This is a genomic window from Paraburkholderia sp. D1E (assembly GCF_052682275.1).
In genome coordinates, this window is record NZ_JBQYMB010000001.1 from 2,007,683 (window position 1) to 2,469,055 (window position 461,373).

The 461,373-nt window shown below is 61.7% G+C and carries 394 protein-coding genes and 9 pseudogenes (1 of these 403 running past the window's edge); 230 read left to right on the plus strand and 173 right to left on the minus strand.

Features of this window, described 5'->3' with window-relative positions; all coding sequences use genetic code 11:
• From ACUN0E_RS09185 to ACUN0E_RS09220, 8 genes are all read left to right on the plus strand, one after another.
• Window positions 1–232: the final stretch of a porin gene (locus ACUN0E_RS09185; RefSeq protein WP_445566366.1), read on the plus strand. The gene continues 932 nt to the left of window position 1, outside the view; only the last 232 of its 1,164 coding nucleotides appear in the window; the start codon falls outside the window, past its left edge; its stop codon occupies window positions 230–232.
• Window positions 233–310: 78 nt separating this feature from the next.
• Entirely contained in the window at window positions 311–1,198 is an 888-nt protein-coding gene (dapA, locus tag ACUN0E_RS09190; RefSeq protein WP_445566367.1) for a 4-hydroxy-tetrahydrodipicolinate synthase, read from the plus strand.
• A 64-nt stretch (window positions 1,199–1,262) separates the two neighbouring features.
• Complete coding sequence (locus ACUN0E_RS09195) at window positions 1,263–2,432, plus strand: iron-containing alcohol dehydrogenase (protein WP_445566368.1); 1,170 nt, start codon at window positions 1,263–1,265, stop codon at window positions 2,430–2,432.
• Window positions 2,429–4,759, plus strand: coding sequence for a 4-hydroxythreonine-4-phosphate dehydrogenase PdxA (pdxA, locus tag ACUN0E_RS09200; protein WP_445566369.1), 2,331 nt, complete (start codon window positions 2,429–2,431; stop codon window positions 4,757–4,759). Before ACUN0E_RS09195 ends, pdxA begins: the two co-directional genes overlap by 4 nt.
• A 128-nt stretch (window positions 4,760–4,887) precedes the next feature.
• Entirely contained in the window at window positions 4,888–6,303 is a 1,416-nt protein-coding gene (locus ACUN0E_RS09205) for a sodium:solute symporter family protein (RefSeq protein WP_408229217.1), read from the plus strand.
• Between the two features lie 25 nt (window positions 6,304–6,328).
• Window positions 6,329–7,516: a sialidase family protein gene (locus ACUN0E_RS09210; RefSeq protein WP_445566370.1), complete on the plus strand. Its 1,188-nt coding sequence runs from the start codon at window positions 6,329–6,331 to the stop codon at window positions 7,514–7,516.
• A gap of 162 nt (window positions 7,517–7,678) precedes the next feature.
• A complete protein-coding gene (locus tag ACUN0E_RS09215; RefSeq protein ID WP_408229211.1) occupies window positions 7,679–8,446 on the plus strand; it encodes a DeoR/GlpR family DNA-binding transcription regulator in 768 nt (255 codons plus the stop codon).
• Between the two features lie 45 nt (window positions 8,447–8,491).
• A complete protein-coding gene (locus ACUN0E_RS09220) occupies window positions 8,492–9,187 on the plus strand; it encodes an SDR family NAD(P)-dependent oxidoreductase (RefSeq protein ID WP_445566371.1) in 696 nt (231 codons plus the stop codon).
• 36 nt (window positions 9,188–9,223) lie between these two features.
• Here the strand turns inward: ACUN0E_RS09220 and ACUN0E_RS09225 are convergent, their stop codons facing one another.
• Entirely contained in the window at window positions 9,224–10,534 is a 1,311-nt protein-coding gene (locus ACUN0E_RS09225) for an MFS transporter (protein ID WP_445566372.1), read from the minus strand.
• A 197-nt stretch (window positions 10,535–10,731) separates the two neighbouring features.
• Here ACUN0E_RS09225 and ACUN0E_RS09230 point away from each other — a divergent pair, with 197 nt between their 5' ends.
• A complete protein-coding gene (locus tag ACUN0E_RS09230) occupies window positions 10,732–11,700 on the plus strand; it encodes a LysR family transcriptional regulator (RefSeq protein WP_445566373.1) in 969 nt (322 codons plus the stop codon).
• Window positions 11,701–11,758: 58 nt separating this feature from the next.
• Here ACUN0E_RS09230 and ACUN0E_RS09235 read toward each other — a convergent pair whose 3' ends face one another.
• Entirely contained in the window at window positions 11,759–12,685 is a 927-nt protein-coding gene (locus ACUN0E_RS09235) for a 2-hydroxyacid dehydrogenase (protein WP_445566374.1), read from the minus strand.
• Between the two features lie 23 nt (window positions 12,686–12,708).
• The gene (locus tag ACUN0E_RS09240) at window positions 12,709–13,485 is read right to left on the minus strand and encodes a class II aldolase/adducin family protein (RefSeq protein ID WP_408336378.1); all 777 of its coding nucleotides are present in this window, start codon (window positions 13,483–13,485) and stop codon (window positions 12,709–12,711) included.
• A 513-nt stretch (window positions 13,486–13,998) separates the two neighbouring features.
• On the opposite strand from ACUN0E_RS09240, the gene ACUN0E_RS09245 reads away from it, so the two are divergent.
• From ACUN0E_RS09245 to ACUN0E_RS09260, 4 genes are all read left to right on the plus strand, one after another.
• Entirely contained in the window at window positions 13,999–14,340 is a 342-nt protein-coding gene (locus ACUN0E_RS09245; RefSeq protein ID WP_445566375.1) for a PadR family transcriptional regulator, read from the plus strand.
• Window positions 14,337–15,515 (plus strand): DUF1700 domain-containing protein, encoded by a 1,179-nt coding sequence (locus ACUN0E_RS09250; RefSeq protein ID WP_445566376.1) that lies wholly within the window; start codon window positions 14,337–14,339, stop codon window positions 15,513–15,515. Before ACUN0E_RS09245 ends, ACUN0E_RS09250 begins: the two co-directional genes overlap by 4 nt.
• A 56-nt stretch (window positions 15,516–15,571) precedes the next feature.
• A complete protein-coding gene (locus ACUN0E_RS09255; RefSeq protein WP_445566377.1) occupies window positions 15,572–16,369 on the plus strand; it encodes a BPSS1780 family membrane protein in 798 nt (265 codons plus the stop codon).
• Window positions 16,370–16,492: 123 nt separating this feature from the next.
• Window positions 16,493–17,488 (plus strand): ABC transporter substrate-binding protein, encoded by a 996-nt coding sequence (locus ACUN0E_RS09260; RefSeq protein ID WP_445566378.1) that lies wholly within the window; start codon window positions 16,493–16,495, stop codon window positions 17,486–17,488.
• A 137-nt stretch (window positions 17,489–17,625) separates the two neighbouring features.
• Here the strand turns inward: ACUN0E_RS09260 and ACUN0E_RS09265 are convergent, their stop codons facing one another.
• The 4 genes from ACUN0E_RS09265 to ACUN0E_RS09280 form a co-directional block, all read right to left on the minus strand.
• Window positions 17,626–18,198 carry a chromate transporter gene (locus ACUN0E_RS09265; protein ID WP_408229184.1) on the minus strand — a complete coding sequence of 191 codons (573 nt, stop codon included), beginning with the start codon at window positions 18,196–18,198 and terminating at the stop codon, window positions 17,626–17,628.
• A 2-nt stretch (window positions 18,199–18,200) separates the two neighbouring features.
• Window positions 18,201–18,767 carry a chromate transporter gene (locus ACUN0E_RS09270; protein WP_408229181.1) on the minus strand — a complete coding sequence of 189 codons (567 nt, stop codon included), beginning with the start codon at window positions 18,765–18,767 and terminating at the stop codon, window positions 18,201–18,203.
• A gap of 42 nt (window positions 18,768–18,809) precedes the next feature.
• Window positions 18,810–19,721, minus strand: coding sequence for a LysR family transcriptional regulator (locus ACUN0E_RS09275; RefSeq protein WP_445566379.1), 912 nt, complete (start codon window positions 19,719–19,721; stop codon window positions 18,810–18,812).
• A 201-nt stretch (window positions 19,722–19,922) separates the two neighbouring features.
• Window positions 19,923–20,051 carry a hypothetical protein gene (locus ACUN0E_RS09280; RefSeq protein WP_408509128.1) on the minus strand — a complete coding sequence of 43 codons (129 nt, stop codon included), beginning with the start codon at window positions 20,049–20,051 and terminating at the stop codon, window positions 19,923–19,925.
• A 30-nt stretch (window positions 20,052–20,081) separates the two neighbouring features.
• Between ACUN0E_RS09280 and ACUN0E_RS09285 the strand changes: the two genes are divergently transcribed.
• From ACUN0E_RS09285 to ACUN0E_RS09295, 3 genes are all read left to right on the plus strand, one after another.
• Complete coding sequence (locus tag ACUN0E_RS09285) at window positions 20,082–21,026, plus strand: aromatic alcohol reductase (RefSeq protein WP_408509127.1); 945 nt, start codon at window positions 20,082–20,084, stop codon at window positions 21,024–21,026.
• A 116-nt stretch (window positions 21,027–21,142) separates the two neighbouring features.
• Window positions 21,143–21,856, plus strand: coding sequence for an alanyl-tRNA editing protein (locus ACUN0E_RS09290; protein WP_445566380.1), 714 nt, complete (start codon window positions 21,143–21,145; stop codon window positions 21,854–21,856).
• Between the two features lie 23 nt (window positions 21,857–21,879).
• Window positions 21,880–22,734 carry an AraC family transcriptional regulator gene (locus tag ACUN0E_RS09295; RefSeq protein ID WP_408484655.1) on the plus strand — a complete coding sequence of 285 codons (855 nt, stop codon included), beginning with the start codon at window positions 21,880–21,882 and terminating at the stop codon, window positions 22,732–22,734.
• A gap of 23 nt (window positions 22,735–22,757) precedes the next feature.
• Here ACUN0E_RS09295 and ACUN0E_RS09300 read toward each other — a convergent pair whose 3' ends face one another.
• The 5 genes from ACUN0E_RS09300 to ACUN0E_RS09320 form a co-directional block, all read right to left on the minus strand.
• Window positions 22,758–23,156, minus strand: a complete 399-nt coding sequence (locus ACUN0E_RS09300) for a hypothetical protein (RefSeq protein ID WP_445566381.1) — start codon at window positions 23,154–23,156, stop codon at window positions 22,758–22,760.
• A gap of 118 nt (window positions 23,157–23,274) precedes the next feature.
• Window positions 23,275–23,955 carry an RraA family protein gene (locus tag ACUN0E_RS09305; protein WP_445566382.1) on the minus strand — a complete coding sequence of 227 codons (681 nt, stop codon included), beginning with the start codon at window positions 23,953–23,955 and terminating at the stop codon, window positions 23,275–23,277.
• Entirely contained in the window at window positions 23,952–24,992 is a 1,041-nt protein-coding gene (locus tag ACUN0E_RS09310) for an amidohydrolase family protein (RefSeq protein WP_408229148.1), read from the minus strand. Before ACUN0E_RS09310 ends, ACUN0E_RS09305 begins: the two co-directional genes overlap by 4 nt.
• Before the next feature lie 109 nt (window positions 24,993–25,101).
• Window positions 25,102–26,424 carry an MFS transporter gene (locus tag ACUN0E_RS09315; protein ID WP_445566383.1) on the minus strand — a complete coding sequence of 441 codons (1,323 nt, stop codon included), beginning with the start codon at window positions 26,422–26,424 and terminating at the stop codon, window positions 25,102–25,104.
• Window positions 26,425–26,670: 246 nt separating this feature from the next.
• On the minus strand, window positions 26,671–27,570 hold the full coding sequence (locus ACUN0E_RS09320) for a LysR family transcriptional regulator (protein WP_445566384.1): 900 nt from the start codon (window positions 27,568–27,570) through the stop codon (window positions 26,671–26,673).
• A gap of 182 nt (window positions 27,571–27,752) precedes the next feature.
• Between ACUN0E_RS09320 and ACUN0E_RS09325 the strand changes: the two genes are divergently transcribed.
• From ACUN0E_RS09325 to ACUN0E_RS09335, 3 genes are all read left to right on the plus strand, one after another.
• Complete coding sequence (locus tag ACUN0E_RS09325) at window positions 27,753–28,463, plus strand: GntR family transcriptional regulator (RefSeq protein ID WP_445566385.1); 711 nt, start codon at window positions 27,753–27,755, stop codon at window positions 28,461–28,463.
• 57 nt (window positions 28,464–28,520) lie between these two features.
• Entirely contained in the window at window positions 28,521–29,366 is an 846-nt protein-coding gene (locus ACUN0E_RS09330) for a fumarylacetoacetate hydrolase family protein (RefSeq protein WP_445566386.1), read from the plus strand.
• A 100-nt stretch (window positions 29,367–29,466) separates the two neighbouring features.
• Window positions 29,467–30,426 carry a VOC family protein gene (locus tag ACUN0E_RS09335; RefSeq protein ID WP_445566387.1) on the plus strand — a complete coding sequence of 320 codons (960 nt, stop codon included), beginning with the start codon at window positions 29,467–29,469 and terminating at the stop codon, window positions 30,424–30,426.
• 46 nt (window positions 30,427–30,472) lie between these two features.
• Here the strand turns inward: ACUN0E_RS09335 and ACUN0E_RS09340 are convergent, their stop codons facing one another.
• From ACUN0E_RS09340 to ACUN0E_RS09360, 5 genes are all read right to left on the minus strand, one after another.
• Window positions 30,473–31,414 carry a LysR family transcriptional regulator gene (locus ACUN0E_RS09340; RefSeq protein WP_408520343.1) on the minus strand — a complete coding sequence of 314 codons (942 nt, stop codon included), beginning with the start codon at window positions 31,412–31,414 and terminating at the stop codon, window positions 30,473–30,475.
• Window positions 31,415–31,443: 29 nt separating this feature from the next.
• A complete protein-coding gene (locus ACUN0E_RS09345; RefSeq protein ID WP_445566388.1) occupies window positions 31,444–32,172 on the minus strand; it encodes an EthD family reductase in 729 nt (242 codons plus the stop codon).
• Window positions 32,173–32,174: 2 nt separating this feature from the next.
• A complete protein-coding gene (locus tag ACUN0E_RS09350; RefSeq protein ID WP_445570410.1) occupies window positions 32,175–32,672 on the minus strand; it encodes a flavin reductase in 498 nt (165 codons plus the stop codon).
• Window positions 32,673–32,758: 86 nt separating this feature from the next.
• A complete protein-coding gene (locus tag ACUN0E_RS09355) occupies window positions 32,759–33,976 on the minus strand; it encodes an acyl-CoA dehydrogenase family protein (RefSeq protein WP_445566389.1) in 1,218 nt (405 codons plus the stop codon).
• 54 nt (window positions 33,977–34,030) lie between these two features.
• Window positions 34,031–35,380: an MFS transporter gene (locus ACUN0E_RS09360; RefSeq protein WP_445566390.1), complete on the minus strand. Its 1,350-nt coding sequence runs from the start codon at window positions 35,378–35,380 to the stop codon at window positions 34,031–34,033.
• A gap of 244 nt (window positions 35,381–35,624) precedes the next feature.
• Between ACUN0E_RS09360 and ACUN0E_RS09365 the strand changes: the two genes are divergently transcribed.
• Window positions 35,625–36,350, plus strand: coding sequence for a haloacid dehalogenase type II (locus ACUN0E_RS09365; RefSeq protein ID WP_445566391.1), 726 nt, complete (start codon window positions 35,625–35,627; stop codon window positions 36,348–36,350).
• A 92-nt stretch (window positions 36,351–36,442) separates the two neighbouring features.
• On the opposite strand, the gene ACUN0E_RS09370 is transcribed toward ACUN0E_RS09365, so the two are convergent.
• From ACUN0E_RS09370 to ACUN0E_RS09380, 3 genes are all read right to left on the minus strand, one after another.
• The gene (locus ACUN0E_RS09370) at window positions 36,443–37,915 is read right to left on the minus strand and encodes an NAD-dependent succinate-semialdehyde dehydrogenase (protein WP_445566392.1); all 1,473 of its coding nucleotides are present in this window, start codon (window positions 37,913–37,915) and stop codon (window positions 36,443–36,445) included.
• A gap of 214 nt (window positions 37,916–38,129) precedes the next feature.
• Window positions 38,130–40,562 (minus strand): penicillin acylase family protein, encoded by a 2,433-nt coding sequence (locus ACUN0E_RS09375; protein WP_445566393.1) that lies wholly within the window; start codon window positions 40,560–40,562, stop codon window positions 38,130–38,132.
• Window positions 40,563–40,749: 187 nt separating this feature from the next.
• On the minus strand, window positions 40,750–41,766 hold the full coding sequence (locus ACUN0E_RS09380; protein WP_445566394.1) for a LacI family DNA-binding transcriptional regulator: 1,017 nt from the start codon (window positions 41,764–41,766) through the stop codon (window positions 40,750–40,752).
• Window positions 41,767–41,972: 206 nt separating this feature from the next.
• On the opposite strand from ACUN0E_RS09380, the gene ACUN0E_RS09385 reads away from it, so the two are divergent.
• The 6 genes from ACUN0E_RS09385 to ACUN0E_RS09410 all read left to right on the plus strand — a co-directional run bounded on the left by ACUN0E_RS09385 (window position 41,973) and on the right by ACUN0E_RS09410 (window position 49,599).
• Window positions 41,973–43,112: an ABC transporter ATP-binding protein gene (locus ACUN0E_RS09385; RefSeq protein WP_445566395.1), complete on the plus strand. Its 1,140-nt coding sequence runs from the start codon at window positions 41,973–41,975 to the stop codon at window positions 43,110–43,112.
• A gap of 108 nt (window positions 43,113–43,220) precedes the next feature.
• Complete coding sequence (locus tag ACUN0E_RS09390; protein ID WP_445566396.1) at window positions 43,221–44,474, plus strand: ABC transporter substrate-binding protein; 1,254 nt, start codon at window positions 43,221–43,223, stop codon at window positions 44,472–44,474.
• Between the two features lie 64 nt (window positions 44,475–44,538).
• On the plus strand, window positions 44,539–45,444 hold the full coding sequence (locus tag ACUN0E_RS09395) for a carbohydrate ABC transporter permease (RefSeq protein ID WP_445566397.1): 906 nt from the start codon (window positions 44,539–44,541) through the stop codon (window positions 45,442–45,444).
• A 17-nt stretch (window positions 45,445–45,461) separates the two neighbouring features.
• Window positions 45,462–46,313, plus strand: a complete 852-nt coding sequence (locus ACUN0E_RS09400; protein ID WP_445566398.1) for a carbohydrate ABC transporter permease — start codon at window positions 45,462–45,464, stop codon at window positions 46,311–46,313.
• A gap of 37 nt (window positions 46,314–46,350) precedes the next feature.
• A complete protein-coding gene (locus ACUN0E_RS09405) occupies window positions 46,351–48,315 on the plus strand; it encodes a beta-galactosidase (protein ID WP_445566399.1) in 1,965 nt (654 codons plus the stop codon).
• A gap of 123 nt (window positions 48,316–48,438) precedes the next feature.
• Window positions 48,439–49,599, plus strand: a complete 1,161-nt coding sequence (locus ACUN0E_RS09410) for a glycoside hydrolase family 53 protein (RefSeq protein WP_445566400.1) — start codon at window positions 48,439–48,441, stop codon at window positions 49,597–49,599.
• A 916-nt stretch (window positions 49,600–50,515) separates the two neighbouring features.
• On the opposite strand, the gene ACUN0E_RS09415 is transcribed toward ACUN0E_RS09410, so the two are convergent.
• Entirely contained in the window at window positions 50,516–50,845 is a 330-nt protein-coding gene (locus tag ACUN0E_RS09415; protein WP_445566401.1) for a hypothetical protein, read from the minus strand.
• Between the two features lie 426 nt (window positions 50,846–51,271).
• Here ACUN0E_RS09415 and ACUN0E_RS09420 point away from each other — a divergent pair, with 426 nt between their 5' ends.
• On the plus strand, window positions 51,272–52,675 hold the full coding sequence (locus tag ACUN0E_RS09420) for a GGDEF domain-containing protein (protein WP_445566402.1): 1,404 nt from the start codon (window positions 51,272–51,274) through the stop codon (window positions 52,673–52,675).
• Window positions 52,676–52,694: 19 nt separating this feature from the next.
• Here the strand turns inward: ACUN0E_RS09420 and ACUN0E_RS09425 are convergent, their stop codons facing one another.
• From ACUN0E_RS09425 to ACUN0E_RS09445, 5 genes are all read right to left on the minus strand, one after another.
• The gene (locus ACUN0E_RS09425) at window positions 52,695–54,053 is read right to left on the minus strand and encodes an MFS transporter (RefSeq protein WP_408336297.1); all 1,359 of its coding nucleotides are present in this window, start codon (window positions 54,051–54,053) and stop codon (window positions 52,695–52,697) included.
• A 69-nt stretch (window positions 54,054–54,122) separates the two neighbouring features.
• Window positions 54,123–55,340: a porin gene (locus tag ACUN0E_RS09430; protein WP_408229100.1), complete on the minus strand. Its 1,218-nt coding sequence runs from the start codon at window positions 55,338–55,340 to the stop codon at window positions 54,123–54,125.
• 301 nt (window positions 55,341–55,641) lie between these two features.
• Complete coding sequence (locus ACUN0E_RS09435; protein WP_408229097.1) at window positions 55,642–55,986, minus strand: cupin domain-containing protein; 345 nt, start codon at window positions 55,984–55,986, stop codon at window positions 55,642–55,644.
• A gap of 34 nt (window positions 55,987–56,020) precedes the next feature.
• Window positions 56,021–57,022 (minus strand): M14 family metallopeptidase, encoded by a 1,002-nt coding sequence (locus ACUN0E_RS09440; protein WP_445566403.1) that lies wholly within the window; start codon window positions 57,020–57,022, stop codon window positions 56,021–56,023.
• A gap of 37 nt (window positions 57,023–57,059) precedes the next feature.
• Window positions 57,060–58,142 (minus strand): tartrate dehydrogenase, encoded by a 1,083-nt coding sequence (locus ACUN0E_RS09445; RefSeq protein WP_445566404.1) that lies wholly within the window; start codon window positions 58,140–58,142, stop codon window positions 57,060–57,062.
• Window positions 58,143–58,286: 144 nt separating this feature from the next.
• Here ACUN0E_RS09445 and ACUN0E_RS09450 point away from each other — a divergent pair, with 144 nt between their 5' ends.
• The gene (locus ACUN0E_RS09450) at window positions 58,287–59,219 is read left to right on the plus strand and encodes a LysR substrate-binding domain-containing protein (protein WP_408509115.1); all 933 of its coding nucleotides are present in this window, start codon (window positions 58,287–58,289) and stop codon (window positions 59,217–59,219) included.
• A gap of 56 nt (window positions 59,220–59,275) precedes the next feature.
• Here the strand turns inward: ACUN0E_RS09450 and ACUN0E_RS09455 are convergent, their stop codons facing one another.
• Together ACUN0E_RS09455 and ACUN0E_RS09460 are read right to left on the minus strand one after the other, a co-directional pair.
• Window positions 59,276–59,986, minus strand: coding sequence for a response regulator (locus ACUN0E_RS09455; RefSeq protein WP_445566405.1), 711 nt, complete (start codon window positions 59,984–59,986; stop codon window positions 59,276–59,278).
• Between the two features lie 4 nt (window positions 59,987–59,990).
• Complete coding sequence (locus tag ACUN0E_RS09460; RefSeq protein ID WP_408336315.1) at window positions 59,991–61,646, minus strand: ATP-binding protein; 1,656 nt, start codon at window positions 61,644–61,646, stop codon at window positions 59,991–59,993.
• 388 nt (window positions 61,647–62,034) lie between these two features.
• On the opposite strand from ACUN0E_RS09460, the gene ACUN0E_RS09465 reads away from it, so the two are divergent.
• Both ACUN0E_RS09465 and ACUN0E_RS09470 read left to right on the plus strand, forming a co-directional pair.
• Window positions 62,035–62,268 (plus strand): DUF2866 domain-containing protein, encoded by a 234-nt coding sequence (locus ACUN0E_RS09465; RefSeq protein WP_408392633.1) that lies wholly within the window; start codon window positions 62,035–62,037, stop codon window positions 62,266–62,268.
• Between the two features lie 121 nt (window positions 62,269–62,389).
• Window positions 62,390–62,728, plus strand: a complete 339-nt coding sequence (locus ACUN0E_RS09470; protein ID WP_445566406.1) for a hypothetical protein — start codon at window positions 62,390–62,392, stop codon at window positions 62,726–62,728.
• Between the two features lie 150 nt (window positions 62,729–62,878).
• On the opposite strand, the gene ACUN0E_RS09475 is transcribed toward ACUN0E_RS09470, so the two are convergent.
• Both ACUN0E_RS09475 and bamA read right to left on the minus strand, forming a co-directional pair.
• Window positions 62,879–63,658 carry a winged helix-turn-helix domain-containing protein gene (locus tag ACUN0E_RS09475; RefSeq protein ID WP_445566407.1) on the minus strand — a complete coding sequence of 260 codons (780 nt, stop codon included), beginning with the start codon at window positions 63,656–63,658 and terminating at the stop codon, window positions 62,879–62,881.
• A 303-nt stretch (window positions 63,659–63,961) separates the two neighbouring features.
• Window positions 63,962–66,271: an outer membrane protein assembly factor BamA gene (gene bamA, locus ACUN0E_RS09480; protein WP_445566408.1), complete on the minus strand. Its 2,310-nt coding sequence runs from the start codon at window positions 66,269–66,271 to the stop codon at window positions 63,962–63,964.
• Between the two features lie 336 nt (window positions 66,272–66,607).
• Here bamA and ACUN0E_RS09485 point away from each other — a divergent pair, with 336 nt between their 5' ends.
• The 3 genes from ACUN0E_RS09485 (at window position 66,608) to ACUN0E_RS09495 (ending at window position 69,613) form a co-directional block, all read left to right on the plus strand.
• Window positions 66,608–66,790 (plus strand): hypothetical protein, encoded by a 183-nt coding sequence (locus ACUN0E_RS09485; RefSeq protein ID WP_408229073.1) that lies wholly within the window; start codon window positions 66,608–66,610, stop codon window positions 66,788–66,790.
• Window positions 66,783–67,181, plus strand: a complete 399-nt coding sequence (locus ACUN0E_RS09490) for a hypothetical protein (protein ID WP_408336324.1) — start codon at window positions 66,783–66,785, stop codon at window positions 67,179–67,181. The genes ACUN0E_RS09485 and ACUN0E_RS09490 overlap by 8 nt, the downstream gene beginning before the upstream one ends.
• A gap of 146 nt (window positions 67,182–67,327) precedes the next feature.
• A complete protein-coding gene (locus ACUN0E_RS09495) occupies window positions 67,328–69,613 on the plus strand; it encodes an LPS-assembly protein LptD (RefSeq protein WP_445566409.1) in 2,286 nt (761 codons plus the stop codon).
• Between the two features lie 28 nt (window positions 69,614–69,641).
• Here ACUN0E_RS09495 and ACUN0E_RS09500 read toward each other — a convergent pair whose 3' ends face one another.
• The 5 genes from ACUN0E_RS09500 to ACUN0E_RS09520 form a co-directional block, all read right to left on the minus strand.
• Complete coding sequence (locus ACUN0E_RS09500; protein ID WP_445566105.1) at window positions 69,642–71,024, minus strand: IS4 family transposase; 1,383 nt, start codon at window positions 71,022–71,024, stop codon at window positions 69,642–69,644.
• 145 nt (window positions 71,025–71,169) lie between these two features.
• Window positions 71,170–71,667 carry an Lrp/AsnC family transcriptional regulator gene (locus tag ACUN0E_RS09505; RefSeq protein ID WP_120295970.1) on the minus strand — a complete coding sequence of 166 codons (498 nt, stop codon included), beginning with the start codon at window positions 71,665–71,667 and terminating at the stop codon, window positions 71,170–71,172.
• A 53-nt stretch (window positions 71,668–71,720) separates the two neighbouring features.
• Window positions 71,721–73,118: an aspartate aminotransferase family protein gene (locus tag ACUN0E_RS09510; RefSeq protein WP_445566410.1), complete on the minus strand. Its 1,398-nt coding sequence runs from the start codon at window positions 73,116–73,118 to the stop codon at window positions 71,721–71,723.
• Window positions 73,119–73,300: 182 nt separating this feature from the next.
• The gene (locus ACUN0E_RS09515) at window positions 73,301–74,227 is read right to left on the minus strand and encodes a 2-hydroxyacid dehydrogenase (protein ID WP_445566411.1); all 927 of its coding nucleotides are present in this window, start codon (window positions 74,225–74,227) and stop codon (window positions 73,301–73,303) included.
• A gap of 6 nt (window positions 74,228–74,233) precedes the next feature.
• Entirely contained in the window at window positions 74,234–75,133 is a 900-nt protein-coding gene (locus ACUN0E_RS09520; RefSeq protein WP_445566412.1) for a GNAT family N-acetyltransferase, read from the minus strand.
• 278 nt (window positions 75,134–75,411) lie between these two features.
• Between ACUN0E_RS09520 and ACUN0E_RS09525 the strand changes: the two genes are divergently transcribed.
• From ACUN0E_RS09525 to ACUN0E_RS09575, 11 genes are all read left to right on the plus strand, one after another.
• Window positions 75,412–76,938 carry an aldehyde dehydrogenase family protein gene (locus ACUN0E_RS09525; RefSeq protein ID WP_445566413.1) on the plus strand — a complete coding sequence of 509 codons (1,527 nt, stop codon included), beginning with the start codon at window positions 75,412–75,414 and terminating at the stop codon, window positions 76,936–76,938.
• 291 nt (window positions 76,939–77,229) lie between these two features.
• On the plus strand, window positions 77,230–77,898 hold the full coding sequence (locus ACUN0E_RS09530) for a haloacid dehalogenase type II (protein ID WP_445566414.1): 669 nt from the start codon (window positions 77,230–77,232) through the stop codon (window positions 77,896–77,898).
• Window positions 77,899–77,937: 39 nt separating this feature from the next.
• Window positions 77,938–79,212, plus strand: a complete 1,275-nt coding sequence (locus ACUN0E_RS09535) for an NAD(P)/FAD-dependent oxidoreductase (protein ID WP_445566415.1) — start codon at window positions 77,938–77,940, stop codon at window positions 79,210–79,212.
• A gap of 68 nt (window positions 79,213–79,280) precedes the next feature.
• Window positions 79,281–80,897, plus strand: a complete 1,617-nt coding sequence (locus ACUN0E_RS09540; protein WP_445566416.1) for an ABC transporter substrate-binding protein — start codon at window positions 79,281–79,283, stop codon at window positions 80,895–80,897.
• Window positions 80,898–81,045: 148 nt separating this feature from the next.
• Window positions 81,046–81,999 (plus strand): ABC transporter permease, encoded by a 954-nt coding sequence (locus ACUN0E_RS09545; protein WP_408229043.1) that lies wholly within the window; start codon window positions 81,046–81,048, stop codon window positions 81,997–81,999.
• Window positions 81,996–82,952, plus strand: a complete 957-nt coding sequence (locus tag ACUN0E_RS09550) for an ABC transporter permease (RefSeq protein WP_408509105.1) — start codon at window positions 81,996–81,998, stop codon at window positions 82,950–82,952. The genes ACUN0E_RS09545 and ACUN0E_RS09550 overlap by 4 nt, the downstream gene beginning before the upstream one ends.
• A complete protein-coding gene (locus ACUN0E_RS09555; protein ID WP_445566417.1) occupies window positions 82,952–84,796 on the plus strand; it encodes an ABC transporter ATP-binding protein in 1,845 nt (614 codons plus the stop codon). The genes ACUN0E_RS09550 and ACUN0E_RS09555 overlap by 1 nt, the downstream gene beginning before the upstream one ends.
• Window positions 84,793–85,107, plus strand: a complete 315-nt coding sequence (locus ACUN0E_RS09560; protein ID WP_445566418.1) for a (2Fe-2S)-binding protein — start codon at window positions 84,793–84,795, stop codon at window positions 85,105–85,107. Before ACUN0E_RS09555 ends, ACUN0E_RS09560 begins: the two co-directional genes overlap by 4 nt.
• Window positions 85,092–86,462, plus strand: coding sequence for an FAD-dependent oxidoreductase (locus ACUN0E_RS09565; protein ID WP_445566419.1), 1,371 nt, complete (start codon window positions 85,092–85,094; stop codon window positions 86,460–86,462). Before ACUN0E_RS09560 ends, ACUN0E_RS09565 begins: the two co-directional genes overlap by 16 nt.
• Window positions 86,459–87,628: an NAD(P)/FAD-dependent oxidoreductase gene (locus ACUN0E_RS09570; protein ID WP_445566420.1), complete on the plus strand. Its 1,170-nt coding sequence runs from the start codon at window positions 86,459–86,461 to the stop codon at window positions 87,626–87,628. Before ACUN0E_RS09565 ends, ACUN0E_RS09570 begins: the two co-directional genes overlap by 4 nt.
• Window positions 87,625–88,035 (plus strand): helix-turn-helix domain-containing protein, encoded by a 411-nt coding sequence (locus ACUN0E_RS09575; protein ID WP_408229025.1) that lies wholly within the window; start codon window positions 87,625–87,627, stop codon window positions 88,033–88,035. The genes ACUN0E_RS09570 and ACUN0E_RS09575 overlap by 4 nt, the downstream gene beginning before the upstream one ends.
• On the opposite strand, the gene prpR is transcribed toward ACUN0E_RS09575, so the two are convergent.
• Complete coding sequence (prpR, locus tag ACUN0E_RS09580; protein WP_445566421.1) at window positions 87,992–89,962, minus strand: propionate catabolism operon regulatory protein PrpR; 1,971 nt, start codon at window positions 89,960–89,962, stop codon at window positions 87,992–87,994. The two genes, ACUN0E_RS09575 and prpR, sit on opposite strands and share 44 nt — an antisense overlap.
• Before the next feature lie 288 nt (window positions 89,963–90,250).
• On the opposite strand from prpR, the gene prpC reads away from it, so the two are divergent.
• The 3 genes from prpC to prpF all read left to right on the plus strand — a co-directional run bounded on the left by prpC (window position 90,251) and on the right by prpF (window position 95,586).
• Window positions 90,251–91,420, plus strand: a complete 1,170-nt coding sequence (gene prpC, locus ACUN0E_RS09585) for a bifunctional 2-methylcitrate synthase/citrate synthase (RefSeq protein ID WP_445566422.1) — start codon at window positions 90,251–90,253, stop codon at window positions 91,418–91,420.
• 344 nt (window positions 91,421–91,764) lie between these two features.
• On the plus strand, window positions 91,765–94,362 hold the full coding sequence (gene acnD, locus ACUN0E_RS09590; RefSeq protein WP_408387989.1) for a Fe/S-dependent 2-methylisocitrate dehydratase AcnD: 2,598 nt from the start codon (window positions 91,765–91,767) through the stop codon (window positions 94,360–94,362).
• Window positions 94,363–94,401: 39 nt separating this feature from the next.
• Complete coding sequence (prpF, locus tag ACUN0E_RS09595) at window positions 94,402–95,586, plus strand: 2-methylaconitate cis-trans isomerase PrpF (protein WP_445566423.1); 1,185 nt, start codon at window positions 94,402–94,404, stop codon at window positions 95,584–95,586.
• 77 nt (window positions 95,587–95,663) lie between these two features.
• Here prpF and ACUN0E_RS09600 read toward each other — a convergent pair whose 3' ends face one another.
• A complete protein-coding gene (locus ACUN0E_RS09600; RefSeq protein WP_445566424.1) occupies window positions 95,664–96,464 on the minus strand; it encodes a helix-turn-helix transcriptional regulator in 801 nt (266 codons plus the stop codon).
• Between the two features lie 112 nt (window positions 96,465–96,576).
• Between ACUN0E_RS09600 and ACUN0E_RS09605 the strand changes: the two genes are divergently transcribed.
• Together ACUN0E_RS09605 and ACUN0E_RS09610 are read left to right on the plus strand one after the other, a co-directional pair.
• Entirely contained in the window at window positions 96,577–97,656 is a 1,080-nt protein-coding gene (locus ACUN0E_RS09605; RefSeq protein ID WP_445566425.1) for an alcohol dehydrogenase catalytic domain-containing protein, read from the plus strand.
• Between the two features lie 966 nt (window positions 97,657–98,622).
• Complete coding sequence (locus ACUN0E_RS09610) at window positions 98,623–99,129, plus strand: transketolase-like TK C-terminal-containing protein (protein ID WP_408228069.1); 507 nt, start codon at window positions 98,623–98,625, stop codon at window positions 99,127–99,129.
• A 13-nt stretch (window positions 99,130–99,142) separates the two neighbouring features.
• Here ACUN0E_RS09610 and ACUN0E_RS09615 read toward each other — a convergent pair whose 3' ends face one another.
• On the minus strand, window positions 99,143–99,595 hold the full coding sequence (locus tag ACUN0E_RS09615) for a MarR family winged helix-turn-helix transcriptional regulator (RefSeq protein WP_408227563.1): 453 nt from the start codon (window positions 99,593–99,595) through the stop codon (window positions 99,143–99,145).
• 167 nt (window positions 99,596–99,762) lie between these two features.
• On the opposite strand from ACUN0E_RS09615, the gene aceE reads away from it, so the two are divergent.
• Both aceE and ACUN0E_RS09625 read left to right on the plus strand, forming a co-directional pair.
• Window positions 99,763–102,459 (plus strand): pyruvate dehydrogenase (acetyl-transferring), homodimeric type, encoded by a 2,697-nt coding sequence (gene aceE / locus ACUN0E_RS09620; RefSeq protein WP_445566426.1) that lies wholly within the window; start codon window positions 99,763–99,765, stop codon window positions 102,457–102,459.
• A gap of 59 nt (window positions 102,460–102,518) precedes the next feature.
• Complete coding sequence (locus ACUN0E_RS09625) at window positions 102,519–102,773, plus strand: NAD(P)H-dependent oxidoreductase (protein ID WP_445566427.1); 255 nt, start codon at window positions 102,519–102,521, stop codon at window positions 102,771–102,773.
• 374 nt (window positions 102,774–103,147) lie between these two features.
• Here ACUN0E_RS09625 and ACUN0E_RS09630 read toward each other — a convergent pair whose 3' ends face one another.
• Complete coding sequence (locus ACUN0E_RS09630; protein ID WP_445566428.1) at window positions 103,148–103,468, minus strand: hypothetical protein; 321 nt, start codon at window positions 103,466–103,468, stop codon at window positions 103,148–103,150.
• Window positions 103,469–103,803: 335 nt separating this feature from the next.
• Here ACUN0E_RS09630 and ACUN0E_RS09635 point away from each other — a divergent pair, with 335 nt between their 5' ends.
• The gene (locus tag ACUN0E_RS09635) at window positions 103,804–105,429 is read left to right on the plus strand and encodes a methyl-accepting chemotaxis protein (protein WP_445566429.1); all 1,626 of its coding nucleotides are present in this window, start codon (window positions 103,804–103,806) and stop codon (window positions 105,427–105,429) included.
• Window positions 105,430–105,455: 26 nt separating this feature from the next.
• On the opposite strand, the gene ACUN0E_RS09640 is transcribed toward ACUN0E_RS09635, so the two are convergent.
• On the minus strand, window positions 105,456–105,851 hold the full coding sequence (locus ACUN0E_RS09640) for a hypothetical protein (RefSeq protein WP_445566430.1): 396 nt from the start codon (window positions 105,849–105,851) through the stop codon (window positions 105,456–105,458).
• Window positions 105,852–106,116: 265 nt separating this feature from the next.
• On the opposite strand from ACUN0E_RS09640, the pseudogene ACUN0E_RS09645 reads away from it, so the two are divergent.
• Window positions 106,117–106,834, plus strand: a pseudogene (locus ACUN0E_RS09645) (Crp/Fnr family transcriptional regulator).
• A 72-nt stretch (window positions 106,835–106,906) separates the two neighbouring features.
• Here the strand turns inward: ACUN0E_RS09645 and ACUN0E_RS09650 are convergent.
• Both ACUN0E_RS09650 and ACUN0E_RS09655 read right to left on the minus strand, forming a co-directional pair.
• Entirely contained in the window at window positions 106,907–107,053 is a 147-nt protein-coding gene (locus ACUN0E_RS09650) for a DUF3096 domain-containing protein (RefSeq protein ID WP_445566431.1), read from the minus strand.
• A 435-nt stretch (window positions 107,054–107,488) separates the two neighbouring features.
• A complete protein-coding gene (locus tag ACUN0E_RS09655) occupies window positions 107,489–108,643 on the minus strand; it encodes an FAD-dependent oxidoreductase (protein ID WP_445566432.1) in 1,155 nt (384 codons plus the stop codon).
• 167 nt (window positions 108,644–108,810) lie between these two features.
• Here ACUN0E_RS09655 and ACUN0E_RS09660 point away from each other — a divergent pair, with 167 nt between their 5' ends.
• Together ACUN0E_RS09660 and ACUN0E_RS09665 are read left to right on the plus strand one after the other, a co-directional pair.
• Window positions 108,811–109,152 carry a MarR family winged helix-turn-helix transcriptional regulator gene (locus ACUN0E_RS09660; RefSeq protein WP_445566433.1) on the plus strand — a complete coding sequence of 114 codons (342 nt, stop codon included), beginning with the start codon at window positions 108,811–108,813 and terminating at the stop codon, window positions 109,150–109,152.
• 130 nt (window positions 109,153–109,282) lie between these two features.
• Window positions 109,283–110,935 carry an alkaline phosphatase family protein gene (locus ACUN0E_RS09665; RefSeq protein WP_445566434.1) on the plus strand — a complete coding sequence of 551 codons (1,653 nt, stop codon included), beginning with the start codon at window positions 109,283–109,285 and terminating at the stop codon, window positions 110,933–110,935.
• Window positions 110,936–110,999: 64 nt separating this feature from the next.
• Here the strand turns inward: ACUN0E_RS09665 and ACUN0E_RS09670 are convergent, their stop codons facing one another.
• On the minus strand, window positions 111,000–111,593 hold the full coding sequence (locus ACUN0E_RS09670; protein WP_445566435.1) for a TetR/AcrR family transcriptional regulator: 594 nt from the start codon (window positions 111,591–111,593) through the stop codon (window positions 111,000–111,002).
• A 134-nt stretch (window positions 111,594–111,727) separates the two neighbouring features.
• Between ACUN0E_RS09670 and ACUN0E_RS09675 the strand changes: the two genes are divergently transcribed.
• On the plus strand, window positions 111,728–112,792 hold the full coding sequence (locus ACUN0E_RS09675) for a saccharopine dehydrogenase family protein (protein WP_445566436.1): 1,065 nt from the start codon (window positions 111,728–111,730) through the stop codon (window positions 112,790–112,792).
• A 63-nt stretch (window positions 112,793–112,855) separates the two neighbouring features.
• Here ACUN0E_RS09675 and ACUN0E_RS09680 read toward each other — a convergent pair whose 3' ends face one another.
• Window positions 112,856–113,293, minus strand: coding sequence for a MerR family transcriptional regulator (locus ACUN0E_RS09680; protein ID WP_445566437.1), 438 nt, complete (start codon window positions 113,291–113,293; stop codon window positions 112,856–112,858).
• Between the two features lie 70 nt (window positions 113,294–113,363).
• Here ACUN0E_RS09680 and ACUN0E_RS09685 point away from each other — a divergent pair, with 70 nt between their 5' ends.
• Both ACUN0E_RS09685 and ACUN0E_RS09690 read left to right on the plus strand, forming a co-directional pair.
• Window positions 113,364–114,599, plus strand: a complete 1,236-nt coding sequence (locus tag ACUN0E_RS09685) for an NADH:flavin oxidoreductase/NADH oxidase family protein (protein WP_445566438.1) — start codon at window positions 113,364–113,366, stop codon at window positions 114,597–114,599.
• Window positions 114,578–114,796 carry a hypothetical protein gene (locus ACUN0E_RS09690; protein WP_408227626.1) on the plus strand — a complete coding sequence of 73 codons (219 nt, stop codon included), beginning with the start codon at window positions 114,578–114,580 and terminating at the stop codon, window positions 114,794–114,796. Before ACUN0E_RS09685 ends, ACUN0E_RS09690 begins: the two co-directional genes overlap by 22 nt.
• Here the strand turns inward: ACUN0E_RS09690 and ACUN0E_RS09695 are convergent.
• The 7 genes from ACUN0E_RS09695 to ACUN0E_RS09725 all read right to left on the minus strand — a co-directional run bounded on the left by ACUN0E_RS09695 (window position 114,793) and on the right by ACUN0E_RS09725 (window position 127,107).
• Entirely contained in the window at window positions 114,793–117,846 is a 3,054-nt protein-coding gene (locus ACUN0E_RS09695; RefSeq protein ID WP_445566439.1) for an efflux RND transporter permease subunit, read from the minus strand. The two genes, ACUN0E_RS09690 and ACUN0E_RS09695, sit on opposite strands and share 4 nt — an antisense overlap.
• A gap of 12 nt (window positions 117,847–117,858) precedes the next feature.
• The gene (locus tag ACUN0E_RS09700; protein ID WP_408519810.1) at window positions 117,859–119,010 is read right to left on the minus strand and encodes an efflux RND transporter periplasmic adaptor subunit; all 1,152 of its coding nucleotides are present in this window, start codon (window positions 119,008–119,010) and stop codon (window positions 117,859–117,861) included.
• Between the two features lie 112 nt (window positions 119,011–119,122).
• Window positions 119,123–120,631 carry an efflux transporter outer membrane subunit gene (locus tag ACUN0E_RS09705; protein WP_445566440.1) on the minus strand — a complete coding sequence of 503 codons (1,509 nt, stop codon included), beginning with the start codon at window positions 120,629–120,631 and terminating at the stop codon, window positions 119,123–119,125.
• Between the two features lie 257 nt (window positions 120,632–120,888).
• The gene (locus ACUN0E_RS09710; protein WP_408227637.1) at window positions 120,889–121,743 is read right to left on the minus strand and encodes a helix-turn-helix transcriptional regulator; all 855 of its coding nucleotides are present in this window, start codon (window positions 121,741–121,743) and stop codon (window positions 120,889–120,891) included.
• Window positions 121,744–122,039: 296 nt separating this feature from the next.
• Complete coding sequence (locus ACUN0E_RS09715; protein ID WP_445566441.1) at window positions 122,040–125,150, minus strand: bifunctional diguanylate cyclase/phosphodiesterase; 3,111 nt, start codon at window positions 125,148–125,150, stop codon at window positions 122,040–122,042.
• On the minus strand, window positions 125,147–125,941 hold the full coding sequence (locus ACUN0E_RS09720; protein ID WP_408227643.1) for a substrate-binding periplasmic protein: 795 nt from the start codon (window positions 125,939–125,941) through the stop codon (window positions 125,147–125,149). The genes ACUN0E_RS09715 and ACUN0E_RS09720 overlap by 4 nt, the downstream gene beginning before the upstream one ends.
• A gap of 272 nt (window positions 125,942–126,213) precedes the next feature.
• A complete protein-coding gene (locus ACUN0E_RS09725) occupies window positions 126,214–127,107 on the minus strand; it encodes an AraC family transcriptional regulator (RefSeq protein ID WP_445566442.1) in 894 nt (297 codons plus the stop codon).
• A gap of 159 nt (window positions 127,108–127,266) precedes the next feature.
• On the opposite strand from ACUN0E_RS09725, the gene ACUN0E_RS09730 reads away from it, so the two are divergent.
• Entirely contained in the window at window positions 127,267–128,046 is a 780-nt protein-coding gene (locus ACUN0E_RS09730; RefSeq protein WP_445566443.1) for an SDR family NAD(P)-dependent oxidoreductase, read from the plus strand.
• A gap of 154 nt (window positions 128,047–128,200) precedes the next feature.
• Window positions 128,201–128,587: an ester cyclase gene (locus ACUN0E_RS09735; protein ID WP_445566444.1), complete on the plus strand. Its 387-nt coding sequence runs from the start codon at window positions 128,201–128,203 to the stop codon at window positions 128,585–128,587.
• A 38-nt stretch (window positions 128,588–128,625) separates the two neighbouring features.
• On the opposite strand, the gene ACUN0E_RS09740 is transcribed toward ACUN0E_RS09735, so the two are convergent.
• From ACUN0E_RS09740 to ACUN0E_RS09755, 4 genes are all read right to left on the minus strand, one after another.
• Complete coding sequence (locus ACUN0E_RS09740; protein WP_445566445.1) at window positions 128,626–129,537, minus strand: sterol desaturase family protein; 912 nt, start codon at window positions 129,535–129,537, stop codon at window positions 128,626–128,628.
• A gap of 109 nt (window positions 129,538–129,646) precedes the next feature.
• Complete coding sequence (locus ACUN0E_RS09745) at window positions 129,647–130,351, minus strand: LytR/AlgR family response regulator transcription factor (protein WP_445566446.1); 705 nt, start codon at window positions 130,349–130,351, stop codon at window positions 129,647–129,649.
• Entirely contained in the window at window positions 130,339–131,421 is a 1,083-nt protein-coding gene (locus ACUN0E_RS09750) for a sensor histidine kinase (RefSeq protein ID WP_445566447.1), read from the minus strand. The genes ACUN0E_RS09745 and ACUN0E_RS09750 overlap by 13 nt, the downstream gene beginning before the upstream one ends.
• Window positions 131,422–131,487: 66 nt before the next feature.
• Window positions 131,488–132,348, minus strand: a complete 861-nt coding sequence (locus ACUN0E_RS09755) for a class I SAM-dependent methyltransferase (protein WP_445566448.1) — start codon at window positions 132,346–132,348, stop codon at window positions 131,488–131,490.
• Window positions 132,349–132,722: 374 nt separating this feature from the next.
• Here ACUN0E_RS09755 and ACUN0E_RS09760 point away from each other — a divergent pair, with 374 nt between their 5' ends.
• The 10 genes from ACUN0E_RS09760 to ACUN0E_RS09805 all read left to right on the plus strand — a co-directional run bounded on the left by ACUN0E_RS09760 (window position 132,723) and on the right by ACUN0E_RS09805 (window position 142,219).
• Window positions 132,723–133,232, plus strand: coding sequence for a DUF1993 domain-containing protein (locus ACUN0E_RS09760; RefSeq protein WP_408227667.1), 510 nt, complete (start codon window positions 132,723–132,725; stop codon window positions 133,230–133,232).
• Window positions 133,233–133,416: 184 nt separating this feature from the next.
• Window positions 133,417–134,586, plus strand: coding sequence for a class C beta-lactamase (gene ampC, locus ACUN0E_RS09765; protein WP_445566449.1), 1,170 nt, complete (start codon window positions 133,417–133,419; stop codon window positions 134,584–134,586).
• A 15-nt stretch (window positions 134,587–134,601) separates the two neighbouring features.
• Window positions 134,602–135,006: a cupin domain-containing protein gene (locus tag ACUN0E_RS09770; RefSeq protein WP_408508311.1), complete on the plus strand. Its 405-nt coding sequence runs from the start codon at window positions 134,602–134,604 to the stop codon at window positions 135,004–135,006.
• 96 nt (window positions 135,007–135,102) lie between these two features.
• Entirely contained in the window at window positions 135,103–135,585 is a 483-nt protein-coding gene (locus ACUN0E_RS09775; protein ID WP_445566450.1) for a cupin domain-containing protein, read from the plus strand.
• A 138-nt stretch (window positions 135,586–135,723) separates the two neighbouring features.
• Window positions 135,724–136,365, plus strand: coding sequence for a DsbA family oxidoreductase (locus ACUN0E_RS09780; RefSeq protein WP_445566451.1), 642 nt, complete (start codon window positions 135,724–135,726; stop codon window positions 136,363–136,365).
• A gap of 304 nt (window positions 136,366–136,669) precedes the next feature.
• On the plus strand, window positions 136,670–138,181 hold the full coding sequence (locus tag ACUN0E_RS09785; RefSeq protein ID WP_445566452.1) for a sugar ABC transporter ATP-binding protein: 1,512 nt from the start codon (window positions 136,670–136,672) through the stop codon (window positions 138,179–138,181).
• Between the two features lie 24 nt (window positions 138,182–138,205).
• Window positions 138,206–139,231, plus strand: a complete 1,026-nt coding sequence (locus ACUN0E_RS09790; protein ID WP_408227685.1) for an ABC transporter permease — start codon at window positions 138,206–138,208, stop codon at window positions 139,229–139,231.
• 108 nt (window positions 139,232–139,339) lie between these two features.
• On the plus strand, window positions 139,340–140,281 hold the full coding sequence (locus tag ACUN0E_RS09795; RefSeq protein ID WP_445566453.1) for an ABC transporter substrate-binding protein: 942 nt from the start codon (window positions 139,340–139,342) through the stop codon (window positions 140,279–140,281).
• A 109-nt stretch (window positions 140,282–140,390) separates the two neighbouring features.
• Window positions 140,391–141,689, plus strand: a complete 1,299-nt coding sequence (locus tag ACUN0E_RS09800; RefSeq protein ID WP_408227688.1) for an L-fuconate dehydratase — start codon at window positions 140,391–140,393, stop codon at window positions 141,687–141,689.
• A gap of 77 nt (window positions 141,690–141,766) precedes the next feature.
• Window positions 141,767–142,219 (plus strand): hypothetical protein, encoded by a 453-nt coding sequence (locus tag ACUN0E_RS09805; RefSeq protein ID WP_408227691.1) that lies wholly within the window; start codon window positions 141,767–141,769, stop codon window positions 142,217–142,219.
• Window positions 142,220–142,265: 46 nt separating this feature from the next.
• Here ACUN0E_RS09805 and ACUN0E_RS09810 read toward each other — a convergent pair whose 3' ends face one another.
• The 4 genes from ACUN0E_RS09810 to ACUN0E_RS09825 form a co-directional block, all read right to left on the minus strand.
• On the minus strand, window positions 142,266–142,649 hold the full coding sequence (locus tag ACUN0E_RS09810) for a hypothetical protein (RefSeq protein WP_408227694.1): 384 nt from the start codon (window positions 142,647–142,649) through the stop codon (window positions 142,266–142,268).
• Between the two features lie 119 nt (window positions 142,650–142,768).
• The gene (locus tag ACUN0E_RS09815; protein ID WP_408227697.1) at window positions 142,769–144,226 is read right to left on the minus strand and encodes an NCS1 family nucleobase:cation symporter-1; all 1,458 of its coding nucleotides are present in this window, start codon (window positions 144,224–144,226) and stop codon (window positions 142,769–142,771) included.
• Between the two features lie 521 nt (window positions 144,227–144,747).
• A complete protein-coding gene (locus ACUN0E_RS09820; RefSeq protein ID WP_408227700.1) occupies window positions 144,748–145,194 on the minus strand; it encodes an SRPBCC family protein in 447 nt (148 codons plus the stop codon).
• Window positions 145,195–145,359: 165 nt separating this feature from the next.
• Window positions 145,360–146,445 (minus strand): helix-turn-helix domain-containing protein, encoded by a 1,086-nt coding sequence (locus ACUN0E_RS09825; protein WP_445566454.1) that lies wholly within the window; start codon window positions 146,443–146,445, stop codon window positions 145,360–145,362.
• A 693-nt stretch (window positions 146,446–147,138) separates the two neighbouring features.
• On the opposite strand from ACUN0E_RS09825, the gene ACUN0E_RS09830 reads away from it, so the two are divergent.
• Window positions 147,139–148,302: a serine hydrolase domain-containing protein gene (locus ACUN0E_RS09830; RefSeq protein ID WP_445566455.1), complete on the plus strand. Its 1,164-nt coding sequence runs from the start codon at window positions 147,139–147,141 to the stop codon at window positions 148,300–148,302.
• A gap of 242 nt (window positions 148,303–148,544) precedes the next feature.
• On the opposite strand, the gene ACUN0E_RS09835 is transcribed toward ACUN0E_RS09830, so the two are convergent.
• Window positions 148,545–148,952 carry a PPC domain-containing DNA-binding protein gene (locus ACUN0E_RS09835; protein ID WP_408388039.1) on the minus strand — a complete coding sequence of 136 codons (408 nt, stop codon included), beginning with the start codon at window positions 148,950–148,952 and terminating at the stop codon, window positions 148,545–148,547.
• Window positions 148,953–149,096: 144 nt separating this feature from the next.
• On the opposite strand from ACUN0E_RS09835, the gene ACUN0E_RS09840 reads away from it, so the two are divergent.
• On the plus strand, window positions 149,097–149,576 hold the full coding sequence (locus tag ACUN0E_RS09840; protein ID WP_445566456.1) for an MHYT domain-containing protein: 480 nt from the start codon (window positions 149,097–149,099) through the stop codon (window positions 149,574–149,576).
• Window positions 149,577–149,986: 410 nt separating this feature from the next.
• Window positions 149,987–151,738, plus strand: a complete 1,752-nt coding sequence (locus ACUN0E_RS09845) for an IlvD/Edd family dehydratase (RefSeq protein WP_408388043.1) — start codon at window positions 149,987–149,989, stop codon at window positions 151,736–151,738.
• Here ACUN0E_RS09845 and ACUN0E_RS09850 read toward each other — a convergent pair.
• Window positions 151,735–152,643, minus strand: coding sequence for a LysR substrate-binding domain-containing protein (locus ACUN0E_RS09850; protein WP_445566457.1), 909 nt, complete (start codon window positions 152,641–152,643; stop codon window positions 151,735–151,737). The two genes, ACUN0E_RS09845 and ACUN0E_RS09850, sit on opposite strands and share 4 nt — an antisense overlap.
• Before the next feature lie 148 nt (window positions 152,644–152,791).
• Here ACUN0E_RS09850 and ACUN0E_RS09855 point away from each other — a divergent pair, with 148 nt between their 5' ends.
• Entirely contained in the window at window positions 152,792–154,105 is a 1,314-nt protein-coding gene (locus ACUN0E_RS09855; RefSeq protein ID WP_445570411.1) for an MFS transporter, read from the plus strand.
• 84 nt (window positions 154,106–154,189) lie between these two features.
• Here the strand turns inward: ACUN0E_RS09855 and ACUN0E_RS09860 are convergent, their stop codons facing one another.
• On the minus strand, window positions 154,190–154,597 hold the full coding sequence (locus tag ACUN0E_RS09860; protein ID WP_445566458.1) for a GFA family protein: 408 nt from the start codon (window positions 154,595–154,597) through the stop codon (window positions 154,190–154,192).
• Between the two features lie 322 nt (window positions 154,598–154,919).
• Between ACUN0E_RS09860 and ACUN0E_RS09865 the strand changes: the two are divergent.
• A pseudogene (locus ACUN0E_RS09865) lies at window positions 154,920–155,150 on the plus strand (pyridoxal-phosphate dependent enzyme); the annotation flags it as partial.
• Between the two features lie 43 nt (window positions 155,151–155,193).
• Here the strand turns inward: ACUN0E_RS09865 and ACUN0E_RS09870 are convergent.
• Window positions 155,194–155,799, minus strand: a complete 606-nt coding sequence (locus tag ACUN0E_RS09870; protein WP_445566459.1) for a TetR/AcrR family transcriptional regulator — start codon at window positions 155,797–155,799, stop codon at window positions 155,194–155,196.
• Between the two features lie 128 nt (window positions 155,800–155,927).
• Between ACUN0E_RS09870 and ACUN0E_RS09875 the strand changes: the two genes are divergently transcribed.
• From ACUN0E_RS09875 to ACUN0E_RS09885, 3 genes and pseudogenes are all read left to right on the plus strand, one after another.
• Window positions 155,928–156,851 (plus strand): NAD-dependent epimerase/dehydratase family protein, encoded by a 924-nt coding sequence (locus ACUN0E_RS09875; RefSeq protein ID WP_445566460.1) that lies wholly within the window; start codon window positions 155,928–155,930, stop codon window positions 156,849–156,851.
• A 2-nt stretch (window positions 156,852–156,853) separates the two neighbouring features.
• Entirely contained in the window at window positions 156,854–157,198 is a 345-nt protein-coding gene (locus tag ACUN0E_RS09880) for a DoxX family protein (protein WP_445566461.1), read from the plus strand.
• Between the two features lie 240 nt (window positions 157,199–157,438).
• A pseudogene (locus ACUN0E_RS09885) lies at window positions 157,439–157,981 on the plus strand (GNAT family N-acetyltransferase); the annotation flags it as partial.
• A gap of 153 nt (window positions 157,982–158,134) precedes the next feature.
• Here ACUN0E_RS09885 and ACUN0E_RS09890 read toward each other — a convergent pair.
• On the minus strand, window positions 158,135–159,271 hold the full coding sequence (locus tag ACUN0E_RS09890) for an MBL fold metallo-hydrolase (RefSeq protein WP_408227736.1): 1,137 nt from the start codon (window positions 159,269–159,271) through the stop codon (window positions 158,135–158,137).
• Between the two features lie 83 nt (window positions 159,272–159,354).
• Between ACUN0E_RS09890 and ACUN0E_RS09895 the strand changes: the two genes are divergently transcribed.
• On the plus strand, window positions 159,355–159,969 hold the full coding sequence (locus ACUN0E_RS09895; RefSeq protein ID WP_445566462.1) for a TetR/AcrR family transcriptional regulator: 615 nt from the start codon (window positions 159,355–159,357) through the stop codon (window positions 159,967–159,969).
• Window positions 159,970–160,054: 85 nt separating this feature from the next.
• On the opposite strand, the gene ACUN0E_RS09900 is transcribed toward ACUN0E_RS09895, so the two are convergent.
• Both ACUN0E_RS09900 and eno read right to left on the minus strand, forming a co-directional pair.
• The gene (locus ACUN0E_RS09900) at window positions 160,055–160,576 is read right to left on the minus strand and encodes a PH domain-containing protein (RefSeq protein WP_408227742.1); all 522 of its coding nucleotides are present in this window, start codon (window positions 160,574–160,576) and stop codon (window positions 160,055–160,057) included.
• A 288-nt stretch (window positions 160,577–160,864) separates the two neighbouring features.
• Window positions 160,865–162,163, minus strand: a complete 1,299-nt coding sequence (eno, locus tag ACUN0E_RS09905; protein ID WP_445566463.1) for a phosphopyruvate hydratase — start codon at window positions 162,161–162,163, stop codon at window positions 160,865–160,867.
• Between the two features lie 255 nt (window positions 162,164–162,418).
• Between eno and ACUN0E_RS09910 the strand changes: the two genes are divergently transcribed.
• Window positions 162,419–163,288 carry a LysR substrate-binding domain-containing protein gene (locus ACUN0E_RS09910; RefSeq protein WP_445566464.1) on the plus strand — a complete coding sequence of 290 codons (870 nt, stop codon included), beginning with the start codon at window positions 162,419–162,421 and terminating at the stop codon, window positions 163,286–163,288.
• A gap of 85 nt (window positions 163,289–163,373) precedes the next feature.
• Here the strand turns inward: ACUN0E_RS09910 and ACUN0E_RS09915 are convergent, their stop codons facing one another.
• From ACUN0E_RS09915 to ACUN0E_RS09935, 5 genes are all read right to left on the minus strand, one after another.
• Complete coding sequence (locus ACUN0E_RS09915; RefSeq protein ID WP_445566465.1) at window positions 163,374–164,522, minus strand: acyltransferase family protein; 1,149 nt, start codon at window positions 164,520–164,522, stop codon at window positions 163,374–163,376.
• A 162-nt stretch (window positions 164,523–164,684) separates the two neighbouring features.
• A complete protein-coding gene (locus ACUN0E_RS09920) occupies window positions 164,685–166,274 on the minus strand; it encodes a TolC family protein (RefSeq protein ID WP_445566466.1) in 1,590 nt (529 codons plus the stop codon).
• Window positions 166,261–168,462, minus strand: a complete 2,202-nt coding sequence (locus tag ACUN0E_RS09925; protein WP_445566467.1) for an FUSC family protein — start codon at window positions 168,460–168,462, stop codon at window positions 166,261–166,263. The genes ACUN0E_RS09920 and ACUN0E_RS09925 overlap by 14 nt, the downstream gene beginning before the upstream one ends.
• Window positions 168,443–169,492: a multidrug transporter subunit MdtN gene (mdtN, locus tag ACUN0E_RS09930; protein ID WP_445566468.1), complete on the minus strand. Its 1,050-nt coding sequence runs from the start codon at window positions 169,490–169,492 to the stop codon at window positions 168,443–168,445. The genes ACUN0E_RS09925 and mdtN overlap by 20 nt, the downstream gene beginning before the upstream one ends.
• Window positions 169,489–169,758, minus strand: coding sequence for a YtcA family lipoprotein (locus ACUN0E_RS09935; protein WP_445570412.1), 270 nt, complete (start codon window positions 169,756–169,758; stop codon window positions 169,489–169,491). The genes mdtN and ACUN0E_RS09935 overlap by 4 nt, the downstream gene beginning before the upstream one ends.
• A 295-nt stretch (window positions 169,759–170,053) precedes the next feature.
• On the opposite strand from ACUN0E_RS09935, the gene yfcF reads away from it, so the two are divergent.
• Window positions 170,054–170,686, plus strand: coding sequence for a glutathione transferase (yfcF, locus tag ACUN0E_RS09940; RefSeq protein WP_445566469.1), 633 nt, complete (start codon window positions 170,054–170,056; stop codon window positions 170,684–170,686).
• Between the two features lie 93 nt (window positions 170,687–170,779).
• On the opposite strand, the gene ACUN0E_RS09945 is transcribed toward yfcF, so the two are convergent.
• The 6 genes and pseudogenes from ACUN0E_RS09945 to ACUN0E_RS09970 form a co-directional block, all read right to left on the minus strand.
• A complete protein-coding gene (locus ACUN0E_RS09945) occupies window positions 170,780–171,799 on the minus strand; it encodes a DMT family transporter (protein WP_445566470.1) in 1,020 nt (339 codons plus the stop codon).
• 31 nt (window positions 171,800–171,830) lie between these two features.
• Window positions 171,831–172,460, minus strand: a complete 630-nt coding sequence (locus tag ACUN0E_RS09950; RefSeq protein WP_408227769.1) for a TetR/AcrR family transcriptional regulator — start codon at window positions 172,458–172,460, stop codon at window positions 171,831–171,833.
• A gap of 150 nt (window positions 172,461–172,610) precedes the next feature.
• Entirely contained in the window at window positions 172,611–175,310 is a 2,700-nt protein-coding gene (locus ACUN0E_RS09955) for a fused MFS/spermidine synthase (RefSeq protein ID WP_445566471.1), read from the minus strand.
• A gap of 129 nt (window positions 175,311–175,439) precedes the next feature.
• On the minus strand, window positions 175,440–177,137 hold the full coding sequence (locus ACUN0E_RS09960; protein WP_408338944.1) for an arylsulfatase: 1,698 nt from the start codon (window positions 177,135–177,137) through the stop codon (window positions 175,440–175,442).
• A 111-nt stretch (window positions 177,138–177,248) separates the two neighbouring features.
• The gene (locus ACUN0E_RS09965) at window positions 177,249–178,340 is read right to left on the minus strand and encodes an HAD family hydrolase (protein ID WP_408227777.1); all 1,092 of its coding nucleotides are present in this window, start codon (window positions 178,338–178,340) and stop codon (window positions 177,249–177,251) included.
• Between the two features lie 87 nt (window positions 178,341–178,427).
• Window positions 178,428–179,590: pseudogene (locus tag ACUN0E_RS09970) on the minus strand (formylglycine-generating enzyme family protein).
• 367 nt (window positions 179,591–179,957) lie between these two features.
• Between ACUN0E_RS09970 and ACUN0E_RS09975 the strand changes: the two are divergent.
• The 9 genes from ACUN0E_RS09975 (at window position 179,958) to ACUN0E_RS10015 (ending at window position 190,161) form a co-directional block, all read left to right on the plus strand.
• A complete protein-coding gene (locus tag ACUN0E_RS09975) occupies window positions 179,958–180,917 on the plus strand; it encodes an AAA family ATPase (RefSeq protein WP_445566472.1) in 960 nt (319 codons plus the stop codon).
• A 50-nt stretch (window positions 180,918–180,967) separates the two neighbouring features.
• Window positions 180,968–181,933 carry a DUF58 domain-containing protein gene (locus ACUN0E_RS09980; RefSeq protein WP_408338948.1) on the plus strand — a complete coding sequence of 322 codons (966 nt, stop codon included), beginning with the start codon at window positions 180,968–180,970 and terminating at the stop codon, window positions 181,931–181,933.
• Window positions 181,930–182,460, plus strand: a complete 531-nt coding sequence (locus ACUN0E_RS09985) for a DUF4381 domain-containing protein (RefSeq protein ID WP_445566473.1) — start codon at window positions 181,930–181,932, stop codon at window positions 182,458–182,460. The genes ACUN0E_RS09980 and ACUN0E_RS09985 overlap by 4 nt, the downstream gene beginning before the upstream one ends.
• Window positions 182,447–183,484, plus strand: a complete 1,038-nt coding sequence (locus tag ACUN0E_RS09990; protein ID WP_445566474.1) for a vWA domain-containing protein — start codon at window positions 182,447–182,449, stop codon at window positions 183,482–183,484. The genes ACUN0E_RS09985 and ACUN0E_RS09990 overlap by 14 nt, the downstream gene beginning before the upstream one ends.
• Window positions 183,474–185,066, plus strand: coding sequence for a vWA domain-containing protein (locus tag ACUN0E_RS09995; RefSeq protein ID WP_445566475.1), 1,593 nt, complete (start codon window positions 183,474–183,476; stop codon window positions 185,064–185,066). Before ACUN0E_RS09990 ends, ACUN0E_RS09995 begins: the two co-directional genes overlap by 11 nt.
• Entirely contained in the window at window positions 185,063–186,412 is a 1,350-nt protein-coding gene (locus tag ACUN0E_RS10000; RefSeq protein ID WP_445566476.1) for a hypothetical protein, read from the plus strand. Before ACUN0E_RS09995 ends, ACUN0E_RS10000 begins: the two co-directional genes overlap by 4 nt.
• A gap of 162 nt (window positions 186,413–186,574) precedes the next feature.
• The gene (locus tag ACUN0E_RS10005; RefSeq protein ID WP_445566477.1) at window positions 186,575–187,825 is read left to right on the plus strand and encodes an amidohydrolase family protein; all 1,251 of its coding nucleotides are present in this window, start codon (window positions 186,575–186,577) and stop codon (window positions 187,823–187,825) included.
• Between the two features lie 51 nt (window positions 187,826–187,876).
• Window positions 187,877–189,241, plus strand: a complete 1,365-nt coding sequence (locus tag ACUN0E_RS10010; RefSeq protein ID WP_445566478.1) for an MFS transporter — start codon at window positions 187,877–187,879, stop codon at window positions 189,239–189,241.
• Between the two features lie 200 nt (window positions 189,242–189,441).
• Complete coding sequence (locus ACUN0E_RS10015) at window positions 189,442–190,161, plus strand: ABC transporter substrate-binding protein (RefSeq protein ID WP_445566479.1); 720 nt, start codon at window positions 189,442–189,444, stop codon at window positions 190,159–190,161.
• A gap of 54 nt (window positions 190,162–190,215) precedes the next feature.
• On the opposite strand, the gene ACUN0E_RS10020 is transcribed toward ACUN0E_RS10015, so the two are convergent.
• Window positions 190,216–190,407, minus strand: coding sequence for a hypothetical protein (locus ACUN0E_RS10020; protein ID WP_149667994.1), 192 nt, complete (start codon window positions 190,405–190,407; stop codon window positions 190,216–190,218).
• 235 nt (window positions 190,408–190,642) lie between these two features.
• Between ACUN0E_RS10020 and ACUN0E_RS10025 the strand changes: the two genes are divergently transcribed.
• From ACUN0E_RS10025 to ACUN0E_RS10060, 8 genes are all read left to right on the plus strand, one after another.
• Window positions 190,643–192,445 (plus strand): ABC transporter transmembrane domain-containing protein, encoded by a 1,803-nt coding sequence (locus tag ACUN0E_RS10025; RefSeq protein WP_445566480.1) that lies wholly within the window; start codon window positions 190,643–190,645, stop codon window positions 192,443–192,445.
• A 193-nt stretch (window positions 192,446–192,638) separates the two neighbouring features.
• Complete coding sequence (locus tag ACUN0E_RS10030) at window positions 192,639–193,550, plus strand: LysR family transcriptional regulator (RefSeq protein ID WP_445566481.1); 912 nt, start codon at window positions 192,639–192,641, stop codon at window positions 193,548–193,550.
• Window positions 193,551–193,738: 188 nt separating this feature from the next.
• Window positions 193,739–194,875: a porin gene (locus tag ACUN0E_RS10035; protein ID WP_445566482.1), complete on the plus strand. Its 1,137-nt coding sequence runs from the start codon at window positions 193,739–193,741 to the stop codon at window positions 194,873–194,875.
• Between the two features lie 63 nt (window positions 194,876–194,938).
• The gene (locus ACUN0E_RS10040) at window positions 194,939–196,279 is read left to right on the plus strand and encodes an MFS transporter (protein ID WP_445566483.1); all 1,341 of its coding nucleotides are present in this window, start codon (window positions 194,939–194,941) and stop codon (window positions 196,277–196,279) included.
• A 30-nt stretch (window positions 196,280–196,309) separates the two neighbouring features.
• Window positions 196,310–197,005, plus strand: coding sequence for a hypothetical protein (locus ACUN0E_RS10045; protein ID WP_445566484.1), 696 nt, complete (start codon window positions 196,310–196,312; stop codon window positions 197,003–197,005).
• A gap of 27 nt (window positions 197,006–197,032) precedes the next feature.
• Complete coding sequence (locus ACUN0E_RS10050) at window positions 197,033–198,061, plus strand: zinc-dependent alcohol dehydrogenase (RefSeq protein WP_445566485.1); 1,029 nt, start codon at window positions 197,033–197,035, stop codon at window positions 198,059–198,061.
• A 40-nt stretch (window positions 198,062–198,101) separates the two neighbouring features.
• Window positions 198,102–198,446: a GFA family protein gene (locus ACUN0E_RS10055; protein WP_120305835.1), complete on the plus strand. Its 345-nt coding sequence runs from the start codon at window positions 198,102–198,104 to the stop codon at window positions 198,444–198,446.
• Between the two features lie 188 nt (window positions 198,447–198,634).
• Window positions 198,635–199,096, plus strand: coding sequence for a CHRD domain-containing protein (locus ACUN0E_RS10060; protein WP_408519837.1), 462 nt, complete (start codon window positions 198,635–198,637; stop codon window positions 199,094–199,096).
• Window positions 199,097–199,143: 47 nt separating this feature from the next.
• Here the strand turns inward: ACUN0E_RS10060 and ACUN0E_RS10065 are convergent.
• Both ACUN0E_RS10065 and ACUN0E_RS10070 read right to left on the minus strand, forming a co-directional pair.
• Window positions 199,144–199,833 (minus strand): annotated as a pseudogene (locus tag ACUN0E_RS10065) (cytochrome b/b6 domain-containing protein); the annotation flags it as partial.
• 85 nt (window positions 199,834–199,918) lie between these two features.
• A pseudogene (locus tag ACUN0E_RS10070) lies at window positions 199,919–200,071 on the minus strand (TIGR00366 family protein); the annotation flags it as partial.
• Window positions 200,072–200,261: 190 nt separating this feature from the next.
• Here ACUN0E_RS10070 and ACUN0E_RS10075 point away from each other — a divergent pair.
• The 5 genes from ACUN0E_RS10075 (at window position 200,262) to ACUN0E_RS10095 (ending at window position 205,812) form a co-directional block, all read left to right on the plus strand.
• The gene (locus ACUN0E_RS10075; RefSeq protein ID WP_408338976.1) at window positions 200,262–201,281 is read left to right on the plus strand and encodes an ABC transporter substrate-binding protein; all 1,020 of its coding nucleotides are present in this window, start codon (window positions 200,262–200,264) and stop codon (window positions 201,279–201,281) included.
• A 76-nt stretch (window positions 201,282–201,357) separates the two neighbouring features.
• A complete protein-coding gene (locus ACUN0E_RS10080) occupies window positions 201,358–202,347 on the plus strand; it encodes a quinone oxidoreductase family protein (protein ID WP_408338978.1) in 990 nt (329 codons plus the stop codon).
• Window positions 202,348–202,434: 87 nt separating this feature from the next.
• A complete protein-coding gene (locus ACUN0E_RS10085; protein ID WP_408227841.1) occupies window positions 202,435–203,760 on the plus strand; it encodes an MFS transporter in 1,326 nt (441 codons plus the stop codon).
• A 20-nt stretch (window positions 203,761–203,780) separates the two neighbouring features.
• A complete protein-coding gene (locus tag ACUN0E_RS10090; RefSeq protein WP_408227844.1) occupies window positions 203,781–204,458 on the plus strand; it encodes a response regulator in 678 nt (225 codons plus the stop codon).
• Window positions 204,448–205,812 carry a sensor histidine kinase gene (locus tag ACUN0E_RS10095; RefSeq protein ID WP_408227847.1) on the plus strand — a complete coding sequence of 455 codons (1,365 nt, stop codon included), beginning with the start codon at window positions 204,448–204,450 and terminating at the stop codon, window positions 205,810–205,812. Before ACUN0E_RS10090 ends, ACUN0E_RS10095 begins: the two co-directional genes overlap by 11 nt.
• 183 nt (window positions 205,813–205,995) lie before the next feature.
• Here the strand turns inward: ACUN0E_RS10095 and copM are convergent, their stop codons facing one another.
• Window positions 205,996–206,394, minus strand: coding sequence for a CopM family metallochaperone (gene copM / locus ACUN0E_RS10100; protein ID WP_408338986.1), 399 nt, complete (start codon window positions 206,392–206,394; stop codon window positions 205,996–205,998).
• A gap of 98 nt (window positions 206,395–206,492) precedes the next feature.
• The gene (locus ACUN0E_RS10105; protein ID WP_445566486.1) at window positions 206,493–206,690 is read right to left on the minus strand and encodes a heavy-metal-associated domain-containing protein; all 198 of its coding nucleotides are present in this window, start codon (window positions 206,688–206,690) and stop codon (window positions 206,493–206,495) included.
• Between the two features lie 67 nt (window positions 206,691–206,757).
• Between ACUN0E_RS10105 and ACUN0E_RS10110 the strand changes: the two genes are divergently transcribed.
• The 14 genes and pseudogenes from ACUN0E_RS10110 (at window position 206,758) to ACUN0E_RS10175 (ending at window position 218,569) form a co-directional block, all read left to right on the plus strand.
• Entirely contained in the window at window positions 206,758–207,294 is a 537-nt protein-coding gene (locus ACUN0E_RS10110; RefSeq protein ID WP_408519841.1) for a hypothetical protein, read from the plus strand.
• A 93-nt stretch (window positions 207,295–207,387) separates the two neighbouring features.
• The gene (locus tag ACUN0E_RS10115; RefSeq protein ID WP_408388093.1) at window positions 207,388–207,690 is read left to right on the plus strand and encodes a hypothetical protein; all 303 of its coding nucleotides are present in this window, start codon (window positions 207,388–207,390) and stop codon (window positions 207,688–207,690) included.
• Complete coding sequence (locus ACUN0E_RS10120; RefSeq protein ID WP_445566487.1) at window positions 207,687–209,120, plus strand: TolC family protein; 1,434 nt, start codon at window positions 207,687–207,689, stop codon at window positions 209,118–209,120. Before ACUN0E_RS10115 ends, ACUN0E_RS10120 begins: the two co-directional genes overlap by 4 nt.
• 1 nt (window position 209,121) lies before the next feature.
• Window positions 209,122–210,414, plus strand: coding sequence for a multicopper oxidase domain-containing protein (locus ACUN0E_RS10125; protein ID WP_408519843.1), 1,293 nt, complete (start codon window positions 209,122–209,124; stop codon window positions 210,412–210,414).
• 180 nt (window positions 210,415–210,594) lie between these two features.
• The gene (locus ACUN0E_RS10130) at window positions 210,595–211,563 is read left to right on the plus strand and encodes a hypothetical protein (protein WP_408227867.1); all 969 of its coding nucleotides are present in this window, start codon (window positions 210,595–210,597) and stop codon (window positions 211,561–211,563) included.
• Window positions 211,564–211,750: 187 nt separating this feature from the next.
• Window positions 211,751–211,870: a potassium ABC transporter ATPase gene (locus tag ACUN0E_RS10135; protein WP_201073569.1), complete on the plus strand. Its 120-nt coding sequence runs from the start codon at window positions 211,751–211,753 to the stop codon at window positions 211,868–211,870.
• Window positions 211,867–211,962: a K(+)-transporting ATPase subunit F gene (gene kdpF / locus ACUN0E_RS10140; RefSeq protein WP_028193906.1), complete on the plus strand. Its 96-nt coding sequence runs from the start codon at window positions 211,867–211,869 to the stop codon at window positions 211,960–211,962. The genes ACUN0E_RS10135 and kdpF overlap by 4 nt, the downstream gene beginning before the upstream one ends.
• A complete protein-coding gene (gene kdpA, locus ACUN0E_RS10145; protein WP_445566488.1) occupies window positions 211,959–213,767 on the plus strand; it encodes a potassium-transporting ATPase subunit KdpA in 1,809 nt (602 codons plus the stop codon). Before kdpF ends, kdpA begins: the two co-directional genes overlap by 4 nt.
• An 85-nt stretch (window positions 213,768–213,852) precedes the next feature.
• A complete protein-coding gene (gene kdpB / locus ACUN0E_RS10150; RefSeq protein ID WP_408228078.1) occupies window positions 213,853–215,916 on the plus strand; it encodes a potassium-transporting ATPase subunit KdpB in 2,064 nt (687 codons plus the stop codon).
• An 18-nt stretch (window positions 215,917–215,934) separates the two neighbouring features.
• A pseudogene (gene kdpC, locus ACUN0E_RS10155) lies at window positions 215,935–216,514 on the plus strand (potassium-transporting ATPase subunit KdpC).
• A 125-nt stretch (window positions 216,515–216,639) separates the two neighbouring features.
• Entirely contained in the window at window positions 216,640–217,338 is a 699-nt protein-coding gene (locus tag ACUN0E_RS10160) for a response regulator (RefSeq protein WP_445566489.1), read from the plus strand.
• A gap of 118 nt (window positions 217,339–217,456) precedes the next feature.
• Entirely contained in the window at window positions 217,457–217,672 is a 216-nt protein-coding gene (locus tag ACUN0E_RS10165; protein ID WP_408508282.1) for a hypothetical protein, read from the plus strand.
• Between the two features lie 6 nt (window positions 217,673–217,678).
• Window positions 217,679–218,026: a hypothetical protein gene (locus ACUN0E_RS10170; RefSeq protein WP_445566490.1), complete on the plus strand. Its 348-nt coding sequence runs from the start codon at window positions 217,679–217,681 to the stop codon at window positions 218,024–218,026.
• 126 nt (window positions 218,027–218,152) lie between these two features.
• Window positions 218,153–218,569: a universal stress protein gene (locus ACUN0E_RS10175; RefSeq protein WP_445566491.1), complete on the plus strand. Its 417-nt coding sequence runs from the start codon at window positions 218,153–218,155 to the stop codon at window positions 218,567–218,569.
• Between the two features lie 33 nt (window positions 218,570–218,602).
• On the opposite strand, the gene ACUN0E_RS10180 is transcribed toward ACUN0E_RS10175, so the two are convergent.
• Window positions 218,603–220,204, minus strand: a complete 1,602-nt coding sequence (locus tag ACUN0E_RS10180) for a hypothetical protein (RefSeq protein ID WP_408388230.1) — start codon at window positions 220,202–220,204, stop codon at window positions 218,603–218,605.
• A 79-nt stretch (window positions 220,205–220,283) separates the two neighbouring features.
• Here ACUN0E_RS10180 and ACUN0E_RS10185 point away from each other — a divergent pair, with 79 nt between their 5' ends.
• The 5 genes from ACUN0E_RS10185 to ACUN0E_RS10205 all read left to right on the plus strand — a co-directional run bounded on the left by ACUN0E_RS10185 (window position 220,284) and on the right by ACUN0E_RS10205 (window position 226,639).
• Window positions 220,284–220,685, plus strand: coding sequence for a hypothetical protein (locus ACUN0E_RS10185; RefSeq protein ID WP_445566492.1), 402 nt, complete (start codon window positions 220,284–220,286; stop codon window positions 220,683–220,685).
• Between the two features lie 875 nt (window positions 220,686–221,560).
• A complete protein-coding gene (locus ACUN0E_RS10190; RefSeq protein WP_408227888.1) occupies window positions 221,561–222,106 on the plus strand; it encodes a fimbrial protein in 546 nt (181 codons plus the stop codon).
• Between the two features lie 107 nt (window positions 222,107–222,213).
• On the plus strand, window positions 222,214–222,972 hold the full coding sequence (locus ACUN0E_RS10195) for a fimbrial biogenesis chaperone (protein ID WP_445566493.1): 759 nt from the start codon (window positions 222,214–222,216) through the stop codon (window positions 222,970–222,972).
• 2 nt (window positions 222,973–222,974) lie between these two features.
• Window positions 222,975–225,602, plus strand: coding sequence for a fimbria/pilus outer membrane usher protein (locus ACUN0E_RS10200; protein WP_445566494.1), 2,628 nt, complete (start codon window positions 222,975–222,977; stop codon window positions 225,600–225,602).
• Window positions 225,599–226,639, plus strand: a complete 1,041-nt coding sequence (locus ACUN0E_RS10205; protein WP_408519848.1) for a fimbrial protein — start codon at window positions 225,599–225,601, stop codon at window positions 226,637–226,639. The genes ACUN0E_RS10200 and ACUN0E_RS10205 overlap by 4 nt, the downstream gene beginning before the upstream one ends.
• A 19-nt stretch (window positions 226,640–226,658) precedes the next feature.
• On the opposite strand, the gene ACUN0E_RS10210 is transcribed toward ACUN0E_RS10205, so the two are convergent.
• The gene (locus ACUN0E_RS10210) at window positions 226,659–227,306 is read right to left on the minus strand and encodes an ABC transporter ATP-binding protein (protein WP_445566495.1); all 648 of its coding nucleotides are present in this window, start codon (window positions 227,304–227,306) and stop codon (window positions 226,659–226,661) included.
• 293 nt (window positions 227,307–227,599) lie between these two features.
• Here ACUN0E_RS10210 and ACUN0E_RS10215 point away from each other — a divergent pair, with 293 nt between their 5' ends.
• Window positions 227,600–228,910, plus strand: coding sequence for an MFS transporter (locus tag ACUN0E_RS10215; RefSeq protein WP_445566496.1), 1,311 nt, complete (start codon window positions 227,600–227,602; stop codon window positions 228,908–228,910).
• On the opposite strand, the gene ACUN0E_RS10220 is transcribed toward ACUN0E_RS10215, so the two are convergent.
• Window positions 228,828–229,949: a helix-turn-helix transcriptional regulator gene (locus ACUN0E_RS10220; protein WP_408340092.1), complete on the minus strand. Its 1,122-nt coding sequence runs from the start codon at window positions 229,947–229,949 to the stop codon at window positions 228,828–228,830. The genes ACUN0E_RS10215 and ACUN0E_RS10220 overlap by 83 nt on opposite strands.
• Before the next feature lie 136 nt (window positions 229,950–230,085).
• On the opposite strand from ACUN0E_RS10220, the gene ACUN0E_RS10225 reads away from it, so the two are divergent.
• Entirely contained in the window at window positions 230,086–230,529 is a 444-nt protein-coding gene (locus ACUN0E_RS10225; protein ID WP_408340090.1) for a hypothetical protein, read from the plus strand.
• Between the two features lie 715 nt (window positions 230,530–231,244).
• Window positions 231,245–233,149, plus strand: coding sequence for an ATP-dependent metallopeptidase FtsH/Yme1/Tma family protein (locus ACUN0E_RS10230; RefSeq protein WP_445566497.1), 1,905 nt, complete (start codon window positions 231,245–231,247; stop codon window positions 233,147–233,149).
• Between the two features lie 75 nt (window positions 233,150–233,224).
• Here ACUN0E_RS10230 and ACUN0E_RS10235 read toward each other — a convergent pair whose 3' ends face one another.
• Together ACUN0E_RS10235 and ACUN0E_RS10240 are read right to left on the minus strand one after the other, a co-directional pair.
• The gene (locus tag ACUN0E_RS10235) at window positions 233,225–234,019 is read right to left on the minus strand and encodes a sulfite exporter TauE/SafE family protein (RefSeq protein WP_445566498.1); all 795 of its coding nucleotides are present in this window, start codon (window positions 234,017–234,019) and stop codon (window positions 233,225–233,227) included.
• Between the two features lie 191 nt (window positions 234,020–234,210).
• Window positions 234,211–235,404 carry an acyltransferase family protein gene (locus ACUN0E_RS10240; RefSeq protein WP_445570413.1) on the minus strand — a complete coding sequence of 398 codons (1,194 nt, stop codon included), beginning with the start codon at window positions 235,402–235,404 and terminating at the stop codon, window positions 234,211–234,213.
• 586 nt (window positions 235,405–235,990) lie between these two features.
• Here ACUN0E_RS10240 and ACUN0E_RS10245 point away from each other — a divergent pair.
• The 4 genes from ACUN0E_RS10245 to ACUN0E_RS10260 all read left to right on the plus strand — a co-directional run bounded on the left by ACUN0E_RS10245 (window position 235,991) and on the right by ACUN0E_RS10260 (window position 240,676).
• Window positions 235,991–237,097, plus strand: coding sequence for an OpgC domain-containing protein (locus tag ACUN0E_RS10245; protein WP_408227920.1), 1,107 nt, complete (start codon window positions 235,991–235,993; stop codon window positions 237,095–237,097).
• A 74-nt stretch (window positions 237,098–237,171) separates the two neighbouring features.
• On the plus strand, window positions 237,172–238,776 hold the full coding sequence (locus ACUN0E_RS10250) for a tannase/feruloyl esterase family alpha/beta hydrolase (protein ID WP_445570414.1): 1,605 nt from the start codon (window positions 237,172–237,174) through the stop codon (window positions 238,774–238,776).
• A 215-nt stretch (window positions 238,777–238,991) separates the two neighbouring features.
• Window positions 238,992–239,918, plus strand: coding sequence for an ABC transporter ATP-binding protein (locus ACUN0E_RS10255; RefSeq protein WP_408228084.1), 927 nt, complete (start codon window positions 238,992–238,994; stop codon window positions 239,916–239,918).
• The gene (locus ACUN0E_RS10260) at window positions 239,915–240,676 is read left to right on the plus strand and encodes an ABC transporter permease (RefSeq protein WP_408227923.1); all 762 of its coding nucleotides are present in this window, start codon (window positions 239,915–239,917) and stop codon (window positions 240,674–240,676) included. The genes ACUN0E_RS10255 and ACUN0E_RS10260 overlap by 4 nt, the downstream gene beginning before the upstream one ends.
• A 147-nt stretch (window positions 240,677–240,823) precedes the next feature.
• On the opposite strand, the pseudogene ACUN0E_RS10265 reads toward ACUN0E_RS10260, so the two are convergent.
• A pseudogene (locus ACUN0E_RS10265) lies at window positions 240,824–241,855 on the minus strand (histone deacetylase family protein).
• A gap of 271 nt (window positions 241,856–242,126) precedes the next feature.
• On the opposite strand from ACUN0E_RS10265, the gene ACUN0E_RS10270 reads away from it, so the two are divergent.
• The 4 genes from ACUN0E_RS10270 to ACUN0E_RS10285 all read left to right on the plus strand — a co-directional run bounded on the left by ACUN0E_RS10270 (window position 242,127) and on the right by ACUN0E_RS10285 (window position 247,411).
• A complete protein-coding gene (locus ACUN0E_RS10270; RefSeq protein WP_445566499.1) occupies window positions 242,127–243,515 on the plus strand; it encodes a purine-cytosine permease family protein in 1,389 nt (462 codons plus the stop codon).
• A 31-nt stretch (window positions 243,516–243,546) separates the two neighbouring features.
• On the plus strand, window positions 243,547–245,202 hold the full coding sequence (locus tag ACUN0E_RS10275; RefSeq protein ID WP_445566500.1) for a GMC family oxidoreductase: 1,656 nt from the start codon (window positions 243,547–243,549) through the stop codon (window positions 245,200–245,202).
• A 109-nt stretch (window positions 245,203–245,311) separates the two neighbouring features.
• Window positions 245,312–246,727, plus strand: a complete 1,416-nt coding sequence (locus tag ACUN0E_RS10280) for an amidase (RefSeq protein WP_445566501.1) — start codon at window positions 245,312–245,314, stop codon at window positions 246,725–246,727.
• Window positions 246,728–247,120: 393 nt separating this feature from the next.
• Window positions 247,121–247,411 (plus strand): hypothetical protein, encoded by a 291-nt coding sequence (locus tag ACUN0E_RS10285; RefSeq protein ID WP_408227936.1) that lies wholly within the window; start codon window positions 247,121–247,123, stop codon window positions 247,409–247,411.
• Between the two features lie 95 nt (window positions 247,412–247,506).
• On the opposite strand, the gene ACUN0E_RS10290 is transcribed toward ACUN0E_RS10285, so the two are convergent.
• The 4 genes from ACUN0E_RS10290 to ACUN0E_RS10305 are packed head-to-tail and all read right to left on the minus strand — an operon-like array spanning window position 247,507 to window position 251,443.
• The gene (locus ACUN0E_RS10290; protein ID WP_408340080.1) at window positions 247,507–248,382 is read right to left on the minus strand and encodes an SDR family NAD(P)-dependent oxidoreductase; all 876 of its coding nucleotides are present in this window, start codon (window positions 248,380–248,382) and stop codon (window positions 247,507–247,509) included.
• A 7-nt stretch (window positions 248,383–248,389) separates the two neighbouring features.
• Window positions 248,390–249,613 (minus strand): bifunctional 3,4-dihydroxy-2-butanone-4-phosphate synthase/GTP cyclohydrolase II, encoded by a 1,224-nt coding sequence (ribBA, locus tag ACUN0E_RS10295; RefSeq protein WP_408392503.1) that lies wholly within the window; start codon window positions 249,611–249,613, stop codon window positions 248,390–248,392.
• Window positions 249,614–249,668: 55 nt separating this feature from the next.
• Window positions 249,669–250,472: an enoyl-CoA hydratase/isomerase family protein gene (locus tag ACUN0E_RS10300; protein ID WP_408227945.1), complete on the minus strand. Its 804-nt coding sequence runs from the start codon at window positions 250,470–250,472 to the stop codon at window positions 249,669–249,671.
• Between the two features lie 20 nt (window positions 250,473–250,492).
• Window positions 250,493–251,443: an alpha/beta hydrolase gene (locus ACUN0E_RS10305; protein WP_445566502.1), complete on the minus strand. Its 951-nt coding sequence runs from the start codon at window positions 251,441–251,443 to the stop codon at window positions 250,493–250,495.
• Between the two features lie 285 nt (window positions 251,444–251,728).
• On the opposite strand from ACUN0E_RS10305, the gene ACUN0E_RS10310 reads away from it, so the two are divergent.
• The gene (locus ACUN0E_RS10310; RefSeq protein ID WP_445566503.1) at window positions 251,729–252,910 is read left to right on the plus strand and encodes a helix-turn-helix transcriptional regulator; all 1,182 of its coding nucleotides are present in this window, start codon (window positions 251,729–251,731) and stop codon (window positions 252,908–252,910) included.
• 81 nt (window positions 252,911–252,991) lie between these two features.
• Here ACUN0E_RS10310 and ACUN0E_RS10315 read toward each other — a convergent pair whose 3' ends face one another.
• Entirely contained in the window at window positions 252,992–253,342 is a 351-nt protein-coding gene (locus ACUN0E_RS10315; protein ID WP_408227953.1) for a VOC family protein, read from the minus strand.
• A 320-nt stretch (window positions 253,343–253,662) separates the two neighbouring features.
• Between ACUN0E_RS10315 and ACUN0E_RS10320 the strand changes: the two genes are divergently transcribed.
• The 26 genes from ACUN0E_RS10320 to ACUN0E_RS10445 all read left to right on the plus strand — a co-directional run bounded on the left by ACUN0E_RS10320 (window position 253,663) and on the right by ACUN0E_RS10445 (window position 283,973).
• On the plus strand, window positions 253,663–254,817 hold the full coding sequence (locus ACUN0E_RS10320) for an LLM class flavin-dependent oxidoreductase (RefSeq protein ID WP_445566504.1): 1,155 nt from the start codon (window positions 253,663–253,665) through the stop codon (window positions 254,815–254,817).
• A gap of 128 nt (window positions 254,818–254,945) precedes the next feature.
• Window positions 254,946–256,139, plus strand: coding sequence for an acyl-CoA dehydrogenase family protein (locus ACUN0E_RS10325; protein ID WP_445566505.1), 1,194 nt, complete (start codon window positions 254,946–254,948; stop codon window positions 256,137–256,139).
• A gap of 11 nt (window positions 256,140–256,150) precedes the next feature.
• Entirely contained in the window at window positions 256,151–257,926 is a 1,776-nt protein-coding gene (locus tag ACUN0E_RS10330; RefSeq protein ID WP_445566506.1) for an FAD-dependent oxidoreductase, read from the plus strand.
• Window positions 257,923–258,441, plus strand: a complete 519-nt coding sequence (locus ACUN0E_RS10335; RefSeq protein ID WP_408340068.1) for a flavin reductase family protein — start codon at window positions 257,923–257,925, stop codon at window positions 258,439–258,441. The genes ACUN0E_RS10330 and ACUN0E_RS10335 overlap by 4 nt, the downstream gene beginning before the upstream one ends.
• 16 nt (window positions 258,442–258,457) lie before the next feature.
• Window positions 258,458–260,155 (plus strand): FAD-binding protein, encoded by a 1,698-nt coding sequence (locus ACUN0E_RS10340; RefSeq protein WP_445566507.1) that lies wholly within the window; start codon window positions 258,458–258,460, stop codon window positions 260,153–260,155.
• 20 nt (window positions 260,156–260,175) lie between these two features.
• On the plus strand, window positions 260,176–260,940 hold the full coding sequence (locus ACUN0E_RS10345) for an SDR family oxidoreductase (protein ID WP_408227968.1): 765 nt from the start codon (window positions 260,176–260,178) through the stop codon (window positions 260,938–260,940).
• Window positions 260,941–260,951: 11 nt separating this feature from the next.
• Window positions 260,952–262,076, plus strand: a complete 1,125-nt coding sequence (locus ACUN0E_RS10350) for a 2Fe-2S iron-sulfur cluster-binding protein (RefSeq protein WP_408484267.1) — start codon at window positions 260,952–260,954, stop codon at window positions 262,074–262,076.
• A gap of 67 nt (window positions 262,077–262,143) precedes the next feature.
• Window positions 262,144–263,772, plus strand: a complete 1,629-nt coding sequence (locus tag ACUN0E_RS10355; RefSeq protein ID WP_408227973.1) for a FadD3 family acyl-CoA ligase — start codon at window positions 262,144–262,146, stop codon at window positions 263,770–263,772.
• 76 nt (window positions 263,773–263,848) lie between these two features.
• Window positions 263,849–264,745 carry a VOC family protein gene (locus ACUN0E_RS10360; protein WP_408340062.1) on the plus strand — a complete coding sequence of 299 codons (897 nt, stop codon included), beginning with the start codon at window positions 263,849–263,851 and terminating at the stop codon, window positions 264,743–264,745.
• Between the two features lie 42 nt (window positions 264,746–264,787).
• Complete coding sequence (locus ACUN0E_RS10365) at window positions 264,788–265,672, plus strand: CoA transferase subunit A (protein WP_408508257.1); 885 nt, start codon at window positions 264,788–264,790, stop codon at window positions 265,670–265,672.
• Between the two features lie 10 nt (window positions 265,673–265,682).
• Complete coding sequence (locus ACUN0E_RS10370; protein WP_445566508.1) at window positions 265,683–266,480, plus strand: CoA-transferase subunit beta; 798 nt, start codon at window positions 265,683–265,685, stop codon at window positions 266,478–266,480.
• Between the two features lie 8 nt (window positions 266,481–266,488).
• On the plus strand, window positions 266,489–267,391 hold the full coding sequence (locus tag ACUN0E_RS10375) for an enoyl-CoA hydratase (RefSeq protein WP_408227985.1): 903 nt from the start codon (window positions 266,489–266,491) through the stop codon (window positions 267,389–267,391).
• A complete protein-coding gene (locus ACUN0E_RS10380) occupies window positions 267,388–268,470 on the plus strand; it encodes an NAD(P)H-dependent flavin oxidoreductase (protein ID WP_408227988.1) in 1,083 nt (360 codons plus the stop codon). Before ACUN0E_RS10375 ends, ACUN0E_RS10380 begins: the two co-directional genes overlap by 4 nt.
• Window positions 268,471–268,574: 104 nt before the next feature.
• A complete protein-coding gene (locus ACUN0E_RS10385) occupies window positions 268,575–269,393 on the plus strand; it encodes an enoyl-CoA hydratase family protein (RefSeq protein WP_408392474.1) in 819 nt (272 codons plus the stop codon).
• A complete protein-coding gene (locus tag ACUN0E_RS10390) occupies window positions 269,390–270,571 on the plus strand; it encodes an acyl-CoA dehydrogenase family protein (protein ID WP_445566509.1) in 1,182 nt (393 codons plus the stop codon). Before ACUN0E_RS10385 ends, ACUN0E_RS10390 begins: the two co-directional genes overlap by 4 nt.
• 62 nt (window positions 270,572–270,633) lie before the next feature.
• Complete coding sequence (locus ACUN0E_RS10395; RefSeq protein ID WP_445566510.1) at window positions 270,634–271,695, plus strand: acyl-CoA dehydrogenase family protein; 1,062 nt, start codon at window positions 270,634–270,636, stop codon at window positions 271,693–271,695.
• Window positions 271,695–272,846, plus strand: coding sequence for an acetyl-CoA C-acetyltransferase (locus ACUN0E_RS10400; protein ID WP_445566511.1), 1,152 nt, complete (start codon window positions 271,695–271,697; stop codon window positions 272,844–272,846). The genes ACUN0E_RS10395 and ACUN0E_RS10400 overlap by 1 nt, the downstream gene beginning before the upstream one ends.
• 39 nt (window positions 272,847–272,885) lie before the next feature.
• Window positions 272,886–273,761, plus strand: coding sequence for an SDR family oxidoreductase (locus tag ACUN0E_RS10405; protein WP_445566512.1), 876 nt, complete (start codon window positions 272,886–272,888; stop codon window positions 273,759–273,761).
• A gap of 4 nt (window positions 273,762–273,765) precedes the next feature.
• Window positions 273,766–275,115: an acyl-CoA dehydrogenase family protein gene (locus ACUN0E_RS10410; RefSeq protein ID WP_445566513.1), complete on the plus strand. Its 1,350-nt coding sequence runs from the start codon at window positions 273,766–273,768 to the stop codon at window positions 275,113–275,115.
• Complete coding sequence (locus ACUN0E_RS10415) at window positions 275,115–276,311, plus strand: acyl-CoA dehydrogenase family protein (protein ID WP_408228009.1); 1,197 nt, start codon at window positions 275,115–275,117, stop codon at window positions 276,309–276,311. The genes ACUN0E_RS10410 and ACUN0E_RS10415 overlap by 1 nt, the downstream gene beginning before the upstream one ends.
• The gene (locus ACUN0E_RS10420; RefSeq protein ID WP_445566514.1) at window positions 276,308–277,111 is read left to right on the plus strand and encodes an SDR family oxidoreductase; all 804 of its coding nucleotides are present in this window, start codon (window positions 276,308–276,310) and stop codon (window positions 277,109–277,111) included. The genes ACUN0E_RS10415 and ACUN0E_RS10420 overlap by 4 nt, the downstream gene beginning before the upstream one ends.
• Before the next feature lie 11 nt (window positions 277,112–277,122).
• On the plus strand, window positions 277,123–277,617 hold the full coding sequence (locus tag ACUN0E_RS10425; RefSeq protein ID WP_408392459.1) for a MaoC family dehydratase: 495 nt from the start codon (window positions 277,123–277,125) through the stop codon (window positions 277,615–277,617).
• Window positions 277,618–277,657: 40 nt separating this feature from the next.
• Window positions 277,658–278,863, plus strand: coding sequence for an acetyl-CoA C-acyltransferase (locus ACUN0E_RS10430; RefSeq protein ID WP_408392456.1), 1,206 nt, complete (start codon window positions 277,658–277,660; stop codon window positions 278,861–278,863).
• 134 nt (window positions 278,864–278,997) lie between these two features.
• The gene (locus ACUN0E_RS10435; RefSeq protein ID WP_408228021.1) at window positions 278,998–280,020 is read left to right on the plus strand and encodes a WD40/YVTN/BNR-like repeat-containing protein; all 1,023 of its coding nucleotides are present in this window, start codon (window positions 278,998–279,000) and stop codon (window positions 280,018–280,020) included.
• Window positions 280,021–280,118: 98 nt separating this feature from the next.
• Complete coding sequence (locus tag ACUN0E_RS10440) at window positions 280,119–282,644, plus strand: efflux RND transporter permease subunit (RefSeq protein WP_445566515.1); 2,526 nt, start codon at window positions 280,119–280,121, stop codon at window positions 282,642–282,644.
• A 252-nt stretch (window positions 282,645–282,896) separates the two neighbouring features.
• Complete coding sequence (locus tag ACUN0E_RS10445; RefSeq protein WP_408228027.1) at window positions 282,897–283,973, plus strand: Rieske 2Fe-2S domain-containing protein; 1,077 nt, start codon at window positions 282,897–282,899, stop codon at window positions 283,971–283,973.
• Window positions 283,974–284,131: 158 nt separating this feature from the next.
• Here ACUN0E_RS10445 and ACUN0E_RS10450 read toward each other — a convergent pair whose 3' ends face one another.
• The 8 genes from ACUN0E_RS10450 to ACUN0E_RS10485 form a co-directional block, all read right to left on the minus strand.
• Window positions 284,132–285,124: a tyrosine-protein phosphatase gene (locus ACUN0E_RS10450; protein ID WP_445566516.1), complete on the minus strand. Its 993-nt coding sequence runs from the start codon at window positions 285,122–285,124 to the stop codon at window positions 284,132–284,134.
• A gap of 861 nt (window positions 285,125–285,985) precedes the next feature.
• Window positions 285,986–287,302 (minus strand): IS701 family transposase, encoded by a 1,317-nt coding sequence (locus ACUN0E_RS10455; protein WP_445566517.1) that lies wholly within the window; start codon window positions 287,300–287,302, stop codon window positions 285,986–285,988.
• A gap of 133 nt (window positions 287,303–287,435) precedes the next feature.
• Complete coding sequence (gene dmpG, locus ACUN0E_RS10460) at window positions 287,436–288,467, minus strand: 4-hydroxy-2-oxovalerate aldolase (protein ID WP_408519868.1); 1,032 nt, start codon at window positions 288,465–288,467, stop codon at window positions 287,436–287,438.
• A gap of 10 nt (window positions 288,468–288,477) precedes the next feature.
• Window positions 288,478–289,377, minus strand: coding sequence for an acetaldehyde dehydrogenase (acetylating) (locus ACUN0E_RS10465; RefSeq protein ID WP_408484279.1), 900 nt, complete (start codon window positions 289,375–289,377; stop codon window positions 288,478–288,480).
• Between the two features lie 34 nt (window positions 289,378–289,411).
• On the minus strand, window positions 289,412–290,194 hold the full coding sequence (gene dmpE / locus ACUN0E_RS10470; protein ID WP_445566518.1) for a 2-oxopent-4-enoate hydratase: 783 nt from the start codon (window positions 290,192–290,194) through the stop codon (window positions 289,412–289,414).
• Window positions 290,195–290,278: 84 nt separating this feature from the next.
• Window positions 290,279–291,670 carry a DUF1329 domain-containing protein gene (locus tag ACUN0E_RS10475; RefSeq protein ID WP_408484283.1) on the minus strand — a complete coding sequence of 464 codons (1,392 nt, stop codon included), beginning with the start codon at window positions 291,668–291,670 and terminating at the stop codon, window positions 290,279–290,281.
• Between the two features lie 100 nt (window positions 291,671–291,770).
• Complete coding sequence (locus ACUN0E_RS10480; RefSeq protein ID WP_408340506.1) at window positions 291,771–293,360, minus strand: DUF1302 domain-containing protein; 1,590 nt, start codon at window positions 293,358–293,360, stop codon at window positions 291,771–291,773.
• 129 nt (window positions 293,361–293,489) lie between these two features.
• Entirely contained in the window at window positions 293,490–294,374 is an 885-nt protein-coding gene (locus tag ACUN0E_RS10485; protein ID WP_445566519.1) for an SDR family oxidoreductase, read from the minus strand.
• A gap of 243 nt (window positions 294,375–294,617) precedes the next feature.
• Between ACUN0E_RS10485 and ACUN0E_RS10490 the strand changes: the two genes are divergently transcribed.
• From ACUN0E_RS10490 to ACUN0E_RS10505, 4 genes are all read left to right on the plus strand, one after another.
• Window positions 294,618–295,442, plus strand: coding sequence for an alpha/beta fold hydrolase (locus ACUN0E_RS10490; protein ID WP_445570415.1), 825 nt, complete (start codon window positions 294,618–294,620; stop codon window positions 295,440–295,442).
• A 115-nt stretch (window positions 295,443–295,557) separates the two neighbouring features.
• Complete coding sequence (locus tag ACUN0E_RS10495; protein WP_408228051.1) at window positions 295,558–296,343, plus strand: SDR family NAD(P)-dependent oxidoreductase; 786 nt, start codon at window positions 295,558–295,560, stop codon at window positions 296,341–296,343.
• Window positions 296,344–296,351: 8 nt separating this feature from the next.
• Window positions 296,352–296,744, plus strand: a complete 393-nt coding sequence (locus ACUN0E_RS10500) for a nuclear transport factor 2 family protein (protein ID WP_445566520.1) — start codon at window positions 296,352–296,354, stop codon at window positions 296,742–296,744.
• Window positions 296,745–296,761: 17 nt separating this feature from the next.
• Complete coding sequence (locus ACUN0E_RS10505; RefSeq protein ID WP_445566521.1) at window positions 296,762–297,283, plus strand: phenylacetic acid degradation protein PaaY; 522 nt, start codon at window positions 296,762–296,764, stop codon at window positions 297,281–297,283.
• A gap of 80 nt (window positions 297,284–297,363) precedes the next feature.
• Here ACUN0E_RS10505 and ACUN0E_RS10510 read toward each other — a convergent pair whose 3' ends face one another.
• The gene (locus ACUN0E_RS10510) at window positions 297,364–298,365 is read right to left on the minus strand and encodes a helix-turn-helix transcriptional regulator (RefSeq protein WP_408340511.1); all 1,002 of its coding nucleotides are present in this window, start codon (window positions 298,363–298,365) and stop codon (window positions 297,364–297,366) included.
• A 184-nt stretch (window positions 298,366–298,549) separates the two neighbouring features.
• Here ACUN0E_RS10510 and ACUN0E_RS10515 point away from each other — a divergent pair, with 184 nt between their 5' ends.
• From ACUN0E_RS10515 to ACUN0E_RS10525, 3 genes are all read left to right on the plus strand, one after another.
• Complete coding sequence (locus ACUN0E_RS10515) at window positions 298,550–299,461, plus strand: helix-turn-helix domain-containing protein (protein WP_408228063.1); 912 nt, start codon at window positions 298,550–298,552, stop codon at window positions 299,459–299,461.
• Window positions 299,462–300,050: 589 nt separating this feature from the next.
• Window positions 300,051–300,476: a DUF3830 family protein gene (locus ACUN0E_RS10520; RefSeq protein ID WP_054042606.1), complete on the plus strand. Its 426-nt coding sequence runs from the start codon at window positions 300,051–300,053 to the stop codon at window positions 300,474–300,476.
• A gap of 759 nt (window positions 300,477–301,235) precedes the next feature.
• The gene (locus ACUN0E_RS10525; protein ID WP_445566522.1) at window positions 301,236–304,055 is read left to right on the plus strand and encodes a YadA-like family protein; all 2,820 of its coding nucleotides are present in this window, start codon (window positions 301,236–301,238) and stop codon (window positions 304,053–304,055) included.
• A gap of 98 nt (window positions 304,056–304,153) precedes the next feature.
• Here the strand turns inward: ACUN0E_RS10525 and ACUN0E_RS10530 are convergent, their stop codons facing one another.
• From ACUN0E_RS10530 to shiA, 3 genes are all read right to left on the minus strand, one after another.
• Entirely contained in the window at window positions 304,154–304,282 is a 129-nt protein-coding gene (locus ACUN0E_RS10530; RefSeq protein ID WP_408340515.1) for an MFS transporter small subunit, read from the minus strand.
• A gap of 10 nt (window positions 304,283–304,292) precedes the next feature.
• Complete coding sequence (locus ACUN0E_RS10535) at window positions 304,293–305,696, minus strand: L-lactate MFS transporter (RefSeq protein WP_408237289.1); 1,404 nt, start codon at window positions 305,694–305,696, stop codon at window positions 304,293–304,295.
• A gap of 417 nt (window positions 305,697–306,113) precedes the next feature.
• Window positions 306,114–307,442, minus strand: a complete 1,329-nt coding sequence (shiA, locus tag ACUN0E_RS10540; RefSeq protein ID WP_408237286.1) for a shikimate transporter — start codon at window positions 307,440–307,442, stop codon at window positions 306,114–306,116.
• 366 nt (window positions 307,443–307,808) lie between these two features.
• Between shiA and ACUN0E_RS10545 the strand changes: the two genes are divergently transcribed.
• The 5 genes from ACUN0E_RS10545 to ACUN0E_RS10565 all read left to right on the plus strand — a co-directional run bounded on the left by ACUN0E_RS10545 (window position 307,809) and on the right by ACUN0E_RS10565 (window position 311,969).
• On the plus strand, window positions 307,809–308,033 hold the full coding sequence (locus tag ACUN0E_RS10545) for a hypothetical protein (RefSeq protein ID WP_408237283.1): 225 nt from the start codon (window positions 307,809–307,811) through the stop codon (window positions 308,031–308,033).
• Entirely contained in the window at window positions 308,011–308,730 is a 720-nt protein-coding gene (locus ACUN0E_RS10550; protein ID WP_408237280.1) for a GntR family transcriptional regulator, read from the plus strand. The genes ACUN0E_RS10545 and ACUN0E_RS10550 overlap by 23 nt, the downstream gene beginning before the upstream one ends.
• A gap of 516 nt (window positions 308,731–309,246) precedes the next feature.
• Window positions 309,247–310,494, plus strand: a complete 1,248-nt coding sequence (frc, locus tag ACUN0E_RS10555) for a formyl-CoA transferase (RefSeq protein WP_445566523.1) — start codon at window positions 309,247–309,249, stop codon at window positions 310,492–310,494.
• 30 nt (window positions 310,495–310,524) lie between these two features.
• The gene (locus tag ACUN0E_RS10560) at window positions 310,525–311,310 is read left to right on the plus strand and encodes a fumarylacetoacetate hydrolase family protein (RefSeq protein WP_408340521.1); all 786 of its coding nucleotides are present in this window, start codon (window positions 310,525–310,527) and stop codon (window positions 311,308–311,310) included.
• On the plus strand, window positions 311,307–311,969 hold the full coding sequence (locus ACUN0E_RS10565; RefSeq protein ID WP_445566524.1) for an NAD(P)(+) transhydrogenase (Re/Si-specific) subunit beta: 663 nt from the start codon (window positions 311,307–311,309) through the stop codon (window positions 311,967–311,969). The genes ACUN0E_RS10560 and ACUN0E_RS10565 overlap by 4 nt, the downstream gene beginning before the upstream one ends.
• Window positions 311,970–312,028: 59 nt before the next feature.
• On the opposite strand, the gene ACUN0E_RS10570 is transcribed toward ACUN0E_RS10565, so the two are convergent.
• Entirely contained in the window at window positions 312,029–312,334 is a 306-nt protein-coding gene (locus tag ACUN0E_RS10570; protein WP_445566525.1) for a hypothetical protein, read from the minus strand.
• A 96-nt stretch (window positions 312,335–312,430) separates the two neighbouring features.
• On the minus strand, window positions 312,431–313,378 hold the full coding sequence (locus ACUN0E_RS10575; RefSeq protein WP_408207417.1) for a LysR family transcriptional regulator: 948 nt from the start codon (window positions 313,376–313,378) through the stop codon (window positions 312,431–312,433).
• A 384-nt stretch (window positions 313,379–313,762) separates the two neighbouring features.
• Between ACUN0E_RS10575 and oxlT the strand changes: the two genes are divergently transcribed.
• The 3 genes from oxlT to ACUN0E_RS10590 are packed head-to-tail and all read left to right on the plus strand — an operon-like array spanning window position 313,763 to window position 317,519.
• The gene (oxlT, locus tag ACUN0E_RS10580; RefSeq protein WP_408340525.1) at window positions 313,763–315,103 is read left to right on the plus strand and encodes an oxalate/formate MFS antiporter; all 1,341 of its coding nucleotides are present in this window, start codon (window positions 313,763–313,765) and stop codon (window positions 315,101–315,103) included.
• A gap of 30 nt (window positions 315,104–315,133) precedes the next feature.
• Window positions 315,134–316,078: a LysR family transcriptional regulator gene (locus ACUN0E_RS10585; protein ID WP_445566526.1), complete on the plus strand. Its 945-nt coding sequence runs from the start codon at window positions 315,134–315,136 to the stop codon at window positions 316,076–316,078.
• Window positions 316,068–317,519 carry an aldehyde dehydrogenase family protein gene (locus ACUN0E_RS10590; protein WP_445570416.1) on the plus strand — a complete coding sequence of 484 codons (1,452 nt, stop codon included), beginning with the start codon at window positions 316,068–316,070 and terminating at the stop codon, window positions 317,517–317,519. Before ACUN0E_RS10585 ends, ACUN0E_RS10590 begins: the two co-directional genes overlap by 11 nt.
• Window positions 317,520–317,608: 89 nt before the next feature.
• Here the strand turns inward: ACUN0E_RS10590 and ACUN0E_RS10595 are convergent, their stop codons facing one another.
• The 4 genes from ACUN0E_RS10595 to ACUN0E_RS10610 all read right to left on the minus strand — a co-directional run bounded on the left by ACUN0E_RS10595 (window position 317,609) and on the right by ACUN0E_RS10610 (window position 320,921).
• A complete protein-coding gene (locus tag ACUN0E_RS10595) occupies window positions 317,609–318,586 on the minus strand; it encodes a 2-dehydropantoate 2-reductase (protein WP_445566527.1) in 978 nt (325 codons plus the stop codon).
• A gap of 266 nt (window positions 318,587–318,852) precedes the next feature.
• The gene (locus tag ACUN0E_RS10600) at window positions 318,853–319,473 is read right to left on the minus strand and encodes a LysE family translocator (protein ID WP_445566528.1); all 621 of its coding nucleotides are present in this window, start codon (window positions 319,471–319,473) and stop codon (window positions 318,853–318,855) included.
• A gap of 143 nt (window positions 319,474–319,616) precedes the next feature.
• Window positions 319,617–320,123, minus strand: coding sequence for a hypothetical protein (locus ACUN0E_RS10605; protein WP_408237306.1), 507 nt, complete (start codon window positions 320,121–320,123; stop codon window positions 319,617–319,619).
• Between the two features lie 213 nt (window positions 320,124–320,336).
• A complete protein-coding gene (locus ACUN0E_RS10610; RefSeq protein WP_445566529.1) occupies window positions 320,337–320,921 on the minus strand; it encodes an IMPACT family protein in 585 nt (194 codons plus the stop codon).
• 157 nt (window positions 320,922–321,078) lie between these two features.
• On the opposite strand from ACUN0E_RS10610, the gene ACUN0E_RS10615 reads away from it, so the two are divergent.
• Window positions 321,079–321,705, plus strand: coding sequence for a LysE family translocator (locus ACUN0E_RS10615; RefSeq protein ID WP_445566530.1), 627 nt, complete (start codon window positions 321,079–321,081; stop codon window positions 321,703–321,705).
• Window positions 321,706–321,769: 64 nt separating this feature from the next.
• Here ACUN0E_RS10615 and ACUN0E_RS10620 read toward each other — a convergent pair whose 3' ends face one another.
• Window positions 321,770–322,138 (minus strand): hypothetical protein, encoded by a 369-nt coding sequence (locus tag ACUN0E_RS10620; RefSeq protein ID WP_445566531.1) that lies wholly within the window; start codon window positions 322,136–322,138, stop codon window positions 321,770–321,772.
• Between the two features lie 337 nt (window positions 322,139–322,475).
• Window positions 322,476–323,156 (minus strand): TetR/AcrR family transcriptional regulator, encoded by a 681-nt coding sequence (locus ACUN0E_RS10625; RefSeq protein ID WP_408237242.1) that lies wholly within the window; start codon window positions 323,154–323,156, stop codon window positions 322,476–322,478.
• Between the two features lie 65 nt (window positions 323,157–323,221).
• On the opposite strand from ACUN0E_RS10625, the gene ACUN0E_RS10630 reads away from it, so the two are divergent.
• Window positions 323,222–323,860 (plus strand): glutathione binding-like protein, encoded by a 639-nt coding sequence (locus ACUN0E_RS10630; RefSeq protein WP_408237239.1) that lies wholly within the window; start codon window positions 323,222–323,224, stop codon window positions 323,858–323,860.
• Window positions 323,861–323,882: 22 nt separating this feature from the next.
• On the opposite strand, the gene ACUN0E_RS10635 is transcribed toward ACUN0E_RS10630, so the two are convergent.
• On the minus strand, window positions 323,883–324,140 hold the full coding sequence (locus tag ACUN0E_RS10635; RefSeq protein WP_120295794.1) for a DUF2866 domain-containing protein: 258 nt from the start codon (window positions 324,138–324,140) through the stop codon (window positions 323,883–323,885).
• 313 nt (window positions 324,141–324,453) lie between these two features.
• Here ACUN0E_RS10635 and ACUN0E_RS10640 point away from each other — a divergent pair, with 313 nt between their 5' ends.
• Complete coding sequence (locus ACUN0E_RS10640; RefSeq protein ID WP_408237235.1) at window positions 324,454–325,569, plus strand: GGDEF domain-containing protein; 1,116 nt, start codon at window positions 324,454–324,456, stop codon at window positions 325,567–325,569.
• On the opposite strand, the gene ACUN0E_RS10645 is transcribed toward ACUN0E_RS10640, so the two are convergent.
• From ACUN0E_RS10645 to ACUN0E_RS10660, 4 genes are all read right to left on the minus strand, one after another.
• Window positions 325,566–325,769: a hypothetical protein gene (locus ACUN0E_RS10645; RefSeq protein WP_445566532.1), complete on the minus strand. Its 204-nt coding sequence runs from the start codon at window positions 325,767–325,769 to the stop codon at window positions 325,566–325,568. The two genes, ACUN0E_RS10640 and ACUN0E_RS10645, sit on opposite strands and share 4 nt — an antisense overlap.
• Complete coding sequence (locus ACUN0E_RS10650) at window positions 325,766–327,514, minus strand: peptidoglycan D,D-transpeptidase FtsI family protein (protein ID WP_445566533.1); 1,749 nt, start codon at window positions 327,512–327,514, stop codon at window positions 325,766–325,768. The genes ACUN0E_RS10645 and ACUN0E_RS10650 overlap by 4 nt, the downstream gene beginning before the upstream one ends.
• 571 nt (window positions 327,515–328,085) lie before the next feature.
• On the minus strand, window positions 328,086–329,627 hold the full coding sequence (locus ACUN0E_RS10655) for a methyl-accepting chemotaxis protein (RefSeq protein ID WP_445566534.1): 1,542 nt from the start codon (window positions 329,625–329,627) through the stop codon (window positions 328,086–328,088).
• A gap of 113 nt (window positions 329,628–329,740) precedes the next feature.
• On the minus strand, window positions 329,741–330,196 hold the full coding sequence (locus ACUN0E_RS10660; RefSeq protein WP_445566535.1) for a hypothetical protein: 456 nt from the start codon (window positions 330,194–330,196) through the stop codon (window positions 329,741–329,743).
• Between the two features lie 89 nt (window positions 330,197–330,285).
• Between ACUN0E_RS10660 and aepX the strand changes: the two genes are divergently transcribed.
• The 3 genes from aepX to ACUN0E_RS10675 are packed head-to-tail and all read left to right on the plus strand — an operon-like array spanning window position 330,286 to window position 334,250.
• Window positions 330,286–332,007, plus strand: coding sequence for a phosphoenolpyruvate mutase (gene aepX, locus ACUN0E_RS10665; protein ID WP_445566536.1), 1,722 nt, complete (start codon window positions 330,286–330,288; stop codon window positions 332,005–332,007).
• Window positions 332,004–333,170 (plus strand): phosphonopyruvate decarboxylase, encoded by a 1,167-nt coding sequence (aepY, locus tag ACUN0E_RS10670; protein WP_445566537.1) that lies wholly within the window; start codon window positions 332,004–332,006, stop codon window positions 333,168–333,170. Before aepX ends, aepY begins: the two co-directional genes overlap by 4 nt.
• Window positions 333,171–333,182: 12 nt before the next feature.
• On the plus strand, window positions 333,183–334,250 hold the full coding sequence (locus ACUN0E_RS10675) for a 2-aminoethylphosphonate aminotransferase (protein WP_445566538.1): 1,068 nt from the start codon (window positions 333,183–333,185) through the stop codon (window positions 334,248–334,250).
• 42 nt (window positions 334,251–334,292) lie between these two features.
• Here the strand turns inward: ACUN0E_RS10675 and ACUN0E_RS10680 are convergent, their stop codons facing one another.
• The 11 genes from ACUN0E_RS10680 to ACUN0E_RS10730 form a co-directional block, all read right to left on the minus strand.
• A complete protein-coding gene (locus ACUN0E_RS10680) occupies window positions 334,293–334,433 on the minus strand; it encodes a hypothetical protein (protein ID WP_325044839.1) in 141 nt (46 codons plus the stop codon).
• A 213-nt stretch (window positions 334,434–334,646) separates the two neighbouring features.
• Window positions 334,647–335,351 carry a PIG-L family deacetylase gene (locus ACUN0E_RS10685; RefSeq protein ID WP_445566539.1) on the minus strand — a complete coding sequence of 235 codons (705 nt, stop codon included), beginning with the start codon at window positions 335,349–335,351 and terminating at the stop codon, window positions 334,647–334,649.
• A 185-nt stretch (window positions 335,352–335,536) separates the two neighbouring features.
• The gene (locus ACUN0E_RS10690; RefSeq protein ID WP_445566540.1) at window positions 335,537–337,117 is read right to left on the minus strand and encodes a UdgX family uracil-DNA binding protein; all 1,581 of its coding nucleotides are present in this window, start codon (window positions 337,115–337,117) and stop codon (window positions 335,537–335,539) included.
• A gap of 143 nt (window positions 337,118–337,260) precedes the next feature.
• Window positions 337,261–337,848, minus strand: coding sequence for a nucleotidyltransferase family protein (locus tag ACUN0E_RS10695; protein WP_445566541.1), 588 nt, complete (start codon window positions 337,846–337,848; stop codon window positions 337,261–337,263).
• Window positions 337,849–338,010: 162 nt separating this feature from the next.
• Window positions 338,011–340,233, minus strand: coding sequence for a xanthine dehydrogenase family protein molybdopterin-binding subunit (locus ACUN0E_RS10700; RefSeq protein ID WP_445566542.1), 2,223 nt, complete (start codon window positions 340,231–340,233; stop codon window positions 338,011–338,013).
• Window positions 340,230–341,231 (minus strand): FAD binding domain-containing protein, encoded by a 1,002-nt coding sequence (locus tag ACUN0E_RS10705; protein ID WP_445566543.1) that lies wholly within the window; start codon window positions 341,229–341,231, stop codon window positions 340,230–340,232. Before ACUN0E_RS10705 ends, ACUN0E_RS10700 begins: the two co-directional genes overlap by 4 nt.
• 13 nt (window positions 341,232–341,244) lie before the next feature.
• The gene (locus ACUN0E_RS10710) at window positions 341,245–341,994 is read right to left on the minus strand and encodes a 2Fe-2S iron-sulfur cluster-binding protein (RefSeq protein WP_445566544.1); all 750 of its coding nucleotides are present in this window, start codon (window positions 341,992–341,994) and stop codon (window positions 341,245–341,247) included.
• A gap of 338 nt (window positions 341,995–342,332) precedes the next feature.
• The gene (locus ACUN0E_RS10715; protein WP_445566545.1) at window positions 342,333–343,016 is read right to left on the minus strand and encodes a Fe2+-dependent dioxygenase; all 684 of its coding nucleotides are present in this window, start codon (window positions 343,014–343,016) and stop codon (window positions 342,333–342,335) included.
• Complete coding sequence (locus ACUN0E_RS10720; RefSeq protein WP_445570417.1) at window positions 343,013–343,768, minus strand: tetratricopeptide repeat protein; 756 nt, start codon at window positions 343,766–343,768, stop codon at window positions 343,013–343,015. Before ACUN0E_RS10720 ends, ACUN0E_RS10715 begins: the two co-directional genes overlap by 4 nt.
• Before the next feature lie 10 nt (window positions 343,769–343,778).
• Window positions 343,779–346,028 carry a TonB-dependent receptor gene (locus tag ACUN0E_RS10725; RefSeq protein WP_445566546.1) on the minus strand — a complete coding sequence of 750 codons (2,250 nt, stop codon included), beginning with the start codon at window positions 346,026–346,028 and terminating at the stop codon, window positions 343,779–343,781.
• A 332-nt stretch (window positions 346,029–346,360) separates the two neighbouring features.
• A complete protein-coding gene (locus ACUN0E_RS10730) occupies window positions 346,361–346,879 on the minus strand; it encodes a LysR substrate-binding domain-containing protein (protein ID WP_445566547.1) in 519 nt (172 codons plus the stop codon).
• Here ACUN0E_RS10730 and ACUN0E_RS10735 point away from each other — a divergent pair.
• Window positions 346,874–347,185: a hypothetical protein gene (locus ACUN0E_RS10735; RefSeq protein ID WP_445566548.1), complete on the plus strand. Its 312-nt coding sequence runs from the start codon at window positions 346,874–346,876 to the stop codon at window positions 347,183–347,185. The two genes, ACUN0E_RS10730 and ACUN0E_RS10735, sit on opposite strands and share 6 nt — an antisense overlap.
• On the opposite strand, the gene ACUN0E_RS10740 is transcribed toward ACUN0E_RS10735, so the two are convergent.
• Both ACUN0E_RS10740 and ACUN0E_RS10745 read right to left on the minus strand, forming a co-directional pair.
• Window positions 347,146–348,609, minus strand: coding sequence for an amino acid permease (locus tag ACUN0E_RS10740; RefSeq protein WP_445566549.1), 1,464 nt, complete (start codon window positions 348,607–348,609; stop codon window positions 347,146–347,148). The two genes, ACUN0E_RS10735 and ACUN0E_RS10740, sit on opposite strands and share 40 nt — an antisense overlap.
• Before the next feature lie 236 nt (window positions 348,610–348,845).
• Entirely contained in the window at window positions 348,846–350,138 is a 1,293-nt protein-coding gene (locus tag ACUN0E_RS10745; protein ID WP_408237178.1) for an aspartate carbamoyltransferase, read from the minus strand.
• A gap of 410 nt (window positions 350,139–350,548) precedes the next feature.
• Between ACUN0E_RS10745 and dapA (ACUN0E_RS10750) the strand changes: the two genes are divergently transcribed.
• The 4 genes from dapA (ACUN0E_RS10750) to ACUN0E_RS10765 all read left to right on the plus strand — a co-directional run bounded on the left by dapA (ACUN0E_RS10750) (window position 350,549) and on the right by ACUN0E_RS10765 (window position 353,798).
• Window positions 350,549–351,472: a 4-hydroxy-tetrahydrodipicolinate synthase gene (dapA, locus tag ACUN0E_RS10750; protein ID WP_445566550.1), complete on the plus strand. Its 924-nt coding sequence runs from the start codon at window positions 350,549–350,551 to the stop codon at window positions 351,470–351,472.
• 372 nt (window positions 351,473–351,844) lie between these two features.
• Window positions 351,845–352,831: a M23 family metallopeptidase gene (locus ACUN0E_RS10755; protein ID WP_445566551.1), complete on the plus strand. Its 987-nt coding sequence runs from the start codon at window positions 351,845–351,847 to the stop codon at window positions 352,829–352,831.
• Complete coding sequence (locus tag ACUN0E_RS10760) at window positions 352,824–353,222, plus strand: hypothetical protein (protein WP_445566552.1); 399 nt, start codon at window positions 352,824–352,826, stop codon at window positions 353,220–353,222. Before ACUN0E_RS10755 ends, ACUN0E_RS10760 begins: the two co-directional genes overlap by 8 nt.
• Window positions 353,223–353,366: 144 nt before the next feature.
• Window positions 353,367–353,798 (plus strand): bactofilin family protein, encoded by a 432-nt coding sequence (locus tag ACUN0E_RS10765; RefSeq protein WP_408237166.1) that lies wholly within the window; start codon window positions 353,367–353,369, stop codon window positions 353,796–353,798.
• A gap of 16 nt (window positions 353,799–353,814) precedes the next feature.
• Here the strand turns inward: ACUN0E_RS10765 and ACUN0E_RS10770 are convergent, their stop codons facing one another.
• From ACUN0E_RS10770 to ACUN0E_RS10780, 3 genes are all read right to left on the minus strand, one after another.
• Window positions 353,815–354,621, minus strand: coding sequence for a hypothetical protein (locus ACUN0E_RS10770; protein ID WP_408237163.1), 807 nt, complete (start codon window positions 354,619–354,621; stop codon window positions 353,815–353,817).
• A gap of 117 nt (window positions 354,622–354,738) precedes the next feature.
• Window positions 354,739–356,808 carry a putative bifunctional diguanylate cyclase/phosphodiesterase gene (locus ACUN0E_RS10775; RefSeq protein WP_445566553.1) on the minus strand — a complete coding sequence of 690 codons (2,070 nt, stop codon included), beginning with the start codon at window positions 356,806–356,808 and terminating at the stop codon, window positions 354,739–354,741.
• Window positions 356,809–356,888: 80 nt separating this feature from the next.
• A complete protein-coding gene (locus ACUN0E_RS10780) occupies window positions 356,889–357,332 on the minus strand; it encodes a rhodanese-like domain-containing protein (RefSeq protein ID WP_445566554.1) in 444 nt (147 codons plus the stop codon).
• Between the two features lie 123 nt (window positions 357,333–357,455).
• On the opposite strand from ACUN0E_RS10780, the gene ftrA reads away from it, so the two are divergent.
• The 10 genes from ftrA to ACUN0E_RS10830 all read left to right on the plus strand — a co-directional run bounded on the left by ftrA (window position 357,456) and on the right by ACUN0E_RS10830 (window position 368,873).
• Window positions 357,456–358,421: a transcriptional regulator FtrA gene (gene ftrA, locus ACUN0E_RS10785; RefSeq protein ID WP_445566555.1), complete on the plus strand. Its 966-nt coding sequence runs from the start codon at window positions 357,456–357,458 to the stop codon at window positions 358,419–358,421.
• Between the two features lie 160 nt (window positions 358,422–358,581).
• The gene (locus ACUN0E_RS10790; protein WP_408508228.1) at window positions 358,582–359,526 is read left to right on the plus strand and encodes a hypothetical protein; all 945 of its coding nucleotides are present in this window, start codon (window positions 358,582–358,584) and stop codon (window positions 359,524–359,526) included.
• Window positions 359,527–359,681: 155 nt separating this feature from the next.
• Window positions 359,682–360,449 (plus strand): bestrophin-like domain, encoded by a 768-nt coding sequence (locus ACUN0E_RS10795; protein ID WP_408339907.1) that lies wholly within the window; start codon window positions 359,682–359,684, stop codon window positions 360,447–360,449.
• A 41-nt stretch (window positions 360,450–360,490) separates the two neighbouring features.
• A complete protein-coding gene (locus ACUN0E_RS10800) occupies window positions 360,491–361,705 on the plus strand; it encodes a DUF2252 domain-containing protein (RefSeq protein ID WP_408485470.1) in 1,215 nt (404 codons plus the stop codon).
• A gap of 284 nt (window positions 361,706–361,989) precedes the next feature.
• Window positions 361,990–363,405: a GH1 family beta-glucosidase gene (locus ACUN0E_RS10805; protein WP_445566556.1), complete on the plus strand. Its 1,416-nt coding sequence runs from the start codon at window positions 361,990–361,992 to the stop codon at window positions 363,403–363,405.
• A gap of 39 nt (window positions 363,406–363,444) precedes the next feature.
• A complete protein-coding gene (locus ACUN0E_RS10810) occupies window positions 363,445–364,686 on the plus strand; it encodes an ABC transporter substrate-binding protein (RefSeq protein WP_445566557.1) in 1,242 nt (413 codons plus the stop codon).
• 9 nt (window positions 364,687–364,695) lie between these two features.
• Window positions 364,696–365,637, plus strand: a complete 942-nt coding sequence (locus ACUN0E_RS10815) for a carbohydrate ABC transporter permease (protein ID WP_408339899.1) — start codon at window positions 364,696–364,698, stop codon at window positions 365,635–365,637.
• 5 nt (window positions 365,638–365,642) lie between these two features.
• A complete protein-coding gene (locus ACUN0E_RS10820) occupies window positions 365,643–366,548 on the plus strand; it encodes a carbohydrate ABC transporter permease (RefSeq protein WP_445566558.1) in 906 nt (301 codons plus the stop codon).
• Window positions 366,549–366,601: 53 nt separating this feature from the next.
• On the plus strand, window positions 366,602–367,762 hold the full coding sequence (locus tag ACUN0E_RS10825; protein ID WP_445566559.1) for an ABC transporter ATP-binding protein: 1,161 nt from the start codon (window positions 366,602–366,604) through the stop codon (window positions 367,760–367,762).
• Window positions 367,763–367,811: 49 nt separating this feature from the next.
• Window positions 367,812–368,873, plus strand: coding sequence for a substrate-binding domain-containing protein (locus ACUN0E_RS10830; RefSeq protein WP_445566560.1), 1,062 nt, complete (start codon window positions 367,812–367,814; stop codon window positions 368,871–368,873).
• A gap of 84 nt (window positions 368,874–368,957) precedes the next feature.
• Here the strand turns inward: ACUN0E_RS10830 and ACUN0E_RS10835 are convergent, their stop codons facing one another.
• Both ACUN0E_RS10835 and ACUN0E_RS10840 read right to left on the minus strand, forming a co-directional pair.
• Window positions 368,958–369,815: a PA4780 family RIO1-like protein kinase gene (locus tag ACUN0E_RS10835; protein ID WP_408237126.1), complete on the minus strand. Its 858-nt coding sequence runs from the start codon at window positions 369,813–369,815 to the stop codon at window positions 368,958–368,960.
• A gap of 86 nt (window positions 369,816–369,901) precedes the next feature.
• Window positions 369,902–370,117: a hypothetical protein gene (locus ACUN0E_RS10840; RefSeq protein WP_445566561.1), complete on the minus strand. Its 216-nt coding sequence runs from the start codon at window positions 370,115–370,117 to the stop codon at window positions 369,902–369,904.
• Between the two features lie 370 nt (window positions 370,118–370,487).
• Between ACUN0E_RS10840 and ACUN0E_RS10845 the strand changes: the two genes are divergently transcribed.
• Window positions 370,488–372,200, plus strand: a complete 1,713-nt coding sequence (locus tag ACUN0E_RS10845; RefSeq protein ID WP_445566562.1) for a SulP family inorganic anion transporter — start codon at window positions 370,488–370,490, stop codon at window positions 372,198–372,200.
• Between the two features lie 31 nt (window positions 372,201–372,231).
• On the opposite strand, the gene ACUN0E_RS10850 is transcribed toward ACUN0E_RS10845, so the two are convergent.
• The 5 genes from ACUN0E_RS10850 to ACUN0E_RS10870 form a co-directional block, all read right to left on the minus strand.
• A complete protein-coding gene (locus ACUN0E_RS10850; protein WP_408237117.1) occupies window positions 372,232–372,591 on the minus strand; it encodes a hypothetical protein in 360 nt (119 codons plus the stop codon).
• 69 nt (window positions 372,592–372,660) lie between these two features.
• Window positions 372,661–373,299, minus strand: a complete 639-nt coding sequence (locus ACUN0E_RS10855; RefSeq protein ID WP_445566563.1) for a LysE family translocator — start codon at window positions 373,297–373,299, stop codon at window positions 372,661–372,663.
• A gap of 226 nt (window positions 373,300–373,525) precedes the next feature.
• Window positions 373,526–374,830, minus strand: coding sequence for an MFS transporter (locus ACUN0E_RS10860; RefSeq protein WP_445570418.1), 1,305 nt, complete (start codon window positions 374,828–374,830; stop codon window positions 373,526–373,528).
• A gap of 97 nt (window positions 374,831–374,927) precedes the next feature.
• Window positions 374,928–375,887: a dihydrodipicolinate synthase family protein gene (locus ACUN0E_RS10865; RefSeq protein ID WP_445566564.1), complete on the minus strand. Its 960-nt coding sequence runs from the start codon at window positions 375,885–375,887 to the stop codon at window positions 374,928–374,930.
• A gap of 147 nt (window positions 375,888–376,034) precedes the next feature.
• Window positions 376,035–376,928 (minus strand): LysR family transcriptional regulator, encoded by an 894-nt coding sequence (locus ACUN0E_RS10870; protein ID WP_445566565.1) that lies wholly within the window; start codon window positions 376,926–376,928, stop codon window positions 376,035–376,037.
• A 128-nt stretch (window positions 376,929–377,056) separates the two neighbouring features.
• On the opposite strand from ACUN0E_RS10870, the gene ACUN0E_RS10875 reads away from it, so the two are divergent.
• The 6 genes from ACUN0E_RS10875 (at window position 377,057) to ACUN0E_RS10900 (ending at window position 386,793) form a co-directional block, all read left to right on the plus strand.
• Window positions 377,057–378,205 (plus strand): mandelate racemase/muconate lactonizing enzyme family protein, encoded by a 1,149-nt coding sequence (locus tag ACUN0E_RS10875; RefSeq protein WP_445566566.1) that lies wholly within the window; start codon window positions 377,057–377,059, stop codon window positions 378,203–378,205.
• Window positions 378,206–378,589: 384 nt separating this feature from the next.
• Window positions 378,590–381,814, plus strand: coding sequence for an efflux RND transporter permease subunit (locus ACUN0E_RS10880; RefSeq protein ID WP_408237102.1), 3,225 nt, complete (start codon window positions 378,590–378,592; stop codon window positions 381,812–381,814).
• Between the two features lie 35 nt (window positions 381,815–381,849).
• On the plus strand, window positions 381,850–383,073 hold the full coding sequence (locus ACUN0E_RS10885; protein ID WP_445566567.1) for an efflux RND transporter periplasmic adaptor subunit: 1,224 nt from the start codon (window positions 381,850–381,852) through the stop codon (window positions 383,071–383,073).
• 50 nt (window positions 383,074–383,123) lie between these two features.
• Entirely contained in the window at window positions 383,124–384,602 is a 1,479-nt protein-coding gene (locus ACUN0E_RS10890) for an efflux transporter outer membrane subunit (protein WP_445570419.1), read from the plus strand.
• An 83-nt stretch (window positions 384,603–384,685) separates the two neighbouring features.
• Window positions 384,686–385,372, plus strand: coding sequence for a heavy metal response regulator transcription factor (locus tag ACUN0E_RS10895; RefSeq protein ID WP_091802526.1), 687 nt, complete (start codon window positions 384,686–384,688; stop codon window positions 385,370–385,372).
• Complete coding sequence (locus tag ACUN0E_RS10900) at window positions 385,369–386,793, plus strand: heavy metal sensor histidine kinase (RefSeq protein ID WP_408237094.1); 1,425 nt, start codon at window positions 385,369–385,371, stop codon at window positions 386,791–386,793. The genes ACUN0E_RS10895 and ACUN0E_RS10900 overlap by 4 nt, the downstream gene beginning before the upstream one ends.
• On the opposite strand, the gene dinB is transcribed toward ACUN0E_RS10900, so the two are convergent.
• The 4 genes from dinB to ACUN0E_RS10920 all read right to left on the minus strand — a co-directional run bounded on the left by dinB (window position 386,790) and on the right by ACUN0E_RS10920 (window position 392,113).
• The gene (gene dinB / locus ACUN0E_RS10905; protein ID WP_408237091.1) at window positions 386,790–387,956 is read right to left on the minus strand and encodes a DNA polymerase IV; all 1,167 of its coding nucleotides are present in this window, start codon (window positions 387,954–387,956) and stop codon (window positions 386,790–386,792) included. The genes ACUN0E_RS10900 and dinB overlap by 4 nt on opposite strands.
• 274 nt (window positions 387,957–388,230) lie before the next feature.
• Complete coding sequence (locus ACUN0E_RS10910) at window positions 388,231–389,379, minus strand: substrate-binding domain-containing protein (RefSeq protein ID WP_408237088.1); 1,149 nt, start codon at window positions 389,377–389,379, stop codon at window positions 388,231–388,233.
• 119 nt (window positions 389,380–389,498) lie between these two features.
• A complete protein-coding gene (locus tag ACUN0E_RS10915) occupies window positions 389,499–390,500 on the minus strand; it encodes an ABC transporter permease (protein ID WP_408237085.1) in 1,002 nt (333 codons plus the stop codon).
• A complete protein-coding gene (locus ACUN0E_RS10920) occupies window positions 390,497–392,113 on the minus strand; it encodes a sugar ABC transporter ATP-binding protein (protein WP_445566568.1) in 1,617 nt (538 codons plus the stop codon). Before ACUN0E_RS10920 ends, ACUN0E_RS10915 begins: the two co-directional genes overlap by 4 nt.
• 250 nt (window positions 392,114–392,363) lie before the next feature.
• Between ACUN0E_RS10920 and deoC the strand changes: the two genes are divergently transcribed.
• The 7 genes from deoC to ACUN0E_RS10955 all read left to right on the plus strand — a co-directional run bounded on the left by deoC (window position 392,364) and on the right by ACUN0E_RS10955 (window position 401,889).
• Window positions 392,364–393,374 carry a deoxyribose-phosphate aldolase gene (deoC, locus tag ACUN0E_RS10925; RefSeq protein WP_408237079.1) on the plus strand — a complete coding sequence of 337 codons (1,011 nt, stop codon included), beginning with the start codon at window positions 392,364–392,366 and terminating at the stop codon, window positions 393,372–393,374.
• A 16-nt stretch (window positions 393,375–393,390) separates the two neighbouring features.
• Window positions 393,391–395,784, plus strand: coding sequence for an aldehyde dehydrogenase family protein (locus tag ACUN0E_RS10930; RefSeq protein ID WP_445566569.1), 2,394 nt, complete (start codon window positions 393,391–393,393; stop codon window positions 395,782–395,784).
• Window positions 395,785–395,946: 162 nt separating this feature from the next.
• Window positions 395,947–396,909, plus strand: coding sequence for a ribokinase (gene rbsK / locus ACUN0E_RS10935; RefSeq protein ID WP_408339877.1), 963 nt, complete (start codon window positions 395,947–395,949; stop codon window positions 396,907–396,909).
• A 46-nt stretch (window positions 396,910–396,955) separates the two neighbouring features.
• A complete protein-coding gene (locus ACUN0E_RS10940) occupies window positions 396,956–398,017 on the plus strand; it encodes an ABC transporter permease (RefSeq protein WP_445566570.1) in 1,062 nt (353 codons plus the stop codon).
• Between the two features lie 114 nt (window positions 398,018–398,131).
• Window positions 398,132–399,136 (plus strand): autoinducer 2 ABC transporter substrate-binding protein, encoded by a 1,005-nt coding sequence (locus ACUN0E_RS10945; RefSeq protein WP_445566571.1) that lies wholly within the window; start codon window positions 398,132–398,134, stop codon window positions 399,134–399,136.
• A gap of 122 nt (window positions 399,137–399,258) precedes the next feature.
• Complete coding sequence (locus ACUN0E_RS10950) at window positions 399,259–400,815, plus strand: sugar ABC transporter ATP-binding protein (protein ID WP_445566572.1); 1,557 nt, start codon at window positions 399,259–399,261, stop codon at window positions 400,813–400,815.
• Window positions 400,816–400,830: 15 nt separating this feature from the next.
• Complete coding sequence (locus ACUN0E_RS10955; RefSeq protein WP_445566573.1) at window positions 400,831–401,889, plus strand: ABC transporter permease; 1,059 nt, start codon at window positions 400,831–400,833, stop codon at window positions 401,887–401,889.
• 58 nt (window positions 401,890–401,947) lie between these two features.
• On the opposite strand, the pseudogene ACUN0E_RS10960 reads toward ACUN0E_RS10955, so the two are convergent.
• From ACUN0E_RS10960 to ACUN0E_RS10975, 4 genes and pseudogenes are all read right to left on the minus strand, one after another.
• Window positions 401,948–402,672: pseudogene (locus ACUN0E_RS10960) on the minus strand (DeoR/GlpR family DNA-binding transcription regulator).
• Between the two features lie 274 nt (window positions 402,673–402,946).
• Window positions 402,947–403,525 (minus strand): YceI family protein, encoded by a 579-nt coding sequence (locus tag ACUN0E_RS10965; protein WP_445566574.1) that lies wholly within the window; start codon window positions 403,523–403,525, stop codon window positions 402,947–402,949.
• Between the two features lie 48 nt (window positions 403,526–403,573).
• Window positions 403,574–404,137, minus strand: a complete 564-nt coding sequence (locus tag ACUN0E_RS10970) for a YceI family protein (protein WP_445566575.1) — start codon at window positions 404,135–404,137, stop codon at window positions 403,574–403,576.
• Window positions 404,138–404,252: 115 nt separating this feature from the next.
• Window positions 404,253–404,807, minus strand: coding sequence for a cytochrome b (locus ACUN0E_RS10975; protein WP_445566576.1), 555 nt, complete (start codon window positions 404,805–404,807; stop codon window positions 404,253–404,255).
• 293 nt (window positions 404,808–405,100) lie between these two features.
• Between ACUN0E_RS10975 and ACUN0E_RS10980 the strand changes: the two genes are divergently transcribed.
• Window positions 405,101–406,351: an arsenic transporter gene (locus tag ACUN0E_RS10980; protein ID WP_445566577.1), complete on the plus strand. Its 1,251-nt coding sequence runs from the start codon at window positions 405,101–405,103 to the stop codon at window positions 406,349–406,351.
• A 111-nt stretch (window positions 406,352–406,462) separates the two neighbouring features.
• Here the strand turns inward: ACUN0E_RS10980 and ACUN0E_RS10985 are convergent, their stop codons facing one another.
• Complete coding sequence (locus ACUN0E_RS10985; protein ID WP_408237045.1) at window positions 406,463–406,708, minus strand: hypothetical protein; 246 nt, start codon at window positions 406,706–406,708, stop codon at window positions 406,463–406,465.
• 382 nt (window positions 406,709–407,090) lie between these two features.
• Complete coding sequence (locus ACUN0E_RS10990; RefSeq protein WP_445566578.1) at window positions 407,091–407,426, minus strand: hypothetical protein; 336 nt, start codon at window positions 407,424–407,426, stop codon at window positions 407,091–407,093.
• A gap of 432 nt (window positions 407,427–407,858) precedes the next feature.
• Between ACUN0E_RS10990 and ACUN0E_RS10995 the strand changes: the two genes are divergently transcribed.
• From ACUN0E_RS10995 to ACUN0E_RS11005, 3 genes are all read left to right on the plus strand, one after another.
• Complete coding sequence (locus ACUN0E_RS10995) at window positions 407,859–408,152, plus strand: EF-hand domain-containing protein (protein WP_408339861.1); 294 nt, start codon at window positions 407,859–407,861, stop codon at window positions 408,150–408,152.
• A gap of 113 nt (window positions 408,153–408,265) precedes the next feature.
• Window positions 408,266–408,979 (plus strand): response regulator, encoded by a 714-nt coding sequence (locus ACUN0E_RS11000; RefSeq protein ID WP_408520772.1) that lies wholly within the window; start codon window positions 408,266–408,268, stop codon window positions 408,977–408,979.
• Window positions 408,976–410,367, plus strand: a complete 1,392-nt coding sequence (locus ACUN0E_RS11005; RefSeq protein WP_408485656.1) for an ATP-binding protein — start codon at window positions 408,976–408,978, stop codon at window positions 410,365–410,367. The genes ACUN0E_RS11000 and ACUN0E_RS11005 overlap by 4 nt, the downstream gene beginning before the upstream one ends.
• On the opposite strand, the gene ACUN0E_RS11010 is transcribed toward ACUN0E_RS11005, so the two are convergent.
• The 4 genes from ACUN0E_RS11010 to ACUN0E_RS11025 all read right to left on the minus strand — a co-directional run bounded on the left by ACUN0E_RS11010 (window position 410,312) and on the right by ACUN0E_RS11025 (window position 412,739).
• Entirely contained in the window at window positions 410,312–410,578 is a 267-nt protein-coding gene (locus ACUN0E_RS11010; RefSeq protein WP_408237033.1) for a hypothetical protein, read from the minus strand. The genes ACUN0E_RS11005 and ACUN0E_RS11010 overlap by 56 nt on opposite strands.
• Before the next feature lie 183 nt (window positions 410,579–410,761).
• Complete coding sequence (locus ACUN0E_RS11015) at window positions 410,762–411,109, minus strand: DUF1634 domain-containing protein (RefSeq protein WP_408237031.1); 348 nt, start codon at window positions 411,107–411,109, stop codon at window positions 410,762–410,764.
• On the minus strand, window positions 411,106–411,996 hold the full coding sequence (locus ACUN0E_RS11020) for a sulfite exporter TauE/SafE family protein (protein WP_408237028.1): 891 nt from the start codon (window positions 411,994–411,996) through the stop codon (window positions 411,106–411,108). The genes ACUN0E_RS11015 and ACUN0E_RS11020 overlap by 4 nt, the downstream gene beginning before the upstream one ends.
• Window positions 411,993–412,739, minus strand: coding sequence for a GntR family transcriptional regulator (locus ACUN0E_RS11025; RefSeq protein WP_408237025.1), 747 nt, complete (start codon window positions 412,737–412,739; stop codon window positions 411,993–411,995). Before ACUN0E_RS11025 ends, ACUN0E_RS11020 begins: the two co-directional genes overlap by 4 nt.
• Before the next feature lie 348 nt (window positions 412,740–413,087).
• Here ACUN0E_RS11025 and ACUN0E_RS11030 point away from each other — a divergent pair, with 348 nt between their 5' ends.
• Together ACUN0E_RS11030 and ACUN0E_RS11035 are read left to right on the plus strand one after the other, a co-directional pair.
• Window positions 413,088–414,320 carry an alkaline phosphatase family protein gene (locus ACUN0E_RS11030; protein ID WP_445566579.1) on the plus strand — a complete coding sequence of 411 codons (1,233 nt, stop codon included), beginning with the start codon at window positions 413,088–413,090 and terminating at the stop codon, window positions 414,318–414,320.
• 67 nt (window positions 414,321–414,387) lie between these two features.
• A complete protein-coding gene (locus ACUN0E_RS11035; protein ID WP_445570420.1) occupies window positions 414,388–415,545 on the plus strand; it encodes a cytochrome-c peroxidase in 1,158 nt (385 codons plus the stop codon).
• Between the two features lie 114 nt (window positions 415,546–415,659).
• Here the strand turns inward: ACUN0E_RS11035 and ACUN0E_RS11040 are convergent, their stop codons facing one another.
• A complete protein-coding gene (locus ACUN0E_RS11040) occupies window positions 415,660–416,382 on the minus strand; it encodes a GntR family transcriptional regulator (protein WP_445566580.1) in 723 nt (240 codons plus the stop codon).
• 134 nt (window positions 416,383–416,516) lie between these two features.
• Between ACUN0E_RS11040 and ACUN0E_RS11045 the strand changes: the two genes are divergently transcribed.
• The 5 genes from ACUN0E_RS11045 (at window position 416,517) to ACUN0E_RS11065 (ending at window position 422,343) form a co-directional block, all read left to right on the plus strand.
• Window positions 416,517–417,626, plus strand: coding sequence for a Rieske 2Fe-2S domain-containing protein (locus ACUN0E_RS11045; RefSeq protein ID WP_445566581.1), 1,110 nt, complete (start codon window positions 416,517–416,519; stop codon window positions 417,624–417,626).
• Window positions 417,623–418,720, plus strand: a complete 1,098-nt coding sequence (locus ACUN0E_RS11050; protein ID WP_445566582.1) for a sugar phosphate isomerase/epimerase family protein — start codon at window positions 417,623–417,625, stop codon at window positions 418,718–418,720. The genes ACUN0E_RS11045 and ACUN0E_RS11050 overlap by 4 nt, the downstream gene beginning before the upstream one ends.
• Window positions 418,721–418,788: 68 nt before the next feature.
• Window positions 418,789–420,138 carry a nucleobase:cation symporter-2 family protein gene (locus tag ACUN0E_RS11055; RefSeq protein WP_445566583.1) on the plus strand — a complete coding sequence of 450 codons (1,350 nt, stop codon included), beginning with the start codon at window positions 418,789–418,791 and terminating at the stop codon, window positions 420,136–420,138.
• Window positions 420,139–420,206: 68 nt separating this feature from the next.
• Window positions 420,207–421,178: a PDR/VanB family oxidoreductase gene (locus tag ACUN0E_RS11060; RefSeq protein ID WP_445566584.1), complete on the plus strand. Its 972-nt coding sequence runs from the start codon at window positions 420,207–420,209 to the stop codon at window positions 421,176–421,178.
• A gap of 58 nt (window positions 421,179–421,236) precedes the next feature.
• On the plus strand, window positions 421,237–422,343 hold the full coding sequence (locus ACUN0E_RS11065; protein WP_445566585.1) for an S-(hydroxymethyl)glutathione dehydrogenase/class III alcohol dehydrogenase: 1,107 nt from the start codon (window positions 421,237–421,239) through the stop codon (window positions 422,341–422,343).
• Window positions 422,344–422,358: 15 nt separating this feature from the next.
• Here the strand turns inward: ACUN0E_RS11065 and ACUN0E_RS11070 are convergent, their stop codons facing one another.
• Window positions 422,359–423,279: a LysR substrate-binding domain-containing protein gene (locus tag ACUN0E_RS11070; RefSeq protein WP_445566586.1), complete on the minus strand. Its 921-nt coding sequence runs from the start codon at window positions 423,277–423,279 to the stop codon at window positions 422,359–422,361.
• A 168-nt stretch (window positions 423,280–423,447) separates the two neighbouring features.
• On the opposite strand from ACUN0E_RS11070, the gene ACUN0E_RS11075 reads away from it, so the two are divergent.
• Genes ACUN0E_RS11075 through hisC form a run of 4 tightly spaced genes read left to right on the plus strand, consistent with a single transcriptional unit; the run spans window position 423,448 to window position 429,024 of the window.
• Window positions 423,448–424,737 carry an MFS transporter gene (locus tag ACUN0E_RS11075; protein ID WP_445566587.1) on the plus strand — a complete coding sequence of 430 codons (1,290 nt, stop codon included), beginning with the start codon at window positions 423,448–423,450 and terminating at the stop codon, window positions 424,735–424,737.
• Between the two features lie 52 nt (window positions 424,738–424,789).
• Entirely contained in the window at window positions 424,790–426,475 is a 1,686-nt protein-coding gene (locus ACUN0E_RS11080; protein ID WP_445566588.1) for a thiamine pyrophosphate-dependent enzyme, read from the plus strand.
• A gap of 10 nt (window positions 426,476–426,485) precedes the next feature.
• Window positions 426,486–427,919, plus strand: a complete 1,434-nt coding sequence (locus ACUN0E_RS11085) for an aldehyde dehydrogenase family protein (protein WP_445566589.1) — start codon at window positions 426,486–426,488, stop codon at window positions 427,917–427,919.
• Complete coding sequence (hisC, locus tag ACUN0E_RS11090; RefSeq protein WP_445566590.1) at window positions 427,912–429,024, plus strand: histidinol-phosphate transaminase; 1,113 nt, start codon at window positions 427,912–427,914, stop codon at window positions 429,022–429,024. The genes ACUN0E_RS11085 and hisC overlap by 8 nt, the downstream gene beginning before the upstream one ends.
• Window positions 429,025–429,151: 127 nt before the next feature.
• Here the strand turns inward: hisC and ACUN0E_RS11095 are convergent, their stop codons facing one another.
• The 8 genes from ACUN0E_RS11095 to bcsD form a co-directional block, all read right to left on the minus strand.
• Window positions 429,152–431,848, minus strand: coding sequence for a response regulator (locus tag ACUN0E_RS11095; RefSeq protein ID WP_445566591.1), 2,697 nt, complete (start codon window positions 431,846–431,848; stop codon window positions 429,152–429,154).
• Window positions 431,849–432,635: 787 nt separating this feature from the next.
• The gene (locus ACUN0E_RS11100) at window positions 432,636–437,390 is read right to left on the minus strand and encodes a cellulose synthase subunit BcsC-related outer membrane protein (RefSeq protein ID WP_445566592.1); all 4,755 of its coding nucleotides are present in this window, start codon (window positions 437,388–437,390) and stop codon (window positions 432,636–432,638) included.
• Window positions 437,381–438,589 carry a cellulose synthase complex periplasmic endoglucanase BcsZ gene (gene bcsZ / locus ACUN0E_RS11105; protein ID WP_445566593.1) on the minus strand — a complete coding sequence of 403 codons (1,209 nt, stop codon included), beginning with the start codon at window positions 438,587–438,589 and terminating at the stop codon, window positions 437,381–437,383. Before bcsZ ends, ACUN0E_RS11100 begins: the two co-directional genes overlap by 10 nt.
• A gap of 1 nt (window position 438,590) precedes the next feature.
• Window positions 438,591–441,167: a cellulose biosynthesis cyclic di-GMP-binding regulatory protein BcsB gene (gene bcsB, locus ACUN0E_RS11110; protein ID WP_445566594.1), complete on the minus strand. Its 2,577-nt coding sequence runs from the start codon at window positions 441,165–441,167 to the stop codon at window positions 438,591–438,593.
• Between the two features lie 3 nt (window positions 441,168–441,170).
• Window positions 441,171–443,375 (minus strand): UDP-forming cellulose synthase catalytic subunit, encoded by a 2,205-nt coding sequence (bcsA, locus tag ACUN0E_RS11115; RefSeq protein WP_408241705.1) that lies wholly within the window; start codon window positions 443,373–443,375, stop codon window positions 441,171–441,173.
• Window positions 443,372–444,160, minus strand: a complete 789-nt coding sequence (bcsQ, locus tag ACUN0E_RS11120) for a cellulose biosynthesis protein BcsQ (RefSeq protein ID WP_408508195.1) — start codon at window positions 444,158–444,160, stop codon at window positions 443,372–443,374. Before bcsQ ends, bcsA begins: the two co-directional genes overlap by 4 nt.
• A complete protein-coding gene (gene bcsP / locus ACUN0E_RS11125) occupies window positions 444,157–445,068 on the minus strand; it encodes a cellulose biosynthesis protein BcsP (RefSeq protein WP_445566595.1) in 912 nt (303 codons plus the stop codon). Before bcsP ends, bcsQ begins: the two co-directional genes overlap by 4 nt.
• 62 nt (window positions 445,069–445,130) lie before the next feature.
• Window positions 445,131–445,586 carry a cellulose biosynthesis protein BcsD gene (gene bcsD, locus ACUN0E_RS11130; protein ID WP_408241697.1) on the minus strand — a complete coding sequence of 152 codons (456 nt, stop codon included), beginning with the start codon at window positions 445,584–445,586 and terminating at the stop codon, window positions 445,131–445,133.
• A gap of 547 nt (window positions 445,587–446,133) precedes the next feature.
• On the opposite strand from bcsD, the gene ACUN0E_RS11135 reads away from it, so the two are divergent.
• Complete coding sequence (locus ACUN0E_RS11135; protein WP_445566596.1) at window positions 446,134–448,467, plus strand: EAL domain-containing protein; 2,334 nt, start codon at window positions 446,134–446,136, stop codon at window positions 448,465–448,467.
• A gap of 1,029 nt (window positions 448,468–449,496) precedes the next feature.
• Here ACUN0E_RS11135 and hpaI read toward each other — a convergent pair.
• From hpaI to ACUN0E_RS11170, 7 genes are all read right to left on the minus strand, one after another.
• The gene (hpaI, locus tag ACUN0E_RS11140; RefSeq protein ID WP_445566597.1) at window positions 449,497–450,300 is read right to left on the minus strand and encodes a 4-hydroxy-2-oxoheptanedioate aldolase; all 804 of its coding nucleotides are present in this window, start codon (window positions 450,298–450,300) and stop codon (window positions 449,497–449,499) included.
• Window positions 450,301–450,320: 20 nt separating this feature from the next.
• A complete protein-coding gene (gene hpaH, locus ACUN0E_RS11145) occupies window positions 450,321–451,124 on the minus strand; it encodes a 2-oxo-hept-4-ene-1,7-dioate hydratase (protein WP_408235823.1) in 804 nt (267 codons plus the stop codon).
• Window positions 451,125–451,198: 74 nt separating this feature from the next.
• Complete coding sequence (locus ACUN0E_RS11150) at window positions 451,199–451,597, minus strand: 5-carboxymethyl-2-hydroxymuconate Delta-isomerase (protein ID WP_408235820.1); 399 nt, start codon at window positions 451,595–451,597, stop codon at window positions 451,199–451,201.
• A 21-nt stretch (window positions 451,598–451,618) separates the two neighbouring features.
• Window positions 451,619–452,482: a 3,4-dihydroxyphenylacetate 2,3-dioxygenase gene (hpaD, locus tag ACUN0E_RS11155; RefSeq protein ID WP_445566598.1), complete on the minus strand. Its 864-nt coding sequence runs from the start codon at window positions 452,480–452,482 to the stop codon at window positions 451,619–451,621.
• Between the two features lie 63 nt (window positions 452,483–452,545).
• Entirely contained in the window at window positions 452,546–454,003 is a 1,458-nt protein-coding gene (hpaE, locus tag ACUN0E_RS11160) for a 5-carboxymethyl-2-hydroxymuconate semialdehyde dehydrogenase (protein ID WP_408338538.1), read from the minus strand.
• A 125-nt stretch (window positions 454,004–454,128) separates the two neighbouring features.
• Window positions 454,129–454,887, minus strand: a complete 759-nt coding sequence (locus tag ACUN0E_RS11165; RefSeq protein ID WP_445566599.1) for a fumarylacetoacetate hydrolase family protein — start codon at window positions 454,885–454,887, stop codon at window positions 454,129–454,131.
• The gene (locus tag ACUN0E_RS11170; protein ID WP_445566600.1) at window positions 454,884–455,657 is read right to left on the minus strand and encodes a fumarylacetoacetate hydrolase family protein; all 774 of its coding nucleotides are present in this window, start codon (window positions 455,655–455,657) and stop codon (window positions 454,884–454,886) included. Before ACUN0E_RS11170 ends, ACUN0E_RS11165 begins: the two co-directional genes overlap by 4 nt.
• Window positions 455,658–455,837: 180 nt before the next feature.
• Here ACUN0E_RS11170 and hpaR point away from each other — a divergent pair, with 180 nt between their 5' ends.
• Window positions 455,838–456,245: a homoprotocatechuate degradation operon regulator HpaR gene (hpaR, locus tag ACUN0E_RS11175; protein WP_408235805.1), complete on the plus strand. Its 408-nt coding sequence runs from the start codon at window positions 455,838–455,840 to the stop codon at window positions 456,243–456,245.
• 9 nt (window positions 456,246–456,254) lie between these two features.
• Here hpaR and ACUN0E_RS11180 read toward each other — a convergent pair whose 3' ends face one another.
• Entirely contained in the window at window positions 456,255–457,394 is a 1,140-nt protein-coding gene (locus tag ACUN0E_RS11180; RefSeq protein WP_445566601.1) for a response regulator transcription factor, read from the minus strand.
• 354 nt (window positions 457,395–457,748) lie between these two features.
• On the opposite strand from ACUN0E_RS11180, the gene ACUN0E_RS11185 reads away from it, so the two are divergent.
• The 3 genes from ACUN0E_RS11185 (at window position 457,749) to ACUN0E_RS11195 (ending at window position 461,320) form a co-directional block, all read left to right on the plus strand.
• Entirely contained in the window at window positions 457,749–458,810 is a 1,062-nt protein-coding gene (locus ACUN0E_RS11185) for a porin (RefSeq protein ID WP_445566602.1), read from the plus strand.
• 97 nt (window positions 458,811–458,907) lie between these two features.
• Window positions 458,908–460,143, plus strand: coding sequence for an MFS transporter (locus ACUN0E_RS11190; RefSeq protein ID WP_445566603.1), 1,236 nt, complete (start codon window positions 458,908–458,910; stop codon window positions 460,141–460,143).
• A gap of 58 nt (window positions 460,144–460,201) precedes the next feature.
• Entirely contained in the window at window positions 460,202–461,320 is a 1,119-nt protein-coding gene (locus ACUN0E_RS11195; protein ID WP_408484881.1) for a class II histone deacetylase, read from the plus strand.
• Window positions 461,321–461,373: the final 53 nt, after the last annotated feature.

Genomic DNA, 461,373 nt, shown 5'->3' on the forward strand with positions numbered 1-461,373 from the left:
GTACAACTACACCCGCACGCACGGCGCCGGTGACGCGCACTACAACCAGGTGAATGCAGGGGCCGATTACTTCCTGTCCAAGCGCACCGACGTGTATCTGAGCACCGGCTGGCAGGCGGCGAGCGGTATCGATTCGACGGGGCACGCGGCGACCGCGGCGTTGTGGCCGATCACGGCATCGAGCACGTCGCACCAGTTCGTCACGGCGCTTGGGTTGCGTCACAAGTTCTGAACGATCCGAGCAATTTGATCAAACAGGAAGGCCTCAAAGAAAAACCTCGGGCCTTCCTTCGTAGAAGTGGAGTCGAGCATGACAGTCTTGTTCAAAGGGATCATTCCTGCACTTATCACGCCGATGACGGCATCGGAAGAAGTCGATGAAGCCGGGTTGCGCACGCTAATCGAACGCCTGATCGAGGCGGGGGTGCATGCGCTGTTCGTGCTCGGCACCAATGGCGAATTCATCGCTTTGAACGAAGCGGAGAAGCTGCGGATCGCGAAGATTGCGGTCGACCAGGCGCGCTCGCGCGTGCCGGTGATTGCCGGCACGGGCGCGTACGCCACGCGCGACGTGATCGATCTGAACAGCAAGATGCTCGACGTGGGGGTGGATGCGGTTTCGGTGATCACGCCATATTTCAACGGCGCGACGCAGCAGGAACTGTTCATGCACTATGAACGGATCGCGCGGGCCACCACCTTGCCGGTGATGCTCTACACGATTCCCGCCAAGGCCGGTGTCACGTTGACCGTCGACACGGTGCGCCGCCTGTCCGAGATTCCGAACATTCGCGGCATCAAGGACAGCGGCGGCGACTTCGATCGCCTGCTGCAACTGATCAATCTGCGCCGCGACGACTTCGCGGTATTCACCGGCACCGACTCGATGATTCTGTGGACCCTGATCGCAGGCGGCGACGGCGCAGTGGCCGCGACCACTAACGCGGTGCCGGGTGTCGTCACGTCGATCTGGAAGCACTTTCAGGCCGGCGATATCGCGGCCGCCCGCAAGGCGCAGGAGTCGCTGCGCGCGCTGCGCGACGCCTTCGCGCTCGGCACGATGCCGGTGGTGCTGAAGACCGCGGCGGAAATGCTCGGCATGCCGGCGGGTCCGGCGCGCTCGCCCGCGCAGCCGCTGGATGCGCAGGCCCGCGCGCGTCTCGAACAGGCGCTCGCGGTGTACCGCGAGCCACGCTGAAACGCGTTGAAACGCACTGAGAAGCAAATCGGCTACGCCACTTTATTGCCCACGACATACCGCCATGACCACGACTTATCACTTCCAGACCGTCAAGCACATCGTGCACGGCGCACACAGCCTTGACCTGCTGGCGGACAAACTTGCCTTGCTCGATACGCCGGTCAAACGCATTGCCTTGATCACCCAGCCCGCGATGGAGGCGCTCGGCGTGATCGATCGCGTGACGGCCGCGCTCGCCGCCAGGGACATCGAAGTGCTGATCGTGCGCGATGTAGAACCCGAGCCGACCATTGGCAACGTGGAAAGTGTGTTCAGCGAGCAGATCGCGCCGTTCGCGCCGCACGCGATCCTGTCGATCGGCGGCGGCAGCGTGCTCGACGCCGCCAAACTGTTTGCCGTGCGCTTGACCAATGAGCAGCCGCTGCGCGAATGGCTCGGCATCGATCTGATCAAAAAGCCGGGCGTGCCATTGATTCTCGTGCCGACTACCGCGGGTACCGGTTCGGAAGTGACGCCCAATGCAATTGTTACGTTGCCGGACGAGGAACTGAAGGTCGGCATTGTGAGCCGTCATCTGTTACCGCAAATCGTCATTCTCGACGCGGCTCTGACGCTGAAATTGCCTAAGGCAATCACCGCGGCGACCGGCATGGATGCGTTTGTGCATTCGCTCGAGTCGTATATCTCGACCAAGGCCAATCCTGTCAGCGACATGTTCGCTCTGGAATCGATGCGGCTGATCGGCGCGAACATCATCGAAGCCTACGAGCACGGCGAATCGATCAAGGCACGTGAGGCCATGATGCTCGGCTCGATGTACGGCGGCCTCGCGTTGACGGCAGCCGGCACGGCTGCGGTGCATGCGCTTGCGTATCCGCTCGGTGGCATGTTCAACATCACGCACGGCGTGGCGAACGCGATGCTGCTGCCGCACGTGATGGCGTTCAACATGGACGCATGCGCGGGCCGCCTCGCCGACGTTGCGCGTGCGCTGTCGCTCTGCGCGCATGACGACGATCAGGAGACCGCTGCGCAGAAGCTGATCGAACGTATCAATGAATGGACGGCGGCCGTCGATATTCCCCAGGATCTGCGTAAGTTCGGCGTTAGCGAAGACGATCTGGATGCGCTTTCGGTGGCGGCGGCGAAAGTCAAACGGCTGCTCGGCAACAACCCGAAGCCGCTTTCGCTCGACGACATGAAGGCGATTTATCGTCGCCTGCTGCCATGACCATCGCTCGCGAACGCCGCGTGCGGCTCCTGATCATCGGAGACGATCTGTCGGGCACGGCCGACTGCGCCGTGACAGGTGCACGCCTCGGCTTGCGCAGCGTCGTGACGCTGGATGCGCACGCGCATTCGGCAACCGGAACGAGCCGTTCAGGCGACACGGTCGATGTGCTTGCCGTCGATGCTGATTCGCGCCGGCTCGACGCTCCGTCAGCGGCACGCAGTAACGCAGACGTGTGGCGCGAACTCGGCCACCCGGAGACGAAGCTCTACAAGAAAGTCGATTCAACGTTGCGCGGCAACTTCGCCGCTGAAGTGGTGGCACTGGTGCCGCTCGCCGGCATGGCGATCGTGGCGCCGGCGTTTCCGGCCGCCGGCCGCACGACACGCGACGCACGCCAATGGCTGAACGGCGTGGCGGTGGAAGAAACGGAAGTGTGGCGTAACGAAGGGATCGGCGGCGAGGCGAACATTCCGGCGATGCTCGAGCAATACGGCATGCGCACCGTCGCGCTGACGTTGGCCGAGGTTCGTTCGAGCGAAGCTGTGCTGACCGACCGGCTCGATACGTTGCGTCACGCGGGTGTTCAGGCGGTGGTGTGCGACAGCGAAACGGAAGACGACCTGCAGCGGATCGCCCGCGCGTCCGCGCCGTTGCGCGGCGTGTTCTGGGTCGGCTCGGCGGGACTGGCGCGCGACCTGATGAGTGCATTGAATCTGGCCGGGGCCATGACGCCCGCCGCACCGGCACATCACACGCCGGGTCAACCGGTACTGACCGTGGTCGGCAGCATGTCGAGCGTTTCGCATACGCAGGTCGAGCGGCTTAAAACAGAAGCGGGTAACACGCTTGTTTCGTTCGAAGTCGACACGAGGACGCTGCTTGCCGAACCGCTGACGCAGGCTCATGCGAATCTCACACGTAAGGTTAGCGCAGCGCTTCAACAGGGGCGGCACGTTGTCGTCTCGCTGAGCCAGTCCGATCGCACGAGTGTCGCCGACGGGCTTCTGTTTTGTCAGCGTCTCGCGGCATTGCTCGCGCCGGCGTTGCCGTTCGCCGGCAGTGTGATCGCCACCGGTGGAGAGACTGCACGCGCATTGCTGTCCGCTGCCGGCATCGGCCAGTTGCGAATCGTCGAAGAAATCGAAAGCGGGGTACCGCTGCTGCACGCGGATCACAACGGCCGCCGCCTTTGCGTCGTCACCAAAGCGGGCGGCTTCGGCCATCCCGGCACGCTTCATCTTGCCTGGCGAAAACTCGCCGGCGTTCAACGCATTGCCCGGCCTCATGAGGCCACCATCAAAGGACTCACCACAATGACCTATCGTCCAGTTATCGGCATCACCATGGGCGATGCTACCGGCGTCGGCCCGGAAATCGTCATGAAGGCGCTGGCCCATGCCTCCGTCTACGAACAGTGCCGCCCGCTCGTGATCGGCGACGCGGCGCGTCTGCGCGATGCGGGCAAGCGCGCGGGCGTCACGCTCGAGGTGCGCTCGATCGACAGTCCCGCGGATGCCGGCTTCGAATGCGGTGTGGTCGATTGCATCGATCTCGGTCTGATTCCCGCGGATCTGCCGTACGGCAAGCTCTCGGCGATCGCGGGCGATGCGGCGTATCAGTACATCGCGCGCACCGTCAAACTGACCTCGGCCGGCGAACTGGATGCGATCTGCACGGCGCCGCTGAACAAGGAAGCGTTGCACGCAGGCGGCCACATTTTCCCTGGGCATACGGAGATGCTCGCGCATCTGACCGGTATCGACGAAGTGTCGATGATGCTCGTCGCACCGAAGCTGCGCGTGATTCACGTGACGACCCACATCGGTTTGCTGGACGCCATTCGCCGTATCGAACCGGGCCTGGTGCAACGGACCATCGAGCGCGCGCACGAAACGCTGGTGCGCGCCGGTATCGACAATCCGCGCATCGGCGTATGCGGGATCAACCCGCATGCGGGCGAGAACGGTCTGTTTGGCTACGGCGAGGAAGAAGAAAAGATCATTCCGGCCGTGCAGGTGCTACAGGCACGCGGCTGGGATGTCGAAGGCCCGTTGCCCGCCGATACGCTGTTTTTCCGCGCCGGCCGCGGCGACTTCGATGTGGTGGTCGCGATGTATCACGACCAGGGTCACGGCCCGGTCAAGGTGATGGGCCTCGAAGCCGGCGTCAACGTGACAGTCGGTCTGCCGGTGATTCGCACCTCGGTCGATCACGGTACTGCGTTCGACATCGCCGGCAAGGGTATCGCCGACGAAGGCAGCATGCTCGAGGCGCTGAAGCAGGCACTCGATCTCGCCACGCGGCGCTCCGAACTGGAAGCCTGAGCGCACGCGAACCGGCAGAACAGGGCCGCCGCGGCGGCAACAGATTCTCGGCCGTCGAGAAGGCGGGTACACGCCCGGCGGCCGGATTTTTCGATGCGAAGACGTCGTTAAAATATATTGGAGACACCATGGCAACGTTTGGCTTCTGGGACACAGCGATCATCATCGGGATGGTTGTGATCTACATTCTTCTGACCAGCTGGTTTAGCGTCAAACTGCGCAGCCGCAATTCCGAACAGTTCATGGTGGCGTCGCGCTCGATGCCGGCCGTGGTCGTCGCGGTGTTGCTGATGTCGGAATTCATCGGCGCGAAGTCGACGGTGGGCACCTCGCAGGAAGCGTTCAGTGCCGGTATCGCGGCGTCGTGGTCGGTGATCGCGGCCTCGATCGGCTTTCTGTTTTTCGGTCTGTTCATGGCCAAGCGCCTCTACAGCTCCGGCGAATTCACGATCTCCGGCTTCATTGCCATGAAGTACGGCAAGCGCGCGAAGCTCGTCGTCTCGGCAATCATGATCTACGCACTGTTTCTCGTGAACGTCGGTAATTATGTGAGCGGCGCGGCGGCGATTTCGACGGTGATGCGCATCAATCTGCCGACCGCCGCCGTGATCACGGCGATTGTCAGCACGGTGTATTTCGCGTGGGGCGGTTTGAAGAGCGTTGCGTATCTGACCATCGTGCATAGCGCGGTCAAGTTGATCGGTATCGCTATTCTGGTGTACGTGGCCTGGCAAATGACCGGTGGCATCAAGCCGATGATGGCGCAAATGCCCGAGCATTACTTCACGTGGAACGGCTCGCTCAGCAACGGTACGATCGGCGCGTGGATCATCGGCACGGCGGGCGCGATCTTCTCGACGCAGTTCATCATTCAGGCGATTTCCGCGACCCGTTCACCGGCGGCGGCGCGCAATGCATCGCTGCTTGCCGCGGCGTTATGCGTGCCGATCTCGCTCGCGCTCGGCTTTCTCGGCGTATCGGCCAAGTTTCTGTTTCCCAACATCAAGAGCCTCTATGCGCTGCCGGTGTTTCTGCAGCATATGAATCCGCTGCTGGCCGGTGTGGTGACAACCTCGCTCGTGGCGTCGATTTTCGTCAGCGTATGCACGGTGGCGCTGGCAATCGCCTCGCTGGTCGTGAAGGATTTCTATGTGCCGCGCTACAACCCGGCGCCGGATGTCGAATTGCGCATGACACGCTGGATTTCGCTGGTCGTCGGACTCGTGCCGCTCCTGTTCGTGCTGTTCGTGCCGCAGATTCTGGCGCTGTCGTTCTTCACGCGGGCCTTGCGTCTGACGGTGTCCGTGGTGGCTCTGATCGGCATCTATCTGCCTTTCTTCAATAGCAGCCGTGGCGCGATGGCCGCGCTGATCATCGCGACAATCTCGACGACGGTGTGGTATTTGCTCGGCAATCCGTTCGGCATCGACAACATGTATGTGTCGCTCGTAACGCCGGCAATCGTTATCGTGCTGGAAAAGCTGCTGTTTCCTTCGGGTTCGAAGCCTGTCGGCACCAACGGCGAGCGCCTCCAATCACATTGAAGTGACGTAATCAGGAGAACACTGGATGACTTCCATCCTCGCAGAAGCCTCGACCTCGGCGACGTGGGACAGCCACGTACGCGTAGCGTATGCCGACGTGCAGCGGCACGACGCGTATTTGCCGTCGCTGTGCGTGCAGAACCACGCGGCGAATCTGCATGTGCTGCTCAATGGCGATTTATTGTGCGTCTGGTTCGGCGGCACACAGGAAGGTATTCCCGACGTATCGGTCTACATGTCGCGCTTGCGTGCCGGCACCGATGTCTGGTCCGAGCCCGAGAAACTGTCGAACGACCCGACGCGCTCCGAGCAGAACCCCGTGCTGTTCACCGCGCCCGATGGCCGCTTGTGGCTGACTTATACCGCGCAGTTGTCCGGGCATCAGAACACCGCGATCGTGCGGCGGCGCATCTCGTCCGATGGCGGAGTGACCTGGGGGCCGATCGAGACGCTGTTCGACCGGGCGGGTACCTTCGTGCGTCAGCCGATCGTCGTGCTGCCGGACGGTGCATGGTTGTGCCCGGTGTTTATGTGCCGGACCGAGCCCGGCGAGCGCTGGGTCGGCAACAACGACATCAGCGCCGTGCTGATCTCCGAAGACGAAGGACGCTCGTGGCGCGAGCATGCGGTGCCCGATAGCGTCGGTTGCGTGCATATGAACGTGCAGGTGCTCGCAGACGGCTCCTTGCTTGCCCTGTTTCGCAGCCGTTGGGCGGACTTTGTTTACGCGAGCCGCTCGAAAGATGGCCGCACATGGAGCGCGCCGCAAGCGACCGCGCTGCCGAACAACAACTCGTCGATCCAGTTCGTCTCGCTGAAGAACGGCCATCTCGCTCTGGTGTTCAACGAGAGCGACGCGTCGCATAGCACCGGGCGGCGTGCCTCGCTGTACGACGATATCGAAGATTCCGAAGACAGCGGCGAGTTGCGCGATCAGAGCGTGTCGGCGCACGGCAGTGCATTCTGGGGCGCGCCGCGAAGCCCGATGTCACTGGCAATTTCCGAAGACGGTGGCCGCACGTGGGCGCGCCGGCGCAATCTGGAAATCGGCGACGGCTACTGCTTGACGAATAACTCGGCCGAGCAGCGTAACCGCGAGTATTCGTACCCGTCTATCGTGCAATCGGCCGACGGTGCATTGCATATTGCTTTCACGTACTTCCGTCAACGGATCAAATACGTGCGCGTCGACGAGTCATGGGTGCGCGGTTGAAGTCGTCAATGAGGCCATCAACGACACAGTAAGGCTGGAAGAGCCGGTTTTGAGCGGACCGGAAAGGGACACGGCGTACGAATGGAAATTCGCTACACTAGGCACACTTTTTCGCGCGCTGATGGCGCGCTGTCGCCTAACCGGTTCCTTCGATCCAAGACCATGAAAGTTGCGAAACGCCGCGAGGCGATGCTTCACGCTGTGCTGGGCGGGATGACAGATGTCGGTACGCTGTGCGAGCACTTCGGCATGTCCGAGGCGACCGTACGGCGCGATTTGCGGGCGCTCGCGGATGACCGCCAGATCCTGCGTACCTATGGCGGGGCGGCGGCGGTTAGCGCTCACGAACCGGAAGCGTCGCTCGACGAGCGCAGCGAGAGCTTTCGTGAGCAGAAGGATGCGATTGCGCGCGCGGCGCTCGCGCATGTCCAGGAGGACGACACGCTGTTTCTCGACGGCGGGACGACCACGGCGGCACTTGCGCGGCAATTGGTCGGGCATCGTTCGATTCATGTCGTGACGAACAACCTGCTGGTGGTCGGCGCGCTGGCCTCCAGCAAGCTGCGGGTGACGCTGATCGGTGGCGATATCCGCTCGTCGAGCATGAGTACGCTCGGGCCGCTGGCGCAGCTTGCGCTAAGCCGCCTGAGTTTCGACAAGGCATTTCTCGGTGCCGACGGCGTGACGGCCACGCGTGGTCTGTGTGAGGCGACCGCCGAGCAGGCCTATCTGAAGGAATGCGTGATCCGTCAGGCGGCGAGCGTGTTCGTGCTGGTCACCGCCGACAAGCTCGGCCGAGCCAGCCAGCAGCACTGGACGCCGCTCGAGCGCGACTGGACGTTGATTACCGATAACGCGGCAGAGCCGCAGGAACTGGCCTTGTTCGACGAACGAGGCGAGGTGACGGTGGAGACCGCGGCGGTTCGATAAGCGTGCGCGATGTTTCTCCGTGACCTATTTTCGAGGGGAAACGGAGTGACAGCGGAATCTGTTGTGCAAAAGCATGCGGTGGTGACGGGGGCGTCGTCGGGAATCGGCGAGGCGATCGTTCAACGCCTGCTGGCGGACGGATGGCGCGTGACGGGTTTGTGCCGGACACCGGCAACGCAAACCGTCGAACGTTTGACTATCGTGCCCGTTGACGTGACTGACTTCACCACGCTCAAGCCGGCTCTGGACGCAATCGGCGCGTGCGACGCGTTCGTGCACGCGGCGGGATTCATGCGCACCGCGCCACTCGGCGAACTGGCCGCCGATGACGGCGCGGCGATGTGGCGGATTCATGTCGACGCGGCCGCTTTTCTCGCCAATGCGTTGCTGCCGAACCTGTCCGCCGGTGGCCGCATCGTGCTGATCGGCAGCCGGACGGCGAACGGCGCCGCCACCCGCAGTCAATACGCCGCGACCAAAGCGGCGCTGGTCGGCATGGCCCGATCCTGGGCCGCCGAGTTCGCACCGCGCGGCATCACCGTCAATGTGGTGGCGCCAGGCGCCACCGATACGCCGCTGCTCACTCATCCCGCGCGTGCCGGCACACCGCCGAAATTGCCGCCGATCGGCCGCTTCGTCAAACCGTCGGAAGTGGCCGGGCTGACCGCCTTCCTGCTCGGCGCCGATGCGGGCGCGATTACCGGGCAGCAGATCGTGATGTGCGGGGGCTCGTCGCTTTAGCGCCCTGAGCTCGATCTGCGACGCTTCATCAGGCAGCTAATTGGCCAGCACCGCAGCAGACCCCTCCGAACGTATCCCCTTGCGATAACGCCCGAGTCCCACGATTCCAACCAGTGACACAGCCGAAAGCATGCTGAAGAAAATCGCCAGTGGCAGCCACTCGCCCTTGTAGTTCTGCGCGAGCATCGTGCCGATCAACGGCGTCGTCCCGCCGGCGATCGTCGCGCACAGTTGATAGGCAATCGAAATGCCGGAGTATCGGACCTGCGTGGGAAATGCCGGCGTCATGAAACCGGCGATGACCGCATAGATGGCGGACAGAACGACCACCGCGAGCGAGATACCTGCCACGATCGCGACGGGGTTTTGCGTCTTGACGAGCAGGAACATCGGGTAGGGTGTGAGCATGGACAGCAGGGCGGCGCAGGTCAGAAAGCGGGTCTCGCCAACCCGCTCGGCCAACAGCGCCGAAATCGGCTGGGACGCCAACTGGATGAGGGTCACGACAAACAGGCAATCGAGAATGAACGATTTCGACATGCCGAGATAACCGGTGACATACGAAATCATGAACGTGTTGGTGAAGAAGAACCCGGCGGAGCCGATCGTCGTCGCCATGGCCGCCATGACGATCGGATACCACGCGGTGCTCAACACTTCCTTGACGGGCGACTTCAGCACCTCGCGATGCTTGCGAAGCTGCTCGAATTCGGGCGACTCTTTTACGCCGAGGCGGATCGCCATGCCGATCAGGAGCAGCACGAAGCTGGCGAGAAACGGCAAGCGCCAGCCCCACGCAACGAAGCTCTCGTGATCGAGCGACGTGACGAGCCGGAACGATACGAGGGAAAGAATCAACCCGGCCGGGCTACCCATCTGCGGAAACGACGCGAAGAACGTTTTGCGGCCGGTTGGCGCATGCTCGCTCGCCATCAGTACCGCGCCGCCCCATTCGCCGCCCACGGCAATACCCTGGAGAATCCGCAACAGCACGAGCGAGATGGGCGCCCAGATGCCGATGCTGCTGTAGCCGGGCAGCAGGCCGATGCCGGTCGTGGCGATCCCCATCAGGAACATGGTCAGCAGCAGCATCTTCTTGCGGCCCAGCTTGTCGCCGAGATGCCCGAATACCGCGCCGCTCAATGGGCGCGCAATGAAGCCGACAAAGAACGTGCCGAACGAAGCCATCGTACTCAGAAAGTGATTGCTGCTCGGGAAGAACACGTCACCGAGCACGAGCGCGGCGGCGGTCGCGTAGGTGTAGTAGTCGTAAAACTCGACGGCCGTGCCGATAAAAGCCGCAGTGGCGGCGCGCACGGGTTGATGAGTCTGTTCAGAATGGGACATGGGAATCCTGTTGATGGACGAGCAGCGTTGGCTTGACTGCTGTCTTTATCGGTCGCCGAAATACGCCCGCAAAATTCGCATTTTTAATCTTCACTATCAGAATGGCTAATGCTCGCCCTGATCAAAAACAATAAGTCTCATTTCTAGTCCCGATCCTCAGTATAATTTTTTCGGATGATGAAAAAAGTGAGACTGTCGTGAGCAAAGACCGCCCGGACACCTATCTGAACGACCGCCTTGACTGGAACCTGCTGCGTACTTTTCTCGCCATTGCGAAAGAAGGCAGCGTGAGTCGCGCGGCAACGAAGCTGCATCTGACGCAGCCTGCGGTGAGCCAGGCCTTGCGTCGGCTAGAGGAACAGTTGGGACTGCGCCTCGTGGATCGCCACGGCCCGCGCATCGAGGTCACGCAGGCCGGTATCGAAGTGAAGCAGATTGCTGAGGACGTGTACGGCATGATCTCGCGTCTGTCGCTTGCCGAGGTGGATCGCGGTCACGATATCTCCGGCATGGTGCGCGTGAGTACCGTCAGCGGAATCGATTTTCCGGCCTATGACACGTTTCTCGCGGAGTTCCATCGCACGTACCCGCGTATCGAACTCGAAAGCCAGGCAATGCGCAGCGCCGACGTGGTGAACAGCCTCCAGCAAAAGTCCGCAACGCTCGGACTGACGCTGCGGCGCGCATTACCTAAACGGGTCGACAGCCGTGTGTTTCTGCGTCAGCGGTATGCACTTTTCTGTGGACGTCATCACCCGCTCTTTGGGCGCAGCGACCTTCGGGTCGCCGATCTGGCCGGTGAGAAGTTCGTCTCCTTCACCGGCGACAAAGTCGGCGACCACATGTCGCCGCTCACCTTCTTTCGTGACGAGATGGGCTTCACGGGGCGTGTGGTCGGCTCGTCGTCGAGCATGACCGAGGTGCGGCGTTTCATCTTCGCGGGCTTCGGCATCGGTTGCCTGCCGGAACACGTCGTGCGCGACGACATCGCGCAAGGCCGCCTTCAGCGGCTCCCGCCGGATGAAGGGGTAGCCGACCTCGATATTTACATGCTGTGGTCACTGGACCGCAAGCTGAGCGCTGCTGAAACCGCGTTTATCGATGCGCTGAATGTGTTCATCGACGGCCAGGCGGAAGGCGCTGACCGTCAGCGCGGCGCGCAATAGCCATACTCAATAGCTGCACTCAATAGCTGCACTCAATAGCTGCACTCAATAGCTGCACTCAATAGCCGCGCGTGACGTCGACCACGTTGTGCAGCGGCTCGCCGCGGATCAGCCTGCGTGCGTTGTGCGCCACCTGCGTGCCGATCGTTTCCGAGCTTGCGACCGACGCCATGTGAGGCGTCACGATCAGATTCGGTGCCCGCCATAAGTGATCTTCGCGGGGTAATGGTTCGGTCGGAAACACGTCGACGATCGCACCGCCGATCTGCCCGCTCGTCAGCGCGGCGATCAGGTCCGCGGGCACCAGATGTTCGCCCCGGCCGACGTGGATCAGTTTCGCGCCCGGCCGCAAGTGTTCGAACGTGTTCGCGTTGAGAATCCAGCGGGTTTCGTGCGTGAGCGGCAGGAGACACACGAGGATGTCCGTCCCCTGGAGGAATGGCTTGAACTCATGGGGACCGGAAAAGGTCGTCACGCCCGGCAGTTCACGAGGCTTGCGCGCCCATCCGCGCACCGCGAAGCCGAAGCGCTGCAAGTCCGTGGCGACGTGGCTGCCGATTTCTCCCAGTCCCATGATGCCGACGGCGCATTCGGAAGCGTCACGCTGTTCGTGGCGGAACCAGCGGTCGAGACGCTGATTGGCGAGCACGCGATCGAGTTGACGATGAAAGTGCAGCGCCCCCCACGTAACGAATTCGCTCATTCCGCGTGCGTGCTGCGGATCGACGACGCGGCACAGCGGCACGGCGGGCAGGGCAGGGTCGGACAGGATATTGTCGACGCCCGCGGCGATGCTGTGCACGAGCCGCAGTTTCGGCAGCGCCGCCAGTGCGCCGGCCGGCGGGTTCCAGCACACGGCGATGTCAGCATCCGTGGCGGACCGCTCGCCGTGCATCACGACATCGAATTCAGGGGCGGCGCGCAGAATCGGCTGCACCAGATGTGACATGTCGTAGTCACGGCTCATCAGAACTAATTTGGTCATTGCGTCGAATCGAAAAAACAGGCCTAGCTGCGGTAGTCGGATTGCGGGTCGTCGATCAACCGTAACGCCGCGTGCCACGCCAACTCCGAAATTTCCGCGGAGTCTTCGCGCGCGAACTGGCTCGCGGTCAACTCGCACACTTCTCGCGGCGGAATGCGCAGCGCGCTGCCGCCGGCCAGCGCCTGGATTTGCGCCTGACAGGCACGCTCGAGGAAATAGATCTCGTGGAACGCTTCGGCCGCCGTGGCGCCTGCCGCCAGCAGCCCGTGATTGCGCAGGATCATCGCCTTGCAGGAGCCGAGATCGCGCACCAGGCGCTCGCGCTCGCCGAGTTCGAGCGCGATGCCTTCGTAATCGTGATACGCGAGCTTGCCGTAGAACTTCAACGCATGCTGACTGATCGGCAACAGCCCTTGCTCCTGAGCCGATACCGCTGTTCCGGCGGCAGTGTGCGTATGGATCACGAAATGCAGATCGTCGCGTGCCGCGTGGATGGCTGAATGAATCGTGAACCCCGCAGCGTTCACACGAAACAGTGCCGGTTCGCTGTGCGCCCGTTTGTCGATCACGTTGCCGAGATGATCGATCTTCACGAGATCCGACGCGCGCATTTCATGAAACAGCACGCCATAGCGGTTGATCAGAAATGCCGGCGGCTCGCCCGGCGAGCCGGGCAGGCGCGCTGTGATGTGCGTGTCGATCATGTCGGTCATGCGGAAGTGAGCGGCCAGCCGGTAGAGCGCCGCCAGTTCTTCGCGTACCTGCTGTTCGGCGTCGAGCGGCGCCGGCGTATCGCTCATTCGATCGGGTGTGGGCGTGGATTGCATGTCAGAAGACTCCCTGGTTCTCGCTTGCTGTCGTACGCGTAGTGTTCGTTAGCGTGTCAGTGTCCGTCAATTTCATTGTTCCAGTGCTGATCATTAGCGGCGTAAATATTGGGTGGCGTGATTTCAGAGCATGACCGCAACCATTGCGCGCATGGCCTGGTGCCTTTATCGGAAGCCAAAAACAATAAGTAAAAGTCTGTTTTCTAATCCTTTGTATTAATGCAGCGAATGGTCGGGCGGCCGCTCCGGTGGGCGGCTTCTTCCGGTTGATGGCTCGTCCAACCTCGCCGGAGGACGGGGCCGGACGGCCCGGCGCATGGGTTTTTCCACGGCGATCCGGTCAGCTTGTCTGTCCTGTGCATAGAACAGTACCTTGCATTGAATAGTACTGAGTGCTAGAGTTCGTTCCACATCACGTGGATCGGTGCGTTTCGCACCAGTGCATAGCAAGGTACCGTGCCATGCACGCTAATGTAATGGAATTGAATGAAAACGCAGCTCAAGAAGGGAACCCTCGACATGTGCGTGTTAGCTGTCCTCGCCGGCGGCGACAGCTACGCCTACGAGCTCGTCTCGACGCTATCCGAAACCATGGAGATCAGCGAGGGCACGATTTACCCGTTGATGCGCCGGCTGCAGGCCGAGGCCTGGGTGTCGACCTATTTCGTCGAATCCAGCTCGGGGCCGCCGCGCAAATACTACTCGCTGACGGCGGCAGGCCGCAGCAGCCTGGCGCAAATGCAAGGCGAATGGCGCAGTTTTGTCGATGAAGTCAACGGTGTGCTGGCCTTGTCCGGTACACGCTCAGGAACAGGGGAAAAGCAATGACGCAGGACGCATTCATCCAGCAATTGCGCCACGAACTGCGGAGTTTGCCGAAGCAGGTGGTCGACGAAATTGTTGCCGACTATCGCGAGTATTTCGGCGACGCGCTCGCAGCGGGCCGCAGTGAGGCAGATGTGGTCGCAGCGCTCGGCGACCCGGTGAAGCTCGCACGCGAACTGAAGGCGCAGGCGACATTCCGTCAGTGGGAAACGCGGCGCTCGTTCGGTAATTTGATGCGGGTGGTCGCGTCGATCGCGGGGCTCGGTTTGCTGCAATTGCTGTTGCTGATCCCGTTCATGTTCTATCTGCTGATTTTGACGATCGGCTACGCGGTTTCCGGTGCGCTGACGGTAGCCGGGCTGGTGACGGTGATCGCGCTCGGCAGTCATCACATGTTCGGGTGGCCGTCGTTCCATTCGGTGCCGTTCAGCTTCGAGAGCAGTGACCGGATAACGGATCAGCAAGCGAGCGGCAAAGGTAACGACAAAGCGGCGAAAGACGATGACGACGCGGACGACGACGCGGATGACTCTTCCGCGCAAGGCGACGCGCGCCTCGCAACAGCCAATATGAAAGTATTCAAAGTGGTCGGCGACCGTTTCCTGCTGCGGCCGGATGCAGCGACACGGATTTCCATCGTGACGCGTGCCGGTCCGATCGACGTGAAGAATGACGAAGGCAAACTCAAGATCAATTCCGTCGGCGGCGCGCGCGATCTGTTCACGGTCGAGCCGGACGGCACATGGTCTATCGCATCCGCGGACATCGTTGCGCTCGATCTTAAAGATGACGAAGGGGACCACATAGCGGTGGCGCGTATCGGAACCGGTGCGAAGTCGATGGCGTGGGACATCAGGAACCACGGCGACCATGTGTCTTTCGTGCAAGGCGCGGACGGCAGCGGCAAGAGTATGGCGGTCCACAGCGGCTCGGATTCGGTCGTGTTCGATCGTGACCATATCTCGATCAAGGACGGTTCAGACGGCCTCGTGATCGTCGGGTCGCATGGCTCAGGCATCGGCGCGATGATTTACGGAATTGCAATGCTGGTTGCCGGCATTGTCGGCTTATGGCTGTGTTTGTGGTTGACGCGCATTACATGGCGCGCTCTCGTCCGCTACGTTCAGCGGCAACTCGATCTTATTACTGCTCGACTCGACGAAGGGCAATCCGCCTGAGGCATGGCGCAGGTTGACTGACGTCTCTATCCTCATTCGATGAAAAGGAAACGGTCATGAATATGCATTATTCAGGCGGTACGGCAGTTCCGGCACGTGGGCAACATGCCTCCGGGTTGCGCTATCCGGATAGTCGCGTGGTCAGCTTACAAAGCGTTGCCGGCTGGCTCTCGGAAGGGTTTCGTATCGCTCGCGCGAATCCGGTGCTGTGGCTCGTGGCAATTCTCGGTTGCGCCGATTTCGCGACGCTGTTCGAACTGGCGCCGCCGTTGCGCGTGCTGGCCGTGCTCGTCGGGCCGATCCTCGCCGCCGGTTTGGTGCTGATGCAGGAACGCTCGAGCAACGCGCGTCCGTGGTCGATTCGCGAGACGGTCGAGACCGTCAGTGTGCATCGCAATGCGTTGATCACGATCGGGCTGTGCGGCGCTGCCGTTGCCTGTGCGGGTCAGCTGATTTCGTTCGCGGCGTTCCATGTGTCCATGAAGGCATCTGTTACACCGAATGGCATGCATGACCTGACGATTGTTTATGGCACGCGCAACGGCACCGGCAATGCGCTGGAGCCGGTACTCGATATGCTGGCCTATGCGGTCGCGGCTTCGCTGGTCTGGTTCGCGCCGACGCTGGTTGTTCTGAACAACGTCTCACCGCTGAACGCGATGGCGGCAAGTTTGCGTGCTGTCGTGCGCAACTGGCGGGCTGCGTCCGTGTACGGAATCGTGGCCGCGGGCGATGGTTTGCTGGCCAACTCGGCGCCATTGCTTCTGCGCGGATTGGTGGTGATGCCGCTAATCAGCGCGCTGATCGTTCTGTCGATGTACGGCGGCTATCGCGGCATATTCGAGAAGTCGTAAGTGACGGGTTCGTGCCTGGGTGAAAAAGATAGCTGCCCGGCCGCGATATAGATATCGGAATTGAATCATTCTCATGATGCATCGTGATCGCTACGCTTGCAGAAATAGTGCAAGCGAGGGCATATGGGCGATTCTGTTTTCACGTCTTTTTCCGTGCGTCGACGTACGTTGAAGCTGCTCAGTGCAGTTCCGGCGCTTGCCGCAACCGGCGCATTTCATTCATGCAGCGTGCAGGCCGCCGATCTGGCGACGACCACGCTCGTGCTCGGCGACCAGGCCGGCGGCACACGGGCGCTTGCCGAAGCGGCGAAGGTACTCGACGGCACGCCATACGCATTTCGCTGGGCCAACTTCCAGGGTGCGGCGCCACTCTTCGAGGCGCAACGCGCAGGCGCCGTCGATCTTGCCCCGGCGGGTGATTTGCCCGTGCTTGCAGCGGCTGTCGGCGATCCGACCTTGAAGATCGTCGCGACGCGTGTAGGCTCGGGCGCGCAACTCGGCATTCTGGTGGCACACGATTCGCAGATTCGCACGGTGGCGGATCTTAGGGGGCGCAACGTGTTCGTGTCGTCGGCGCGCGGCAGCATTTCGCAATTCCAGTTGTATGGCGCACTCGCCGAAGCCGGACTCTCGAAGGACGACGTCAAGGTCCGTTTCATTCTGCCCGTCGATGCGTTTGCTGCGTTCGCGTCCGGCTCGATCGAAGTATGGGCGACGTTCGATCCTTACTACGGCATCGCTGTCCAACGTGGCGCGCGCATTTTGCGCGACGGTTCCGGCATCAATAGTGGTCTCGGTTTTATCACAGCGTCGGGTGCCGCGCTTGCGGATGCGCGCAAACGCGCGGCCATGGCAGACGTTCTGCTCAGGCTGCAACGTGCCGGTGACTGGGCGCTTGCAAACCCCGATGCTTACGCGCAGGTTTACTCGACATTGACGCGCTCGCCGCTCGAAGCCGCCAAACAGATCACGCAGCGCGCGTCGTTGAAACAGCACTTCGTGACCGAGGCGGATATCGCCGCACTCCAGAAAGTCGCCGACAGCGCGGATCGCGACGCTATCCTGCCGCGTCGCATCGATGTCCGCGCGATTGCCGAGACGCACATCGCAAAGGTCTGAGGCGAAAGGTGGCGCGCCTTGTGGCGCGTTGCGCCGTGCCTGGCGAAGCCGGCGGGTGTGCACCCGGCGTCCGCCATCGACGTGGGCGCTAACCCGCCTGAAGGACGGGCCGCTGCAGACGCCGTGATGGAATTGCACTAGCTCGCTATATGCACTTGAAGCATGGCGGGGAGACTGGCGCCGAGCTCAGACATGCCCAGCAATAGCAAGGCACCGCAAAGCAGTAGAAGCAGCGGATTGATTCGCGTGCTGAGCAGCGTGGCTACTGAAACGAGGGCAATCGCTTTGGCCGGAAGCCCGCCGTCGAGCGACTTCAGCAGAACCCATCCCGCAGCCAGGATCATGCCGGAGGCGACGGGCCGCAGCCCGCGCTCGAGCGCCAATTGCCACGCCGCGCCCTGATAGCGTGTCCAGATGTGGGTCACGCCGTAGATCAGGATGCCGGTAGGCGCGAGCAATGCCAGCGTGGCCACGACAGCGCCCCAGAAACCTGCGATCTGCCAGCCGATCAACGTAGCCAGCAGCGAGCCGGGGCCGGGCGCCATGCGCGAGATGGCAAAGTCGACGGCGAACTGGGCATGCGTCATCCAGCCATGCACGTCGACAACCTGCCGTTGGATATCGGCGATGATGGCCTGGCCACCGCCTATCGTGACCAGCGACAGGGGCGCGAAAACCGCGGTTAGCTGTAGAAGAACGCGATTCGACATGGCTAGGCTTTGCGTAGTTTGATGTATTCGGCAAGCACGCTCAGGCCACCCGCGCCTGCCACGACCCACACCAGCGGCAGACGCAATATGCCGACCGCGATGAAGGTGCCCGCGAGGAAGAGCAGAGGAAGGAGTCTGCGCCGCACCCGGAGCGCGGTCGTCACGCCCATCGACAAAGACAGGCCGGTGGCCGCGGCTGCCGCGCCCGCGAGCAGGATGTGAGCGATCGGGAACTGCAGCAGGTGACTGAAAAGCGTGCCGAGAACAATAATAAAAATAGCGGGCGGGATGATGATGCCGGCGACCGCCAGCAACGCGCCGCGCCAGCCGAGCAGACGGTGGCCGATCCATATCGCCATGTTTTTGACGTTGATGCCCGGCAGCGCCTGAGAAATGGCCAGGCCGTTCAAAAAGTCTTCTTCACTGATCCAGTCGCGATCCTGGACGAATTCCCGCAGGAGCCAGCCGCTCAGGCCGCCACCGAAGCTGGTGAGCCCGATACGGCTGAATATCAGGAATAGCCCGGTGAGGGTGGGCGGTCGACTCGCGTTAGCAATTTGTTTGGACATCGAATCTTCCAGTCAGATTGGCGTATGACGGGTGAATCCCGGTTAAGTACCTCGTCGGATGTCATTTTGCTCGAAAATCTCCACGACCCAATCGACAAACGCTCGGGTGGCACCGCTTGCGTGCCGGCCGTGTGGATAAACAAGGGAAATGGGCACCGGCGAGCATCTCGCGTGTGCCAAAATTTCTTTCAGCCGGCCTGTTTTCAGGTATGGCAACGCTACGAACTCCGACAACTGGATCAGTCCCAACCCTTCCAGGCCGCATTGCAGGTAGGCTTCGGTTTCATTGACAGCAAAGCGGCTTTGCATGGTCATGGTGAGCGTTTCGCCGTCCACGCTGAAGCGCCAGTCTAACGGTCTGCCGGTCGCATTCGATATGTAATTGATCGCGCGGTGGGTACTGAGCCCGCTCACGGTCTCTGGTTCTCCATGCTCCTTCAGATAGCGCGGCGACGCGCAGGTGAGCCAGACCAGTTGCCCGAGCTGGCGCGCACTTAAGGTCGAATCAGCCAGTTCTCCGGTACGGATGACGCAATCGATGCCATCGTAAATGAGGTCGGCAGGGCGGTCGCTCAGTCCAAGTACGAGTTCGATGTCAGGAAAGCGCTGCTCGAATTCCCGAAGCCTCGGCAACACGATTGCCCGGCCGATCACGCCCGGCATGTCCGCTCGTACGCGCCCGCGCGGCGCCGCTGCGTCTTCCGATAAATCGCCTTCCGCCTGCTGGATGTCGGAGAGAATGGCGCGGCATGAGGCGTAGTATCGATTGCCCGCGTCGGTCAGGCTGAGCGTGCGCGTACTACGGCGCAGCAGCGTGGTGCCCAGATGATGCTCCAGACTTTTAATGATCGTCGTAACCGACGATCGCGGCATCGACAGCGTTTGCGCCGCCTTGCTGAAGCTCTGAGCTTCAACAACGCGCGCGAAAATGGTCATCGCTTGAAGTTTGTCCATAAGCACGGCGCCTGTCCAGTTCGCTTCTCAATCCGCTTCTCAGCTCGCTGTTCTCAACTCGCTACTCAATCCGCTCCCCGCCGCTCGCGGACTGCCTGGCGGGGCCTCCATCGTACCGCGATCTGCGTGCTGCCCAGCTCAAACGGTTCAGTGCCAGTAGCGAATTGAAGGCGGATCGTTCGACCCGGGCGCGATCTCATTTCAACGACGGCGAACAATGCCGCCCATCAGCGCACCTACACTCCAGATCGTCCGGTTGACCTCCAGCGCAAGCCACTGCGAGGTGTCGCGCCGGTGACGGCGGCTCGCGTAAGCGGACGCTTCTGACAACACTTCTCAAGCTTTGAAGAGGTCGTATCCATGTCGTACAAAAATTCCATTCTCGTCCTCGGCGCCGGTGAACTCGGTATGGCCGTTCTACACAGTCTTGCGCGCCACACTGCGTCGCGGCCGGGCGTTTCGGTCGCGGCTCTCCTGCGCTCGTCGACCATTGCTTCGAGCGATTCGCTCAAGCAGAAGGATGTCGCCGAACTGCGCGCACTCAACATCGAATTGGTCCCGGGCGATCTGGCGGACCAGTCCGAAGCATCGCTCGCTGCTGTTTTCCGACGCTTCGACACCGTCATCTCGTGCACGGGTTTTGTCGGCGGCAAAGGCGTGCAGCTCAAGATCGCCCGCGCCGCGCTCGAAGCCGGCGTCAAGCGCTATTTCCCCTGGCAATTCGGCGTGGATTACGACGTTATTGGTCGGGGCAGCGCGCAGGATCTGTTCGACGAACAACTGGACGTGCGCGATCTCTTACGCGCACAAACTCAGACGGAGTGGGTGATCGTGTCGACAGGCATGTTCACCAGCTTCCTGTTTGACCCGTCTTTTGGTGTAGTGAACCTGGAGCAAAACACGGTGCACGCCCTGGGAAGCTGGGACAACGCCGTCACCGTGACAACCGCCGCCGACATCGGCATGCTGACGGCGGAGATCGTCTTTGCTGAACCGCGCATTGCCGCGCAGATTGTTTACGTCGCGGGCGACACGGTGACCTATCGCCGATTGGCGGACGCAGTCGATGCGATGCTGGGCCTGAACGTCGAACGTGTCCAGTGGAGCGTGCCGCAGTTGAGGGGGGAACTGGCTCAGCAGCCCGGCGATCCGATCAGGAAATATCGGCTCGTGTTCGCCGAAGGAACTGGTGTGGCGTGGGACAAGGAGCGGACATTCAATGCGCAACATGGCATTGAAGTCGGCGATCTCGAGGCGTGGATGCGGACCAATCTGTTGGCGGGTGAAAGTGTGGCGAGTGAGTAGGCCGCGCTAGCGGCCATGATCCGGCCCCAGCCGTAAAGGGCATTTTTAACCAAGACGACCTCCCATGAGACTGAGTATGCTAGGCGCAATCAGTCATTTCACGCGAGGACATCAAGGTGCCGCACTATCTTTGCCATGAGCAGCCCGACTTACTTGAGTTCGAAACGAGCGTGATCGCCTCGCGACCCGGCGCAGTCGTGCTGGGCCGCTCGGCCTTGCACCCGGGCGGCGGGGGGCAGGTGTCGGACGCCGCGACGCTGACGCATGCGCACGGCGCGGTTCGCATTACCGGCGTCGAATCGGAAGGCGGCATGCTATGGCATCTGCTCGATGAGCCGCTCGAACTGAACGGCAACGTGCACGTGGCCGTCGACGCGGCCCGGCGCGCCGCCGTCGCCCAGCTTCATACGGCCACGCATATTCTCAACGCACTCGTGTATCAGCGCTTCGCCGGCGCGCTCGTGACCGGCGCGCAGATCAATGCCGACGGCACTGCCCGGATGGACTTCGATCTGCCCGAAGCGGATAACGACGCGCTGCGCCTGCTGGAGGAGCCCGCCAACGAGGTGATCCGCAGCGCCATGGACGTGCGCACCTACTACGTGAGCGCCGCGGAAGCAAAGTCGACCCAGGGCCTGATCCGCAGCCTTTCAGTGGCGCCGCCGCCGACATCCGACGGCACGGTGCGGATCGTCGAAATCGGCGACCTGGACCGGCAGGCTTGCGGCGGCACGCATCTGACCAATACGGCGCAATCGAGACCGATCCGCATCGTGAAGATAGAGAACAAGGGGCGCCGCAATCGCCGGGTGAGAGTTGAGCTGGTTTGAAGGACATCCCGGGAGAGCGACCCATGGACACATCGGATAAAAGCGGCCCGGAGGTGGTGTGCTGGCGAGACGGCGCGCTCGACGGCGCCTGCCTCGCGAGTGCTCGCTATGGCGAGCACAAATTCGACCGGCATCTGCACGACGAACTCGTCATCGTCATGACGCAAACCGGTGCGGGCCAGTGTCATACGCGCACGGGCAGTGACGTCGCCGGACCCGGCAGCGTGCTCGTGTTCGGCCCGGGCGAGTATCACAGCGGCGAGGTGTGGGAAGGCCGCGAATGGATTTATCGCGCCATCTACCTCGACATGGAGGGCTTGGGTGCGCTGGGCGCGGTGTTCTCGCCCGACTCGCGTCCCGACAAACCGCTTCTGATCCCGCCGGGGCTCTATCAGGATGCACACCTTGCCGGCCTGCTGGTCAAGGCGCACGCGAGTCTCGATGAACACGGCTCCGTTTCGCTGATGGAGCGGCAGGCGAATTGGTGGGCCGCGATGGGGATGCTGGTCGGACGATATGGTCAATCGAGGCACGAACTCGGCGAAGCGCGGCGCGAAGCCCGCAAGATGGCGCAAGTGCGTGAGTACGTCGCCGCCAACTATGCGCGCGATATCCCGGTCGACGAACTGGCGGAACTTGTCGGGCTGAGCCGCTATTACCTCACCCGTGCCTTCTGTAAAGAGTTTGGACTGCCGCCGCACGCCTATGCAACGCAGGTTCGGCTGCTCGCGGCAAAACGGATGCTCGCAGCGGGGCATGGCGCGGCGACGGCCGCCGCGGCCGTCGGCTTCTACGATCAAAGCCATCTCAACCGGCTTTTCAAACGAGCCTATGGGATTACGCCGGGGACGTATGCGGCGCTGAAGCCTGGGCATTAGGTGCGCGCCGCCGGAATGCAGCTTTATTCAGGAAGCGGAACGTCCTCGATCAATGCCGACTGTAAAGCGCGAATCCTGCGATCGACGAAGTAGCCACCGCCTTCCGTGTATCGCAGATAAAGACGGCTGCACAATGAGCACTGCCAGACGGTACAGCGGTTGTACGGGAAGTAACGCGGCGCGATGGGCGCGTCGGCCGACCAGTAGCCCGTTTTGTCCGGCAGATACTCGCTGAACGTGGGTTCAGGGTCGTCATCCGGTGCAAGCGTGCCGACTTCCTTCAACTGCGTTTCGTCGAGAGAAAGCGGTTGCGATAGCCAGCCGTCCAGTGGTGTTTTAGTACACGTGCATGGCGCGACGTCACGTTGTTCCACACGTTGCGCGAGTTCAAGGAGCGTTGCCGCGTTCAGATATTCCGCCATGAGGTACGCGATTCCTGCGGGGTTGGGACGATGATGGCTGATTCGCCGCGACACATGGTACGCGACTCACGATACGCGGCGAACCAGCATCATGCACGCGCTGACGTCATGCGTGAAGTCAGTTGTTCATCATCCGGTCGCGATGAGGCACGACCCAGGACCGATCGAAACTTCCATTGGCGATCGACTTCAACGCCGCCGTTTCCTTCGCATGTTGCCGCCGTGCGCCTTCGATCACCGCGTCCACGTCAGCGGGCGAGATCGCAAGCAAACCGTCTTCATCGCCCACGATGATATCCCCGGGATGAACCACCGTCCCGCCGACCGTGACCGGCACGTTGATCTCGCCGGGGCCATTCTTGTATGGCCCACGATGCGTCACGCCACGCGCATAGACCGGAAAATCGCGCTGACGCAGCGCGCCGACATCGCGGATCGCACCGTCGATGACGAGGCCCTGCACGCCCAGGCTCTCCGCGAAGCTGGCCATGATCTCGCCCATCAGCGCTTGCGTTAGATCTCCCGCGCCGTCGATCACGAGCACATCGCCGGGCCGGCAAAAGTCGAACGCGCGATGGATCGCGAGGTTGTCGCCGGGGCGGGTATGCACCGTGACCGCGGTGCCCGCCATCGGCTTTGGCAGATGATATGGCCGCAAGCCGACCATTCCGCTCGCGCGCGCCATGTTGTCGCTGAGCAGCGAAACCGCCAGTTCACGCAATGCGTCGAGCGTTGCCGGGTTTGCCTGGGGCGCGGATTCGTGTTCGCGCCAACCGATTGGATTCGTAGCGGAATTCATAACGTTGCCCCCTGGGTGGCGAATTGTTGCTCGAGTTGACGGGACAGCCGCGGGTACACCGCGCGGGCGTTGTCTTCGTAAATACGCTGACGGTCCGCGGCGCTGAGCCATTCGATCGCGTCGATGTAGCGCCGCGTGTCGTCGTAGTAGTGGCCGGTTTCCGGGTCGATACCCTGTACCGCGCCAATGGTTTCAGACGCGAACAGGATGTTCTCGACCGGAATGACTTTGGCGAGCAGTTCGGCGCCGGGCTGGTGATACACGCAGGTATCGAAGAACACGTTCTTCATCAGGTATTCGCTGAGCAGCGGCCGCTTCATGTCCTGCGCGAGTCCGCGATAGCGTCCCCAGTGATAGGGCACCGCGCCGCCGCCGTGCGGAATGATCAAACGCAGGGTCGGGAAGTCGGCGAACAGATCGCCTTGCAGCAACTGCATGAACGCGGAGGTGTCACCGTTGATGTAGTGCGCGCCCGTCGCATGAAAATTCGGATTGCACGAGGAGGACACGTGAATCATCGCCGGCACGTCGAGCTCCACCATGGCTTCATAGAGCGGATACCACGAGCGGTCCGTGAGCGGCAGTCCCGACCAGTGGCCTCCCGAAGGATCCGGATTCAGATTGCAGCCGATGAACCCGAGCTCTTCCACGCAACGCCGCAATTCGGCGATGCAATTGGCCGGTGCGGTGCCCGGTGCCTGCGGCAACTGGCACACGCCGACGAAGTTGCGCGGAAACAGCGAAACCACGCGATGGATGAGGTCGTTGGATTCGCTCGACCAGGCCGCATTGGCATCGGCTGAGGCGAGGTGGTGCCCCATGCCGGCGGCGCGCGGCGAAAAGATCGTGAGGTCGGTGCCGCGTTCGCGCTGGATGCGAATCTGGCCGGTTTCGATGCTCTCGCGAATTTCGTCGTCGGTAATGACAGGGCGCGGTGGCGGCGAACCGCCGTCTTTCAGCGCGGCGATCTGCTGCGCGCGCCAGGCCTCGTGCTGCTTCGGCGAGGTGGTGTAGTGACCGTGGCAATCGATGATCATGGTGTGAAAACCCGTTGGGTATCCTTGTGAGTGCTTACCTGTGCTTACGCGTGCTTAAAGGTCCGCGTCGTGCATTCGCTATTTCTTGAGCCACGGTTTTCAAGCGGTTTCAAGCGCGCGGGGCAGGGTCGCCGGTCGCGAGCGAGGCGGCGTCATTTTCAGCCGGCGTGACACGCATCACGAGCGCGATGATCGTCGCGACCACCAGAAACGCCGCGATCGTCAGCAGGGCCAGCTTGAAGTTGCCGGTTGCATTGCGTACCAGCCCGATGCTCCAGGGGCCGACCAGGCCACCGAACTGCGCGATGGTATTGATCAGCGCGATGGTCGCGGCGCCCGCGGCACCGGTTCTGAACGACGACGCGAGGCTCCAGAACAGCGGGTTGCCCGCGTAGATGAACAATCCAGTCAGACACAGCAGCGCGTAGGCGATCACAGGGTTCGGCGCGTACGCACTGCCGGCAATCGCCAGTGCGCTCATGCCGTACACGAAGGCGAGGTGCTTCTTGCGGTCGCCGGTGCGGTCGGAACTGCGGCTGATCAGGAAGGTGCCCAACACGCCGAGCAGCGGCGGCGCGGCGGACAGAAAGCCGACCTCGATATTGCTCAGATGGCCGAGACTCTTGACGATCTGCGGCAGCCACAGGAACAGACCATAAATGCCAACCAACGCGCAGCCGAACAGACACGCGAGGCTCCATACGCGGATGTCGCTCGCCACGCGCAGCAGCGGAAAATGGGTATTGCCGCCGACAGCCTCGCGTTCGGCGGTGAGCGTCGATTCGAGCCAGCGCTTTTCGTCGTCGGAAAGCCAGTTGGCGTCGGCCGGACGTTCGGTCATGATGCGCAGCGTCAGCAGACCGAGCGCCATCGCCGGGACGCCTTCGAGGATGAACATCCATTGCCATCCCTGCAAACCGAGAACGCCGTTCGCGTAGGTCATCAACGTCGTTGAAATCGGACCGCCCAGCACCGCCGAAAACGATCCCGCGATGATGTAGCCGCCCACCGCGCGAGCCCGGTAGCGCTCAGGAAACCATTTGGTCAGATAGACCGCCACGCCCGGCAAAAAGCCCGCTTCCATCACGCCCAGCAGAAAGCGCAAAACATAGAAGCTCGAATCGTTGAAGACGAAGGCGGTGGCTGCCGCGACCGCGCCCCATGTGAGCAGAATGCGCGCGATCCAGCGGCGTGCGCCGACCCGATGCAGCAACAGATTGCTCGGCACTTCCAGCAGCATGTAGCCGAAGAAGAAAATGCTGCCCGCGAAACCAAACACGGCTGGACTGAAACCCAGCTGCTTGTTCATGTCCAGCGCGGCGAAACCGATATTGATCCGGTCCAGATAGTTGAAGAACATCATCGCAAAGAGCAGGGGCATTAATCGCCCGTACACTTTGCGCATGGTTGCGGCTTCGTTCAATGAGGTCATGCTGTCTCCTACCTTGCTGCCACGGCTTCATGAACCGTCGCTGCGTTCTTATGGTCGGCCTGCCGGATCGAACGCCGGCAGTGTCCGTTGACCGCGTAATTGGCGGCCGGATTTCAGGGGCCGCCGCTCGTATCTGCATGGGCTGATGCGCTCATGAACGGGCGGGGCCGAAGCAAAGAACTTCATGATAAGAACGCTCGGACGGAGAGTCCAAGACCGCTTGCTTATGCTTGTATAGGTTTTTACTTATAGTGTGGGGGCAGCAAGCGGAGCGGGGAGGCAGGTAAGGAAGGCGCGTAGATGGGGTGAAGCGTCGTCGGTGCGAAAGGTGGCTGCGAGTGTCGATCGGTACGCCGAGCCGGGACCGCTGAGGTGGCGGAATACGACGTCGGTGCGTCCGTGCCGCGCGACCGATTCGCCGATGAACGTGACGCCCAGACCCGCCGCCACGAGCGCGATCGCGGTCTGAATTTCATAGGCCTGGTGAGCGACGACCGGGGTCACACCCGCGTCGCGATAGAGCGTTTGCACGGAGCGTTTGAACTGTGCGTTCTGGTGCTTCGGATAAAGAATCAACGGCGTATCGGCGAGATCGGTAATCCGCACGGTGTCGTGCGCGGCAAGCGGATGGCTCGGTTCGAGTGCGACCATGACGCGCTCGCGCAGCAGCGGATAGGACGTGCAACCCTCAATCGCCAGCGGTTGCCGCCCAATGCCGATGTGAATGCGCATATCGCGCAACGCATCGGTTTGCTCTTCCGTGAGCAATTCGAAGAGCTTGAGTTCGACCTGCGGGAACGCGTGGTGAAACGCCTTGAGCGCGGGCGGCAAGATGCTGTACATCGCCGAGCGCGTGAAGCCGATGCTGAGCCAGCCGCGCCGGCCCACGCCGATCTCCTGCGCCACAAGGCTCGCCTGTTCCAGGGAACCCAGTATCTGGCGCGCCTCCGTGCAGAGATAGTGGCCGGCCTCGGTCAGACTCAGCGGGCGCCTTGCCCGATCCACCAACTGCGTGCCGAGCCGTTCTTCGAGCGAACGGATCTGCTGGCTCAGCGCGGGCTGGGCGATATGCAGGCGCTCGGCGGCGCGGCTGAAATTGAGCTCCTCAGCCAGAATCACGAAGCACTGTAACGCCCTGAGATTCATATCCATTTTTCCTGATCTTTGGTAGGCAGAGGATAGCGGGTTGTACCGCGGGCGACGCAATGCCTATGCACATGGAGGACGTCACGGCGCCGCAGCCGGTGCTCGACGATGAAGCTGGTAAAATCAGAAAATATATATAAAATTGGTGTTTATATCACTTCCATCAGATTGAGGACGCGGCCATGAGCGACGCGACAGCAGTACTCGACGACGGCTCGGGCCGCACGATAGCGTCCGCGCTGGAAACCACGCTACGGCGCGACATCATCGCCGGTCTGCTGGAGCCGGGCAGCAAGCTGCGTGTACGGGAGCTGGGCGAGCGCTACGACGTGGGCGCCATTCCATTACGGGAAGCGTTGTCGCGCCTGAGCGCGAGCGGTTTTGTCGTGGCGACCGACCAGAAAGGCTTCCGCGTCGCGGAGGTCTCGCTGGATGAACTGGAGGACATCACGCAAACGCGCCAGGACATTGAGCGGCTGGCGATTACACGGGCGATTCGCCGCCGCGATGCACGCTGGGAAGGCGAACTGCTGGCTGCGCATCATCTGCTGCAGCGTTTGCCCGTCTACGACCCAGCCCATCCCGACCGGCTGAATCCTGAGTGGGAAATCGCCCATAACCGGTTCCACGAAACGCTGATTGCCGGCTGTCAGTCGCCGTGGCTGACGCAGTTCGCGACCATGCTGCGCGATCAGACCGCGCGTTACCGGCACCTGTCGGCAACCGCGCCGCATGGGCACGACCGCAGCGTCGCCAACGAACACGAGGCGATCGTCGAGGCGGTTCTGTCGCATGACGTCGAGCTGGCAGGCTCGTTACTGGCGGATCACTTCGGTACAACTGCGCGTCTGGTTGCCGACGCGCTGCGTGCGCCGGCAATAAAAAATATTTAAAGTTGTTTTATATATATTTTTGTCTTAAGCTCGTCCTCGACATGAGAGGAGGACGAAATGCGATTCGTGCAGTTTGAAGAAGAGGGCCAGCGCAAGCTGGGTCTGCTGAAAGATGGCAAGGTGAAGGTGCTGGGCCCGGCGTCGCTCGACGATCTGCTGGCGAGAGGCGTTGATCTCGTGTCCTACGCGGCGGGCGCTGAAGTCAGCGGCGAGCGGTCCGTGGCGGAGTTGAAGTTTCTGCCGCCGCTCACGCGTTCGGGCAAGGTGATCTGCGTGGGTCTGAATTACAGCGAACACACGCAGGAGAGCAAGTACGAACAGCCGGGTTATCCGACGCTGTTCCTGCGTGTGAACACCAGCCTGGTGGCGCATAACGAACCGATTGTGCGTCCAAACGTATCCGATGCGCTCGATTACGAAGGCGAGTTGGCTGTTGTGCTGAAAAGCGGTGGCCGTCATATCGCGAAGGCCGACGCGCTCTCGCACGTTGCGGGCTACGCGCTTTTCAATGACGGCTCGGTGCGCGACTATCAGTTCAAGACGCCGCAATGGACGGTTGGCAAGAACTTCGACGGCACGGGTGCTTTTGGTCCCGAACTCGTCACACCGGATGAAGTTCCGCACGGCGCGCGCGGTTTGCAACTGGAAACGCGCCTGAACGGCGAGATCGTGCAGTCCGCCTCGACCGACACCATGGTGTTCGACATCGAAACGCTGATCTCCACGATCAGCGAAGCGATCACGCTCGAAGCGGGCGATATCATCGTGACCGGCACGCCGTCGGGCATTGGCTGGGCACGTGAGCCGAAGCTGCTGATGAAACCGGGTGACGTTTGCGAAGTGAGCGTCGAGGGATTCATGCCGCTGCATAATCCGATCGTGCAGGAACCCGCGCGCGGTTGACGCGCCCGGGTGGTTCATCGCGCGATGCCGCCGTACGGGTCCATAGAGGCCGCTTCCGGCGCCGCGCCACGAGTTGGGCACTTTCTCGCTGGAGACAGAGATGAGCAACGATGTATCCGCGCGCCGCGCCGCCGTTCATTCAATCGATCATTTCGCGCTGAACGTGCCTTCGATCGCCGACGCGCGGCATTTCTACGGCGCGTTCGGCCTCGACGTGCGCGACATCGGCGAGGGCCCCGATACGCAACTGGAGTTACGCGCGCTCGACGGACACCGTTGGGCGCGTATTCTCCCTGCGGCGAACAAATCGCTCGCGTATCTCAGCTTCAATTGCTTCGAAGGCGATCTCGAGACCCTCGAGCGCCAGGTGCGCGAAGCGGGCGGCCGTGTCGGTGCTGACGCCGCAGCACTTGCCGAAGGGCGGCAACATACGGATGACGGTCTGTGGTTCGTCGATCCCGACGGCAATCTGATTCACGTCGGCGTCGGACCGAAAACCACGCCGGCTCAAAAGACACCATTTGGCCGCGCAGAAGTGGATGCCGATCGCCGCGGCTCGCATCCGCGTTCGCAGGCGCACATCGTGAAGCCGCGGCGCATGAGCCACGTGCTGCTGTTCACGCCGGATACGCTGCGTGCAACCGATTTCTATCAGCGCGCGTTAGGTCTGCGCCTGTCCGACCGTTCAGCCGACATCATCGCCTTCATGCACGCTGTGCACGGCAGCGATCATCATCTGGTCGCGTTCGCGAAGAGCAGCGCGAAGGGCTGGCATCACGTCGCGTGGGATGTCGACGGTATCGATGAAGTCGGCGCCGGCTCGTCGCAAATGGCGGTCGCGGGTTACACGCGTGGCTGGGGGACGGGCCGCCATGTGCTCGGTTCGAACTACTTCCACTACGTGATGGACCCGTGGGGTTCGTTCTCCGAGTTTTCCGCGGACATCGATTTCGTGAGCGCAGGCCAAGTCTGGCCGGCCGGTGACTTTCCGCCTGAAGACTCGCTTTATCTGTGGGGGCCGGACGTGCCGCCGTATTTCATTCATAACAGCGAAGCCTGATCGCCACGCTGCTTCAAAGAACCTACGCACTGTAACGCCGCAGGATTCAACTACTTCCCGTCTCTGTACCGACCGACGGCTGATGGAACATGGCGTAAATCGCATCGAGGAGCCATGCAATGCCCGGGTCCGCCGAGAATTGCGAGTGCGAATGGACCTGAATTTCGATGGGCGGCAGGGAGAACGGCAACGGAAGGATGCGAAAGGCCTTGTTGCGGTTAAAGCGTTGCGCGATGCTCCTGGGGAAAATGACGGCGAGATCGGTATGTTGAACGATCTCGGGCGCCACCACGAAATGGGGCAAGCGCAATACGATATCCCGGTGGAGATTCAGTTCTTCCAGCCATTGCTCGACCATCCTGTGCCCGGTTGCGTTTGTGCTTGCGTAGACGTAGCGCAAGCCCGCGAGGTCTTCCTTGGTTGGCTTCTGTTTGCGTAGCGGGTGGCCTGCCCGCACCACGCAGACATGTTCATCGACGAAGAGGGTCTTGCTCACGCAACCCGGGTCAAGACCCGGCACGTAGCCGAGTGCCAGATCGATCTTGCCGCTGCGCATTGCGGCGCTAACCGAGTCGACTGGGAAGTTCGCGATCTCAATACGGATGCCCCGCGCGTTCTGGTCGAGCATCGTGAGAAGGGGTGGCAGAAAATAGAATTCCGACATGTCTGACATGGAAACGCGGAATACACGTTGCGCGGTGGCGGGGTCGAATTTCGCGAGTTGCTGGACCGCGACGTTGATGATCCCGAACGCCTGTGTGAGGGGCGCATGCAAGTGCAAAGCGGCGTCGGTCGGGACCATGCCGGTGGGCGTTCGAACGAAGAGAGGGTCGTCGAACAACACACGCAAACGGCGCAGTGCATGGCTGACCGCTGGTTGCGTGAGTCCGAGGCGCTCACCCGCGGCGGTCAGACTGCGCAGATCGGAGATGGCCAGAAACACGCGCAGCAGATTCAAATCCGTAATGCCGGGGTGCGACTTGGTCATGACGTTCGGATCGCGGCAGTGAGGGGCGTTTATGTCGGTTTCAGATTACCGTAAATGCTGCGCATAGGGAAATGCGGGGTTGGTCCGCTGTACGGCGGAAATGCGTTGAAATCCTGTTTCATGTGTGCACGGATCGGCGACGCCAGCGCCGCGGCGAGTGCTTCGGGATTGTCGAAGACGACCTTGTTGCGCTGCATGGCGGTGGCGCGCGGAATACTCAGGCCGGATCGGTATTCGAGTCGCGTATAGATTTCCAGTTCGCGAATACCGGGCAGTTGCGCCATCAGCGGCGGATGATGTGTGATGTAGTGCGTCAGCCATGCGTTGAAATCTTCCGCTTCGCCTTCGTAGCTGACGAGGTAGGTGCACAGTTCAACGCGAGGGTCGGCGTCGCCTGGATTCGGTGTGGCGAATGGCCTGACTGCCATGACCTGCTGTGCGAACGTGAGATTGACTTCGGCAGCGTTCGTTATGCGATCCACGATCCTGTGCATCGCGCCGTCGGCTTGCAGCGCTGTTTCGAGCAAACCGAGATCGTCGAAATACCATTGCAATGCGCAGCAGGGGCTCGAAGCATGGGTCTTCGACAACGGGTCGCTATCCGGCGACTCCGCAGGGAGATGGATCACGAAACGCGTCAGCCCTGGGGTGAGCCCTTTTATTTCACGCGATGCCGCTTCGAGCAACAACGGGTCGACAGGTGGTCGCGCTTTGCCCGCATCATCGCAGTGGGCGAGAAGAAACAGGCAGACCTCCATGTCTACCTCCCTGTATGCGCGGTAACGGATGGCGTTGCCGCTGCTGGCCGCGTCAGGCGATGGAACTGCCGCCCGAAATAGATAAGCCCATCACCATCGGATCGCAGCGCAATGTGCCGGATCTGCGCGAACATGACGGAGTGCGAACCGACCGTCTTGATGTCGACGATTTCGCCTTCGAGACTGGCGATCGCATCCGAGAGAACGGGCACGGAAGTTTGTCCGCTCGCCCATGCATGTCGTCCGAACCGCTCGTCCATCGAACACGCTGTCATGCCGGCAAAATCACGCGCGAGATCCTGGTAGCCGGCGGCGAGCACATTGATGCACACATTGCGGTTGCGATGCAGTACGTCGTGGACGTAGCTGGCCTGATTGATACAGACGAGCATCGTCGGCGGCGCGTCCGTCACCGAGCACACGGCGCTCGCCGTGATGCCGCAGCGACCGCCTGGCCCGTCCGTGGTGATGACGTTGACGGCGGCGGGCAGGCACGCCATGGCGTCGCGGAAACGCTTTCTGGTGTCTTCGATCGTCACGTTCTGTGCCTCGTGATTGTGGAGTGCGAGTCGTTGCGCCAGGGGCATCAGGGATAAGGCGTGACCGGCGGCACGCCTGCGAACAGCGCGCCGGATGCGTCGTAAGTCCCTTCGCCAAGAAACGCGTGCTGGGTCACGACGATCGAATCCCGCACCAGACGCTGCAACCGGTTCTCGCGATAGATCGCGGCTACTCCTGCCATCTGGTAAGCCTGCATCACGACCTCGGCGCCGACCTGCGCGGCATGTGTCGCACTCAGGCGCAGCAGATTGGCCTGTTCCTGCGTGACGGGGTCGCCGGCAACAATTGTTTTCCATGCTGCCTCGGCGGACTCGTAGAAGAACGCACGGGCACTGCGCCAGTTGGCCTCTGCTTTGGCAAGGCCCGAGCGGTAATAACCCCGATCCGCGAGACGCGGCGCGCCGGTCGTGGTTTTGGTCGATCCGGACATGCCCGTCAGCAGATCGAGCGCCGCGCGCGCGAGGCCGATATTAACGGCGGCGTGCACTTGCGCCTGATAGGCGACAGCGGGATAGCGGTAGAGCGGCTCGTCGATCAACGGCTGGCCGCCGCGTACAAAAGTCCATTGCGTATCGACGAATTTGTCGTGCAGTCGCAAGTCGTGGCTGCCGGTGCCCTGCATACCGACGACGTTCCAGTTCTCGACAATCTCCACCTCATGCGCGGGAAATACCGCGGTGAACGGCTTGCCCGCGCCCGCATCGCCTGAACTTGCGGGTGTGCCGCCGATCCCGACGCCGATCCAGTCCGCGCCCTTGCAGCCGCTGGCAAAGCGCCATTGACCACTGACCATGAAGCCGCCGGACACCTTGGTGGCCGGTTGCAGCGGATAGAGGCCGCCGGAGAAAACCTGATCCGGGCCAGTGGCATAAATGTGCTGCTGCGTTTCGATCGGCAGCGAGGCGAGATAAGTATTCGCCGAGCCGAACGCGGCGACCCAGGCGGTCGAGCCGTCGGCGATGGCAATGCGTTCTAGGATTCGCAGGAATTGCGGCGGCGGCAGCGCGTCGCCGCCGAATCGCTGTGGCGTACTCGCGCGGAAAATCCCCGCGCGTTTCATCTTCGCGACCATGTCGCGCGGAACATGTGACACCTGATCGAATTCGTCCCGGCGACGCTCGATCTCGCCGATCAGCGCGTCGAGGGTAATCGGACCTGCGTACTCAGGATAAGGATCCGCGTGATCGACCGCGCGAGGTTCGTAGGCGTAGGTCGAAAGACTGTTGCTTTGAAGGCTTTGCATGATGGCAACGTGGGGACATGAATGAGGGGTTGATGACGCGGCGTCGGCTGGACGTCAGGCGTTGTCCTGCTCTTTGCGTTGCGCCTGAAGTCGCAGCGCTTTGGGGAAGGTCTCGGGCGCAAGACACGTCGCGAGCACGGTGATCAAGCCAAGCACGACGAGATAAATGGCGACTGGCGTGGCGCTGCGATAGTGGGCGAGCAAAGCGGTCGCCACCATCGGCGAGAGGCCGCCGCCGAGTACCGAGGAAATCTCGCGGCCGATGCCCAAGCCCGAGAAGCGCAGATGGACCGGCAGCAATTCGCTGATGAAGGCGGGTTGTGCGCCTTCGAGAATGCCGAGCGTGATGCTGTTGGCGAGCACGAGCGCCGCGATGACTTTCCACAGCACGCCGGAGCCGAGCAACGTGAAGTACGGATACGCGACCAGCACCATCGCGATCGCGCCGGCAAGATAGACGGGTTTGCGGCCGATTTTGTCGGTGAGGCGTCCCATCAGCAGCGAAACGGGGATCATAAGCAGCATCGACAAGGTCAGCCCGCCTAGCACCCAGCTTGATTTGATGCCGATGAACTGGCTATAAGCAATCGAGAACGCAAAGAAGATGTATGACGCGGCGCCTTCGCCGAAGCGCAGGCCGAACACCGTCAGCACTTCGCGCGGACATTGACGAAGCACCTCGACGATCGGCATGCGGCTGTCGCGGCGGGTGGCCTTCACTTCGGCGAACTCCGCGCTTTCGTCGACGGAGCGGCGCATCCATAGGCCGAGCGCGACCAGCACGGCGCTGCAGAGGAACGGCACACGCCAGCCCCAGCTGTGGAAGTCGGAAGGTGAGAGCGTCTGCACGAGCAGGAATGCAGCGGTCGACAGCACGAAGCCGAATGCCGCGCCGCTCGGACTCCACGCCGCCAGCGCACCGCGCTTCGAGGCGGGCGCGCTCTCGTGAATCAGCAGGATGCTGCCGCTCCATTCCCCGCCTGCCGCGAGGCCCTGCAGGATCCGCAGCAGCACGAGCATGACGGGTGCCGCGATGCCGATCTGGTGGTAGGTCGGCAGAAGTCCCATACAGACGGTGGCCGTGCCCATCACCAGCAGCGTCAGCATCATGACGGTCTTACGGCCGTAGCGGTCGCCGATATGGCCGCACAGGACGCCGCCAATGGGCCGCGCGATGAAGCCCACCGTAAAGCCGCCGAATGCCGCGATCGTGCCCGTCAGTGGATCGCTGCCGACCGGAAAGAACAGCTTGCCGAACACCAGCGCAGCGGCGGTTCCATAGAGGAAAAAGTCATACCATTCGAGGATCTGGCCGAGCACCGCGGTCGTCACTGCGCGACGAACCTTGCTGGTTGGTCGGACAGCGGGTAGAGGTGTGAGAGCGGCGGTCGCGTCAGAGTTCATGGCATGTGGAAGGTCACGATGTTGAGGGTTCCGCGTCCCAGCCATGCTGATCGGCGGGGAGGGGCGATACGAGTCCGGCAGGCATGGCCGAACCATAGAGCCGCGAGAAAACCCGGTCAAATTAGGGACAAAAATGGGCGTCATGAATGGGATGCATGACGAGGGAGGGAGACGGCGTGTACCAGGGGGCTGCCACAAACCCCTACACTGTGGTTTCATCCTGGGAACAACTGAGGGGACGGGTATGCAACTCACCGACTTCGATGCGTTGACGTTCGACTGCTACGGAACGTTGATCGATTGGGAAACAGGCATCTTCGAGGGGCTGCGGCCGCTTCTCGAGCGCGTCAGGCAACCGCTGACGCGCGACCAGGTGCTCGAAGCGCACGCGCGCCACGAGTCGTCGCAGCAGAAATACACGCCGGCGAGGCGCTATCAGGAACTGCTGCCTATCGTCTACAAGCGACTCGCCGAAGAATGGCAGGTTCCATTCACGCTGGACGACTGCATCGCGTATGGCAAGTCGATTCAGAATTGGCCGGCGTTCGAAGATTCGGCAGAAGCATTGCAGTACCTGAAAAAGCACTACAAGCTCGTGATTCTGTCGAACATCGACAACGAAAGCTTTACGTATAGCAACGCGAAACTTCAGGTCGAGTTCGACGCGATCATCACGGCCGAAGACGTCGGCTCGTACAAGCCGTCACCGCGCAATTTCGAGTACATGCTGGAGAAACTAGGCGAGCGGGGCGTCAGAAAAGAAAAAATTCTGCATACGGCCGAGAGTCTGTTCCATGACCATAAGCCGGCGAACGAATTCGGTCTTGCATCGTGCTGGATCTATCGGCGGCATGCCAAGCAGGGCTTCGGTGCGACGATGAATCCGGGCGTGCAGCCAAAGATCGATTTCCGCTTCAACAGCATGGCCGATCTTGTGAAGGCGCATCAGGACGCGTTGCTGCAGAAGTAATCGCAGAATGCCGCCTTCGCGTATCGCCGCACACCAGGTGCGGCGGTAACGTCAGGCGGCAGAGCGAAAAACGCTGAACGCGCAGCAGTCTGTTAATCCAGACCGCCCTGACACAGGTACTTGATCGACAGATAATCGTCGAGCCCGTACTTTGAACCTTCGCGGCCATAACCCGATTCCTTCACGCCACCGAACGGCGCTGCCTCGCTCGACACGGCGCCTTCGTTGATGCCGATCACGCCTGCTTCGAGCTGGCCCGCAACGCGATTGATGCGCCGCACGTCCTGCGTGTAGAAGTAGGCAGCGAGGCCGAACGGCGTGTCGTTGGCACGGTGGATCGCGTCGGCTTCGTCGTCGAAGCGGAACAGGGGCGCCACCGGCCCAAAGGTTTCCTCGCAGCAGAAGATCATGTCCTCCCGCGCATCGGTTAGCACCGTCGGTGCATAGTAGTTCGGACCGAGTTCGGTCAGGCGCCTGCCGCCCGTCAGCACTTTTGCTCCGTGTTTGACGGCATCTTCTACGTGGCGGGCAATCTTGTCGATTGCACGTTCGTTGATCATCGGACCGATCTGTGCGTCCGGATCGGTTGCGGGCGCAACCTTCAGTGCGGCGACGCGTTTCGCAAGCAGATCGGCGAAACGCGCGTAGACGCCGGACTGCACATAGACGCGGTTCGGGCATACGCAAGTCTGACCGCCGTTGCGGAACTTGGAGGCCATCAGACCGGTGACCGCCGCGTCGAGATCGGCGTCGTCGAATACGATGAAGGGCGCGTTGCCGCCCAATTCCAATGACAGCTTTTTCAGCGTGCTGGCCGATTCGCGGGCGAGATGCTTGCCGACCGGCGTCGAGCCTGTGAACGTAATCTTGCGCACGCGCGCGTCGGCGAGCCAGTCAGCGACCGCCGCAATCCCCTCTTCACGCGAAGCCGACAGCATGTTCAGCACGCCGTCCGGCAAGCCCGCTTCCTGCGCGAGCGCCGCAAGCGCGAGCGCGGTGAGCGGCGTGTCTTCGGCGGGCTTGGCGACGACCGTGCATCCGGCTGCGAGCGCGGGCGCGATCTTGCGCGCGATCATCGCCAGCGGGAAGTTCCACGGTGTGATCGCCGCGACCACGCCGACCGGTTCCTTCACCGAGCTCATGCGTTTGCCGCGCTGTTGCTGCGGGATCAGATCGCCGTAGACGCGTGTCGCCTCGTCGGCGAACCAGGCGACGTACGAGGCGCCGTAGGCGACTTCGCCGCGGCTTTCCGCGAGCGGCTTGCCTTGTTCCAGCGACATCAGCTTCGCGAGGTCTTCGGTATTGGCGACGATCAGCGCATGCCAGCGATGCAGAATCTCCGCGCGTTCGCGCGGCAGCTTGTCGCGCCATGCGGGGAACGCGCGGGACGCGGCGTCGGTGGCGGCGCGTGCGTCCGTTGCGCTACTGTTCGCGACTTCGACAATCAGTTCGCCGGTGGCCGGATTGGTGACCGGGAAGCGGGCGGCGTCGGCGGCGTCGATCCACTTGCCGTCGATCAGATTCTGCGGGCGAATCAGTTCATTGCGAGTCAATACGAGAGACATCGGGTTGCTCCTTCGGGTTGCCCTGGATGAGACTGGGGCGAATCATCGACGCGGCGGCGCAGCCGCGCACGTAGGGTGTATTGCGGGCGATTAGTACGTTGATGCTACGCGCACGCCGCAGTCAATGAAATCGTCCCATGGGGCCCTTGACGGTGCGCGGCGCGTTTTTTTCGCGCTGCCACAGCATTTTCTGCTGCGGCAGCGGTGGAGCAGGTCAATTCGTCTGCGCGCCCGGCACGAGGTGGATGCGCTTCTCGGTGGCGGCCTCGACGGCTGCACGCGAATAAAGCAGCGGGAAGTACTGGCCGTCGAGCCACATCTGCGCGAGGTCGCGATAGTGCGGGCTGTCGGGATCGCCGGATTCCCCCGGCAGGTTCACGGCACGCGAGTTATCCCAGTTGCCGACGTCGACGATCACCCGGAAAGAAGGTCCATTGGTCTGCCGGAAGTCGCTCGCGCGATACGTCGACTGATTGGGCGTGTAGGCACTTCCGCCTTTGCCGAGCGGCCCGACGTTCAGCTTGGCGCGCATGTCGGCATCGACCAGGTCGGCGAACGGATGCGCGTTCAGGTTGGTTTGCAGCTTGCCCCACTGCCAGCGGCTCGCATCTGTGCCTTGCAGTTGCACCATCTCGCCGTAGGCGTCATGCAGGCTTGCCAGCAGCACCGCGTCGCGTTTCGCCTCGGCATTCTCACCAAAGCGTGCCTGGGGATGTTCGAGGGAGTCCAGCATCACGGCGGTATCCGGTGCACCGAACGACGCCGCGGCTGCCTTCGGCAAGACGGCGTTCTTGAACGCGCTGCCGAGATGCCGGCTCAGCCATACCTCTTCGAGTGCGGCTTGCGCGGAATCGGCTCGCATCTGTGCATCCCAGCCCTTGAGCAGGGTGAGTGCGGCGCGCGTGTCCGGGTCGTCGCTCGAGAGCGGCGTGAGGAGCGCGACGAGGCGCCGGGCCGGGATCGATTCGATATCGTTCTGCAAGCGTTCGGAGTCTTCAATCGACACCTTGGGCAGTGCCTTGAGCACTTCGTCGATGCGTTGATGCCGTGAACTGTTGGTCCATTCGAAGCCGAGTTTTCGCTCGGCATTGGGATAGTCCGCGGGCAGGTTCATCTCGTTGGACGTCGTGAAATAGCCGGCTTTCGGGTTATAGGCCGAAGGCATGTCGTCGCGCGGCCAGAAGCCGGCCCATTCGTAACGGCCGTCGCCCGGCACGGGCATCAGGCCGTCCCAGTTCGGACGCTTCGGGGCGAGGCCGCTCGGCACCCAGCCGATGTCGCCATGCGTATCCGCATACACCTGATTCACGGTCGGCGCGCCCCATGTCGATAGCGCGTTCTTGAACTGCGCGAAGTTTTTGGCGCGCATGTAACGCACCGAATCGAAATACGGCGACATGCCGGGCGCGAGCCATGCGGTGCGAACGGCGAAGGCCCGATGCTTCGCGTCCTCGGTGTAGATCACCGGACCATGCCGGGTGAACGCCAGATCGGCGACGACCGGTGCGCCGCCACGCACGGCGATGGTCTCCCGCACGATGTGCATCGGCTCCCAGTGGCCCCGATAGCGATATTCATGGGGATTGGCCGGGTTCAATTCGTAGACGTAGAGGTCCTCCTGATCGATGTTGAAGATCGTCAGGCCGAACGCAATCGCGCCGTTGTGTCCGATCGACACGCCAGGCGCCGACGGCTCGCCACCGCCGATGATGTCGAGCGTCGGCGTGCTGATCTGCTGGATATAGCGCAGGCTCGGCGCCGCATACGCACGATGCGGGTCGTTCGCCATGATCGCGCGGCCGGTGGCCGATTTGTCCGGCGCGATGACCCAGTTGTTGCTGCCTTCGGTGACTTCCTCGGGATTATCGGCGGCGGCAATGACGGTGGTCGATGCGTCGGCGCTCTTCAACGAGTCACGTGTCACGCGCACGTTTTGCGTGGCGAGCGTGAAGACTTTCAGCACATCGTCCGGCAGGCAGGGGTCGAGTCCCTCGGGCATATGCGGCTGCCAGGCCGGCTGCAAGCCGAAGCGGACCGAGTCGGCATCGAGCGAGCTCTTGCAGGCCACCTTCGCACGCGCGACTTCGCTTGTCAGGTTGCGCGTGAGGCCGTGGCTGCGGATGCGCACGACGTCGTCGGCCGACCATTTCGCCGGCCAGTAGCCGACTTTGCGAAACTCATAGGGCATCTGGTCCGGGTGCGCCGCCAGCCAGTCGATGTATGCGTTCACGCCCGCGGCGAAGCGCGTGGCCACGGGCCTGGCGTCGGGGCCGTAGCGTTTCCATTCGGCGTTCATGTCGCCACGGTAGAGAAACAGTCGCGTGGCTTTGTCCTGCTCGACATACGCTGGACCGAATACCTCGGCGAGCTCGCCGAGGCCGCGGCGGCGCCATAAGTCGATCTGGAAGAGCCGGTCGCGTGCTGCGTTGAAGCCCTGTACGAAAAAGGCGTCGCTTTCGTTCGCCGCGAAGATGTGCGGCACGCCCCAGCGGTCGATCAGAATGTCCGAGGGTTGCGCGAGGCCCGCGAGTGTGACGGTCTGCACAGGGACTTCATCCGCGATGGCGGCGTGGCACGTCAGTGCTGTTGTTCCGGCCCACGTGACGGCCCACGCGATGACTGCTGCGAGCTTGCGTCCTGTCTGCATGTCTCCTCCGTTGGATTGTCGATGCGGTGTGCATCGAGGGCGGTCCGTCGAATCGCCATCAACCTCGGGATCCGTTCAGACGCCGTTGTCTCGAGCGGCTTATTTTAAGTACTTGCCGCAAACTGTAAACGGAATGAAGCAGACGTGTTGGCTTGCAGTCAGCGGCGCGCAGTAAAAAAGCGCTATTTCAACGCACCCGCCGCGGCCCCGTCGAAGCGCGTACGACAAGTTGCGGCGGCGGCGCGAGCACCATCGACGGTTGCTGTTCAGGCGCCTGGATCAACCGGATCAGACTCCCGACCGACAACTCCGCAATGGCCGCCGTCTGGATCGCAACCGTCGTCAACGCGGGGTGCACCTGGTGCGCCAGTTGAATGTCGGTAATGCCGATGACCGACACGTCGTTCGGCACGGCGCGGCCAAGCGTGATCAACGCTTGTGCCGCACCGATCGCCAGCAGATCGTTGGTCGCGAAAATCGCGGTGAGGTGAGGGCAGTCCGCCATCAACTGCATGCAAGCGGCGTAGCCGGCGTCGATCGAGTCGCGGATCTGCAGCACCGCAGAAGCGTCGGTTTCGATCCCGGCCTCGTGCATGACCGCCCGAAATCCGTTGGAGCGCGCATCCTGCAAACCGCCGCAACCGTCGCCGATCAGGAGGCCGATCTCGCGATGACCCAGCTCGAGCAGATGCCTCGCGGCAAGCGCGCCCGCATGGGCAAAATCCACGGCGATGCAGGGCAGCGCGGGCGGCGTTTCAGGATGCTCCCACATGGCCAGCAAGATCGGCGCGCTATGCGTGGCCGAGGCGCACAAATCGTTGATCGTGATGTCCGTGTTCATGACGAGGACACCGTCCGCGAGCGTGCCGGCGATCTGGTTCAGATACGCCCGGCCGATCTCGGCATCATCGTCAGTATTGCAAACCATCAGGAAGTACCCCGCCTTGCGCGCTGCTCGCTCGGCTGCCAGCACGAACTCGGGATAGAACGGGTTCGAAATGTTCGACAGCATCAACGCCAGGGTCGATGAGCGGCCCTCCGCCAGCGCGCGCGCGTTCAGATTGGGCCGGTAGCCGAGATCGGCGATCGCCTTCAGCACGCGCTCGGCAGTCTCCGGGCGAACCTTTTCGCGGTTGCGCAGGACGTTGGAAACGGTTGCTGCGGTGACGTGCGCACGCTTCGCTACTTCGGACAGGGTGACCATATTGTGTTTATCCCATATTCAGGGAGCGCGCTTCAAATGTTGCAAGCAACGGGCGACATTGATAACTTGCTGGAAAACACAGCGGGAGACACCCACCATGACTTTTTCCATCAAGATTGAATTTAAGCGATTAAATGCCTGCTGCACAAGAGCTGGCCGTTTATTTTTCACAGAAATTTAAGCGGTTAAATCCGGGAGACAGCAGCATGGCTACGATTCGTCTTACGAATGTGCAGAAGTCGTACGGTGATCATGCGCCGGTAATCCGGCGTGTGAATCTCGAGATTGCCCAGCATGAGTTCTGCGTTTTTCTGGGGCCCTCGGGTTGCGGCAAGTCGACCCTGCTGAGAATGATCGCCGGTCTCGAAGACCTGAGCGAGGGTGAGTTGCATATCGGCGGCCGCCTCGTGAACGATGTTCCCGCTGCGGCGCGTGGCGTTGCGATGGTGTTCCAGAGCTACGCGCTATTTCCGCATATGACCGTGTTCGACAACATGGCATTCGGCCTGAAGCTCGCGAAGCAGCCTAGGGACGTCATCGACCGGAAGGTGCGCGAAGCCGCGCGCATTCTGCAACTGGACGCCTTCCTCGATCGATATCCGAAAGCGCTTTCGGGCGGGCAACGGCAGCGCGTGGCGATCGGCCGTGCGATTGTGCGCGAACCCGGCGTGTTCCTGTTCGATGAACCGTTGTCGAATCTCGACGCCGCGTTGCGCGGACAGACGCGTGTTGAAATCGCCCGCTTGCATCAGCGCTTTGCGAACGCGAGCGTGGTCTATGTGACCCACGATCAGGTCGAGGCGATGACACTTGCCGACAGAATCGTGCTGCTGCACGCAGGTGCTGACGCGGAGCGCTTCGGCAGCATCGCGCAGACCGGCGCGCCGTTGGAGTTGTATCACCATCCGAAGTCGCGCTTTGTGGCGGGTTTCATCGGTTCGCCGCGCATGAATTTCATCGATGCGGTGGTCGATTCGATCGATATGGGCAAGGTGGCCGTCACGCTGACAAACAGTGGCGAACGGCTGACTGCGAATGTCGACGGTGAACGTCTTCAGCGCGGCCAGCCCGTCACGCTCGGCGTGCGCCCGGAACATCTGCGCCTCGCTGGCGACGACCAGTTCATTCAGTGCGTCACGGTGCTATCGGAACGGCTCGGCGAGCACAGCTATATTCACGCGGATCACGAAGCCGGCACGTTCATCGCCAAGGCCGCGGGCGATACGCCGATCGGTTCGGGCGAGCGCATCTGCATTCACGTTCCGCCTTCGGCGTGTCATCTGTTCGATGCGGAAGGCGTCGCGCTGCGGCGTAGCACGTTCGAGCCCGAGCGGGTCGCCGCTTAAGGCCCCCACAGTACCGCTGGATTCACCCAACCCTATTCCGCCACAGAGCGGGTACATCGTCTGGCAGCGGGTCGCTGTCAGCCAACAAGGTAGTCAAGGAGACATAAGATGATTTCTCTTCGCCTTCGCCGTCTGGCACACGCGTCGATTGCGGCTGCGGTGGTTGCCGGCGCACTCTGTTGCGCCGCAGCCGACGCGGCCACGCTGAGCGTCAACGTATCGGCGCGCGGCAATCAGCGCTCGACGTGGCAGGACGCGTTCGACAAGTTCAAGAAAGCCAATCCCGACGTCGACCTCAAGGTGACCTACATCACCGAGGAAGCGTACAAGGTGCAGATGGGCGGCTGGCTTGCCACCGATCCGCCGGATGTCGTGTCGTGGCACGACGGTGAGCGCATGGCGTATTACGCGGAACGTGGGCTGCTCGAAGACCTGTCGTCCGACTGGAGCAAGAACGGCTGGTCGCAGCAATATGCGTCGGTTAAAGATGCCTCGACGTATAAGGGCAAGCAGTACGCCGCGCCGCTCGGTTACGACGCCTACGGTTTTTTCTATCGCAAGGATCTGTTCGAGAAGGCCGGTATCAAGGGCGAACCGAAAACGTGGGATGAGTTTCTCGACGCCTGCAAGAAGCTCAAGGCAAGTGGCGTTGCACCGATCGCCGTTGCGGCACGCGATAGCTGGACGCTTGCCGCGTGGTTCGACTATCTCGACCTGCGCATCAACGGCAACGTATTCCACCAGCAGTTGATGGCCGGCGAAATTCCGTACACCGATCCGCGCGTGAAGAAAGTCTATGCCGCGTGGAAAACGCTGATCGACGATCACTACTTCATCGACAACGCGCTCTCTTACGACCTCGATTCGATCGCACCGTTTCTCGTGAACGGCAAGGCGTCGATGATGCTGATGGGCACGTTCTTCTCGGCGAGCATTCCCGCATCGATCAGGCCGCAGACCGGCTTCTTCCGCTTCCCGGTGATCGACGCGAACGTACCGATGGCCGAAGACGGCCCGGTCAATGTGCTGCTGATTCCGGCGAAGGCGAAGAACAAGGCCGACGCCCGCAAGCTGCTGGCCTTTATGGAACAGCCGCAGATCAACGCCGATCTCGCGAAGGGCTGGGGGCAGTTGCCGTCGAACAGCCAGGCGGCGGAACCTGAAGACGAGATTTCCAGGGTCGGCTTCCAGACGCTCGCTAATACGAAGGGCGGCATCGCTCAGTTCTACGATCGCGACATGCAGAAGGAAATGGCCGATGAAGGAATGAAAGCAATGCAGCAGTTCTACAGCGATCCGTCGCAACTCGACGCCGTGCTCGTGCGCCTCGAAGCGACCCGCAAGCGCATCTACAAGAAGTAAGCCTGGCGCGCCAGTGGCGTAGCAACCGCTGGCGCTCGCCTTTGATCTCTGACGAGGCCCGATCATGTCTCATTCCGCAGCGCGCCGCCTACCCGCGGCGCGGCACCGGCACGTCTCTACGACGCGCCGTCATCAGCATCGCGCGGCGCTTTTCTTCCTGTTGCCGGGGTGTGCGTTGTTTTGCCTGTGCGTGGTCTACCCGATCATCAGCAGTATTTCGCTCAGCTTTTACAACTGGGACGGAATGACGCCAAAGACGTTCGCGGGCTTCGGTAACTACATCGAACTGTTCCACGCGGACACCTTCTATACGGCGCTCAAGAACAACCTGATCTGGCTCGCGCTGTTCCTGCTGGCGCCGCCGCTCGGACTGTTGTTCGCGTTATATCTGAACCAGCATATCCGTGGCATGCGCGTCGTGAAGTCGCTGTTTTTCGCGCCGTTCGTGCTGTCGGGCGTGGTGGTCGGCCTTGTGTTCAGCTGGTTTTACGATCCCGGCTTTGGCCTGCTGCGGCTGATCGTCGGTCATGGCATTCCGGTGCTCGGCGATCCGCACACCGTCACCTTCGGCATCATCTTCGCCGCGCTGTGGCCGCAGACGCCGTTCTGCATGGTGCTGTATCTCACGGGTCTAACGGGAATCAATCCGGAGGTGGTCGAGGCGGCGCGCATGGAGGGTGCCAGGGGCGTACGTCTGCTATGGCACGTGATCCTTCCGCAACTGCGGCCCGCTACGTTCATGGCCGTGGTGCTCACGGTGATCGGCGCGCTGCGCAGCTTCGATCTGATCGCAGTGATGAGTGGTGGCGGTCCGTTCGATAGCTCTACCGTGCTCGCCTATTACATGTACGACCAGGCAATCAAGTACTACCGCGAAGGGTATTCCGCGGCGATTGCCGTCGTGCTGTTCGCCATCATGCTCGTCTACATCGTGTTCCATCTGCGCCGCATGCTGCGCGAAGAACACTGATTTCCAGGAGTCGTGTCATGTATCCACTTCCCGTCGAACGCTGGAAACCGCTCAATCGCGCGCTGTACAAAGCGTCTTTGCCGCTCGCGCTGCTGATTTGGCTGCTGCCGATGCTGGCCGTGCTCGTTACGTCGATCCGATCTTCGGACGAGTTGTCGCAAGGCGACTACTGGGGCTGGCCTAAGCATTTCGCGTTAATCGAGAACTACGGCACGGCGCTCACGCAAACGCCGATGCTTCACTACTTCGCCAATAGCGTGCTGATTACAGTGCCGTCCGTGATCGGCGCGATCGTGCTCGCGTCGATGGCGGGTTTTGCTTTGGCAACCTACCGGTTCCCGGGCAATACCGCGGTGCTGTTTGCATTTGTAGCCGGCAACTTCGTACCGATCCAGATTCTGATGATCCCAGTGCGCGACATGGCGCTGAAAGTGGGGCTGTTCAATAGCGTGTGGGCACTGGTGATTTTTCATGTGTCGTTTCAGACCGGCTTTTGCACGCTGTTTCTGCGCAACTTCATCAAGCAGTTGCCGTTCGAGATGATCGAAGCGGCGCGCGTGGAAGGAGCGAGTGAATGGACGATCTACTTGCGCATCGTGCTCCCGCTGATCCGCCCCGCGCTCGCCGCACTCGGCATCCTCGTATTCACGTTTGTCTGGAACGACTACTTCTGGGCGCTGTGTCTCACGCAAGGCGATGAGGCCGCACCGATCACGGTGGGCGTCGCTGCGCTTAAAGGCCAATGGACGACGGCATGGAATCTTGTTGCGGCCGGTTCGGTGCTTGCCGCGTTGCCCTCCGTGCTGATGTTTTTCCTGATGCAGAAGCATTTCGTCGCCGGCCTGACTTTCGGTGCAAGCAAGGGTTGATCGCCCGTTTTCCGCTATTTACCAGAGAGACTTTCTCATGCAACTTGGTGTTTGCTACTACCCAGAACAATGGCCGCGTTCGATGTGGGCCGACGATGCAAAGCGGATGGTCGAGCTCGGCATCACGCATGTGCGGATCGCCGAATTCGCGTGGAGCCGGATGGAGCCGCGCGCCGGCGAATTCGCTTGGGACTGGCTCGATGAAGCCGTCGAGACGTTGGCTGCCGCGGGGCTGAAACTCGTGCTGGGCACGCCGACCGCGTCGCCGCCGAAGTGGCTGGTCGACGCCCACCCGGACGTGTTGCCGGTGCGTGCGGACGGCGTTCGCTGGAATTTCGGCTCGCGTCGCCATTACGATATTTCCAGTGAGATATATCGGCGTGAGTGCGTGCGTATCGTCACCGCAATGGCGGAGCGCTATGGACCGCATCCGTCTATCGTCGCGTGGCAGACCGATAACGAACTCGGCTGTCACGATACCGTGCCCAGCTATTCAAGCGCCGCACTGACGCGTTTTCAGATGTGGTTGCAGCAACGCTATGAGCGTGTCGATGCATTGAACCAGGCGTGGGGCAACGTGTTCTGGAGTATGGAGTATCCCTCGTTCGAGGCGATCGGCTTGCCGAACCTGACGCCCACCGATGCCAACCCGATCCATCTGCTGGACTTCCGTCGCTTCATGTCGGATGAGGTGGCGAGCTTCCATCGCGAGCAAATCGAAGTGCTGCGTCAGCACGCGCCCACGGCGGATTTGCTGCACAACTTCATGGGCTTTTTCACGACCTTCGATCACTACCGCTTTGCCGAAGACAACGCGCTCGACGTGGCGGCATGGGACAGCTATCCGATCGCGCGCACGGAGTCGATCGCGCTGCCAGAAGAGCAGAAGGCGCTTTACGCACGCACCGGGCATCCCGACGTCTCCGCGTTCGATCATGACCGCTATCGCGCGATCGGCGGCGGACGTTTCTGGGTGATGGAGCAACAAGCGGGGCCGGTGAACTGGGCGTCGTGGAATCCCGTGCCGGCGAAGGGCATGGTGAGGCTGTGGGCATACGAGGCGTTCGCGCACGGCGCGGAACTGGTGTCGTATTTCCGCTGGCGTCAATGCCCGTATGCGCAGGAGCAGATGCATTCCGGCTTGAATCTGCCGAACAACGAACTGTCGCCAGGCGGGCTCGAAGTGCAGCAGGCGGCGCGCGAGATTGCTTCGTGCGCAGCGTTGTCCGGACTTGACGCGCCGGCGCGCGCGGCCGTTGCGATCGTATTCGACTACGAGACGCAATGGATGTTCGAGATTCAGCGTCATGGCAAGACCTTCGATTATCAGACACTGGTGTTTGACTACTACGAGGCGTTGCGAGAGCTTGGCCTTGACGTCGATATCGTCTCGAGCAAGGCGGATTTTTCGGCTTATCGGTTGGTGGTGGTGCCGGGCATTGCCGTGATCGATGATGCATGGGTCGATCAGATCGAAAAGAGTTCGGCGCAATGGGTATTCGGTCCGAGGAGCGGTTCGAAGACACCAAGCTTTGCCATTCCTTCGAGCCTGCCGCCCGGCGCGTTGCAACGCGTTCTGCCGATGCAGGTGCTCGAAGTCGAAACGTTGCGCCCGACGCTCACGCCCGCCGTTTCTATCAATGACACGCAAGGTATCGCGATGCATTGGCGCGAACACGTTCGTGCCAATGGTGAGACACGTGTCGATGCACGGTTCGACGATTCATGGCCCGCAGTTCTCACTCATGGAAGCGTTCGCTATGTGGCGGGTTGGCTGTCGCACGCGTTGCATCGCGAGGTTTTGCTGCAGGCAGCGCAGGATGCCGGCATCGAGACGCAACGGCTGGCTGACGGTTTGCGTATTCGCCGGCGCGGCGAATTGACCTTCGCGTTCAACTTCGGTCCAGAGCAGGTGCAGGCGCCCGCGTTGGCCAATGCGACTTTCGTGCTCGGGCAGTCGCAGTTGAAAACCGGCGATGTTTGTGCGTGGAGGAACGCGTAAGCCCAGGCGTCAATGGGCTTAGGCAAGCTGGAGAGGGCGTTATCGGAGGCGGAAATTCAAGCGCTTCAACCCGGAACAGGCGGCCTTTAGAAGAGCCGCCATTCAATCGATGGAGGATGACAGATGAACAGAAGAGAAATGCTCGGATGGCTCGCATCTGCTGGAGCCGCGGCGGGTGTTGGCGCCGTGGCCAGTGCGCCTGTCATGGCGGGTTCACCCGGCCTGGCAGGCCGCGGCAACCGGTTCGCGAAGGGTGCGGATGTGTCGACGCTGCTGGAACTCGAAGCAAACGGAGCGAAGTTTTATGAGCAACGCATGGCGCAGGACTGCCTCTTCATTCTGAAGAGCCACGGCGTCGACTCGATTCGCATCAAGGTGTGGAATGATCCTGGCAATCCGAACTTTTTCCCAGCCAATCAGAGTCCCGCTGCCGGTTACAACAACGCCGATCATGTGCGCGTATTGGCTCGCCGCGCCGCCGCGCTCGGCATGCGCGTGCTGATCGATTTCCACTACAGCGATTGGTGGGCCGATCCGGGTAAGCAGTATCCGCCTCATGACTGGGCCGGCAAGGATATCGCGCAAACCTGTGCGCTGCTGTCCGAGTACACGTCGAATGTGCTCAAGATGCTGAAGCGCGACGGCGTGCATCCGGAGTGGGTTCAGGTCGGCAATGAGATTACCGGCGGCATGCTGTGGCCGCTCGGCAAATACGACCAGTGGGACAACCTCGCGCAGTTGCTGAAGGCCGGGCACGACGCGGTCAAATCGGTCGATGAACGGATCAAGGTCATGCTGCACCTCGATAGCGGCGGCAACAATGCGACGAGCCGCTGGTGGTTCGATAGCGCGGTACAGCGCGGCGTCACGTTCGACGTGATTGGTCTTTCCTACTATCCGCAGTGGCAAGGCTCGCTAGGCGATCTGCAAAACAATGCGAACGATATGGCGACACGCTACGACAAGGATGTGATGGTCGTAGAGACCGCGTATCCGTGGACCACCAGCGACGGCGATTCTGAACCGAACTCGATGACCAACACCGGCTCCACGACTTTTCCGCAAACACCGGCTGGTCAGGCGCAGTTTCTCGGCGCGGTGACGGATATCGTGAAGGCGATACCCGACGGCCATGGTAAAGGCGTGTTCTGGTGGGAGCCCGAATGGATCCCGACGCCGAACGTCGGATGGAAGGTCGGTGCGGGTGACCAATGGGACAACAACACGTTGTTTGATTTTCACGGCAACGCGTTGACGTCGCTGGATGCGTTTCGCAAGCGGTAGCGGTGGCTCCAGCCGCTAGTGTGGCGAAATAGCCGTGCAGATAGCAGGCACTGCTGTCGCGTGCCGCGGAAAGTGAAAACTGTGCCAGGTAAGTGAAAAACTACGGCCATAGTTCGTGCAAAAATCCGGGCGGCCGACGCTTCCCGCGAGGACTCGGCCGTCCGCCACTGTCGCTGGTCGACCCATAAGGGGCCTTCGGTTTCCTCCAGCGCGGTCGTTCGGCATAGTCGATACCCATGCAAACTAGCGATCTGCGCGGCTATGGTGTCCGTCACGAATTCCCCGCCATTGGACACCTCAGAAGCCAGACGGGGTGGAGCAGATATTCGAACGCCCCGTCAAAGTCTCCAAGTCGTAGATGCGTCGCGGCTATTGCCTCGCAGTTCGGCAGCGATTGACTTCAGCGGATACCGCCCGCAGATGGGTAGTCAGGGGCATTGGCAATTGAGGTGTCGACGCCTTGCCACCTGAAGTAGTAAACGCCAATGACAATGCATACCACGCAGATCGCCAATGCTGCTCCGATCATTTTCCTGGTTGGACGCCCCATGAATCGAACTCCATAGTTAGCCTTGGTAGCAGTCGCATTGTCGTCAAGTCGGGTGCAATGGTCCAGCGCTCGCGATTGACCGATTGCTAACGCGCCCGGCGACTGCGTCCGAAACCGGGCCCGCTAATGCGTGTCAGCGATCCAGGCGGCTGTGTCGAGCGTCTCAATGTGGCCGGTCCTTGCCCATCGCTGAGCGGCGACAAGCAGGCTGCGGGCTTGCGACCGGCTATCGACTCCGTGCGCGCCGGTGAGTACACGACGGATATTTCACTTTCCACGGCATGTGCTAGCCGCTCGGTGCCACTCTTCCCGAAAAATCGCCTTAAATTCAATGACACTTTTTTCAGTAATGGTGACACCCGGGGACTACTGCGTGGGTGTCTGCGATTTCTGCTGGTTTGCACATTCCGATGTGAACGCCATGCTGGCCTGATCGGGTGTCATGTGCGGCGCACCGGGACTGTAGATCTTCTCGATGATGCCGGCGACCGCCTTCCGGTCGGACTCCCCCTTGTAGTACTTTGCCGCCTGATCAAGCGCCTGCTCTTTCGTCTTCTTGTGCGCGCGCCACGACGCCACCTGCCCGGCGATATCGCCGATCGCAAAACATTGGTCGCTGACTGTCTGTGCAAGGGCTTCAACTGCCGGCTGGGCGAGGCATACCGCGAGCACGGCCAATACAACTACACGTTTCATTACCAGAATCCTGTCGTTAGATGGGCGACTGTGCAAAAGCGGTGGTATCCCGCCATCGCGGCAACCAAACGAATCAAATAACGGCGTAGTTTATCGGGAAGTGAGGCGCGGCGCTTTTTTACTCAGGCTCAAAAGATAATGCGCGACGAGGTCTGGCCGGGGTTTGACGCGACCGTGACGATGCATTCGACGCGATATGAGGTCCGTACCGATTGGGTAGCGACGCCCCCCGTCTTCGTAGACAAATAATGAAAGACGGCGCTAGAAGAAATCTGACGCTTATACTTCCAATCACCTGAAGGTAGTCAGCTGCGCAGTATGCTTGGATCTGCACGACGGCATGGCGCCGTCGTCCGAGTCGGCCGATTCGCGCGTCAATCGCTCGGCGATGTGAAAAACCACAGCAATATTGTCGGAGACGGGCACATGAGCACGACCATCTCAATCGAAGAACCGCCCCGCATCATCGGGATCGTGACCAAGGTCTACTCGGCTTTGCTGGTCATTGGTTTTGCGCTCGTTCCCGCCTACCTGATTGCTTATCTGGCTTTCTTTCAGGACCCGAGCCTGAAGTTCGAAAACCATGTGTTCCACGAAATCGCGATTGCGGCGGCGACGCTCGAGGGGCTGTTTGTCACCTATGTGACCTGGCGTTGTTATCTGTCGTCGGGTGAACCGCTGCTGCGGTGGTTGACTTTGGGCTTTCTGGGCTTTGTGATGGTCTATGCGCTGCACGGCGCGTTCACCGGCATGGCTCACCATAATATCTGGCTGTTCCTGCTCTATGGACCGGCATCGCGTCTGGTCATGTCGGTGCTGCTGTTGGTCGGGCTTTACTCGTACCACCGCGCGCCGGACGCGGTCGAGCGGCGCTCGAAGCCGCGCCCGTGGCTGACGTGGATCGCTGTGTTCGTCGTGATTGACGTCATTGTCGGGTTCATTGCGAACTCGCCAATTGCGGGCAACCTCGCAGTGCGACTCTCAATGGAGGGCGGGGCGCTCATCTTCTCGACGTTGAACGTCTTGACGCTGATGCTGCGTCGCATTCGCTCGCCGCTGATGGTGATCTACGGCATCTCGATCACCTTCTTCGCGCTTGCGTCTCTCGCGTTCATTCTCGGCAAGCCCTGGAATCATATGTGGTGGCTGGCACACGCGATCTTCGCAGCCGGCTTTTTCCTGCTGAGCTATGGTGTCGTTCAAGCGTTTCGCACGACGCGGTCCTTTTCGACGATCTACAGCCAGGAAGAGCTGATGGCCCGCCTCGCCGAGGCGATGGCACGCACGGAAAGCGCGCTACAGGAGCTCCAACGCACCAATCACAAGCTTGAGCATCTCGCTGCGACTGATCCGCTGACGGGTGCCGCGAACCGGCGTGAGTTTATCCAGCAAGTGGAGGCGGAAATTGCACGAGCCAGGCGAAGTGGTGCGCCGTTTTCGCTGCTTGCGTTGGATCTCGACCACTTCAAATTGATCAACGACAACTACGGGCATCAGGTGGGCGACGAGGTGTTGCAGCGCTTCGTGCAGAAATGCCTTGATGCCATTCGACCGTATGACGGTGTGGCGCGAGTCGGTGGCGAAGAGTTTATGGTGCTGCTGCCTAAAGCCGCGCTAGACGTGGCACGTTCGATCGCGGAGCGCGTCCGGGGCGCCGTGGCTACGGAGGAGTTCTATAGTGGAACCGGGCGGCCCGTCGCCGTTACCGTCAGTGTTGGCGTCTCTGAGTTCGGCCGCGACGGCGACACGATCGACACGCTCCTGCGAGTCGCCGATGAACGCCTCTACCAGGCCAAGCACAATGGCCGCAACCGTGTGGTGGCCGGATAGAAGCGTTTAACTATCCAACTCAGTGGCCAAACGACTCCGCTTTCGCGCCGGGCGCCGCCGCCACATGCGGCCGCGCCGCCTGCTTGATCAGCAAGGCCACGCACGAGATCAGACCCGCCACCGCGACCATCGCGAAGATGCCGCCAAACGTGAAGTGGCGGCGCGTCAGTTCGGCCACGAGGAACGAACCCGCGATCCCGCCGAAGCGCCCGATCCCCAGCATCCACGCCACGCCCGTACCGCGTCCCTGGGTGGGATAAAACGCCGCAGCCAGCGCCGGCATTGACGATTGCGCGGTGTTCATCAACACGCCCGCGACGAATACGATGAACACCAGCGCGCCGACATTGCCGACCGCCTGGCCGATGAAGTACACGCTCACCGCGGTCAGCGCATAGCAGGCCGCAATGATACGGTTCGCGTTGAAGCGGTCCATCAGCACGCCGCACAGCACGGCGCCCACGCCGCCGAGCGGGAACAGCGCGGAAATCAGCGTCGCGCGTTGCGGCGTGAGTCCGGCGTCCTTCAGCAGAATCGGCATCCAGTTGATCGACGCGTAGAAGATCACGAGGCCCATGAAGTAGGCAATCCAGAGCATCACCGAGCCGATGATGTACGAACGCGAGAGCACCACGCCCATGCCCTTGCCGCCGGTTTGCGGCGCGGTTTCGGTCATGACGAAGCTGCCGCCCTGCGCGGCTTCGCTCGAAATGCGCGCCAGCGCTGCACGGATCCGTTCCACCGGCTGGCTGTTGGCCACCATGTAGCGGACCGATTCCGGCATTTTCAGTACGAGGACGATCAGCAGCAACAGCGGCGTGATGCCGCCGAGCAGCAGCACGCTGCGCCAGCCGAAGTGCGGAATCATCCACGCGGCGAGAAAGCCGCCGAAGGCCGCGCCCAGCGGAAAGCCGCAGAACATCAGATTGATCACGGTCGCGCGGCGGCGATCCGGGCAATACTCGCCCATCATCGTCACGGCGTTCGGCATGGCGGCACCGAGGCCGACGCCGGTGATGAAGCGCAAGATCGTCAGGTGTTCGATGCTGTTCGAGAACGCCGAGGCAAGGCAGGCCACGCCGAACAGCAGCACCGAACCGAGCAGCATCGAGCGCCGCCCGAGGCGGTCGGAAAGCGGCCCTGAGCCGAGCGCGCCGCACGCGAGGCCGAACAGCGCCGCGCTGAGCACCGGCGCGAGCGCCGGTCGCGTGATACCCCATTCGGAGATCAGCGAAGGCGCAATGAAACCGATCGCAGCGGTGTCAAAACCGTCCAGCAGGACGATGATGAAACACATGAAAAAGATGAGCCACTGGAACGGCGAGAAGGGATGTTCGTTGATAAACGTTTGAACGTTCACAGCGGTGCTGCGGCTCATGATGGTCTCCTGATTGCGAAAAAAGGCTCGTCGTAACGAGCCTTCCTTTCTTTTACGATCGTACGCCGTTCAGAAGCGGTGCACGATGCCCACGCCGGCGGCGAACTGGCTGCGCGACGACGACGGCGCGCTCTGGAAACCGTCGCCGAGGCTTGCGGTCGCCGTGATGATGTGGCCCGAACCCGCCGTGCCGAGCGTGTTGCCGTTGGTGCGCTGGAACGCCTGCAACGCATAGAGGCCCGTGCGCTTCGATAACGCATAGTACTCGGACAGGTTGACCTGCTGGTACTGCGCCGAACTCGTGATGCCGTTCGCCTTCGTTGCACGCGTATAGCTGTAGCCGGTTGCGAAGTCCCACGCGATCGTCGGCTTCCAGTGCAGCACGACGCCAGCCGTGTTGAAGATCGCCGTATCGCGGAAGCTCGAGCCTGTACCCGGAATGTACTGCACGTTCGAGTACGCAGCGGACACGTCCCAGCCGTTACCGAAGTTGTAGCCGCCGGTGACCGCGAAGCGCTGCTGCGCCTGCGCCGTCTGGTAGCCGTTGGTCACGGCCGACACGCCTGGTTGCGCGCCGTTGTTCGACACGGTCGAATCCGCGCCGTACGCCCCGCCGCCCAGCGTCGAATTGTTGATACGCATGAAGCCGACCGCAACGCCGACCGGACCGTTGAGGTACTGGATCGCGCCGCTCCACGTCGAGCCGCGGTTCAGGCTGCCCGGCACGCCGCCGACAGCATACGAACCGCTGAACGTAAAGCCGTACAGTTTCGGCGACGTATAGACCAGCGAATTGTTCGCGCGATAGATCGTGTCGAGTGCGTCGACGTCGCCCGGGTGCGCGCCGTAGTAGCCGGTGAGCCACGTGGTCGGGCTATACGGCGACAGCAGCGTGTAATACGCCGTGTATTGACGGCCGGCCTGCAACGTACCGTAGGTCGGGTTCGTCACGCCGACCCATGCCTGGCGGCCGAACAGCGCGTTCGTATACTGCTGTGCGCCGGTGGTGGAATTGAAACCGGACTCCAGCTGGAAGATGGCCTTGGTGCCACCGCCGAGATCTTCTGCACCCTTCAGGCCGAAGCGGCTGCCGGCCCATACGCCGTTGATCATCTTGACGTTCGATTTGCCGCCGGACGTCGAGCCGAGGGAAGTCTGGCTGCTTTGATAGCCGATACCCGTATCCACGATGCCGTACAGCGTGACGCTGCTTTGCGCGAAGGCCGGCGCGCTGGCGAGAGCGGTGACCGCGCAGGCGATCCGGGTCAATGTGATGGTGCGATTCATGAACTGCTCTCCAATTCGACCTCTGAGGACGTTTTGCGACCCGGTCGGAGATAATTTTTTATCGGTGGTTTTGTTCGTATAAAGAACGGTGATTCTTTATACGAACAGACGGGACTGTAAGCAGTTTGATATTCACGAGCAACGCGGGATAACCCGACTATGTTGCAGGCGTGCATCACGGCAGGCATGGGGTCGGGCAGCGGGAAGTACTGCGGAGTGCCGCGGCGCACAAGGCGCGCCGGGATAAGGCGGGGATGGTACGGGGGAGAAGAGCGCCGGCGCGCGGCGCTCCTTGCTGCGTTTAGAAGATCACATACACCTTACGCATCGTTTCCTCGACTTCCCAAAGCCCTTCTGTATTGGCCTCGAAAAAGAGCGTGTCGCCGCTTGCAAAATGGACGGTCTCTTCGTTATCGGGCGTGAAGCGGCCGCGCCCCGCGAGGAAGTGCATCACCTCGGCCTGCTTGATCGAGCGGCGGTACGTGCCGGCCGTGCATTCGAAAATACCGGTGTCGATGGATTCGCTGCCCTTGATGACGCGCTGCACGCCGGACACCTGAAGCGGCGTCGTGCCGGGCAGCCCTGCCGTGCCCCAGTCCTCCAGATTCTGCAGATTCACGCTTTGCCTGATGCTTTGAACCTTCATCTTTACGTTACCTTTTGAATGTGCCTGAGCCGGTTCACCGGCCGCTCGTGCTCGTACTTGTGTTTGCGTTCGTCACGGTTTGTTCGATCCGGCCCAGCCGTACGACGGTGACGCCGGGGCGTAATTGCCGCAGCGACGGCATCACGAGCATGCAGTTGTCGTAAGGCGTGGTCACTGCTTCGCCGTTCGACCAGCCGATAACCGCGCCGGCATCCGGAAAGATTTCCAGGCCGGTGTAGGGCGCCGCGAAACGAAAATCCATACTGGTCGCCACCACCGGCTGCGTCACGCGGACGATGTGCTGAACGGGTGGCAGCGGCGTCAGCCAGCCGTCCGGCAGATCGGCTTCGTCGACCACGCCGGCCAGCAGCAGGAAGCGTGCGGTCGTATCGCGTGCCACGGCAACCGCGCTTTGCTCCCAGTGCTGACCGCATTCGATCAGCAACGCGTTTTTCGTGCTATCGGCGTCGCCGAAGCCCTCGTAATCACGCATGCGGCGGCCTTCGGGATGGCCCTCGTCGCAGATTACCGTGGCGGGTGTGCCGAGACGCACGGCAAGGTCAATGCCTTTCTGCAGCGGTCCCGCCACGATCAGCGGCTTGCACTTCTCATGCATCGAATGCAGATCGAGCAGCGCGTCGACCGTGTCGATCACCGGGCGCATCTCGCGTGCGCGGGCCAATTCGCTCGACGTGCGCGACGTATCGTCGAGTACTGCGGCGGTCCACACGCGATTGAAGTCCTGATCGACGAAGCGGGCGGCATCGGGCTTTGTTGAATCGAAGCGCTGATAGGCAGCGACGTTCGCAAAGCCTAGCGTCAGGCACCCGCGACGCGGCCTCAAAGCGCGGCGCAGCAGTTCGTCGACGACGATCGCGCCGCACACTTCGTTGCCGTGCGTGAGCGCGTTGATCATCATATGCGGTCCCGGCACGCCCGAGTCGAACGTATGGACATAAGCGATGCCGGACGACGACTGTTCGTGTGCCGAAATATCGGGGAATTCGACTTCGATGGGATAGGCTTCCATGCTCATTCGAGAGGATCCTTGCAGAAGGTTGGGGTCGAGAGGCTCAGGCGAGTTTCGCCGCGATTGCCTGACCGACCTCGGTGGTGTTCGCCTTGCCGCCGAGGTCGCCGGTATGCGGGCCTTCGATCAGCGTCGCTTCGATCGCCGCGAGAATCGCGTCGTGCGCCTCGCGTTCCGTACCTTCGTGATTGCCGAGGAAGTCAAGCATCATGGCGGCCGACCAGATCATCGCAATCGGATTGGCGATGTTCTTGCCGGCGATGTCGGGCGCCGAACCGTGCACCGGTTCGAACAGCGACGGAAACTTGCGCTCCGGATTCAGATTGCCCGACGGTGCGAGGCCGATCGTGCCCGTGCAGGCAGGACCGAGATCGGACAGGATGTCGCCGAACAGATTGGTTGCGACGACCACGTCGAAACGGTCCGGGTTCAGCACGAAGCGCGCGCAGAGAATGTCGATATGCTGCTTGTCCCACGTCACATCCGGATATTGCGCCGCGACACCGGCCGCGCATTTGTCCCACCACGGCATGCTGATCGCGATGCCGTTGCTCTTCGTCGCCACGGTGATCTTCTTGCGTTCGCGCCGTTGCGCGAGATCGAACGCGAACTTCAGCACGCGCTCGCTGCCGTGCCGCGTGAACACGGATTCCTGCAGCACGAACTCACGCTCGGTGCCTTCGAACATCACGCCGCCCACCGACGAATATTCGCCCTCGGTGTTTTCGCGCACGACCCAGAAATCGATGTCGCCCGCCTTGCGGCCCGCGAGCGGCGAAGGCACGCCAGCGAAGAGCCGGGCAGGGCGCAGGTTGATGTACTGATCGAACTCACGCCGGAATTTCAGCAGCGAGCCCCACAGCGAGATATGGTCGGGCACCGTGTCGGGCCAGCCGACCGCGCCGAACAGAATCGCGTCGGCGGATTGCAACTGGGTTTTCCAGTCGTCCGGCATCATCTTGCCGTGTTTGGCGTAGTAATCGCAGCTTGCCCATTCGATGTGCTGATACTCCAGCTCGATGCCGAAGCGCTTTTTTACTGTGTCCAGCACGCGAATGGCTTCCGGCATCACTTCGACGCCGATACCGTCGCCGGGTATGACCGCAATCCGATAGGTCTTCGACATGTTCCTGCTCCTCCATTAAGGCGTTCGACGTTTCAACGATTCGACGGGGCTTATTTTATTCCTGCCGTTTGAGCATAAAATAGTCGCTTTAGTTAAGTCACTGTGCACGATTCGTGTACAAACTCAGTTGCGACCAGGCGACCTATGAATGCCAATCCGTCACCCGATCTCGGCGATTTGCGCGTGTTTTGTGAAGTGGCGCGCAAATCGAGCTTCAGCGCGGCGGCGGAGGCGCTGTCGGTGTCCGCGGCGTATGTCAGCAAACGCATCAACGTGCTCGAGACTACGCTCGGTACGCGTTTATTGCACCGTTCCACCCGGCGCGTCGCGATTACCGAGGCCGGCGAGCGTGTCTATACGTGGGCCGAAAAGATTCTCGACGACGTCGACCAACTGGTTGAAGACGTCTCCACCACGCGCCGCATTCCGGGCGGCAAGCTGCGTATTTCAAGCAGCTTCGGGTTTGGCCGCCGTTTCGTCGCGCCCGCGCTGGCCCGGTTCTCCGAGCGGTATCCGCAATTGAGCGTGCGGCTCGATCTGTTCGACCGTCTCGTCGACGTGGGCGGCGAAGGCTTTGACCTCGATATCCGCATCGGCGACGAAATCGCGCCGCATCTGATTGCCAAACGGCTGGCGTCGAATCATCGGGTGCTGTGCGCGTCGCCCGGCTATCTTGCGCGGCATGGCACGCCGCGGCAACTCGCTGATCTGTCGTCGCACGCGTGTCTCGCGATCAAGGAGCGCGACCATCCGTTCGGTCTGTGGCGGTTGAATGTGCGCGGCGAAGCGGCGTCGATCAAGGTCACGGGACCGTTGTCGACCAATCACGGCGAAGTGGCGGTGCAATGGGCGATGGCCGGACGCGGGATCGTGCTGCGCTCGATGTGGGATGTGCGGCCGCTGCTCGACAGCGGCCAGTTGCAGCAGGTTCTGCCCGAGGTCACGCAACCGGCGAACCTGTGGGCGGTGTACCCGGCGCGGCTCGCGCAGTCGGCGAAAGTGCGGGTGTGTGTCGACTTTCTGAGCGAGGAGTTCGCGCAATGGAGTCCGCCGCCTGAAACGCCGCCGGCGACCTGAATTCGAGCCTGCCTGGCGCCCGATGAGAACGGCATTCAGGCGTCCGGCCCTACAGATCAGAGTTCCAGGCGGTAACCCACGCCGTACACCGACGCGATAGGCTCGCTATCCGGTCGGGCTCCCTGCAGCTTGCGGCGCAGGTTCTTGATATGGCTGTCGATCGTGCGGTCGGTAACCACCCGGTGATCCGCGTAGAGATGACTCAGCAGGTAGTCGCGGGGAAAAATGCGTCCCGGCGATTTCATCAGCAGCGCGAGGAGCCGCAATTCAAGAGGCGTGAGCTTGAGCTCCTTGCCGTCGAGTAAGGCACGATGAAACTGCTCGTCGACTTCGAGACCGTGGGGCGCCGGTGGCAAACCGTCCGCAGTCGTAGTCGCATTCGCGGCGGCAGGTGTTGCACGGCGCAGGATCGCCTTGACGCGTGCCACCACTTCGCGGGGGCTGAATGGTTTGCAGACGTAATCGTCGGCACCGATCTCGAGACCCAGCAGGCGGTCGATTTCGTCGATACGCGCGGTCAGGATGATGACGGGCAATACGGAAAATTGCCGTAGCTCGCGGCAAATATCCATGCCGCTGCGCCCGGGCAGCATGAGGTCGAGCAGCATCAGCGCCGGCGGCGTTGAGCGAATGAAAGGCATTACCTGGTAGCCGTCGTCGAGGATCGTGGTGGCGAAGCCCTCGAGGTGCAAATACGCTTCGAGCACGGCGGCGAGCTTCGGTTCATCCTCAACGATCAGGATGTGCGGCGGGTGCCCTTCGTTCATGTTGTCAGTCTCCTTCCGGCGGAAAGCGGGCAGTGATCCAGACACCGCCTAGTGGCGAGTCACGGGCGTCGATCGTGCCGCCATGCGCCGTCACTATAGCGTGACATAGCGAAAGGCCCAGACCCGCGCCACCGTTCTGACGGCTGCGCGATTCGTCCACGCGATAGAAACGGTCAAACAGGTGTTTGAGGGCGACCTCGGGCACACCGGGCAGCGAGTCCTGCACGTCAAGTTGCCAACCGCTGGCGCTCTGCGAAAGCGACACCTGCACGTGGCCGTCCGGATCGGTATAACGCAAAGAATTCTGCAGCAGATTTTTCAGCAGTTGTACGAAACGCGCGGGATCGACTGCGAAAGTGGTGTTGGCCATTTCCGGCGCGCAGCTCAGGTCGAGCTCGATTCGTTTCGCCTTGAACGACTCCCGCATGGCCTCGATCGAAGCCCGCGCCAGTTGCCCGACATGGGTCGGGGTCTTGCGATAGCTGAGTGCGCCGACGTCGCTCAGAGAGAGCTCGTATAGGTCCTCGATGAGCTTGTTGAGCATGTTCACTTCAGTTTGCAGCGAAGTGAGCGAATCGCGGTTGAACACATGGACACCGTCTTCTATGGCTTCCAGTTCGCCGCGGAGCACGGCGAGCGGTGTGCGCAACTCGTGTGAAATATCCGCAATGAAATCGCGCCTGGAGCGCTCGGTTTTTTGCAGCGAATCGGCCAATACGTTGAAGTCGCCCGCGAGCCGGCCAAGCTCGTCGCGTCTGCCGGCCGGCACCCGCGTTGTGTAGTCTCCGCCGGCAAGCCGGTGGGTCGCATTCATCAAGCGCTTCACCGGCGCGAGAACGATGCGCGCCAGTACTAGCGCGACGAGCGCCGCGAGCACGACAGCGACGCCCGCGATCTCCCAGGTCGCACGCTTCTGCTGCGCCTGGAATGCGATGTCCGCAGCGTCCGAAAGGGTGTCGGGTCCGCTTACGGCAAGCCAGCCCACTACCTTGCCGCCGTAGACAACCGGTCTCATTGTGCTGCCGGGGGGCGGCGGCTGGCCGGTGCTCGCCACGAGTTCGTGGCTGGCGTCGAAGAGTGTGACGGGCGGCCCCTCGGGCGGCGTATCACGAGCCGCACCGTCACGCGACGGTGGCGAGGAGGGCGGCGGCATCAAAGGGGCTGGAGGGGGCGCCCGGTCATAGCGACTGTCGCCGCTCACGACACTGCTTGCCGAAACACGGTCCCGGTCCATTGCGATGTCCGCATTGGACGGCGGCGCCGGTGGCAGGCGCATGCCCCAGTGCGGACCTTCGGACGGGCCTGAGAGCGGCCCGAGCAGTTGCTGGACGCTGCCGCTCCCGGGAAAGGTTCGCCAGCCCGGAAGCTTGCCTGTCTGCGCGGTGGCGAGTTCTTCGCGCAGGGCGTCATGGGCGGCGCCGTCCAGCAGCGCGAGCCATGCGTCGGGATGATCCCGCAGGAAATTCCAGTTGCCGTGAGCGGCGTATTCGCTGGTGACCTTCGCCATGACGGCCTTGATGCGTCCGGCGTTGCGCTCCCGAACATAGTGCAGGAAGCCGTTTTCGAAGCTCACGCGCAGGGCGTAGCCCATTGTTAAAGAAATCGCCAGGCAGGCGACCAGTACTGCGAGGAACATCTTCCAGGTAATGCCAAAGCGCATGTTGAGTCGCGGCTGTTGCCGGATGCGCGAAAGAAAGGTCCCGAAAGGGCGGCCTGGACGAATTCGGACGGTTTCACTTTGCATGGCTGAATTTTAGATGAATGCCAGGTCAATCCGCGGTTGCCGGCGAATCTCCACAACTTCTCCATCCTTTCTTCGCTGTGTCTGCGCGTTGTCTGGCTATGATGGTACGGCACTTTTACGGTGGCCTGACAAAGAGGCCATCTCCGGTGGTCAGTTCCGTCAGTGGAGCATTCTCATGCAAGTCGCCTCATCTGTAAGCCGCGCCGAGTCGCGCGGTTTCCGGCCCGGCCGAAAGTCAGCTGCCACTGCCCGCGCTCGCGGCAAGGCTGAAAACGGTGTTAGTGCAGCACGGGCAGCAGACGTCGTGAAGATACGCGGTTGCCGCGTTTCCGCGCCGCTCATGCAACTGTGGGGCGAGTGTTGCCGGATCGTCGAGTGGATCGACCGCAGCGGCGAGTATTCCTGCATTGCCGTGCGAGGCGACGCGACCGTGGCCGAAATCAGGGAGTGTGTGCGTCTGCATCGCAGCGGCCAGCGTCATACCCTGACGGACGACCCCGCCACGCCTGCGGGCCGCGTGCGTCTGCGGCGCGCCTGAGCGCTGTCTAATCTCGTTGTCGCAAGCATTTCAGTCATTCAGGAAGGGATTGTAATTTAGCAAAAAAACTTCGGTGTCCTATGGCTGTCTGACTCCCAAGATCAACTCTGAGCATTCCCCTATGCGTATCCTCATACTCGTTCTGGCCGTGGCGTCGATCTGTTCTCCTTCGATCCTCCATGGGTTGCGCCTGGAGGGCGCCAATGCTTTTGCACCCGGTAATGGCAGCGGCCCGCCGGGTATCGCGGATGATCTGCGCGGGTGCGCCTCACGGCCCCACTATGCCTCGGGGTTCAGGCCAATCGTTCCGGCGGATTTCCACTACGGGTTCGGTGGCTTGCTGGCAGCGACCGGTGACATGTATGCCGATTATTTCGGTGACTCCGACATAATCGACGTGATCGACGCCGCAATGACGTTACCCATCATGCAGCTAGCCGTGGCGGAAGGTCAAAAGTAGGATTGCATGGCTGCATCGCAGCATGCATGAAAAGCGCTACACGGTGCTGCTCACGGGCATCTCTCAGTACCCTCCATCGTGCAACGTAGGCGTCATATCTTTTCTACGACGCGAGTTGCAAATCAATCGTTCTTCAAGTCGATCTGGCCGTTATACGGCCTCGATGCTTCGTTCGCCAAACTCCCTGTGTCCGGCAACACTCGCATTTTCGCGCGCTCCATGCATGGACGATGATTCCGGCGATGGCACAAACATATAGCCTCGTCCGCGCAAGGTCTGAATGAACCTGGGGGCGGACGGATCGGCCTCTATTACGCCACGCAAGCGGCAGACTGCAACATCCAGGCTGGCCTTCTGACTCTCCGCCCTTCCTAGCTGGCTGTTGACCATCGAGCGGGTCAATATTCGCATCGGATTGCTTGCGAATAGTTTGAGTAAGGCAAACTCGCCGGATCGCAGCGAGATTTCGCAGCCGTCCTTGACCAGACGTCGTGTAGCAAAGTCTATCTGGTAGCTGCCGAACGACACCTTCTCACGGATTTCCGGCGCATCGCAAAGCGCCCGGTTGTTGCGTTGCACGGCGCGCTTGATCCTGGCGGTCAATTCGTATGGATCGACGGGGTCGACGATATAGTCGTCCGCACCCAATTCGAAAGCGACGATTTTGTCGACGATCTCATCGGAGGTGCTTTGGACGAAGATGGGCATGTCGTAGCCCCCTAAGCGCAGTTGCCGCAGCGCCTCTCGCGCCTCGGCCATCGGCGACTCGGCGCGCAATAGAATCGCAGACGGACACTCCAGTTCCACCCGGCTGACAAGCTGAGCCGCGCTATACAGTACTGAGAGCGTGATCTGATTCTTGTGAAGGTGAAAGCGCAACTGATCCCGGACTGATTGATCCGGTTCGACTACAAGAAGGCTGATAGTCATGATTCTGCAATACCTCCAAACCGGAATCGACGATGGCAGTCCGTGCGATATTCACGGCCGGTAACTCGCCACTTTGGAACGACATATCGAACTCAGAAGGCGGACCGTATGCGGTCACCCCGATGATGAGCAAATGATAAGTATTAATGTCGCAGCAACAATGGCGAATTTGAGGAGACTTTGTGAAGTCGGAGCAGGAGGGCGAAGATGCGGCGCTTTGAACGGGCCGCGAAGCGATTCATGTCAGGCAGGCGCCTGGCAATACGACAGAACGGGCTATGTGACACCCGCGGGCGTAGCTGATCAGAACGATGTGCCGATCTGGAACTGGAATACCTGGTACTTGTCGGTGGAATGTTTGATCAACGGGAAGCCAAGCGACAGCTTGAGCGGGCCGATCGGCGAAATCCACTCGAGACCCGCGCCGTAGCTGTATCGCAATCCGTTGGCGCCTGTGCTGTTGCCTTCGCTGCCCCAGACGTTACCCGCATCGAGGAAGGTGAAGACGCGCAGCGTTCGGTCCCAGCCGCTGCCGGGCAGCGGGAATGTCATCTCGACATTGGCCACGGCCATGCGCGAGCCGCCGATCGGATCGCCGGTCGTTTTATCGGTCGGTCCGAGCGAACCCGATTCATAGCCGCGTACCGAGCCGATGCCGCCCGCGTAGTAGTTCTTGAAGATCGGATAGGCCTTTCCGTCAAAGCCGTTGCCGTAGCCGCCCTGAAGATTCAGACCGAGAATGAACCCGCGTGAGAATGAATAGTAATACTGCGCCTGAAGGTCCGCCTTGTAATACTCGGTGCCGCCTGCGGGTGTACCGACCTCGCTATTGCCCTGCAGGAAATAGCCGCGGCCAGGTACCAACGCGCTGTCGCGATTGTCGCGGGCCCAGCCTGTCGTGATCGGCACATTGTTCACCACATGACCGAATTCGGCGACGTAATCCTTGTAGCTCTGAGGCGTGGAGGAATCGATAGACAAGCGGTTCTGCTCGAGGCCGACGCCGAAATAGACGGTGTCGGCTTCGGAAAACGGAATGCCGAACTTCAGATCCGCGCCCACGGTAACGATCTTGAAACTCGTATCCGTGTAGTAATAGAGGGGATAGCTGGTGCGGTAATAGACGTCGGTGATCCGTTTGATGCCGTCCACCGTGAAGTATGGGTCGACCTGGGTGAGCGTCAAGGTACGGTACGTCTTTGCCGTGTTCACGTTCAAGGCGAGACTGGTGCCGGAACCGAACACATTGTCCTGCGAGATGCCGGCCGACAACACCACCTTGTCCGTCGACGAAAAGCCCGCGCCCAGCGTGATCGCACCGGTCGGCTTTTCGGTCACTTTCACGTCTACATCCACCTGATCCGGCGAGCCCTCCACGGGCACCGTGGTCACGTCGACATCGGTGAAGTAGCCAAGGCGGTTGACCCGGTCTTTCGACAACGCGAGCCGGTTCGAATCGAACCATGAGCTTTCGAGTTGCCGCATTTCGCGGCGCACTACTTCGTCGCGCGTGCGTGTGTTACCGACCACGTTGACGTGACGCACGTACACACGGCGGCTCGGGTCCACTTGCAGCGTGAGATCGACCGTATGATGTTCCTGATCGATCTTCGGCAAGGCATTGACCGTGGCGAACGCATAACCATATTCGCCCAGTCTGTCGACAATGGCCTTGGTGGCGGCCTGAAGTTTTTCAGCGGAGAAACGTTCGCCGGGTTTGATGTTGACCAGTCTGGTCAGTTCCGCCTCGCGATCCAGCAGGTTGCCCGCGAGCCTGATCGACGAAATCGTATACGGCTGGCCTTCATGCAGCGTGACCGTGAGATACATCTCCTTCCTGTCCGGCGTAAGCGATACCTGGGTCGACTCGATGTTGAACTCCAGATAGCCGCGGTTCAGGTAGTACGAGCGAATGTGCTCCAGGTCACCGGTCAGTTTGTCTTTTGCGTACAGGTCGTTCTTCGTGTACCAGGAGAACCAGTTCGGCGTGGACATCTGCATTTCGTCGCGTAACGTGTCCGTGCTGAATACGCTATTGCCGATGAAGTTGATCTGGCGGATCTTCGCGCTCGGGCCTTCGGCGACCGAGAACAGTATCGCCACCCGGTTGCGGTCGATCGGCGTGATCGTGGTAGTGACCTCGGCGGCGTAATATCCGCGCGTCAGATACTGGCGCTTCAGTTCCTGCTCGGATTTATCGACCAGCGCCTTGTCGTAGTAGCGGCCTTGCGACAACCCAACCGAACTGAGCGCCCTGGTCAGGTTTTCCTTGTCGAATTCATGAATACCGGCGAAGTCGATCGTACCCACCGCCGGACGTTCCTGAACCTGAACGACGACGATATTGCCTTCAGCCGAAATGCGTACTTCGTTGAAGAAGCCGGTGGCATAGAGTGCGCGAATGGCTTCTGAGGCCTTGTCGTCGCTAAACATGCTGCCTTGTTTGATCGGAAGATAGGCAAGCAGGGTGCCGGGTTCGATGCGTTTGAGTCCTTCGATCCGGATGTCTGTCACGACGAAAGGCTGTGCGGCGTGGGCCGCCCCGGTGGTCAGCGTGATGCCGGCGAGCGAGAGCGCGCCCACGATACGGCTCGTTAAAGCTTGAAGATTCATCTTGGGGTTCTGTCCTGATGCAGCGCGCGAAGCGCAAACGAGAACGCTCGACAGCGAGCGATGCATTCGAAACGACGTTCCATTGCCCGGGAAAGCGCGAAGTATAGGATCGTGTTTCGGTGCTAACCGCCGCTGAAAACTTTCCGCCCATTAGGCTTGCTGACGTGCGCAGCGCGCGCCTGCTCAGGCTGGCGCGGATTACAACGGGCGTGTCGAAATAATGCGTTACAGATCCAAAGCGGGCGTAGTGCGCGCGTAACCTGGCGCCGTGCTTGCGCTGGTATCGTGAAATGGTCAACTTCCGCTACCTTCGTAGCACCCTTTGGAGAGCTGATCATGATCGAATTTCTTTCACCGGCGGTTCTTTCGGCTGTCCTGCGCGTCAGTTCATCGCCGATCTTTTCAATGCATCTGGCCATGGCGTCGATGCGTACGCTGCGCGACGTGCCCGGCAGCGCGGCGGAGAGCAGTGCGGTTGACCACGCCGTGGGCACGCAGGAGGGTGCACGCCGTGTCTGAGCCGTCGACCTTCATGCTGAATTCGATCACCGACATGCAATTGACAGCGGATGGCCAATATCTGCTGATACACGGCAATCAGCCTACGGCGGCACTTCACCGTTCGGTGCTCAAGGAGCTGCTGGTGGCGCTGCCGAATGCCATCGAGCACGCCGACCGCGTGATTCATAACAATCAGGAAATGGGTTTCGCCTTGCACTGCCAGGGCTGGGAAGTCGGCAGGCTGAACGGTATGGAAATGGTGGTGATCCGTTTCCGTCTATCCGGTACCGCGGGATTATCGTTTTCGTTGCCCGCGGACCAGATTCCCTATTTGCTGCAGGCGTTGGGTGGTGCAGCGAGCGGGGCAGGCGTGGCGGAACCCCGCGCTAACGACGTCACGCTCCAATAGCGCCAGGCGCACTCGCCGCTGTTCATCCTGACGCAAGTCAGGGCTTTGGTTCGCCTTACTGCATCTGCCATCCTTTCCAATACTTACCTGTTTTGATACTACGCGGTGTACTTCGACGCCTACGCTTAAGGCCTCTCGTTTCGTTCATGCTGGGTACGGCGGGATGCGTGCCGCTTGCCGGATATGCGCAACTGGTCGGCGCGTCTGCGATCCCGGAACCGCTCGACGGCGTCTGGAGCCTGCGGCTTGATCCGCAACTGACCGAGCAGCTCTTACGGCCGGGCGACAAACCCGTTACCTCGGTCATTGCCGATTCGGTGACCACGACGACCGACACGGACGTTGCGCTGAAAGGTCACGCGCAACTGCGGCGCTATGCGTCGATCGTTAAGGGCGATGCGTTGCACTACGACGTCGATAGTGACAAGGTCGATGCCTATGGGCAGGTGCGGCTGGTCGACAATGGCAACGTGTTCGACGGCCCCGACGCGCATTTTTACGTCGACGCCAACGAAGGCTACATGAGCGTGCCCAAATACCGGTTTCATCTGACCGGAGGGTGGGGTAGCGCCCAGCGGGTGGATCTGGTCGATAACGAGCGCACCGTTGTTCACCACGGTACCTATAGCACCTGCCAATGCGAGTCGGATCCCGCGTGGTATCTGAAGGCATCCGAATTCGATATCGATAGCGGCAGTGACGAGGGGATCGCACACAACGGTGTGTTGTTTTTCCAGGGTGTGCCGCTGATGGCGAGCCCGTGGCTATCGTTTCCCTTGTCCGGCGTACGGCGCAGCGGTTTCCTGCCGCCGACGTTCTCGATCAGTTCGACCAACGGCGTCGATGTCGCGCTACCGTATTACTTCAATCTCGCGCCGAATTACGATCTGACGCTGACGCCTCGCATCATGTCGAAACGAGGCGAGATGTTGACGGCGGACTACCGCTATCTGCAGCCGAACGATTCGGGAACGATCTCGGTTGCGTGGTTGCCGCACGATGAGATCACGAAAACCGACCGTTATTCGATCGCGCTGAATCAGACCTGGAAACTGGGCTCAGGCTTTGGCGCTTACGTGAACTACAACCGGGTGTCGGACTCGACGGTGGTGACCGATCTCGCCTCGGGTATCGCATTTCCGACGGGATCCACCACGCTGTATCAACAGGAAGCGGGTTTGACTTACTCAAACGGGCCGTGGAGCGTGCTGGCTCGCGAGCAACGTTGGCAGGCTTTTACAAGCGACTCGACCTATAACCGCGAACCGCAGGTCAATGTTAAGTACGCGCGCTACAACGTGGGAGGTTTCGACTTCGGCGCCGAAGCGGATGCGACGCGCTTCACGATCTCGTCGGCCGATGCGACACAAGGCAGCCGCTTCGTTTTCAACCCTTACGTCAGCTATCCGATCGAGCGTCCCGGCTGGTTCATCACGCCGAAGCTCGCATGGCATTTCGCCGCGTATGACCTGACGACAATCGGATCGGATGCGCCCGCCGGGCAGCCGAAGACGTTCGACGTCAACGTGCCGACCTTCACCCTCGATTCGGGAATGCGTTTCGAACGAAACGTGCGGCTCTTCGGGCAATCGTACATTCAGACGCTCGAGCCGAGGCTGTTCTATGTCTATACGCCTTACCGCAACCAGACGTTCGCGCCGTTGTTCGATACGGCGACCGCCGATTTCGGGCTGGCGGAACTGTTCATGCCCAACAGCTTTGTTGGCAATGACCGGGTGTCCGATGCCAACCGTCTCACGGCTGCACTGACGACGCGTTTCATCGATGCGTCGAGCGGCGACGAACGGGCCCGTTTCGTCCTTGCGGAGCAGTACGACTTTCGCACACCACGCGTGACCCTCAACACAGACGATCCAATCGGCACCGTTGCGCGCACGAGTGTGATTGCCGGCGCGTCGTACAAGGTGGGCCCGGGCATTTCAGCGGAACAGGCGGTGGAATACAGTCAGGCCAACCACTACCTGACAAATGCGGAAGCTGGTTTTGGCTGGTCGCCGGCCTCGAAACAGGTGTTGAATGTCGCGTATCGCTACACGCGCGCCAACAGCACACTCGATTATCAACCGGTCAATCAGTTCATCGTGTCGGAGCAATGGCCGCTATTGCACAACGTGGTCAGTGTCGCGCGTGTCAATTACGACATGAGCACGCATCGGCTGATCGCAGGCTTGCTGGGGCTTCAATACGACGCGGATTGCTGGTCGCTCGGCGTCGCGTTCGAGAAATACACCAACGCGACGAGCTCGACCACGTCGCCCAGCACCGGCACGCGCGTGTTGATGCAGCTCCAGCTCAAAGGCTTTTCGCAGGTCGACAACGGTTTGCTCAATCAGTTTCGCGCGAGCGTGCCGGGTTATACACCCGCGACAACGGAAAGCGAACCGGTATCCCGGTTTAGCGATTATCCGTAGAACAGGCTCTTGTACGAATGGCACTTACTTAAGCCCGAGCCCGAGGAGCGTGCCCATATTTTCGGACGCGCTCGCGTGCGATGTGACGAGGCTCTTTCAGCCATGGATAAGACTTCGGTCTTCGTTTGCGCATTCGTGGTTCGATGCGACCGGGGCGGTTCCCAACACGAGACTGCGCGATCAGCTTGAACAGGACACTCTGGTCGTGAGTTGCCGTCAGACCCCTGGCCAGCCATTCAGTCCATAGCTGCACGGCGTGCTTGAAACTCAGTGTTCTCGGATCGGTGGCGCAGTGGCTGGCGGCTTGGGCCATCAGCAGCCGAATCACGTTGTAGGCCAGCAGATGGACCCACATCTCCTTCTCGTTCATGTGGGCAGTCTGGCAATGCAGCACATCCATGCCCATCGTCGTCTTGATGTTACGTAGATCCAGTTCCACGTTCCAGCGCCTGGCATACAACTGCGAGAGGTCCTGTTTGCTGGTCTTGTGTGCATCAAGCATCGTGGTGACCAGCACCCGGTGATGCAGCCTGCATTCGCGCACCATCAGTTCATCGGGGAAGGCCTGGTACTGCTCACGCGTCATCCAGGCGGGGCACTGCCGGGGTTTGGGCCACGTCACAATGTGATCGCGCGTGCCCTGCGACTTGCCTCGCCGAAAGTCGGTGCGGCGCGCCCCATGCTGTTCCATCACGACATCCACTCCGGCGGCGATCATTGAGGCCATCAGAAAGTAGTGGCAGTACAAGGCATCGGCGACAATCACGTCACCTCGACGAAACGTGTTTTCCAGCATGCGAAACGCCGTCAGCTCCCCGCTGCCTTTGCCCGCGTAAGTTCCGACAGCCGCCTCCAGCACTGCGCCGCTTGCCAGACAGATCACCGCAACCAGATAGGCTAACGGAAATCCCACGCCTTCGGCCTGAGCACTGGACTGTGGGAAGCGCGCCTGGTTCGACGGCGTATCGGGCATCGAGATCCCGGTGCCGTCAACCAGCTTGACCGGGCGCCCGCGCCACTTCCAGGCCGGCTCGGCCTGCTCGTGCAGTTGACGCCCCGTCTCGCGCGCCAACTCCCGGACCATTGTCAGCGGCAGTCTCTGGCGAGCGCGGCAGTAGCCTCCCGTGCGCACGCTCGTGGGCCGCAGCCCGTCGGCAACTCGCTGCGCGGCCCACCCGTTGACTGCCTTCTGACAGGAGGCATCCTCTTCCAGCGCCTGGCGCATGAACATCGACAGCGTCACCGTCGGCGGATACAGCCGTTCTCGATGCGCTGGCAAATACGCTTCGGTGGCGGCCAATAGCTGCGGGCTCGTCAGTATGTTGAAGTAGTCCACAGACTGTGTCCTGCGCGCCCGGCTTTGAACTGTGCTTCGTGTTTGCCTATGATGACTTCGTGAATTACGATCCATGGTGGCTGATCCTTGGAATGAGACGGTGTTTGCCTGGTAACAACCATCCTATCAATCCTTCGATCAGCCGCCTCCCTTTCTCTTCAAGCACTTACCCCCGTCTTCTCCTCCATGCAGGCTTAAGTAAGTGCCATTCGCTCTTGTACTAGTTGTGGTTCTGCGAGAACAAGGTTTCGAGCGGGTAGTGACTTTTCACGAACGGCGACTTGATGATCACGTAGCTGAAATATTTCTCGATGCCGATATCGCGCTCCAGCAGGCCCTCGACGATGCTTTGATAATGACTCACGCTACGCGTGACGAACTTCAGCAAATAGTCATAGCCGCCGCTCGCCAGATGGCACTCGACGATCTCGTCGACGTCTTTGATCGCATTCACGAACTTGATGAAGTCTTCCCGCCGATGATCGGCGAGCGTGACTTCAGTGAACACGATCTGCACGTCGCCGAGTTTTTCGAGCTGGATCTGCGCACCGTAGCCGATGATGTAGCCGGCTTTCTCCAGACGCTTGACGCGAATCAGGCAAGGACTGGGCGAAAGGCCGACCGCGTCGGCAAGCTCGACGTTCGTTATGCGGCCTTTCTTCTGCAACTGTGAAAGTATGCGCAGGTCAATCCGGTCCAGCTTGCTGTCGCTGCTCATCGTAACGTTATCGCTCCGGCGATGGGTAAAAGGGTCTCGAAGGGCCCTCTACTCTAGCACGCAGTGGCATGAATTTTGACCTTCAGCGCGGCCCGGACATCGGCTTCTCCGAGAACGTCGTCGAGGGTTTTTTCGAGGCGCTCGAACATCAGGTCGAACTCCGCTTCCGTGTACGACAGCGCTGGCGCGAAACCAAGAATATTGTCGCCGAACGCGCGGAAAATCAGGCGGTTTTCATACGCGGCGGCAGCGATCCGATCGGACAGTTTCAGCGCGGGATCGAAGCCTGCCTTGCTGTCTTTGTCCGATACGAGTTCAAGCGCACCGAGCAGGCCGCGATGGCGCGAATCGCCCACTAGCGGGTGCGCGAGCAACGCATCGAGGCCGCGTGCAAAACGGGGGGCACGAGCCACGCCGTTCGCGAGCAGGCCGCCTTCGTGATACAGGCGCAGCACTTCAAGACCGATTGCCGCGCTGACCGGATGCGCCGAATACGTATGGCCGTGACCGACAACCGCTTCGGCGTCGCCATCGGCAATGCCCTGATAGATTTCGTCGGACATCAGCACGGCGCCCATCGGCGCATAGCCGGCGGTCAAACCCTTTGCCACCGTCATCAGATCCGGTTCGACGTTTTCGCCCTGGCACGCGAATAGCGGACCCGTACGACCGAATCCGGTGATGACTTCATCGGCGACGAACAGAATCCCGAGCTTACGGCAACGCTCACGCATCGCTTTCAACCAGCCAACCGGCGGCACGATTACGCCGCCCGAGCCCTGAATCGGTTCGCAGAAAAAGGCTGCAACGTTGTCCGCGCCGAGTTCGGCCACCTTGGCGTCGAGCGCGGCAACCGAGGCGGCGATCAGCGCAGCGTCGTCAGCGAAATCGTTGCGGTACGCGTACGGAGAGGGCAGATGATGCTGGTTCGGCAGCGGCAGATCGAAATTGCGGTGAAATGCGGGCAACGCCGTGAGCCCCGCGCCCATCGTCGATGAGCCGTGATAGCCGCGTTGCAGCGCGATGATGTGCTTCTTCGACGACCGGCCGGTCGCGTTGAAGTAGTGCGTGATGAAACGGATGGCCGAATCGACCGCATCGGACCCCCCGAGCGTGAAATACACGTGTTGGAGCGAAGCGGGCGACACTTCCACCAGTTTTTGCGCCAGTTCGATCGCCGGGGCCGAGCCGAAATGGAAATAGCCGGTGGCGTAGGGCAGTTTCTTCATCTGCTCGGTGGCGACGTCGACGATGCTCTGCTGACCGTAGCCCACATTGACGCACCACAGGCCGGAGAAGGCGTCGAGCAGCTCGTTGCCGGCCGCGTCGCGCAGGAACGCGCCGCTGGCGGACTCGAGGACGGTAACGCCGCGGGCTTCGTGCGTGCGGTAGTTGATGACCGGGTGAATCAGATGCTTGCGGTCGGCTTCAATGAGCGAATGGATCGGCATGATGGTTTCTCGTCGCGGAAAAGGGCTGTTGACCGTTCCATACTACTGATCCACGACGATCACCCGCTTACCTAAACAATTGCCTGAAAAGCGCGCCCGACGCGTTTTGATGTACGGCCTTAGCATTTTCTGCTGCGGACGCTGAAAAGCCGCGCCGGTAGGCGTTCCATTCAGCGCCGCGCTCAATATCCCTGGGTCCGGTCAACCTGACCGAGCATCGGCAGACCTTCGCGATGGCGGCGCAGATTCTCGAGCACCACGTCGACGGCGCTTTCGGGCCGCGTCGAGCTGGCGATATGGGGCGTGATGCGTACGTGTGGATGTGTCCACAACGGATGACCGGCGGGCAGCGGTTCGGGATCGGTGACGTCCAGAATGGCGTTGTGCAACTGGCCGCTGTCCAGCGCCGCCAACAGATCCTGCTGATTCAGATGCGGACCGCGGCCCGTTTGAATCAGCGAGGCGCCGCGCGGCAGCTTTGCGAACAACTCTGCATTGAGCAGGCCACGAGTGGCGGGCGTCAACGGCAACAGGCAGATCAGGATGTCGGTGCGGGCGAGAAACGCATCCAGGGCGCCTTCGCCTGCGTAGCAATCGACGCCTTCGATCTCGCGCGGCGAACGGCTCCAGCCCGCGCAGGCAAAGCCGAACAAGCGCAGCCTTTCCAGCACGGCTGTGCCCAGCACGCCGAGTCCGAGCACGCCAACGCGGCGAGCGCTGTCCAGCCCGAGCGGCAGTTCGCGCCAGATCTGCTGTTGTTGCTGCAGGCCATAGTCGAACAGATTGCGATGAATCGTCAGCACGGCTTGCGTGACGTACTCGACCATCCCTTCAACAATGCCCGGTTCGATCATCCGTACTACCGGCACATGCGCCGGCACGCCCGACAGGTCGAACTGGTCGATACCCGCGCCCACGGAAAACACAACTTCCAGGTTAGGGAAGGTGCGAGTGGGATCTTCCGGCGGTTGCCAGGCGGCGAGATAGCGCACGGCGGCGGGATCGCCAAGGTCGGGCCAGATGTGAAACGGCAGGTCCGGTGCTTTCTGCGCGAAGAGTGTGGCCCATTGCGCGCCGCGCGCCGGATCGGCTTTATAAAGGAAGGCCATATTGGATCAGCAGATCGCCTGGTTGATGATGCCGTATTGCAGATAGGGCGCGTCCTTGCCGGCGTTGCCGCCCGTGCTGGCATTGCCTGCGCGTGCAGGATCAGCCGGCGCGGCCTGCCGAACCATTTTGACGACCGTGTCCACCCGCGGCAACCCCAACTGTTCCAGCCATTCGGTCAGCCCGCTCTCACCCGGCGTGTCGATGCGCACGAATACGCCTTCGTTGAGCGCCAGCCAGTGGCTGATCAGCGCCTTGGCGCGGCTCGAATCCTTCGACGCAGGCGTGACCACCGGTCCGATCGCAAAGCCCCGTCCGAAGCGGCGAAACAATGCGAAGCCAACCAGTTCGCCATCGCGATCGAGGGCGATGCCATCGGCGGCACCCAACAGTGCGGGCAAGACTTCACCACGGTCCAGCCCGCTTGCCTGCGACGCCAGTTCGACCAGCCGCGCCGTATCGCTCGAACCGAGCGGGCGCAGGCGTTCGCCTGGCGGCAATGACACGAGCGGCGGCTGGAATGCGGCGCCCTGATGCTGGTCGAGCGTGCCGACCGCGCGAAAGCCGAGCTTTTCATACAAGGGCTGGCCCGCCGTGGTGGCATGCAGGAACGTGACCCGGCTGCCGAGTTCTTCCAGCACCAGATCCATCAATTTTCTACCGATGCCGCGCCCTTGCTGCTCGGGGGACACGATCACCATCCCGAGCGAGGCGCGCTCGGCACCGTATTTCCAGCACAGGGCGGTGCCGATCACGCCGCTCGCATCTTCCGCGACGAAACCCACGCCCAGTTGCGCCACGAATCGCCAGTCGTCCGCGCGATGCGGCCATTTGAGCTCGACTGTCAGCGCGTGCGCGGCGGCGATGTCGTCGTGGGTGAAGCGTCTATAGGTAATCGAATCGGACACGCCGGACTCCCTGAATGGCTAAAGGCTTACGCCGTCACTTTGTCATCCGGTGCGCGGTGTGACTAGGACGATCTTTTTATCTGGGGCGTCCGAAAGGGCCGCGTCGCAAATCGATGCAAAACGCCCCGTTTGATCGCTCATTACAGGCGCGTTCTGCTGCGCGGGGATTTTTGTCGGCGACATATGCCACGCCCGCGGCTCTACGATTTTGTCATGGCGGCGGTGTTATTAAAAAGCCCTCGCGCGGACCCTCAGCCAGTCACAAGGAAACTTCTCTCATGGACAGCTTCAATCCGGACGACGTCGCGATTCGCAGCGGACATTTCATCGGCGGTGAGTATGTCGATGACGACGTGCGTAGCGGCGTGCGCAGCGACGTGCGTAGCGGCGAGCGCCGCATCGAGGTGGCACGCCCCTCGGACGGCGTGGTCTACGCCTCAGTGCCGCTTGCCGACGCCGGGATGGTGGATCGCGCGGTGGAGAACGCATGGCAGGCTTTCAGAACGAGCGGCTGGGCGCGGATGGCGCCGCGTGAGCGCGCGAAAATCCTGCGCCGTTTCGCCGAACTGGTCGAAGCCGACGCGCCGTTTTTAGGCCGGCTGGAAGCACTCGGTTCGACTCGCCCGATCGCTCAGGCCGTTGGCTGGGACGTGCCCTTCACCGCGGAAGGCATTCGCTTCTACGCAGAATTCGCCGACAAGCTGGGCGGCGACGTGGCGGCGACCGATCACGACCATCTCGGTATGACGATCGCAGAGCCATACGGTGTGATCGGCGCAATCGCGCCGTGGAATTTCCCGTTGGTGATGGCGTCGTGGAAGATCGCGCCCGCACTGGCGGCGGGCAACGCGGTGGTACTGAAGCCTTCGGAGATGACGCCGTTCTCGGTGTTGCGCCTCGCCGAGCTGGCTGTGCAGGCGGGCGTGCCCGCGGGCATCTTCAACGTGATCCAGGGTGACGGCCGTGTCACCGGCGACGAACTGGTGCGTCATCCGAAGATCAGCAAGGTCACCTTCACCGGCTCCACGCGTACCGGCGCCGCGATCATGGCGGCGTGTGCCCATAGCGGCACCAAACCGGTCACGCTGGAACTGGGCGGCAAGAGTCCGCAAATCGTGTTCGCCGACGCGCCGCGTCTCGACGACGTGGCACGGCGGATTGCCGGCGCCATTACCGGTAACGCCGGGCAGGTGTGTGTGGCGGGCTCGCGGCTGCTAGTCGAGCGAAGCCTGGCGGAGCCGTTAGCCGAGCGCATCGGCAAGGTTTTCGCCGAGTTGAAGCCCGGCGCGACGTGGGCCGCCGGCACCACGTTGTCACCCATCATCTCCGCGCCGCAGGCGGCGCGCATCGAAGGGATCGTTGGACGCACGCTGGAGGCGGGCGCGACGCTGCGCTATGGCGGCGTGCGGGCCGACGGCGGGGCAGGCGGTGCGTCGAGCGGCGCGTTTTATACACCGACGCTGCTCACGGACGTCACGGCTCACTCAGAGGCTGTGCGCGAGGAGGTCTTCGGTCCGGTGCTGACGTTGCAGACCTTCGATACTGAAGAGGAAGCGCTCTCGCTTGCCCAGCATCCCGAGTATGGTCTCGCTGCCGGCGTGCACACCGCTGATCTCGGCCGGGCGCTGCGCTTCGTGCGCGGCCTCGAAGCGGGGACGGTCTGGGTCAACCGCTATGGCCGGACCGCCGACTTCATGATCCCCACCGGCGGCTACAAGCGCTCCGGCATCGGCAAGGACCTCGGCCGCCAGGCGTACGAAGCAAACCTGCGTTTCAAGAGTGTGCTGATCGACCTGCGCGCCTGAGTGCGCGTCGCAACATCAATGCGGACGGGGCTTTCAGCCTGCTCACCGCAGACTGTGCTGCGCAACGGCCTTAAAACGCATGGTTTGTGTCATCAAGGGCGCCCGAATCAGGAACATCTATGTTTTTGCGCTGATTAAATCTTTTACAGGGATGAGCTTATGTCGATCCGGAGTTGGTGCTTCAGCACTTACTCCGGTCCCACGCAGAGCGCACAGGTCCCATGCAACACAGTTGCCCCTGTTTTCGCCACTGAGCTCGCCGCGAGTTCACCACAACGATAGGACTGCACCATGATCGAATTCGAACCGAAATACATCACCTTCGACTGCTACGGCACGCTCACGAAATTCCGCATGGCCGACATGACCCGCGAAATGTTCGGCCACGTGCTGCAAGGCGACGACCTGGAGAAGCTGGTTGCCTTCTACGCCGGCTATCGCCGCGATGAAGTGCTCGGCGCCTGGAAGCCGTATCGCGATGTGGTTGTCAACGCATTGCGCCGCGCCTGCAAGCGCATGAACGTCGAGTTCAATGAAGTGGAAGCAGAAAAGATTTACACAGCCGTGCCGACCTGGGGTCCGCATCCGGACGTACCGGAAGGTCTCTCGCGTCTGGCAAAGAAGTACAAACTGGTGATTCTGTCGAATGCGTCGAACAACCAGATCCAGAGCAACGTCGACAAGCTCGGCGCGCCGTTCCACACGGTTTTCACGGCCGAGCAGGCACAGTCGTACAAGCCGCGCATGCAAGGCTTCGAATACATGTTCGACCAGTTGAACTGCAATCCGGAAGACGTGCTGCACGTGTCGTCGAGCCTGCGTTACGACCTGATGACCGCACACGACCTGGGCATCAGGCACAAGGCCTTCGTCAAACGCGGCCACGAACCGTCGACGCCGTACTACCAGTACTACGAAGTCAACGACATTCCGCATCTGGCTGCGGAACTCGGTCTGTAAACGTCGTTTGCCCCATTGCCCTTCTCAAGGACAGACCGGATGAAGCTCGATTCCTATTGGCTCGACACCGCACCGCCGCTCATTTCAGCGTGTGAAGGTCCGGTCGACGGTCAGACCGACGTCGTCGTGATCGGCGGTGGCTTCACCGGGCTGTCGGCGGCGCAGGCATTGGGCAAGCGCGGCGCCTCGGTGACGGTGCTCGACGCCGGGCGCATCGGCGGCGGCGCGTCCGGGCGCAACGGCGGTCAGGTCAATACCGGCGTCGCGCAGGACTTCGTCGCGCTGGTCGCGCAACTTGGTGTGGAGCGGGCCAGTGCCTGCTACCGTGCGTTTTCGGATGCGGTCGATACGGTCGAGCGTCTGATTCGCGAGGAAAACATCGACTGCAATTACAGCGCGACCGGCAAGCTGAAGCTGGCGTCAAAACCGCATCACTTTGCACATCTGGAAAAGACGGCGGAGTTGATCCGGCGCGAAGTCGATACGGATATCGAATTAATTGAGCGTGAACGGATTCGCAGCGAAATCCAGTCGGACAGTTTTTACGGCGGACTGCTGCAACGGCACGGCGGCCAGATGCATATGGGCAAGTTCACGGTCGGACTCGCCGATGCCGCGGTTCGCCGCGGCGCGAAGCTGTATGAAAACGCGGCAGTCACCGCGATCGCGAAAGACGGCAGTGGCTTCAAGGTCACGACCGCACGCGGCGAAGTGCGTGCGAAACAGGTGCTGATCGCGACCGGCCCCTCGCGGCATGGTCCGTTTGGCTGGTACCGGCGGCGTCTCGCGCCGGTTGGTTCGTTCATCGTCGTGACGGAGCCGCTGTCGCCGGAACTGCTGGCGCAGGTGTTTCCGAACCGCCGCGCGTACACCACCACGCGCCTGATGCACAACTACTTCCGCGTGACACCCGACTCGCGTTTGCTGTTCGGTGGCCGTGCGCGCTTTACGGCGTCCGAGCGACCATCCGATGCGAAGAGCGGACGGATTCTGCAGCAAGGTCTCGCTGCGATGTTCCCGATGCTGGCCAACGCCCGCATCGACTACTGCTGGGGCGGACTCGTGGACATGACCGCCGATCGCTTACCGCATGCCGGGCAACACGACGGGATTTACTTCTCACTGGGTTACAGCGGTCACGGCACACAGATGTCGACGCACATGGGCCAGGTGATGGCCGACGTGATGGACGGCCACGAAGAACGCAATCCGTGGCGTGAGTCCGAATGGCCGGCGATTCCAGGCCATACCGGCAAACCCTGGTTTCTGCCGCTGGTGGGGACGTACTACCGCATCAAAGACATCTTTTACTGATTCCCCCTTGTTGTATTTGTAAGTCAAAAACCACGCAGCTATCCCTGTCACCCTCGCGGAGATGTTCGATGAATAAGGAAAACTCGCAATATGACGCTCTTCAACTCGGCACCGAGTTGGAGCGATTGACGTCAAAAGGCGCGTCGCGTCGCGGCGTACTGCGCGCGATGGCCGCAGCCGGCATGATGTCGGTGACGGGCGCCGGTCTGTTGACCGCGAGCGGTGCGGCGCTTGCGCAGGCGAAGCCGAAGCAGGGCGGCAAGATCCGGGTGGCGACGCAATCCGCATCCGCGGCCGACACGCTCGACCCCGCGAAGGGCGCGCTCGGGACGGACTATGTCCGCGGCTTCATGTTCTACAACTGCCTGACCGAACTCGATTCGCATCTCGGCGCGAAGATGGCGCTCGCCACCTCGCTGGATACGGAGGATGCGACGGTGTGGGTTGCCAAGTTGCGCAGCGGCGTGCAGTTCCACGACGGAAAGGCGCTCGCGCCGGCGGACGTCGTGTATTCGATCATGCGGCACAAGGATCCGGCGACGGCATCGAAAGCGAAGACGCTGGCCGATCAGATCAAGGAAGTGAAGGCGACGGGCCCGAACGAAGTGACGATCACGCTGGAAGGTCCGAACGCCGATCTGCCGGTGATTCTCGCCACCTCACATTTCCAGATCATCAAGGACGGCACCAGGGATTTCAAAACAGCGGTCGGCACCGGTCCGTTCAAGGTCAAGGAGTTCTCGCCGGGCGTGCGTACGGTCGGCGTGAAGAACGAGAAGTACTGGAAGCCGGGCCTGCCGCACCTGGACGAAGTCGAACTGATTGGTATCGGCGACGAATCCGCGCGGGTGAACGCACTGCTCTCGGGCGACGTGCAACTGATCAACTCGGTGAGCCCGCGTTCGACCGCCCAGATCAAGGGCGCCGGCGGTTTCGCCGTGCTGGAGACGAAGACGGGCGAGTACACCGACCTGATTGTTCGCGACGAAGGCGGCATTACCGGCAACGACGATTTTCGTCGAGGCATGATGTACCTGCAGGATCGCGAGCAGATGCGCCGGGCGATCTTCCAGGGTTACGGCGCGATCGGCAACGACCAGCCTATCGATCCGACCAATAAGTACTACCTGGCCGGTTTGCCGCAGCGTACCTTCGATCCGGACAAGGCGAAGTTCCATTTCCAGAAGGCCAAGGTCGGCAGCGCGCCGATCCAGATTTTCGCCTCGCCGGCGGCGGAAGGGTCGGTTGAAATGGCGATGTTCCTTCAGCAGGTCGCGCCGCAAGCCGGTCTGAATCTGCAGGTGTCGCGCGTGCCGGCCGACGGCTACTGGTCGAACCACTGGATGAAGCATCCGTTGGGATTCGGCAGCGTCAACGCGCGTCCGAGCGCCGACGTGATCTTCACCCAGTTCTTCAAGTCCGACGCACCGTGGAACGAAGCGAACTGGAAGAGCCCGAAGTTCGACCAGATGCTGCTTGCGGCACGCGGCGAGCCGGACGATGCGAAGCGTAAGAAGATCTATGGCGACATGCAGGTGCTGGTGCATGAAACCGGCGGCATCGGCATTCCGCTATTCCAGAGCTCGCTGGATGCTTACACGGCGAAGCTCAAGGGCCTCGGCTCGATTCCGCTGGCCGGCCTGATGGGCTTCATGTTCGCGGAAAACGTCTGGCTGGATGCCTAGGCCGGCTGCGCCTGAGCCGGTCGCGTGAACGGTAGTAGCTGAAAAGTACTAACGAAGGATTTCCAGTCTGACGAACTGGAAAGTCGGATCCGCAATACGCACGCCGCTTACTCGCGGCGTGCGGCTTCAACCTAGGAGGCGACTTTCGATGAAAGCACATGCGCAACGACTCATCGCCGCGCGCCTTGGCCTCGCGCTGCTTACGCTGCTGCTGGTCTCGGCGGTCGTGTTCGCCATCACCGGGCTGCTCCCTGGCGACGCCGCCCAACAGGCGCTCGGCCAGGCGGCCACCCCGGAAGCCGTCACGGCATTGCGGCATCAGTTCGGACTCGACCAGCCGGCGCTGCAACGCTACTTCGAATGGCTCTTTCATATTGTCAGCGGCAACTTCGGCACCTCGCTGTCGAACAATCTGCCGGTCAGCGAGTTGATCGCCACGCGCCTGCCGAATTCGCTGGTACTGGCCGGTCTGACGGCACTCGTCTCAGTGCCCGTGGCCTTGCTGATCGGCATTTCGTCGGCGATGTTCCGCGGTTCGCTACTCGACCGCACACTCAACGTGCTCACGCTGTCGACGGTCGCGGTCCCCGAGTTTCTGATCGCGACCATCGCCGTGCTGATTTTCGCCGTCAAGCTGCGCTGGTTGCCCGCGCTGTCGTATCTCTCGGAGGTCCATTCGTTCGGCGCGCTGCTGCGCATTTACGCGATGCCGGTGATGACGCTGTGCTGCGTGATCGTCGCACAGATGGCGCGGATGACGCGGGCCGCAGTGCTCGATCAGCTCAATTCGTCGTACGTTGAAATGGCCGTGCTCAAGGGCGCCTCGCCCGCGCGCGTGGTGCTGCGGCATGTGCTGCCCAACACCATCGGGCCGATTGCCAACGCGGTGGCGTTGAGCCTGTCGTATCTGTTCGGTGGCGTGGTGATCGTGGAGTCGATCTTCAACTATCCCGGCCTCGCAAGCCTGATGGTCGACGCCGTCACCAACCGCGACATGCCGCTCGTGCAGGGCTGCGTGATGGTGTTCTGCGCGGCGTATCTCGCACTCGTGCTGATCGCCGACCTGTGTCAAATCGTATCCAACCCGAGGCTGCGTCGATGATGAGCCAACCTACCAATCCCCACGTTCCTCATGTTCCCCACGCCGGCACGGAGCTATACGACATGAGCCGCGATGAACCCGCCGTCGAGCCGCCGGTCGTCGAAGCGGCCGCGCTCAAGCAGGGCGTGTTGAAACGGCTGGTGCACCGCTTCTCCGTGCTCGGCCTGATTGGCCTCGTGCTGGTGGCGTTCTGGTTGATCGTCGCGTTCATCGGGCCGCTGGTCGCACCGTACAAAGGCGGCGCGCTGACATCGACGGAGATTTTCGGCCGCTATAGCGCGGCGTATCCGCTCGGCACCGACTATCTCGGCCGCGATATGTTGAGCCGGATTCTCTACGGTACGCGCTATACGGTGGGCCTCGCGCTTGCTGCCGCGGTGCTCGCCAGTTTGATCGGCACGTTCTTCGGTTTGCTCGCCGCGGTGTCCGGGCGCTGGGTCGATGAAATCCTGAGCCGTCTGTTCGACGCGCTGATTTCGATTCCGAGCAAGGTGCTCGCGCTTGTTGTGATCGCGGCGTTCGGTTCGTCGATCACGATGCTAACCACCGTTGCCGCTTTGGCCTACATCCCGGGTGCCTTCCGTATTTCGCGCTCGCTCGCGGTGAACCTGATGGGTCTGGAATACGTGCAGGTAGCCAGAGCGCGCGGCGAAGGCATTTTCTATATTGCACGGGTCGAAGTGCTGCCAAACATGATTCATCCGATGCTCGCCGATTTCGGCCTGCGTTTCGTGTTCATCGTGCTGCTGCTGAGCGGGCTGAGTTTTCTCGGCCTCGGCGTGCAGCCGCCGAATGCGGATTGGGGGTCGCTCGTACGCGAGAACATCGGCGGTTTGTCGGAAGGCGCGCCCGCTGTTTTGATGCCCGCTGTCGCGATCGCGACGCTGACCATCGGCATGAATCTGCTGATCGACAACCTGCGGCGTCGTGGCCGTAGCCATGGAGGTGCGTGATGGCTGATCGGGACATGATTGAAGTGAAGGGCCTGCGGGTTGTGGCCGGTGCGGCGCCGGGGCCGGTGACGGAGATCGTCAAGGGTGTCGATTTTTCGGTGAAGAAGGGCGAGGTGCTGGCGCTGATCGGCGAGTCGGGCTCGGGAAAGACGACGATCGCGCTGTCGCTGCTTGGCTATGCGCGTGCAGGCTGTTCGATCAGCGGCGGCTCGGTGCGTGTCGGCGATGTGGAGGTGCTGTCGCTCGATGCCAAAGGCCGCCGCGCGTTGCGGGCGCGCACCGTGGCGTATGTCGCGCAGAGTGCGGCGGCGGGTTTCAACCCGGCGCGCACGATCATAGATCAGGTGACCGAGCCGGCGCTACTGCATCACTTGATGACGAAAGACGCGGCGCGCATGAAAGCGGTCGACCTGTTCCGCGCGCTTGCGCTGCCCGCGCCGGAGACGATCGGCGATCGCTATCCGCATCAGGTGTCCGGCGGTCAGTTGCAGCGCCTGATGGCCGCGATGGCGTTGATTACCGATCCGGCTGTCGTCGTGTTCGACGAGCCGACCACCGCGCTCGACGTTACCACCCAGATCGAAGTGCTCGCGGCCTTCAAGAAAGTGATTCGCGAGCTCGGCACCACCGCCGTGTACGTGTCGCACGATCTGGCTGTGGTCGCGCAGATGGCGGACCGCATCGTGGTGCTGAACGGCGGCGCGGTCAAGGAAAACGGCGTGGTCGCGCAAGTGCTCGATGCACCTGTGGATGCTTACACGCGCCAACTGCTTGCTGCTACACGGCGCCCGGAAGTGGCGCTGGAAACGCCCTTGGCGACGGCTAAACACATCCCGCCGCTGCTCGAAATTCGCGGCCTCTCGGCGGGCTATGGCCGGATCGATCGCTTCGGTGCGCCCGCCGTGCGTGTGCTCGACGACGTCAGCCTGTCGATTCCCCGCGGCAGCACGCTTGGCGTGATTGGCGAATCCGGCTCCGGCAAGACGACGCTCGCGCGCGTTGTAGCGGGTCTGGTTGACCGCGCACGTGGCGAGGTGTTCTTCGACGGCAAGCCGTTGCCCGCGCAACTGTCGCGCCGCACGCCGGAGCAGTACCGGCAGATCCAGATCGTGTTCCAGAACGCCGACACCGCGCTGAACCCAAGCCATTCGATCGCCGATATCCTCGGCCGTCCGCTTGCGTTCTATCATCATCTAAGTGGCTCGGCCGCGAGGAAGCGGATGCTGGAATTGCTCGATCTGGTGCAACTGCCGGCATCGATCGCCACGCGCACGCCTGCTGGACTCTCGGGCGGCCAGAAGCAGCGTGTGAATCTGGCGCGCGCGCTTGCCGCGGATCCCGCCTTGATTCTCTGTGACGAAGTGACTTCCGCGCTCGATACGGTGGTCGGCGCGGCGATCCTCGACCTGCTGGCCGAATTGCGTCGCGAGTTGGGCGTGTCGTACATGTTCATCAGCCACGACATCTCGACCGTGCGCGCCATTTGCGACGAAGTAATCGTGCTGTACGCGGGGCATCGCGTGGAAGCCGGGCAGCGCGACGTGCGCGCGGCGCCGCCGTATCACCCGTACACCGAATTGCTGGTCGACTCGGTGCCCGCTTTGAAACCCGGCTGGCTCGATGCGCGCCGCGAGATCGGTTGTGCCGCGTTACCGGCGATGGGCGAGAGCGCCGATATTCCCGAGTTATGCGCGTTCCGTGCGCGTTGCCCGGTGCGCATCGACGGTATGTGCAATATGACGCCGCCGTCCCTGAAGAAACTGCCTTCGGGTGCGGAGATTCTTTGCCACCACCCGGCGGCCGAATTGAATCGCTTGCAGACCGCGGAGGCGACCCCGGCATGAACGGACGATTTGTGCGCCTCGCGGAGACGGGCCGCAGGACCTTTCCGATCACGGTGGACGGTGTCGTGCGCGAAGCCGCGCAAGGCGACACCTTGATGGTCGCCTTGCTGACGGGGGTGAACACGTTGCGCGATTCCGAATTCGGCGACGGCCGCCGCGCGGGTTTCTGTTTGATGGGCGCTTGTCAGGACTGCTGGGTCTGGACGGCGCAAGGCGAACGTGTGCGGGCATGCAGTACGCCTGCGGCGCCTGGCATGTCGATCGTCACGAAGCTGGCGGCTGCGGGGGAGGGTGTATGGCCCCGCGCGTAGTTGTCATCGGTACTGGGCCAGCGGGCGTGCGTGCCGTCCAGGCGCTGGTCGAAGCCGGGCTGCGGCCGACGGTCGTCGACGAAGGGCGGCGCGACGGCGGGCAGATTTATCGGCGGCAACCGGAAGGTTTTTCACGCAGCTATGAGACGCTGTACGGCACCGAGGCGGAGCGTGCTGCTTCGCTGCATCAGCGCTTCGATGCGCTCAAGGGCAAGATCGATTATCTGCCGGAGACGCTGGTCTGGAATATCTCGCCGAACACCCTGCATCTGGCGAGCGGTACGCGCTACCAGACGCTGACGTTCGATTCGCTGATTGTTTGCAGCGGCGCGACGGACCGGCTGATGCCCGTCAAGGGCTGGCACCAGGCCGGCGCGTATAGCCTCGGCGGCGCGCAGGTCGCGTTGAAATCGCAGGGCTGTGCGATCGGCTCGCGCATCGTGATGATGGGCAGCGGTCCGCTGCTGTATCTCGTGGCGGCGCAATACGTGAAAGCGGGCGCGCAACTGGCCGCGGTGCTCGATACGTCGACCTTCATGCAGCGCGTGGCTGCGCTGCCCCGTTTGCTGGCGATCCCGGCCGCGCTCAAAAAGGGTATTGCATTGACGCGCGTGCTTGCGAAGGCACACGTGCCGGTTCATCGCGGTGTGCAGCCGTTGGAGATCAAAGGCTCGCCGCAAGACGGCGTAAGCGGTGTTGTGGTTGCATTGTCTGACGGCAAGCATCTGGAACTGGCATGTGATACCGTCGCGCTCGGTTATCACCTGCGTCCGGAGACGCAGCTTGCGGACCTCGCCGGCTGTCGTTTCCTGTTCGACGAGAACACACGCCAATGGCTTCCGCACATCGACGACGACGGCCGTAGCAGCGTCAAGGGCGTCTACCTGGCGGGAGACGGCGCGAGAGTGCGTGGTGCGGATGCAGCCGAATGTTCGGGCCGTCTCGCGGCTTTGGCTGCGCTGCGCGATCACGGCGTGCAGGTCGAAGGCATCGAGCGCTTGCGCGCCGAGCTCGTACGCTTCACGCGTTTCGCGGCGGGCTTGCGCGAAGCCTTTCCGTGGCCGGCGAAATTTGCCGCGACCTTGCCGGATGAAACGATCGTCTGCCGCTGTGAAGCGATTACAGCGGGCGAACTGCGCCGTGTCGTCCAGGCGACCGGCGCGCAGGAAGCCAATCGCGCGAAGGCGTTTTCACGCGTCGGCATGGGCCGTTGCCAGGGGCGCTATTGTGGCCACGCCGGTGCGGAGATCATTGCGGCGGCGTCCTCGGTGCCCGTGTCATCGGTGGGAAGGCTGCGCGGCCAGGCGCCCGTCAAGCCGCTGCCCGTGGCGCTTGCCGAAGAGGTGAGCGAATGAGCGCGACGACTACGAATGAAGCCGATGTCATCGTGATCGGCGGCGGCATCATGGGGACCACGACAGCGCTCTTCCTGCGGCAGCGCAAGCGTTCGGTGATTCTGCTTGAACGGGGACTCACGGGGCAGCAGGCGAGCGGGGTGAACTTCGGCGGCATTCGGCGGCAGGGGCGCGCATTGCCGCAACTGGCGATGGCGAATCGCGCGCTACGCACATGGCAACGCTCAGCCGATATGCTCGGCGAGGACATCGAATTTCTGGCGTCGGGTCACACGCGCGTGTGCTATCACCAGAAGGACGTCGAGAATTTCGACCAGTACGCGATCGACGCCCGCGCTTACGGTCTCGACCTCAACGTGCTGCATGGCGAAGCCATGTTCCAACGCTTTCCGTTTCTTGGACGTGAGGTACTGGCGGCGTCCATTTCGCCACTCGACGGTCACGCTAATCCACGTCTCGCTGCACCCGCTTTCGGTCGAGCGGCCGCGCGGCTCGGTGCCCAGGTGATCGAGAACACCGAGATCGTGCGCGTCGAAAAAGACGGTGGGCGGTTTCGCGTGGAGAGCGCACGCGGCGACGTGTATTGGGCCGCGCAACTCGTGATCTGCGCGGGCGCCTGGGCGAGCCGTCTGAGCGAACAGTTCGGCGAAGCCGTTCCCTTGACCGCGAGTGGACCGCAGATGGCAGTGACCGAGCCGGTGCCGTATGTGTTCAAGTCGTCGATGGGGGTGTTCACATCGATCAAGGAAGAGAGTATCTATTTCCGTCAGATTCCGCGCGGCAATATCATTCTTGGCGGCGGTCCCGGTGGACCGGCGGATGCCGTGACGTCCCGCGCTTCAGTCGTGCCGGGTAATACCGTGCGTCAACTCGCGCAGTTGCGGCGGCTCGTGCCCGCGATGGCGCCGCTCCATGTGATTCGCGTGTGGAGCGGTGTGGAAAGCTACCTGCCCGACGGCGAACCGGTGATCGGGCCGAGCAGCAAGGTCGACGGTCTTTACTACGCGTTCGGTTTCTGCGGCTCGGGTTTCCAGATTGGCCCGGGCGTTGGAGAGACGCTGGCCGAACTCGTCGACACGGGCAGCACGGAGATTCCGCTGGACGTGTTTTCCGTCACGCGATTCGCGAAGCAACCCATGCCCCGCTCGACTCTCGCGACATCATGAAACAGACTCTTAGCCTCAACACCGCTCGGGCGTTTATCGAAGCCCATTTCGACGAGCCGGTGACGCTCGCGCAACTCGCCGCACTGTCCGCGCTCAGCGTGTCGCGCTTCGCGACGGTGTTTCGTCAGCAGTACGGTTCATCGCCGTATCGTTATCTATGCGGGCTGCGGATTCAGCGGGCGCAAACCTTGTTGCTGGAAGGTGTGCCGGGATCAGTCGTCGCCACGGAAGTAGGATTTTTCGATCAAAGCCACTTCGGCCGGCATTTCAAACGATGCTGCGGGATGACGCCAAGCATGTTCATCGAGCGCGCCGGAGCGAAGGCGGCGAAGAATGCTGTGAAGCGTGGCGGCGTGGTTCAGGCTACTGCGCCGCGTTCAGCTTCCGCCATAACGTCGTCTTGCTGATGCCGAGTGCCTGGCATACCGCATCGCGATCGCCGTCGCATGCGGCGAGCGCGGTGCGGATTTCGTCTGCTTCCACGTGACGGCTGCGTTCGCGTAACGTTAGCGCCGCTTTCTTCGTGCGTGCGTGAGGCTGCTCGAAAATTTCAGGGGCTACGGTGCGTAGTACGTCGGGCGTAAAGAGGGTTTCTGCTGTGCCGTTCGAGTCCGTGTCCATGTCCGCGTCCGCCAGTTCAACCGCAATCCGTTCGATCACGTTCTGCAATTCACGTACGTTGCCAGGCCAAGCGTAACGCTTTAACGGCTCACTGAGCGTAGCGAGGACGCGCCTCGCCGCATTCGCATCGGGCAGGCGAGCCGCCAGTCTCGGCTCACGCGATGCGGCCTGCAGCAGCAACTCGACAGCGAGCGGCAACAGATCGGTGGGCCGTTCGCGCAGCGGCGGCAGGGCGATGCTCAGAATGTTGAGCCGGTAGTACAGGTCCGCGCGGAAGCTGCCCGCCTCGATGCCCTCTGTCAATGCACGATGCGTTGCCGCGACGACCCGGATGTCCACGCGCGTCGGCTCCGTTGAGCCGAGCCGCACAACTTCACGCTCCTGCAGTACACGCAATAACCGGCTTTGCAACGACAAGGGCATCTCGGCGATTTCGTCGAGAAACAGCGTGCCGCGGTGTGCCACTTCGATCAGCCCCGCTTTGCCGCCTTTGCGTGCGCCAGTGAACGCGCCTTCCTCATAACCGAACAATTCACTTTCCAGCAACGCCTCAGGAAACGCGCCGCAATTGATGGCGACGAAGGCGAAGTCGCGCCGCGCGCTTAACTGATGCATGCTCTGCGCGACCATCTCCTTGCCGGTGCCGCTTTCGCCGAGAATCAGCACGGTGGCGTCCGATTTGGCATAGCGCTGCACGAGCGTGCGGACCCGTTCGATCGAATCGGCTGCACCGACGATATCGTCGAGCCGGTAACGCGCGCTGAATTGCTGCACGCGCTGCCGCGAGCGCAATGTGCGGTCGAGCCGTTCGACTGCCCGCGATTCCTGAAACGTCAGGACGGTGCCCGCCGCCGAGGTGCTGCTCGCGAGCGGCCCGCGATGCACGACGTAACTCACGCCACGCACCGTGCAGAACGTGTCGCCGTCCGAGTCTGGCAAGCTGCCGGCGAGATCGGGCGCGAGATCGAGCAGCGCGCGGCCCACTGCGTTTGTCGCGTCGATGCCAAGCACCGTGGCGAGGCGCTGGTTCATCGCTTCGACGCGCCCTTGCGCATCGAGCGCCACCACGCCGTCGCGCAGATGTTGCAGCAGATTGTCGAGCCGTTGACGGCGAACCGTTTCGCGGCGGGTAGCCTGTGCGACTTCGAGTGCGGTATCGAACGCGGCGCGTACCGATGCGCGTGAATAGAGAAACACGGCACCCATGCCGGCACTCGCCGCAAGATCGGTGACGAGCCCGGGGCCGACCACGACGTCGATACCCCGATCGCGCAGATCGAGCACGACGCTCTCCGCGTCCTGGGCTGACTGATACGAAGCGAGCGTTACGTCGATGCCGTACGCGGCGGTGAAGCGGCGCACTTCGTCGGGCGTGTCGCCGTGCGTGACGAGCGCGACCTTCGCGCCGTCGCGCCGTGCTCGCGCGAGCGCGTGCATGACGTCGAAACCGGTTGGGTTGATCAGCACGACCGGAACGCTGACGCGTGTTTTCAGATACGCGCCGTTGGAGCCGCCGGCAATGACGACATCCGGACGCCCCGCGCCGACCACGTCGAGCTCGTGCACGGCGTCCTCGAAGCCATGCGCGACGATGCGCAGATCGGCGCGTTCGACGTACTCGCCGGCAATGTCGAAGAATAGATCGCGCAGGCGGCTGATGCTGGCAGCCCAGATACGGGGGCGCTGCGCGGGATCGAAGGGGGGCGTGCTCACGGCGGGCGGCTCGTTGTCAGAGGAAAAGGCAGGCAAGGATCAGAAGCCCGCCCATTATGCACCCGTCGTTTTCGAATTTGAAATTCGTGATTTCACTTATGAAATCGGAGGACAGAGTGGTCTGGAGGCGTTTTTTGTTAAATCAGGCACTTAGCGGCTCGCGTTCCGCATGGCCCATTCTTTGCGTTAATAGCCTTCGTTTTCACCGGTCACCGCATTGAAACCCTGAAAGACAAGCTCGCGCGCTGATTGCCGCACGAACGCAACCCCGCAGTTGGAGACGAAATTATGAGTGAAGCCGATAACAGCACGCCGAACGCAGGCGCCTTCAAGCCGAAGAAATCCGTCGCCCTGTCGGGCGTGACGGCGGGCAACACCGCGCTGTGCACGGTCGGCAAGACCGGCAACGATCTGCATTACCGCGGCTACGACATTCTCGACATCGCCGGCGCATGCGAATTCGAAGAGATCGCGTATCTGCTGGTCCATGAAAAGCTGCCGACGCAGGCTGAACTGACCGCCTACAAGATCAAGCTCAAGGCGTTGCGCGGCCTGCCCGCGAACGTCAAAGCCGCGCTGGAATGGATTCCGGCCGCCGCGCACCCGATGGACGTGATGCGCACAGGCGTCTCGGTGCTCGGCACCGTGCTGCCGGAGAAAGACGACCACAACCTGCCGGGCGCACGCGACATCGCCGACAAGCTGATGGCCTCGCTCGGTTCGATGCTGCTGTACTGGTACCACTACTCGCACAACGGCAAGCGCATCGAGGTCGAAACCGACGACGATTCGATCGGCGGCCACTTCCTGCATCTGCTGCACGGCGTGGAGCCGTCGAAGGCATGGGTCGACGCGATGCATGTGTCGCTGAACCTGTATGCCGAGCATGAATTCAATGCGTCGACCTTCACCGGCCGGGTGATCGCCGGTACGGGATCGGATATCTACTCGGCCATCACCGGGGCAATCGGCGCGCTGCGCGGCCCGAAGCACGGTGGCGCGAACGAAGTCGCGTTCGAGATCCAGTCGCGCTACCAGACGCCTGATGAGGCCGAAGCCGATATCCGTAAGCGCGTTGAAAACAAGGAAGTGGTGATCGGTTTCGGTCACCCGGTGTACACGATCTCCGACCCGCGCAACAAGGTCATCAAGGACATCGCGAAGAAGTTGTCGAAGGAAGCAGGCAACACCAAGCTGTTCAGCATCGCCGAGCGTCTTGAAACAGTGATGGCAGATGCGAAAAAGATGTTTCCAAATCTCGACTGGTTCAGCGCGGTGTCGTATCACATGATGGGTGTGCCGACGGCGATGTTCACGCCGCTGTTCGTGATCGCCCGCACGGCAGGCTGGAGCGCGCACATTATCGAGCAGCGGATCGACAACAAGATCATTCGTCCGAGCGCGAATTACACCGGTCCCGATGATCTGCCGTTCGTGCCGCTCGCCAAGCGCGTTTGAGCAAGTGCAAATAAGCGCACAGCCGCAAGCGTTTCTCCTCCATTGCGTCTCATGAGCGCGACGTAATGAAGTTTGGGCCTTGGCTCGCTGGAACCCCGAGCCAAGGCTGTTTTTCTGCAACGCGTGGTGCGGTGCTTATTGCGGCAGGTTGTGCGGTACGTGGTGCGGCGCATCAACGAAACACCCTGCAAGCCCGCGCGCTACCGCGAGCGCCCCCGCAAGCTAAACTACACAGACTGTTCGAGTGACACGCAAGGGAAGCGCCGCCTGAAAGAGGGGCCGTGGAATGTGAAGCACGGCTGCCGCCATCGTCCCCGGATCATAATTGTTTTGTCCCCTACGCCATGAATACTGCCAACCGCAAACGCCTTCCCGGCACTCAGCTGGATTTCTTCGACACGCGTGCCGCTATCGACGCGATTCAGCCCGGTGCCTATGACAAGCTGCCGTACACCTCGCGCGTGCTGGCCGAAAACCTCGTGCGCCGCTGCGATCCGGTGACGCTGATTGCATCGCTTAAACAGATCATTGAACGCAAGCGCGATCTGGACTTTCCGTGGTTCCCGGCGCGCGTGGTGTGCCATGACATTCTCGGCCAGACCGCTTTGGTCGACTTGGCCGGCCTGCGCGATGCGATCGCGGCGCAAGGCGGCGATCCCGCGATGGTCAACCCGGTCGTGCCGACGCAGTTGGTGGTGGATCACTCGCTCGCTGTCGAGTGCGGCGGTTTCGATCCGGACGCGTTTGCGAAGAACCGCGCAATCGAAGACCGCCGCAATGAAGACCGCTTTGATTTCATCAACTGGACCAAGCGCGCGTTCAAGAACGTCGACGTGATTCCGCCGGGCAACGGCATCCTGCATCAGATCAACCTGGAGCGCATGAGCCCGGTGGTGCAGGTGAAAGACGGCGTGGCCTTCCCCGATACGCTGGTCGGCACCGATTCGCATACGCCGATGGTGGATGCGCTCGGTGTGATCGCGATCGGCGTGGGCGGTCTTGAAGCGGAAAGCGTGATGCTGGGCCGCGCGTCTTATATGCGGCTGCCGGACATCATCGGTGTGGAGCTCACGGGCAAGCCGGTTGAAGGCATCACCGCGACCGACATCGTCCTCTCGCTGACCGAATTCCTGCGCAAAGAAAAAGTGGTTGGCGCGTACCTCGAGTTCTATGGCGAAGGCACGGCCAACCTGACGCTCGGCGATCGCGCGACCATTGCCAACATGGCGCCCGAATTCGGCGCGACGGCGGCGATGTTCTACATCGACGAGCAGACCATCAAGTACCTCAAGCTCACCGGCCGTGACGACGAACTCGTCAAGCTGGTCGAGACCTACGCGAAGGAAACCGGCCTGTGGGGCGATACGCTGAAGCACGCCGAGTATGAGCGCGTGTTGACGTTCGATCTGTCTACCGTGGTGCGCACGCTGGCGGGTCCGTCGAACCCGCATCGTCGTTTGCCGGTTTCCGAACTGGCTGCGCGCGGTATCAGCGGCAAGGTGGAGAACGAGCCGGGCCTGATGCCGGACGGCGCGGTGATCATCGCTGCGATCACGAGCTGCACGAACACCAATAACCCGCGCAATATGATCGCCGCGGGTTTGCTGGCGCGTAACGCGAATCAACGCGGATTGACCCGCAAGCCGTGGGCGAAAACCTCGCTCGCGCCGGGGTCGAAAGCGGTCACGCTGTATCTGGAGGAGGCGGGCCTGTTGCCGGAACTGGAGCAACTGGGCTTCGGCGTGGTCGCGTATGCGTGCACGTCGTGCAACGGCATGTCGGGTGCGTTGGATCCGGTAATCCAGAAGGAAATCGTCGATCGCGATCTGTATGCGACGGCTGTGCTGTCCGGTAACCGTAACTTCGACGGCCGTATCCATCCGTATGCGAAGCAGGCCTTCCTGGCTTCGCCGCCGCTGGTGGTGGCTTACGCGATTGCGGGCACGATTCGCTTCGATATCGAGAAGGATGTGCTTGGGATCGATGCTGACGGCAATGCCATCAGGTTGAAGGACATCTGGCCGTCGGATGAAGAGATCGACGCGATCGTTGCTTCGAGCGTGAAGCCGGAACAGTTCCGCAAAGTGTATGAGCCGATGTTCGCTGTCTCCGTCGATACCGGCGAGAAAGCGGATCCGCTGTACGACTGGCGGCCGATGAGCACGTATATCCGCCGTCCGCCGTATTGGGAAGGCGCGCTTGCCGGTGAGCGCACGCTGAAGGGCATGCGCCCGCTGGCTGTGCTGGGCGATAACATCACGACCGACCACCTGTCGCCGTCGAATGCGATTATGGCGAACAGTGCGTCGGGTGAGTATCTCGCCAAGATGGGTTTGCCGGAAGAGGACTTCAATTCTTACGCAACTCATCGCGGCGATCATCTGACCGCGCAACGCGCCACCTTCGCGAATCCGACGCTGAAGAATGAGATGGTGCTGGAAGACGGCCAGGTGAAGGCGGGTTCGTTGGCGCGCATCGAGCCTGAGGGTAAGGTGACGCGCATGTGGGAAGCGATTGAAACCTACATGGAGCGCAAGCAACCGCTGATCGTGATTGCCGGGGCCGACTACGGTCAGGGTTCGTCGCGAGACTGGGCAGCGAAGGGCGTGCGACTTGCCGGCGCGGAAGCGATTGTCGCTGAAGGGTTCGAGCGAATTCACCGCACGAATCTGGTGGGCATGGGGGTGCTGCCGCTGGAATTCAAACCTGGCGTGAATCGCCTTACGCTCGCTATCGACGGTACCGAAACCTTCGACGTGATCGGTGAACGCAAGCCGCGCGCTGACCTGACGCTCGTGATTCATCGCAAGAACGGTGAGCGTGTGGACGTGCCAGTGACGTGCCGGTTGGACACCGCGGAAGAGGTGTCGATCTACGAAGCCGGCGGTGTATTGCAACGCTTTGCGCAGGACTTTCTTGAATCGACGAAGGCGGCGGCTTAAGGTTTTTTAAACCCCCGACCTCATCAGGACACTACTTTTATGGCCCACAAACCTCAGATCAAGATTCCGGCGACGTACATGCGCGGCGGTACCAGCAAAGGCGTGTTCTTTCGGCGGCAGGATTTGCCGGAGGCGGCCCAGGTGCCGGGCGCTGCGCGCGACGCGTTGCTGATGCGTGTGATCGGCAGTCCGGACCCGTATGGCAAACAGATCGACGGCATGGGCGGCGCGACGTCGAGCACGAGCAAGACGGTCATCATCGCGAAGAGCAGCAAGCCGGATCATGATGTGGATTACCTGTTCGGGCAGGTTTCTATCGATAAGGCGTTTGTCGACTGGAGCGGCAATTGCGGGAATCTCTCGGCTGCGGTGGGGCCGTTTGCTATCAGCGCGGGGCTAGTCGATGCAAGCCGGATTCCGCGCAACGGTGTGGCGGTTGTGAGAATCTGGCAGGCGAATATCGGCAAGACGATCATCGGGCATGTGCCGATTACCGATGGCGCTGTGCAGGAAACCGGTGACTTTGAACTCGACGGTGTGACGTTTCCGGCTGCGGAGGTTCAGCTTGAGTTTATGAATCCGGCTGCCGAAGAAGAGGGTGCCGGCGGCGCGATGTTCCCCACGGGGAATCTGGTCGACGACCTCGAGGTGCCGGGTGTCGGCACGCTGAAGGCGACGATGATCAATGCCGGTATTCCGACCATCTTCGTGGACGCGGAATCGATCGGTTATAAGGGCACCGAACTACAGGACGCCATCAATAGCGACGACAAGGCGCTGGCGATGTTCGAGACCATTCGTGCGCATGGTGCGGTGCGTATGGGGCTCATCAAACACATCGATGAGATCGCGACGCGGCAGCATACGCCGAAGGTTGCGTTCGTCGCGAAGCCCGCCGACTACGTTGCGTCGAGCGGCAAGCGTGTTGCGGCGGGTGATGTCGATCTGCTGGTACGGGCGATGTCGATGGGTAAGCTGCATCACGCGATGATGGGGACGGCAGCAGTTGCGATTGGTACGGCGGCGGCGATTTCGGGAACGTTGGTGAATCTTGCCGCGGGCGGCGGCGCGCGGGATGCGGTGCGGTTTGGGCATCCTTCGGGGACGTTGCGCGTAGGCGCAGAGGCGCAGGAGGAAGGCGGGGCGTGGACGGTCACCAAGGCAATCATGAGCCGGAGCGCGCGGGTATTGATGGAAGGATGGGTGAGGGTGCCGGGGGAATGAGTTAGCAGTTGCCAGCCCGGCATCATTGCAACTAAGTATTCAGTTTAAAGCCCCCTTTGATGGGGGCGCTCGCGAGCTTAGTCGCTGCTGGCGCCGGCAGCGGCGCTAACCGGCGTATAGATCGCGAGTTTTAGCGCGGGATCGTCGTTCGCCTGAAACGTCGAGTACTCGTAGCGCTGCGTGCCACGCTGCGCATGCACGAACACTTTCTGCCCCGACACGCCGCTGCGCACGTCGTGCGTGCTCCACCACTTCGCGAACTCGCCGCTGTTTGCGCACAGGCGCTCCACCAGTGCGACGAACGCAGGGTCGCCCGCATGGAGATCGTGGCTTGCGCGAAACAGCGCGATCATGCGGTGTGCCTCGTCGGACCAGCTCGCAGCGAAGAGCCGCCGCGCTTCGGGCTCGATGAACATGTAGATCAGGATGTTGCGGTCCGCTTCGGCGAGGCGATTGAAGCCGAGCAGGTCCTCCGCGGCCGCATTCCATGCGAGGAGGTCCCAGCGCCGGCCGGTTACATAAGCTGGCAGGTCGAGGCTCGCGACGAGCCGCTCGATGGTGGGTGGCACGCTCTCCCGCACGAACGCGCGTGGTTCGTCGCGCCGCGCGAGCGCGCGCAGATGGGCTGCTTCGGCCTTGTCGAGCCGCAATGCCTGCGCAAGCGCATCAAGCGTCGACTCTGAAGGGCTGACAACGCGCCCCTGTTCCAGCCGCACGTACCAGTCGACGCCGATGCCCGCCAGTTCCGCGACCTCTTCGCGCCGCAGGCCGGGCGTACGGCGGCGGCGTCCGTCGTTCAGGCCTGCGGCATCCGGTGTCAGTTTCTTGCGCCGGGAGCGCAGAAAGTCGCCGAACTGGGTTCGAGTCGTGGCGGTCATCGGTTTTATTTCGTGCAGGGTGGTATCGGGCAATCCTGGGAGTGTGCCGGTCCTTGTTGCTAATTCTAAGCCTGCCAGAATCGTCCCGTCCCCCACACTCAACGGAAAAACCATGAAAGCTGCGATTCTGAAGACGCTCGGCATTCCGCTCGCGATCGAACCAATGTCGGATCCTTCAGCTGGCACCGGCGAGGTCATCGTGGATGTCGTCGCGACGCCGGTCTTGTCCTATGCACAAGAGGTGTTCAGCGGCGAGCGCCGCTATCCGGTCGAACTGCCGATCGTGCCCGGCTGCGGCGCCATCGGCCGCGTCAGGACGACTGGTCCGGACGCGACGCAACTGCAGCCGGGCGACTGGGTATTCTGCGATCCGACCGTGCGCTCGCGCGACGATGCGTTGATGCCCGACATCGTGCTGCAAGGCTGGAGTTCACGCGGCGAGGGTGGCAAGCTGCTGCAGCGCTATTTTCACGATGGCCCGTTTGCGGAGCGGTTACGGGTGCCGACTGAGAACGCGGTGCGCATCGGCGACATCGAGCCGGCCGAGGCCGCCCGCTGGTGCGCGCTCAACACGCTACTCGTACCGTATGGCGGGTTACTCGCGTCCGATCTGCGGGCGGGCGAGATCCTGCTCGTGAGCGGCGCGACCGGCAACTTCGGCAGCGCATGCGTCGCGGTGGCGCTTGCGATGGGCGCGCGGTGCGTGGTTGCGCCCGGCCGCAACGCAAAGGCGCTCGCGGATCTCAAGCGCCGCTTCGGCGAACGTGTGCGCACCGTTGCACTGACCGGCGACGAAGCCACGGATCGCGAACGCATGCAGCGGGCGGCACCTGGACCGATCGATTGCGTCATGGATTTGATGCCGCCGTCGGTGCCCGCGACCACGGTGCGTGCCGCAGTGATGGCGGTCCGCTCATATGGGCGCGTGGTGCTGATGGGTGGAGTCGGCATGCTGGGCGGTCCGGGACTCGAGCTGCCGTATCCGTGGCTCATGCGCAACGACATCACGCTACGCGGCAAGTGGATGTACCCGAAGGAAGCGGTGACGTTGATGACGGGTCTCATCCGCAGTGGGCTGCTGGACCTGGGGCATTTCGATGTGACGACTTTTGCGCTCGATGACGCGAATGAGGCGGTCGCGCATGCTGCGGAGAACGGCGGGCCGTTCAGGATGACCGTGATAACGCCATAGCCTCGACGTGCGGTGTCCCGGCAGCCGGCAATCCTTTGGCTTCCGTTGCTCAGGTGCTCAACGCTACAGCTCGCCGGGAAAGTAAGCAGCCCCTCAGCGGCCTTTCGATGTCATAGCCAACTCCTGATTGGGGGGGGCATACGCGTAAACGGTTGAACGCCAACGGAGATAGCAGATTCAAAACCTTCGAACTCCCGCCTCCCTTGAGTTTGACATAGGGTTCCTTGCGATCGCCAGATATTTGCAATTATAATCGTTGCAATTGCAATCGAACGGGCGAAGGCTGATTTTTGCCATCAAACCACCACAGGCATCGATATGATTTCAGGGCAGCTCCGCCCCCCCGCTTTTTCAAACGAAACACGCGGTGCGGCGCGTGCCTGTCTCGATGCGCTTGACGAGGCGGAGCGTCGCCAGGCGCGACATGCAACGTCTCCGTTTCGCGCGATTGCCGCTATCGCGGATAGCCTCCACGGCGACAGGCCGTTATCGGATCGAATCTCGATCGTAAGAGCGAACCTGCGGCAGCACGATTCGCATGAGGCACGCCTCGACGCGATGTCGGGATCAACGCTGCAGAGCGCATGGCCACTATGGTTTAAAAGCGATCGTCAGACATTCGAAAAACCGCTGCTGTATCTTTTCGGATCGGAAACGCTAGACAGACTGCGGATGTTGTCGTTTGAATCCGCCGGACGAGGCATTCTTTGCAACGATGCCGAAACGCGGCCGTCAATGTGGTGCAAGGGCGTGCAACCTGCGCTTCCGCTCTGGCTTGCGTCGCATCCGGATTGCACTCCGTACGACCCCGCCTCCGCCGCCGAAGCTCGCGCGATCTTACGATCAGCTTTGCAAGCACTCTACGTCGAGCATAAAGCCGGGTTCTACTATCTGGCGACGCATGATGATACTCATGTTGACGACGGGCCGTTGTGTCGTTCGGACGCGGAAGGCGCAATCAGCGGGATGTATCGGCTGCGTCTCAAGCCTGATGTGAACACGAATGGAAATAGCGAAACAACGCCGCAAGTTCGCTTATGCGGCGCAGGCATGGCACTACAGCAAGTGCTTCATGCGGCGAGCCTGCTCTCGCGGGATTGGGGGGTTGCGGCGGAAGTCTGGAGTTGCCCGAGCTACACACGTCTTGCCCGCGAAGGCCGCGCTGCCGCGCGCTGGAACATGCTTCATCCGCAATCGCCACCGCAACGGCCTCATATCGCTCGATGTCTGGGCGACAGCACGACCCCGGTGATCGCCGTAACCGGCTACGCGCAGCACATTGCTGAACAGATCGCCCCATTTGCGCCTGCGCGGTTCCTGGCACTCGGCGCCAAGCCGCTGCGCGGCACGGCGGGCGCAGATTTTCCTGGTGCGCAATGGATCACTGTGATCGCGCTAAAAGCGCTGGTCGACGACGGCGCGTTGTCTGCGCAAACGCTGGAAGCCGCGCTGCGGGCCTATACATTGATGTAGACGCGCGGCGCGCTTAATTGTCCGATGTCGATTCGCGCGCGGCCGCACCTGCCAGGTCGAGTGCTTGCGCGAACACCCGCCGTTCGTCCACATCGAACTGGGCAAGGAACAATTCGGCCACAGTGGATTCATAGACCTTCCACATTTTTTTGCGCAGCGCGCGTCCCTTGCTGGTAATCGACGCGTACGCAGCCCGCCCGTCCTCAGCGGATCGCGCGCGGGTGACGAGCCCTTCTTCCTCCAGGCGGTCAACCAGCCTCGTGAGGTTGTAGCGCTCGATGGCCAGCACATCCGCGAGTTCGTGCATCCGCCGCGTGCCGCCCGGGCCGCTTTCCAGTCCCCACAGCAGGTCATACCACGCATAGACGGGCAAACCGCCCTCGGCCAGCCGCCTCTCGACCTCCCGAATCATCAGGCGATGCGCGCGTACGAATGAGAACCACAGATCGGGTTCGTCTTTGGACATATCAGGAAACTCCACAAAGTAATTGCATTTGCAATTCTACTCTACGGCGATACAATGGGCCCCCTATACGATTGCAATTGCAATCGTATAGGGGGGATTTGCGCGAACACCTTCTTTCAGCAGTTTGTGCAACAGAATTACCCGCAACCTATTCCGGAGATGTGCCAATGAATTCCGTCGTTGAACCCGTCGATCTCGATCCGCAGGAAACACAAGAATGGCTGGAGGCGATGGAAGCGGTCGTTGCTGTGGAAGGACGTCCACGCGCCCATTACCTGATCGATCAGCTCGTCGACCGCGATGCGGCCCGACATGGCGATATGCATGGCCGCGTGACGAGCGCCTACGTCAATACCATCGGGCTCGAACGGCAACCGGCGTATCCCGGCGATTTGAGCCTTGAACGCCGTTTGAATGCCTATATTCGCTGGAATGCGATGGTCATGGTTTTGCGCGCCGGTAAGCATTCGAATGTCGGCGGCCACATCGCGACCTATGCGTCCGCTGCGGTGCTCTATGACGTCGGATTCGATCATTTCTTTCGCGGTCGCACGGAGCGCTTCGCTGGGGACCTGGTCTACATTCAGGGGCATTCCGCTCCCGGCATCTATGGTCGGGCCTATCTCGAAGGCCGCATTACGGAGGCGCAACTCGATAACTTCCGCCGCGAAGCAGGTCGCGACGGCCTTTCCTCCTATCCGCATCCGCGCTTGATGCCTGACTTCTGGCAGTTCCCGACGGTGTCCATGGGACTCGGACCGTTGACGGCCGCCTACCAGGCGCGCTTCATGCGTTACCTCGAATACCGTGGGCTAAAAGAGCATCAGGGCCGCAAGGTGTGGGCCTTTCTCGGTGACGGAGAAATGGACCAGCCGGAATCGCTCGCGGCGATTTCGCTCGGCGGCCGTGAGCGGCTCGACAACCTGATCTTCGTCGTCAACTGCAATCTGCAACGGCTCGACGGTCCGGTACGCGGCAATAGCAAGGTGATTCAGGAACTCGAAGGCACGTTTCGCGCGGCCGGCTGGAACGTCATCAAGGTCATCTGGGGAAGCGGTTGGGACACGCTGCTGCAACGCGACCACACGGGACTGCTTCGTCAGCGCATGATGGAATGCGTGGACGGCGACTATCAGACGTTCAAATCGCAAAATGGCGCTTATATTCGCGAGCATTTCTTCGGCAAGTGTCCCGAACTGCTCGAAATGGTTACCGACGTTTCCGACGACGACATCTGGAAACTCACGCGCGGCGGCCATGATCCGGAGAAGGTCCACGCGGCCTACGCACAGGCGATGCTAACCGAGGGCCGGCCAACCGTCGTCCTCGCCAAGACGGTCAAAGGCTTCGGCATGGGCGAGGCGGGCGAAGGCCAGAATATCAACCATCAGTTGAAGAAAATGAGCGCCGACGCAGTGCGCGCCTTTCGCGATCGATTCGCGCTGCCGGTCAGCGACGCACAACTCGACGAGATGCCGTACCTGAAACCAGAGCCGAATAGCGAGGAGGCACGCTATTTTGCGCAGTGCCGCGCACGGCTCGGCGGTTATGTTCCCGCACGCTTCACCGATGTCCCACAACTGCCCATTCCGCCACTCACGACGTTCGCCACCCAACTGAAAGACAGCGGTGAACGAGGTGCGTCCACTACCATGGCCTTCGTGCGTATCCTCAGCGCGCTGCTGAAAGCCCCGAGCCTTGGCAAACTGATTGTCCCCATCGTGCCGGACGAATCCCGCACCTTCGGGATGGAGGGACTGTTTCGTCAGATCGGCATTCATTCGCCTGTGGGGCAACTCTATACGCCGCAGGACGCGGGCCAGTTGAGTTACTACAGGGAGGCCACGGACGGTCAGATTTTGCAGGAGGGGATCAACGAATCCGGTGCGTTCGCGTCGTGGATTGCTGCCGGCACCGCGTACGCCAATCACGCGTTGCCGACAATCCCGTTCTATATTTTCTATTCGATGTTCGGTTTGCAGCGCATTGGCGATCTTGCCTGGGCAGCAGGCGACGCCCGCACGCGCGGGTTTCTGCTCGGCGCGACTTCCGGGCGTACCACGCTGATGGGCGAGGGCCTGCAACACGACGACGGCCACAGTCATGTGCTGTCGTCGGTGATACCTAATTGCGTGTCGTACGATCCAACTTTCTCCTATGAACTGGCGGTCATCATCCATGACGGCTTGCGCCGGATGTATGCGGCACAGGAAGACGTGTACTACTACATTACGTTGCTCAATGAGAACTACCCTCACCCGGGGTTGCCGCCGGATGCCGAGGCCGGCATTCTCAAGGGCCTGCACAGGCTGCCGGACGGAGCACCCAACGCAGCGCCGGACAAAGCCCGAGATGATGCAGAGCATCCCCACATACAATTAATGGGTAGCGGTGCGATTCTGCGCGAAGTGATCGCAGCAGGTGAACTCCTGAAGCAGGATTTTGCGGTTTCCAGCGAGATCTGGAGCGCCACGAGTCTGACCGAACTACGCCGCGATGGTCTCGCTGCCGAGCGGTGGAACACCTTGCATCCGGAAGACGAGCCGCGCATCCCGTACGTCCAGCAATGCCTGCGCGGCCGCCCGGGTCCGGTTGTCGTGACGACCGACTACATGAAGATTGTCGGCGACCAGATTCGCCCGTTCATCAACGACCGTCGATTCATTGCGCTAGGCACCGACGGATTTGGCCGCTCCGACACAAGGGAATCGCTGCGCACGTTTTTTGAAGTGGACCGACATTTTATCATGCTCGCTGCGCTGAAAGTGCTCGCGGATGAAGGCGCCGTTCCACGCCGGCGGGTCAGCGAGGCGATTGCGCGCTACGGCATCGATACCGAAAAGCTGGACCCTGCAACGGTTTAAGTAGCGGGAGAGGCTTTCGCCGGCCTCTCTTCACACTCTCTCATGTGGGGCACGCATCAATGCGTCTATTGAACATCGTATCTTCCCCCCGTGGTGCCGATTCAGTCTCGATCTCTATCGCCAATGCATTTCTCGACGCGTATCACCGCACATGCGCTTCTGTTGAAGTCGATACGCTGAATGTCTGGGAAGAAAACCTGCCTGACTTCGATAGCGAAGCAATTGGCGCAAAATATAAGGGGGTATCGAAAGAGCCATTGAACAGCGCCGAATTGTCGGTCTGGAATCGGATACAGTCGCTTGAAGAAATTTGATGGAGTTGCCCCATCCTCAACAACAGGCTCCCGACACCGATTGTTGACGATCCGGGCGCTGACATCGACCAGTATCAAACTGGCCGAACCTGAACATTGCCGGGTCCCCCGTTAATCCTCGATGCGGGCGGGGGGCCGAGGCGTGTGAGGAAGGCGGGGCGTGGACCATCACCAAAGCGATGATGAGCCGGAGCGCACGGGTATTGATGGAAGGATGGGTGAGGGTGCCGGGGGAATGAATTGAGGTCGGCCCGGCATTGAGGCATCGCTGCAACGATGTACCTGTACCGCTGATCACAGCGATGCCCTTCGCCCACGCCGCCATCGTTGCCCTGAGATGGCGAAAAACCAGCCAGCCGTAGCCCGCCCCTGAACTACCTGGCGGGCAAACGAACCTCGCCGTCCACCAGCAGTACGTGTTTATCTGCGGTGACGATGTATTGCACCTTCTGCGTTGCCGTCACGCTGCCATACGACTCGCCGTTCACGAAAACGGAGCCGTTCTTCAGTTCGACGGTGTCACTACCGACACGGGCCTTTCCCTGTGTCCCGATGAGCGTTGCTTCGCTTCGATCCGGCGTGGACGAGCTGCTGACGGACGTGCCTGTTTCTGCGGTACTTGAACTGCACGACGTCTGGCAGCCGGCGACGGTTGATGCAACAAGCATGGCCATGATGATGGAGATTCCTTTCATCGCGTGGTCCTTTCCTGAATGACACCTCATCCTACTATCTGAATCTGGGCGCTGCCTGACGCCATTGGCGCTCACGGCTTCCGGCCGAGCTCATCGGCGGCACGTCCTCGTCAGCGAAAACGGGAGTTGGCCAGCCCTCGATTGTCCTCGCTGGCAGCGCCAAGGTCGCAACCGAGGGTTTCACAGGATGAAACTTTCGCGCGTATCCGCCGATAACTCGGGCACAAACCACTGGGACGCCGATTAGTCCACCGGCGCCACCCGGCGCGCCCATTCACGTGCCGCTTTGCACGACAGCCCTGCGCGATTTTCATTCGTTTGCAAGAGGACCCAGTATGCACAAACTCAGTTTTACGCAGAAGCTGTGGCTACCGCTGATCATCAGCCTCGTCGCGTTGCTCGCAGTCTCGGTGTCGGCAGCGTGGCAGTCGCGTGAGACGCGCATCGAGGAACGCAAGCACGATCTCACGAACGTCGCGCACGTCGGGCTCAGCATCGTGACGGAGTATGCGGCGCTGGCGCAAAGCGGCGCGCTGCCGGAGGCGGAGGCCCGCAAGCAGGCGCTCGCGCGCCTGCGCGGCATCCGCTATGGCGAAGACGGCTACTTCCTCGTGATCAACTCGAAACCGCAGATGGTGATGCATCCGATCAAGCCGGCACTCGAAGGTAAGGATCTCGCGGGCAGCGCCGATGCCGACGGCCGTCACCATTACGTGACGTTCGCGTCGGTCGCACAGGCGCCGGACGGCGGCTTCGTCGACTATGTGTTCCCGCATTCGGGCGCGGCGCCGGCGCAGGCGGTCGGCAAGATCGGCTACGTGGTGCGCTATGCGCCATGGGACTGGATCATTGCGACCGGCGCCTACGTCGACGACATCGACGCTGCATTCATGGCGTCGCTGTGGCTGATCGGCGCGATCTTCGTGGCTGTGTCGATGGTACTCGTGACGCTCGTCGCAGTGACGAACCGAAGCATCGCGCGCACGGTTGGCGGTGATCCGGCCTACGCGGCGAACGTGGCGAATGCAATTGCATCGGGCGATCTGACGGTGGCGATCCGCACGCGCGAGGGCGACACGTCGAGCCTGCTGCATGTGATGCAGCGGATGCGCGACGCGCTGACAGACACCATCTGCCAGATCAAGCACGCGTCCGACAACGTCGCGTGCGGCGCGAACGAGATCGCAAACGGCAATGCGGACCTGTCGTCGCGCACGGAGAGCCAGGCGGCGTCGTTGCAGGAAACGGCGTCGAGCATGGAGCAGATGACGGCGATGGTCCGCCAGACTGCGGACAACGCGCGCACCGCGAGCGAGCTTGCGGCCGGCGCCGCGAATATCGCGAACCGCGGCGGCGACATGATCACGCAGGCGGTCGCGGCGATGAAGAACATCTCGAGTGAATCGGGCCGCATGGTCGAGATCATCGCAACGATTGAGGGCATCGCGTTCCAGACCAACATCCTCGCGCTGAATGCGGCGGTCGAAGCGGCGCGCGCGGGCGAGCAGGGCCGCGGCTTCGCGGTCGTCGCGAGCGAGGTGCGCAGCCTCGCGCAGCGTAGTGCGACCGCGGCGAAGGAAATCCGCGCGTTGATCAGCCATGCGGTGAGCAGCGTCGGCAGCGGCGCGACGCTGGTCGAAAATACCGGCTCGACGATCGACGAAGCGCGCGACGCGATCATGCGTGTGACCGGCGTCGTACAGGAAATAGCGTCGGCGGCAGCGGAGCAGAGCGCCGGCATCGACCAGGTGAATCTCGCGGTCACACAGATGGACAGCATGACGCAGCAGAACGCGGCACTTGTCGAGCAGGCGGCGGCCGCGGCGCAGTCGCTGAAGGAGCAGGCGATGAGCCTGCAACGCGCGGCCGCGGCTTTCCACGTGGAAGACGCCGACGCTAGCGGTAGCGCACGGTTCGCGCCGGCTTCGACTTCGGCACCGCGCCGCGCCGCGTTCGCGTAAGGGCTGGCGCCGCGAGGAATTACCTTTTAGGAACCATCGGCCGGCGATGATTCGCCGCTGCTGGAAGGAAATGGCCGAAGCGCTTCTTCCCGCGGCAACGCTGTAGGGGCATCTGTGGCGAGCCCGTAAACCTCGATGCCACTTAGCACGCCCTCGCTCGCGAAAATGAATATCCCGGCCGGCTCATCGTTCGGTCCAAAGAAGAATTCTCCAAGAATGCGCACCCCCGGCGGCGCAGGTTGGCGGCCCTTGATCTGGAAATTGACGCTTGCGCAGCCGCAAGAACATCGCCAAGGCGTTATCTCCGCCGCCAAGAGCTGTTCGAGAAACCCGCTCGCCTCCGGACTGCCGTGCTCCAGCATCCAACGAGCGAGCGAAAATTCCGTTGCGGACAATGGACGGTTTGTTTCGCGAGCGCTCATAGTGCGTAATTTGGATTCGATACGAGCCAGCTTAGCATGGGGATGTCAGTCATCCGCTCAGCGACTTGCCATCCACCGCGGTGCGTAATCAAACTATAATTTAAATAGGGCTCGGTCAGACACGGCGTTCAGAGCATGCTGTCATGCAGCGGTGGCTTCGCTAATTTGTCTGACGCTTTCGCCCGGCTGCCGTCGAAACTTGACACTGTCAGGAACAGATTGGCGAAGACAGTACAGTTTCTGTGGGATAACCGCGGAGCGAAACATGCAAAGCCAACCTGGTTTCAAAGGAAATCACCTGCTCGCGGTTTTGCCCGAAGCGGAATCACTTCGCCTTACCCCATCTGGTGCCGGTTGACATGCCCTTGGGGCATGTCGTGTACGAGTCGGGTGATCACCTCCATGACGTGTATTTTCCGACCACCTCCATCGTCTCCCTTCTGTACGTCATGGAAGATGGCGCGTCTGCCGAAATTGCGATCGTGGGCAACGAAGGGCTTATCGGCATTGCACTTTTTATGGGCGGGGAAACCACACCGAGTCGGGCGATTGTGCAAAGCGCTGGCGCGGCGTACCGGCTTGATGGCAGGATTCTGAAAGAGGAATTCCATCGCGCCGGCCCGGTGCAGCGGCTGTTACTGCGCTATACCCAGGCACTGATTACGCAGATGGCCCAAACAGCCGTTTGCAACCGGCACCATTCGATCGACCAGCAACTGTGCCGCTGGCTGCTGCTCAGCATGGACCGCCTGCCGTCGAACGAGCTGACAATGACGCAGGAGCTAATCGCCAACATGCTTGGCGTGCGGAGGTCCGGCGTGACGGAGGCGGCGCTGAAACTGCAGGACGCGGGACTGATCCGCTACAGTCATGGCCACATCGAGGTGCTGGATAGACCGGGGCTAGAACACCGCGTGTGTGAATGCTATGGCGTGGTGAGACGGGAATTCGACCGGTTGCTGCCTGATCTGATGGCGTTATAAGAGCCGGATCTTCCGTTCACGCATCCAGTTTCTTTATGCTTCGCAACGTGCTTCTTGATGGGCGGTTTCGGTTCAATGGAGATATCCCCCGAACAGTCCGAGCAGTCCGATAACGATCAGGTAGATCGCAACGATGTAATTCAACAGGCGAGGTACCACGAGAATCAGAATGCCGGCGATCAGCGAAACCAGCGGACCCGCGTTCGTGAGAATGTGCATGCCTCCTCCTTAAGATTGAAGCCGATAAGTAGACGCAAACCTGCCCCGTCTGCGTCGCTCGCTATAGTGACTTGTGCCCGGTGACCCTCGTGCCTTCGAGCGTCACATGCGCGCGAAAGATCACCGCTGCTTATGGCCACGGTTCGGTGGATCGGGTGCGCGGATGCAGGCGCGCACACGACAACGGGGCAGCCGCGTTGGCCACCTCGTTTCGCTTTCGCCGGACGCTATCGATTGCACCGGGCGACGCCGCTCAGTCTATCTAAATCGCCGCAATCGCGCCTGCATGTCGACGGTGTCGATTTTCAAGTGGCGGTCAGCCAGGCTGGCGTCGCCTGTCTGCGTGCGAGCCGCAGCATGCCGGCGGCGGATCCGCACTCGGCCGATTGAGCGTCGGTGAAAGGTGACTGACATCCGCACAATCTGACGGGCTCTTCAGCCCGCAGATTCGAGAGGTGCTGTTGAATGCGTTCGATACATGTCGAGCGTCAGCGCTTCGCCGTCATACGATAGAAATGTGGCCGCAGCCTCCGCTGCGCCATGAGCAGATTCGGCGACCCGCGCAAACATCAGCGTTTCAAATTCGATTACCGCCTTGGCCCAGTGTTCTCGTTCGATAAGCAGCCGGGCCAGCTCAGCGGCATCCAGCATCGCATTGTTCACGCCGTCGCCGCCGAACGGCGACATCACATGCGCGGCATCACCCAGCAGCGTGAGTCCGGGACGGTGGGCCCAGAAATGACCTACCGGTAGTGCATAAATATGCCGTACTGCGAAGTGTTCGTTGCTGGCAGCGAAGAGATCGACAATATCGTTAGCAAATCCATCGAACTCACGTTTGAGGGCTTCGCGCATTGTGTCAGGCGTACTGAGGTCGAAACGTTTGCCAACCCAGTCTGTCGGGACGCGGAAGATGGCATAACCGCGGATGTGCGCGTTACCGTTGCGTTGAGCAATGATGGCTTTGCCGTCGGCTTCGACTGACATTTTGCCGCGACCCACGAGTATCGATAGAGCAGGGTGCAAGCGGTCGACATCGTCTATCCCGAACTCGACAAAGGTGAGGCCGCTATATTGCGGCTTGTACGGGGAAAGGACCGGTCTGATCCGCGACCATGTGCCATCCGCCCCTACGACCAGGTCAAAGGGCCCCTCCATGCCATGGTCGAAGCTGAGATGCCAGGTGCCGTTGCCCTGGTCGATCGCCTCACGCACTGTGCAGCCCCAGCGCACGGTACCGTCCGGCAACGCCGAGATCAGGATGTCACGGAGTGCCGTGCGATCGACTTCCGGGCGATCACCGCTTTCGCCACTGTCCTCAAATAGCAGTTTGCCGGCCTTGTTTAACAGGCGGGTGCCCTGGTCGTCGTAACGCGCAACCGCTTTGATTGCCGGCATCAGTCCAGCCCGCGCGAGGGCAACAAGCCCCGAATCTTCGTGAAGATCGAGCGTGCCGCCTTGCGGACGTTCGTGCGGATCGACGTCGCGCTCGAAGACCGTGCTCTGAATACCGGCGGCATGCAGAACGCAGGCGAGTGTAAGACCTGCAGGGCCGCCGCCGACTATAGCGATACGAGGGATTCTGGTCACCGGGTACGTTGGTTCATATATAATAGGTGCCTATATATAAGCATAGGCTCCTATTCAAAGTCAACATGACTGGAAAAAACTTGCAGAATCCCCTAAGACTCATCGGTCGAGCCAATCGTGTATTTGCGCGGGTCGTCGAGGGACCGTTACGTGAACTCGGCTTTGCCATGAGCCAGGTGCCGGTGCTGGTGACGTTGAAGAAGGCGGGCGCGCTGTCTCAGGCCGATCTGGTTCGTCTCTCAGAGGTCGAGCAGTCCAGTATGGCGCAGTTGCTCAACCGCATGGAGCGCGATGGACTGGTCGAGCGCGTCGCTGATCCGGGCGACCGGCGGAGTCGGTTGATTTCGTTGACAGAGGGTTCCGCCCGGCAATTGCCGTTGGGAAAATCGGTCATGGAGGCGGCGAGCCGTCAAGCATTGGCTGGCTTCAGCACCGAGGAGAAGGCGCAACTGGCGTCGTTGTTGTCGCGTGTGAATGCAAACCTGGATGCGGCAGCGCCCAAGGTTTGATCGTTAGCGGTTATGAAAAACCTTGTAATAAAATGTAATTGAAAGTCGAAATTCATCGCTTGGACGTAATTTGTCTGCAAATTGCACCTCGTTTCGCACGATTTTCCCCCACGAAAAAATGAGGTGAACGATGAAAGCGACACGGAGATGGTCAGCGGGTGTGGCGGCGCTCGGCGCAAGCGCACTCGCTTTAGGTGGTGCACTCGCGCCTGCACAGGCGAGTGAGGCGGACGGTGTCAAACACGTCTTGCTCATCAGCTTCGACGGCTTGCACGCGCAGGACGTGGCGCGTTGCATAGCCGGCAATACCTGTCCGAATCTCGCGCTTCTGGCGAAATCGGGCATTACGTACGCGAACGCGTTTACGCCCGGACTTTCCGATTCGTTCCCGGGCCTCACCGCACTCGTTACGGGCGGCTCGCCTAAATCCGCCGGCCTTTTCTATGACGTCTCATACGACCGCACGCTCTACGCGCCCAACGACACGGGCTGCGTCGGCAAGCAGGGCTGGAACGTCGTGTTCGACGAAACCACCGGCAAGGACGGCGAAAACGGCGGCCCGCTCGTGCACCTCGACGGCGGCGGCGCGTTCAATCCGCAGGCCATTCCGCGTGCGCGCGTAGGCGCGAAGTGCGTGCCCGTCTATCCGCACGACTACGTGAAGACGAATACGATCTTCGAGGTCGTCAAGGAGAACATGCCCAATTCGTACACCGCGTGGGCCGACAAGCACGCGTGGGGCTACGACTGGCTGAACGGCCCGTCGGGCCGCGGCGTGGACGATCTCGCGCGCACCGAGATCAATTCGATCGACCCCGCCACCAACACGTACTACCTCGACACGTACACGCATACCGAGAAGTTCGATGACTATCACGTGCAGGCGCTCATCAACGAGATCGGTGGCAAGGACTCCACCGGCACGCGCGACGAACCGGTGCCGACGCTCTTCGGCACCAACTTCCAGACGTTGAGCGTGGCGCAGAAAGCCACAGTGGCGACGGGCGGCGGCTATCTCGACGCCGGCTTCACGCCGGGTCCTCAAGTGACGGGAGCCATCAGCTATATCGACAACGCGCTTGGCCGCGTCGTTGCCGCGCTCCAGCAGCAGAACCTCTACTCGTCCACGCTCATCATCGTGACCGCCAAGCATGGCCAGTCGCCCACCGATCACACGAAACTCGTGAAGAACGGCGACACGCTCACGAAGTTGCTTGAGGCGAACAACTATCTGGATCCAAACGGCAACTTCGGCCAGAACAACACGAAGAGCGGCAATCTGAACGACGGCACGGGTCTCGTCAACACCGGCTTCGTGCAGACCGACGACGTTGGCCTCGTCTGGCTACGTGATCAATCGCAGCGCGACGCGGTGGTCACGACGCTCAAGAAGAATCTCTCGTGCAACGCGCCTGGGATCTGCGCGGACGGCCCGCAGGCATATATTCTCTACGGTCCCTCCCTGGTGAACCGCTTCGGCGATCCGGCGCAAGGCCGCACGCCCGATATCATCGTGCAACCGAACCCCGGCGTGATCTACACGTCGAGCACGGCGAAGGATGAAGAGCACGGCGGCAATGCGCCCGACGACAGCCATCTTGGCCTCGTCGTTTCGTATGCGGGGCTGCACCACCCCGGCCGTAGAGTCGATGAACGCGTCACGACCACGCAGGTTGCGCCCACCATCCTGAAGGCGTTCGATCTTGATCCGCACCTGCTGCATTCCGTTGCCCTCGAAGGCACGCGCGCGCTGCCGGGCCTCGGCTTGAGAAGCGACGAGTAACACACGTTGCAGCGCGGGCCGGCATGTCGCACGAAACGCTGGCCCGCGTATCAGGATGCGCCGGTCACTTCCGGGTTTTCTTCGGGATCAGTAGTTGCGCCAATTCCTGCAGGAACCGTACGGGCCCCTCTGTGTGCAGTGCGCGCCCGCTGCTGAGTGCGCCGTCAATGATTGTTCCCAGCCGTAAAGCAAAGGTCTCCGGCTCATCGACGCGCAAGGCTCGCGCCAGATCCGCGAGCCGCCGCCGCAGTTCCCGCTTATGCGCCACCGCGACCTTGCGGGCGGGATGGTTATCGTCCGCATATTCCGCGGCGATGTTGATCTGCGGGCAGCCGCGATAACCCGGACGCGCAATGCGTTCGCCAATCCATTGAAGTTGCGCGTCCAGTTCTTCGCGCGGTGCGCCCTTATGCTGGGCGGCAACCGTATCCCAATGCCGCCAGAAGTCTTCGTCTTCGCGGAGAAGAAAGGCTTCGATCAGGTCATCTTTCGTTGAGAAATGACGATAAAGGCTCGTCTTGGCGACACCCGCCTGCGCCACGATAAGGTCGACGCCAACTGCACGCGTACCTTCCCGATAGAAAAGCTCGCTCGCGGTCCGCAGAATGCGCTCACGCGTATCAGGTACGGATTCGCGCGTTTGTTCTCCCTTCTTCATTCAGGCCAGCCTCAAAGATTTGTCATGCCGAAACTCTTTTTTCGATCATAGCACTCGAAGATTGACGGCGCTACAGATCTGTATTATAAAACAGACAGGTCTGTAGCGTTATCAACCATGTACCGGAGTCAGCGATGAACGACCGAATGACGGTTGCGGTTTACGGGGCCACTGGCCACACGGGAAATTTTGTTGTCGCGGAATTGAAGCGGCGTGGCATCGGTGTTGTCCGGATAGGGCGAGATGCTGCGCGTCTGAGAGAAAGTGCTGCTGGTGACTCGACGCCATGGCGCGTCGCGGCCATCGATGACCCAGGGCAACTCGACGCGGCGATCCGTGGTACGGACGCCGTCATTAACTGCGCCGGACCTTTTCTCGATACCGCGCTGCCAGTCGTCGACGCCGCGTTGCGCGCCGGGATTCCCTATCTCGACCTGGCGGCGGAACAGGGCGCGCTCCAGATGCTGGTCGAGCAACGCGATACGAGCGCACGCGACGCGGGGGTGACGCTCATTCCCGCTGCGGCGTTCTATGGCGGACTCGCCGATTTGCTGGTTACGGCAGCTGCAGACCAGGACAAGCCGCTCGACAGGGTCGATATTGCCATCGGTCTCGACAGTTGGCATCCCACGCCCGGCACGCGCCTGACCGGCGAACGCAATCGCGCGAGACGGCTGATCCAGGCGGAGGGGAGACTGACGTTTGTCCCGCAGCCTGCGCCCGAAGGCATGTGGTCCTTCCCGTCGCCGCTCGGCACCATGGAGGTGGTGATGCTCCCCTTTACGGAAGTGCTCACCGTCTCGCGTCATCTGCGTATCGACACGGTCGAGTCCTGGCTCGCGCTCTCGGCTCTGCGCGACATTCGAGATCCCAATACGCCGACACCGCAGCCTCACGATGAGCAGGGACGATCGGCTCAGCAATTCATTGTGGACGTCGTGATCGAACAGGGCGGGACGACGCGTCGCATCACCGCAACGGGACGCGATATCTATGCGGTCAGTGCACCGATCATCGTGGAGGCGACTGAGCGGTTGCTGAGCGGCAAGGTCGCGCCGCGAGGGGGTGTCCTAAGTCTTGGAGACATTTTCGATGCCAGGGATTTTCTCGCCGCGCTCGATACGGTGACGGTTTCCTATGACGCCGTATCCAGCCCGATATTGACGAGGAGAGGCGAGCATGAGCGGAACGTTGAGTAATACGAACCGCTGTCCCTGTATCACATGCGCATAGCCCTATCCCGGGTGTCTTTGCCAAAAGGGCTATTGCGCGCGACGTTTTGACCGGCCTGACGGTTCCGGCTGTTCTGCCAGGAGGCGGCTGGCCAACTCAAAGCTGTCGACACAATCTCCTGCCGCCCAGGTTTCGGCGAGTGTGGTACGAAGCGTGCGTAGCGTCTTTCGCTGCGCACGCAGGGCGGTCATGAGCTGCTCGATCTCGTCGAGCCGCATGTCGAGTTGGCGCAGCAAATCATCTTTCGGATAAGTCTCGTGACTGGCGAATGCCTCGCGCAGTTTGTCGAGCGGGAAGCCGAGATTCTGCGCTAGCTGCACCATGCGCAGGCGCCCAACGGCCATATCAGAGTAGACGCGATACCCGTTAGGACTGCGCTCCGGCGCGGGTAGCAAGCCGCTCTGCTCATAAAAACGGATGGCAGACGGCGCGAGGCCGGTTTTTTCCGCGAGTTCGCCGATTCTCATAGCGCTTGACCTTCAAGTTGACTTTAATCTTAGTATAGCGGCATCGTCCATCTCGCACACTGACTTTGCCATGACTACATCGCTGTTTACACCTCTGCAGTTGCCCAACGGCACCTGGCTGCCCAACCGTCTGGCCAAAGCGGCGATGGAAGAAAACCTTGCCGACGCGGGGCAACTGCCTGGTGAGACCATCCATCGCCTGTACCGCTCGTGGGCCGAAGGCGGCGCGGGTCTTATCGTCACTGGCAACGTAATGATCGACGGCCGGGCGCTGACCGGTCCTGGCGGGATTGTGCTTGAGGCCAATACGCCCCTTGCACCGTTCATGCAGTGGTCACAGGCGGCACGCAGCAAGGGCGCCCAGGTGTGGATGCAGATCAATCATCCGGGCCGGCAAGTGCTGGCGGCGATGGGCGGCAACGCGTGGGCACCCTCCGCTGTCCCGATGGCGCTCGGCAAACACAGCAAACTGTTCGCGCAGCCGAGCGCGATGAGCGAAGACGAGATCAGCGAGACCATCGGCCGTTTTGCGGCGACGGCATACGCTGCCGAACAGGCGGGGTTCACAGGCGTGGAAATTCACGCCGCACATGGTTATCTGATCTCGCAGTTCCTTTCGCCGCTGACCAATCACCGCTCCGACCGTTGGGGCGGCAATCTTGCCAACCGTGCCCGCCTGTTGCTGGAAGTCGTGCGTGCGGTTCGCGCAAAGGTCTCACCGGGTTTTTGCGTAGCCGTCAAACTGAACTCCGCCGACTTTCAGCGCGGTGGCTTTTCGGAAGACGACGCCCGGCAAGTCGTACTGTGGCTGAATGAACTGCCGGTCGACCTGGTCGAGCTATCCGGGGGCAGCTATGAAAGCCCCGCGATGCAGGGCGACACCGCTGACGGGCGCACCCTCGCGCGCGAAGCCTATTTCCTCGAATTCGCCAGAGATCTGGCCGGCGTCGCCGCGATGCCTGTCATGACGACGGGCGGCATCCGGCGTCGCGCGGTGGCTGAACAGGTGCTGAACAGTGGCGTCGCAGTCGTAGGCATGGCCACGGCGCTCGCCGTGATGCCCGATCTGCCCGCACGCTGGCGGGCAGGCGCGGATCTGGGCGCGCACATTCAGCCGATTGAATGGCGCGACCGGGCACTCACCGGGCTCGCCCGGATGGCACTCGTCAAACGTCATTTACGTGCGCTCGGTGCAGGACGTACGGCACCTGCCAGGTATTCCGCGGTCCTTACCTTGATCCTCGATCAATTGCGCGCGCGCCGGCTGACGCGGCGTTATCGGCAATGGAAGCAGGCGCACGCGTGAAGGAAGAGTTGGAGCAGTACACCCTCATTCACGGTTCTACAGGGCAACACGAATGGGCAACGTGGTTGAAGGCCCATGGCGGGTCGGCTGCCAGGAACTATGAACACATCACCTTCAATCTGGATGAGCTTGCGACGAACGCCGCCGCTCGCGGACTGGGTGTCGCGATGACGGATCTCACCCCGGTGCAGCGCTAACCCGCCTTCGGCGCTGCAGTTTTCTGATGATGATCGGCGGCGAGGAACATATACATCGCAGGCACTACGAACAACGTAAAAAGCGTGCCGATCGAGAGCCCCGTGAAGATTACGAGCCCCATCGCATTGCGACCCGCCGCGCCCGCGCCCGAGGCGATCACGAGCGGCAGGACGCCGAGCACCATCGCCGCTGTTGTCATCAGAATCGGCCGCAGCCGCACGCCCGCCGCTTCTTCCAGGGCCTCGCGTTTCGATTTGCCTGCGTGTTGCAACTCGTTGGCGAACTGGACGATCAGGATGCCGTGCTTGCTGACGAGCCCCATCAACGTGACGAGCCCGACCTGCGTGTAGATGTTCAGCGTCGTCAGACCGATGTTGATGAAGATGAGCGCTCCGAAGAGCGCCATCGGCACCGAAACCAGAATCACGATCGGGTCACGGAAACTTTCGAACTGCGCCGCGAGCGCGAGGAACACGATGATCGTCGCGAACAGCAACGTGATGACGAAACCACCGGACTCCTGGACGAACTGCCGCGATTGCCCTGAGTAATCCGCGGAATACCCCGCTGGTGCGGCCTGTGTGGTTGCCTTGCGCAGAAAATCGAGCACCTCGCCTTGTGATACGCCTGGCACGGTCACGCCCGAGATCGTCGCCGAGTTGAGTTGCTGGAAGTGGTTGATCGATTCCGGCACGACGTTGTGTTCGAGATGCGCAATCGTCGAAGCCGGAATGACACTGCCGTCCGGCGTACGCAGGTAGTAGTCGAGCACCTGCGAAGGATTCAGGCGGTCGGTCTGCAACACCTGCGGAATCACCTTGTACGAGCGCCCGGCGATCGAGAAGTAGTTGACGTAGCCGCCCCCGAGCGCTGAGCCGAGCGCTTGCCCGACGTCGCTCTGCGAGAGGCCGAGCGAGGCGACCTTGTCGCGGTCGACAATGAGCGTGGCTTCCGGCTTGTCGAGCTTGAGATCGCTGTCGACGAAGAAAAACATCCCGCTCGCGCGGGCTTTCTGCAGGACAGCCTGCGATACCTCGTTGAGGTTCTCGAAGGGTTCGGTCGTGCTGATGACGAACTGCACTGGCAGACCCTGCGAGCCCGGCAGCGGCGGAAACTGGAACGCCGCGACGCGAGCACCGGCAATCTCATTCCATTTCTGCTGCAATTCCTGCTGCAAGGCGGTCGCACCCTTGCTGCGCTGGTCCCATGTCTTGAACAGTACGCCGCCGATCCCCTGGTTGAGCGTTGGCGCACCAGTGAGCTGGAACATCTGCGAGTATTCAGGCAACGCTTTGGAGATGTTGAACACCTGGTCCGCGTAGGTCTGCATCTGCTGGATCGTTGCGTTCGGCGGCCCCTGGATCTGCGACAGGACGATCCCCTGATCCTCCTGCGGCGCGAGCTCCGATTTCGACGTCATGAACAGGTAGACCGTGCCGCCGAGCAGCAGCGCGCCCATCAAGGTGAACACGGGCCAGGTGTCGAGCGTCGCGTGCAACAGACGGCCGTAGCCACGATGGACGCGGTCGAACTGGCGGTCGACGAAACGCGCGAAACGCCCAGACTCCTGCTCCGCGCGAAAGAAGCGCGAGCACATCATTGGCGACAACGTCAGCGCGATCACGCCGGACACGGTCACCGCGCCGGCGAGCGAGAAGGCGAACTCGGTGAAGAGGGCACCTGTCAGGCCGCCCTGAAAACCGATTGGCGCATACACGGCGATCAGCACGACGGTCATCGCGAGGATCGGTCCGCCGAGTTCGCGAGCGGCGATCAGCGCGGCATCGAGTGGCGCTTTGCCTTCTTCCTTCATGTGACGATCAACGTTTTCGACGACGATGATCGCATCGTCCACGACGAGCCCGATCGCGAGCACGAGTGCGAGCAGTGTCAGCAGATTGATCGAGTAGCCGAGCAACTGCATCACGAAGAACGTGCCGATGAGCGACAACGGCATTGCGATCAGCGGCACGATGACCGCGCGGAAACTGCCGAGGAACAGGAAAATCACCACGGTGACGATCAGCAGCGACTCGACCAGCGTCTTGATGACTTCGACGATTGCCGTGTTGACGAAATCGGTTGCGTCATAAACGATGTCGCCCGTCATACCGATCGGGAACTGCTTCTGCAGCCCGGGAAAGACGGCCTTCACGCGCTTGGCCACATCGAGGATATTGGCGTCCGGCGCGACCTTGATGCCGATGAACACTGAACGCTTGCCGCTGAACGCGACGTTGAAGTCGTAGCTGTCGGCACCGAGTACGACGTTCGCGACGTCTTCGAGGCGCACGATCGCGCCGTTCTTCTGTTTGACGACGAGTTGCTTGAAGTCGTCGACGGTATGCAGGTCCGTGCCTGCGTTGAGGTCGACGCTGACCATTTGCCCCTTCGTCGTGCCGAGCGTCGCGAGGTAGTTGTTGTTGCCGAGCGCCGTGAAGACGTCGGTTGCCGTCACGCCGTGCGCGGCGAGCCGCGTTGAATCGAGCCACGCGCGCAACGCGAACTGCCGGCCGCCGAGGATTTCGGCTGTCTGCACGCCTTCGATCGAATCGAGCTTGGGCTTGATGACACGCAGCAGGTAATCGGTGACGTTGTTGCTTGGCAGCACATCGCTGTAAAAGCCCATGTACATGGCGTCGGTGGTCTGCCCGGTCTGGACCGTCAGCACCGGCTGCTGCGCCTGCGGCGGTAACTGGTTGCGCACGGAACCGATCTGCGTATTGATCTCGGTGAGCGCGCGATTCGCGTCGTAATTCAGACGCAGCGTTGCGGTAATGGTCGAGACGCCGGTGCTGCTGGTCGACGACATGTAGTCGATGCCTTGCGCCTGGGCGATCGCGGCCTCCAGCGGCTGGGTGATGAACCCGGCGATGGTGTCGGCGTTCGCACCATAGTAAGCCGTGCTGATCGTCACGACCGCGTTTTCGGTCTGCGGATACTGGCTGACTTTCAGCGCGGCCAGCGAGCGCAGTCCGAGCACGAGAATCAGCAGGCTGACGACCGAGGCAAGCACGGGCCGCCGGATAAAGAGATCGGTGAATGTCATCGCGCGGTCTCTCTATTGTTCCTGAGGCGTCGGGTTCGGACTGTCCGTCGGCTGCACGCTGTTGTTGATGACAAGCGGCGTGCCGTTCTTGAGCTTGAGCTGCCCGCTCGTCACGACCTGCGTGCCGGCTTCTACGCCTTTGAGAATCGCAACCTGATCGCCGCGCGTCGGCCCTGGCGTGACGAACACCTGCTGCGCGACGGGCAATGTCTTGCCCTGCGCGTTGGGTTGCGTGCCCGGCTTGACGATGAATACGGTCGCGCCATAGGGGTTGTAGGTGATGGCCGTTTGCGGCAGCGTCAGGTGGCGCTGTCCGGCACCCGCGTCGATCTTCACGTTCGCGTACATGCCCGGCAGCAGCTTGCGCTCATGATTGTCCACACTGGCTTCGATCTGCACGTTGCGCGTGGCGCTGTCGACTTTCGGGCTGACCGACTGGATTTTGCCCACGAACGTTTGCCCGCTGTACGCATTGGTGTCGACCACAATGGTCTGGCCGATCGCGAGCTGGCCGAGCTGCTGCTGCGGCAGGTAGAAATCGGCGTAGATCGGATCGATTGCCTGCAGCGTGACGATCGCATCGCCCGGATTGATGTACTGCCCCGGATTGATCGTGGTGATGCCGAGGCGCCCCGCAAACGGGGCGCGGATGGTCTTCTTGTCGACGAGCGCGGCCTGTTGCGCGACTTGCGCTTTCTTGCCCTTCAGGTCGGCGGCGTCCGCGTCGAGTTGCGCCTTGGCGATCGCCTTGATGTCGTACTGCGCCTTGTCGCGCTGGTAGACCGTCTGGGCGAGTTCTGCTGCCGCCTGGAGCGACTGGAGCAGCGCCACATCGCTGTCGGCGTTGAGTCTGACAAGAACCTGCCCGGCTTTCGCTTCCTGCCCTGAGTTGAACGCCACCTCGCGCACGAGGCCCGCGACTTCGGTGGTGACATCGACGCCGCGCACGGCGCGCAGGCTGCCGACCGCCGCAAGCTGCGGTTGCCACGACTGATAGCCGGCGACCACCGCCGAGACAGTGGCGGGCGGCGCCGCGTTGCCCGCCATGAACTTCGCGATCATGTGCGCGCGGAACAGGTTGAAGCCGACGAGCGCGGCCAGCAGCAGGCCGACGCAGATCAGCATGATCACCATCCGCTTTGTCATCGGTTTTCTTTCGGTCATCGTGATGTCCTTGCACGGCATTGGCGCGAGGCGCCGGACGTTGCGTTCCTGAGCATTCCTGACAGCGCGTGTTGCGAAGAGCAGTGAAGCGAGTGTTCCGTCCTGCGATGTGTCAATGCGTTGTGGCGGCAGCGGTGGCCGGCGCGGCGGCGTTCCACCAGCCGCCACCGAGCGACTGGAAGAGGGCCGCGGTATCGGCGTAGCGGGACGCCTGCGCCTGCGCAAGGCTCACCACCGTTTGCTGGTACTGGCGTTGCGCATCGAGAAGCGACAGATAGCTCACTCCGCCGATGCGATATTGCCCGCGCGTCAGTTCCAGCGAATCGTTGGCGGAGCGCCAGGCGTCCGTCTGGGCTTTCAGGCCGGTCGCGTCGTGATCGAGCGCGCGTAGCGAGTCCGCAACGTTCTGGAACGCCAGCAGCACCGTTTCACGATATTGGGCGTCGGCCTGCTCGTACGCCGCCTCGGCCGCGCGCTTCTGCGCACTCAGTTGACCGCCGTGGAAGACCGGTTGCAGCAGACCGGCGCCCAGGCTCCAGATCGTGCTGCCGGCCTTGAACACCTGGGCCGGCGTCAGCGCCTCGGCGCCGTAGCTGGCGGACAGCGTGATCTGCGGATACATCGCCGCGGTCGCCACGCCGATCTGCGCGCTGGCCTGATGCAGTACGGCGTCGGCGGCGAGGATGTCGGGACGCTGCTGCACCAGTGCCGACGGGAGGCTGACGGGCAGCGTCTCGGGCAATGAAAACATCCCGAGCCTGAATTCGGGCAAGGCGGTGTCGCTGGGCAGTTTGCCGGCCAGCACGGCGAGTTGGTGGCGCACCTGGTCGAGTTGCAGTTGCAGCGGCGGCAGCGTTGCGCGGGTCTGCGCCAACAGGGTCTGCTGCGCGAGTACCGTCGTACGGCCCACGCCTCCCAATTCAAACTGCTTGCCGAGTACGCCCAGTTGCTCGTCTTCTTCCGCGGCGATCCGCTCGGTTGCTTCGATCTGCGCGCGTAGTGACGCTTCCTTGACGGCCGCGGTCACAATGTTGGCTGACATCGCGAGATAGGCGGCCTGCAACTGGAAGCGCTGGTAATCGATTTGCGCGTGCAATGCTTCAAGTTCGCGCCGCGCGCCGCCGAACACGTCGAGCTTGTACGACACGTTGACGGATGCGTTGTAGAGATTGAACTCTTCGACCAGTCCAGGCTCACCGAACGCGATGCCGTTCACTTTTTCGCGCGTGGCGCCGAGTTGCGCGTCGACGCTGGGCAGCAGCGAGCCGCCGGCTTGCGCCGAGAAGTTTTCGCGCGCCTGCCGCAACGCAGCTTGCGCTGCGACGATGTTCGGACTGTTGACGAGCGCCTGACGGATCAGCGTATCGAGCGGTTCGCAATGAAAGAGCGCCCACCAGGCAGCGGGAATGTCCTGTCCCGGCACAAAGCGCTGCGGCAAGCCGGCGGCCCCCGGAGAAGAGGCCGTCTGCTCGGGCATCGGCGAGGCGGTGTAGGTGTCGGTAGCTGGCGCGGCGGGCGTGCGGTAGTCGGGGCCGACCATGCAGCCGGCCACTGCGGCGCTGCCGCAAAGCGCGATGCACACGCGCAGCCGCCGGACAATACGCTGGTTGACGTCGATCATCGATCCACCTTGTTTCGCCTGCGCTTAGCCTGAGCGAGGGGTGCGGGCGGGCCTGTTCAGGCCACCCGAGCTTTCGATGTTTCTTTTCCTGACGGCGGAATTTTCCACGCGGAACGATCGCTACGCGTAGCCTAGCATGGTCGATTGTTGCACTTGCGCACGAGATCACGTAGTCCATGCGCCCGGCGGCCTTTCGGGCGGCCGGGCGCATGGCAAGGGATTCCCCTGGGTCCGGCGAACGGGCGATACTTCCAGGCTCACTCCGCAGCGATTGCCGGCGTTCTCTCGATGAGAGACCTGATCAGCTCCTGATCGACCGGTGTCGCCGGGTTGTAGACGATCATCTGAAGATCCGGCCGCCCGTCGATCGCGAAGGATGAGAATTCCAGCGAAATCGGTCCGAGCACGGGGTGGCGCAGGTGCTTGACCCCGTCACCGTGGGTTTGCACCTCATTGTCTCGCCACATGGCGGCGAACTCGGGACTTGACCGGCACAGTTCGTCGACGAGCGGCGCTACCTCGGCGTCGGCGCCTGCGCGCGCGGCATCGATCCGGAAGGCGCTTACCACGAAGCGGGCCACGCTTTCCCAATCGAACTGCGCGGCACGAACGCGGGGATCGCTGAAAATCATGCGCAGGATGTTGCGTTTTTCAGGTGGCAGCGTGCCGTAGTCGGTGAGCACGGCCGCGGCTGCGCGGTTCCAGGCCACCACGTCCCAGGTCGCAGTCCTGACGATCGCCGGGCTATAGGGCAGCGCATCGAGCAGGCGCTGCAGTCGCGGCGTGATCGCGTCACCGCCGCGATAGTGGACTTCGGGTGGATGGCCGAGGCCGAGCAGGAATACGTGTTCGCGCTCGACCTCGGTCAGCATGAGTGCACGGGCGATGCGGTCCAGCACGTCCGCCGACGGATTGCCGCCGCGACCCTGCTCCAGCCAGGTGTACCAGGCCGCGCTGATGTTGGCGCGCTGCGCCACCTCTTCCCGGCGCAGTCCCGCCGTCCGCCGCCGGCCACCAAAAATGCCGAAGGACGCGGGATCGAGCTTGGTCCGCCGGTTCTTCAGATAGTTGCCGAGCCGATTGCCGCTCCCGTCGTCGTTCACGTGGGCCATGCGTAACCTCCGAGGACGTATACCTGAATAATGCCATCACTTTAACAGGATGATTTTGCGTCGTACATTGCGCTCAATCAGTTGGACTAGTCTGATTCCGGGCGCTTGAATCTGCCTCGCGCGGAAACCCTGTATCAGCGCAACTGCAAACACACATTAAATCCCGGCCGGCAGCATGACTTTCGCCTTATTTGCGCAAGACAACGACATGGCGAGCAACGACGCGGGCCTTCATGTCTGGCGCGAATCCGGGCATTGACAGGAGAGGACGGCGCGTTAAATCTGGCGTGCCGAGATCATTCAGCCACGCACTGGCGCGACTCGAGCTGGCTGAAAAACGCTTCAAATCCCTCGATGGGAAGCGGGCGGCAGAAATAGTAGCCCTGGTACGCATGACATCCCGCGGCGGCGAGGAAATCTCGCTGAGCCTCGGTCTCCACTCCTTCGGCGATAACCCCCAGGCCGAGGCTCTGCGCAAGCGCTACGATGGTTCTGGCAATCACAGCGTCGTTGGGGTCGACCAGGACATCACGCACGAACGACCGGTCGATTTTCAACTGGTCCAAAGGCAGACGCTTCAAGTAGGAAAGCGACGAATATCCGATACCGAAATCGTCCAGTGAAAAGACAACGCCTTTCGCCTTGAGCGCACCCATCTTCTGGATGATGTCCTGCGCGTTGTCCACCAGCACACTTTCCGTCAGTTCCAGTTTTAACCTGTCTGCTCTCGCGCCTGTCTGGTTAATGGTGGCCAACACCTTGTCCACGAAGTCGGGTTCGCGGAACTGCTGGACGCTGACGTTGACCGCAATCGTGAGATGAGCCATCTCGGGCCGCGTTGCCCATTGCGCCAGTTGCGTGCAGGCCGCTTCCAGAACCCAGCCGCCCAATGCAAGAATCAATCCGGTCTCTTCAGCCAGTGGAATGAAATCGGCAGGCGGCACAATACCGCGCAAGGGATGTTGCCAGCGCACCAGCGCTTCGACGCCCGTGACGCAAGCGCCGTCGACCTGTGCCTGGTAATGAAGCAGGAACTGATCTTCCTCGATTGCGTTGCGTAGTCCCGCCTCGAGTGCAGCCCGTTCCACCACGACAGTCTGCATGTCCGGATCGAAGAAGCACACCGCATTGCGTCCTCTCTCTTTCGACTTGTACATCGCGAGGTCGGCCTGCTTCAGGAGCTCGTCTATGGAAGCCTGCTGCCCCATGAATACGGTGGCGCCAATGCTCGCGGTGCTGCGGTATTCAATGTCGCCAAGCTGATACGGCATGCCTAGGACTGAGAGAATTTTTTCGCCCTGAGTCTCGGTCTGGCTCGCTGCCTCCTCGCGGTTTTCATGCAAGCTCCCCAGCACCACCACGAACTCGTCTCCACCCACCCGCGCCACGGTGTCGCTCTCGAGTACGCTGGCCGCCAGACGTTGCGCCGCTTGCTGCAGCAGCAAATCGCCTTTGTCGTGGCCGAGGGTGTCATTCAAGGTCTTGAAGTGATCGAGGTCGATGAACAGCAAGGCGCCGCACGCTTCGCTGCGGGCGCTGGAGGTGATCGCCTGTTTCAGCCGATCCAGCAGCAGGGTGCGGTTGGGCAAACGGGTCAGCGCGTCGAAGAAGGCCAACTCCTTGATTTTTTCCTCCGCGATCTTGCGTTCGGTAATGTCGTGATGCGTGCCGACATAGTGACTGACAACACCATCTGCTCTCATTACCGCGGAGATCGTGAGCCACTTGGGATACACCTCGCCATTTTTGCGGCGGTCCCAGATTTCTCCCTGCCATCCGCCAGTCCGGTGGATGGCTTCCCACATCTCGCGGAAAAAAGTGGTGCCGTGGCGGCCTGATTGAAGTATTCGCGGTGTTTGGCCCACAATTTCGCCGGCGGTATAGCCGGTGCATTCGGTGAAAGCCGAGTTCACGCGCAGAATGTTGGCGTTGGCGTCGGTGATCATCATCGGCTCCTGCGAGTCGAAGGCGACAGCGGCGATTCGCAGTTCGGTCTCGACCTGTTTGCGCTCGGTAATGTCGCGCCCGCTTGTGCGAAAGCCAATGAAATCGCCTTTGGCATCGCTGATTGGAACCCACGAAACGGAAAGCCAGACCAGTGAGCCATCCTTGCGAACACAACGAAACTCGAGGTCATCGCCGCGAAAGCCCTGAAGTCCCTTCAGAAACTCAGGGGCAACACGGGGGCGATCTTCCGGATAGATCAGGGTGCCTGCAAAGTCGGGCATGGCCATGCATTCTTCGACCGTATAGCCCGTGTATTCCTGCACGGATGGGTTGATCCAGCGGGGCTTGCCGTCCGGGCCCCACCAGACCTCCCAGTTGACCGTGCAGTCGGCGATCGCGCGGAATTTTTCCTCGTTCTCGCGCAATTCCTGTGTCATCGCGGAGGCGAGCCGCAGCGCGCGGCCGCGACCGGTCATCATTAGCCAGGTGAGCAGCGCGAGCAGCAGGCTAAGACCGATGCCGGCGCTGGCGATCAGCAGTTCAGCGTTGCGGCCGAAACGGGATTTGAAGTCGTCCTGAGCGCTCATCGAAAGCGTCCAGTCGTGTCCGCCAACGACCAGATACTCGTTGGCCGAAATGATCGCGAGCGGATGCTGGCCGCCTGTTGCAGGTGTTCTGTGCAGCAGTGCCGCGGGGGACGGTTCAATGCCGTCGTAGATGGCGATGCTGAGTCCCGGCGGCTGATCGCCGTACAGACTTGCGATGACGTCGTGCATGCGGAACGAAGCGTAGACCCAGCCGACCAGGTGCGCCCGGCGCTGGGCGACGCTGTCCTGCGATTGCCCTTGTGCGTAGATTGGCAGGTACATGATGAAACCGGGGCGCGCGTCGGCCTCGGTATCCACCCAAAGACGGACCTTCCCGGAGATGCTTGCCATTCCGGAATCGCGCGCCTTTTCCATGGCGCGCCGCCGCACCGGGTCGGCCCACGCGTCCACGCCCAGCGACGCGCGATTGAGACCAATATACGGCTCACGCTGGATGACGGGTGCGTAGTTGTCGCGCGAGCCCTGCGGCTCAATGGTGTAGCCGGTCAGACCTTGCTGGCGCATGGCGGCCACATGGGCATTCTTCTGCGTCGCCGTTACCCATTCGGCGATGCCGATGGCCTGGATGCCGGAGAAGTTCGCGTCGAGATTGAGCGTGCCGACGTAGCTGCGGAATTTGTCACGGTTGATTTCGCCGGTGGCGGCGAACAGGCTCTGCACGCCGCGCAGCAGGAGCTCGTAGGTCGCCATACGCTGTTCGACCCGGCTGACGGCGTCGCCCAGCGAGAAGTTGAACTGGGCGAGCAGTTCATGGCGGGCAGCTTGCCGTTCGTGGTCCCAAAGTATCCAGGTAACACTGAGTGAAGTGGACAAGACCATTAACGGGAGCAGGACCAGGCGCGCCCAGCTCACGGTGGCGTCTGGAGGTCGACCATCGAATCAGCGAGGTCGGGTTTGAAGTACTTCTCGAAGATGCGCTGGACGGTGCCGTCCGCGCGCATGTCATTCACGAGGGCGCGCCACTTTTCCCGCTCGGTTGCCGACAGCGCCCGCTTCGACATGATGAGGCCGTGCGGTACGGCGGGGTCATTGAACTCCACGATGGTAGTCACGTCGCGGATTTTCTTTTCATCGAGAGCAGGATAGTCGAAGGGTTCGATAATCATGCCCTGGATGTGCCGGAGGATCAGTGCCTGATACAGCGGATCGAGGCCGCCTGCCTGGCTGACGCGGTTTTCGGCCGAGAGTTTATCGACCAGCCGGTTGGCGGAATCGCTGTAACGGAAGCTGCGGATAACGCCAAGCTGAAACTGCTTGTTGTGCTCGAAATCGGTCAGTTGATGGATGCCGGCATCCTTGCGTACCAGCAAATAGTATTTGTTCCGGAAATACCAGGCGAAATCCGCGTATTGATTACGCTCGTCGTTGGCAATCCCGGACAGGCTGAAATCGAGTGCGCCGGACTCGATCAGTTTCCAGATACGGGCACGCGACATGAGGCTGACCCGGATCTGGCAGCCGCTGCGGCGGATGAGTTCGTCGGCGAAGTCTTTGTCGATGCCGGTGTCGGTGTCGACGGAATAGAGCAGGCCGTGATCGTGCAACGCGAGCGTAAATGAACGCGAGCAATCGGGACCGGCCGCCATCGCGCTGCCAAGACAGCATAGCGCAAGCAGCAAACCGCCAAGGCCATGTCGAATCACAGTGTCTCCCGCGCGAGAAGGTAGCTTGAATATAACCTTCCATTAACCTGCCGTCCGTCTGGATGGCAGGTTTAGCCCTCCCGGCGTTCGGTCGTTCTGTCGTTTTGGCGGCGAACGGGCGGGGTGGATTCTTGAAATTTGCCTAGCTTACACCTGAGCGCATGAATCATTGAAGACATTCAATCCACAGAAGCCCCATATGTGTTATCGGTGGCGCGCGGCAGTTGTTGAGGGGGAGCCGCGTTATTACGGGTGGCTTTGTCGGCGGAACGCTAGGCTGTTGCAGTTTTCAATGTCGCTATGTCACGCCGAGGTGGCGCTCCAAACATGCGCGAATATTCACGGCTGAATTGCGATGCGCTTTCATAGCCCACCTGATAGGCCGCGGCTTCGGCGTTGGCGATTCCGGCCACCATCAGATGGCGCGCTTCAAGCAGGCGAAGCTGCTTCTGGTATTGCAACGGCGTCATCGATGTCAGCGCCTTGAACTGCCTGTGGAATGCCGACGGACTCATTTGCGCGACGGCAGCCAGATCCTCGATGCGTACCGTCTCAGCAAATTGGTTCCGTAAGGCATGGATGGCAGTGACGACTCTCTGCACATGGCTGTTTGCCAGCACGACCTTGGCGACCTCGTTGCCGTGAGGGCCCGTTAGCAACCAGTAGCAGATCTCTCGCATGATCATCGGCGCGAGAATGGGAATAGCCTGAGGCGTATCGAGGAGACGCACCATGCGAAGCACGCAGTCAGCGAGCGGGCCGTCAAAGTCGGTGACAAAAACGCCGCGCCCGAAATTGTCTTCCGGCGCAGGTGGCGTGTCGAGAGACGCCATGACGTCGCGCATGATGGCAAGATTGAACTCAATAATAATACCGAGGTAGGGCTCGGCTGCGCTGGCTTTCGCCACCCTGCTGAAGGCCGGCATCTCGACGCTGACGACCAGGGCTTGTCCTGCCCTGTAGTCGTACCGCCTGTCACCGAATGTCGTCCACTTGGCACCTTGCGCGACGACACAGAGCGCTGGCTTCATGATCAGATGAGCGGGATGTTTTTCATGATCCGAGCGGAGGATGGTTAAACCTTCGATGGCGGTCACGAACGGGCTCTCCCTCCCGGCTTGCTTGTGGGTATAGCGTTTGACGCCTTCGATCAAGGCATTTGACATATGAAATTTCTCCACGCCCGCGTTCCTTCATGTTACAGCGTGTCGTGTCGCGAGGTAGAGGCCCGGGCAGGATTAGGCAAGAAGTAGGGCAATTAGGGCATTCAGCCTCGCTACCGGCCGGAATAAGCTTGCAGCTACACACCTAACGTGGAGCGCGGAATGACAGCAGGAAAATCAGCAGATGCCATCTCGAAGATCGCAATCGTGACAGGAGGCAGTCGCGGCCTAGGCCGCAATACCGTGCTGCACCTCGCGAAACGCGGAGTCAGTTCCATCTTCACGTATCGTTCCAATCAGGCAGAAGCCGAAAAGGTCGTGAACCTGGTGGCAGAGGAGGGGCAAAGCGCCATTGCATTGCCGCTCGATACCGGGAAAGTGAGCACGTTCGACTCGTTCGTAGCGCAGGTTCGGGCGTCGCTTGTCCAGTTGGGCGCCGTGCGGTTTGACTACCTCGTCAACAACGCCGGCATTTCGCATCACGCGCCGTTCGACGCGACAACTGAGGAAGAGCTGGACAGTCTCTACAACGTCCATTTCAAGGGCGTATTTTTTCTGACGCAGAAGCTGCTGCCGCTCATCAATGACGGGGGCCGCATCGTGAATATTTCCTCGGGCTTAACCCGCGTCGCTTTTCCGGGTAGTGCGTCTTATGCGTCTATGAAAGGCGCGGTTGAGGTTCTGACTTGCTATCTGGCGAAGGAGCTCGGTCCGCGTCGAATCGCCGTCAATACCGTCGCGCCAGGCGCAGTCGCCACGGACTTCAGCGGCGGCATGGTTCGCGACAATCCCGAGATCAATAAGCGCGTGTCGGAGGTGACGGCGCTCGGCCGTGCGGGCTTGCCCGACGACATCGGCCCCATGATCGCGTCGCTGCTGTCCGAAGACAATCGCTGGGTCAATGCCCAGCGTATAGAAGTCTCGGGCGGGATGGTTATCTAGGCGGAAATGAGGGGCGGTGAACCGCTCCTTCATTTCCCAAAAGCTGGGCATGGCGGCGGGGAGCGATTCGATTTTCGAGGTGCTATTCTTGGCTGCAGAATATCAACTCATCCCACATTGCTGCAGGACCTTGTAAAAGGATAGGGCAATCGCCATGAATAAAGCCGACCTCTCCGACGTATACCGAGACTACATTGCCTGCCTGAATAAACAGGACTGGCCAAACCTGGGGCGGTTTGTTCATGACGACGTGTACTACAACGGTCAGCGGATCGGGTTGTCGGGTTATCGCGAGATGCTGGAGAGAGACTTCAGTGAAATCCCAGACCTCCATTTCAACATTCAGCTGCTGGTTTCCGATTCGCCTTATATCGCTAGCCGCCTGGCCTTCGCCTGTACGCCGAAGGGGAAATTCCTTGGCCTCAACGTAAACGGGAAGACAGTGTCCTTTACCGAGAACGTGTTCTATCAATTTCAGAGCGGAAAGATTGAGCACGTATGGTCAGTGATAGACAAGGCGGCTATCGAAGCCCAGCTTTAGAACAGTAGATTCCGCATCTCTCACACCGATGCGAGTCCTTATCGCTGTTCCACTCCGAAGGATGGTGGATCTGCCCGGCGTCTTAGATCTTCGGTCGTTTCCCCGGTGTTATCCGGCCGCCAGCCAGGCGGCTTGACCACATAGCCGTACACCTCGCGGATGGAACGGGCAGCCTGGAGATCGCGCCACAGCGCGCGCCAGTGATCGAACTCGATGGCCAGCAGGTTATAAGTCGTTGTCGGCCGGACCAGGCCGAAGCGACACGGTACGTCGCGCCGTTCTGCGATGTAAGTACCGAATAGTCGATCGAACACAATCAGCACACCGCCGTAATTTCCATCGAGGTATTCGATGTTGGACGCATGATGCACACGGTGCGCGGAAGGTGTGTTGAGAATCCATTCCAACGGCCCAAGACGTGGAACCCAGGTTACGTGCAGCCAGAACTGGTAGAGCAGGTTGAGCGAAAGCAGCATCAGCACAATCTGGGGCGGCATACCGAATAGCGGCGCGAGCACGAAGAACAGCAGCGAACCGGTAAGGCGGCCAGTCCAACCGATACGGTACGCGGCGGCCAGGTTGAGTTCATTGGATGAATGGTGGACGGCGTGGGTGCACCAGAACCAGCGCGTCCGGTGGGCTGCACGGTGATACCAGTAATAGCAGAACTCCTGGCCAACGAAGCACGCCAGCCAACCGCTCCAATGGTTCATCGGTAAAGTCCAGAGCCTGTGCCGCCAGAACCAGTTCATTGAGTCGCTCCAGAATGCAAGCGGTAGCAACCATTGCAACGGATACTCACGAACGAGATAGTCGGCCACCGAGATACTGGCCGCCCTCCAGTCGTAGCCGCGCCAGCCACGCCGGACAGAAAGCACCAGAGCCTCGGCTAATGAAGAGGCGAGGACCAGGACGACAGCGAACTTAAGTATCGTGAGCAACGCAGCCATGACTGGATCATCCCTATCGTGATACCAGCCAGCGTAGTTTGACGCCCCCTGGTTCGCAATCGAACTGGGACGAGATGGGTCTGCGGCGGGGTGGATTGCGCGATCTGCGTTATTGCCGGAGGCGTTGCATCAGTGTTTCCCGATGCTGCCGGCTGCAGGGCACCTCGACACCGCTGCGTAGAACGACGGTGGCATCGCCCTTTCCCCGTGGCCGCACAGTGAGCACGGCGGCCAGTGCCACGGCAGCGCCGCGATGTGTACGGACAAACGCCGGGTCGAGGTCATTGAGCAGGGCGGCGAGCGTGCGGCGTATCAGCAGGCTCTGCCCGGGTAGATGGATGTTGACGTAGTTGTCGGCGGCCTCCAGCCATTCGATATCGGTGCAACGCACGACATGCGTTTGCCCTCGCTCGGCGATCATCAGATGGGCGGGCATGCCGACGCTCGGGCGGGCCGTGCCGCGGACCGATTTGCGCAAGCGCTGCACGGCGCGCTGCAGGCGTTCCGGTTCGACAGGTTTCAGCAGGTAGTCGGCTGCATGAGCGTCGAATGCTCGCAACGCATACTGGTCGAATGCGGTCACGAACACTAGCGCCGGACCGTCGTCCGGCAGCGACGCGGCCACGTCGAAACCGTCGATCTCGGGCATCTGTACGTCGAGGAAGATCACGTCCGGCCGTAGCTGTGCGGCCAGCGTCAGCGCCGCGGCACCGTCGGAAGCTTCACCAATGACTTCGACGTCGGGAAATGCCCGAAGCATGCGCAGCAGTTTGCTGCGTGCTAGCGCTTCATCGTCGACGATCAGCACACGCACGGCAGTCTCATCCTGGCGATCAGGCCACCGCCCGGTCGCAGTCGCAAGTCGAGACTCGCCTGCGTGCCGTACAACGAGTGCAAACGGTCCTCGAGATTACCAAGGCCCACACCACGCTTAACAGGAAGGTGCTGCAAATCTCCGTCATCCTCAATCTCGATCTGCAGATGGCTCGCGATACGCTGTATGCGTATCGCGATGTGCGTGAACGCACTGCGCCGCTCGACGACGTGCCGGAAGCAGTTCTCCAGCAGCGGCTGAAGTCCGAGCGTGGGGACACGGCAAGTCTGTGCAGTGGTATCGACCTCCCACGAAATCTGGACCCGATCGGCGAAGCGCCGGACCATGATGTCCGCATAGGCGTGAAGCAGCGTCAGTTCGTCGGCCAGTGACTGTTCGGGATGCTGGCTCGCGTCGGTGGCCGCGCGCAACAAGGTCGCGAGCCGGGTGAGCAGCATGTCGGCCGTGTCGGGATCGCTGTGGATCAGCGATGAAATGGTGTTCAGCGCGTTAAAGAGAAAATGTGGCTGCAGTTGCTGGGTCAACTGGGCAAGTTGTGCCTGCCGTGCCAGGTTTGCCTGCTGTGCGGAGCGCAGCCGCTCGGCGGACCACGCTCTGTAGGAACGCAGGCCGAATTGAACCCCCCCGAGCAACGCGTAGAACAGCACGAATTGCGTCACTTCGTAAGCCGCCACTTCGGCCCACGGCCCGTGCCGGAACCTTACGCCAGCGAGCGCGTAGATGCCGATCCGCAACGCATACACCGCAGTGACGTAAACGACCAGTTGCAGCGGCATCCATGCCCAGACGCGGAGAAACCATTGCAGTGGCTGGTTGAGAAAACTGTCGAACCGGTCCGCGCGTCTCTTCTGCACGGCAGCCAGCACGGTGGCGCCGAGCGCTGACGAGCCGTAGTTGACAAGCGGCTGCCAGACAAGCAGTTTGCCTGTCCACAAGGATTCCTGCATCCCCACTGCCAGCATGAGCAGCCAGAACGCGATCCAAAGCCATAGCAGGCGTCGCCACGGGCTTGGTGATTTGGGGTCGCCTACGAGGTAGCGGGTGTTCATTGACCTGGCTCATTCGCGCTTTTCCCCGGCGCAGGGCTTATGTCGATGCCGGAAAGTATGCGGCAGCTATGTATTGGCTACCAGCAGTTCCTCAGCATTGTTTGGCGGACGCAGATCATCTGTTCTTCCCGTGAAGTAGCGCTGCGTAAGATCGGCCGCTGACACGTGCCGTGCTTCCGTAAAGCCCGCTTCGTGGGCCAGCGCCAGGATCTCCGGCGGGGTGAAGAAGCTGAGGAACGGTGTGCCGCTGGCTCGTGGCTCCTTTTCCGCCATCTCAAGCCCGGGACGTATCTCGGGGTCCGCCAGTTCCAGCGGAAGCAGGAACGTCATGGCGAGCGTCGATCCTGGGGCGAGGGCCGCGACCTGGCGCAGCGTGGCTGCGTTCGCTTCTTTGGTGAGATACATGCTGACGCCCGTGGAGACCACGATTGCCGGCCTGCTTTCGTCGAAGCCGGCGGCCATGAGCCCGTCCTGCCAGGTTCCCCCTGCCTCGAAATCGACCGGCACGAAGCGCAGCCAGTCCGGGACGCCGAAACCGAGTTCGATCAGGCGCTCGCGCTTCCATGCCTGAGGACCGGGCGGGTCGACCTCGAACACCCTGAGGCGGGAGGCGATCTCCGGCCGCCGCTGTGCGAAGGTGTCAAGGCCCGCGCCGAGGATGACGTACTGACTCAGCCCGTGGCCGGCCTGTTCCACGACCAGGTCCTCAATGAAGCGAGCACGGGCCACGATTGAAGCGCGGAAGGGACGGGTGAACTGCGGGTCCATGTCCCCGCGGCTGCGCCAGTTTTCGTCCGGGGCGAGTAGCTTAAGGCCGATTGTGTCTTCAAGCACATGCGGCGGGGGATCGGCCTCGACATGCAGCGCGCGCCACAGGGCCACTCGCGCTGCTGTGCTGTCTGGCGCCACATCCTGCTTGTCGTTCATGACTTTCAATCCTGTTTGTTCGTCTTCGTCTGAAGCCGATCTATCAGTACTGTGCCGGGCGATGCAAGAAAGCGTTGTTGCTTCGGCCCCCTGGCGTTCTATCGGGAACATCGGGAATCGTTTGACACGTGCATCCGCGTGTAGAAATGCAGTGAGCAGCAAGAATATCACCTGCACGAACTCAGCGACGAACCATGTCCGCGCCCGGATCCGCTGGCAGGATTGAGCAGACGTTCGAACCAGGACGATGGTAACCTTCCCCCCGCTTCAGGTCTGTTGCCTGACCGCCAGCACGTTTTATCGCCAGACAGACATTAAACCGGCCGACGCGGTATCTTCCGCGCCGGCATCCCACATTGACCGAAAGAGTGATCATGACGAGTTCCATCTACAGCGCCTCCGTCCCAGTTTTCAAGCAAATGCTGACTGCATTGTCCGAAGTGCTGAAGAAAACCGAAGCACACGTCACCGAAAAGAACATCGAGCCGAACGCGCTGCTGCAGGCGCGCCTGTTCCCGGACATGTTTCCCCTCGTGCGCCAGGTACAGATCGCGGCCGATTTCGCCAAAGGTATCAGCTCGCGCCTGGCCGGCGTCGAGGTGCCGTCGTGGCCCGATACCGAAGTTACGTTTGCGGACCTGCAGGCGCTTATCGCCAAGGCGTTGACGTACATCGGCGGGCTCGAGGCCGCCCAGTTCGAAGGTAGCGAGGGCAAGGAAATCGTCCTGCGTCCGGGCACGCCGAAAGAGAAGAAGCTGGTTGGCAGCGCCTATCTGCAAAACTACGGTTTACCGCAGTTTTTTTTCCACGTTACGACGGCCTACGCGATTGTGCGTCACAACGGCGTCGATATCGGCAAGCGCGACTATATGGGATCTTACTGATCGTCGAAGCGCGGGCGGGGAATTAACGGCAAACGGGGGGAGGAGATCGCGTGTTATGCGAAAGATTTTCTTTCGCCACGGACAAGATATCGTCGATAGTCGATGAATCTGTGAGCACGCATACTCCTTTTTCAGCGAACCCGCCCGAACGTCGCCCACCTGCGCGAAATTGACAGATCAGGAAATGAAGCTCAGAACCATCAGCCTTATAGCAACAACTTTTTTTGCCTGTGCGGCCGCGGCCGTCAGCCACGCGGCCGACGATCAGCAAAACAGAATCGCGAGTGCAGTGAACCGTGCCATACAACCGGTCATGGCGAGCAATCGTATTCCCGGCATGGCGGTGGGCATCGTCGACGGTGACAAGCATTACGTATTCAACTACGGCCTGGCGTCTACCGAAACCAGGCAGCCGGTCACGCGCGACACCTTGTTCGAACTGGGTTCGGTCAGCAAGACTTTGACGGCGACGCTGGCCTCGTATGCACAGGTAAGCGGCTATCTGTCTTTGTCGGATCAGCCGGGCAAGTATCTCCCGTCTCTGCGCAATAGCAAGTTCGGTAATGTCAGCCTTCTCAATCTGGGTACGCACACGCCCGGAGGGCTCCCCTTGCAGGTGCCCGACAACATCCGCAACAACGATCAGTTGATGGAATATTTCAGGCAGTGGCAGCCCACCTATGCGCCTGGAACGGTTCGGACTTATGCCAATCCCGGCATTGGCGCGCTTGGCCTCATAACAGCGAAGAGCATGGGTCAGGACTTTAGCGTGCTGATGGAAAGCCGTCTGTTTCCCGCGCTTGATATGAAGCACAGCTACATCAACATTCCTGCTGGGAAATTGAGCGATTACGCTCAGGGCTACACGAAAGAAGGTGCGCCGATCAGAATGGCACCCGGGGTTCTGTCTGATGAAGCCTACGGCATCCGGACCACGGCTGCGGACATGATCCGCTTTGTGGAAGCCAACATGAGTCTGATCAAACTCGACCCGAAGCTCCAGCGCGCGATCACAGATACCCACACCGGGTACTTCAAGGCAGGGCCGATGACCCAGGACCTGATATGGGAGCAATATCCCTATCCCGTCAAACTGCAGACGCTTCAGGATGGAAATTCGTCGGCAATGATTTTCAACGCAACGCCGGTTACGGCAATCACGCCGCCGCAGCCGCCTCGTGAAGACGTCTGGATCAATAAAACCGGCTCGACTAACGGCTTCGGCGCGTACATTGCGTTTATTCCGCAGAAGCGGCTGGGGATCGTCATTCTCGCCAACAAGAATTTCCCGATTGATGAGCGGGTCACCGCGGCATACCGGATTCTCACGTCACTCGCCAACGACGGCCAATAAGCAGGACCATCTTCGATGAAAAGCGCTCGCTACCTTCCGCTTGTTCTTTCGGCGCTCATGTGTGTCCAACCATCAGTCGAAGCGGCCGAAAACGCGCCGGCGGCGAAAGACACAGTCGTTTTGCAACGGGTCACGATTCCAGGAACCGATCGGGAAATGGGCATGGGTATTGCCGAATTTCCTCCGAACGCCTCGAAGCCGCGGCATAAAGCAACCGGGCCTGAGGTCGCTTATGTGCTGGAGGGCGAGGTGACGGTGCAGGTCAATGGTCAACCAACACGCATCGTTCACGCGGGTGAGAGCTACCGGATGCCCGCCGATGTCATTCACGTCACTACCGCGGGTCCTGCGGGGGCGAAGGTGATTGCGACCTGGGCCTGGGTGCCGGGAAAACCATTCAACATTCGTGCGCCAGAATGACTGGGGTCGACGTGGGTTTTCGTTGCTGGACCGAATGCGTTGCGTTCCTTGTGCAAGCGGCTATTATCGACCGTGGTTCCTGAAGGAGAATGACCGATGAGCCGACCCGATTTCATCAAGCACTGGACTGAACTCGAAGAACCGGATGCGCATTCCTATCGCGGCGATACCGAGAAAATGGCGCTAGACGCACCGCTTTCCGAGGCACTCGGCATCACGCGCATTGGCATTCATCATGTGAGGCTTCTGCCCGGCCGGCGGACGTCGTATCCACATGCCGAAAGTACCGAGCAGGAATTTGTGTATGTGCTCGAAGGCAAGCCCGATGTCTGGATCGACGGCGTGCTTCATTCCATTACCGAAGGAAATTCCGTGGCGTTTCCGGCAGGCACGGGAATCTGCCACACCTTCATCAACAATACGAAGGACGAAGTCAGGCTGATGGTGGTCGGCGAACGTCCGCGCGACGACAACCGCATTCGTTACCCGGTCAATGAAGCATACGAGCTGACCCGCAAGGATCGCTGGGTCGACTGGCCCGCCAGACCGCTCGGCGACCATAACGGAATGCCGGACTGACGCAGCGCGGATGACCGCTTCGGCGTGCGTCCGGTGCGCGGCTCTGCAAATATTGGCGATTCAGGCTAGGCTACTCTGTGGGCCGTTTTTTGTCGCAACGAGGCGGCCGTGCCACAGGTTATTCTCGTCAGGAAAGCTATGACTCAACAACTCACAATCGATTTCGTCTCCGATATCGCATGCCCGTGGTGTGCAATCGGCCTGTCGTCGCTCGAGCTTGCACTATCGCGTCTTGGCGAAGCGGTCGATGCCCAGATAGTGGTACATCCCTTCGAGTTGAATCCGGAAATGGGTCCGGACGGCGAGGCCATTGTCGATTATCTTGGCAAAAAATACGGACGCACACCGGCGCAGATCGCCGAAACGCAAGCGATGATCCGCGAGCGTGGGGCAAGCGTCGGCTTTACCTTCGGCCCGCGTGCGCACGTCTATAACACCTTCGATGCGCACCGTCTGATGCATTGGGCCGGCATCGAGGGCAAGCAGTTGCCACTCAAACTGGCGCTGCTGCGGGCCTATCATTCCGAGGGCAAAGACCCGAGCAATCACGAAGTCCTGGTCGACGCGGCCCGATCCGTGGGGCTCGACGCCGCGGAGGCGGGCAGGGTGCTGCGAAACGGAGAGTATGCCGACGAGGTTCGTGCGGAAGAACGGGAATACCAGGCCAAGGGCATCCAGTCGGTGCCGGCGATCATCTTTAACGGCCGCTATCTGGTGAGCGGCGGACAACCCGTGGAAACTTTCGAGCAGGTCATCCAGCAGATTCTGGCCGAAGCGTAGTGCGGCGTTGGGGCTATCGCATCGGCAGATGAGGAGCGGGGTTCATTGACCGCATACTGAATCCCGCAACATTTGCCTGACGATACCAGGGAATGCCTAATTGAGCCGCTGCCTTCCAGCAGCGTAAAATCGTGGCACATCGGTTTGGGGGCCCAGCAATGTGTCTGGCTTCTCGTTACGATTTCAGCCGCGATTCCAGCCGCAATACCCGGCGACACCCGGTGCAGCGGCGCCCAACGCTTTTTCGACCCGCTCCTCGCAATGAGGCCAGCGGCGGTTGCGAAATTGTCGTTCAATCCACGCCATGACCCCCCTCATTTCCGTCAAAAGGCTCAACAAGAGCTTTCCCGGCGTGAGGGCGCTTCACGAAGTCCAGTTCGAACTCATGGCGGGTGAGGTCCACGCGCTGATGGGCGAGAATGGCGCCGGCAAGTCGACGCTGATGAAAATCCTCGCCGGCGTTTACACCCGGGATACGGGCGAAATCCTCTATGAGGGTCAGCCGGTCGAGTTCTTGAGCCCGCGCGAGGCGCAGACCTTGGGCGTCGGCATCATTCATCAGGAACTCCAATTGATGAATCATCTGACTGTCGCCCAGAATATGTTTATCGGCCGTGAGCCGCGCGGACGCCTCGGCTTGTTCCTCGACGAAGACAAACTCAATGCGCAAGCGCGCGACATTCTTGCCCGCATGCATGTGAATCTCGACCCGCGCGCGGTGGTCAGCACCCTTACCGTTGCCAGGCAGCAGATGGTCGAGATTGCCAAGGCCTTGTCCTTCGACTCGCGCGTTCTGATCATGGACGAGCCTACTTCGGCGCTTAACGACGCCGAGATCGCCGAGCTCTTCCGCATCATTCGTGAGCTGAAGAGCCGGGGTGTGGGGATCGTCTACATCTCACACAAGATGGACGAGCTGAAGCAGATTGCCGACCGCGTCACCGTGTTGCGTGACGGGGAATATGTGGCCACGGTCACCGCTGGGGACACCAGCGTCGAAGCGATTATCGGCATGATGGTCGGGCGAACCTTGACTGACGCAGCGCCTTCCCGCAACGAGGCAGGCAAAGGCGAGGTCGCACTCGAAGTCAAAAATCTGAATGCCGGACCGCTGGTCAGAGACGTCAGCTTCGCGCTGCGCAAAGGCGAGATATTGGGCTTTGCCGGTTTGATGGGCGCCGGCCGTACGGAGGTCGCCCGCGCGGTGTTCGGCGCCGATCCGATTGAGTCCGGCCAGATTGTCGTGAGAGGGGCGAAGGTGACGATCAGGAATCCGAGCGATGCGGTCGCGCGCGGCATCGGCTATCTCTCGGAAGACCGTAAGCGCTTCGGCCTCGCAACTGGAATGAGCGTCGAATCGAACATCGTGATGTCTAACTTGCGCAAGTTTCTGTCGCTCAATTTTTTCTTGCGCCGCGCCCAGATACGCCGGACGGCCTCCCAATTCATCAGTCTGCTCGCCATTCGTACGCCCTCCGCGGCGCAGGAGGTGCGGCTTCTTTCGGGGGGCAATCAGCAGAAAATAGTCATTGCGAAATGGCTCGAACGCGACTGCGATGTGCTGTTTTTCGATGAGCCAACGCGCGGTATCGACGTCGGCGCCAAGAGCGAAATCTACAAACTGCTGCGCGCACTTGCCGAGCAAGGCAAGGCGATCGTGATGATCTCCTCTGAGCTGCCGGAAATCTTGCGCATGAGCGACCGGATCGTTGTGATGTGCGAGGGGCGCATCACCGGCGAACTGCTCGCGACGGAGGCGACGCAGGAGCGCATCATGCAACTGGCGACGCAGCGTGAAACCTTGAAAGCGGCGTGAGCCTGAAGAGGAGACGTTCAGTTTATGACACTGCCATCGGATACTTCGGCGCTCGCTAACGAGGGACGCTTGTCCGGCCTTAGAGCCCGCGTTTTCACGCCGACCGCGCTGCAAAAGCTGCTCGCCTTCGGGAGCCTGATCCTGCTGCTGGTCTTTTTCAGCTTCGCGTCTCCCGCGTTCATGCAGATGGACAATATGCTCGGGATTCTGCAGGCGACGGCGGTCAACGGCGTTCTTGCGATTGCCTGCACGTTTGTCATCATCACCGGAGGCATCGATTTGTCCGTCGGCACGTTGATGACCTTCACGGCGGTCATTTGCGGCGTGTTTCTGACCTACTGGCATTTGCCGATGTGGACCGGCGTCGTGGCGGCGATTGGGACCGGCGCGATTTGCGGAAGTATTTCGGGAACCCTCACGGCGAAAATGAAAATACCGCCGTTCATTGCCACCTTAGGCATGATGCTGCTGCTAAAAGGGCTGTCGCTCGTTGTCTCGGCGGACAAGCCGATCTATTTCAGCGACACCGAAAACTTCTACCGGATCTCTCAGGATTCGCTGATCGGCTATCTGCTGCCGAGTCTGCCTGTGCCAAACGCGGTCCTGATTCTATTTTTCCTTGCGGTTGTGAGTTCGATCACGCTCAATCGCACGGCGCTCGGCCGCTACACCTTTGCGCTCGGCAGCAACGAAGAAGCCGTCCGCCTTTCCGGCGTGAATGTCGATCGGTGGAAGATCGCCATTTACGGCCTCGCCGGGGCAATTTGCGGCATCGCCGGGCTGCTTATTGCCTCGCGTCTGAATTCGGCCCAGCCGGCGCTAGGTCAAGGTTACGAACTCGAAGCGATCGCGGCCGTGGTCATCGGCGGGACCTCGCTCAGCGGTGGATCGGGCACGATTCTGGGCACGATCATCGGCGCTTTCATCATGAGCGTGCTGACCAACGGCCTGCGCATCATGTCCGTCGCTCAGGAATGGCAGATCGTGGTGACCGGCCTCATCATCATTCTCGCCGTCTATGCCGATATTTTGCGGCGTAGGAAAAGCTGACGAAGTTCGACGAAGGCTGATGTTGCGCGGAACAAGATCAAGAAAAGGGAGCGCCAAAGGCTCCCACAACGGCTGAAGGTTGATAGCCAACTTAGGAGGAGAAACCCCATGTTGAACAGAAGACTAATCAGTGTCGTGGTCGGCGTTGGCGCGCTCATTGGTGGGACGAGTGTTACGTACGCGCAAGACGTCTACATCCCGCTCATCTCGAAGGGCTTCCAGCACCAGTTCTGGCAGGCCGTCAAAGCCGGTGCGGAACAGTCGGCCAAGGAGCACAACGTCAGGATTACCTTCGAGGGTCCGGAAACCGAGGCTATGGTCGATAAACAGATCGACATGCTCTCGGCCGCGCTCGCCAAGAAACCCCAGGCGCTCGGCATCGCCGCGCTCGACAGCAAAGCGGCCATTCCGTTGTTGAAGCGGGCGCAGGCCGCGAAGATACCGGTCATCGCCTTCGACTCCGGCGTGGACAGCGACATTCCGCTGACCACGTGTGCGACCGACAACCTTGCCGCAGCCGCACTCGCTGCCGACAAGATGGCCGAGGCGATCGGCAATTCCGGTGAAGTCGGGCTGGTCGTGCACGACCAGACGAGCCGCACCGGCATCGATCGCCGCGACGGCTTCCTGAATGAGATGAAAGCGAAGCACCCGAACATCAAGATCGTCTCAGTCCAGTATGGCGGCGGCGACCATTTGAAGTCGGCGGAAATCGCCAAGACGATGATCCAGGCCAATCCCAATCTCAAGGGCATTTTCGGCTCGAATGAAGGCTCGGCCGAAGGGGCCGCGATCGGCGTCAAGGAATCGGGCAAGAAACTCGTCCTGATTGGCTACGACTCCGGCAAGGAGCAAAAGGACGACATCAATTCGGGGTTGATGGCCGGTGCCATTACGCAGAACCCGGTCGGCATCGGCAAATGCGTCGTCGACTCCGCGGTGAAGGCGTTGAAGGGCGAGAAGCTGCCCAAGAAAGTCGACACGGGCTTCTACTGGTATGACAAGAGCAATATGAGCGATCCCAAGATCGCCGCCGTGCTCTACGATTGAGCGTCGCCACAAGGCGCGGCGAGAGAGGAAGGGTCGCGGCGTCTTTCGATGCCGCGACCCTCTTTGCTGATAGGCAGAAGTCGATAGCTGTCGTAGAGGAGAGGGTTCAATGCCCACGATCACCAAGCTGTCCGTCCGGGACATCCGGTTTCCTACTTCGCGTTCACTCGACGGCTCTGACGCGATGAACGCCGCGCCGGATTACTCCGCCACCTATGTGACGCTCGAAACCGATTCGCCGCAGGCGCTGACAGGCCACGGCCTCACGTTCACCATCGGACGCGGCAACGAGATATGCGTGAGTGCGGTACACGCGCTTAGCGCCCTCGTCGTCGGCAAAACGCTCGAGGATATCGCAGCGAACATGGGCGCTTTCTGGCGCACGCTGACGTCAGACAGCCAGCTGCGCTGGATCGGCCCGGACAAGGGCGCCATTCATCTGGCGACGGCGGCTGTCGTGAATGCGGTCTGGGACCTGTGGGCAAAAGCGGAAGACAAGCCGGTGTGGAAGCTGCTCGTCGACATGAGCCCGGAAGAACTCGTACGGTGTCTCGACTTCCGCTATGTGACCGATGCGATCACGCCGCAAGAAGCTATCGCCATGTTGCACCGCCATGCGAAGACCCGGGGCGAGCGCGAAAAGGACATGCTCGCGCACGGCTATCCGGCCTACACGACTTCGGCCGGCTGGCTCGGCTACGACGACGACAAGATCCGCCGGCTCGCCCGTGAAGGCGTCGCGCAAGGCTGGACGCATTTCAAGCAGAAGGTGGGCGGCAATCTCGAAGAAGATATGCGCCGAGCCCGGATTCTGCGTGAAGAAATCGGCGAGAACCGCAAGCTGATGATGGATGCGAACCAGGTGTGGGATGTCGATGAAGCGGTTGCGAATATGCGGCGCCTGGCGCAATTCGATCCGTGGTGGATCGAGGAACCCACGAGTCCCGACGACATTCTCGGCCATGCGGCCATCCGCCAGCGGATTCATCCAATCGGCGTGGCGACGGGCGAGCACTGCCATAACCGCGTGATGTTCAAGCAGTTGCTGCAGGCGCATGCAATCGACTTCTGTCAGGTTGATAGCTGCCGTCTGGGCGGTCTGAACGAGGTAATCGTCGTCCTGTTGATGGCGGCTAAGTTCGGCGTGCCCGTGTGCCCGCACGCGGGCGGCGTCGGTTTGTGCGAGTACGTGCAGCACATTTCGCTTTTTGACTATATCTGCGTGTCGGCGTCGCTAGAAAACCGGGTGCTCGAATACGTGGATCATCTGCATGAACATTTTGTCGATCCTGTCGTGATCCGGAATGGCCGTTATATGCCGCCGCAACGTTCTGGCTACAGCATTGAAATGCATGCGGCGTCGCTCGATCAGTATGACTTTCCTGATGGGCCGGCGTGGCGGGTTTGAGGGCGTTTGATTTCGCCTGCACCGGATGATGCGCAAACCATCATCGGAGTAAGTCCAACAGTTTTACAGGAGCCGGTATGAGTACGAAGCACAGCAAAAAAGAACATCTTGAAGCCGCGGCGTCACATCACGAGCAGGCAGCGCAATATCACCGCGGGGCGGCGCGGCATTTCGAGGCCGGTAAAGACTATGCCCATGCCGCACACCAGGCGATGGTGGCTCACGGCCACACGTTACACGCGATCGATCAGGCACACGCTGCGGGTGCACACAGCGCCAGTACACCACAGGCAACGCCTGCATCAACCGGTCCAGGCACCAGCAGCGAAGCGGCAAAACATCACACAGCGGCAGCGGAGCTTCACGATCAGGCGGCGCAGCATATGCGCCACGCGGTCAAGCTCTTCGATCAGGACCGCAGCGCAGTCGCCCACGACGCGCAGCTAGCGCTCTCCCTTGCACTGCGCGCTTTGTCTCACGGCAACGAAGCGGCCCGACTATTCGTCAAGCTCGCTCCGGCCGAAGCTTAAAGATTCACGCATGGAGCGCACGGCTGAGCCGGCGCTCCGTGCGGGACTATGCCTTCCGGTCCAGCAGGTCTGCCGCAATGGACTTCGCATGCGCGACGGCCTCGTGCGGGTCTGGGAATACACCGAGCTGTTCCCAATTTTCTTCGACCGCGTAAGTCCCTTTCATACCGAGCGCCCTTTGCACGCGTAATTGCGCCGCATACCTGCCGTCCTCCAAGGGTCGAGCAGTTGCAATGACTTTGTGTGGGAGATCGGATCTCTCCGGCTGGATCAACTCGACAGGGCCGCCCGGCACGCCGGTATCGTTTAACGCGTTCCTTGTTTTGCAGTCTGGACAGTAGAAGCACCATCCCTCGTTCTCGTGAATGGATTTGACCTGCCCGCGGGCCAGCACGGCGCGGCATTCAACGTTTTCGCAGATGAACGGCATACCAGTCTCCGGAGTTGTTTGCAGGAAATCCTAGCATGACCGCGGACGTCCAGCCATCGGATTGTTGCCGTGCCTGTTCTACGCGCCTTTGTCACCCTGATCCGCTCCCCGGAGATCCCTCAAGCGCCGGTCGGCGCGATCGCGGCACGCGGGCGCAGCGTCGCCATGATCAGGTACATGCCGCCGCCGATCGCCACGCCGAAGAACCACCCATAGGTATTCCACCAGACCGGCAGCAGGTTGGTGAAGTTAGGCAGGAAGGTCGAAAACACGCTGCCGACGGCCGCGGAGACCAGCGCGTTGACGTTCCAGCCACCTTCGTAGCGGTACTCGCCGTACTCCTGATAGAGCGCCGCGACGTTGATGTTGCCTTTGGCCACCAGGTAGTAGTCCACCAGAATGATCCCCAGCAGCGGGCCCATCGTGGCGCCGATGGCGTTGACGAAGTGCGCAGCGTTGCCTTCCCACGGCGCGAACGGGTAGAGCACCAGCGCGATGGCAGCGGCGATGTAGCCGCCCTTCTTGAAGCTGATCCGCTTGGGGAACGTGTTGGAGATGTCGAACGCCGCCGAGACGAAATTGGCCACCACGTTAATGCCCAGCGTGGCGACCGCAAAGGTCAGCGCCGCGATGAGCGCCAGCACCCAGCTGTCGAACTTGGCCGAGATCTGTTCGGGGTGGAGCAGCACTTCGCCGTACACCTTGAAGGCAGCGATGGTCGTGACGCCGGCGACCAGCGAGAACGCGATCAGGTTGACCGGCAAGCCCCACAGATTTCCTTTCTTCACTGCATCGCGGTTTTTCGCGTAGCGCGAGAAATCGCAAAAATTCAGGTAGAGCGCCGCGAAGTAGGTGATCCAGGTTGCGCCCACTGCCATCAACGCCCAGAACGAGCCGGGCTCGCCGCTGACGCCGGCGTCGCTGGTCTTATCGAGCAGCACGTTCATTGGAATGCCACTAGTGAAAGAGAAACCGCCGGCCTTAACGCACAAACCGATCGCCAGGATCAGCATCGCGACCCACACCGCCGGCCCGGCCCAGTCCTGGAATTTGCGCACTGTCTCCATGCCCTTCTGGATGATGAGTAATTGCAGCGCCCAGATAATCACGTAGCAGATCACTTCCAGCCCCGAGTGGCCGAGGAACTGCGTGCCCTTGTGGAATGCCATCAGGCTGTCGCTGCGGATCAGCAGCGCGACCATCGCACTGGAAGCGGCTGCCGTCTGCGCGCCGTACCAGAAGCAGGCCACCACCGCGCGCACCAGTGCCGCCAGGTTGGCGCCCCACACGCCAAAGGAGGCGCGCGCCAGCACCGGGTAAGGCACGCCGGTCTTCTCGCCCGCGTACCCGATCAGGTTCATGAGCGCGAAGATCACCAGCGAGCCGAGCCCGATTGCCAGCACGAAGTTGATAAAGCTGCCGCACAGCAGGAACAGGCTGGCGGCGAGGTAGTAACCCCACAGGCTGTGCACATCCGAGGTCCACACGTTGAAGATGCTGAAGGCCCCCCAGTTGCGTTGCCTGGCGGGCGCGAGATCTTCGTTGTAGAGGCCGGGGGAAGGATCGCGGATTTCCATCTGTCATCTCCTTTGAGTTCGTGGAACTGAGGAAACACCGCTGGACCCTCCTGGGTGGAGATGCTCCCGCGTTTGAGGACAACTGGTATGCAAAAACTGTACGTGCTGCGCCGCATCGTTTCGATGGGTTAACCCTGATCGAGATGCGTGCTGGCGCGAACCAGGCGTCTGTTACGACGCACAATGGACGCCATCGCAATGTCACCGTTGTAATCCACACGACCATCCGGCGAAGTTATTATTGCCCGAGCAAAAAAACTACAACAGGTCGTTACGCGGCTGGATGGTGTTTTGCAACGCGACACGCTGATGTCCCGTCGAATCTGAGTTTGGCGGGGGGGCGGTTTGTCGTGACTTCGGCGGGTGCGAATGTGCGAATCGCACCGTGATTACGGCGCGACAGGGTGGACGTATTGAAGGCGCCGATCGTGGACCGTCGCCCTTTCCTTCGTGTGAGGTATGCCGATAATGGCTGACGTGCGGCACCTCAGGCAGAGGCGTAGATGCTGGTGCCGGCGTTGTCAGCCAGGGATGACGGGCTCGACCAGCATTGCCAGTTGAACAAGCGACTCCTGCCAGCCGAGGTAGCACATCTCCACAGGGATGACCTCGGGTATGCCCTCTTGCACGATGGTGAGCTCGGTTCCGCAGGACACCTGCCGCAATGAGACGGTGACGTGCATCTGGCCGGGCAGGTTAGCGTCGTCGAATCGGTCCGAGTAGCGAATCTTCTCGAACGGCACCAGTTCGATGTACTCGCCGCCGAACGAGTGGCTGTTGCCGGTGCCGAAGTTACGGAAGGACATCTTGTGAGTGCCACCAACGTGGGCTTCCATGTGGTGGACCTGACAGGTGAACCCGTAGGGAGGAAGCCATTTCGCTATTGCGTCGGGTTCGAGGAAGGCCCGATAGATGCGTTCGGGAGTCGCGCGCAAGACGCGTTGCAGATGGACTGTTCCGGTAGTCATGGTGTGCTCGCCTTTCGTGGAGAAGTTGGACATACCCTTACGACGATTAGACGATGCCGGTATCGACATAGGTTGAGACCAGGAAAAACCCGTAGGCGCCGATAGGTTTCTCCTGCTGTCGATATCAGATGCCGTGCAACGGACAGGCGGCCACACATTGCCTGTCTATGTGAAGCGCTCCGACCTTGCATGGCCGCGGTGGAGCAACGGCGCGTACTCGTGCAATTCCGACGGCGCAATGTCGAAGGCGCGACGGAATGCGCGCGTAAAGGTTGACGCATCATTGAAACCCAGCCCGGAGGCAATGTCCTGCACCTCCATCTGCGGAAAGCGCACCAACTCGTCGGCCGCCATTCGCAGCCTGCGGCTGCGGATGTAGGCGGCCAGGCCACCCTCGTGCTCGAATATGCGGTACACGCTGGCGCGCGAGAGATGCAGCGACGCCAACACGCTGTCAGGCGACAAATCCGGATCGTGCAGATGGGTCTCGACATGCCGCCGCACCTGTCCATAAACAGCAGCACGTACCGCTGCGCGGCCGTTGCCGGAAAGACCCGCTTGACGGCTGAACGCTGCGACGAGTAGCTCTACCGCAGTGAGGCAGGACTGATGCGCTTCCTCCTTGCTCAGTCCGACGATTTGCCGCTTTAGCGCCACTAGATGCTCGATCAGCATGCGTGTCAAAGGGGTGGTGGCGTGAACCCAACGGCCATGCAGCGAGGCGGCATCAGGGAACGACCGTTCCACCAGGGCGCGCGGCACGAAAAGGAGCAGTATCCGACCATGAAAACTCCGGATTGTGCACGGCTGATCCATGTCCAGCGCGAGGATACTGGGTACTTGCGGTAGGTACGGCGCGTCGAGCCCCGACTTGCCGCCCAGGAATTCCCCCGGTCGCCCTTCAAGGAATACGTTGAAGCTGATGTCGCGAACGCTTTCGGTCGAAACCCGCCCCAACGATCGCACGGCCAGGTTCGGCCCGGTACGGAAGTCGAAGAGGCTCAGATTGTCGATCGTGTAACGGGACAGGGATGCGTCGAACGTATCCTCGGCTCGTTTTGACGGGGGCTGTATATCGTAGACAGGACTCATACGCTCCTGCCAGGCCAGGAAGCTTTGACGGGCGTCGCCTTGAACGCTGAAATTGCTATGCCCGATGCCGGGCGCAAGCGTCGGGGGCTCCGGCGGCAACAACAAGCGGCCAGGCGGTATGGCAGTATGTAGCGGGTCGTTGTTCAAAGCAGTGCTCATCGCTGATTTTCATCCAGTTTTGATCCGCCCCGTGCGGCTGAACTTTATGTTGAGCCACTAGCCCGCGCTGGAGCGCGCTAGTGTAGGTGGCCAAGCATATCAGTACTTGTTTTTGTCGTAGCGTACAGAGGACGACTCGCTGGATAATCTGTCGTTTCAGTAGTCGACGACCACACGTGTTGCTTGAGCCGTCGCGGGCGGACGACGAAAAATGACCGCGAGAGACAACAGCAGGAGAGCACGCATGGAGATCGTTCCTCAAAGTGCGCCGGGTCGACCGATGATCTATACCCATGTCGATCAAGCCATTCGCCAGAGCCTTAGCTCGCGCCTTCACGCTCGCAGCGGCGGAGGGCTACGGTCTTCCGCGGAGTGTCCGCTATGGGTCCTGGATTCAACTGGTCAGGCATGAGAATAATATTGATGGTATTTAGACCAACAACCGGGAAGACCAGGGGCAGCACAACGGGCAGGGCGGCCGGTTTCGACCCGTGGAGGTCGATGTGAAAATCGTCGTCAATTTGACTTTCTCGCGATAGCTCGCTGCCGGAAAAGAATTATCACCTCGTATCGAACCGATATAAATTCGTGAATCTGTGACGGATTTGTAGTCGGGCGACGTTGAAGAAGGGTTGGCACCGCAGACGAGACAAACATCAGCAATCCACACAACCCGGGATATGAAACGAAGCAATGGAAAATAACATCTTCAGGTCTCCGGCACGTGGGGTTGCAGTAGCCGGCTTTGTTTTGACGCTCGCCGCATGTGCATCGAATCAGGCACCGGAACCGGCATCCGCATCCGCGCTTGGCGACTACAGTCCGCAGTCGCCGTTTCCAGGCGCTGAGTGGACGCAGGCTGCACCGGCTACGCAGGGTTTTTCACAGGAGGGTATCGACCGCGCCGTTGCCTACGCGAAACAGCAAGGCTCGACATCCGGCATGATCGTCCATGACGGGCTGGTCGTGGCCGAATGGGGCGATGTGTCGAGGAAATCCAACCTCCACTCGGCACGCAAGAGTTTCGTGAGTGCGTTGATCGGCATCGCGGTCGCACGCGGCCAGGTGCACCTCGACGATACGCTGGCGCAACTCGGCATCGATGACTACGAACCCTCACTTTCGTCGACGGAAAAGCGGGCCACCGTGCGCATGTTGCTGGAGGCACGCTCCGGGGTTTATCACCCTACCGTGTACGAAACATCGGGGATGGAAGCGTCCAGGCCTCCGCGCTACAGCCATCCGCCGGACACATTCTGGTACTACAACAACTGGGACTTCAATACGGTCGGCGCGATCTACGAGAGGGCAACCGGCGAGAGCATTTTCAAGACGCTGGATACGGAGATCGCTGTCCCAATTGGTATGCAGGACTATCGATCATCAGACGGTCACTATGTGTCGGGCGGCCTCGCCACGCGGTACCCTGCCTATCCGTTCAACTTGAGCGCGCGAGATTTTGCACGTTTCGCGCTGCTCTATCTGCACAATGGTCGTTGGCGCGACCGGCAGATCGTCCCGGCGGAATGGGTCGCTGAATCAACGCATTCGTATTCCGACACGTCGACCGGCGGGTACGGATATATGTGGTGGACCAGCACGCCGGTGAGCGGATCTCGTGGCCAGAAAGTGGCACTCCTAAGGCCTGCTTACTGGGCCGATGGTCATTTGGGCCAGTATGCGGTTGTGGTGCCGTCGCTCGATCTCGTGGTTGTGAATCTGGTCGATTCGCGGCGGACCTCGAAGCGCATGGGACAACTGAAAATGGAGAGACTGGTGTGGCTGGCCGAGTCCGCCGAAAACGCAACCGGTATCGGTCCTGAACCTGGAAAGGTCGCAGACGTTATAGCGCCCTGACAGCTCAGCATCCGGCGCATAGTGGGCCGTTCAGTCGGCCTTTCGTTCTTCGTAATCTGGCGACGTGAACACGGAAGTTCAGCATCGGCCCAGATTCGGCCATGCAGGACACCAGAGCACCCGACGACGCATTGCACTTCGTCAACAGTCGAACCTCATTTTGAAACCGCCGAGCAAACTGGAAGCATGCGATTTTATCAACTCGCACCGGGCGTAACGCTGTCCAGACGTATCCGTTGAGCCTACTCCATGCGTGGTTCATTTCGTATCACCAGTTCCATGAACCCTGAGTCGAAATCGCGCTCCCTGGAGAAACGATGTTCGGGAAGAAGCGCCAGCAATATCTCCGCAGTTGTACGGACCGTGCAACCGCGTCCCACATGACCGCCGAATACTCGACCGCGCGAGTCGGAAACCGACATGTGCAGATGCGCTCCATCGGATGATAGGGACCCCGCGAGCGTCAGGATTTCCAGATCGTCGCGCAACTCCGTTGGATCTTCGTCCCCGGCAAATCGCAATTGGGCAACGCTGAGGCTCCCAATGCCCTGGATCACGAAGGCCGCCTGCACCTTGACCTGGCGCAGCACGTCTTCGAGGGCGACACGCAAATCGTCGCCGGGAAAAAGACGCAAAGGATGTGCTTGCATCGCGCGCTTCCTGGTTGAGGGCCTGGTGACAGGTTAAGGCGAATTGAGCCCGGCCACAATTACGCGTCAGCTTTCGCGCATAACAGGCGCCGTCGGGGTGACAATCAGGTAACTTGCTCTAAAATCAACCCAGCTTCGAGAACAGTGCAGGGCGATGATGGGCTTGGGTATCGCCGGCATGCATTAGCCGGCATGCATTACATGGGGATGGCGGCGATGCTGATGAACCCCGCGATTCGCTACGCGCCAACTATCTTTGCTGGGTCAATTCTGATTGCAATTGCGGCTTCCACCTCGGCACTGTGGGTCGCAAACACACTCCGCGGAGCGGATCAGAACCATGTGATGCCCAAGCGCGTTGGTGCGGCCTGTGTCATGGGCGTTGCCATTGCAGGTATGCATTACACCGGCATGGCCGCGACGAATTTCCCCGTTGGATCGATTTGCGGTGTAGCGAATGGCATTAAGCCTCAATGGCTCGCTGCCGCCGTCATTCCGTTTGCGTTTGCGATTCTTATCGTGACGCTGCTTCTTTCCCGCCTCGATGCCAGGGTCGCGTTTCTCGCCAATTCGGTCGCCCGTCTCAATGATCAGATCGATCGCGTGGGAGGTCCGATACATTGACCGGTCTGCCCAATCGTAGAACACCGACGGAACGGACTGACGATGGATCAGTTTCAACCCCTCGCCAAGCCGCGCTCGCGACGCCGGCCACCTCGTACGACCCGGGCAGTTGACGGCGATTCGACCCCACGGTTGTGCCGCGTGCGACAGCGCTTTTTGTGCGACCGGGGGTTCTCACCTTTTCTTCCTATTCGCCTACTGTTGATCGTGGACCTGCATCGACCAGAAGGTGTGGCGCTGCCCGTGCCGGATAGAAAATTTTTTGTTGTTTGAAGATATCAAAAACGGGTTTTTTTGTTGTCCCGCATTTTCCATAATGAAGGTGAACGCTGTCCCGCAAAGCATGTGCACAGCCCCGCTGTCCGCACTTGCCGTGCCCCTTTTTCATTCATCTTATGCCGGGTTTCTCCATGTCCAAGACCAAACCAGACGATTCGCTCGCCGCACCGGCCACCGGGATCCGTAAGGGTCTCACCAACTATGGTGACAGCGGCTTCTCCCTGTTCTTGCGCAAAGCTTTCATCAAAGGCGCGGGCTACACCGACGAAGCATTGGATCGACCGGTAGTCGGCATTTCCAACACCGGCAGCGCCTACAACCCGTGCCACGGCAACGCGCCGCAATTGCTCGAGGCAGTCAAGCGCGGGGTGATGCTGGCTGGCGGCTTGCCGATGGATTTCCCGACCATTTCCATCCATGAGAGTTTTTCGCAGCCGACCAGCATGTACCTGCGCAACCTGATGTCGATGGATACCGAGGAGATGATCCGCGCTCAACCGATGGACGCGGTCGTGCTGATCGGCGGCTGCGACAAGACCGTGCCGGCGCAGTTGATGGGCGCTGCATCGGCGAATATTCCCGCCATCCAGCTGATTACAGGCTCCATGCTGACCGGCTCGCATCGCGGCGAGCGCGTCGGCGCGTGTACCGATTGCCGCCGCTATTGGGGTAAATTCCGTGCCGACGAAATCGATAGCGCGGAAATTGCCGCCGTGAACAACCAACTGGTGGCGAGTGTCGGCACGTGCTCGGTGATGGGCACCGCCAGCACCATGGCTTGCGTGGCCGAAGCACTGGGGATGACGGTGCCGGGCGGCGCATCGCCGCCGGCCGTGACGGCCGATCGCATCCGCATCGCCGAGGAGACCGGCGCCCAGGCGGTGCAGATGGCACGCAGCGGGCTGACAATCGACAAGATCCTGACCGCCGATGCATTCGAGAACGCCATCCGCGTGTTACTTGCGATTGGCGGCTCGACCAACGGCATCGTGCACCTGACAGCGATTGCGGGACGCATGGGACTGGATGTCGATCTGAAGGCACTGGATCGCATGGGTCGCGAAACGCCGGTGTTGCTGGACCTGAAACCGTCCGGCCAGCATTACATGGAAGACTTCCACCACGCCGGCGGCATGGCGACGTTGCTGCGTGAACTCAAGCCGCTGCTCAAGCTCGACGCGATGACCGTCACCGGGCGTACCCTGGGCGAGGAGATCGAATTGGCCGGTCCTGGCTTCGAACAGGACGTGGTGCGCACAATCGCCGACCCGATCTATCCGCAAGGCGGCATTGCCGTCTTGCAAGGCAACCTCGCACCTGGCGGCGCGATCATCAAGCAATCCGCCGCCGATGCCAAACTCATGCAGCACGAGGGACGCGCGGTGGTGTTCGAGAACGGTCAGGACATGGCCGAACGCATCGACTCGGACGACCTCGACGTCACGGCGGACGATATTCTGGTACTGAAAAACATCGGTCCGAAAGGCGCCCCGGGGATGCCGGAGGCCGGTTATATTCCGATTCCGAAAAAACTGGCGCGCGCTGGTGTCAAAGACATCGTGCGCATTTCCGACGGGCGCATGAGCGGTACCGCCTTCGGCACCATCGTGCTGCACGTGACGCCTGAGGCGGCCATTGGGGGCCCGCTAGCCTATGTTCAAAACGGCGATCGTATCCGGCTCAGCGTAGCCGCCCGAGAAATCACGCTGCTCGTATCGGACTCCGAACTGGCACGCCGCGCGGCTGCCGCTCCGGTAGAGGTGCCGACCGCCGAACGCGGGTATCGGAAACTGTTCCTCGATACGGTGCTGCAGGCCGACAAGGGCGTCGATTTCGATTTCTTGCGCGCCGCCAGGATTCACGACACGACGCCGAAGGGCTAGCGGCTGCGTGCCGCACCGCGAGACACGGGCTTGGCGGTTCCGAAAATCGCCTGTGCCTCCTGGAAAAAATCCCGGGCCAGGGCCGCGTGCGGCCCGTTGCTGGCCCAGATCAAGCCGCTGCGCCGTACTGGAGCGCGGCCCGGCAACGGCAGCCGCGCCAGCGACATGCCGCTCGACCAGAGCGATACCCAGTCCGGCAGCAGCGATACGCCAATGCCCTGGTCGACCAGAGCGGCGATCGCTAATAGTCCATCGATCTCAAGCCGCTGATGGGGATGGATCTGATGATCGCGCAGGTAGCGATCGGCCAACTGACCGCCGAGCACCGAGCGTTCGTAGCGAATGAACGGCTCGTTGCGCAGCACCTCGTGCGCGTCGCGACCAGCCATGGTGGCTGGAGCCACGACTACCAGCGGCTCATCCAGGAAGGGGCGCCATTCGCAGGTCTTGCGAATGGCGAACTGCGGCTCGACTACCACCGCTGCGTCAAGCTCGCCGCTGCCTACCTTGCGGCATAGCTCGACGGATGCCCCAGGGGTGATGAACAAAGCCAACTCCGGATAGCGCGCATAGAGGTTTTTGAGCACAGGCGGCAGGACGTTGGTGAGGGCGGAAACGAAGGCGCCGAGCCGCAACTCGCCGACCCGCGCGCCGTCGCTCGCGATAACACGCAAATTGCGCTCGTCGCGCAACAGCGCGCGCGCCGGCTCGAGAATCTTGAGGCCGGCTTCGGTCGCCTTGACCACCCGGCCGGCACGCTTGAGAAGCTGCATATCGAGGTCCACTTCCAGCGCATGCACGCGCGCTGCCAGCGCGGCCGCCGTCACGTCGAGGCGGCGCGCCGCTTCTGCTAGCGAGCCGCAATCGACGGCCGCCACAAAGCTTTCCAGATAGTCGGTATTCATCGTTTTAGCTTAACTGATGAAGATCCCTCAAACAAAAAATATTTTATGGTCTAAACGCACCAGAAGGTGGTTCTTCTTATGCTCTGAAAAAGTGACACTGCGATCACCGATACCGCATCGATCGCAATCGAAAAACCGGAGACACTTTTTGAATACCCACCCTCACAATGTTGCGACCGACGCTCGCATTGCCGAATCAGCCGACGCGGTCTACAGGCGTATCGCCTGGCGCTTCCTGCCGCTGCTGTTCGCCTGCTACGTGGTGGCCTATCTGGACCGCGTCAATGTGGGATTCGCCAAGCTGCAAATGCTGAACGATCTACAGTTCAGCGAGGCGGTCTACGGTCTTGGCGCGGGCATGTTTTTCATTGGCTATTTTTTCTTTGAAGTGCCCAGCAATCTGTTGCTGCACAAGCTTGGCGCGAGGCGCTGGATCGCGCGAATCATGATCACCTGGGCGGTCCTTTCGATGTGCACCGCCTGGGTTAGTACTCCATTGCATTTCTACATCGTGCGCTTCTTTCTTGGCATTGCGGAAGCCGGTTTCTATCCGGGCATGCTGCTCTATCTGACCTACTGGTTCCCGTCGCACAGGCGCGGCCGGATGGTGGCGTTGCTGACCGCGGGCAATCCCGTGTCCGGCATCGTGGGAGGCCCACTCTCGGGCTACATCATGACCGCGACGGCCGGCATCGCCGGCATGCATGGCTGGCAGTGGTTGTTCATCCTGGAAGCTTTGCCGGGTATTCTGCTTGGCGTGATGGTCTACCGCCGGCTCGACGACAAGGTGGCGCACGCCACATGGCTCAGTGTCGAAGAGCGCGCACAGGTTCAGTTCGACCTCGACATGGAAGGCAAAACCAGGACACATGGTTCGGTAAGCCAGGTGTTCCGCTCCGGCCGTGTCTGGCTGCTCTCGCTGATCCTGTTCGGCATCATCATGGGCTCGTATGCACTGAGCTTCTGGCAGCCGACCATCATCAAGGGCACTGGCATCAAGAGCCCTGCGTTGATCGGCGTGATGACGATGATCCCCTATACGGCGGCACTGATTGGCATGCTGCTGATCGGCCGCAGCGCGGACAGGCGGCGCGAACGACGTTGGCATGTGATCGTGCCAAGCCTGTTCGCAGCCTGCGGCTTCGTGCTGTGTGCCAACATGGCCGACAACTCTGTGCTGTCGATGCTGGGACTGACGATGGTTGCGGTAGGCATTATCAGCGCCCTGCCTATGTTTTGGGCTTTACCCACGTCGTTTCTGGGCGGGGTAGGCGCCGCCGCCGGTATCGCGCTGATCAATTCAACCGCGAATCTGGCCGGGTTCGTCAGTCCGACCGTTATCGGCTGGCTGAAAGGTCAGACTGGCACGCTGTCGTCAGGACTGTACCTGGTTGCCGGTTCGTTGACCCTGTCTGCCTTTCTGGTCTGGGCCTTCATTCCGGCGCGGGTGGTGAACCGCTGAGGCTGCCGCGGACCGCATTGGGACGGAAATCGGCCAGCTTCGGCGGTTCGGCACTGCGGCCGGGACCGTCGACAATCGACAGAATCAAAGATGCCGGGTTTCCGATGGCGGATTGGCCCAATCGTTTTGCAGGCCATTCACGTAGACAATCTGTGTACTCAACGCTTCGTCAACGTCAAGGTCATCGACGCACATGATGTTGATATTAATGTATGGGAATCCGGTTTCGTTTGGCATATCAATGCGATCAAATACGTGGACGCCGCACCGCTTACAGAACGGATGATGCGCAACCGGATTTTTGCCTCGATATACCATGAGTGCATTTTCATCGGAAAGAAGACGGAACGCCTCTAGGCGAACGTTGACGAGCCAGAGCCGCACTTTGCTACAGAAGGTGCAGTTGCATCTCACGGTGCCCCGGCTGAAATCAATCTGAGCTTCGAACCTCACTGATTGGCAATGACAACTTCCTCGATATGTCCGCAGCATTGAGCGCTCCTATGGATTGAGATGCGCTCAGCACGATTCGGGTTTGTCAGCCAAGGGTAATATCGAGCGCTGCCAAAGGCTAGCATTTCGATTATGCATAGGCAACGCTGTGCGTGCATCGCATCAATTTGGACCAACCTGGACGTCAGCGAATGGGAATATCGTTCTAGCGTAGGGTGGAAATGAGTCGTTGGCATGGATCCGTTGCAGCCCAACCCGGGCAGGCGATTGATTTGCGGTCGCAGCATCAAGGGACGCGGTGTAGGCTATCCTTTACGAATTTATCGAGGACGCAGGTATGAATGAACGGCCACGGATTTCAATGACTCGCATTGAAAGTGCGTCTGCCTTGATAGATCCGGTATTCCTCAATTCACCTCAATTCGAGTGTGAGTCACTCTCGAATGTGCTCGGCGTTCGGGCCGTATTGAAGGTGGAAACGGTAAATCCGATTCGCTCGTTCAAGGGGCGGGGTGCTTGTCTTTATATGGCCAACGTTCCGCGCGACTGCGAAGTTGTCTGTGCGAGCGCAGGAAATTTCGGTCAGGCAATGGCTTATGCTGCATGCAGCGGCTCGACATCTTATGCGGCGCTCCTTATCGAAGTGCAGCCGCTACCGCCTCGTCAATCTGCAGCGCAAAGCGCGCTTCAACATCGGGCACCGTGTAGCCAATTGACAGTTCCAGATACGCATCGCCTAGCACCAACTGAACGAATGTCGCTGCCCGCAATGCAGCAGTCGATTCGTCAAATCGCCTTCGCAGAATTTTTGCGGCGAAGGCACGCACGACCTTTGCACCATTTTCGTAAAATACCTGGCCGAGTTCCGGAAGACGCTCGGCCTCAGCAACGATGGCCCGGTAAAGCCGCAGATTATCCGGTGCGATAAGGCTTCGTGCCAGCAACCATCCCAACTCGCGCAACCCGACTTCGGGTGCGCCATCGGATTGCTCGCCCTGAGCGCTGGCAAGCAGCGCGCCCACCTGCGCGCACATCGAACTCACCAGACCAACAAAGAGCGCCTCCTTCGATTTGAAGTGACGGTAGACCGTCTGTTTGCCGACGCCGGCGGCCGAGGCGACATCGTCCATCGTTGCCAAACCGAAACCCTCGCGTAAGAAAACGGTTTTCGCGCCGTCGAGGATTGCAGATCGCTTGCGGCATTGCAGCCGGCTCAGGCCGGGGAGAGAAGAAGTGTCCATGCAAGATAAATAACAGATCGATGAGTAGTTGACAAGACTGGGTAGTCTCGTTTAGATTTGCCAAAACGAGACTGATAAGTCTCGTTTGTATGACTATTCAACCTCGCAGCCAATCATTGGAGAACGCTTTGAAACTGTTCATGACAGGTGGTACTGGCTTTATCGGGCAAGCGGTCGCGCGCAAGGCAATCAGCCTCGGCCATCAGGTGACGGCGCTGGTGCGCGAGGAAAGCTCGGCGGCCGCGAGCGCGCTGGCACGTCTCGGTGTGACACTGCATTCCGGCGACCTGCGCGAGCCGCAGTCTTTCGCTGCGACCGCCGGCGCCGCTGACGGCGTGGTGCACGCCGCGTCGACCAACGATGCTTCCGCCGCTGCGGCTGATGAAGCCGCGGCGGTAGCGATGCTTTCGCATTTGCATCCGGGCGCGGCGTTTGTCTATACGTCGGGCACCTGGGTCTACGGCAATACGGAGGGGGAGTCCGCGACTGAAGCATCGGCGCTGAACCCGACACCACTCATCGCCTGGCGGCCTGCAGTGGAGCAACATGTGCAGGCGCTAGCAGCAAGCCGCTCGATTGCCGCAGTGATCCTCAGGCCGGCGATGGTGCACGGCTACGGCGGTGGTGTTTTCGGCATGCTTGCCGGCATGGCCCATCAGACCGGCAGTGTGAGGGTCGTCGGCGATGGTCGTAACCACTGGCCTGCCGTTCACGTCGATGATCTCGCCACGGCTTACCTGAGCGCGGTGGAGCGAGCGGCAAGCGGGGACGGTCGAGTCGCGGGACAGATATTCAACGTGGTTGCGGAAGATGCCGTTGCCGTTGCCGAAATGGGTGAAGCGATTCGGGCGTCGATCGGCGCCGATCGCGTCGAAGCGTGGCCGCTCGACGATGCCCGCAAATCGCTTGGACCGTTCGCTGACGCATTGGCGCTCGATCAGACAGTAAGCGGCCAGCATGCCCGGCGAGTTCTTGCGTGGAAGCCCCATGGCCTCGGCCTGATTGCGGACCTCTCCGTACAAAAGCACTTTCAGCAAATCAACGGAGCATGACCATGGCGTGGAACAGCGTTCCTTTCGAATCGATTCTCGCGATGATCGTAGCGGTTCTGTTCGCGGTTGCTGGGGTGGTCAATCTCACAGGACTCGGCGCGGTGAAGCGTGACTTCGCGCGCTGGGGTTACCCGGCATGGTTTCATTTGCTCTGTGGCGCTCTTGAGCTGTTGTGTGCGGGACTTCTTTTTGGACAACAAACCAGAGTTCTCGGCCTAACGCTGGCCGGTGCGATCCTGGCCGTCGTGCTCTTCACGTTGTTCCGAAACCGTGAGCCGTTCGGGCATCTCGCCCCTGCGCTGATCTTCTCGGCCCTCATTGTGACTACTGTGGCGCTCCGCGGTTGAGGCTTGCTCGCCGCAGCGCTAGCAGAAGCGCGCTATGGCGCGATTGTGGCCGCGAGCGACGCATGGGCATCGCGCCGGTCGCCACCAGGCCGTTCGCCGTTGCGTGAGGCCGCGTCCGCGTTGTAGCCGCCAATGCGTCCGAGCGGTGGCCAATTTCGTTACGGCCTCAACGCACGAAGTTGTTGGGTCGTGCCCCTCATGCTTTAATTGCGCGTTCTGCTCGAGGCGATCCATTACGTCATGCTTTCTTTCCAGCCCGTTACGCTGACTACCCCGCGCATCATTCTGCGGCCCCCTCGCCATGAGGACCTGCAGGCACTGTTCGCGATCTGGTCGGACGCAGAGGCGATGCGCTACTTTTCATTTTCGGCGATGACCCATCTGGACCAGGCAGAGGAACGTATCGCGGGGGCATTGAAGGCATCCGCTGACGGCAAGGACTTCATTGGCATAGTCGAACATCGAACCACTGGAGAAGTACTCGGCACTTGCGATCTTTTCCATGTGAACGAGCAATGCCGGCGAGCGGAGATAGGTTTTAGTCTGCAACGCAAGCACTGGGGCAACGGATACATGATCGAGGCGGCTTCCGCACTGATCGAGCACGCGTTCGGTGTGCTGAACTTGCGGCGCATCGAGGCGGATATCGACCCTCGCAATCTCGCTTCGGCCAGGCTTCTCGAACGACTTGGATTTGCGCGTGAAGGACTTTTGCGCGAGCGCTGGACCGTGGGCGACGAAGTGTCGGACAGCGCGCTATATGGGCTGCTTGCGGGGGATCGCCGGGCGTATGGGCCCGGCGACCAGAATCAGGATGACAATTTTGCATCGCGTAGGCATGGCGATCGCCGCGATCAAGGAAGGCCCGCTACCGATTTCGATGTTCCCGACCGGACAGACCCCGGGTATCAGGACTAGACCCGCGGCCGTCAGTGCCTAAGCGTGCTCCTTCTTGCCGCTGCAAGAGGACAGCCGGCCAAGGCGCCGCCGCCGCGTTACGGGCTCCTGAACATTCTCCGCAACTTCGCGCCACCACTTCCCGCCGCGGTGCGGTGCGCTCAGATCCAGCCGCTCTCCCATGCGGGGCGTCGCAAGCGGAATGCCGCGCGCGGCGGTGAGCCCGACCACGCGTTCGTACGGTTCCTGCCAGCGATGCATCGCCAGATCGAACGTGCCGTTGTGAACCGGCACCAGCCAGCGGCCGCGCAGATCGACGTGTGCCTGTACCGTCTCGTCGGGCTGCATGTGCACGTACGGCCATTGGGCATCGTAGGCGCCGGTTTCGAGCAGCGTCACGTCGAACGGACCCAGCCGCTCGCCGATCGTCTTGAATCCATCAAAGTAGCCCGTGTCGCCGCTAAAGAACACGCGCAAAGCGTCATCGACGATGACCCACGAGGCCCACAAGGTGCTGTTGCCGTCAAAGAGACTGCGGCCGGAGAAATGCTGCGCCGGTGTTGCCGTGAACGCCAGACCGTCGATCTCAACGCTCTGCCACCAGTCGAACTGGCGGACCTTCGACGCGTCGACACCCCACTCGATCAGACGGTCGCCGACACCCAGCGGCGTCAGAAACACGGCCGTCGTAGCCGCGAGCGCCAGCACGGTTTCGCGGTCCAGGTGGTCGTAGTGGTCGTGCGACAGAATCACGCCGGAGAGCGGCGGCAAGTCTTCGAGTGCAAGGGGTGGCGCATGAAAGCGCTTTGGACCGAATCGCTTGAACGGCGATGCACGTTCAGCGAAGACCGGGTCTGTCAGCCAGAACTGACCGCGCAGCTTGAGCAGCATGGTCGAATGCCCGAGGCGATACAGGCTCCGGTCAGGCGCGGCCTCAAGCTGTTCACGCGACAGTGCGTCGACGGGCAGGGGGGCCGCCGGCACCGTGCCGTCCGGTTTGTTGAAGAAGATATTCCACACGATGCTCAAGGTCTTGCGGATTCCTTCGACCGGACGCGGTTTGACGTTACGAAAGCGCTCGCCGTCGTGCTGGGCCGACGTATCGAACGATTCACGCCCGCGTCGCGCCGCCGTCAGGCCCAAGGCGCGGCGAATAGAACCGGTGAACGATGTCATGCAAACCGCCTCGAAACATAAAGTAGACTGTTGAGTGTAGTTTATTTTCGAGAAAAGTAAACTCCCCGGTGTAAAATTTAAGGATGAATACCAGCGATACCCCCCTCCGCCTGACCGATCGCAAGCGCGCCGCCGTAATTGGGGCCGCTATCGAAGAGTTTCTTGCGGCCGGCTTCGACGCGACCAGCATGGACCGCATCGCAGCGCGCGCGAGCGTCTCGAAGCGTACGGTCTACAACCATTTTCCAAGCAAGGAAGCACTGTTCGCAGCGATCCTGCGGCAGTTGTGGGAGTCGAGTGACACGGAGGAGGCGCCTGCTTATTCCTCCGTGCATCCGTTGCGGGCGCAGTTGCTCCAGCTTCTGTTAAAAAAGCTGAGCCTCCTGAACGACGAGGCGTTTCTGTCCTTGGCGCGCGTTGCGATTGCGGCGGGCATTCATTCGCCGGAGCGCGCGCGCGATATGGTGGCTCGCATGGGCGAGCGCGAGGAAGATTTGACGGTGTGGATTCGCGCAGCCGCTGCCGATGGCCGTCTCAAGACGCCGGACCCAATGTTCGCCTCGCAGCAGTTGCAGGGCCTTGTGAAAGCGTTCGCTTTCTGGCCGCAGGTGACGATGGGCCAGTCAACGCTCAGCGTGGATGAACAAAGACAAGTCGCGGAATCTGCTGCCGATATGTTTCTTGCGCGTTATGCGTGACTCGTTGAGCGCGAGCAGTTGACTCCGCGATCGTCGTTCGCCGCATCCTGCCGTGACCGGTCCCAATTCAATTGGAACAACCTGTTCAAACACTGCGCGCCTGAGTGTAACCGGGTGCGTCTGGATCAAACGTGTTAGCGGGATTTAGCCGTTCGCGACGCGCAGCGATCGCCTCGTCAAGCAACTTGTGGAGATGGTCCGCGCCTCTGATAGCCGGCAAACGCCTCACCGGATGAGCCGGATCGTCGGTCATCAGGATAAGCGTGGCAGTGCCGAATAGACGCTGCCACCAGGGCTGGATCGACGTGATGTGCTGAATCCGGGAAAGCTCGAGAATCGACACACGTCGATGCAGAATGCCCTGCGTCCAGCTAATCCGTGCGGTATCGATAACGATTCGGGTGAACGCAGTCTTGACGAACGGCAAGCTGACACCGACTAAGACCGCGCCGGCTTGTGCAAGCAGGACATGCCACTGAAACGGGAACGAGTTCGACGCGCAGACATGTATCGCGCCGATCATTGCCATGACGGCGCCTCCCTTCAGGAGCGCCGGAAGGTTGCAGGCCTGCGACGGCGCGCCGCTGAAAATTACTTGATTGGCCATCGCACCTATCCTTTTTTCTGATCCACGGCTCTATTCGTCCGTCCAAAAAGGCAGCGTTGCCTGATTCGGTTGCGCGCGGCGAACTGACTGCTGGCCGGCGACAATGCCATGTCCCTTTCGCCCGGCATACCTGCGCGCCGGCTTGGTGGGACACGCTTCAAACGTTTGGTGGCGGTACGACGCATCTTCGACGCATCGGTCACGGAAACAAGCGTAGTCAAGTCGCACGCCACTATCTTGAAGTCGCCGTGGCACGACTGGGTGCCGACGGTATGTCCAGTATAGCCTTTACGGCGCGGGTCGTCCGCGACGCGGCGCGAACGGTGCCGCGCCAGCAAACGTCCCCTGTGAGCCCAACTCACGCTCGATACGGATCAACTGGTTGTACTTTGCGGTGCGGTCCGTGCGAGAAAGCGACCCCGTCTTGATCTGACCGGCGTTTGTTGCGACGGCGATATCCGCAATGCTGACGTCTTCGGTTTCTCCCGAACGGTGTGAGATCACCGCGCTGTAAGCGGCGCGCTGGGCCGTTCGCACCGTTGCCAGCGTTTCGCTGAGCGTACCGATCTGGTTCATCTTGACGAGTATCGAGTTTCCAATGGATGCGTCAATGCCATCCTGAAGCAAGCGCTCGTTGGTGCAGAAGATGTCGTCGCCAACGAGCTGGCATTGTCCGCCGAGCCGGGACGTCAGCAATTGCCAGCCCGCGTAATCGTTCTCGGCCATGCCATCCTCGATGGAAACGATGGGATAGGTAGCCACCAGCGTCGCCAGATAATCGACCTGTTCCTCGATGCTGCGCTCAGTGCCCTCGCCACGATAGACATAGCGGCCGTTGCTGAAGAACTCGCTGGAAGCCGGGTCTATCGCCAGCGCGATATTGACGCCGGGTTTATAGCCTGCTTTCTCGACTGCGCCGACAATCAGATCGAGCGCTTCCTCAGCGGTGCGCAACGTGGGTGCGAAGCCGCCTTCATCGCCGACATTCGTGTTGAAACCCGCGTGCTTGAGCGCGCCACGAAGCGTATGAAAGACTTCGGCTCCCATTCGCACGCTGTTGGCAAACGACGTCGCGCCTATCGGCAAGATCATGAATTCCTGGAAATCGAGCGGATTGTCGGCATGTGCGCCGCCATTGATGATGTTGATCATGGGAACCGGCAGGACAGACGCCTGCAACCCGCCAAGATAACGAAACAGCGAGGTCCGGTTGAAAGCGGCCGCGGCGTTCGCTGCGGCCATTGAGCAACCGAGAATCGCGTTCGCACCGAGACGCTGCTTGTTGTCGGTGCCGTCGAGCTCGATCATGGCTTGATCGAGCTCGCGTTGGCCCATTGCGTCCATGCCGACCAGCGCATCCCGCAGCTCGGTGTTGACCGCATCGACGGCCGCCGTGACGCCTTTACCCAGATACCGCGCAGGATCGTTGTCCCGCCTCTCGACGGCCTCGCGCTCCCCGGTTGAAGCGCCAGACGGTACCGTTGTCCGGCCTTTCGAGCCATCGTCCAGGATAATTTCTACTTCAACCGTGGGATTCCCCCGGCTGTCCAGGACTTCGTAACCCATGACCTGCGCGATCCGGCTCATTTTTAACGCTCCTTTACGATAGAAAAACTGTCCCATCAGACAAACGCGACTGGCGTATGTCCATTGAATGAATGTCCGAAGAATTAGCGATAATATGAAGTAAAAAGTTATATTTTTTGAAATTACTAGCAAAAATACGTTGAATTATTATGGGAAGCAATTTCCATTGAGTGCGAAGATACGCACTTGTGTAGTATTCGAAAACCGAGTTTTATTGCGAGATCGGTCAGCTTTTTTAACGAAGGGATCGTTGAAGTGCGTACATTGCCTCCGCTGTCTTTGCTGCGCGCGTTCGAAGCAACCGCCAGGAACGGTTCCGTGACCAAGGCGGCCGAAGAGCTGTTTCGAACCCACGGCGCCGTGAGCCGTCAGTTGAAGCTGCTTCAGGAGCACGTCGGCTCAGCGCTTTTCGACAAGGAAGGCACGGGTTTGAAGCTGAATCAGCACGGGCAGGACCTCTATGTGCTCGTCAGCTCCGTGTTCGAGCAACTCGAGCACGGCTACACCAGGTTGCAGGCCCAGGTGCAGGGCTCGGGCCTGCACCTGGCTTGCAGTGCGACCTTTGCCATGCGTTGGTTGGTGCCGAACCTTGCCGATTTCTATCGCGCGTGTCCGGACATCCGTATCCGCCTCTCCATGACTTCGGCGCGAGAGATCAGGACCGAAGGTGCTGATCTGGTCATTGCGTGGGATCTCACTTCGTATCCGGAGGCGGACCGTTCCCGCGCGATCCCGCTGGCACCTGTCGCATTCGGGCCTGTGTGCATACCCGGCTACCGGAACTCGGCAACAACGGGGGCGCGTATCGCGCACGACTTCACCTCGAGTGCATGGACGCACTGGGAGGCGCAGACGGGCACCAGAATTGGAACCGGCGGGCAGATTACGTTTCCCCATACGCACCTTTGTATCGAGGCGGCGCTGTCTGGTCTGGGGGTGGCGCTCGTTGAAAAACGGCTGATAAGACGGGAGCTGGATGAAGGGCTGCTGGTGGCGCCGTGGGGATTTGTTCAGCTCCCCTTCAGATTGATGGCCTTGCCGGCCGCGGGTCGAACCTTGCCCAGGAACCTCAATGAATTCACATCCTGGCTACGTGCCCGGCTTGAATATAAAGACGCCGGCTAAGGCAGCTATGCAAATGGCTGTTCCACCTGATAGCTGCCTTGTGCCCCATGTCAATCTGGAGGGCGCATGAATGCAAAGGCCTGGCTTAAGCAGCCGGCGCGGCCGGTGCATTCGGCGTGTATTTCCGCAGTCGCTGGGAAATCAGATGCGAAGGCTTTTCGATCATCCGGTAAAACGCGTAGCTGATGGCGAACGCCAACGCCACCTGTACGAACCAGGCGAATCGCGATGTGTCATCGAATCTGGTCATTTCCAGCAGTGCAAGCGCCATCTTGTGGCAGAGATAGAGGCTATAAGACCACGCTCCGAAAGTAGCCAGTCGGGACCAAATGCTGCTTCTGGACGGTGTGGCTGTCTCCGCCGCGATCCAGATTGCCGCAAGGAACTGAAATAGCGGGAGCGTGATATCCGGTGTAATCAACGGCACACCCGCTGGTTTGAGATTCGATTCGGAGAGCAAAATCATAACGGCCGCTCCGGCCGCGACAACGGTCACTCTCAGCGTAACCAGATGGTTTGCCAGGTAATGAGTACTCCGATCAAGGCCGCGCTTGATCATCATGGTGAGTGGCGAATACGCACCACGGACGTGGAACTGCTCCGCGTTGCGCTGGATTTCCGCGATCAGGCAGCCAAAGATCCATCCAGCCGCGTACAGTAAAGCCGTACCCGGAACGCCATACGTTTCAATGACGCAACCATGGCAAACCGGGTGGCCCACCAGACGAACCGCGGCCACCATCACGCCTGCCGCAAGCGCGCAGCCAACGATCATTTCGCCGAGGTAGCGAAACCGTGGGCGCAAGATCGGATAAGCGGCGTAATACACCATCTCGCAGTAGAGCGACCAAAGCACGGACTCCAGATAATTTTGTCCCGTCGGCAAAGGTTGAACGAGGCACAGCAGAATGATCAGCGGCAGGCCGATGCGGATGAATCTCGACGCGTAATAGTTGATCGGCTTAAGGGTGACATCCCTTTGATATGCGTTGTGGATGCAATAGCCGGAAATGACGAAGAACACGATGACGGCGGCGGGACCCGCAAACAGCGCTGTCGATCCTGACCACAATGCGCCGCCCATGAAGGCAAGCCGGTGTGGCAGAAGTTCTTTAAACGCGGGCGGGCGAAAGTGATACATCAAGACCCAGACAGCCGCGAGGAATCGAATGGCGTCTATCTTCAGGGATTTGTTCAGATTTGCGGACGCTGACAGATTCAAGGTGATCGCCATTTTTTGCCCCTTCTTCTATTCAGGCTGCGACGATCTTACCTCCGCGTTAAACAACAAAAATACCAACAAAAATCGAAAAAAATTGGGGAAATTAATGCCCGCCAAGCCTCGTGATTCGCGCTGGAACAGGGCAGAGTGCGGCCCGCACGCGCAACCGCTTCCTCACCAGTTGTCCCGCATCGGAATCGACTCAACCGATCCAGTTGCCAGCGCGAGTGCCGCCGCAGCGGACAATGCACTGCTGTAACTATCCGCATCCGCGTTCTTCGCCGCCAGCAATTGATTCTGCGCAAGCAGCGCGTCGGTGACCGAGCCGACACCGTGCCGGTACGCGTCGAATGCGGCGTCATACGTTGTCTGCGCCGCAACAAGCAGTTCTTTGGCGGCAGCCTGCGCGGCAAGACTGGTCTGCAGCGTATTCTGCGCAGTAACGATTTGCCGAACCGCTTCTTCGCGGCTTCGGGTAAGACGCGTTGACGCGCTGTCGGCATCGTTGCGGGCCTGCGCGAGTACCGCCGATCGCAAGCCGCCGTCGTACAGCGGAATTGTCACGCCGACGATTACGCTGCCGCCGTAGCGGCCGCCGCTCAGGTTTACCGTCGGCAGTTGCTGACCGATGGCCGGCACCGCCGAAATCGACGAACTACCTGTGTTGTACGCGCCTGTCGCGGAGATGAACACTTTCGGCATGAAGTCCGATTCGGCAGCTTTCACTTTCGCCAGATTGACGCGCTCGGCCGCATAGGCGCTCAACACGTCCGGGCGGCGGGCGATGGCGGTCGACACGATCCGCTCGATCGAGTCGCTCGCCGGCGCCGGCAATGTATGCGCCGGCATCTCCGCGATCCTGGGTTGCGACAATGGCGAAATCCCCATCGCGGAGATCAGCGCGAGATAACTGTTGCTTTCGGCGCCCTGGGCCTGAATGAGCGCGAGCTTGGCCTGCGCGCGATTCTGGTTGGCCTGCGCCACTTCGATGACCGTGCCGATGCCATGCTTGTAGCGCGACTGTGCCGCGGCCAGGATCGCGTCGGCGTTGTCGAGGCCTTGTCGCGTGGTGGCGATGCGGGCGTGCGCGGCCTGGTACGCGTAGAACGCGATGCTGACGTCGAAAATCACCTGCTGGTGGACCGCGGTGAAGCCGATGTTCGCCATTACCGATGCCTGCGACGCGGCCTCGACGCGCGCGGCGCGTCCGCCGAAATCGAACAGCAGCCATTGCAGCGATAGCACCGAGGTCATGCCATGACCTGTGGCGCTCGCCGAGGAATCGCCGAGCACGGATGAGCTCGAATCATGAACGCCGGCGTACTGCCCCATCGCCGCGACCGACAGTTGCGGCAGATAGGCGCTCTTGGCGATGCCGGCCGCGAGCGCCACATTGCGCGCGTCGTTCCAGGCGATGCGGGTCAGCGGATTCGCCGATTCCGCCAGATCGATCAGTTCGGGTAGCCCGTATGCATGCGCCTGCTCCAGGGCTGGCGGAGGCGGCACGGCGGCGAGCGCGGGATTCGCGGGTAGCGGGTAGCCGCGTGGGGATGCAGTCGAAGTCGCGGAGTTAGCCGAGCTAGCCGAAGCCGAAGCCGAAGCCGAAGCTGCGGGCCCAGGCACAATGGCACCGGCCGCGTCCGTCTGCGGTTGCCACGGACGGTCGGGGCTGTCCGGCGCCATGTCAAGGGCCGACGTGGCGCATCCGGCCAAACCCGCCGCGGCCAGGATCGCCAGTGCGGAGGAGGGGTTAAGCCGGCGCATGAGTTGTGAGTTCCTTCGCCGTGTCATTCGACGCAGCGTGTTCGAGTTGAGTGAGGCGTGCATTGCCGAGGTCCAGCAAAGCGGCGCATGCGTCGTCGTCGGATGCCGCGTCCGGCAAAGCCGCATTTGGTGCGACCGGCAAAGCTGTGCCCGGCACAACCGGCAAAGCAGAGTTCGGCACAACCGGCAAAGCAGGGTCCTGCGCGGTGGGCAAAGCAGTATCCGGCACAACCGGCAAGGGTGGCCCCTGCGTGGCGAGCAAAGCCGCAGCCTCTGCGGCCGCAGCAGCGGTTTCGGCTGGCGGCAGCGGCAGCCCGCCCATGACCCGTTTAAACCAGCCGTCGACCGCTGCATCGCCCGGGCGTCGTTCGGCGAGCAGGAACATCGGCCCTTCGAGTGCATCGAGCTTGGCCAGTGCGCTGCGGCGTTCGGCGATCCACTGCGGTTCGGGGCGAACCCACGACGGCTCGTAATGCATCAGCGCGAGGTCCTGTTGCAGCGCGCCGCACTGAGCCATGACGCTCGCGGCCTGCGCCCGGCGCGTGCCGACGTGGGGGAGCGTCGTCAGCCGCTCCCACTGCTGCCGCAGCGCGGCAATCCCAGTGTCGACACGCGCGGCCACGCTGACCGGCCACACGCGCGTGAAAACCAGATAGACGACCACGTTGCCGATCAAAATCCCGATCGTGCGATCCCGCGCGAGCGTCAGATCGTAGCCAGGCGCCGCGCCTTGCAGCACGCACATGAAAAACACCAGGGCGATCTGGAAGCCGGCATAAGCGATACGCGGCGAACCGAAAGCGATCCACGCCGACAGCCACGCACCGACCAGCACGAGCGCCATCAATCCGGCGACGGAGGTCAGCACCGGCGTCACGAAGATGATTGCCGCGGTACCCAGAACCGCACCCACCAGACACCCGGCGATCCGCAGCGTCATTTTCTCGACGGTCTCGGCAGTGGTGCCGAGTGACACCATGTAGACCGTGATAAAGCAGGTGTGGATACCCGGCCAGTTGATCTGCGAATAAAGCAGATAGCAGAACATCGCCGCCGCGGTGGTCTTCAACGCGTAGCGGATGTGGTCGGGATTGCTGAAGGCGTCCGGAAGGAAGAAGCCGCCGCGCTTGCCGGCGGATGCGGGCGTGGTCTTCGCTTCGACTTGAGCCTGGGTTCGTGTTTCGGCTGGCGCGCCGGTTGCGGCTTTGCTTTCACCTTCGACCACGGCAAAGCGAACGATCGCATCATGCAGATCCTCGACGACGATCCGCGCGAGCGGCTTCAGATCCGCCACGTTAGGCAGACTGAGTTCGATGTCGACCGGATAACCACCTGCCTCGAGCATCTGCGCCATGTTCTCCAGCGTCTCGGCAATAGGCCCGGCGAACGATGCCGGCAGCCGGCCCGACGGTTCTCGCGCGGCCAGCTCGGCCGCGACCAGGATCGCCAGTGTTGATGAAACGGCTTGCCGCAGCGGGGCAACATCGGCACGCACCGACGATCCGTCGACGACGGAGAGCTTGAGCCACGTTCCGATTTGCTCGTCCCCCTCGCGCAGGCATGCGCCGAGCGCGCCGTCCGTTGCCCCGGGTTCGGTCAGGCTGCGGGCCGCGATTCGCAAGCGCTTTGCCAACTCGCACCCGGCGAGCTTCCGCGGCGATGGCGCCATTAACAGGTTGACGCAGATCGAGACACCGATCGGAATCGCGACCATCAGCCAGGCGTAGAGCAGGGCGCGCGTCGCCACTTCGCCGAACGGGACGTTGCCGAGCTCGTCGAGCGCAAAGCCGACGATCATCGCGATGATCGCGCCGACCGGCCGCAACTTGCTCGCCGACGTCACGAACAGCAGCCCGAGCGACAGCCCCGCGATACACGCAACCCGCCAGAGCGGATCGTCGAGCGCGAACATGGCCACCCCCATGACCAGTGCGATGATCACCGTGACCAGCACCAGCAATCCTGCACCGAGCACGACGCTCAGCACACGGTCGGGCCGGTTCAAAAAGAACACGACATAGGCGGAAATCGCGGCTTCGGGCGTGCCGTACGCGCTCGTCACGAACGCCGTCAGCGCGCAGATCAGCGCGATGCGGGTCGCCATCGCCGCTCGCCCCGGATAGGGGGCAAGCAGCTTCAGGATGTCGGCGGGGCCCGGTCGGGCAAGATCACCGGCAGGCGGCGCCATGCCGGACCTCGACTATCGCACTCGCACCGATCCGGACGAGCCGGGCCGCCGGCTCGTCGAGACGCACGCGCACGGGAAAGCGCTGGGCAACCCGCACCCAGTTCACGGACTGCTGGACGATCGGCAAGGTGCGCGGCAGATTGATACGGTCGGAATCCGCAACGCCCGCGCCGATGCCGACCACCTTGCCGTGAATCGCCTGGCTCCGGTCGATCATGGAATAGACGGTTGCGCAATCACCCGGCTGGATCCGCGCGAGCGCGCCCTCCCGGAAGTTGGCGACGGCGAACCATTCATCCGCGTGGACGAGCGTGAAGATCGACTGATGCGGCGCGACCGTCTCGCCCGCCAGCACCGACAGGCCCGTGACAAAGCCATTCTGCGACGCGCGCACGATGGTGTCGTCGAGGCCGCGCTGCGCGAGCGCGAGGGCGGCCTCGCGCGCGTGCACCGTGGCGACGGCGCCTGCCTCGTCGCCGATCGTCTGTGCGCTCGCCTGCTTCTGCTCCTGCGCCTGCTTGAGCGACAACGCGGCATCGTGCTGCGCGACTTGCGCTTGATCCAGTTGCTGGACCGGCACGTAGCCCTTCGCCACGAGCGGCGTGAGCCGCTGTACCGTGCGCGACGCCAGTTCGTAGTTGTGTGCCGCTTTGCCGGTCTGGTCACCGGCGATGACCGCATTGGCGCGCTCACCGACAATCGACCTGCGCCGCGTTTCGAGCGCCGCGCGGGCCACTTCGAGGTCGGCCTGGGCTTGCGCGAGCGCGAGCCGATAAGGCACGGGATCGATCTCGAAGAGCACGTCGCCCTTTGCGACACGCTGGTTCTCCTCCACCGGGAGCGTGATGATCCGGCCGCCGACCGGTGACGCGACATGCACGACGTCGGCATCGATCGTTGCGTCGTCCGTCGACGGGAAGCGGGTTGTCCGGTCATAACCGTACCAGACCGCCGCGAGGCCAAGCGCGACGATCACGCCCGCGATGACACGGCCTTTGAAGGGGGCTTTGCGCAAGCCGGCGTTTTTCATAAGAGCTGTCCTGTTCCCGAAAGCCAGAAGAGCACGGCGACCGTCAGACCGATGGCCACGCAGACAGAGAGCTGCAACGGGACGATCTGCGCCCACCCCGTGGAAACGAATATCCGATGGGCAATCAGCGCGCCAACGAGTCCGACCACCGCGCTCAACAGCCAGAGCGGAAAATATGCGCCGAAGATTTCATACGACGGCGCACCGTGCAGCGTACATCCCTGCAAGGTCAGGCTCAGGGCAGCGACGGCCGGAAGATACCGCATGCGGTGCACGATCGAGGTGCGGGCGGTAGAGTGATTGGGCTTGAACGGCATTGCGGCGTCGCGAGGTGGATGCATACGTTATGGGAGCAACGACATCACGGGCACTTTACCAGTGCGGCAGTTTCCTTTCGACGTTTTCCGTTCCCGTACCCGTTCATTCATATCTGGATCGTCGATAATAAAAATGGATACTGATGGTTGAAATGAACGCGCGCCGAAAGCGCTCAGTAATGCGTGGCCCCTATCAGTCCGTCCGTGACGAATATTGAATGCCGTGTGCAAACAGGAGAATACATTGCCATCAACGAGTCTGCGCCTCTACGCCGATGCTCAATTCGCAAGTCCCTATGCCATGTCTGCCTTCGTGGCACTTCACGAAAAGGGCTTGCCGTTTGAGCTTTCAACGGTCGACTTGAGCAAGCATGCAAACCGCGAACCCGGCTATGCCGCCAGTTCGCTCACGCAGCGTGTGCCTACGCTGGTTCACGACGACTTCGCTTTGTCCGAGTCGTCCGCCATAACCGAATATGTCGACGAAGTTTTCCCTGGCACGCCGTTGTATCCGGCAGATCAGCGCCATCGCGCGCGAGCACGTCAAGTCCAGGCCTGGTTGCGTAGCGATCTGATGCCGATCAGACAGGAGCGTTCCACCGAGGTCGTGTTTTACGGGGCTTGCGCGGCACCCCTTTCTGATGCAGCACGTGCTGCGGCTGGGAAACTGTTCTCAGCCTGCGAGACACTCCTCGCCGGCAACGCGTTGTACCTCTTTGATGAGTGGTGTATCGCAGACGTGGACCTCGCGCTCATGCTCAACCGTCTCGTTCTGAACGGTGACTCTGTGCCGCCCACATTGGCCAACTACGCGAGGCGCCAGTGGCAACGGCCGTCTGTTCAACTTTGGGTCGACCTGAATCGGCCGCCGCTCTGAAGGCCTTTGAACCGGCGGCGAGCGGTCTGACATTTCTCTTTGTGCTGACGTGCTGGCCGGGATGCAGTGTCAGCGCCGGGCGCACCCGCTCCACTACTTTTGCAGAACAGCTCTCCGAGCCTGACGTCGCAAATAGATATTGTTGAAAATCAGTGCGGCTCCAGTCGTGCACGCGCCTGCGATTTGCCAATGTCCCGGAACTACGCCGGTCAGCGAAGACACGACGAAAGTCGTGACGGGTAACACGTCCATGAACAGGACGCCGTTGAGCGGGGTGAGAATCCTGTTACCCATGTTCCAGAACAGGATCGCGATGAAGCCGGCGATTGGGCCCATATAGAGCAGGTGAGGGACGATCGCGCGCAATGCAGTTGCGGATGGCACGGGTACAGCGTGAAGCGCGAACAGCAATACGTTGAGGCTGATGATCGTGGTGAGTCCGAGCCACGTGGTCATCGTCGTGTATTTGAGTGCGGACCAGCTCTTGAAGTGAGACGCGCCAAAGGTGTATATCACCCAGCACAATGCGCCGAGAACAATCAGGGCGTTTGCAGAATAGTGCTGCGGTTCGCGCAGAACGGCAGCGACATTCCCTTTTGTCACCACGAGCGAGACGCCGGCGAATGACATCAGGATGAACAGAAACGAATAGAACGGCGGGCGGCGTTTGCGCACGATCGCGTTCACGAGCAGGCCCATCATGGGCTGAGTTGCCATCATGATCGATGCAGTCAGTGCGCCTTCGCGCCCGGCCAGTTGCTGCCCCAGAAAGACGAAAGATCCGAATCCGCAAAAGCCGACCGACCCGAGCAGCCAGGCCAATGCAAGCGATTCTCCATTTGCCTTCAGCGCTCCCTTTCCTTCTTTTATCTTCAGCAGGACAAGAAACGCTGTGCCGGCGATCAGATACCTAAGCGACGTAAACGTGAATGGGTCGATATACACGAGGGCGCTCGTCATCACTGGAAACATGATGCCCATCAATATTGTTGCCAGCACGCAAAACACCACACCTTTCCAGTAGCTACCGCGGATCGACTGCGCAACCAGACCGACAGACTGGCTGTCACGACTGGACGCCGGCACGGCAGAAAATTCGAGGGACTTATTCATGAATGATCGTTCCAAAAATACGCAAAATTTTTTAGACTAGCGCGCGCATCGTCATGTCGACGATCGACACCAGTTCGTTCTTGCTGACATTTACTTTTCCCAGCACGCGCAAGCCCTGGACCATGCAGAGCAGGAAGTTGCCGACAGACTGCTCGTCGAGCTCAGCGTTGAATTCCCCCGCCTGCTGGCCGCGGACCACGGCGGCTACGAGATGAGAGGCGATACGTCTCAATGTGGTTTCGATATGGGGACGCAAAGCCTCGTCATCCGGCAACATTTCGATGGCTGCGTTCGTGATGAGGCACCCGTGGCGTCCCGATAGCTTGCTGGCGACCTGGGTGTAATGAAGCAAAGCCTCCCGAAGTGCTTCGCGCGGCGGCAGATCGACGGCCAGCCGTTCTTTCAGGCGAGCAATCGCACCCTCGGCGTAACGATCGAATGCGGCGACGAGAAGCCCGTGCTTATCGCCAAACGTGCTGTAGAGGCTGGCGCGGAAAAGGCCTGTCGCCTGACATAGCGATTCAATCGACGTTGCATGGTAGCCCTGCTCCCAGAATACTTTGCCGGCAATCCCGGTGACTTCGTCAAGATCGAATTCACGCGGCCGCCCACGCTCGGACGGCGGGGTGGAAGGGCGGGTAGAAGCAGGGTGTCGTCTCATGGTGAACGAATATTAAGACTGATCGTTCTTAAATTCAAGAGATTTCGCTGGGGAGAAAGCGGCGTGTGGCTTTGCTGGAACGCAAAGGATCTTTCATGATGTGAAGCATTGCCAATGCGCCGGTGTCCGTCCCGACGCAAGGCGCCTGATTTAACTACCGTCTCCAATGAGCCATCGGTAGTAAGCGTTGCCTGGGTCAGTGCGTAAGACATTGCCGATGTCCTCTGCCCACGCCTCGCGATCGCCCTTATAGGCGTCCAGTCCGGCTGAATAGAAGCTCTGTAGTGCGCTGCGCGAGTTCTCCATGGCGGCGCGGAACGCGTCGTCGGCGCCCTGCAACGGCGGCGCTGTGTGAAGTGCCAGCAGGTGTGTCAACGTCGCCGGGAAGGCGTCGTGACGAACCCACGTGGCGTATTCGATACGCGGTTGATCGTCCGTGACCGGCCGGGCGTCCGCGGCGTAGTACTCGAGACCGGCGCGGTCGGTGATCCAGGTGGCCAGCAACGCTGCGGGCGATGCAATGCCGACTTCGCGCAGCGCCGCAGCGACCTGCGGTTGCGCAAAGCGTGCCTCGATCCGCGGCACGTCCAGTTCGAGCGGCTGCATTGAACCGACCAGCATCATTTCGTGCAACTCGGTAGTCCACAACGCGGCGTGCGGAAACACCTGGATGAAGCTCTGGATCAGCGAGCGCGTGTCCTCTTCATTCTGCGTCGGCAACGGCAGCCATTGCGCGACGATGCCGCCTTGCTGCAGGCGCGACGCCGCGAGGCGGTAGAAGTCCGACGAGTACAGATTGACGACCCCTGCGGCCGACGGCGGTGGCGGTTCGAGCGTGATCAGGTCGTAGCGCCCGGCATTGCGCAGCAGTTCGCGCCGGCCGTCACGCATCCGGATGTCCATGCGCGCGTCGGTACTCATGTTGTAGTTGCCCTTGAACTGCGGCGCGGCACGCACGACGGCCGGCAACAGTTCGGCGACCGCGCGGTGTTCCAGCCCGGGCCAGGTCAGCAACGCGCCGCCCGTAATGCCGGTACCGAGCCCGATCACCAGTGCCGTGCGCGGCGTCTCGCGGTGGATGATCAGAGGCAACAGGGCTTGCAGGCGCATATATCGCAGCGACGCCATCGTGTCTCCGGAGTTGGAGACACCCTGGATATAGAGCCGCCGGAACTGTCGCTGGCCGGCGTTCTGTTCGACGACCGCCACCGTGCCGCCCGCACTCTCTTCGTAGAAGGTCAGATTACCGCCGCGCGATTCGGCGAGCAAAGTGGCGAGCCGGTTGGACGGCGTCACGAATACGGCGATGAGCGTCAGCAACGCAAGGACCGGCACTCCCCAGCGCGCGAACGGCCGCACGTCCGAGCCGCGCAACACGGCGATCAGACTCACTGCGCCCGCGAGGATGGCGAGTGCCGCGAGGGTGTGGATGAGGCCTAGTTCCGGTACGAGCACGAAGCCCGTCAGCAGCGTGCCGGCGATCCCGCCAGCAGTATTGAGCGCAACCACAGCACCGACGTCGTGCCCCGTATGCCGGTTGTCCACGTTAAGACGCAACGCGAAGGGGAACGCTGCCCCCAACAGCAGGGTAGGAACGAAGACGATGCACACGGCCGCCACCGCGAAGCCTGCGCACATGGCTGACAAAAGACTGCCGGTAGCGCCGAGCGCGGCTTCTCGAGCGAAACTTTGCCATTGCGGCAGCCAGTTGCCCAGAACGGCAATCTCCAGCAGCGCGACCAGTCCGGCCGACACGATCAGCACGGCGAACACGCCCCACGGATCTCGTGCCCGGTCAGCGTAGCGCGATACCAGCGCGCTACCGAGCGCGAGGCCCAGGAGATAGGTGGCGAGCACCACAGCGAAGGCAAAACTGCGGGTGCTGATGAATTGCACGATCACCTGCGACCACACCACCTCGTAACCGAGCGCGACGCCGCCCGCGATCGCGTAGAGCACGAGCGCAAGGCGGGCCTTCGAGGTACGCGCGGCGCGTGCGGTGTCGGCTGGGGCGGGGGCGTCGTGCGCGGTCCGCACGGCAGCAGCCGGGGGCGACACGTCGTGCGGGACGTTCGCTTTAGACTGGCCCGAAGCGATGGCCGGTGAAGGCGATCCCACTGCCGGCGCGAAGGCCTGCTGTGTGCGTCCGAGCAGTACGGCGACCAGCGCCGCGCCGGCATTCAACGCGGCGGCGGCGCAGGCGCTGCCCAGCACGCCGAGCCATGGGATCAGGACAAAACTCGCGGCCAGCGTGCCGGCAATCGCGCCGGCCGTATTGGCGGCATAGAGACGGGCGCCGGAGCGGCCCATATGGGCGGCAGCGGGGCACAGCGCGCGCATCAGCACGGGCAGCGTGCCGCCCATCAGTACAGCGGGCAGGCCGACCAGGACGAAGGGTAGCGCCCAGGCCAGCAATCCGATCCGATCTTGCAGCGAGGCGAATGGCGCCGCAGCATGCGGCAGCATCCACGTGCTGGCGAGTGCCAGTACCAGCACGCCGGCTTCGAGCAGCGCGTACAGGCGCAAGGGGCGCACAAGCCGGTCGGCCAGCCTGCCGAAGATCCAGCCGCCTAGTGCGAGGCCAGCAAAAAAAGCGCTGACACCGGTGGTGATGGCTTGCACCTCGACGCCGACCACCAGCGCGAGCTGTTTGATCCACAGGACCTGGTAAATCAGTGATGCCGCGCCCGAGGCGAGCAGAAGCAGCAGCGGCCAGGCGATCGGCAAGCTTGGGCTGTCGACTTCTTTCTGGGGCTCGTGCGAGTGTGCATCGTCGTGACGCTGTGCGCGTTCATGTGCGCGGCGCTCACGGCGTGAGCTTTTGGCACGGTTGGCCAGCGTTTGGGTCATGGGATGAGTTGCGCCGGGATGGTGTGAACTGAACCGAATTGAAGTGATCTGGATCGGTTCGACGCGGCTGCGCGCGACCGAAAAGTTGCGCCCACCGGTTAAAGCCGGCGGGCGCAACCGCACTACGTCTTACTCGAGTCCGCGCTTCTTGAAGGACTCGTCGATCTTCTTGTCGACCTGCTTGCGCACGCCATCCACGCTGAAGCTCGCGGGCCGCTGGCTCGGCGGATAGCTGACGAAGGTCTCCAGGAACGTCGACGCCTTCATCGTGGCGATGCCGTTCAGGTAAACATTCTTCGTGACCCAGTCGTTGTACTGATCCGAAGTGATGTCCGCCCGTTCATAAGGATCCATGCGCAGGTTGAACAGCTTCGGCAGACGCAGGCAGATAAGCGGGTCCTGCCAGATATTCAGATTGCCTTTCGCGCGCTGCTCGCAGAACACGGCCTTCCAGGCGTTGCCGTCCTGATCCCAGCGCATGGCCACCAGATCGCCGTCATCGTCGAAATAGTAGAACTCGGTGCGAGGATCCTTGGTCGTCTGTCCTGTCAGGAACGGTAGCTGGTTGTATCCATCGAGGTGATTCTTGAAGCTCGCACCGCCCGCTTTAGGCGCCCATCCCTTCAGGAGCCGGTCCTTGACGCCAGTGTCACCGGCGGCCGCAAGCAGCGTGGGGAACCAGTCGAGCCCCGAGAACATCTCGTTGGACGTTGTGCCCGGCTTGATATGGCCTGGCCATCGCACCATCGCCGGCACCCGGAACGCACCTTCCCAGTTGGAGTCCTTTTCGCTGCGGAACGGCGTGGTTGCCGCATCGGGCCACGTGAACGCATTCGGCCCGTTATCGGTCGTGTAGACGACGATCGTGTTCTTGGAGATATTCAGATCGTCGAGCAGTTTGAGCAATTTGCCGACGTCCTGATCGTGCTCCCACATGCCGTCGGCATATTCGTTGCCGGGCATGCCGCTCTTGCCTCTGAATTCAGGCCGCACGTGCGTGAAGACGTGCATGCGCGTGTAGTTCATCCAGACGAAGAAGGGCGTGCCGTTCTTGACCTGCTTGCGGATGAATTCTTCCGCGTGAGCGCCGGTTTCGTCGTCGATGGTCTCCATGCGTTTGGCCGTGAGCGGGCCGGTGTCCTGAACCTTGCCGTCCGAGGTGCTATGAATCACGCCGCGCGGCGAGAAGTTCTTCACGTACGGGTCGTTCTTGTCCTTCGGCCAGTACGGACGCTCGGGTTCTTCCTCGGCGTTCAGGTGGTACAGGTTGCCGTAGAACTCGTCGAAACCGTGATTGGTCGGCAGGTACTCGTTCTTGTCGCCAAGGTGATTCTTGCCGAACTGGCCGGTCGCATAGCCGAGCGGTTTGAGCGCCTGGGCGATCGTGATGTCGGTCTTCTGCAGGCCGACCGGTGCGCCAGGCGCGCCGACCTTGGAGAGCCCGGTACGTAGCGGCGTCTGCCCGGTGATGAAGGACGAACGCCCCGCCGTACAGCTGTTCTCGGCGTAGTAGTCCGTAAAGATCATCCCTTCGTTTGCAACGCGATCGATGTTCGGCGTCTTGTAGCCCACCACGCCACGCGTGTACGCACTGATATTCGCCTGTCCGATATCGTCGCCGAAAATCACGAGAATATTGGGTTTCGACGAGGCTTTGGCGGCCGGCTGTGGTGGTGGCGCTTTGGTGGCCGGTGCCGCCGCTGGTTTGGCGGGCGCTTGAGTCTGCGCCGGCGCGTTGATGGATGGAAGAATCAATGCGGCGAACGTGGCGAGGGCGATGACTGTCGCCCCGGCTGCGTAGCGCCCCTTTCGCAGGAACATTCTCATCGTGTCGCTCCAGTGGAGTTGACTTCGGTTCACCCGTTGCGCGTTCCTTGCGCGCCGGGTTGCCTCGTAGCGGCCGCAATTTGCACGCGGCTCGCGCTCTCCCGCATCCGCCTACTGCTTCGGTGCGGGATAGATGGTTTGCCAGTCGTCTTTCATGCTGACCACGGTCCAGCCGTCGGCGATCGCTTCGTCCCAGGCCTTGTCGAGCTTGCCGATCTTCGAGGTGCGGTCATAGGCGAATTCGCGTACTGCGTCGTCGTGATGCACCAGCAAGGCGAGGTGCGGGCCGCTGCCGGACGCGGTGTACTGCAGCATCTGCTGATCGCCGTCCGAATTGCCGAACGCGAGAATCGGCTTGCGGCCGATGTTCCGATAGATGCCGACCGGTTTGCCGGGACCGTCGTCGACGAAATCGATTTTCGGCTGGCGCACCAGCGTGCCCTGACCATCATGCATCTGGTACTGCACGACCTGGCTTGAGCCGATTACCTGCTCGGGTGGAATGCCATACGCCTTCTCGGCCCACGGACGCATGAATTCGATGGTGCCGCCCGACACGATGAAGGTCTTGAAGCCGTTGGCGCGGAGATAGGCGAGCAACTCCAGTTGCGGTTGATAGACGAGTTCGGTATAGGGACGATTGAATTTTGGATGCCGGGCGCTGGCCAGCCAGTCGCGGATGGTCTTGTCGTACTCGTCCACGGTCATGCCGCTATTGGCGGCGGCGACCAGTTGCAGCACCTGTTTCTGCTGGCTTGCCAGTGCGCCATAGTCTTTGGCCACCAACGCCTTGAAGGCCGGATTTTTCTTCCACTCGGGATGCTTCGGTGCTGCGGCTTTCACCTGGTCGAGCATGAAGGCGAACTGGAAGTACAGCGGCTGTTCGCTCCATAGCGTGCCGTCGTTGTCGAACACGGCAATGCGTTCGGCTGGCGGCACGTAGTTCGGCGAGCCTTCGCGGGTGACATCGGCGACGAATTTCTGGATCGTCTGCTTTGCCGGTCCGTCACGCCAGGATGGCAGCGCGGCGGTCGAGTTGGCCGCTGGTGGTGATACGTTCGCGGCGCTACCAGGCGTCGTGCAACCGGCGCTACATAGCGCGGCACTGAGCGCGACCACGGCGACACCGAACACCGACCTGAACGCAGGACGGATCGAACCCGCGACACGCACCGACCCGCTCGGTTGACAGCTTGATTGCATTCGACCTCCATTCCGATTGCACACATCCAGGATTCGCAAGCGCAGAATCCCAGGCGAAACCGTTACAGCTCAAAGGTATGGAGCGCGCTAACCGCCATCGGCGCTGGCGGCGCGGGCCGATGCCTGACGTGCTAGTGGTTGCTTCCAGGTGTCTTCGTCCATCACGAGGCGAAAGCCGAGATGCGACATGCTGTTGTAGGGGTCGGTGCCGCGCCGCGCGCTGGGGCGGTAGCTCAGGCAGTAGGCTTCATTGCAGAGGAACGAGCCGCCGCGTGTCACCCGCTTGGGTGCGTCTACGGGTACGCCCTGGTCGGCCGGGTCCCACGAATCGCGTGGACCGATCGGGTTGTCGATCGTGGCGTGCTCACCGCTTCACGGCGGAACTGGTCGGCGCGATACCAGTCGGCCACCCACTGCCACGCATTGCCGGTCATGTCGGAGAGTCCATAACCGTTCGCCGGAAAGGTGCCGACCGGACTCGTGCCGAGTGCGCCACCCGCCTTGGGGCTGACCACAGGGAATGCCTGCGGCTCCTGACCTTGCCAGACGTTGGCCATCTGCTTGCCGTTCGGTGCGAACTGATTGCCCCACGCGTAAGTGGCCTGTTCGAGCCCGCCGCGGGCGGCGAATTCCCATTCGGCTTCGGTGGGCAAGCGTTTGCCGGCCCATTTCGCATAGGCCTGCGCATCTTCGTAGGACACTTGAACCACCGGGTGATCGTCTTTGCCGATGATGTTGCTGTCCGGTCCGGTGGGGTGACGCCAGTTCGCGCCGGGCACATAGCGCCACCACTGCGAATAGTCTTCCAGCGGCACCGGATGATTCGTGCCGACGAATACCATCGCGCCTGCCACCATCGCGCTGTCAGGCGGACGCGGCGTGTCAGGCGGCAACTGCACCCTCAGGGTGTCCCAATCTGGTTTCTTCTCGGCGGTCGTGACATAGCCGGTTGCTTCGACGAATTTGCGGAATTCGGCATTGGTCACGTGATGACGGTCCATCCAGAAACCGTGCACGCGTACCTTGTGGGCGGGACGCTCGTTGGGCTGTGCCTGCTTCGAATCGCTGCCCATCAGGAACTGGCCGCCAGGAACCCAGGCCATGCCAAGTGGGCCATGCGTTCCGTCGCCGTAGACGACTTGCGGATGGGGTTGGCTATGTGAAGTAACGGCCCAACTGACTGCCGCGCCGACGCATGCGGGAAGCATAACGAGAAGCGCGCCCCATAGGAGCAGCTTGCGATAACGCATGGCGGGCGCCGGGATTGCGGCGGACGCGCCTTTAGACCGGGCAGCCGTTTCCGTGCCACGTTTTCCTGAACTCATCATCTCTTCTCTCAGGCAGGTGAAGCTGCTGGCCCTTTAGCAAATGTGGCCAGTTCTCAGTGGCACAGAAGAAGCTTAGCGATACGAATGATAAATTATGCTGGTAGCAGATACCCCGAATGCAGTTTCTGCAAACGTCAGACGGAGGCTAACAATTTTTCAAATACATTTCACGCTTTTTTTACTTATCGGCGAAACTTTGACGAAATAGCGAGCGTGCATTAACGTATCTGGCGGCGAGCATTGGCATCCAGGTTGGTCTACCGTTCAATGATTGGGGAAATCAAGAGCTATGCGCGAAACGATCCTGCGCTTCGAATCGAGTGTCAACGAAGCGATAGTGGGCCAGCAAGCCGTTGTCCGGCAGGTACTGATAGCACTGCTGGCAGACGGTCACGTGCTGCTCGAGAGCCTGCCTGGACTTGCCAAAACCCGTACTGTCAAAGCCATTGCCACACGTCTCGCCGCCACCATGAGCCGCATTCAGTTCACCCCCGATCTGTTGCCGTCCGACATCACCGGCGCCGAAACACTGCTGCAAAGCGGCACGGAACGTACGCTCAGTTTTCAGCCCGGGCCGATCTTCGGCAATCTGATTCTTGCCGATGAAATTAACCGCGCGCCTGCCAAGGTTCAATCCGCACTATTGGAGGCAATGGAAGAGCGGCAGATTTCCGTAGCAGGTAAAACGCATAAGATGCCGGATCTGTTCCTTGTCATGGCAACGCAGAATCCGATTGAACAGGAAGGTACTTATCCTTTGCCTGAAGCGCAAATGGACCGTTTTCTTCTTAAAGTGCTAATTACTTATCCATCACCGCAAAGCGAGATTGACATGTTGCGGTTGCTGCGGCGCGAAAGCAGTGAGGTTGGCGGCGCGCCCAGCGTCCTCTCGCAAGATGTCATTTTCGCGGTGCGTGAAGAAATCAGGCAAATCACGGTCGCTCCGGCGGTAGACGACTATATTGTGTCGCTCGTTAATGCCTCGCGGCATGGTAAGGACCTCGACGCGGACCTCGGCAAATGGATCGAAATCGGCGCGAGTCCGCGCGGGTCGATCGGCCTCGACCGGGCGAGCCGCGTGCAGGCCTGGCTGCAGGATCGGAAATTCGTCACGCCCGACGATGTGCGCGCCGTCGTTCACCCGGTATTGCGGCATCGGCTGATACTTTCTTATGACGCCAATGCCGAGAATATCGGTGCCGACGCCGTGGTCGACCGGCTCATCGAAAAGGTTGCCGTGCCGGCCTGACTCATAGTGCAATACACATCGTCGCATCGACGCGGGGGATCGCCGTGGTCATGACGTCCGAATCCGAGAACGCTGCAATCGGTCGCGTGTATGTCGACGCGGCGCATCTGGCGAAGCTCGAGTTTCATGCCCGCGGGCTGAGCTTTATCGCACCCGCGCCGGTGTCGAGCGTGCTCTCAGGCAGCCACGCGTCGCGGTTGCGCGGGCGCGGGCTCAATTTCGAAGAGATTCGCGCTTATCTGCCCGGTGACGATGTCCGTCACATCGACTGGAAGGTCTCGCTGCGTCTCGGCAAGCCGCAGATTCGCGCCTATACCGAAGAGCGTGACCGGCCGCTGCTGGTGGTTGTCGATCAACGCATGAGCATGTTTTTTGGGTCGCGGCGCGCCTTCAAGTCGGTCGTGGCCGCCGAAGTGGCTGCGCTTGCCGTGTGGATGGGTTTCACCGCCGGCGACCGCGTCGGCGGCGTGCTGTTCAACGATAACCGGATCGTACGGGTGAGGCCATTGCGCAGCCGCAGCCGCATCAAGGTCCTGTTCGGCGCACTCGCTGGGATGAACCGCGCGCTGCATGCAGATAGCGAAGCACGTACTGACTACGCTCAACTGAACGCTGCGCTCGAAGGGGTGCTTCAGTTAGCCGGTCACGACTACCTGATCTGCATCATCAGCGATTTTGCCGGTGCGAACGAACGCACGCAGCGCCTGTTGCGGCAGTTGTCTGCGCACAACGACGTCGTCGCGGCAATGATCTTCGATCCCTTGTGGCAGCACATGCCCGAACACCGCGCGCTGGTGGTCAGCGAAGGGCATCTGCAGGTGGAGCTGCGTATCGAGCAGGAGCGGGTTCGCGCGCCGCTATCGAGCCTGTTCAGTGGCCGCACCGCCGAGGTGGCGGAGTTGCTGCGCTCAAGCGGCGTACCGCTGATGGCGCTCTCGACGGCAGAGCCGACGGTCGAGCAGGTGCGGCGGCTCTTCGGCCAGCGCGCGCGACCTGGCACGGGGAGCGGTCTATGAGCCGTGCGTTGCCCGTTCCACCCGATTCGTCAGGACAGCTCAAGCCGTTGCAGGAGTTGCCATTGCCTGAGGCTGTGTCGTACGCACCACATACGATCGGCTGGGTGTTCGTTGCCGTCGTGCTGCTGGCGGCGCTTGGCGTGGCGATCTGGTTTGGCCGGCGCCGCCACGAGAAGCAGCGCTACCGGCGGGCCGCGCTCATCGAACTGGAGAGCATCGAAGCCAGTCTCGCGTCCACCCACGCGGACCGTGAGCAACGCGCGAATGCGCTCGCCGCCGTACCGCGCCTGATCAAGCGCACCGCGCTCGTGATCGCGCCGCGCGAGCAGGTCGCTGCGCTGACCGGCGGCGAGTGGCTCGCGTTTTTGCAACGTACGCGCGGCCGCTTCGACGCCAGAAGCGGGGCGCTCCTCGCCCTCGCGAGCTATGCACCGCCCGAGGTGGTTGCCGGGGTTTCCGACAGCGACGCGGCAGCGCTCATCGGCCATACACGCGACTGGATCGAACATCATCATGTGGAAGTTTGATTTCCCGTGGCTGTTCGCGCTGCTGCCTCTGCCTCTTTTCGTGTGGTGGCTGGTACCGGCCTATCGCACCAGGGCTTCCGCGGTGCGTATGCCGTTTTTTCATGAAATGGCGCAGGCCGCCGGCGAAAAGCCGGCACCCGGCGGCGTGCGGTTGCGCCGTAACTGGCTGCAACGTCTGCTGCTGCCCTTGCTGTGGGTGTTGCTGGTGATCGCTGCGGCCAAGCCGGTCTATGTCGAAGCGCCGATCGTACGCGAAGAGCCGGCGCGCGATCTGATGCTCGCCATCGACCTGTCGGGCTCGATGGCAACGCGTGATTTCGTCGATGCCGCCGGTGTTCGGATGGACCGGTTGACTGCGGTCAAACGGGTGGTGTCCGATTTCATCGCGAAGCGTAAGGGTGACCGCCTCGGCCTTGTCGTGTTCGGTGACGCCGCCTATCCGCAGGCACCCCTCACGCTCGATCACGCCGCCGTGCAGGTACTGCTCGACCAGATGCTGATCGGCATGGCGGGGCCGCGTACCGCCATTGGCGACGCGATCGGCCTGACGGTCAAGCTGATGGCAAACTCGCCGGCGCCGGAGAAGGTGCTGATCTTGCTGACCGACGGCAATGACACCAGCAGCGCCATTCCACCTGAGCGCGCTGCTGAAATCGCCAAAGACCATAAATTGGTGATCCATACCATTGGAATAGGCGATCCGGATACGACTGGCGAGGACAAGGTCGATCTCGATGCGCTCGCGCGCATTTCAAGCATTACCGGAGGCCGTGCGTTTCGCGCACTCGGCCGGCAGCAGGACCTGGCCGATGTCTATGCCACGCTCGACAAACTCACGCCCGAGAAAGTGAAGCGCGAAATCTACCGGCCGCAGCGTGATTTCTACTGGGTGCCGGCCGGGTTGGCGGTGGTGATTTTCGCGCTCTACCACGTGCTGGCGCTGCTGATTGCGGTGCTGCGCGCGCCGCGTCGCGAGCGACCTCCGGAACGCGTGGCTATTGCGGAGGTGCGTCGTGGAAATTGATCTGACGGCCTTCCATTTTCTGCGGCCAGGATGGTTGCTGCTGCTGATTCCCGCGGTGTTGTTGCCGCTCGTCTGGTTTCGCCGCAACAGTGTGCGGGCGCGTTGGCGCAACGTCATCGATCCGATGTTGCTGGAACATCTGATCGTTGGCGATACGAAGCGTCGCGTGATTCAGCCGGTTCACACGCTGGCTCTGCTGCTGGGCATCGGCGCGCTTGCCGCGGCGGGCCCGAGCTGGCAGCAGGAGCGTCCGCCGTTCAATCAGGACAAGGCGCCGCTCGTCGTCGTACTTGAACTGGCTCATTCGATGGACGCAACCGATGTCGCGCCCACGCGGCTGGAACGTGCCAAACAGAAGGTGCTCGACCTGGCGAGGGCGCGCAAAGGCGCGCGCACCGGGCTGGTGGTGTTCGCCTCGACGGGTCACCTTGTGGTGCCGCCCACTGAGGACCCGGCCATGCTCGAACTCTACGTGCCGGCGCTTTCGCCCTCGCTGATGCCGCGCGACGGGAAGAACGCGACCGCCGGACTCGATGCGGCCGAACGGCTTCTGGCGAACGATCCCGCTGCGGGCACGATCGTTTTCATGAGCGACGGCTTCGATACGAATCAGACCGACGCTTTCGTGCAAAAGGCCAAGTCGCTGCGGCATCAACTGCTGTGGCTTGCGGTCGGCACGGAAAACGGCGGCCCGATACGTGGCCCTGACGGCATGATCGCGATGGACTCTGAAGGCCGCCCGCTGATGGGTACCTTCGATGCCGATGCGATCCGCAAAGTAGCGGATGAAGCCGGTATTCCGCTCGCCAGCATGCGGGTGGACGATGACGACGTGGTGTGGGTCCAGCATCGTGCGCAGGCTTACCTCGCGCAAGAGGAGGAGTCGAAGATCGTGCCGCGCTGGAAGGAAACAGGCTACTGGCTCGTCCTTCCGTTACTGCTGCTCGCGCTGTGGAGTTTCCGGCGCGGCTGGACCGTGAAGTGGCTGCCTGTGGTTCTGATCTCGCTGGCCTTCAGCGCGATTCCCCGTCACGCACAGGCCGCCGAGTGGCACTGGATCGACCTGTTCGCCACGCACGATCAGCAGGGCCGCTGGAATTTCGAGCACGGCGATTATAGGACCGCCGCACAGCGCTTCGACGATCCGATGTGGAAGGGGCGCGCGCAATATCTCGCGGGCGACTATACCGGCGCCCTGGAAAGTTTTTCGCGTCTGAAAACGGCGCAGGCGTATTTCTACATGGGCAATACGCTCGCGCATCTCGACGACTACGCCGCCGCCATCAAGGCGTATGACAACGCGCTCAAACTTCAGCCCGTGCTGCCCGAGGCCGCCACCAATCGGGACTTCCTGCAGCGACTGCTGGCAAAAGACAAGCAGGATGAGATGGACCCGGAGGAAGATCCGCCCGATCAGGTGGAGACGGACAAAAAGAAAGGGCGGGGCACGTCGACCGTGATCGAGGGCGCACCGCGTCCGAGCGAAGAACTCTGGATGCGCAATCTGAATACGTCGCCGGCCGTGTTTTTGCAGCAGCGCTTTGAACAGGAATCCGATGCAAAGGGAGCGGGCACGCCATGACAGCGGTTTTCCTGCGGTTTCTGCTTGTCATCGCGTGGCTTGGCGCGGCTTGCGTTTCGACACCGGCGTTCGCCGACCCCGCGCCGCGGACCATGGTTCGCGCACATCTCGAACCCGCCGGGCCGGTTGTAGCGGGCAGCGAGGTCAAACTTGTCGTCGACCTGCTGACGACCACCTGGTTTACCGAGGCGCCGAATTGGCCGCTCTTCACCATCGCCGATGCGATCGTGAGCCTGCCGGACGAACAGGCCGACAACCTTTCTGAGGACATCGGCGGTGTGCGCTGGTTCGGCGTGAGCCGGGCCTATCGCATTGCGCCTCAGGCAGGCAAGACCTATGACATCCCGCCTTTTGCGATCACCGTCTTTCCGGGTGGCATGAGCACCCCGGTGCAGGTCATGACCCCCGCGCTTAAACTCGTGACGACTTTGCCGCCGGGTGCGCAGGACATGGCAGTATTCTTTCCGACTCCAAAGCTCACGGCCACGCAAGAAATCGAACCGTCGAATCAGCACCTTCGAGTAGGGGATTCGATTACGCGCACCATTACGCAGAGCGCGGCCGGCACCGAATCGATGATGATTCCGCCGGTGAATCTGGGCGAGGTCGACGGATTGAAGCGCTACGCCAAACCGTCCACGACCCGCAATATCGTGCAGGACAGGGTGGGACTGGTCGCGGGCGAGCGAACTGACAGCGTGACCTACATTGCCGATCACAGCGGCCGGTTCAAACTGCCGCCCGTGACGATCGACTGGTGGAACACGAAGACGCAAAAGAAAGAGACGATCGCGTTGCCGGGTGTGACGTTTTCCGCGGCCACCGTGCGCGAGAAACCTCTCTTTGAAATCCCTGCCGATGTGATGAGCCAGGGTCTTCCGCACAGAATCATTGTGATTCACAGCGGACAGTTGATAGCCGGCTGTGCGATCGCGCTGGGCCTTCTCGTGGTGGTGTGGGCACGTGGGCGCATCGCAATGTTCCTGCGGCGCGCAAAACATCAGGTAGATGACGCGCGAAAACGATGGCTCGAAAGCGAAGCGGTAGCGTGGCGCGGGCTATGTGCGGTTGCGCGTAAGGGCGAATGGTCGCGCACCATTCCGGCTTTGTATCGCTGGATGGACCGGAGCGGGGACTTCGGACACCCGGCACGGCTGGAGAATCTCCCTCGCGCAGAGGACCCGAAGGTAGCGGAGCTGGCCGACGCGGTGACCGTGCATTTTGCCGAAGGTGTTGCGCGCGACTTTCACTGGAAGGATGCGGAAACCGCATTGCGACGCGCCTGGAAAAAGAGAAGATTGCAGCAGCAGGAAAGGGCGCCACTTCCGCCGCTCAATGAAGCGTGATTCGCGTGCCGCTGTGCGTCAGGTAATTGTCAGCGGCCACACTTGAGGCGTATCAGACCCATCTTGATGAAAATCCTGGCAGCGCTTACCTGCGCCAGCCTGCATACTTGCGGCGAGGCCCGGACGCCGGGCGCTGTGATTGAAACCTGAAGGAGACAACAGTTGAGCACTTTCCTCCTACGTAACGGCGCGCTTCTCGATCCTACCCACCCTGATCTGCTAGAGGGCTTCGAAGTCCTCATCGAGGACGGTTTCGTCCGCGAAGTTTCCGACAAGCCGATAAAAAGCAGCAACGCGCGCGTCATTGACGTTAAAGGCAAGACGATCATGCCGGGGCTGATCGATCTGCATGTGCACGTCGTGGCGATCGAGTTCAACCTGCCGCGCGTCGCGACGCTACCCAATGTGCTGGTTACGCTGCGCGCCGTGCCGATCATGCGCGCGATGCTGCGCCGCGGCTTTACCACCGTGCGTGACGCAGGGGGTGCCGGGTATCCATTCAAGCAGGCGGTCGAGTCAGGGCTCATTGAAGGTCCACGCCTTTTTGTTTCCGGCCGCGCGTTAAGCCAGACGGGTGGTCATGCCGATTCGCGCGCCCGTTCCGACTACATGCCGCCCGATGCACCCTGCGGATGCTGCGTGCGTGTGGGTGCGCTTGGCCGCGTGGCGGACGGCGTCGATGAAGTGCGCCGGGCCGTACGCGAAGAACTGCAGATGGGCGCCGACCAGATCAAGATCATGGCTTCGGGCGGTGTTGCTTCACCGACCGATCCGGTCGGCGCATTCGGTTACTCCGAAGATGAAATCCGCGCCATCGTCGCCGAAGCTCAGGGGCGCGGCACCTATGTGCTGGCGCATGCCTATACGCCAGCGGCGATTGCGCGCGCTGTGCGCTGTGGTGTGCGCACGATCGAGCACGGCAATCTGATTGACGACGAGACCGCCCGCCTCGTCGCGGAGCACGGCGCGTATGTTGTGCCAACCCTTGTCACGTATGACGCCCTTGCAAGCGAAGGCGAGAAATACGGGCTGCCACCGGCAAGCCTTGCCAAGGTCGCGGACGTGCATGGCGCCGGCATGCACTCGATTGAAATCATGAAGCGCGCCGGGGTCAAGATGGGCTTTGGCACGGACTTGCTCGGCGAGGCGCAGCGCTTGCAAAGCGATGAGTTCCGGATCCTGGCTGAAGTCCTGTCGCCGGCCGAGGCGATCGCAAGCGCGACGCTCGTGGGCGCGGAAGTGCTCGGTATGCAGGACAAGCTCGGCAGAATCATGCCGGGTGCTCATGCCGATGTGCTGGTGGTGGATGGCAATCCTCTGAAGTCCGTCGACTGCCTGTTAGGTCAAGGCGAGCATATTCCGCTCGTGATGAAAGACGGGCGAATCTTCGTCAACGAGCTCGAGAGCGTTTGAACGTATCGCCCTGCGTCCGCAGCTTCCCGCCGTTCCTATCGGAGCCTGTTCATGTCGATGATCGCCGCCCGTATCGAGCGTCTGCCGTTTTCAGGTTTTCATCGCCGTCTGCTGTTGATGGGCGGCCTCGGCTATACCTTCGATGCGATGGACGCTGCCGTGCTCGCTTTCCTGCTGCCGGTATTGCGCACGCAATGGGGGCTGACGAGTGTGCAGACGGGCGTGCTGGGAAGCGGCACGTTCATCGGCTATTTCGCCGGCGCGATGCTCGCGGGCATGCTCGGCGATATCATCGGTCGGCGCAAGGTCATGATGTATGCGCTCGTGATTTACTGCATAGCGTCGCTTGCCAGCGCGTTCGCGAATGATTGGGGATTTTTTCTTGCGACGCGTATTGCCGCCGGGTTGGGGACAGGCGCGGAGAGCGCCATCGTCGCGCCGTTTCTCTCGGAGTTCGTGGCGCGACGGTATCGCGGGAGTTTCACCGGCAGCCTCGCGGGGTTTTTCTCCTTTGGCTTTGTGGCGGCCGCACTGCTCGGCTATCTGGTGATCCCGCTCGCACCCAATGCGTGGCGCGCAGTCATGGTCATTACCGCGCTACCCATTCTGATGCTGCTCTGGTGGCGCCGCGCGTTGCCCGAGTCGCCGCGCTGGCTCGAGGCGCGCGACCGGCACGCGGAGGCCGATGCGATCGTGTCGCGGATGGAGGCGGAGATAACCCAGACCGGCGTGCAGTTGGAGCCGCTGCCACCCGTGCGCGACGGATCCGTTCCGCTCGCAGCCGGACGCGCCTCGATTGTCGCGAACGTCAAGGCGTTGTGGTCGGCAAAACTCGCGCGCATCACGGCCATGACGTGGCTGATGTGGCTATCCATCACGTTCAGCTACTACGCTTTTTTCACGTGGATTCCCGGCTTGCTGGTTCAGAACGGGATGACGATCACGCGAAGCTTTTCCTATTCGCTCGTGATTTACTGTGCGCAGATCCCAGGGTACTTTTCAGGCGCGTGGCTCAACGAGAAGATCGGCCGGCAGGCAACGATCGCGTCATACATGATATTGGGCGGCGTATCGGCGCTCGGGCTTGCGTTGACGCGTACGGATGCCGGCATCATGATGTCGGGAATCCTGCTGTCGTTCTTCATGAACGGCACCTATGCCGGCGTTTATGCTTACACCCCGGAGGTTTTCCCCACCGACGTGCGCGCAACGGGCACGGGGCTCGCTTCGTCAATTGGCCGGCTGGGGGCGATTGCTGCGCCTATCCTTGTCGGGTACGTTTATCCGTTGCTGGGCTTTGCCGGGGTGTTCGGTGCGACGACGCTTGTGCTGCTAATTGGTGCGCTGGCCGTGGTACTCATGGGGGTGCCGACGCGCGGAAGGTCACTCGAGGACATCGCGGCCGAGCAAATCTGATCGTTAACTCCCGACCATCCAGGATGACGAAGCTTTCAATCACGACATGCCGCAGTACTGTTTTCACAAGGTTGGCAGCCGTGCTGGCACTGGCTGTCATCTTGCCCTTGTCCATTTCGATGCCCGCTTTCGCGCAAACGCAAGGCGCGAGCGCTTCACCAACAACGGGTTTACAACCGTCGAATCAGAAAGGCACATCAATGGCGAAAATATTCGCACCGAGCGGCACCTTGCGTGCGTCGATCAATCTCGGCAATCCAGTCCTCGCAAGTCTCGATCCGGCGACGGGAAAACCGGTCGGCGTGTCCGTCGATCTCGCCACCGAATTCGCCAAACGACTCGGCGTGCCTCTGCAACTGGTCGCGGTCAAATCGGCGGGGGCTTCGGTTGAAAACGTGAATCAGGACAAGGCCGATATTGGCTTCTTCGCCGTCGATCCAAAGCGCGGAGAGGAAATCAGTTTCACGAAACCCTATGTGTTGATCGAAGGCTTTTATCTCGTTCGCGACGCGTCGCCGATTAGCGCCAACGAGCAGGTTGACCAACCTGGTGTGACGGTCGCGGTCGGCAAAGGCAGTGCCTACGATCTGTTCCTGACGCGAGAACTGCATCGCGCGACGATCGTCCGGATTCCGACTTCGCCGGCGGTGGTGGAGGGCTTTCTGGATCAGCATCTGGACGTGGCCGCAGGCGTCAAACAGCAACTGGAAAAAGATGCGGCCAAAGCGGGTGGGTTGCGGTTGCTCGATCAACGCTTCATGGTGATCCGTCAGGCGATGGGTGTGCCGAAAGCAAGAGGCGATGAAGCGGCCGCCTATCTTGCGAAGTTCGTCGAGGACATGAAAGCGTCGGGCTTCGTCGCGGCGGCTCTCGCGCGTCATGGCATCGCTGGCGCGGCCGTTGCGAAAGACAATGACTAGGACGCGACCGGTAAGCGGCGAGTGCGACCGCCCTGGCGGGAATAATCTCGCCGCCTAACGACGCCCGCTGCGGCCCCACACGTAACGCACCCAACGTTGCCATCTGCTCCTCTGCGGAGCGATAGCATTGCGTGACGCCTGCTCTTCGCGGTCGCGCTCGACACTCTTCTGCACCTGTTCGTGGATCTGGCGCAACGTCAGGCCGCCGGGGCCTTTCAGTTTGTCGGGATCGGAGTCGTCTGTCATGGGAATGGCCTGTTCCGGATGAGTCGGCTTGATCTTGAACCAGATGAGCACTCGCAGCAAGTACGCGGAGGCAGTCTGACGACCGACGCCCAGCTAGACAGGCCGTCAGCCCTTCAGGACGGTGCGCGGCGGACACAGAAGCACTGATGAATCCGCGTCAGGCTTTTACATGAACCGACGTTGAATCCGCAGGACTGGCACAATCGGGTGACTTTCGAGTCGCTTGGGAATTCTCATGCCAGACGCTGTCCCGCTTTCGTCACCTTCACCACCTTCACCGCCTTCAGCCCGTATTGGCCCCCTGTTTGCCCTGCTTCCCTTCCTGCGCCCCTATGCCGGCCGCTGGGCGCTCGCGTTTCTCGCGCTGGTAACGTCGGCAGGCGCCACCCTGGTGTTGCCGGTGGCGTTCAAATACCTGATCGATCGTGGCTTTGCGGGGGGAGACCGGGCGCACATCGATCGTTATTTCTTTGCGCTATTTATCGTTTCACTGGTACTGGCTGGCGCCACGGCGCTGCGCTTCTACCTCGTGTCATGGCTGGGCGAGCGGGTCACGGCCGACTTGCGGCGTGCGGTCTATGACCACGTGCTGGGGATGAGTCCGCAGTTCTTCGAGACCACACAGACCGGTGAGGTGCTCTCACGGCTCACGGCCGATACCACGTTGATCCAGGCGGTAGTCGGCACCAGCCTGTCACTGGGGTTGCGCAATTTCTTCCTGCTGACCGGTGGCGTGGCGATGCTGGCGGTGACGAGCCCGGTGCTGTCGGGCTATATCATCGCGACGCTGATCGTGGTGGTCGCGCCCATTGTGATCTTCGGCCGGCGCGTGCGGCGGCTCTCGCGCGCGAGCCAGGACAAGATCGCGAACACGAGCGCGTTGGCGGGCGAGGTGCTCAACGCCATGCCGACCGTTCAGTCGTACACGCAGGAGCCCTTTGAGACGCGGCGGTTTACCAGCGCGGTGGAGGCGGCCTTTGAGACGGCGCTCACGCGCATTCGCGCGCGCGCCTGGTTGACCGCCGTGGTGATCGTGCTGGTGTTCACCGCCATCGTGTTCGTGCTATGGCTTGGCGCACAGGCGGTGCTCGCCGGCCGGATGACGGCAGGCCAATTGTCCCAGTTCATCCTCTACGCCGTGTTCACGGCCGGCGCCGTGGGAGCCGTTGCCGAGGTGTGGGGCGATCTGCAGCGCGCGGCCGGCGCGACCGAACGGTTGCTGCAATTGCTGGCGGCGCGCTCGCCGGTGGTCCAGGCCGAAACCACGGTCGCACTGCCTGCGCGAGGCGAGGGCATCCGCTTCGACAACGTCGGCTTCTCGTATCCTTCGCGCCCTGGCATTGCCGCGCTTTCCTGCCTCTCACTCGATGTCCGTCCGGGCGAACATGTCGCCCTGGTCGGGCCGTCGGGCGCGGGCAAGACCACGCTATTCCAACTGCTGCTCCGTTTTTACGATCCGCAGTCCGGCAGCATTCTGATCAACGGTGTGCCGACGCGCGACGTGCCGCTCGTCGAATTGCGCAAGGAAATCGGGGTGGTGTTGCAGGAGTCGGTGATCTTTTCAGGAAGCGTGCTGGACAACATCCGCTACGGCGCGCCGGACGCCACGCTTGCGCAAGTACAACGGGCTGCCGACATGGCCGCCGCGGCCGGCTTTATCGAAGAACTGCCGCAAGGCTACGACACGTTTCTCGGCGAGCGCGGCGTGCGGTTGTCTGGCGGGCAACGCCAGCGCATTGCGATCGCTCGCGCGATTCTGAAGAACCCGCCCATCCTGCTGCTCGACGAAGCCACGAGCGCGCTCGACGCCGCCAGCGAACGGCTGGTCCAGAAGGCGCTGGACAACGCCGCGCAAAACCGCACCACGCTGGTCATCGCGCATCGTCTCGCGACCGTACAACAGGCCGACCGCATTGTCGTGCTGGAACAAGGTCGCATCGTCGCGCAGGGTCGTCATGCCGAGCTTCTTCTGAGTTCGCCGCTCTATGCCCAGCTTGCCGCGCTGCAGTTCGGCGAGCAGTTGGGACAGACGGCATAGCGGGGTGCTGTGAGCGATTCTGTTGGGTCTGCGTGAAGTCGCAACGTCTGTCCTTAACGTCGGCCTTTGGCGGCGCGAGAGTGCGGTCCAGGCCGGATCGCTGCCGATCGTTATACTTGCGACGGCAAAAAATCATAATCGACTGAGCTGCTGCAAGGCAGTTGAATAGAAAAACTATCGGAAACGGTTACATATGGACAGCGTAGAAAACGTTCGGGCGTTTCTCGCGGTGGCGGAGATCGGCAGTTTTTCCGGCGCTGCGCTGCGCTTGAACCTGGCGGGCTCGGTGGTCACCAAACGGGTCGGTGCGCTCGAAAAAGAACTGAACACGCTGCTGTTTCAACGCACCACGCGCAGTTTGCATCTGACCTCGAGCGGGAGAGAGACGGTTGCCTTGGCGCGCGATTTTCTCGCCTCCTATGAGCGCCTGATGAGCGGCCCCGTCGACGATGGCCCGGCGCTCACGGGCAGATTGCGGATCAAGGCACCGTCGTCGTTCACGAATCATTTTCTCGGCAAACTGCTGAACGACTTTTTCCGTGCTCATCCGAAAGTCGACATCGAGTTGCAATTGAGGAACCGGCCGGTCGATCCCCTGCTCGAGGGCTTCGATTTCGTGATCACGGGTTTGCCGGTCGCCTATGAGGGCGTCGAGGAATTTCCGCTCTGCCCGTTCAAGCGGCTCGTCTATGCGGCGCCGGCGTATCTGGAGAAATACGGCGAGCCGGCTCATCCATCCGAGTTGCCCGCGCATCAATGTCTGCTCTATTCGTATGTCAGTCCGGTTCGCACGTGGACCTTCGACGAACATGGCTCGGGCCGCATCGACGTGGCCGTCAATAGCGCGTTCTCGACCAACGACATCGACGCGATGCATCGCGCTACCGTGGACGGTCTCGGCATTGCGGTGCTGCCGCGTTACCGCGCGAAGGCGAGTGTCAAGCAGGGGCAACTCGTGCAGATCCTCACAGGTTTCGAGTTGCCGGACTTCTGGATCAAGGTGCTGCGCCCAGCGGATCACAACAATCCGAAGTTGTTCCACGCGCTGCTCGATTTTCTGACGCAGGGCCTCGCCGAGCTCGCCCGTGAGGACGATTTCCTCTGACGTGTGTCGCCGCTTCCGGCCGCGCGCGCCGATATTTTCCAGAAACCGTGTTCTGAACTTCCCGTTTGCTGCTATTTCCGGCCGCCCGTTTCGGCGATCATTTCCTGACAGGTCACCCATTACCGGGTGCCCTCGTTAAAAAAGAGGGTGCGCCAGCCGCGGCCCCGGATAACGAACAGGAGACGGAATTGAAACATCTGGTTGCTTGCCTGCCATTGGCGGCGTGCGCGCTAGCGCACGCGCAAAGTAGTGTGACGCTATACGGGGCGGTGGATAGCGCGCTCACCTATACCAACAATCAGGGCGGCAAGTCGGCCGTGCAAACCTATAGCGGCGGGCGCGCCGGCGACAAGTTCGGCATGCGTGGCGTGGAGGATCTGGGCTCGAACCTCAAGGCGATCTTCGTGCTCGAGGCGGGCTTCAGTGTCGAAACGGGGGCCTTTCAGCCCGCCAATACCCTCTTTGGCAGACAGGCGTTCGTGGGTCTGAGCGGCGACTGGGGCAATGTCTACCTGGGCCGTCAGTACTCCATGACCAACGACTACTTCGTGCCGCTGAGCACCAGTTTTCTGTTCGCGGGCGGGCTCGGCGCCACGCTCGGCGATATCGACGGTTCGTGGAATTACAACAAGATCAGCAACGTGATCAAATACGAAAGCCCGGTCTATCACGGCTTCAACTACAGCGCGATGCTGAGCCTCGGTGGTACGCCGGGCGATTTTTCGCACGACAGGACTTACGGCGCCGGCGCGCAATATGTGAATGGCGGCCTCACGCTTGCGGGCGCGTACATGAACATGCGAACGCCGGCGACCTCGATTTTCGGTGCGAGCGCCTCGCCGGTGACGGGCGCGGCTTTTACCAATCCGGTCACCAATCCGATTTTCCAGAACTATGTGACTGCGACCAGCCAGCAGGTGCTCGGCGGCGGCGCGAAATACGTATATGGCCGCTCTCAATGGTCGTTTCTGTATTCGAATGTGCGGTTTCTCGACATTGTCCGAACGGCGTCGAATCGCACGGCGCCCGCGAACGCCGCGTTCAACAACTACCAGTTGAATTACGCGTTCAATTTCACGCCGGCCACAATGGGCGGCGTGGCATGGCAGTACAGTGCTTCGCCAGGCGGTCACTACAACTCGCTCGAAGCCGGTACAGCCTATCTCTTCTCGAAGTCGACTTACGTGTACGGCATGACTATCTGGCAACACGCGAGCGGCGTCGATTCGACCGGCAAACAGGCTGTCGCGGATCTGTTCGGATTATCGCCGTCGAGCAACTCGAATCAGCTGGCCCTGCGAGTAGGCCTCAGAAAGCTCTTCTAAGACACCGGCATCGACCCGCCGAACCACGCGCGCAAAACAGGATGTGAGCAGGAGACATGCAGCATGAAGCAGAATGATTTGATCGATGTGCAGGAGTTTGTCGATACGCAGCCACTCAGCCGTTTCCAGTGGCTGGTCATCGTGCTTTGCTTCCTGACGGTGGCGATCGACGGTATCGATATCGGGCTCGCCGCGTATATCGCGCCGTCGGTGCGCGCGTCGTGGGGGCTGACGGTCAACCAGCTCTCGCCGATTTTCCTGTTTGGCCTGATCGGCATGATGGCCGGCTCGCTGATCTTCGGCCCGCTCGCCGACCGTTACGGAAGAAGGCCGGTGATGCTCGCATCGGTCGCGTTTTTCGGCTTCGCGACGCTGTTCAGCCTGCTGGCCACCAACGTGACGGAGCTGGCGTTGCTGCGATTCGTCGCCGGGGTCGGCATCGGTGGCGCCACGCCGACCGCGGTGACGCTGACGGCGGAATATGCCCCCGCGCGCCGGCGCCTGACCATCATCACGATCATGCTGTGCGGCAATTCGCTCGGCTCGGCGTTCGGCGGGGTGGTGGCTTCGCAGGTGATTTCGCGCTTCGGGTGGCACGCCATGTTGATCGTCGGCGGGGTGGCGCCTTTGTTGCTGCTGCCGGTGTTGTGGTTGTGGCTGCCGGAGTCGATGCGCTTTCTCGCACTGCGCCGTCCGGATCGGCAAGCGGATCTGCGTGCTTTCGGCCAACGCATCGCGGCCGCCGCGGTGCGGGAGGATAGCCAATTTGTCGCGCGTGAACCGGAGCGGCTGCGCTCGGCGGTGCGCGAACTGCTGGTGGCGCCTTATCGCCGTGGCACGCTGCTGCTGTGGACGACCTTCTTCATGGGCCTGTCGGTGCTGTATCTGATGTCGAGCTGGCTGCCGACCATCATCACCCATTCCGGCGGCTCGATGAAGACAGCGGCGCTGACTACGGCGCTCTGGTCCGTCGGCGGCACGTGCGGCGGTCTGCTGCTCGGTCGCGTCATGGATCTGGCAACGCCGCACCGGGTGCTGGGTTGCGCGTACTGTCTCGCCGGCGCTGTGATCTATCTGGTCGGACAGACCTACACGACACCCGCGGTGCTCGGCCCGATTGTTTTTCTCGCGGGCTTTTGCATCAGCGGTTCGCAGGTCGGCGTCAACGGTCTGGCGGCGACTCACTATCCAACCACCAGCCGCGCGACAGGTGTGGCGTGGGCCACCGGCATCGGCCGGTTCGGCTCGATGCTCGGCTCGGTGATGGGGGGATTCCTGCTGTCGTCGGGCTTGGGCTATGAGACCTTGTTCATGCTGGTCGCGGTGCCCGCGCTGATTGCCGCACTGTGCATGTTCAGCATGCCCGCAGCCGCGCCGCGCGTGCTGCACGCCCGCCCGTCCTGAAGTGTTTTCGATTAACTGGAGTGTTGCATCATGGCCATTTCCGGTTCCGCGTTTCTCGCGCTATGGAACGACGTCAGCGCTGAATTCGACACGGAATACAACCGTTGGCATACGGACGAACATGTACCCGAGCGGGTCGGCATTGCCGGCTTCATCGCCGGCCGCCGCTACCGGTCGTCGGCGCCCGGGCAGCACCGTTACTTCACGCTGTACGAGACTGAAACATCGGCGGTATTCGATTCGGCTGCTTATCTCGACGTGATCGAACGGCCCACCGCGCGGTCGGCGTCGATGCGTCCGCTGCTAAAAAACGTGGTGCGTGCGACGTGCGACACCGTTGCGTCCACCGGTAACGTATCGGGACAGGCCATCGCGTGCGTTCGTATCAGTGCGGCCGACCAGTTCGACGGACGGGCGTTGACCGACGCATGCATGGCGTTGGCGGGTGTGAGCTCGGCGCACCTGGGGCAGGTCAGATTGTCGGTGCCGGACGCATTCGAGAAATGGTCGAATGCCGACGAACCGACCCACGTGCTGCTGGCGGAAGGCGTCGACGAGGCTACGTTGAGGGCGCACGAGATCGCGCTCGGCAAGCTCGCGCTTCGGTTTGCCGGAGCCGCGCAACCGGCGATTGTCGACGTCTACGAGCTTGTCTTCGGTATCAGGCATTCGCAGGTGGATGCGTCGTTGCTGCGAGCCATACCGGCCTCCAATTCGCCGCTTTGAACCCGATACTGCTGTCAGGAGCAACTCATGCAAGCATTGCAAAAAACAGCCGCCGCATTCGGCCTCGAACTTCGTGAGGTAGCGCCGCCGCAGGCGCCCGCCGCGGGCGAAGTGATTGTCGACGTGGTTGCCGCCGGCATCTGCGGCAGCGACGTCCATATCTACGACTGGTCGGGCGGTTACGACTTTCTGAAGCAGGCGTTTCCCGTCACGATCGGTCACGAGTTTGCCGGCAGGATTGCGAGTGTGGGAGAGGGCGTTGTCGATCTTCGGGCGGGGCAGCCGATCGTTGTGATTCCGTCGGTTGAGTGCGGCGTATGCCGCTTTTGCACGGCAGGGCGGCGCGACGAATGCCGTGACCGTCGCGGCATCGGCATGTTGCGCGATGGCGGCTTCGCGCGGTCCGTGCGCGTGCCGGCGATCAACTGCCTCGCATTGCCCGGCGATCTCGATCTCGGGATCGCGGCGCTATGCGAACCGTTATCGATCGGATTGAGCGCGGTGAAGGCCGCCGATGTGAAGCGCGGCGACAAGGTGCTCGTGATGGGGCCCGGTACCATCGGGCAGGGCATCGCGTTACTCGCAAAAGCACGCGGCGCGGACGTTGTGGTGGCCGGCTATGACGACAAGGATCGCCTCAATGGAGTGCGCGCGCTTGGCATCGACAAGACCCTCGATTTGAAGGAACGGCCGCTGTCCGATGCGAAGCAACTGAGCGGCGCGGACGAGTTCGATATCGTCATCGAGGCGACCGGTGTGCAGTCCACGGTGCAGGCCGGTCTCGATCTCTTGCGGCCTTCGGGCGTGATGGTGATCTGCGGCATCCACGGCGCGCCGGTCAGTTTCGACGCGGCTAAACTCGTGCGCAACCGTCATCAGATTCGCGGTACTTACCGCGCTTCTCGCGCGACATGGGCGGAAGTGCGTGATTTTGTCGTCGAGCATCATGCCGCGCTGGTGCCGATGATCACGCATCGACTGCCGCTTGCCGATGCGCTCGAGGGCTTCGAGATGGCGCGCAACAAGATCGGCTCGAAAATTCTGCTGATGCCGTGAAGGTGGCGCGGCGCTGCCGGCATGCTCAAACGGAGGAAAGATGCCACGCTATACAGCTTCGTGCCATTGCGGCGCGGTCAAGTTTGCCTTTGACGCGCAGATCGACGAACTCGTGATCTGCAATTGCTCGTTGTGCACGAAGCGGCGCGCGGTGATGGTGAGTGTGCCGCGCGATAGTCTGCAGATCCTGGAAGGGCATAGCGCGTTGAGTTCGTATCGATGGAATACCGGGCAAGCTCATCATCACTTCTGCTCGACTTGTGGCATTTACACTTTTCATCAGCGGCGCATCGATCCTGCCATGTACAGCGTGAACGCATTCTGTATCGACGGTCTTGACGTGTCGGCGATTCCGCTGCGTCATGTGGACGGAAGAAGCCGTTAGTCCCGTTGAAACCTGCTGCGTCTTCTCGTTGCGCAGGCCAAAGACTTCCGCACCCCACCTGGAGTTACCGGCGGCTTGCGTCTATCCTTATCTCACCTCTTTGGCTGCCAGCGGCGCCGACGAGGCCTTTCGCACTCTTCGATAGTGGCTACCGCCCAGCAAGGGCAAACCCAAAAGGAGAAAACCAGATGTCACGATCCATCTCGCAGCGCGCTTTCATGGTGTTCGGTGGCCTGGCCTTGTCGGCTACGCTGACCTTGGCGCAAGCGGCGCCGGTCTCATTTCAGGTGCCGTTGACGGGCGCCCAACAGGTTCCGCCGGTGCAGACTCCCGGCAGCGGCAGCGCCGACCTTACGTACGACGCCAGCACGCGGGTCGTCACCTGGAACGTCAGCTTCAGCGGATTGTCGAGTCAGGCCACGATGGCGCATTTCCATGGGCCCGCCCCGGCCGGTAAAAACGCCGGTGTGAAGGTCTGGCTCTCGCAGAAAGGCACCATGGAGATGACGAGCCCGCTCAGTGGTCAGGCCACGCTATCCCCGGAGGACGCCAAGATGTTTGAAGCGGGTGACATGTACATCAACGTTCACACCAAGAACAATCCGGGCGGCGAGATCCGCGGACAGGTGGTACCTCCGAAGAGCAACTGACGCAATCGCTGAAGCGGCACCCAGAGGTCAGGTTCGCGGCGAGCTGAGAGATAAGCCGCGAGCAGCATCACCACGGCAGCGCCGACACCGAGCGGCAGGAGCGCCAGCAGCGCTGGCCTCTGCCGCGGCGCGTCGATGGACGGAGGCAACAGTTTGTAGCCGGTTAGCATCGGCCGCAGCAGGTTGTGTCGCTTCGCTACTGCGTAGAGAGCGATTACGAGTACGTGCAGCGCCACCGCGGCGAGCAGCACGTCCCAGACAAGCCCGTGCAGCGTCGAGATCGCGTTGGCGAGCCACGCGGGCACCACTTCGCTCAACGGGCCTTCGTCGGCGATGTCGTTGTTGACGTAAAGCCCGCTCAGCGTCTCGACCAGCAGCAACGCGAGCAGCAGCAAGACCATCCAGCCGCCGGCCGCATTGTGGCCCACCTGCACGTCCGGCTCGCGGCGAAACAGGTGACGCAAATGACGCAGCGCAGCCGCGGGCGACGTCACAAAATTGCGAAAACGCGCGGTCTCGCTGCCCAACCAGCCCCACAGCAGCCGGGCAATAACCAACGCGAGCAGTGTCTCGCCGACCCGGACGTGCCAGTCGATCCAGTTCAGCTTCAAGGTGACATAGGCCGCCGTGACCAGCACGACCACCAGCCAGTGAAACAGTCGCACCGGCGCGTCCCAGACCAGTACCGGGCGGCGGACAGGCTGTGTCAGCCGCGTGACAGGTTCGTGAGCATCCATGTGTCGCGCCTCCGTTCGCAAGCGACTGGAAGAGAGTCAGGCCCGGAATGAACACCACGCCGGAGAATAGCAACGCCGTGACGCACTAGCCCATGATGTCCCTTACGCCAAGCCCTCAATCGCGAGCGCCGGTAGCGGCCAGAACGGTTGCATCATATTGGTCCAAACCTCCCTGAAAAGCGATTGCCATCGCTTTCCTGGCCATCTTCCGAAGATCGGCTGCATTTGCACCGCTTGCCACCACCGGGCAGGCCGAGCGGCATTGCGGCGTTCGCCGCCCGTTAGCGACCCGTCGGGGTAAACACCCAGAATATTTCGTTCTGACGGAAAGCAGGCAGAAGGCGTTGGTTTTTTATACTCCATGCAAGCGTTGCATCAGACGATCCGTAGATATCGGGCGGGTGCTTCGCAACAGGAGACACCCCGATATGCCACCGTTCGCCCGCTTCATGGCGCTCGCCTCGACTGCCTGTGCGTTCCTGTTCTGGATGCCCCGTGCCGAAGCGGAGAAGCTGACACTGATGACGGGCGGCGTGTCGAAGATCATCTATCTGCCGGTCACGCTGGCATCGCGGCTGGGCTACTTCCGCGATGAGGGGCTGGATGTCGACATCGTCTCGGAACCCGCCGGCGTCGATACCGCGACCGAACTGATTGCCGGCGCAGTTCAAGGCGCGGTGGGCTACTACGACCATACGATCGATCTTCAGAGCCGGGGCCTGGAAGTCGAAGCCGTCGTCGTGCTGGGACAGTCCGCGGGCCTTGCTGAACTCGCGTCGACCCGGGTCGCGAAGCCGATGCGGACGATGGCCGATGCAGGTGGCCGAAAACTCGGTGTGACGGGGTTCGGCGCTTCGACGTATTTCCTGAGCCGCTATCTTGCGCAGCACGCCGGTGTGGCAGCGAACGCCTATACGGTGGTGCCGCTGGGTCCCGACGACGGCTTTGTCGACGCGATGATGAAAGGATCGATCGATGCAGGCATGGTTGAGGAACCCACGGCATCGAGGCTGCTGGACGCAGGCGCCGCGCAGGTGCTGGTGGACATGCGCAGTATCGAGGGTACGCGTACGGCGTTGGGCGGCCCGTATGCCGGCGCGTGTTTATATGCACAGCGCAAGTGGGTCGCCACCCATCCGGATGCAACGAGGCGCCTCGTCCGTGCGCTTGTGCGCGCACTCGCATTTATTTCCTCGCACAGTGCCGGCGACATCGTGGCCGTGTTGCCGCGGAAATTCGTCGGCACGAACGAGCCGCTCTACCTGCAGGCGCTCACTGCCTCGATTCCCTCGTTTTCGCGTGACGGCAGGATGCCTGACGGCGCGCCGCAGACCGTACTGAGCGCGCTAGCCGCGGTCAACCCCGCAATCGAGCCGCGTCATGTCGATCTGGCGCGAACCTATACCAACAGGTTTGCCATTGAGGCCAATGCCGTAGCGAGCCGCTGATGAACGATCCATGCATCACGAGACGGACACGGTGCCGGCGGCAAACAACATTCATTCGAGACACGGAATACGAGCTATGAAGGCCATACGCATCGAGCAATACGGCGGTCCAGAAGTCCTGCAGCGAGTCGAAACCGGCGTTCCCTCGCCAGGCCCCGACGACGTGCTGATCCGGGTGGGTTGTGCCGGCATCAACTTCATGGATGTTCATACACGTCAGGGCAAATACAAGGACTCGCGTACCTATCCGGTACGGCTGCCGTGCACGCTCGGAATGGAAGGCGCGGGCGAGGTCGTCGAGGCGGGCTCGAACGTCACCTCACTGAAGCGCGGCGACCGTGTTGCCTGGTGTATTTCGTGGGGCGCATATGCCGAGTACGCCGTGGTGCCGGCGTCGCGCGTCGCGCATATTCCTGCGGCGATTCCGTTCGATCTCGCGGCGGCGGCGATTTTCCAGGGATCGACGGCGCACTATCTGCTGGAAGACGTCGCGCATCTTGGCGCAGGCAGCACGTGTCTCGTGCATGCCGCGTCGGGTGGCATCGGACAGTTGCTGGTCCAACTCGCAAAACGGCGCGGCGTAACGGTCTATGCAACGACGAGCAACGAAGCGAAGGCCGAAGTTGCGCGCGAACATGGCGCCGATCACGTGATGCTGTATGACGACGGGCGCTTTGCCGACCGCGTGCGGGAGGCGACGGACGGACGCGGTGTCGACGTCGTGTTCGATGCAGTCGGACGTGCAACCTTGCGCGACAGCTTTCGCGCCACCCGGACTCGCGGCCTGGTCGTGAACTACGGCTCGGTGTCCGGATCGTTGAACGACCTCGATCCGATCGAACTCGGTGAGGCCGGTTCGCTGTTCCTCACACGCCCGCGTCTCGCGGATCATCTCGCGGATGCCGCGACCGTGCAGCGCCGCGCCGACGAAATTTTTGCCGCCTTGCAGGACGGTACGCTGAAGGTCGAAATCAGCGGCCGCTACACGCTCGACAACGTCGAAGCAGCGCACGAAGCGCTCGAGGCACGCCGTCAATTGGGCAAGTCCGTGATGATGATCGGCTGACCCTTCCTTTTCCCTAGTCAACGAAGCCGGACCCGGTGGCCTCAACGGCCGCCGAGGACGTGTTCGTCCCTCTCTTTCGAGGTCACCATGACATTCTCAACTTCGGCTAACGAAACAGCGACGGCGGATGCGCCGCATGCTTCGAAGGAGTCGCGGGTGCGCGCGGTTTTTCGCGTCACCAGCGGTAACTTTCTCGAGATGTACGACTTTACCGTGTACGGGTATTACGCGGCCGCGATTGCCGCCACCTTCTTTCCGACCGGCAACGAATTCGCGTCTCTGATGCTCGCGCTTTCGGTATTTGGCGCGGGTTTTCTGATGCGTCCGATCGGTGCGCTCGTGCTGGGTGCGTACATCGATCGCCACGGCCGCCGCAAGGGCTTGATTCTGTCGTTGATGCTGATGGCGGTCGGCACCGCGTGTGTCGCGTTCGTACCGGGCTACGCGTCGATTGGTCTGGTCGCGCCTGCCGTTGTGCTGTTTGGCCGGCTGCTGCAAGGCTTTTCTGCCGGGGTCGAACTGGGTGGCGTGTCCGTGTATCTCTCGGAGATCGCGACCAAAGGCAATCGCGGCTTCTATTGTTCCTGGCAGTCCGCGAGCCAGCAGGTCGCGGTGGTGTTCGCGGCGTCGCTCGGTGTGCTGCTGAACCGCCTCATCCCTGCGTCGGAGATGAACGCATGGGGATGGCGTATTCCGTTCGTGATTGGCTGTCTGATCGTGCCGTTCCTCTTTTATGTGCGGCGCTCGCTTCGTGAGACCGACGAGTTTATCGCGCGCCGCCATCGCCCGGGGATGGCCGAAATCGCCCGGTCGATGGTGCAGCATTCGCGGCTCATCCTGGCGGGCATGGGGCTCGTGATCATGACGACTGCATCGTTCTATCTGATCACCGCGTACACGCCGACGTTCGGCAAGGTCGTGCTGAAGCTGTCGTCGCTGGACGCGCTGCTGGTCACGGTCTGTGTCGGCGTGTCGAATTTCGTGTGGCTGCCGATTGCGGGCGCTGTGTCCGATCGCGTCGGTCGCCGTCCCGTGCTGCTCGCCTGTACCGTGCTCGCGATCCTTACCGCTTATCCGGCAATGCAATGGATGGTGGCGCAACCGTCGTTCGGGCGTCTGCTGCTGGTCGAGCTCTGGCTGTCGTTGCTCTATGCGTGGTACAACGGCGCGATGGTCGTCGCGCTAACGGAATTGATGCCGGTGCATGTGCGGACGACCGGGTTTTCGATGGCGTACAGTCTTGCCACGGTGATCGGCGGCTTTACGCCTGCGATCTCGACCTGGCTGATTCATACTACCGGTGATAAGGCTTCGCCGGGCGCATGGATGACATTTGCAGCACTTTGCGGCGTGACCGCGACACTGGCCCTGTACCGTTCACCCCAGGCGCGGGAGCAGTACAGAACGGCATGAACGCTTTGGGGATAGATGCGATGAGGCTACTGCTCGTCGAAGACAATGATCAGCTCGCGCACTGGCTCGCGAAAATTCTGCGGGACGACGGCTTCATGCTCGATCGTGTCAGCGACGGCGAAGCGGCCGAAAGCGCGCTGCGCGCGGTACCGTACGACGTCGTGCTGCTCGATCTGAATCTGCCGCACTTGTCGGGTAAAAGCGTATTGCGCCGCATGCGCGAGCGCGAGGACGCAACGCCGGTGTTGATCCTGACGGCGACCGGCGCCGTCGACGAGAAAGTGGTGTGCCTCGGCGCCGGCGCGGACGACTACATCGTGAAGCCATTCGACGCACGCGAGCTGGTCGCGCGTGTGAAGGTGCTGGCGCGGCGGCAGGCGCCGTCCCGCTCGAACCGGCTCAAATGCGGCAATCTCACGTACGACATGGACCGCTGCCAGTTCGCTGTCGAAGGCGAACCGCTGACGCTGACGCCGCGAGAACACGCGGTACTCGAGGCCTTGATCCTGCGCGCGAAAAAGACGGTCGCCAAGACCATGCTCGCGGATTCGCTCAGCAACGCCGATGCGCCGACCAGCGAAGACGCCATCGAGATCTACGTGTCGCGGCTGCGCAAAAAGCTCGAAAAGAGTACCGCAACCATCATCACGCTGCGCGGCCTCGGCTATCTGCTTGAAGACGGCGCCAATGACGAATAGCCTGCGACTAAGGCTGCTGTTGTGGCTGCTGCTGCCGATGACCGTGTACGTTGTCGCGGCGGGACTGATCGCACGCGACAACGCGCAGCGCACGGCGCGGCTGTTGCAGGACGAGGCGTTGCTATCCTCGGCGCGCGTGATGGCGGGCGATATCCGATGGGAGAACGGCTATCTGCACGCGGAGATATCCCCCAGCGCGATCGAGATATTAAGTTCGCCGTACGGTGACCTGGTCTATTTCAGCATTCGCGAAGTGGGCGGCGCGACCATTGCGGGGACGTCGGATTTCCCGCTGCGCGTGCCCGGCGATTCGCCCCTGTGGTACGACGCGACCGTGAGCGGACATCCGATCCGCGCGGTGTCGCTGATTCGCCCGATGTACGACTCGGGCGCGATCAGGCAGGTCGTCGTGTCGGTCGGGCGTACCCTGCGTCAACGCGATGCCACCGCCGCCGCGCTGTGGCGGCCGCAGATGCTGCACTTCGCGAGCATCGTGGCGATCGCGGTGGTACTGGTTTGCGTCGGGCTCACCTTTGAACTGCGTCCGTTGATGAGGCTCGCAAAAGACATGCTCGGGCGTGCACCGAACGTGTCGTTGCGAGTGCGGGCCGATCCGTTGCGCAATGAATTGCGCCCGATCGTCACCGCGTTCAACCAGTGCCTCGATATCATCGAGCGGAAAACGGCGATGCAACGGCGCTTCATTGCCGACGCGGCTCATCAATTGAGAACGCCGCTCACCTTGCTCGGCACGCAATTGCAATATGCGCGACGCCAGGACGATCTCGCCCAAGTGAAGGAGACGCTGGCGGCCATGCACCGCAGCAACCTCTCACTGGTTGCGCTGACCAATCAGCTGTTGCTGCTCGCTCAGGCGGAAGCCGCGGACTATGCCGACTTCGAGGGGGCGCCCGTCGATCTGCGTGCGGTTGCGACCGGAACCATTGAACAGCTTGCGTTGCTCGCGCAGCGCCGGCAGGTTGAACTGTCGGCTGAACTCCATGAGCCTGCCGAGGTGATGGGAAACGAGCCATTGCTGTCCGTTCTGCTGTTCAACCTGCTCGACAATGCCATTCGCTATACGCCAGCCGGTGGACATGTCGCGCTCAAGATCGATTCGACGGGCGAGCGGGTGGCCCTAACCATCACGGACGAGGGGCCGGGTATCGGCGCCGAGCTTCGTGAGCGCGTTTTCGAACCGTTCTTTCGTGCCTCCAGCGAAGAGGGGAGTGGGCTCGGGTTGTCGATCGTGCGCGAAATTGCACGTGCGCATCGGGCTGAGCTTGCGTTGGGCGATGGAACGGCCGGGCGAGGGTTGGTGGTCTCGGTGGTTTTCCCGGCCGTTCGAGGGTGAGACCGGGCCAGCCTTAAGAGAAACGTGTCGCGAAGCTATCTCGCGCTCGCAGGGAGATTGCCAGATCGACCGCAGTCTGCGCCGCCCGGCCACCGCGAAGTCGCCGTCGATGACTTCGCGGTGGCGTGAGGGCCTGGCGCGGCGTCAAAGCGTCAAGCATTCACGCGGCAATGTTGCCCGTTGTCACTTCACACCATGCTTGGCCTGCCAGCGTTGCATGAACGCGATCTCATCGTGTTGAGCCTTGATGATGTTTCGGGCCAGGCGTTTCAACTCGGGATCCTTGCCGTATTTCAGTTCCACCTGCGCCATTTCGACCGCGCCTTGATGATGCGGAATCATGTGGGCGACGAAGTCCTTGTCGGCATCGCCCGTGTAGGCGGGCGCTTCCATGGCTTGCATCATTTTCTCGTCGGCGTCCTTGAATGCCTGTGTCGATGCGCTCGACGCGGTGTCCGCGGACCCGGACATGTCCATGCCTGGCATCGACGCACTCTGCTGGGCGTGGACGGGCGCCGCGGCGACAGCAAACGCAATGCCGCTGAAAAGGCACAAGGCGCGGAATGCGTGAAGATTTTTCATGTTGGGTTTTCCGTTGGGACAAAAGTTATGTCGGGCAACCATAATGCCGCAAACGGGTCGCAAGGCTTAATCGGCAGACATAGCCTGATGCGATCCGTTTAGCGCTTGAGCGAAGGATGAAACCCCGCCGCTTCGATTGCCTCGATGATGTGTGCCGACGACAACGTCGACGTGACCGTCACGATTTTAACGGGGACATCGACCTCGAGTTTCGCCGCGGGGTCGAGTCCGGTCACTGCACGAGTAATGGCGTTGGCGCAGCCGCTGCATGTCATATCCGGGATTTCGAGTTCCATTTCCTGCCTCCAGTGAGAAATCAGAACTCAAGCCTGGGCCTTCCCATGGTGGGAAGGTCAAGCATATATGCCTATTTTCATGCTGTCGCCAACCTTGGCCGTATCGAAGCAAAAAGCCGCGTCAGACTGGTCCGGTTCCGACCTTACAGTCTTCTTAATCAGCATGCTAGACTCCGTACCCATGTCTTACTGGCGCAAACTCTTCCTTGTCGTGCTGCTCGCGCTGAGCCTTCCGGTTCAGTCGTTCGCGGCCGTCTCCATGAAATGCGAGTCCTCGCGTGTTGGTGGAGAAGGGGTGTCCATGTCCCATGAGAATGCTGGCGAGGCGACTCACCCGCATGACCATGCTGCGATGATGGCCGATAGCGCCAATGACATCGCCGGTGCCGATTCGCAGAACCACAGTCATGCTGGTGGCGCGCATCATGCGCACACCTGTTCGACATGTGCGTCGTGCTGTTTCGGCGGCGGCTTGCCGGCCGCTCCGGTTGCGGCGATATCCGCCGACGCAGTTCATTTCGCCGTGCCTCTCGCTCCCTCTGTCCGTGTCGCGTCATTTCTGACTGACGGCATCGAACGACCTCCCCGAATCGCTCTCGTCTAGTTCCCTCGCAGCGTGATGCTGCGATGTTCAATTTCGCCTTGATGGCCGCACGTCACACGTCGGCCGTCCGGGTGACATACGACGAGACAATCAATGCGAACGTTTATTGCAGCGCTGCTCGGCGCGACGGCGGTATTGCCGGCGCTCGTGCACGCCACACCCATAGGCCCTGACCCGGCGGATTCCGCGGCATCGGTTCCGGCGGTCAATGTGCCGTCCGCCTTCGTGGGCTATCGGCCATTCCGGGAGCAGCAAGCGCCGACCTGGCAAGCGCTCAATCGCGCGGTGGCGAGTTCATCAGACGAGCCCGGGATGGAGCACGGTCAAATGCATTCAGGTGACGAGACCAACGGCGGCTCTAACCACGGCGCCCATCACGAGGAGCCGGCGAAATGAGGCCGCATCTTTTTCATCACGGCCGAGTCATCGTCGCCGTCACCGCGCTGGCGTTCCTCGCCGGCTGCGCGACGTTTTCGAAGGACGGCGGCTTCGACACCGTTTCCACAACAGCATCGCAGCGGCTTGAAAAAGACGCCGTGCTGGTCAAGACGGACGAAGACCGAAGCGCTGTCGCCAAACGCACTCAGGAACTGCTATCGCAGCCACTCGGCATGGACGACGCGATCCAGATCGCGCTGTTGAACAACCGCGGATTGCAAGCCTCATACAGCGAACTCGGCATCGCCGAAGCGGATCTGGTGCAGGCGGGACGGCTGCCGAATCCCGGCTTCACATTCAGCCGCACGCACGGCGGCAACGATCTGAGCATCAGCCGCACGTTCACGCTCGGCTTGTTGAACGTGCTGACGCTGCCGTTGGCGACACGCATCGAGGGCCGCCGTTTCGAGCAGACCCGGCTGCTCGCGGCGGACGCCATGCTCAAGGTCGCCGCCGATACTCGACGCGCCTATATCGGCGCGGTCGCAGCGAAGCAGTCCGCAACCTACGCCGAGCAGGTGAAGGACTCGGCGCAAGCCGGCGCGGAACTCGCATTGCGCATGCGGCAAGCCGGCAACTTCAGCAAGCTCGACTATGCGCGTGAGCAGGCTTTCTATGCGGAAGCCGTCGCACAACTGGCGAAGGCGCGGCAGCAGTCCGTATCCGCGCGTGAGAAGCTCACACGCACGATGGGTCTCTGGGGGCCGCAAGCGCAGTACGACCTTCCTGAGCGTCTGCCCGATCTGCCCGCAGCCCGGCCCGAGTTGCAGGACCTCGAGCGCTTCGCGATGCAGAACCGGCTGGACATTCAGGCGGCGAAACTGCAGACCCGGAGTGTTGCAAGCTCACTGGGCCTGGTCCAGGCAACGCGTTTCATCAATGCGTTGGATGTCGGCTATCAGAATAATTTCACGACCTCCGACGGCCGCGAACAGGGCTACGAGATCAGCGTCGAGATTCCGATCTTCGACTGGGGCACCTCGAAGGTAGCGCGCGCCGAAGCGATCTACCTGCAGTCGACGAACCGCGTTGCCGAGACCGCGATCAACGCGCGCTCGGAGGTTCGGGAATCGTATTCGGCCTATGTGACCGACTACGACGTTGCGAAGCACTATCGTGACGAAGTCGTGCCGATCCGCAAAACGATTTCGGACGAACTGCTGCTTCGCTATAACGGCATGCTCGCGAGCGTGTTCGAACTGCTCGCCGATTCGCGCGACCAGATCGGCGCGGTGAACAGCTATATCGACGCGCTCAAAGACTACTGGCTCGCGGAGACCGACTTGCAGCAGGCGCTCGGTGGCCGCTTGCCGACTCTCGCGATGGCTGCTGCGTCAATTACATCCATGACGCCGCCGGCGTCGTCCACAGATTCCGAAGGTCAATAACATGGTGTCTCGTCGAAATTTTCTCAGCGGCTCTGGGGCCGCGCTGTTGGGGGCGGCACTGGTCAGCAAGGCCGGCGCCGCGTCACTGCCTGAGGCGCCCACGATGGCCACGGCCACGATGCAGGCACCGCTCGCACCGCCGAATGGCCAGCCGTATACGCCCGTTGCCACGTTGAACGGCTGGTCGCTGCCGTGGCGCATGAAGAATGGATGGAAGGAGTTTCATCTGATCGCCGAGCCGGTGGTGCGCGAACTGGCGCCGGGTATGAGCGCAAACCTGTGGGGCTATAACGGTCAGGCGCCGGGTCCGACCATCGAGGCGGTCGAAGGCGACAAGGTTCGCATCTTCGTGACCAACAGGCTGCCCGAACACACCACGGTTCACTGGCACGGCATGCTTCTGCCGTGCGGTATGGATGGCGTCGGCGGTCTCACGCAGCCGCATATTCCGCCGGGCAAGACCTTTGTCTACGAGTTCCAGCTGGAGAAGCACGGCACCTTCATGTATCACCCGCACGCCGACGAGATGGTGCAAATGGCAATGGGCATGATGGGCACGTTCATTGTTCACCCGAAAGACCCGGATGTCATGCGGGTGGATCGTGACTTCGTATTCATCATGTCCGCGTATGACATCGACCCGGGCAGTTTCACGCCGCGCGTGAACGAGATGACGGACTTCAACATGTGGACGTGGAATGCGCGCGTCTTTCCGGGCATCGATGCTTTGCCGGTGCGGGCCGGCGATCGCGTGCGCATCCGCGTCGGCAATCTGACGATGACCAATCATCCGATCCATCTGCACGGCTATCACTTCGAAGTGGCGGGCACGGACGGCGGATGGATTCCGCCTTCCGCCCGCTGGCCCGAAGTGACCGCGGATGTCGCCGTCGGCCAGATGCGTGCCATCGAATTCACGGCGAACCGTCCTGGCGACTGGGCATTTCATTGCCACAAATCCCATCACACCATGAACGCGATGGGGCATCAGGTACCGAATCTGATCGGCGTGCCGCAGAAGGACCTCGCGAAACGGATCAACAAGCTGGTGCCGGACTACATGGCGATGGGCAGCACAGGTGGCTCGATGGGCGGGATGGAAATGCCGCTACCCGACAACACGCTGCCGATGATGACCGGCACAGGGCCGTTCGGCGCGCTGGAAATGGGTGGCATGTTCAGCGTGGTGAAAGTGCGAGAGGGGTTGGGGCGCAATGACTATCGGGATCCGGGGTGGTTCAGGCATCCCAGGGGAACGGTGGCCTATGAGTACACCGGGGAGATGCCGGACTGAGCTGGCAATGCCGCTCGCCTATCCAGGGAAAACCTTACCGGTCCTTTGTACGTTAGCTCACTAAGACGAGCCAGACTTACTTGGCTCGACTTTTTGAAATGCTATGCTGGGGCATCCATACCTTCGCAGCAAACAGGTGCGTGCCATTTCAAAGAATACCTAATTAATTAGGAGCCAGGTATGTTGAGAAAGGTGGTCGACCGGGCGAAACAATTCCGACGCAGCGAGGGGTTCAAGCATTCCGTGGCCACGCCGCGCCGGATTTCGCTTCATGCGACACAGCGCCTGAACAGGGGCATTTTTTCCATCGAGATTCAGGAGAACTCCGGGTTTTTCTCCGTGTTGCAGATGGTCCTGTTTATTCTGATGTATTGCGACGAGAAATGCCTTACCCCGTGTATTAGCGCACGCGGTGGGCTGTACGGTGACGCCGAAGGAAAACTGGACTGGTTGTCGGTTTTCTTCGAGTCTGTGCACCCTGCCTCGGGAGCCGCGCTCACCCATAAGGTGAGAACGTCGACAGTTCGCGACCTGGTTCAGTTGGGCTTTCGTCAGCGTTATGAGGCCAGGCTTCAACTCAGAAGCGCAAGCGAACTCTTCTTCGCGCACTATCGGCCGGCCACGCATATCTACGAAGAAGTCGACTCGATCTGCCGGAAGCTCGGGATCGGCACAACGACTCTTGGCGCGCATTTCAGAGGTACTGATAAAACGCTGGAAGCCATTCCGGTTTCATGGGGAAGCTTTTGCCGGCAGGTGGAATCGACGCTTGCGGAAAACCCGCAGCTCACCAATATTTTCGTATCGAGCGACGAGCAGGCGTTTATCGACTTTTTTATCGTCTGGCCATTCAGCAAGCCGGTCAGGGTAGCACCGGCAAAACACCTTGCACGTGGCAGCACGCCCGTTCACTTCAGTGGCTATCCGGGACTCGAAATCGGCCGCGAGGCACTGGTTTCCAGCTTGCTGCTGGCCAATTGCGGGTTCCTCGTGAAGACGCCGTCTTATCTGTCCGCATGGTCGAAAATATTCAATCCCTTACTTCCGGTCAAGCTCGTATCGCCTCCGCGCCCGGACGCATTCTGGTTTCCCGATAGCCAGCTCTGGCTCGAACAGGCCGCGCACGATAAAGCGGCTCGGGCGGCGTAGGCTGCTGTCTGGCGCCGGCTGCTCTAAAGGGGCAGCTCAAAGCGCCTGAAAGTCTCCCAGCAAGCCCATATAGCTGCGCCAGCCCGCAGATCTCTCGCACCACGCCCATCGTTTTTACGAAACTCCGCGAAGTATTAACGCTGCGTTTACGCGGATTTTCCTAGATTTCATGGTGCAGGAGTCCCTCGTGGGAGACCAGACCATGGATCTGCTTTACCTCATCGCAATCATTGCGTTCAGCGGCCTCGTCGCGGCCTTCGTGATTGGCTGCGACAAGCTTCGCCGCGCGCCCGGAGGCCGTCCATGACTACCTGGATGACCTGGCTCGCGGCGGCCTCGACGCTGATTCTGTTTGCTTACCTCGTGTACGCCTTGCTACGCGCGGAGGCTCTCGAATGAACTTCAATAACCTGTTTCAGCCCGGCCTGTACATCGTCGTGCTGATCGCGCTCGCCATACCACTCGGCCGTTATATGACCCGTGTGGTGGACGGTTCTTCGGTCGTTGTTCGCCGCATTGGGCGACCGATCGAAACCGCGCTCTACAAGCTCGCCGGGGTCGACCCCGGCGCCGAAATGTCATGGAAGCACTATGCGCTGGCCGTGCTGGTGTTCAACACGCTCGGTGTGCTCGCGGTGTATGGATTTCTGCGTTTGCAGCAATGGCTGCCCGCGAATCCGCAGGGTTTCGGACCGATGACGCCCGACGCCGCCTTCAACACGGCAATCAGCTTCGTGACCAACACGAACTGGCAGGACTACACGCCGGAATCGACCGTCAGCTATCTGACGCAGATGGCCGCGCTGACGGTGCAAAACTTCTTTTCGGCGGCCACCGGCATTGCTGTCGTGGTCGCACTGATTCGCGGCTTCGCACGCCATACGACGGCGACGATCGGTAATTTCTGGGTCGATCTGACACGTATCACGCTGTATATCCTCATGCCGCTCGCGACGGTTATCGCGCTCGTCTTCATCAGTCAGGGCGTGATTCAGAACTTCAGGTCGTACGAAGACGTGCCGACGCTGCAGGTGACGACGTATCAAATCCCGAAAACCGATGCTCAGGGCAACGCCGTCAAGGACGCCAAGGGCAACCCGGTGATGGTGGACAACAAGGCCGACAAGCAGACCATCGCCATGGGGCCGGTTGCGTCGCAGGAAGCGATCAAGATGCTCGGAACCAATGGCGGTGGCTTTTTCAACGCCAATTCCGCGCATCCGTACGAGAACCCGACGCCGTTCGCCAACTTCGTTCAGATGATAGCGATGCTTGTTATTCCGGCTGCGTTGTGCGTGGTGTTCGGCCGGATGGTGGGCGACCAGCGCCAGGGCTATGCGGTGCTCGCCGCGATGACGATCGCTTTCGCGGTCGCCTGTTGGGGCGAGATTTCGTCTGAGCAGAGCGGTAATCCGCTATTTACGTCGCTGCATGTCGATCAAACCGCATCGTCGCTGCAACCGGGCGGCAACATGGAAGGCAAGGAAACCCGCTTCGGCATCGCGCAGTCCGGCATCTTCACCGTGGCGACCACCTCCGCATCGTGTGGCGCTGTGCTCAACACGCACGATTCGTTGACGCCAATGGGCGGCTTCGTGCCGCTCCTGCTGATCGAACTCGGCGAGGTGATCTTTGGCGGCGTCGGCTCGGGTCTGTACGGCATGCTCGTGTTCGCTTTGCTCGCGGTGTTCGTGGCGGGCCTGATGATTGGGCGAACACCGGAATACATCGGCAAGAAGATCGAATCGTACGAAATGAAGATGGTGTCGATTGCCGTGCTGCTCACGCCATTGCTTGTGCTGGTCGGTGCGTCGATCGCCGTGCTGACGGCAGCCGGCGTGGCCGGTGTCGCCAATCCCGGGCCGCACGGATTCTCCGAGATCCTCTACGCCTACAGTTCGGCCGCCAATAACAACGGCAGCGCTTTCGCGGGCCTCTCGGTCAATACGCCGTTCTACAACGGAACGCTGGCCGTCGTCATGTGGTTCGGCCGCTTCGGTTCGATTGTGCCGGTGCTGGCGATCGCTGGATCGCTTGCCGCCAAGAAACGCATCTCCGCTACCGCCGGCACGCTGCCGACGCACGGCCCGCTGTTCGTCGTGCTGCTGCTCGGCACAGTGGTGCTGGTCGGTGCACTGACGTACGTGCCTGCGCTAGCGCTTGGCCCCGTCGTTGAACATCTGATCATGGTCACGGGACATTGACTGAGAGGATAGTATGACTAACGGACTCCAACCGCCGGTTCATCAGCCTGGCAACATCGGTCAGGCACGTAACGCCGCGCGCTCGATGTTCGATCCGTCGATTGCCCGGCCGGCCCTCGTCGATTCGTTCAGGAAGCTCGCTCCACGCCACCAGTTGCGTAACCCGGTGATGTTCTGCGTGTACGTCGGCAGCATTCTGACGACCATTCTGTGGATCGCCGCGCTCGGCGGCCAGGCCGAGGCGCCTGCCGGGTTTATCCTGGCGATCGCGCTCTGGCTGTGGTTTACGGTGCTGTTCGCGAACTTCGCGGAGGCGCTCGCCGAAGGCCGTTCCAAGGCCCAGGCCGCGTCGCTGCGCAGCGCGAAACGCGACGTGATGGCGAAGAAGCTGCAGGAGGCGCATCCCAAGTCGCCAATCCGCATCACCACAGCAACCGATCTGCGTAAAGGCGATGTCGTGCTGGTCGAAACCGGTGACGTGATCCCGGCTGACGGCGAGGTCATCGAAGGTGTCGCCTCGGTCGACGAGTCGGCGATCACCGGGGAATCCGCACCGGTGATCCGCGAGTCGGGCGGCGATTTTTCTTCGGTGACGGGCGGCACGCGCGTACTGTCGGACTGGATCGTCGTGCGGGTCAGCGTGAATCCGGGCGAGGCCTTCCTCGACAGGATGATTGCGATGGTCGAAGGCGCGAAGCGTCAGAAGACGCCGAATGAAATCGCCCTGACGATCCTGCTGGTCGCGCTGACGCTTGTGCTGCTGTTCGCTACGGCGACGCTGCTGCCGTTCTCGATGTTCTCGGTCGAAGCCGCGAAAGCCGGTCACGTGGTGACGATTACCGCACTGGTCGCGCTGCTGGTGTGCCTGATTCCGACCACGATCGGTGGGTTATTGTCGGCGATCGGTGTGGCCGGTATGAGCCGGATGATGCAGGCGAACGTGATCGCCACCTCCGGCCGCGCCGTGGAAGCGGCCGGCGACGTTGACGTATTGTTACTCGACAAGACCGGCACGATCACGCTCGGCAATCGCCAGGCTTCGGCGTTCACGCCCGCGCCGGGCGTCACGGAGGAACTGCTCGCCGACGCCGCGCAGTTGTCGTCACTCGCCGACGAAACACCGGAGGGGCGCAGCATCGTCGTGCTCGCGAAGCAGCGCTTCAATATCCGCGAACGCGATATGCATGCGTTGCAGGCAACCTTCCTTGCCTTTAGCGCACAGTCGCGCATGAGCGGTGTCGATCTGCCCGACCGCGAGATTCGCAAAGGCGCCTCCGATGCGATCAAGCACTATGTCGAGGCGCACGGCGGCCGTTTCCCCGCGGAGTTGACCGCCGCGGTGACGGAAATCGCGCGGCGCGGCAGTACCCCGCTGGTCGTCGCGCAGCAGGTACGCGGCGAGAGCGCCGCACGCTGCATGGGCGTGATCGAGCTGAAGGATATCGTCAAGGGTGGCATCAAGGAGCGCTTCGCTGAACTCCGCAAGATGGGCATCAAGACCATCATGGTGACGGGCGATAACCGTTTGACGGCTGCAGCGATCGCCGCCGAAGCCGGCGTGGACGATTTTCTCGCCGAGGTAACACCTGAGGCGAAGCTGACGACGATTCGCATGCACCAGGCCGAAGGGCGGCTCGTGGCGATGACCGGCGACGGCACCAACGACGCCCCGGCGCTCGCGCAAGCCGACGTGGCGGTGGCGATGAACACCGGCACGCAGGCCGCGAAGGAAGCCGGCAACATGGTCGACCTCGATTCGAATCCGACCAAGCTGATCGAGATTGTCGAGATCGGCAAGCAGATGCTGATGACACGCGGCTCGCTCACCACGTTCTCGATTGCGAATGACGTCGCCAAATACTTCGCGATCATCCCGGCGGCGTTCGCGACGACCTATCCGCAACTGCGTGTGCTCGATGTGATGCATCTGAGCTCACCGTCGTCGGCGATTCTGTCGGCGGTGATTTTCAATGCGCTGATTATCGTGGCGCTGATTCCGCTCGCGCTCAAGGGCGTGAAGTACCGGCCGCTCGGCGCGGCCTCGCTGTTGCGCCGCAATCTGCTCGTCTACGGCCTGGGCGGGATACTGCTGCCGTTCCCGTTCATCAAGCTGATCGATATGGTGCTGAACGTGTTCGGCTGGGTCTGACCCAAGAGGGTGAACATCATGAAAACGCTGCTTCGTCCACTACTCGTCCTGTTCATCCTGATGACTGTGATCACCGGGGTGGTTTATCCGATCGTCGTGACCGCAATCAGTCATGTGGCATTCGCGGCGCAAGCGAACGGCAGTCTGATCGAGAAGAACGGCAAGGCCGTAGGCTCCGCGCTGATCGGCCAGCAATTCGACGCGCCGTACTATTTCTGGGGACGCCTGTCGGCCACCACACCCCAGCCATACAACGCGCAGAATTCGGGTGGGTCGAACCTCGGCCCGACCAACCCCGCACTTGCCGACGAAATCAAAGGCCGTCTCGATGCATTGAGGGCCGCCGGTAACGACATGTCGCAACCGGTGCCGGTGGATCTCGTGACGTCGTCAGGCAGTGGCCTCGACCCGGAGATCAGCCCTGCGGCGGCCGCTTATCAGGCGGTGCGTGTGGCGGGCCCGTGGTCTGCCGGTGGATCAGGTGGCGAATCTTGTTGCGCGTAATACGTCGGGGCGGCAGTTCGGTATCTTCGGTGAGGCACGCGTGAATGTGCTGAAGCTCAACCTGGCTTTGGACGATCTCAAGCCGATGCATTGAGCCCGTTGCCTGGCTGTTGCTGCTTTGCCGGCGCACGCCTGAAGCGCGCCTGTTCAATAATCTTTGGAGACCCCGCCTGGACGTTGGCCGCGACCTTAACGGGGTGCTGTCGACGTGGCCCATTCATGAGCGATCCCACCGTTACAGTCGTTGTGATCGACGCTGACAAAGCCATTCGCCGTTTCGTTCGCACGTACCTCGAAGCGGCGGGTATGAGTGTCTTCGAGGCGCAGACCGGCGCACAAGGCCTGGCCCATGCTGCGACAAGGCTGGCGGATCTCGTCATTATCGATCTGAGTTTGCCGGACATGGACGGCATCGAGGTGATCCGTGAGTTGCGCGGCTGGTCCGCGATGCCGGTGATCGTCCTGTCGGCGCGCAGCCGCGAGGAAGACAAGGTCGCCGCGCTCGACGCCGGCGCCGACGATTACCTTACTAAACCCTTCGGCTTACCCGAGCTGAGTGCCCGGATCCGCGCGCATTTGCGCAGGCAGGCCAACGGCGGCAAGGTTGGCGTGCCTCAGGTTCAGTTCGGCCTCGTCACGGTCGATCTCGGCGAGCGGACGGTGGTGCGTGGCAGCCGGATCGTCCATCTCAGCCCCACCGAATATCGCCTTCTCTCCGCGCTGGTGCGCCATGCGGGGCGAGTGTTGACGCATGAGCAACTGCTCGGCGAGGTATGGGGCCCCTTGCAAACCGACAACCACCACTATCTGCGGATCTACATGGGGCATCTGCGCCACAAGCTCGAATGCGATCCCGCGCATCCAGAACACATTGTCACCGAGGCCGGCGTGGGCTACCGGTTGGTCGGCGCGCGGTGAATTTCACAGAATTTTTATAGCGCCGGCGGTAATCGTTTCTCGGCCTTTACGGCGTTGCCAGTAGAGTTTGAGTCTGGCGTTCCGCCGCAAGAAAAATCTGTAATTGGCTGGAGGTTGTATGGCATTCAAACAAACAAAGGGCAACGTGACTGTCGAGGCTTGTGTGTTTCCCGCACCGGGCAACATGTTCAAAGGCGCACTGTGTGTGACGACAACCCGGCAAGACAAACAGATCCAGCAGGTGACCGGACGTGGCTGCGGCCGGCCGATGCGTGATTCAGGCGAAGCACTGGCCCTGGCCGAGGTGGAAGCACGCCGGATGCTGGAGGTTTGAGATTCCATGACGCCCTCAAGACCCGCCATGATGCTCAGAGGGATGTGCAAGGTTGTCGCCATCGCCTTCGTCACCAATCAGGTTCTCACGACTATCTTCACGTACGTCGCGCAGCAACTCGATGCCACGCTGCCTCATGAAACGATCTGGCTTTTCAGTTGTGTGACATGCGGGCTGCTAACACTGTGGCTGCAATCCGATGCACGGCGCGCGTTCGGCTTCGCACGTGCAAAGGGTTTCGTAAAGACGGGCGGCGACAGGAAGCAGGATCTGCAGATTGCTGAGGATTGTCCGAAGCGGTGGCTCGTGATTTTGCATATCGAACTGAATCCTGCTGCGATACAGGCATCGTGATGACGCTTGGTGCCGCTGCGCAATTTGCCTCGTCCGATACGGCAAAAACGCGGCTGAGATTTTTACGCGACTTTAACGCGGCTTTGGCTAAGCTCAGAGTACCAGATAGCGGTCCCGGAGTTTTCAATGATACGAATGTTGATCCCTGTTCTCGACCACGGCGGCGCAATAGAAGCCGCGCGTTACGCGGCGTTCATGTTTCTGGAGCGCGGCGTAACCGAAGTCGAATTGCTGGAAGTACTTGAGCCGGTAGATCAGGGGCGCGCGGCGGCCTTTCACAGTCGAAGTTCGCTGGTGCGTCAGGAAAAGCAGGCCATGCTGAAGGCGTTGATCGACGTCCGCACGATTCTCGAAGAAGCCGGCGTGCCATATCACTGGAAACGCGTCTTCGGCCACCGCACGAAAGCGATCGCCGACTACGTGGCGACCACCCAGCCCGACGTGATGGTGATCGATGCCAGTCATATGGGCTTCTTCCGAAGACTGGCCATGCTCGCCTCGCTGGCGAGGCGCACGGTTACCCCGGTGACGATGGTTCACTGACACTGAATCACCCTACGTTCATCGGCAGCACCGCTATTGCCCCGTGTAACCCACAGGTGCCGTGTACTTGCCTTGTATCGCATTCGAATTCGCCAGCACAACGTAAATGGGCGACTCGGTCAGCGTGAGATTCACCACGCCGTTCGTATAGGCCACTGAGGTCACATTGCCCATCATGTCGATGACGCTCACGTTGCCATTCGTGCCGGTTGAGTTCACGGTCAATGCATAGCCGGTGCTATAGGTTGAACTGTATGTACCCGACGACGTCGGCCAGTTCGAATTGTTGTGTGTCCATAGCGCCGCGATCACCGAACCTGAATTCAGTTGCTGGAATGCGTAGCCATAGACCATCGAAGGAAGTCCGTTCAGGACTCCGAGCGTTTGCGTTCCGTCCAGAACGCGGGTCAGCGCGGCGAACGCCAGCGCTTCTGGTTTGGGGCTCAGATTGGTTGCGCCGTATTGCCCCTGTGGATCGGTGAGATCGAAGAACGTGCCGATGCCCACGTCCGCCGGATAGTCCGCGCCGTAGAAGAAGTAGGTGACCTGGGCACCCTCGCCGAGCATGATCAAATGCGCGCGCAATGCGACGGCGGCCTGCCCGTACAGCTGGTTCGCCGGCGGATAGTTCGCCCCGTAAGCCGCGCCGGAGTCGTAGGTGATGCCGAGTTCGGTCACCCACAGGCGCATGTTCGGCTTGACCGTCTGCATTTGCGAGCGCAATGACCTCATCTGCTGATCGAGGGCGTTCGCGACATTCGAGGGATTCGGATCGGTGTCGTATTGTTCGGGAGGATGCGCCGCGAACGTGCCGGCGTTGTAGTAACCGTGTGTCGTCACACCGTCGATGTATTTGCCGAGCCCCAGCGGGGCATAGGTGGCAAGATATCCCTGCGTACATTGCGTCGAGCAGTTTGCAGGAAAGACATTGGACGTGCCCATCACAACCGCGTTCGGATCAGTCGAATGCAGACCTGCATAGACGGCCGCGTACATCGCGATGAAGTTGGCGGTCGAATCGACCCATTGAGGCTCCCACGTTACCTGGTAGTAGTCGTTTTGCTGATTGGGAAAATACTGCTGACGGATCGCGGCGCTATCGGTGCCCACGCGCGCCATGTAGTTCTGATAGTAGGTTTCGTTCGTCGGCGCGTTTGTATCGTCCTGAAAGGCACCCGTCGGACTGGCCCACGCGGGAATGCCGTCCAGCCTGATGAGCCGCATGATCTTGCCGTTCGTGTAGAACGGATCGAGATCCGATAAGGCCGGCGTCCACGTATTCGCAGCATTGGGCTCCATGGCGGACAGCTCACGGTCGTCGATCGTTTGGGCGATGCCGAGCGCCGCGAGCATCGGGCCATTGTCGTTGAAGCCTTGCATGCCGAAGCGGTGCTGTTCCTGATGCGCGTAGCTAACAGCCGGTATCGTGCCGGACAGGTTCGGCAAGATACCGAACGTGGCAATGCCGGTTGGGCGCGTGCCCGATTGCGGCAACGTGCCGCCCGCGTGCGACAGCGTCGCCGTGATCGCGAAGTAACCTGCCGCGGTGCTCTGGCACGATAGTGTGCTGGACTGCGTCCCACTCGGCACGGCGAACGAGCCGCCGCCCTTGATGCTGCCCAGTTGATCCTGCATTGACCAGACAACTGTGTCCGCCGATTTCGCCGTGGTGACGAACGACACCTGAAAGTTGCTGCCCCGATTGAAGAGGCGGGTGCCGTCGCTGCTCGGCGTGTCGGCGGCGATCAGGCCGTTGGCGGTGCCTCCGGCTGTAGTCGTCGGTGCCGCGCAGGCGATCGCAGACGTTGGTGTCGGTGTTGGCGTCGGTGTTGGCGTCGGTGTCGGTGTTGGCGTCGGTGTTGGCGTCGGTGTCGGTGTCGGTGTCGGTGTCGGCGTTGGCGTTGGCGTTGGTGTCGGTGTCGGCGTCGGTGTGGGCGTCGGCGTCGGCGTTGGTGTTGGCGTTGGCGTCGGTGTCGGTGTCGACGCCGGTGCCTTCGGAATCCAGCAGTACTTCGAAGTCCCGTACGCCGGGTCAGTGCCGAAAGCCGTGTTGCTGCAAGTCGTGCCGTTGGTGAAAACTTTGCTCACGTTATTTGCAGTCGTGCTTGCGCCGTAAAGCACGGTCATCTTGCCGGTGAACGAACAGCGCGCGTTTTCGACTGCGCATTGCGTCCAGGCAGGAGCCGGTGTCGGCGCCGGAGCAGGGGTGGGTGTCGGAGTCGGCGTGGGCGTCGAACTGTTTTTGTACCAGCAACTCTTCCCATATCCGAACGCGGGATCCGTACTCGACACCGCTCCCGTCGAGCACTGCACCCCGCCTGTGAACGGGCCATTAATGTCGTATTGAAGGGTAGGGGAAGTCGTGCCGTAGACGACATTCGCCGTGCCCGTGAACGAACAGAATTGACCCTCGGCGGCACAGTACGTGTACGTTGTTCCGCTGATCGTCAACGGGCTTTGCGCATAAGCGGTGCCAACCAGCATACCGCCGACAGGCGCAAGCATCAGAAGCGCACGTTTCATTTCGGACTCCGCGAATAGATGTCGTCAGAGATACCTGCGCGGCAATTGAATGCGTCGAGGTAGTCCGAGGCGTGATCACTGCTGGGGAGCGAGGCAACGAGCTTTAGTTAAGTCGATTTGACAGTTCAGCAACGGACAACAAAAAGCTCTTTCCGGCAAAATCGACTTGTCCCCATTCAATAAACGTAGATTTTGCTCAGTCCGCGCTATTCATATGAACAAAAACCGGTAGTGTAGACGTCATTTTCAGGAGCGCAGTGTCCGCTTAAGTCGTTTTTACTTCAAAAATTGTCCCGTTTGACATTACTTCAAACTTTCCTCGTTATCCCTGACATTGCTTGACTGTCCCTTTTTGACGTCGTCCCGATAATTGGCCCCGGCGCGGTTGGTTTGAGCGCAACACCATTGCTTAACCCGCCACACACACGGTCTTTTAATACGACGCACTATTTATCAATGGGGATAACCATGAAACTCACGCGCTCAGGCGTACTCGCTACGGCTATTGCTGCCGCAGCTGCCATGCCGGCTATTTCGCAGGCTGCAGACGGCACCATTACGTTCACCGGTCAGATTACGAGCCAGACCTGCACGATCAGCGGCAACGGCGCCGGCAAGAACTTTACCGTCACGCTGCCGACCGTCTCGACATCGGCGCTCGCTACTGCCGGCACGACTGCCGGCCGCACACCGTTCAACATCGCACTATCGAACTGCACACCGAACTCGGGCAATGTGTCGACCTATTTCGAGCCGGGCGCTACCGTCGATACGACCACGGGTCAACTGGTCAACGCTTCGGGTACGGCGACCAACGTCGAAATCGGCCTGCTCAACGGTGACAGCAGCGTTATCACGCTGGGTGCCGCTCAGGCCTCGCAGAACTCGAAGGCCGTCGCGTTGGCGAGCGGTGCGGCCACACTCAAGTACTTCGCGCAATACGTTGCGACGAACGGCGCGTCGACGGCGGGTACGGTCAACACGACCGTCATGTACTCGATCGTCTACCAGTAAAAGCCAGACGCTACGGGGCGGTAGCCGGTGCCCGTGAGAGGCGCCGGCTGTCGAGGAGATCAGAGCGAACCCGGAGTTCGCCATGTAATCAGGATAACAAAATGATAATGCGAAAGATTTTATCAAAGGCGATGACGGTTTTCGCATTGTCGTGGTTGGTGAGCAGCGCGCATGCGGGTGTTGTGATCAGCGGGACGCGCGTGATCTATCAGGCCAATGAGCGTGAAGTGACTGTCAAGCTCAATAACGAAGGTGACGCACCGGCATTGGTGCAAGTGTGGCTCGACACAGGCAATCCGAACGCGATGCCGGACGAATCGAAGGTGCCGTTCACCCTGTCGCCGCCGCTGTTTCGCCTCGATCCGAAGAAAGGGCAAAGCCTGCGCCTGATCTACACGCAGGAGCCCTTGCCGCAAGACAAGGAGTCGCTGTTCTGGCTCAACGTGCTTGAAGTGCCACCGCGCGCGGACGCCAGCGCTACTGCGGGCGATCCGAATTCGTTGCAACTGGCGTTCCGTTCGCGCATCAAGTTGTTTTTTCGTCCGACGGGGCTCCGTGGTAATGCGGACGAAGCGGCCGCGAAAGTCAGCTGGAAATTCGTGCGCAAGGACAACGGCGGCTACGCGCTCGAGGCGACCAATCCGACGCCTTATCACGTGACTTTCAGCAAGATCGTCGTGAGCGAGAACACAACGAACTGGACCAGCGACAAGGGCGGCATGGTCGACCCGGGCGCGAGCGCCGACTTCGACGTCGGCAACGTTGCACCGCTCGCCGTCGTGCCTGCGCAGGTCGACTACACGTTCATTAACGACTACGGCGCCGGTGTCAACGGTAAAACGCTGCGTGACGAGACCCGCAAGTAACCATGCGCACCCGGGAACACTCCTCACGGCCGCGAGCCGGAAACTGGTTCGCGCTCAGGCGCAGCCATGCTGTGATGCTTGGCGCGCTGGCCGCCTGGGGCACGGCCCCGGCGTTCGCCGGCTCGACGATGCTTGCCGACGTGCAGTTCAACAGTGAGTTTCTGATGAAGCCGAAAGGGCAAAGCGTGGACGTGTCGCGTTTCGAGCGTGGCAATCCGGTGCGGCCCGGCGAGTACACAGTAGATCTCTACGTGAACGGAAACTGGGTAGGCCACGACGCGTTGCGTTTCGTGGCACGGGAAGGCGCGGGCAACGCGGTGCCGTGTTTCAGCAAGGCGCTGATCGAGCGCCTCGGTCTGGACTTCTCGGCACTGTCGGACAGGGGCCGTGGCGAACTTGCAAAAGCTCAGGCGGGTGAGTGCGCGAACCTCGCCGATCTCGTCGACGGTGCGTCGCAATCCTTCGACCTGTCCGATCTGCGGCTCGATCTGAGCATTCCGCAGGTGGCGCTGCTGCGCAATCCGCAAGGCTACGTGAGCCCCGAGTTCTGGGACGAAGGCGTGACCTCGGCCACCCTGGGCTACAACCTGAACTCGTTTCGCGTGACTGGTTCAGGCGCAGCGAATACGCAAACCTATCTCGGGTTGAATAGTGGCATCAATGTCGGCAGTTGGCACTTCCGGCAGAATTCCGCGCTGACGTGGCAATCGAACGGACCACGCACGTATCAGAATATCGCGACCTACGTGCAGCACGATCTGCCGTCGATTCGCAGTCAGTTGACGCTCGGCGATGCCTTTACCGATGGCGCCGTTTTCGACAGCATCGGCATTCGCGGTGTCGAACTGGCAAGCGACGACCGCATGTTGCCCGATTCGCTGCGTGGCTATGCGCCGCTGATTCGCGGTGTGGCGATGACCAATGCGCGCGTGAGCGTCACGCAGAACGGCAACAAGCTGTACGAGACGACGGTCGCGCCAGGCGCATTCGAGATCAACGATCTTTACGCCACCGGCTACGGCGGCAACCTGCTCGTCACGGTGACGGAAGCCGACGGCAGTCAGCATAGTTTCTCGGTGCCCTATGCGTCGGTCGCGCAGTTGCTGCGTCCTGGCATTACGCGCTTCAATGTCGCCGCGGGCCAGCTTCGCGACGCGCAGGTCAATCAGCACGACAATCTCCTTCAGGGAACGGTGCAGCACGGTTTCAACAACGTCATCACCGGTTACGCGGGGACGATCGTTGCAGAAGGTTATCTCGCCGGGCTGCTCGGCGCGGCGGTCAACACGCCCCTGGGCGCGGTCGCGGTAGACGTGACCGAGGCGCGCGCCAACATTCGCGGCGTGACCAACACCACCGGTCAGAGTGTACGAATCAGCTACAGCAAGCTGGTGCCGGCCACCAACACGAACTTCACCGTCGCCGCCTATCGCTATTCGTCGAGTGGTTTCTGGGCGTTGCGCGACGCCATGCTGGCGCGCAGCGCAGTTGCCGCGGGACAGGACCCGAGCTCGGTCGACCGTCAGCGCAATCAGGTCCAACTGACAATGAACCAGAGCTTCGGCAACGGCTGGGGCAATGCCTATGTGGTCGGCTCGACGCTTGATTACTGGAATCGCGGCGGCACTACCACGCAATTCCAGATCGGTTACAACAACGTGTTGCGTGCGCTCGGCACCAACTTCAGCTACAACGTGTCGCTGTCGCGGCAGCGCGACGGCCTGACCGGTCAGATGAACAACCAGATCTTCGCGAGCGTTTCGATTCCGCTCGGCACCAGCCAGCATGCGCCGACCCTGTCGACCAGCTTTACGCATAACAGTCAGAGTGGTTCGTCCGAGCAGGCAATGCTGAACGGCTCGGCCGGTGTGGACAACGAATTCACCTATGGCGTGACGGCGAACCATGCGCCGGGCTCGAGCACGGGTGGCGTGAACGGCCAGTACCGTAGCCCGTACGCGACGCTTGCAGCGAGCGCGAGCGGCGGCTCTGGTTACTCGCAAGTGTCGGCGGGCGTGACCGGGGCGATCGTTGCGCATCCGGGCGGCGTGACCTTCGCCAACGATCTGGGCGACACGATCGGTGTGGTCGAGGCGAAAGACGCAAAGGGTGCCCGCATCACCAATTCGTCAGGCGTGCGCATCGACAACTTCGGCTATGCCGTGATTCCGTATCTGACGCCGTACAGCCTTAATACAGTCGAAATCGATCCGAAGGGGATCCCGCTCGACGTCGAATTCAAGTCGACCAGCCAGCAGGTGGCGCCGCGTGCCAACTCGGTGGTGATGATCCACTTCGGCACGGTGACCGGCAGGGCGGCGGTGATCGCGGCTCGCTTGCCGAACGGCGCGCCGTTGCCATTCGGCGCGACCGTGTACGACACGAAGGGGCAGAGTGTTGGCGCGATTGGTCAGAACAGCCGGATCTTCGTGCGCGGCGTGGCCGATGACGGGGCGCTTACCGTGAAGTGGGGCGATGCTGCGGATGAACAGTGTGGCTTCGGTTATCACTTGCCGCCGAAGGGCGAAGACCGCGGCGCCTATGCCCATATCGACGCGGTATGCGGCGGGGTGGCCGGCGTGGCGAACGAAGCAGCGGCGGGTTCGTCCGCCGGAGGAAATGCGCAATGAAGATGTCTTTCTCATACGACGCCGTTAGAAAATACTTTGGCATCCTGATGTTATGTGCTGCAGGCTGTGCCGGCCTGATCGCCAGCGTTCCCGCTCACGCGGCGCTGCAATGCACGATTACCGGTTCGGCGGCGATCAGCTTCGGCACGCTCACGGTGCCGCGCGATACACCGGTCGGCACGGCAATTGGGCCGGTGCGGTCGTCGACCGTTTCTGTTAACTGCCCGTCGAATCCCGGTACGGTGCCTCCGTACAACAACGGTTGGTATATCCAGTACTACCCGCAATTGACGAGCAGCGCGGTAGCCGGCGTGTGGAATACCGGCATCGCGGGGATCGGCATCAAGGTTGTGGACGTGACCTACGGCAATACGACTTTGTCCACCCTGGCGCTCGGTAAGTGGGGCGATTTCGGCGCACCGATCACGACGACGGCTGCGTTCCAGGGCAGTTTCACGTTCAGCTATCAACTGGTCAAAACGGCCGCACAAGTGACGACGGGTGGCGCGGTGAACATCCCGCAATTGCTCACACTGGTCAGTCACAATATTCCGGCGAATATCACGTCGCCGGCCCTGGTGACGCTTTCGGTCAACAACACGTCCATCGTTGCGACCACCTGCACGGTGACGACACCCTCGGTCAGCGTCGCGCTGCCAACCGTCAATGCCAGTGCATTGAGCCCTGTGGGCACGACAGTCGGCAACACGAACCTCAGCATCGGACTATCGTGCCAGGCCGGTGCGAATGTCTACGTGACGCTGACTGACGCAACCGCTCCCGGCAACACGACCAGCAATCTGACGCTTGCGAGCGGGTCGACCGCGACGGGTGTCGCGCTGCGCCTGCTCAACAGCAGTGGCACGGTGGTCAGCTATGGGCCGGATTCAGCGGTAGCGGGCAATCCAAATCAGTGGCTTGTCGGTGCATCGGCGAGCACGACCCGCATACCGTTGACCGCGCAGTACATTTCCACTGGCACGGTAGGGCCTGGTACGGTGAAGGGACTCGCCACTTTCACAATGAGCTATCAGTGAAGTTTGAAGGGCGGGCGTATTAACCCGGCGGCGCAGAGACTTCCTGGCCGCGCGTCCCCAGATCCGCAAAGCGGACGGTTCGCGCCGCGCAAGCGTCCGTAAAGGCCGTGTCGTAGCTTGAGAAAAAGACCGTGCGGGTTTCGGCGAGCGTTTTGAACAGATCGACCAGAACGCCGCGCGCCGAGGCGTCGAGTCCGCCGACCGGTTCATCCGCGATCACAACGTTGGTTTCGCCGAGTACGGCGCCCGTCAGGAAGATCTTCTTGCGTGTTCCAAACGACATCTGCTCGAAGCGTTTGTCGAGATGCGGTTCGAGCCCGAAACGATTGGCAAGATCGAGCGTGTAGCTGTCAACCGCTGTCTTTCTCTCCGACGCCACGCGCGCCAGATACTCACGACCGGTCCGGTCCGGATACGTCATGCAGTCTTCGGGGACATACGTGAGCACGGATTGCGCCTCGTGCGGCGCGGTGCGCAGTGAATGGCCGCCGAGCCACACCTCGCCAGCGTCGGGCTCGATCGTGCCGGCGAGGATGCCAAGCAACGTCGACTTGCCGCTGCCGGATTCATCGTTGAGCGCCACGCATCCTGCAGCGGTGTCGTAATGCAGTCGCTGAAAGATGACGTGTTCGCTATAGCGCTTGCTGAGGTTCTCGAATCGAAGCATGGAATGCGAAGGGTGTCAGCCGCAGATTGTGTGACGCGACCGCTCACGCAGATTACGTTCAGCACGATGCCGGGCGGCGGAGATTCTTCGGGAAGTTGGCGGTGCGCAAGTGTAGCAGCGTGGTCAGATGCTTTCACCGCACCTGACAATTACGCCTTGCCGGTTGGGTACGCGACGCGAAGATCGGCGTACTCAGTGTAAAGTTGCGTGGTTTCGCGCCGTTAAAGGAAAGAGCTTTCCCCCATTCTGCCAATCTCCTGAATACCTCGACGCTCCCCCGTCGACCGCAATCCATGCAAACTGCTGCCCGCAAAGCGGGCCAACCGTCCCGCGCCGAACTCAGGCGTATCGTCATCGCCATTGTTATCGGTAACGGTTTCGTCGCGTACGACTTTACCGTCTACAGCTTTTCCGCGGTCATTATCGGTAACCTGTTCTTTCCATCGAGCAATCCCGCGTCGTCGCTGCTGCTCTCGCTCGCCACCTTCGGCGCGGGCTTCGTGATGCGTCCGCTCGGCGCGATCATGATCGGCCATATCGCCGACAGCCGTGGCCGCAAAGCCGGCCTCACGGTTTCACTTACGCTAATGACCCTTGGCACATGGCTGATCGCCTGCCTGCCGGGCTATGCGTCGATCGGTCCCGCCGCGGCGGCGCTGATGGTGCTCGCGCGCCTGATGCAGGGGCTCGCGGCAGGGGGCGAGATCGGGCCGGCATCGGCTTCGCTGATGGAGTCGGTTGCCTACCGGCATCGTTGTTTCATGGTGAGCTGGCGCGGCGCGAGCCAGGGCGCGGCCGCTTTCGCCGCCGCGCTGGTCGGGGCGAGCACCACGGCGCTGCTGTCTCCCGCCGCCATGCATGACTGGGGATGGCGTGTTCCGTTCGCGCTGGGTGGGCTGATCGGACCGGTCGGCTGGTACCTGCGTCGCCGGATGCCGGCCGCCGCGCCGTCGCAGCGTGTGCGGCTTAGCCCGAGGCGCATGCTCGCGGAGTATCCGCGTCCCCTCGTCTGTGGCCTGCTGATGATGGCGGCGCCTTCGGTGGGCATCTACCTCACCGTCTTCTATATGCCGGCCTATCTGGTCCGTACGCTGCATCGGCCGGCGGCAATCAGCCTTCTGACGGCCTGCCTGTCAGGGCTCGTGATCCTCGTGGTGACGCCGCTCGTGGCGCGCGCGGCCGACCGCTGCGCAAGCCGCAAGACGCTGCAATACGCGGCACTTGTGGCCTCGCTGGCGCTCACATGGCCGGCATTCTGGGCGCTGACGCACGGCGTGGGCGACGTCGCCGCGCTCGTCATCATCACGGCGTACGTGGCGCTTGCGGTCAACAACGCCGGCCCAGGTTCCGTGCTGATGATGGAAGCTTTTCCAGCGCATCGGCGCGCGGCCGGACTTTCGGTGATTTACAGCTTCGGTGTTGTCCTGTTCGGTGGATTTTCACCGTTCTTCGTGACGTGGCTGATCAACTGGACAGGCGACCCGATGATTCCGGCGTGGTATCTGATAGGCGCGACCCTGCTCACGCTTGTCGCGCTGAAAGCATTTCCTGAGGCAAAGGCGCCGGATGCGTGCGTTGCCAGTGCTTCGCAGCCGTCGGCGTAAGCTCCCACGCGCTACGGTGTTGCAGGTCCAACGCGCGCAACCGCATATCTTGTGGGCTCATGTCGAAAGCGCGGCGAAATGCGCGAGTGAAATCGGATGCGCTCTGGAAACCGAGTCCGTAAGCGATTTCCGTTACCTGAAGATGCGGGAAACGGACAAGTTCGTCCGCCGCTTCCCGCAACCGGCGATTGCGGATGTAAGCGCCGAGCCCGCCTTCATGCTCGAACCAGCGATAGATCGTGGCGCGTTTCAGTTGCAACGCCTGAACCACACTGGTCGGCGTGAGGTCACCCTGGTACAGGTTGGCTTCGACGTAGCGCCGCACTTGTCCCATCACGGCAGCCTGCATCGCCGACCGGCTCGCGCCTGTCAGACGTGCATCTTTGCGGAAGGCGGCGAGCAGCAGTTGGGCGCTGGCATGTAATGCATCCGCCGCCGCGACCGGGTCGAGCGTGGGGATTTCCCGGGCGACTGCCGCCAGGTGGTCCAGCACGAGTCCGGTCAGCGGCGAACCCTGCTGCACGATCCGGCCGTGAATCGCCGTGCCGTCGCGCAGTTCTTCGTCCACGATCGCGGACGGGACAAACAGGCTCAGAAGCCGGCATTCGGGCCGTTCGGCCCGAAACGGCTGATTCAGATCGAATGCGACGATGCCCCGCACCGAGTCCGGCGAGCTACGTTTCTTGCGCATGCCCGACACATGGCCGATTTCGCCTTCCACGAACAGTTGAAAGACGTAATCGCGCCGCGAGTCTGTGGAAACACGCGCGACCGACCGTTCCAGCAGCATCGATTCCGTGCTGCAGTCCGTAAATACCATTCCGCCGACTGCGTATAGATCGATTTCGCCGCGAAATCCCCCGGCGACCTGCTCTTTCGACGGCGGTACGTCAACCACATGTCCCACGCGCTGGCGCCACGCCAGAAATTGTTCCTCGGCGGGGAGCGCGTGCGTGCTGAAGCGGCTCGTGGAAATAGCGGAGCGCGAGTCAGCTGCGGCGGCAGCGGCCAGGTGCGGCGGCAATGTGCGCTGGTTCATGGATCGGTTGCTGCGAACTGGGGGAGGCGGCTCTAGTGAGGTAGCGATGGTAACCAAATATTTAACATGCTGCCGTCCGGAATTGAGACGTATGGTAAAGCCAAACAAAAAACCTGCGGTATTGTCGGATGATTAGATGCAGCTCGCTTTCGTTGACGGCGCAATAAATCCGTTTAAAACAAGCCCCGTTTCTGGAATCGCAACTGCACGCAGAAAGAGCGCCGATCAGCATTCGCGGCGCAATGGGTGCGAGGCCCAGGCTTTGCCCGGCGGCCAATTTACGGGGTATCAAAAGATGAACGGCACGAATAAGCCTCCGCCCGCCCAGCGTGGCGGGCGGCGTCCGGCCAATCTGGTAGACAGCCAGTTGGAACATCTTGAGAGCATGGTTCAGTACGTAACGCGTGGGGACGCGGTAAGCGTACTAGTCACGCTCGACCATGAGTACTGGGAAAAACGCGTTCGCGCGCTGGAAGAAACTCACGAGTTGATTGCCAGCCAACGCAAACGGATTATCAAGCTTCTCGACCAGCTCGGGAGTGAAACGCAGATGAAGCTGAGGCGGCGCACGGCCGCCTGAGTCTGAATCTGCTGAAGGGAAGGGTTGCAAGGATCGGGGGTAGTTGCGGGAGAGCAGACCGGTGTCTTAAGGCACCGGCAATAAAAAAGAAGGACCTGAGAGTGCGGCGAGATGCGGACAGGCCCATTAGAGGCTCGCCGCTCAGTTGCAAAAAAAGGTGGGCGTCTTGCCCATCGGACGTTCGGGGGTGTTGCTGTATGCGCCTCCAGACTTGGCCGAGCGACCGGTCGAGGGTGGCACATAAGTGTTGTCCTCGCCGGGCGCTCGCTCGGCTGATCTCCAGTATCATTCCTTACACCAGCTAATCGCCGCCAGCCAGCCTGGACGGGCGTTTTCAATATTCCGCGATTTACTGCAATGTTGACCGCTTTTAATAGGGCGCGGTTAAGTGCAGATATTCAGAATACGCGGCGAATAGTGGGCTGATAAACTGTGCGCCGGAGCGGCAGGCCGTCATTTTTGACGCGACGATCGCTCCCCCAATCCGACGGCATGAATCGCCGGATACACGGTAGAAATGGTCCTTTTCCGCAAATTGGAAAGGCGACCATCCGGCATACTGGCCGGTGTGCGAGCCGCTAAAAGGGACGCATGGTTCGATGTCCTTCTTTCCGCGCATATGCGGTGTCGCGTCAGCCGATTCCCCCTCGCCAACCTCTACCACCTGATTTTGACCAGTATTAGGGCTCCATTGGCCCGTTTTTGGAAGTGACTCATGAAGCCGGGAAAGAACTCGCTTGGGAAAAGACGCACACGCAAGATCGCCATTGGGCTCGGCGCTGCACTAGTCGCGGTATTACTCGCATTGAGCGCCTGGCAGTACCAGCAACGCGGCGCGCAGGCCGCCCCGGCGCTTACCGGCATCGCGAGCCAGATGCGTCACGACACCTCGGCGTGGACGCACGAAGAGAAAGACGCGTCGCAAATGTTGCGTGACATCCACGAGGCCAACGTCGCCGCAATCGGCGTGAGTCCCAACGCGATTCTGGTGTCGAAGCGCGATGGCGCGAAATACTTCGTCACTGACCATAACGCGATGTTCTCGCATGCGCTGCTGCTCGGCGAATCCAAAGCTGACCAGACCGCGCCCTATCAGCTCGTTTGGCTGCCCGATGCCGACATCCGGACCGGCGCGGCGCGCTGGGCTCCGGTGTTAGGCCAGGTGCGTGACGCGATCAGCGTGCTGTTGCCGCTGTTGCTAATCGGCGGCATGGTGTGGTTCATGCGTCGCGAGATGAGAGGCGGCGCGTCGCTGCTCAGCAAGGCGCCCACGCTGCGTTTCGACGACGTGATCGGTGCGGGTGAGGCGAAGGCGGCGCTCGCGGACATTCGCGGCTATCTGTCCGATCCGAAGCAGTTCACGTCGATGGGGGTGCGCGCACCGTGCGGCATTCTGATGGTCGGTGGCCCGGGCGTCGGCAAGACGCGGCTTGCCCAGGCGCTCGCCGGCGAATGCGGTGCGAACTTCATTTCGATCACGGGCAGCTATTTCAGTGCGAAGTACTATGGCGTTGGCATCCAGAAGGTCAAACACCTGTTCGAACTCGCGCGCAAGAATGCGCCCACGGTCATCTTTATCGACGAAGCGGACGGCCTCGCCAAGCGCACGGATACCGGCGGTGGTCCCGTCGAAGCCGAGAGCAACCGCATCATCAATCAATTGCTGGCGGAAATGGATGGCTTCGCTTCGAACGAAGGCGTCATCGTCGTCGCGGCGACCAATCATCCTGACAGTCTGGATGAGGCTTTGCGTCGGCCGGGCCGGTTCGATCGCACCGTGCAGGTCCGTTTGCCCGACCGCGAAGACCGCGCCAGGATTTTCCGCTTCTATGCGCAGAAGCTGAAGTCGAAAGCCGCCGACATCGACTACGACCAGCTTGCTCGCCTGACCACGGGCCTTTCTCCAGCAACGGTCGCGATGGTCGTGAATCAGGCGGGGCTGGTCGCGCGCAAAGCCGGCGAGACGGAGATTGCCTCGAAGCATTTCATGGAAGCGATCAAGATTGCGCGTATCGGCGACGTGAGCGGCGCCGAACGGGCACTGAGCGAGGACGAACGCACGCGTATCGCAGTGCACGAAGCGGGGCACGGTCTCGTTGCCGCGCTGCTCGGCACCGGTGTGCTCGAAGAGGTCACAATCCTGCCGCGTGGCGGCGCGTTGGGTGTCGCGCTCATCACGAAGGCGCAGGACAAGCACCTGTACCGCGAAACGGAAATCCGCAACGAAATTCAGGTCTTGCTTGGTGGGCGTAATGCCGAAATTATCACGTTCTCCGAAGCGTCGAGTGGCGCTGCGTCGGATTTGCAGGAGGCATCGCGCATCAGTCTCGACATGGTCTCGAAGTTTGGCTTCAACCGCGACGGCGATCTGTTCAGCCTCGCGGCGCTGCCGTCCCAGTATGCCGGTCTGCAAATGAAGAGCGCCATTGAGCACGCTAACGTGCTGCTCAAGGAATTGAATGAGTTGTGCCATGGGCTGCTGCAGGCCTATGAGCCCGTGCTGCGCGCCATTGCCGACGAACTGCTCGAACGGGAGACCGTTCCTGGCGAAACCGTTTACCGGTTAATCAAGGAGCACAAGAGCGCGCTGAAGATCGTCCACGAGCCGGCTGCCGCTTGAACCGCTTTGCGCTGGCGGGAGCGCAAGAGAACATGTTCCACGGTTTGGATTTGTCGGCACGCGCAGCCCGAACGTTTATAAAACGCCGGATTTCCAAACCATCTGTGCAGCGGCCGCCAGGACGAACACCAGAACCAGAACCCGAAAGGCCCCTGGCGGCAATCTGTCCCTCAGCGGCCGCACTAACAGCATTCCTACGATTACCGGCACACTCGCACAGGCCGAAATGGCCAGATCGCTCCAGCTGGCATGCGCACCGCCACTAAACGTGGCGACCAGCGTGATAATTGAAACCACCAGAATAATCGCGATCTGCTTCGTAAAGACTTTCCCCGTGGCGCCCGTGGCGATCAGATACATCGCCAGCAAAGGCCCCGGCACCGAAGCGATGCTCTCCATCAGTGCCGCACCGAATCCCAACACGAAGCCCGCGGGCTTCGCCCATGCCGGCCTCAACGTAAGTCTCGGCGAAAGCAACAGGAGCAGCGCCGCGACGATCAGCAACACGCCCGCAGCAGCTTGCGCGCGATGCGGCGCAAGCGAGATCAATACGCTCACGCCGACGATGTTGCCAATCACCGTACCGATCAATGGCGCGGCAATGCGCCGGACCGTCGGCAGCATGTCGCCGCCTTCCAGCGCCTGTGGAATATTGCCGAGAATGATCGGCATGGACAGCAATAGAACGGCCTCCTTGATGGGCATGAACTGGCTGAGAATCGGCATCGCAACCAGCGGCACGCCGATACTCACCACGCCCTTGACCATCCCGCCCAGCAACAGCGCCGCAATGATGCCAAGCAGCGCGTAAAGGCTGAGCGTCTGCAGGCTCGCGCCAAGCACGCCATTGGCGAAACTGAAATGAACCATCGTTGAAGTCCGCGAGCCAACCGCGCGGATCAGATGAACCGGAGTGCGCGCGGGCAGTGGTTTGTTTTTATCGTTCGGCCTGTTCAGTGCTCGCGTGTCGCGCAAGGTTCGAAGCAGCCGGCTAAGTGAGGGCGCATGATACCGCGCTCTTACTCAAACCGCCTGCAAGCGAAACGTAAGGGATGGTTCCTTCAAACGGCATCTGAAGTGGCGTCTTCATTCCTCACTGCACGCCCATTGCGAGCGGCAAACGTGGTCGGCGTTTGCGTGGGTGTTGAAGTCGCGGCGTCCACTGGTGCGCGCCGCGTTTTCAAGCGAAGAATCGGTGCTTCGATCAGCCGCCAGGACAGCGTGGCCATCGCCAGTGAAATCAGGAACGAGCCGATAATGCCGGCGACGTGCGCCCACAGCGGCACGGTGCCGCCGAAAAGCGCCGTGGCGTGGCGATTGCGGGTCAGGTCCGGAATCAGATTGTGATAGAGATAAAAGCCGTAGCTGATGCGCCCGAAGCTCACCAGCCAGCCAGTTTCGAGCAGGCCGATTACTGTCGCGTTACGGCAGCATGCAATCGAGCACACAAGCGCCGCAATGCAGACGCCATACAAGGCGCTGACCATCGTGAAAGCAAGCGAACTGCCCAACTGACTCCACCTTGGCTCAGTCGCACAAAAAACCACCAGGCAAATACTCAAGACGAACAGCGTCATGCCATGCCCGAGCACGACTCGCAAGCGGCTTTGTTTCCCAGCGATCATCAAGCCGCCAATCCCACCTAACGCCAGCAGCCAGAAGTTGCTCAGTGGATGCGTATAGATGGTGATTTCCGGCCACTGCGCCGCGCGCATTGCCAGCAGCGAAACCAGTCCAACTACGACGATCGCGAGGCACGCGGCGTAATGCCGCCGCGCCGCAACCAGCAGCAACAGCGGCGCAAACACGAGATAAAACTGTTCTTCGATCGCAAGACTCCATAGATGCGAGTAACGCCCCGGCCAGTAATGCAGCACGGAGCCGATCCAGAAGTTCGACAGATAAGCGAAATGAAACGGCATGCCGCTGGCCAGTTCAGGATTCGCCATGCCGAGCGCCATCAGCACGCACATCACGACCAGCATCAAGTAGTAAATCGGAAATATGCGCAGTGTGCGGCGAAACAGAAAGCGCTTGAGTTCAGCGCCGAACCGGCTGCCGTTTCTTTCGATGCGCGTACGTTGCGCGGACAGGATGCCGATGATCAGAAAGCCGCTCAGCGCGAAGAAGATCCACACGCCGAGGTGACCGATCTCGCCGATCTCGCCGATCTCGCCGAATAGTCGGTGTTGAAAAAATACCATCAGGACTGCAATCGCACGCAATCCGTCGAAGCCGGCAATCCTGTTGTTCATGTGGGTGTCTTCCAGTGTGAAGGTGGCGCGCAAGGCGCTGCCGTTCAGGGCGATAGTGGAAGGACCGGAGCGCATGGGTGACGGTAAATTCAGCCACGGCAAATAGAAGGCGTCGCACTGACGCTCAGCGAGCCAGGAGATCGAAGATCAGCCCGGCAGCGTGTCCGGTCCACATGAGTGGCCGCCGTCGAAGGGTGGCATCGCGCGAAACGCGGGACATCCGACGGGCGTGTATGAATTCATCCTACGATGAAAAAAAGCGAAAAAAATCGCGCGTCACAATCAGTGATTTTTTTCCGTGACCCTTACCGATTGCGCTCGCGCTCGACGCATTAAAGCCGCAAAACTTGCCGCAAGACTTTCCGGTAGCTCAATGCGTGGTGATTCAGTTTTACCGTACGCCGACATCTGGATTTCGGATTGCTGCCACTCCGCGTGCAATTAGAGGGCGGTTGTCAGCGTACGTTGATGTGGTGCACGGCAACGGTGGGAACGTTTTATTGTCATGGAGTTCCTACCGGAAACAACGGTATACGACCGATTTTTACGGCGTATTGCATGCACGCACTATCTTGCGAGAACCTGAATGGACACCCGCCGCGGACGCTCGATCGAAGTGGATTTCTTCCGCGGCGTCGTACTGATTGTCATTGTGTTGGACCACATTCCTGGTAGCACGCTGTCGCATCTGATGTTGCATGCCTATGCCTTATGCGATTCGGCTGAAGTGTTCGTGTTCCTCGGCGGCTATGCGTCGGCGGCAGCGTATACGGCGGTGCTCGCCGGCCGCGGCGAGAGCGCGGCGAAGATGCGCTTCGTCAGGCGCTGCTGGGAGATCTATCGCGCCTATCTATTGACGGCCGTATTGACGCTGTTATCGGGCGCCGTCCTCGCGCTCTTACATCTGAACCAGCCGATGGTCGACCTGACCGGCTGGCAGCCGTTCGCGGTTCAACCGCTGCGCGAGGCGTTCGATATTGCCCTGCTGCGGCGCCAGCCGTATCTGTCGAGCGTACTGCCCATGTACGTGATCTTTGCGTTATTCGTGCCGTTCGTGGTGCCGTTGGCGCGCCGCTCCTCGCTCGCGGCGCTGGGCTTGAGCGTGACGATCTGGGCGCTGGCCCGGCCGCTAGCCGCACTATTCAGCATTGACGACGTGGCCAACTGGGCTTTTAATCCGTTTGCATGGCAACTGATGTTCGTGCTCGGCATTCTGTGCCGGGTGCAACCCATCAGCGAGCGCTTTCACGCAACCCCCACCGCGCGCTGGCTCACGCGGGCCGCGGTGGTCGCGGTGCTGGCGTTCGCCGTCGTTAAACTCTTTGTGCTGACGCAGCCGCTGCCCGGCACGCTTAAACAGAACCTTTCCGTGGACCGTGTGATCAACTTCATCGTCATCGCCTGGGTGGCCGCGCAGTGTGTGCGCATGGGCAGCATCGCTTGGCTCGCACAGCGGTTGCCGGCCGTGGTGACGGTCGGCCGTACCGGGCTTGTGTGTTTCGTTACCGGCACGCTGGTGTCGCTGGTTGTCGATACGGCCACGCCGCATACGTTCCACGGTTTTCGCGGCACGCTGATCGGACTCGGCGGCGATCTGGTCGCCATCGGCGCGGTGTTGATGATCGCGCGCGGCTGGAACGACTGGAGGGGGCAGCAGTCGCGCCCGGCCGCCAACGGCGCAGGTTACGGGTGAGGGCGCGTGTGCGCCATCTGCGTCATGTGCGTTCCACGCTCGGTTCACGCACGGCCGTCACAGCCGTCGGCGCAGTGCTATGGCTGGTGAGCGGCTCAGAGGCATTCGCCGCCCCCAGGGAAGCACTGCTCGCCATGCGTTGCGCAGAATTCGCCGGCGCGGTGCTACCGCCGGAACTGATCGCCTTGCCCACGGCCGGCGTGCAGATCGAAAACGCGGCGATGGTGGCGGCTACCGCGCCTGGCAATCAGCAGGGCGGCGAATATTGCCGTATCACGGGCCGCATCAAGGCGCTCAAGGCAAGCACGCCCGATATCCGCTTCGACCTGAATCTGCCGCGCCGCTGGAACGGCCGTGCGCTGCAGATCGGTGGCGGGGGCTATAACGGCGTGGTGGTGAGCGGTACGGGCGTGATGCCGTTCTCTCCAGATCGCGCACCGCTCGCGCAAGGCTATGCGACCTTCGGCGACGACTCGGGGCATGTGGGCAATTCATCGCTCGCGGTTTTCGGCCTCGTCGATGAAGCCGTGACGAATTTCGGCTACGCGCATCTGAAGAAAACGCACGACGCCGCGCTCGCGCTCATCGCGCGCGCCTACGGCCGGCCGCCGCAACGGATGTATTTCGCCGGCGGCTCGACAGGTGGCCGCGAAGGCTACACGGTGATGCAGCGCTATCCCGACGACTACGACGGGGTGATCGCCAATTCACCCGCGCTCAATTTTTCCGGCGTGCGTTTGATGGGCGTGAAGCTCGGTCAGGCGGAGTACGCGACGCCCGGCGGGTTTATCCCACCGCTGTTGCTCGAGCACGTATATCAACGAACGCTCGCGGTCTGCGACCGGCTCGACGGCGCGGCGGACGGCATCATCAGCGACATTGCCGGGTGCCGGGAACACGAAGCGGAAATCATCGCCTCGTTGCGCTGCGCCGGACGTGCACCCTCGCATGACGAGTGCCTCACCGACCCGCAACTCTCCACGTTGCTGATGATGCGCGACGGCCTCTCGTTACCCTACAAACTGGCGTGGGACGTCACGGGCTATCGTGGCTACAACATCTTCCAGGGCACGCATCTGAACGGCCTGCTCGGGCTGGCGCATCAACCGGAGCGCTTGCCGGTACCGACCTTCTTCGCCAACGGCTACCTGTTCGCGCAGGGAGACGGCTATATCCGCTATTTCGTGACGCGGGACGCGGAGTTCGACTCGCTCAGATTCGATCCGCAGCATCCCGGAAAATATCGTGGGCAACTGATCGCGCTTTCACAGACGATCGGCGCGATGAACCCCGACCTCGCACGCTACGTCGCGCACGGCGGCAAACTCATTACGCTGCAAGGCCTCGCCGACGAAGTCATCAGCCCGAACCAGACGATCGCCTACTACGAAGCGCTGGTCGATCGCTTCGGCATCGACCAGGTCGATGCGTTCATGCGGCTCTACATGGTGCCGGGTTTTCAACACGGCAGCGGCGTGTTCATTCCATCGGTAGATCTGCTGGGCGCGCTCGACAACTGGGTGACGCGTGGTGTATCGCCCGAAACCTTGACCGCTACCGATATCGCGGCGGCGACCAACGGCCGCTCGCGTCCGTTGTGCCGTTACCCGCTGTTTCCCCGCTACAGCGGTAAGGGCAACGTGAATCTCGCCAGCAGCTTCGCATGCGCTGAACCGTGACAGGATCCGGCATATCCAGAATATCCGGCCAAAACCATAGCCGGTCCTGAATGGCAGACGTGCTGCGCCGGCGGACCTTGATCCGGTCTATCGGTTTCTTCGGATTCTCGTGGTTATACTGCACGCTTTCTCACTTTCATTTACATTGCGGGTGCGGTCGCGTATTCGCACCGCCTCCCTCCAATCAAATACCGGTGTCTGCCATCGTCGAATCCATGCAGCCAATCGTCTCGGTCACGAATCTGTCGAAAACCTATGCCACGGGTTTTCATGCACTCAAAAACATCAATCTGGCGATCAACCGCGGGGAAATCTTCGCCTTGCTTGGGCCCAACGGGGCGGGCAAAACCACCCTCATCAGCATCATCTGCGGCATCGTCAAGGCAAGCGTTGGCAGCGTAATGGTGGACGGCCGCGACATCGCGGTGGACTATCGTGGCGCACGTTCGCTGATCGGCCTTGTGCCGCAGGAGCTCACCACCGACTCGTTCGAAACCGTCTGGGCGACTGTCTCGTTCAGCCGCGGACTGTTTGGCAAGCCGAAAAACCCCGCTTACGTCGAAAAGGTGTTGCGCGATCTTTCGTTGTGGGAAAAGCGCGATAGCAAGATTATTACGCTGTCAGGCGGTATGAAGCGCCGCGTGCTGATTGCGAAGGCGCTCTCGCACGAACCGCGCGTGCTGTTCCTCGACGAACCCACCGCCGGTGTCGACGTCGAGTTGCGCCGCGACATGTGGAAACTGGTGCGCTCGCTCGCCGCGAGCGGCGTGACGATCATTCTCACCACTCACTATATCGACGAAGCCGAGGAAATGGCCGACCGCATCGGCGTGATCAATGCGGGCGAGATCATGCTGGTGGAAGAGAAGACGGAATTGATGCGCAAACTCGGCAAGAAGCAGTTGACGCTGCAACTGGAGAGTCCGCTCGCGGAGGTGCCCCCGGCGCTGACCGGTTATGGGCTGGATGTCGCCAAGGGTGGCAACGAGTTGATCTACACGTATGAGGGCGAGGGCGGACGCACTGACATCATCGCGCTGCTCAAAGCGCTCGACGACACCGGCATCCGCTTCAAGGATCTGCATACGACGCAAAGTTCGCTCGAAGACATCTTTGTCAGTCTGCTCCGAGGTAACCAATGAATATCTACGCAATTCGCGCGATCTATAAGTTCGAGATGGCGCGCACCTGGCGCACTCTGATGCAGAGCATCATCGCACCGGTGATTTCGACTTCGCTTTACTTCGTCGTATTCGGTGCGGCAATCGGTTCGCGTATCAAGGAAGTGGACGGCATCAGTTACGGCGCATTCATCGTGCCGGGTTTGATCATGCTGTCGCTGCTGTCGCAAAGCATTTCGAATGCATCGTTCGGGATTTACTTTCCGCGCTTTACCGGCACGATCTACGAGTTGTTGTCCGCGCCGGTGTCGTATCTGGAGATCGTCGTGAGCTATGTGGGCGCGGCGGCCACCAAATCGATTCTGCTCGGGTTGATCATTCTGGCTACCGCCGGGCTGTTCGTGCCGCTGCAGGTGCAGCACCCGTTCTGGATGATTCTGTTCCTGGTGCTGACCGCGGTCACGTTCAGTCTGCTCGGTTTCATTATCGGCATCTGGGCAGATAGCTTCGAGAAGCTGCAACTCGTACCGCTCCTGATCATCACGCCGCTCACGTTTCTCGGTGGTAGTTTCTATGCAGTCAATATGCTGCCGCCCTTCTGGAAGATCGTGACGCTGTTCAATCCGATCGTTTATCTGGTCAGCGGATTTCGTTGGAGCTTTTATGGCCTCGCCGACGTGGATGTCGGTGTCAGCCTCGGCATGACCGCGCTGTTTCTGGCCGTGTTTCTCGTGATCGTCGCGTGGATCTTCAAGACCGGGTATCGGCTCAAGAGCTGATACCGGATGTGCGAACTGGCTCTCTGCCGGTTCGCACATTCATCGAGCCTTTCCGGAACTCAGGAAGCGCCACACGCCTGACAACGATGCGATAAGAGTTCCATGCGCAGCACGGCGCTCTTATGGGATATCACCGCAACGCAACCCTCAGTGTTCTTCAAAACCGGTCAATACGCCCACCGCGTTCACGCCGATCTCTTCCACCGCATAACCGCCCTCCATCACGAACAGCGTCGGTAAGCCGAGTTGTGCGATTGCCGCACCGATTCGCGGATAATCGTCGCTTGTGAGCCGGAACTGCGAAATCGGATCGCCTTCGAACGTATCGACCCCAAGCGAAACCACCAGTGCGTCAGCCGCGAACCGGTTGATCTACGTGCCGGCATGAGCGAGCGCGGCTGAGTACCCGGACCAATCCGTGCCCCACGGCAGCGGATAATTCAGATTGAAACCTTCGCCGGCGTCGCGGCCGGCTTCTTCCGCGTAGCCCAGCAGATACGGATAGTCGATCGAGGGGTCCGCATGCAGCGAGGCGAACAGTACGTCGTCGCGTTCGTAGAAGATCGATTGCGTGCCGTTGCCATGGTGATAGTCGACATCGAGTATGGCTACACGCCTGGCGCCGTGCGCGAGCCAGTGTTCGGCCGCAATCGCGGCGTTATTCAGGTAGCAGTAGCCGCCCATCACGTCGCGTCCCGCGTGGTGCCCAGGCGGCCGGCACAACGCAAAGGCCGCGCGCTCGCCGTTGCTCACGCACTGCGCGCCAGTCAGGGCAACATGCGCGGATTCCTCGATCGCGTGCCAGGTGCCCGAGGTGATCGGCGCACCCGCATCCATTGCATAGAAACCCAGCTTGCCGTCGATGCTAAGCGGCGCGCGGTCGCGCCGCAGGCCGCGCGCCGGCCAGATGGTCGGCAGCGCATCGTGTGTGCGGCCGAGCGCGCTCCAGTCCCGCCATGCGGTCTGCAGAAAATCCAGGTAGGCATCACTGTGTACGCGGCTCAACGTGTCGATGCCGAAGCGAGTGGGCGCGATGACCTCGCCGAGCCCGACCTGGCGCAAGCGATCGTGGACGATCTCGACGCGCCGTGGCATCTCGAAGCACGGCTTCAATTCGCCGTCGATCAGTTCGCTGCGGCCATGATGAAGGCGATGGCGCTCGCCATAGATGGTGATCAAGCGTGTCTCCGAAATGAAATGCTGCTTAATGTAAGCACGATCCGCCGCATATCGACTATCGCAGCAGTCGCATTTTCTTTCCAAGAAGATTAAACCGATCCAATGAAGAGGCACCGTCTATGCAACGGTTGCTTCGGCACGCCCTATGCGTGTGGAGAAAAACATAGGGAAAACCAATTCAATGGAAAGCTAATTAGTTCTTTCGGTGGTTTTTTTGTTGTTGAACAGTCGGGCTGTGAATCCAATTTGACGAATCTCAAGGAACAAGCCGATGAATCAGGAAGATACGATTGGCCGTCTGGAACAAAGCACGATCCAGCCCATTCCTGCCGCCGAACGGCACGGCAAGGCGAGCGATCTGTTCACGATCTGGTTCGGCTCGAACATCATGTTGCTGACCATCGTCACCGGCGCGCTGGCCGTCACGGTGTTCAAGCAACCGTTCTGGTGGGGCGTGCTGGGAATCGTGATCGGCACGCTGGTGGGTGCGGTTTTCATGGCCCTGCACTCGGCGCAAGGGCCGCAGTTGGGTGTCCCGCAAATGGTGCAAACGCGTGGCCAGTTCGGCTCGATCGGCTCGCTGCTGGTGGTGGGGCTCGTGGTGATCATGTACCTCGGGTTCTTTGCGTCGAACCTCGTCCTCGGCGGCCAGGCGCTGCGCAGCCTGACCCCTGCCGTCAGTGTGAACGACGGCGTGATCGTCGTGGGCATACTGAGCCTCGTGGCGACGATCTTCGGCTACAACCTGATTCACGCCTATACGCGGTTGATGACGTGGTGCTCCGGTGCGGTGCTGGTGCTCGCCTTCGTGTGGATCATTTTCGTGCATGGACTGCCAGCTGATTTCTTCGCGAAGAACAGCGCGAATCTGACGGGCTTTCTCGGCACGATTTCAGTCGCGGCACTCTGGCAGATCGCCTATGCGCCCTACGTGTCCGACTATTCGCGCTACATGCCGGCTGAGACCGGCTCGCGTGTCGCATTCTGGGCAAGCTATTGGGGCTGCTCGCTTGGTTCGATCTTTCCGATGGTGCTGGGCGCCGTAATCGGCCTCATGGTGGCGGACGGAGACGTGGTCACCGGCCTCACGACGCTTACGCACGGCATCAGCACGCTGGTCGTGATCGTACTGTCTATCGGCATTGCGGCGACTAACGCAATGAATCTGTATTGCGGAGCGCTTTCGACCATCACGATTCTGCAAACGTTATTTCCCTCATGGTCCGGCAAGGCACGAGCGCGTGCTGTCACCGCTCTGGTGCTGTTTGCCATTTCTCTGACGATTGCATTGTTTGGTCAAAACAACTTCCTCGCGGCCTATACGAACTTCATTCTGTTGCTGTTGTACGTGCTGGTGCCCTGGACGGCGGTCAACCTGATCGATTACTACCTCGTGCGCCATGGCCAATACGATGTCGACTCGTTTTTCCGGCAGGACGGTGGTATTTACGGGCGCTTTAACGGCATTGCGATCTTCTCGTACCTGTTCGGCATTGTCGTGCAACTGCCATTCGTCGCAACCGACCTGTACACCGGGCCGATCGCGAAGAAGCTCGACGGTGCGGATATTTCATGGGTCGTCGGTCTGGTGTTGACCTCGCTGGTTTACTACGTGGGTTGCAAGCGGTTTTCCCGCACGACTGCTCGCGTGCCTGCCTGATCAATCTCCCCGCCGCTGGAGCCCGCACAAAATGAGTCAAACAGCACAAACAATGGACTTCGACTTCGTGATCATCGGGGCTGGTTCGGCCGGCTGTGTGCTGGCGAACCGGTTGAGTGCGGATGGCCGCTATACGGTATGTCTCGTCGAAGCGGGCGGTTCTGACAGCACACCGCGCGTGCAGGTGCCGGCCGGCACCATCACGCTCTATAAGAGCCCGCAGTACAGCTACAACTTCGAATCCGCGCCGCAAACGCGTTTGAACGGACGTAGCTTGCATTGCCCGCGCGGCAAGGTGCTCGGTGGATCGAGTTCGATGAACAGCATGATCTACATTCGCGGCATGCGCTCGGACTATGACGGCTGGTCCGCGGCGGGTTGCAAAGGCTGGGCCTACGACGATCTGCTGCCGTTCTTCAAGCGCTCGGAAGGCAACCGGCTCGGCCAGGACGAGACTTATCACGGGACGGGCGGCGAGTTGTCAGTCGACCGTCCGCGCGATCCGAATCCGCTCTCGCAGATGTTTATTGACGCCGCGCGCGGCATCGGTCTGCCGCATAACAGCGATTTCAATGCGGGCGACCCATTCGGCGTTGGCGTGTATGACGTGACGCAGAAAGCGGCGCACCGTTTGTCGAGCTATAGGGCGTTCGTACATCCGGTTCTGCAGCGCAAGAATCTCACGCTGCTGAGCGATTGCCGTGCGTTGTCCTTGCGTCTCGAAGGCAACCGTGTGCATGGCGTGTACGTCGAAAAGGACGGCACCGTCCTGCTGCTGAATGCAAAGCGGGAAGTCGTTCTCGCCGCGGGCGCGATCGGTTCGCCGCATCTGATGCTGATGTCCGGTATCGGCGATGCTGCGCATTTGCGGGAGAGTGGCATCGACGTCAAGCATCATCTCGCGGGTGTGGGGCGCAATCTGCAGGATCATCTCGACGGCCTGGTGACCGTGCGTTCGTCGAGCGCGAAAACGCTCGGCTTTTCGCTGCGTTCGCTGCCGAAGGTGGTTGCGTCGCCCTTCAAGTATCTGCTGCGTAAGAAGGGTTGGCTCACCACCAATTACGTCGAAGCCGGCGGCTTTGCGAGAACCCGTTACGCCGCTGGAGGCGACCCCGACGTGCAGTTCCATTTTGTGCCCGGCTATCGCAGCCATCGTGGGCGTCTTTTTGAATACGGTCACGGATTCGCTATTCATACCTGCGTGCTGCGGCCGAAAAGCATCGGCATGCTTACGCTGTCGCGCGAGGACAAGCGTGCGCCGCTGATCGACTACAACTTTCTCGCTCGCGAAGAGGATGCACGTGTGCTGATCGAAGGCATCAAGCTTGCGCGGTCGATCCTCGCCTCGCCGGTCTTCGATCCAATCCGCGGCAAAGAGATGCTGCCGGGCGCTTATGTGCAGTCGGATGTTGCGCTGCTCGATTACATTCGTGCGCACGCGGCCACGGTCTTCCATCCAGCGGGGACCTGCAAGATGGGCATTGATGCCGGCAGCGTGGTCGATCCGCAATTGAAAGTGATCGGGCTCGAAGGCCTGCGAGTGGCCGATGCATCGATCATGCCGACGCTGGTGAGCGGCAACACCAATGCGCCCTCCATCATGATCGGCGAGAAGGCGGCTGACATGATGCTGGCCGACGCTCGCCGCGGCAAAGCCACATACGAGTCCGCAATGTCCGCCGCATAAGCACTCGGATGAAAGAACCACGGCCACTAAAAAAGTGCCCGTCTGACGACGCAAATGCACACGACATGCGAAACTGACGGGCATCCCCACCACGAAGCCGATAGCCACTATGTCCGTCGATTTGAGTCTCATTGAGCGAAGCGCGTGCGAAATTGTCGATCTGTTGCGCGAGGAATCGGTCAGTCCGCATGATCTGCTCGACACGCTTGCCGCTCAGGTGGAGCGCGTTGAACCGCAAGTCAACGCGCTGCCCACGTTGTGTTTCGAGCGCGCGCATGTGCATGCCGATGCGTTGCTGAAGAAGCCGCTCGGTGAGCGCGGCCTGTTATGCGGGTTGCCGGTGCCGATCAAGGATTTGACCGATGTAGCCGGCGTGCGCACCACACGTGGTTCGCTCGTCTACCGCGATCGCATTCCGGAGACATCCGATGCCGGCGTGACACTGCTGGAAGCGCGCGGCGGCGTGGTCTATGCGAAATCCAATACGCCGGAGTTCGGTTCCGGCGGTCATACGTATAACAGCGTGTTCGGCATTACGCGCAATCCGTGGGATCTGTCGCGCTCGGCGGGTGGTTCCTCGGGTGGCGCGGCTGCCGCGTTGGCATCGGGCACGGCATGGGTCGCGCAGGGCTCCGATCTGGCGGGGTCGTTGCGCACGCCTTCGGCGTTTTGCGGCGTGGTGGGAATGCGTCCCACGCCGGGGCGCGTGTCGTATGGTCCGGCTGCCAATCCGTACGACACGCTGGGCATTCATGGACCGATGGCACGCAACGTAACCGATGCTGCGCTGCTGCTCGACGCGATGTGCGGCGAAGTCGAATGCGCGCCGATGTCGCTGAGCGAACCGGCAACGTCGTTTCTGGAGCATGCACGCAGGCCGCAGCGTCCGGCGCGTGTCGCATTCAGCGAAGGGTTGGGTATTGCGACAGTCGAGCCGGAGATCCTCGCAATCTGCCGTAAAACGATGGACCGCCTGGCAGGTTCAGGCATCGGCGTAGATGAAAGCGATCTCGATCTGAGCGGGGCAACCCAGGCGTTCCATGCGCTGCGAGGTATCTCGTACGCGGCGAACTATGAAGAGGTGCTGGCTCACCATCGTGATGTGCTGAACCCCAACGTGATCTGGAACATCGAGTTTGGTCTGCAGGTGGATAACCGCGCCATGCTCGCAGCACACCGTACGCGCGGCTCGTTGTTCCACAAGATGAACGCGCTGTTGCAACGCTATGACGTGCTGATCTGTCCGGCTTCTATCGTGCTGCCGTTCCCGGTGGAAGCGCGCGATATCCGCGACGCTGTCGGCCGGCACTTCGATACGTATATCGATTGGCTCGCCATTACCTACGCTTTGACGCTCACCGGCATGCCGGTCATCGCAATTCCGTGCGGGATGAGCGCGAGTGGCTTGCCGGTCGGTATTCAGATCGTCGGTAAGCCGCGTGGCGAAGCGGCGTTGTTGTCCGCTGCGCGCGCGATCGAAGAGGTCATCGGGACGTGGTTTGTCGGTAAGCCGCAAACGGCTTGACGCGCGCTGACGCGGTGACCACTTGATTGCTTCGACGTGACGGCGAGTGCCGTCACGTCCACTGTTTTCTTCGATGGTGGTTTTCTTCGCAATCCACCTGCAATCTCCCCCGAGACTCCCCCCGGCAATCCCCTCCGCGATTCCTCGGCAGTCCCGTCACCCCATGCAGTCCCCCGCAATCCCGCCGGCAATCCGTCAGGCAATCCCCTTAGTCCATCCGGACGATGCTCGCACGCGTCGTATCGCCGTCAATGGCGGTATGAACCGAGAACCGTGCGACTTGGCTTTCCCGTCCACCGTATCGAGGCGCACAGCCGCGTGGCAGGCGTTGGGGCCGCGTTAGGAATGGGGACGAGTGTGATGAGGAGAGGCGTGATGCGGAGAGGGCTGCAGATGAAATCCAGAGTTCAGCGGGATGGACTGATTGCCGGCGTACTGGTGGCGATCGGCGTGGTCGGCGTATCCGTGCGGCAGCTCTATGCGTGCGCCTGGAGCGACGAATTTCCCGGCATGGTGTGTACGGCCGGTTCGTCGCTGTCGTTGTTTCTGGGCATCACCGGGTTGGCCGCGCTGGCGGGAAGAATCTGGGCGCGCCGCTCGGGCGCCGACGAGCAGTGCTTCACATTCCTCGGGGCAGTGGGCGGTGCGGCGCTGGTGTATGCGATGGTGGTGACCGGCTTCTAGCCGCCGGTGGTGCTGGAAAAGACACGAAGCCGCGCGGCACAGCCCAGCACATCATTCAGAGCTGCTGCGCCGTGCCATACGTGCCGCACACCGTATCAAGCCACTATCGCAGGATGCGCCTGCACTGGCCCACCCAATGCCTCGCGATGCGAGGGCGGCTGACGTCCGTCGAGCTCGGTGATACCGTACTCGCGCGCAAGCTCCGCACCGACCAGCACCAAACCGGATTTCTGCTGACGTTGCGGGTCGCGATACAACGCATCGATCAGGCGTCCCGTGAATTGCGGCGTCTCAGCGAGCTCGCTGAAACCCGCATACTGTTCGGGATGCTCGGCGATCACGCGTGCGGTGCGCTCGGTTTGCAGCATGCCCATCCAGATGGAAGCTGTCGCGACGCCGTACGGTTTTAAATCGACGGCCATGTCTTTGGCGAACTTGTCGACACCCACTTTCTGCGCGCCATACGCGGCGCCATGCATATAGCAGCTCGCACCGAACGAGGACGTAAACGCGATCAGCCCGTCGCCTTGCGCGGCCATCAGTGGCGCGGCATGCCAGCTCGCAACATATGCGGAGCGCAGGCCGACATTGAGAATATCCACGAGGTCGAGCGGCTTTTCCCAGAACGGTGCCGGGCGAATCAGTTCGTCGTGCAACGCAGTGGCATTATTGACGAGGATATCGAGGCGCCCGCTGTTGTGCCGGATGTAGTCGAATACTTCTGCTACCTGGCGGTCGTCGGCGTGATCGCAGGTGAGGGCAATGCCTTTGCCGCCGAGCTTATCGATTTCGACTGCCGTCGCGTGCACGGTGCCTGGCAGTGGCGCGTCGCCTTCGCGTTGTGTGCGTCCGGTCACGTAGACCGTCGCGCCTGTCGCGGCGAGCGCGAGTGCGATACCTTTGCCGGCGCCGCGTGAGGCGCCCGTGACGAGCGCTACATAAGGCTTATTAGGCTTGTTGTGCTTGATCATCCAGGATTCACCAAGAGGAGGCTTCGAGTTCGTATGACGCGGGCTGAGCGTTGACATGCAGCGTTGCGGTGGACCGAAGAGGCACGGACATTCGTGGCGCGCCAACCTTCGGCGCGGCGGGCGCGCGTTCAAAGGCATGCGGATTGTCCAGATCCGCTTCGCCAAGCGGAATGAACGCCATGATCTCCAGTTCGTGCCCGGATAGCGCCGGCAGCCTGAATGGACTCGACAACACATTCAATCGACGCACGCCGAGTTCGCGCAGAATCTGCGAGCCAATCCCGGAGAGTCGGCCGTCCTTGCGTGCCGGCATGCCGTTGCTGCTGTTCATCGCATCGGCCCGCATGTCGCAATCGAGCAGGACCGCTACGCCGCATCCGGCCGCATCGATTTTTTGCAGCGCTGCGTGCAACGGCCACGAATGCGCGGACGGTTCGGCATCGAGCAGATCGAGCAGCGAAAAGCATTCGTGCACGCGCGTGAGCACCGGCACATCGGGCGTTGGATTGCCGCGCACCAGCGCCAGATGCGTGGACTGGCGCACGGTGTCGCGATACTGAATGGCGCGAAATGGTCCCCACGGCGTGTGCAGCGGCCTCTCGCCGACACGCTCGACGAGCGACTCGTGAGTACTTCGATAGTGGATCAGATCGGCAATCGTGCCGATCTTCAAGCCATGGTGTTCCGCGAATTCGATCAGTTGCGGCAGGCGCGACATGGTGCCGTCGTCGTTCATGATTTCGCAGATCACCGCGGCGGGCGTCAGCCCTGCGAGGGCGGTGAGATCGCAGCCGGCTTCGGTGTGTCCGGCACGCACCAGCACACCGCCTCTTCGCGCTGCGATAGGAAACACGTGGCCCGGTTGCACCAGATGCTCAGCGCGCACGTCCGCGCGAATCGCGGTGCGGATCGTATGCGCCCGGTCGGCGGCGGATATACCGGTGGTGACGCCTTGCGCCGCCTCGATGCTGACCGTGAACGCGGTACCGTACTGCGTGCCGTTCTGTTCCGCCATCGGCGGCAGCTTGAGATGCGCACAGTGCTCGGCGCTCAACGTCAGGCAGACGAGGCCGCGGCCAAAGCGCGCCATGAAGTTGATCGCTTCGGGGGTGACGTAGTCAGCGGCAATCAACAGATCGCCTTCATTTTCACGATCTTCCTCGTCGACCAGAATGATCATGCGGCCGGCTTTCAGTTCGGCGACGATTTCGTTGGTAGTGGCGAGTTTCATGGGTTCATCCGTGTGCTACTGCTGTTGTTGCTGTCGCCGCAAATAAGAAAAGCGCTTAACGTGCGCTAGAACCGAACACGGGCGCGCGTTTGTCGAAGAATGCGTCGATGCCTTCGCGGAAATCGTCGCCCGCCGCACAGTGCAGAAAGCTGCGCTGTTCCGCGTATAAATGCTCGGCGAAGCTGCGCTCGGGTGCGTGCAGCATCAGATTCTTGGTTTGCGCGAATGCGTCCGGCGAGAGGGCGCCCATCCGCTTTAACAACGAGCGCGTTTGCGCGGCGAGTTCGTCGTCCGGTACGACCCAGTTGACGATACCCGCTCGCAGGGCTTCGTCGGCCGTATGCCGCTCGTCGAGATACATCCATTGTGCGGCCTGCTTGGTGCCGAGCGCGCGCGGTAACGTGTAGGTTGCGCCGCCGTCGGGGGAGGTGCCGATTCGGCCATACGCCGATGTGAATGTCGCGCTCTTTGCTGCGATAGCCAGATCGCAGGCCGCGACGAGGCTCAAGCCGAAGCCTGCCACTGCGCCGTTGACGCTGGCGATCACCGGTTTGCGCGAACCCGTGACGGTCTCGACCACGGTTTGCGCGAGCCGCACGAGCGTGCCGATCGCGCGGTCCCGTACCACGGGTTTGGCGTCGAGTGCGGCATGCATGGTCTGCAAATCGCCGCCCGCCATGAAGGCGTTGCCGGCGCCGGTCAGCACGATCGCGCGGATCTCGTTGTGATTAGCGAGACGTACGAGCTTGGCGTTCAGTTCGTTTGCCATCGCTTCGTTGAGGGCGTTCAGTGCTTCGGGGCGGTCGAACGTGAGCGTCGCGATGCCGTCTTCGGCCGCGAGGCGGATCAATGCAGTCATGTCTTTTCTAGTGAGCGGGGTCAGGTGTTCTGGGCGTGCAGCGCATGGCGCAAGGTTCGCGCTGCCATTGTGAGTGCGTGGTCGGCCGCATCGAGCGCGCCGAGCAAGCTGGCGAAGCCGTGCATTTGTCCCGGCCAGCGCAGATGGGTCGTGAGTACGCCCGCTTGCGCGAGGCGAGCCGCGTAATGCTCGACTTCATCGCACAGCGGATCGTATTCCGCGCTGATGATGGTGGCGCTGGCCACGCCGGTGAGATTGGTTGCCGCGAGCGGACTGGCGAGCGGATTGGCGCGATCGGCGCCTTCCGCGAAATACTGATTTTTGAACCAGCGCATCATGTCCGCCGTCAGCAAATAGCCGTCGCTCATCGATTTGTATGAAGGATGCTCGGTCGCGCAATCCACCACCGGATAGAACAGCAACTGATGCGCGATACTCACGCCGCTATGACGCAACTGCTGCGCGGCCACCGCGGCCAGATTGCCGCCTGCGCTGTCGCCGGCTACGGCCAGCGCGCCGGGACGCGCGCGTAAATCGGCTGAGTTGGCAGCAGCCCAGCGCACGGCGTCGCACGCATCGAGCGCGGCGGCCGGGAAACGCGCTTCCGGCGCGAGCCGGTAATCGACCGATAGCACGACCGTTCGCGCGCGTTGCGCTAAACAACGGCACAGGTTGGCGTGGGTGTCGAGCCCACAGGAAACGAAGCCGCCGCCGTGAAAAAAGACGGTAAGGGGCAGCAGGCCGTTGCTATCGCCATCTTCAACCACGGGCCGGTAAAGGCGCGCAGCAATCGGGCCGCTTGCGGTCGGAATCATCAGATCCTCTTCCGCCGCGATGGCGTCGCCGGGCGCAAAACCGCCGCCCGCAGCGAGCATCGCGCGGTAAGCGGGCGCGGTGAGTTGCGCGAAGTCGAGCGGGGGCATACCGGCGAATGCGGCGAGCACGGCTTGCGCCTGGGAATCGAGCGCCATCGGGTCTCCTGAGAAAACTGTCGTGAAAGCGGCTATACCGGGTATAAGCGAGGCGGCCGTGCAAGACGCGAATCGAGCCCAAAATCAGGCCATCCGGCGCGCACGCCGCAACACTGAATGCATTGAAGCGCGGCGGCTTCAAGGGGGCATCGTCCGATTGGACGAGAGTTCGTTCGCACGCTCAGCGAAACTTCCCTCAGCTAAGTACTTCCCCCGATGCCAGCAAACAGATCGGCCCTTAAGCTTGGCGACGCGATGCAAAATCGCATGGAGGACGGAGTGTTGATGGAGACAAAATGGGCCCCTGAAGAGGGCCAGGCCATGAGTGAACTGGCCGAGGTGAGCGTCGCGCAGTTCAGCGAGCTGACCGCGCGTATTTATCAGGGGGCGCTGGAAAGCACGCCGTGGGCTAGCGCGCTGGAGTTGATCCGCACCTCGCTCGGCGCGAGCTATGCAACCCTGATTCTGCGTTCGCCTTCGAGCGACCGGCGCGGCCTGATGGTGCATGCTTCCGAAATGGGGTCGGGCGTGCCGGGCGAAGCGTCGTATAACAATTACTACTATTCGCTCGACCCGTTCGTCGGTTTGCCGGCGGATCGCGTGGTCACGGTCGACGAAGTATTCGGCGACACCGGGTGGCTCACGAGCGAGCTTTACAAGCAGTTCCTGAAGCCCGCGGATATCCGCTACATCATGGGCGCCGATCTGCGCACGGAGTCGGGCGTGGAATGCCGGTTTCGCGTCTGCCGCAGCCACGATTCGAAGCATTTTTCCGCGCGTGACAAGGCGTTTTGCGCGCTGTTGCTGCCGCATTTACGGCGCGCGGTCGAACTGCATTCGCGGCTCGATATCGTGGAGTCGGAGCGCACGTTGTATGCAAGCGCGATCGACCGGATGCTAGTGGGCACCGTGACGCTCGACGAGAGTGGCGCGATCATGCGCACCAACAGCGTGGCCGATGAGATTCTCGCGCAGAGCAACGGTCTGCGTGTCGTGCACGGCAACGTGGAGGCCACCGACGCGCAGGAGAACCGCAATCTGCAACGTCTGGTGCGTCATGCGCTAATGGGGCATTTCGGCACCGCCGCGCCGATTGTCGAAGCCATGCCGATCACGCGCGGTTGCGACAAGCCGAAACTCGGCGTGCTGGTGCGCACGATTCCGCTATCGGACTGGTCCGAGGACAACAAGCGCCGCCCGGCAACCGTGCTGTTTTTGCGCGATCCCGATCGCAAATCGCAGGGCTCGCAGGAGATCGTGCGCAAGCTGTTCGACCTCACGCCTGCGGAGACCTCACTCGCCTTGCTGTTGACCAATGGGTTGACGCTGGAAGAAGCGGCCGACGAATTGGGTATCAGCAAGAACACCGCACGGGCCCATCTGAGGGCGATCTTCTCGAAGACGGGCGTAACGCGTCAGGCTACGCTCGTGCGCATTCTTCTGGGTAGTGTGGTGCCGCTCGGTTGAACCGGGGCGGAACTCGTCTGATTTGAACGAAGTCACCGCGTGTGCCGCGCCTGTATCAAGCGCGGCACACCATTCAACGCTTTAAACCGTGCGCTTTTGCGACAACACCAGCAACGCGCCGTTCTTGTCTTCCAGCACTGCGCGCAACTCGTGCGGCCCTTGCTGCACAGGTACCCGCACGGACGCGCCCGCTGCCACTACGCGCTCCATTGCCGCGTACAGGTCATCGTTTTCGTCCACCCGAAACACCAACGCCGCGCGCTCGACGATCCGTTCTTCGGCCGCCACCAGAGCGATGCCCAGCGCGCCGCCGTCGAGCGCGCAATAGCGCTCACCGTCGCGGAATTTCACCGTTAAGCCCAGCCCGTCGACAAAGAACGGCAGCGCCGCATCGATCGTGTCGACCGGGTACAGCATCATCGAAGCCTTCATTGCATTGCACTCCCATCAGTTGAGCCGCTTTATGTAGCGGCTCGATCGTAGCGCTGCGGGCGAACGCAGCACGAGGTCCAATCGGACTAGCCGAAGCATGAAAAAGCACGGCGAAACCCAAGCCGAAAGACAAGGCAAAGAACGCCTTCGATCAAAGCTTCTACGCCAGATCGCACACCGTTAATCCAAATAGACGATGCCGGCCCGCACGTGCGAACTGAAACTTCATTCCGTGGACCGTCACGATCATCGTATGAATCGGTGGGTCGGGAGCGGACCGCCCGTTTCAGCACAGTCCAAAATTCATGGAGACGCACGCAATGAAGTTTTCTCTGATTTACGAAGCCCAGACCACGGACGCTTCGCGGGAAGGCGATCACCGGGTATTCAAGGAGACCGTCGAGCAGGCGTTGCTCGCCGAACAGATGGGTTTCGATACCGTCTGGTGCGTCGAACACACGTCGCTGACGAACTACGCGCATATGAGCGCCCCGGAAACCTTCCTCGCGTATCTGGCCGGCCGCACAACCCGCATCGGCCTCGGCCACGGCGTGATCTGCCTGCCGCCCGCGATGAATCATCCGATCAAGGTGGCCGAACGCATAGCCATGCTCGACATTCTGTCGGGCGGCCGTGTGCATTTCGGCGTCGGCAAAGGCGGCAGCCAGCAGGAAGCGGGGGCATTCGGCTACGACCTCGCCGAGCTGCAACCGATGATCGACGAGTCGATGTACCTCGTGCCGAAGATGTTTGTGCAGGACGAGATCGAGCACGACGGTAAATACATCAAGATTCCTAAACGGCCGATTCACCCGAAGCCGTTCCAGGACCCGCATCCGCCGATGTACATGGCGTGTACCAACAACGACGGCCTGCTGCGCGCCGGTCAGCGTGGTTTGGGCGCATTGGTGCTCGGTTTCGGCGGCCCCGACGAAGTCGCGAAGAAAAACGCGCTGTATCGCGAAGCATGGGCGACCCGCAAAGCCGAGGACCAGGTTGGCTTTCGTCCGACCCAGCATCTGGCGGCCCTGTGCCCGACCGTGGTGCTGAAAGATGGCCAGCAGGCCCGCAAGATCGGCATTCGCGGTCAGCGCTATTTCATGGAGTCACTGGCTTACTGGTACACCGGCGGCGAACGCCCGAATCCGGATAGCTGGGGCGATGACCTCGTGAAGGGCAATACCGGCGAAATGGTGATCCGCTCGCGCTTCGCGTCTGAAGAAGTGGTGGTCGACTTCAGCGATCCGGCGCTTTCGATGATGAACCCGAATCACGCTTACGGCACCGTGGACGATTGCATCGGCTATGTGGGCCGGCTGATGGAAGCGGGTGTGGATGAAGTGCTGTTCCTTTGCCAGATGGGCACGGTGTCTCAGGAAGCGCAACTCGAAACGATCCGCAACATCGGCGAGCACGTGATTCCGTACTTCAACCGTCTGAAGGCCGAGAAGCAGAAGGCAGAGGTTGCCGCATAAGGTCGCTGCATAACAGCGGGCGAGGCAGGCGTCGCTAGTCCCTTCAGACGATGCGACGCCGTAGCCGGAGGTCGAAGATGAACCCAACAGAATAGGCGCGACACCCATTTCGCGCCATGGAGACAGCCGTGCATCGCGACAACGATTCGAACGCCCTTGCAGCCGAACTGATCGCCCGCGCCGAAGCGCTCGCGCCGGTACTCGCCGGGCGTGCTGCTCAGGCCGAGGCGAATGGCCGGATTCCCGCAGAGACGCTGGCCGATTTTCAGGCCGCGGGTTTTTTCAAGGTCCTTCAGCCGAAGCGCTACGGAGGCTACGAACTTGATCCGCAAACCTTCTTCGAAATTCAGATGGCAGTGGCGCGCGGCTGCATGTCTACTGCATGGGTGTACGGCGTGGTCGGCGTGCACAACTGGCAACTGGCGCTGTTCGACGAACGCGCGCAGCAGGACGTGTGGGGTAAAGATCAAAGCACGCTGATTGCGTCGACCTATATGCCGGTGGGCCGGGTGACGCCAGTTGAAGGCGGCTTCCGGCTGTCCGGGCACTGGAAGTTTTCCAGCGGTAGCGAACTGTGCGAATGGGTCTTTCTCGGCGCGCTGGTGCCGCCGGCGAAAGAGGGCGAACCGCCGGAATACCGTACCTTCCTGCTGCCGAAAAGCGATTACACGATCGAACAGGATTGGGACGTACTGGGCTTGCGCGCGACAGGCAGTCACGACATCGTGGTGAACGACGCGTTCGTGCCGGACTATCGCACGCACAAAGCCATCGACGGCATGATGGGCACGAGCCCTGGTCTCGCGCTCAACGATGCACAGCTGTTCCATCTGCCGTTTGCGCAGATCTTCGTACGCGCGGTGTGTACGGCATGCATCGGCGCGTTGCAAGGCGCGCTGGACGACTTCACGTCGTATGCCGCCACGCGCGTGAGCGCCAACAGCGGCGCGAAAACCACCGACGACACCGGTGCGCAAACCGCCTGCGCCAACGCGGCGGTGGCACTCGATGAAATGAAGCTGCTGCTCAAGCGCAACTTCGCCGAACTGCTCGCGGCGGCCAATGGCGGCCCGGCGGTATCGATCGAGCGGCGCGTGCATTTCCGCTATCAATCCGCGCAAGTGGCCGAACGCTGCGCGCAGGCCGCCAATGCGCTGCTGCGTTACGCGGGCGGCAACGGCATTTATAACCGCAATCCGCTGGTACGGCGCTTTCTCGATCTGCATGCGGCGCGCGCGCACTACGCAAACAACCTGGACCGCTTCGGCCAGAATCTCGGCGCGGTGATGCTCGGGCGTCCGAACACCGATTTCTTCGTTTGATGGATGCAGCCATGAGCGAACAGCAAACGCAGACGCATGTGTTCGACGTGGTGGTGGTCGGCTCCGGCGCGGGTGGCATGCTGGCCGCCTGCCGCGCGGCCGACCGCGGCCTGTCCGTCATCGTGCTTGAAAAGAGCGACGTGTACGGCGGGACCTCGGCGGTGTCGGGTGGCGGTATCTGGATTCCGTGCAACCACCATATCGCCGAAATGGGCGCTACGGATACACGCGAGGCCGCACGAACCTACATTGATGCCTGCACGAAAGGCGTGACCGCTAGCGACCGGATCGACGCCTATCTCGACATCGCGCCGGAGATGTTGCGCTATGTCGAAGCGAATACGCCGGTGCGTTATGAAGCATTGCCGAAGTACGCGGACTACTTTCAGGACCTGCCGGGATCGATGCCGGGTTACCGCGCGCTCGATCCCTTGCCGGTGGACGGCGCGTCGCTCGGTGAAGAATTCGCACGGTTGCGTCTGCCTTCACCCGGGACGCTGATCGGTGGGCGAGTGGCGGTGACCTCGAAAGAGGCGCACATGCTGCTGTCGAAAGCGCCGGGTTATATCGGGCTCGCGCTCAAGCAATTCGGCCGCTACTGGTTCGATATACGTGCGCGCAGCCGCTCGCGGCGCGATCGTCGCCTGACGCTCGGCAACGCGTTGGCAGGTGGCCTGCGTCGTGCATTGCTCGATCGCGACATTCCGCTGTGGCTCAACGCGCCAATGTGCGAGTTGCTCGAAGCGGACGGACGCGTAACGGGCATCGTGGTGGATCGCGGTGGCAAGAATGTGCGCGTACTCGCAAAGCGTGGCGTGATTCTCGCGGCCGGCGGTTTCGAACGCAATCAGGCGATGCGCGAGCGCTATCTGCCGTGTCCCACGCAAGCGCAGTGGAGTGCGACGCCGCCGAACAACACAGGTGATGCGATTGCCGTCGGTCAGAAACTGGGCGCGCAGATCGCATTGATGGAACACGTATGGGGCGCGCCGACAGTCCACGTCGACCACGAGGAAAAGCAGCGTGCGCTGTTCGTCGAACGCAATCTTCCGGGCTGTGTGGTCGTCAATGGACTCGGCAAGCGCTTCGTCAACGAGGCTGCACCGTATTCGGAGTTCGTGCCGGCGATGTATCGCGACCATGCGCAAACCGGTGCCTGCGTGCCGGCATGGATGGTGTTCGACGCGCAGTTCCGCCATAAATATCCATGCGGGCCGATCATGCCCGGCGCGATGATGCCGGACACCCGTATCCCCGCGGCGTTTCGTTCCTTGCTCTACAAGGCCGATTCGCTCGATGCGCTGGCCGCTCAAATCGGTATCGATGCACAAGGCTTGCGCGACACCGTGGTGAAGATGAATCGCTACGCCGCGACCGGCGTCGACGAAGAATTCGCCAAAGGCGGCAATGCCTTCGACACCTACTACGGCGACCCCAGCGTCAAGCCGAATCCGTGCCTCGCGCCGATCGGGACCGGACCGTTCTACGCCGTGCGTATCGACGCGGGCGACATTGGCACCAAAGGCGGTCTCCTTACCGATGCACGCGCCCGGGTTTTGCACGCCGACGGCACGCCGATTGCCGGGCTCTATGCGATCGGCAACACCAGCGCGTCGATGATGGGGGCGAGCTATCCCGGCGCGGGTTCGACACTCGGCCCTGCCATGACCTTCGGTTACATCGCCGCGAATCATCTTGCCGACGCTGACGATGATCGCAACGGCGAGGTCAGCACTTCAGGAACAGCACGCGCTGCAAGCAGCGAACTTCGCGGAGTCACGTCATGACCGAACTCACTTCACATCCGTTGCGCGCCGATATGCTGCTGGCGATGCGCCGCCTTGCACGCTCGGTCGCGGTTATCAGTTGCAGCGACGGCGAGCGGCGCTATTCGATGTCGGCCACGGCAGTCGATTCGCTCTCGACCGAGCCGCCATCGCTTCTGATCTGCATTAACCGCACCTCGTCGATTTTTCCGCCGCTGGATAAGGGCGCGGCGTTTTGCGTGAACGTGCTCTCGGCGCAGCATCAGCATATTGCGATCGATTGCAGCGGGCGCCTCAAGGGCGAAGACCGTTTCACGACCGGCAACTGGCAGCGCTCGGATCATGGCGTACCGTATCTGCACGATGCGCAGGCGAGCCTCATCTGCACGCAGGACGGCCGTTTCGACTATGGCACGCATGCGATTTTCATCGGCCGTGTCGAGCAGGTGCTGATGAGCGGCGAGGTCGATCCGCTGGTGTATGTGGACGGTGTCTATACCACCGCTGCGGCGCCCGTGCGCTGCGCAGCGGTCTAAGCGGGCGCGCGGCGTGATGCAGAGCCCTTCGTCCGCCCAGCAGGGATCGGCCACGCCGGTCGAAGCGCCGCTCGTCGTCGACGATCCCGCCTGCGTGCGTTGGGACGACGTGTGCGACGTGCTGGTCGCGGGCTTCGGTGCGGCGGGTGCGTGTGCCGCGCTGGAAGCGGCGGTGGCAGGCGCGAAAGTACGGATCGTCGAGCGTTTCGAGGGCGGGGGCGCGAGCGCGAAAAGTGGTGGCGTGGTCTACGCAGGCGGTGGCACGCGCTATCAAACCGAAGCGGGTTACAGCGACACGCCCGAGGCGATGTTCGATTATTTGCAGCAGGAAGTCGGCGACGCAGTGTCCGCGGCGACGCTCAAACGCTTTTGCGCAAGCAGCGTCGACATGCTGCGCTGGCTCGAACGTCTGGGCGTACGCTTTGCCGCGTCGGTGCCGCCACGCAAGACCTCGTATCCGCAGAACCGCTATTACCTGTACTACTCGGGCAATGAGGCGGTGGGCGATGCCGTGCGCGAACATGCGCCGGCACCGCGCGGGCATCGGGTAGTCGGCGACGGCATGTCGGGTCGCGTGCTGTACGACACGTTGCGACGCGCGGTGGATGCGCAACCATTTGTCGACACGATGTGCCACGCAAGCGTGCGCCGCCTCGTCACCGACCGCAGCGGTCGCGTGATCGGTGCGCAGGTTTGGCAAGTAGCGCCGGGCCGTGCCCAGCGCGCGCATCGGCGCCTTGCGCGCTGGGCGGAGCGCCTGCATAACGGCATGCCGGCGTGGGCCGACCGATTGCGCGTTGCGCTTCATCGCCTCGAGCAGCGCGAGGGTCGGCTCATCACGATCAAGGCCGATGCAGTGGTGTTGAGCACCGGCGGCTTCATTTTCAACCGGTCGATGGTGGCGCACTACGCACCGCGTTATCTGCCGAACTGGCGTCTTGGCACCACCGGTTGTGACGGCTCCGGCATCCGGCTCGGCTTGTCTGCGGGTGGCGTGGCGCGGCGGCTTGAACGTGTGTCCGCATGGCGCTTCATCAATCCGCCTTATGCGTGGGCGCAAGGCTGTGTCGTGGATCGCAACGGCGAGCGCTTTTGCAACGAGGAAGTCTATGGCGCGGCGCTCGGCCACGCAATGTGCGAAACGTGCGAAGGGCACGCGTGGCTGATTCTCGATGCGCGGCTCGTGAAGCTCGCGCTGAGGGAATGTTTGCGCGGCAAGCTGTGGGCGTTTCAAAGCGTGCCCGCGATGCTATTGATGCTGGCAGGCCGCAAGCGCGCCCGCTCGCTGGCAGATCTGGCCGCCCGCATCGGCAGCGATCCTGCGGTGCTCGCGCAAACCGTTAATACCTACAACCTGGGTGCGCTTAACGGTATGGACCGTGTGTTCGGCAAGTCCTCTGCCATGTTGCATCCGCTCGCGCAAGGACCGTATTACGCGATTGACATTTCATCGGACAGCCGCGTGTTCCCTTGCCCGTCGATCACGCTGGGCGGCTTGCAGGTCGACGAGACGACCAATGCGGTGTTGTCGGCGCATGGCATGCCGATTGAAGGCTTGTTCGCCGCTGGCCGGGCCGCGTGCGGCCTCGCATCGAATCACTACGTGAGCGGCCTCTCGCTCGCGGACTGTATCTGGTCCGGCCGCCAGGCAGGCCGGGCCGCAGCGGGCGTGGTTCTCGCGAACACCGCCCATTCCCTGACTGAAACTGACTGACACTGAAAGAGAGAACGAAGATGGGAGACAGACTCAAAGGCAAGATCGCCGTCGTCACAGGCGCCGCGAGCGGCGTCGGCAAACAGGACGCATTGCTGTTCGCCCGTGAAGGCGCACGCGTCGTGCTCACCGACGTCAACGAAGAAGCCGGCCGCGAAGTGGCTGCGCAGATCGGCGACGCCGCGCTGTTCGTGCGTCACGACATCACGTCCGAAACCGGCTGGAACGATGTATTCGGTGCGACGCAAACGGCCTTCGGTACGCCGGATGTGCTGGTCAACAACGCTGCGGTGCTGTTGCTCGGTAGCATTGAAGACACCACGCTCGAACAATGGCAGCGCGTGCTGCGCATCAATGCCGAGGGCTATTTTCTAGGTTGCCGTGCGGCGGTGAAGGCGATGAAGGAGAAGGGTGGCTCGATCGTCAACATGTCGTCGGTGGCGGCGTTGGGTGGGCTCGGCGCGTTCTGCGCGTATTCGGCCAGCAAAGGCGCGGTGACGGCGATGACGCGCGCGATCGCGGCGCATTGCAAGCAGCAAGGCTACAAGGTCCGCTGCAACACGATTCACCCGGACGGCATTCTCACGCCGATGACCGCGCCGTTCTTCGGTGCAGCCGAGGGGACGCGCGAAGCGCTCACGCAGTCGGTCGATCCGCACGCTCGTATGTGTTTGCCGGAAGACATCGCGAATCTGGTGCTGTTCCTCGCCTCCGACGAATCGCGTTTCATCAACGGCAGCGAGTATCGCATCGACAACGCGCAGTTGATCATGGGCGTTGCCTGAGTTCCCACGCCATGGCCGATTCGCGTTTTCACCGGCTCAAAGTGGCGGACGTGATCGCGGAGAGCGCCGACGCGCGCTCTTTCGTGTTCGAGTTGCCGCAGGCGCTACACGATGCATTCAGCTATCGCCCGGGGCAGTTTCTCACGCTCAAGGTGCCGTGCGCGGATGCCACCGTGCAGCGTTGTTATTCGCTCTCGAGCGCGCCAGGCATCGACCGCGCGCCGAAGATCACCGTCAAGCGGGTGCGCGATGGGCGCGTGTCGAACTGGATGTGCGACAGCATTCAGCCCGGTGACGAGCTCGACGTGATGGCGCCCGCGGGTGTGTTCACGCCGCGTTCGCTGGATGGCGACCTGCTCCTGTTCGCGGGTGGCAGTGGCATCACGCCGGTGCTGTCGATTCTCAAATCCGCGCTGGTGAACGGGCGCGGCATGCTGACCCTGATCTACGCGAATCGGGACGCGCAGTCGGTTATTTTCAGCGAAGAACTGCGGCAACTCGGGCAGCGGCACGCAGGAAGATTGCGCGTGATTCACTGGCTCGATAGCGTGCAGGGCATTCCGCAGCAGCGTCATCTGGAAGAGCTGGCGCGGCCATGGAGTATGCAGGAATGCTTCATCTGCGGGCCGGCGCTGTTCATGGAGAACGCGTTGGCAGCCATGCTTGCGCTGGGGTTGCCGCGCGCGAAGGTGCATGTGGAGCGGTTTGCTTCGCTACCGGATTTGCCGGTTACGGCTGGGGTGTCCGTGCCTGGGGTCGCTGGGGCGTCTGGAGCATCCGGAGTGCGCGCTGCGTCCATAGCGCCAGAAGCGCCTGACGTGCCTATCGCAATTGCACCGCCCCAGACAGCGTCCGGCGCAAACGCTGCGATCGAGACCGTGCTCGACGGCAACACCTTCACTTTCATCTGCGAACCCGGCGAAACCCTGCTCGATGCCATGCTGCGCGCCGACGTGCCGGCCCCCAACTCGTGCCGCAGCGGTTTGTGCGGCGCCTGCATGTGCCGGGTCGAAGCCGGCAGCGTGAACCTGAACGCCAACCACGTGCTCGACGCGGCCGATCTGACCGACGGCTGGACGCTTGCCTGTAGTGCGACACCCGCCAGCGCGACGCTGCGCGTGGTTTTCCCCGACTAGGTTCGCGGTTCGCACGCGCGGTTCTCGCGTGTTGCGCTTGCCGCGAACCGTATCCATCGAATTCATCATGACGCTCAACCACATCCTGACGACGCCCGCGCTGATCGCGCGCGGCGCCACGCGCTACGGCACGCGCATCGCGATCGAAACAGTCCAGGGCAACCTGAGCTATGCGCAACTGGACGCTGCGCGGATCGAAGCGGCACGCGCGTTGATCAGTTGCGGCATCCAGCCGGGCGAGCGTGTCGCGATCTGGGCGCCGAACATTGCTGAATGGATCGTGGCGGCACTCGCGATTCACAGCGCGGGCGCAGCGCTGGTCCCGATCAATACCCGCATGAAGGGGCTGGAAGCCGCAGCGATTCTCGAGGATAGCGGCGCGCGGCTGCTGTTTTGCTGCGGCACCTTCCTCGGCGATTCGTATCCGGCCATGCTGGCGGCACACCGTCCTGCCACGCTCGAACGGGTGGTGATGTTCGACGGCCCGGCAGCGGAATCGAGCGGCGGCCGTGATGAAACCTGGGACGCGTTCCTGTTGCGCGCGGCTGGCACCTCGATGGAGGCGTTCCGCGCCCGCGAAGCGGCGGTGCGCCCCGATACGCTGATGGACATCATGTTCACGTCCGGCACGACGGGTCGCCCCAAGGGTGTGATGACGACGCACGGTCAGAACCTGCGCGCGGTTCACGATTGGGCGCAGATCGTGACGCTGCGCGAAAGCGACCGTTATCTGATCGTCAATCCGTTCTTCCACGCCTTCGGCTACAAGGCCGGCTGGCTCGCGGCGTTCGCGAGCGGCGCGACCGTGCTGCCGCATCTGGTGTTTAACCCGGAGCGCGTGCTCGAACGCATTGTGCGTGATCGTGTCTCTGTTTTGCCGGGACCGCCGACGCTGTATCACGCGTTGCTCGACATGCCGGATCTGGCCACGCGCGATCTCTCTTCACTGCGAGTCGCGGTGACAGGCGCCGCCGCGATTGCACCGAGTCTGATCGAAAGGATGTGCGCGCAACTGGGTTTCGAAACTGTATTGACGGGCTATGGGCTCACTGAGTCATGCGGTTTTGCCACGCTGTGCCGCAACGGCGACGATGCCGAGACCGTTGCTAATACATCGGGCCGCGCGATGCCCGGGGTGGAGATCCGTATCGCCGACAGCAGCGGCGACGCGGTTGCCACCGGCGAAACAGGGGAAGTCCTGATTCGTGGCTACAACGTGATGCAGGGCTATTTCGGGCAGCAGGACACTACCTTCGACACGATCGACGGCGAAGGCTGGCTGCATACCGGCGACCTCGGCACGCTCGACGAACGCGGCTATCTGCGCATCACTGATCGCATCAAGGACATGTTCATCGTCGGCGGCTTCAACTGCTATCCGGCCGAGATCGAGCGGCTGTTCAACGCGCATCCGGCGGTGGCGCAGGTGGCGCTGGTCGGCGTACCCGACGAGCGGCTCGGCGAAGTAGGGCATGCATATGTGGTGCTGCGTTCGGGCGAGCAGGCGAGCGCGGAAGAACTGATCGACTGGGCCCGCAAGAACATGGCGAACTACAAGGTGCCGCGGCATCTCACGCTGGTCGATCAACTGCCTGTCAGCGCGGCCGGCAAGGTGCTCAAATACCGCTTGCGGGAAGCTGTCGAAAGTGATGCCAAAAACAACGAAAAAACCGCCGAAAACACCGCTGCAAGCTAGTCCCAACAGACGATGTTAGCCGCCCCCGGGACCGCCAGAATAAGCCTGACAACAACAGCTTCTGGAGGAGTCGGAGATGATCGATGTGCGGGCTTTAGGCTACGTCGTCGTGCAGTCGGCAGATGTCGGCACATGGCGCGGCTACACGGAAAACGTGCTGGGCATGCAGGCGCAAGACGCAACAGATGGCGCGCTGTACGTGAAGATGGACGAGCGCGATTTTCGCTACCTGATCGTACCCGGCGACGCCGATCGCTACTTCGCGTCGGGTTGGGAGCTGGCCGACGCGGCCGCGTTCGACGACGCGATCCGCGCCCTTGAGCAGGCCGGTGTGGAAGCGACCCGCGCCAGTGCGCAGGAAACCGCGCTGCGCCGCGTGCAGGCGATGGTGTGGTGCACCGATCCGTCCGGCAACCGGCACGAGTTCTTCTGGGGCGTGCGCACCGATTTCCGGCGCTTCACCTCGCCGCTCGGCGTGTCCGGGTTCGTCACCGGCACGATGGGCCTGGGTCACGCCGTGCTGCCCGCTCCCCAATTCGACGCGACCGACGCATTCCTGCGCGACGTGCTCGGCTTCGAACTCTCCGACATCTTTCGCGTTCGCTTCACCGACGATCCGGCCGAGCCCGAGAAACGCATTCATTTTCTGCACTGCAAGAACGCGCGTCATCACAGCCTCGCGATCATGGACCTCGCGGTGCCGTCCGGCTGCATCCACGTGATGGCTGAGGTGGACTCGATGGACGAAGTGGGCCGCGCGCTCGACCGGGTTGCAGCGCAAAACGTGAAGCTCTCCGCCACGCTTGGCCGTCATTGCAACGACCACATGATCTCGTTCTACATGAAAACGCCGGGCGGCTTCGACCTGGAGTACGGCTATGGCGGCCTGACGGTCGACTGGGCGCAGCACAACGTCTACGAGGCGACGCGCGTGAGCCTGTGGGGTCACGACTTCAGCGTTGGATTTCGCTAGGCCCTAGTCAGCAAACACGCAGGAAACCTGCAGGAATAACGCATGAAACCACTCGATAAAGCACTCAGTGCACGCGATGCCGTCGCGCAACTCGCCGACGGCATGACGATCGGCATCGGCGGCTGGGGTCCACGCCGCAAGCCGATGGCGCTCGTGCGCGAGATTGTCCGCTCGAATCTGAAGGACCTCACTGTGGTCGCCTATGGCGGCCCTGATGTCGGGTTGCTGTGCGCAGCGGGCAAAGTCCGCAAGCTGGTGTTCGGCTTCGTATCGCTCGATGTGATTCCGCTCGAACCGCATTTTCGACGGGCACGTGAAAACGGCACGCTCGACGTATGGGAACTCGACGAAGGCCTGCTGCAACTCGGCCTGCGCGCGGCGGCGGCACGTCTGCCGTTTTTGCCGACGCGCGTCGGCCTGGGCACCGATCTGCTGAAACACGCATCGCATTTGCGCACCGTGCAATCGCCGTATGGCGGTGAAACGCTGCTGGCGATGCCGGCGCTCGAACTCGACGCCGCGCTGCTGCACGTGAACGCTGCGGACAGGATGGGCAATACGCGCATCGACGGTCCGGATCCTTTCTTCGACGCGTGGTTCGCACGCGCGGCGAAGCAGTGCTTTGTCAGCAGCGAGACGCTGGTCGAAACGCTGGCGAGCGAGGACCTCGATCTCGCGCGCCGCAACACCTTCGAACGATCACTCGTAAGCGGCGTGGTTCACGCGCCGTGCGGCGCGCATCCCACTTCATGCGCGCCGGCTTACGGCTGGGATTTGCCGCATCTGAAGACGTATTGCGCGAGCGCGGAAGATCCGCAACAAACAGCCGCTTACCTGAGTGACGTAGTAGGCGCCGACGAACCGGGCTATCTGCAACGCGCAGGTGGGCGGTCCCATGTAGCGGCGTTGCCGTTGCCGATTCTGTAATGGAGCGCACATGAGCGACTCTCTCGATTATTTCCTCGCCGAATTGATGATCGCCGCGGCGGCACGCGTCTGGCGCGACGACGGCGAAGTGCTGGCGACTGGTATCGGCACGGGACCGCGCCTCGCCGCGGGTCTCGCGCGCCTTGCGTACAACGCGGGTCTGATGCTCACCGACGGTGAAGCGTACCTGGTCGAAAGTCCTGTGCCGCTCGGGCCGCGTGAAGCGGGTTATCGCGTGCAGGCGTCCGGCTTGATGACCTATGAGCGTGTGTTCGATTGCGTGTGGCACGGCAAACGCCACGCGCTGGTGATGCCCACGCAGATCGATCGCTTCGGCCAGGCCAACATCTCCTGGCTCGGTGACGACTATGCCCGCCCGAAAACGCAATTGCTCGGTGCGCGCGGTTTTCCAGGCAACAGCATCAATCACGCGAATTCGTTTTTCGTCTCCGGCCACGGCAAGCGCACATTCGTTGCCGGTGAAGTCGACATGGTGTGCAGCGTGGGCTACAACCCGGCGCGCGAAATCCCCGGCATGCGTGCGTTCACCGATCTGCGCAGCGTGATTACCGATTTGTGCGTGATGGACTTCGGCGGTGCGAATCACGCGGTCCAGGTGCGTTCGCTGCATCCCGGTGTGAGTTTCGACGAAGTGCAGGACGCGACCGGTTTCGAACTGCGCGCGCATACCGACATGCATGTGACACCGCCGCCAGGCGCCGACGATCTGCGCATTGTGCGCGCGCTCGATCCGCACAACCTGCGTGCGAGCGTCGTGCGCAATAACCCCGCGCCGCGTCGCGTGTGAGGGACATCATGCAAGCCACCCACGACATCCACGAAAGCGTTGTCGAGTATCGTGTGAGCGACGGCATCGCCACGCTTACGATGAATCGCCCCGAGTATCACAACGCGCAGAACTCGAAGATGACGTATGCGCTCGACGCCGCGTTCAAGCGTGCGTCGAACGACGATGCGGTGAAAGTCATCGTCCTCACCGGCGCGGGCAAGCATTTCTCCGCGGGCCACGACATCGGCACGCCGGGACGCGACATCGATCAGTCGTTCGAGCGTACTTCGCTCTGGTACGACCATGTTGGCAAGGAAGGCGGCGAGTTTCTGTACGCTCGCGAGCAGGAGGTCTATCTCGGCATGTGCCGACGCTGGCGCGATCTGCCCAAGCCGACCATTGCGATGGTGCAGGGCGCGTGTGTCGCGGGCGGCCTGATGTTGGCGTGGGTGTGCGACCTGATCGTCGCCTCGGACGACGCATTCTTCTCCGATCCGGTAGTGCGCATGGGTATCCCGGGCGTCGAATATTTCGCGCATGCCTATGAATTGAATCCACGTATCGCCAAGGAGTTTCTGTTTCTCGGCGAGCGCATGGATGCGGCGCGCGCGTATCAGATGGGCATGGTCAATCGAGTCGTGCCACGCGAGCGCTTGCAGGACACCACGACGGAAATCGCCGCGAAGATCGCGCGCATGCCGCGACTCGGGTTGACGCTGACCAAGCAGGCCGTGAACCACGTCGAAGAATTGCAAGGCAAGCGCGCGGCGATGGATGCGGCGTTTGCATGGCATCACTTCGCGCATGCGCACAACGAACTGGTGAGCGGCGACAAGCTGGGTGGTTATGACGCCCGCAAGATGGCCGAGTCGCAGCGACCGGGCCCCGCTGCCGTCAGCGATGCAAAGGCCGACGGAGAAGCCGCATGAGCGCAACCTTGCATACGCCCTTGTGCGATCTGCTCGGTTGCCGCTATCCGATTGTGCAGACGGCCATGGGTTGGGTCGCCGATGCCAGGCTCGTCGCCGCGACCTGTAATGCGGGCGGCTTCGGCTTTCTCGCCGGCGCGACGCTCGAAGCCGACCGCGTGGAAGCGGAGATCCTGCGCGTAAAGGAGCTGACGGACAAGCCATTCGGCATCAACTTCCATATGTTTCAGCCGAATGCGGCGCAGGTGGTCGATCTGGCGATCAAGCACCGGCTGCGTGCGGTTAGCTACGGTCGTGGACCTGACGCTAAGACGATCCGCCGCTTCAAAGACGCTGGCGTGATGTGTATTCCCACCGTGGGCGCACCGAAACACGCGGCCAAAGCGGTCGAACTGGGTGCCGATGCGGTCACGGTGCAAGGCGCTGAAGGCGGCGGCCATACCGGCTCGATGCCGACCACGCTGTTGCTGCCTAAAGTGCTGGACGCAGTGAACGTGCCGGTGATCGCAGCAGGCGGCTTCTTCGACGGACGCGGTCTCGCGGCGGCACTCGGCTACGGCGCGGCAGGCATTGCAATGGGCACGCGCTTTCTGATGGCAGCCGAGTCGCCGGTGCCGCGCGCGACCCTCGATCGCTACGTCGCCGTGGCCGATCCTTCGCAAATTCGCGTGTCCGCAGCACTGGACGGCTTGCCGCAACGAATGATCGACAACCCTTATCTGCTTCGCCTTGAAGCATTCGGCCCGTTGCGTCGCACGCTATTCGCGTTGCGCACGGCTGAAGCGTGGCGCCGTCAGAGCGGCATGAGCCTGAGCCAGATGGCGGCGCTCGGCTTCAAGGCACTACGCGATCACAGCTACACCGCGAGCCAGACGTTGATGGCGGCGAACGCACCGTTTCTGATCCAGCGTGCGATCGTCGACGGGAATCCAGACGAGGGCGTATTGCCGAGCGGCCAGGTCGCTGCGGTGATCGGCGCGATCGAGCCGTGCGAGACCTTGATCGCGCGCATCGTCGACGAAGCCGTGGCGAGGCTCGACGCGCTGGCGGCGATGCGCGGCGCGCCGGTTCACGTGTGAATCGACCCATGACGGGACACACGATCCAACGTATGCACCGCCGTTGCGCTACGCCATGCGTGACCTCATAAAGCAAATCTACATCATTCACCAGGGACGGAGACATGACAGAACCTATCAATAGCGTCCGCTCGCTGCCGTTCAGAATAGAACGCGAGGGCGGCATCGGCGAACTGGTGATCGACCAGCCGCCGGTCAACGCGCTCGATGCAAGCGGATGGCAAGTGCTGGCCGACGCAATCGACGCACTCGGCCGCGATGACAGCGTGCACGTGATCGTGCTGCGCGGCGCAGGCCGCGGTTTTTGCGCGGGTGTCGATATCAAGGAACTGGCGGCACATCCCGAGCGGATCATCGCAGTCAACGCCGGAAATTACGCGACCTTTCGCGCCGTACACCGCAATCCGAAGCCGGTGATCGTCGCGGTGCATGGTTTCGTGCTGGGTGGTGGCATCGGCATTTGCGGTGCGGCGGACGTGATTGTCGCGTCCGACTGTGCGCGTTTCGGCGTACCCGAAATCGACCGCGGTGCGATGGGGGGCGGCGCGCATCTGCAGCGCATGTTCGGCGTGCAGAAAGTGCGTGCCATGTATTTCACGGGCGATATGGTCGACGCCGCTGAAGCTTACCGGCTCGGCGCGGTCGAGCGCGTGGTGCCGCGCGAACAACTGCGCGAGGCGGCGTTCGAGATTGCCCGCAAGATCGCCGCGAAAAGCCCCGCGATGCTGCAACTCGCGAAAGAAGCGTTAAACGGTGTCGAAGACGGCGACCTCGAAGACAAATACCGCTGGGAGCAGGGCTTTACATTGCAGGCGTATATGACGAACGATTCGGCGGAAGCGCGCTCGGCCTTCGTCGAAAAACGCGACGCGCAGTTCAATGGTGCCAATGAGGCCGAACGCAAAGCCGGAGCGCGCGCATGAGGCTCGACTACACGCCCGCGCAACGCGCGTTCCGCGCCGAGATTCGCAGCTGGCTCGCGGCCCACGTGCCGCGCGAACCGCTGCCGAGCTTCGACACCGAAGCAGGTTTTGCCGCGCATCGGGAATGGGAGCGCACGTTGCATTCGGGCCGCTGGAGCATGGTGACGTGGCCGCGTGAACTGGGCGGCCGCGGCTGCGATCTGATCGAGTGGCTGATCTTCGAAGAAGAATACTGGCGCGCCGATGCACCGATGCGCGTCAATCAGAACGGCATCTTCCTGCTCGGCCCGACCTTGATGGACTTCGGCACGGAAGAGCAAAAGGCCCGCTTCTTGCCCGCGATGGCGGCGGGCGAACACGTATGGGCGCAAGGCTGGTCCGAGCCCAACGCGGGCTCCGACATGGCCGCGATCCGCGCGAGTGCTATTCGTACTGACGGCGGTACCGGCGGCGAGTACATCCTGAACGGCCAGAAGATCTGGTCGACCCGCGCGGTGTGGGCCGACTGGCTGTTTGGCCTGTTTCGCAGCGATCCGCAATCCACGCGCCACCACGGGCTGACCTTCCTGATGGTGCCGCTTTCAACACCGGGCATTACCGTGCGGCCGATTCGTCAATTGAACGGCCAAACCGGTTTCGCTGAGATTTTCTTCGACGACGTGCGCGTGCCGGTCGAGAATCGTCTCGCCGGTGAGGGCATGGGCTGGCAGGTCGCCATGGCAACCGCCGGGTTCGAACGCGGCTTGATGCTGCGCTCGCCCGCGCGTTTTCAACGAACCGCCGAAGCGTTGCGCGCGCTCTATCTGGCGCACCGCGCGGAGGCTGACCGCGATCCGACCTTGCGCGACAGGGTAATCAGCGCCTGGATGGACGCGCAGGCCTACGCGCTCTCCACCTACGCCACCGCGGGCCGTTTGCAGAAGGGCGGCCACATCGGTGCGGAGTCGAGTACCAACAAGGTGTTCTGGTCCGAACTCGATCTGCGCATGCACCAGACCGCGCTCGATATTCTCGGCGCGCGGGCCGAGGTCGTGCCGCAAACGCACGAGCAACACGCGGCGCTTGGCACCTGGCTCGACGGTTTCCTGTTCGCGCAGGCCGGGCCGATCTATGCGGGCACCAACGAGATCCAGCGCAACATCATCGCGGAACGGATGTTGGGGATGCCGCGCTCATGATGCCGGTGCTGCAACCAGCATGCACTCTGCATTCAGACGCTTAAAGGATTGAGCGAGGAACTATGGATTTCGTATTCAACGAAGATCAGGAAGCGTTGGCGAGCAGCGTCAAGCGCTTTCTGATGACGGAGATGACGCCGGAGCTGATCCGCGAGTTGTGGAACACGCCCACGGGCCGCTCAGAGCGCATGTGGGACCTGTTCGCCTCGCAAGGGCTGACAGCCGTGTCGGTGCCGGAAAGTCATGACGGGTTGGGGCTGGGCGTTGTGGAGTGGGCGTTGCTCGCGCAGACCTATGGTTATTTCGCGGGACCTGAGCCGTTACTCGATACGGCGCTCGTGGCCGTCGGCGTGCTGGAAGGTCTGCCCGCCAGCGTGCAACGCGACGCGCTGTTGCGCGATATTGCAGCGGGTATGGCGCGCGTGGCGATTGCGCATCCGGTGAATCCGTATGTCAGCGATGCGCACGTCGCACAGGTTCTGTTATGCGAGCGGGAGGGTGAATTGCATTGGCTCGCGCCCGACGCTTGCCGATTGAACGCGGTGGAAAGCATCGACCCTTCGCGCCGGCTGTTCGAGCTCGATTGGCAGGCGAGCGCGAGCACACGAGTGGCAACGGCAGCCGAGGCGCAACCGTTGCTGGCGCGCGCACTCGACCAGGGCGCGTTCGCCGTCGCGGCGCAATTGCTCGGCCTCACGCAACGCGTGCTCGACGTTGCAATCGACTACAGCGCGCAACGCAAGCAGTTCGGCAAGCCGATCGGCTCGTATCAGGCGCTGAAGCATCTGCTCGCTGACGTTGCGATCCGTTATGAGTTCGCACGGCCGGTGGTGTATCGGGCTGCCTGCGCGATCGCGGACAACGACCCGAACCGCGCGCTGTATGTTTCCCACGCAAAGCTCGCTGCTACCGCCGCGGCGCAGCTCGCCGCGCGCCATGCAATGCAGGTGCACGGCGCGATTGGCTACACCTGGGAGCTTGACCTGCAGATCTTCATGAAACGCATCTGGGCGCTCTCCGGCAGTTGGGGCGACACGACGTTTCACAAGGCCCGCGTGGCCGACGCGCTGATCGAGTCATGTGCTCCGATTGGACCGGCCCGTACTTTCGAACTGGAATCGTGATGAAACAGGCTTATATCGTCGATGCGTTGCGCACGCCGACCGGCCGTCGCAAAGGCGGACTCGCGCAGGTGCATGCCGCGGATCTCGGCGGCTTCGTGCTGAAGGAACTGGTCGCCCGTAATGGCATTCCCGCCGATGAATACGACGACGTGGTGTTCGGCTGTGTCGATACGATCGGCCCGCTGGCCGGCAATATCGCACGCACCTGCTGGCTCGCTGCCGGTTTGCCGCTGACCGTGCCCGGCGTCACGATAGACCGGCAATGCGGTTCCTCGCAGCAGGCCGTGCACTTTGCCGCGCAGGCCGTGATGAGCGGCACGCAGGATGTGGTGGTCGCGGGTGGCGTGCAGACCATGACGCAGATTCCGATTTCGTCGGCGATGACGGCGGCCGAGCCGCTTGGTTTCACCGATCCGTTCTCGGGCAGTATTGGCTGGCGCGCGCGTTTTGGCGACGCACCGGTCTCGCAGTTCCATGCGGCGCAGCGAATCGCCGATCACTGGAACCTGTCGCGTGAAACGATGGAGCGGTACGCGCTGGAGAGTCACCGGCGCGCGCTGGCGGCAATCGAAGGTGGCCACTTCAAGCGCGAAATCGTGCCGGTCGCCGGTGTCGTACACGACGAGACACCGCGCAAGGACACCACGCTCGCCAAGATGGCTTCGCTTCAACCGCTGATGCCCGGTGGCGCGCTAACGGCGGCTGTCTCGAGCCAGACCTGTGACGCGGCAGCGGCGCTGCTGATCGTTTCCGAAGAGGCGCTCAAGCGTTACGGCCTCACGCCGCGTGCCCGCATCCATCACCTGAGCGTGCTCGGCGACGATCCGCTATGGATGCTCACCGCGCCGATTCCGGCGACGCGTCACGCGTTGAAGAAGGCCGGCCTCTCGCTGGAGGACATCGACGTGGTGGAACTGAACGAAGCGTTTGCCTCGGTGGCGCTCGCGTGGCTTGCCGAACTGCGCTATCCGCACGAGAAGACCAATCCGAACGGCGGCGCGATCGCGCTTGGTCATCCGCTGGGAGCAACCGGCGCACGGTTGATGACGAGCCTGCTGCACGAGCTTGAACGCACGCAAGGCCGCTACGGCTTGCAAACGATGTGCGAGGGCGGCGGTCTTGCCAACGTCACGATCATCGAGCGCCTTTAAATGCGTCACTGAACGCATCACTGTCTACGAGGATCAAGCATGGGAATCTGCAACGACCGCACCGTGATCATCACCGGTGCGGGTGGAGGATTGGGCCGCGAATACGCGCTGGCGTTTGCGGCAGAGGGTGCGGCGGTGGTAGTCAACGATATTCGTCAGGAGGCCGCGCAAGCCGTCTGCGACGAGATCGTTCGAGCTGGCGGCCGGGCACTTGCGAATGCCGACGACATCACGCGTATCGACACCGCGCAACGCATCATCGACGCCACGCGTGAGGCGTTCGGCGAGATTCACGTGCTGGTGAACAACGCGGGCATTTGCCGCGATCGGATGTTCACCAGCATGACCGAAGCCGATTGGGACGACGTGATGCGGGTGCATTTGCGCGGGCATTTCTGTCTGTCGCAACTGTTGACGCGCGAGTGGCGCGACGCGTCGAAGGCCGGGCGAGAGGTGGATGCGCGCATCGTCAATACGAGTTCGGGCGCGGGTCTGCAAGGTTCGATCGGTCAGGCGAACTATGGCGCGGCCAAGGCGGCAATTGCGGCATTGACGTTGATGCAGGCTGCGGAGTTGCAACGTTACGGTGTACGAGTGAACGCGTTGGCCCCGGCGGCGCGCACGTCGATGACCGAAGGCGTGTTCGCCGAGATGATGCAAAAGCCCGCCGACGGCTTCGATTACTTCGATCCGGCCAACGTCGCGCCGCTGGTTGTCTGGCTCGGCAGTGCGCAATCGCGCGAGGTCAACGGTCAGGTGTTCGAAGCGGCGGGCGGCATGATCGCGGTCGCCGAAGGCTGGCACACAGGGCCGCGCATCGACAATGGCGCGCGCTGGCATGTTGCTGACGTTGGCGGCGCGGTGGCGGCGCTGGTCGCTCAACGTAGGCCGGCGCAGCAAGTCTACGGAAGCTGAAGCGATGAACCTCGCTCTCTCCGAAGAACAAACCATGATCCGCGATTCGGCGGCCGAGGTGCTGGCCGAGCGCAGCGCCTCGGCGGCGGTGCGGCAGGCGATCGAACACAGCGCGGGCCGCGACGAGGGGCTGTGGCAGACGCTCGCAAGCGAGCTCGGCTGGTGCGCGCTGACCGTGCCGGAAGCGGTGGGCGGCGCGGGTCTGGGCGCGATGGAACTGGTGTTGCTGATGGAGCAGATGGGGCGGCGCCTTGCCTGCGTGCCTTACTTCGGCACGGTATGCCTGGCGGCGACGGCGTTGGCGCAGTGCGAATCAGCCGCGGCTCGTGAATGGCTCTCGCGGATCGCGAGCGGCGACGTGAGTGCGACGCTTGCGTTGCAAGCAGGCGCTGGCTTCGAGGCAGGAACGGCTTCTGCGTACGCAGCGACTGGCGTCGATGGGCGCACAGCCTCGGCGTACGCTGCGCCTGGCGCTCATGCGCCGGTGGTTTCGGTGTATGCGGAAGAGACGGCTGACGGTTACCGTCTTTCGGGAACCTTGGCACAGGTTGTTGACGGAGCGAGTGCCGGACTGTTGCTGGCGCCCGCTTTGATCGCGAACGAAGCGCAAACCATCGCGCTGTTCGAATTGAACTGCGCTGATCTTGTCGGCCTCACTCGCACGCCACTCGTCACACTCGATGCGACGCGTCCGTTGGCGCATATCGAGTTGAATGCGGTCGATGTGCCGCGTAACGCGCTGCTGGCGTGTGGTCGCGAGGCGCAACGCGCGTTCTCGGTCACCGCGTGGTTTGCGGCGCTGGCACTGGCCGCCGAACAGATCGGTGGCGCGCAGCAATGCCTCGACCTCACGCTTTCCTATACGGCAGAGCGCGTGCAATTCGGCCGTGCGATCGCGTCGTTTCAGGCGGTCAAACATCGCTGCGCGCAGATGATGGTCGAAATCGAGGCGGCCCGTTCGGCCGTGCTCGGCGCGGCGCAGGCGTGGGATCAAGCTGGGGATCAAGCGCGAACTCAGGTGCCGGACGCTATGCGCGCTCAGGCAGGCGCTTCGTTACCACCGGATGTGCTTGCCGATATCGCCACAGCAAAAGCCACCGCTAACGATGCATTCCGCTTCTGCGCTCAGGAAGCGATCCAGTTGCACGGCGGCGTCGGCTTCACCTGGGAATACGACCCTCAACTGTATTTCAAACGCGCGCAGGCTTGCAGTGCGCAATTCGGCACGACCGCGCAGATGCTGTCGTTCATCGCTGAGCAGGTGATCGACCGCGGCGAGGCTTCGAGCGCAGTGCGGCCTGTGCCATTCAATCATGCCGATCACGCGCAAGCCGTCCTCGCGGGAGTGCTCTGATGAACAGCGAAACGCAACAGCAACACTTGCGCGTGGAAGTTGCCGACTGGATGAGCACGCATCTGCGCGGCGAGTTCGCCTGCCTGCAATACCGCGGCGGTCCCGGCGACGAAGAAGCGTATCCGGCGCTGCGAAAAAAATGGGAACGTGAACTGGCAAGCGGCGGCTGGACCGGTCTGGGCTGGTCCGCCGAACACGGCGGCCGGGCGATGTCCGTCGCCGACCAGGTGATTTTTCACGAGGAGTACGCACGCGCCGGTGGTCCAGGACGCATGGGGCATATCGGTGAAGGATTGCTCGGGCCCACCTTGATTGCGTGCGGCACCGACGATCAGCGTACGCGTTTTCTGCCAGGCATCCTGAACGGCACGCAGTTCTGGTGCCAGGGCTATTCGGAGCCGGGTGCGGGTTCAGATCTCGCGAACGTCCGTACGCGTGCAGTCCGTGACGAAAACGGCAATTGGCGCGTGCATGGCCAGAAAGTCTGGACGTCGCTCGCGCACGATTCCGACTGGATCTTTGTGATCGCGCGCACCGATCCGGAATCGCGCGGCAATCGCGGGCTTTCGTTTCTGTTGATGCCACTCGATCAACCCGGCGTCGAGATTCGCCCGATCAAACAATTGAACGGCGGCGCCGAATTCAACGAGGTGTTCTTCGACGGCGCACTTGCCGCAGCAGAAGATCTGGTCGGCGAACCCGGCGATGGCTGGCGCATCGCGATGACTTTGCTCGGTTTCGAGCGCGGCATGTCCACGCTCGGTCAGCAGATGCAGTTCATTCGCGAACTCGATTGGGTGGTCGACGCAGCGCATGAAGCGGGTGTCGCGAACGACCCGCTGATTCGTCAACGGATCGCGCGAGCGTGGGCCGGCTTACGCGTGATGCGTTACAACGCGCTGCGCATGCTGGCCGGCGCGGGTGCCGATGAAGGCGGCAATGCGTTGGGCCGTGAAGCGCTGATCTACAAATACTACTGGTCGAACTGGCATCGCGAGCTCGGCCAACTGGCGATGGATGTGCTTGGGCCCGACGCCAATCTGATCGACAGCGACGATGCAAAGCGAACCCGCCTGCAAGGCGTGTTCCTCTTCTCGCGCGCTGACACGATCTACGCGGGCACCAACGAAATTCAATTGAACATCATGGCCGAGCGCGGACTCGGCATGCCAAGAGAACCCCGAGGAACCCTATGAACGAGTCTCAAACGGTGCGGACCGCACCTGCCTATGTGCCGGGCCATCAACTGCTGGCGGGCAAATCCGTGCTGATTACGGCGGCCGCCGGTGTGGGCATCGGCTTTGCCGCCGCCAAACGCTGCGCCGAAGAAGGCTGCCGCGCGCTCTTCATCTCCGACATTCACGAGAGGCGCCTCGCGCAAGCGGTCGAGACCTTGCGCGCCGAAACGGGTTTGCAGGCGATCTACGGGCGTTTGTGCAACGTCTCGGTGGAAGAAGACGTACGTGCGCTGGTGGCCGATGCCGAAGACAGGATGCAAGGCGTCGACGTGCTGATCAACAACGCCGGCCTTGGCGGCGCGCGTCGCATCGTCGAAATGGACGATGCCGAATGGTCGCGGGTGATCGACATTAGCCTCACTGGCACCTTCCGCATGACACGCGCGATCTTGCCGCATATGCAGCAGCGTGGCCGTGGCGTGATCGTGAATAACGCGTCGGTGCTCGGCTGGCGTGCGCAGGCAGAACAGGCGCACTACGCGGCAGCGAAGGCCGGGGTGATGGCCCTGACGCGCTGCGCCGCACTCGAAGCTGCGCCGTACGGCGTGCGCATCAACGCGGTGGCACCGAGTATTGCACTGCACGATTTTCTGAAGAAGTCGGCTTCGGCCGATCTGCTCGATCAACTGGCGTCGCGTGAAGCATTCGGACGCGCCGCGGAAGTGTGGGAGGTGGCGAACGTGATGGTCTTTCTGGCAAGCGACTACGCGTCATATATGACCGGCGAAGTGCTGTCGGTCAGCAGTCAGCACGCGTGATGGATAGCAATATGGCTAACCTGCGGGCTGAAGTGTGCGGCAACCCGCAACCGGTTCGTGTGTTCGCTCATCCGGACGAACTGGTGGCAGCGGTCGGCGAACGGCTCGGCGAAAGCGCGTGGATGCAGGTCGAGCAGGCGCGCATCGCACTGTTCGCGGACGCCACGCTCGATCATCAATGGGTTCATGTCGATGCTGAACGCGCGCGGCTTGGTCCGTTTGGCGGATGCATCGCTCATGGCTTCCTGACGCTCTCGCTCGTCAATTTCTTTTTGCCGCAGATCGTACGTATCGACGGTGCGCGGCTCGGTGTCAACTACGGCTGCGACAAGATCCGTTTCCCCGCACCCGTGCGAGCCGGTGCACGCGTTCGCGGCGTCGGCCAACTGCTGCGCGCTGAAGCGATAGAAGGCGGCGTGCAGGCCTGGATTCGCGTGACCGTGGAAATCGACGGCGAGACTAAACCCGGGTGCGTGGCCGACACCATCAGCCGCTATTACCTGTAGAAACCCGAAGAACCCTGTAGAACCCGTAGAGGAATAGTTCATGAACGAAGCGGTCATCGTCTCGGTTGCACGTACACCGATCGGCAAGGCATTTCGCGGTGTATTCAACGACACCGAAGCGCCCGCACTCGGCGGCCACGTGGTGCGGTCTGCTATCGAGCGCGCACAACTCGACCCCGCCGATATCGACGACGTGCTGATGGGCTGCGCCGCGCAACAGGGCACCCAGGGCTACAACATCGGCCGGCTCTCGGCGGCTGCGGCGGGTTTGCCGGCTTCGGTGCCGGGTATGGCGATGGACCGGATGTGTTCGTCGGGTTTGATGACGATCGCGACGGCCGCACAGAACATCTTGTGCGGCGACGCACGGATCGTGGTAGCGGGCGGCGTCGAGTCGATCACGCTCACGCAGAATAAACACAAGAATACGTACCGTGCACGTTCGGACGCGGTGCTCGCGCATCAGCCGGCTGCATACATGGCGATGATCGAAACGGCGGAAATCGTGTCGCGCCGTTATGGCATCTCGCGTGAGGCGCAGGATGAATACGCGCTGACGAGCCAGCAGCGTACCGCGGCGGCGCAAGCAGCGGGCCGTTTCGACGAAGAGATCGTGCCGTTCGAGGCGCAGCGCGCGTTGTTCGACAAGGAAGGTAAGCAGGTTGGCAGCGAAAGCGTGCAGGCCACACGTGATGAATGCAATCGCGCCGATACGAGCGCGGCAAGTCTTGCGGCGCTGAAGCCGGTCTGGAGCGGCGGCGAAGCGGTCGCACAGGGTGAATTCATTACTGCTGGCAATGCGTCGCAACTGTCCGATGGAGCGGCGGCGGTGGTCGTGATGAGCGCAGCGGAGGCGAAGCAGCGAGGATTGAAGCCGCTCGGCATCTACCGCGGAATGGCGGTGGCGGGGTGTGAAGCCGACGAGATGGGCATCGGTCCGGCGCTCGCGGTGCCGAAACTGCTGGCGCGTCATCGGCTGACGATGAACGACATCGGCCTGTGGGAGATGAACGAGGCGTTCGCGTGTCAGGTCATTTACTGCCGCGATCAACTGCATATTCCTGCCGACCGTCTGAACGTGAATGGCGGCGCGATCTCGGTCGGCCATCCGTTCGGCATGTCCGGCACTCGCATGACGATGCATGGGTTGCTCGAAGCGCGGCGGCGCGGCGTGCGCTATGTCGTCGTGACGATGTGCGTCGGCGGCGGGATGGGCGCCGCGGCACTCTTCGAAACAGCGGCGTAGACCGTGCTCGGAGCTTTGCATGGGACCAGAGTAGTGCGCTGAAGCGCCAACAGCTTTGCATGGGATCGGAGTAAGTGCTTTGCATGGGCTAAAGCGCCAACTCCGATCGACATCTGGTCGACAGGAGACAAAAAATGAAATCGACAATACCTGGTTTACTGCTTTCGGCGGCGGTGCTGGGCGCGGCGCTGTTTGCGTTTTCGCCTCGGCCGGTGCCGGCTTTCGCGGCTACGACCATTCAGGCCGATCGCCTGCAGATCAACGGACTCGCCAGAGCAGGCACGCGCCTCGTCGCGGTGGGCGAGCGCGGCGTGATCCTCTTGAGCGACGATGCGGGCGCGTCCTGGCGGCGCGCCGCTGTGACGTCCGACGAAGCGTCGGCGCTTACGCAAGTGTTCTTCATCTCGCCGCGTATCGGCATTGCGGTGGGACACGACGGCTGGATCGTGCGTACCGTCGATGGCGGCACACACTGGAGCGAAGTGCGCTTCGATCGCAAGCATTCGGACCCGCTGCTGTCCGTGTGGGGCAATGCGGGCGGACTGGTATTTGCCAGCGGGAGCTTCGGCCAGTTGTTTGTCTCGCACGATGCAGGCGCCACCTGGGCTCAACAGAAAACGCCCGCCGACGATCGTCACCTGAATGCGATTACCGGCGATTCCAGCGGCCGTCTGATGATCGCCGGCGAAACGGGCACGCTGCTGCGCTCAACCGATAACGGCGCGAGCTGGGAGAAGCGGCCCGTGCCTTATCAGGGCTCGCTATTCGGCGTGCTGAAGCTGGCTGATGGCGACTGGCTCGCGTACGGCATGCGTGGCAACGTGCTGCGCAGCACCGATCAGGGCGACACGTGGACACATATCGATAGTCGCGTCGGCACCTCGTACTTCGGCGCGGTGCAACTCGCCGACGGCGAACTGGTGCTGGTCGGCCAGGGCGGCGCGATCGTCACCTCGCGCGATAACGGACAGAGTTTCGCGATACGCAAGGTGGGTGGCGTGCAGAGCCTCGCTGCCGTGGTCGACGCCGGGCATGGCGAGCTTGCATTGGGCGGGGAAGCCGGCGTGGCCTTGCTGCCGGTGTCGCCCGCAGTCCGGTCGCCGCTTGCGTCACCGCTCGGGTCCCCGCTTGTGCCGCCCAGCGCGTCACCTTCCTGAACGCGCGGCTTCGTTCGCCGAAACTCCATAGCGCGCTCGCCGGCCACTGACTCGCCACGCCCGCCGCGCTTCCCGTTTGCCTTGCCGTGAGACGCATCATGAACGCATCGTCCCGTCCTTCTTCGTCCCGCCTTTCGCGTTTTGTCGAGCGTTGCGCCGACGCTATCATGCGACACCGGCGCATCCTGCTGACGCTATGTCTCGCGTTGACGGTCGCGCTGGGCTGTTCCGCGACGCGCCTGCGCCTCGATCCCGGGTTCAACAAGATGATCCCGATGCAGCATCCGTACATGCAGGTGTTCAACCGCTATGCGAGTGCCTTTCCGGGCGCAAATACGATTCTCGCGAGTCTGCGCTGGAAGGGTCACGGCGACATCTACAACCAGGCGTTCATGGACGACCTGCGTCACGCAACCGATGACGTGTTCTTCATTCCCGGCGTGAACCGCTCGCGCGTGTTCTCGCTTTTCACACCGAACGTGCGCTATACGGAGGTCACCGAAGCGGGCTTTCGCGGCGACGTCGTGGTGCCCGGCCAGTTCAGCAGCGCGAATCCCGACGACCTCGCCAAAGTGCGCCGCAACGTGGCGCGTTCCGGGCAGATCGGCAGGCTGGTCGGCAACGACCTGCATTCTGCGCTGATCCGTGCGGAATTGCGCGAGACGGATCCTGTCACCGGCAAGCACCTGGACTACAGCGCGGTGGCGCGGCAACTCGAACAGATCCGCGCGCGCTATTCGAATCAGGATGTCGAGGTCGACATCATCGGCTTTGCGAAACTGGTAGGGGATGTGGAGGCGGGGATCAGTGGCGTGATCGGTTTTTTCGCGCTCGCGTTTCTGATTACCGCGGCGTTGCTGTTTGCGTACACACGCTCGGCGAAGACCACGGTGCTCGCGCTGTTTGTCGCGTTGCTGCCGGTGGTCTGGTTGCTGGGTGCGTTGCCGGTGCTGGGTCTCGGCATTGATCCGATGTCGATCCTCGTGCCGTTCCTGATCTTTTCGATCGGCGTCTCGCATGCCGTGCAGATGACGAATGCGTGGAAGCAGGCACTGGTCGCCGGCATGTCCTCGACCGATGCGGCACGCGACGCGTTTCGCAAGCTGTTCGTGCCAGGCACGGTGGCCTTGCTAACGAATGCGCTCGGCTTCATGGTGATCATGCGCATCCAGATCGAAATCGTGCGTGAGCTGGGTGTCACGGCGTGCCTCGGTGTGCTGCTGATGATCGTCACCAACAAGGTGTTTCTGCCGATCCTGCTGTCATACACGCGGCTGGAAGCAGGCACTCTGGCGCGTGCACAAAGCCGTGCGGCGCAAGGCGGCAGCCGCCTGTGGACGCGCTTCGCAACGTTCGCGCGACCCGTGCCGGCGCTTGGCGTATTCGCCGTCGCGTTGCTGCTGCTCGCGTTCGGCGCGAAAGAGTCGCGCAATCTGCAGATCGGCGACATCGGGGCTGGGGCGCCCGAGTTGCGCAGCACGTCGCGTTACAACCTCGATAACGCGCGAATCACGAGCCAGTACAACATTGGCGTCGATGCGCTCGCGGTGATCGTCGAGACAACCGGTTTTGATGACGCCTGTCTGCATTACCCGGTCATGAGCGCGATCGAGCGCTTCGAGATGGAAATGCGCGGGGTGGCGGGCGTGCAGTCGGTGGTGAGCGTGCCATCGCTCGCGAAAATCTCGATTGCCGCCTTCAACGAAGGCAATCCGCGTTGGGGCGCACTGCCGCGTTCGAGTGATGGGCTCACGCAAGGCGCGAGTGCGTTCGATCCGGACAACGGCATGAACACCGAGAACTGCCAGGCGATTCAGGTCTTGATCTACACCACAGACCATGAGGGCAAGACGATCGCGCATATCGTCGATGAAATCAAACGGCTGGCGGCGGAAGATCACACGCCGAATATTGCGTTCCGGCTCGCCGGCGGCAATGTCGGCGTGATGGCGGCCACCAACGAAGCGGTCGGCGATGCCGAAGTGGCGATGCTGCTGTCGATTTTCGGCGCGATCGCATTGCTGTGCTTCGTGACCTTCCGTTCGTGGCGTGCTGTGTTGTGCATCGTCGTGCCGCTGACGGTGGTGTCGATTTTGTGCAACGCGGTGATGGCGTGGCTCGGCATCGGCCTGAAGGTTGCCACGTTGCCGGTGATTACGCTGGGCGTGGGGGTAGGGGTCGACTACGGCATCTATCTGTACGAACGACTGCAGCATGAGGTGCGCGCCGGCGCCACCTTGTCCGATGCGTTCGCGGCGGCGATGCGTCAACGCGGCACCGCGGCCTTGTTTACCGCGGTGACGATGTTCATCGGCGTGGGAACGTGGGCATTTTCTGCGCTCAAGTTCCAGGTGGATATGGGTGTGCTGCTTGCCTTCATGTTCCTCGTCAATCTGTTCGGCGCGGTGTTTCTGTTGCCGGCGCTGGCGGCATGGCTTGGCGTCGAGCGGGCGGAGCGGCGTGCTGCGCCGAACGTGGCTGTTGGGAGCGTACTGAATGCAGCGGAGTCGGCGAACGCCGCAAGTGCTGCGAATGCCGCAAGTGCCACGAATACCGCAAACATCGCAAACACCGCCAATGTCGCAAACGCCGCCAATGTCGCGAACGCAGAGGGAATCCGATGAATGTGCCCACAGCGCCTGGTGCACCCGTGCGCGGCACTGCATCGACTTCCGGCGAAGTCGAACCGGCTGCGCTTGAGCATGGCAATCCGGGGCACTAACGGGTAGCTGAAGTCCCTAGTCCGTCGGGACGATGAAAGCGGTGCGCGCCACGTCTATCGTCAGGCGTGAGCGCGAAGGTCTGCGCGCTTCGAAAGAACACTGACGACGGCGGCTGGTCCGAAGCGCCGCCTTTTCCATTGGAGGAGATAAGAGATGTCCGCACGTCCATACAAAATTGAATCGCAGCCACTGGTGCAGCGTTACGCCCGCGGTTGGCATTGCCTCGGTCCGGCGAGCGAATACAAAGACGGCAAGCCGCACACGTTGAACATATTTGGTCAACGCCTTGCTGCGTTCATGGATTCGCAGGGGCGCGTGAACGTGGTGGATGGTTTTTGCCCGCATATGGGCGGCGATCTGAGCACCGGCCGCGTGGACGGCGACACGCTGGTGTGTCCGTTTCACGGCTGGCAATGGGACGGTGACGGTAATTGCCAGTCAATCCCCTACTGCAAGCGGATTCCGCCGAAAGCCAAAATTGGCACGTGGCAGACTCGCGAGCAGAATCAACTGCTGTTCATCTGGCACGATCCCGAGGGCAATCCGCCGTCCGAAGAGGTGACGATTCCCCGTATCGACGCGTGTTTCTCCGACGAATGGTCGGATTGGGTAGTCGACAAGATGGTGATCGGTACCAACTGTCGCGAACTGGTCGACAACATTTCGGACATGGCGCACTTTGGAACCGTGCACGGCGCGCCAATCGATTACTTTGCGAATCTGTTCGAAGGACACAAGGCCACGCAACTACTGGTTGGCCGCAGCGAACGCCTTGGCGATGACGTGCTGATCGCGCTGTCCACTTACTTTGGCCCGGCGTATCACATCACCGAGATGACGGGGCAGAGCGGCGGCCATCCGATTCATTCGATTCTGTTGAACTGCCATGTGCCGATCGACATGAACAGTTTCGAACTGCGTTACGGCGTGATGGTGAAGAAGGTCCCTGGCTTGTCGGACGAGCAGAACATGGAGATTGCGCGCGCGTATTCGGCGCAGGCGCAGGCCGCGTTTTATGAGGACGTGGCGATCTGGGACACGAAGACGCGAATCGACAATCCGCTCTTGTGCGAGGGCGATGGACCGCTGTATCAGATGCGCGACTGGTACTCGCAGTTTTACGTCGACACCGCGGATGTGAGGCCTTCGAGTACGGCGAGAAAGGTTGTGGAAATCAAGGTGCGCGAGGGCGCGGTGCCGCCACCGTTGCGACATGTATTCGAGGGGTAACGAAACGAAGCAAAGGCGGTGCATGGACCGCCTTCAGACTGCCGGTCAACCCCACGTTCTTCGGAGCGTGGGGTTTTGTTCTTCAGGTAAGACGAATCGTGCCGTGGGGCGCGCCGCACCGTGCGCGGGAGGCCAGAAATGCCGTGCCTTTTATGGGCTCAGGGATTCGCAGTGACGGACGGCGTTGCCTCGAGATAATTCTGGCGAATTTTCGCCGTATTCACGTGGAGGACGTCGACGAGGTAGTGCTGCATGCCGCCGTATTGCTGATCGATGACTTCCATTGCCGCGCCAATGTAGTCGGGATCGACGGCCAGCAGTGGCGCCAGCACGTCGGGCGCGATGCCGATCTTTTGCAGTTGCGCGGTTGCTTGTGCGTTACCTGTCGCGTTATAGCGGTTCGATTCCAGGTAGTTGGCAATCACGGTTGCACGATCGACGCCTAGCGCGGACAGCAGCAGGACGGTGGCGAACCCCGTGCGGTCTTTACCTGCGGTGCAGTGATAGAGGATGGTTTTGTCTTCTTCCGCCAGCTTCAGAAAACGGCCGAATTGCGGTTGGTAGTCGCTGGGAAATTGCCTGTAAAGCGAGACCATGAATTGATGCATCTGCGCTGGAGTGGAGCGCTTGAGCATTGGAATGATCGCTTCGGGCGAGAGGTTTCCAGCTAGCACCGGGTCGGCTTGCCAGGGGAATTGGGAGGCGAAGGCCTGTTCGGCGGGTTTCTTTTCGCTTGCAGCGCGGAAGTCCAGCACGACGTCCAGGTGCATTGCCTTGAGTTTTTCGATGTCGGCCGGTGTGGCGAAGGCCGGGTTGCCACTACGGTAGAGGCGGCCGGGTTGGATTTGCTGGCCATCTGGTGTTGTCAGGCCCGCCAGGTCGCGGGTGTTCTGGATTTTTTCCATCTGGATGTAGGTGTCGGTTTGTTTGCCTTCGGCGGTGGGTTGTGCTGTTGCTGTTAGGGCTATTGCTGATAGCAGGGCAGCTATTGCTGCCGGTCTATATGGGTTGTGTTTCATGGTTGTGTTTTTGAGGTTTGTAGTTTGGTTGATTTTGGTTGCCTGCGCGGCGCTTTCCTGTCTGCCTATGGCGTTGGCCTTTCCTTGATTTGTTATCGGTTTATTAGCGTCGCCCCTGTGCGGGGCAGGCACCTACTTTTCTTTGCCTGCTGCAAAGAAAAGTAGGCAAAAGAAAGCAGCTCACACCGCTAGCGCATAATCGGGTCCCCCGCACAGTCGCGGTAGTGGTGCATCTGGAATCTGTGTTTTCGCACATTCTGCGTCAGTGACAAGGGCGTCATACTTCCGGCGGCGCTGCGCGCGCCGAAGCCTGTTTACCGAACCGTCTGCTTGTTTTTGCGCCTGCCGTCAGATCTGCGCAATGGTTCATCGTCTCACGCGCTACGGGGTACCGACGCCTCACTCGAAGATCGGGTTTGAACTACCATGCACTTGCGCATCTCATGGCCAGGTAACCGGACATTACGTCGCGCCGAGGCGAAGCCAATGGCACTCGCTGCTCGCAAACGAAGCCTCTGGTTTCCCGTCTCGCGTTGTTCTCATCGAGGCGAAACCGATGGCGCTCGCCGTTCGCAAATGAAGCACTGGTTTCCCGTGTAGCGCTATTCTTGGCGAGGCGAAGCGGATGGCACCCACCACGCCAGAACAGGGCCTCATGCTTTCGATGAACTGTTCCGGCGAGCACGTAGTGCGAGGCGGGAAGCATGACGGCCTTGTCACTGACGCGGAGTGTGCGAGAACACAGATTCCAGATGCACCACTACCGCGACTGTGCGGGGGACCCGCTTATGCGCTAGCGGTGTGAGCTGCTTTCTTTTGCCTACTTTTCTTTGCAGCAGGCAAAGAAAAGTAGGTGCCTGCCCCGCACAGGGGCGAACGCTAATAGACCACTAATCTTACTGTGTCACATATTCTCCAGGCCACCGCTGCAATGAATGGTGCAAGCGTTGCGTGAGCCGTAGTCCGAGCAAGATACGCAACGTAGTGATGGAGTCAGGAACGTGACGTTGTGCGCGCTGGACTGCCGCGTGCGATGTAATCCGCGGGAAGCGCAGGCAGCGCGCGTTCAATGAAGTTTTTTTTATCGCCGCTACCTGATCCCATCCTGAGTCTTTGGGCCATCAGAAACCCATATGCGGCGATACTCAGCGTGGCGTGGTGGTGAAAGCCGCGCCAGCCGCGACCTTCGTAGTGGCCCAGTCCGAACTCCTGCTTCAGGTCCTGATAATCGCGCTCGATACGCCAGCGCATCCTGGTCACCAATACGAGTTGTTCAAGTGTCGCCTCCCCGGGAGCGGTACTGAGAAAGTACTTGAGCGGCTCTGTATCTCCCTCGGGCCATTCGACGAGTAGCCACTCTTCAGCGCGCTGGGTACTGCGCCAATAGTCCTGATGAGCGGGACGAACCCGCACGGCGGCAAAGCGTGAGGAGAGTGCCGCGTTGCTGCCTTCTCTCCAGCTTATGGTCTGCCAGGCATTCGCGGGTAATTGCATGGCCAGCGCCTTGAGCGCTTGTGGTTCGTGGCCGGGCGCACGACGCAGCAGTGTAGGTGGCTTGCCACGCCCACTCCATGGCCTGGGCGGCAACGGTGCCGTACCCCGTGCCCATACTGAGGTGCCCGGGCGAATCCCCACGGCGTATAACAAACCCAGTTCGCTTATCCCTTCCCGAAAGGCCGTTTCATCACCATATCCTGCATCGGCCAGCACGATACCCGGCACAATCCCGGATGCAATCGCTTCGCGCAGTTGGGTCAGTGCAATCTGTGGTTTGGTTGCGAAGGCCTGATCGTCAGGAATGCCCGCACGACGGGCACGGTCCCGATCGTCAATCCATTCCTTGGGGACATACAGTTGCCAGGCGATTGGCAGGCTGCCGCGTTGCGTCGCGATCGATAAACTCACTGCGACCTGACAGTTATCCTGTTTGCCGAGCTGGCCACAGTACTGCCGTGCAACGCCCACCGAATGGCGGCCCTTCTTTGGAAAACCCGTGTCGTCAATAATCCAGTAATAGCCGGCCTCTTCAGCGGCATGCGCGCCTAGCCAGGGCATCACCCACTCGCGCACCCTCTGCATGATCGCCTTGTCGGACCACTCGGCCTTGGCAACAAAGTGGTGGAGCGACTGATGCTTCGCACTGGCATGAAGCGGATCGATATGCGCGGCCATCGGTTCGACGCTCTTGCGTGACAGTGGCATCACCAGACCGGAACAGTAGCCTTTAAGGCCGGCGTGGCGATTAGCGTGCCCTAACTCCTGTGCCAGATGGTCGAGATACGCGTCAAAATTATCGAGATCGTCTGTCATTGCGATACCCCGTAGTCGCGATTACTTCATACTACCAGGTATCGCTTTTAGTTGACACAGTAAGACTAAGAAAGCAAGGAAAGGCCAACACCATAAAAACACAGACAAGCGCCGCGCAGGCAAAAAAACCAAATTACACCAAAACCCCCCGCTCCCGAGCAAGCGTCAACGCCGTATCTTCAATCATATCCTCCTGCCCACCGACAAGCCGCTGCCTCCCCATCTCAACAAGAATATCCCGCGCCGGAACCCGATACTTCGCTTCAGCCCGCTTGGCAAACAACAAAAACGACGAATAAACACCAACATACCCAAGCGTCAACGCATCGCGATCAATCCGAATAGGCGCATCCATAATCGGCAGCACAAGATCCTCGGCAACATCCGAAATCCCGAAAACATCAACGCCAGTCTCAATCCCCATCCGCTCGCACACGGCGATAAAAACTTCCATCGGCGTATTTCCCGCGCCGGCGCCAAGCCCCGCAGCAGCCGCATCGATACGATTGGCCCCGGCAGCAATAGCCGCAATCGAATTGGCGACACCCATCGCAAGATTGTGATGCCCATGAAAACCCAGCTCGGTTTCGGACTTCAACGCAGCGCGAACGAGACCAATGCGCGCGGTCACATCGTCGGGCAGCATATAACCGGCCGAGTCGGTGATGTAGATGCAGTTCGCACCATACGATTCCATCAACTTCGCCTGGCTGACAAGTTGCTCGGGCGGCGACATGTGCGCCATCATCAGAAAGCCGACCGTATCCATCTCCAGCTTGCGCGCGAGACCAATGTGCTGCTCGGATACGTCTGCTTCGGTGCAGTGCGTCGCCACACGGATCGTATGAACGCCGAGCTCGTGCGCCATGCGCAAATGCTCGACCGTGCCGATGCCCGGCAGCAACAGGGCAGAGACCTTGGCCTGCTTTACTTCGGCAATCACGGCGCTCAGATAGGCTTCGTCGGTATGCGCCGGAAAACCATAATTGACCGATGCGCCGCCCAGGCCGTCGCCGTGGGTCACTTCGATCAAGGGCACGCCGGCAGCGTCGAGTCCGCGCGCAATCGAGCACATCTGGTCAAGCGAAATCTGATGACGCTTGGGATGCATGCCGTCACGCAATGTCATGTCGTGTACGGTAATTCGGGTTCCTGCTAAAGACATAGTCGGCTCCTCACGCGGTGGCGGGCGATGCGGCAAGCATCTGTTGGGCAAACAGTTCGGCGGTGCGGGCGGCGGCTGCGGTCATGATGTCGAGATTGCCGGCATATTTCGGCAGGTAGTCGCCGAGTCCTTCAACTTCCATGAACACGGACACGCGGCGGCCATCGAACACCGGGCCATTTTTCAACGTATACCCAGGCACGTATTGGCGTACTTCGTCGATCATTGCGTGCACCGAGGCCGTAATCGCTTCGATATCCGGATCGGTTTCAGTCAGGCAATGGATCGTGTCGCGCATGATCAGCGGCGGTTCGGCCGGATTGATCACGATGATCGCCTTGCCTACCGCCGCCCCGCCGATCTGTTCGATCGCGCGTGACGTGGTGCGCGTGAACTCGTCGATGTTCTTGCGCGTGCCGGGACCGACCGAACGCGACGACACAGTCGCGACGATTTCGCCATACACCACGCGCTGCACGCGCGACACTGCGTACACCATCGGAATCGTGGCCTGGCCGCCGCACGTGACCATGTTGACGTTCATGGCCTGCTGGTCGATCTGCGCAGCGAGGTTGACCGGTGGCACGCAGAACGGGCCGATTGCAGCGGGCGTCAGGTCGATCACGCGTACGCCACGCGCGGTCAGTTTGTCGGAGTGCTCGCGGTGCACGTATGCAGAGGTCGCGTCGAAGACGATGCGGATATCGTCGGCGGCAAGATGCGGCAGCAAGCCGTCAATGCCGTCAGCGGTCGTCTTCAGTCCCATTTCGCGGGCGCGTGCGAGGCCGTCGGAGTCCGGGTCGACGCCGACCATCCAGACGGGTTCGAGCACCGCGCTGCGGCGCAATTTGTACAGCAGATCGGTGCCGATATTGCCGGGCCCGATCAACGCGCATTTGATCTTGCTCATTCAATGCATCCTCAAGGAAAAGACAGTCAAACGGTCAGATGAAGCGCACGGAACAACTGCCGATGCCTTCAATCCGCATGTGCAACTGGTCGCCACACGCAACGGGAATCAATGCCGCCAGCGAACCCGACAGCACGACTTCTCCGGCGAGCAGCGGCACGCCGAGTTCGCCCAGCGTGTTCGCGAGCCATGCGACTGCATCGGCTGGGTGACCCAGCGCGGCAGCGCCGAGCCCTTCCGCTACGCGCGTGCCGTTCTTGTCGAGGGTCATGCGGCAAGCGGCGAGATCGAGCGAGTCAGGTGCGACGCGTTCATCGCCTAGCACGTAGACGCCGCATGACGCGTTGTCGGCCACCGTGTCGCCGATGCGGATCGCCCAGTCGCGGATGCGCGAATCGACAATCTCGAAGCACGCGCCGACTGCTTCCGTCGCGGCAAGCACGGCGTCCCGGGTGACGCCCGGGCCGCGCAAATCGTGCTTCAGATAAAACGCTATTTCGCCTTCCGCGCGCGGCGCGATCAGCTTCGCGATCGGGATGTCCTCGCCGGCGACGTAGTGCATGCCGGAAAGCAGCACGCCGAAGTCGGGTTGGCGTACGTCGAGCATGTCCTGCACGGCCTGGCTCGTCACGCCGATCTTCTTGCCGACGATGGTTTCACCCGCTTCGATGCGGCGAGCGACGAAGTGTTGCTGCACACGGTAGGCGTCGGCGAGCGACAAACCGCCGGCGCGCGCCGAGAACGGTGCAATCGGCGCTTGTTCGCGCCATGCGTGGTAAAGCTCGTCGCCGAGTGTGGCGTGAAGTGTCGAAGTCATGGCGAGCGAAAATAGAAAGAGTAAAGCGCCGGGGCAGAGTCTGAGCTCGTCCCCGGCTTTGGATCTAACAGAGACGCAGCGAAATCAGTTGCCCGCGCCGCGAATCGCGTCGGGCGAGAAAAACGCTTCGGTCATTTGCGAGCCACGTGTGAGCACCGGCATCGGTTCCTGATTCGCCAGACGGTCCGCGTAATAGGCGCCCGAGATCAGGTCGTGATAGAACACAGCAGTCGAGTAGAACGATTTGGCGTCGTATGCATACAGCGTCGGGGCGAAGTTGGTGCGCCACAGCGTGCCGCGGGCGTCGTAGTTGTCGGCGGCGACTGCGTTCCACGTGTCCTCGTCGAGATACAGCACCCGTTTCGCGTATTGATGGCGATAGCCGGACTTGAGCGTGGCCTGCAACACCCACACGCGGTGCAGTTCGAAGCGCATGTACTGCGTGTTCTCATGGCCCTTGGTCAGCAGATCGGTGTATTTGATCGACGGGTCCATCAGCTTGTAGTTGTCATACGGCACATACACTTCGCGTTTGCCGATGATCTTCCAGTCGTAACGCTCGCCCGAACCGTTGAAGAGGCGATCATCGTCGACGGTGCGAAAGCCACCGGGCCCTTCGGGCTGGTCGAAGCCGAACTCAGGCGCCTGGCGCACGCGTCGCGTGCCCGGGTTATACGACCAGGTGCGGCGGGTGTCGGAGCCCTCCTGATCCCACATCTCATAGCCGGTGATGATCGTGCCGCGATCGGAAAGCGGCAGCATGGTGGTCTGACGGAAGAAGCTCTTCGCGTTCAGTGCGTTCTTCGGATCGAAATGCTCCGCGCTGCGCGGCCCGTAAATCGCGTATTGCACCTTGCCCCATGCGATATTGCCGTCCGGGTAGACCACGGCCTGGTCGTAGGTCGCGGTTTCGCCTTCGATCGCCGACGCAAAACGCAGATCCCACATCGCCTCGACGCCACTTTTCGGCACCGGGAACGGCGTGACCGGCGGGAAATCCTTCAGGCCGTTCTGGTCTTTCGTCATCGTGGTGTTGGGCGCGTACAGGCGGATGTTCTTGTACACGGTGTCGCCATAGCTGAAATCACGGTGGCTCGGATAGACGGGAATCTTGAAGCTGTCCGGATACTTCTTGAGCAGGGCCTTCTCGCCGTCGGTGAGACGCGCGTCGTATTGCTGCATGTTTTGTGCGGTGATCACGAACAGCGGCTTCTCGTTCGCATACGGATCGGGGAAGCGCTGGCCCGGCTTGTAGTCGACGCCCGGCGGCGTGCCGACCCATTTGCCGCTCCAGGCGGGGATCGTGCCATCGGCGTTGCCCGCGCGCTCGGCGCCCATCGGCGTGAGCGGGCCTTCGAGTTTGGCGAGATCTTCCGGGCTGGTTTTGGCGAACGACGGGGCGCCTTGTGCGGCGGCGAGCGCGGCACCTGCCGCGAGCACGCAGACACGCAATACGGGATTGAAAATTCGACTCATGACCAAATCCTCTTGCAGTAAAAAGACGGCTGATTCAAAGGGTGATGCATGCTGCAAAGCGCCTGAAGCACAAGGCGCTCAACAAGCTCGGTGCGCAGCATCAGAACGAGTAAGTCGCGGTAGCGAGCACGTAGTCGCGATCCGCGAGCGGGCGATTGGTCGGGTCCGGGCTGCCGAGGAATTTCGCGTAGACGAGGGCGAGTTTCAGGTTGCTCAGACGCGTGAAGTTCACGCCGACGGTGACGCGGTGGTCGCCCACGCCGGTCATCGAACCGAGCGCGCCGGCAAGCGCCGACTTGCCGGTGAAATCGTCGGCATAGGTGATCGGCACGTCGACGTCCCAGCCGTTGAAGACGTTCTTGTAGCTGAGCGTCCATGCCACTTCGAAGGCGGCGGAATTACGCGTGTTGGCGATCGTCGACGAGCCGAGTAGCGGCGTGATGTTGCCGGCGTGCACGTACGAGACTTCGCCGACCAGGGTTTGCGAGGCGGCGAGGAACGTCGGTCCGATCGAATAGATCGCGGAGAGATTCGACTGCCAGACGTCGCCACGTGTCGATTGCGCACCGGCAGGGGTGTTCACCAGCACGGCGGCGCCTTGCCGATAGGACGTTTCGCCGGCCACGTTCACGCCGTTCAGGTCGGTTGAAAAACTCAGGCCGGTGAGTTTGATGTTGTCGAAGTACTTCTGCTGGTACTCAAGCGTGGGAAAGTAGGTCGTCACGACACTCGGATTCATGTCGTTGTAGTGCAGGTAGTACGCACCGATTTCGGTGTCGCCGAATACGCGCCAGCGTGCGCCGAGACCCCATTGACCGCTGTTGCCCGGGCGAATGTCGGGACCGCGCGGAATCTGCATGCCGCCCGGTCCGATAATGTATTCGGCACCGGGGCCGACCACGTCCGAGTAGCTCATATAGCTGCCCGGCGCGCTCAGCTGATTCGGCTGGAAGGAAAACTGGTAGTAGCCGAGCAGGCTGAAGTTCGGCGCGATCTGCCACTGCGTCGAAATTTGCGGAACCGGCAACAGGACGTCTTTCACCTCGGCGCCGGCGACGAACGATTTGGTGGCGTCTGCGGGGCCCTGCGCACCGGCAATGTTCGGGAAGAACACGCTCTCGCCCCAGGCCACCACCTGATCGCCAACCTTCACGTTCAGACTGGTGCCACCCAGCTTGAACGTGTTGTAGACGTAAGCCGCGAGCAGTTGGGTGCGCCCGCCAGCCCAGTAATTTGCCTGTTCGGTGAAGTTGTTGTAGACGCCGCTGTGATTCACCGTGCCGGGTGCGTCGTTGTAGTTCGAGTGCTGATACGCCTGGTCGTAGAACGTGTCGGCTCGCACGAAAACACCCCAGTCGTCGTGCTTGAGGTTCACTTCGCCGAGCAGGCTCACCTGATTCTCGATCAGCTTGTTCTTCGCGAAGTTGCGGTCGCCGTCATCGCCGTTGATGTTCTCCGGCGTCAGCAGATTGCCGCTCGGCGCGCGCGTGCGCATCCCCAGGCCGTAGCCGAGCGTGAAGGTGTAATCGAGCGTGGTGTCCACGCCGAGATTGACGGTGTCGCCCGCGTAAGCCGGCGTGGCGAACGTCGTCATCGTTGCTGCCGACGCCGCTGTCAGCACGGCGAGTCTGCATGCCGCGCACACCGCGCGCAGCGCTGGTGCGCGCTCTTGTGTTCTGTTGATCTGCATCCTGTCTCCTCTGTGGTCACGTCTGAAATTTGTTGTGATCAGAGGTTAGGGGGCACGTGCGGCGCGAGAATCGTCAAAACGGACTAGTCGCTTGCCCCAGGGAAGCGAGGTGTGCGCGTGCGAAAGTGTCTAGGACTTCGTGGCGAACGCCTTGTGCAGATCGGTGGCCGCGAGAAAGGCGGGCACTTCGCCACCGCCTTCGAGGATCAGGTTGCTGCCCGATGCATAGGCGGCGTGCGATGAGGCGAGGAACAGGCACGCGGACGCGATATCGCCGGGTTTGGCAAGACGGCCTGCGGGAATCGTCGCGGCGATGTTGTCGAGTGCAGCCTGTTCTTCTGCCGGGGATGTGCCCGTGTGGCCGCTAGTGGCCGCTTCGGTTTCGACGAGACTCGGGCTCACCGCGCACACGCGAACTTTGGGCGCCCATTCCACCGCGAGCGAGCGCACGGCATTCAGCAGGCCGGCTTTCGCTGCGCCATAAGCCGCGGTTCCCGGCGACGCCCGCAAACCGCTCACGCTGCCGATGAACAGCAAGACGCCACCTTCTGGTTGCTGTTGCATCAGCGCATTCGCACGTTGTGCGATTTGCAGCGGCGCCAGCAGGTTCAGACGGATGACCGCTTCGGTGAAGCGCGGCGAAGCTTGCGCGGCGAGTGCGAACGGGGCGCCCCCCGCGTTGCTGACGCGCACATCGAGCCGGCCGGCTTCGCGTTCGATCTGCGCGAGGAGGGCGTCGATTGCGTCGATGTCGCGCACATCCGCGGCAATGAAGCGGGGGGCTTTCTCAGGAAGACCTTTGTGCAAGTCCTTGCGCGAACCCGTGGAAGAACCCGCGCGGAAGCCATCATGCAAGCCCGGCTCTGCGCTCACAGCCACGCTCGCAGTCGGCGTGCGTCCGCACACGTACACCGTTGCCCCAGCATCGTTGAACGCTTGCGCGATAGCCGCGCCGATCCCTTTGGTGCCGCCCGTTACCAGCACCACCTTGCCGCTGAAATCGAACCCTGTCATTGCCGCTATCTCTCTCTGTTCATGTGGGGCCGATGGTAGGAGAAATGCAGCTTTGCCTCGTAGTCTGAAAAGACGATGCCCCGCTGTGGATTCGAAGGGATGATGTTTTCGCTGGCGACCCTCACACAATCTGCCGCGCCGAAGAGCGCGGCGCGAGACAGGAGACAAGCGCGCATGAACGCAACGCCCACCGAATCCCAACACGCCGACGCGCATAGTAAGTCCGGCAGCGCGCCGCCGACCATGCAGGCGCCCAAGGGGGTTTTCACGGAAGTCCCCGGCGGCCTGACACTGCATCACTTTGAAGCCGGCAGCGGCGCGCCTGTTGTATTCATCCATGGCAGCGGCCCTGGCGCGAGCGGCTTCAGCAACTTCAGGCATAACTATCCGCAGTTCGCCGCGGCGGGTCACCGGGTGATCGTGGTCGATCTGCCGGGTTACGGCGCATCGTCGAAACCCGCGGACGTGAATTACACGCTCGACTTCTTCGTTAGCGCGTTGCGCGCGCAGCTCACTGCGAACGGCATCGGCCGGGCGACCTTGCTCGGCAATTCGCTCGGTGGCGCGATCGCGTTGCAATACGCGCTCGACTATCCCGACGACGTCGACAGCCTGATCATGATGGCGCCGGGCGGCGTCGAGGAGCGCGAGACCTACTTCAAAATGGAGGGCATCCAGAAGATGGTGTCGCTCTTCACGAACTGTCAGATGAACCGCCTCACGATGCGGCAATTGCTCGAACTGCTGGTGTTCGATCGCAGCCTCGTCACCGACGCGCTGGTTGAAGAGCGTCTCTCCGTGTGCGAGCAGCAGCCGCCGGAAGTGCTTTCGACAATGCGCGTACCCAATCTGACGGAACGGCTCGGCGAACTCAAATGCCCCGTGCTGGGTTTCTGGGGCACGGACGACCGCTTCAATCCGGTCAGCGGCGCGATGCGTTTTCTCGAACACTGCGCCGACGCGCGCTTTGTACTGATGAATCGCTGTGGCCACTGGGTGATGGTCGAGCATCGGCGGTATTTCAATCGCGAATGTCTGGAATTTCTCGCGGAGCGGCGCGCCGCTTGAGGCATGCTTCGGGTGCGGCGCGCCGGGCATGATCGGCGTGTCGGGCGCGGCAGACGCAAGGCTGCGCGGCGCAGAAACCCCAACTACAACCTAACTACAACATTACGGAGACGGTATGACATTTCCCCATCAACTGTTCGACATGAGCGGCAAAGTGACCGCCATCACGGGCGGCGCACGCGGCATTGGAGCGCAGACAGCGCGCACCCTGGCGGCGGCCGGTTCCGCGATCGCGGTGCTCGACGTGCTGACCGAACAGGGCGAGCAACTGGTCGCCGAAATCAACGAGTCGGGTGGCCGCGCGGCGTTCTGGAAGATGGACGTCACGCAGGAAGACAACGTGCAGCGCGTGTTCGGCGAAATCGCCACGCGCTTTGGACGGCTCGACGCGCTGGTGAACAACGCGGGTATCGAAGGCGCGAATCTGCCCACGCACGAAATGACGCTGCAGCAATGGCAGAAGGTCATCGACGTCAATGTGACGGGCGTATTCCTCTGCACCAAGTACGCGATTCCGCACCTGCTGACGGCGGGCGGCGGCTCAATCGTGAATCTGTCGTCGATGTATGGGCTGGTCGGTGGCCCGGACGTGCCGGCGTATCACGCCTCGAAGGGTGCGGTGCGGCTGATGGCGAAGACCGACGCAATGCTGTACGCCACGCAGAATATCCGTGCGAATTCCGTGCATCCCGGCTTCATCCGCACGCCGTTGCTGGAAGAGGCATTCGAAAAACTCGGCGACCCGGAGCAGATTTTCGCGCATATGAAAACGCTGGTGCCGCTCGCGAAGATCGGCGATCCGCAGGATATCGCGGCAGGCATTCTCTATCTGGTGTCGCCGGCCGGCCGCTATGTGACGGGCACGGAGCTGGTGATCGACGGCGGCTATACCGCGCGCTAGGAGGAAGGATGAACACCAGTGAAAACATGAAGGCGCGCCTCGTCGACTATATCGAGGCATTCAATGCGGCCGACGCTGCACGTGTCGTGGCGTTGTTTGCCGATAACGCGAGCGTCGAAGACCCGGTCGGCACGCCGCTAAAAGAGGGTAAAAGCGAGATCGAAACCTTCTATACGTATGCGACGTCGCTTGGCGCCCGGCTAGAGTTGATGGCGCCGCCACGCGGCTCGCACGGCAATAGCGCGTCGATCAGCTTTCGCGTGCATATCGCGGCGCAAGACGGCCGGCCCGCGCATATCGACGTGACCGACGTGATGGATTTCGATGCCGCTGGCAAGATTCTGCGCATGCGCGCGTACTGGGGCGCGGACGACTACCACGTGCTCGCAGACGCGAACTGAACCGGGACGGCGACGCCATGGCGTTCTACGAGTTCAACGGCAAGCGGCCGCGCGTCGACCCGTCGGCTTATGTTCATCCGAGTGCTGTGCTGATCGGTGACGTGACGGTGGACGCCTGCTGTTACATCGGCCCCCATGCGAGCTTGCGTGGGGATTTCGGCGCGGTAGTGGTGGAGCGCGGCAGCAACGTGCAGGACAGTTGTGTGCTGCATACCGGCGTGGCGAATAGCTGCTGGCTTGGCGTCGACAGTCATATTGGGCACAGCGCGATCATTCACGGCGCGACTTTGGAGCCGAACACGATGGTCGGCATGCATGCTGTTGTGATGGACGGCGTCGTGCTCGGCGCGGCGAGCATCGTGGCCGCTTGCGCGTTCGTCAAGAAGGACTGGCGGGTGCCCGCGGGCGTGCTGGTGGCCGGGGTGCCCGGGCGCGTGGTGCGTGCACTGAGCGAAGACGAGATCGTGGCGAAATCGTCCGGAACCCGGATTTACCAGCAACTCGCGGCGGATTGCCTGCGCACCATGCGCAGTGTTTGAGGTTCGACGCCGCGCATGATGCGGCGTTGCTGCGGCCGGCTCGACATGCGCACCGGCCGCAGCGCTCTTTGATACCCCGCCTACGTCACATACCCCTGTGCCACATTGATCAACTGCACGCGGTTGCGCACGTTAAACAACTGCCGCAGGCGCCGCAGGTGGTAGTCGACGTTATGCGGCGACAGCCCGAGGAAGTAAGCGATTTCCTTGTCGCGCTGCCCCTGCACCACGGCCTTTAGCACCGCATGCTGCAATTCGCTCAGCGTGACGCGCTGCTGCTGCGCAGGCGCGATCCCGATCACGCTTTTCGCGTGCGTCCAGATGAATTCGTGGATCGTGTGCGCGAACATCAGTGTTTCGGCCACGATCGATTCCGTCATCCAGCGCGGGTTGCCGATCTCCGAGTTGAAGCACAGGCTCGCGCTCAGTTCCGGCTCGGGCAGCGGCATCTGCGTAAGAATCCCGCTTTTGCGGCCGTTGGCCTCCAGCATGTCGATCAGCCCGCCGAGCCGCTCGCTACGCATCTGCGCGCGTGGCAGGTCGGCGCGCATGTCGGCGGTGTTCCACAGGAGCGGCATGCCGGTCGGCGACGCCAGCGCAACGCGCGGATCGAGCTCGAAATAACGCTCGCGGAAATAGCGCGTGAGCCATGTCTGCGACTCGTAGCTGGTCAGCACGAACATCGTCTTATGATGCGCGGTGGTGCGCGTGGCTGAATAGCTGAACGAGTCGAAGCCCAGTTGCTTGATGCGCCGCCGCACGAATTCGATGCGGTCCTGCGCGCTGCCAAATCGCACCAGCGGACTGATTATTGGTGCGGCCCGCCGCGCGGCGGGCGAGGGCGTGCCAATCTCTTCTTCTGTGAAGAGCGTGAGGAAACCCGCGGGCACGATGCCTGATGCAGTGCGGGTGGATGCCCTGGATGCTTCAGCCGCGTGGGCTGATTTCTCGGGTTGCCGCGTGCCGGCCGGGTAAGCCGGTTGTGCAGTAACCACTGAGTTGTAAGCCGCCGACACGTGGCTGGCTTCGCCTTGCGGCGAACCCGTCAGCCAATGCGGCAGCGTATCGCATTCGTGTTCCATGAAACGGTAGCTCCGGCGTTCGAAACGCGTGATGGACGACAACCTGGATGATTAACTATTTCCAAATATTACGGTAGCCGGTTCCTTGCTATCATTTTTGAGATCTTGCGCTGACCTCTAACCGGCGACGCGGGTGTGACAGGGTTTGTTCATGTGCATACGGGACCTCCCAGAAAGAGACGTGATGGCAAAAATTCCAAAGCTGACAACGACGCTCGCCTACGACCGCTACATGGCGGGCCAGAAACTGGTGTCGAGCGTGGATCGCCCGTGGCGGCACCTGGTGCTGCGCTCGTACCTCGAACCGGCCGAGCAGGAACTGCTGGAGGCGCCCGGCCTGCAGGACGTCACGCTGATGACGCTCGGCAGCGGTGCCGAACACCTCGAGCGCAACCTGAACGGGCACTGGGAGAGCGCCGACCTGCGCGTGGGCGACGTCTGGTTCGTGCCGCCCGTACCGATCTCGTGGCGCTGGCATTCGATCAGCGATGAGCCGCTATCGACCGTCCATTTGCACCTGGAGCGCAGCCTGATCGACAGCGTTGCCGACCAGATGGAGCTGGGCGGCTCACGCGAGCTGTCGCTTGGCGACGCGATGCAGTTTCACGATCCACTGATCGTCGCGATGCTCGGCGCCTTGCATCGCGCTGCGGGCGACCCCGCCGACTCGCGGCTGTATGTCGACTCGCTGGCGCACGCGCTCGCCGCTCATCTGCTGCAACATTACTCGCGTGGCCGTCAAGCGAGGACCGGCCTGCCGCCGCAGCCCGAGCGCCTGGTGCCGCGCCGCATTCGCCGTGTAACCGATTACATTCGCGCCAATCTTGCCGCCGATCTGGCCATTAGCGAACTGGCCGCGCATGCCGGGTTAAGCAGCTTTCATTTTGCTCGTGTGTTCCGCCGCGAGACCGGTGAAACGCCCCACCAGCTTGTCACGCGCTTGCGGCTCGAGGAAGCCGCGAGGCTGCTGCGCGCCACCGATCAGCCGGTGCTGCAAATCGCCATTGCGGTTGGTTTCGAGAACGCCAGTCATTTTTCCGTGCAGTTCAAGCGTGGCTACGGCGTGACGCCGCTTGCCTACCGCCTGCGCGGCTGAGAGTCGGGTTGCGCGGCTGGATCGTGCGGGCGGCTCGCAGCTGCGATGCCCAGGCGACAGACGGTTGACGGCACGCGGGCGTTCGCCAGCGTCGACGCTGAGCAGCGCGGGAATGCCTGGCCGCCGCGTGGCATAGTGTATCGAGGCCGGTCGCGGTGGGTCGTCGAGGGCAAAGTTTATTGAATCGCCGAAACGGGAATCACGCACTTTTCGCAGTTTGCTGTGCATTGCGCGCCTTGCAAACTACGAACTTTCGTGGCGCGCTGGGGGATCGACCTGGCACGCACGGGCCTCGATGCTGTTCCGACCACGCCTGGAATCGCCGGGTTCAATATGTGGGCAGTTGGAGCAACGGAAAATCGTTGCGCCTGCTGGGGCAGCGGTGGGTCGCGGCGGGTTGCTGTTGACGGGCGACGGCCTGCACGATGCGCGGTAGCTGCGGCCACTGGATCAACTGGCCTGACCAGTTGTGCGGCAATTGTATCTGTCGAAGCATTGCATCGGCCGACAGAATATTGGGCCTACGGCTTGGCTTTAGCCGGCGTCTGACCGACCATTCCACTCAACCCGCCACACCGGATACCTAGCGATGACCCGACTTCGAATCACCTCCTGCGGCCATGTTTTTACCGCCGAAACTCATCCTGACGCGCCGCAAACGGTAGCAGCCTTTCTGAAGCTCCTGCCGTACCGTCAGAAGATCATTCACGTGCGCTGGAGCGGCGAAGGCTGCTGGGTTCCGCTTGGCGACTTCAAACTCGAAAACGACGGCGTGGCGGTCGGCTTCGAAAATCATACGAGCCATCCGTCGGTTGGTGACATCCTGTTCTATCCGGGCGGTTATAGCGAAACGGAGATTATTCTCGCGTACGGTTCGTGCTGCTTCGCAAGCAAGCTGGGCCAGCTCGCGGGCAATCACTTCCTGACCATCGTCGAAGGCAAGGAAAAGCTGCGCGAGCTCGGTACCAAGGTGCTGTGGGAAGGCGCACAAGAGGTGCTGTTCGAGAAGATCTAAGGCGGCGATGCAGTGTCTGCATGGCCTGCAGGGACCGCGTCCATCACGCTGGTTAATTTCCTCTGCGTAAATCGAGCACGCTGGAGGCGCCCGGGGCGGATCTAACCGCTCACGGCCTGCCTCCGGAGCAGGATTTTCAGTCAACTCCAGGCGCGTTGAGTGTGGCGCGCAGTACCTTGCTTTCGCCGCTCACGCAGCAAGTCGAGGAAACGATTTTCGGAATTACGTTTCCGATGCGCCTCGGCACTTAGGCGGCCTCCCTCCGCGAGCGGCATCAGACCGCACGCTGACTTTTCTCGTTCGATAGCCCTGTCACGCACAATGCCACACCGTGGGCTTAACGCCTGCCCTCGAGGCTTGAGAAACGTTAGGAGCGTGTCTTGACACGGCCTAAAAATATCTCGGCTTATCTAAGATGTTTGGCACTTTGCGTCCTAAACAGGGTATGCCGTTTGTACTTATTCAGGCGAAAAAATCGCTTTTAGGAGTTTTCGTATTCGTCGCGTTGAAAGCTGACGGCACACTATGAACGTCGCGTTTATTGACCAGGTGAAAGCGCGATGCATTCTTAAATTTTTGGCCTTTGAGTTACATACGTATATCCGTTGTTTCTTGAACTGGCGGCAAACTGGATGCGACACGTTTGTCCGTCCGTGAATGTGCGATGCATTCTTAAGTTTCTCTGCAGTTGAGTTAAATATTTAGGATGTCTTAAGAAAAATCTTGGTAACCGCATGTCGATAAGAAAGACTGGGAGGAATGTTGAATAAAACCTACAAGACTGTTTGGAACAGAACGACCCGCACGCACGTCGCTGCGTCCGAGGTGGCGAAGAGCCGTGGCGCGAAGGGCGCGTCGGCACGGGGGGTGATGGTGGCCGCCGGCGCAGGGTTGTTGGGCGCGTTGGCGTTTTCGCTGCCGGCGAGTGCTGAAGAATGCGGGGTGAGCAATGGCGATTGTGCGGCGTTGGCTGGAACGTTGAGTCCGGCGTCCGCGCTGAATGACAACGCGTCGAAGACGCCGCTCAATTTGATTATGAACGGGACTGCCGGGGCGGCGGCCAGCTTGCTGGCGTCCGCCCCGCAGTCACTTGCATCCACGGTGAACAGTGCCTCATTACTGAGGGCGGGCGCTGTGGCTTCAGCAGACGACGAACCGGTCACCCAGTACATCGCCGTTAGTCCGGTGATTACGCCAGGTTTGACAACGACAGCGCTATATGGGGAGAACGCCATGGCGGTCGGTGTCGGGGCGACCGCCTTGGGTGACGGCTCGCTGGCGGTTGGTGCGAGTTCGGGAGCGGCATTGAATAGCGCCACCGCGGTGGGCTCCGGGGCAGGGGCGCTGGCGGTGAATTCAACGGTTGTGGGCGCAAACGCTACGACCAATTACTTCGCTGACAATGGCGTGGCGATCGGTTATCTCGCGAAGGTGCAGAATGCCAACGCGCTGGCCATCGGCACGAACGTTCAGACCAACGCGGAAGATTCCATCGCAGCGGGCAGTAATGCGTTCATTGCCACAGAGGCGAGCAGGGCGATTGCGCTCGGTTCCGGCGCGAGCGCCACGGCCGCGGACTCCGTGGCGCTGGGCGCCGATTCCTCGGCTACTCGCGCTAATGTAATTTCGGTAGGCAACGGCACGCTGCAACGTCAGATTGTGAACGTCGCTGCCGGCATCCAGAGCCATGACGCCGTCAATATCGCGCAATTGAAAGGCGCGCTGGCCGGGATCGGCGGCGGCGCGGACGTTGCGGATGACGGGCAGATCACAAAGCCCACGTACACCGTTGGAGGCGCAACCTATAGCGACGTTGGTTCGGCGCTGTCCGCACTGGCCATCACGGGCGCAGCGGCTACGGCGGACGCAGTCCAGTACGATTCGGCGGCGCACGATAGCGTGACCTTCGGTCAACCCGGCACCCCGGTGCGGATCACCAACATACAGGCCGGGACGCTTGCAGCCGACAGTCTGGACGCCGTGAACGGCTCGCAACTGTTCGCGACCAACCAGGCGGTGGCGCAGAACGCCAGCGACATCGCCGCCAACACCGGCAGCATCACCGACCTCGATCAGCGCGTCACGAATAACACCACGCAGATCACCAACCTCGACGGGCGCACCACGACGATCGAGGGAGACGTGAGCAACATCACGAATCAGATCACGAATGGCGAGATCGGCCTTGTCCAGCAGGATCAGGTGTCGCGCAATCTCACGGTGGCTAAAGACGCAGACGGCGCCAGTGTCGATTTCACCGGCACGGGCGGCGCACGCGAACTGACAGGTATCGCCGCGGGCACCACGGATACGTCCGCGGTCAATGTCGGGCAGGTCAAACCGATCGTGGCTGCGCTCGGCGGCGGCGCGCAGATCAACGCCGACGGTTCGCTGACCGGTCCCACCTATCACATGCAGGGCAGCACGCAGACCACCGTCGGCGACGCGCTCGGCTCGCTCGACAGCGGGCTCACCACCTTGCAGCAAAACATGGAGACCGGCGGCATCGGCATCGTCACGCAAGATCCGGTGTCGCGCATCATCAACGTCGGCGCGACGACGGACGGCAGTCTGATCAACATAGCCGGCACCGCGGGCAACCGGGTGCTCACCGGTGTGGCGCCTGGTGCGGCCAATGCTGGCAGTACCGATGCGGTCAACGGAGCACAGCTCTATGCGCACGCGGCGAGCACGGCGGTGGCGCTTGGCGGCGGCTCGACGGTCAATCCGGACGGCTCGGTGACGGCGCCGTCGTACAGCGTGGGCGGCACGGTCGTGAACAACGTCGGCAGCGCGATCAGCAATCTGGACGGTCGCGTGACACAGAACACCAGCGATATTGCCGGACTGCAAACCACGATCAGCAACATTAGCGGGTCGGTGGCGAACGCTGTCCAGTACGACAGTTCCGCGCACGACAAGGTGACGCTCGGCGGCGCGGCAGCCAATGCGCCCAAGGTCACGCTTACCAACTTGCAGGACGGCGAAGTCTCGGCTACCAGTAGCGATGCGGTGACCGGCGCGCAACTTTGGAACACCAATCAGCAGATCGGCAACCTCGGTCAGGCCGTGAAGAATAGTCAGGTCACCGGCAGCTCATATGTCGCCGTGAACAGTACAGGCAATGCGGCGCAGGCGATCGGCAACGGTACGGTGGCGATCGGTGGTGGCGCACGAGCGAGCGCGCCGAACTCGGTTGCGATTGGCGAGGGCTCGGTTGCCGATCAGTCGAACACGGTTTCGGTCGGTTCGTCCGGCAACGAGCGCCGCATCACGAACGTCGCGGTGGGACAGGCGCCCGGCGACGCCGTGAATATGCAGCAGTTCCAGGGCGGCATGAATGAAATCGCGCGCAACGCGTATTCGGGCACGGCGTCCGCTATTGCGTTGACGATGGTTCCTGAGGTCGATGCGAACAAGAATCTCGCGATCGGTGTCGGGACGGCTGGCTATAGAGGGTATCAGGCGGTCGCGGTCGGTTTGTCGGCGCGCGTTACGCAGAGCCTCAAGGTGAAGCTCGGGGCAGGCATCAGTTCTGCCACGACGACAGTCGGCGCCGGTGCGGCGTACCAGTGGTAGCGGGGCAAGGAGGGTAGGAGGGCGAGCGCAGTTCGCGCGCGCCGACACGCTTTTCCCACACCCCGCACGTTCGCGCGTGTTGGGGTGTGGCGCAACACTTACTTGAACAGCTTCATCGCTTGCGTGAGCGTATTGACCACGCCCCATGCGAGCGGCAGCGTCACATACAACCAGAAGATGGCGAGCTTGACCTTGTTGGTCGGATGAACGGTTTGAGCGGTCGACATGCGAGTCTCCTTAGGCGCCTTTGGCGAGTTGTGCGTCGGTCATGTGGTGCTTGTCATCGACACGCTTGACCAGCAGGTTGCAGACGAAGCCGATCACCAGCAGCACAACCATGATGTGGATCGTCATCGTGTAGGCATCCGCCTTTGCTACGCCGTGCGCCACTTCGTACGCACGGATGTAATTCACCAGCACAGGACCCGCGACACCTGCCGCAGCCCAGGCGGTCAGCAGCCGGCCGTGAATGCCGCCGACGAACGCAGTGCCGAACATGTCCGCGAGGTAGGCGGGCACGGTCGCGAAACCACCGCCGTACATCGACAGGATCACGCAGTACGCGAGCACGAACAGGGCGATCTGGCCGGATGCGGCGAAGCCGGGCACGAGGTAGTACAGCACCGCGCCGAGCGCGAAGAAGATGAAGTAGGTGTTCTTGCGGCCGATCCAGTCCGAAGCCGAGGCCCATACGAAACGGCCGCCCATGTTGAACAGCGACAGAAGACCGACGAAACCAGCCGCTGCGGCAGCCGTCACGGTGTCCTTGAAGCTCTCCTGGATCATCACCGAGGCCTGGCCGAGAATGCCGATGCCAGCCGTCACGTTCAGGAACAGCACCAGCCAGATCAGATAGAACTGCGGCGTCTTCAACGCCTGATCGATGTCCACATGATTACGCGAAATCATTTTCTTCTGATTGGTCGCGGGCGGCGTCCAGCCGGCGGGCTTCCAGTCTGCCGGCGGCACGCGAATCGCGAGCGAGCCGATCGACATCGAGATGAAGTACGCGATACCGAGCACGACGAACGTCTCGGCTACGCCGATGCTGGTCGCGCTGCGGAAGTGGTTCATCAGCGCCACCGACAAAGGCGCTGCAATCATCGCGCCGCCGCCAAAGCCCATGATCGCCATGCCGGTTGCCATGCCGCGACGGTCCGGGAACCAGCGGATCAGCGTCGACACTGGCGACACATAACCGAGGCCGAGTCCGATCCCGCCAATTACGCCGTAGCCGAGATACAGCAGCACGATCTGATGCAGATACACGCCAAGCGCGGAGACCAGGAAGCCGCCGCCGAAGCAGCATGCCGCAGTGAACATCGTGCGACGCGGGCCGACATGTTCGAGCCATTTGCCGGCAAACGCCGCCGACAAACCCAGGAACACGATCGCCAGCGAAAAGATCCAGCCGAGCGACGTCAGCGACCAGTCGTCAGGGGCGGATTGCGTAATGCCAATGACTTTGGTCAACGGACCGTTGAACACTGAGAAGGCGTACGCCTGGCCGATACAGAGGTGGACGGCGAGCGCCGCGGGCGGGACCATCCAGCGCGAAAAGCCCGGTTTCGCAACGGTGGCCTGTTTGGAAAAGAATGGCGCAGAGCCTGACTGGTCATTCGGCTCGGTGATACTACTCATGGTCGGTCTCCCGTGACGAATTCTTTGTTATCGGCGTTTCATACTCAATGCTTGAGTGCCGCGGCGTAAAAATTGCAGATCCATGCTTCGGCGATATATGTATTTTGATTTCATATCGCGTGCGCAATTTTGATATGGAACTTGCTGCGACGAACGATAGGACGCGAACTTAGCCTTTGCAATATGAGATGAAAATGCATAAGGCATTAGCCTGGTGAAATGCGACCGTAATTTGCCGAATTGCGGCAATGCGACATGAACACGTGGAATGGACTACCGAATGCAGGGGGGCTGGACGACGGAATTGGCGCGAAGGCGGAGATGGGGGGAAGCACAAAAATTCACCCCTCCGAAAACAAACGGGCCGGCATTGGCATCCACGCCAGGCCGGCCCGCTGCAACAGTCATCAGCAAGAATCAGGCGACCGTGCGCCCGGTCTTCATCCTCGCCGCCACGAGTACCGAGATCAGGCAGCCGATTGCCAGATAGGCTGCCACCGGATGCCAGGAGCCGCCGGCAAGGCCGACCAGCGCCACCGCGATAAACGGCGTGAAGCCACCGCCCACCACGCTCGCCACCTGATAACCGACGCCCGCGCCGCTGTAGCGGTACTCGGTGCCGAACAGTTCGGTGAACATCGGTTGCTGCACGCTCACGACCATGTCGTGGGCAACGTTGGCAAGCATGACGGCGAAGATCACGATCCACACCGTCGAGCGGGCTTCGAGCGCGAGAAAGAACGGCACCGCGCTGAACATGCCGATCAGCGCGCCGATGATATAGATACGCCGGCGGCCGAAACGGTCCGCAAGCCACGCGAAGCAAGGGATCGTCACGCAGCTCACCGCGCCGACCAGCAGGCCGATCGAGAGGAAGAACTCGCGCGGCATGTGAAGATTTGCGGTCGAGTAGTTCAGTGCGAACGCGGTCACGATATACATCGTGAACAACTCGGCAAGCCGTAGCGCGATGATCAGCAGGAAAGCCTTGGGGTGCTTCAGCAATGCCTCGACGATCGGCAGCCGTACGCTGCGTTCACCGTGCTCGCCGACTTTCTCGACGAACTCCTTCGATTCTTCCATGCTCGAGCGGATCCACAGCGCGATCAGCACCAGCACCACGCTGAACAGGAAGGGTAGGCGCCAGCCCCAGCTCAGGAACGACGCATTGTCCATCGAGCGGCTGATGATCGCGACCAGGCCGGTCGAGAGCACGAGACCCACGCCATAGCCGACCTGCACGCCGCTGCTGTAAAACGCCTTCTTCTTCTCCGGCGCGCTTTCGACGGCCATCAAGGCCGCGCCGCCCCATTCGCCGCCGACCGCGAAGCCCTGGATCGCGCGCAAGGTCACGAGCAGCACCGGCGCCCACCAGCCGATACTGGAGAAGGCCGGCAACAGGCCGATTGCCGCAGTGGAAAGGCCCATCATCATCACCGTGAGGACCAGCATGCGCTTGCGTCCAAGCCGGTCGCCGTAGTGGCCGAACACGAAGCCGCCGAGCGGCCGGAACAGAAAGCCGACGCCGAAGGTCGCGAATGCGGCGAGTGTGCCCATCGCCGGGCTGACCTTCGGGAAGAACTCGGCGTTGAAGACGAGCGCGGCGACAATGCCATACAGCAGAAAATCGTACCAGTCGACCACGGCGCCGACGAAGCTGCCAAGCGCCGCCTTGCGTGCCCGGCTGCGCGCAGTACGGTTGTCGGCGACGGCCGCTTTCGGCGGCTTTGGGATGGTGGTACTCATGACGGTGTCTCCTTGGGATTCTGGGGTGCTGTCTGGGAGCGCGCGACAGGTGCAGGCAGTGGCCGCCGCGGGCTCATCACAGGATTCCCCGAAGGTTAATGATGAGGAGCGGTTCCCACAATCCGCATTGAGAAGAAATTGCGCGATCATCGAACGCGGCTGCGCGCATAGCGCGCGTTTTGCGCGTTTACACGGAGCTTCGCCTGTTTACGCGAGCATAGGAGCCAGCCGCTATCTACCCGTGCTACCTTGAACATGCAATCCTAAAAACAACATCGACTGATATACTACATACGGAATATTGATTTTTGCGGCGCTGCAGCATATGATTGAGCCCTCTGTTCACTCAATCATTCGGAGCTACAAATGGAATTTGTTCCTCTCGCGCTGCTTACCGTTGCTGTCGTGGGTTTAGGTTCTGCCGCCACCGTCCTGTTGACCCGCTGGATCCCGCAGCCGGTTGCGCAGCTCGCCGCACAACATGGCCGGTTCATCGGCCTGGTTGCGCAAGATGGCGGAATGGTTGCGGCGCCGCCGCATCGTGCGCATGTTCAACAAGAGGCGATGAATGTCGTCAGAACTTCAAACTGAAGCAGTGGCCACACCCTTGACGTTGTCGTTGCAACCCATCGGCGCGAGTGCGAGCTTGCGCGATCAGGCGTATGTAATGCTGCGCCAGGCCATTGCCGACGCGGATATCTACCAGACCCGCGAAGAAATCCGCCTCGACGAGCGCGTGCTGAGCGAATCGCTGGGCGTGAGCCGCACGCCGGTGCGTGAGGCGATGACGCTGCTCGAACAGGAAGGTTTTCTACGCATGGTGCCGCGGCGCGGCATCTACATCGTGCGCAAGAGCAAGCGCGAGATCGTCGAAATGATCCAGATGTGGGCCGCGCTTGAAAGTATGGCGGCGCGTCTTGCCACACTGCATGCCACGGACAAAGAAATCGCCCGCCTGCGCCACATGTTCGACAATTTCCGCGACGCCACGCCGGCCGAGCACATCATTGAGTATTCCGACGCCAACATCGCGTTTCATCAGGCGATCGTCGAGCTGTCGAAGTCGCAGATCATTCTCGACACGATCAAGAACATCTTTATCCACGTGCGAGCGATTCGCCGCATGACCATTTCGCAGAGCGATCGCGCGTCGCGTTCGATCGTCGACCATCTGCGCATTATCGAGGCGTTGGAGAAGCGCGATACCGAACTGGCTGAACGACTGGCGCGCCAGCATTCGCTCGATCTGGCGGCGTTTGTGGAAGCGAATTGCGATTTTCTGGATTGACGGCTGCTTAGGTGCCTGATCGGCGCAACGAATGAAAAAGGCCCACGGTGATGTCATCACCGCGGGCCTTTTTGTTTTGCCGGCTCGCGCGTGTCAGGCGAGGCGGGCAAGCCAATAACGCCACGCAGCGCCATCGGAATCGTCTGCGCAACGCCATGTTCAGCCGGCGTATTCGAGGGATATCTACGCGTGTTCACCGACGCCCGATCGGCCGCTGTGATCTTGCACTGCGGGAAAAGCCCGGCTTGACGGCTCGTGAAATATGGTATGTGATATATCAAGAAAGTTCAAAGCGGGCGACAACTCGGTGTTTTCCCTCGGATTGAGCTGATATAGGCGGCACCATTTCGCTGCAACTCAAACCAGGCAGGCATCGAGTACAGAAACCCAGGAACAGCCGCATCTCGAAATTGATCTTGATTGAATCTGATATATCACATACGGTATGTGTCGAGAAGCGCCACCAAGAATCAAACCATGTACAAGTAAAACCGCGGATCTTCAGGAGACTTGAAAATGAGCAAAGCACTCGACGGCGTGCGCATTCTCGATTTCACGCATGTGCAATCGGGCCCGACCTGCACGCAGTTGCTCGCGTGGTTCGGCGCGGACGTGATCAAGGTGGAGCGGGCCGGTGCCGGCGACATCACGCGTGAGCAGTTACGCGATATCCCCGATGTGGATAGCTTGTACTTCACGATGCTCAATCACAACAAACGCTCGATCACGATCGACACCAAGAACCCGGAAGGCAAACAGGTTCTCGAGACGCTGATCCAGAAATGCGACGTGCTGGTAGAGAATTTTGCACCGGGTGCGCTGGACCGGATGGGTTTCACGTGGGAGCGAATTCAGGAATTGAATCCACGCATGATCGTGGCGTCGGTGAAGGGATTCGGCCCTGGCCCTTACGAAGACTGCAAGGTGTATGAGAACGTCGCGCAATGCGCGGGCGGCGCGGCCTCGACCACCGGTTTCGACGATGGTCCGCCGGTGGTGAGCGGCGCGCAGATCGGCGACAGCGGCACGGGTTTGCATCTGGCGCTAGGCATTGTCACGGCGCTGTATCAGCGCACGCAAACCGGGCGCGGTCAGAAGGTGCTCGCCGCGATGCAGGACGGCGTGCTCAACCTGTGCCGCGTGAAGCTGCGCGATCAGCAACGGCTCGACCGCACCGGTACGATGAAAGAGTATCCGCAATATCCGAATGGGAAGTTCGGTGAAGCGGTGCCGCGTGCGGGGAATGCTTCGGGCGGTGGTCAGCCAGGCTGGATTCTGAAGTGCAAGGGCTGGGAGACGGATCCCAATGCGTATATCTACTTCATCACGCAGGCGCCGGTGTGGGCGAAGATCTGCAACGTGATCGGCAAGGAAGAATGGGCCACAGACCCGGCCTACGCGACGCCTGCCGCGCGCTTGCCGCATCTGAAGGACATCTTTGCCGAGATCGAGCGCTGGACCATGACCAAGACCAAGTTCGAGGCCATGCAGATCCTCAACAAATACGATATCCCTTGCGGGCCGATCCTGTCCATGAAGGAAATCGCCGAAGAGCCGTCACTGCGCAAAACCGGCACGATTGTCGAAGTGGATCATCCGACTCGCGGCAAGTATCTGACGGTTGGTAATCCTATCAAACTGTCGGACAGTCCGACCGAAGTCACGCGCTCGCCGCTGCTGGGCGAGCATACCGACGAGGTCATGACGGAACTCGGCTATTCACCCGAGCAGATCAGCGCATTGCGGACCGCCGGCGCAATCTGAGCGCTCAATCTGAAGGCCAAGGAGTGACGTATGGAAACGTGGATGCGTTTCATGTCGAGCGACGGCGGCGTCGTGTTCGGCCGGGTGGAAGGCGGATATCTGCATGAGTACGAAAGTCTCGATCAGCCGGTACCGACCGGCGCGGTGTTGTCGACACGTGCACTCAGGCCGCTCGCGCCGTGTGCACCCGGCAAGATCGTCGCGTTGTGGAATAACTATCACGCGCTCGCGGCGAAGCTCGACAAGCCTGTGCCGGCGCATCCGCTATTTCTGTTGAAGCCGGCGGGTTCGGTGATCGGCTCGGGTGAGCCGATCCGCCGGCCGCTCAGTTACGCGGGGAAGATCGTCTACGAAGGCGAACTCGGTATCGTGATCGGGCGGCGCTGCCGCGATGCGAGTGCCGGAGAGGCTGCGGAATCGATCTTCGGCTACACGCTCATCAACGACGTGACCGCAGCCGATCTGCTGAACGAGAATCCGCACTTTCCGCAGTGGTGCCGCGCAAAGGGCTTCGATACGTTCTGCTGCATCGGACCCTCGATTGTCTCCGGTTTCGACTGGCATGCGGCGCGTCTCGTGACGATGCTCGACGGTGTGGAGCGGCAGAATTATCCGCTCGCCGATATGGTGTTTTCACCTGCCGAGCAGGTGCGTCTGATTTCACAGGACATGACGCTCGAGCCGGGCGATGTCATTGCTTGCGGCACGTCGGTGGGTGTGGGTTCGATCAAGGACGGTGCGACGGTGACGATCTCGATCGACGGGATCGGCACGCTAAGCAATACGTTGGCTGTCGCGCATGAGGTAGCCCTATGACGCGACGGCCGCGGCTCGTTGCGCTGCTCGGTAGCGTCGTGGGGCTCGCTGTCATGTCGGGCGCATTTGCGTGTTATCTCTCGGCGGCGGCCCAGGCGGATGGCGAGCGCATCGAACTCTATGCCGCGGTGTTCATCGGCGCGCTTATTTTCGCCACGTCCGCAATCGAATTCTGCAAACTGCGTGGCGCGTTGGCGTTGAGCGTGACGGCACACCCGGGCCATCGCATTGTCAATGTGCTGACGCTGCTGCTATGCGGATGGCTCGGCTACGGCTTTGTCACTGAACGCGTTCAACCGTTTGGACTCCCCGCGTTGCTTGCGATGAGCGCGCTGGCCGTTGCACTAGGCGCGCATCTGATGGCGAGCCGCGCCTATTCCAGCAATCCTCGCGCTCATGCATTCGCCGGACGCCGTCACCACGCGTTAACGTTGGAACGGATGGAGCAGTTGGAACCGGACGGGTTGCTGGCGCGCATCGAATGGCACGGAGGCGAAGAACAGGCGTGGGTGCTGCGTGAGACGACAGTGCCAGGCATGGTGCGCGCGGCAGCATTCCGGCACCGCCGCGGCTGGCATGTCAGTGGGAACATGAGTGTACAAAAGCGCGGGCCCGTCCGCCAACGTTCCACTCATCGCGCGATGTACCGTCAAAGATGAATATACAGAAGCGCCGGGTGGCAAGCAGAGCGATTGGCGGGATTGCCCCGCCGAAGCCCTTATTCGCCGGCTGCCGAGAACTCGCTGTAGTACCTGGCCTTCTTGCTCAGGATCATCTGGGCAAGAAACTCGGCATCGTACGCCCGGTGCAGATGCGCGTGAAATCGCTCGATGTAGGCAGTGATACGCGCTGCTTCACTGTTGAATTCCTTCAGCACGTCGAGCGTGGTCTGGTCCCAGCGGAACCGCAGGCCAAGGTCGCTGAAGGCGGCGTTGTACGCGCTCAGATGGGCGTCGTCGGGGCCGTCCACGGTAACGCGTGCGGTAAGCGTGCTGGTATGAGACTCAACCGAAACGTGATTCATGATCGGCCTCCTGGGCTGACAAGTAAGGGAACTCACTTGCAGGATAGGGATACCGATCAATTTGAAATAGTTAAAGTTTTATTGGTTTTCCATAACCTACTGCTTATAGACGCTCAATTCCTTCACGCGCGTGATTTTCTCGATGAGGTTCGCGCCTTCTTCCATCAGGAAGCGTTTGAAGGCCACGGCAACCGGCGGCAGACGCTTGTTCTTGCGATGCACGACGTACCAGTTGAGCATGACCGGAAAGGTCTCGACGTCGAGTACGACCAGATGGCCGAGCTGCAACTCGAGACTGATCGTGTGTGCGGACAGAAATGCGATGCCCATGCCGGCAATGACGGCCTGCTTGATCGTCTCGGTGCTCTTGATCTCCATCGCGATCTTGAGATTGGCGAGGCGGCCGGCGAAGCCTTCTTCCATCGAATTCCATGTGTCCGAGCCGCGTTCACGCACGATGAAAGCCTCGTTCGCCAGCTGGCTCATCTTGATGTTGCGCTTGTGCGCGAGCGGATGCGTGGGCGCCGCCACGATCACATAAGGGTGCGGCGCGAACGGTTCGTTGGTCGCGTCGGTTTCGTGCGGCGGACGCACCATCACCGCGAGATCGGTCTGGTTGGTCGCGAGTTGATGCAACAGTTGTTCGCGATTGTGCACGGCGAGATTGAGCACGACGCCGGAGTAGCGCCGTGTGAATTCAGCCAGCAGGCGGGGAAAGAAATAGTCGCCGGCGCTGATCACCGCGACGTTCAGCTTGCCGCCGGAGACGCCCTTGAGCTGACTCATCGCCTCGTCGACTTCATGGAACTGCTGAATGATCGCGCGGCTGTAGTGAAGCATCTCGGTGCCGGCCGGGGTCAGATAGATTTTTTTGCCGAGTTGTTCGAACAGCGGCAGCCCCGCGTGTTCCTCGAGCTGCCGGACCTGGGTGGAGACGGCGGGTTGTGTCAGATGCAATTCTTCCGCAGCACGCGAGAAGCTCAGGTGGCGCGCTACCGTTTCAAAAACCTTCAATTGCCGCAGAGTCGCATTGCGCATCGTCATGGCCAATGTATAAGCAATCGTGAATCAACATAATAACAAACTTTAATTATTCGTAATTCAGCAATGACCCTAGCATGGGTCTGTATAAGAAAAGCGGAATTGCCGGTGCAGTATTCGGCACATGTTCGGGTTAACGCGTGAATTCGAGGTGCGGCGGGGCAACAGCGAAAGATTGATGCAGTACCGATGCCTAATTGATCGGAATAAAGACCGACCCGAAAAACGGTAATTCAGGTAGGGCGGTTCTTTAAAGAATGCTGATTAAAGATGCAAATATTAAATATTCCCGAATGGCAAGGCTGTTCGGGTCATAACGATAAGGTGAGACGCATACAGTGCGGCGTGACGGCGGGCTGCACTGAATAAATAGCGGAGACAAGGCTCATGGGCGATACCAATCAGCAGGCCACGGCGCGCGTATTCTGGGCGAACCGTTGGTGGCAACTCGTCATCGGCATGATGTGCATGGCGTTGGTGGCCAATCTGCAATATGCATGGACGTTGTTCGTTACGCCGATGAATGCGCGGCATCACTGGGGTGAAGCATCCATTCAGCTCGCCTTCGCTATCTTCATCCTCACTGAAACGTGGCTGGTGCCGGTGGAGGGCTGGCTGGTCGACAAGTTTGGACCGCGGCCCGTGGTTGCCGGCGGTGCGGTATGCGCCGGCCTCGCGTGGGTCATCAATTCGTATGCGACGACCTTGCCGATGCTATATGTGTCGGCCGTCATTGCCGGGATCGGCGCGGGCGGTGTGTACGGTACGTGTGTCGGCAATGCGTTGAAGTGGTTTCCGGACCGCCGCGGTCTTGCGGCCGGCCTGACTGCGGCAGGTTTTGGCGCGGGCGCGGCCGTCACCGTCATTCCGATCGCCAACATGATCACGCGCACGGGCTACGAACACACCTTCTTTGTCTTCGGCATCCTGCAGGGTGTTTGCATACTCGCGCTCGCGTTGTTGTTGAAGAAGCCGAACTTGCAACTGCAAGCCGCACCGAAGAGGAAGTTTGCGGTCACCAAGGTCGATTACACGCCGGGTCAGATGATCAAGACACCGGTGTTCTGGGTGATCTACGTGTCTTTTGTCGCGGTGGCAGCGGGTGGCCTGATGGCGACTGCGCAACTCGGTCCGATCGCGAAAGACTGGGGGCTCGCACGCATCCCGATGACGATCTTCGGCATGACCCTGCCGCTGCTCACGGCCACGCTCTCTATCGACAATATCTGCAACGGCTTTACCCGTCCGCTGTGCGGGTTTATTTCCGACAAAATCGGCCGTGAGAACACGATGTTCGTGATCTTTATCGGCGAGGGCCTCGCATTGCTCGGCCTGATGCAATACGGCAGCAACCCCTATGCGTTCATGACGTTCGCCGCGCTGATCTTCCTGTTCTGGGGCGAAATTTTCTCGATCTTCCCGGCAATCTGCGCTGATACCTTTGGCAGCAAATATGCGGCGGCCAATGCGGGCACGCTTTACACCGCGAAGGGAACGGCGTCGCTGCTGGTGCCGATTGCATCGGTACTATCGGCTACCGGTGGCTGGAATCTCGTTTTTATCGTCTCCGCCGTCGTCACGATCGCCGCGGGCATCTCGGCGAAATTCATTCTCGCGCCAATGCGCTCGCGCTGGATCGAAACGCACAATCAGCCCGAGGGCGTGCTGGCCGTGGCCGGCAGCAAGCCCTCGCGGCTTAGCCACTGGCCTGAGCAATCAGGGGAATAGGGTGCGGAGTCCACACCCGGCGGTTACGCCATGAATGTCTCACTGCAGCAACTCAAGGTGTTCGTCGCCGTTGCACGTGAACGGAGCTTTACGCGCGCGGCGCGCGAGTTCGATCTGACGCAGTCGGCAGTGAGCCGTTGTGTGCGCGAACTTGAAGACGCGGTCGAATTGAAACTGTTCGACCGCACCACGCGCCAGGTAGAACTGACTCATGCGGGCGCGAGTCTGGAGCGCCGAATCGGGCGCCTGCTCGATGAAATCGAATTGACGCTGCGCGAGGAACGAGCCGCTTACGACGGACACACCGGCGTGGTCGTGCTGGCTAGCAATCCCGTGTTGTCGTCGAGTTGGGTGGCCCAGGGGCTGGCCCGTTGCGCGTCGGCGTTTCCCGAGTTGATCGTGTCCGTCAAGGATCAGCCGCAAAGCAGTGTGCTCGCGAGCGTCGAACAGGGGGAAGTGGACTTCGGCGTGGTTTCGGTGGCCGAGCCTCTGGTCAGCGATCAGTTGCATGCGCAGGTGGTGTTCACAACGCCGCTGCATGTGGTGATGCCGTCTGCGCATCCGCTGGCGCGGCAAACCGGCGTTGCATGGAGCGCGTTGCAGGAATGCGCGCTCGTCACACTGAATGCCGATGCGGGCATGCGCGCGGCGCTCGAGCTTGCCTTCAGCGCGCACGGCCTGAAGCGACGGCCGGTGCAGGAACTCGGACACGTCGCGGCGGTGTCGCGGATGGTCGAGCTAGGTATCGGCATCGGCGTTTTACCCATCGATGGCCATTGGCCCCCATACGGCGCCTCACTGGTCAGCCGGCCCCTCATTCCGGAGATGAATCTGACGACGCTGCTCGTGCATCGCCGTAACCGCTCCCTCAGGCCCAACGCCGCGGCCGCATGGGCACAGTTCGCCGCCCTGGCCGATCCGTTGCCAATCAACCCATGCAACATTCCCCGCAAGGAGCTTCATGATGGAAACTGACACCGACCTCAGGCGCCATGATCTGCTGATCAACGGCAAGCGTTTACCGCCCGGCACCGGCGAATATTCCATCGATATCAACCCGGCGACCGAAGAGCCGATTGCGCTGGTGGCACAAGGCAGCGCCGCCGATGTCGACACCGCGGTCCATGCTGCGCGTGCCGCATTGAAAGTGTGGAACGCGATCCGGGCAGCCGAGCGAGGCCGTATCCTGATGCGTCTCGCCGGCCTGATGCGCGCGAATCTGGAAGAACTCGCCGCGCTCGAAAGTATCGACGCCGGCAAGCCGATTTCCGCTGTGATGCGCCAGGATATTCCGGCAGCGATCGATACGCTCGAATACTACGCAGGCTGGTGCGACAAGATCAATGGGCAGGTAGTGCCGGTGCGTCCCGATGCATTGACGTACACATTGCGTGAGCCGGTCGGCGTGGTCGCCGCAATCGTGCCGTGGAACTTCCCGCTGATGATCGGCATGTGGAAAATTGCGCCCGCGCTGGCGTGCGGTTGCACGCTGATCGTCAAGCCGGCGGAAATTACGCCGCTGACCGCGTTGCGCATCGGCGAACTCGCGCTCGAAGCGGGCGTGCCGCCGGGCGTGCTGAATATCGTCACCGGCAAGGGGCGGGTGGTGGGCGATGCGCTGGTGGCGCATTCCGGCATCGACAAAGTGACTTTCACGGGCTCGCCTTCTGTGGGGCGCGGCATTCTGCAAGGCGCGGCCAGCAACTTCAAGCGCGTTACGCTGGAGCTTGGCGGCAAATCGGCGAACCTGATCTTCCCGGATGCGAATCTCGACAATGCGGTGCGAGCCGCGGCGTCGGGCATCTTCTTCAATACCGGCCAGGTATGTTCGGCGGGCTCGCGCATTCTGGCTCATCGCGATGTCTACGACGAAGTTGTCGAGCGTCTCGCGGCGCGTGCGAAGGCGATCAAGGTTGGCGACCCGGCGGCGCGCGAAACCTCGATGGGACCGCTTATCTCCGCCGCGCAGATGAAGACCGTGCTCGGCTATGTCGAGACGGGTCGGTCCGAAGGGGCGTCGCTCGTGACCGGTGGCGCGCGAGTGGGCGAGCGGGGTTTCTTCGTCGAACCGACGGTGTTCGCCAATGTCGAGCATGAAATGCGCATTTCGCAGGAGGAGATCTTCGGGCCGGTGGCGACTGTGATCCGTTTCAACGACGAAGCCGATGCGATCCGTATTGCCAATGGCACGTTGTATAGCCTCGCGGCCGGCGTATGGAGCGCGGATATCGGTCGCGTACATCGGGTCGCGCGCGATCTGAGAGCGGGCACCGTATGGATCAATACCTACGGCTATACCGATGTGCGCTTGCCTTGGGGCGGTTCAGGCGATTCCGGTTTTGGCCGCGAACACGGTGATGTGGCGATTGAAAACTTCACCGAACCGAAGGCGGTGTGGCTGGCAATCGATCAATAACGATGTAAAAAAGGATCGAACGCATGGCGTTCGATCCTCTCCTTTCCTGAACGGAAGCTTGTGAGACGGGTCGCAGTGCGAACGGGTGCTTAATCGCCCTGCAATGCCATCCGTTCGCGCAGCTTGACCAGCGCGAGCACGACGTCGATAGTCGGCGTGGGTTCGGCGACGAGACGACCCATCTCCTGTACCACCGTCAATAGCGGATCGATCTCCATCGGCCGGCGGTTTTCCAGATCGACCAGCGTCGAGGTCTTATGCGCGCCGACCGCGCCCGCACCGTCAATACGTTTTTCCACATCGACGCGAAAATGCACGCCGAACTGATCCGCTATCCGCTTGGCTTCGAGCATCATCGTGCGTGACACCGCACGCGTGCCGGGGTCGCTGGTGAGGACATCGAGCGTGGCGTGGGTCAATGCGCTGATCGGATTGAAGCACAGATTTCCCCACAGCTTGAGCCAGATTTCGTCACGGATATTGTCGCGGATCGGTGCGTCGAAACCTGCTGCTTGCATGATCTCGTGCAACTGTTGAATGCGTGGCGTGCGTTCGCCGCTCGGCTCGCCGATCGGGAATTTTTTGCCGTACACGTGCTTGATGACGCCCGGCTCGACGATCTCCGCGGCGGGATACAACACGCAACCGATCGCGCGTTCGGGCCCGAGCTTCGTCCATTGGCTGCCGTCTGGGTCGATGCTGGCGAGGCGCGTGCCGGCGAATTTTCCGCCGTGCTGATAAAAGTACCAATAGGGAATGCCGTTGACGCCAGTGACGATGGCCGTGTGTTTGCCGAGGAGCGGCTGCATCGCATCGACCACGCCGGGTAGCGAGTGCGCTTTCAGTGTGATGATCACAAAGTCCTGCACGCCGAGTTCGCGCGGATCGGACGTACAGCGTACCGGCGCGCTGTACGTTTGGCCGTCCATGATCAGGCGTGCGCCGTGTTCGCGCATCGCGGCGAGATGCGCGCCGCGCGCGACGAAACTCACATCCGCGCCGGCACGTGCCAGTTGCACGCCCATCAAACCGCCAATTGCTCCTGCTCCGAAGATACAGATCTTCATGATGCCGCCCCTGTGACTATGAGAAGTCTCTTGCCCGTAGCCGCCAATCGTCTTACCGCGGCGCCGGGTCATTCTTCGAGCATAGGGGCGCCGGACGATTACTGACAGTTAAAGTTTATGCTGTCATGCATTAGCTATCGTTTATATATGCGTTAACGGCCGATTACCCTGCAGGTTTCAACGGTAGCAGAGGGTGTAATACAAAACCGAAGCGTGACCGGCGGGACCGTTCGGCAAGCTTGATATTTTTGGTTTTGAGCAGAGGTTTATGTCCGCCGAACTAGCAGAAAGCTCACGCCGATCGTCGCCAGAAACGCGCCGCAGCAGCGATTGAACCACCGGCGAACCTTGGCGCGAACCAGCCACTTGCCAAGGTGCATGCCAGCCCAGGAATAAAGCGCGATCGCCACCCATTCGAGTACCAGAAAGTTCGCGCCGAGCACGGCGAACTGCGGCAGCATCGGTTTGGCGATATCGACAAACTGCGGCAAAAATGCGGTGAAAACCAGGATCGCCTTCGGGTTACCTGCCGCCACGAGACATTCCCGCCGCGCAATCCGCCAGAGCGACGCGTCGTCTTGCTGAGTCGTGTCGATGGCCGGAGCGTCACTGCGCCACAATTGGATGGCAAGCCAGATCAGATACGCGGCGCCGGCCAGTTTGATCGCAAGAAAGAACCACTCGGATGCGTGCAGCACGACGGCGAGGCCGGTCGCCGCCAACACCAGCATCGCCGCGAACGCGACAAGCCGGCCGGTGCCGCCGACGAACGCCGTCATGAAGCCGTGACGTGCGGCGACGTTGATCGAGAGAAGATTGTTCGGGCCGGGCGCGAGGTTGATCGCGAAGCAGGCGGGCAGGAAGAACAGCCAGGCGGTGATAGACATGACGGCTCGCACGGAGAAGGAGAGGGGATGGCAACGAATCGGGCGCGCGCGATGCGCAAGCGGCATTAAAGCCCTGATTCTGCTTTTTCCGCTATCTCCCGATTGTAGCGAATCGGCGGATCGCGCCGATTCAGTTCACATGCTCAATTTACTGATTTAACGAAGCCTGGGTCGCTGATCAACGCATCGACGCTCAGCCTGACGGTGTCTTCGATGGCGATGGTATTGCTGGTGAATTTAGGCGATTTCTGCCGGACCGTCTTGATGGTTGAGAACACAACATTCTGGGTCGCGGCATCGGTCACGACATAGCGCATTTTCAGTGTCCAGAATGTTGGCGAGCGCGAGTCGTCTACCGTGAACTGCTCGATGCTACCGCTCAGAACCTTCCGGCCCCCGGTGAGATGAAAACCGGCGATCCGCAAACTGCTGGCGATGCCGTTGCGCACGGCCTCGTTGATATCGTTCTTTAGCACGATGCCGGTCATCGCCGTATTTTCGATCCGGTTCGGCGAAACCTGGCCGTTGCGAGCCGGCATGTAGACGAAATCACGGGCAGGGGCGATGCTGAGCCAGCCGGTTGAATGCGCGGCCGCGGCGCGCGGTGGATTATTCAGACCGAACCACGACCACGAGCAGGCGGACAGCATCAACGGCAGTGCGACGACGCCGCAACCCTTGAGTACAGTCGATCGCAGGGCTGCACGCGTGGGGCCGAGCGATGGCCGCAGAGACTGACTCTGTGGCGGCGACTCGGACGCTGTGCTGGAAGAAGCGGCAGTCGGGGTCAGAGGAGTTGCCTTTTAGGTTGAGTCATCCCGGGACAGAGCAGCATGGTAACAGTGAGCCGGGAAGGCAAACGATCAAAAAAAACCGGCTTTGCCCTGAGTCATATCCACCAGGGCTAGCCGGGCATCGTCCACCGCGTTGACGGGCAGCCGGACAGTCATTTTCACCAGCATCCCGTAGGCACTGTCCATGAGTGCATAACCTTCAGCCTCGATCCATCTGCGCACTTTCGCTTCGTCGGAGTAACTCACTTCGACGATCAGCGTAACCTGAGCAATCCTCTCTACGCGGGGCGCATCCAGTAGAGCCGATGCAATCGCATCGGTATACGCCCGCACCAGGCCGCCGGCACCCAGCTTTACGCCACCGTAGTACCGCACGACGGCTGCCAGCACGCCGTCCAGATCATGATGCCGCAGTACTTCGAGAATGGGCCGGCCCGCGGTTCCGGACGGCTCGCCGTCGTCGGACATGCCTGACTGGCCACCTGCCAGTAGCGCCCAGCACACATGTGTTGCGCCTGGATGCTCGTCGCGCAGACGGCGCAACTCGGTCATCGCCGCGTCGCGGTCGGCGACCGGTATCGCATGCGCGATGAAACGGCTCTTGCGAATCTCGAGTTCCGCGGACAGCGGCGCGGGCAAGGTATAGGTGGGCAAGGCAAAGACTTCGATGGATGGAAAGATGCAGACCGCATGTGAATCTTATGCGGCCTTGTGCCCGCCATGGTAACGGATCGTCGATGGATATTCGTCTACAATCGTCGGCTGAACGCGTGCCTCTCTGCCGAAGCGGGAGCGCCACCAAGGAGACCACATGCTCGATTTTTCTACGCTAGGAACGTTCGTTGCCGTTGTACTGGGGCTCTTTCTGATTCCGGGGCCGGCCGTGCTGCTGGTTTTGACTCGCACAGTGCATGGCGGCCGGAAGGCCGGCATTCTCACCGGTCTTGGCGTCGCAGTTGGCGATTTCATCCATACGTTAGGTGCATCGGTCGGCTTGTCGGCGCTGCTGATGACTTCGGCACTCGCTTTCAATGCGGTGAAATTCGTTGGCGCCGCGTATCTCATCTATCTGGGCATTCGCGCCTTGCGCGAAAAGCAAGGGAGCGCGCATTTGCCGGCTGTCGTGCAGGTATCCGCTTCCAAGGCCTTTTTTCAGGCGATTCCTGCCGAAGTGTTGAACCCCAAGACCGCGCTGTTTTTCCTCGCGTTCCTGCCGCAGTTCGTTCGCCCTGAGCATGGCTCCTCATTCCTGCAGTTCGCGACGCTCGGGCTGATCTTCGTCGGCATGAGCGCGCTTTATACAACGCTGATCGTGCTGACCATTCGTCCGCTGGGCAAGCTCGTCAAGCGCCTGACATGGCTGAGCCGCTGGCAAAACAAGATCATCGGCGTGCTGTTCATTTCGCTCGGTCTGCGCGTCGCCACGCAAACGCGCTAACGAATCTGCTTGCTGCCGCGCGCCGTTTCGTTCGGGCGCGCGCAAATGTGCAGCCACGCTCGCACTAGATATTCCGGCGCTGCCGCCTCAAGCGGCCCTCGCGTGCGTATTCCATCTGACCCTCTGTTCGCACGGCGAGCTTCTCCTGTTCGGCGCGGCTCATTAGCCGGGTATCGTCGATGTCACCGACGCGCAGCACTTCCTGCGCGATCCGTATGCGTAATGTCATTAATGGCTCGCCGCGTTCGACCAGCGTGCGGTCGGCTGCGCGCGCCTGCTGGACACCGCTGTCGATCAGGTGGCGCAATTCCAGCAACGTGAGCCGCTGGCGTTGGATCTCGAGGATGAGCCGCTGGATGGCCTGCTCGTCACGCGTGCGCCACCAGGTGCGCAGTTCGGCGAGCGTGGGAGGGTCGAAGGGAGGAAGACGCATTGCTCAGACGAAATATACTGTATATATGTACAGTATATCCCCTCTTTTTACGGAAGCACGTAGAGCGCGTTGAGCGGCTGGCAACCCCGGCAAAAAGAGGCGTTACAACGCTCAGGTGAGCGCGAGCATGATGGAGGTGGAGACCACAATGATGAAAAGACAGGCAGCGGTCAGTATGTCGTACGGATAGCTCATGTCGAAACCATAATGTGTCGGGCGGAAGCGCCCATCATAGGCATAACCGTTCCCCGTGACTGTCAAGCATTGCAAAGGCGCGGCTATCCGGCTGCCTATGATCCGGGCGCAAACTGAACGACGTGGGCGAAACACCTTCCGCCTAGCGTCCACGTCTCTTCACTGCGGTTTTGCCCGTTGCCGGCACAGGTGATTCGCCCGCACTGCCGCATATCAATGTCACGCCCGCAACCGCCGTCGCCCGCAGCGACGCGCGCGAATCGCCTGCGCGGGCGCGCAACGCGAGGCTGTGCAAAATCGCCGACGCGATCTTCGCGAGGAGGGGCGGTTGCGCTTCGGCGCTCAGTTCGCCCGCAGCTTGCGCGAGCTTGAAGCGTTTCTCGAAGGCCTTGTCGTAGGTGCGCAGTCCCTCGGCAAGGGCCGCGCGAACCTCGGTGTCATCCACTGCTTCGACTGCGGCAGTGCCGATCATGAAGCAGCCGAGCGGATCGCCGTCGGCGGGCAAGTACCACGCGAGCGCGCCGTCATAAACGCGCAGCAGTGCTTGCGGCAATGGCAGGTCCTCGCCGAGCGCATCAACCATCGCGAGTCGGCCGGCCTCGATATAACGTTCGAGTGTGGTTAGATACAACGCATGTTTATCGCCGAATGCGCCGTACAGGCTTGGGCGGTTCATGCCGGTCGCGGCGCTCAGTTGATCCAGCGAGGTGCCCGCATAGCCGCTGCGCCAGAACACGTTTCTTGCATCGGCGAGCGCCTGGTCGGAATCATAGGCACGCGGACGTCCACGGGGGCGCACTTCTTTTTTTGTACTGGTTGGCATAAAAATATGGCGTAAGTGATTTATATGCAATATAGTACAAAAACTCCAACGACAGAGGATTCCCCATGGATCTGTACTTCTCTCCGCTAGCGTGCTCACTGGCCACCCGAATTTCCCTGTATGAGGCGGGGGCGCAGGCTGGGTACATTCAGGTCGATACGAAGTCGAAACAGTTGTCGGACGGCTCGGACTTTTATCCGATCAGTCCGCTCGGGCAGGTGCCGGTGCTGCGCACGGATGAAGGCTGGCTGTTGAGTGAAAACACCGCGATCCTGCCGTATGTAGCCGATCATTTTCCGGCTGCACGGCTCGCGCCCGCCGCGGGCACGGCACAGCGCGCGCGGCTGCAACAATGGTTGGGTTTTATCAGTACGGAGTTGCACAAGGCGGTGTTCGTGCCGCTACTCGATGCGCGCGCGCCGGAAGACGTGAAGCGCTATGCGCGCGAGAAGGCCGCGTTGCGGCTGGGTGTTCTGCAAGATCATCTGGCGCAAAACGAGTTTCTGCTCGACGCGTTCAGCGTGGGCGACGCCTATCTGGTCACCGTGCTGAACTGGGCGTCGTTTGGCGGCGTCGATCTTTCGCAATGGCCCGCGGTTGCCGATTACTACAAGCGCTTGATGCAGCGCCCGAGTGTCGCAAAAGCCGCTGCGGAAGAAGTCGCGCTGTTTCAGGAAGAAGTGGCGAGGCGCGCAAAAAACTGAGGGGAGGTTGCCAGCTAAGCGATTAGTCGTCGCTGTGCTGGCAGAAGCGGCGCCCCGGAATGTGTGACACCACCGCCTGTGCGATTTCGAGTGGCGTGCTTTCGGCTGGCACCACGCGGCGACTCGATTCGGGGGTGTGCTTCATGGTCCATTCAACGAGTCTGTACGAGCGTCCCCAAGGGGGTTGCAAGGGGTCTGAGACCTTGCACGAGTGGATCTGGCGCACCCATTCGTTGCCGGGCATCGCGCGCAAATGCTCGAATACCGTGTCTTCCACCATCGTTTGACTCCTTCTTCGCAGGCATGCTGTCCATCTATCGGTGCCTCGGCGACATCCCTCGATAAAAAAGCGCCGCCGATGTTCTGGCGGCTCAACAGGGGATGTTGTGCGCCATAGTTACAGGTAAGAATTAAGCCAAACTTAAGATCGCGCTCAAAATTTCCACGCTCGATCCCTCTGCCCGATCGCGCCGCTCAAGCGCTGTTTTTGCGTACGCGTTGATCCAACCCTCAAGACCTCGCGGAATTGGCCGTTATTACAGCGGTTGGGGCCGCCGCCCCCGCTTCGCTTCCGGGCCTGCATCATTGATAACGTGACGAATCTCGCTCAAACGCCGCTTTCAGACCGGCTTCGCTCGCTCGTCGATACCGTGCAGCACAACGAACGTACGCTGCGCCGCTTCCAGAACGTCGAGTTGAGGTTGATCGGCGCGCAGAGTTTTCCGTCGTTTCTCGACACGCTGTTCAGTCATCTGCCGCAGGAATTCTCGCTGGCGAGCGTGACGTTGTGGCTCGATGACCGCGCGCCCATGTTGCTCGAACTCCTCGAGCAGAGCGCCTTGCATGCGCTCGACCAGCCCAATCTGAAAACCTCACGCGAAGGCGGCCTCGCAGGCCTTGGTCTGTGCGACGAGGGACGGCCATGGCTGGGCAAACCGGGCGAGCTGGATGAAACGGCGCGCCGCGCATTCTTCGGCGATGCCGACACGCCGGCGAGCGCGATCTTGCTGCCGCTGGCCGCCGGCGACACCGTCAGCGGCTATCTGTGCCTGTGCAGCGACGACCCGGTGCGTTTCGGCGAAGGCATGGCCACGGACATTCTTGAGCGGTTCGCGAGTATCGTCACGGCGAGTCTCGACAATGTCGCGCATCGCGAGCGGCTCAAGCAACTCGGCATGACCGATTCGCTGACCGGCCTCGCCAATCGCCGCTACTTCGACGAACGCTTGCGCGAGGAGATCATGCGCGCCGTCCGTTATGGCGTGCCGGTGGCGTGTCTTTTCATCGATATCGACAGCTTCAAGCGCATCAACGACACCTACGGACATCGGACCGGTGACCGGGCCCTCGCGGCGGTGGCGGCCTGCGTGCGACAGCAGGTACGGTTGGGCGACACCGTGGCGCGCTACGGCGGCGAAGAGTTCACCGCGCTGCTGCAAGGCGATCGCTCTGATGCATTGACGGTCGCCGAGCGCGTGCGGCTGGCTGTCGAAAGGCTGGATTTGCAGGACGATCACGGCGAACGCATTGCGTTGACCGTATCGATCGGCGTGGCGGCGCGCACGATTACCGGTGCGCCGGCCGAGGCGGCCGCGAATGGCCACGCGATAATGGAAGAAGCCGATCGGGCGATGTACCAGGCCAAACGCAATGGCCGCAACCGCATCGAGGCGCTGGCGAAAGCGGACAGCGATAAGGTGTCACGCTAACGCTTGCCGGCCTCGCCCAACCAGTGGCATGCACAACCGGCAGGGCGCATTGCAGGTGTTTGAGGCAACGCCGTTTCCGAAACCGGCGGCGTCTTGCCGAGTTTTTTCTTCACACCTTCCGCGTCACTCGGATCGACCTTTTCGAACAGCGCCAGTTGCCGGTCGACGATGTCTTTCAGCCCCCCGCCACGGCCCCTCACGCATCCGGCGGCACCCCGAGTAATTGCAGTGCGCCACCGGTCACCGCACCGAACACCGGGCCGGCCACCGTCCCTCCATAGAACGCCTTGCCGGCCGGGTCGTCGATCATGACGGCGACGATCAGCCGCGGGTCGCTCATTGGCGCCATGCCGACGAACAGGGCGCGGTAACGGTTTTTCGCGTAAGTCGCGCCGACCTGTTTGCGCGCCGTGCCGGTTTTGCCGCCGATCCGGTAGCCTTCCACCGCTGCTGCACGCCCTGTGCCGCCAGGGCCGGTGGCCATTTCGAGCATCGAACGGATCGCGCGCGCGGTGGCGGGTGTCGTGACCGCATGGCCTTTGCCGGTGGCCTGTGCCGCGCCACCCGCACCGGCATTCCCGTCCGCATCTCTGTCTTTGTGCAACAAACTCACGGGATGCAGGGTGCCGTCGCCTGCGTAGGCCGTATACACCTGCGCCATTTGCAGCAGCGAAGTCGACAGGCCGTAGCCGTACGCCATGGTGGCCTGTTCGATCGGACGCCAGCGTTTGTACGGGCGCACCTTGCCCGACGCGACACCCGGAAAGGTCAGTTCGGGTCGCAACCCGAGCCCGTATTCCTGATACTTGTTCCAGATCGTTTCGGCGGGCAGATTCAGTGCGAGCTTGGCGAGCGCGATATTGCTCGACTTCTGCACGGCTTCGGCAACAGTCATCGCGCCGTGATTCGACGTGTCGTGAATCACGGCCGGGCCGATCTTGTACCAGCCTGGCGCGGTATTGATGACGCTTTGCGGTCGCACCTTGCCTTCGTCGATCGACAATGCGACGACCACCGGCTTGATCGTCGAGCCTGGCTCGAAGGTGTCGACTACCGCGCGATTGCGCAGTTGCCGTCCGGTGAGACGGGCGCGGTCGTTCGGATCGAAGCTCGGATAGTTGGCGAGCGCGAGAATCTCGCCGTTGCGCGCATCGAGCACGACCACGCTGCCGGCTTCGGCGTGATGTTTTGCAATGGCGTCCTTCAGTTGCGCGTAGGCGAGCTGCTGAATGCGGCGGTCGATCGTTAGATGAATGGTGTCGCCGTTCTGCGCGGGCACGAGCGGCCGGGTTTCGGACACCACCCGGCCCAGGCGGTCGCGGATCACTTCGCGCTGGCCCGGCACGCCGAGTAGTTGCTCGTTGGCAGCGAGTTCGACGCCTTCCTGGCCGTTGTCCTCGATATCCGTGAAGCCGACCACGTGCGCCGCCGATTCCCCTTCTGGGTAAAAGCGCTTCGAATCCGCGATCTGCGTGATGCCGGCGAGGCCCAGTTTATTGAGGCGATCGGCGGTGTCGGCATCCACCTGACGCTTGAGCAGCACGAAGGTTTTGTCGCCGTTCAGACGCCGGCGCAGTTCTGCTAGCGGCAGGTCGAGCAGCTTCGAAAGCGGCGCGAACGCGCCTTCATCGAGCAGCTTGGGGGAGGCCCAGATCTCGTAAGTCGCGAGACTGACGGCGAGCAGCGAGCCATTGCGGTCGACGATGCGCCCGCGCGTTGCATCCAGTTCGATGGTGCGCTGATAGCGTTTTTGCCCCTGATCGACGTAGAAATCCTGATTGACCACCTGCACCCAGAACGCGCGCCCCGCCAGCGACGCGAACGCGCCAAACACCAGCAGGACGACAAGTTTCGAGCGCCACATCGGCAGGCGCGCGATTAGCAACTGGTTCTTCGCGACGGGCGCGTATGGATCGTGCGACTGCGATTTCTTCTTTTGGATCATGAGTGCGGATAACGAACAGTGGTGCGTGGCGAGCTGAAACCGGCAACGCCGGCGGCTTGTTGCGCGTGACTGTTGAGCGTGCTCCTCGAGTGAAAGCCACACGCGTGTGGCGTGCAGCGGGATTAGCTTGCGCCGCCCGGATCGGCGGCGGTGAATACCTTGAGTTGCCGATGAAACCGCATGGCCGGTATGTGCACCGCGAAGCTGGCGCTGCCCAGATTGTAAACAGAACGTAATCTGGATGCGAGGGCCATGCAAGCGGAGAGTGGCGGGGCAGCACGTCGCGCACCGTGCTGCCGCTGCCGCTGCAGACGCAGACGCAGACGCAGACGGCAGGCACAGGCACAGGCACAGGCACAGGCACAGGCACAGGCACAGGCACAGGCACAGGCACAGGCACAGGCGGCCACAAAAAAGCCGCGCGGACTTGAAAAATCCGCGCGGCTGGTTCGTTCGATTGATGCGTCGACTCCGACGCGGCGTGTTAAAGAGGCGCTCCCTGCCTGTCGAGCGCCTTCTTTTTTTGCCTCTCTTCCCCTGACGTCCCGCCGTCAGAAAAGCGCCGGCGGACTCAGGCCGGCAAAGCGAAGCTCGAGATTGCCTCGCGAAGCACGCCCACCTGGTCCTTTAGCGAATGGGCTGCAGCGGCGGCTTCTTCGACGAGCGCGGCATTTTGCTGCGTGACCTGATCCATTTCGCCGACTGCGCGATTGACCTGTTCGATACCCGCGCTCTGTTCCCGCGACGCGTTGCTGATCTCTTCCAGGATTTCGTTGACGCGTCGCACGGACTGCACGATCTCGCCCATGGTCGAACCGGCATTGGCGACCAGCGACGCGCCCGCTTGGACAGTATGGGTGGATGTCTCGATCAACGCCTTGATTTCCTTCGCGGCCGTGGCCGAGCGCTGCGCGAGACTGCGCACTTCTGCTGCGACCACCGCGAAGCCGCGTCCCTGTTCGCCCGCGCGGGCCGCTTCGACGGCGGCATTGAGCGCGAGGATGTTGGTCTGGAACGCGATGCCGTCGATCACGCCGATGATGTCGCCGATCTGCCGTGAGCTGCTGGTGATTTCGCCCATGGTGCGGACCACGTCGTCGACCACGCGGCTGCCGCGCGTGGCCACATCCGCCGCCTGACCGGCGAGTTGTGCCGCTTGCAGTGCGCTGTCAGCGTTCTGCTTCACGTTGACTGTCATCTGATCCATGCTCGACGCCGTTTCGACGAGCGCTGCGGCCTGTTCCTCGGTGCGCTGCGACAGATCCGTGTTGCCGGCGGCGATTTCGGTCGCACCGATATTGATGTTTTCGGTGCCGAGCCGCACGCGCGAAACCGTATCGACGAGACCGGCCTGCATGGTGTGGAGGGCGTGCAGCAGACTGCCGGTGTCGTTCGTGTGCACCGGCACGCGCGTGGCGAGATTGCCGCGCGCCATGAGTTGCGCGGCTTCGACGGCGACTTCGAGATCGCCCCCGAGCGTGCGGCGGATGCTGCGTAACACCAGCAGCATGACGGCTGTGGCGATCGCGCCGAGCGTTACTGTGATGACGAGCCAGCGCAGCAGATTGGCGTAGAACGCGTGCTGCACGTCGTCCATGTACATGCCGGTGACGAGATACCAGTCCCACGGCGCGAAGTGGATCGCGAAGCTGGTTTTCGCCACGGGTTTGTCGCTGCCCGGCTTGGCCCACAGATAGTCGACGAAACCGCCGCCGTCGTGATTGCCTGCGTTGACGATATCGACGAACAGATGGTTGCCGGCCGGGTCGGCGAACTGCGCCATGTTCTTGCCGACCATTTCTTTCTTGATCGGATGCATCAGCATGACCGGTTGCGAGTCGTTGACGGAGATGTAGCCGTCTTTGCCGTAACGCATGGCGGCGAGTGTTTCGAGCGCCTGTTTTTTGGCTTCGTCTTCGGTGATCGTGTGGTGTTGCGCGAGGGTGTAGTAGCGGTTGACGATGTGATTGGCCTGATCAATCAGCGAGGTGAGTTGATCGCGACGGTCCGAGATCATCGACGCGCGGTTTTGCCATGCGCCGAAGCCGCCGATCAGGATCAGGCCGGTCCAGAGGACTGCGATCATTGAGGCTAGTTTTTTGTTCAGAGTCATAGCAATGGGGTTTGCTTTTTTGCTTTCGCTTTCGCGAGGTGGTCGGTCAGGGGTGTTGCTCTTTTGCTCTTTTGTTCTTTCGCTTGCAGCGGTTGGCTTTTCGCTTACTGTGTTTACGGCTTGTTGTTCTTTGCTCTGCAGGGGAGGGGAAACCCGCTGTTTCTTTTTGTCTGATTAATTGGGGTTTTGGTTTGGCTGGTTTTTTTGCCTGCGCGGCGCTTTGTTTGTCTGTTTGTCTGTTTGCCTGCGGTTTTGGTCTTTCCTTGATCTGGCTTTTTGGCCTTTCCTTGTTTTGTTATTGGTCTATTAGCGTTCGCCCCGCACAGGGGCAACACTAATAGACCATTAACGCCATTAATCCATAAATCAAATAACCACACCCAAATATAAAACCCAAACCAGATAACAAAAAAAACCACAAACCCAAGCCCCGCAGGGCCAAAATCACATTCCTCCACACAACGCCAAAAAAATCCAACCCTCAACCACATTGTATAAAAAGCAAAAAAAAGCACATTTCCCCACTTAACAACAACATCATAAAAACCGAATACAACCCGGACAACCAATAAAAACGATTTCAGCTATAGTCGCCATTTTCCAGTCGCCAGCCGGGCAAAAAAGAGCACCAATAAGCCCGCCACCAGGAGTAAAGAAAATGAACGCCCGCGAACCCGCATTCATCTCCGCGTCCCGCAGCGCGCGTCTGCGTCAGATGCTCGTCAGCACCGAACTCGAATTCATGATGGAGGCCCACAACGGCCTCTCCGCCCGTATCGTCCGCGAAGCCGGCTTCAAGGCGATCTGGGGTTCGGGTCTCGCGATATCCGCCCAATTCGGCGTGCGCGACAACAACGAAGCCAGCTGGACGCAAGTCGTCGACACCCTCGAATTCATGGCCGATGCCAGCGATCTGCCCATCCTCCTCGATGGCGATACCGGCTACGGCAACTTCAACAACGTGCGCCGTCTCGTGCGCAAACTCGAACAACGCGGCATCGCCGGCGTCTGTATCGAAGACAAGCAATTCCCGAAAACGAATAGCTTCATCAATGGCGAAGCCCAGCCGCTCGCGGATATGGACGAGTTCTGCGGCAAGATCAAAGCCGGTAAAGACTCGCAGTCGGATGAAAACTTCTCGATCGTCGCACGCGTCGAAGCACTCATCGCCGGCTGGGGCATGGACGAAGCGCTGCGTCGCGCGGAAGCCTATCGGCAAGCGGGCGCCGATGCGATCCTGATTCACAGCAAGCTCTCGCGTCCCGACGAAATCCTCGAGTTCGCGCGCGAATGGGCTGGCCGCGGACCGCTCGTCATCGTGCCGACCAAGTACTACAGCACGCCCACCGAAGTGTTCCGCGAAGCCGGCATCAGCACGGTCATCTGGGCGAATCATCTGATCCGCGCAGCGACCTCGGCCATGCAGGCCGTCGCCAAGGAAATTCACTCGAGCGAAACGCTCGTCAACGTCGAAGACAGCATCGCCGCAGTCAACGAAATCTTCCGTCTGCAAGACGCCGACGAATACTCGGAAGCCGAAGACCGCTATCTGTCGAGTGGACGCGCGGCCGGTGCGGCCGTCGTGCTCGCGGCAAGCCGCGGCAAAGGGCTCGAAGCCGTCACCGAAGATCGTCCGAAAGTCATGCTGCCGATCGCGGGCAAGCCGCTGTTGCGCTGGCTCGTCGACGCGTTCAAAAAACAGAGCGTCAATGACATCACCGTGGTCGGCGGTTATCGCGCCGATGCGATCGATACGGCGGGTATCAAACTGGTCGTCAACGAACGTCATGCGCGAACCGGCGAGCTGGCATCGCTCGCCTGCGCAGCCGACAAGCTTGCAGGCGACACCGTCATCTCGTACGGCGATCTGCTGTTCCGCAGCTACATCCTGCGCGACCTGGTCGAGAGCGAAGCGGCGTTCAGCGTGGTGGTCGATTCGTCGCTGACCGATGCGGAAAACGCCAGCGTGCGCGACTTCGCGTGGTGCTCGGCGAGTGACGATCGCGGCCTGTTCGGCAGCAAGGTCACACTGCGTCACGTGTCGAGCGGGCAGGAAGCAAGCTCCGCCATCGCTTCGCAAACGCCGCACGGTCGCTGGGTCGGTCTGCTGAATGTACGTGGAGAGGGCCGTGAGCGTCTGCAAGCGGTACTCGGCAAATTGCAGGCACGCCCGGATTTCGATTCGCTCGACATGCCCGCGCTGCTGAATGCGCTGATCGAAGCGGGTGAAGCGGTCGAAGTGCAATACGTGCACGGCCACTGGCGTGGTGTGAACGATCTCGAAGACTTCCGCCGTGCAGGCGATTTCGCGCATGCGCAAGCGCCGTTCGCGGCAGCGGTCGGCGGCAAGACGAACGAAGCCAGCGGAGCCGCGCAATGATCGAGGCAGCACAGTTCGTCGAGGCGGCTCGCGAGCGTGGCTTCGACTGGTATGCAGGCGTGCCGTGCTCGTATCTGACGCCGTTCATCAACTACGTGTTGCAGGACGAGTCGCTGCATTACGTCTCGGCGGCCAACGAAGGCGATGCGGTCGCGCTGATCGCGGGTGTCACGCTCGGCGCGCAGAACGGCCGGCGTGGCATCACCATGATGCAGAACTCCGGCCTCGGCAATGCGGTGAGCCCGTTGACCTCGCTCACGTGGACTTTCCGTCTGCCGCAATTGCTGATCGTGACGTGGCGCGGGCAACCCGGCGTCGCGGACGAACCGCAGCACGCGCTGATGGGCCCGGTCACGCCCGCGATGCTCGATACGATGGAGATTCCGTGGGAGACCTTCCCGACCGAAGCCGACGCGATCGGCCCGGCGCTGGATCGCGCCATTGCGCACATGGATGAAACCGGCCGCCCGTACGCGCTCGTGATGCAAAAGGGCAGCGTGGCGCCGTACGAGTTGAAAGAAGGCCATGCGGGCGCTCGCCGCGTGCCGGTTGTGTCGCGTTCGCAATTCGGGAACGTGGCCGAAAATGAACTGGCTTCACGTCACGACGCGCTGCAGAAGGTCATTGCGCATACGCCGCTCGAATCGACGGTCGTGCGCGCGTCGACCGGATTTTGCGGCCGCGAACTCTATGCCATCGACGACCGTCCCAATCAGTTGTACATGGTCGGCTCGATGGGTTGCGTGACACCGTTTGCGTTGGGGCTTGCCCTCGCGCGTCCCGACCTGCACGTGGTCGCGCTCGACGGCGACGGCGCCGCGCTGATGCGCATGGGCGCGTTCGCGACGCTTGGTGCGTACGGTCCGTCGAATCTCACGCACGTGCTGCTCGATAACGGCGCGCACGATTCGACCGGTGGTCAGGCGACAGTGTCGCCGCAGGTGTCGTTTGCGGGTGTCGCCGCGGCTTGTGGTTATGCGTCGGCGGTTGAAAGCGACGACCTCAACGTGATCGACGAGCTGTTCGAAACAGTACCGTCGCCCCATGGCCCGCGCTTCGCGCGCCTGGCGATTCGCCGCGGTACGCCCGATGGCCTCCCGCGTCCCACTATCACCCCGCCCGATGTGAAGACGCGCCTGATGCGCCACATCGGCGCCGTTTAAGGAGTGTCACTCATGTTGCTGCTCAACCCCGGCCCGGTGACGCTCACCGAACGTGTCCGCAATAGCCTGTTGCAAACGGATTTGTGCCATCGTGAAAGCGAGTTTTTCGACTTGCAGGAAGAGGCGCGCACACGTCTGGTCGAACTGTATGGTCTCGACGCAGGCGAATGGCAAGCGGTGCTGATGACCGGTTCCGGCACGGCTGCTGTTGAAAGCATGACCGCCGCGCTGGTGCCGCAACACGGCAAGCTGCTGGTCGTGGAAAACGGCGTGTACGGCGAGCGTATTTCGCAGATCGCCGCGCAATACGGCATCGCGCACGAGTCGCTGAAACACGACTGGATGCAGGCGCCGGATCTCGCGAAAATCGCCGAACGCCTCGACGCGGACAAAGCGTTCACCCACGTCGCCGTGATTCATCACGAAACCACGACAGGCCGTCTGAACGATCTGCAGGCGCTCGGGGCGCTGTGCCGCGAACGTGGTCTGCGTCTGCTGGTGGATGGCGTCAGCAGCTTCGGCGCGGAAGCGATCGATTTTGCCGACGCCAGTCTCGACGCCGTGGCGGCGACCGCGAACAAGTGTCTGCACGGCGTGCCTGGCGCGTCGTTCGTGCTGGTGCGGCGCGCGGCGCTCGAACAGGCGGCGAGCCGCACGTATTACCTGGACCTCGGGCGCCTCGCGCGTTTGCAGGATCAGCGCAATACGCCGTTCACGCCGTCGGTCCATGCGTACTACGCGCTGGTCGAAGCATTGCGCGAACTCGCCGACGAAGGCGGTTGGCAGGCGCGCCACGCACGTTATGCGGCGCTCGCCGAGCAGGCTCGCGCGGGCCTGGCTGAGCGGGGCGTGGGCAGTGTGTTGCCGCCGGAGCAGTCGTCGGTGGTGTTGCGCGCGTACCGCTTGCCTAATGGCGTGGCATATCCGCAACTGCACGACGCGCTGAAAGCGCGCGGTTTCGTCATCTATGCCGGTCAAGGCGGGTTGTCGGCCGAGCTATTCCGTATCTCGACGATGGGCAATATCCATGCCGCCGACATCGACCGTCTCTTGCAAGGCTTTAGCGAGCTGACGCGCTAAAGCGCGCGTTCACGCACGCGCCCGGCAACAACCGGCACGGCGTCACACCGGGTCTTTGTCCGGTGGCCCATCGGGCCGCTGCGGCTCCTCGGTGTGATGGCCGGGCGACGGGGGCACCAGTGGATCGCTTTCCGGGTCGCGGTTCGGATCGGCGTTCGGGTCGGGAATCGGACTGGTATGCATGTCGTAGCTCATTGCATCACCTCTTTTAGTTGGGAAGAGGGCCTGAAAGCGGGCCTGAAAGCGGGCTTGGAAGCGGCTTTCGAAGCGGGCCGGAAAGTGGCCCGGGACGCCGGCTGAACAGCGAGCTGAAAAGCAGGCGGTCCAGCCGGTCGAATGCGCATAAGCCCCGGTCATTCTCTTCAAGCGTAGGCGATCCGGCACGCGGCGCGGTTCTTACTTTCGCGCGCGGCGGCCCACGCTCAATTGCCAGTAACGTTCGGCGGCGAAAACATCGTCATAAATGTCTGCACCGAAAGCGCGCAGCTGGCTTTCGTAGGCGTTGACCGCTTCGCGTTTGAGCTGGGTACGGCGCTGGAGATCAATCGTATGGCCTACGCTCGGATAGGCCGGCGTTGCGACGATGCTGCGTTGCGCGAGGTCGGCGAGCCGCGCCTGCACGACACCTGGCGTGCGGCGGTGAATCGCTTCCTCATAGGCGAACCACGTGAGATGCGACAGGCGCGGCAGGATTTCGCAGCAGGCTTCGAACACCCGTACGTGATCGTCGTGATACAGGCCGAGCGGCATTAGCAGCGTGTTCGCGGTCGTGCGGTAGATGGTCTCTTCAAGCACCGCCGCCAATTTGCTGATCGACGGCGAGTCCATGTATTGGCCGTCGCGAAACGGCATGCGCAGCGGAATCGCGTCGAGTACCTCCAGCGCGAGGTTGTCTTCGCGCGTGCGGGCGTGGATGGCCTGATGGGCGCTCGTGAAACCTGACTTTTCATCCCATTCAGTATGCATCTCCTGCTCGGGGGGCGCGGCAAACACCGTGCAGACCGCGGCGTCAGGATGGGCGGCGAGTAATGCGCCGCAACTGAAGACGGCGTCGTCGAAATGGGGCGAGACGATAAAAAGGCGTGGGCTGGTTTCGCTCATGGATGTGTGGTGGTTTCGAAGCGCGCGGGGCCGCATTCGAAGCTTCAATATTGCGCGAGACAAGCTTGCTGGATGTGCGGCGTCACATCAGCTTAGGCGGAATCGGCGCGGCTTGTGTAAACGTTGTGGCCGCCGCAAGCCGCATGCCCGACTGGGCTGATTCTGTGGGGGCTTCCCGTAGAGGCTCACCTTTGTGCATTTGGCATATCCCGAACCTGCTCACCTTGAATGGGTGCGCTGTCGACCGCCAGCGCTGCCGCGCGGCCGAATGCCGTCGCAATGGTCGCCACGATATCGTCGCGCAACCTGGTGTCGGCCGTTCGTAGCGCATACGACGGATGCCAGGCCGGTACGATCAGACGCCCGTCATGGGCGATGGTTTGGCCGAGGTATTCGGACAGACTGACGTGCGCCCCGGTCAGCGCTTTCAGCGCGGTTGCGCCTAGCGTGACCACCACACGCGGCGCTATCCGCGTCAGTTCTTTTTCCAGCCAGTACTGGCAAGCCTCGACTTCGCGCCGCGCGGGCGTTCGATGGATGCGCTCCTGGTCGAGCGTTTCCCATTTGTAATGCTTGACGGCGTAGGTCAGATATAGCGCCTCCCGTTTCAGACCGGCGCGCGCAAGCACGGCGTCCAGCAGTTGACCGGCCGGGCCGGTGAAGGGCTCGCCCTGCTGGTTCTCGTACTCGCCTGGCTGTTCGCCGACCACCATGATCGCCGCATGGGCGGCCCCGGCGCCCGCAACCGCCTGCTTCGCATTGCGCCACAACGCGCAACGGCGGCAGGTGGCAAGCGGGCCCGTGGGCTCCCGTAAGGGGGGCGTCACCGCTGAATATTCGACCGGTGGCGCGGGCGGGACGGTGACGGCGGCGCTTTGCGCGCCGAGACGGCTGCGCGCGCGCGCAAGGTGTGCGGGCAAGGGTGGACCCGCGGGCGGTGTTCTCCAGTAACGCAATGGCACGGGCGAGGGCTGACCATTGAAGGCGCTGGCGTAATACGCAAGCCAGAGCGCTTCCGCGGGCATGCTGGTGAGGGCTTCGCCGGTCATGGCGTTTTCTGGTAGCGCCAGCGTGGTCTGCTGATGTTCCTCCGCCGGCGGCCGGTCGATGCGCAGCAGCATGCCATTCCAGAACGCCGCTCCGTACGGTGTGGCGAGCATCCACGTGGAATCGCCCATGGGCGTGGCGAACAGCGCGGCGGCGCGCTCCAGCAGGTCATGATGCGGCTCGTACCAGCCGACGAATTCGGGTAGCCCCATCAACGGATCACGCCGTCTGAACCGCGTGAGTAGCAGCAGATCGGCGGTTTCGTGTTCGACCGCCTTGATGCGTTGATCGAGCAACGCGCCGTCGGGGTCGTCGAGATCGAGGACGTTGCGCTCGGCGCGCGTCCAGCGCCACAGGACGCGGTACAGCAGCGCCCAGCGGTCCGGCGCGCGGAAGCATGCAGCGGTGTTGAGCCAGGAGAGCAGTTCGCGCGGAATCGCGGGCGCGGCTGAGACACCTGGCCCAGTGCAAGCGGGCGCCGTGTTTGGTACGTCGACAGGCACCTCGACAGCGATCGTGCTGGCGATCCTTTCAGCTACGGACGTTGCCGAAGATTGCGCAATTTGCCCCGAACCATGGCGATCCCCATCACTTTCGGCCGGTGCTTCATTCCCGGACTCAAGCCACTCGATCTGCGAAGGCTCGACACCTTGCCGCAGCAGCACCCGCGCGGCGCGCCGCCATGCGGCGAAAGACGGTTCAATCGGAATGCGTTTCATGCTGACGCGCCGTGGATGCACGCAGCGCGGTGCCGCCATGCGCCAATTCATGCGCCCAGAGTACTGTATAGATGTACAGTATGCGCCCAAACGCCAGCCTGGATCAAGCCCGCCGGTTGGCAGGCGCCGCGCTCAAGCTCAAGCTAAACGTTGCGCAGATCGTCAGGCGTATCCACGTCGCGCAGAATCCCGGGGTCGTCGACGTCCAGCCGCACCACATGCTGCGACATCAGCAGCGCGCGCGCGCCGGTGTCGCCGTCGAGCGTTATCAGTGCGTCCCGATGTTCGACGCCGAAGCCGACCGGGTGGCCGCGCTGTCCCTGATAAAACGGCGCGACGATTGAAGCGCCGCCGTCGAGCGAACGCGCGACTGCTTCGATCGTCGTGGTGGCAATGCGTGGCATGTCGGCGAGCGCGACGAGCCAGCCCTCGGCATCGTCGCTGGCTTCGATGCCGGCGGCGAGGCTTGCGCCCATGCCACGTTCGGCATTGGCGGTGAACACCACGTCGCAACCGGCGTCGTTCAGGAGACGGGCGAGCGCGTCCGAACCCGGTCGCACGACGGCCAGCACGCGGCTGACAACCCGCAGCAGTCGATGCGCGGCTTCGTGCGCGACCGGCGTACCGTCGGGCATGTGCGCGAGCAGTTTGTTATGCCGGCCGTCCGGGTCGAAGCGTGAGCCGAAGCCGGCGGCGAGCAACACGCCAGTGGCGAGCGAGGCATAGGCCATGGACGGGCACCGGTAGACAGAATGAGACCGATTGTGCGTTGCAACGCATCGTCAGGCAAGCGGCAATACATAAGCCGGCGCGTGCCGTCATGCTCGATCCGACACGTCGCGTGTGAATGTGTGAGGGCCAGGGCCGCGTATGCGCAGGGGGGCGACCACGCCTCATACCTGCATCGTCCCCATCACCTTATCGAGCGTCACCGGCAGATCGCGCACGCGTACGCCGGTCGCGTGATACGCCGCATTCGCAATCGCCGCCGACACGCCGGTGATGCCGATCTCGCCGATGCCGCGTACGCCGAGCGAGTTGATATACGGATCGGGCCGATCGATGAAGGTGATATCGAGCGAGCCGATATCGGCATTCACCGGCACGTGATACTCGGCGAGATTCGCGTTGGTGAAGCGCCCATAGCGTGTATCGAGCGAAGTTTCCTCCTGGAGCGCCGCCCCCACGCCCCATACGATGCCACCCATCAACTGGCTGTGCGCGGTCTTCTGATTCAGCACGCGTCCCACGTCATACACACCGACCACGCGTGCCACGCGGATCGTGCCGAGGTCCGCATCGACGTGGACTTCGGCGAACACCGCGCCGAACGAATGGAGCGAGTACTTCTGCTTCTCGTCACCCGGTTTGACCGTCACGGTGGCTTCGATCGGCTTGCCGCCTGAGCGCGCGATGATCGCCGCCGCCGGATCGCGCTTCGTGGGTTGCGAGCGGCTCATGACCCAGCCGTTTTCCACCGTGATGTCGTCGAGTGCGATGCCGTGCACCGGTGAGGCCGCGTCGGCAAGCGCTAGCGCGATCAACTGATTGCGCGCCTGAGTCGCGGCATCGCGCACGGCCGGCGAGACGCTGGCCGCCGATTGCGAGCCGCCTGACCCCGGCGCTTTCGGCAGCGACGAATCACCGAGCGCGAAGTGGATATTTTCCGGCGCGAAGCCGAGTGCATCGGCCGCCACCTGGGTCATCACCGTGTAGGTGCCGGTCCCGAGGTCCTGGGTGCCGGAGGCCACCATCGCGGTGCCGTCCGGCAGAATCCGCGCGATGGCCGCGGCTTCGCTGCGATTGGCCGGATAGGTCGCCGTCGCCATGCCCATGCCGATCAAGGTGTTGCCGGCGCGCATCGAACGCGGCTTGGGTGTGCGTCGCGACCAGCCGAATTTCTCGGCCCCGATCTGATAACACTCGCGCAACGCTTTGCTCGACCAGGGCTTGTTTTCCTGCGGATCGGCATCGGCGTAGTTCTGGATGCGCAGCGCGAGCGGGTCCATTTTCAACGCGACCGCGAGTTCGTCCATCGCCGATTCGATCGCGAACGAGCCGGTTGCCTCGCCGGGCGCGCGCATGAAGGTCGGCGTGCCGACATTGAGCGGCACGATACGGTGCGTGGTGACCTGATTGGGCACCGCGTACAGCATGCGGGTGACCATGCAGCAGGTCTCGGTCCAGTCTTCGATCATCGACGTGTTCGAGATGCTGTCGTGGCGCATCGCGGTCAACGTGCCGTCGTGGCGCGCGGCGAGGACGAAATGTTGCTCGGTACGCGGACGTCCGCCCACCGGGCCGAACATCTGCGGCCGCTCCAGGACCAGCCGCACCGGACGCCCGGTCTGTTTCGCCGCCATCGCGCACAAGGCCACATGCGACCACGATGAACCCTTGCAGCCGAAGCCGCCACCGATAAACGGCGAGATTACGCGTACATCGCCGGCTGGCATGCCGAACGTCCTGGCGACTGCCTGCGCCGCGTTGCTGACGCCTTGCGTCGAGTCATAGAGCGTGAGTTGCGGACCGTCCCAGCGCGCCATCGTCGCGTGGGGCTCCATGGGGTTGTGGTGTTCCATTGGCGTCGTGTAAACAGCATCGATGTGTACCGCGCCGCTGCGCATGCCGTCTTCGAAGCTGCCGCGCTGCGTGTCGGTTGTGCGGCCCTGCGGTTTGTCCGGCGCGTGTCCGTTCGGCTTGGCCAGCGTGAAGTCGAGTGTTGCGGCCGTGCCTTGATAGGTGATGCGCAGTTGGCGCGCTGCATCGGTGGCATGTTCGAGCGTATCGGCGACCACCACCGCGACCGGCTCGTTGTTGTAGTGAATCTGGTTGTCCTGCAGCAGTGACAAACGGCGGCCCGCCGGTGGCGCCAACGCGGGTTTGCCGCCGTTCGGCAGGCGCGGCGCGTTCTGGTACGTCATCACCAGCAGCACGCCGGGCAGCGCCTGCGAACGGCTCGCATCGATCGATGCAATCGTGCCACGCGCAATCGTGCTCGTGACGAGCACCGCATGCGCGAGCCGTGCTTCGGGAAACTCGCCGGCATAGCGCGCTTCGCCGGTGACTTTCAGCAGACCGTCGATGCGGTCGAGCGGTTGACCGATCAGATTCATACGACACCTCCGGTGCGGCCCGCGGCCTGGTTCACTGCGCGCACAATCGCGCGTTGCGCGAGCTGCACCTTGAAACGATTGTCGTGCTGTGGTCTGGCATCGCGTAGCGCGGCGGCAGCAGCGTTATGCAGCGTCGCCTGCGTGAGCGGCTGGCCATTGAGCATCTGCTCGGCGGCGCTCGCGCGCCACGGTTTGTGCGCGACGCCGCCTAATGCGATGCGCGCGGTTGTCACGTGGTTGCCGTCCATCTGCAAAACGGCGGCCACCGAGACCAGCGCAAATGCGTAACTGGCGCGGTCACGTACTTTCAGGTAGTGGGCGTGCGTGCTGAACAAAGGTGGCGGTAAATCGACAGCGGTAATCAACTCACCCGCCTGCAATGTCGTATCGACATCGGGCCGGTCGCCGGGGAGCCGATGAAAGTCAGCAAGCGGAATGGTCCGTTCGCCTGCGGGGCCATTTACGCGCACGACGGCGTCGAGCGCGGCAAGCGCCACGCTCATATCCGATGGATTCACGGCGATGCATTGCGGACTCGCACCGAGAATCGCGTGCGTGCGATTGTGGCCTTCGAGCGCCGCACAACCGCTGCCGGGTATGCGCTTGTTGCACTGTGTGAAGGCGGTGTCGTAAAAGTAGCCGCAGCGGGTGCGTTGCAACAGATTGCCCCCCACCGTCGCCATATTGCGCAGTTGCGACGAGGCGCCCGCCAGGAATGCCTGCGACAGCAGCGGATACTGCTCGCGCACCAGCGCATGATTGGCCGCATCGCTATTGCGCACCAGAGCGCCGATGCGGATGCCGCCATCCGGCAGCGTGGTGACGGTATCGAGCCCGCTGATGTGCGTGATATCGATCAGGCGCATTGGCCGCGCCACGCCGCCTTTCATCAGGTCGAGCAGATTGGTGCCGCCGCCGATGAACACTGCACCCGGTTGCTGCGCCGCGCGCACGGCACCGGCGACATCGCTAGCGCGTTCGTAAGAGATCGCATCCATGCTGGTCGCTCCGTCAGGCGTTGACGCTGTTATCGCCGCTGTTGCGGCTGGCGCTTGCGCTGTTCTGCCCGCTGCCCTCATGCACGGCGCGCACCGCCGCGACGATATTCGCGTACGCACCGCAGCGGCAGATGTTGCCGCTCATGCGTTCGCGGATCTCGTCGTCGGAAAGTTGCGGCGGACGGCTGCGGACATCGGCGGTCACGGTGCTGGCCGTGCCGTTACGGAATTCGTTGAGCAGGGCAGTCGCGGAACACAACTGCCCGGGCGTACAGTAGCCGCACTGGAACGCATCGTGTTCGATGAAGGCTCGTTGCATCGGACTCAGCACGCCGTTGCTGGCGAGTCCTTCAACCGTCGTGATGGTCTCGCCTTCATGCATCACGGCGAGCGTCAGGCAGGAATTGATGCGGCGGCCGTCGGCGATCACCGTGCATGCGCCGCATTGTCCACGGTCACAGCCTTTCTTCGTACCCATCAGGCCCGCGTATTCGCGCAGCGCATCGAGCAAGGTCACGCGCGGCTCGAGTTGCAGCGTGTAAGCGCGGCCGTTGACGGTCAGCGTGACCGGGCGGGCCGGCACAGGTGCATGGACTTCGGCGGCCGGCGGCGCGGACGGGGTTTGTGTTTGCGCGCGCAGATGCGGCGCCACGCCGACTGTGGCAGCCGCGGCGGCCGATTGCAGAAAGCGGCGGCGTGACGGTTGGGGTGGCGTGACGGTGGGCGCGTCGCCCGAATCCTGACGTTTGTTTTTCGTGGACATGACGGTCTGCTGGCTCCATTGAAAGGTCAATGCAGGCTGGCGAGATGCGGCTATCCGACGTGCGGGTAACCGAAGCGTCGCGGTCTAACTCATCACTCAGCAATTTCGGTGCCGTCGCGAATGCGACGGTATGTCGGCGCGGCGCAGTTGCTTCCGCCATAACCCGCTAGTGAGCCATGGTGAACCGGATCGAAGCGTGGAAGCGCCGCTAAAAATGCAGTGTCGCGCATCAACCCCGCACGTTGCGCTTAACTAACTGGAAAGTAAATACACGGACGTGCCTTCTTTCTGGGTGCAAAAAGAAAGACTGTTTTGTGCGGGACGAGGAGTCCGCTCAATCAGGCGTCGGCCCAGCGGCGCAGCAGATTGTGATAGATGCCGGTGAGACTTGCTACGGTTGCGTCGTTCGAACCTTTTTCGGCAGCCAGACGTTGCACGTCGTTGTCGAGTTGAAACAGCATGGCGCGTTCGCCGTCGTCGCGCACCATGCTCTGGATCCAGAAGAAAGACGCGACCCGCACCCCACGCGTGACGGGACTCACGTGATGCAGGCTCGAAGCGGGGTAGAGCACCATGTCGCCGGCCGGCAGCTTTGAGCGATGCACGCCGTAGGTGTCTTCGACGCAGAGTTCGCCGCCGTCGTAGGTATCCGGCTCAGCGAGAAATAGCGTGGCCGATAGATCGCTGCGGATACGGAAGTCGGTGCCACGCAACTGGCGGATCGCGTTGTCCACATGCGTGCCGAAACCGTCGCCGCCTGCGTAGCGGTTAAATAGCGGTGGAAAGACTTTCAGCGGCAATGCGGCGGAAAAGAAACGCGGATTGCAGCCGAGTGCGTCCTGAATCGCATCGCCCACCGCGCGCGCGGCGGGGGAGTCTTCGGGCAACTGCTGGTTGCGCTTGGCCTGCGCGGACTGTGCGCCGGAAGTCGCATTGCCGTCGATCCATTGGGCCGCGTCGAGGATTTCGCGGCATTGCGCGACCTGTTGTTTGCTGAGTACGCCTTGCAGATGCAGCATCATGTGATGTCCGCACGCATATCTGCATGGATGCCTTCAGCAAGCGCACGAAATGCGCTGACCGGCGAAGCGGCAAGCCACGCCTGCATCTTCGCAACGAACGCGGTTGTTGCCGTGTGCGGCACACGCCGCAACCATGTCAGCGCGGCTTCGATCTCACCGCGACCGGCCAGTAGCCGCGCATAGTTGAACTGGCCGCGGAAGTCACCGCCCACTGCCGCGCGATGGTAATAGTCGAGCGCGATGCTTAGGTCGGCATCGACTTCCCAGCCGTCCTCGTAAAAGCTGCCGATAAAGTTGAGCGACTTCACGTGACCCATTTCGGCGGCGCGCCGGAACCATTGCAGCGCCTGCGCGCGATCGCACTCCAGACCATTGCCGAGCGCCAATGCGGACGCATAGTTATACATGCCCCAATCGAGTCCCGCCTGCGTCGCGAGCCGGTACCAGTAGACTGCCACTGGCGCGCACGCGATGGTTCCCCAGCCGTGTTCGTAGCATCGGCCCAGCATGTTCATCGCCATCGGATGATCCCGCCGGGCCGCGTGCTTGAACCACGTCACCGCTTCTTCAGCATTGCGTTCCACGCCGTGACCGTCGAGCAGATACTGGCCATATACCGCCTGCGCTTCGACGATGCCGTTATGCGCGGCCGCCGCTACCCACGCGGCGGCCTGAGCGGGCGGCCCGGAGAGAATCGCGGCGAGCTCGTCATGCGACACGCTCGCCAGCGCCTTCAGCGTCACCTGTTCCATCATGCCGTGCCTAGTAATGCGCGTTGAGCGTCAGAAAGGCGGAACGGCCGGCTGCGATCGACGCGTAGTGCGCGGGATAGGCCTGATCGTAGTACGTCCGGTTGAAGATGTTCTGCACGTTCAGTTGCAGATCGACCTTCTTGTTGATCCGGTACGACGCCATGCCGTCGAAGCGCCAGTACGAGGGCACCGCACGCAGATTCGCCGTGTCGCCGTACACCTGCGACATGTAGAACGCGCCGCCGCCGATCGTGAACTTCGGCAGTACGTCGTAGTTGGTCCACAGGCTGATGCTGTTCTTCGGCGTGTTCGGGAACTGATGGCCGTTGTCCGAGGTGGTCTTGCCGTTGTCGCGCAACTGGCTCTTCATATACGTGTAACCGCCGAACACCTGCCACTTGTTCGTCAATTGCCCGGCCACGCCGAATTCGAAACCTTGTACGCGCTTGTTGCCGACCATCGCGTATTCGTTGTTCGGCAGCGTGACGCGGGCGTTGGTCGTGTCGATCTGGAACAGCGCGCCCGTCAGCGAGAGGTGGTTATTCAGCACATTCCACTTGGTGCCGAGTTCGACGCTGCGGTTCTTTTCCGGCGCAAGCTGATCCGCGTTCGCACCGACACCGCCACGGCCCGGCGTTAGCGATTGCGTTTCGCTGCCCTGGCCGAGCAGGGCGCCGGCCGGCGTCGACGACGTCGCGATCGATGCATACACGCTGCCATTGGAAGCCGGTTTGAAGACGAGGCCGAACTGGTAGTTGAACAGCGTGTCGTCGCGCGAGGTGCGCTTGCCGCCGTTGGCAACCGTGTTGCGGAAATCGGTCGAGTAATCGTCGACGCGCAATCCGACGTTGGCCTGCCAACGTTTCGTGAGTTCGATCGTATCGAATGCGTACAGCGATTTGGTAGTGGTGCGCTGCTCGCTCGGATCATTCGCTTTACTAACCGAACCGGCCCACGGATCGTTCGGATTCGGCGACCACAGGCTGGTGCAGTTATAACCCGACGCCGCGCCGATGCCCCTGGTTTTGCAGATCGCGCCGGTGGCCGCAGCCACGGCGTACGAATCGTTCACGCTGGTTTCGCGCGACAGTTCGAGGCCGGTGGTGAAGCTGTGCTTCAGGAACCCGGTCCTGAACTCGCCGAACAGTTCGGTCTGGTTCGCGAGGCTGTAGACGTCGCTGGCACGCGTATTCGCGCGGCGCCACACCATACCGTTGACGACGTTGCCCTGGCTGTCGTCCGGCTGGGTCCAGATGTAGTCCTGAGTGGACTTCGTATAACGCGTGGTGTTGCGGATCGTCAGGTTGCTGTTGATGTCGTGTTCGATGCGCACCGTGCCGACGTCCGAGGTCGTCTTGCGGAAATCGCGGTCGATCAGGCCGTAAAAGTTGTGACGATCCACGTTGGCCGGATAGATCGTGTCGACGTTGGCCGGCTTGTTGGTGGTCGTGTAGAAGTACGGAATACCACTGTCGGGCAGGTCGTCGGTCGAGAGATGGTAGTAGCTCGCCGTGACGCGGGTCGGCGTGCCGAGGCCGTAGGTGAACGACGGCGCGATGCCCCAGCGCTCGTTGTTGACTGCGTCGCGGCCGGCCACGTCGTTGTTGTGGCTCATCACGTTCAGGCGGAACGCCGCGTGATCGGCCATTTGCCAGTTGCCGTCCGCGGTGAAGCGGCGGTAGCGGTCGGTGCCGAGGCCCGCGCTGCCGTCGGCGGAATTACCCAGATGCGGGGTCTTGGTGATCAGGTTGATGCTGCCGCCCGCGCCGCCGCGGCCGCCATAGACGCCGTCCGAACCCTTGGTCACCTCGACGCTTTCGATATTGAACACTTCACGGGTGGTCGCGCCGATGTCACGCATGCCGTCGACGAAGGTGCTGCCCTGCGCGTCGTAGCCGCGAATGAAGGGCCGGTCGCCGAGCGGATTGCCGCCTTCGCCGGCACCGAAGGTAATGCCCGGCACCGTGCGCAGCGCTTCGGTCAGCGTCGACGCACCGGTGCTCCTGATCAACTCCTGCGGAATCACGGTCACGGACTTCGGCGTATCGACCAGCGGCGCGGTGAATTTGACCGAGGCCGAATGATCGGTCTTGAAGCCCTCGTCCGCCTGGCCTTGTACGGCGATCGGCGCAAGCTGGCTCTCCTTGTCGGGCGGCGCCGTGACGGCCGTGCCCTGCGCGAGAGCGGGACCGGCCGCCAACATGCCGCACAGGGTCGTGCTGATTTTGCCGAGCTTCGGTTCGTCGGACCGCAACTTCATTTTTATCCCCATCGTTGAGTGCTGGTGGCCGGGTGAGCAATGCATTCCTTACCCGTACATTCCATATTTATTACAAAGTGTTTTCGGCGAGCATTCTATGCAATATGCTTGTAATTGAGAAGCGTTCTCATCATAAAAATTCAGAATGTGAGATTTAAAACATGAGCCACCGTATGAAGTTGGTAGGGTGATCGGCGAAGATGGGTGGGGAAGATGTAGGTTTGGCGTCTGCGGAGACATGGCGACGAATTTGCGTTCGTCGCGCGAGTGGCTTTTGTTGTACGTGATGCGCCGCTTCTGATTGAAGGGCGGACTGTATCCGCCTTGATTTCTTACTGTGCCGCCAACCCGGCCAGCGTCTCCCGCAGCCACACCAGCGCCGGATTGGCCTGGTTACGCGGATGCCATCCCGCGTACAACGTGAAGCCGCGCGCGTCGAACGGCAGCGCGAAGATATCGAGCCGATCGACGTAGCGGGCCGCGAAGCGCGACGGCAGTGTCGAAACATAGTCAGTGTTCGACAACAGGTCAGGCACCAGTGTGAAGTGCTGGACCGACAGCGCGACGCGTCGCTCGCGGCCGAGTTCGTCGAGATGCTCATCCATGAAGCCGTGAAAGCTGCCGCCGCTGGTCGACACGAGTACGTGGTCGAGCGCGCAGTAGGTGTCGAGATCGAGTGGCGCAGTGCCGCACAGGTGGCCCTTGCGCTGCACGAACACGAAATGCTCGTCGTAGAGCTTGCGGGCTTTCATCGACGGCGGAATCATCCGGTCGGAACCTAGCAGCAGGTCGATTTCGCCGCTTTCGAGCCGTGACGCGGCGGGCGGCTCGTGCTGATGGGCAGCATGCAAGTGGACTTGCCGATTCCGTACAGGGAGATGTTGCTGAACAACTGGGAATTGATCGGCCACTTCATGTACACGCGCGCCGATTATCTCGCGCTGGTTTCGCTCGTGACGTCCGGACAGGTTCTGCTCGAGGCGGTCGAGTTGAAGTCGTATCCGTTCGCCCAGCTCGAAGCGGCCATCGACGCTGCCGGCCGCATGTCGGGTCTGCAATGCACGGTCGTGGAAGGCCAGTCCCACGAGCGTGGGGTTGAGCACGACGCATTGGGATCTCACTCGGGAGCCCGTTCCGGATGGCGAAGGCGCGAATGATTGCGGCCGTAGATCCCATAGATGACGAGCCCGATCACGAGCCAGACAACGAGCCGTAGCCACGTGACGAGCGGCAGCCCGGCCATCAGCAGCAGGCAAAACAGAATGCCGAGGATCGGGATCACCGGCACGCCCGGCGCGCGGAATGGCCTGGAGGCGCCCGCGTCGCTGCGGCGCAGATAGATCACGGCGCCGCAGACGAGAATGAACGCGAACAGGGTGCCGATGCTGACCATCTCGCCTAGCACGTTGATCGGTGTGAACGCGGCCACAATCGCGACGATGGCGCCGATCATCATCTGGCTCAGATGGGGTGTTTGCAGACGCGGGTGGACGCGCGCGAACAGGTGCGGCAGGAGGCCATCCTGTGACATCGTGAAGAAGATGCGGCTCTGGCCATACAGCAGCACGAGTATCACGGTCGTTAAGCCGGTCAGCGCGCCGATCTTGATGAGCACGGAAAACCAGGTGACGCCGATCGCATCGACACCTTTCGCGATCGGGTCCGGCACGTTGAGCTCGGCATACGGAACGAGTCCGGTCAGCACGCCCGCGACCGCGATGTAGAGCACGGTACAGACCACCAGCGAGCCCAGAATGCCGATCGGCATGTCGATCTGCGGCTTGCGTGCCTCCTGGGCCGCGGTGGACACCGCATCGAAGCCGATGAAAGCGAAGAATACGACGGCCGAACCGCGGAGAATGCCGCTCGCGCCGAAATTGCCGAATTCGCCGGTATTTTGCGGAATGAACGGATGCCAGTTGGCCGGATGCACAAAGAAGGCGCCGATAACGATGAACGCCAGCACCACGGTCAGTTTGATCGCCACCATGATGTTATTGAGCCGCGCCGACTCCTTGGTGCCGAGCACGAGCAAGGTGGTCAGCACGGCAATAATGAAGACCGCCGGCAAATTGACGATCCCGGCCACCGTGCTGCCATCGGCAAGCGTTACCGTGGTGCCGGGCGCAGCCGCCATGGTGGGCGGAATGTTAATCCCGACGTTGTGCAACAGGCTCACGATATAGCCCGACCAGCCGACCGCAACGGTCGCCGCGCCCATCGCATACTCGAGGATCAGATCCCAGCCGATGATCCACGCGAATAATTCGCCAAGCGTGGCATAGGTGTAGGTATAACTGCTGCCGCACACCGGCAGCATGGCAGCCAGTTCGGAGTAGCAGAGTCCGACAAAGGCGCAGGCGATCCCGCCGAGCACAAACGAAAGAATGATGCTCGGCCCCGCATAATGCGCCGCGGCCGTGCCGGTCAGAACAAAGATTCCGGCGCCGATGATCGCGCCGATACCCATCGCCGTAATGCTGAGCGCACCCAGCGACTTCGACAGTTGCCGTTCACCGCTCTCTGCGCTTGCGACAATATCCGCGACGGATTTGCGCGCCATGTAACTCGTGTCAGCCATGATGAGTCGTCCAGTTCGTATGTTGGTGAATCCGAAATCAAATCGATTCGTGACGCACTGCAATAAGCGACTTCTTTAAAGACGACTGACACTGTTGATGTTGCGGTTGAGGAGGGCTCCGACGAATCCAGTCTAGTCCGGATTTAATCCGGTGTGTATTGAAGATCGATGTTGCGGATGCCGAAGCGGCCTTGCGGGTGAGCCGCAAGGCCGCCTTTCAATCATCTGAATCCTGATCAATCGATGCCGTGAAACACCGCGTCGTCTGGACCGAGATACACGGGCGGGCGCCACGCGGCGTCGCGCATCGAGTGCTGAACCAGCTTTTCGACGCCCAGCAGCACTGCGAAAATCGCCATCCGCACCGGAATGCCGTTATCGGTTTGCCGGAAAATCGCGAGGCGCGAATCGTGATTCAGGTCGACGCTCAGATCGTTCGCGCCCGGCCGGCTGTCACGCGGCAGCGGGTGCATGATCAGCGTATCGGCGCCGCACACGCTGTCCATCAGCGCCTGATTGATCTGGAAATCCGGCGTATAGCCTTCGAACGATTCGTCGGTGAAGCGCTCTTTCTGGATGCGTGTGGCGTACACCACGTCGGCGCCGCGCAGCCCGGCGGGCAGGTCATGGGTCTGCTCGATCACATGATCGTTGCGTGAAATCTGCTCGATGATGTAGCTCGGCATTTCGAGCATGGGCGGCGAGATCAGCGTGAACTTGATGCCGCGATACAGCGCCAGCAGCTTGACCAGCGAATGCACCGTGCGGCCATATTTCAGGTCGCCGACCAGCGCGATATGCGCACCGTCGACGATCTTGCCGAGCCGCGAGAACTCGCGCTGGATCGTGTACAGGTCGAGCAGCGCCTGGCTCGGATGCTCGCCCGGGCCGTCGCCGCCGTTGATCACCGGCACGTTGGTCGCGCGCGCGAATTCGGCCACCGAGCCTTGTTCCGGATGACGGATCACCAGCGCATCCACATAGCCGCTCATCACGCGGCTGGTGTCGTAGATCGACTCGCCCTTGGCCATTGACGAAAATGTGAAGCCGGTGGTGTCGCACACCGAGCCGCCGAGCCGGCAGAATGCCGCGCCGAAGCTCACGCGAGTCCGCGTGCTGGCTTCGAAAAACAGATTGCCGAGCACCGCGCCTTCGAGCACGCGGGAGATTTTGCGGCGCCGCGCGATCGGCTGCATGATGTCGGCGACGCGAAACAGCGCCTCGACCGAGTCGCGCGAGAACTGATCGACCGAGAGCAACTGTGGCTTGCCTTCGAACAGCATCTGGCTCGCAAGCGACTGCGAGTCTACGCTTTGCGTATACTTTTCGCCCGGCTCGCCATGCACCACGATTTCCGACACGAAACGCTCCACGATCTCCGGCATGGCCCGCGATTCCTGCGAATCGTCCGGCAGCAGCCATGTGTCGAGCGCGCGGCGCGATACGCCGATGCGGCTCGCGAACGTGTCGCGGGTCATGTTCAGGCGACGCATCGCGTCGCGTAGGAAGGCTTGTTGTGGGACGCTCATGCGGGCACCTTGTCGGGAGTGGGTCGCGTACCGGGCATGTACGCGGTGCGTATATTAGTTTCCCTGTCGCAGAAGTCAAGCAATTTTGCGAGTTTGGCAAACCCGTTTGCCAACCCGCTTTGCAAACTCAAGCCGGACGCGGTTACACTGCGCTTCATGCATCCCGGCCAAACGCTCCGACTCCGTCCGTCAACCCTTGCACGTCTCGTTTTTGCGAGCGTCGTGGTCGCACGCGCGAATGTCGCGAGCGTTAGCGCCAAAGCCAAAAAACAGCCGCTCATCTGACCGGAGCACGCTGTTCCGTCAGATGTGCGACGGAACAGCCGGTCAACGCCCGCCTGCGGCATTCCCTGTTTTTCCTCCCTCGCACCGCTGACTGGAATCGATACGGTCGTCATCGAGGTAAAGACATGTCTATTTTTTCGGGTATCTGGGTTCCGCTCATCACGCCGTTCGCCGATGGCGAGGTGGATCACGCCGCGCTGCGCACGCTGGTGCGCCGCTATGCCGACGCGGGTATTGCCGGGCTGGTCGCGCTCGGCACGACCGGCGAGCCGGCCGCGCTCGACGCCGCCGAACAGGACGCCGTGCTCGCGACGATTCTCGACGAAGCGCAAGCCATCGACCGCGGCACAGTTGACGCACCAGCACTGCCGGTGCTGGTCGGCGTGTCGGGCAATCACACAGCGAGCATGAAGGAGCGCATCGGGCAACTGAATTCACTGCCGATCGCCGGTGTGCTGATGGCCGCGCCGTATTACATCCGGCCTTCGCAAGCCGGCATCGTCGGGCATTTCATGGCGCTTGCCGATGCGAGCGACAAGCCCGTCGTGCTGTACGACATTCCCTATCGGACCGGTGTGCGGCTCGAACTCGAGACGTTGCTGACGCTCGCCGCACATCCGCGGATTCAGGCGGTGAAGGATTGCGCCGGTTCGCTCGATACCACGCTCGCGCTGATTCGCGACGGCCGCTTGCAGGTGCTCGCCGGCGAAGACATCAATATCCTCAATACTTTGTGTCTGGGTGGGAGTGGGGCGATCGCGGCCTCGGCGCATGTGCGGCCGGAACGGTTCGTTGCGCTGTATCGTGCGCTGTCCGCGGGCCGGCTCGACGAAGGACGACGCATTTTTCATGCGCTAGTACCGCTGATCCAGACGTTGTTCGCCGAACCGAATCCGGCGCCGGTTAAGGCCCTGCTCGCCGTGCAAGGCCTGATACGCGACGAGTTGCGCATGCCGATGACGCCCGCCGGCGATGCGCTGGTCGCGCGGCTCAGGGCATTGGAAGGGCTTGATCGGATCGAGCCGCAGGCGGTGGCATTGTCCGCTTGAGTGCCGATGCCCTTGCCGTGCGCATCGGAGCACAACGCGCACGGCAAGCTCGCCGCATTAGCAGACCGCATCTGATGCGCGGCATCCGGCATCCGGCATCCGGCACACGCCATCTGCCGTCTCGCAGTGCCGTCTGTATTTGAGATGATGGTTCGTGATGCCAGGCGATAATCGTCGCCCTTTGTTCATTATCGCAACCGGTATTTTGTCCGGTCGATGCCACATGCAGTTAGTCTTGTCCACCAATCTCCTGTGCCGCTTCAGCTCGCTCAGTACGCGGGGCACAGTCAATACACCGAGTACGCTGAACGTGCGTTGTGCGGCCCGTGCGTGGCCTTGCACGGGCCGCATGGCGCGCTCCGGGAGCCGTTGATGTCCTCCCTGTTTCGCGGCGGCAGTCAGCTTTCCAGCGGCTCAATCAGCTTCGTCACGCGCCGCACCGCGCTGACCATCGCGATTGCCACGGCGTTCGGCGCAGCCACGCTGGCGCTTGCCGCGGGCATGGCGATCGGCATGCATTGGCCGGTGCACGGCGGCTCAGGCGATCAGGCCGCGAACCGTGTCGAGCACGACTATGCAATCGATCAACTCGGCAAGCTGAACGCATCCATGGCGCAGATCGAACCGCGCATCGCGCGCCTGACGATGCAGGTCGGCGCGTTGCGCGATTTCGAAGCACGTCTAAATACGCCGCGGCCGGCACCGCGCGCGCCGGTCATGCCCGCCGCGCCGGCTACGCCGGGCGCCGCCTCCGAGCCCGACACATCCGCTACCGATAGCGAAGGCGAGGGCGGCCCTTCTTTGCCGCCGCGCCGCTGCACGGATGTCCTGCCGCAACCGGCCGGCCATGCCGATGCCGGGCGCACACGCCAACAATTGGACTGCATCGCCGCGACGCTGTCCGCGCTCGAGCAACAAACCGCTGACCACGCAATCGCGTACGCCGCCTTTCCCGGCCGCATGCCCGCCGATGGCGCGCGCTTCGGTTCGCCGTTCGGCAATCGCACCGATCCGTTCACGCATCGGTTGAGTTTTCACCCGGGCATCGACCTGGTCGCCAAAACCGGTACGCCGATTCTGGCGGCAGCGGGTGGCCGCGTGATCTTCGCCGGCGAGAAGTCGGGCTATGGCAACGCGGTCGAAATCGATCACGGCAACGGCCTCGTGACGCGGTACGGCCACGCGTCGCGCATTGTCGTGCATGTCGGCGATCTGGTGCTGCCGCGCCAGTATGTTGCCGATGTCGGCTCGACTGGCCGCTCAACCGGACCACATTTGCATTTCGAAGTGCTGGTCAACGGCGCGCCGGTCGACCCGTCTGCCTACCTTGCGCTATTTGAGCCCACGCCCCATGGTTGAACGACGTTTTTCCCGCGATGCGGGCAATCTGACCCATCGTGCCTACACGTTGCAGCCCACGCGGCCGCTCGCCTTTCGCGTGACGGTGTGGGTTCTGGTGTGCGCGCTCAGCGCGGCAGGCGGCGCGGCGGCTGTTGTGGCGTGGCACGCGCAGCACTCCGGCACGTCGACTGACCAATGCAAGGTGGCGCCCGTCGATGAAGGCAGCGAGGAGACGGAGCTTGCACGTACGCGGCTTGCGCTGGCGCAGGAATCGGTGGCGCGCGCCGCGGTGCAGAAAACCGCGGACGGCGCCGCAGCCGACGTCGCGCGATTGAGCGCCGAATTGCAGTTCCTGCGCGGTCAGAGCAAGACGAAGCCGCCGGCGCAAACGGAAGCGCCGCGCCGCTAACCGTGGGTGAGCGGCATGGTATGCAGTACTGACCCAATGCAAACAGCACTGCAAAGCGGCAAGCGCAGCAACTGATCAACCAACGCCCGGATCGTCGCCCGGCAAGCACCACGCGACGAACATTTTCATTTCCGAGAGATATTTATGTTCAGCAAGAAAAAACAGGCGGGCATCCAGCAGACCAAGCTCGCCACCCTCATCGCACACGACGTGCGGATCACGGGCGACCTCCTGTTCAGCGACGGCCTGCGCATGGACGGCCACGTCAAGGGCAATGTCAGCGGCGCGCCGGACAGCCAGACGCTGCTTGTATTGAGCGACCGCGGCTCGATAGAGGGCAACGTGCATGGCTATGACGTGGTGGTCAATGGCAGGATCGTCGGCGACGTGATCGCCGATCACTTTGTCGAGTTGCAGAGCAATGCGCATGTGACCGGCAATATCTACTACCAGCAGTTGCGAATGGATTGCGGTGCCTCGGTGGACGGCAAGCTCACCAAGCGTGAAGCCGCTCCGGCAACACCGGTTCTCGTGTCGGTTGCCGACACCGCGCGCGAGGAGCGTAAGGCCGGCTAAGCAGCCGCGCTCTGCATCAAACCGTCCCCGGCAGCGACTGGCGTTGCGTGGGTGCGTCGTGGCCGAGCATATCGCCGCGTGGCGAATGGGAATCGCGCAGTCCGCGCATTTCACGTGATTCGGCGAGACGCTCCAGCGCGCCGCGGTCGAGTGTGGCGAGCATGTCGCGTTCAACGATCAGTTGGCGCAAAGCCATCACGATCAGGCCGACAGTCAGCAGCAGATCACCGGCAAACACGACGGCGTAAACCACTGAGGTGGTCCGGGGATTGCCGTACAGCAGCGTCATGTTGGCGCGGTCGAGCGCCACGAGTACGAGCGGCACGATGGCATTGAGCGTCGCGATAGCGCTACCCAGCGCCACGAGCATACGTGCCGGTCCGAGTTGCGGACGGCGCCGGCGGTACACCTCATACAGCGTCGCCGCCCGGCACGGCGCGAAGAACAGCGCCAGCAAGCTGGCGCGGACCAGCAGCGGGGCATCCCATGCCAGCGCGCTTCCATACAGGAGGGAGAACACCGCGGTGACGACAAGACCGGCGCGCCACGGCGCCGAAGCCCCGAACAGATCGCGTGTGCCTGCCCAGATCAGAATGCGGCTTTGCAACGCCAGCGTCGCGGTGGCAAACAACAACAGATCGGTGTGCCAGATCGCATGCAACGCGAAGCATGCCGTGGCGGTGGCAAGCAGATAAAAGCCCACCGCCCAGAAGCGAAAGGCGCCGACGTGCGCAAACATGCGCGAAAGCGCGGTCGTGATGAGGGCGCTGCACAGAAACGTGATCAGCCACACCGTTTGGAACGTCGCTACATCAATTTTCATGAAATCTCCAGGACCCAAACTGCCTGTTCCTGCTTTTCGGTAAAACGGGGCCACGCAGCGGAGTGCGCCAGATGAACAACCGAACTGCGTAGCCCTGCGAGTTTCAAATCCGGATGCTTAGGCGGCCACCATTCTTTCACGGAGCAGCTCGCCGAAATCGTCGGCGGTGAGCGGCTTGCCTAGCAGGAAGCCCTGCATCTCGTCACACATCATCGACTTGAGCATGTCGAACTGCGATTTGGTTTCAACGCCTTCGGCCACCACGTCCATTTCCAGCGAGTGCGCGAGCGCGATTATCGCCGAAACGATTGCGCTGCCTTCCGGACCATGCTCGTCGAGCCCGTTGGTGAAGAAACGGTCGATCTTTAACTGCTTGACGCGAAAGCGTTGCAGATAGGCGAGGCTGGAATAGCCGGTGCCGAAATCGTCGATGGCGATTTCAAAGCCGCTGGCCTGGAATTCGCGGATCATTTCGATGGTTTTCGGCGCGTCCTGCATCGCGACGGTTTCGGTGATTTCGAACATGATCTGTTCGCATTGCACGCCTTCGGCTTTTACGATCTCGAGCATCGTGGCGACAAGCTTCGGTTGCGACAACTGGCGCGGCGACAGATTGATCGCCACTTTCATCGACGGCAGGCCTTGCTCGACCCAGCGGCGAATCTGCTGGCAGGTTTCGCGCAGGACCCAGTAGCCGATCTGTACGATCTGGCCCGAACGCTCGGCCAGCGGAATGAACTCGAGCGGCGCCAGCGTGCCAAGTTGCGGATGATGCAAGCGGATCAGCGCTTCGGCCCCCGCCAGTGAGTCGCCGTTGCCGTGGAACTTCGGCTGGAAATGCAGCGAGAAATGTCCGGCGGTGAGCGCCTCGTGCAGCGCACGTTGAATCTGCAGCGCGCGCGTCGCGGCTTCATTCATGCTTTGCTCGAAGAAGCGATAGGTGCTGCGGCCCGCGCGCTTGGCTTCGTACATGGCCGCGTCGGCATGTTTCAGCAGCGTGTCGACGGTATCGCCGTCGTAGGGATAGAGCGCGATGCCGATGCTCGGCATTACCTGCAAAGGTTGCGAATCGGTCCATACGCCCTGACGCATCCGCTCGAGCACGTCTTCGGCCATCGTGCCGGCGTCTTCGCGCGAAGCCAGGTTCTCGGACAGCACGACGAACTCGTCGCCGCCGAGACGCGCGACGGTATCGCTCGCCCGTACGCACAGCAGAAGACGCTGTCCGAATGCGGACAGCACTTCGTCGCCGGCCGAGTGGCCGAGCGAATCGTTGATGGTCTTGAAGCCGTCGAGATCCATGAACAGGATGGCGAACAGCGAGCGCTGCCGGCGCGCGCTTTGGATTGCGCGGTCGATGCGATCGGTGAGCGTGCTGCGGTTGGGCAGGCCCGTCAGCGTGTCGAGTGTGGCGAGCCGCACGATCTGACCGCTCAGTTTCGACACCGAGCCGATCAGAAAGCTGGTGCGTGCATCGAAACGCGAGAGGATCAGCGTGACAATCAGAATCGCGAACGTGAACAGGATCACCGAGGTGGCGAGCCACGCGGCGTCCACGCCCCTGGCCGCGCCGCACACGGCGCCGAGCGGAAACCCGGCGGCGGCCATGCCGGCGTAATGCATGCCGCTGATCGCGACGGCCATCACCAGCGCGGCGCCAAAGCGCTTGCGCACCACGTGGTGGTCATCGTCGTTGCTGAGCGCGCGGGCCATCCACAACGCCGCGGTCGACGCACCGATCGCGATCGTAAGCGAGCCGGCGAACCAGCCCGGCTGATAGTGGATGCCCGGCTCCATTTGCATCGCTGCCATGCCGGTGTAGTGCATGCTGGCGATGCCGAGGCCCATCAGCACACCGCCGGCCACGAGCCGAAGCGGCGTGAGCCGTGCGTGGGTCGTCACGACCAGCGCCAGATACGAGACACCGATCGCGAGTCCTAGTGAATAAGCGGTAGTCGCGAAGTCGTAGCCGAGCGGGATCGGCAGCGAGAAGGCGAGCATGGCGACGAAGTGCATCGACCAGATCCCGACACCGAGCGCCGCGGCGCCGCCCAGGCGCCAGGCGTGCCGCAGACGTGCCGAGGCCAACAGGAAGATGCGGCCGGTCAGATCGAGCGCCGTGTACGACGCTAGCGCCGCGACGACGAACGAGATTGCGACCAGCCAAAAATTGTATGAGCTCTGCATGTTAAGTCCAACCGCGGGAGAGGTGCGGCTGAACCTGTTATCGACAGTTCGCGGCGTTTATTTAATTGATTTTCAATATCTTAGTCATGTGTGTTGAGCGCCTCCCGGCTGGCCGGGGTTTGTGCAAGGGTGAGCCCTTCGGCGAGCCAGCCCGTGATGCCGCCGATCATCAATTTGACGGGCCGTCCCAGTTGCGCGAGACGCAGTGCGCCGCGCGCGGCGCCATTGCAGTGCGGGCCCGCGCAGTAGGTGACGAACAGCGTGTCTTGCGGGTACCCGGCGAGCTTCGACGCCACGATCTTGCCGTGCGGCAGGTTCAGCGCGCCCGGCACGTGGCCCTGCTCGAACAGCGCTGGGCTACGCACGTCGAGCAGCACGAAGCCGGGCGTGCCGCTCGCGAGTGCTGCGCGAACGTCGGCGCAATCGGTTTCGAATTGCAGCGACGCCTGGAAGTGGGCGAGGGCGGCGGCGCTATCGGCGGCGGGGACGGCATTGACGGCATTGCTGGTGGGGCTGGTCGGCATGGCGGGTTTCCGGTAGGGGAGTGAGCGTGGCTGGGTGGCGAAGCGATTCTGGAGCCTTCATTGTCGCGACGCCGCACGCGCCAGGTAAGTGGCGTAATCGTCAATCTCCGGTAACATCGCGCCATGCACAATCATCTTGTCGTCGCGCTGGCTTACGACCGGCTCTGTACGTTCGAATTCGGCTGCGTGACCGAACTGTTCGCGCTCGAACGTCCTGAACTCGGCGTGGACTGGTATCGCTTCGCCGTCTGCGCGAGCGAACCCGGTCCGATTCGCGCAGCCGGCGGCATCACCGTCGCCGCGCCGTACACGCTCAAGCTGCTGGATCACGCCGACACGATCGTTATCCCCGGCTGGCGCGACGCTGACGAGTTGCCACCCGAACCCCTGCTGAAGAAGATTCGCGCCGCCTACGAGCGCGGCGCGCGGCTGTGTTCGATCTGCTCCGGTGTGTTCGTGCTGGCAGCTTCGGGAGTGCTCGACGGCAAGACCGTCACGACCCACTGGCGCTACGCCGACAAATTGCAGCAGCGTTATCCGCAATTGCATGTGCAGCCGGATGCGTTATATGTCGACGAAGGGCAGATCATCACTTCGGCGGGATCGGCGGCGGGCCTCGACATGCTGCTGCATCTGGTGCGGCGCGATCACGGCAGCGCGATAGCCAACCGGGTCGCACAGCGGCTCGTGGTACCGCCGCATCGCGAGGGCGGTCAGGCGCAGTTCGTGCCGAGGCCCATGCCGCAGGACGAAAGCGGCCGCCTTGCGAAACTGATGGACTGGGTGCGTCACCATCCCGCGTTGCCGCACACCCTGCGCTCGCTTGCCGAACGGGCGGCAATGAGTCCACGTACGCTGCAGCGGCAGTTTCACGATGCCACTGGCATGGCGCCCTACGAATGGCTGGTGCGCGAACGCGTTGCGATCGCACGAGAACTCCTCGAAGCGCCGCTCCCATTGCCGATGGCGCGCGTTGCGGAGCTGGCGGGCTTCGGTTCCGAAGAATCGCTGCGGCGGCACTTCCGGCGCATCGCGTTGACAAGCCCGGGTGCGTATCGTAAGAAATTCGGGGCGCAGGCCGGGGTGTAGGCGGCCGGATAAATGCGTATCACGTAAGGGTTCGCGCAATCGCCGGTTTTCTGTCAGCATCACGGCCAGCGTCCGTGGCAACCTGGGTCAAACGTGCCGCGCATACGGCTACTTGAAGCGCACGTTCGAAATGCGTCACCGCCACCGTCCTCTCTTTCTCATGAACGTCAAAACCGCCGTCACCGCTGCTGCCGTTATGGTCTCTGCTGCTACTGCCGCGCTCATGCCTGCGCTCGTCGCGGCGCAGACGGACGCCGCCAGCTCGCGCGCCGAACTTTATCGCCGCAACCTTCTGGCGGGCAAGGACGTGCCGTGCCGCACGAATGCGTCATGCGCGGCGTTGGGTGTGGCCGCGCTCGAAGCGGGGCGCATCAAGGACGCGCAAACGCTGGTCGAGATGGAGGCCGCGCTTGCTGAGGCCACCGCCATGCAGGCCGGCGAGGAGAACTCGCCGAAAGCAACCAGTTCGGCGCGCGCTCGCGTGGCGATGGCGCTGGTCCATCAGGGTGACGTGCAAGTGAAGCTGGGCGCGCTGCCGGATGCACGCGCGTACTACCGCACCGCGATAAGCCGCGGCAACGATTATCCCAATGACGCGCTGCTTGGCCGTGCCGTGGCGGCGGCGCGTCAGCGTCTCGAGTCGATTGCGGACAAAGCGGTGGTGAACGGTGTGCCGCCGAGCGGCGCGCGTTTTGCGAGTTATATGTTTTTCGGCGCGTGGAACAGCATCGAGGTGAAGCCGGTGAAAGGGCGGCGCGGCGTCTATCGGATCGACGGCGACTTCATGTATCCGACCGTGGGCACCGACGGTCAACCGAGTGCGAACATGGGTAGCCTCTCAGCCTATGTGCGGTTCTACGACGGCGTGGCGCGCGTGCCGGTGACCGATGGCGGCGGCGATGCGCCGCTCGATGCCACCGCGAGGATCAGCAACCTCGCGTCTTATGACAGGCAGGGGGACAAACACGCCGACAAATGCCTGATCGAGTTCAAGCTCTCGGCACCGGAGACGCTCGATGTAGCGACGCACGGCTCACTGACGGAATGCGGTTTCGGTTTCAACGTCACTGCGGACGGACGTTACTATCTGATGACAGGCTCCTGACGGTCGGCATGCTGCCGCTCACGCGCCTGTCCACCTGCCACCCCCCGCGCTTTCCCATCCGCGCTGCGTCTCTTATGATGCAGTGGCCATGCACGTTTAATGTCCGCTCAAAGCGTTCCCGCTAACTGAACTCTGATAAAAAAAGACGCTCGCTCATGCAAAACATTTTCGATTATCCGGCACTCGTCTTTATCGCTTCATTTGTTGCAATGTGGCTGGCGGCGCGCATCGGCGCGTCGCTGCTGCGCAGATTCAGAAGAATCGACGAGGCTGCGCGCGACGACTTCAGCGTAATTCAGGCCGCCACGCTGACGCTGCTCGCGTTGATCATCGGTTTCACGTTTTCGATGGCGGTGGGCCGCTACGATCAACGCAAGAACTACGAGGAAGAAGAGGCGAATGCGATCGGCACCGAATACGTCCGCGCCGATCTGCTGCCCGCCGCCGATGCGGCGACCGTGCGCGCCTTGCTGAAAACCTATCTCGACGAGCGCGTGCTGTTCTACACGACGCGCGACGTCGGCGAGCTCGCCAAAGTCAATGCCGAGACAGCGCGCCTGCAGGATGCAATGTGGACTACAGTGAAGAATGCCGCGGCCGCACAGCCCACACCGGTGGCTGCGCTTGCCGTCGCCGGAATGAACGATGTGCTCAATACCCAGGGTTACACGCAAGCCGCGTGGTGGAATCGCATTCCCGTAGCGGCGTGGGCGCTGATGGTGCTGATAGCGGCATGCGCCAATGTGCTGGTCGGCTATGGCGCACGCAGTTTGAAAGCGGGAGCCGGTTTGTTGCTGATCGTTCCGCTGATCGTGTCGTTGTCGTTCATGCTGGTCGCCGATATCGACAGCCCGCGCGGCGGTGTGATTCGTGTGAAGCCGCTCAATCTCCATGCGCTCGTGGATTCGATCCGCTCGCATTGAACCCGTACTGAACCACAACGCGCTGCATGAAGGGAAAACACATGTCCGATATCGCGCAGACCATCGCCAGCTTCAATACCGGTCGTGATCCTGAACGGCTCGCGATGAAATACAAGCTCATGCGCGGCTCGCCGTTTGTGTTTCTGCGAGGTACCTGTCATCTGTTTTACGCAAGTCTGCCACGTGACAAGGTGCTCGACGATGCACCCCCGGTGTGGATTTGCGGCGATATGCATGTGGAAAATTTCGGCAGCTACAAGGGCGACAACCGCCTCGTCTATTTCGACAACAACGATTTCGATGAGGCCTGCCTCGCGCCGAGTCTTTACGAACTGGTGCGGCTCCTCACGAGCGTGCTGGTCGGCGCGAGCGACCTCAAATTGAGCCGCGCGCAGGCACTCGCGCTCTGCCACACCGCGGTCGATGCCTATAGCGCGGCGCTTGCCTTTGGCAAATCGCGCTGGATCGAAGCAGAGACGTCGACCGGTATGGTGCGTGATCTGTTCGACGCATTGGCGAGCCGCACGCGCGCCGCGCATCTGGACCGGCGCACCACGCTCAAGGGCAAGACCCGCGTGCTCAAAGTGGATGGCAAGAAAGCGCTGCCGGTTAGCGACAAGGCGCGCGCCACCGTCACCGAATTCATGCACACGTTCGCAGCCGGGCAGCCCAATCCCGACTTCTATCGCATCATCGACGTGGCGCGCCGGATTGCCGGCACCGGCAGCCTGGGTGTGGACCGCTACGCGATTCTCGTCGAAGGCAAGGGCTCGCCGGACGGCAACTATCTGCTCGATCTGAAAGAGGCGCTGCCTTCTTCGGTGACACCGCATGTACGCACGCCGCAGCCGAAGTGGCAGAGCGAGGCGCAGCGTGTGGTCGAAATTCAGCGGCGCAATCAGGCAGTCTCGCAGGCGTTCCTGCACGCGGTCGACTTCAATCAGTGCTCGTATGTGCTGCGCAGCTTGCAGCCTTCGGAAGACCGCGTGGCACTGAGCGACTGGGACGGCAAGCTGCCGCGGCTCGAAGAAGTGATCAACAGCATGGCCCAATTGAGCGCCTGGGGGCAACTGCGCAGCGGCGGCCGGCAGAAATCGTCGATTGCGGACGAGCTGATCGCGTTCGGCAATCGCAAGGATTGGCAATTGCCGATGATCGAACTCGCGACGCAGTGCGAGGCGCAGATGAACGCCGATTGGAAGGCGTATTGCGAGGCTTATGATCGCGGCGCGTTCAATCTGCCAGCCAAGCCCTGAAATTCGCCGTGCTGGTGGCGGCTCCGCACCGATTGCGCACGCTGTATGGCGCGCACAGCGGCGTCGCCGTCATACCGCATCTGGCGCTTCTATCGTTGGTCGTCAGGTTGTTCTAAACGTCTCCCATGCGCGGCGCATCGCAACGCCGCGCATGCCAGCAAGCCCTCCAGACAAACCCTGATTGCTGCGCTGAATCCCACACTGCTATCGTTCGCAGGTCTTGTGGAAGCGCTTCCACTCCAGCTTCCGCCTTACGGTTCAACGACCTCAGCGCAGGAGAATCCGTGGCAAACGACGCATTCGCTGTATCCGACGCACGCCCCTCAGCCGTGTCCAACGGCGCACTCGCCGATCCCTTCAGCCCGCCTGCGGACTCGTCTCTGTGGCGCAAGAACTTCCTGCTTGGCGCCGCCACGGCTTCGTATCAGATCGAAGGCGCGGTGAATGAAGACGGCCGCCTGCCGTCGATCTGGGACACCTTCTCGGCCAAGCCCGGCAAGGTGCTGGCGGGTGAAACCGGCGCCGTTGCCTGCGATCACTACCATCGGTGGGAAGCAGACATCGAATTGCTGGCCTCGCTTGGCCTCGAAGGCTATCGGCTCTCGATTGCATGGCCGCGCGTCATGGACGCGGCAGGCTTGCCCAATCGCAAGGGGCTCGATTTCTACAAGCGGCTCCTGAACCGCCTGAAAGAGAAGGGCATTACGACCTCCGTGACGCTCTATCACTGGGACTTGCCGCAGCATCTGGAAGATCGCGGCGGCTGGCTCAATCGCGACACCGCTTACCGCTTCGCCGACTACGCCGACCTGATGAGCCGCGAACTGGCCGGCACGGTCGACGCATGGGCGACGCTCAACGAGCCGTGGTGTTCGGCCTATCTCGGCTATGGCAACGGGCATCACGCACCGGGCCTCGCCGACGGACGCTTTGCGACGCAGGCGATGCATCATCTGCTGCTCGCGCATGGCCTCGCGATTCCGGTCCTGCGCGCCAACGATCCGGCCTCGCAGAAAGGGATCGTCGCCAACATCGGCCGCGGCACGGCCAATAGCGACAGCGCCGCGGATCAGCGTGCGGCGCATCTGTTCGAAGTCCAGCACAATGCGTGGATTCTCGATCCGCTCCTCAAGGGCGCGTATCCGCAGGATCTGTTCGAGTTGTGGCCAGGCACCGAGCCATTGGTGCTCGACGGCGACATGCAGACCATTTCCGCGCCGCTCGACTTCCTGGGTATCAACTACTACTTCCGCACCAATGTTGCGAGCGACGGCGCGCATGGATTCCGGGACGTGCCGCTGGAGGGCGTCGAGCGCACGCAGATGGGCTGGGAGGTGCATCCCGATGGCTTGCGCGATCTGCTAATCGGTTTCAATCGCACGTATCGCAACCTGCCGCCGATCTACATCACCGAAAACGGCATGGCCTCGGACGATAAGGTGATCGACGGCCACGTCGACGATACGCAGCGCATCTCGTTTCTCAAGCGCCATCTCGCGGCGGTCGATCAGGCGATCAAGGCCGGCGTGGATATTCGCGGCTATTTTCTGTGGTCGCTGATGGATAACTTCGAGTGGGCGTTCGGTTATGAGCGGCGCTTTGGTGTCGTGCACGTCGACTACAGTACACAGAAGCGTACAGTCAAACGCAGTGCGGAATTGGTGGCGAAATTCTTGAAGGAGCGTAGAGCACAGGCGTAACAGCAGGTGGAGCTGGTTTGTATGTCGACAGGAGACGGAATGAACAGCAGAAAAATGCTCTTACGAGGCGTGGTTGCGGCACTGGCGTTGGTGGGCGTCGTCGCGCATGCGGCTGAACCCTTGAAGGCTAACGTGATTCACTGGTGGACTTCAGGCGGCGAGTCGGCCGCGATTCGCCAGTTCGCCGATGCGTATAACAAGGCCGGTGGCCAGTGGGTCGACAATGCGGTGGCCGGCGCCGATCAGGCGCGCTCCACCGCGATCAACCGGATCATCGGCGGCGATCCACCCACCGCCGCGCAGTTCAATACGTCCAAGCAGTTTCACGATCTGATCGACCAGGGCCTGCTGAACAACGTCGACACCGTTGCCGCGAAAGAAAACTGGAACGGCGTGTTCCCGCAGTCGATCATCGACAGCATCAAGGTGAATGGGCATTACTACGCCGCGCCGGTCGACATTCACATGCCGGCCTGGTTCTTCTACTCGAAGCCGGTGTTCCAGAAGGCCGGCATTGCCGCCGAGCCGAAGAGCTACGACGAATTCATCGCCGATCTCACCAAACTGAAAGCCGCGGGGGTGATCCCGCTCGCGCTCGGCGGTCAGCCGTGGCAGGAAAAGATCACGTTCGACGCGGTATTTGCCGACGTCGGCGGCCCCGACCTTTATCTGAAGGTGTACCGCGATCGCGACATGAACGCGGTCAAGTCGGATGCGTTCAGGAAGGTGCTCGCATCGTTCAAGCGCTTGCATGATTTCGTCGACCCGGGCTCGCCTGGCCGCAACTGGAACGATGCCACCGCGCTGGTGATTTCCGGCAAGGCGGGGGTGCAGATCATGGGCGATTGGGCCAAGGGCGAATTCTCGGCGGCCAACCAGACTGCCGGTAAAGACTTCGGCTGCTTCCCGGGTTTTGGTCCGCACTCGCCGTATCTGGTCGCGGGCGATGTATTCGTGTTCCCGAAAACCGACAATGCCAACGCGATCAAGGCGCAGAATCTGCTTGCCACGGTGATGACCTCGCCTGCCGCGCAAGTCGCATTCAGCGCGAAGAAAGGCTCGATTCCGATTCGTCCCGATGTGGACGCCAGCAGTCTCGACATCTGCGCAAAGGAGGGCATGGCGATCATGAAGGACAAGTCGCGCCAGTTGCCGAATCCGGAAATGCTGCTCTCGCCTGACACGCAGGGCGCGTTGATCGACGTCATCACGAACTTCTGGAACAAGAACCAGTCGGTCGACGATGCACAGAAGGCGTTTGCCAGTGCGTTGAAGAGCTAGGCGCTCACCATGCAGGCGCTCAAGCTGCAAACCGCCGGCTCCGGGCCTCGCAAAGGGCCGCTGAAAAAAACGCTCAGGAAGCGCTTGCCGATAGCCGCGTGGGTGGCGCTCCTGCCGATGGTCCTGACCGTCGTGTTCGCGTATCTCGGCACGATGGTCTGGACCGCGCGCGTGTCGCTGAGCAACTCACGCACGTTTCCTTCGGGGGACTTCGCGGGCCTCACGCAATACACGCGGCTCTTCAATAACGATCGCTGGCTGCTGTCGCTGCAAAACATCGTGATCTACGGTGCATGCTTCATTGTTGCGTGCATGGTGATCGGTTTGTTGCTGGCGATTTTTATCGATCAGCGCGTGGTGGCGGAAGGCGCATTGCGCACGGTGTTTCTCTATCCGTATGCGATGTCGTTTGTCGCAACGGGTTTGGTCTGGCAGTGGATTCTCAATCCGGAACTGGGCGCGCAGGCCGTGTTGCACAAACTCGGTTTCGTGCACGCGCGCTTTGACTGGATTGTCGATCAGGACTGGGTGATCTACACCATCGTCATCGCGACGGTGTGGCAGGCCTCCGGTCTCGTGATGGCGCTGCTGCTGGCCGGCCTGCGCGGTATCGACGACGAACTGTGGAAGGCCGCGCGTATCGATGGCATTCCGCGCTGGCGTGTGTACGCGAGCATCGTTGTGCCAATGCTCGGGCCTTCCATGTCCACCGCCTTCGTGCTGCTCTTCGTGATGGTCGTGAAGCTCTACGACGCCGTGGTCGCGATGACGCAAGGCGGACCCGGCACGGCGAGCGAAGTGCCGGCGAAGTTCATCATGGACTACCTGTTTGGCCGCGCGAATATCGGCCTCGCGTCGGCCGCGTCGATTGTGCTGCTGGCCACGGTGCTCGCGATTCTCACGCCGTTCTTCTATGCCCGCAGCCGCGCCGCGTTGCGCAAGGAGGTGTGATGAACATGCTCAGTCCTCCCATGAAGGGCGGCGCACCGAGCCATGGCCGCAGGCGCCGCCGGGCGTTTACACCCGCACGCTTGGGCGTCTACGCATTTCTCCTGACCGCCGCGTTGTTCTTCCTGTTGCCGCTGTACGTGATGCTCGTCACATCGGTAAAACCGATGAGCGAGATTCGCCTCGGCAATCTGCTCGCTTTCCCCACGCATTTCACCCTCGACGCATGGAGCGCCGCATGGCAATCCGCCTGCACCGGGCTCGATTGCAACGGCATCCAGGTCGGCTTCTGGAATTCGGTGCGTATCGTCGTGCCGAGCACGATCCTCTCGATCATGATCGGCGCGGTGAACGGCTACGCACTATCGTTCTGGCGGCCGCGCGGGGCAGGGCTGCTGTTCGGCGTACTGCTGATGGGCGCCTTCATTCCCGTGCAGGTGATGGTCTATCCGCTCGTGCGCGTGCTGGCGAGCGTGCACCTGTTTAGCTCGCTGCCAGGCATCGTGGTGATTCACACCATCTTCGGCATGCCGGTGATGACGCTGCTGTTTCGCAACTACTACGCGTCGATTCCGCAGGAGCTGTTCAAGGCGGCGCGCATCGACGGTGGCGGTTTCTGGCGCATTTTCCTGCAACTGATGTTGCCGATGTCCACGCCGATCATCGTCGTCGCGGTCATCATGCAGGTGACGGGCATCTGGAACGACTTCATACTTGGGCTGGTGTTCGCGGGCACAAAAAACCTGCCGATGACCGTGCAATTGAACAACATCATCAACACGACGACCGGCGAGAGGCTCTATAACGTCAATATGGCGGCGACTATTCTGACCTCCATGGTGCCGCTTGCTGTCTATTTCATTTCGGGCCGCTGGTTTGTGCGCGGCATTGCGTCTGGCGCCGTCAAGGGATAGGGCGATCAAGCATGACTAACCTGGTGAATGGGGCAAATGCGGTGGCAAATGCAATGGCAAACACGGGAGCCCATGCGGCAGACGTGACGAACCTCGGCAATGTGGCGGATGCGGCGGGTTTATCGCATCCAGCCAACGTGTCGGTGCGCAATCTGAAGATCCAGCTCGGCGCGAATACGGTGATCGAGAATCTCGATCTCGACGTGCGAGCGGGCGAGTTCGTGGTGTTGCTCGGCCCATCGGGTTGCGGCAAATCCACCTTGCTGCACAGTATTGCGGGCCTGATCGACGTGAGCGACGGCAGCATTGAAATCGCCGGCGAAGACATGACCTGGGCTGACCCGAAAGATCGCCGTATCGCGCTGGTGTTTCAGTCGTATGCGTTGTATCCGACCATGAGTGTCGAGCGCAATCTGTCGTTCGCGTTGCGCATCAACGGCACGCCGAAGGCGGAAATCGAGCGGCGCGTGACGCGGGCGTCCGAGATGCTGCAACTTGGCCCGCTGCTTAAGCGCAAGCCGGCCCAACTCTCGGGCGGCCAACGGCAGCGTGTGGCGATCGGCCGTGCGATCGTGCGTGAGGCCGACGTGTTCCTGTTCGATGAGCCGCTGTCGAATCTCGACGCCAAATTGCGCACCGAATTGCGCCGCGAACTCAAGCAACTGCACCAGCGTCTGGGCGCGACGATGATCTACGTGACCCACGATCAGGTCGAAGCGATGACGCTCGCGACGCGCATGGCCGTGATGCGCGGCGGCGTGATCCAGCAGTTCGGCACGCCCGCCGAAGTCTATGCGCGGCCGAATAATCTGTTCGTTGCGACGTTTCTGGGCACGCCCGCGATGAATCTGCTCAAGGGCACGCTTGAGACGCGTGACGGCTCGCTCTGCTTTTGCACAGCGCATTTGCAGCTCGATGTGTCGGCTTACCCTTTCAAAAACCTGCCTGCGGATCGTCTGCCTTGTGTGCTCGGCGTACGGGCAGAAGACGTGCGCGCAGGCGAGAGTTCGAGCACACAATTGAACGAACGCGCGAACATTTCACTGATCGAGCCGATGGGCAACCACCGGGTCGTCTGGCTCGACTATCATGGAGTGCAAATCGCGTCGATCGACCAGACGAAGACGCCGGCGGCGGTAGGGGATGCCGCGGTGTTCTGGTTCGATAGTGCGCATATTTCGCTGTTCGACGAAGAAGGCGGCGCGCGTTTGTAGTGGCTGCATGCAGCGTCGTTGAATACAACAGGGCTTGACGGAGAACCGCGTGGCAACACTCAAAGATGTCGCGGCACTGGCCGGCGTTGGCATGTCGACTGCCTCGCGTGCCATATCCGGCAAAGGCCCCATTTCCGCCGATGCTGCCGCACGTGTGAAGGCCGCTATCGAAGCGCTGAATTTCCGGCCGTCGTCCATTGGCCGCGCAATGGCGACGCAATCGCTGGGCATGATCGGCATTTTCGTGCCGACCTTCTTTGGCTCCTACTACGGCACGATTCTCAAGCAGACCGATACTGAACTGCGCGCGGTGCGCCGCCACGTGGTGGTGGCAACGGGTTGCGGCGAAGTGTCGCCGCGCGAGCAGGCCATCGAGGCGGTGCGTTTTCTGATCGGCCGCGATTGCGACGGCGTGGTGGTGATCAGCCACGATCTGCACGACGACGATCTGGACATGCTGCATCGCATGCATCCGAAGATGGTGTTTTTGAATCGCGCGTTCGATCAGTTGCCGGAGGCGTCGTTCTGCGCGGATCATCGGCGCGGCGGTCAACTGGCGGCACGCACGCTGCTCGATTATGGGCATCGGGACATCGCGGTGATTTCCGGGCCGTTCAGCGCGTCGGACAATCAGACCCGGCTCGAAGGCTTCTTCGCCGAATTGTCGCGCGAGGGCATCGCACGCGAGAACGTTACGCTGATCGAATCGGACTTCTCGCCGGAAGGCGGCTACGCTGCCGCGCAGAAACTGCTCGATTCGCAGCGGCGCTTCACCGGGCTCTTTTGCGCGAACGACACGATGGCGGTGAGCGTACTGGCGCGCTTTCACCAGGCCCGCATTGCCGTCCCGGACGAAGTCTCCGTAATTGGCTACGACGATGATTATTCAGCCGCTTACGCCGCGCCTGGACTCACCTCGGTGCATATCCCGACGGCGGAGTTGACGCAGAACGCGGTGCGCTGGCTGGTGAATCAGTGCTACCGGACCTCGTGGGAAATCTTCCGCGAGTTTCCGGTAAGCGTGACGATGCGGGAGTCGGTGGGGCCGGCACCGGGTGTGGCGGCTTCATCGGTCAAGGTCACGGCGGGCAGTTTCAGTAGCGCGTCGTAGCTTCGTTGCACAGCGAGCAACGCATAGGGGCACCAGACCCGGCTCATTGGATTGGCCGCTTACGCGTAGCAGCGTAGCGGTGGCTCAGGTGCCGCTGCGCAGCGATTCTTCATAGCGCAGACGCGCTTCTTCGTCGAGCCGCGTATCTTCGAGTTCCTGTAGCACGGCTTCGAGATCGATCGGCGTGGTGTCGAGTTCCACGTGGCCGGTGAGCTTGGCATCCACGTTCAAAGCGCCCGCTTCGTACAGCGACCAGATTTCCTTGCCGTAGCGCGTGTCGAGCAATGCCGGCGCAAAGCGGCCGAAATACGTGGCGAGGTTGTTGACGTCGCGCTCCAGCATGGCCGGTGCTTCCAGATTGCCGGCGGCATCCACGGCTTGCGGCAGGTCGATGATCACCGGGCCGTCTGCTGCGAGCAGGATGTTGTATTCGGACAGATCGCCGTGAATCATGCCGGCGCACAGCATGCGCACCACCTGGTTGAGCAGCAGCGCGTGCAATTCGAGCGCGCGCGTCTCGGTCATCTCGACATCGTTCAGACGCGGCGCGACGTTGCCGTCTCCATCGGTCACCAATTCCATCAGCAACACGCCGTCGGTGCAGATAAAGGGCTGCGGCACGCGCACGCCTGCATTGGCGAGCTGGAACAGAGCGTCGACTTCCGCGTTCTGCCACGCCTGTTCCTGCACCTCGCGGCCATAGCGGCTGCCTTTTTCCATTGCGCGCTGCTGGCGGCTGTTCTTGACCTTGCGACCCTGCTGATAGGACGCGGCCTGGCGGAAACTACGCTGTTTGGCGTCTTTATAGACCTTCGCGCAGCGCGTGGACTCGCCGCTGCGGACCACGTAGACGGTGGCTTCCTTGCCGCTCATCAACTGCGAGATGACTTCGTCGATCAGGCCTTCTTCGATCAGCGGGAGCAGACGTTTGGGTGTTTTCATGCGGCCGCCGGAGAGCGTGGGGCGGTTGATTGGCCGTGCGCGGCCGATTGCGAGGGGAGATGGTGCAGGATTCGGGTCATGCCGGATTATAAGGGGTGGCGGAGAAACGGCCTGCCTGCGGGAAAACAGATGATATTGTCGAGCCGGTAGAAACACTCATTTAATCGTTTTGCCGCGAAGATGAAAGTCGACGCATGCATGACGTAACCGGTTTGTAGGCGAGCAAAGGTTTGCGCGTTATAGCGCTTCGTGTTGTACGCGCTTCTTTGGTGCGATTTGCCGTATTTCAGGTGCATTTTCATGCGTCGCGCTCCGTCGGGCAGTAACGACGTTGTAATGCGTGGCAACAGTGTTTTGCGTTTTCCCTCATTCATTTCGCACGACAATCGCTTAAACTTGCGGTAACAATTTGTTACGGGGTGCAAGATGTTGGCCGTGTTCATCATCGCCTGTCCGATCTGTATCGCCGCGTTGTTTGGTTTCGCGCGGCACGTGGATCCGCTCACAGGGCAGTTCAAGCGTTAAGACAAAGTGGGGCGGTAACAGCGGGGGGGTTCGGAGCCATTGCCGCCTGTAGCCATTTTCTTTTGCCGATCAAAGCCTCAAACCTTGCCTTTGAGTGCGGAGTCACGGCACGATGCGCGATAACCTAAGTTCGGGGCACCATCGCGTATGCGGGATTTTCTGGCAAACATCACTACCCGCCTTGGCGTACTGAAGGGCGTACTTCCTTTGAGCCGTGCCGCGGCGGCGCGCGATGCGCTGGCCGGCGTGCAACTGGCGTCGATGGATATTCCCCAGGTGCTCGGCTACGCACGCATTGCCGGCATGCCTGCCGTCACGGGCCTTTACACCGTCTTTCTGCCGCTTATTGCGTTTGCGTTTTTCGGCGCGTCGCGACACCTCGTGGTCGCTGCAGACTCCGCCACCGCCACTATTTTCGCCAGCCGGCTCTCAACCATGGCGCCGGCTTCGAGCGCCGAATATGCGGCGCTCGCGGGGATAGTCGCCTTGCTCACGGCCGCGCTTCTGTTTATCGCGCGCATCTTCAAGCTCGGTTTTCTCGCTGACTTCCTCTCGCGCACGGTACTGGTCGGCTTCCTCGCCGGCGTTGGCGTGCAGGTCGGCATCGCCATGCTGGGCGATATGTTCGGCGTACCCGGACATGCCGCGAGCAGCATCGGTCAACTCGCGCTCGTGGTGCGCGAGTCGGCGCAGATCAATCTGCCAACGCTCGCCATCTCTGCGCTGGTGGTGGTCGCCATTCTGGTTTTCAAGCGCTTTTTGCCACGTCTACCGGTACCGTTGATCGCGGTAGTGGCAGGCATTGCCGCAAGCGATATTTACGGGTTCGCGGCGCACGGTATTTCCGTGCTGGGGCCGGTGGCAGGCGGACTGCCCCCGCTGCGGATGCCGTCCGTCACGTGGCCGCAGTTACTCGATCTGTTGCCCGTCGCCGCCTCGTGCTTCGTGATGATCGTCGCGCAAAGCGCTGCTGCGAGCCGCGTATTCGCCGAGCGTTATCACGAATCCGTCGATACCAATGCCGATCTGCTGGGTATCGCCGCTGCCAACGCGGTGGCAGCGTTGTCAGGCGCCTTCGTGGTGAACGGCAGTCCGACGCAAACCGCCATGGCCGATCGCGCCGGAACGCGCAGCCAGTTCGCGCAGATCGTCTTCGCGCTGGTGGTGGTCGTGGTGCTGCTGTTTTTCAGCCGGTTTTTGCAGTACCTGCCGCACTGCATTCTGGCCAGTATCGTGTTTACGATCGCCATCGGCCTGGTCAATCTGAAGACGCTCTTTTCGATCCGCCGCGAAAGCCCCGGCGAATTTACGCTGGCCGTGTTCACCGCCGCGGCCGTGGTGTTGATCGGTGTCGAGCACGGCATTCTGGTGGCGGTGGCCTTATCGCTGCTGCGGCATGTGCGGCACAGCTACCGGCCGCACACCATGATTCTCGCGCCCGGCGAAGACGGCATCTGGGTGCCGGTGCCGGCCGCACCCGGACTCCAGACCGCGCCGGGGCTGATCGTCTATCGCTTCGGCGCCGACCTGTTCTACGCGAACGACCATTTTTTCGTCGACGACACCCGCAGCCTGATCGATCATGCGCCGAGCGCGGTGCGCTGGTTTGTGATCGACGCGAGCGCGATCACCGACCTCGACTATTCTGCGGCACGTTCAGTCGGTGAGTTGTGCGAGACGCTCAAGCGCAGCGGCATCGAGGTGATTTTCGCGCGGGTGAACCGTTATTTGCGCTCGGATATGGACCGGCATGGGATTACGCCGATCGTCGAGACACGCTGCATTTTCAGCACCTTGCACGAGGCGCTGCGCGCGGCGAACGTGGAGCAGCCTGGTCAGCATGTGAAAGAGGCGACATAGGTGCCTGTTTGCCGGGGCGCGCCGGAACGCGTTAGCCCTGCGGCTCGTCATCAGCAAAGAAGTAGCCGATAAAAAAGCATGCGCCGGCGAGCAGTACGCCAAGCACGGCCACCGTATAAGCGAGCGCGGTACCGTGCCAAAGACCGTCGAACCACTGATGGAGCTGCGCCATCAAAACGGCCGCGTTACCGCCGATGCGCTGCAATTCGATCTGATAGCGCGGGTCCGCGATCCCGTACATGGAGACGGCGCTGTCTGGCGCCGGAGCCGTTGCATAGATGATCGCCGCGGCGATCAGCGCGACGAGCGCCACCACCGTGCCCGCCAGATAAAGCCGTTTTTGAAATGGCGAGTGATTCGCTGCCGGATTCAGGTCGTTGCCACCGCTCATCGTGTTCGCTTGTCCGCTCGAGTCATAAGAGCGACAGTATCGCAGAGGGGGCGCGCACCGAAGGCGCTGCTAGCTTTTCGACGTCAGCAGCTTGATCCCGGCAATGCCGAACATGATCGCCAGCGACCCATCCAGCCAGCGACGGATCGCGGTATAGATGCGCCGTGCGGACGCGGTTGAAAACAGCACCGCGTAGCTGCTGAACACGGATACGCCGATGCACATGCAGCCGAGCACCACCGGCGCGGTGTACGAGGTGCCGCCTGCCGGCGACATAGCCAGCGAAACGATCGAGAGCCACACCAGAATCGCTTTCGGATTGGTGAGGTGCAGCAGCAGGCCGCGCAAATAGAGCCGTTTGAGTGGTTCGCCTTCGCGTGCGGTATTCGTAGGCAGTTTTTCCGCGCTGAATGCGGAACGCGCGGATTTGAAGCCTAGCCACAGCAGATAAAGCCCGCCGGCAATCTTGACCGCCACGAGGCATTCCGAATAAGTGGCGAGTACCGCCGACAAACCCAGCGACGCCAGCAACGCCCAGAAGAACGAACCGGACACCACGCCGAGCGCGAAGGTCAGCGCGGATTTCCTGCCGGCGCTCATGGCGAGCGACATGATCGCGAGATTGCTCGGCCCCGGGCTCGCCGTGCCGACGAAGTAGGCGCTATAGGCGATCAGGACATCGGCGGTGAGGAATGGGCTGGCGGTCATGGGCTGATAAACCTCGGCGGCAGGAAAGCCGTGCCGCTCGTCGCGGCACAGGCGAATCACATGGATCGATGCGCGAACAACAATTCTGCTCGCCCGCGTGCCAATCTCACAGATACAGTTGATGGCCTGTGCAACAGCACAATCGTGCGTTTGCCGGATAACCCGGCGAACCGGGGTAATGCCCCCATGGCTGACCGGCCTTCCTGCTGTTCGAATCCGAAACGGCTTAGCGATTCACCAACTGCGCCGGGATGAACACCAGAATCAGCACGGCGGATAACGTCAGCGTGCAGGCCGTCAGCACGAGCCCGGACGCCAGCGTATGCGTGTACCCCTTGAGCCAGCCAATCACGGTTGGACTGATGAAGCCTGCCAGGTTACCCGTGCAGTTGATCAGCGCGATCCCCGCCGCTGCGCCGCTGCCGCCGAGAAAGGCGGTGGGCAGCGCCCAGAACATCGGCAGCGCGGTGACGACGCCGGAGACGGCCAGGGTGAGGCCGATCATCGACAGCAGCGAACTGTCGCCGTTGATCGCGCACAGGCTGAAGCCGCTCGCCGCCACCAGCGCGGGCACGACGATATGCCAGCGCCGCTCGCGCGTGCGGTCTGCGTGACGGCCTACCGTGATCATCGAGATCAGCGCCACCGAGTAGGGAATCATCGTCAGCAAACCGATCATCAACGGATCGTCGATACCCGTGCCGCGAATGATGGTGGGCTGCCAGAAGCCGATCGCATACGACCCCATGACTACACCGAACAGGACAAGGCACAGCAGCCAGACGCGCGCCGAGCCGAACACCGCGCGCACCGAACCGTGCGTGCGCACGACGGCGTCGGCGTCGATTTCGTCCTGAATCAGGCGCTTTTCTTCGCTGCTGAGCCATGCCGCATCGGCCACACGATCGTCGAGGCAGCGATAGATGACAAAGCCGAGCACGATCGAGGGCAACGCTTCGACAATGAACAGCCACTGCCATCCTTCGAGACCCCATGTACCGTTGAAGGCGTGCATCAGATAGCCGGATAGCGGGCCGCCGAGCAAACCGGAGACCGGGATGCCCGCCATCAGCAGCGCGGTCATCTTGCCGCGCCGGTGCGAGGGAAACCAGTAGGTGAGGTACAGGATCATGCCGGGAAAGAAGCCCGCTTCGGCAACGCCGAGCAGAAAGCGCAGCCCATAGAACATCAATGGCGTGTGGACCCAGGCGGTGAGCATCGACAGCAGCGCCCACGTAATCATGATGCGGGCGATCCAGCGCCGCGCGCCGAAGCGATGCAGCAGCAGGTTGCTCGGCACTTCGAACAGAAAGTAGCCGATGAAGAAAAGGCCGGCGCCGAAGCCATAGGCCGCTTCGCTGAAATGCAGGCTGCTGAGCATTTGCAGTTTCGCGAAGCCGACGTTGACACGATCCAGATAAGCGACCACGTAGCCGACGAACAGCAGCGGCATGAAGCGCCACGCGACGCGCCGGAACAGTTGATCGGCCGGGTTCGCATCGGCAGTGGCAGAGTAGGACGTTTGGGTCAGCAAGGGTTGTCTCCTGGCCCGCCGTGCTGGTTGTTTTGAATGCTGGGGCGGGCGAACGGTGTGAGAGTGTACGGGCAGGTGGGCCGCGTTTCCATGGCTAGGCGGGGCTGGCCTCCTGAAGGTTGGCTGCGAGCGTCGAAGCGTTTTCGATTTCGAATCCGGTCCGCGCGAGTGCCTGCTGGAGTTCGCGTTGTTGTGCGTCGTCGAGTTCGATCAGTGGTGGGCGCATCGTGGCCCATTGCGGATCGCCCGATTGCCACGCGATAGCGGCCTTCATCGCGGCGATGATCGGGTAGCGCTGGAATATCGCGCGCGTGTCGTTGAGCCGTTGCTGCTGGTCGGCGGCATCCGTTGCGCGCCATGTCTGCGCAAGACGCACAATTGCGGCCGCGTTGACGTTGCCGGTCGCCGTGATGCAACCGGCGCCGCCGTTCTGCAGGGTCGGTAGCAGCAGTGTTTCAGTGCCGGCGAATACATCAAAGCCGGCGTTCTGGAATTCCTTCAGCAATGCAGCGGTGTGATTCCAGTCGCCGGAACTGTCTTTGATGCCGGCAATTACGCCCGGATAACGCTTGAGCAGACGCTCGATCAACTCGAAACTGATACCCACCTGGGCAACCGGAGGAATGTGATACAGATAGACGCGCAGGCGCGTGTCGGCCACCGCTTCGATGACTTCGGCAAAGCCACGAAACAGACCTTCGTCGCTTACACCTTTATAGAAAAAGGGTGGCAGCATCAGCACGCCAGGGCAACCGCTTTTCACTGCATGGCGGGTGAGTTCGATCGCATCGGGCAGCGCGCATGCGCCCGTGCCCGGCATCATGCGCGCGGACGGCAAGCCGGCGTCGAGCAAAGCGTCGAGTAGCGCGCGCTTTTCGCTCACTGTGAGCGAGTTCGCTTCCGAGTTTGTGCCGAATACGGCCAGTCCCACGCCCTGGCGCAACAGCCAGCGGCAATGTTTGACGAAACGGGCGGGCGAGGGCGAGCCGTCGGCGTTGAATGGCGTGAGTACGGGCGACAGGACGCCGTGTAAGCCAGGCGTGGGCGTGCTCATGGGAATGTCTCCTTCGATGTCCATGCGGGTCGCGTCCTTGAATACCTGGCAATGCCCGGCATGCCGGTGCGCAGCATTCAGGCGCCGAGGCAGTATTGCGTGACCGTGAACAGCGAAGAAGCGCGAGCCGCTTGCTTCAAACGTTAATTATTTTTGTGTCTCGCCGGGCGAGGCGTTCAATGCCTGTGCCGCCTTCAGGAACGCGTGGACGAGCCGCATGCGCGCCGACGAGCGCCCCCACAACAAGCCGACCACACGCTTCGGAAACGCATGCGGCAACGGCCATTTCGCCAGCGACAGCCCGGAGAAGCGCGTCATCAGCCAGTCCGGCACCAGAGACATGCCAAGCCCACGGTCCACCATGACCGCGATGGCATCGAGCCCATCGAGCTCGCAGCGCTGATGCGGCTGGATACCGTGCTGACGCAAATATCCATCGGCCAGTTGCCCGCCGACCACGTTGCGGTCGTAGCGCACGAACGGCTCGCGTCGCAGTACCGCATGCGGATCGTCGACCTGCATCGACACGGGTGTCAGCAGCACCAGCGGCTCCTCACGAAACGTGTGCCAGTCGCAGCTTTTCGGCAGATCGAAGAGCGGCTGAACCAGCATCGCCGCATCGAGATCGCCGCTCACTACCTTGCGGTAGAGGTCGACCGAATTGCCCGGCTCCAGATAGATATCGATCTGCGGATGCTGCGCGAGCAACCCGGCCAGCGCGTCGGGAATCAGGCTTGTCATCATGGTGGGCGTGCCGCCCAGCCGCAATTGACCCGCGAGCACCGATTCGTCGTTGAGATCGGACTTCAGGTCGCGGATATCGTGCAGCACCGTGCGCGCGCGTTCCAGAATGCGTTCGCCCGCCTCGGTTGTGCCGACCGTGCGGCCCGAACGGCGCACCAGCTTCGCACCGAGCTCCTGTTCGAGCATCTTCACGCGCTGCGCGACCGCAGCGGGCGTCAGATCGAGCCTGCGCGCAGCTTCGGCGATCGATCCGAGTTCGACCACATAGACAAAGCTCTGCAGATAGCGCGAGTCCATCGAATAGAATTTTTATCTTTTGAAGAAGCCAAAGGATACTGTTTTTGAGGCCTCGCGGCTATCACACTTCGATCTCACCGAACGCGCATCAGACGCGGACGGCCTGCAAAAAATGGAGGAGTGTGGAAATGCCAAGAATTGAATCGGTGTCGGTTTGCGCGGCGGGTGTACCGCTCGATCGCGTAACCTCGTTTGCAACGCGCACGGTCTCGACGCGTCACTATGGGTTGGTGAAAGTGCGCTCGACCGATGGCGTGGAAGGGATCGGCTTCTGTTATGTCGGCAGTGCGGGTGGCGAACTGCTGCGCGTGGCGGTCGAGCAATTGCTGGCGCCTGTCCTGGTCGGCAAGGACTCGTATGCGGTCGAAGGGCTCTGGCAGGCGATGTATCAGGAGGCGTTGCTGCACGGCCGGGCTGGAACAGTAATGCGCGCAATCAGCATTCTCGATACGGCGTTGTGGGACCTGAACGCGCGTAGCCACAACGTGCCGCTGCACAAGTACCTCGGTGCGGTCGAACTCGATACCGTGCCCGCGTATGCGAGCGGTGGCTATTATCTCGACGGCAAGTCCGCAGGCATGCTCGGCGAAGAAATGGCGAGTTACGTCGAGATGGGTTTCAAGGCAGTGAAGATGAAGGGCGGCCGCCTCTCACCGCGCGAAGAAGAGGCGCGCGTGCGCGCCGCACGCGAAGCGATCGGCCCGGACATCGAATTGATGATCGACATCAACAACGGCTGGACCGACACAACCCAGGCTTTGCAGCATCTGCGACGAATCGAGCAATACGATCCGTACTTCGTTGAAGAGCCTTTCTCTCCTGACGATATCGACAACCACGCGCGCCTCGCCAGGCTGACGCGCGTGCCGGTGGCGAGCGGCGAAATCGGTTACGGCCGCTGGTATCACAAGGAGTTGCTCGACAAGGGCGGCGCGGCGATCCTGCAAACCGACGCGGTGGTGTGCGGGGGCATCAGCGAATGGCGGCGGATTGCGGCGACTGCCGCAAGCTATGGCGTGGTGATGTGTCCGCACTGGTTCCATGACGTGCACGCGCCACTGGTGGCGGCCACACCGAATGCGCGCTACGTCGAGTACTTCTGGGACGACCAGGTGCTCAATTTCCGTCGCCTGATCGATCGTCAGCTTGGTCACAGGAACGGACGCATCGTATTGCATCAGACACCCGGCCTCGGTTTCGATTTCGACGAGCGTGAGGTCGCGAAGTACGGCACGTGGACGGTGATTGGCCAGGCTCGACACAGGCTCTTTGCATGACGCCAATCTGAGCGTAAGGTATTTGCATTGCGCAATTTAATCTAAAGGCATGTTTCGCGGTATTACAGCGAGACATGCCTTTAGCAATTCCATTAAAAGCGCTTATCTCCCTCTTATCAAACGTTTGCGCATCATCAACCCGCATGCGTTTGAAGCATCGCCTATCCTTGCATTAGCCTTCCTGACAAATTCGCCATTTTGGCGCCATGCAGGCGTTGGTGCTACCGATCTAGCATAAGGCCTGATTCACCGGGAGAGGCGCGGGCATTGGCCCCGGCAACGTGGTCTCATGTTTGCCGGCTTCAGCATGTCGAATGCTGAAACAGCGCGACCGTCCAGTCACGGCGATTCAATTCCTTATCGGCATTCTCTCGGGCGCGTTTCATGTGGATCGTCAACGTTGCGCTTAAGCGGCCATACACGTTCATCGTGATGGCCATCCTGATCTTGCTGGCAACGCCCTATGTGCTGTTGACCACGCCGGTCGACGTGTTGCCGGAAATCAATATTCCGGTGGTCAGCATCATCTGGAGTTACACGGGCTTGTCGGCCGAAGACATGGCCAACCGCATCACGTCGGTCAACGAGCGCAGTCTGACCACCACGGTCAACGACATCGAGCACATCGAATCGCAGTCGCTTGCGGGCATCACGATTCTCAAGGTGTTCCTGCAGCCGAACGCGAATATCCAGACAGCGATCGCCCAGACGGTGGCCGTCGAACAGGCGCAGCTCAAACAGATGCCACCAGGCGCCACCCCGCCCCTGGTGATCAGCTACTCGGCTTCCAGTATTCCGGTGATCCAGCTCGGCTTGTCGAGTCCGAAGCTCTCCGAGCAGGCGCTCAACGACACTGCGCTGAACTTCCTGCGCCCGCAACTGGTGACGATTCCGGGCGCGGCCGTGCCGTATCCGTACGGCGGCAAATCGCGTCTGATCTCAGTCGACCTCAACACACGCGCACTGCTCGCAAAGGGCCTGACGCCATCCGATGTGGTCAGCGCGTTCAATGCGCAAAACCTGATTCTGCCCACCGGCACGGCCAAGATCGGACCGAAGGAATACACGATCAATATGAACGGCTCGCCCGCCACGGTGGAAGGGCTCAACGACATTCCGGTGCGCACGCTCAATGGCGCGACGACGTATCTGCGTGAAGTCGCTCATGTGCGCGACGGCTTCTCGCCGCAAACCAATATCGTGCGGCAGGATGGACATCGCGGCGTACTGATGTCGGTACTGAAGAACGGCAGTGCGTCGACACTCTCGATCGTCAATACGCTGCAAGGCCTGCTGCCGGCGGCGCGCGCCGCGTTGCCGCCGGACCTGCACATCACGGCGCTGTTCGACCAGTCGGTGTTCGTGAAAGCGGCGGTGCAGGGTGTGGTGCGTGAGGCCCTGGTTGCCGCCGCGTTGACTGCTGCGATGATTCTGCTGTTTCTCGGCAATTGGCGCAGCACCTGCATCATCGCGATTTCGATTCCGCTGTCGATCCTGTCCTCGCTGATCGCACTGCACGCGCTGGGGCAAACCATCAACATCATGACGCTGGGCGGCCTCGCGCTGGCGGTCGGGATTCTGGTCGATGACGCGACGGTGACGATCGAGAACATCGAGCGGCACCTGCATATGGGCACGAATCTGCACGATGCGATTCTCGACGGCGCCGGCGAAATCGCGATTCCGGCCCTCGTGTCGACGCTGTGTATCTGTATCGTGTTCGTGCCGATGTTCTTCCTGACCGGCGTCGCGCGTTACCTGTTCGTGCCGCTCGCCGAAGCGGTGGTGTTCGCGATGCTCGCTTCGTACGTCCTGTCGCGCACGCTGGTGCCGACGTTGGCGATGCTGTTGATGGGCCACGCGCACAAACCCAAGGCCGGTGCCAGGCCGAATCTGTTCATGCGGCTCTATCACCGCTTCGACGCCGGTTTCGAGCGCATGCGCGGCGCCTACATCGTAATTCTCAGTAGCGTGCTGGTGCGCCGGGGCCGCTTCGGCGGTCTGTTCCTTGGTTTCTGCATCGTGTCGATGGGACTGGTCTTCGTGCTCGGCGAAGACTTTTTCCCGAATGTGGACGCGGGCGACATTCGCCTGCATATGCGTGCGCCAACCGGCACCCGCATCGAGGAAACCGCGCGTCTCGCGGATGAAGTCGAGAAAGTGATCCGCGAGGTCGTGCCGCCTAAAGATCTCGGCACGATCCTCGACAATCTCGGCTTGCCGTATAGCGGTATTAATCTCTCGTATAGTAACTCGGGCACGATTGGCACGCTCGACGGCGAAATTCAGGTGGCCCTGAACGAAGACCACAAGCCGACGCAAACCTACATGGACAAATTGCGCGCGGTCTTGCCGAAGCGCTTTCCGGGCGTCGAGTTCTTTTTTCAACCGGCCGACATCGTCACGCAGATTCTCAACTTCGGCCTGCCCGCCGCCGTGGACGTGCAGATTTCCGGTGCGGATCAGGAAGGTAACTTCGATGTTGCACGCAAGCTGCTAAAACAGGTGCGGATGATCCCCGGCACCGTCGACACTCACATCCAGCAGAAACTGGACGAACCGGCCATCAATCTTCAGATGGACCGCACGCGCCTGCAGCAACTCAACCTGAGCGCGAGCAATGTGGCGCAAAACGTGCTCATTTCCTTGTCGGGCAGTTCGCAGACGTCGCCGGGTTTCTGGTTCAACAACAAGAACGGTGTCGAATACAACGTCGCGGTGCAAACGCCGCAGTATCAGATTTCGTCGATCGATGAGTTGCTGCGTACGCCTGTATCGGGCGCGGCCAACGGACCGACGCAACTGCTCGGCAACCTGGTGCGGGTCTCGCCGCAGAATCAGTTCGCGGAAGTTACACACTACAACATCAGGCCGGTGATCGACCTTTACGTGAGCGTCGAGAAGCGTGACCTGGGGAGCGTCGCGAATCAGGTCGACAAGCTGGTGAATAACGTGCGTGCATCGCTGCCGCGCGGCAGTCAGATCACCCTGCGCGGCCAGGTGCAGACCATGCGCAGTTCATTCTTCGGTCTGGGTCTTGGCGTGGCGATGGCGATCGTGCTGGTGTATCTGCTGATCGTGGTGAATTTCCAGTCGTGGGTCGATCCGCTGATCATCATCAGCGCCTTGCCCGCGGCACTGGCGGGCATCGTATGGATGCTGTTTTTGACCGGCACGCATTTGAGTGTGCCCGCATTGACCGGCGCGATCATGACAATGGGCGTCGCGACTGCCAACAGTATTTTGATGGTGTCGTTCGCGCGCCAGCGGCTCACCGCTGGTGCACCGCCGCTCACCGCTGCGCTCGAAGCCGGTGCAAGCCGGATCAGGCCGGTGCTGATGACCGCGTTCGCGATGATCATCGGCATGATTCCGATGGCGCTGGGTCTCGGCGAGGGCGCCGAGCAGAACGCGCCGCTTGGCCGCGCGGTGATCGGTGGATTGCTGTTCGCTACCGTGTCCACGCTGTTTTTCGTGCCGCTGGTGTTCGCGGGCATTCATACGCGCCTCGCGCGGCGCCACCGCGACGATGACGACACAGATACCACGGGTGGCCACGGCAACGACGGCCCAGCGCCAAACCACGGCGGCGAAGGCAAACCCGCGTAACGTTAATTGACGGCTGACTGAGATGGCTGACTGAGATGACCGAAAAAACTCATGCATCGCTGGCGATTCCCTCGCGAGAAACCGACGGCGGCCACGCCTTGCCGCCGCGCAATCGAGAATGGAAGCGCGCCAAAATCGCTGTCTGGATCGTGCTGGTGCTGCTCGCAGTGGGCGCGTTGCGTACAGTGATCGCAGATGTTCTGCAAAACCGCTCGGTCGCTGAAACGACTCAACAGAACGCCGCGCAGTATGTGAACGTGGTGAGTCCGACGCAAACGGAAGGTGGCGGCAACACTTTGCTGCCGGGCACGTTGCGCGGCAATGTCGAATCGCCGATCTACGCACGCTCGACTGGGTATCTGCTGCACTGGTACGCCGATATCGGCGCGCGCGTGAAGCAGGGGCAACTGCTCGCCGATCTGGATACGCCGGAAATCGATCAGGAACTTGCGCAGGCGTTGGCACAGCGTCAGCAAACCAGTTCGAGTCTCGGCCTCGCCAAAAGCTCGCTGGATCGCTGGCAGCAACTGCGTCAACGCGATGCGGTCTCGCAGCAGGAACTCGACGAACGGCAGAGCACCTACACGCAGGACATCGCCAACCTCGCCGCTGCCGATGCCAACGTGAAACGCCTGCAGCAACTCGAATCGTTCAAGCGCATCGTCGCGCCGTTTTCGGGTGTGATCACGCAGCGTAATGTCGATGTCGGCGACCTGATCGACGCGGGCAGCGGCACGAGCCGTGCGCTGTTCGCACTGGCGCAGTCGGACCCGTTGCGGGTCTATGTGCAATTGCCGCAGGCGTACGCGCAAAACGTGTCGGTCGGACAGAAGGTCGTGGTCACGCAGGCTGAATTGCCGGGTCAGCAGTTCCACGGAACGATCACGCACATCTCCGGTGCGATCGACGTGCCGACCCGCTCACTGCAAATCGAAGTGACCTTGCCGAATCCCGACGACAAGCTGCGGCCCGGCGCGTATGTGCAGGTGGCCGTGCCGGCGGTCGCCCATGCGCAATTGATGGTGCCGGGCAATGCCTTGCTGTTTCGCGCCGAAGGACCACGCGTCGCGGTGGTCGATGCGAATGGCAACGTGGAATTGCGCAAGATCGTGATCGCGCAGGACCTGGGGCAGTCGCTCGAAATCGAAAGCGGGATCGAGGCGAACGACAAGATCATCATCAACCCGAGCGATTCGATCGCGGACGGCGATCACGTGCAGATCACGCAGCCGCAGAAAAACGGCAAGGGGGCGTCGTGATCTCGAAGCAGGCGGGCGCTTATCGGGCAGCGGTAACGACGCAGACGACACTGAGGGCACTTGCGGCCGCCGCGAGCGCGGCCTTGCTGGCCGCGTGCACAGTCGGCCCGGATTATCAGCGTCCGCAAGCCGAGGTACCGCCGACCTGGCAAACCGATTCGTACTGGCGCGTCGCGGCGCCTTCGCATGCGCCGATCTCGCCGGACTGGTGGAGCGCATTCGGCGATCCGACGCTCATCACACTGGAAACGCAGGCGCTCGCGCAGAATCAGACGCTTGCCGCGGCGAGCGCGCACTATGAGCAGGCCAAAGCCACGCTTGCGAATACGCGCGCCCAGCAGATTCCCGAGGTCGATGCGACGGCGGCGGGATCGCGCTTCAGAGTCTCAAAGGACCGTCCGCTCACGAATTACGCCACACCGACTACCTCGACCGTGCAGAACAATCTGCAACTCGGTCCGACGATCAACTACGACACCGATTTATTCGGACGGATACGTCGCGAAGTGGAAGGTGCCGCTGCCTCCGCGCAACAATCGGCCGACGATCTCGCCAACGCACGGCTCGTCCTTACCACCGATCTCGCCACCGACTATTTCTCGCTGCGTGAACTCGACGCCGAGATCGACGTGCTGAATCAATCGGTGAAATTGCAACAAAAGGCGCTCGATTACGTCACGAGCGAGCACGACCTCGGCTCGGTGTCCGGACTCGACGTGTTGCAACAGAAGTCGCTACTCGATTCGACCCGTGTGCAGGCGCAACTCCTGTTGAATCAGCGCGCACAGTTCGAACATGCGATTGCCGCACTGGCCGGCGTGCCCGCGCCGCAGTTCGCCATCGAACCCAAGGTAATCGACGTGGGTGTGCCGCCGATTCCGCTTGGCTTGCCGAGCGACGTATTGCAACGCCGTCCGGATATCGCATCCGCGGAGCGCGCGATGGCCGCGGCGAACGCGCAGATCGGCGTCGCCAAAGCAGCGTTCTTTCCGAGCCTGACGCTGACGCCGGGCATCGGCTGGGAAAGCACGCAGTTCGCAAGCCTGCTGAGCGCGCCTACGCTGATGTGGACGCTTGGCGCGACGGTTGGCCAGGTACTGTTCGACGGTGGCCGCCGGGCGGCGAACGTGAAATTCGCGAGCGAAGGCTACCAGGCGAGCGAGGCGAATTATCGGCAAACTGTGCTAACCGCGTTCCAGCAGGTGCAGGACGGCATCACCGGCCTGTCGGTGCTGGACGGTGCGGCGAAGCAGTCGCACGAGGCGGTGACCGATGCGCAGCATCTGCTCTCGCTTGCCAACGACCGTTATTCGGGCGGCCTGGTCGCCTACCTCGACGTCATCACCGCGCAGCAGTCGCTACTGACCAGTGAGCGTCAGGACGTGCAGATTCATGGCCAGCAGATGACGCTGTCGGTTTCGCTGGTGAAGGCGCTGGGCGGCGGTTGGGACGCCGACACGAAGATTTCGGGCGTGCAGGCGCCCAGCAGCACCGCGGACACGAAGGAGGCAATGGCTCCCGCGAAGTGAAGTGAGCCGCCCGACAATGACACGGCCAGACAGAAACGAGGAAAGCGAAGCGTTTCGTATAATGCAGATACAAGGGGACGCGCATGAAATTGCTGATCGTTGAAGACGAGCATAAGGTAGTGGACTACCTGCGCTCCGGTTTGACAGAGCAGGGCTGGGTTGTCGACGTCGCGCTCGACGGCGAGGAAGGCATGCATCTGGCCACCGAATTCGATTACGACGTCATTGTCCTCGACGTCATGCTGCCCAAACGCGACGGCTTCAGCGTGCTGAAAGCGCTGCGCATGCGCAAGTCGACACCAGTGATCATGCTGACCGCCCGCGATCACGTGAACGACCGTGTGCGCGGTCTGCGCGAAGGCGCCGACGACTACCTCACCAAACCCTTTTCCTTTCTCGAACTGGTCGAGCGGCTGCATGCGCTGGCGCGCCGCACGCGTTCGCAGGAGTCGACGCTGATTTCCGTGGGCGATCTGTTCGTCGACCTGATCGGCCGGCGCGCCACCCGCGACGGCGTACGTCTCGATCTGACCGCCAAGGAATTCCAGTTGCTTAGCGTGCTGGCGCGCCGCCAGGGCGACATCCTCTCGAAGACCGCCATTACCGAACTCGTGTGGGACGTCAACTTCGACAGCCATACCAACGTAGTCGAAACCGCGATCAAACGACTGCGCGCCAAACTCGACGGCCCGTTTTCCTCGAAACTGCTGCATACCGTGCGCGGCATGGGCTACGTGCTCGAGGTACGTGAGGAGGCAGAACAATCATGAACCGTTCTATCGCGCGCCGCCTTGCGTTGATGTTCGCGCTTGTGGCGCTGTTCGTGTTCACGCTGGTCGGCACCGGGCTCTTTGTGGTGTTGCGCACGCAACTCCAGCACCACTTGCGCGAGTCGCTCGACGATCGCACGGAAATCGCACGCATCATCGTTTATCACGCGGTGACACCGGAAAAGTGGCGCATAGCGCGCGAAAAACTCACTGACATGACACCGCACGACGGCAGCACGATGTATTCGGTGTTGAGCACCGATCCGTATTTTCACTATGGCAATCCCGTCGAGGGACCGGTGGTATCGAGCTGGCCGGGCGGCTACACAACTGTTTCACCGGTCGGCGGCGGTGCGGACATGCTGACGATCACGGTGACGATACCGGCTAATGGCGCCCGCCCACCCGTGCAATTGCAGGTCGCCGCCAGCTGTTCGCCAAACCTTCGCACGATGCGCGTGTTCGGTTCGGCGCTCGCCGCGCTGTCCGCATTGGGTAGTCTCGCCGTGCTGTTGCTGAGTTATTCGGTCACGCGGCTCGGTCTTGCGCCGTTGACGCGCCTCACGCGAGATGCGTCCGCGGTGAGCCCGAATAACCGCTCGCAACGTCTGAATACGGCCTCGCTGCCACTTGAATTGAGCGATCTGGCCAACTCGTTCAACGGCGCGCTCGAACGTCTGGACGGCGCATATGGCCGCCTCGAGTCGTTCAACGCGGACGTGGCTCACGAACTGCGTACGCCAGTGACGATTCTGATCGGCCAGACCGAAGTGGCGCTGACGCGTAACCGCTCGGTCGACGATTTGCGCCATACGCTGCAATCGAATCTCGAAGAGTTCGAGCGCATGCGCGCGATCATCAACGACATGCTGTTCCTCGCTCGCGCCGACCAGGGCGAGCGCGCGACGGGCCTCGTCGAAGTGTCGCTGGCCGCGGAAGTTGCGCATACGCTGGAATTTCTGGAGATTCCGCTGGAAGAAGCGCGCGTGCATGCGCAATTGCGCGGCGATGCTGTGGCACGTGTGAACCGCTCGCTGTTCGGCCGTGCCTGCACGAATCTGTTGATGAACGCGATCCAGCACTGCGCGCCGGGCGCGGGGATTACGGTGACGATCTCGGATGCAGCGGATCAGTTGCGCGTAGCGGTGGCCAACCCGGGGGAGCCGATCGAGCCTGCCGTGCTCGAACACCTGTTCGACCGGTTCTATCGCGCGGAAGTGTCTCGCACCAATAGCCGCGAAAACCATGGCTTGGGTCTCGCGATCGTGAAGGCCATTGCGGAAATGCATCGCGGCACGGTGTCGGTGGAAAGTGCGGACGGAGTTAACACGTTTGCGTTTTCGATTGCGGCGTCGAGTGTGGAAACCAGCTTGCCGGCGGCGCGCAAGAATGCCGGTGTCCCTGTGGAAGCGGCAGGTTAATCGTCGCCGGCAAAAGGCAAATCGGCCTGAACCGGCAGACGCTGTTTCGCCGGTTGCGCGTTGGCCGGCGTCAATGCGCTCACGCGCACCCCCAGCAGCCGCAGCTTGCGATTCAATTCCACGCGCCTTAGACATTCGGTTGCGGCGCGCCGTATTTCGGTAGCGTCGGCGGTCGGTTCGTCGAGCGTCAGGTCGCGCGTGACCGTGCGGAAATCGTCGTAGCGCAGCTTGATGCCCACGGTGCGGCCCACATATCCTTTGCGCACCAGATCTTCCGCGACCCGCACGCATAAGCCGGTAAACGAACTCGACAAGGCCGGGCGATCATGACGCGGATGCAGATCGCGTTCGAAGGTCGTTTCACGACTCATCGACTTGGGTTCCGATTCGACCACGACTGGCCGCTCGTCGTAGCCTTGCGCGACTTGCATGAGCCACGCCGAGTAGCTGCGCCCGAAGTGGTCCTGCAGCAGACCCGCGTCCGCCGCCGCCAGATCGCCCACGGTGCCGAGACCGAGCGCGGTGAGTTTTTCCGCGGCCTTCGGGCCGATCCCGTTGACTTTGCGCACCGGCAACGGCCACACGCGTAATGGCACGTCCGCAGGCGTCAGGATCGTGAGACCGTCGGGTTTGTCGAGTTCGGAGCCGATTTTCGCCAGCAGCTTGTTCGGCGCCACGCAAATGGAGCAGGTGAGGCCGGTCGCCTGATTGACGGCCTGCTTGATGCGCGCGGCGATCTCGACTGGCTCGCCCGGCAGCTCGGTAAGGTCGATATAGATTTCGTCGATACCGCGGTCTTCGATCCGGTCCGTGAACGCGGCGACCGCCGCTTTGAACAGGCGCGAGTAGTGGCGATACGACTCGAAATCCGTGGGCAGCAGAATCGCGTCGGGCGCCAGCACGGCCGCTTTCATCATGCCCATTGCTGAGAACACGCCGAGCGCGCGGGCTTCGTAGGTGGAGGTGGTCACCACGCCGCGGCCCGCGTAATCGCGCAGCTTCGCAAAGCGGCGGCTGCCGTCTTCAAGCGTTTGCGGCACGCCATTGCGGCCGCCGCCGATTACCACCGCCTTGCCACGCAGTTCCGGATAGCGCAGGAGTTCAACGGACGCGTAGAACGCGTCCATGTCCAGGTGCGCGATGCGGCGGCTGACAGAACTCATGGGTGGCGGATGGGGTGACTGCGCGGGCAGCGAGCATAACAGTCGATGCACTTGCCGTGCTGCCGCTGTCTGATGGCTTGCTGCGTCGGGTGTCAGGACGCGCGAACCATAATGCGCGCGCGCCGGACGCCAAACCGTAATATTACCTTGCTCCGCCTGGGCAAGGTGCCGCGCCTGAGGGCTCGAACAGGCACAACCCGTCACGAGCGGTTACACATGATCCGGGCGCTGGAATGGCGTCCGGATCAGGCGTGCCTGATGTTACCCACGCGCATCACCCGCAAGCCGGTTTGGCTTTCTTGCATGCGTCGGCCAGTTGGGGCGGCGGGTCTTTCTTGAACACCGTCTTATAAGACTCGAGCACGTTCGACTGAACCACCGGCAGAGACTGCACGCCGATCCACGCGGGCGGTGTCTGTCCGATCAGCGCCTTCATCATCGCCATGGCCTCGGCCACGCCTTGATCGTACGGTCGTTGCGAGCCGGTTGCCTTGAGCGGTCCGCCCTTGGCAATTTCGATCGCGGACTGAAGGCCCAGGTCGACCGTCGTGACGGGAATATTCACACCTTGCGCCCGCATCGACGTCAGCGTGTCGAGCGCCGGTTGATCCCAGACGGCGAACAAGCCCTTGACGTCCGGATTCCCGGTGAGGAAATCGCCCGCGATTTGCCCCACTTTCGACGGATCCGTAAAGGCGACCTGTTTGACCTTGATGTCCGGACGATTTTTCTTGATCCAGTCGTTGACGGCCTTGGTGCGTTCCGTCGTGCTGAAGTAATCCACGCCGAAATTCACGAGCCCGATCGTGGCGCCGTGCGGGACGCACGAGGCGAGCACCTTCGCCGCGATCTGGCCGTTGCCTTCGCTGTCGGCGGAAATCATCGACGCGTATTGCTCAGGATGCTTGAGGCCCGTCGGCACGTTGTCCATGAACACGAGTTTAATCCCGGCCTCGGACACTTTCTTGTAGGTGGCAGCCGTTGCCGTTCCGTCGACCGGAATGGAGATGATGCCGTCCGGATGGCGCTGGATCGTGTTCTCGATATCCGCGATCTGCTTGTCGACCTGGTATTCGGCCGAAGCCGTGCCGATCACTTCCACGCCGTATTTTTTGAGCGTATCCGTGATGCCTTGCACCTGCAATTGCGACCAGTCGAGATTCATGGTCTGCATCGAAATGCCGACCTTGAACTTGCCGGCTTTGATTTTGGCGATGTCGGCGTCGCTTAGCTTCACGGCATCCACTGAGGCTGCTTTTTCGCCGTTCGGCCCTTGCCCGACAATCGTCTTCGGTCCGATCGAACCGGCCGGCAGGCTGGTCACGCATTGCGCGTAGGCGGCGGGCGTTGCCAGCGCCACGACGGCGGCTGCCGCCGCGATGAAGCTGGGTAGAACACTTCCTGAGCCACGACGATGTTTCATGATTCTTCTCCGTTGGTCTTCATGTTTGTGTTACGTCTCCTGCCATTCACGAACAACGCGGGCACGTGACATCTCGCGTGATCGACGTGCTTTCATTACTTCCCCGGTCACTTCCTGAATCACTTCCTGGTGAAGGCCACAGCCGCGACGATGATCGCCCCCTTGATAACCAGTTGCAGCGATGAACTGACGCCGAGCAGGACCAGCCCATTATTGAGCGTGCCGATGATGAGGCTGCCGAGCAGCGTGCCGAGCACAAAGCCGCGGCCACCGAAGAGACTGCAGCCGCCGAGCGTCACGGAAGCGATCACATCGAGTTCGAGTCCCTGCACAACATCGGGCCGTGCCGCATGCGAGCGCGCGGAGAGCACGAGCGCGGCGAGTCCGGCCAGTGCACCGGTGAGAATGAAGGCGAGCGTAGTCACACGTCTCGTGTTGATGCCGGAGTAGAGTGCCGCCGTTGGATTGCCGCCGGCCGCATAGATCTGCCGGCCGAACACGCTGTAGTGCAGCAGCAGAATGCCCGCGATCACGGCAAGCAGCGTCCAGATGATCGGCACCGGCACGCCAAAAATGTCGCCCTCGCCGAAGATCGCGATGAACGAGTCGTTGGTGATGATCACGGGTCTCGTCGTCGTCACCATCAGGGCGAGTCCGCGTGCGGCGCTCAAGGTGCCGAGCGTCACCAGGAACGAGGGAATGTTCAGTCGCGTGGTCACGACCCCGTTGAGCGCGCCGACGATCGCACCGGTGCCGATGCCGGCAATCGCACCGATGATCCAGTTGTCACCCACGTACGCCATCGCAAGCGCCGCAGACATGCCCGACAGCGCGAGCGTGGATCCGACCGACAGATCGATCTGCCGCGCAATGATCACGAAGGTCATGCCGATTGCGACGATCGACACGAGTGCGGTTTGGCGGCCGATATTCAGGAAGTTGTCGATGGAGAGAAACCAGGGCGACGCCAGGCTGAAAACCACCAGCAGGATCGCGAACGCGCCGTAGAGCGCGTAGGGCCGGTCGCCTTGCAGCAGGAGTTGCGCGATGCGCCGCATACGGCTCTTCTGCGGTGGCGATGCCTGCCGTTCGGCCGTCAGCGGCGAGACAGAATCGTTCATAGTGCGTGCTCGGGGGACTCGATGGAAGAACGGGACAGTTGGATCAGGTGATGAAGCGCTTCGGCGTTGGCGAGTTCAGCGCGCTCGACGGTCTTGACGATCGAGCCGTCCGCGACGATCGAAATCCGGCCGCACAGGCGCAACAGTTCATCGAGGTCCGAGGAGACGACGAGCACGCCGGTGCCCGCGCGCGCGGCATCATGAATCACGCCGTAGATCTCCTCGCGTGCGCCGACGTCGACGCCGACAGTCGGTTCGTCGAGCAGAAGGATCTTGGGGCGCGGGTGGTTCCACTTCGCAAAGACCACTTTTTGCTGGTTGCCGCCGGACAGGAACCTGACTGCGGTCGACGCGCCGGGTGCCTTGACGGACAGCTCTTTCATCGAGCGCTTCGCCTGGTGGACGGCTGCCTGGCTGCGCAGCCATCCCCAGCGAGAAAATTGCGGTAAGCGCGGCAAGGTCAGGTTGCGCTCGATCGAATGATCGAGGACGAGCCCTTCAAGATGACGATCTTCGGGCACCAGCGCCACGCCGAGCTGGATGGCTTCGGCGGGCGTGATACGCGAACGGGATTGACCGTCGATCTCGATGGCGCCCGCTTCGATCCTGCGAATGCCAAAGATGGTTTGCAGTATTTCCGTGCGCCCACTACCGATCAATCCCGCGAGCCCGTGAATCTCGCCAGGACGAATCGTGAGATCGACGTGGTGAAGCCTGTCATTGCTAACGTTCGACAACGCGAGAATGGGTGCAGCGGCGGTGGCGGTGTTGGATGTGGCCAATGTTTGCCGCCCGATAGCAGATTCGTCATCCGCCACGCCGGCGGCCGTCCTCTCCCTCGCCTGCAACGCGGCATGGCCAGGGCCGACGATCGCCGCGACCAGTTGCTTCATATCGGTGTGCGCCGTCTGGAATACGCCGGCATTGGCCCCGTCGCGAAACACGGTGACACGCTGCGAAATCCGGAACACCTCGTTCAACCGATGGGTCACGTAGATCACGCCGACGCCTCGATTCGTGACTGCGCGAATCGCGTCGAACAGGATCTGCTCTTCGCCGCCCGTCAGCGCTGAAGTGGGTTCGTCGAGGATCAGCACGCGCACGTCGCCCATCAGCGCCTTGCAGATTTCGGTCATTTGCCGGTACGCGAAGGGCAACGCGCCAACCGGTGTGCGCGGATCGAGCGGGATGCCGTGCGAGCGGAGGAATTCGCTGACGGTCGCCATCAGTTGCCGGTTCTTCACAAAGCCCAGACGTGTGCGGGGCTCGCGCCCGAGCATCAGATTCGCCCCGACCGACAACGATTCGACAAGGCTCAGATCCTGGTAGACCACGGCGATACCCGCCTCACGCGAGCGCGCCGGCGAATCGAATGCCACTTTCTGACCGGCGATCTCGATGACGCCGTCGTCGTAGGTATGAACGCCGCTGAGAATCTTGATCAACGTGGATTTGCCCGCGCCGTTTTCGCCGAGCAACGCGTGGACTTCGCCGGGCAATACGTCGAGGCTGACGCCGCGCAGCGCCTGTACGCCACCAAATCGCTTGGTGACGCCCGCAACACGGATCAATGGAACCTGAGGCGATGGCGCGACCGCAACCGGCTCACTCATCTGGCATGTCTCCTTCGTCGAACCGACGAAATTTTTCTCTTTGTATGGTGCTGGCGATCGAAACCGTCTTGTGATCTTCGCATCATGAATATGGTGCGTCAATAACATTGCAGGGTGTGGAGAGGCTTTGGCGCCCACTTATGTAACGATCGCACCGAGAAACTTGTTATGATTCTATCAATCGTTGTAGCATAAGTGCGAATAACTTGCCGGCGGCTGTTGTGCGCCGCATCAAATTTCCGGATGTCTTATGCCTGAAGCCCCTGTGCTGTCTTCTTCGGTCGTCGCGTTGCGCGGCGGCTCGCTCGTCCATCCGGTTCGCAATCCGGGCACGCCCTTCGACGCGTCCTGGCTGGACGGCTTGCGCGTCAATCAGTCCGCGGTCGAACGGCGCACGGCGACGCTCGCCACGCGCCGTACCGTCAAGAAAGATGCGCAGGCGGCCTGGTTGCTGAAGGCCGTCACCTGCATCGACCTCACCACGCTCAACGGCGACGACACTGAAGGGCGCGTGCGCCGTCTCTGCGCGAAGGCGCGCCAACCGGTGCGGGCCGATCTGCTCGACGCGCTCGGCATCGCGCCGCGCGGCATCACGACGGGCGCGGTCTGCGTTTATCACCGCTTCGTGGCGGCGGCAGTGGATGCGCTGCAGGGCAGCGGCATTCCGGTTGCCGCGGTCTCCACAGGATTTCCCGCCGGACTGATTCCGCATCCGCTGAAGCTGAAGGAGATCGAGGCCTCGGTCGCGGACGGCGCGCAGGAAATCGATATTGTCGTCACGCGTGAATACGTGCTGACCGGCAACTGGCAGGCGCTTTACGACGAAGTACGCGACTTCCGCGCAGCCTGTGGCCCGGCGCATCTGAAGACGATTCTGGCGACCGGCGACATCCGCACGCTCTCCAACGTGGCGCGCGCCTCGATGGTCTGCATGATGGCCGGCGCCGACTTCATCAAGACGTCGACCGGCAAGGAAGGCGTTAACGCCACGCTGGATGTCTCGCTGGTGATGGTGCGCATGATCCGCGAGTACCAGGAGCGCACCGGCGTGCCGATCGGTTTCAAGCCGGCGGGCGGCGTGTCGAGCGCGAAGTCCGTCCTGTCCTATCAGATCCTCATGAAGGAAGAACTCGGCCGCCCGTGGCTCGAACCAGAGCTGTTCCGTATCGGCGCATCGAGCCTGCTGGCCGATATCGAACGCCAGCTCGAACATCATGTGAGCGGCCGTTACTCCGCTTTCAACCGTCACCCCGCAGCCTGAACAGAAGACCGATCCCATGAGCGTAGCCGAGTATTTTTCATCGATGGAGTACGGTCCCGCACCCGAGGACGATCAACCCGCGCGCGCGTGGCTCGCGCAGCATGAGTCGGGCTTCGGGCATTTCATCGGCGGGGCGTGGCATGCGCCCGCCGCCAGTGAGCGCTTCGCCTCGCACGCGCCCGCCACGGGTGAGCGGCTCGCCGAAATCGCCCAGGGCGACGCGGCCGATGTCGACGCGGCGGTGGACGCCGCGCGTGCCGCGCAGCCGGGCTGGCTTGCGCTCGGTGGCGCCGGCCGGGCGCGGCATCTGTATGCGCTCGCCCGCATGGTCCAGCGTCATAGCCGCCTTTTAGCCGTACTCGAAGCGCTCGACAACGGCAAGCCGATTCGCGAAACGCGCGATATCGACGTGCCGCTCGTCGCGCGGCACTTCCTGCATCACGCGGGGTGGGCGCAGTTGCAGGAGAGCGAATTCGCCGATTACGCGCCGCTCGGCGTCGTCGGGCAGATCGTGCCGTGGAATTTTCCACTGCTGATGCTCGCGTGGAAGATCGCGCCGGCGATTGCGACGGGTAACTGCGTCGTGTTGAAGCCGGCCGAATACACGCCGCTCACCGCCTTACTGTTTGCCGAACTTGCCCATCGGGCCGGTTTGCCGGCAGGTGTACTGAACGTCGTGACGGGTGACGGCCGCACCGGCGCCGCGCTCGTCGAGCATCCGCGGGTGGACAAGATCGCATTCACGGGTTCGACTGAAGTGGGGCGCCTGATTCGCGCGGCCACGGCCGGCTCGGGCAAATCGCTGACGCTCGAACTCGGCGGCAAGTCGCCCTTCATCGTGTTCGACGACGCGGATCTCGACGGTGCCGTCGAAGGTGTCGTCGACGCGATCTGGTTCAACCAGGGGCAGGTCTGCTGTGCGGGCTCGCGCCTGCTCGTGCAGGAGGGGATCGAAGCGCGCTTCATCGCGAAGCTGAAGCGCCGTATGGAAACGCTGCGCGTCGGCACGTCGCTCGACAAGAGTATCGATATCGGCGCGATCGTCGATCCGGTGCAGCTCGAACGCATTCAGTCGCTGGTGGAAACCGGGCGGCACGAAGGCTGCGCGGTGTGGCAGTCGCCCGCTACGACGATGCCGGCCGGCGGCTGTTTCTATCCGCCGACGCTCGTCACCGGTGTGGCGCCGGCTTCCATTCTGGCGCAGGAAGAAATCTTCGGACCGGTGCTGATCACGATGAGCTTTCGTACGCCGGATGAAGCGATCGCGCTTGCCAACAATTCGCGCTACGGCCTTGCCGCGAGCGTGTGGAGCGAAACCATTGGCCGTGCGCTGGATATTGCGCCGCGCCTTGCCTGCGGCGTCGTGTGGATCAACGCGACCAATCTGTTCGACGCGGCGGTCGGTTTCGGTGGCTACCGCGAGTCGGGCTATGGTCGCGAAGGCGGTCGTGAGGGCATCTACGAATATCTGAAACCGCGAGCCTGGCTCAATCTTGCTGACCGTCAGGCCGTGCGCGGCGAACAGACTGCAGGCACAGGCGAGCGCGAGCCGTTGTCGAATGTCACGCTGATCGATCGCACCGCGAAGCTCTTTATCGGCGGCAAGCAGGTGCGTCCGGACAGCGGCTATTCGTTGCCGGTTCATGCGCCGGATGGCTCGCTGGTCGGTGAGGTGGGCGAGGGGAACCGCAAGGACATTCGCAACGCCGTCGAGGCGGCGCGCGCGGCGCAGAAATGGTCGCAGGCGAGTACCCATAACCGCGCCCAGGTGCTGTTCTATCTCGCGGAGAATCTGGCCGTTCGTGCGGATGAGTTCGAGCGGCAACTTGTGACGAGAAACGGTGCGACGGAAGCGGCGGCGCATGCGGAAGTCGAGGCCGCGATCGCGCGTCTTTTCACTTACGCGGCGTGGGCCGACAAGTTCGACGGCGCCGTGCATACGCCGCCGCTGCGCGGCGTCGCGCTGGCGATGCACGAGCCGCTCGGCGTGATCGGCATCGCCTGTCCGGACGAAGCGCCGTTGCTCGGCTTCGTGTCGCTGGTGGCGCCCGCGCTGGCAATGGGCAATCGCGTGGTGGCGTTGCCAGGCGCGGTATGTCCGCTTGCGGTGACCGACTTCTACCAGGTGGCCGAGACGTCGGATGTACCGGGTGGGGTGCTGAACATCGTCACGGGCGAGCGTGGCGCGCTGTTGCCGGCGCTCGCCAAACACGACGACGTCGATGCTGTCTGGTGTTTCGGCAAGGCGGCGGATTCGACGCTGGTCGAGCGCGAGTCGATCGGTAATCTGAAACGCACCTTCGTCGATCACGGCCGCCAGTTCGACTGGTTCGACCGTTCGAGCGAAGGCCGGCCGTTTCTGCGTCAGGCCGTGCAGGTGAAGAACATCTGGATACCGTACGGAGACTGACCGACAGACCGACCGGGTGTCGGAACGACATGCACGCCAACCAGAAAATGGAGGAGACAACGTGCTGAAGTATCTGGATCTGCTGTTGAACACCGTCTTGCTGCGCACGGCGAATGCCCCGCGCGGCGGCTTCCTGATGAACGCCCCTCAGGGAGAACGCGAATGAGCACGTCTTTACAACGAAACGGACGTGTCGTCATTCTCGGCATCTATGTCACGGACCTGACGTTTCGCGCCGCGCGTATGCCGCTGATCGGCGAGACGATCGCCGGCTCGGCGTTCGCGATGGGGCCGGGTGGCAAGGGCTCAAATCAGGCGGTGGCGGCGGCTCGCGCCGGCGCCGAGGTGGTGTTCTGCACCCGCATCGGCAATGACGCGTTCGGCGAGATCGCGCGCGCAACATGGGCGAGGGAAGGCATCACGGCGCGCGCCTCGGTGATTGAGGGCGTGTCCACGGGGGCGGCGCATATTTTTGTCGACGACACTACGGGCGGGAACGCGATCATCGTCGCCTCCGGCGCGGCCGGCACGATGAATGCAGCCGACGTCGACGCGATCGAAGCGGACATCGCCGCCGCGCGCGTGTTCGTCACGCAGCTCGAGCAGCCGCTCGCTGCCGCGCGCCGCGGCCTTGAGGTGGCGCGCCGGCACGGCGTCATCACCGTATTCAATCCGGCGCCCGCCTTGCCGCTCGACGACGACATCTTCCCGTTGTGCGACTACATCACCCCCAACGAAACCGAAGCCGCCGCGCTCACCGGCGTGCCGATCGCGAATGCCGACGACGCGCGCCGTGCCGCCGATGTGCTGCTCGCCAAAGGTGTGGGCGCGGTCATCGTCACGCTGGGGGAAGGCGGCGCGCTGCTGCACTCGGCCGCTCAATCCGTGCTCGTGCCGGCCTATCACTGCGGCCGCGTGGTGGAGACCGCCGGTGCCGGCGACGGCTTCACGGGCGGCTTCGCGGCCGCTCTCGCACGCGGCGACGACGCCATCACGGCGCTGCGTTTCGGCTGCGCGCTCGCGGGCATTTCCGTCACGCGTCCGGGCACGGCGCCTTCCATGCCGACGCTCGACGAAGTGAACCGCGTGTTGAACCAGCCCGCCGGAATGTCCCAGGCATTCTGACCGCTGTCCCGACCATTCGCGAAGGCTGAAGGAGATTGTGCTCACCATGAAGTCCTCGTTCACCGCTGGAAAAATGTTCGGCGACCGCCAACTGAATTTTCTGCTGATCGTCAACGTGCTTGTCGTGCTGGCCGCGACATGGCTCTCGCACGGGCAATTCGTCGATATCGACAACCTGCAGTCGATGGGCGGACAGTTGCCCGAACTCGGCCTGCTCGCGCTCGGCATCATGTTGTCGATGGTGTCGGGCAATGGCGGGATCGACCTGTCGGGCGTCGGGCTCGCGAACCTGTCCGGCATGGTCGCCGCGCTGGTCGTGCCGCGCTTTGTCAACGGCGACGACTCACCGGCGCTTTACACGTCGCTCTTCTGCGTCATTGTGGTGGTGATGGGGCTGCTCGGCGGACTGCTGAACGGTGTGGTCATCGCGCGGCTCAGACTCACGCCGATTCTTTGCACGCTCGGCACGCAACTGTTATTCACGGGGATAGCGGTGGTGCTCAGCAACGGCGCTTCGGTGCATGTCGACTATGTCGACCCGTTGTCGAATATCGGTAACGGCACCGTGTTTCAGGTGCCGATCGCGTTCTGCATCTTTATCGCCGCCGTGGTCGTGTTGGGATGGCTGCTCAAACGCAGCCCGTTCGGCCTGCGTCTCTATCTGATGGGCACCAATCCCAAAGCCGCGTTCTATGCCGGCATTCCGCGCGCACGGATGCTGATCACGACCTATGCGATGTGCGGCGTGCTCGCTTCGCTCGCGGGTCTGATCAGTGCGGCGCATACGTCCAGTGCGAAATGGGATTACGGGAATTCCTATCTGCTGATCGCCATTCTGATTGCCGTGATGGGCGGCGTGAATCCTGCCGGCGGCCACGGCCGCATCATCTGCGTGTTTTTCGCCGCGACGGTGCTGCAGTTTCTGTCGAGCCTGTTCAATCTGCTGGGCGTGTCGCAGTTTTTCGGCGATTGCGCATGGGGTTTCCTGTTGCTGTTGTCGCTCGCGTTCGCGGGCGGCGAGCGGGTGCGCGCGATTTTCGGCTTCGGCGGTAGCGGAGGTGGGGGCGCCGGTGGTGCGGCGCGTTCCGGCACGGCGCCGAAAGGTTAGCGAGCCGATCAAACGCGAGGCGCAATCAAAAGTTTCAGTACGCGGCGGACAACAAGCCCTGGCTGTCCGTGACGGGTGAAGTAGGGCGTCATCGAACGATAAAGGAGACATTGCATGAAATTGACTCGACTGGGCACCGCGCTCGCAGCAGGCGCTCTTACGGTGGGTGTGATCGCCGCGGCACACGCGGCGACCAACGAAACGATCGTCACGGTCGTCAAGGTGACCGGTATCAACTGGTTCAACCGGATGGACGACGGCGTCAAGCAATTTGCAAAAGACAACCCGGGTGTGACCGCGTATCAGACCGGCCCTGGCCGGGCGGACGCGGCGCAGCAACTGAAGATCATCGAAGACCTGATCGCGAAGAAGGTCACGGCGATTGCCGTGGTGCCCTACGATCCGCCGACGCTCGAACCGGCGCTGAAGAAGGCGATGGATCGTGGCATCAAGGTCGTCACGCACGAAGCCGACAACGAGAAGAACACGATGGTCGACATCGAAGCGTTCGACAACACCGCCTACGGCGCCGGCCTGAACGAACGTCTTGCTTCGTGCATGCACGACGATGGTAAGTGGGCGGTTCTGGTCGGTTCGCTGGGCAGCCGCTCGCAGGTGCAATGGGCCGACGGCGGCATCGGCAACGCCAAGGCCAAATATCCGAAGATGGATCTGGTCGAACCGAAACTCGAAACCAATAACGACGGCGAGCGCGCCTATGAAGTCGCGAAGGAAGTGCTGCGCAAGCATCCGGACCTGAAGGGCTTCCAGGGCTCGTCCTCGCTCGACGTGATCGGCATTGGCCGTGCGGTCGAAGAAGCCGGCATGCAGGGCAAGATCTGCGTCTACGGCACGGGCCTGCCGACTGAGGCGGGCAAGTTCCTCGAGAGCGGCGCCATCAACGGCATTGCGTTCTGGGATCCGAAACTTGCGGGCATCGCGATGAACAAGATTGCGCAGATGCTGATCGATGGCAAGACGGTTGAGAACGGCGCCGATCTCGGCATTCCGGGCTACACGAAAGTCACCGTCGCGAAGGGGCCGGGCAAAGGGATCATCGTGCGCGGCCAGGGCTGGGTGAACGTCGACAAATCGAACTATAAGCAGTATCCGTTCTGATCGGGTTGTTTTGCTTTATGTGTCACGGCGTCCCCCATTCCCTGAAGGGGATTTCCTTCGGGGTGGGGGGCTTCCTTCAAGGCGTGCCCGTATGAGCACGCCTTAACTTGCGACTCGCCATCATGAATCAAGACGTATCGTCTCAGCAGCCGCAGTCCGACACCTCGCAGCCGTTTTTGCAGGTTGTCGGCGTGCACAAGCGCTTCACCGGCGTACATGCATTGCGCGGCGTGAGCCTGTCGTTCGAACGCGGCCAGATCTACCATCTGCTCGGCGAGAACGGTTGCGGCAAGAGCACGTTAATCAAGATCATCTCCGGCGCGCAGCCGCCTGACGAAGGCGAACTCGTGATCGAAGGCGTTCGGCATGCGCGGCTTTCCGCGCTGGAATCGCTGGCGGCGGGAATCGAAACCGTCTATCAGGATCTCTCGCTGCTGCCGAACATGAACGTGGCGGAAAACGTCGCACTTACTGCCGAGCTGGCCACGCACGAAGGCCGGCTCGCGCGTACCTTCGACCGGCGGGCGCTCGCACGTACGGCAGCGCGAGCGCTGCAATCGGTCGGGCTGCCTGGCGACGCCGAATTTCAGGCAACCCTGATCGAGCAATTACCGCTCGCCACGCGTCAGCTCGTCGCCATTGCTCGCGCGATTGCCAGCGAAGCCAAGTTTGTCATCATGGACGAGCCCACTACCTCGCTCACGCAAAAGGAAGTCGACAACCTGATCGCCGTGCTCGCGAATCTGCGCGCGCAGGGCGTGACGGTACTGTTCGTGAGCCACAAGCTCGACGAGTGCTACGCAATCGGCGGCGAAGTCATCGTGTTGCGCGACGGCCAGACAATGGCGCAGGGGCCGATCGCGCAATTCACCAAGGCGCAGATCAGCGAGCTGATGACGGGGCGCCATCTGTCGAACGAACGCTATCGTGAAGGCGCATTTGGCCAGGACGTCGTGCTCGACGTGCGTGGTTTCACGCGCGCGGGCCAGTTCAGCGACGTGTCGTTCGCGCTGCATGGCGGTGAAATTCTCGGCGTCACCGGTCTGCTCGATTCCGGGCGCAACGAACTTGCTCGCGCACTCGCTGGCGTGGCGGCGGCGCACGCCGGACAGGTGAGGCTCGACGGCAAGGTCATTTCATTGCGCACGCCCTCGGACGCGAAACATCATCGCATCGGCTACGTGCCGGAGGACCGCCTGAACGAAGGGCTGTTTCTCGACAAGTCGATCCGCGACAACGTGATTACCGCGATGATCGCCAGCTTGCGGGACCGCTTCGGCCAGATCGATCGCACGCGCGCGCAGGCGCTCGCGGAACAGACGGTGAAAGATTTGCAGATCGCCACACCCGGCGTCGACAAGCCCGTGCAGTCGCTCTCGGGCGGCAATCAGCAGCGCGTGCTGATCGGCCGTTGGCTCGCCATCGATCCGCGCGTGCTGATTCTGCATGGACCGACGGTCGGTGTCGACGTCGGATCGAAGGACATCATCTACCGCATCATGCAACGTCTGTCGCAGCGGGGCATTGGCATCATTCTGATCAGCGACGACCTGCCTGAACTGCTACAGAACTGCGATCGCATCCTGATGATGAAGAAGGGACGTGTGGCAAGCGAATATCAGGCCGATGCGTTGAGCGAAGCCGACCTGTATCACGCGCTGCTTTCGGAAGCCGCATAAAGGACGTCGACACCCATGAACTCGCGCATCCAGTCGCGCATGAACCAGACCATGACCACCCCGACCGTTGTCGAAGTCGCACCTGAGGTCAAGCCGCCTACCTTGTGGACCAGGCTCGCGCGCAACCCCGAATGGTTCACCGTCGCGTTGATCGCGGCGACGTGCCTGATTGTCGGCGCGATCAATCCGCGCTTCTTTCAGCTCGCGACGTTGTTCGATCTGCTGCATTCGGCCACCACGATGTCGCTTTTTGCGTTGGGCACGCTGGTTGTGCTGGCGTCCGGTGGCATCGACGTCTCGTTCACCGCGATTGCCGCGCTGACGATGTACGGCATCACGAAAGCGGTATTTGCCTGGTGGCCGGATGCGCCGTTCGCGCTGATCCTGATCACCGGCGCGCTGGGTGGCGTTGTGCTCGGTCTCATCAACGGCCTGCTGGTGCATCGTTTGAAAGCGCCTTCGCTGATCGTCACGATCGGCACGCAGTATCTGTATCGCGGCCTGCTATTGACGTTCATCGGCACGACGTTCTTCATGAACATTCCGCGCAGCATGGATCATTTCGGCCGGATTCCGCTGTTTTTCTATCACACCAATGAAGGTCTGCGCGCGGTACTTCCCGTTTCGGTGCTGGCGCTGGTGGCGGCCGCCATTGTCACGTGGTGGTTGTTGAACCGGACCATGATGGGGCGCGGTGTCTATGCGATGGGTGGCAGCCTTGCGATCGCCGAGCGGCTCGGCTACAACCTGCGCGCGATCCATCTGTTCGTGTTCGGCTACACCGGCATGCTCGCAGGCATTGCGGGCATTCTGCATGTATCGAACAACCGGCTCGCGAATCCTTTCGATCTCGTGGGCTCGGAACTCGATGTGATCGCCGCGGTGATCCTGGGCGGCGCGCGCATTACCGGCGGAACGGGTACGGTGGCCGGCACGTTGCTGGGTGTGGTGCTGGTCACGCTGATCAACAGCGTGCTGATTCTGGTCGGCGTGCCGAGCACCTGGCAAAAGGTGATTATCGGCGCGTTCATTCTGATCGCCGGGACGTTGTTCGCATTGCAGCGCAAAAGCTGAAACTGAACGTTTGTTGCACAGGCAGCATCGGCTACGCCGCGTGGTGCGGCAAGCGCACCTATTTGCGCTTGCGGTGTTCCTGGCCTTGTTCAGTGATGATGGAATCGAAGTCGTCGATTTGCGAGAAACGCACCGCCTTGACGACGCCGAACTTGCTCTGGTCCACGACCAGATGCCGTTCGACGGCATTTGCCATGGCCGCCTGTTTGAGCGCGACTTCGTGAAAATTCCAGCAGGTGACCCCGCGCGCGTTATCCACGCCGCCCGCGGAAATGAACGCCTTATTGATGCCCATACGGCGCAGCATCTCCAGACTCTCTTCGCCTGCAAACGAATCTGAAGAAGGCACGTAGACGCCGCCCAGCAGAATCATCCGCACGTTCGGCTTGCGCCGCAGAATCTCCGCGACATTCAGCGAATAGCAGACCACGGTGACGTGACGCTCGAGCGGAATCAGGCGCGCAAGCGTGGTGAGTGTGTGCCGCAATCAATGAAGATCGTTTCATGGTCGACGACGAGCTTCGCCGCAATCGCCGATGCTTCCGCCTTGGCCTGCGCGAAATGATCCTTCTCTTCTTCGAGTGAATAGCCGGCGTTATTGGGTACGTCGGTCGCGCTGACGATGTAGCCGCCGAGATACGTGAATCGCTCCGGACTGCCTGCGATATCGCGCCGGACAGTCATCTCCGATACGTCCAGCAGGCTGGCGGCGTCGCGCAGTCGCATTACGCTCTGCTTGGCCAGCGCATCGGCGAGGGCGCGGAGGCGGTCGGGTTTCAGCATGGAGGTCCTGTCGCGCAGTGTGGGGAGGCGTTATGTTTTGTTCGACTTGGTGAGAGGATTATAACAAGAGGTCGTCTGCGCGGCGAGCCTGTTTGAGGCTCGAACACAAACGGAAAACGCGGGAGATTTCCGTTCGATGACGGGCGGCTGAGTGAAGCGGGGGCATGGAGATGGAGCGGGTTGCGGCAACATGGCGGTCTTTTTACCCGTTGCCGCAACCGCCTGAAGCAACTGCATGAAGCCGTCGCCTGAAGCAAGCTGAACGGGCTAACTGTTACTGCTTGATGCCTTCGGCCTGAATATGCAGCGTGGTCTGCATCTTGAAGCCGTAGGTCTTGCCGAAGTCGACGCCGAAGTCGTCGCGATTGAACGTCGCGGTCGATTCGGTGCCGCACACTTCGCGCTTGAGCATCGGGTTCATGATGCACTTGAACGATTCGATCTTCAGGTTGACCGGCTTGGTTACGCCATGCATGGTCAGCGTGCCGATCACTTCCACCGGCTTGTCGCCGTCGAAGCGGATCTGCGTGCCCTTATAGGTTGCGCTCGGGTACCTGGCTGCATCGAAGAACTTGTCCGTGACGAGTTCTGCGTCGAGCTTGTCGTTACCGATATCCACCGAACTCATATCGATTGTCACGTCCACCGTACCGGTTTTCGCCGCGCGATCCAGTACCACGGTGCCGCTGCTCTTCTTGAACTTGCCGCGCCAGATCGACAGTCCGCCGAAGTGATCGGTTTCGAAGCTCGGGTAGGTGTGCATCGGATCGAGTTGATACGTATCGGCGGCCATTGCGTTGAACGACATGGCTGCGGTCAGCGCGCCTGCGGCGAGCAAAAGTTGTTTCTTCAAGAGATTCTCCAGATTTCAGAAAGTGCTGTGACGCTTCGGTGTGTCCAGTTACTTCTTCGAAGCGACGATGTGAAATTTGATAACGACTTCGTCGGCGACAACCGACGTGTCTTTCCATTCGCCCGTACCGACATCGAACTGCGAACGTTTGATCGGCAATGCGCTGTCGAAGGTTTGCGTGTTGTCCTGCCTGGCAATCGTGACCGGCACCACAACGGTCTGCGATTTGCCCTTGATGGTGAGCTTGCCGGTGATCTTGTACTGATTGCCGCCGGCCGGCGCGATCGCGCTCGAGACGAACGTCGCGGCCGGATAGGTCGCGCTATCGAACCATTCCTTGCCTTGGGCCTGCTTGTTGTAGTCGTCCGCGCCGAGGTCGTAGCTGCCCGTGTCGATCGACACGTTGGCGCTACCGGCGGCCGGCTTGGCTGGATCAAAATTCAACTGCGCCGAGAACTTTTTGAATTTGCCGTCCACCGGCACGTTCATCTGCTTCGTCGTGGCAATGACGCTGCTTTTGCTCGTGTCTACATCGGCGTGCGCGAGGCTTGCGCCGAGGAAAGAGAAAGCGGCAACGCCGGCGAGAATGGAGTGGTAAAAGTTTGATTTCATCGTGGTACGCATCCTATCGAACCCACGCGCTGTGATTGCACACCGCTGGGAATTAGATTGCCAACAGGTTGTAGCCAATCGTCCGCTACCCGCCTGCTTCACATCTGCTTAGGTGTTATCTGAGGAACGGAATCATCCGTGCGAGTAATCCGTCGCGGTCGACGAATTGATGCTTGAGCGCCGCGAGCACATGCATGGCAACGAGTGTCAGCAAGGTGTAATTGAGCAGCACGTGGACCGTGCGCAGGCTTGCCTTGAGCGCCTGGTCGGGGCCGATGAGGGTGGGCAGCGGCACGATACCGAGGTACACCACCTGAATGCCCGCAGCCGAACTATAGAAGTAGCCGGACAGCGGAATCGCCAGCATCAGAACGTAGAGCACGCCATGCACGAGATGGGCGGCAGCCTTCTGCCAGGTGGGCGTAGCGCTATCGAGCGCCGGCGCGCGGTGAGTGACGCGCCAGAGCACGCGCGCCACGGCCAGCACGAAGACTGTCACGCCGATCCACTTGTGCCACGAAAAGTACTTCAGCTTGGTGGGCGTAAAGCCGGGGATATCGGTCATGATCCAGCCGATGTAGAACCCGCAGATGATCAGCAATGCAATGAGCCAGTGCAGGGCGACGGCAGGGCCGCTGTAATGCTCGACGTTTGAAGAACGGGGTTTCATGGGTTGATGCTAGCTATCCGTGGTGCTTGCCGCGTGCGGTGTGCGGCGTATCGCATGTGAATGCGGATAGTAGGCACGCCAATGAAAACTGAATAGCCGGGGAGAAGAGAACAGATTGTTCTAGCCGTGACACTAATGTGGATGGAATAAACTCACGGGGCAGCGTGAATTGTGTGAGCACACAAATTGTGTGAGCACACAACTTGCGCCCGACCCGTGCGGCATCCCGGTCATGGGTTATGCTGCGCTCCACTACCACGCTCGCGCACAATCAGAATCCAGGAACCTGTTTGGTGAATTCCGTCTTCCTGTCTTGGGGTATAGCCATAGCCGCCACGGCCGGCGTCATCACCCGGCCGTTCAAATGGCCCGAGGCCGTGTGGGCCGTTGCCGGCGCGCTATTACTGGTGTCACTGGGCCTGCTGCCCGTCGATCTGGCCATCGAGGCCATCGGCAAAGGCACGGACGTCTATCTCTTCCTGTTCGGCATGATGCTGCTATCGGAAGTCGGGCGCCGCGAAGGTCTGTTCGACTGGGTCGCCGTGCTCGCGGTGAACCACGCTAAAGGCTCGCCGGCAAAGCTCTTTCTGCTGGTCTATCTGGTCGGCGTGGTCATCACCGCCTTTCTTTCCAATGATGCTACCGCGGTCGTGCTCACGCCGGCCGTTTTTGCCGCCGCCAAAAAAGCGAAGACGCATCCGCTGCCCTTGCTCTTCGTCTGTGCGTTCATCGCGAATGCCGCGAGCTTCGTGCTGCCGATCTCGAACCCGGCAAACATCGTGCTGTACGGCAATCACACGCCGGCGCTCGGCGCCTGGCTGATGCGCTTCACGCTGCCTTCGGTGCTCTCGATCGTTGCGACCTATGTGCTGTTGCGCTGGACCCAGCGCGAAGCGCTCGCCGGTACCTGCGAGGCCAATCTTGAACCGCTCGAGTTGTCGTCGAGCGGGCGCATTGCGCTGGCAGGTATCGCGGTGACAGCAGTCGTGTTGCTGACGGTTTCCGCCTTCGATGTCCCGCTCGGCCTGCCCACCGCGATACTCGGCGCGCTGACTGCCGTGGTCGTGCTGATCCAGGAGCGCAAATCGCCGCTGCCGATGATCAGGGAAATATCGTGGAGCGTGTTGCCGCTCGTCGCTGCGTTGTTCGTGCTCGTCGAAATGCTCGATCACACCGGTGTCATCAAGACGCTCGTCGCTCAGGTGCAAAGTGCGACCCAACACAACGAAATTGCGACGGCAGGCTGGGCCGGCACCATTGTCGCGATCGGCAGCAATCTGATGAACAATTTGCCGGCGGGTCTGATCGCCAGCTCGACGGTGATGCAGGCGTATAGTCCTGAGCGCGTGATCGATGCGCTCCTGATCGGCGTCGATCTGGGTCCGAATCTGTCGATTACCGGCTCGCTCGCAACGATCCTCTGGCTCAGCGCAATTCGCCGCGAAGGCGAAGACGTGAGCTTCCTGAAGTTTTTGAAAGTGGGCGTGGTGGTGATGCTACCGGCCCTTGCCCTGGCGCTTGCGGCGCGGATTCTGACCGGTTGAGCCGAGAACATGCGGAGGTGGCCTTGACACCCCGCGTGCTATCCATGCCCGCTCGGCGATTGTCGCTGATCTCCGGCGCGAGGGCGGTCAGTCACTTGCCCAGGCTTCCCATCATGGCAGTGTGCCGGTCGAACGCATGGGTGGCTCGGCCACGAGCATTTGCGCGGACTGTTCGAGCGAGCGCAAGGCGGCATCGAGCCGTGCGAGGCGCGCCCGTTGCGTGGGCATCAGCAATGTCTTGGGGAGCATGCGCAGGCGATTGCGCCAATACGACAGCGGAATGCGGTCGTTGGTGGATATCAGCCCGAATACGCGTTCGAGGTGGGCGATCTCTTTGTCTATATCCTGATAGCTCATCTAACGTTCCGGAAGAAGAGGTGAACGGGCAATGAAACGGGGTAAGCGGTACGGCGGCAATTGGACAGATATGTCCAACTCATTGGCACGCTGGGGCGCTAGAACAGGATTCAGCAAGGACCGTACCGCAGGCCGCGATGTCGAGTTGACATCAAGCTTTCAAACGTGATGTATTTGTCTGATGTATCGACGCCGCCCAATCAGGGAGGCCTTCGGAGGAGGCATGTCTTCCATCTGTTTTAATTCGCGCAACGTGTAGCGGAACGCTGAAGCGGCGAGCCCATCCCACGTCTCTGTCTGTAAGAATCGTGTCGTAGAACACTAGTTACCGATCGGTGAGCATGCCGCGTCCCAAGTCGTCTGATGAACCGCTTCGGCTGCTTTAGCGCGGCACCGTCATCACGGGTTGCGTATAGGTGACGGCGGGGGCCGGCACGATCGCGTAGTGGGGCGGCGTGGACACCACGACGCTCGCGTATGGGGCGAGGGCATTCGCAGGCAGCGGCACGGGCGTGCCGACCGCTACAGCAACGGGAACCGGAGCCGGCGGCGCCACCACGTAGACCGGCTTGACCGGCACGTAGTAATAGACAGGGCGTGGCGGCGGTGCATAGACCACCGCAGCGGGCATATAGACGACCACCCGGGCGAATGCCGTCGACGAACAGGCGAGACCGATGGCGGTGAAGGTAGAGGCACAGACGAGACGAATACTCATTTGATTGATACTCCTGAGACATTGAGCGGCGCGTCTTCCGGTGAAGAAGCAGGCCGGCTGGTTCGGATTGCTTGAGAGTTCTGCCGAACCGGTGAGGCGCCGATTGTGGTGCTTGTGGTGCTTGTGGTGCGTACGGCGCCGGCAGACGAAAGATACGCAAACCGCCTTCAGAACGGCAGCGCGAACTTATTTCATTCAATGTCGCGCGAGAGCGGACTATGACGACATAAGCGTGCAGGTGTCGGGAACGCATCCTGGGTTACGTCGACAGCGCGCGTGCTTGCCGTACCGACGCCACTAAAACGATGACATATGGCGACACGATTCTGAAATTGCCTTCCGGCGGCGCTTGAACAAGAATTCGGCCTGTCATCGAACGGATCGCGGCGGTTTGCAGGCGACGCACGATGAGTCCAATCGAAGGAGTCAGTCATGAAGAAGTTGATCGCTGTTGTGCTGCTGTGCTGCGCATCCACCGTTACGTTTGCCCAAACCGCCGCGCCGCAGGGCGGCAATCCCCAGCGCATGGAACGCATGGCGCAGCAACTGCAAACGCGTTTTTCGAATGCCAACACCACGCACGACGGCAAGCTGACGAGAGACCAGGCGGCGGCAGGCATGCCGATGGTCGCGAAGCATTTCGATGAAATCGATACGCAGAAAGCGGGCTACATTACGTTGCCGCAGATCGCGGCATTCATGCAGGAGCGCGGGGCAGCGCACTGAGCCACGCGGGCATCGGCGGGATCGTAGGTCTCTTTGAGGCCCCAGCGTGCGATGAAAGCTGCCACGTCCTGTCGCCTGTGCACTGCCCGACGCCTAAACCGAGGAGCTCTCGCATGGATCGCCCCGCCAAAATCATCGTGCTCGACGACGAAGCCGAACTGCGCAACATGCTGCAGCGCTTCCTGCGCGGCCACGGCTTCGACGTACGTATCGCGGAAGATGGCAAACGGCTCGACCGCTATCTGGAGCGCGAGCCGTTCGATCTGCTGGTGCTCGATCTGATGATCGGCGAGGAGGACGGCCTCGCGATCTGCGCCCGCTTGCGCGCACAAGGGCAGACGTTGCCGATCCTGATGCTGACCGCGAAGGGCGATCCGCTCGACAAGGTGGTCGGCCTCGAAACCGGCGCCGACGACTATCTCGCCAAACCGTTCCTGCCGCGTGAACTGGTGGCGCGGATCAATGCGCTGCTGCGCCGCCAGAAGATGGCCTCGGGCGATGTCACCGTGACCTCGCAGAGCGTGCGTTTCGGCGATTTCAGTCTCGACGTCGGCAAGCAGCAGTTGTCGCGTGCTGGAGAACTGCTTGAGCTTCATTCGGCGCAGATGCTGTTGCTGGTCTCGCTGGCTTCCTCGCCGAACCGGCCTGTGAGCCGTGACAATCTGCTGGCGCGCGCCCGTGGCCGTGAGCACGATGCACTCGATCGCAGCATCGACGTGCAGGTGCTGCGGCTGCGGCAGATCGTCGAGGACGATCCGTCGAAGCCGCGCTTCATCAAAACCGTGTGGGGCGTCGGTTACATGTTGATCGCGGACGTCGACTCATGACGCGCTCGCTGCTGCAGAGGGCGCTGCCGAAAACGCTACTGGCGCGCAATATCGTCTTGCTGATCGTGCTGCTGATGCTGAGCCAGATATGCGTGCTCGGCGTCTTGCTGCACTATGTGCAGCGGCCTCGCGTCGAACGGGCGGCCACGGTGTTCGCCACCTACGTAACGACGCTCGACAATCTGCTTCAGGCCACACCGCCTGGCGCGCGTGCCGATTTGACCGCACGCCTCGACGCTCGCGCGCAACTCCCCGCCGAAGCGGCTGGTGCGCCGCCGCCTGGTCTGATGCACGCCTATCGCACGTATCAACGCAACGTGTTTCTCGAGAGCTTGCGTGCGCACCTGCCCGCCGACATGCCGGTGCGCTGGCAGTCCGAAGGCGGTCAACGGATGTGGATTCGCATGCACGCGCCAGCCGATGCGCCGCGCACGCCGTACTGGATCGCGCTGCCGATTCCCGAGGACGCGCAAGGCGCCGGACTCGACGCGGCGATCCTGCTGTCGCTCGGTCTGGGTGCACTGGCGGCGCTGACTGGCTACGTGATCCAGCGCCACCTCAACCAGCCGCTCCAGGAATTGACACGGGCGGCGCGCCGCGTGAGCGCCGGCGAAACGCCCGCGCCGTTGCCGACCGATGGTCCTGCCGAGATCGCCACGGTAAGCAGCGCGTTCAATCAGATGACGCATGCGTTGCAGCAAGCCGAAGCGACGCGCGCGCTGATGCTGGCCGGTATCTCGCACGATATCCGCACGCCGCTGACCAAACTGCGCCTTGCGATGGCCATGGCGATGCCGGACGGCAGCGACAGCAGCTTCGTGGTCGCCGCCGAGTCGTACCTCGATCAGATCGAGACGATCTTGCAGCAGTTCATGGACTACGCGGGGAGCGGCGAGCGTGAAGCGGCGGCGCCCGGTGATCTGAATGCGTTGATCGAACGGCTGGCCGGCGATTTCGCGGGGCTGGGGCATGAATTCGAGTTGTCGCTCGCGAACTTGCCCGCTGTGGCCTACCGGCCGATCAGCATGATGCGGCTCCTGATGAACCTGATGCAGAACGCGATCGTATATGGCGGGACCGGGCTCGCTGTGCGGAGTTGGACCACAAACGAAGCGGTGTATGTCGCGGTCGGCGATCGTGGCAAAGGGCTTTCGGCGGAGGAGTTGGAGCAGCTAAAAGCGCCGTTTCAGCGTGGCCGCAATGCCCGCGCGCACAGCGGTGGCACCGGGCTCGGGCTTGCGATTGTCGAGCGGATCGCGCGGCTGCACGGCGGCAGCCTGCAGTTTCATGCACGCGAAGGCGGTGGCCTGGAGGTGTGGGTGGTGTTGCCGCTCATTTCCGATCCAGCCACGCATCCAACCCGACGCGGAACGCCACGCCCGCTATAACCGGCACGGTCAGCATGAGAATGATGCCGAAGTTGGGAATCTCGTCGCCGTAAGTAATCGGACCGTAGAGCACGACCGTCGCAACGATCGCGAAGACCACGACGCCGACTGCAACCATCATAAGATTGCGCGCCACAATGGACAGATCCTTGCGCTTTGCCTTGCCCGGCTCGGTGCTGGAGGTGGGGACTTCGTCGTGTTGGGCGGGCATGATGGTTCTCGTGACTGGAAGAAGTGCCGCGCAAGACGCGGCTGCCAATGCAACTTCAAAACGCGTGACAAAACGCAATGACAAAATGCATTACAACGCGTGCATTACAAATGTGCAGCGGTGGGTCGAACGCCGACCCGTGCACGATCGGCATCATACCCGGGGTCGTTCGTGCCACGCACATCAGGCTGCGCCGGCCAGTAATCCCGCGGCGACGATCACCAGCACGAGGGCGGCAATCGCGCTGAACCGGTAGTCGCGTTGATGCAGGAACATCCCTAACATCAATATAAGCCGCATTATCGGCAGCAGGATAAAAAGCGCGATGCCGACGCTCACAATATGCATGCCGGCCGACGTTGAAAGCAGTCCGGCGGGAATTTGCAGGCCGGGAAAAGCGCCTCGAAGGCTGGCTGGAAGGCTAATAGCAAGGCCGGTCGCAATCGTGCCTGTTGCCACCCATGTGCCGTACTGCAGGAGCTTCGCCAGCCAGTACTCGAGCCGTGCCCCGCTCGACGCGATGCGGCTCATGCCGGCGCTCCGGAAAGATGGACGCCGAATGCTTCGAGCAGCATCTGCACGGCGAGCAGCGCAAGCACCACGACAAAAAGCACGCGCAGTTTCTCGCCCGATACGCGCGTGAGCACGCGCGCGCCGAGCACGGCGCCCACGACCGAGCCCAATGCCACCGGGCCGGCGATCGCGACCACGATCTCACCGCGCAGGAAGTAAGCACCGGCGCTGGCCGCCGCCGTCACGCCGATCATGAAATTGGACGTGGCGGACGAGACCTTGATTGGCAAGCGCAGCGCCGTGTCCATCGCCGGAATCTTGAGGACACCGCTGCCGATGCCGAGCAACGCCGAAATCAACCCTGCGCCGTACATCAGGGACAAACCCAGCGGTACGCGTTGCACGCGATAGTCGACATCGCGTCCGAGTGCGCGATCCGGATAACTCGAATCCAGTTGCAACGATGTGCCCCACGAATTTGCGCCCGGCGCGTTGGCGCCATAGCTGGCGATCGGGTCGGCACGCCGCGCCAGCATTTGCTGGGCGGAGAGCAGCAGAATGACCGCGAAAATGAAAAACAGCACGGGCACCGGGATAAGCCCGCTCAGCAGCACGCCGGACAACGCGCCCAGCGTGGTGGCGGTTTCCAGAACCACGGCGAGACGAATATTGGTCAAGCGACCGCGCAGGAAGGGCGCTGCGCCGCCGCACGAACAGGCGATCACTGAAACAATGCTGGCGCCAATTGCGACGTGAATATCGAGGTGGCCGAACATGGTCAGGATGGGCACGATAAAAATGCCGCTTGCCATGCCGAGCATGCCGCCCAACGCGCTTGCCCCGACTGACACCGCGAAGAGCCACAGCGTGTAGCTCAGATCCATCGTAGCCTGCGCGCCGGTCATTGGCCGTTCGGCTTGCGCCGGGCGAGACGGGTGACGAACTGGATCTGATCGCCGCGGTAGTACAGCTTTTCATAATCGACCGGACGGTTTTCGTCGCAATACGAGGTTCGCTCGATCAGGAAAATCGGGCTGCCCACGTCGACCTCGAGGGCCTGCGCAACGGCTTCGTTCGCGGCGATCGCTTCGAGCCGGTATTCGGCTTCGATCAGCGGAATGCCGTACTTCTCTTCGAGCAGCGTAAAGATCGGCTCCGCCTCCAGATCGTTTTCGATGATCTTTTCGCCGATGTCCTTCGGTAGCCAGGTTTCGTCGAATGAAAGCGGTGTGCCGTCGGCGATACGCACGCGCTGAATATGGACGACGGGCGTGCCCGGTTCGAGCGCCAGTTTGCCGGCGACGGCCTCGCTCGCGGTTTCGATTTGTCTCGCTAGCAGCCGGGCGGTGGGATGGCGGCCCTGCGCACGCATATCTTCGACAAAGCCGCTCAGCTCGGTGAGCGGCTGCGTGAGGCGCGGCTGGGTCACAAAGGTGCCCTTGCCGCGGCGGATTTCGATCAAACCGCGCGTAATCAGGTTCTGCACCGTTTTTTGCAGCGTGGTGCGGCTGATGTTGAAGCTCGCCAGCAGGCTTGCTTCATTGGGCAACTGCGTGCCTGGCGGATACGTGCCGTCTGTGATCCGTGCGGCGAGTACGGCTTCGACCTGCGCGTAGAGGGGGAGCTGGCTGTTACGGTCACTGTTCATCGAAGACATCATGACGTCATGATGTCTTGGTGTCAAGGCGCGATTTCGGGCGTGGTGTGGGGAAAAGCGAGAAATGGGGCGCGGTTGGACAGGGAGCCTTTGATTGCGTCCTGCAGTCGTCGTTTCCCCTTAGTCGGGATGGACTACGTGCGATTGAACCGGCGGTGTTAACCTCGCTTTGCACCAGAAACGGCGGTCCCGATCGCGGAATACGCCGTTTTTTTTGCCAGTGGGCAGCACGGGTAATTACATGCCCAGTGATTCAATCCGATTTAGTTCGTCATGCAAAGCAATTGGGATGTATGTCGATTCGATCGGATCAGGAAAACACAATTAAAAGGGAAGGGAATGTCAAAACGCACCTTGATGCGCACACTTTTCGCTGCCATTTCTGCTGTCCTCGTAGGCGCTATCGTCGCCGCGTGCGGCTCGTCGTCCTCGTCGCTCAATGTGACCGGGCAGCAGCAGATCAAGCATGTTTTCGTCATCACGCTCGAAAACGAGAACTATGCGACTACCTTCGGCGCGAACAGCAAGGCGCCCTATCTGTCGCAGACGCTGGCTTCGCAAGGTGCGCTGGTGCAGCAGTACTATGGCACGGGCCACGTGAGCCTCGACAACTACATCTCGATGATCAGCGGTCAGGCGCCGACACCGGAAACGGACAACGATTGCCCGATCTACCAGGACTTCAAGTTCGCGGGTATGACGCCGGACGGTCAGGCAATCGGCTCGGGCTGCGTGTATCCGGCCAGCATCAAGACGCTGCCGGACCAGCTGAAGGTCGCTGGTTTGACATGGAAGGGCTATGAAGACGACATGGGCAACGACCCCACGCGCGAAGCCGCTACCTGCGGTCATCCGGCGCTCAACACAACCGACCTCACGCAGGTTGGGCAAGCGCCGAGCGCGGCCGTGCCGCTGGGCGACCAATACGCAACGCGTCACAACCCGTTCATGTATTTCCACTCGATCATCGATTCGCCGGACTGCGGCCAGAACGTCGTGAACCTGAACAAACTCACAACCGACCTGCAATCGATCTCGACCACCGCCAACTTCAACCTGATTACGCCGAACCTGTGCGACGATGGCCACGACGCGCCGTGCGTGAATGGCCAGCCCGGCGGCCTGACGAGCGCGAACACATTCCTGCAGAAGTGGGTGCCGATTATCACCGCCTCGCCGGCATTCCAGCAGGACGGTCTGCTGATCATCAACTTCGACGAGAGCAGCTATGCGTCGGTGACCCAGCCTTCAGCGGGACAAACGCAGTTGACTTTCGCGGGTACAACCTGCTGCAGCCAGCAGCCGGGTCCGAATCTGCCGGCGTTCCCGGAGACTTCGTCGCTGTCGTACAAGGGTGCGACGATCAACCTGACCAAACAGAGCTTTGGCGGCGACCAGACCGGTGCGGTGATGATCTCGAAGTTCATCAAACCGGGCACGGTGTCGACAGTGCAGTACAACCACTACTCGATGCTCAGGAGCATTGAAGACATTTTCCAGCTGGGTTATCTCGGCTACGCGGGGCAGGCTGGCCTGGTTGGGTTCGGCAACGACATCTTCACGAACCTTTAAGCCGATGACGGTTTCCGCAATGCGATTCGCAGCGCTCGCCGTGCTGGCGGGCGCTGTACTGCTGCCGATGGCAGCGGGTGCGGCGCCGAACGACGTGCCGCCTACATACAGCGATGCCGCTGCGCTCGGCAAGCTGATGTTCTTCGATCCGTCGTTGTCGGCCTCGGGCAAGATGTCGTGCGCGAGCTGTCATAGCCCCTCGCACGCATACGGGCCGCCCAACGGGCTGGCCGCGCAACTGGGTGGACCCGACATGCGCTCGCAAGGCACGCGCGCCGTGCCGAGCCTGCGCTACGTGCTGAACCGTACGCCGATGTGGAGTCATGCGCAGGCGGCCAGTCTGTCCGAGCGCCTGAGCGAGACGGATAACGCGCCGGTTGGCGGCTTCGGTTGGGATGGGCGTTTTAACCGTCTGCACGATCAGGCGAGTTTCCCGTTGTTCAATCCGGACGAGATGGCCAACCGGGATCCGGCGGCGGTGCTCGCGAAACTGGAGCACGCGCCGTACGCGGCGCGCTTCAGCGAAGTGTTTGGCCAGAACTTTTTCACCGACCCCAGCAAGGCATTCACCCAGGCGATGTATGCCATCGAGCGCTTCGAGCTCGAAGACCCGAGTTTTCATCCGTACACCAGCAAATTTGATTACTACCTCGACGGCAAGGTGCAGTTGACGGCACGCGAATTGCGCGGCAAGAAGCTGTTCGACGATCCGGCCGCAGGCAATTGCGCCTCGTGCCACATCGATCAATCGGGTGTCGATGGCTCTCATCCACTTTTCACTGACTTCAACTTCCAGGCGCTCGGCGTGCCACGCAATCCGGACTTGCGTGCGAACGCGGACCCGAAGTACTTCGATATGGGGTTGTGTGGACCGCTACGCACCGATCAGTCGAACGACAGAAGCAACTGCGGACTCTTCAAGTCCGTGTCGCTGCGTAACACGGCAACGCGGCATGTGTTCTTCCACAACGGCCGCTTCCATACGCTGAAGGACGCGCTGCGTTTCTACGTTCAGCGCGATACGAATCCGGCGAAGTGGTACCCGACAGATGCGCATGGCAAGGTCGATAAATTTAACGACTTGCCGGTTGCGCTGCGCGTGAATGTGGATACGACCGACGAACCGCTCACGCGCAAGGTGGGCGAGCGCCCCGTGTGGTCGGAGCAGGATATCGACGACGTTGCCGCTTTCCTCACCACCCTGAACGACGGCTACAGAAGATAGTGGCCGGACAAGAACGGCGACGCTTTCGAATCGGAGGCATACGCTGGCAGCGGAGTGACCAAGGCGCGGCGCTTTATTATTTCGCCCCTGGATCTGCGGGTGGATGAAACATCGCTATTTGAATTGGACCACTTGCCCGCTCTTGCCGGGCTCATCGTTCTTCCCCTCTGAAAGCAGGGCTTCGCGCAGAGACAAGCCGGTCCGTTTCACCTTATGCCCAAGGCAGAATCCCTCAAGCGTACGGTAGTGGCCTTTCATCAATGCCTGAGCACGTGTCACCTCTCCAGCTTGTAAAAACCCGATGATTTCCTCGTGATCACGGCACAGATGACCGTGATCGAAATCGTCGTAGTGAAATGACGTGAAGAGCCGTTCCTGCGCGATCAGGCTCGCGTGAATGGCCTCAAGCGTGCGATTGCCGGCCATCTGCACAACCAGCAGATGGAAATCCGGGCCAAGCCGGTATTCGAGGTCGACGTTGCTGCGCTGATGCGCGACGCGCTGCTCGCTCAGATGCTGATGCAGACGTTGCACGTCCGAAGCCGTCATCGTGCCGGCAAATTTCTCCATGGCCGCGCATTCGATCATCGCGAGCGCTTCGAACGTTTCGTGGATTTCAAACTCGGTGGGCTGCGCGACTGACGCCCCACGGTTGTGTTCGATCCGTACAAGTTTGCTTTGCGACAACCGTATCAGCGCCTGGCGGATGACGGTGCGCCCGACCTCGAAAATGGACGCGAGTTCGGCCTCACCGAGGCGCGTTCCTGGGGCGAGGCGTTGCAGCAGGATCGCGTCGGTAATCGCACCGACAACGGTTTGGGTGGACGTTTCCTTCATGGCTTACAGCCTTTTCTGCCGCTAGTACATGGTGCGCAAAATTGCATGAACAGCATACTCAAGGGTATACACTGTTGTCAATCCTTATTGATTGCATACAATGTCTGAAAATCGTGTGCAAATAAGGAGGCGTAATGGCAACACCGCTCATTCCCGATAAGTCGTTCCTCAAGCACTTCTGGCATCCGGTCTGCACGCTTGCAGAGTTCGAAGAGGCGCATGCTTCCGGTGCGGGTCCCATGGCGGTCCGGTTGCTGGGCGACGACCTCGTGGTCGCAAAACTCGGTGAAACGATGGTGGCGATGCGCGACCGATGCGCACACCGGTGCGCGAAGCTGTCGCTGGGTCGAGTGGAAAACGAACTGTTGACGTGCCCGTATCACGGTTGGGCGTACGACGCAGCGGGAGTCTGCCGGAATGTGCCTGCGTGTCCGGACCTGCCGATTCCGGGGAAGGCCCGGACTGAAGCGTTTGATTGCTCTGTGCGCTACGACATCGTTTGGGTCAGGCTCGATAACACTTACGACTGTGCGCAGATTCCGGCCTTCGGCGACTGGGACCGTGAAGACATGCGTGTGGTTGTCGATAAATCCTATGTGTGGAACACCTCGGCCGAGCGTCGCTGGGAAAACTTCACCGACTTTTCTCACTTCGCGTTTGTTCACCCCGGAACGCTTTACGACGCTGCCTATGCGCGCCCGCCCGTGGTACCGGTCGACAGGATCGACGGCGAGTTGTGTTTCGACATCGAGCCCGCGAGGGAAATGCTGGAGAACCTGCCCGAGGCGTCGCCGCTAGGCAAGTTCAACTATCGTTGCACGATGCCCTTCACGGTCAATCTGGAGATCGATCTATACCGGCAGCCGGGGCGCTTTGTGATCTGGACTACATCATGCCCGGTGGACGACAACGTCTGCCGGAATTTCATGATCATTGCGCGCACGGACAACGGTGAAGCTGATCCGGCTAGCGAAGATGCGTCGCACGTCGCATTCCAGAAGCAGGTGCTCAACGAAGATCGGCCGATCATTGAATCGCAGACACCGGCTGTGCCGATCGCCGAGGAAGTGTCCGTCATGACTGACAAGGTCTCCATTCAGTATCGCAAGTGGCTACGCGAACTTGCTGCTGCGGCAACGGCCGGCCGGGAACGCTTTGCGGCTTGCCTGCTTTCCAGGGTGATCGAGCATCGCCGCGCGGAGCCCGTCGGAACACAGCTCATCAACGAGGAAACCAGACTATGAAGAAGATGTTTCCGCTTGCGTGCGCCGGCCGAGGTATCCAGCCTTCGTCGATGACTCATCCTGTGAGCGAGCAGGAGTTGCCGGTCATGGAACAGTTCCGGCTGGTTGCTGAATCCGGGCTGTGGGATTTCTTCGATCGCATTCCCGAAGAGAGCAATCTGCACGAGTATCAACGGGCGATCGACACGTATCAGATCCCCGTGCTTTCGGGCAGTTGGACCTATCAGCTGGGCCATGACGAGCCCGTGATCGAAGCGAACCTGCGGCGCGCGAAACGGGTCGGCTCGAAATACCACAATCTGATGGTTTGGGCTCGTCACCATGATGGCCGGATGGTGACCAATGCCGAAGTGATCGATTCGTATCTGCGGACCTTTGAACTGGCCGATTCGCTCGGTTTGAGCATCACCTATGAGGTGCATGTCGACATGTGGTCGGAGGCATTTCCGCGCATCGAGGAAGTCGCTGATGCCATAGAGGCGCGTGGCGTGCCGTTCCAGTTCTGCATGGACTACAGCCATTGCATTTTCAAGATCGAAAACGAAGTCGAGCAGGCCGTCTCCGGCATTCGCTCCGACCCGGACAGCGTGCGGCGACTCGACCCGTTCAACGCGGACAGTTTCTGCGATCGCTGGCTTGCCCGCAACATGGTGTGGTGGACGCAGGTGCGTCCCGTGGCGCCGAATGGGCCGAGAAACTGGTGGGCATACGAGAGTGGGCCGTTCGATGGCATGGGTTGCGAGCGCCCCGGCCGCGGTATCCAGTATCCGTTCGAGCATCCCGCGCCGGGCGAGTGGCATACCGAGACATGGCATGCGCACAAACTGGCCTGCACGATGGAGGTCGTACGCAAGGTCATCGATCAATATCTACGCCATGAGGCGTCGTCGATGCGGATCATGACCATCGACAACATCAATCTGTCTGCCTACGGCGTTGGATGGAAGTACAACATGTTTGCCGACAGCTGTGCCGTGGCACGCGCAGTCAGGGCGCTCTATGCCGAACGCGCGGCGGTGCTCGATGCGGAGCAGCAGGCCGGTTCCCGGCAGCACCTCATCGATTCCTATCGGCCAGCTGCGATTCAGGGCTAGTCATTCCATGCGGGCTGCGCGTTGACGACGCCCGTGCATTCCTCACGCAGTTCCCGCAGGAGTTTCGTATGGACGACACGATTCACCCCGTCGACGAGAAATTGCCGCTGCCGCGTCTGGGCATCCTCGGCTTGCAACATCTGCTCGCCATGTATGCCGGCGCGGTCACCGTGCCGCTTGTGCTGGCTGGGGCGCTAGGTCTCAGCAGGGATGCCACCATCGCGCTGATCAATGCCGATCTGATCGCAGGCGGCCTTGTTTCGATCATCCAGTCACTTGGGGTGGGGGCCTTCGGCATTCGCTATCCGATGATGATGGGTGTGACTTTTGTCGCGATCGGGCCGATGATCGCCATCGGTCTCAATCCGGAGCTGGGGCTTCAAGGGATTTTCGGCGCAGTGATCGTTGCCGGTATTGTTGGTCTTCTGCTCGCGCCGCTTATGGCGCGTTTGCTGCGCTACTTTCCGCCTGTCGTGACGGGGTCGGTCATCCTTGTGATTGGCGTATCGCTGATGGGAGTGGGTATCCACTATTCAGGCGGGGGCTATGGGGTGCCTGACTTCGGACGACCGGCGTACATTGGCATCGCAGCTTTCGTCCTGTTAGCGATTGTTGCCATCAGTCGCTACGCAAACGGATTCGTTGCGAATATTTCGGTGCTGCTTGGCATCCTGCTCGGCTTCCTGTTCGCTTTTGCCGTCGGCTTCGTCAAGCTCGACGGGCTGGCTGAAGCACCGTGGTTTGCGATGGTCTATCCCTTCCAGTTTGGTTTGCCGAAGTTCGACCTGCTTGCAGGCATCTCGATGTCGCTGGTGATGATCGTTACGCTGATCGAATCGATGGGCGGGATCTTCGCACTGGCCGACATCATCGACAAAAAACCGACTCAAACTGATCTCGTGCGCGGCCTGCGCACCGATGGGCTCGGTGCGATCATCGGCGGCGTCTTCAATACATTTCCGTACACGAGCTACTCACAGAACATCGGACTCGTGCATGTCAGCGGCATTCGCAGCCGCTATGTATGCGTCGCTGCGGGCGTCCTCATGATTCTTCTGGGTTTTGTGCCGAAAATAGCCTTTGTCGTGGCATCGATTCCGCATTTCGTGCTCGGCGGCGCCGCGTTCGTGATGTTCGGCATGGTCGCGGCGAACGGCATTCGCATCCTGCAGAGCGTCGATTTTCGCGGTAACCGTCACAACCTGATGATCGTTGCAGTCAGTCTCGGCATGGGGATGATTCCGATGGTCTCCGACAAATACTTCGCGAAGTTTCCGCCGGACATCGGCACCTTGCTGAACAGCAGTATTGCGCTATGCGCCGTCACGGCAATCCTGCTCAATTACTTCGCGAACGGCGCCGCAACGATCGGTGCGGTCGAGGCGGCGATCAAGGACAGCGTCAGCACAACTCATTGAGCTTGCTGGCTTCATGCAGCCGCTGCGACACAGTCGGGCGCGCTGTGGCTATATTCAGGCGAATTAACATGGACAAGATTTCTGTCATTGTGCAAAGGAAGTGGCCTGTTGCGGCCGATATCGTTGCGCTCGAACTCGTGGCCGCGCATGGCGAGCGCTTACCGCCTTTTTCGGCGGGCGCGCACATCGACGTTTTTCTCGACGCGCCAGACGGCGAACGCCCGATCATCCGGCAGTACTCGCTTTGTAATGCACCCAAAGAAACCGACCACTACATTCTCGGCGTCAAACTGGAACCGCAATCGCGTGGCGGTTCGCGAGCCGTTCATGAGCGGCTCCGGGAAGGCGCGCCTTTGACCATCAGCGCGCCACGCAATCATTTTCCGCTGCACGAGGACGCGGACATGACGGTCCTCTTCGCCGCCGGAATCGGTATCACGCCGCTGCTCGCGATGGTGCAAAGCCTGCGTCAGGCCCGGCGCGATTTCCGGCTCGACTACTTTGCGCGGTCTCCCGAGCACGTTGCGTTTGCCGACCGGCTGATTGCAGCAGACGACGTTGCATCGATTCACATCCACACAGGCGCTTCGGTCGAGGACACGGAACGGGTAATTTGCGACGTGCTGGCCGGCATTGGGTCCACCGCACACGTCTACGCGTGCGGTCCTGGCGTATTCATGGACATGGTGGGGCGCCACGCCGCCGGACGGGTGCCACGGGCGCATTTTCACGTTGAGCATTTTGCCGCGCCGGCGGCTCCGGCTTCTGGGCGAGAAGTGTTCGAGGTCGTGGCCGCCAGAAGCGGCGTGAGGTGCATGGTACGCGCCGACCGGAGCATCGTGGAGACGTTGCGGGAGTACGGCGTGGAGATCGACGTATCGTGTGAACAGGGCGTCTGCGGCACCTGTATCACACGTGTGATTTCCGGCGTTCCGGATCATCGGGACGTCTACCTCTCGGACGACGAAAGAGCTGTAGGCGATCAGATCACGCCGTGCTGCTCGCGCGCGCTGAGTGACACGCTAGAACTGGATATTTGAACGAGGCAACGTTCGACGTCAAGCATAGGCGTTTTAGCAATTTACATTCGGAGAATCGATGAAAACCAAAGCAGCAATCGCCTGGAAAGCCGGCGCCCCGTTGACGATCGAAGAAGTGGATCTGGAAGGCCCGCGCGCCGGTGAAGTCCTGATCGAAGTGAAAGCGACAGGCATCTGCCACACCGATTACTACACGCTCTCGGGCGCCGATCCGGAAGGCATCTTCCCGGCGATTCTCGGCCACGAAGGCGCGGGCGTGATCGTCGATGTCGGCCCGGGCGTGGGCACGTTGAAGAAGGGCGACCACGTCATTCCGCTCTACACGCCGGAATGCCGCCAGTGCAAATTCTGTCTGTCGCGCAAGACCAATCTTTGTCAGGCGATTCGTTCGACGCAAGGCCGCGGCCTGATGCCCGATGCAACGTCGCGCTTCTCGCTGGACGGCAAGCCGCTGTTTCACTACATGGGCACGTCCACGTTTTCGAACTACATCGTCGTGCCGGAAATCGCGGTCGCGAAGGTGCGTGAAGACGCACCGTTCGACAAGATCTGCTACATCGGTTGCGGCGTGACGACGGGCGTGGGCGCTGTCGTGTATTCGGCGAAGGTCGAAGCGGGTGCGAACGTGGTGGTGTTCGGTCTCGGCGGCATTGGTCTGAACGTGATCCAGGGCGCGAAGATGGTCGGCGCGGACAAGATTATCGGCGTCGATATCAACCCGGGCCGCGTGGAGCTGGCGAAGAAGTTCGGCATGACCCACTTCATCAACCCGAACGAAGTCGAGAACGTGGTCGATCACATCGTGCAACTCACCGATGGCGGCGCGGACTACTCGTTCGAATGTATCGGCAACACCAGGGTGATGCGTCAGGCACTGGAGTGTACGCATAAGGGCTGGGGCCAGTCGTTCATCATCGGTGTGGCGGCAGCGGGCGAGGAGATCAGCACGCGGCCGTTCCAGCTGGTGACGGGCCGCGAGTGGAAGGGCTCGGCGTTCGGCGGCGCGCGCGGCCGTACAGACGTGCCGAAGATCGTCGACTGGTACATGGAAGGCAAGATCAATATCGACGACCTGATTACGCACCGTCTGCCGCTCGAACGCATCAACGAAGGCTTCGATCTGATGAAGAAGGGCGAGTCGATCCGCTCGGTCGTCATTTACTAGCGCACCACAGCGCACTTACGCCCCCCTGATCCCACGCCCGATCTTCGCGAACGACACCAGCATCGCCGTCAACGCCGCCGCGATCGGCGACAGCGGCGGGCTGGCGCGATGAACGATACAGATCGTGTAGACCTTCTGCGGTTCGCGGATCGGAATGCGTGCCAGGCCGTCCCGCATGAGGCTGTGTGTCAGCACCGCTTGCGGCAGCGGTGCGAGCAGATCGGTGCGGGCGATCAGCGATAGCGTGTCGAACAATGAGTCGCACACGACGGCGACATTTGGCCGGCCGAGCCCGGCCTCGGCGAACAGGTCGACGATGCTGCTGCCTGGCGCGCCAAGGCTATCCGCCACCCCGGTGATCACCCATTCACAATCGACCAGTTCCTTGATCGAGCGGCTCTTCGCAAGCGGGTGATCGCGTCGTCCGACGATAGACGGTTCGGTCGGAAAGAGCGGAATGATGTGCAACCCAGCGGCGTCGAAAGGTTCGGGTACCGGCGTGATGGCGATATCGAGTTGTCCCGACCGTACGGCGGGCAATAACGAATGTGACAGGCCGTGCGTGACGTGAAGCCGTGCCCGTGGATAACGGCGGCGAAACTCGGGCAGCACGGCCGGCACCAGATGAATCGACGGCGCGGGCGACACACCGACACCGACTTCGCCTGCTTCGTCGCCGCGCAGCTGGTTCAGGTCCGCTTCGGCGCGGTCGCATTCGCGCAGGATGATCGCCGCGTGTTCGAGCAGGCGTTCCCCGAATGCGGTGAGGGCGACCCCGCGCGAAGTACGAACGAACAGTGACGCCTGCACTGACGCCTCCAGTTTCGACACGCTCTTGGTGAGCCCCGCCTGCGACACATCGAGTGCGCGCGCCGCCGCGCGCACCCCACCCTGGTTCACGATTGCCGTGAAATCGCGCAATTGCTGCAATGTCATGTCGTTACTCCGTGGGTCGATAGTGATCGCTAAAGGCGATCATGATAGCCAAAAAAGGCTTTCGTGGTTATCTCTAAGGTGACACGATTCAGTCAGGCAGGAACCCGCGCAGTCGGGGCACGCCCATCCAGGAGCGAACTGGAAAGACCCCTTCAGGAGGTTGGAGACATGCAGGAATTGTTCAAACACCGTCGCGTGATTTTTGCGTCGACGATCGGTAACGTGCTGGAGTGGTACGACTTCATCGCCTTCGGTTATCTGATGGGCGTGATCTCACGCCACTTCTTTCCGGCCACGGCCGGGTCGTCGGCCACGCTTCTGACCGCAGCGACATTCGGCGTTTCGTTCGTGGCGCGTCCGGTCGGCGGCATCGTGCTGGGCATCTATGCCGACCGCGTGGGCCGCAAGGCGGCACTGTTGCTGGTCATCGCAATGATGACCGTGGCGACTGCAATGATCGGTCTTGCGCCGACTTACGCGCAGGCCGGCGTGGTGGCGACCGTCGTCATGGTGCTCGCCCGTGTTCTGCAAGGCATTTCGGCCGGTGGGGAGTTCGGCAGCGCGACGTCGATGCTGGTCGAGTCCGCGCCGGCCCACCAGAAGGGCCTGTTCGGCAGTTTTCAGATGTTCGCGCAGGCGGTGGCCGGTGTCCTCGCGTCGCTCGTCGGCGTGCTGATCACGCAGGGCCTCACCCCGGCGCAACTGGAGTCATGGGGCTGGCGGCTGCCATTCCTGTTGGGCCTGCTGATCGGGCCGGTCGGGCTGTATATCCGGAACCGGGTGGACGAACCCGAGCTCTTTCGCGTGACGCGGGAACGCGAGCCGAGCCTGCCGTTCGGGCAACTGCTGCGGGGTTACTGGCGCGAAATCGTTATCGCGAGCGGGCTGGTGGCGGGCACCACCATCATGCAATTCGTCTTCAACATCTATATGCCGACCTACGCGGTGCAGTACCTGCGGATGCCGCCGAGCACGCCGTTCGTCGTGATCGCGATATCGGGCGTGGTGCGCATTCTGGCCTGTCCCGCATTCGGCGCCTTATCCGATCGGGTCGGACGCAAGAGCGTGCTGGCGTGGGGGTTCGTGTTCAGCCTGGTTGCTGTGTGGCCATGCTTTGCCTGGCTGAAGGCCGACCCGGCCATGAGCACGCTGCTCGCGATCGAATTGCTGTTCGGCGTGCTGGGCGCGGCGGTGCTTGGCCCGCTTTCCACCGCACTGGCGGAGATGTTCCCCGTGAGTGGACGCTCCAGCGGTCTGTCGGTCAGCTACAACCTGTCGACCACGGTTTTCGGCGGCTTTACGCCGCTCATTGTGACGGGACTGATTGTCGTCACTGGCGACCGGATGGCTCCCGCGTATTACGTGATTTTCGGTGTCCTGCTGGGTCTTGCCGCTGCGTTGGCGCTACCCGGAGCAGCCGCGAGACCGACGGCGCAAGACGCGCCACAACACGGTTGATGCGGCTCAGACATCGAACTCAAACCTCTCCAATTTGCAAGGAAGTGACTCCATGAATATGACCGGCGGACAAGCGCTCGCGCAGCAACTGGTGCGTGAAGGCATCACCGATATTTTTGGCATTCCGGGTGTCCAGCTCGACTGGGCCGTGGAAGCGCTGCGTCAGCAGAGCGACCGGATCCGCTACTGGGTGCCGCGTCATGAACAGGCCACCGCGTATATGGCCGACGGCTATGCACGCACGACAGGGCGCATCGGCGTCAGCATGGTCGTGCCCGGCCCCGGGCTGCTCAATGCGATGGCGGGGCTGTCGACCGCCTATGCTTGCAATTCACGGGTGCTGGCCATCACCGGCAACATCCATTCGAGCGGGGTCGGCCGCGGCTACGGGCTGTTGCACGAAATTCCGAACCAGACCCAGGTGCTGGCCAGCGTGACGAAATGGCAGGGCAGTGCAGCGTTGCCGCAAGCCATTCCAGGGCTCGTGCGCGAAGCGGTGAAGCAGTTGCGCAGCGGGCGGCCGCGTCCGGTCGGCATTGAAATTTCGCATGACGTATTGAGCGCGAGCGCCGATATCGCGCTCATCGATCCGCCTGCGAATGAAGATGATGCCGGCCGTGTGCGGCCTGATCCAGTCGCCATTGCCCAGGCCGCCGGACTCCTTGAGCGGGCACGCTTTCCTGTGATCTACGCGGGTGGCGGCGTGCTGGCCGCTGGCGCGAGCGAGGCGCTGCGCCGTTTTGCGGAGAAATTGCAGGCCCCGGTCGTACTCGACGATAACGCACAAGGCGCCTTGTCGAGCCGGCATCCACTCGCGCTGAATACGCTCGGCGGTCGCGCCGTGTTCCCGCATGCGGATGTCGTGCTGGTGGTGGGCAGCCGTTTTCTCGACATCATGACGCCTGCGCCGTCGTGGCCGGGCGTAGGCATCCGCTACATCTATCTGAACGCCGACGCGGCCGACTGGTCGGCGCCACGCGCGCCGGGTCTCGGGATTGGCGCCGATGCGCGGCTCGGTCTCGAAGCGTTGTGCGACGAACTGAGCGGCGTGCGCCGCGCTCCCCCGGCCGACCTCGACATCGTGCGTGCGTGGGCTCAGCGTCAGGCCGACAAGATCGAGCCGCAGAGTGCCTACACACGTGCGTTGCGCAGTGCGATTCCCGACGACGGCATCCTCGTCAACGAACTGACGCAGGTCGGCTATTTCGCGCGGCTGATGTATCCGGTCTACCAGCCGGGTACGTTCATCACGCCGGGCTATCAGGGCACGCTCGGTTACGGGTTCGCCACTGCGCTCGGCGCGGCTGCCGGCAACCCGGGTCGTGCCGTGGTCAGCATCAACGGCGACGGCGGCTTCGGCTGGAACATGCAGGAGCTGGCGACGGCGCGCAAGTATGGCGTAGGCCTTGTCACGGTCGTATTTAACGACGGCCATTTCGGCAATGTGCGGACGATCCAGAAACAGACCTTCGGCGAAAACATCGCGGTCGAACTGTGCAATCCGCATTTCGATCGACTTGCCTCGGCCTTCGATCTGGATTTCGAACGCGTGACCAACCCGCAGCAGCTTGAGGGGGCGGTACGCAATGCGATTGCCGCACGTGCGCCTGTGGTGATCGAAGCGCAGGTCGGCGAGATGCCGAGTCCCTGGCATCTATTCCGCCTCAAGGCGCCGCTCAAGCTGGCAGGCCGCGAAGCGCCGCCCAACCCGCTTGGCGAACCGGCCAAGGCGGCATAAGGGGAAGGGCGTGGAAAATTTCGATACTTTCTATTGCGACGGTGATTGGGTCCCCGCTGCTGGGCGCGACAGGCTCGCTGCCTTTGATCCGTGCACCGAGCGTCAATTTGCTTCGATTGCCGTGTGTGACGCGGACGACGTGGATGCGGCGGTTACCGCGGCGCGGCACGCGTTCGGTGGTTGGTCCGCCACGCCGGTTGAGCAGCGCTGCGCGGTATTGAACCGCGTGCGTGAGGGCATTGCGCGGCAGCTCGATGGCTTCGCCGCCGATCTTGCCCAGGAGATCGGCGCGCCGTTATGGGTCTCGCGGCAGATGCAGGTGCCGATGCCGTTGCGTAATCTCGAACTGGCGATCGAGGCGATCGGTTCGATGGCACTTGAAACAAACGTGGGCCACTCGCTCGTCGTGCGTGAAGCGGTGGGTGTGGTGGCGGCCATTACGCCATGGAATTTTCCCTTGCATCAGATTGTCGCCAAGGTCGGCGCGGCGCTCGCGGCCGGTTGCACGGTGGTTCTCAAGCCGAGCGAGTTAGCGCCGCTTGCCGCTCGACGCTTTGCCACGATTGTTCACGAAGCCGGTCTGCCGCGAGGCGTGTTCAATCTCGTATGGGGTGATGGGCCGGGCACGGGCGCGGCGTTGGCGGCCCATCCCGAGGTCGACATGGTGAGCTTCACCGGGTCTCTAACGGGCGGGCGTGCCGTAGCGCGCGCTGCGGCCGATTCCGTGAAAAAAGTCGCGCTTGAACTGGGCGGAAAGTCGGCAACCATCCTGCTCGACGACGCACCGCTGTCTGACGCGGTGTCAACCGTGCTGCGCCAATGCTTTACGAACAGCGGCCAGATTTGCGCGGCACAGACGCGGCTGCTGGTACCGGCTGTCCTGCTGAGTGAAGTCGAAGCCCTATGCGCGCAGCACGTCCGGGACTGGATCGTAGGCAATCCTGATCGTCCGGAGACCCGGCTCGGACCGGTTGCCAACCGCCGTCAGTTCGAGGCCGTGCAGCGTCATATCGGCACCGCGCTCGCACAGGGGGCGCGGCTCGTGACTGGCGGTGCCGGCCGCCCCGTTGGTTTTGAGCACGGCTATTTTGTGCGACCGACCGTGTTTTCCGCCGTGACATCAGACATGACGTTAGCGCGTGAGGAAGTCTTTGGTCCCGTGCTGGCGCTGATGAGCTACACGGATGTAGAAGAAGCGGTGGCGATCGCCAACAGCACGCCCTATGGACTGTCCGGCGGCGTCTGGAGTGCCGATGCGCAGCGTGCGCTCGGCATCGCCCGGCGCCTGCGCACGGGACAGGTCGTCGTCAACGGCGCACCGCAGAATCTTGCCGCGCCGTTCGGCGGCTATCGGCAATCGGGCATCGGACGCGAAAACGGACGTTACGGTGTCGAGGAATTTTTCGAATTGAAGGCAATACAGGGAGGCTGTACCCATGCGTGATACCAGCGAAACGGCACTGCGACTGCCGGCCCACATTCGTGCGACGAAACCGTATCAGCCGGGTAAGCCGATTGACGCTTTGGCGCGTGAAATAGGTGTTCAACCCGAAGCGATCGTCAAGCTGGCCTCAAACGAAAATCCGCTCGGCATGAGCGCGGCAGCCCGTGCTGTTCTGACGGATGCCGGCACCGAACTGGCCCGGTATCCCGACAACGATTGCCATGCATTGCTAGCCGCGTTGTCGCGCAGGTTCGACGTGCCGGCCGAATGCCTGGTGCCGGGCAACGGTTCGGAGTGCGTGCTGGGATTGGCCGCCACGGCGTTTCTTGAACCCGGCCGCAATGCGGTCTATGCGCAGTACTCGTTTCAGGCGTTCGTCAATGCCGTGCAGCGCACTGGCGCCGCACACAAGGTGGTGCCGGCACATAACTACGGCTGCGACCTGGAGGCGATGCTCGCCGCCATCGACGAGAATACCGCGCTTGTCTACCTCGCCAATCCGGGTAATCCGACCGGCTCGTTCGTGTCGGGCGCGGCGCTGGAGCGCTTCCTTACTGCAGTCCCGAGCCACATCCCGGTCCTGCTCGACGAGGCGTATAGCGAGTATTTGCCGGTCGACGATTGTTACGACAGCCTGGCATGGGTGCAGGGCTTTCCCAATCTGATCGTGACTCGAACGTTTTCGAAGGCGTATGGACTGGCTGGCCTGCGAGTCGGATACGGTGTTGCGCAACCGCCGTTGGCGGCATTGCTGAACCGCATCAGACCGGCCTTTGTGGTGACGGCGCTGGCAGAGCGCGCAGCCGTAGCGGCGCTCAATGACGAGGCTTTTCTTGTGCGCAGTTGTGCTGAAAACCATAAGGGGCTGGCGCAACTCTATGCGGGCTTCGATTCGCTAGGCTTGCACTACCTGCGTTCGCGCGCGAACTTCGTTCTTGTTCAGGTAGGCGATGCGGCCATGGTCAATGCCAGCCTGTTGCGTCAGGGCGTAATCGTACGGCCTGTCGGCGTTTATGGCTTGCCGGACTGGCTGAGGATTTCGGTCGGCACGGGAGCCGAGAACTTGCGGTGTCTGGCAGCCTTGAAACAGGCGATGCAAGCTTGAATGCAATGTGCCTTTCGGTAGGCATGCGAATGAGTCAGCCGCCTTGCTGGATGTTGCAAAGCGGGTCTTTCAGATGTATCCGGTCCACTCGCCAGCGGGTGAGGCGGCGGAATTAACGGAGGCTCGCCTAGGAAGCCGCCTCCGTGTGATCGAGCCACTCCGCGAGCTCGCGCCGTAACTGCGAGATATCGAGCGGTTTGCCGAGCAGTCGCGCGCCGGGGATGGCCTCGCCGATCTCGGCACTCCTGCCATAACCCGACACCAGCAACACGCGGATATCCGGCTGCTGCCGCAGCACCGCACGCGCCAGGTCGTCGCCGGACATGCCGGGCAAGGTCAGGTCCGTGAACAGGATGTCGAAACGTTGCGCGGGCACGAGCGGCAGCGCTTCTTCCGCGCTCGCGACCGCCGTGCAGTCGAGACCCAGCGCGCCGAGCAGTTCGCTGACTGCGTCGCGCGAATCGGGGTCGTCTTCGACCAGCAGCACGCGAGCCGGCGTGCCGGGTTGGTGTGACGGCGGACTTGCCATTGAATTCCCAGGCGAACTCCCAGGCAGACCCGCCGGAGCGTTGGCGGGCGAGCTTTCTCCTGCGGAGTTTGGCTCGTGCAGCGGCATTTCGCGCGGATCGGACGCTGCGAATACGCCGGCTGGATCGTAGACCGTGCGTGGCACGCAGGGGGCGATCTGCCCGTCGCTCATGTCGGCGGCTCCAGCGCGCAATACGCCGCGCACCTTGCGCGCGAGATCGTCGCGCCGGTACGGCTTGGAAAGCAGCGTGATGCCGGCATCGAGTTTGCCGTGGTGGACGATCTCGTCGCGCGTATAGCCCGAGGTGAAGAGTGTCGGTACCGAGGGCGAGCGCGCCGCCGCACGCTGTGCCAGTTCCACGCTTTTCACCTGGCCTGGCATCACGACATCGGTAAACAGCAGATCGATCGGCACGTCGCTTTCGATGAATTCGAGCGCCGCGTCGCCACTCGATGCCGTCAGCACCTTGTAGCCGAGTTGTGCGAGCATTTCGACGGCGGTCAGGCGAACATCCGCATCGTCTTCGACCACCAGAATCGTTTCGCCGCCGCCCACCGGCGCTGCGGTCTGATCGACGGCTTCGGCTGTTTCCGGCTCGCAGCAGCGCGGGAAAAACAGCGAGACAGTGGTGCCGCGTCCTACTTCGCTGTCGATCAACGTATGGCCGCCGCTTTGTCTGACGAAACCGAACACCATGCTTAAGCCCAGGCCGGTGCCATGGCCGTCGGGCTTGGTCGTGAAGAACGGTTCGAACACACGTTCCAGAATTTCGGGCTTCATGCCGGCGCCGGTATCGGTCACCGAGAACACTACGTATTCGCCCGGCGAGAGTTCCGGCTTGCGGTGGCAAAACATCGAGTCCAGCACGCGGTTGGTTGCGCAAACGGTAAGCGTGCCGTCGGCTTGCATCGCGTCGCGCGCATTGATCGCGAGATTGAGCAGCGCGTTTTCAAGTTGATTGCGATCGGCCTGCACGTGCCACAGATCGTCGCTCAATACCGTTTCGATCTTGACGGTCTCGCCAAGCGCGCGGTGCAGCATCTCGCTCATGCCGGCGAGCAGGCGGCGCGGGTTCAGCACGGTCGGCGAGAGCGGCTGACGCCTCGCGAAGGCGAGCAGATGCGCGGCCAGTTTCGCGCCGCGTTTGACGGCATCGGTCGCGGCGGACAGCCGCCGCAACGTGGCCGGACTGTCATTGGCGTCGGCGGCGAGCATCTGCAGATTGCCGTTGATCACTTGCAGCACATTGTTGAAGTCGTGGGCGACGCCGCCTGTGAGGCTGCCGATCGCTTCCATCTTCTGAGCCTGGCGCAACTGCTCTTCGGCGACTGCCCGTGCCGCGACCTCGTCGGTAACGCGCTGTTCGAGCGTTTCGGTCAGCTGGCGCAGCGATTGTTCGGCGATCTTGCGTTCGTGAATGTCGATCAGCACGCCGGGAAAGCGGGTCGGCTCCCCCTGCTCGTCGAATTCGCACTGACCGTTCGCCTGCACCCACATATAGTCGCCATCGGGGCGGCGAATCCGATACTCGGCGCGAAATGGCTGGCCGGTGCGCATTGCTTCGATCGTCATGCGGTCGTTGAGCGGCTGGTCGTCCGGATGGATCACTTGTGTCGCGGCATTGCGCTCGACCCCGGTCGCGGCCTCTTCGAGCGGAAACGAAAAGGTGCGCGCGAAACGTTCGTCGCCGGTGACGGTGCCGGTGCGCACGTCGAGCACCCAGGTGCCGAGCACGGCGCCGGTATTGAGCGCGAGTTGCAGCCGTTCGTTGGTCTCGTGCAGCTCCGCTTCGGCACGCTGCCGCCAGCGTTCGGTGAGGACACGCGTGGTGGTTTCGACGACCATCGCGAGTACGCCCGCGGGTGCGCCGCTATCGTCGGCGACCGGGCTGTAGTAGAGGTCCATCCAGACGTCTTCAGGCTTGCCGTCGCGCAGCAGGACCAGTTCCTTGTCGCGATACGACAGGGTGCCGCCGGCGAGACACGTGAGCATCACATGCCGGTTGAAATCGGCGATCTCCGGCCAGCCGTGCTCGACCGGACAGCCGAGCAGATACGGATGCCGCCCGCCCGCGAATATCGCGTAGGCGTCGTTGTAGATCATGTAGCCAGGCTTGCCCCATAAAAGCACGAGGGGCACGGGCGAGGCGAGCAGCATTTGAACGGTGGCGGTCAGACTGCGCGGCCAGCTTTCTATGGCGCCGAGGTCGGTCGCGGCCCAGTCGAATTCGTTGATGCGACGCGCCATTTCCCCGTTCCAGCCGGGGCAACCATGGTCTTGTGCTGGAAAGGGCATTGCTGCGCTCCACAGAGATCACGTCAACGAGTATGTCCCCACTCTGCCGGCGCGCATGACGCGGGCGGATGTTCAGCAGGAGGCGGGATGAATCTTCTGCCGTGCACCGTGCACCGTGAGCCGGCGCGAAGCGGCCGGGTGGCAGCGATAATTGTAGGTCACAACGCTTGCCTGGTGGCGTATCAGAAGGGGCTGTGCGGGTTTAGCCGACCCATCGGCGCGAACTGGCTCGCAACTTTTACCTGCGTTGCTCAAGTAAGCACGCGGGATCCGGAAAGAAGCGCACATGTCGCCGGTTTTGATTGCATGTCGGCTGCTTTGGCGCGACCCGAACGGTGTACCTGGGCGGCAGGAAAAGGGACGGGCGTGTTTGGGCGATGCAATGATAAGTCGGGGTTCCGAGCGAAACACGAGCACCAAAACGCGGCGAAGGCGTTAAGAAGTACCCTTCGGCGCGCGCAGCGCCGCCGGAAGTATGACGCCCTTGTCACGAGAGCGGAGTGCGCGAGAGCACGGATTCCAGATGCACCACTACCGCGACTGTGCGAGGGACCCGCTTATTAGCTAGCGGTTTGAGCTGCTTTCTTTTGCCTACTTTTCTTTGCAGCAGGCAAAGAAAAGTAGGTGCCTGCCCCGCACAGGGGCGACGCTAATAATCCAATAACAATTCAAGGAAAGGCCAACACCATAAAAACACAGACAAGCGCCGCACAGGCAAACAAACCAGAAAAAACGGCACCACCACAAAACCACCAACACTGCCGTCGCCAAAGACAAAAACCAATCCCTAGTTCGACAACGACAAATACGGCGAACTAAGCGGCGTAGGCGGAAACGGCTGCAAGCCCGTCTGTTTACTAAAGCTATACCGCACATAAACAGCCGCGAGCCACTCGCGATATTCGTAAGCATTACCGAGCGACGCAGTCGCCCCAAACGCCAGCTGCGGCGCAAGTTGATATTCCCCCACCGCGCTAAGCGAATAGGAAACCCCCGTCTTACTCTGGCCAGGATAAACCGCACCACTATCAACACCCGTACCAACGAAAGCAGCATTCGCTGCAGCCGTCGCCTGCGGCGCAGAAGAGTCGTTGAGCGGGAAATAATTCGACGAATCCTGCCGATAGTGCTGGACGCCGATCGACCCCTTCACGTCATAGGTAAATGCACCATTGCGCCCCGTCCATTCGACCGGCAGATTCAGAATCACGTACTGCTGCGGGCTGAAGTACCCGCCCTGACCGTACGTGAAGTACGAGAGGTTCTTGTCGTAACTCATCAGCGTCGTGTTAACGCCGATCGTCAGCGTCTGATCGGCATCCTTCAGCAGGCGCGTGTAGACCCCGCCGCCGCCTTTGACTGCGTTATTGCTCGCGACGTGAACGCCCTGGTAGTGCTGATACGCAGCGTTCACATACAGGCCGCTGGTGCCGTCGTCCCATGCAAGGCTGCCGAGACCGCCGTTGGATGTGACGCCGCCCCATTCGAGCCCGGAGCCGGAGTCGCGCGCGCCGGCATACGACAACAGGCTGTCCGTCACGGCGCGACGTGCGACAGCCAATGAATACGACACCTTGTCGGTAATGGCGCCGTTGTATTGCGCCCCCCCCACGATGGTCTTCTCGAGGAAACCGAGCGGCGTCACGCCGATATCGCCGCTGATGTTGCGGCCTTCGTATCCGAGCGATAAACCCACGCCATTCGCAGTCTGGCTGCCGTAAGTGTTGGTGCCGGCAATCGCCGCCGCCTCGGACTTGCTGTTGGACAACCCCGCGCCGAATCGCGCGAGCGTCGAGACATTCCCCGAGGCGCTACCGGCATCCAGCGTAACCGGGGTCGCCGTCACGACGATATGGCCGTTGCCTGCCTTGATACGCCCCTGAATGGGCGCTTCGATATCGGTGAGCGTCGACAGGCCGTCCTCGCCCGTGCGGTTGCGGAACACGATCCCGCCCGACACGGTACTCGACTGCTCGCGATTGACCTGCGCCAGTTCTTCGGCCACGCCGAGCGTCTGCGTGTTGGCGACGTTCGGCTGCGGGTAGTTGCCGCCATTACCATTCGCGCCAGGTTGTTGCGGGTAATACGGCTGCGCATAACCGGTCGGCGGCTGCGGGATATACGGCTGCTGTTGCTGCGCGTAATAACCCGAGCCCTGATTCGGATAGGGCTGATAAGGCTGCTGACCGTAAGCCTGCTGCGCGTAGCCCTGTTGTTGCTGCGGATATGGCTGCTGGCCGTAATAGGGCTGTTGCTGCTGCGGATAACCTTGCTGCTGCCCATACGGCGCCTGCGCATAAGCTTGTGCGCTGCGCGTGCTCTTCGACGTGCTTTGCTTCTTGCCGGCCGCGTGTTTCGTGCTCGTGGTCGAGCCCGTGTAACGCGGCTGTTGCATCGAACCGGCGTTGGCTTGCGCTTCGCGTGCCGCGGGCGACATCGGCCACGGCGTGGGCGCATAGCCGTCCGGCGCCTGTTGCTGATACTGCGGCTGTTGAGCGTATCCGCCCTGTTGCGGGTAACCGGCTTGTTGCGGATACCCCGCCTGCTGCGGATACCCGCCGTTGTACTGCTGCTGCGGCGACATCTGCGTTTGCATCTGCGGCTGGCCTTGTCCCGGGTACGGCTGCAACGGCGCGCCCGACTGACTCGACCCGTTGGTCCCCTGGCCGTAGCCACCGGTGTTGGTATCGGGCCGCGGCGCGTTATAGGGAACGGCGGTGGGCGCGGCGTTCGGCGAATACGGCTGCGCAGGCGTCGTATAAGGCGCGACATAAGGCGTGGGCTGCGAGGGAGGCGGATAGTTCGGCACGGTCTGTGACGGCAAGGAAGACTGCGAGTACGGAAGCGACGCGCGCGCGGCATTAAAGCCACTCTGGCTAAGCGCGGCATTGTCGGCGTCGGTCGGCGTGACCGTGGCGGTTTTACCTTCGAAGGGATTGGTGCCCGGCAGCGGCGTCGCGCCGATCCGGCGCATCGCGACTTCCCAGCCACGCGGCACGTTGCTCGGCGCATTGGTGCGCGGCGCGTTGGCCATCAGCGGTGTATTGGCCGCGACCAGCGAGCGTTGCAGATAAGTCGACGCGAGTGACAGCTTGCCTTCGGCGCGATACATGCGGCCGACCGTCGCCAGCACGCCCGGGTCTCCTGGCGCCGCAGCGAGCGCCTGATTGGCGAGCGATTCGGCGTAGCTGAATTGTTTCGCGCCGATCGCAGCGGGAATCGTCGCTTGCAGCAGGTTCAGGTCGTCGGGCTTGCGCTGCAGCGCGACGCGGTAACTGGCGAGCGCATTGCGGTCGTCGCCGGCGCTCGAATAGAGGCGGCCGAGGGCGGTTTGCAGATCGGGATTGTCGGGCATCGCCGCCAGCCACGGCGCGATCACATCGTAGGCGGCGGCGAGGTCGCCGCGCTGACGCACCACGTCGCATTGCTTGATGACGATGCCCAGATTCAGATTGCCGAAATCCGTGCGCTGTTGCGGCGTCAGTTGCATCGATGCGAGGCGTCGCATCACCATGCCGAGTTCGGCGTCCTGCTGCGTGGCGGACAGAATGCCCGCATATTGGAGCAGCAGATCGGTATTGCCGGGCGCCACGGTCATCGCGCTGCGCACAAGGCCCAATGCGCGATTCGGGTCGCCAGCTTGCTGATATCCGGCCGCGATCACGCCGATCAGTTCGGGGCTGTTGCCCGCGACCGGTTCGGCCGCGTGCAACGTCGCCAGCGCTTGTTGCGACTGGCCGTTGCGCGCCATCCGCGTCGCGAGGTCGGCCTGCTGATGCACCCAAAGGCGGTGTTGCAAGGTCGTCATCGCGTCGGTGCGTTGCGCGACCGGAATCCGTTCGAGTTGCGCAAGACCGGCAGCCCAGTCCTGTGTTTCCGCCGACAGCAACGCGCTCGCATACAGCGCGTCGGTCATGTCGGGATGCGCGGCGAGCAGTCCGTCCATCATGCTGCGGGCATTCGCAACCGCGCCCTGGCGCACGTAAATGCGCGCGAGGTCCAGACGCAGCCAGGGGTCGTCGGGATCGTTCAGCAGCGCGTCTTCAAACAGGCTGCGCGCGCTGCCGAGATCGCCGCGCGCTTCGGCCGCGCGCGCCTGCGCTGCCTGCGCTTCGCCACGCAGACGGTTGATGCCGCCGGCCTTCGATTGTTGTTCGGTGTTCAACTGATTGGCAAATTGCAGCGCTTCGTCGCCGCGGCCTTGTGCGGCGAGCGCGCCGACCAGGCCGCGAATCGCATCGGGATTGTCGGCCTGGCGGCGCAGCGCCATCCGGTAAGCCTGCTCCGCGCCGACCGGGTCGCCGTTCGACAGCAGCATTTCACCGAGCAGCACCTGCGCCGTGACGTCGGACGGATTGAGCGCGATTGCCCGTTCGAAGAGTGCCTTCGCCTTGGCGAATTCACCGTTGCTGCGTGCGCCGATCGCGTCGCTGGTATAGGTCCAGTAGGTCGCGCTATCGAGCGCGGTTTTCCAACGCGCCGGATTGCCGCTGCGCGACGCGCGTTCCAGATAGTTACGGGCTTCGGCGAAGCGTTCCTGCTTCAACGCGGCGATACCCATGCCGCCGAGCGCGTCGGTGTCGTTCGGACTATTCGCCAGGATTGACGAAAACTTCGCGCGCGCCGTGCCGAGGTCGTCACGATCGAGCGCGGCAAAACCGTCGGCGACGGTGCGGCCGCGGGCGTCGACAGAGGCATTTTGCTGTGCGCGATCGCGAGCCGACTTGTCCTGCTGAACCATCGACTCGAAGCGCGCCTTGACCGCGGCGTCATCGGTCGCGCCTTGCAGATACGCTTCGTATAGCGCGGCGTCGGAGGGTCGCGCGTCAAGCCACAATAACGCCTGACGCCAGCTCTTTTTCGCCGATGCGCCGACCGTGCTGTCGGCGGCAAGCTTCTGCAGCCGTGCAATACCGTCGCGGCGCGTCACATCGCGATACGTCAGATGCTGTGCGTAGGCGAGGGCGTAGCGCGGGTCGTCGGGGTTGTCGCGTGCGAGCTGTTCCAGGCCGCGGCGCGCCTGATCCCAGCCTTGCGGTGTGGCCGAGAGCGCCTGGTAATACTCGAGTTGCAGTTCGGGCGTCGCCGGCTTGCCGTTCAACGCGCGCTGATACTCCTGTACGGCGCTCGCGCTTTGACCGGTTTGCGCAAGGCGCCTCGCGTCGTTGACACTCTGGTCACGCAGGCTCGATTCGCCAAGACGGCGGCCCAGTTCGTCCAGATTCGGATAGTTCGGCGCGACCGCTTTGAGGCGCGCCAGATATTGCTGCGCGCCCGCACCGTCCTTGCGGTCGGCGAGCACCATGCCCATGCCGTAGAGCGCATCGGGTTGCTTCGGATCGATACTCAGCACTTTCTGCCACGCCTGCTCAGCGAGGTCGCCACGGTGATGCGATTGCCAGTACTTGCCCTGATCGATCAGCACGCTCAGAGGATCTTTCGACGCCTGCGCCAACACGTCAGGCGAAGCCGTCGCCACGCAGCAGACGGCCGTGAGGCTCAGCGCGAACCGCAATGAAAACGCGAGGGCGCTCAATCGCATGCATTTCTCCAACTCGGCACGAGACGGCCGGCTTCGTCGAAACGATAGCGACCGTCGATGAATCCGGTGCCGAACAAGCCCAGCACACGATCGTAATAAACAGGTTCACGGCCCGGCACGCTGGTGTCGAGCACGGCGAGATGCGTGCGCGCGAGCCCGAGGCCGTGCTCGTCGCCGAGCGCCTTGAAGTACGGCGCGAGCGCGCCCCAATAGCTCAACGGTCCTTCGCCGCTTGCCGTGCCGGTGGTCGACGAGACCTTCTCGGGCGGAATGCCGGTTTGCGCGACCCTCGCGCGCATGCCGCCGAGCGCTGCGAGCCAGGGTTTGGCGAGCGGATCGGCGGGCGACGTGAGGCCGGCCCACAGGTAGACGCGGATCGCGTCATAGCTGCCGGTGTCGCCATCTTTGGGATCGACCACGAACTGGCCGTTCTGCCATGCTGCCCAGTCGGGCGCGAAGCCTTGCGGCGCCGTGGTCTTGATCAGCTTGTAGGCGCTATCGGCGAGCCTGGCCCATGGACCATTCGGCATGTCCTTTGCGAAAGCGCGTAGCACCGGCAACGGCAGATAGCTCGGATTCAGGCGCGTCACGCCGCCGTCCTTGAAACCCTGCGGTCCGGGCAGCAGCATCGGGCCGACGCCTGGCAGCGTGGTCACTTCCTGGCGCGCGATCTGCGCGGCGAGTGCCTGGCCGAGTTGCGTATAACTTGCCTCACGCCACAGGCGGCCGGCTTGCAGCAGATCGTAGGCGATCCACAGGTCAGAGTCGGACGCGGCATTCTGATCGAGCACGCCGAACGAGCCGTCCGGTTTCTTGCCCCAGAGCCACGACGGCAGCCGGACATTTTGCGGATCGAACTGATTGCCCGCGAGATTGGTGCGCGTCCAGTTCAGAAGCCGGTCGAAGGTGGCGCGGTCGTTCGCGACCAGCGCGAAGAACAGGCCGTACGACTGGCCTTCCGAGGTGGTCTTCAACTGTGGCGACGAGTAATCGATCACGCGGCCATCGGCCTGCACGAAATGTTCGACGAACGTGCGGTATGCCGGCCAGTCGTTGTTGCACGGACCCGTCTGGGCGGGCGTCGACGTGCTCTGGGCGACCCTGATGATGTTGGCGAAACTCGTGGCCGCCGCGAGGACAAGTCCAAGACCAAGCCCGAGCGTCAGCGCCACGCGTGTCTTATTGGTTCGAACCCGCATATCAGTCCTGTCCGTCCCTTAGGCGGCGCGCGGCGATCGAACGCAGCGTCCGATAGAAGAGGCCGGCGATGATCAGCGCGGCGAGCACTCCGCCCAGCATCAGCAACAACGGATGTGACGACAGCGCCCAGCGCAAGTATTCCTGCGGCGACAAGTGGCCGACATAGTACGCTTCGCCGTTCGACGTGATGGTGACGGTACGGCCGTGGATCACGGCCATCGCGCCTTGAATCCCCTGCAGCACGTCGGCGTCGAGCAGGGCGGCGGACAGATCGGCGTCCGACTGGCCGGCCGCGCTCACCAGCGCGACGGCGCTGCGGTTTTTCTGCAGCGGCGATTCGAAACCGGTCAGGAGCGCGTCGCCGTTCGAACTCACGAGCGTCAGGTCGGCACGCGCCGGCGAGCGTTCGACGCCGCGTTCGCCATGCCACCAGTCCTCGAGTTTGAAGACGACGTCTGAGAGCGCGAAGGTCCGCGAATCGCCGTCGCTGGAGAACGGCATCGACCTGGCCCAGCGCTGCAGCAGCGGTTGCTTGCCCGGCGCGCCGAAAATCAGCAGATCCTTGTTGGCGTACTTGTCGACGTCGTCAGCGGTGCCAACCATGACGCCGTTCACCGGATAACCCGTCGAGGCACCCATCCGGCCCATGGTCAGCAGGAACAGGCTGTAGTCGCTCGAATCGGCCTCGTTCGGCAAGACCACCGCGGTCTCCGAGAGGTCGGCCATGCGCGTGAACGGGAAACCGCTGTTGGCGAATGCGGCCAGATCGGGCAGCGCCATGTAATGCGGGAACGACGAGAGGTCGATGGTCGAGTTCGGATCGATCGCGCCGACCACGTTTTCCAGCAGACGGCCGTGACATTCGCCGGTGTTCGGAATGTCGTAGTAGAAATGCAGGCGCACTTGCGCGCGCGGCGTCAGCAGCAGCGGCGGAATATGCACGGTGCGGCGTGCTTCGGCAGTCTTGTCCGGCAAAACGCGCGCGAAGTAATGACTCAGATCGAACACGGAGGCCGACTCGGCCGGAATCGGCAGCGCTTGCACGAAGCCGTCATTGACGCTGACGTTCAGCGACGAACGGTCCCGCAGTGGACGCACTGTGTAGCGGTAGCGCAGATCGATCGGTGCGCCCTTGGTGTGCCACATGAACAGATCGGGCGGCACGCGCAGATTGACGCGCACGGCGTCGGCATCATAGCCGGACACGGTCAGGTCGCGCGCGTCGGCGAGCTCGCCGAAACGCACTGGACGGTTGGTCGGCAGCCAGTTCGGCGCGTCGTACGGCGCACGCGGCGCGAGTTCGTTCAGCTGCGTGATTGTCGCGCTCTGTCCGCTCAGCGTGTTCTGGCCGATGCTGAGTGCCTTGGCGGCCGTTTTCAGTTCGGCTTCGGTGCGGCCGAGTACGAGCAGCAGCTTGCCGCGCGCCGGCGCTTCACGATCCACCACGGCAATAGTCGGGCCGGAAATCGCCGGAATTGTCACGCCGGCCGGGCGCTGGTCGTCGGTCGCGAACACCACCGCGTTGCCCGACAGGGGCACGTTATCCAGTTGCGCCGGAAACAGCGCGCCGCGATAGCCGGCGAGCGCACCGAACCATGACGCGACGATGCCGCCCGCTTCGAGCATCGTGGCGCCGGGTTTTTGCGGAAACACGAACGGCAGCTCGAGGCGGCGCACGTCGCGGCGGTCGAAGAATGGTTGCGGCAGGGCAGCCAGGTCCGGCTTGCTGGTGAGCGACGCGTAGGTCAGATCGAGCGAACTCGCATTGCTGACGGTGGCCCACAGCGACGAATTCGCCGGGTCTTCGCAGCTCGTCGTGTAATGGCCGATCAACTGCACGTTCAGGTGATTGAATTCGGTGATGAAACGCGGATCGATCGAGATGTCACGCGCCACCAGCATGCCGGCCTGTTCGTGCGGCACCGGCAGCGTTGCGGCGACTTCGCCATTCACCAGCACTTTTAGCTGGGAGATATTCGCGAGCAGCGCGGGCGAGTAGCTATAGACCAGATGCAGGATGGCGCCCGTCACCACTTCGTCGCCGCGCACCGAAAACGCGACGCCGTTCTGGCCGTCGGTGCCGCGCAGTTGCAGCGGATCGTGCGCGCCGAGGTCGGCGAACGTGAGCGTTTGACGGCGGCCGCCGGGCACCAGCGTGCCCGGTTCGGCGGTGGTCGGCGTTCTGATACCCAGGGCTTTTACCGACGCCGCGGCGAGCGCCGGCGTGGGCGTGGCCAACTGCGCCTGCGCGATCATGTTCGGATCGTAGACGACAGCCGCGCCCGGTGCAGGCACACTGCCCACGCCGGTGGCGACACGCGCAGACGGCGCGCTCTGGGCCGCTGTCGACTGACCAGCTTGCGAGGCACTCGCGCCGCTCATGGCCGCCGCGGCCACTTCAGTCGCCGAGGCCAGCGGCGCCGCCAACGCGGTCTGCAACGCGAGCCAGCAGGCAAGCCCGCGCATCAGGCGTTGCGAAGGGGAGCGTCCAGACCGACGTGGACGTGCCTCTGGTTCCATCCCACTGCGCTCGTGATTCGAGCGTTCGATGTTTGCCTTCGCCATCCTGTTGCCCATAGATCAGTCTTTGGTTTTTAGCTTCTTGACGTCCACCGGACGGCTTTTCATCGAGCTTCGAAGGTCGGCATAAAGATGCTCGAAGAGACCCGCAATGCCGCGTGCGCCGACCATCAGCACATGCGACAGACCGCGCAACGGTGTGTCCTGCTGACGCCCTTCGGCCCAGCCGGTCCATGCGTCGGCGCGCGCGAAAGTGGTCTTGACGAACTCGTATTCCTGTTCTCGCGTCATCGCGGAGAAGCGCAGGCCTACGCGGCCCGGTTCCGTGAAACCGACGGTGGCGGGGAAGGCATATTCCTCGTCGCCGCGAAACAGCGATACGGTCACGCTTTCGTGCATCGGCACTTCGATCGCGGCGGGCAGCGCCACGCCGACGCCGCCTTCCGAGTAATCGATGGTTTCGCAGGCGAGCGTGCGGCCGGTCGAGAATTTCAGCATCACGGGCATCGTCATCGCCACGCGGTGCACCGCGCGAATCTGCCGGCGCTCGCTTGCCGCCGCCACGCTCGCGCCGAGAATCAGCATGTTGTAGGTGGTCCAGGCGAGGTTCAGGATGGTCGTGTTCACCACGCTGCGGATGTGCAGGTTCAGATAGATATGCACGATGCCGACCACAAAGCCGATCAGGTTCAGCAACAGCAGGAACAGATACGGCCGCGAGATCGCCCAGTCGAAGTAGTTCTTCTCGATCTGGCCACCCTTGGCCGTCACGTTGAATTTGCCGAGCTTCGGGTTGATCAGCGCGAGCAAGGTAGGCGCGGTGATGTACGACGCCAGCACCGATTCGTAGACTTCAGCCCAGAACGAATGGCGGAACGAGCGCTGCATCCGCGAGTTGGTGATGCTCGCGTGGAACATGTGCGGCAGCGCGTAGATCGCGATCGTGCTGGCGGCGGCTTCGATCACATGCGCGCCGAAGAACAGATACGACAGCGGCGCGGTCAGGAACACCAGACGCGGGATGCCGTAAAAGAAGTGCATCATCGCGTTCAGATAGCATAGCCGCTGGCCGATTTTCAGGCCCTTGCCGGTCAGCGGATTGTCGATCCGGAAAATCTGCGTCATACCGCGCGCCCAGCGAATCCGCTGGCCGATGTGGCCGGAGAGACTTTCGGTGGCGAGACCCGCCGCTTGAGGAATCGCCAGATATGCCGTGGTGTAGCCGAGGCGGTGCAGTTTCAACGCGGTGTGCGCATCTTCGGTAACCGTTTCGACTGCGATGCCGCCGATCTCTTCGACCATGGTTCGGCGCAACAGCGCGCATGAGCCGCAGAAGAAGGTGGCGTTCCACAGATCGTTGCCGTCCTGCACGAGCCCGTAGAACAGTTCGCCTTCGTTCGGCACTTTGCGGAAGGTGCCGAGATTGCGTTCGAACGGATCGGCGGAGAAGAAGTGGTGCGGCGTTTGCAGCATCGACAGCAGCTTGTCGCGCAGGAACCAGCCGAGGCCGATCTGCAGGAACGAGCGGGTCGGAATGTGATCGCAGTCGAAGATCGCAAGGTACTCGCCCTGGGTGATCTTCAGGGCTTCATTGATGTTGCCGGCCTTCGCATGGCGGTTGTGCGTGCGGATCGTCCAGTTGACGCCGACTTCCTCGCAGAACGCCTTGAACTCGGGACGGCGGCCGTCGTCGAGTACGTGGATCGAAATCTTGTCGGCCGGATAGTCGAGCGCGAGCGCCGCGTAGATGGTGGGCTTCACCACCGAGAGCGGCTCGTTGTAGGTCGGGATGAACACGTCGACGGTCGGCCACAGCTCGCGCGAGGTGGGCAGCGGCATCGGCGTGCGTTTGAGCGGCCATGCGGTCTGGAAGTAGCCGAGCAGCAGCACGATGGTCGAATAGACTTCGGCCGACACCAGCAGCAGCCCCCACGCGGCATCGAGCGGATGTTCCCAGTAAGTCGTCGAGGTCAGCCGCCAGTACATATAGCGGCCCGAGGTGACCACCGAGAGCATGATCATCACCATCGTCGCGTAACGGCCAGGCAGGCGGCGGAACCACAGCGCGGTGACGAAGCAGCAGGTCGCGAACGTCAGTTGCTCGTAGAACGCGAGTGGCACCGTGAACACGAAGTACAGCATCGTCAGGGCGAACAGCGTGACCAGACCCGTCACGATGCGGCTGTTCCAGAAGCGTGCGTCGACGAAGCGTTCGAGCCGCGACGGCTCGCCGGCCTCGATGTCCTGCGACTGAGGCGTGCTCATGCGACGTTCCTTGGCGAGACGGCGATCGCGTCGACCGCCGTCATCAGCCAGTTGCCACACGAACGAAAATCGGCGGCCGCCTGGCTGAGTGGATCGTAGTGAATCAGCGTGGTGTCGCACGCGAGCGCTTCGCTCACGCCTTCGTCCAGATGGATCACGCCCGGGAAGAGTTTGCCGCCGAGCATCTGGCGCAAAACCTTGAGGACGTCTTTGGTCAACTGGCGCGACTGGTCGATCTGGTTGATCACGTAGCCTTCGCCGCCGAACTCAGGGCGCGGCGCCGCATACGTTTCAATCAGCCGTTCCATTAACGGAATGGCCGCGTACGAAGCAGCGTCGGCGAGCACTACGTTCAGCGTGAAGGTGGCCGCGCACAACGCAGTGCGTACATACAAGGACGAGCCCGGCGGCGTATCGATGATGACGATGTCGGAGGCGTCGAGCCGCAGCCTTTGCAGCGACTGCGCGAGCCATCCCGGCTCCTGGTCGATATGCGCTTCGAAGCGGCGGCGGTCGTCTTCGAGCACCGCGCCATAGGGCACCACGGTCACTCCGTCTACGCCGTCGAACATGACGGTTTGCCAGGGATCGCCCGTCAATGTGGCACGCGACAAACCGTCGATGCTGTCGAGCGGCACGCCGAAATGCAGACGCAGCGCGTTCTGCGGATCGAGGTCGAGGGCAATCACGCGCCGGCCGCTGGCGGCCAGCACAGACGCGAGATTGGCGGCGAGGGTGGTTTTACCGACCCCGCCTTTGGCGGACACGACCGCGATGACTTTCATGAGCGACGAGGGCCGTTGACCAGCCACGAGTTGGAGGCGGCGGGCGTGGCGGCGCGCGGTGCGCCGGCCGGCGCGGCGGCCGTTTGTGCGGGTGTGCCGCGCAGACGGTCGAAGACCGATTGCAGCGGCGCGGATTCGCCTGGCGCGGCGGCAGCTTGTGGCGGCACGGGTTCGGGTTCCGGGGCGAACAGTTTGCCGAGGATCGACGCGGGCGGCCTGGGTGCTGCGGGTGTCATCGCGGAGGTGGGGGCGGGCGCGAGTGCTTGCGCCCATGTTGGAGCTTGGGCCGGCGCTTGCGCCCACGTTGGCGCGGGTGCAGCGACTGGCGCCGGTGCGGCGGCGCGTGGCGTGAGCGGCGGGATCCCGGCGCGCGGCGTCAGCGTGTTGGATGGCAGGCCCGCCATAGCTTGCGTGACTGGCGTTGCCGGCGTGCGGAACTGGGCCACCGGCGGAAGACTTGCAGGCGGCATGGCCGGAGGAACCGGTGCGGTGGCCACCGGCGCTGCTGGTGCGGATGGCGGCGCCGCTTCATCGTTCGTTTCGAGCGCGCCGAAACGCGAAGCGCCACTCGGCGCGGCAGGCTGAGCGGCGACGACCACTGGCGGAATGTCCCGCCGATGTGACCGGGTAAACAGAGGGGCCTTCGCACGTGTGACCGAGGCAGCGTCTTTGGGCGTGGTGTCCTGGCGATCGGCAGCCGGCGCCGCGTCTTGCGCCAATGCCGTGCTAGCAGGTTCGCGGCGCTGCCCGATCGCGGGAATCGTCGGTTGTGTCAGATCAAGTGTCACCAGCAGCGGCCAACGTGTGCGCGCCGAACGCGCTTCGTTTTCGCGGCCGATTTCTTGGTACGCGCTGGCGTCGCCGCCAAAATGATCGAACAGTTTCTCGATATCGCTCGATGAACTCATAGTGCCGCCGTCTTGTTCATGACTTGCGTTGCCTCGATCTTTTTACTTTTTACTTACTCCGCTCAACCCGGGTGCCGGCCCAACCGGAACTCGATCGAGGTATCCGTGCCGTACTCGCTCGTTTGCGCCACCGACAGGCCCTGCGCGCCCAACGCGCTCAACCAGGTCTGATAGACGCCTTCGAGAAACGCAGGGGTCCATGCGAGCGCCGGGTTGCCAAACGCTTGCAGCGGCGCACAGTAATGCACGATGCGCAGCGATTCAGCTTCGTCGGACAACTCGACGTAGCCCCAATCCATGTCATGCCAATACAGATTCAATACCTGAGCGAGCTCCGCAGTCGACCCGCAAGCCGGCAACTGATGCGCCGCGGCAAACCGGCAGCCTACGCGGTACATCAGTTGGCGCAGTTCGTCGCGACCGATCTGCGCTTCAAACTCCGTTGCCAATGCAGTCAGCATGCCGCGCCATTGCGGCGAGATCTGGCGTTCCAGCAGGTAATCGAGAATTGGGACCATGTTTTCCGGGAAGTGGCCGTTGCTTCGGCCGTGTATAAAAACGGGTGCCGACGGTCGAATGCAAAGTGAAAGTGTTACGGAAAGCCGCGCGTTGCACGCGTCCAAGGTTATTTTTACCGGACTGTCTAGTCTGTCCGCCACACTTCGGAGGAGTCTACTTAAGACAGTAAGTTTTAGCCACTTTACATTCGTCTGCGTTATACGAGCAAACGATTGCGGCGGATGCCGGTCAATCACGTAATTTTTGTTGGTCGAATGGCTTTTTGCGCTTCCTTATTGCGGTTATCCCTGGTGAAAGTGTTCACGATCGATGCTGGTATGCACAAAGCATGTCTCGCACGACTCATAAACAGCGTCGGTATGCCGTTTGGAGTCCGGCTTGTTGAATGCTTCGCTGCCGCCAGGGGGTGGGACGAAATCGCGTGAGGGCGGTGTAGCCCTTACTGGGCGGGGCGCAATTCTATTTGCGGATAGGGCATAAATATTTGTCAGACGGTTGCCGTTATACATTGGCCGAGTGACCGGAGCCAGCCTGATATCTATCAATATGCTTTCTACCTCAACGAAGCGACTGTCCGATTCCGGTTTGCGCGATCGCTTTCATAAACGATCGCTGGAACACCAGCGTCCACTTTCGATCGTGACGATGGCCTTTACCGTTGTCGCGTTCCTGTGTTTCGTGGGGGCGCGCAACCTGGTCGACGGCCCGGCGACGCCGCTCGCTTACCGCCTTGCCTGCGCGCTGGTGCTCGCGCTGCTGGTGATGGCGATTCCACGCGCCGGCTCGAGCCGGACGTTCGGCGCAATCGGTGTCGCGTACTCGCTGGTGCTGGTAGCCGGTCTCGTGCTGAACGTCTCCGGCGTCGAACAACCGTTGTTGTGGATACTGCCGGCCATGGTTGCGATCCCGATCTGCGCCGCGCCGCTATGGCTTACGCCAACGCATTTCCTCGTCGGCAGTGCGATTTTCTATGCGGCGGCGTTTGCCTTGCTATTCGGCGAGCCGCGCACGCATGACGTCGACGTGGTCGTGTGGATGTGGATCGCGGCGATCGGCATACCGACTTCCGCTGTGTTTCACTTCAGCTTCTACCGGTTCCGGCGCAATCACTTTCTGCTCGAGAGCCAATTGGCGCAACTCGCTGCGACCGATCCGCTGACTGGTTTGCAAAATCGCCGTGCGTTTGTGAAGCAGGCCGAGCGACGGCTCGACGCCATGAAGCCCGATGCACGGGTCAGCGCCATATTTCTCGACATCGACAGTTTCAAATCGCTGAACGACCGCTTCGGCCACGCGGTCGGCGACCATGCGCTGTACCAGGTCGCCCAGGTGCTGATGGAGGAGACGGCCGCGGACGACAGCGTGAGCCGGATCGGCGGCGAGGAGTTCGCGGTGCTGCTGCGCGACGGCCTGGCCGGCGCACTGGCGCTCGCCGAGCGCCTGCGCGGCGCGATTGCCGTGATCGAGCGCCCTGACGGCCATCTGACCGCAAGCTTCGGCGTGGCCGAACACCGGAGCGGCGAAAGCATCATGGTATTGCTCGACCGTGCCGATGAAGCCTTGCTGCGCGCCAAGCATTCGGGCAGAAACCGCGTATGCGCCGAACGCGCGTTGCCGCTCGATGCGCTAAAAATGCTCTCCGCCGATATGCTTGCCGAGGGCGAGGCGGTGGCGCCGCGGCATCTCTGGGACGACTATTACCTGACTTCGCACTTCCAGCCGCTCTATAGTTTGTCGCATCAGAAGCAGGTGGGCTTCGAGGCGCTGCTGCGAGGCGAGCAGAACGACGGCACGCTGGTGCCGCCCGTGGTGCTGTTCGCGCCGAAGCCGTCCAGCGACGAAGGCGCACTCGATCGTGCGAGTCATGCCGTGCATCTGGCCAACGCGCGCAAGTCGTTGCCCGGCGACGCGTGGCTGTTCCTCAACATTCTGCCCGCCACGTTTATCTCCGAAGGCTATGCGAATCAGCTCGCCATGATCGTGCGAGCGGTGGGGCTCGAACCTGAGCGAGTGATTCTCGAAATTCTGGAGTCGCATGGCGGCAGCGTCGACGACATGTCGCGCGCCGCGGCTGTGTACCGCGAGCACGGCTTCCTGATCGCCGTGGACGATTTCGGCGCGGGTCAATCGAATCTTGACCGGCTGTTCCGGATTCGGCCGGATATCGTGAAGCTCGACGGCGAGCTGATTCGCGCGACCAGTCACGGCTCCGGGCAGCCGATCTTGCCGAAGCTCGTTTCGCTGTTGCATCAGGCGGGGATGCTGGTTGTCGTGGAGGGCGTGGAGACCACTGAGGAGTTGATTCTTGCTGTTGAGTCGAATGTGGATTTCGCGCAGGGGTATCTGCTTGGACGGCCGGCTGCCGAGATTGCGCGGCCGGAGTCAGTGCATCGGCGGATCGATGATGCTTTCGATGTGATTGCCCAGGGGAGGGCGTATCAGTATGCGTTGTTCGAGTCGGAGGTCGAGCCGTATCGGTCGGCTTTGAGCCGTGCCGCTGATGATTTGCTGGCGGGCGCTTTGATGGATCAGGCGTTTGCTGTGTTGGCTACGTTTGATCGCTGTATCAGCTGTTTTATTCTGGATGATTCGGGGCGGCAGATTGGGCATGAATTGCGTGGGCCGGCCTGGAGTAGCGAAGCGGCCTCGCTGCATCCCGTGGCCAATCCTCGCGATGCGAGATGGGATCATCGGCCTTATTTCCGTAATGCGGTTTTGTTGCCTGGGGTTGCTGTGGCTAGTAATCCTTATCTTTCTTTGGCCAGTGGCCGGCCTTGTATTGCTGTTACTTTGGCTTTGCAGTTTGCTGCTGAGAGGTCTGTTATTGGGGTGGAGATGGATTGGTCGGCGGTGGGGTTGCCTTGGCCGGCGGGGGAATAAGGGGTGGGGTTTTTGTTTACCTGCGGTGTTGGGGTTTTGCTTGGTTTTTTTTGCCTGCTCAGCGCTTGGTGTCTGGTTGCCTATGGCGTTGGCCTTTCCTTCATCGGGCTTCTTTGGCTATTGGCCTTTCCTTGAATTGTTATTGGTTTATTAGCGTCGCCCCTGTGCGGGGCAGGCACCTACTTTTCTTTGCCTGCTGCAAAGAAAAGTAGGCAAAAGAAAGCAGCTCACACCGCTAGCTTATAAGCGGGCCCCTTGGCTTGGAGGGGGTAGTGGTGCATCTGGAATCTGTGCTCTCGCACATTCGGCGTGAGTGACAAGGCAGTCATGCTTACGGCGGCGCTGCGCGTGCCGAAGCGTGCTTCAAACGCCATGCGCTACGTTTTGGTGCCCGAGCTTCTTTCAACGACTGGGCTGGCCGTTGCTTCACCTATGCTCTGATAGAGGCGCTGGTGATTCATTCACATCAGCCTTCCGCAGAGGCGGAGCTGAAGGTTCCCACCACGCCACCGAAGCCCCGTGTTTCCATATAGCACCATCCTCGCCGATACGAAGCCGAAGGCCCCACCGCACCTAAACGAAGCCTCTGATTTCCCATGCAGACTCATCCGCGACGCACGCAGTGCGGAGTGGGAGCGGATGAGCCCCTTGTCACTCACGCTGAATGTGCGGGAACACAGATTCCAGATGCGCCACTATCCCCTCCGAGCCAGGGGACCCGCTTATGAGCTAGCGGTTTGAGCTGCTTTCTTTTGCCTACTTTTCTTTGCAGCAGGCAAAGAAAAGTAGGTGCCTGCCCCGCACAGGGGCGACGCTAATAATCCAATAACAATTCAAGGAAAGGCCAACGCCATAGGCCAACAGACAGACAGACAAACAAACGCCCCGCAGGCAAAAAAAATCAAGGAAAGGCCAACGCCACCGGTAGGCAAACAAGAAAGCGCCGCACAGGCAAACAACTCAAGTAAAGCCCAACACCGCAGGCAACCAGACACCAAGCGCCGCGCAGGCAAACAAAACAGTCATGCCTCAATACCCGCCCTTCACGGGCATTGCCACTCCGGCAGTCTTCTTGTACGAGGCCGCCAAATCTGCGGCCGCCCGGCTCAACAACCCCGTATCTGTCCCCACTGCAACAAACGTCGCGCCCGCCGCCATGTACTCGGCGGCGATCCCCGAATCCGGCGCCAGTACCCCCGCCGCTTTGCCGGCGTCCCGCACCTTCCTGATGCCGTTGCAAATCGCCTCGCGTACGCTCGCATCACCGGGCTTGCCCAGCAATCCCATCGATGCACTCAGGTCCGACGGACCAAAAAAAACACCGTCTACTCCTTCCACCGCCGCAATCGCGGAAAGATTCTCCATTCCCTGTACCGTCTCAACCTGTACCAGTACACACAACTCGTCTGCCGCGGTGTTCAGGTAGTCCGGTATCCGGTTCCAGCGCGAAGCCCGTGCCAATGCACTGCCCACGCCGCGAATGCCCTGCGGCGGGTAGCGCGTGGCCGCTACGGCGTCCGCGGCCTGGTCCGCTGTGTCGATCATCGGGAGCAACAAGGTCTGTGCGCCTATGTCGAGCAATTGCTTGATCAACGCGCTGTCGCTGCGCACCGGACGCACCACCGGATGCGATGCATACGCGGCCACGGCTTGCAATTGCGCCAGTGTGCTGCGCACGTCGTTCGGTGCGTGCTCGTTGTCGATCAGCAACCAATCGAAACCGGCGGTAGCCAGCAACTCGGTTACGTAGGCGTCGGCGAGCGCGGCCCATAGGCCGAATTGCGGTTTGCCCTCTGCCAGCGCGCGCTTGAATGTGTTTTTCGGTGGGGACATGTCGATTAACTCAAATGAACTCAAATGAAATTCAAACCAATGCCGCCCAGCGGACCATAGTCGACGTGGAACGTGTCGCCCGCCCGTGCCGTGATCGGACTCGTGAACGAACCGCTTAGAATCACGTCGTTTGCATTCAGCATCTCGTCGTATGGGGCGATCTTGTTCGCGAGCCATGCAACGCCAGTGGCGGGATGGTTCAGCACCGCGGCTGCCAGTCCGCTTTCTTCAACAGCGCCGTTCTTGTAAAGCAATGCGCCGACCCAGCGAAGGTCGACGTCCATCGGACGCACCGGACGGCCACCCAATACGATGCCGGCGTTGGCCGCGAAGTCCGAGATGGTGTCGTAGACTTTGCGCGGCGCCTTCGTCTCGCGGTCGAATTGTTCGATACGCGCGTCGATAATCTCCACTGCGGGAGTCACGTAGGCGGTGGCGTCTAGCACGTCGAATAGCGTGACACCGGGGCCCTTCAAAGGTTTGCTCAACACGAAGGCCAATTCCACTTCCACACGCGGCGCAATGAAACGGTCGGCGCGGATGTCCTGACCGCTTTCGATGAACATGCTGTCGAGCAGCGGCGCGTAGTCGGGTTCGTCGATCTGCGAGGAACGCTGCATGGCGCGTGAAGTCAGGCCGATCTTGCGGCCCTTGATCACATGGCCTTCGGCCAGTTTGAGTTTCACCCACTCGCGCTGGATCGCGTAACCGTCCTGTACGGTCATCTCGGGATACTTGGCCGAAAAATGACGCAGTTGGGTGCGCGTTTTCTCGGCATTGTCGAGTTGGGCCGCGAGATCGCGGATAGTCTGTTCGTCTAGCATGATGGATTCTCTATAAGCCGCGATCAGGCATAGGTAGTAGGACCGAGCGCCAGGCTCGGGTATGAGGTCCGGGACTAGGCCTTAAGCCGCGCGTGCAAATTGTTGTGTTTCCATGTACCGGTTTCGCTGAATTCATTGATCTCCAGCGACAACGCCATACCGTGTTTTTCAAATTCAGCGGCGAAGTGCTGCTTGATCACTTCAAATAGCGCATCGCCAGTCGCCTTTTTTGCGGCGTCCGAGCGACCAGCGGCGATCTTCAGGTTCGCGTGCAGAAACGCGGCGTCGGCTCTGCCGTCGGCAACGCAGTACTGCTCGCAGCGCAAGGCGCGCACGCGGATGCCGCCGAGCGGATAAAGGCGTTGTTCGTTCTCGCGTTGTGCGTCGAGGCAAGCGGCGAGCGACGTGCAAAGCTGCCCGATGCTTTCTTCGCCGGCGAGATTGGCGCTGTATTCGAGTGTCAAATGCGGCACAGTAGGCTCCTTACTCAGGGCTTAAGCGGGTAGGGGCGTCACAGGAAAGATCGCGTTGATCTGGCCAGTGCCCGAACTGCCGAAATACGGCGTGACGACTTCAACCTTGCCGTCGTAACGATCCCAACCGAGCGCGCCGAGCAGCATGGCGGTGTCGTGCATGCCACCTTCGCCCCAGCATTTTTCGTTATAGAGCGGCAGCATCTCGCAGAAGGTCTTCCAGTCGCCGGCTTCCCACAGCTCGACCACCTTGCGGTCCATCTGTTCGAGAAACGGGCTCCACACCTTGTGCATGAACTGCTCGGCCGTGCCGTTATTGGCGAAGTGGTGGCTCAATGAGCCGCTCGCCAGAATCGCCACGGTGCCGGCGTAACGTTCCTCGATGGCCTTGCGCACCGCGAGGCCGAAGCGCGCGCTGGTTTCGAGGTCGTGCCACATGCACCACCCGGCTACCGAGACCGTCTTGAAGTGCTGGTCGCTATTCATATAGCGCATCGGCACCAGCGTGCCGTACTCGAGTTCGAGCGTGGTCTCGCTGTGCGCACGGCTTTTCACGCCCATCTCATTCGCAACTTCCGCGATCAGATCGCCGAGCCCGACATTGCCGGGATACGCGTACGGCATGTTCTTGATGAAATGCGGCAGTTCATTGCTCGTATAGACGCCTTCGAATTTCGGCGCGCAATTGATGTGGTATTCGCTGTTCACCAGCCAATGCACGTCGAATACGACGATCGTATCCACACCCAATTCGCGGCAGCGCCGGCCGATTTCATGGTGGCCGTCGATCGCGGGCTGACGGCAACCCTTATGCGGACCGTCGAGTTCGGACAGATATAACGACGGGACATGAGTGACTTTTGCTGCCAATGCGAGTTTGCCCATCGCGGTCTCCTATTCTGTGTGGCGCGCGAGGCACGATGGCCTCGCGCGAAAATGACCAGCGTTTCAGACGCCCCAGCGCGGAATGTGATGCGAGCCGAGCGACACGCACACGTTCTTCGGTTCGAGGAACACTTCGTAGCTCCACGTGCCGCCTTCCCGGCCCACGCCCGATGCCTTGGTGCCGCCGAATGGCTGGCGCAGATCGCGCACGTTCTGACTGTTGACGAAGCACATGCCGGCCTGAACCGCAGCGGCGACGCGCAAGGCGCGGCCAGTGCTCTCGGTCCAGATATAGCTCGACAAACCGTAGGAGATGTCATTGGCGAGTTTGATCGCGTCGGCTTCGTCGTCGAACGGGATCAGGCAGGCGACCGGGCCGAAGATCTCTTCCTGCGCGATCCGCATGCGGTTGTCGACATCGACGAATACCGTTGGCTGAACGAAGTTGCCTTTGCGCATGGCTTCGGGCAAGTCGGGTGCGTCGAGTCCACCGCATGCAAGGGTGGCGCCTTCTTTTGGACCCAGTTCGATATAGCTGCGTACTTTGGCCAGGTGCCCCTGGCTGATCATCGGACCAACGATCGTGCTGTCGGCCAGCGGATCGCCCACCGTCAAGCGTTTTGCACGTTCGATGAACCGCTCGGCAAAGCGCGCGTAAATCGAGCGTTGCACCAGAATGCGCGAGCCCGCCGTGCAGCGTTCGCCATTGTTCGAGAAGATCATGAATACAGCGGCATCGAGCGCGCGTTCGAAATCGGCGTCGTCGAAAATCACGAACGGCGACTTGCCGCCCAGTTCCATTGAAAACTTCTTCAGGCCCGCGGTTTGCACGATGCGATTGCCGGTTGCCGTCGATCCGGTGAACGACACCGCATGCACATCCGGGTGCGCCACCAGCGGCTCGCCAGTGTCTTTGCCGAAGCCGTGCACGACGTTCAGCACGCCGGCCGGAATGCCGGCTTCCAACGCGAGGTTGCCGAGCATCGAGGCAGTGAGCGGTGACAGTTCGCTCATCTTCAACACGGCGGTATTGCCGAACGCAAGACAGGGGGCGACTTTCCACGTTGCCGTCATGAACGGCACGTTCCACGGCGAGATCAGCGCGCAGACGCCGACTGGATGGAACAGTGTGTAGTTCAGATGCGTATCGGTGGGATACGTATGACCGTCGACGCGCGTGCACATCTCCGCGAAATAGCTGAAATTGTCGGCGGCGCGCGGCACGAGTTGCTTGCGCGTCTGCGAGATCGTCTGACCAGTGTCCTTCGTCTCGGTCTCCGAGATTTCCGGCACGTTCTTCGCGATCAACTCGCCGAGCTTGCGAATGATTTTTGCACGTTCCGCAGCGGGCTTGCCGGCCCACGCCGGAAACGCATCTTTGGCCGCGCGCACGGCGGCGTCGACTTCTTCCGCACCGCCGCGGGCGACTTCGGCGAGCACGTCTTGCGTCGCCGGATTGACGGTCTCGAAGTAGTCTTTCGCGGCGCTCGATTTGCCGTTGATCAGATGTTCGATTCGCATTGCCTTGTCCTTTCTTTCTGGTGTCGATCCGGGTTAGTGCTTCAGCTGTCGGCTGGAGTTTGTGCTTTAGCACTTACTCCGGCCCATGCAAAGCGCTTACTCCGATCTCATGCAAAGCCTGTCGATCAGGCGCGGCCAAAGTCCGCGTCGGATGCAATCGTATTGACAAGACGGCCAAGGCCGTCGATTTCGCAGACTACTTCGTCGCCTGCATTGACGTTGACGATGCCTTCCGGCGTGCCGGTCAGGATCACGTCGCCGGGTGCGAGGGTCATGAAGCTGCTCAGGTATTCGATCAACGCGGGGATATCGGTGACGAGATCGCGCGTGTTGCCGTGTTGCTGCCGCGTGCCGTTCACGAACGTGCGCAATTCGAGTTGCGTGACGTCTGTGACATCGGCCGCATCGACGAACCAGGGGCCGAGCACCGTGCCACCGTCGCGATTCTTCACACGCAGGTTGGGGCGGTAATAGTTTTCCAGGTAGTCGCGGATCGCGTAGTCGTTGGCGATCATGTAGCCGGCCACATGCTGCATGGCGTTTTCGCGCTTGACGTTCTGCGCGGTTTGGCCGATCACGACGGCCAGTTCACACTCGTAGTGCATGAAGGCGACGTCGGCAGGGCGGCGCGTGAAGCCACGGTGACCGATGACCGTGCCCGGGCCTTTGAGAAAGACCAAAGGCTCTTCCTGCTTGTTGAACTGCAATTCCTTCGCATGCTCGGCGTAGTTCAAGCCGAGCGCGAAGATCGTGCCGACTTCGACCGGTGCGAGCCACACCACCTCATCCTCACGACGCACGCGGCCGTCGGCGAGGCGCACGCCGTTGGCGTCCGGATAAGCCTCGTGAATCGCTCCTGCATACGCAACACGGCCGCGCATCATTGCTGTTCTCCATGTTGTTCTTCCGCGCCGGCAAACGACACCTCGAGCGGCGGCAAGCCGCCAATCGACAGCGTGGCCGTATCGCCGATATGCGCAACCGGCGAACCATGAGGCACGCCAAGCGTAATGACGTCGCCGGCGCTGAGCGTCATGAAATCGGTCACGTCCGCAATCAATTGAGCGACCTTGCGTACCGAGGATGCAGTACTGGCACTGAAAACCTCGCGTCCGGGAAGTGAAACCGTAATCGTCAGATTGTCTGGCGCAGCAACATGATGCGCGGCAACCACGGCCGGACCGATCACGCAAAACCCGTCGCGTGCCCGAAACCGTACCGAAGGCCGATACACGCTCGCATGCGGTACGCTCAGATCGGCGACCAGCGTGTAACCGGCGATGTAGTCCAATGCCTGGGCCGCGCTGACGCGTGTTGCAGTGCGGCCAATCACGATACCCAGTGAAGCGCCGACTTCCACGCCCAATGCATCGTCAGGTACGACGACACGCGCACGATGACCAGCGAACGTATTGCGCGGCTTCAGATAGAGAATCGGCGCTTTGGGCGGTGCTTTATACGGAGCGGCATGAACCGCATCGCCCAATGCTTCCAATGCGGCGCGGTCGTTCAGCAAGGTTCCATAAACTGCGCCGGAAACGGGCGCGCGGCAGGCTACGCCGCGTGCGAGCAGCGCGGCAACGGTGAGCGCATCCACGTCGCGAGGCAGCGCGTCGCCTTCGGGGTGTAGCAGGTGATCGGCAAGTGCAAACATAAATTAGCTGTCTCTCAGAGAAAACACTAACATGTTAGTATTATTGCGCTTGATATCATCCACGGTCAATAGCCTGTCGGCTGATTGCGGGTTTTCCCTTAAGCTTCGACGGCTGCCTTTTATTTATCTTCCACCATGTCCGCTTCCGCTTCTACCCGAGTTTTACACCGCAACCTGCCCATGCTGTTGCTGCGCGCCAGAGAAAAAATGATGGAGCGTTTCCGTCCGTTGATTACCGCGCACGGACTGACCGAACAGCAATGGCGCGTGATTCGCGCGCTCAATGAGCACGGCCCCATGGAGCCGCGCCACATTTCCGATATCTGCACGATTTCGAGCCCGAGCATGGCGGGCGTGCTTGCGCGCATGGAGAGCATGGAGCTGCTGACAAAGGAGCGTTTTGCGGAAGACCAGCGCCGCGTGCTGGTGTCGCTCACCAGCACGAGCGTGGATCTGGTGCGCGTGATCTCGAAAGATCTCGAGGCGCACTATCGCGAGTTGGAGCGCAAGGTGGGGCCGGAAATCGTCGAGCGCGTGTATCGCGCGGTCGACGATCTGCTTGCCGGCCTTGAAGAAGAGGACGAGTGAAGCAGCCGCTCAATTGCCCTGGCCGGGCACCGGGGCATTTGTAGCAGCGGTCTCCCTCAACCCAAGTAGCCACGGAATCTGGCTTTTGTCGTGCATGCCGAGCTTCTTGTACGCGCAGCGCAGATAGTGGCGCACGGTGGCAGGCGAAATCGCCATGCGTTGCGCGACTTCCTTGTGTGAGAGGCCGTCGCCGTACAGCTTGATCGCACTCAGTTCGCGTGGACTCAAACGGTCGAGCGGGGAGCGTTGGCGCGCTTCCAGCTGAAACAGGCCAACCACGGGCGAACAACTTACGGTTACCGTCTCGCCGACATACGGGTGGTCGGTGTCCGCATGCAAATGCGCAATCAGCGGCGCCGGCAGATGCTGGTTCTGATAGCCCGGCCACTCGCTGCGCAGAATGGTTTCGAACGCCTTATCCGCCTGGTGCACGGCACCGAAGCCGTCGCAGATCGCACGTGCAGGCGTTGAAACGCCTTCGCCACGCTCGCGCGTCAATTGAAACGAGCGGCTGATCGTAAGCGCCGCGCTTAAGTGCGGAATCACGTCCTCCAGCGTTTGCGCGTCCGCTGCGGAGAACGGTTTGTCGAGCGCGCGGCGATACACCGAGAGGAAGGTCGCGAGCCCGAAGCGATGATCGAGCGCCGACACCACCATCAGTTGCGCGAGCCCGTATTTGATTGCCCAGTTGCGAAAGCGCGGATCGATGCCGGGCGCCACGATCGACACTTCCAGCGCGCGGCCGTAGCGGTTCATCGAGCCGAGCGCGAGCGGATCGCAGTCGCGCACGCGCTGCCAGTCGGTAAAGAACTCGCCCGGCAATCCATAGACGAAGCTGTTGTGCATCACGGGACCGTTGGCCGTGTGCGTCGTCACGCCAGTCCAGCCGGCGTCGAACGGCAAATGCTGCGATAGGAGGCGGAAGAAGCCGTGCTCGAATTCGCCGATGCCGGTGCGGTTGGCGAGCGCATAGAGGTCGAGCAGGAAAAGGCTCAGGCCGCGCGCAGCGGTGCCGTTGCCGGAAAGCGTGCCTTCAAAGTCGGCGCTGCGCTGTTCGAGTGGCGCGCCTGCGTAATCGTCGAGCGGAATGGCAGGGGGCATTTCACCCCACTGATCGATAACCCGCTTTGTGTCCGCGGTGACTGTCACGCTGGCTCCTTCGGCTGTCGATAAGGCGCGTCCGGCTGCTCGCGCGGCGTGCCGATCGATTATACGTGGCGTTTTTTTGAAAAACGCAGCGACCGAAATGGCGCTACACCCCCTCATTTGAACGGCCCCGGGCCGCGGATGCCGCGCCGCGTCATTGCGCCGGGCCATTCAACATATCCACGCATGTCAATCGCACTGGGGCTTCACGCAAGCGCGTGCGGGTTTTCCATACCGTTCATCTGGACGTCTATTCAGCGCAATTGCCGCTACCGACACTGCCGTTGCACTCGATGAGGGATGCAGCCCGCAGCAACGGACACATTACAAAAACATCAGACGGTTTGGAGCTTCTCGATGAAACGAAACGTATCGCGGCAGCGCGGCGGTCGACGAAAGACATTGGCGGTATTGAGTGTGGCGGCCGGTTTCTGCGCCACGACCGCCCACGCGCAATCGAGTGTCACGCTGTACGGTCTGGTCGACGCCGGCATTCAGTACCGCACGAACGCGGACGGCCAGCACAGCGCGGTCAACTTGCAGAACTACGGCGTGTTGCCGTCGCAGATCGGTTTGACGGGCACGGAAGACCTGGGTGGCGGCTTGCAGGCGATCTTCCGCCTCGAGCAGGGCATCAACGTGAACGATGGCACGGCCACGGTACCTGGTTACGCATTCTTTCGCGGCGCTTATGTCGGTTTGACCGGCAAATTCGGCACCGTCACGCTCGGGCGGCAGTTCAGCGTGCTGTTCGATCGCACGGTTTTCTACGACCCGCTGCTGTACGCGGCGTACAGCGGACAGGGTGTGCTGGTGCCGCTGTCGGCCAACTTCATTGATAACTCAGTGAAGTTCAAGACTGCGGATTACGGCGGCTTCAGCGCCGAAGCATTGGCGGCGACCGGTGGTGTGGCGGGCAATTCGCGCTCGGGCCGGGTGCTGGAAATCGGCGCGCAATACGGCGGCAACGGCTACGGTATCAGTGCGGCGTTGCATCGGGCGCAAGGTACGGCATCCGGCGATGTGGATACCTCGGGACTGCAGCAGACCATTGGCACGCTGGCGGCGCATTGGGACATCGCGACGCTTTCGCTATACGGCGGCGCGGAACGGCAAACCGGATCGCTCGCGCCGTCGAAAACCGTGGCGTGGGGCGGGGCGCGCTACCAGATCGACAATTTCTTTGGCCTCGCGGGCGGTGTCTATCAAACCTGGTCGAACACGCCAAGCGTCGGTCATCCGACGCTGTTCATCGCGAGCGGCACCTATGCACTGTCAAAGCGCACGGTGGCGTATGTGAATCTCGGCTACTCGCGCAACAGCAGTCAAAGCTCGCAACCGGTCTATGAATACGACGCAACGTCGCTCAACGGCGCCTCGCAGTTCGGCGCGATGCTCGGCATGTATCACACGTTCTGATTGCCCGCCGCCGGTGTCGAGAACGCCGGCTGGTATTCGTCTCTCATAGCCCGCGTATCGGCTTTTGTTGCAACCGCAACCGTTACCTCTGAGCCCCATGAAAACTTCTTCGACATCTTCTTTTGCCACGGCCGCTGCGTCCGCGACATCCGCGGCGGCGCCGCGCGAATTCGCGACGTCCACGCTGCTGTCGCTGGTGGTGTTTGCTGCGATCACGCCGTTGTTGCTGCTCGTCGCGCCAGCAGTCGCTGCGCAACTCGGTGGACAGCTCGGTTTGAGCGCCTCGCAGATCGGCACGTATTTCTTCGTCGAACTCGGCGCGTTCAGCTGCGCGACCTTGCCATCGCTCTTGTGGTTGGGTCGAGTCGACGCGCGCCGTGTCGCGGCAATCGCCACGGCGGTGTTTTGCATCGGCAATCTCGCCACAGCGGTGCTGATGCCCGGCTTTGCCGTGTTGCTGGTGCTGCGCGCGTTGACCGCGCTCGGCGGCGGCACGCTGATGGTGCTGTGCATGACGAGCGCGGCGACGAGCGGCAATCGCGACCGCGTGTATGGCTTGTGGGTGGTGGGTCAACTGGTGGCTGGTGCGCTCGGCCTGTTCGTGCTGCCGCATCTGTTCGACGCGTTCGGTTTGCGGGCGCTGTATGTAGTGCTGGCCGCGCTCGCGCTGATCGCATCGCCGCTCACGCGCGGCTTCGATCCGGCCTTGGGCGGCGCCAGCGGCAAGCAGGTGCAACAGGCTGGGTCCGGCATCAACGGTACAGGCAGCAGGTGGTTTCTCGCGACGCTGGTGATCGGCGGCGTGCTCGCTTTCTATGTGGCAATCGGCGGCGTCTGGACGTTCGCGAGCAAGGCGGCGTCGCTCGCCGGACTCGACGCTGGCCACACCGGCGAACTGCTCGCGACCGCAAGCGTAATGGGAATCGTCGGCGCGGCAAGCGCATCGTTCATCGGCAACCGGATTGCGCGTGCCGCGATGCTGCTGACGGGTTACGCGATTCTCGTCGCGGCTTTGCTCGGTCTGTCGGCGCATCCAGCTTCGATGGGCTACGCCGCCGCGATCTTCGCCTTCAAGTTCGCGTGGACCTTTGTGTTGCCGTTCATTCTCGCCGCAGCCGCAAAAACCGATACATCCGGGCGTTTGATCGCCACGCTGAACTTCGTGATCGGCGCGGGGCTCGCAGTCGGTCCGCTGATCGCCGGTTTTCTCCTCGACGCGGGGGTGGGACTCAATACGTTGTTTCAGGGCGCGGCGTTGATCTGCGCGTTGTCTTTCGTTTGCCTGCTACGTGTCGAGCGTAGCGGGCGTGAAGTGCCGGGCGCGCGTGGGTGACCGTGCCGTCGAATCCGGTCGATTTGAATCCGCAGGTGAACTACAGGTAAGAGACATCATGAGCAAAACGGCATTTTTTACGGACGAACGCACTTTCTGGCATACAGGCGGCACGCATGCGCTGTTCTTTCCGGTCGGCGGCTGGGTGCAGCCGCCGTCGAGCAGTGGTTACGCGGAGTCGCCCGATTCGAAACGCAGGCTGCTGGCGTTGATCCAGGCCTCGGGGCTGGCAGCGTCGCTCGACATGCAGGGGGCGGAGCTTGCCACTGAAGACGATTTGCTGCGCGTTCATCCGCGGGACTATCTGAATCGCTTCAAGGCGCTCAGCGACACGACCGGCGGCGATCTGGGTGAGCTCGCACCGTTTGGCAAGGGCAGCTATGAGATCGCTGCGCTTTCCGCAGGGCTTGCCATCAGCGCGATCGACACCGTGCTCGACAAGCGGGCAAGCAATGCATTCTCGTTGTCGCGCCCACCCGGTCATCACTGTCTGCGTGACAAGCCGATGGGCTTCTGCCTGCTCGCCAATATTCCCGTTGCGATCGAAGCGGCGCGTGCGAAGCATGGCGTTGAACGCGTCGTGGTGATCGACTGGGATGTCCACCACGGCAATGGCACGCAGTCGATCTATTACGACGATCCCAACACGCTGACGATTTCGCTGCATCAGGACCGCTGCTTTCCGCCGGGTTACAGCGGCGCGGATGAGCGCGGCGCGGGTGCGGGCGTTGGAGCCAACGTCAACATTCCGTTGTTGCCGGGCGGCGGCCATGACGCCTATCTGTATGCGTTCGAGCGCATCGTGCTGCCCGCGCTCGATGCGTTCAGGCCGGATCTGATCGTCGTGGCGAGCGGACTAGACGCAAGCGCGGTCGATCCACTCGCGCGCATGCTGCTCCACAGCGAGAGCTATCGCACGATGACGCAACTGATGTGCGATGCCGCCGAACGATATTGCGGCGGCCGGCTGGTGATCGTGCATGAGGGCGGGTATTCGGAAGCGTATGTGCCGTTCTGCGGGCACGCGATTGTCGAAACGCTGGCTGACGTGCGTACGCAGGTGACCGATCCGATGCTCGATCTGGCGATCGCACAGCAGCCTAACGAGCGCTTTAAGGCGTTTCAGCGTGGGCTAATCGATGAGATGGCCGGCGAGTTTGGGCTGTCAACGCGTTAAGGGCTCAAAGGCTCCGCCGTGTCTAAAGGCCATGCAGCACCCAAAGGCCACGC

Bases quoted from the DNA above. Each gene is read 5' to 3' on its own strand.
- dapA (WP_445566367.1), top strand. From the start codon at position 311: ATGACAGTCTTGTTCAAAGGGATCATTCCTGCACTTATCACGCCGATG.
- ACUN0E_RS09195 (WP_445566368.1), top strand. From the start codon at position 1,263: ATGACCACGACTTATCACTTCCAGACCGTCAAGCACATCGTGCACGGC.
- pdxA (WP_445566369.1), top strand. From the start codon at position 2,429: ATGACCATCGCTCGCGAACGCCGCGTGCGGCTCCTGATCATCGGAGAC.
- ACUN0E_RS09205 (WP_408229217.1), top strand. From the start codon at position 4,888: ATGGCAACGTTTGGCTTCTGGGACACAGCGATCATCATCGGGATGGTT.
- ACUN0E_RS09210 (WP_445566370.1), top strand. From the start codon at position 6,329: ATGACTTCCATCCTCGCAGAAGCCTCGACCTCGGCGACGTGGGACAGC.
- ACUN0E_RS09215 (WP_408229211.1), top strand. From the start codon at position 7,679: ATGAAAGTTGCGAAACGCCGCGAGGCGATGCTTCACGCTGTGCTGGGC.
- ACUN0E_RS09225 (WP_445566372.1), bottom strand. From the start codon at position 10,534: ATGTCCCATTCTGAACAGACTCATCAACCCGTGCGCGCCGCCACTGCG.
- ACUN0E_RS09235 (WP_445566374.1), bottom strand. From the start codon at position 12,685: ATGACCAAATTAGTTCTGATGAGCCGTGACTACGACATGTCACATCTG.
- ACUN0E_RS09240 (WP_408336378.1), bottom strand. From the start codon at position 13,485: ATGAGCGATACGCCGGCGCCGCTCGACGCCGAACAGCAGGTACGCGAA.
- ACUN0E_RS09245 (WP_445566375.1), top strand. From the start codon at position 13,999: ATGAAAACGCAGCTCAAGAAGGGAACCCTCGACATGTGCGTGTTAGCT.
- ACUN0E_RS09250 (WP_445566376.1), top strand. From the start codon at position 14,337: ATGACGCAGGACGCATTCATCCAGCAATTGCGCCACGAACTGCGGAGT.
- ACUN0E_RS09255 (WP_445566377.1), top strand. From the start codon at position 15,572: ATGAATATGCATTATTCAGGCGGTACGGCAGTTCCGGCACGTGGGCAA.
- ACUN0E_RS09260 (WP_445566378.1), top strand. From the start codon at position 16,493: ATGGGCGATTCTGTTTTCACGTCTTTTTCCGTGCGTCGACGTACGTTG.
- ACUN0E_RS09265 (WP_408229184.1), bottom strand. From the start codon at position 18,198: ATGTCGAATCGCGTTCTTCTACAGCTAACCGCGGTTTTCGCGCCCCTG.
- ACUN0E_RS09270 (WP_408229181.1), bottom strand. From the start codon at position 18,767: ATGTCCAAACAAATTGCTAACGCGAGTCGACCGCCCACCCTCACCGGG.
- ACUN0E_RS09275 (WP_445566379.1), bottom strand. From the start codon at position 19,721: ATGGACAAACTTCAAGCGATGACCATTTTCGCGCGCGTTGTTGAAGCT.
- ACUN0E_RS09285 (WP_408509127.1), top strand. From the start codon at position 20,082: ATGTCGTACAAAAATTCCATTCTCGTCCTCGGCGCCGGTGAACTCGGT.
- ACUN0E_RS09295 (WP_408484655.1), top strand. From the start codon at position 21,880: ATGGACACATCGGATAAAAGCGGCCCGGAGGTGGTGTGCTGGCGAGAC.
- ACUN0E_RS09300 (WP_445566381.1), bottom strand. From the start codon at position 23,156: ATGGCGGAATATCTGAACGCGGCAACGCTCCTTGAACTCGCGCAACGT.
- ACUN0E_RS09305 (WP_445566382.1), bottom strand. From the start codon at position 23,955: ATGAATTCCGCTACGAATCCAATCGGTTGGCGCGAACACGAATCCGCG.
- ACUN0E_RS09310 (WP_408229148.1), bottom strand. From the start codon at position 24,992: ATGATCATCGATTGCCACGGTCACTACACCACCTCGCCGAAGCAGCAC.
- ACUN0E_RS09315 (WP_445566383.1), bottom strand. From the start codon at position 26,424: ATGACCTCATTGAACGAAGCCGCAACCATGCGCAAAGTGTACGGGCGA.
- ACUN0E_RS09320 (WP_445566384.1), bottom strand. From the start codon at position 27,570: ATGAATCTCAGGGCGTTACAGTGCTTCGTGATTCTGGCTGAGGAGCTC.
- ACUN0E_RS09325 (WP_445566385.1), top strand. From the start codon at position 27,753: ATGAGCGACGCGACAGCAGTACTCGACGACGGCTCGGGCCGCACGATA.
- ACUN0E_RS09330 (WP_445566386.1), top strand. From the start codon at position 28,521: ATGCGATTCGTGCAGTTTGAAGAAGAGGGCCAGCGCAAGCTGGGTCTG.
- ACUN0E_RS09335 (WP_445566387.1), top strand. From the start codon at position 29,467: ATGAGCAACGATGTATCCGCGCGCCGCGCCGCCGTTCATTCAATCGAT.
- ACUN0E_RS09340 (WP_408520343.1), bottom strand. From the start codon at position 31,414: ATGACCAAGTCGCACCCCGGCATTACGGATTTGAATCTGCTGCGCGTG.
- ACUN0E_RS09345 (WP_445566388.1), bottom strand. From the start codon at position 32,172: ATGGAGGTCTGCCTGTTTCTTCTCGCCCACTGCGATGATGCGGGCAAA.
- ACUN0E_RS09350 (WP_445570410.1), bottom strand. From the start codon at position 32,672: ATGGCGTGCCTGCCCGCCGCCGTCAACGTCATCACCACGGACGGGCCA.
- ACUN0E_RS09355 (WP_445566389.1), bottom strand. From the start codon at position 33,976: ATGCAAAGCCTTCAAAGCAACAGTCTTTCGACCTACGCCTACGAACCT.
- ACUN0E_RS09360 (WP_445566390.1), bottom strand. From the start codon at position 35,380: ATGAACTCTGACGCGACCGCCGCTCTCACACCTCTACCCGCTGTCCGA.
- ACUN0E_RS09365 (WP_445566391.1), top strand. From the start codon at position 35,625: ATGCAACTCACCGACTTCGATGCGTTGACGTTCGACTGCTACGGAACG.
- ACUN0E_RS09370 (WP_445566392.1), bottom strand. From the start codon at position 37,915: ATGTCTCTCGTATTGACTCGCAATGAACTGATTCGCCCGCAGAATCTG.
- ACUN0E_RS09375 (WP_445566393.1), bottom strand. From the start codon at position 40,562: ATGCAGACAGGACGCAAGCTCGCAGCAGTCATCGCGTGGGCCGTCACG.
- ACUN0E_RS09380 (WP_445566394.1), bottom strand. From the start codon at position 41,766: ATGGTCACCCTGTCCGAAGTAGCGAAGCGTGCGCACGTCACCGCAGCA.
- ACUN0E_RS09385 (WP_445566395.1), top strand. From the start codon at position 41,973: ATGGCTACGATTCGTCTTACGAATGTGCAGAAGTCGTACGGTGATCAT.
- ACUN0E_RS09390 (WP_445566396.1), top strand. From the start codon at position 43,221: ATGATTTCTCTTCGCCTTCGCCGTCTGGCACACGCGTCGATTGCGGCT.
- ACUN0E_RS09395 (WP_445566397.1), top strand. From the start codon at position 44,539: ATGTCTCATTCCGCAGCGCGCCGCCTACCCGCGGCGCGGCACCGGCAC.
- ACUN0E_RS09400 (WP_445566398.1), top strand. From the start codon at position 45,462: ATGTATCCACTTCCCGTCGAACGCTGGAAACCGCTCAATCGCGCGCTG.
- ACUN0E_RS09405 (WP_445566399.1), top strand. From the start codon at position 46,351: ATGCAACTTGGTGTTTGCTACTACCCAGAACAATGGCCGCGTTCGATG.
- ACUN0E_RS09410 (WP_445566400.1), top strand. From the start codon at position 48,439: ATGAACAGAAGAGAAATGCTCGGATGGCTCGCATCTGCTGGAGCCGCG.
- ACUN0E_RS09415 (WP_445566401.1), bottom strand. From the start codon at position 50,845: ATGAAACGTGTAGTTGTATTGGCCGTGCTCGCGGTATGCCTCGCCCAG.
- ACUN0E_RS09420 (WP_445566402.1), top strand. From the start codon at position 51,272: ATGAGCACGACCATCTCAATCGAAGAACCGCCCCGCATCATCGGGATC.
- ACUN0E_RS09425 (WP_408336297.1), bottom strand. From the start codon at position 54,053: ATGAGCCGCAGCACCGCTGTGAACGTTCAAACGTTTATCAACGAACAT.
- ACUN0E_RS09430 (WP_408229100.1), bottom strand. From the start codon at position 55,340: ATGAATCGCACCATCACATTGACCCGGATCGCCTGCGCGGTCACCGCT.
- ACUN0E_RS09435 (WP_408229097.1), bottom strand. From the start codon at position 55,986: ATGAAGGTTCAAAGCATCAGGCAAAGCGTGAATCTGCAGAATCTGGAG.
- ACUN0E_RS09440 (WP_445566403.1), bottom strand. From the start codon at position 57,022: ATGAGCATGGAAGCCTATCCCATCGAAGTCGAATTCCCCGATATTTCG.
- ACUN0E_RS09445 (WP_445566404.1), bottom strand. From the start codon at position 58,142: ATGTCGAAGACCTATCGGATTGCGGTCATACCCGGCGACGGTATCGGC.
- ACUN0E_RS09450 (WP_408509115.1), top strand. From the start codon at position 58,287: ATGAATGCCAATCCGTCACCCGATCTCGGCGATTTGCGCGTGTTTTGT.
- ACUN0E_RS09455 (WP_445566405.1), bottom strand. From the start codon at position 59,986: ATGAACGAAGGGCACCCGCCGCACATCCTGATCGTTGAGGATGAACCG.
- ACUN0E_RS09460 (WP_408336315.1), bottom strand. From the start codon at position 61,646: ATGCGCTTTGGCATTACCTGGAAGATGTTCCTCGCAGTACTGGTCGCC.
- ACUN0E_RS09470 (WP_445566406.1), top strand. From the start codon at position 62,390: ATGCGTATCCTCATACTCGTTCTGGCCGTGGCGTCGATCTGTTCTCCT.
- ACUN0E_RS09475 (WP_445566407.1), bottom strand. From the start codon at position 63,658: ATGACTATCAGCCTTCTTGTAGTCGAACCGGATCAATCAGTCCGGGAT.
- bamA (WP_445566408.1), bottom strand. From the start codon at position 66,271: ATGAATCTTCAAGCTTTAACGAGCCGTATCGTGGGCGCGCTCTCGCTC.
- ACUN0E_RS09485 (WP_408229073.1), top strand. From the start codon at position 66,608: ATGATCGAATTTCTTTCACCGGCGGTTCTTTCGGCTGTCCTGCGCGTC.
- ACUN0E_RS09495 (WP_445566409.1), top strand. From the start codon at position 67,328: ATGCTGGGTACGGCGGGATGCGTGCCGCTTGCCGGATATGCGCAACTG.
- ACUN0E_RS09500 (WP_445566105.1), bottom strand. From the start codon at position 71,024: ATGGATCGTAATTCACGAAGTCATCATAGGCAAACACGAAGCACAGTT.
- ACUN0E_RS09505 (WP_120295970.1), bottom strand. From the start codon at position 71,667: ATGAGCAGCGACAGCAAGCTGGACCGGATTGACCTGCGCATACTTTCA.
- ACUN0E_RS09510 (WP_445566410.1), bottom strand. From the start codon at position 73,118: ATGCCGATCCATTCGCTCATTGAAGCCGACCGCAAGCATCTGATTCAC.
- ACUN0E_RS09515 (WP_445566411.1), bottom strand. From the start codon at position 74,227: ATGGCCTTCCTTTATAAAGCCGATCCGGCGCGCGGCGCGCAATGGGCC.
- ACUN0E_RS09525 (WP_445566413.1), top strand. From the start codon at position 75,412: ATGGACAGCTTCAATCCGGACGACGTCGCGATTCGCAGCGGACATTTC.
- ACUN0E_RS09530 (WP_445566414.1), top strand. From the start codon at position 77,230: ATGATCGAATTCGAACCGAAATACATCACCTTCGACTGCTACGGCACG.
- ACUN0E_RS09535 (WP_445566415.1), top strand. From the start codon at position 77,938: ATGAAGCTCGATTCCTATTGGCTCGACACCGCACCGCCGCTCATTTCA.
- ACUN0E_RS09540 (WP_445566416.1), top strand. From the start codon at position 79,281: ATGAATAAGGAAAACTCGCAATATGACGCTCTTCAACTCGGCACCGAG.
- ACUN0E_RS09545 (WP_408229043.1), top strand. From the start codon at position 81,046: ATGAAAGCACATGCGCAACGACTCATCGCCGCGCGCCTTGGCCTCGCG.
- ACUN0E_RS09550 (WP_408509105.1), top strand. From the start codon at position 81,996: ATGATGAGCCAACCTACCAATCCCCACGTTCCTCATGTTCCCCACGCC.
- ACUN0E_RS09555 (WP_445566417.1), top strand. From the start codon at position 82,952: ATGGCTGATCGGGACATGATTGAAGTGAAGGGCCTGCGGGTTGTGGCC.
- ACUN0E_RS09560 (WP_445566418.1), top strand. From the start codon at position 84,793: ATGAACGGACGATTTGTGCGCCTCGCGGAGACGGGCCGCAGGACCTTT.
- ACUN0E_RS09565 (WP_445566419.1), top strand. From the start codon at position 85,092: ATGGCCCCGCGCGTAGTTGTCATCGGTACTGGGCCAGCGGGCGTGCGT.
- ACUN0E_RS09570 (WP_445566420.1), top strand. From the start codon at position 86,459: ATGAGCGCGACGACTACGAATGAAGCCGATGTCATCGTGATCGGCGGC.
- ACUN0E_RS09575 (WP_408229025.1), top strand. From the start codon at position 87,625: ATGAAACAGACTCTTAGCCTCAACACCGCTCGGGCGTTTATCGAAGCC.
- prpC (WP_445566422.1), top strand. From the start codon at position 90,251: ATGAGTGAAGCCGATAACAGCACGCCGAACGCAGGCGCCTTCAAGCCG.
- acnD (WP_408387989.1), top strand. From the start codon at position 91,765: ATGAATACTGCCAACCGCAAACGCCTTCCCGGCACTCAGCTGGATTTC.
- prpF (WP_445566423.1), top strand. From the start codon at position 94,402: ATGGCCCACAAACCTCAGATCAAGATTCCGGCGACGTACATGCGCGGC.
- ACUN0E_RS09600 (WP_445566424.1), bottom strand. From the start codon at position 96,464: ATGACCGCCACGACTCGAACCCAGTTCGGCGACTTTCTGCGCTCCCGG.
- ACUN0E_RS09605 (WP_445566425.1), top strand. From the start codon at position 96,577: ATGAAAGCTGCGATTCTGAAGACGCTCGGCATTCCGCTCGCGATCGAA.
- ACUN0E_RS09610 (WP_408228069.1), top strand. From the start codon at position 98,623: ATGTATCGGCTGCGTCTCAAGCCTGATGTGAACACGAATGGAAATAGC.
- ACUN0E_RS09615 (WP_408227563.1), bottom strand. From the start codon at position 99,595: ATGTCCAAAGACGAACCCGATCTGTGGTTCTCATTCGTACGCGCGCAT.
- aceE (WP_445566426.1), top strand. From the start codon at position 99,763: ATGAATTCCGTCGTTGAACCCGTCGATCTCGATCCGCAGGAAACACAA.
- ACUN0E_RS09625 (WP_445566427.1), top strand. From the start codon at position 102,519: ATGCGTCTATTGAACATCGTATCTTCCCCCCGTGGTGCCGATTCAGTC.
- ACUN0E_RS09630 (WP_445566428.1), bottom strand. From the start codon at position 103,468: ATGAAAGGAATCTCCATCATCATGGCCATGCTTGTTGCATCAACCGTC.
- ACUN0E_RS09635 (WP_445566429.1), top strand. From the start codon at position 103,804: ATGCACAAACTCAGTTTTACGCAGAAGCTGTGGCTACCGCTGATCATC.
- ACUN0E_RS09640 (WP_445566430.1), bottom strand. From the start codon at position 105,851: ATGAGCGCTCGCGAAACAAACCGTCCATTGTCCGCAACGGAATTTTCG.
- ACUN0E_RS09650 (WP_445566431.1), bottom strand. From the start codon at position 107,053: ATGCACATTCTCACGAACGCGGGTCCGCTGGTTTCGCTGATCGCCGGC.
- ACUN0E_RS09660 (WP_445566433.1), top strand. From the start codon at position 108,811: ATGAGCCAGGTGCCGGTGCTGGTGACGTTGAAGAAGGCGGGCGCGCTG.
- ACUN0E_RS09665 (WP_445566434.1), top strand. From the start codon at position 109,283: ATGAAAGCGACACGGAGATGGTCAGCGGGTGTGGCGGCGCTCGGCGCA.
- ACUN0E_RS09670 (WP_445566435.1), bottom strand. From the start codon at position 111,593: ATGAAGAAGGGAGAACAAACGCGCGAATCCGTACCTGATACGCGTGAG.
- ACUN0E_RS09675 (WP_445566436.1), top strand. From the start codon at position 111,728: ATGAACGACCGAATGACGGTTGCGGTTTACGGGGCCACTGGCCACACG.
- ACUN0E_RS09680 (WP_445566437.1), bottom strand. From the start codon at position 113,293: ATGAGAATCGGCGAACTCGCGGAAAAAACCGGCCTCGCGCCGTCTGCC.
- ACUN0E_RS09685 (WP_445566438.1), top strand. From the start codon at position 113,364: ATGACTACATCGCTGTTTACACCTCTGCAGTTGCCCAACGGCACCTGG.
- ACUN0E_RS09690 (WP_408227626.1), top strand. From the start codon at position 114,578: ATGGAAGCAGGCGCACGCGTGAAGGAAGAGTTGGAGCAGTACACCCTC.
- ACUN0E_RS09695 (WP_445566439.1), bottom strand. From the start codon at position 117,846: ATGACATTCACCGATCTCTTTATCCGGCGGCCCGTGCTTGCCTCGGTC.
- ACUN0E_RS09700 (WP_408519810.1), bottom strand. From the start codon at position 119,010: ATGACCGAAAGAAAACCGATGACAAAGCGGATGGTGATCATGCTGATC.
- ACUN0E_RS09705 (WP_445566440.1), bottom strand. From the start codon at position 120,631: ATGATCGACGTCAACCAGCGTATTGTCCGGCGGCTGCGCGTGTGCATC.
- ACUN0E_RS09710 (WP_408227637.1), bottom strand. From the start codon at position 121,743: ATGGCCCACGTGAACGACGACGGGAGCGGCAATCGGCTCGGCAACTAT.
- ACUN0E_RS09725 (WP_445566442.1), bottom strand. From the start codon at position 127,107: ATGTCAAATGCCTTGATCGAAGGCGTCAAACGCTATACCCACAAGCAA.
- ACUN0E_RS09730 (WP_445566443.1), top strand. From the start codon at position 127,267: ATGACAGCAGGAAAATCAGCAGATGCCATCTCGAAGATCGCAATCGTG.
- ACUN0E_RS09735 (WP_445566444.1), top strand. From the start codon at position 128,201: ATGAATAAAGCCGACCTCTCCGACGTATACCGAGACTACATTGCCTGC.
- ACUN0E_RS09740 (WP_445566445.1), bottom strand. From the start codon at position 129,537: ATGGCTGCGTTGCTCACGATACTTAAGTTCGCTGTCGTCCTGGTCCTC.
- ACUN0E_RS09750 (WP_445566447.1), bottom strand. From the start codon at position 131,421: ATGAACACCCGCTACCTCGTAGGCGACCCCAAATCACCAAGCCCGTGG.
- ACUN0E_RS09755 (WP_445566448.1), bottom strand. From the start codon at position 132,348: ATGAACGACAAGCAGGATGTGGCGCCAGACAGCACAGCAGCGCGAGTG.
- ACUN0E_RS09760 (WP_408227667.1), top strand. From the start codon at position 132,723: ATGACGAGTTCCATCTACAGCGCCTCCGTCCCAGTTTTCAAGCAAATG.
- ampC (WP_445566449.1), top strand. From the start codon at position 133,417: ATGAAGCTCAGAACCATCAGCCTTATAGCAACAACTTTTTTTGCCTGT.
- ACUN0E_RS09770 (WP_408508311.1), top strand. From the start codon at position 134,602: ATGAAAAGCGCTCGCTACCTTCCGCTTGTTCTTTCGGCGCTCATGTGT.
- ACUN0E_RS09775 (WP_445566450.1), top strand. From the start codon at position 135,103: ATGAGCCGACCCGATTTCATCAAGCACTGGACTGAACTCGAAGAACCG.
- ACUN0E_RS09780 (WP_445566451.1), top strand. From the start codon at position 135,724: ATGACTCAACAACTCACAATCGATTTCGTCTCCGATATCGCATGCCCG.
- ACUN0E_RS09785 (WP_445566452.1), top strand. From the start codon at position 136,670: ATGACCCCCCTCATTTCCGTCAAAAGGCTCAACAAGAGCTTTCCCGGC.
- ACUN0E_RS09790 (WP_408227685.1), top strand. From the start codon at position 138,206: ATGACACTGCCATCGGATACTTCGGCGCTCGCTAACGAGGGACGCTTG.
- ACUN0E_RS09795 (WP_445566453.1), top strand. From the start codon at position 139,340: ATGTTGAACAGAAGACTAATCAGTGTCGTGGTCGGCGTTGGCGCGCTC.
- ACUN0E_RS09800 (WP_408227688.1), top strand. From the start codon at position 140,391: ATGCCCACGATCACCAAGCTGTCCGTCCGGGACATCCGGTTTCCTACT.
- ACUN0E_RS09805 (WP_408227691.1), top strand. From the start codon at position 141,767: ATGAGTACGAAGCACAGCAAAAAAGAACATCTTGAAGCCGCGGCGTCA.
- ACUN0E_RS09810 (WP_408227694.1), bottom strand. From the start codon at position 142,649: ATGCCGTTCATCTGCGAAAACGTTGAATGCCGCGCCGTGCTGGCCCGC.
- ACUN0E_RS09815 (WP_408227697.1), bottom strand. From the start codon at position 144,226: ATGGAAATCCGCGATCCTTCCCCCGGCCTCTACAACGAAGATCTCGCG.
- ACUN0E_RS09820 (WP_408227700.1), bottom strand. From the start codon at position 145,194: ATGACTACCGGAACAGTCCATCTGCAACGCGTCTTGCGCGCGACTCCC.
- ACUN0E_RS09825 (WP_445566454.1), bottom strand. From the start codon at position 146,445: ATGAGCACTGCTTTGAACAACGACCCGCTACATACTGCCATACCGCCT.
- ACUN0E_RS09830 (WP_445566455.1), top strand. From the start codon at position 147,139: ATGGAAAATAACATCTTCAGGTCTCCGGCACGTGGGGTTGCAGTAGCC.
- ACUN0E_RS09835 (WP_408388039.1), bottom strand. From the start codon at position 148,952: ATGCAAGCACATCCTTTGCGTCTTTTTCCCGGCGACGATTTGCGTGTC.
- ACUN0E_RS09845 (WP_408388043.1), top strand. From the start codon at position 149,987: ATGTCCAAGACCAAACCAGACGATTCGCTCGCCGCACCGGCCACCGGG.
- ACUN0E_RS09850 (WP_445566457.1), bottom strand. From the start codon at position 152,643: ATGAATACCGACTATCTGGAAAGCTTTGTGGCGGCCGTCGATTGCGGC.
- ACUN0E_RS09860 (WP_445566458.1), bottom strand. From the start codon at position 154,597: ATGCTGCGGACATATCGAGGAAGTTGTCATTGCCAATCAGTGAGGTTC.
- ACUN0E_RS09870 (WP_445566459.1), bottom strand. From the start codon at position 155,799: ATGGACACTTCTTCTCTCCCCGGCCTGAGCCGGCTGCAATGCCGCAAG.
- ACUN0E_RS09880 (WP_445566461.1), top strand. From the start codon at position 156,854: ATGGCGTGGAACAGCGTTCCTTTCGAATCGATTCTCGCGATGATCGTA.
- ACUN0E_RS09890 (WP_408227736.1), bottom strand. From the start codon at position 159,271: ATGACATCGTTCACCGGTTCTATTCGCCGCGCCTTGGGCCTGACGGCG.
- ACUN0E_RS09895 (WP_445566462.1), top strand. From the start codon at position 159,355: ATGAATACCAGCGATACCCCCCTCCGCCTGACCGATCGCAAGCGCGCC.
- ACUN0E_RS09900 (WP_408227742.1), bottom strand. From the start codon at position 160,576: ATGGCCAATCAAGTAATTTTCAGCGGCGCGCCGTCGCAGGCCTGCAAC.
- eno (WP_445566463.1), bottom strand. From the start codon at position 162,163: ATGAGCCGGATCGCGCAGGTCATGGGTTACGAAGTCCTGGACAGCCGG.
- ACUN0E_RS09915 (WP_445566465.1), bottom strand. From the start codon at position 164,522: ATGGCGATCACCTTGAATCTGTCAGCGTCCGCAAATCTGAACAAATCC.
- ACUN0E_RS09920 (WP_445566466.1), bottom strand. From the start codon at position 166,274: ATGCGCCGGCTTAACCCCTCCTCCGCACTGGCGATCCTGGCCGCGGCG.
- ACUN0E_RS09925 (WP_445566467.1), bottom strand. From the start codon at position 168,462: ATGGCGCCGCCTGCCGGTGATCTTGCCCGACCGGGCCCCGCCGACATC.
- mdtN (WP_445566468.1), bottom strand. From the start codon at position 169,492: ATGAAAAACGCCGGCTTGCGCAAAGCCCCCTTCAAAGGCCGTGTCATC.
- ACUN0E_RS09935 (WP_445570412.1), bottom strand. From the start codon at position 169,758: ATGCGGTATCTTCCGGCCGTCGCTGCCCTGAGCCTGACCTTGCAGGGA.
- ACUN0E_RS09945 (WP_445566470.1), bottom strand. From the start codon at position 171,799: ATGAATAAGTCCCTCGAATTTTCTGCCGTGCCGGCGTCCAGTCGTGAC.
- ACUN0E_RS09950 (WP_408227769.1), bottom strand. From the start codon at position 172,460: ATGAGACGACACCCTGCTTCTACCCGCCCTTCCACCCCGCCGTCCGAG.
- ACUN0E_RS09955 (WP_445566471.1), bottom strand. From the start codon at position 175,310: ATGACCCAAACGCTGGCCAACCGTGCCAAAAGCTCACGCCGTGAGCGC.
- ACUN0E_RS09960 (WP_408338944.1), bottom strand. From the start codon at position 177,137: ATGAGAATGTTCCTGCGAAAGGGGCGCTACGCAGCCGGGGCGACAGTC.
- ACUN0E_RS09965 (WP_408227777.1), bottom strand. From the start codon at position 178,340: ATGCAATCAAGCTGTCAACCGAGCGGGTCGGTGCGTGTCGCGGGTTCG.
- ACUN0E_RS09975 (WP_445566472.1), top strand. From the start codon at position 179,958: ATGCGCGAAACGATCCTGCGCTTCGAATCGAGTGTCAACGAAGCGATA.
- ACUN0E_RS09980 (WP_408338948.1), top strand. From the start codon at position 180,968: ATGACGTCCGAATCCGAGAACGCTGCAATCGGTCGCGTGTATGTCGAC.
- ACUN0E_RS09985 (WP_445566473.1), top strand. From the start codon at position 181,930: ATGAGCCGTGCGTTGCCCGTTCCACCCGATTCGTCAGGACAGCTCAAG.
- ACUN0E_RS09990 (WP_445566474.1), top strand. From the start codon at position 182,447: ATGTGGAAGTTTGATTTCCCGTGGCTGTTCGCGCTGCTGCCTCTGCCT.
- ACUN0E_RS10000 (WP_445566476.1), top strand. From the start codon at position 185,063: ATGACAGCGGTTTTCCTGCGGTTTCTGCTTGTCATCGCGTGGCTTGGC.
- ACUN0E_RS10010 (WP_445566478.1), top strand. From the start codon at position 187,877: ATGTCGATGATCGCCGCCCGTATCGAGCGTCTGCCGTTTTCAGGTTTT.
- ACUN0E_RS10015 (WP_445566479.1), top strand. From the start codon at position 189,442: ATGGCGAAAATATTCGCACCGAGCGGCACCTTGCGTGCGTCGATCAAT.
- ACUN0E_RS10020 (WP_149667994.1), bottom strand. From the start codon at position 190,407: ATGACAGACGACTCCGATCCCGACAAACTGAAAGGCCCCGGCGGCCTG.
- ACUN0E_RS10025 (WP_445566480.1), top strand. From the start codon at position 190,643: ATGCCAGACGCTGTCCCGCTTTCGTCACCTTCACCACCTTCACCGCCT.
- ACUN0E_RS10030 (WP_445566481.1), top strand. From the start codon at position 192,639: ATGGACAGCGTAGAAAACGTTCGGGCGTTTCTCGCGGTGGCGGAGATC.
- ACUN0E_RS10040 (WP_445566483.1), top strand. From the start codon at position 194,939: ATGAAGCAGAATGATTTGATCGATGTGCAGGAGTTTGTCGATACGCAG.
- ACUN0E_RS10045 (WP_445566484.1), top strand. From the start codon at position 196,310: ATGGCCATTTCCGGTTCCGCGTTTCTCGCGCTATGGAACGACGTCAGC.
- ACUN0E_RS10050 (WP_445566485.1), top strand. From the start codon at position 197,033: ATGCAAGCATTGCAAAAAACAGCCGCCGCATTCGGCCTCGAACTTCGT.
- ACUN0E_RS10055 (WP_120305835.1), top strand. From the start codon at position 198,102: ATGCCACGCTATACAGCTTCGTGCCATTGCGGCGCGGTCAAGTTTGCC.
- ACUN0E_RS10060 (WP_408519837.1), top strand. From the start codon at position 198,635: ATGTCACGATCCATCTCGCAGCGCGCTTTCATGGTGTTCGGTGGCCTG.
- ACUN0E_RS10075 (WP_408338976.1), top strand. From the start codon at position 200,262: ATGCCACCGTTCGCCCGCTTCATGGCGCTCGCCTCGACTGCCTGTGCG.
- ACUN0E_RS10080 (WP_408338978.1), top strand. From the start codon at position 201,358: ATGAAGGCCATACGCATCGAGCAATACGGCGGTCCAGAAGTCCTGCAG.
- ACUN0E_RS10085 (WP_408227841.1), top strand. From the start codon at position 202,435: ATGACATTCTCAACTTCGGCTAACGAAACAGCGACGGCGGATGCGCCG.
- ACUN0E_RS10090 (WP_408227844.1), top strand. From the start codon at position 203,781: ATGAGGCTACTGCTCGTCGAAGACAATGATCAGCTCGCGCACTGGCTC.
- ACUN0E_RS10095 (WP_408227847.1), top strand. From the start codon at position 204,448: ATGACGAATAGCCTGCGACTAAGGCTGCTGTTGTGGCTGCTGCTGCCG.
- copM (WP_408338986.1), bottom strand. From the start codon at position 206,394: ATGAAAAATCTTCACGCATTCCGCGCCTTGTGCCTTTTCAGCGGCATT.
- ACUN0E_RS10105 (WP_445566486.1), bottom strand. From the start codon at position 206,690: ATGGAACTCGAAATCCCGGATATGACATGCAGCGGCTGCGCCAACGCC.
- ACUN0E_RS10110 (WP_408519841.1), top strand. From the start codon at position 206,758: ATGCCTATTTTCATGCTGTCGCCAACCTTGGCCGTATCGAAGCAAAAA.
- ACUN0E_RS10115 (WP_408388093.1), top strand. From the start codon at position 207,388: ATGCGAACGTTTATTGCAGCGCTGCTCGGCGCGACGGCGGTATTGCCG.
- ACUN0E_RS10120 (WP_445566487.1), top strand. From the start codon at position 207,687: ATGAGGCCGCATCTTTTTCATCACGGCCGAGTCATCGTCGCCGTCACC.
- ACUN0E_RS10125 (WP_408519843.1), top strand. From the start codon at position 209,122: ATGGTGTCTCGTCGAAATTTTCTCAGCGGCTCTGGGGCCGCGCTGTTG.
- ACUN0E_RS10130 (WP_408227867.1), top strand. From the start codon at position 210,595: ATGTTGAGAAAGGTGGTCGACCGGGCGAAACAATTCCGACGCAGCGAG.
- kdpF (WP_028193906.1), top strand. From the start codon at position 211,867: ATGACTACCTGGATGACCTGGCTCGCGGCGGCCTCGACGCTGATTCTG.
- kdpA (WP_445566488.1), top strand. From the start codon at position 211,959: ATGAACTTCAATAACCTGTTTCAGCCCGGCCTGTACATCGTCGTGCTG.
- kdpB (WP_408228078.1), top strand. From the start codon at position 213,853: ATGTTCGATCCGTCGATTGCCCGGCCGGCCCTCGTCGATTCGTTCAGG.
- ACUN0E_RS10160 (WP_445566489.1), top strand. From the start codon at position 216,640: ATGAGCGATCCCACCGTTACAGTCGTTGTGATCGACGCTGACAAAGCC.
- ACUN0E_RS10165 (WP_408508282.1), top strand. From the start codon at position 217,457: ATGGCATTCAAACAAACAAAGGGCAACGTGACTGTCGAGGCTTGTGTG.
- ACUN0E_RS10170 (WP_445566490.1), top strand. From the start codon at position 217,679: ATGACGCCCTCAAGACCCGCCATGATGCTCAGAGGGATGTGCAAGGTT.
- ACUN0E_RS10175 (WP_445566491.1), top strand. From the start codon at position 218,153: ATGATACGAATGTTGATCCCTGTTCTCGACCACGGCGGCGCAATAGAA.
- ACUN0E_RS10180 (WP_408388230.1), bottom strand. From the start codon at position 220,204: ATGCAGGATCAACTGGGCAGCATCAAGGGCGGCGGCTCGTTCGCCGTG.
- ACUN0E_RS10190 (WP_408227888.1), top strand. From the start codon at position 221,561: ATGAAACTCACGCGCTCAGGCGTACTCGCTACGGCTATTGCTGCCGCA.
- ACUN0E_RS10195 (WP_445566493.1), top strand. From the start codon at position 222,214: ATGCGAAAGATTTTATCAAAGGCGATGACGGTTTTCGCATTGTCGTGG.
- ACUN0E_RS10200 (WP_445566494.1), top strand. From the start codon at position 222,975: ATGCGCACCCGGGAACACTCCTCACGGCCGCGAGCCGGAAACTGGTTC.
- ACUN0E_RS10205 (WP_408519848.1), top strand. From the start codon at position 225,599: ATGAAGATGTCTTTCTCATACGACGCCGTTAGAAAATACTTTGGCATC.
- ACUN0E_RS10210 (WP_445566495.1), bottom strand. From the start codon at position 227,306: ATGCTTCGATTCGAGAACCTCAGCAAGCGCTATAGCGAACACGTCATC.
- ACUN0E_RS10215 (WP_445566496.1), top strand. From the start codon at position 227,600: ATGCAAACTGCTGCCCGCAAAGCGGGCCAACCGTCCCGCGCCGAACTC.
- ACUN0E_RS10220 (WP_408340092.1), bottom strand. From the start codon at position 229,949: ATGAACCAGCGCACATTGCCGCCGCACCTGGCCGCTGCCGCCGCAGCT.
- ACUN0E_RS10225 (WP_408340090.1), top strand. From the start codon at position 230,086: ATGCAGCTCGCTTTCGTTGACGGCGCAATAAATCCGTTTAAAACAAGC.
- ACUN0E_RS10230 (WP_445566497.1), top strand. From the start codon at position 231,245: ATGAAGCCGGGAAAGAACTCGCTTGGGAAAAGACGCACACGCAAGATC.
- ACUN0E_RS10235 (WP_445566498.1), bottom strand. From the start codon at position 234,019: ATGGTTCATTTCAGTTTCGCCAATGGCGTGCTTGGCGCGAGCCTGCAG.
- ACUN0E_RS10240 (WP_445570413.1), bottom strand. From the start codon at position 235,404: ATGAACAACAGGATTGCCGGCTTCGACGGATTGCGTGCGATTGCAGTC.
- ACUN0E_RS10245 (WP_408227920.1), top strand. From the start codon at position 235,991: ATGGACACCCGCCGCGGACGCTCGATCGAAGTGGATTTCTTCCGCGGC.
- ACUN0E_RS10255 (WP_408228084.1), top strand. From the start codon at position 238,992: ATGCAGCCAATCGTCTCGGTCACGAATCTGTCGAAAACCTATGCCACG.
- ACUN0E_RS10260 (WP_408227923.1), top strand. From the start codon at position 239,915: ATGAATATCTACGCAATTCGCGCGATCTATAAGTTCGAGATGGCGCGC.
- ACUN0E_RS10270 (WP_445566499.1), top strand. From the start codon at position 242,127: ATGAATCAGGAAGATACGATTGGCCGTCTGGAACAAAGCACGATCCAG.
- ACUN0E_RS10275 (WP_445566500.1), top strand. From the start codon at position 243,547: ATGAGTCAAACAGCACAAACAATGGACTTCGACTTCGTGATCATCGGG.
- ACUN0E_RS10280 (WP_445566501.1), top strand. From the start codon at position 245,312: ATGTCCGTCGATTTGAGTCTCATTGAGCGAAGCGCGTGCGAAATTGTC.
- ACUN0E_RS10285 (WP_408227936.1), top strand. From the start codon at position 247,121: ATGAAATCCAGAGTTCAGCGGGATGGACTGATTGCCGGCGTACTGGTG.
- ACUN0E_RS10290 (WP_408340080.1), bottom strand. From the start codon at position 248,382: ATGATCAAGCACAACAAGCCTAATAAGCCTTATGTAGCGCTCGTCACG.
- ribBA (WP_408392503.1), bottom strand. From the start codon at position 249,613: ATGAAACTCGCCACTACCAACGAAATCGTCGCCGAACTGAAAGCCGGC.
- ACUN0E_RS10300 (WP_408227945.1), bottom strand. From the start codon at position 250,472: ATGACTGCATTGATCCGCCTCGCGGCCGAAGACGGCATCGCGACGCTC.
- ACUN0E_RS10305 (WP_445566502.1), bottom strand. From the start codon at position 251,443: ATGGCGCTCGATTCCCAGGCGCAAGCCGTGCTCGCCGCATTCGCCGGT.
- ACUN0E_RS10310 (WP_445566503.1), top strand. From the start codon at position 251,729: ATGGAGACAAAATGGGCCCCTGAAGAGGGCCAGGCCATGAGTGAACTG.
- ACUN0E_RS10315 (WP_408227953.1), bottom strand. From the start codon at position 253,342: ATGAAGGCTTCGATGATGCTGTACCCGGTCGACACGATCGATGCGGCG.
- ACUN0E_RS10320 (WP_445566504.1), top strand. From the start codon at position 253,663: ATGAAGTTTTCTCTGATTTACGAAGCCCAGACCACGGACGCTTCGCGG.
- ACUN0E_RS10330 (WP_445566506.1), top strand. From the start codon at position 256,151: ATGAGCGAACAGCAAACGCAGACGCATGTGTTCGACGTGGTGGTGGTC.
- ACUN0E_RS10335 (WP_408340068.1), top strand. From the start codon at position 257,923: ATGACCGAACTCACTTCACATCCGTTGCGCGCCGATATGCTGCTGGCG.
- ACUN0E_RS10340 (WP_445566507.1), top strand. From the start codon at position 258,458: ATGCAGAGCCCTTCGTCCGCCCAGCAGGGATCGGCCACGCCGGTCGAA.
- ACUN0E_RS10345 (WP_408227968.1), top strand. From the start codon at position 260,176: ATGGGAGACAGACTCAAAGGCAAGATCGCCGTCGTCACAGGCGCCGCG.
- ACUN0E_RS10350 (WP_408484267.1), top strand. From the start codon at position 260,952: ATGGCCGATTCGCGTTTTCACCGGCTCAAAGTGGCGGACGTGATCGCG.
- ACUN0E_RS10355 (WP_408227973.1), top strand. From the start codon at position 262,144: ATGACGCTCAACCACATCCTGACGACGCCCGCGCTGATCGCGCGCGGC.
- ACUN0E_RS10360 (WP_408340062.1), top strand. From the start codon at position 263,849: ATGATCGATGTGCGGGCTTTAGGCTACGTCGTCGTGCAGTCGGCAGAT.
- ACUN0E_RS10365 (WP_408508257.1), top strand. From the start codon at position 264,788: ATGAAACCACTCGATAAAGCACTCAGTGCACGCGATGCCGTCGCGCAA.
- ACUN0E_RS10370 (WP_445566508.1), top strand. From the start codon at position 265,683: ATGAGCGACTCTCTCGATTATTTCCTCGCCGAATTGATGATCGCCGCG.
- ACUN0E_RS10375 (WP_408227985.1), top strand. From the start codon at position 266,489: ATGCAAGCCACCCACGACATCCACGAAAGCGTTGTCGAGTATCGTGTG.
- ACUN0E_RS10380 (WP_408227988.1), top strand. From the start codon at position 267,388: ATGAGCGCAACCTTGCATACGCCCTTGTGCGATCTGCTCGGTTGCCGC.
- ACUN0E_RS10385 (WP_408392474.1), top strand. From the start codon at position 268,575: ATGACAGAACCTATCAATAGCGTCCGCTCGCTGCCGTTCAGAATAGAA.
- ACUN0E_RS10390 (WP_445566509.1), top strand. From the start codon at position 269,390: ATGAGGCTCGACTACACGCCCGCGCAACGCGCGTTCCGCGCCGAGATT.
- ACUN0E_RS10395 (WP_445566510.1), top strand. From the start codon at position 270,634: ATGGATTTCGTATTCAACGAAGATCAGGAAGCGTTGGCGAGCAGCGTC.
- ACUN0E_RS10400 (WP_445566511.1), top strand. From the start codon at position 271,695: ATGAAACAGGCTTATATCGTCGATGCGTTGCGCACGCCGACCGGCCGT.
- ACUN0E_RS10405 (WP_445566512.1), top strand. From the start codon at position 272,886: ATGGGAATCTGCAACGACCGCACCGTGATCATCACCGGTGCGGGTGGA.
- ACUN0E_RS10410 (WP_445566513.1), top strand. From the start codon at position 273,766: ATGAACCTCGCTCTCTCCGAAGAACAAACCATGATCCGCGATTCGGCG.
- ACUN0E_RS10415 (WP_408228009.1), top strand. From the start codon at position 275,115: ATGAACAGCGAAACGCAACAGCAACACTTGCGCGTGGAAGTTGCCGAC.
- ACUN0E_RS10420 (WP_445566514.1), top strand. From the start codon at position 276,308: ATGAACGAGTCTCAAACGGTGCGGACCGCACCTGCCTATGTGCCGGGC.
- ACUN0E_RS10425 (WP_408392459.1), top strand. From the start codon at position 277,123: ATGGCTAACCTGCGGGCTGAAGTGTGCGGCAACCCGCAACCGGTTCGT.
- ACUN0E_RS10430 (WP_408392456.1), top strand. From the start codon at position 277,658: ATGAACGAAGCGGTCATCGTCTCGGTTGCACGTACACCGATCGGCAAG.
- ACUN0E_RS10435 (WP_408228021.1), top strand. From the start codon at position 278,998: ATGAAATCGACAATACCTGGTTTACTGCTTTCGGCGGCGGTGCTGGGC.
- ACUN0E_RS10440 (WP_445566515.1), top strand. From the start codon at position 280,119: ATGAACGCATCGTCCCGTCCTTCTTCGTCCCGCCTTTCGCGTTTTGTC.
- ACUN0E_RS10445 (WP_408228027.1), top strand. From the start codon at position 282,897: ATGTCCGCACGTCCATACAAAATTGAATCGCAGCCACTGGTGCAGCGT.
- ACUN0E_RS10455 (WP_445566517.1), bottom strand. From the start codon at position 287,302: ATGACAGACGATCTCGATAATTTTGACGCGTATCTCGACCATCTGGCA.
- dmpG (WP_408519868.1), bottom strand. From the start codon at position 288,467: ATGTCTTTAGCAGGAACCCGAATTACCGTACACGACATGACATTGCGT.
- ACUN0E_RS10465 (WP_408484279.1), bottom strand. From the start codon at position 289,377: ATGAGCAAGATCAAATGCGCGTTGATCGGGCCCGGCAATATCGGCACC.
- dmpE (WP_445566518.1), bottom strand. From the start codon at position 290,194: ATGACTTCGACACTTCACGCCACACTCGGCGACGAGCTTTACCACGCA.
- ACUN0E_RS10475 (WP_408484283.1), bottom strand. From the start codon at position 291,670: ATGAGTCGAATTTTCAATCCCGTATTGCGTGTCTGCGTGCTCGCGGCA.
- ACUN0E_RS10480 (WP_408340506.1), bottom strand. From the start codon at position 293,360: ATGCAGATCAACAGAACACAAGAGCGCGCACCAGCGCTGCGCGCGGTG.
- ACUN0E_RS10485 (WP_445566519.1), bottom strand. From the start codon at position 294,374: ATGACAGGGTTCGATTTCAGCGGCAAGGTGGTGCTGGTAACGGGCGGC.
- ACUN0E_RS10490 (WP_445570415.1), top strand. From the start codon at position 294,618: ATGCAGGCGCCCAAGGGGGTTTTCACGGAAGTCCCCGGCGGCCTGACA.
- ACUN0E_RS10495 (WP_408228051.1), top strand. From the start codon at position 295,558: ATGACATTTCCCCATCAACTGTTCGACATGAGCGGCAAAGTGACCGCC.
- ACUN0E_RS10500 (WP_445566520.1), top strand. From the start codon at position 296,352: ATGAACACCAGTGAAAACATGAAGGCGCGCCTCGTCGACTATATCGAG.
- ACUN0E_RS10505 (WP_445566521.1), top strand. From the start codon at position 296,762: ATGGCGTTCTACGAGTTCAACGGCAAGCGGCCGCGCGTCGACCCGTCG.
- ACUN0E_RS10510 (WP_408340511.1), bottom strand. From the start codon at position 298,365: ATGGAACACGAATGCGATACGCTGCCGCATTGGCTGACGGGTTCGCCG.
- ACUN0E_RS10515 (WP_408228063.1), top strand. From the start codon at position 298,550: ATGGCAAAAATTCCAAAGCTGACAACGACGCTCGCCTACGACCGCTAC.
- ACUN0E_RS10520 (WP_054042606.1), top strand. From the start codon at position 300,051: ATGACCCGACTTCGAATCACCTCCTGCGGCCATGTTTTTACCGCCGAA.
- ACUN0E_RS10525 (WP_445566522.1), top strand. From the start codon at position 301,236: ATGTTGAATAAAACCTACAAGACTGTTTGGAACAGAACGACCCGCACG.
- ACUN0E_RS10530 (WP_408340515.1), bottom strand. From the start codon at position 304,282: ATGTCGACCGCTCAAACCGTTCATCCGACCAACAAGGTCAAGCTCGCC.
- ACUN0E_RS10535 (WP_408237289.1), bottom strand. From the start codon at position 305,696: ATGAGTAGTATCACCGAGCCGAATGACCAGTCAGGCTCTGCGCCATTC.
- shiA (WP_408237286.1), bottom strand. From the start codon at position 307,442: ATGAGTACCACCATCCCAAAGCCGCCGAAAGCGGCCGTCGCCGACAAC.
- ACUN0E_RS10545 (WP_408237283.1), top strand. From the start codon at position 307,809: ATGGAATTTGTTCCTCTCGCGCTGCTTACCGTTGCTGTCGTGGGTTTA.
- ACUN0E_RS10550 (WP_408237280.1), top strand. From the start codon at position 308,011: ATGTCGTCAGAACTTCAAACTGAAGCAGTGGCCACACCCTTGACGTTG.
- frc (WP_445566523.1), top strand. From the start codon at position 309,247: ATGAGCAAAGCACTCGACGGCGTGCGCATTCTCGATTTCACGCATGTG.
- ACUN0E_RS10560 (WP_408340521.1), top strand. From the start codon at position 310,525: ATGGAAACGTGGATGCGTTTCATGTCGAGCGACGGCGGCGTCGTGTTC.
- ACUN0E_RS10565 (WP_445566524.1), top strand. From the start codon at position 311,307: ATGACGCGACGGCCGCGGCTCGTTGCGCTGCTCGGTAGCGTCGTGGGG.
- ACUN0E_RS10570 (WP_445566525.1), bottom strand. From the start codon at position 312,334: ATGAATCACGTTTCGGTTGAGTCTCATACCAGCACGCTTACCGCACGC.
- ACUN0E_RS10575 (WP_408207417.1), bottom strand. From the start codon at position 313,378: ATGACGATGCGCAATGCGACTCTGCGGCAATTGAAGGTTTTTGAAACG.
- oxlT (WP_408340525.1), top strand. From the start codon at position 313,763: ATGGGCGATACCAATCAGCAGGCCACGGCGCGCGTATTCTGGGCGAAC.
- ACUN0E_RS10585 (WP_445566526.1), top strand. From the start codon at position 315,134: ATGAATGTCTCACTGCAGCAACTCAAGGTGTTCGTCGCCGTTGCACGT.
- ACUN0E_RS10590 (WP_445570416.1), top strand. From the start codon at position 316,068: ATGGAAACTGACACCGACCTCAGGCGCCATGATCTGCTGATCAACGGC.
- ACUN0E_RS10595 (WP_445566527.1), bottom strand. From the start codon at position 318,586: ATGAAGATCTGTATCTTCGGAGCAGGAGCAATTGGCGGTTTGATGGGC.
- ACUN0E_RS10600 (WP_445566528.1), bottom strand. From the start codon at position 319,473: ATGTCTATCACCGCCTGGCTGTTCTTCCTGCCCGCCTGCTTCGCGATC.
- ACUN0E_RS10605 (WP_408237306.1), bottom strand. From the start codon at position 320,123: ATGCTGTCCGCCTGCTCGTGGTCGTGGTTCGGTCTGAATAATCCACCG.
- ACUN0E_RS10615 (WP_445566530.1), top strand. From the start codon at position 321,079: ATGCTCGATTTTTCTACGCTAGGAACGTTCGTTGCCGTTGTACTGGGG.
- ACUN0E_RS10620 (WP_445566531.1), bottom strand. From the start codon at position 322,138: ATGCGTCTTCCTCCCTTCGACCCTCCCACGCTCGCCGAACTGCGCACC.
- ACUN0E_RS10625 (WP_408237242.1), bottom strand. From the start codon at position 323,156: ATGCCAACCAGTACAAAAAAAGAAGTGCGCCCCCGTGGACGTCCGCGT.
- ACUN0E_RS10630 (WP_408237239.1), top strand. From the start codon at position 323,222: ATGGATCTGTACTTCTCTCCGCTAGCGTGCTCACTGGCCACCCGAATT.
- ACUN0E_RS10635 (WP_120295794.1), bottom strand. From the start codon at position 324,140: ATGGTGGAAGACACGGTATTCGAGCATTTGCGCGCGATGCCCGGCAAC.
- ACUN0E_RS10650 (WP_445566533.1), bottom strand. From the start codon at position 327,514: ATGATCCAAAAGAAGAAATCGCAGTCGCACGATCCATACGCGCCCGTC.
- ACUN0E_RS10655 (WP_445566534.1), bottom strand. From the start codon at position 329,627: ATGACTCTGAACAAAAAACTAGCCTCAATGATCGCAGTCCTCTGGACC.
- aepX (WP_445566536.1), top strand. From the start codon at position 330,286: ATGAACGCCCGCGAACCCGCATTCATCTCCGCGTCCCGCAGCGCGCGT.
- aepY (WP_445566537.1), top strand. From the start codon at position 332,004: ATGATCGAGGCAGCACAGTTCGTCGAGGCGGCTCGCGAGCGTGGCTTC.
- ACUN0E_RS10675 (WP_445566538.1), top strand. From the start codon at position 333,183: ATGTTGCTGCTCAACCCCGGCCCGGTGACGCTCACCGAACGTGTCCGC.
- ACUN0E_RS10680 (WP_325044839.1), bottom strand. From the start codon at position 334,433: ATGCATACCAGTCCGATTCCCGACCCGAACGCCGATCCGAACCGCGAC.
- ACUN0E_RS10685 (WP_445566539.1), bottom strand. From the start codon at position 335,351: ATGAGCGAAACCAGCCCACGCCTTTTTATCGTCTCGCCCCATTTCGAC.
- ACUN0E_RS10690 (WP_445566540.1), bottom strand. From the start codon at position 337,117: ATGAAACGCATTCCGATTGAACCGTCTTTCGCCGCATGGCGGCGCGCC.
- ACUN0E_RS10695 (WP_445566541.1), bottom strand. From the start codon at position 337,848: ATGGCCTATGCCTCGCTCGCCACTGGCGTGTTGCTCGCCGCCGGCTTC.
- ACUN0E_RS10700 (WP_445566542.1), bottom strand. From the start codon at position 340,233: ATGAATCTGATCGGTCAACCGCTCGACCGCATCGACGGTCTGCTGAAA.
- ACUN0E_RS10705 (WP_445566543.1), bottom strand. From the start codon at position 341,231: ATGGATGCGATCTCTTACGAACGCGCTAGCGATGTCGCCGGTGCCGTG.
- ACUN0E_RS10710 (WP_445566544.1), bottom strand. From the start codon at position 341,994: ATGTCCACGAAAAACAAACGTCAGGATTCGGGCGACGCGCCCACCGTC.
- ACUN0E_RS10715 (WP_445566545.1), bottom strand. From the start codon at position 343,016: ATGATGCTGCATCTGCAAGGCGTACTCAGCAAACAACAGGTCGCGCAA.
- ACUN0E_RS10720 (WP_445570417.1), bottom strand. From the start codon at position 343,768: ATGGAACAGGTGACGCTGAAGGCGCTGGCGAGCGTGTCGCATGACGAG.
- ACUN0E_RS10725 (WP_445566546.1), bottom strand. From the start codon at position 346,028: ATGAAGTTGCGGTCCGACGAACCGAAGCTCGGCAAAATCAGCACGACC.
- ACUN0E_RS10735 (WP_445566548.1), top strand. From the start codon at position 346,874: ATGCAAGTGGACTTGCCGATTCCGTACAGGGAGATGTTGCTGAACAAC.
- ACUN0E_RS10740 (WP_445566549.1), bottom strand. From the start codon at position 348,609: ATGGCTGACACGAGTTACATGGCGCGCAAATCCGTCGCGGATATTGTC.
- ACUN0E_RS10745 (WP_408237178.1), bottom strand. From the start codon at position 350,138: ATGAGCGTCCCACAACAAGCCTTCCTACGCGACGCGATGCGTCGCCTG.
- dapA (WP_445566550.1), top strand. From the start codon at position 350,549: ATGTCTATTTTTTCGGGTATCTGGGTTCCGCTCATCACGCCGTTCGCC.
- ACUN0E_RS10755 (WP_445566551.1), top strand. From the start codon at position 351,845: ATGTCCTCCCTGTTTCGCGGCGGCAGTCAGCTTTCCAGCGGCTCAATC.
- ACUN0E_RS10760 (WP_445566552.1), top strand. From the start codon at position 352,824: ATGGTTGAACGACGTTTTTCCCGCGATGCGGGCAATCTGACCCATCGT.
- ACUN0E_RS10765 (WP_408237166.1), top strand. From the start codon at position 353,367: ATGTTCAGCAAGAAAAAACAGGCGGGCATCCAGCAGACCAAGCTCGCC.
- ACUN0E_RS10770 (WP_408237163.1), bottom strand. From the start codon at position 354,621: ATGAAAATTGATGTAGCGACGTTCCAAACGGTGTGGCTGATCACGTTT.
- ACUN0E_RS10775 (WP_445566553.1), bottom strand. From the start codon at position 356,808: ATGCAGAGCTCATACAATTTTTGGCTGGTCGCAATCTCGTTCGTCGTC.
- ACUN0E_RS10780 (WP_445566554.1), bottom strand. From the start codon at position 357,332: ATGCCGACCAGCCCCACCAGCAATGCCGTCAATGCCGTCCCCGCCGCC.
- ftrA (WP_445566555.1), top strand. From the start codon at position 357,456: ATGCACAATCATCTTGTCGTCGCGCTGGCTTACGACCGGCTCTGTACG.
- ACUN0E_RS10790 (WP_408508228.1), top strand. From the start codon at position 358,582: ATGAACGTCAAAACCGCCGTCACCGCTGCTGCCGTTATGGTCTCTGCT.
- ACUN0E_RS10795 (WP_408339907.1), top strand. From the start codon at position 359,682: ATGCAAAACATTTTCGATTATCCGGCACTCGTCTTTATCGCTTCATTT.
- ACUN0E_RS10800 (WP_408485470.1), top strand. From the start codon at position 360,491: ATGTCCGATATCGCGCAGACCATCGCCAGCTTCAATACCGGTCGTGAT.
- ACUN0E_RS10810 (WP_445566557.1), top strand. From the start codon at position 363,445: ATGAACAGCAGAAAAATGCTCTTACGAGGCGTGGTTGCGGCACTGGCG.
- ACUN0E_RS10815 (WP_408339899.1), top strand. From the start codon at position 364,696: ATGCAGGCGCTCAAGCTGCAAACCGCCGGCTCCGGGCCTCGCAAAGGG.
- ACUN0E_RS10820 (WP_445566558.1), top strand. From the start codon at position 365,643: ATGCTCAGTCCTCCCATGAAGGGCGGCGCACCGAGCCATGGCCGCAGG.
- ACUN0E_RS10825 (WP_445566559.1), top strand. From the start codon at position 366,602: ATGGCAAACACGGGAGCCCATGCGGCAGACGTGACGAACCTCGGCAAT.
- ACUN0E_RS10835 (WP_408237126.1), bottom strand. From the start codon at position 369,815: ATGAAAACACCCAAACGTCTGCTCCCGCTGATCGAAGAAGGCCTGATC.
- ACUN0E_RS10840 (WP_445566561.1), bottom strand. From the start codon at position 370,117: ATGAAAATGCACCTGAAATACGGCAAATCGCACCAAAGAAGCGCGTAC.
- ACUN0E_RS10845 (WP_445566562.1), top strand. From the start codon at position 370,488: ATGCGGGATTTTCTGGCAAACATCACTACCCGCCTTGGCGTACTGAAG.
- ACUN0E_RS10850 (WP_408237117.1), bottom strand. From the start codon at position 372,591: ATGAGCGGTGGCAACGACCTGAATCCGGCAGCGAATCACTCGCCATTT.
- ACUN0E_RS10855 (WP_445566563.1), bottom strand. From the start codon at position 373,299: ATGACCGCCAGCCCATTCCTCACCGCCGATGTCCTGATCGCCTATAGC.
- ACUN0E_RS10865 (WP_445566564.1), bottom strand. From the start codon at position 375,887: ATGAGCACGCCCACGCCTGGCTTACACGGCGTCCTGTCGCCCGTACTC.
- ACUN0E_RS10870 (WP_445566565.1), bottom strand. From the start codon at position 376,928: ATGGACTCGCGCTATCTGCAGAGCTTTGTCTATGTGGTCGAACTCGGA.
- ACUN0E_RS10875 (WP_445566566.1), top strand. From the start codon at position 377,057: ATGCCAAGAATTGAATCGGTGTCGGTTTGCGCGGCGGGTGTACCGCTC.
- ACUN0E_RS10880 (WP_408237102.1), top strand. From the start codon at position 378,590: ATGTGGATCGTCAACGTTGCGCTTAAGCGGCCATACACGTTCATCGTG.
- ACUN0E_RS10885 (WP_445566567.1), top strand. From the start codon at position 381,850: ATGACCGAAAAAACTCATGCATCGCTGGCGATTCCCTCGCGAGAAACC.
- ACUN0E_RS10895 (WP_091802526.1), top strand. From the start codon at position 384,686: ATGAAATTGCTGATCGTTGAAGACGAGCATAAGGTAGTGGACTACCTG.
- ACUN0E_RS10900 (WP_408237094.1), top strand. From the start codon at position 385,369: ATGAACCGTTCTATCGCGCGCCGCCTTGCGTTGATGTTCGCGCTTGTG.
- dinB (WP_408237091.1), bottom strand. From the start codon at position 387,956: ATGAGTTCTGTCAGCCGCCGCATCGCGCACCTGGACATGGACGCGTTC.
- ACUN0E_RS10910 (WP_408237088.1), bottom strand. From the start codon at position 389,379: ATGAAACATCGTCGTGGCTCAGGAAGTGTTCTACCCAGCTTCATCGCG.
- ACUN0E_RS10915 (WP_408237085.1), bottom strand. From the start codon at position 390,500: ATGAACGATTCTGTCTCGCCGCTGACGGCCGAACGGCAGGCATCGCCA.
- ACUN0E_RS10920 (WP_445566568.1), bottom strand. From the start codon at position 392,113: ATGAGTGAGCCGGTTGCGGTCGCGCCATCGCCTCAGGTTCCATTGATC.
- deoC (WP_408237079.1), top strand. From the start codon at position 392,364: ATGCCTGAAGCCCCTGTGCTGTCTTCTTCGGTCGTCGCGTTGCGCGGC.
- ACUN0E_RS10930 (WP_445566569.1), top strand. From the start codon at position 393,391: ATGAGCGTAGCCGAGTATTTTTCATCGATGGAGTACGGTCCCGCACCC.
- rbsK (WP_408339877.1), top strand. From the start codon at position 395,947: ATGAGCACGTCTTTACAACGAAACGGACGTGTCGTCATTCTCGGCATC.
- ACUN0E_RS10940 (WP_445566570.1), top strand. From the start codon at position 396,956: ATGAAGTCCTCGTTCACCGCTGGAAAAATGTTCGGCGACCGCCAACTG.
- ACUN0E_RS10945 (WP_445566571.1), top strand. From the start codon at position 398,132: ATGAAATTGACTCGACTGGGCACCGCGCTCGCAGCAGGCGCTCTTACG.
- ACUN0E_RS10950 (WP_445566572.1), top strand. From the start codon at position 399,259: ATGAATCAAGACGTATCGTCTCAGCAGCCGCAGTCCGACACCTCGCAG.
- ACUN0E_RS10955 (WP_445566573.1), top strand. From the start codon at position 400,831: ATGAACTCGCGCATCCAGTCGCGCATGAACCAGACCATGACCACCCCG.
- ACUN0E_RS10970 (WP_445566575.1), bottom strand. From the start codon at position 404,137: ATGAAATCAAACTTTTACCACTCCATTCTCGCCGGCGTTGCCGCTTTC.
- ACUN0E_RS10975 (WP_445566576.1), bottom strand. From the start codon at position 404,807: ATGAAACCCCGTTCTTCAAACGTCGAGCATTACAGCGGCCCTGCCGTC.
- ACUN0E_RS10985 (WP_408237045.1), bottom strand. From the start codon at position 406,708: ATGAGCTATCAGGATATAGACAAAGAGATCGCCCACCTCGAACGCGTA.
- ACUN0E_RS10990 (WP_445566578.1), bottom strand. From the start codon at position 407,426: ATGAGTATTCGTCTCGTCTGTGCCTCTACCTTCACCGCCATCGGTCTC.
- ACUN0E_RS10995 (WP_408339861.1), top strand. From the start codon at position 407,859: ATGAAGAAGTTGATCGCTGTTGTGCTGCTGTGCTGCGCATCCACCGTT.
- ACUN0E_RS11000 (WP_408520772.1), top strand. From the start codon at position 408,266: ATGGATCGCCCCGCCAAAATCATCGTGCTCGACGACGAAGCCGAACTG.
- ACUN0E_RS11005 (WP_408485656.1), top strand. From the start codon at position 408,976: ATGACGCGCTCGCTGCTGCAGAGGGCGCTGCCGAAAACGCTACTGGCG.
- ACUN0E_RS11010 (WP_408237033.1), bottom strand. From the start codon at position 410,578: ATGCCCGCCCAACACGACGAAGTCCCCACCTCCAGCACCGAGCCGGGC.
- ACUN0E_RS11015 (WP_408237031.1), bottom strand. From the start codon at position 411,109: ATGAGCCGCATCGCGTCGAGCGGGGCACGGCTCGAGTACTGGCTGGCG.
- ACUN0E_RS11020 (WP_408237028.1), bottom strand. From the start codon at position 411,996: ATGACCGGCGCGCAGGCTACGATGGATCTGAGCTACACGCTGTGGCTC.
- ACUN0E_RS11025 (WP_408237025.1), bottom strand. From the start codon at position 412,739: ATGAACAGTGACCGTAACAGCCAGCTCCCCCTCTACGCGCAGGTCGAA.
- ACUN0E_RS11030 (WP_445566579.1), top strand. From the start codon at position 413,088: ATGTCAAAACGCACCTTGATGCGCACACTTTTCGCTGCCATTTCTGCT.
- ACUN0E_RS11035 (WP_445570420.1), top strand. From the start codon at position 414,388: ATGGCAGCGGGTGCGGCGCCGAACGACGTGCCGCCTACATACAGCGAT.
- ACUN0E_RS11040 (WP_445566580.1), bottom strand. From the start codon at position 416,382: ATGAAGGAAACGTCCACCCAAACCGTTGTCGGTGCGATTACCGACGCG.
- ACUN0E_RS11045 (WP_445566581.1), top strand. From the start codon at position 416,517: ATGGCAACACCGCTCATTCCCGATAAGTCGTTCCTCAAGCACTTCTGG.
- ACUN0E_RS11050 (WP_445566582.1), top strand. From the start codon at position 417,623: ATGAAGAAGATGTTTCCGCTTGCGTGCGCCGGCCGAGGTATCCAGCCT.
- ACUN0E_RS11055 (WP_445566583.1), top strand. From the start codon at position 418,789: ATGGACGACACGATTCACCCCGTCGACGAGAAATTGCCGCTGCCGCGT.
- ACUN0E_RS11060 (WP_445566584.1), top strand. From the start codon at position 420,207: ATGGACAAGATTTCTGTCATTGTGCAAAGGAAGTGGCCTGTTGCGGCC.
- ACUN0E_RS11065 (WP_445566585.1), top strand. From the start codon at position 421,237: ATGAAAACCAAAGCAGCAATCGCCTGGAAAGCCGGCGCCCCGTTGACG.
- ACUN0E_RS11070 (WP_445566586.1), bottom strand. From the start codon at position 423,279: ATGACATTGCAGCAATTGCGCGATTTCACGGCAATCGTGAACCAGGGT.
- ACUN0E_RS11075 (WP_445566587.1), top strand. From the start codon at position 423,448: ATGCAGGAATTGTTCAAACACCGTCGCGTGATTTTTGCGTCGACGATC.
- ACUN0E_RS11080 (WP_445566588.1), top strand. From the start codon at position 424,790: ATGAATATGACCGGCGGACAAGCGCTCGCGCAGCAACTGGTGCGTGAA.
- hisC (WP_445566590.1), top strand. From the start codon at position 427,912: ATGCGTGATACCAGCGAAACGGCACTGCGACTGCCGGCCCACATTCGT.
- ACUN0E_RS11095 (WP_445566591.1), bottom strand. From the start codon at position 431,848: ATGCCCTTTCCAGCACAAGACCATGGTTGCCCCGGCTGGAACGGGGAA.
- ACUN0E_RS11100 (WP_445566592.1), bottom strand. From the start codon at position 437,390: ATGCGATTGAGCGCCCTCGCGTTTTCATTGCGGTTCGCGCTGAGCCTC.
- bcsZ (WP_445566593.1), bottom strand. From the start codon at position 438,589: ATGCGGGTTCGAACCAATAAGACACGCGTGGCGCTGACGCTCGGGCTT.
- bcsB (WP_445566594.1), bottom strand. From the start codon at position 441,167: ATGGGCAACAGGATGGCGAAGGCAAACATCGAACGCTCGAATCACGAG.
- bcsA (WP_408241705.1), bottom strand. From the start codon at position 443,375: ATGAGCACGCCTCAGTCGCAGGACATCGAGGCCGGCGAGCCGTCGCGG.
- bcsQ (WP_408508195.1), bottom strand. From the start codon at position 444,160: ATGAAAGTCATCGCGGTCGTGTCCGCCAAAGGCGGGGTCGGTAAAACC.
- bcsP (WP_445566595.1), bottom strand. From the start codon at position 445,068: ATGAGTTCATCGAGCGATATCGAGAAACTGTTCGATCATTTTGGCGGC.
- bcsD (WP_408241697.1), bottom strand. From the start codon at position 445,586: ATGGTCCCAATTCTCGATTACCTGCTGGAACGCCAGATCTCGCCGCAA.
- ACUN0E_RS11135 (WP_445566596.1), top strand. From the start codon at position 446,134: ATGCTTTCTACCTCAACGAAGCGACTGTCCGATTCCGGTTTGCGCGAT.
- hpaI (WP_445566597.1), bottom strand. From the start codon at position 450,300: ATGTCCCCACCGAAAAACACATTCAAGCGCGCGCTGGCAGAGGGCAAA.
- hpaH (WP_408235823.1), bottom strand. From the start codon at position 451,124: ATGCTAGACGAACAGACTATCCGCGATCTCGCGGCCCAACTCGACAAT.
- hpaD (WP_445566598.1), bottom strand. From the start codon at position 452,482: ATGGGCAAACTCGCATTGGCAGCAAAAGTCACTCATGTCCCGTCGTTA.
- hpaE (WP_408338538.1), bottom strand. From the start codon at position 454,003: ATGCGAATCGAACATCTGATCAACGGCAAATCGAGCGCCGCGAAAGAC.
- ACUN0E_RS11165 (WP_445566599.1), bottom strand. From the start codon at position 454,887: ATGATGCGCGGCCGTGTTGCGTATGCAGGAGCGATTCACGAGGCTTAT.
- ACUN0E_RS11170 (WP_445566600.1), bottom strand. From the start codon at position 455,657: ATGTTTGCACTTGCCGATCACCTGCTACACCCCGAAGGCGACGCGCTG.
- hpaR (WP_408235805.1), top strand. From the start codon at position 455,838: ATGCTGTTGCTGCGCGCCAGAGAAAAAATGATGGAGCGTTTCCGTCCG.
- ACUN0E_RS11185 (WP_445566602.1), top strand. From the start codon at position 457,749: ATGAAACGAAACGTATCGCGGCAGCGCGGCGGTCGACGAAAGACATTG.
- ACUN0E_RS11190 (WP_445566603.1), top strand. From the start codon at position 458,908: ATGAAAACTTCTTCGACATCTTCTTTTGCCACGGCCGCTGCGTCCGCG.
- ACUN0E_RS11195 (WP_408484881.1), top strand. From the start codon at position 460,202: ATGAGCAAAACGGCATTTTTTACGGACGAACGCACTTTCTGGCATACA.